Annotated in this window: 442 protein-coding genes, 5 tRNA genes, 1 rRNA gene, 5 pseudogenes and 1 riboswitch (1 of these 454 running past the window's edge); of the genes and pseudogenes, 192 read left to right on the top strand and 261 right to left on the bottom strand. The window is 63.3% G+C overall.

All coding sequences use genetic code 11. The features are described from left to right. The 6 genes in view from AC5RU9_RS10665 to AC5RU9_RS10640 are tightly spaced (at most 26 nt apart) and all read right to left on the bottom strand, a layout consistent with a single transcriptional unit that may run on beyond the window. Positions 1-326: the start of a mandelate racemase/muconate lactonizing enzyme family protein gene (locus tag AC5RU9_RS10665; RefSeq protein ID WP_494016413.1), read on the bottom strand. The gene continues 778 nt to the left of window position 1, outside the view; 326 of the gene's 1,104 nt are visible here — the first part of the coding sequence; it begins with the start codon at positions 324-326; its stop codon lies off the left edge, out of view. A gap of 5 nt (positions 327-331) precedes the next feature. Then, positions 332-841: a formaldehyde-activating enzyme gene (gene fae / locus AC5RU9_RS10660; RefSeq protein WP_494016412.1), complete on the bottom strand. Its 510-nt coding sequence runs from the start codon at positions 839-841 to the stop codon at positions 332-334. A 2-nt stretch (positions 842-843) separates the two neighbouring features. Then, complete coding sequence (locus tag AC5RU9_RS10655) at positions 844-1,776, bottom strand: glycine betaine ABC transporter substrate-binding protein (protein ID WP_494016411.1); 933 nt, start codon at positions 1,774-1,776, stop codon at positions 844-846. A 26-nt stretch (positions 1,777-1,802) separates the two neighbouring features. After that, positions 1,803-2,588 carry an ABC transporter permease gene (locus tag AC5RU9_RS10650; protein WP_494016410.1) on the bottom strand — a complete coding sequence of 262 codons (786 nt, stop codon included), beginning with the start codon at positions 2,586-2,588 and terminating at the stop codon, positions 1,803-1,805. Continuing rightward, entirely contained in the window at positions 2,585-3,604 is a 1,020-nt protein-coding gene (locus tag AC5RU9_RS10645) for an ABC transporter ATP-binding protein (RefSeq protein ID WP_494016409.1), read from the bottom strand. The genes AC5RU9_RS10650 and AC5RU9_RS10645 overlap by 4 nt, the downstream gene beginning before the upstream one ends. Continuing rightward, on the bottom strand, positions 3,597-4,262 hold the full coding sequence (locus AC5RU9_RS10640) for an ABC transporter permease (protein WP_494016408.1): 666 nt from the start codon (positions 4,260-4,262) through the stop codon (positions 3,597-3,599). The genes AC5RU9_RS10645 and AC5RU9_RS10640 overlap by 8 nt, the downstream gene beginning before the upstream one ends. Before the next feature lie 168 nt (positions 4,263-4,430). On the opposite strand from AC5RU9_RS10640, the gene AC5RU9_RS10635 reads away from it, so the two are divergent. Then, positions 4,431-5,339 (top strand): IclR family transcriptional regulator, encoded by a 909-nt coding sequence (locus AC5RU9_RS10635; RefSeq protein ID WP_494016407.1) that lies wholly within the window; start codon positions 4,431-4,433, stop codon positions 5,337-5,339. A gap of 21 nt (positions 5,340-5,360) precedes the next feature. On the opposite strand, the gene AC5RU9_RS10630 is transcribed toward AC5RU9_RS10635, so the two are convergent. Next, positions 5,361-5,585, bottom strand: a complete 225-nt coding sequence (locus tag AC5RU9_RS10630) for a hypothetical protein (RefSeq protein ID WP_235521238.1) — start codon at positions 5,583-5,585, stop codon at positions 5,361-5,363. Between the two features lie 95 nt (positions 5,586-5,680). Between AC5RU9_RS10630 and AC5RU9_RS10625 the strand changes: the two genes are divergently transcribed. The 4 genes from AC5RU9_RS10625 (at position 5,681) to AC5RU9_RS10610 (ending at position 8,120) form a co-directional block, all read left to right on the top strand. Then, positions 5,681-6,142, top strand: a complete 462-nt coding sequence (locus AC5RU9_RS10625; RefSeq protein ID WP_494016406.1) for a MarR family winged helix-turn-helix transcriptional regulator — start codon at positions 5,681-5,683, stop codon at positions 6,140-6,142. 94 nt (positions 6,143-6,236) lie between these two features. Next, entirely contained in the window at positions 6,237-6,761 is a 525-nt protein-coding gene (locus AC5RU9_RS10620; protein WP_494016405.1) for an SSI family serine proteinase inhibitor, read from the top strand. Beyond that, positions 6,748-7,686 carry a 3-methyladenine DNA glycosylase gene (locus AC5RU9_RS10615; RefSeq protein WP_494016404.1) on the top strand — a complete coding sequence of 313 codons (939 nt, stop codon included), beginning with the start codon at positions 6,748-6,750 and terminating at the stop codon, positions 7,684-7,686. The genes AC5RU9_RS10620 and AC5RU9_RS10615 overlap by 14 nt, the downstream gene beginning before the upstream one ends. Positions 7,687-7,715: 29 nt before the next feature. Then, entirely contained in the window at positions 7,716-8,120 is a 405-nt protein-coding gene (locus tag AC5RU9_RS10610; protein ID WP_494016403.1) for a serine protease inhibitor, read from the top strand. A 100-nt stretch (positions 8,121-8,220) separates the two neighbouring features. Here AC5RU9_RS10610 and AC5RU9_RS10605 read toward each other — a convergent pair whose 3' ends face one another. After that, entirely contained in the window at positions 8,221-9,609 is a 1,389-nt protein-coding gene (locus AC5RU9_RS10605) for an MFS transporter (protein WP_494016632.1), read from the bottom strand. A gap of 320 nt (positions 9,610-9,929) precedes the next feature. Between AC5RU9_RS10605 and AC5RU9_RS10600 the strand changes: the two genes are divergently transcribed. Beyond that, a complete protein-coding gene (locus AC5RU9_RS10600; protein WP_494016402.1) occupies positions 9,930-10,811 on the top strand; it encodes a helix-turn-helix transcriptional regulator in 882 nt (293 codons plus the stop codon). Between the two features lie 66 nt (positions 10,812-10,877). On the opposite strand, the gene AC5RU9_RS10595 is transcribed toward AC5RU9_RS10600, so the two are convergent. From AC5RU9_RS10595 to AC5RU9_RS10570, 6 genes are all read right to left on the bottom strand, one after another. Beyond that, entirely contained in the window at positions 10,878-12,065 is a 1,188-nt protein-coding gene (locus AC5RU9_RS10595; protein WP_494016401.1) for an acyltransferase family protein, read from the bottom strand. After that, positions 12,062-13,759 (bottom strand): FAD-binding oxidoreductase, encoded by a 1,698-nt coding sequence (locus AC5RU9_RS10590; protein WP_494016400.1) that lies wholly within the window; start codon positions 13,757-13,759, stop codon positions 12,062-12,064. Before AC5RU9_RS10590 ends, AC5RU9_RS10595 begins: the two co-directional genes overlap by 4 nt. Further along, complete coding sequence (locus AC5RU9_RS10585; RefSeq protein WP_494016399.1) at positions 13,756-15,030, bottom strand: FG-GAP repeat domain-containing protein; 1,275 nt, start codon at positions 15,028-15,030, stop codon at positions 13,756-13,758. The genes AC5RU9_RS10590 and AC5RU9_RS10585 overlap by 4 nt, the downstream gene beginning before the upstream one ends. Continuing rightward, positions 15,027-16,238: an MFS transporter gene (locus AC5RU9_RS10580; protein WP_494016631.1), complete on the bottom strand. Its 1,212-nt coding sequence runs from the start codon at positions 16,236-16,238 to the stop codon at positions 15,027-15,029. Before AC5RU9_RS10580 ends, AC5RU9_RS10585 begins: the two co-directional genes overlap by 4 nt. 5 nt (positions 16,239-16,243) lie before the next feature. Then, on the bottom strand, positions 16,244-17,425 hold the full coding sequence (gene wecB / locus AC5RU9_RS10575; RefSeq protein WP_494016398.1) for a non-hydrolyzing UDP-N-acetylglucosamine 2-epimerase: 1,182 nt from the start codon (positions 17,423-17,425) through the stop codon (positions 16,244-16,246). Positions 17,426-17,492: 67 nt separating this feature from the next. Beyond that, positions 17,493-18,140, bottom strand: coding sequence for a hypothetical protein (locus AC5RU9_RS10570; RefSeq protein WP_494016397.1), 648 nt, complete (start codon positions 18,138-18,140; stop codon positions 17,493-17,495). Between the two features lie 243 nt (positions 18,141-18,383). On the opposite strand from AC5RU9_RS10570, the gene AC5RU9_RS10565 reads away from it, so the two are divergent. The 5 genes from AC5RU9_RS10565 to galU are packed head-to-tail and all read left to right on the top strand — an operon-like array spanning position 18,384 to position 22,483. Next, positions 18,384-19,223: an alpha/beta hydrolase gene (locus AC5RU9_RS10565; RefSeq protein WP_494016396.1), complete on the top strand. Its 840-nt coding sequence runs from the start codon at positions 18,384-18,386 to the stop codon at positions 19,221-19,223. Position 19,224: 1 nt separating this feature from the next. After that, entirely contained in the window at positions 19,225-19,746 is a 522-nt protein-coding gene (locus AC5RU9_RS10560) for a hypothetical protein (protein ID WP_494016395.1), read from the top strand. After that, complete coding sequence (locus AC5RU9_RS10555) at positions 19,743-20,750, top strand: LLM class flavin-dependent oxidoreductase (RefSeq protein WP_494016394.1); 1,008 nt, start codon at positions 19,743-19,745, stop codon at positions 20,748-20,750. The genes AC5RU9_RS10560 and AC5RU9_RS10555 overlap by 4 nt, the downstream gene beginning before the upstream one ends. Next, positions 20,722-21,603: an acyl-CoA synthetase family protein gene (locus AC5RU9_RS10550; RefSeq protein ID WP_494016393.1), complete on the top strand. Its 882-nt coding sequence runs from the start codon at positions 20,722-20,724 to the stop codon at positions 21,601-21,603. The genes AC5RU9_RS10555 and AC5RU9_RS10550 overlap by 29 nt, the downstream gene beginning before the upstream one ends. Continuing rightward, positions 21,596-22,483 carry a UTP--glucose-1-phosphate uridylyltransferase GalU gene (galU, locus tag AC5RU9_RS10545; RefSeq protein ID WP_494016392.1) on the top strand — a complete coding sequence of 296 codons (888 nt, stop codon included), beginning with the start codon at positions 21,596-21,598 and terminating at the stop codon, positions 22,481-22,483. Before AC5RU9_RS10550 ends, galU begins: the two co-directional genes overlap by 8 nt. A gap of 58 nt (positions 22,484-22,541) precedes the next feature. Here galU and AC5RU9_RS10540 read toward each other — a convergent pair whose 3' ends face one another. Continuing rightward, a complete protein-coding gene (locus AC5RU9_RS10540) occupies positions 22,542-25,718 on the bottom strand; it encodes a S8 family serine peptidase (protein ID WP_494016391.1) in 3,177 nt (1,058 codons plus the stop codon). A 278-nt stretch (positions 25,719-25,996) separates the two neighbouring features. Beyond that, a pseudogene (locus tag AC5RU9_RS10535) lies at positions 25,997-27,901 on the bottom strand (sialidase family protein); the annotation flags it as partial. A 160-nt stretch (positions 27,902-28,061) separates the two neighbouring features. On the opposite strand from AC5RU9_RS10535, the gene AC5RU9_RS10530 reads away from it, so the two are divergent. Beyond that, entirely contained in the window at positions 28,062-29,009 is a 948-nt protein-coding gene (locus AC5RU9_RS10530; RefSeq protein ID WP_494016390.1) for an NAD(P)-dependent oxidoreductase, read from the top strand. A gap of 69 nt (positions 29,010-29,078) precedes the next feature. Here AC5RU9_RS10530 and AC5RU9_RS10525 read toward each other — a convergent pair whose 3' ends face one another. Continuing rightward, the gene (locus AC5RU9_RS10525) at positions 29,079-29,369 is read right to left on the bottom strand and encodes a DUF1540 domain-containing protein (RefSeq protein ID WP_211713976.1); all 291 of its coding nucleotides are present in this window, start codon (positions 29,367-29,369) and stop codon (positions 29,079-29,081) included. A 122-nt stretch (positions 29,370-29,491) separates the two neighbouring features. Continuing rightward, entirely contained in the window at positions 29,492-29,677 is a 186-nt protein-coding gene (locus AC5RU9_RS10520) for a hypothetical protein (protein ID WP_211713977.1), read from the bottom strand. A gap of 352 nt (positions 29,678-30,029) precedes the next feature. Between AC5RU9_RS10520 and purS the strand changes: the two genes are divergently transcribed. Genes purS through purL form a run of 3 tightly spaced genes read left to right on the top strand, consistent with a single transcriptional unit; the run spans position 30,030 to position 33,359 of the window. After that, positions 30,030-30,281, top strand: coding sequence for a phosphoribosylformylglycinamidine synthase subunit PurS (purS, locus tag AC5RU9_RS10515; protein ID WP_011773385.1), 252 nt, complete (start codon positions 30,030-30,032; stop codon positions 30,279-30,281). Between the two features lies 1 nt (position 30,282). After that, entirely contained in the window at positions 30,283-31,053 is a 771-nt protein-coding gene (gene purQ / locus AC5RU9_RS10510; protein WP_494016389.1) for a phosphoribosylformylglycinamidine synthase subunit PurQ, read from the top strand. Then, positions 31,050-33,359: a phosphoribosylformylglycinamidine synthase subunit PurL gene (gene purL, locus AC5RU9_RS10505; protein ID WP_494016388.1), complete on the top strand. Its 2,310-nt coding sequence runs from the start codon at positions 31,050-31,052 to the stop codon at positions 33,357-33,359. The genes purQ and purL overlap by 4 nt, the downstream gene beginning before the upstream one ends. A 50-nt stretch (positions 33,360-33,409) precedes the next feature. Here purL and AC5RU9_RS10500 read toward each other — a convergent pair whose 3' ends face one another. The 6 genes from AC5RU9_RS10500 to AC5RU9_RS10475 form a co-directional block, all read right to left on the bottom strand. Beyond that, complete coding sequence (locus tag AC5RU9_RS10500) at positions 33,410-34,828, bottom strand: putative bifunctional diguanylate cyclase/phosphodiesterase (RefSeq protein ID WP_494016387.1); 1,419 nt, start codon at positions 34,826-34,828, stop codon at positions 33,410-33,412. Then, entirely contained in the window at positions 34,825-35,322 is a 498-nt protein-coding gene (locus AC5RU9_RS10495) for a hypothetical protein (RefSeq protein WP_494016386.1), read from the bottom strand. Before AC5RU9_RS10495 ends, AC5RU9_RS10500 begins: the two co-directional genes overlap by 4 nt. Continuing rightward, positions 35,319-36,497 carry a GGDEF domain-containing protein gene (locus AC5RU9_RS10490; RefSeq protein WP_494016385.1) on the bottom strand — a complete coding sequence of 393 codons (1,179 nt, stop codon included), beginning with the start codon at positions 36,495-36,497 and terminating at the stop codon, positions 35,319-35,321. Before AC5RU9_RS10490 ends, AC5RU9_RS10495 begins: the two co-directional genes overlap by 4 nt. Before the next feature lie 121 nt (positions 36,498-36,618). Next, positions 36,619-38,577, bottom strand: coding sequence for a glycosyltransferase family 2 protein (locus AC5RU9_RS10485; protein WP_494016384.1), 1,959 nt, complete (start codon positions 38,575-38,577; stop codon positions 36,619-36,621). Next, positions 38,577-40,265 carry an ArnT family glycosyltransferase gene (locus tag AC5RU9_RS10480; RefSeq protein WP_494016383.1) on the bottom strand — a complete coding sequence of 563 codons (1,689 nt, stop codon included), beginning with the start codon at positions 40,263-40,265 and terminating at the stop codon, positions 38,577-38,579. The genes AC5RU9_RS10485 and AC5RU9_RS10480 overlap by 1 nt, the downstream gene beginning before the upstream one ends. Next, positions 40,255-42,246: a hypothetical protein gene (locus AC5RU9_RS10475; protein ID WP_494016382.1), complete on the bottom strand. Its 1,992-nt coding sequence runs from the start codon at positions 42,244-42,246 to the stop codon at positions 40,255-40,257. Before AC5RU9_RS10475 ends, AC5RU9_RS10480 begins: the two co-directional genes overlap by 11 nt. A 159-nt stretch (positions 42,247-42,405) precedes the next feature. On the opposite strand from AC5RU9_RS10475, the gene AC5RU9_RS10470 reads away from it, so the two are divergent. After that, positions 42,406-42,699 carry a DUF503 domain-containing protein gene (locus AC5RU9_RS10470; RefSeq protein ID WP_494016381.1) on the top strand — a complete coding sequence of 98 codons (294 nt, stop codon included), beginning with the start codon at positions 42,406-42,408 and terminating at the stop codon, positions 42,697-42,699. Here AC5RU9_RS10470 and AC5RU9_RS10465 read toward each other — a convergent pair. Beyond that, positions 42,696-43,337 carry a GntR family transcriptional regulator gene (locus AC5RU9_RS10465; protein WP_494016380.1) on the bottom strand — a complete coding sequence of 214 codons (642 nt, stop codon included), beginning with the start codon at positions 43,335-43,337 and terminating at the stop codon, positions 42,696-42,698. The two genes, AC5RU9_RS10470 and AC5RU9_RS10465, sit on opposite strands and share 4 nt — an antisense overlap. A gap of 231 nt (positions 43,338-43,568) precedes the next feature. On the opposite strand from AC5RU9_RS10465, the gene AC5RU9_RS10460 reads away from it, so the two are divergent. From AC5RU9_RS10460 to AC5RU9_RS10435, 6 genes are read left to right on the top strand one after another with little or no spacing between them, the layout of a single operon-like run. Further along, positions 43,569-44,912: an MFS transporter gene (locus AC5RU9_RS10460; protein ID WP_494016379.1), complete on the top strand. Its 1,344-nt coding sequence runs from the start codon at positions 43,569-43,571 to the stop codon at positions 44,910-44,912. After that, the gene (locus tag AC5RU9_RS10455) at positions 44,909-45,703 is read left to right on the top strand and encodes a carbon-nitrogen family hydrolase (protein ID WP_494016378.1); all 795 of its coding nucleotides are present in this window, start codon (positions 44,909-44,911) and stop codon (positions 45,701-45,703) included. The genes AC5RU9_RS10460 and AC5RU9_RS10455 overlap by 4 nt, the downstream gene beginning before the upstream one ends. A 55-nt stretch (positions 45,704-45,758) precedes the next feature. Then, entirely contained in the window at positions 45,759-46,409 is a 651-nt protein-coding gene (locus AC5RU9_RS10450; RefSeq protein WP_494016377.1) for a DUF2848 family protein, read from the top strand. Then, complete coding sequence (locus AC5RU9_RS10445; protein WP_494016376.1) at positions 46,406-47,881, top strand: 4-hydroxyphenylacetate 3-hydroxylase family protein; 1,476 nt, start codon at positions 46,406-46,408, stop codon at positions 47,879-47,881. The genes AC5RU9_RS10450 and AC5RU9_RS10445 overlap by 4 nt, the downstream gene beginning before the upstream one ends. A 2-nt stretch (positions 47,882-47,883) precedes the next feature. Further along, positions 47,884-48,255 (top strand): cupin domain-containing protein, encoded by a 372-nt coding sequence (locus tag AC5RU9_RS10440; RefSeq protein ID WP_211713989.1) that lies wholly within the window; start codon positions 47,884-47,886, stop codon positions 48,253-48,255. 1 nt (position 48,256) lies between these two features. Further along, positions 48,257-48,781, top strand: coding sequence for a flavin reductase family protein (locus AC5RU9_RS10435; RefSeq protein WP_011773370.1), 525 nt, complete (start codon positions 48,257-48,259; stop codon positions 48,779-48,781). A gap of 90 nt (positions 48,782-48,871) precedes the next feature. On the opposite strand, the gene AC5RU9_RS10430 is transcribed toward AC5RU9_RS10435, so the two are convergent. The 8 genes from AC5RU9_RS10430 to AC5RU9_RS10395 form a co-directional block, all read right to left on the bottom strand. Further along, on the bottom strand, positions 48,872-49,192 hold the full coding sequence (locus AC5RU9_RS10430) for a putative quinol monooxygenase (RefSeq protein WP_494016375.1): 321 nt from the start codon (positions 49,190-49,192) through the stop codon (positions 48,872-48,874). Positions 49,193-49,312: 120 nt separating this feature from the next. Continuing rightward, the gene (locus AC5RU9_RS10425; RefSeq protein WP_494016374.1) at positions 49,313-50,206 is read right to left on the bottom strand and encodes a carbohydrate ABC transporter permease; all 894 of its coding nucleotides are present in this window, start codon (positions 50,204-50,206) and stop codon (positions 49,313-49,315) included. Further along, complete coding sequence (locus AC5RU9_RS10420; protein ID WP_211713993.1) at positions 50,206-51,231, bottom strand: carbohydrate ABC transporter permease; 1,026 nt, start codon at positions 51,229-51,231, stop codon at positions 50,206-50,208. The genes AC5RU9_RS10425 and AC5RU9_RS10420 overlap by 1 nt, the downstream gene beginning before the upstream one ends. Then, entirely contained in the window at positions 51,228-52,637 is a 1,410-nt protein-coding gene (ngcE, locus tag AC5RU9_RS10415) for an N-acetylglucosamine/diacetylchitobiose ABC transporter substrate-binding protein (protein ID WP_211713994.1), read from the bottom strand. The genes AC5RU9_RS10420 and ngcE overlap by 4 nt, the downstream gene beginning before the upstream one ends. Before the next feature lie 174 nt (positions 52,638-52,811). Further along, positions 52,812-53,438, bottom strand: a complete 627-nt coding sequence (locus AC5RU9_RS10410; RefSeq protein WP_494016373.1) for a hypothetical protein — start codon at positions 53,436-53,438, stop codon at positions 52,812-52,814. Positions 53,439-53,534: 96 nt separating this feature from the next. After that, positions 53,535-53,945 carry an MmcQ/YjbR family DNA-binding protein gene (locus AC5RU9_RS10405; RefSeq protein WP_494016372.1) on the bottom strand — a complete coding sequence of 137 codons (411 nt, stop codon included), beginning with the start codon at positions 53,943-53,945 and terminating at the stop codon, positions 53,535-53,537. Between the two features lie 39 nt (positions 53,946-53,984). Continuing rightward, on the bottom strand, positions 53,985-54,848 hold the full coding sequence (locus AC5RU9_RS10400; RefSeq protein WP_494016371.1) for a polysaccharide deacetylase family protein: 864 nt from the start codon (positions 54,846-54,848) through the stop codon (positions 53,985-53,987). A gap of 63 nt (positions 54,849-54,911) precedes the next feature. Beyond that, positions 54,912-55,337 carry a CoA-binding protein gene (locus AC5RU9_RS10395; RefSeq protein WP_211713998.1) on the bottom strand — a complete coding sequence of 142 codons (426 nt, stop codon included), beginning with the start codon at positions 55,335-55,337 and terminating at the stop codon, positions 54,912-54,914. 222 nt (positions 55,338-55,559) lie between these two features. Here AC5RU9_RS10395 and acs point away from each other — a divergent pair, with 222 nt between their 5' ends. Genes acs through AC5RU9_RS10375 form a run of 4 tightly spaced genes read left to right on the top strand, consistent with a single transcriptional unit; the run spans position 55,560 to position 60,677 of the window. Beyond that, entirely contained in the window at positions 55,560-57,677 is a 2,118-nt protein-coding gene (gene acs, locus AC5RU9_RS10390) for an acetate--CoA ligase (RefSeq protein ID WP_494016370.1), read from the top strand. Further along, complete coding sequence (sfnG, locus tag AC5RU9_RS10385) at positions 57,674-58,864, top strand: dimethylsulfone monooxygenase SfnG (RefSeq protein WP_494016369.1); 1,191 nt, start codon at positions 57,674-57,676, stop codon at positions 58,862-58,864. Before acs ends, sfnG begins: the two co-directional genes overlap by 4 nt. Beyond that, the gene (locus AC5RU9_RS10380) at positions 58,864-60,186 is read left to right on the top strand and encodes an O-acetylhomoserine aminocarboxypropyltransferase/cysteine synthase family protein (RefSeq protein ID WP_494016368.1); all 1,323 of its coding nucleotides are present in this window, start codon (positions 58,864-58,866) and stop codon (positions 60,184-60,186) included. Before sfnG ends, AC5RU9_RS10380 begins: the two co-directional genes overlap by 1 nt. Continuing rightward, positions 60,183-60,677 (top strand): CoA-binding protein, encoded by a 495-nt coding sequence (locus tag AC5RU9_RS10375; protein WP_494016367.1) that lies wholly within the window; start codon positions 60,183-60,185, stop codon positions 60,675-60,677. The genes AC5RU9_RS10380 and AC5RU9_RS10375 overlap by 4 nt, the downstream gene beginning before the upstream one ends. Positions 60,678-60,700: 23 nt before the next feature. Here AC5RU9_RS10375 and AC5RU9_RS10370 read toward each other — a convergent pair whose 3' ends face one another. From AC5RU9_RS10370 to AC5RU9_RS10350, 5 genes are all read right to left on the bottom strand, one after another. Continuing rightward, positions 60,701-61,534 carry a hypothetical protein gene (locus AC5RU9_RS10370; protein WP_494016366.1) on the bottom strand — a complete coding sequence of 278 codons (834 nt, stop codon included), beginning with the start codon at positions 61,532-61,534 and terminating at the stop codon, positions 60,701-60,703. Next, positions 61,531-62,085, bottom strand: coding sequence for an RNA polymerase sigma factor (locus AC5RU9_RS10365; protein WP_494016365.1), 555 nt, complete (start codon positions 62,083-62,085; stop codon positions 61,531-61,533). Before AC5RU9_RS10365 ends, AC5RU9_RS10370 begins: the two co-directional genes overlap by 4 nt. A gap of 306 nt (positions 62,086-62,391) precedes the next feature. Beyond that, entirely contained in the window at positions 62,392-63,702 is a 1,311-nt protein-coding gene (locus tag AC5RU9_RS10360; protein WP_494016364.1) for an HNH endonuclease, read from the bottom strand. 130 nt (positions 63,703-63,832) lie between these two features. Further along, on the bottom strand, positions 63,833-64,444 hold the full coding sequence (locus AC5RU9_RS10355; protein WP_494016363.1) for a TetR family transcriptional regulator: 612 nt from the start codon (positions 64,442-64,444) through the stop codon (positions 63,833-63,835). Then, positions 64,441-65,487 (bottom strand): saccharopine dehydrogenase family protein, encoded by a 1,047-nt coding sequence (locus tag AC5RU9_RS10350; protein WP_494016362.1) that lies wholly within the window; start codon positions 65,485-65,487, stop codon positions 64,441-64,443. Before AC5RU9_RS10350 ends, AC5RU9_RS10355 begins: the two co-directional genes overlap by 4 nt. A 122-nt stretch (positions 65,488-65,609) precedes the next feature. Between AC5RU9_RS10350 and AC5RU9_RS10345 the strand changes: the two genes are divergently transcribed. Further along, on the top strand, positions 65,610-65,798 hold the full coding sequence (locus AC5RU9_RS10345; protein ID WP_309996013.1) for a hypothetical protein: 189 nt from the start codon (positions 65,610-65,612) through the stop codon (positions 65,796-65,798). A 69-nt stretch (positions 65,799-65,867) separates the two neighbouring features. Here AC5RU9_RS10345 and AC5RU9_RS10340 read toward each other — a convergent pair whose 3' ends face one another. Further along, complete coding sequence (locus tag AC5RU9_RS10340; RefSeq protein ID WP_494016361.1) at positions 65,868-66,323, bottom strand: iron chaperone; 456 nt, start codon at positions 66,321-66,323, stop codon at positions 65,868-65,870. A 258-nt stretch (positions 66,324-66,581) separates the two neighbouring features. On the opposite strand from AC5RU9_RS10340, the gene AC5RU9_RS10335 reads away from it, so the two are divergent. Further along, the gene (locus AC5RU9_RS10335; protein ID WP_494016360.1) at positions 66,582-67,016 is read left to right on the top strand and encodes a SipW-dependent-type signal peptide-containing protein; all 435 of its coding nucleotides are present in this window, start codon (positions 66,582-66,584) and stop codon (positions 67,014-67,016) included. An 86-nt stretch (positions 67,017-67,102) separates the two neighbouring features. Here the strand turns inward: AC5RU9_RS10335 and AC5RU9_RS10330 are convergent, their stop codons facing one another. Genes AC5RU9_RS10330 through AC5RU9_RS10310 form a run of 5 tightly spaced genes read right to left on the bottom strand, consistent with a single transcriptional unit; the run spans position 67,103 to position 71,791 of the window. After that, positions 67,103-68,221 (bottom strand): NAD(P)/FAD-dependent oxidoreductase, encoded by a 1,119-nt coding sequence (locus AC5RU9_RS10330; RefSeq protein ID WP_494016359.1) that lies wholly within the window; start codon positions 68,219-68,221, stop codon positions 67,103-67,105. A gap of 55 nt (positions 68,222-68,276) precedes the next feature. Continuing rightward, the gene (locus AC5RU9_RS10325; protein WP_494016358.1) at positions 68,277-69,320 is read right to left on the bottom strand and encodes a Gfo/Idh/MocA family protein; all 1,044 of its coding nucleotides are present in this window, start codon (positions 69,318-69,320) and stop codon (positions 68,277-68,279) included. Beyond that, positions 69,320-70,108 carry an amino acid ABC transporter ATP-binding protein gene (locus AC5RU9_RS10320; RefSeq protein WP_494016357.1) on the bottom strand — a complete coding sequence of 263 codons (789 nt, stop codon included), beginning with the start codon at positions 70,106-70,108 and terminating at the stop codon, positions 69,320-69,322. Before AC5RU9_RS10320 ends, AC5RU9_RS10325 begins: the two co-directional genes overlap by 1 nt. Beyond that, on the bottom strand, positions 70,105-70,893 hold the full coding sequence (locus AC5RU9_RS10315) for an amino acid ABC transporter permease (protein ID WP_211714012.1): 789 nt from the start codon (positions 70,891-70,893) through the stop codon (positions 70,105-70,107). Before AC5RU9_RS10315 ends, AC5RU9_RS10320 begins: the two co-directional genes overlap by 4 nt. A 31-nt stretch (positions 70,894-70,924) precedes the next feature. Further along, on the bottom strand, positions 70,925-71,791 hold the full coding sequence (locus AC5RU9_RS10310; protein WP_494016356.1) for an ABC transporter substrate-binding protein: 867 nt from the start codon (positions 71,789-71,791) through the stop codon (positions 70,925-70,927). Positions 71,792-71,972: 181 nt separating this feature from the next. Here AC5RU9_RS10310 and AC5RU9_RS10305 point away from each other — a divergent pair, with 181 nt between their 5' ends. Then, positions 71,973-73,067 carry a LacI family DNA-binding transcriptional regulator gene (locus tag AC5RU9_RS10305; RefSeq protein ID WP_494016355.1) on the top strand — a complete coding sequence of 365 codons (1,095 nt, stop codon included), beginning with the start codon at positions 71,973-71,975 and terminating at the stop codon, positions 73,065-73,067. Positions 73,068-73,085: 18 nt separating this feature from the next. On the opposite strand, the gene AC5RU9_RS10300 is transcribed toward AC5RU9_RS10305, so the two are convergent. Beyond that, positions 73,086-74,222 (bottom strand): App1 family protein phosphatidate phosphatase, encoded by a 1,137-nt coding sequence (locus AC5RU9_RS10300; RefSeq protein WP_494016354.1) that lies wholly within the window; start codon positions 74,220-74,222, stop codon positions 73,086-73,088. Positions 74,223-74,360: 138 nt separating this feature from the next. Between AC5RU9_RS10300 and AC5RU9_RS10295 the strand changes: the two genes are divergently transcribed. Further along, positions 74,361-75,710 carry an MFS transporter gene (locus AC5RU9_RS10295; RefSeq protein WP_494016353.1) on the top strand — a complete coding sequence of 450 codons (1,350 nt, stop codon included), beginning with the start codon at positions 74,361-74,363 and terminating at the stop codon, positions 75,708-75,710. 24 nt (positions 75,711-75,734) lie between these two features. On the opposite strand, the gene AC5RU9_RS10290 is transcribed toward AC5RU9_RS10295, so the two are convergent. Continuing rightward, positions 75,735-76,304 carry a TetR/AcrR family transcriptional regulator gene (locus AC5RU9_RS10290; protein ID WP_494016352.1) on the bottom strand — a complete coding sequence of 190 codons (570 nt, stop codon included), beginning with the start codon at positions 76,302-76,304 and terminating at the stop codon, positions 75,735-75,737. Between the two features lie 95 nt (positions 76,305-76,399). Here AC5RU9_RS10290 and AC5RU9_RS10285 point away from each other — a divergent pair, with 95 nt between their 5' ends. Next, entirely contained in the window at positions 76,400-77,233 is an 834-nt protein-coding gene (locus AC5RU9_RS10285; RefSeq protein WP_494016351.1) for an alpha/beta fold hydrolase, read from the top strand. A gap of 155 nt (positions 77,234-77,388) precedes the next feature. On the opposite strand, the gene AC5RU9_RS10280 is transcribed toward AC5RU9_RS10285, so the two are convergent. From AC5RU9_RS10280 to AC5RU9_RS10235, 10 genes are all read right to left on the bottom strand, one after another. Then, positions 77,389-78,309, bottom strand: coding sequence for an NADP-dependent oxidoreductase (locus tag AC5RU9_RS10280; RefSeq protein ID WP_494016350.1), 921 nt, complete (start codon positions 78,307-78,309; stop codon positions 77,389-77,391). Positions 78,310-78,345: 36 nt separating this feature from the next. Then, positions 78,346-78,579 carry a DUF6480 family protein gene (locus AC5RU9_RS10275; protein WP_167265242.1) on the bottom strand — a complete coding sequence of 78 codons (234 nt, stop codon included), beginning with the start codon at positions 78,577-78,579 and terminating at the stop codon, positions 78,346-78,348. A 90-nt stretch (positions 78,580-78,669) separates the two neighbouring features. Beyond that, positions 78,670-79,560: an SMP-30/gluconolactonase/LRE family protein gene (locus AC5RU9_RS10270; protein WP_494016349.1), complete on the bottom strand. Its 891-nt coding sequence runs from the start codon at positions 79,558-79,560 to the stop codon at positions 78,670-78,672. A gap of 10 nt (positions 79,561-79,570) precedes the next feature. Then, complete coding sequence (locus AC5RU9_RS10265; protein ID WP_494016348.1) at positions 79,571-81,028, bottom strand: MFS transporter; 1,458 nt, start codon at positions 81,026-81,028, stop codon at positions 79,571-79,573. Between the two features lie 227 nt (positions 81,029-81,255). After that, a complete protein-coding gene (locus AC5RU9_RS10260) occupies positions 81,256-82,545 on the bottom strand; it encodes an adenylosuccinate synthase (protein WP_494016347.1) in 1,290 nt (429 codons plus the stop codon). 229 nt (positions 82,546-82,774) lie between these two features. Next, on the bottom strand, positions 82,775-83,314 hold the full coding sequence (locus tag AC5RU9_RS10255) for a hypothetical protein (RefSeq protein WP_494016346.1): 540 nt from the start codon (positions 83,312-83,314) through the stop codon (positions 82,775-82,777). Further along, a complete protein-coding gene (locus tag AC5RU9_RS10250; RefSeq protein WP_494016345.1) occupies positions 83,311-83,988 on the bottom strand; it encodes a hypothetical protein in 678 nt (225 codons plus the stop codon). Before AC5RU9_RS10250 ends, AC5RU9_RS10255 begins: the two co-directional genes overlap by 4 nt. Positions 83,989-83,998: 10 nt before the next feature. Further along, a complete protein-coding gene (locus AC5RU9_RS10245; RefSeq protein WP_494016344.1) occupies positions 83,999-84,520 on the bottom strand; it encodes a signal peptidase I in 522 nt (173 codons plus the stop codon). Beyond that, positions 84,517-85,176, bottom strand: a complete 660-nt coding sequence (locus AC5RU9_RS10240) for a SipW-dependent-type signal peptide-containing protein (RefSeq protein WP_494016343.1) — start codon at positions 85,174-85,176, stop codon at positions 84,517-84,519. The genes AC5RU9_RS10245 and AC5RU9_RS10240 overlap by 4 nt, the downstream gene beginning before the upstream one ends. A 3-nt stretch (positions 85,177-85,179) precedes the next feature. Then, positions 85,180-85,839, bottom strand: coding sequence for a SipW-dependent-type signal peptide-containing protein (locus AC5RU9_RS10235; protein WP_494016342.1), 660 nt, complete (start codon positions 85,837-85,839; stop codon positions 85,180-85,182). A 269-nt stretch (positions 85,840-86,108) separates the two neighbouring features. Between AC5RU9_RS10235 and AC5RU9_RS10230 the strand changes: the two genes are divergently transcribed. After that, a complete protein-coding gene (locus tag AC5RU9_RS10230) occupies positions 86,109-86,741 on the top strand; it encodes a uracil-DNA glycosylase family protein (protein WP_284985231.1) in 633 nt (210 codons plus the stop codon). A 72-nt stretch (positions 86,742-86,813) separates the two neighbouring features. Here the strand turns inward: AC5RU9_RS10230 and AC5RU9_RS10225 are convergent, their stop codons facing one another. The 4 genes from AC5RU9_RS10225 to AC5RU9_RS10210 form a co-directional block, all read right to left on the bottom strand. Then, the gene (locus tag AC5RU9_RS10225) at positions 86,814-87,236 is read right to left on the bottom strand and encodes a DUF3151 domain-containing protein (protein WP_039239501.1); all 423 of its coding nucleotides are present in this window, start codon (positions 87,234-87,236) and stop codon (positions 86,814-86,816) included. Then, the gene (gene fbaA, locus AC5RU9_RS10220; protein ID WP_494016341.1) at positions 87,236-88,255 is read right to left on the bottom strand and encodes a class II fructose-bisphosphate aldolase; all 1,020 of its coding nucleotides are present in this window, start codon (positions 88,253-88,255) and stop codon (positions 87,236-87,238) included. The genes AC5RU9_RS10225 and fbaA overlap by 1 nt, the downstream gene beginning before the upstream one ends. Positions 88,256-88,392: 137 nt before the next feature. Next, the gene (locus AC5RU9_RS10215) at positions 88,393-89,091 is read right to left on the bottom strand and encodes a TrmH family RNA methyltransferase (protein WP_211713799.1); all 699 of its coding nucleotides are present in this window, start codon (positions 89,089-89,091) and stop codon (positions 88,393-88,395) included. Between the two features lie 41 nt (positions 89,092-89,132). After that, entirely contained in the window at positions 89,133-90,275 is a 1,143-nt protein-coding gene (locus AC5RU9_RS10210) for a hypothetical protein (protein ID WP_494016340.1), read from the bottom strand. 303 nt (positions 90,276-90,578) lie between these two features. Between AC5RU9_RS10210 and AC5RU9_RS10205 the strand changes: the two genes are divergently transcribed. Both AC5RU9_RS10205 and AC5RU9_RS10200 read left to right on the top strand, forming a co-directional pair. Further along, entirely contained in the window at positions 90,579-91,409 is an 831-nt protein-coding gene (locus tag AC5RU9_RS10205; RefSeq protein ID WP_144652729.1) for an HAD-IIA family hydrolase, read from the top strand. Positions 91,410-91,423: 14 nt separating this feature from the next. Continuing rightward, complete coding sequence (locus AC5RU9_RS10200; protein ID WP_494016339.1) at positions 91,424-92,185, top strand: tyrosine-protein phosphatase; 762 nt, start codon at positions 91,424-91,426, stop codon at positions 92,183-92,185. Positions 92,186-92,188: 3 nt separating this feature from the next. On the opposite strand, the gene AC5RU9_RS10195 is transcribed toward AC5RU9_RS10200, so the two are convergent. The 15 genes from AC5RU9_RS10195 to AC5RU9_RS10125 all read right to left on the bottom strand — a co-directional run bounded on the left by AC5RU9_RS10195 (position 92,189) and on the right by AC5RU9_RS10125 (position 109,953). Beyond that, entirely contained in the window at positions 92,189-93,313 is a 1,125-nt protein-coding gene (locus AC5RU9_RS10195) for a thioesterase domain-containing protein (RefSeq protein ID WP_211713802.1), read from the bottom strand. A gap of 105 nt (positions 93,314-93,418) precedes the next feature. Then, positions 93,419-93,991: an orotate phosphoribosyltransferase gene (gene pyrE / locus AC5RU9_RS10190; RefSeq protein ID WP_494016338.1), complete on the bottom strand. Its 573-nt coding sequence runs from the start codon at positions 93,989-93,991 to the stop codon at positions 93,419-93,421. Between the two features lie 5 nt (positions 93,992-93,996). Next, complete coding sequence (locus AC5RU9_RS10185) at positions 93,997-95,028, bottom strand: LacI family DNA-binding transcriptional regulator (RefSeq protein WP_494016630.1); 1,032 nt, start codon at positions 95,026-95,028, stop codon at positions 93,997-93,999. A 127-nt stretch (positions 95,029-95,155) separates the two neighbouring features. Then, positions 95,156-96,439 carry a multiple monosaccharide ABC transporter permease gene (gene mmsB, locus AC5RU9_RS10180; protein WP_211713804.1) on the bottom strand — a complete coding sequence of 428 codons (1,284 nt, stop codon included), beginning with the start codon at positions 96,437-96,439 and terminating at the stop codon, positions 95,156-95,158. A gap of 5 nt (positions 96,440-96,444) precedes the next feature. Then, complete coding sequence (mmsA, locus tag AC5RU9_RS10175; RefSeq protein WP_211713805.1) at positions 96,445-97,974, bottom strand: multiple monosaccharide ABC transporter ATP-binding protein; 1,530 nt, start codon at positions 97,972-97,974, stop codon at positions 96,445-96,447. A gap of 110 nt (positions 97,975-98,084) precedes the next feature. Next, on the bottom strand, positions 98,085-99,233 hold the full coding sequence (chvE, locus tag AC5RU9_RS10170; protein WP_494016337.1) for a multiple monosaccharide ABC transporter substrate-binding protein: 1,149 nt from the start codon (positions 99,231-99,233) through the stop codon (positions 98,085-98,087). A 403-nt stretch (positions 99,234-99,636) separates the two neighbouring features. After that, positions 99,637-100,866 carry a D-mannonate dehydratase ManD gene (manD, locus tag AC5RU9_RS10165; protein WP_211713807.1) on the bottom strand — a complete coding sequence of 410 codons (1,230 nt, stop codon included), beginning with the start codon at positions 100,864-100,866 and terminating at the stop codon, positions 99,637-99,639. A gap of 23 nt (positions 100,867-100,889) precedes the next feature. Then, positions 100,890-102,215 (bottom strand): mannitol dehydrogenase family protein, encoded by a 1,326-nt coding sequence (locus AC5RU9_RS10160; protein ID WP_494016336.1) that lies wholly within the window; start codon positions 102,213-102,215, stop codon positions 100,890-100,892. Then, positions 102,212-103,606, bottom strand: a complete 1,395-nt coding sequence (uxaC, locus tag AC5RU9_RS10155; protein WP_494016335.1) for a glucuronate isomerase — start codon at positions 103,604-103,606, stop codon at positions 102,212-102,214. The genes AC5RU9_RS10160 and uxaC overlap by 4 nt, the downstream gene beginning before the upstream one ends. A gap of 3 nt (positions 103,607-103,609) precedes the next feature. Then, a complete protein-coding gene (locus tag AC5RU9_RS10150) occupies positions 103,610-104,542 on the bottom strand; it encodes a sugar phosphate isomerase/epimerase family protein (protein WP_494016334.1) in 933 nt (310 codons plus the stop codon). Beyond that, positions 104,539-105,735: a Gfo/Idh/MocA family protein gene (locus tag AC5RU9_RS10145; protein ID WP_494016333.1), complete on the bottom strand. Its 1,197-nt coding sequence runs from the start codon at positions 105,733-105,735 to the stop codon at positions 104,539-104,541. Before AC5RU9_RS10145 ends, AC5RU9_RS10150 begins: the two co-directional genes overlap by 4 nt. Next, positions 105,732-106,580, bottom strand: coding sequence for a sugar phosphate isomerase/epimerase family protein (locus AC5RU9_RS10140; RefSeq protein ID WP_494016332.1), 849 nt, complete (start codon positions 106,578-106,580; stop codon positions 105,732-105,734). The genes AC5RU9_RS10145 and AC5RU9_RS10140 overlap by 4 nt, the downstream gene beginning before the upstream one ends. 2 nt (positions 106,581-106,582) lie before the next feature. Further along, positions 106,583-107,518: a carbohydrate ABC transporter permease gene (locus AC5RU9_RS10135; RefSeq protein ID WP_211713812.1), complete on the bottom strand. Its 936-nt coding sequence runs from the start codon at positions 107,516-107,518 to the stop codon at positions 106,583-106,585. Further along, entirely contained in the window at positions 107,515-108,576 is a 1,062-nt protein-coding gene (locus tag AC5RU9_RS10130; RefSeq protein ID WP_494016331.1) for a carbohydrate ABC transporter permease, read from the bottom strand. Before AC5RU9_RS10130 ends, AC5RU9_RS10135 begins: the two co-directional genes overlap by 4 nt. 12 nt (positions 108,577-108,588) lie before the next feature. Further along, entirely contained in the window at positions 108,589-109,953 is a 1,365-nt protein-coding gene (locus AC5RU9_RS10125) for an ABC transporter substrate-binding protein (RefSeq protein WP_494016330.1), read from the bottom strand. A 128-nt stretch (positions 109,954-110,081) separates the two neighbouring features. Between AC5RU9_RS10125 and AC5RU9_RS10120 the strand changes: the two genes are divergently transcribed. Together AC5RU9_RS10120 and nadE are read left to right on the top strand one after the other, a co-directional pair. After that, a complete protein-coding gene (locus AC5RU9_RS10120; RefSeq protein WP_211713815.1) occupies positions 110,082-111,098 on the top strand; it encodes a LacI family DNA-binding transcriptional regulator in 1,017 nt (338 codons plus the stop codon). Between the two features lie 59 nt (positions 111,099-111,157). Further along, the gene (gene nadE, locus AC5RU9_RS10115) at positions 111,158-111,979 is read left to right on the top strand and encodes an NAD(+) synthase (RefSeq protein ID WP_211713816.1); all 822 of its coding nucleotides are present in this window, start codon (positions 111,158-111,160) and stop codon (positions 111,977-111,979) included. A gap of 6 nt (positions 111,980-111,985) precedes the next feature. Here the strand turns inward: nadE and AC5RU9_RS10110 are convergent, their stop codons facing one another. The 5 genes from AC5RU9_RS10110 to AC5RU9_RS10090 all read right to left on the bottom strand — a co-directional run bounded on the left by AC5RU9_RS10110 (position 111,986) and on the right by AC5RU9_RS10090 (position 116,278). Then, positions 111,986-113,248: a D-amino acid dehydrogenase gene (locus AC5RU9_RS10110; RefSeq protein ID WP_494016329.1), complete on the bottom strand. Its 1,263-nt coding sequence runs from the start codon at positions 113,246-113,248 to the stop codon at positions 111,986-111,988. Then, a complete protein-coding gene (locus AC5RU9_RS10105; RefSeq protein ID WP_494016328.1) occupies positions 113,245-113,676 on the bottom strand; it encodes a RidA family protein in 432 nt (143 codons plus the stop codon). The genes AC5RU9_RS10110 and AC5RU9_RS10105 overlap by 4 nt, the downstream gene beginning before the upstream one ends. Before the next feature lie 89 nt (positions 113,677-113,765). Then, complete coding sequence (locus AC5RU9_RS10100; protein WP_494016327.1) at positions 113,766-114,563, bottom strand: amino acid ABC transporter ATP-binding protein; 798 nt, start codon at positions 114,561-114,563, stop codon at positions 113,766-113,768. Continuing rightward, positions 114,560-115,318, bottom strand: coding sequence for an amino acid ABC transporter permease (locus AC5RU9_RS10095; protein ID WP_494016326.1), 759 nt, complete (start codon positions 115,316-115,318; stop codon positions 114,560-114,562). The genes AC5RU9_RS10100 and AC5RU9_RS10095 overlap by 4 nt, the downstream gene beginning before the upstream one ends. A gap of 39 nt (positions 115,319-115,357) precedes the next feature. Beyond that, positions 115,358-116,278, bottom strand: coding sequence for a substrate-binding periplasmic protein (locus tag AC5RU9_RS10090; protein WP_494016325.1), 921 nt, complete (start codon positions 116,276-116,278; stop codon positions 115,358-115,360). Positions 116,279-116,452: 174 nt separating this feature from the next. Here AC5RU9_RS10090 and AC5RU9_RS10085 point away from each other — a divergent pair, with 174 nt between their 5' ends. Next, positions 116,453-117,652 carry a CdaR family transcriptional regulator gene (locus AC5RU9_RS10085; RefSeq protein WP_494016324.1) on the top strand — a complete coding sequence of 400 codons (1,200 nt, stop codon included), beginning with the start codon at positions 116,453-116,455 and terminating at the stop codon, positions 117,650-117,652. Positions 117,653-117,667: 15 nt separating this feature from the next. Here AC5RU9_RS10085 and AC5RU9_RS10080 read toward each other — a convergent pair whose 3' ends face one another. Continuing rightward, a complete protein-coding gene (locus tag AC5RU9_RS10080; protein ID WP_494016323.1) occupies positions 117,668-118,384 on the bottom strand; it encodes a FadR/GntR family transcriptional regulator in 717 nt (238 codons plus the stop codon). Between the two features lie 263 nt (positions 118,385-118,647). Here AC5RU9_RS10080 and eat point away from each other — a divergent pair, with 263 nt between their 5' ends. The 8 genes from eat (at position 118,648) to AC5RU9_RS10040 (ending at position 126,768) form a co-directional block, all read left to right on the top strand. After that, positions 118,648-120,078 (top strand): ethanolamine permease, encoded by a 1,431-nt coding sequence (gene eat, locus AC5RU9_RS10075; RefSeq protein WP_494016322.1) that lies wholly within the window; start codon positions 118,648-118,650, stop codon positions 120,076-120,078. A gap of 47 nt (positions 120,079-120,125) precedes the next feature. Beyond that, positions 120,126-121,508, top strand: coding sequence for a glutamine synthetase family protein (locus tag AC5RU9_RS10070; protein ID WP_494016321.1), 1,383 nt, complete (start codon positions 120,126-120,128; stop codon positions 121,506-121,508). Next, positions 121,489-122,250, top strand: a complete 762-nt coding sequence (locus AC5RU9_RS10065; protein WP_494016320.1) for a gamma-glutamyl-gamma-aminobutyrate hydrolase family protein — start codon at positions 121,489-121,491, stop codon at positions 122,248-122,250. The genes AC5RU9_RS10070 and AC5RU9_RS10065 overlap by 20 nt, the downstream gene beginning before the upstream one ends. Continuing rightward, a complete protein-coding gene (locus AC5RU9_RS10060; RefSeq protein ID WP_494016319.1) occupies positions 122,247-123,617 on the top strand; it encodes an aldehyde dehydrogenase family protein in 1,371 nt (456 codons plus the stop codon). Before AC5RU9_RS10065 ends, AC5RU9_RS10060 begins: the two co-directional genes overlap by 4 nt. A 27-nt stretch (positions 123,618-123,644) precedes the next feature. Further along, positions 123,645-124,427, top strand: coding sequence for a 3-oxoacyl-ACP reductase (locus AC5RU9_RS10055; RefSeq protein WP_216922177.1), 783 nt, complete (start codon positions 123,645-123,647; stop codon positions 124,425-124,427). 202 nt (positions 124,428-124,629) lie between these two features. After that, positions 124,630-125,283: a PadR family transcriptional regulator gene (locus tag AC5RU9_RS10050; RefSeq protein ID WP_494016318.1), complete on the top strand. Its 654-nt coding sequence runs from the start codon at positions 124,630-124,632 to the stop codon at positions 125,281-125,283. A 76-nt stretch (positions 125,284-125,359) separates the two neighbouring features. Next, positions 125,360-126,118 (top strand): MerR family transcriptional regulator, encoded by a 759-nt coding sequence (locus AC5RU9_RS10045; protein ID WP_494016317.1) that lies wholly within the window; start codon positions 125,360-125,362, stop codon positions 126,116-126,118. A 44-nt stretch (positions 126,119-126,162) separates the two neighbouring features. After that, complete coding sequence (locus AC5RU9_RS10040) at positions 126,163-126,768, top strand: TetR/AcrR family transcriptional regulator (RefSeq protein WP_494016316.1); 606 nt, start codon at positions 126,163-126,165, stop codon at positions 126,766-126,768. 49 nt (positions 126,769-126,817) lie between these two features. On the opposite strand, the gene AC5RU9_RS10035 is transcribed toward AC5RU9_RS10040, so the two are convergent. After that, positions 126,818-127,609 carry an alpha/beta fold hydrolase gene (locus AC5RU9_RS10035; RefSeq protein WP_494016315.1) on the bottom strand — a complete coding sequence of 264 codons (792 nt, stop codon included), beginning with the start codon at positions 127,607-127,609 and terminating at the stop codon, positions 126,818-126,820. 71 nt (positions 127,610-127,680) lie between these two features. On the opposite strand from AC5RU9_RS10035, the gene AC5RU9_RS10030 reads away from it, so the two are divergent. Continuing rightward, the gene (locus tag AC5RU9_RS10030) at positions 127,681-128,085 is read left to right on the top strand and encodes a VOC family protein (RefSeq protein ID WP_211713821.1); all 405 of its coding nucleotides are present in this window, start codon (positions 127,681-127,683) and stop codon (positions 128,083-128,085) included. After that, on the top strand, positions 128,082-128,360 hold the full coding sequence (locus AC5RU9_RS10025; RefSeq protein WP_494016314.1) for a winged helix-turn-helix transcriptional regulator: 279 nt from the start codon (positions 128,082-128,084) through the stop codon (positions 128,358-128,360). Before AC5RU9_RS10030 ends, AC5RU9_RS10025 begins: the two co-directional genes overlap by 4 nt. 15 nt (positions 128,361-128,375) lie before the next feature. Here AC5RU9_RS10025 and AC5RU9_RS10020 read toward each other — a convergent pair whose 3' ends face one another. Next, on the bottom strand, positions 128,376-129,962 hold the full coding sequence (locus AC5RU9_RS10020) for a molybdopterin-dependent oxidoreductase (protein WP_494016313.1): 1,587 nt from the start codon (positions 129,960-129,962) through the stop codon (positions 128,376-128,378). Between the two features lie 104 nt (positions 129,963-130,066). Between AC5RU9_RS10020 and AC5RU9_RS10015 the strand changes: the two genes are divergently transcribed. From AC5RU9_RS10015 to AC5RU9_RS10005, 3 genes are all read left to right on the top strand, one after another. Further along, entirely contained in the window at positions 130,067-131,578 is a 1,512-nt protein-coding gene (locus AC5RU9_RS10015; RefSeq protein ID WP_494016312.1) for an aldehyde dehydrogenase family protein, read from the top strand. Continuing rightward, positions 131,579-133,219 (top strand): GMC family oxidoreductase, encoded by a 1,641-nt coding sequence (locus AC5RU9_RS10010; protein WP_494016311.1) that lies wholly within the window; start codon positions 131,579-131,581, stop codon positions 133,217-133,219. Between the two features lie 383 nt (positions 133,220-133,602). Further along, positions 133,603-135,198, top strand: a complete 1,596-nt coding sequence (locus AC5RU9_RS10005) for an APC family permease (protein WP_494016310.1) — start codon at positions 133,603-133,605, stop codon at positions 135,196-135,198. A 9-nt stretch (positions 135,199-135,207) separates the two neighbouring features. Here AC5RU9_RS10005 and AC5RU9_RS10000 read toward each other — a convergent pair whose 3' ends face one another. After that, positions 135,208-136,425: an acyl-CoA dehydrogenase family protein gene (locus AC5RU9_RS10000; protein ID WP_494016309.1), complete on the bottom strand. Its 1,218-nt coding sequence runs from the start codon at positions 136,423-136,425 to the stop codon at positions 135,208-135,210. Positions 136,426-136,558: 133 nt separating this feature from the next. Here AC5RU9_RS10000 and AC5RU9_RS09995 point away from each other — a divergent pair, with 133 nt between their 5' ends. Then, positions 136,559-138,277, top strand: coding sequence for an AMP-binding protein (locus tag AC5RU9_RS09995; RefSeq protein WP_494016308.1), 1,719 nt, complete (start codon positions 136,559-136,561; stop codon positions 138,275-138,277). Between the two features lie 25 nt (positions 138,278-138,302). Further along, entirely contained in the window at positions 138,303-138,812 is a 510-nt protein-coding gene (locus AC5RU9_RS09990; protein ID WP_211713829.1) for a MarR family winged helix-turn-helix transcriptional regulator, read from the top strand. Positions 138,813-138,814: 2 nt separating this feature from the next. Here the strand turns inward: AC5RU9_RS09990 and AC5RU9_RS09985 are convergent, their stop codons facing one another. From AC5RU9_RS09985 to AC5RU9_RS09950, 8 genes are all read right to left on the bottom strand, one after another. Next, positions 138,815-139,783, bottom strand: coding sequence for a cyclase family protein (locus AC5RU9_RS09985; RefSeq protein WP_494016307.1), 969 nt, complete (start codon positions 139,781-139,783; stop codon positions 138,815-138,817). Next, on the bottom strand, positions 139,780-140,034 hold the full coding sequence (locus AC5RU9_RS09980) for a hypothetical protein (RefSeq protein ID WP_494016306.1): 255 nt from the start codon (positions 140,032-140,034) through the stop codon (positions 139,780-139,782). Before AC5RU9_RS09980 ends, AC5RU9_RS09985 begins: the two co-directional genes overlap by 4 nt. Positions 140,035-140,043: 9 nt before the next feature. Next, complete coding sequence (locus AC5RU9_RS09975) at positions 140,044-141,381, bottom strand: TRAP transporter large permease subunit (protein ID WP_494016305.1); 1,338 nt, start codon at positions 141,379-141,381, stop codon at positions 140,044-140,046. Between the two features lie 90 nt (positions 141,382-141,471). Then, positions 141,472-142,263: an NAD(P)-dependent oxidoreductase gene (locus AC5RU9_RS09970; RefSeq protein WP_494016304.1), complete on the bottom strand. Its 792-nt coding sequence runs from the start codon at positions 142,261-142,263 to the stop codon at positions 141,472-141,474. Positions 142,264-142,359: 96 nt separating this feature from the next. Next, entirely contained in the window at positions 142,360-142,992 is a 633-nt protein-coding gene (locus AC5RU9_RS09965) for an RraA family protein (protein WP_494016303.1), read from the bottom strand. A gap of 42 nt (positions 142,993-143,034) precedes the next feature. Then, a complete protein-coding gene (locus AC5RU9_RS09960) occupies positions 143,035-144,036 on the bottom strand; it encodes a tripartite tricarboxylate transporter substrate binding protein (protein ID WP_494016302.1) in 1,002 nt (333 codons plus the stop codon). A gap of 45 nt (positions 144,037-144,081) precedes the next feature. Continuing rightward, positions 144,082-145,584: a tripartite tricarboxylate transporter permease gene (locus AC5RU9_RS09955; protein ID WP_494016301.1), complete on the bottom strand. Its 1,503-nt coding sequence runs from the start codon at positions 145,582-145,584 to the stop codon at positions 144,082-144,084. Positions 145,585-145,586: 2 nt separating this feature from the next. Further along, entirely contained in the window at positions 145,587-146,090 is a 504-nt protein-coding gene (locus AC5RU9_RS09950) for a tripartite tricarboxylate transporter TctB family protein (protein ID WP_494016300.1), read from the bottom strand. A 156-nt stretch (positions 146,091-146,246) separates the two neighbouring features. On the opposite strand from AC5RU9_RS09950, the gene AC5RU9_RS09945 reads away from it, so the two are divergent. Then, positions 146,247-147,047: an IclR family transcriptional regulator gene (locus tag AC5RU9_RS09945; RefSeq protein WP_494016299.1), complete on the top strand. Its 801-nt coding sequence runs from the start codon at positions 146,247-146,249 to the stop codon at positions 147,045-147,047. Positions 147,048-147,069: 22 nt separating this feature from the next. Here the strand turns inward: AC5RU9_RS09945 and AC5RU9_RS09940 are convergent, their stop codons facing one another. The 7 genes from AC5RU9_RS09940 to AC5RU9_RS09910 all read right to left on the bottom strand — a co-directional run bounded on the left by AC5RU9_RS09940 (position 147,070) and on the right by AC5RU9_RS09910 (position 153,801). Next, positions 147,070-147,366, bottom strand: a complete 297-nt coding sequence (locus AC5RU9_RS09940) for a DUF4190 domain-containing protein (protein WP_494016298.1) — start codon at positions 147,364-147,366, stop codon at positions 147,070-147,072. A 91-nt stretch (positions 147,367-147,457) separates the two neighbouring features. After that, on the bottom strand, positions 147,458-148,237 hold the full coding sequence (locus AC5RU9_RS09935; RefSeq protein WP_494016629.1) for an enoyl-CoA hydratase: 780 nt from the start codon (positions 148,235-148,237) through the stop codon (positions 147,458-147,460). A gap of 36 nt (positions 148,238-148,273) precedes the next feature. Beyond that, the gene (mmsB, locus tag AC5RU9_RS09930) at positions 148,274-149,197 is read right to left on the bottom strand and encodes a 3-hydroxyisobutyrate dehydrogenase (RefSeq protein WP_211713832.1); all 924 of its coding nucleotides are present in this window, start codon (positions 149,195-149,197) and stop codon (positions 148,274-148,276) included. A 46-nt stretch (positions 149,198-149,243) separates the two neighbouring features. Next, a complete protein-coding gene (locus AC5RU9_RS09925; protein WP_494016297.1) occupies positions 149,244-150,305 on the bottom strand; it encodes an enoyl-CoA hydratase/isomerase family protein in 1,062 nt (353 codons plus the stop codon). Further along, positions 150,305-151,804, bottom strand: a complete 1,500-nt coding sequence (locus AC5RU9_RS09920; protein ID WP_211713834.1) for a CoA-acylating methylmalonate-semialdehyde dehydrogenase — start codon at positions 151,802-151,804, stop codon at positions 150,305-150,307. The genes AC5RU9_RS09925 and AC5RU9_RS09920 overlap by 1 nt, the downstream gene beginning before the upstream one ends. A 160-nt stretch (positions 151,805-151,964) precedes the next feature. Further along, positions 151,965-153,356: a cryptochrome/photolyase family protein gene (locus AC5RU9_RS09915; RefSeq protein WP_494016296.1), complete on the bottom strand. Its 1,392-nt coding sequence runs from the start codon at positions 153,354-153,356 to the stop codon at positions 151,965-151,967. Positions 153,357-153,459: 103 nt separating this feature from the next. Then, on the bottom strand, positions 153,460-153,801 hold the full coding sequence (locus AC5RU9_RS09910; RefSeq protein WP_494016295.1) for a hypothetical protein: 342 nt from the start codon (positions 153,799-153,801) through the stop codon (positions 153,460-153,462). Between the two features lie 270 nt (positions 153,802-154,071). Here AC5RU9_RS09910 and AC5RU9_RS09905 point away from each other — a divergent pair, with 270 nt between their 5' ends. After that, the gene (locus AC5RU9_RS09905; RefSeq protein ID WP_211713837.1) at positions 154,072-156,228 is read left to right on the top strand and encodes an amylo-alpha-1,6-glucosidase; all 2,157 of its coding nucleotides are present in this window, start codon (positions 154,072-154,074) and stop codon (positions 156,226-156,228) included. A 122-nt stretch (positions 156,229-156,350) separates the two neighbouring features. On the opposite strand, the gene AC5RU9_RS09900 is transcribed toward AC5RU9_RS09905, so the two are convergent. Together AC5RU9_RS09900 and AC5RU9_RS09895 are read right to left on the bottom strand one after the other, a co-directional pair. Further along, complete coding sequence (locus AC5RU9_RS09900; protein ID WP_494016294.1) at positions 156,351-157,778, bottom strand: ferredoxin reductase; 1,428 nt, start codon at positions 157,776-157,778, stop codon at positions 156,351-156,353. Beyond that, on the bottom strand, positions 157,775-159,079 hold the full coding sequence (locus AC5RU9_RS09895; RefSeq protein ID WP_211713839.1) for an aromatic ring-hydroxylating oxygenase subunit alpha: 1,305 nt from the start codon (positions 159,077-159,079) through the stop codon (positions 157,775-157,777). The genes AC5RU9_RS09900 and AC5RU9_RS09895 overlap by 4 nt, the downstream gene beginning before the upstream one ends. 169 nt (positions 159,080-159,248) lie before the next feature. Between AC5RU9_RS09895 and AC5RU9_RS09890 the strand changes: the two genes are divergently transcribed. After that, positions 159,249-160,181 (top strand): LysR family transcriptional regulator, encoded by a 933-nt coding sequence (locus AC5RU9_RS09890; protein WP_211713840.1) that lies wholly within the window; start codon positions 159,249-159,251, stop codon positions 160,179-160,181. A gap of 22 nt (positions 160,182-160,203) precedes the next feature. Here the strand turns inward: AC5RU9_RS09890 and AC5RU9_RS09885 are convergent, their stop codons facing one another. Both AC5RU9_RS09885 and AC5RU9_RS09880 read right to left on the bottom strand, forming a co-directional pair. Next, positions 160,204-160,428, bottom strand: a complete 225-nt coding sequence (locus AC5RU9_RS09885; protein WP_211713841.1) for a hypothetical protein — start codon at positions 160,426-160,428, stop codon at positions 160,204-160,206. A gap of 295 nt (positions 160,429-160,723) precedes the next feature. After that, a complete protein-coding gene (locus AC5RU9_RS09880; protein ID WP_494016293.1) occupies positions 160,724-161,404 on the bottom strand; it encodes a GntR family transcriptional regulator in 681 nt (226 codons plus the stop codon). A gap of 131 nt (positions 161,405-161,535) precedes the next feature. Between AC5RU9_RS09880 and purU the strand changes: the two genes are divergently transcribed. The 10 genes from purU to AC5RU9_RS09830 all read left to right on the top strand — a co-directional run bounded on the left by purU (position 161,536) and on the right by AC5RU9_RS09830 (position 174,981). Beyond that, positions 161,536-162,453, top strand: a complete 918-nt coding sequence (gene purU, locus AC5RU9_RS09875; RefSeq protein ID WP_211713843.1) for a formyltetrahydrofolate deformylase — start codon at positions 161,536-161,538, stop codon at positions 162,451-162,453. A 49-nt stretch (positions 162,454-162,502) separates the two neighbouring features. Beyond that, entirely contained in the window at positions 162,503-164,995 is a 2,493-nt protein-coding gene (locus tag AC5RU9_RS09870) for a GcvT family protein (protein ID WP_494016292.1), read from the top strand. Positions 164,996-165,097: 102 nt separating this feature from the next. Beyond that, on the top strand, positions 165,098-165,724 hold the full coding sequence (locus AC5RU9_RS09865) for a cyclodeaminase/cyclohydrolase family protein (protein ID WP_494016291.1): 627 nt from the start codon (positions 165,098-165,100) through the stop codon (positions 165,722-165,724). Then, positions 165,721-166,605 carry a bifunctional 5,10-methylenetetrahydrofolate dehydrogenase/5,10-methenyltetrahydrofolate cyclohydrolase gene (locus tag AC5RU9_RS09860; protein ID WP_494016290.1) on the top strand — a complete coding sequence of 295 codons (885 nt, stop codon included), beginning with the start codon at positions 165,721-165,723 and terminating at the stop codon, positions 166,603-166,605. Before AC5RU9_RS09865 ends, AC5RU9_RS09860 begins: the two co-directional genes overlap by 4 nt. Positions 166,606-166,615: 10 nt before the next feature. Next, a complete protein-coding gene (locus AC5RU9_RS09855; RefSeq protein ID WP_494016289.1) occupies positions 166,616-168,946 on the top strand; it encodes an FdhF/YdeP family oxidoreductase in 2,331 nt (776 codons plus the stop codon). A gap of 142 nt (positions 168,947-169,088) precedes the next feature. Further along, complete coding sequence (gene fdhA / locus AC5RU9_RS09850) at positions 169,089-170,306, top strand: formaldehyde dehydrogenase, glutathione-independent (RefSeq protein ID WP_494016288.1); 1,218 nt, start codon at positions 169,089-169,091, stop codon at positions 170,304-170,306. Positions 170,307-170,428: 122 nt separating this feature from the next. Further along, complete coding sequence (locus tag AC5RU9_RS09845) at positions 170,429-171,661, top strand: molybdopterin molybdotransferase MoeA (RefSeq protein WP_494016287.1); 1,233 nt, start codon at positions 170,429-170,431, stop codon at positions 171,659-171,661. A 67-nt stretch (positions 171,662-171,728) separates the two neighbouring features. Beyond that, positions 171,729-172,505: an SGNH/GDSL hydrolase family protein gene (locus AC5RU9_RS09840; RefSeq protein WP_494016286.1), complete on the top strand. Its 777-nt coding sequence runs from the start codon at positions 171,729-171,731 to the stop codon at positions 172,503-172,505. Between the two features lie 293 nt (positions 172,506-172,798). Then, a complete protein-coding gene (locus AC5RU9_RS09835; RefSeq protein WP_494016285.1) occupies positions 172,799-174,763 on the top strand; it encodes a BCCT family transporter in 1,965 nt (654 codons plus the stop codon). A 77-nt stretch (positions 174,764-174,840) separates the two neighbouring features. Then, complete coding sequence (locus tag AC5RU9_RS09830; RefSeq protein WP_494016284.1) at positions 174,841-174,981, top strand: hypothetical protein; 141 nt, start codon at positions 174,841-174,843, stop codon at positions 174,979-174,981. 71 nt (positions 174,982-175,052) lie between these two features. Here the strand turns inward: AC5RU9_RS09830 and AC5RU9_RS09825 are convergent, their stop codons facing one another. Both AC5RU9_RS09825 and AC5RU9_RS09820 read right to left on the bottom strand, forming a co-directional pair. Further along, complete coding sequence (locus AC5RU9_RS09825) at positions 175,053-175,742, bottom strand: fasciclin domain-containing protein (protein WP_211713853.1); 690 nt, start codon at positions 175,740-175,742, stop codon at positions 175,053-175,055. Positions 175,743-176,089: 347 nt separating this feature from the next. Beyond that, a complete protein-coding gene (locus AC5RU9_RS09820; protein WP_494016283.1) occupies positions 176,090-176,437 on the bottom strand; it encodes an SOS response-associated peptidase in 348 nt (115 codons plus the stop codon). A gap of 326 nt (positions 176,438-176,763) precedes the next feature. Between AC5RU9_RS09820 and AC5RU9_RS09815 the strand changes: the two genes are divergently transcribed. Further along, positions 176,764-177,831, top strand: coding sequence for a hypothetical protein (locus AC5RU9_RS09815; RefSeq protein WP_494016282.1), 1,068 nt, complete (start codon positions 176,764-176,766; stop codon positions 177,829-177,831). A gap of 85 nt (positions 177,832-177,916) precedes the next feature. On the opposite strand, the gene AC5RU9_RS09810 is transcribed toward AC5RU9_RS09815, so the two are convergent. Continuing rightward, positions 177,917-178,267 carry a hypothetical protein gene (locus AC5RU9_RS09810; RefSeq protein ID WP_494016281.1) on the bottom strand — a complete coding sequence of 117 codons (351 nt, stop codon included), beginning with the start codon at positions 178,265-178,267 and terminating at the stop codon, positions 177,917-177,919. A 343-nt stretch (positions 178,268-178,610) separates the two neighbouring features. Between AC5RU9_RS09810 and AC5RU9_RS09805 the strand changes: the two genes are divergently transcribed. Continuing rightward, positions 178,611-181,442 carry a LamG-like jellyroll fold domain-containing protein gene (locus AC5RU9_RS09805; protein ID WP_494016280.1) on the top strand — a complete coding sequence of 944 codons (2,832 nt, stop codon included), beginning with the start codon at positions 178,611-178,613 and terminating at the stop codon, positions 181,440-181,442. Next, the gene (locus tag AC5RU9_RS09800; protein ID WP_494016279.1) at positions 181,439-187,528 is read left to right on the top strand and encodes an RHS repeat-associated core domain-containing protein; all 6,090 of its coding nucleotides are present in this window, start codon (positions 181,439-181,441) and stop codon (positions 187,526-187,528) included. The genes AC5RU9_RS09805 and AC5RU9_RS09800 overlap by 4 nt, the downstream gene beginning before the upstream one ends. Positions 187,529-187,817: 289 nt before the next feature. Here AC5RU9_RS09800 and AC5RU9_RS09795 read toward each other — a convergent pair whose 3' ends face one another. The 3 genes from AC5RU9_RS09795 to AC5RU9_RS09785 form a co-directional block, all read right to left on the bottom strand. Beyond that, entirely contained in the window at positions 187,818-188,333 is a 516-nt protein-coding gene (locus AC5RU9_RS09795) for a hypothetical protein (RefSeq protein ID WP_494016278.1), read from the bottom strand. Positions 188,334-188,597: 264 nt separating this feature from the next. Further along, positions 188,598-188,729: a hypothetical protein gene (locus tag AC5RU9_RS09790; RefSeq protein ID WP_494016277.1), complete on the bottom strand. Its 132-nt coding sequence runs from the start codon at positions 188,727-188,729 to the stop codon at positions 188,598-188,600. A 300-nt stretch (positions 188,730-189,029) separates the two neighbouring features. After that, positions 189,030-190,001 carry a hypothetical protein gene (locus tag AC5RU9_RS09785; RefSeq protein ID WP_494016276.1) on the bottom strand — a complete coding sequence of 324 codons (972 nt, stop codon included), beginning with the start codon at positions 189,999-190,001 and terminating at the stop codon, positions 189,030-189,032. Positions 190,002-190,501: 500 nt separating this feature from the next. Here AC5RU9_RS09785 and AC5RU9_RS09780 point away from each other — a divergent pair, with 500 nt between their 5' ends. Then, positions 190,502-191,359 carry a PD-(D/E)XK nuclease domain-containing protein gene (locus AC5RU9_RS09780; protein WP_494016275.1) on the top strand — a complete coding sequence of 286 codons (858 nt, stop codon included), beginning with the start codon at positions 190,502-190,504 and terminating at the stop codon, positions 191,357-191,359. Between the two features lie 276 nt (positions 191,360-191,635). On the opposite strand, the gene AC5RU9_RS09775 is transcribed toward AC5RU9_RS09780, so the two are convergent. After that, a complete protein-coding gene (locus AC5RU9_RS09775; protein WP_494016274.1) occupies positions 191,636-192,010 on the bottom strand; it encodes a VOC family protein in 375 nt (124 codons plus the stop codon). A gap of 215 nt (positions 192,011-192,225) precedes the next feature. On the opposite strand from AC5RU9_RS09775, the gene AC5RU9_RS09770 reads away from it, so the two are divergent. Beyond that, a complete protein-coding gene (locus tag AC5RU9_RS09770) occupies positions 192,226-192,798 on the top strand; it encodes a GNAT family N-acetyltransferase (protein WP_494016273.1) in 573 nt (190 codons plus the stop codon). Here the strand turns inward: AC5RU9_RS09770 and AC5RU9_RS09765 are convergent. Next, complete coding sequence (locus AC5RU9_RS09765; RefSeq protein WP_494016272.1) at positions 192,791-193,558, bottom strand: IclR family transcriptional regulator; 768 nt, start codon at positions 193,556-193,558, stop codon at positions 192,791-192,793. The genes AC5RU9_RS09770 and AC5RU9_RS09765 overlap by 8 nt on opposite strands. Positions 193,559-193,732: 174 nt before the next feature. On the opposite strand from AC5RU9_RS09765, the gene AC5RU9_RS09760 reads away from it, so the two are divergent. The 3 genes and pseudogenes from AC5RU9_RS09760 to AC5RU9_RS09750 all read left to right on the top strand — a co-directional run bounded on the left by AC5RU9_RS09760 (position 193,733) and on the right by AC5RU9_RS09750 (position 196,379). Then, positions 193,733-194,449, top strand: a complete 717-nt coding sequence (locus tag AC5RU9_RS09760; protein ID WP_494016271.1) for a CoA transferase subunit A — start codon at positions 193,733-193,735, stop codon at positions 194,447-194,449. Positions 194,450-194,467: 18 nt separating this feature from the next. Further along, the gene (locus tag AC5RU9_RS09755; RefSeq protein WP_494016270.1) at positions 194,468-195,169 is read left to right on the top strand and encodes a CoA transferase subunit B; all 702 of its coding nucleotides are present in this window, start codon (positions 194,468-194,470) and stop codon (positions 195,167-195,169) included. After that, positions 195,166-196,379 (top strand): annotated as a pseudogene (locus AC5RU9_RS09750) (acetyl-CoA acetyltransferase). Before AC5RU9_RS09755 ends, AC5RU9_RS09750 begins: the two are co-directional and overlap by 4 nt. Here AC5RU9_RS09750 and AC5RU9_RS09745 read toward each other — a convergent pair. Next, positions 196,376-197,071 carry an ankyrin repeat domain-containing protein gene (locus AC5RU9_RS09745; protein WP_494016269.1) on the bottom strand — a complete coding sequence of 232 codons (696 nt, stop codon included), beginning with the start codon at positions 197,069-197,071 and terminating at the stop codon, positions 196,376-196,378. The pseudogene AC5RU9_RS09750 and the gene AC5RU9_RS09745 sit on opposite strands and share 4 nt — an antisense overlap. Positions 197,072-197,073: 2 nt before the next feature. After that, positions 197,074-197,649, bottom strand: a complete 576-nt coding sequence (locus AC5RU9_RS09740; RefSeq protein ID WP_494016268.1) for a GlcG/HbpS family heme-binding protein — start codon at positions 197,647-197,649, stop codon at positions 197,074-197,076. Between the two features lie 194 nt (positions 197,650-197,843). On the opposite strand from AC5RU9_RS09740, the pseudogene AC5RU9_RS09735 reads away from it, so the two are divergent. The 5 genes and pseudogenes from AC5RU9_RS09735 (at position 197,844) to AC5RU9_RS09715 (ending at position 202,047) form a co-directional block, all read left to right on the top strand. Then, positions 197,844-199,044 (top strand): annotated as a pseudogene (locus tag AC5RU9_RS09735) (sensor histidine kinase). Then, positions 199,041-199,667, top strand: coding sequence for a response regulator (locus AC5RU9_RS09730; protein WP_494016267.1), 627 nt, complete (start codon positions 199,041-199,043; stop codon positions 199,665-199,667). The pseudogene AC5RU9_RS09735 and the gene AC5RU9_RS09730 overlap by 4 nt, the downstream one beginning before the upstream one ends. Before the next feature lie 27 nt (positions 199,668-199,694). Next, complete coding sequence (locus AC5RU9_RS09725; protein ID WP_494016266.1) at positions 199,695-200,261, top strand: HdeD family acid-resistance protein; 567 nt, start codon at positions 199,695-199,697, stop codon at positions 200,259-200,261. A gap of 60 nt (positions 200,262-200,321) precedes the next feature. Beyond that, on the top strand, positions 200,322-201,128 hold the full coding sequence (locus AC5RU9_RS09720) for an exodeoxyribonuclease III (protein ID WP_494016265.1): 807 nt from the start codon (positions 200,322-200,324) through the stop codon (positions 201,126-201,128). A 34-nt stretch (positions 201,129-201,162) separates the two neighbouring features. Beyond that, complete coding sequence (locus tag AC5RU9_RS09715; RefSeq protein ID WP_494016264.1) at positions 201,163-202,047, top strand: DUF8083 family protein; 885 nt, start codon at positions 201,163-201,165, stop codon at positions 202,045-202,047. On the opposite strand, the gene AC5RU9_RS09710 is transcribed toward AC5RU9_RS09715, so the two are convergent. From AC5RU9_RS09710 to AC5RU9_RS09695, 4 genes are all read right to left on the bottom strand, one after another. Continuing rightward, the gene (locus AC5RU9_RS09710) at positions 202,044-203,108 is read right to left on the bottom strand and encodes a LacI family DNA-binding transcriptional regulator (protein ID WP_309996641.1); all 1,065 of its coding nucleotides are present in this window, start codon (positions 203,106-203,108) and stop codon (positions 202,044-202,046) included. The genes AC5RU9_RS09715 and AC5RU9_RS09710 overlap by 4 nt on opposite strands. Positions 203,109-203,220: 112 nt before the next feature. After that, positions 203,221-204,186 carry a carbohydrate ABC transporter permease gene (locus tag AC5RU9_RS09705; protein WP_494016263.1) on the bottom strand — a complete coding sequence of 322 codons (966 nt, stop codon included), beginning with the start codon at positions 204,184-204,186 and terminating at the stop codon, positions 203,221-203,223. Further along, complete coding sequence (locus AC5RU9_RS09700) at positions 204,183-205,148, bottom strand: carbohydrate ABC transporter permease (RefSeq protein WP_211713879.1); 966 nt, start codon at positions 205,146-205,148, stop codon at positions 204,183-204,185. The genes AC5RU9_RS09705 and AC5RU9_RS09700 overlap by 4 nt, the downstream gene beginning before the upstream one ends. A gap of 96 nt (positions 205,149-205,244) precedes the next feature. Beyond that, on the bottom strand, positions 205,245-206,588 hold the full coding sequence (locus AC5RU9_RS09695) for an ABC transporter substrate-binding protein (RefSeq protein WP_211713880.1): 1,344 nt from the start codon (positions 206,586-206,588) through the stop codon (positions 205,245-205,247). Positions 206,589-206,836: 248 nt separating this feature from the next. On the opposite strand from AC5RU9_RS09695, the gene AC5RU9_RS09690 reads away from it, so the two are divergent. Beyond that, a complete protein-coding gene (locus AC5RU9_RS09690) occupies positions 206,837-207,238 on the top strand; it encodes a helix-turn-helix domain-containing protein (RefSeq protein WP_211713881.1) in 402 nt (133 codons plus the stop codon). Between the two features lie 11 nt (positions 207,239-207,249). Here AC5RU9_RS09690 and AC5RU9_RS09685 read toward each other — a convergent pair whose 3' ends face one another. The 6 genes from AC5RU9_RS09685 to AC5RU9_RS09660 are packed head-to-tail and all read right to left on the bottom strand — an operon-like array spanning position 207,250 to position 210,224. Next, entirely contained in the window at positions 207,250-207,930 is a 681-nt protein-coding gene (locus tag AC5RU9_RS09685; protein ID WP_494016262.1) for a DNA alkylation repair protein, read from the bottom strand. 36 nt (positions 207,931-207,966) lie between these two features. Further along, positions 207,967-208,578: a hypothetical protein gene (locus AC5RU9_RS09680; RefSeq protein WP_211713883.1), complete on the bottom strand. Its 612-nt coding sequence runs from the start codon at positions 208,576-208,578 to the stop codon at positions 207,967-207,969. Next, positions 208,575-209,216 carry a DUF6286 domain-containing protein gene (locus AC5RU9_RS09675; protein WP_494016261.1) on the bottom strand — a complete coding sequence of 214 codons (642 nt, stop codon included), beginning with the start codon at positions 209,214-209,216 and terminating at the stop codon, positions 208,575-208,577. The genes AC5RU9_RS09680 and AC5RU9_RS09675 overlap by 4 nt, the downstream gene beginning before the upstream one ends. Continuing rightward, positions 209,213-209,593: a hypothetical protein gene (locus AC5RU9_RS09670; protein WP_494016260.1), complete on the bottom strand. Its 381-nt coding sequence runs from the start codon at positions 209,591-209,593 to the stop codon at positions 209,213-209,215. Before AC5RU9_RS09670 ends, AC5RU9_RS09675 begins: the two co-directional genes overlap by 4 nt. Further along, complete coding sequence (locus tag AC5RU9_RS09665) at positions 209,590-209,781, bottom strand: DUF2273 domain-containing protein (protein ID WP_089593421.1); 192 nt, start codon at positions 209,779-209,781, stop codon at positions 209,590-209,592. The genes AC5RU9_RS09670 and AC5RU9_RS09665 overlap by 4 nt, the downstream gene beginning before the upstream one ends. Further along, on the bottom strand, positions 209,778-210,224 hold the full coding sequence (locus AC5RU9_RS09660; protein WP_211713886.1) for an Asp23/Gls24 family envelope stress response protein: 447 nt from the start codon (positions 210,222-210,224) through the stop codon (positions 209,778-209,780). The genes AC5RU9_RS09665 and AC5RU9_RS09660 overlap by 4 nt, the downstream gene beginning before the upstream one ends. A gap of 259 nt (positions 210,225-210,483) precedes the next feature. Between AC5RU9_RS09660 and AC5RU9_RS09655 the strand changes: the two genes are divergently transcribed. The 3 genes from AC5RU9_RS09655 (at position 210,484) to AC5RU9_RS09645 (ending at position 212,030) form a co-directional block, all read left to right on the top strand. Beyond that, positions 210,484-210,666: a hypothetical protein gene (locus AC5RU9_RS09655; protein WP_494016259.1), complete on the top strand. Its 183-nt coding sequence runs from the start codon at positions 210,484-210,486 to the stop codon at positions 210,664-210,666. Then, entirely contained in the window at positions 210,659-211,072 is a 414-nt protein-coding gene (locus AC5RU9_RS09650) for a DUF6318 family protein (RefSeq protein ID WP_494016628.1), read from the top strand. The genes AC5RU9_RS09655 and AC5RU9_RS09650 overlap by 8 nt, the downstream gene beginning before the upstream one ends. A gap of 232 nt (positions 211,073-211,304) precedes the next feature. Continuing rightward, complete coding sequence (locus tag AC5RU9_RS09645; protein ID WP_494016258.1) at positions 211,305-212,030, top strand: hypothetical protein; 726 nt, start codon at positions 211,305-211,307, stop codon at positions 212,028-212,030. Here AC5RU9_RS09645 and AC5RU9_RS09640 read toward each other — a convergent pair. The 10 genes from AC5RU9_RS09640 to AC5RU9_RS09595 form a co-directional block, all read right to left on the bottom strand. Continuing rightward, positions 212,027-212,884 carry a sugar phosphate isomerase/epimerase family protein gene (locus AC5RU9_RS09640; protein ID WP_494016627.1) on the bottom strand — a complete coding sequence of 286 codons (858 nt, stop codon included), beginning with the start codon at positions 212,882-212,884 and terminating at the stop codon, positions 212,027-212,029. The genes AC5RU9_RS09645 and AC5RU9_RS09640 overlap by 4 nt on opposite strands. Before the next feature lie 11 nt (positions 212,885-212,895). After that, the gene (locus AC5RU9_RS09635) at positions 212,896-213,732 is read right to left on the bottom strand and encodes a carbohydrate ABC transporter permease (protein WP_494016257.1); all 837 of its coding nucleotides are present in this window, start codon (positions 213,730-213,732) and stop codon (positions 212,896-212,898) included. Beyond that, complete coding sequence (locus AC5RU9_RS09630; RefSeq protein WP_494016256.1) at positions 213,726-214,697, bottom strand: carbohydrate ABC transporter permease; 972 nt, start codon at positions 214,695-214,697, stop codon at positions 213,726-213,728. Before AC5RU9_RS09630 ends, AC5RU9_RS09635 begins: the two co-directional genes overlap by 7 nt. Positions 214,698-214,708: 11 nt before the next feature. After that, positions 214,709-216,031 (bottom strand): ABC transporter substrate-binding protein, encoded by a 1,323-nt coding sequence (locus AC5RU9_RS09625; protein ID WP_494016255.1) that lies wholly within the window; start codon positions 216,029-216,031, stop codon positions 214,709-214,711. 209 nt (positions 216,032-216,240) lie between these two features. Next, positions 216,241-217,347 carry a LacI family DNA-binding transcriptional regulator gene (locus AC5RU9_RS09620; RefSeq protein ID WP_494016254.1) on the bottom strand — a complete coding sequence of 369 codons (1,107 nt, stop codon included), beginning with the start codon at positions 217,345-217,347 and terminating at the stop codon, positions 216,241-216,243. Positions 217,348-217,421: 74 nt separating this feature from the next. Beyond that, positions 217,422-218,306 (bottom strand): PfkB family carbohydrate kinase, encoded by an 885-nt coding sequence (locus tag AC5RU9_RS09615; protein WP_494016253.1) that lies wholly within the window; start codon positions 218,304-218,306, stop codon positions 217,422-217,424. Between the two features lie 81 nt (positions 218,307-218,387). After that, positions 218,388-219,389, bottom strand: coding sequence for an SIS domain-containing protein (locus AC5RU9_RS09610; RefSeq protein ID WP_494016252.1), 1,002 nt, complete (start codon positions 219,387-219,389; stop codon positions 218,388-218,390). Between the two features lie 277 nt (positions 219,390-219,666). Continuing rightward, positions 219,667-220,863 carry a LysM peptidoglycan-binding domain-containing protein gene (locus AC5RU9_RS09605; RefSeq protein ID WP_494016251.1) on the bottom strand — a complete coding sequence of 399 codons (1,197 nt, stop codon included), beginning with the start codon at positions 220,861-220,863 and terminating at the stop codon, positions 219,667-219,669. A 2-nt stretch (positions 220,864-220,865) separates the two neighbouring features. Then, positions 220,866-221,372, bottom strand: a complete 507-nt coding sequence (locus tag AC5RU9_RS09600) for an RNA polymerase sigma factor (RefSeq protein ID WP_494016250.1) — start codon at positions 221,370-221,372, stop codon at positions 220,866-220,868. Between the two features lie 292 nt (positions 221,373-221,664). Continuing rightward, the gene (locus AC5RU9_RS09595) at positions 221,665-222,003 is read right to left on the bottom strand and encodes a MerR family transcriptional regulator (protein WP_494016249.1); all 339 of its coding nucleotides are present in this window, start codon (positions 222,001-222,003) and stop codon (positions 221,665-221,667) included. 66 nt (positions 222,004-222,069) lie between these two features. On the opposite strand from AC5RU9_RS09595, the gene AC5RU9_RS09590 reads away from it, so the two are divergent. Next, complete coding sequence (locus AC5RU9_RS09590) at positions 222,070-222,411, top strand: RBBP9/YdeN family alpha/beta hydrolase (protein ID WP_494016248.1); 342 nt, start codon at positions 222,070-222,072, stop codon at positions 222,409-222,411. Between the two features lie 11 nt (positions 222,412-222,422). Next, the gene (locus AC5RU9_RS09585; RefSeq protein ID WP_494016247.1) at positions 222,423-222,653 is read left to right on the top strand and encodes an alpha/beta hydrolase; all 231 of its coding nucleotides are present in this window, start codon (positions 222,423-222,425) and stop codon (positions 222,651-222,653) included. A 303-nt stretch (positions 222,654-222,956) separates the two neighbouring features. Here the strand turns inward: AC5RU9_RS09585 and AC5RU9_RS09580 are convergent. The 3 genes from AC5RU9_RS09580 to AC5RU9_RS09570 form a co-directional block, all read right to left on the bottom strand. After that, positions 222,957-223,032, bottom strand: a tRNA-Phe gene (locus tag AC5RU9_RS09580). Between the two features lie 46 nt (positions 223,033-223,078). Continuing rightward, positions 223,079-223,152: transfer RNA gene (locus tag AC5RU9_RS09575), tRNA-Asp, on the bottom strand. Positions 223,153-223,237: 85 nt separating this feature from the next. Then, a tRNA-Glu gene (locus AC5RU9_RS09570) sits at positions 223,238-223,310 on the bottom strand. Between the two features lie 233 nt (positions 223,311-223,543). Here AC5RU9_RS09570 and AC5RU9_RS09565 point away from each other — a divergent pair. Next, positions 223,544-224,485: a DMT family transporter gene (locus AC5RU9_RS09565; RefSeq protein WP_494016246.1), complete on the top strand. Its 942-nt coding sequence runs from the start codon at positions 223,544-223,546 to the stop codon at positions 224,483-224,485. Here AC5RU9_RS09565 and AC5RU9_RS09560 read toward each other — a convergent pair. Beyond that, the gene (locus AC5RU9_RS09560) at positions 224,482-225,405 is read right to left on the bottom strand and encodes a carbohydrate kinase family protein (RefSeq protein ID WP_494016245.1); all 924 of its coding nucleotides are present in this window, start codon (positions 225,403-225,405) and stop codon (positions 224,482-224,484) included. The two genes, AC5RU9_RS09565 and AC5RU9_RS09560, sit on opposite strands and share 4 nt — an antisense overlap. Positions 225,406-225,495: 90 nt before the next feature. Here AC5RU9_RS09560 and AC5RU9_RS09555 point away from each other — a divergent pair, with 90 nt between their 5' ends. Beyond that, complete coding sequence (locus AC5RU9_RS09555; RefSeq protein WP_494016244.1) at positions 225,496-225,996, top strand: metallopeptidase family protein; 501 nt, start codon at positions 225,496-225,498, stop codon at positions 225,994-225,996. Positions 225,997-226,006: 10 nt separating this feature from the next. Continuing rightward, positions 226,007-226,927 carry a cation diffusion facilitator family transporter gene (locus tag AC5RU9_RS09550; RefSeq protein WP_309996579.1) on the top strand — a complete coding sequence of 307 codons (921 nt, stop codon included), beginning with the start codon at positions 226,007-226,009 and terminating at the stop codon, positions 226,925-226,927. On the opposite strand, the gene AC5RU9_RS09545 is transcribed toward AC5RU9_RS09550, so the two are convergent. Both AC5RU9_RS09545 and AC5RU9_RS09540 read right to left on the bottom strand, forming a co-directional pair. Continuing rightward, a complete protein-coding gene (locus AC5RU9_RS09545; RefSeq protein WP_494016243.1) occupies positions 226,924-229,692 on the bottom strand; it encodes a PEP/pyruvate-binding domain-containing protein in 2,769 nt (922 codons plus the stop codon). The genes AC5RU9_RS09550 and AC5RU9_RS09545 overlap by 4 nt on opposite strands. Positions 229,693-229,710: 18 nt before the next feature. Continuing rightward, on the bottom strand, positions 229,711-230,748 hold the full coding sequence (locus AC5RU9_RS09540) for a universal stress protein (protein WP_211710798.1): 1,038 nt from the start codon (positions 230,746-230,748) through the stop codon (positions 229,711-229,713). Positions 230,749-231,162: 414 nt separating this feature from the next. Between AC5RU9_RS09540 and AC5RU9_RS09535 the strand changes: the two genes are divergently transcribed. Further along, entirely contained in the window at positions 231,163-231,849 is a 687-nt protein-coding gene (locus AC5RU9_RS09535; protein ID WP_494016242.1) for an FAD-binding protein, read from the top strand. Positions 231,850-231,962: 113 nt separating this feature from the next. On the opposite strand, the gene AC5RU9_RS09530 is transcribed toward AC5RU9_RS09535, so the two are convergent. Next, a complete protein-coding gene (locus AC5RU9_RS09530) occupies positions 231,963-232,748 on the bottom strand; it encodes an NlpC/P60 family protein (protein WP_494016241.1) in 786 nt (261 codons plus the stop codon). 3 nt (positions 232,749-232,751) lie between these two features. After that, positions 232,752-232,920: riboswitch (cyclic di-AMP (ydaO/yuaA leader) on the bottom strand. Between the two features lie 174 nt (positions 232,921-233,094). Beyond that, positions 233,095-233,721 (bottom strand): copper resistance CopC family protein, encoded by a 627-nt coding sequence (locus AC5RU9_RS09525; protein WP_494016240.1) that lies wholly within the window; start codon positions 233,719-233,721, stop codon positions 233,095-233,097. Positions 233,722-233,834: 113 nt separating this feature from the next. On the opposite strand from AC5RU9_RS09525, the gene AC5RU9_RS09520 reads away from it, so the two are divergent. The 5 genes from AC5RU9_RS09520 to AC5RU9_RS09500 all read left to right on the top strand — a co-directional run bounded on the left by AC5RU9_RS09520 (position 233,835) and on the right by AC5RU9_RS09500 (position 237,305). Beyond that, positions 233,835-235,277: an NCS2 family permease gene (locus AC5RU9_RS09520; protein WP_211710803.1), complete on the top strand. Its 1,443-nt coding sequence runs from the start codon at positions 233,835-233,837 to the stop codon at positions 235,275-235,277. A gap of 74 nt (positions 235,278-235,351) precedes the next feature. Beyond that, positions 235,352-236,299, top strand: a complete 948-nt coding sequence (gene hutG, locus AC5RU9_RS09515) for a formimidoylglutamase (protein WP_494016239.1) — start codon at positions 235,352-235,354, stop codon at positions 236,297-236,299. 60 nt (positions 236,300-236,359) lie between these two features. After that, positions 236,360-236,821, top strand: a complete 462-nt coding sequence (locus AC5RU9_RS09510) for a hypothetical protein (protein WP_494016238.1) — start codon at positions 236,360-236,362, stop codon at positions 236,819-236,821. Between the two features lie 64 nt (positions 236,822-236,885). After that, positions 236,886-236,956: transfer RNA gene (locus tag AC5RU9_RS09505), tRNA-Cys, on the top strand. A gap of 127 nt (positions 236,957-237,083) precedes the next feature. Further along, positions 237,084-237,305: a hypothetical protein gene (locus AC5RU9_RS09500; protein WP_017198995.1), complete on the top strand. Its 222-nt coding sequence runs from the start codon at positions 237,084-237,086 to the stop codon at positions 237,303-237,305. A gap of 126 nt (positions 237,306-237,431) precedes the next feature. Here the strand turns inward: AC5RU9_RS09500 and AC5RU9_RS09495 are convergent, their stop codons facing one another. The 3 genes from AC5RU9_RS09495 to hutU all read right to left on the bottom strand — a co-directional run bounded on the left by AC5RU9_RS09495 (position 237,432) and on the right by hutU (position 241,202). After that, positions 237,432-237,680 (bottom strand): hypothetical protein, encoded by a 249-nt coding sequence (locus AC5RU9_RS09495; protein ID WP_494016237.1) that lies wholly within the window; start codon positions 237,678-237,680, stop codon positions 237,432-237,434. Between the two features lie 197 nt (positions 237,681-237,877). Further along, the gene (gene hutH / locus AC5RU9_RS09490; protein WP_494016236.1) at positions 237,878-239,470 is read right to left on the bottom strand and encodes a histidine ammonia-lyase; all 1,593 of its coding nucleotides are present in this window, start codon (positions 239,468-239,470) and stop codon (positions 237,878-237,880) included. 4 nt (positions 239,471-239,474) lie between these two features. After that, positions 239,475-241,202, bottom strand: a complete 1,728-nt coding sequence (hutU, locus tag AC5RU9_RS09485; protein ID WP_494016235.1) for a urocanate hydratase — start codon at positions 241,200-241,202, stop codon at positions 239,475-239,477. 206 nt (positions 241,203-241,408) lie between these two features. Here hutU and AC5RU9_RS09480 point away from each other — a divergent pair, with 206 nt between their 5' ends. Continuing rightward, positions 241,409-241,846 (top strand): SRPBCC family protein, encoded by a 438-nt coding sequence (locus AC5RU9_RS09480; protein WP_494016234.1) that lies wholly within the window; start codon positions 241,409-241,411, stop codon positions 241,844-241,846. 3 nt (positions 241,847-241,849) lie between these two features. Here AC5RU9_RS09480 and AC5RU9_RS09475 read toward each other — a convergent pair whose 3' ends face one another. Continuing rightward, complete coding sequence (locus AC5RU9_RS09475; RefSeq protein ID WP_211710815.1) at positions 241,850-242,656, bottom strand: IclR family transcriptional regulator; 807 nt, start codon at positions 242,654-242,656, stop codon at positions 241,850-241,852. A 278-nt stretch (positions 242,657-242,934) separates the two neighbouring features. Beyond that, on the bottom strand, positions 242,935-244,944 hold the full coding sequence (locus AC5RU9_RS09470) for an ALF repeat-containing protein (protein WP_494016233.1): 2,010 nt from the start codon (positions 244,942-244,944) through the stop codon (positions 242,935-242,937). A 259-nt stretch (positions 244,945-245,203) separates the two neighbouring features. On the opposite strand from AC5RU9_RS09470, the gene AC5RU9_RS09465 reads away from it, so the two are divergent. Continuing rightward, entirely contained in the window at positions 245,204-246,640 is a 1,437-nt protein-coding gene (locus AC5RU9_RS09465; protein WP_494016232.1) for an amino acid permease, read from the top strand. A gap of 75 nt (positions 246,641-246,715) precedes the next feature. Here the strand turns inward: AC5RU9_RS09465 and AC5RU9_RS09460 are convergent, their stop codons facing one another. Beyond that, positions 246,716-247,576: an SDR family oxidoreductase gene (locus tag AC5RU9_RS09460; RefSeq protein ID WP_494016231.1), complete on the bottom strand. Its 861-nt coding sequence runs from the start codon at positions 247,574-247,576 to the stop codon at positions 246,716-246,718. A 101-nt stretch (positions 247,577-247,677) separates the two neighbouring features. Here AC5RU9_RS09460 and AC5RU9_RS09455 point away from each other — a divergent pair, with 101 nt between their 5' ends. Then, on the top strand, positions 247,678-248,055 hold the full coding sequence (locus AC5RU9_RS09455) for a winged helix-turn-helix transcriptional regulator (protein ID WP_494016230.1): 378 nt from the start codon (positions 247,678-247,680) through the stop codon (positions 248,053-248,055). Positions 248,056-248,134: 79 nt separating this feature from the next. Here AC5RU9_RS09455 and AC5RU9_RS09450 read toward each other — a convergent pair whose 3' ends face one another. After that, on the bottom strand, positions 248,135-248,884 hold the full coding sequence (locus AC5RU9_RS09450) for a 3-hydroxybutyrate dehydrogenase (RefSeq protein WP_494016229.1): 750 nt from the start codon (positions 248,882-248,884) through the stop codon (positions 248,135-248,137). Between the two features lie 4 nt (positions 248,885-248,888). Then, a complete protein-coding gene (locus tag AC5RU9_RS09445; protein WP_494016228.1) occupies positions 248,889-250,280 on the bottom strand; it encodes an MFS transporter in 1,392 nt (463 codons plus the stop codon). Between the two features lie 137 nt (positions 250,281-250,417). Between AC5RU9_RS09445 and AC5RU9_RS09440 the strand changes: the two genes are divergently transcribed. From AC5RU9_RS09440 to AC5RU9_RS09430, 3 genes are all read left to right on the top strand, one after another. Next, positions 250,418-251,314 carry a LysR family transcriptional regulator gene (locus AC5RU9_RS09440; RefSeq protein WP_494016227.1) on the top strand — a complete coding sequence of 299 codons (897 nt, stop codon included), beginning with the start codon at positions 250,418-250,420 and terminating at the stop codon, positions 251,312-251,314. A gap of 178 nt (positions 251,315-251,492) precedes the next feature. Continuing rightward, positions 251,493-253,265, top strand: a complete 1,773-nt coding sequence (locus AC5RU9_RS09435; RefSeq protein ID WP_494016226.1) for an ABC transporter transmembrane domain-containing protein — start codon at positions 251,493-251,495, stop codon at positions 253,263-253,265. Then, positions 253,262-255,019, top strand: coding sequence for an ABC transporter ATP-binding protein (locus AC5RU9_RS09430; RefSeq protein ID WP_494016225.1), 1,758 nt, complete (start codon positions 253,262-253,264; stop codon positions 255,017-255,019). The genes AC5RU9_RS09435 and AC5RU9_RS09430 overlap by 4 nt, the downstream gene beginning before the upstream one ends. A 20-nt stretch (positions 255,020-255,039) precedes the next feature. On the opposite strand, the gene AC5RU9_RS09425 is transcribed toward AC5RU9_RS09430, so the two are convergent. Next, positions 255,040-255,927, bottom strand: coding sequence for a spermidine synthase (locus tag AC5RU9_RS09425; RefSeq protein ID WP_494016224.1), 888 nt, complete (start codon positions 255,925-255,927; stop codon positions 255,040-255,042). A 106-nt stretch (positions 255,928-256,033) separates the two neighbouring features. Between AC5RU9_RS09425 and AC5RU9_RS09420 the strand changes: the two genes are divergently transcribed. Next, positions 256,034-256,297, top strand: a complete 264-nt coding sequence (locus tag AC5RU9_RS09420; protein WP_494016223.1) for a hypothetical protein — start codon at positions 256,034-256,036, stop codon at positions 256,295-256,297. Positions 256,298-256,312: 15 nt separating this feature from the next. Here AC5RU9_RS09420 and AC5RU9_RS09415 read toward each other — a convergent pair whose 3' ends face one another. Genes AC5RU9_RS09415 through AC5RU9_RS09405 form a run of 3 tightly spaced genes read right to left on the bottom strand, consistent with a single transcriptional unit; the run spans position 256,313 to position 257,865 of the window. Further along, entirely contained in the window at positions 256,313-256,816 is a 504-nt protein-coding gene (locus AC5RU9_RS09415; RefSeq protein ID WP_494016222.1) for a GNAT family N-acetyltransferase, read from the bottom strand. Positions 256,817-256,820: 4 nt separating this feature from the next. After that, the gene (locus AC5RU9_RS09410; protein ID WP_494016221.1) at positions 256,821-257,492 is read right to left on the bottom strand and encodes an O-methyltransferase; all 672 of its coding nucleotides are present in this window, start codon (positions 257,490-257,492) and stop codon (positions 256,821-256,823) included. 40 nt (positions 257,493-257,532) lie between these two features. After that, positions 257,533-257,865 carry a thiamine-binding protein gene (locus tag AC5RU9_RS09405; protein ID WP_211710833.1) on the bottom strand — a complete coding sequence of 111 codons (333 nt, stop codon included), beginning with the start codon at positions 257,863-257,865 and terminating at the stop codon, positions 257,533-257,535. A 92-nt stretch (positions 257,866-257,957) separates the two neighbouring features. Between AC5RU9_RS09405 and AC5RU9_RS09400 the strand changes: the two genes are divergently transcribed. Further along, a complete protein-coding gene (locus tag AC5RU9_RS09400; RefSeq protein WP_309995746.1) occupies positions 257,958-258,587 on the top strand; it encodes a TetR/AcrR family transcriptional regulator in 630 nt (209 codons plus the stop codon). Here the strand turns inward: AC5RU9_RS09400 and AC5RU9_RS09395 are convergent. The 4 genes and pseudogenes from AC5RU9_RS09395 to AC5RU9_RS09380 form a co-directional block, all read right to left on the bottom strand. Next, entirely contained in the window at positions 258,584-258,895 is a 312-nt protein-coding gene (locus AC5RU9_RS09395; protein ID WP_211710837.1) for an AzlD domain-containing protein, read from the bottom strand. The two genes, AC5RU9_RS09400 and AC5RU9_RS09395, sit on opposite strands and share 4 nt — an antisense overlap. After that, complete coding sequence (locus AC5RU9_RS09390) at positions 258,892-259,650, bottom strand: AzlC family ABC transporter permease (protein ID WP_494016220.1); 759 nt, start codon at positions 259,648-259,650, stop codon at positions 258,892-258,894. Before AC5RU9_RS09390 ends, AC5RU9_RS09395 begins: the two co-directional genes overlap by 4 nt. Continuing rightward, positions 259,647-260,080, bottom strand: a pseudogene (locus AC5RU9_RS09385) (DoxX family protein). The gene AC5RU9_RS09390 and the pseudogene AC5RU9_RS09385 overlap by 4 nt, the downstream one beginning before the upstream one ends. Positions 260,081-260,117: 37 nt before the next feature. Next, a complete protein-coding gene (locus AC5RU9_RS09380; RefSeq protein WP_494016219.1) occupies positions 260,118-261,005 on the bottom strand; it encodes a glycerophosphodiester phosphodiesterase in 888 nt (295 codons plus the stop codon). Positions 261,006-261,055: 50 nt separating this feature from the next. Here AC5RU9_RS09380 and AC5RU9_RS09375 point away from each other — a divergent pair, with 50 nt between their 5' ends. Next, positions 261,056-262,402: a DUF445 domain-containing protein gene (locus tag AC5RU9_RS09375; protein ID WP_494016218.1), complete on the top strand. Its 1,347-nt coding sequence runs from the start codon at positions 261,056-261,058 to the stop codon at positions 262,400-262,402. Here AC5RU9_RS09375 and AC5RU9_RS09370 read toward each other — a convergent pair. From AC5RU9_RS09370 to AC5RU9_RS09360, 3 genes are read right to left on the bottom strand one after another with little or no spacing between them, the layout of a single operon-like run. Beyond that, on the bottom strand, positions 262,374-263,195 hold the full coding sequence (locus tag AC5RU9_RS09370; protein ID WP_494016217.1) for a 5-oxoprolinase subunit C family protein: 822 nt from the start codon (positions 263,193-263,195) through the stop codon (positions 262,374-262,376). The genes AC5RU9_RS09375 and AC5RU9_RS09370 overlap by 29 nt on opposite strands. Positions 263,196-263,230: 35 nt before the next feature. Beyond that, positions 263,231-263,980, bottom strand: coding sequence for a LamB/YcsF family protein (locus AC5RU9_RS09365; protein ID WP_494016216.1), 750 nt, complete (start codon positions 263,978-263,980; stop codon positions 263,231-263,233). Then, positions 263,964-264,794 (bottom strand): hypothetical protein, encoded by an 831-nt coding sequence (locus tag AC5RU9_RS09360; RefSeq protein WP_211710848.1) that lies wholly within the window; start codon positions 264,792-264,794, stop codon positions 263,964-263,966. Before AC5RU9_RS09360 ends, AC5RU9_RS09365 begins: the two co-directional genes overlap by 17 nt. A 199-nt stretch (positions 264,795-264,993) precedes the next feature. On the opposite strand from AC5RU9_RS09360, the gene AC5RU9_RS09355 reads away from it, so the two are divergent. The 3 genes from AC5RU9_RS09355 (at position 264,994) to AC5RU9_RS09345 (ending at position 266,983) form a co-directional block, all read left to right on the top strand. Then, entirely contained in the window at positions 264,994-265,158 is a 165-nt protein-coding gene (locus AC5RU9_RS09355) for a hypothetical protein (protein WP_211710849.1), read from the top strand. A 62-nt stretch (positions 265,159-265,220) separates the two neighbouring features. Continuing rightward, positions 265,221-266,546, top strand: a complete 1,326-nt coding sequence (locus AC5RU9_RS09350) for an MFS transporter (protein ID WP_494016215.1) — start codon at positions 265,221-265,223, stop codon at positions 266,544-266,546. Between the two features lie 29 nt (positions 266,547-266,575). Then, on the top strand, positions 266,576-266,983 hold the full coding sequence (locus AC5RU9_RS09345) for a DUF6855 family protein (protein ID WP_211710853.1): 408 nt from the start codon (positions 266,576-266,578) through the stop codon (positions 266,981-266,983). 12 nt (positions 266,984-266,995) lie between these two features. Here AC5RU9_RS09345 and AC5RU9_RS09340 read toward each other — a convergent pair whose 3' ends face one another. From AC5RU9_RS09340 to AC5RU9_RS09325, 4 genes are read right to left on the bottom strand one after another with little or no spacing between them, the layout of a single operon-like run. Beyond that, positions 266,996-267,982 (bottom strand): LacI family DNA-binding transcriptional regulator, encoded by a 987-nt coding sequence (locus tag AC5RU9_RS09340; RefSeq protein ID WP_494016214.1) that lies wholly within the window; start codon positions 267,980-267,982, stop codon positions 266,996-266,998. Positions 267,983-268,018: 36 nt separating this feature from the next. Next, a complete protein-coding gene (locus AC5RU9_RS09335) occupies positions 268,019-269,644 on the bottom strand; it encodes an MFS transporter (protein WP_494016213.1) in 1,626 nt (541 codons plus the stop codon). Continuing rightward, on the bottom strand, positions 269,634-270,656 hold the full coding sequence (gene glsA / locus AC5RU9_RS09330) for a glutaminase A (protein ID WP_494016212.1): 1,023 nt from the start codon (positions 270,654-270,656) through the stop codon (positions 269,634-269,636). Before glsA ends, AC5RU9_RS09335 begins: the two co-directional genes overlap by 11 nt. Positions 270,657-270,697: 41 nt before the next feature. After that, complete coding sequence (locus AC5RU9_RS09325) at positions 270,698-271,078, bottom strand: META domain-containing protein (RefSeq protein WP_494016211.1); 381 nt, start codon at positions 271,076-271,078, stop codon at positions 270,698-270,700. Positions 271,079-271,544: 466 nt separating this feature from the next. On the opposite strand from AC5RU9_RS09325, the gene AC5RU9_RS09320 reads away from it, so the two are divergent. From AC5RU9_RS09320 to AC5RU9_RS09310, 3 genes are all read left to right on the top strand, one after another. Then, the gene (locus tag AC5RU9_RS09320) at positions 271,545-271,805 is read left to right on the top strand and encodes a hypothetical protein (RefSeq protein ID WP_494016210.1); all 261 of its coding nucleotides are present in this window, start codon (positions 271,545-271,547) and stop codon (positions 271,803-271,805) included. A 79-nt stretch (positions 271,806-271,884) separates the two neighbouring features. Continuing rightward, complete coding sequence (locus tag AC5RU9_RS09315) at positions 271,885-273,042, top strand: Gfo/Idh/MocA family oxidoreductase (protein WP_494016209.1); 1,158 nt, start codon at positions 271,885-271,887, stop codon at positions 273,040-273,042. Then, positions 273,039-273,833: a TIM barrel protein gene (locus tag AC5RU9_RS09310; protein ID WP_494016208.1), complete on the top strand. Its 795-nt coding sequence runs from the start codon at positions 273,039-273,041 to the stop codon at positions 273,831-273,833. The genes AC5RU9_RS09315 and AC5RU9_RS09310 overlap by 4 nt, the downstream gene beginning before the upstream one ends. An 86-nt stretch (positions 273,834-273,919) precedes the next feature. On the opposite strand, the gene AC5RU9_RS09305 is transcribed toward AC5RU9_RS09310, so the two are convergent. Beyond that, positions 273,920-274,252, bottom strand: a complete 333-nt coding sequence (locus AC5RU9_RS09305; protein ID WP_494016207.1) for a hypothetical protein — start codon at positions 274,250-274,252, stop codon at positions 273,920-273,922. A 120-nt stretch (positions 274,253-274,372) separates the two neighbouring features. Here AC5RU9_RS09305 and AC5RU9_RS09300 point away from each other — a divergent pair, with 120 nt between their 5' ends. Beyond that, positions 274,373-276,178, top strand: a complete 1,806-nt coding sequence (locus AC5RU9_RS09300; RefSeq protein WP_494016206.1) for a thiamine pyrophosphate-requiring protein — start codon at positions 274,373-274,375, stop codon at positions 276,176-276,178. Here AC5RU9_RS09300 and ilvD read toward each other — a convergent pair. Further along, positions 276,175-278,037: a dihydroxy-acid dehydratase gene (gene ilvD / locus AC5RU9_RS09295; RefSeq protein ID WP_494016205.1), complete on the bottom strand. Its 1,863-nt coding sequence runs from the start codon at positions 278,035-278,037 to the stop codon at positions 276,175-276,177. The genes AC5RU9_RS09300 and ilvD overlap by 4 nt on opposite strands. Before the next feature lie 86 nt (positions 278,038-278,123). Between ilvD and AC5RU9_RS09290 the strand changes: the two genes are divergently transcribed. Further along, entirely contained in the window at positions 278,124-278,966 is an 843-nt protein-coding gene (locus AC5RU9_RS09290; RefSeq protein WP_494016204.1) for a helix-turn-helix transcriptional regulator, read from the top strand. Between the two features lie 9 nt (positions 278,967-278,975). Here AC5RU9_RS09290 and AC5RU9_RS09285 read toward each other — a convergent pair whose 3' ends face one another. The 3 genes from AC5RU9_RS09285 to AC5RU9_RS09275 all read right to left on the bottom strand — a co-directional run bounded on the left by AC5RU9_RS09285 (position 278,976) and on the right by AC5RU9_RS09275 (position 282,582). Continuing rightward, positions 278,976-279,926 carry a cation diffusion facilitator family transporter gene (locus tag AC5RU9_RS09285; protein WP_494016203.1) on the bottom strand — a complete coding sequence of 317 codons (951 nt, stop codon included), beginning with the start codon at positions 279,924-279,926 and terminating at the stop codon, positions 278,976-278,978. 114 nt (positions 279,927-280,040) lie between these two features. Then, positions 280,041-281,291, bottom strand: a complete 1,251-nt coding sequence (locus tag AC5RU9_RS09280; RefSeq protein ID WP_211710873.1) for an FAD-dependent oxidoreductase — start codon at positions 281,289-281,291, stop codon at positions 280,041-280,043. Beyond that, on the bottom strand, positions 281,284-282,582 hold the full coding sequence (locus tag AC5RU9_RS09275; RefSeq protein WP_494016202.1) for an MFS transporter: 1,299 nt from the start codon (positions 282,580-282,582) through the stop codon (positions 281,284-281,286). The genes AC5RU9_RS09280 and AC5RU9_RS09275 overlap by 8 nt, the downstream gene beginning before the upstream one ends. Positions 282,583-282,630: 48 nt before the next feature. Between AC5RU9_RS09275 and AC5RU9_RS09270 the strand changes: the two genes are divergently transcribed. The 6 genes from AC5RU9_RS09270 (at position 282,631) to mptB (ending at position 288,984) form a co-directional block, all read left to right on the top strand. Then, positions 282,631-283,452: an IclR family transcriptional regulator gene (locus AC5RU9_RS09270; protein WP_494016201.1), complete on the top strand. Its 822-nt coding sequence runs from the start codon at positions 282,631-282,633 to the stop codon at positions 283,450-283,452. 102 nt (positions 283,453-283,554) lie between these two features. Beyond that, the gene (locus AC5RU9_RS09265; protein WP_494016200.1) at positions 283,555-284,700 is read left to right on the top strand and encodes a cupin domain-containing protein; all 1,146 of its coding nucleotides are present in this window, start codon (positions 283,555-283,557) and stop codon (positions 284,698-284,700) included. Beyond that, positions 284,700-285,536 carry a fumarylacetoacetate hydrolase family protein gene (locus AC5RU9_RS09260; RefSeq protein WP_494016199.1) on the top strand — a complete coding sequence of 279 codons (837 nt, stop codon included), beginning with the start codon at positions 284,700-284,702 and terminating at the stop codon, positions 285,534-285,536. The genes AC5RU9_RS09265 and AC5RU9_RS09260 overlap by 1 nt, the downstream gene beginning before the upstream one ends. Further along, positions 285,536-286,255, top strand: coding sequence for a maleylpyruvate isomerase family mycothiol-dependent enzyme (locus tag AC5RU9_RS09255; protein WP_494016198.1), 720 nt, complete (start codon positions 285,536-285,538; stop codon positions 286,253-286,255). The genes AC5RU9_RS09260 and AC5RU9_RS09255 overlap by 1 nt, the downstream gene beginning before the upstream one ends. 54 nt (positions 286,256-286,309) lie before the next feature. Continuing rightward, complete coding sequence (locus AC5RU9_RS09250) at positions 286,310-287,206, top strand: SGNH/GDSL hydrolase family protein (RefSeq protein WP_494016197.1); 897 nt, start codon at positions 286,310-286,312, stop codon at positions 287,204-287,206. Positions 287,207-287,376: 170 nt separating this feature from the next. Next, positions 287,377-288,984 (top strand): polyprenol phosphomannose-dependent alpha 1,6 mannosyltransferase MptB, encoded by a 1,608-nt coding sequence (gene mptB / locus AC5RU9_RS09245; protein WP_494016196.1) that lies wholly within the window; start codon positions 287,377-287,379, stop codon positions 288,982-288,984. Here mptB and AC5RU9_RS09240 read toward each other — a convergent pair. The 4 genes from AC5RU9_RS09240 to AC5RU9_RS09225 all read right to left on the bottom strand — a co-directional run bounded on the left by AC5RU9_RS09240 (position 288,981) and on the right by AC5RU9_RS09225 (position 293,493). Further along, positions 288,981-290,147 (bottom strand): glycosyltransferase 87 family protein, encoded by a 1,167-nt coding sequence (locus tag AC5RU9_RS09240; RefSeq protein WP_494016195.1) that lies wholly within the window; start codon positions 290,145-290,147, stop codon positions 288,981-288,983. The two genes, mptB and AC5RU9_RS09240, sit on opposite strands and share 4 nt — an antisense overlap. A 112-nt stretch (positions 290,148-290,259) precedes the next feature. Continuing rightward, on the bottom strand, positions 290,260-291,564 hold the full coding sequence (locus AC5RU9_RS09235) for a glycosyltransferase 87 family protein (protein ID WP_494016194.1): 1,305 nt from the start codon (positions 291,562-291,564) through the stop codon (positions 290,260-290,262). Between the two features lie 112 nt (positions 291,565-291,676). Then, positions 291,677-292,804, bottom strand: a complete 1,128-nt coding sequence (locus AC5RU9_RS09230) for an EAL domain-containing protein (RefSeq protein ID WP_494016193.1) — start codon at positions 292,802-292,804, stop codon at positions 291,677-291,679. A 125-nt stretch (positions 292,805-292,929) separates the two neighbouring features. Continuing rightward, positions 292,930-293,493, bottom strand: coding sequence for a MarR family winged helix-turn-helix transcriptional regulator (locus AC5RU9_RS09225; RefSeq protein WP_494016192.1), 564 nt, complete (start codon positions 293,491-293,493; stop codon positions 292,930-292,932). A gap of 96 nt (positions 293,494-293,589) precedes the next feature. Between AC5RU9_RS09225 and idi the strand changes: the two genes are divergently transcribed. From idi to AC5RU9_RS09195, 6 genes are read left to right on the top strand one after another with little or no spacing between them, the layout of a single operon-like run. Continuing rightward, the gene (idi, locus tag AC5RU9_RS09220; protein ID WP_494016191.1) at positions 293,590-294,144 is read left to right on the top strand and encodes an isopentenyl-diphosphate Delta-isomerase; all 555 of its coding nucleotides are present in this window, start codon (positions 293,590-293,592) and stop codon (positions 294,142-294,144) included. After that, entirely contained in the window at positions 294,141-295,226 is a 1,086-nt protein-coding gene (locus AC5RU9_RS09215) for a polyprenyl synthetase family protein (protein ID WP_494016190.1), read from the top strand. The genes idi and AC5RU9_RS09215 overlap by 4 nt, the downstream gene beginning before the upstream one ends. Beyond that, a complete protein-coding gene (locus AC5RU9_RS09210) occupies positions 295,223-296,128 on the top strand; it encodes a phytoene/squalene synthase family protein (protein WP_494016189.1) in 906 nt (301 codons plus the stop codon). The genes AC5RU9_RS09215 and AC5RU9_RS09210 overlap by 4 nt, the downstream gene beginning before the upstream one ends. Further along, the gene (crtI, locus tag AC5RU9_RS09205) at positions 296,125-297,777 is read left to right on the top strand and encodes a phytoene desaturase family protein (RefSeq protein ID WP_494016188.1); all 1,653 of its coding nucleotides are present in this window, start codon (positions 296,125-296,127) and stop codon (positions 297,775-297,777) included. Before AC5RU9_RS09210 ends, crtI begins: the two co-directional genes overlap by 4 nt. Beyond that, positions 297,777-298,127 carry a lycopene cyclase domain-containing protein gene (locus AC5RU9_RS09200; protein WP_494016187.1) on the top strand — a complete coding sequence of 117 codons (351 nt, stop codon included), beginning with the start codon at positions 297,777-297,779 and terminating at the stop codon, positions 298,125-298,127. Before crtI ends, AC5RU9_RS09200 begins: the two co-directional genes overlap by 1 nt. After that, the gene (locus AC5RU9_RS09195; RefSeq protein WP_494016186.1) at positions 298,124-299,338 is read left to right on the top strand and encodes a prenyltransferase; all 1,215 of its coding nucleotides are present in this window, start codon (positions 298,124-298,126) and stop codon (positions 299,336-299,338) included. The genes AC5RU9_RS09200 and AC5RU9_RS09195 overlap by 4 nt, the downstream gene beginning before the upstream one ends. Here the strand turns inward: AC5RU9_RS09195 and AC5RU9_RS09190 are convergent. Next, the gene (locus tag AC5RU9_RS09190; protein ID WP_211710903.1) at positions 299,333-299,848 is read right to left on the bottom strand and encodes a MarR family winged helix-turn-helix transcriptional regulator; all 516 of its coding nucleotides are present in this window, start codon (positions 299,846-299,848) and stop codon (positions 299,333-299,335) included. The genes AC5RU9_RS09195 and AC5RU9_RS09190 overlap by 6 nt on opposite strands. A gap of 111 nt (positions 299,849-299,959) precedes the next feature. On the opposite strand from AC5RU9_RS09190, the gene AC5RU9_RS09185 reads away from it, so the two are divergent. Beyond that, complete coding sequence (locus AC5RU9_RS09185; RefSeq protein ID WP_494016185.1) at positions 299,960-300,781, top strand: TspO-related membrane protein; 822 nt, start codon at positions 299,960-299,962, stop codon at positions 300,779-300,781. A 96-nt stretch (positions 300,782-300,877) separates the two neighbouring features. Continuing rightward, a complete protein-coding gene (locus AC5RU9_RS09180; RefSeq protein WP_494016184.1) occupies positions 300,878-302,302 on the top strand; it encodes an HNH endonuclease in 1,425 nt (474 codons plus the stop codon). Positions 302,303-302,393: 91 nt separating this feature from the next. Here the strand turns inward: AC5RU9_RS09180 and srmL are convergent, their stop codons facing one another. After that, on the bottom strand, positions 302,394-303,512 hold the full coding sequence (srmL, locus tag AC5RU9_RS09175) for a PheS-related mystery ligase SrmL (RefSeq protein WP_494016183.1): 1,119 nt from the start codon (positions 303,510-303,512) through the stop codon (positions 302,394-302,396). Between the two features lie 308 nt (positions 303,513-303,820). Between srmL and AC5RU9_RS09170 the strand changes: the two genes are divergently transcribed. Beyond that, positions 303,821-304,177 carry a hypothetical protein gene (locus AC5RU9_RS09170; protein WP_211710911.1) on the top strand — a complete coding sequence of 119 codons (357 nt, stop codon included), beginning with the start codon at positions 303,821-303,823 and terminating at the stop codon, positions 304,175-304,177. On the opposite strand, the gene AC5RU9_RS09165 is transcribed toward AC5RU9_RS09170, so the two are convergent. From AC5RU9_RS09165 to AC5RU9_RS09145, 5 genes are read right to left on the bottom strand one after another with little or no spacing between them, the layout of a single operon-like run. Next, on the bottom strand, positions 304,178-304,558 hold the full coding sequence (locus AC5RU9_RS09165) for a RidA family protein (protein ID WP_494016182.1): 381 nt from the start codon (positions 304,556-304,558) through the stop codon (positions 304,178-304,180). Positions 304,559-304,590: 32 nt separating this feature from the next. Beyond that, positions 304,591-305,355, bottom strand: coding sequence for an amino acid ABC transporter ATP-binding protein (locus AC5RU9_RS09160; RefSeq protein WP_305082607.1), 765 nt, complete (start codon positions 305,353-305,355; stop codon positions 304,591-304,593). Next, the gene (locus tag AC5RU9_RS09155; protein WP_309995633.1) at positions 305,355-306,275 is read right to left on the bottom strand and encodes an amino acid ABC transporter permease; all 921 of its coding nucleotides are present in this window, start codon (positions 306,273-306,275) and stop codon (positions 305,355-305,357) included. Before AC5RU9_RS09155 ends, AC5RU9_RS09160 begins: the two co-directional genes overlap by 1 nt. A gap of 26 nt (positions 306,276-306,301) precedes the next feature. Beyond that, a complete protein-coding gene (locus tag AC5RU9_RS09150) occupies positions 306,302-307,243 on the bottom strand; it encodes an ABC transporter substrate-binding protein (RefSeq protein WP_494016181.1) in 942 nt (313 codons plus the stop codon). 10 nt (positions 307,244-307,253) lie between these two features. Then, a complete protein-coding gene (locus AC5RU9_RS09145; RefSeq protein WP_494016180.1) occupies positions 307,254-308,540 on the bottom strand; it encodes an alpha-hydroxy acid oxidase in 1,287 nt (428 codons plus the stop codon). Positions 308,541-308,668: 128 nt separating this feature from the next. Here AC5RU9_RS09145 and AC5RU9_RS09140 point away from each other — a divergent pair, with 128 nt between their 5' ends. Further along, entirely contained in the window at positions 308,669-310,318 is a 1,650-nt protein-coding gene (locus AC5RU9_RS09140; RefSeq protein ID WP_494016179.1) for a PucR family transcriptional regulator, read from the top strand. A gap of 16 nt (positions 310,319-310,334) precedes the next feature. On the opposite strand, the gene AC5RU9_RS09135 is transcribed toward AC5RU9_RS09140, so the two are convergent. From AC5RU9_RS09135 to AC5RU9_RS09120, 4 genes are all read right to left on the bottom strand, one after another. Further along, entirely contained in the window at positions 310,335-312,689 is a 2,355-nt protein-coding gene (locus AC5RU9_RS09135; RefSeq protein ID WP_494016178.1) for a glycoside hydrolase family 65 protein, read from the bottom strand. Between the two features lie 30 nt (positions 312,690-312,719). Next, positions 312,720-313,445, bottom strand: coding sequence for an HAD family hydrolase (locus AC5RU9_RS09130; RefSeq protein WP_211710923.1), 726 nt, complete (start codon positions 313,443-313,445; stop codon positions 312,720-312,722). Between the two features lie 14 nt (positions 313,446-313,459). Continuing rightward, positions 313,460-314,461, bottom strand: coding sequence for a LacI family DNA-binding transcriptional regulator (locus AC5RU9_RS09125; protein ID WP_307843746.1), 1,002 nt, complete (start codon positions 314,459-314,461; stop codon positions 313,460-313,462). 205 nt (positions 314,462-314,666) lie between these two features. After that, positions 314,667-315,284, bottom strand: a complete 618-nt coding sequence (locus AC5RU9_RS09120; RefSeq protein ID WP_211710926.1) for an alpha/beta hydrolase — start codon at positions 315,282-315,284, stop codon at positions 314,667-314,669. 26 nt (positions 315,285-315,310) lie between these two features. On the opposite strand from AC5RU9_RS09120, the gene AC5RU9_RS09115 reads away from it, so the two are divergent. Continuing rightward, positions 315,311-315,751, top strand: a complete 441-nt coding sequence (locus tag AC5RU9_RS09115) for a helix-turn-helix transcriptional regulator (RefSeq protein WP_309995616.1) — start codon at positions 315,311-315,313, stop codon at positions 315,749-315,751. Positions 315,752-315,770: 19 nt separating this feature from the next. Further along, positions 315,771-316,172 (top strand): VOC family protein, encoded by a 402-nt coding sequence (locus AC5RU9_RS09110; protein ID WP_211710929.1) that lies wholly within the window; start codon positions 315,771-315,773, stop codon positions 316,170-316,172. A gap of 92 nt (positions 316,173-316,264) precedes the next feature. On the opposite strand, the gene AC5RU9_RS09105 is transcribed toward AC5RU9_RS09110, so the two are convergent. The 3 genes from AC5RU9_RS09105 to AC5RU9_RS09095 all read right to left on the bottom strand — a co-directional run bounded on the left by AC5RU9_RS09105 (position 316,265) and on the right by AC5RU9_RS09095 (position 318,892). Continuing rightward, positions 316,265-317,404 carry a glutamate--cysteine ligase 2 gene (locus tag AC5RU9_RS09105; protein WP_494016177.1) on the bottom strand — a complete coding sequence of 380 codons (1,140 nt, stop codon included), beginning with the start codon at positions 317,402-317,404 and terminating at the stop codon, positions 316,265-316,267. 39 nt (positions 317,405-317,443) lie between these two features. Then, complete coding sequence (locus tag AC5RU9_RS09100; RefSeq protein WP_211710931.1) at positions 317,444-317,902, bottom strand: hypothetical protein; 459 nt, start codon at positions 317,900-317,902, stop codon at positions 317,444-317,446. A 216-nt stretch (positions 317,903-318,118) separates the two neighbouring features. Then, a complete protein-coding gene (locus AC5RU9_RS09095; protein WP_211710932.1) occupies positions 318,119-318,892 on the bottom strand; it encodes a GAF and ANTAR domain-containing protein in 774 nt (257 codons plus the stop codon). 178 nt (positions 318,893-319,070) lie between these two features. Between AC5RU9_RS09095 and AC5RU9_RS09090 the strand changes: the two genes are divergently transcribed. The 5 genes from AC5RU9_RS09090 to AC5RU9_RS09070 all read left to right on the top strand — a co-directional run bounded on the left by AC5RU9_RS09090 (position 319,071) and on the right by AC5RU9_RS09070 (position 324,361). Further along, complete coding sequence (locus tag AC5RU9_RS09090) at positions 319,071-319,502, top strand: hypothetical protein (protein WP_211710933.1); 432 nt, start codon at positions 319,071-319,073, stop codon at positions 319,500-319,502. Positions 319,503-320,226: 724 nt separating this feature from the next. Continuing rightward, on the top strand, positions 320,227-321,018 hold the full coding sequence (locus tag AC5RU9_RS09085) for a DeoR/GlpR family DNA-binding transcription regulator (RefSeq protein ID WP_211710934.1): 792 nt from the start codon (positions 320,227-320,229) through the stop codon (positions 321,016-321,018). Next, a complete protein-coding gene (locus AC5RU9_RS09080) occupies positions 321,015-322,001 on the top strand; it encodes a 1-phosphofructokinase family hexose kinase (protein ID WP_494016176.1) in 987 nt (328 codons plus the stop codon). The genes AC5RU9_RS09085 and AC5RU9_RS09080 overlap by 4 nt, the downstream gene beginning before the upstream one ends. 2 nt (positions 322,002-322,003) lie before the next feature. Next, positions 322,004-324,046 carry a PTS fructose transporter subunit IIABC gene (locus tag AC5RU9_RS09075; RefSeq protein ID WP_494016175.1) on the top strand — a complete coding sequence of 681 codons (2,043 nt, stop codon included), beginning with the start codon at positions 322,004-322,006 and terminating at the stop codon, positions 324,044-324,046. 36 nt (positions 324,047-324,082) lie between these two features. Then, a complete protein-coding gene (locus AC5RU9_RS09070) occupies positions 324,083-324,361 on the top strand; it encodes an HPr family phosphocarrier protein (RefSeq protein WP_090823822.1) in 279 nt (92 codons plus the stop codon). A gap of 81 nt (positions 324,362-324,442) precedes the next feature. Here the strand turns inward: AC5RU9_RS09070 and AC5RU9_RS09065 are convergent, their stop codons facing one another. From AC5RU9_RS09065 to AC5RU9_RS09050, 4 genes are all read right to left on the bottom strand, one after another. Further along, on the bottom strand, positions 324,443-325,030 hold the full coding sequence (locus AC5RU9_RS09065) for a TetR/AcrR family transcriptional regulator (RefSeq protein WP_494016174.1): 588 nt from the start codon (positions 325,028-325,030) through the stop codon (positions 324,443-324,445). 4 nt (positions 325,031-325,034) lie between these two features. Then, positions 325,035-325,592, bottom strand: coding sequence for a hypothetical protein (locus tag AC5RU9_RS09060; RefSeq protein ID WP_494016173.1), 558 nt, complete (start codon positions 325,590-325,592; stop codon positions 325,035-325,037). A gap of 113 nt (positions 325,593-325,705) precedes the next feature. Beyond that, the gene (locus AC5RU9_RS09055) at positions 325,706-326,662 is read right to left on the bottom strand and encodes a DNA topoisomerase IB (protein WP_211710939.1); all 957 of its coding nucleotides are present in this window, start codon (positions 326,660-326,662) and stop codon (positions 325,706-325,708) included. 42 nt (positions 326,663-326,704) lie between these two features. Continuing rightward, complete coding sequence (locus AC5RU9_RS09050) at positions 326,705-327,184, bottom strand: Dps family protein (RefSeq protein ID WP_178992930.1); 480 nt, start codon at positions 327,182-327,184, stop codon at positions 326,705-326,707. 297 nt (positions 327,185-327,481) lie between these two features. On the opposite strand from AC5RU9_RS09050, the gene AC5RU9_RS09045 reads away from it, so the two are divergent. Continuing rightward, positions 327,482-327,652, top strand: a complete 171-nt coding sequence (locus tag AC5RU9_RS09045; protein ID WP_211710941.1) for a hypothetical protein — start codon at positions 327,482-327,484, stop codon at positions 327,650-327,652. A 70-nt stretch (positions 327,653-327,722) separates the two neighbouring features. Here AC5RU9_RS09045 and AC5RU9_RS09040 read toward each other — a convergent pair whose 3' ends face one another. Continuing rightward, positions 327,723-327,953, bottom strand: a complete 231-nt coding sequence (locus AC5RU9_RS09040; protein WP_494016172.1) for a hypothetical protein — start codon at positions 327,951-327,953, stop codon at positions 327,723-327,725. Between the two features lie 111 nt (positions 327,954-328,064). Here AC5RU9_RS09040 and AC5RU9_RS09035 point away from each other — a divergent pair, with 111 nt between their 5' ends. From AC5RU9_RS09035 to AC5RU9_RS09025, 3 genes are read left to right on the top strand one after another with little or no spacing between them, the layout of a single operon-like run. Next, a complete protein-coding gene (locus tag AC5RU9_RS09035; protein WP_211710943.1) occupies positions 328,065-328,577 on the top strand; it encodes a DUF6328 family protein in 513 nt (170 codons plus the stop codon). Between the two features lie 2 nt (positions 328,578-328,579). Next, entirely contained in the window at positions 328,580-329,290 is a 711-nt protein-coding gene (locus tag AC5RU9_RS09030) for a DUF6766 family protein (protein WP_494016171.1), read from the top strand. A gap of 24 nt (positions 329,291-329,314) precedes the next feature. Then, positions 329,315-329,581 (top strand): DUF7218 family protein, encoded by a 267-nt coding sequence (locus tag AC5RU9_RS09025; protein ID WP_211710945.1) that lies wholly within the window; start codon positions 329,315-329,317, stop codon positions 329,579-329,581. A gap of 75 nt (positions 329,582-329,656) precedes the next feature. Here the strand turns inward: AC5RU9_RS09025 and ku are convergent, their stop codons facing one another. Next, positions 329,657-330,523 carry a non-homologous end joining protein Ku gene (gene ku / locus AC5RU9_RS09020; protein WP_211710946.1) on the bottom strand — a complete coding sequence of 289 codons (867 nt, stop codon included), beginning with the start codon at positions 330,521-330,523 and terminating at the stop codon, positions 329,657-329,659. A gap of 38 nt (positions 330,524-330,561) precedes the next feature. On the opposite strand from ku, the gene AC5RU9_RS09015 reads away from it, so the two are divergent. Further along, on the top strand, positions 330,562-333,087 hold the full coding sequence (locus tag AC5RU9_RS09015; protein WP_494016170.1) for an ATP-dependent DNA ligase: 2,526 nt from the start codon (positions 330,562-330,564) through the stop codon (positions 333,085-333,087). Positions 333,088-333,168: 81 nt separating this feature from the next. Here AC5RU9_RS09015 and AC5RU9_RS09010 read toward each other — a convergent pair whose 3' ends face one another. Further along, the gene (locus tag AC5RU9_RS09010) at positions 333,169-333,429 is read right to left on the bottom strand and encodes a hypothetical protein (RefSeq protein WP_494016169.1); all 261 of its coding nucleotides are present in this window, start codon (positions 333,427-333,429) and stop codon (positions 333,169-333,171) included. 34 nt (positions 333,430-333,463) lie between these two features. Then, positions 333,464-333,664, bottom strand: coding sequence for a hypothetical protein (locus tag AC5RU9_RS09005; protein WP_494016168.1), 201 nt, complete (start codon positions 333,662-333,664; stop codon positions 333,464-333,466). Positions 333,665-333,902: 238 nt separating this feature from the next. Here AC5RU9_RS09005 and AC5RU9_RS09000 point away from each other — a divergent pair, with 238 nt between their 5' ends. Further along, the gene (locus AC5RU9_RS09000; RefSeq protein WP_494016167.1) at positions 333,903-334,712 is read left to right on the top strand and encodes a putative protein N(5)-glutamine methyltransferase; all 810 of its coding nucleotides are present in this window, start codon (positions 333,903-333,905) and stop codon (positions 334,710-334,712) included. Between the two features lie 305 nt (positions 334,713-335,017). Here the strand turns inward: AC5RU9_RS09000 and AC5RU9_RS08995 are convergent, their stop codons facing one another. Next, a complete protein-coding gene (locus tag AC5RU9_RS08995; protein WP_494016166.1) occupies positions 335,018-336,130 on the bottom strand; it encodes a pentapeptide repeat-containing protein in 1,113 nt (370 codons plus the stop codon). 160 nt (positions 336,131-336,290) lie between these two features. On the opposite strand from AC5RU9_RS08995, the gene AC5RU9_RS08990 reads away from it, so the two are divergent. Then, the gene (locus AC5RU9_RS08990) at positions 336,291-336,476 is read left to right on the top strand and encodes a hypothetical protein (protein WP_494016165.1); all 186 of its coding nucleotides are present in this window, start codon (positions 336,291-336,293) and stop codon (positions 336,474-336,476) included. Positions 336,477-337,244: 768 nt separating this feature from the next. On the opposite strand, the pseudogene AC5RU9_RS08985 reads toward AC5RU9_RS08990, so the two are convergent. Then, positions 337,245-337,691 (bottom strand): annotated as a pseudogene (locus AC5RU9_RS08985) (DUF1016 N-terminal domain-containing protein); the annotation flags it as partial. Positions 337,692-337,913: 222 nt separating this feature from the next. Further along, positions 337,914-338,066, bottom strand: a complete 153-nt coding sequence (locus AC5RU9_RS08980; protein WP_494016164.1) for a hypothetical protein — start codon at positions 338,064-338,066, stop codon at positions 337,914-337,916. Between the two features lie 281 nt (positions 338,067-338,347). On the opposite strand from AC5RU9_RS08980, the gene AC5RU9_RS08975 reads away from it, so the two are divergent. Next, positions 338,348-339,982, top strand: a complete 1,635-nt coding sequence (locus tag AC5RU9_RS08975) for an MFS transporter (RefSeq protein WP_211710951.1) — start codon at positions 338,348-338,350, stop codon at positions 339,980-339,982. Between the two features lie 128 nt (positions 339,983-340,110). Here the strand turns inward: AC5RU9_RS08975 and AC5RU9_RS08970 are convergent, their stop codons facing one another. Continuing rightward, entirely contained in the window at positions 340,111-341,526 is a 1,416-nt protein-coding gene (locus tag AC5RU9_RS08970) for an aminotransferase-like domain-containing protein (protein WP_494016163.1), read from the bottom strand. Between AC5RU9_RS08970 and AC5RU9_RS08965 the strand changes: the two genes are divergently transcribed. Genes AC5RU9_RS08965 through AC5RU9_RS08955 form a run of 3 tightly spaced genes read left to right on the top strand, consistent with a single transcriptional unit; the run spans position 341,525 to position 343,529 of the window. Then, positions 341,525-342,457 carry a DMT family transporter gene (locus AC5RU9_RS08965; protein WP_494016162.1) on the top strand — a complete coding sequence of 311 codons (933 nt, stop codon included), beginning with the start codon at positions 341,525-341,527 and terminating at the stop codon, positions 342,455-342,457. The two genes, AC5RU9_RS08970 and AC5RU9_RS08965, sit on opposite strands and share 2 nt — an antisense overlap. Before the next feature lie 28 nt (positions 342,458-342,485). Then, complete coding sequence (locus AC5RU9_RS08960) at positions 342,486-343,109, top strand: FMN-binding negative transcriptional regulator (RefSeq protein ID WP_494016161.1); 624 nt, start codon at positions 342,486-342,488, stop codon at positions 343,107-343,109. A gap of 9 nt (positions 343,110-343,118) precedes the next feature. Then, positions 343,119-343,529, top strand: a complete 411-nt coding sequence (locus tag AC5RU9_RS08955) for a VOC family protein (protein ID WP_494016160.1) — start codon at positions 343,119-343,121, stop codon at positions 343,527-343,529. On the opposite strand, the gene AC5RU9_RS08950 is transcribed toward AC5RU9_RS08955, so the two are convergent. Further along, complete coding sequence (locus tag AC5RU9_RS08950) at positions 343,502-344,551, bottom strand: endonuclease/exonuclease/phosphatase family protein (protein ID WP_494016159.1); 1,050 nt, start codon at positions 344,549-344,551, stop codon at positions 343,502-343,504. The genes AC5RU9_RS08955 and AC5RU9_RS08950 overlap by 28 nt on opposite strands. Positions 344,552-344,613: 62 nt before the next feature. Between AC5RU9_RS08950 and AC5RU9_RS08945 the strand changes: the two genes are divergently transcribed. The 3 genes from AC5RU9_RS08945 to AC5RU9_RS08935 are packed head-to-tail and all read left to right on the top strand — an operon-like array spanning position 344,614 to position 346,636. Next, positions 344,614-345,297, top strand: a complete 684-nt coding sequence (locus AC5RU9_RS08945; protein ID WP_494016158.1) for a response regulator transcription factor — start codon at positions 344,614-344,616, stop codon at positions 345,295-345,297. 14 nt (positions 345,298-345,311) lie between these two features. After that, positions 345,312-346,025 carry a HAMP domain-containing protein gene (locus tag AC5RU9_RS08940; RefSeq protein WP_494016157.1) on the top strand — a complete coding sequence of 238 codons (714 nt, stop codon included), beginning with the start codon at positions 345,312-345,314 and terminating at the stop codon, positions 346,023-346,025. 23 nt (positions 346,026-346,048) lie between these two features. After that, positions 346,049-346,636, top strand: a complete 588-nt coding sequence (locus tag AC5RU9_RS08935; RefSeq protein ID WP_494016156.1) for a sensor histidine kinase — start codon at positions 346,049-346,051, stop codon at positions 346,634-346,636. Here AC5RU9_RS08935 and AC5RU9_RS08930 read toward each other — a convergent pair. Further along, a complete protein-coding gene (locus AC5RU9_RS08930) occupies positions 346,633-347,148 on the bottom strand; it encodes a GNAT family N-acetyltransferase (protein WP_494016155.1) in 516 nt (171 codons plus the stop codon). The two genes, AC5RU9_RS08935 and AC5RU9_RS08930, sit on opposite strands and share 4 nt — an antisense overlap. Continuing rightward, positions 347,145-347,615 (bottom strand): SRPBCC family protein, encoded by a 471-nt coding sequence (locus AC5RU9_RS08925; protein WP_211710957.1) that lies wholly within the window; start codon positions 347,613-347,615, stop codon positions 347,145-347,147. Before AC5RU9_RS08925 ends, AC5RU9_RS08930 begins: the two co-directional genes overlap by 4 nt. Before the next feature lie 122 nt (positions 347,616-347,737). Between AC5RU9_RS08925 and AC5RU9_RS08920 the strand changes: the two genes are divergently transcribed. Together AC5RU9_RS08920 and AC5RU9_RS08915 are read left to right on the top strand one after the other, a co-directional pair. Continuing rightward, positions 347,738-348,805, top strand: a complete 1,068-nt coding sequence (locus AC5RU9_RS08920; RefSeq protein WP_494016626.1) for an FUSC family protein — start codon at positions 347,738-347,740, stop codon at positions 348,803-348,805. A gap of 23 nt (positions 348,806-348,828) precedes the next feature. Then, positions 348,829-349,383 carry a TOPRIM nucleotidyl transferase/hydrolase domain-containing protein gene (locus tag AC5RU9_RS08915; RefSeq protein WP_494016154.1) on the top strand — a complete coding sequence of 185 codons (555 nt, stop codon included), beginning with the start codon at positions 348,829-348,831 and terminating at the stop codon, positions 349,381-349,383. Here the strand turns inward: AC5RU9_RS08915 and AC5RU9_RS08910 are convergent. The 5 genes from AC5RU9_RS08910 to AC5RU9_RS08890 all read right to left on the bottom strand — a co-directional run bounded on the left by AC5RU9_RS08910 (position 349,380) and on the right by AC5RU9_RS08890 (position 355,577). After that, positions 349,380-350,159: an SDR family NAD(P)-dependent oxidoreductase gene (locus AC5RU9_RS08910; protein ID WP_211710960.1), complete on the bottom strand. Its 780-nt coding sequence runs from the start codon at positions 350,157-350,159 to the stop codon at positions 349,380-349,382. The two genes, AC5RU9_RS08915 and AC5RU9_RS08910, sit on opposite strands and share 4 nt — an antisense overlap. Before the next feature lie 90 nt (positions 350,160-350,249). Continuing rightward, positions 350,250-352,091, bottom strand: a complete 1,842-nt coding sequence (locus AC5RU9_RS08905; protein ID WP_494016153.1) for an IucA/IucC family protein — start codon at positions 352,089-352,091, stop codon at positions 350,250-350,252. Beyond that, on the bottom strand, positions 352,088-352,678 hold the full coding sequence (locus AC5RU9_RS08900; RefSeq protein ID WP_494016152.1) for a GNAT family N-acetyltransferase: 591 nt from the start codon (positions 352,676-352,678) through the stop codon (positions 352,088-352,090). The genes AC5RU9_RS08905 and AC5RU9_RS08900 overlap by 4 nt, the downstream gene beginning before the upstream one ends. Then, on the bottom strand, positions 352,675-354,018 hold the full coding sequence (locus AC5RU9_RS08895) for a lysine N(6)-hydroxylase/L-ornithine N(5)-oxygenase family protein (RefSeq protein WP_494016151.1): 1,344 nt from the start codon (positions 354,016-354,018) through the stop codon (positions 352,675-352,677). The genes AC5RU9_RS08900 and AC5RU9_RS08895 overlap by 4 nt, the downstream gene beginning before the upstream one ends. Further along, positions 354,015-355,577 (bottom strand): pyridoxal phosphate-dependent decarboxylase family protein, encoded by a 1,563-nt coding sequence (locus tag AC5RU9_RS08890; protein WP_494016150.1) that lies wholly within the window; start codon positions 355,575-355,577, stop codon positions 354,015-354,017. Before AC5RU9_RS08890 ends, AC5RU9_RS08895 begins: the two co-directional genes overlap by 4 nt. Positions 355,578-355,814: 237 nt before the next feature. Here AC5RU9_RS08890 and AC5RU9_RS08885 point away from each other — a divergent pair, with 237 nt between their 5' ends. Then, positions 355,815-356,219, top strand: a complete 405-nt coding sequence (locus AC5RU9_RS08885) for a hypothetical protein (protein ID WP_494016149.1) — start codon at positions 355,815-355,817, stop codon at positions 356,217-356,219. 77 nt (positions 356,220-356,296) lie between these two features. Here AC5RU9_RS08885 and AC5RU9_RS08880 read toward each other — a convergent pair whose 3' ends face one another. Both AC5RU9_RS08880 and AC5RU9_RS08875 read right to left on the bottom strand, forming a co-directional pair. Continuing rightward, positions 356,297-358,888: a DUF7507 domain-containing protein gene (locus AC5RU9_RS08880; RefSeq protein ID WP_494016148.1), complete on the bottom strand. Its 2,592-nt coding sequence runs from the start codon at positions 358,886-358,888 to the stop codon at positions 356,297-356,299. 129 nt (positions 358,889-359,017) lie between these two features. Beyond that, positions 359,018-360,637 (bottom strand): sigma-70 family RNA polymerase sigma factor, encoded by a 1,620-nt coding sequence (locus AC5RU9_RS08875; protein WP_494016147.1) that lies wholly within the window; start codon positions 360,635-360,637, stop codon positions 359,018-359,020. A 145-nt stretch (positions 360,638-360,782) separates the two neighbouring features. Here AC5RU9_RS08875 and AC5RU9_RS08870 point away from each other — a divergent pair, with 145 nt between their 5' ends. Together AC5RU9_RS08870 and AC5RU9_RS08865 are read left to right on the top strand one after the other, a co-directional pair. After that, entirely contained in the window at positions 360,783-361,370 is a 588-nt protein-coding gene (locus AC5RU9_RS08870) for a hypothetical protein (RefSeq protein WP_494016146.1), read from the top strand. A gap of 64 nt (positions 361,371-361,434) precedes the next feature. Further along, entirely contained in the window at positions 361,435-362,028 is a 594-nt protein-coding gene (locus AC5RU9_RS08865) for a hypothetical protein (RefSeq protein ID WP_494016145.1), read from the top strand. 4 nt (positions 362,029-362,032) lie between these two features. On the opposite strand, the gene AC5RU9_RS08860 is transcribed toward AC5RU9_RS08865, so the two are convergent. The 4 genes from AC5RU9_RS08860 to AC5RU9_RS08845 form a co-directional block, all read right to left on the bottom strand. Next, positions 362,033-362,389 carry a GNAT family N-acetyltransferase gene (locus AC5RU9_RS08860; protein ID WP_494016144.1) on the bottom strand — a complete coding sequence of 119 codons (357 nt, stop codon included), beginning with the start codon at positions 362,387-362,389 and terminating at the stop codon, positions 362,033-362,035. After that, positions 362,386-363,747, bottom strand: a complete 1,362-nt coding sequence (locus AC5RU9_RS08855) for an acyltransferase family protein (protein WP_494016143.1) — start codon at positions 363,745-363,747, stop codon at positions 362,386-362,388. Before AC5RU9_RS08855 ends, AC5RU9_RS08860 begins: the two co-directional genes overlap by 4 nt. A gap of 90 nt (positions 363,748-363,837) precedes the next feature. Next, positions 363,838-365,046, bottom strand: a complete 1,209-nt coding sequence (locus AC5RU9_RS08850) for a M20 family metallopeptidase (protein ID WP_494016142.1) — start codon at positions 365,044-365,046, stop codon at positions 363,838-363,840. Next, a complete protein-coding gene (locus tag AC5RU9_RS08845; protein ID WP_494016141.1) occupies positions 365,043-366,458 on the bottom strand; it encodes an MFS transporter in 1,416 nt (471 codons plus the stop codon). Before AC5RU9_RS08845 ends, AC5RU9_RS08850 begins: the two co-directional genes overlap by 4 nt. Before the next feature lie 110 nt (positions 366,459-366,568). Here AC5RU9_RS08845 and AC5RU9_RS08840 point away from each other — a divergent pair, with 110 nt between their 5' ends. Beyond that, positions 366,569-367,624 carry an Lrp/AsnC family transcriptional regulator gene (locus tag AC5RU9_RS08840; protein WP_494016140.1) on the top strand — a complete coding sequence of 352 codons (1,056 nt, stop codon included), beginning with the start codon at positions 366,569-366,571 and terminating at the stop codon, positions 367,622-367,624. Beyond that, entirely contained in the window at positions 367,621-368,040 is a 420-nt protein-coding gene (locus tag AC5RU9_RS08835; RefSeq protein WP_494016139.1) for a VOC family protein, read from the top strand. Before AC5RU9_RS08840 ends, AC5RU9_RS08835 begins: the two co-directional genes overlap by 4 nt. A gap of 71 nt (positions 368,041-368,111) precedes the next feature. Here the strand turns inward: AC5RU9_RS08835 and AC5RU9_RS08830 are convergent, their stop codons facing one another. The 5 genes from AC5RU9_RS08830 to AC5RU9_RS08810 all read right to left on the bottom strand — a co-directional run bounded on the left by AC5RU9_RS08830 (position 368,112) and on the right by AC5RU9_RS08810 (position 373,402). Further along, positions 368,112-368,504, bottom strand: a complete 393-nt coding sequence (locus AC5RU9_RS08830; protein WP_494016138.1) for a DUF1304 domain-containing protein — start codon at positions 368,502-368,504, stop codon at positions 368,112-368,114. A gap of 39 nt (positions 368,505-368,543) precedes the next feature. Continuing rightward, complete coding sequence (locus tag AC5RU9_RS08825; protein WP_494016137.1) at positions 368,544-369,419, bottom strand: class II fructose-bisphosphate aldolase; 876 nt, start codon at positions 369,417-369,419, stop codon at positions 368,544-368,546. After that, complete coding sequence (locus tag AC5RU9_RS08820; RefSeq protein ID WP_494016136.1) at positions 369,419-370,888, bottom strand: GntP family transporter; 1,470 nt, start codon at positions 370,886-370,888, stop codon at positions 369,419-369,421. The genes AC5RU9_RS08825 and AC5RU9_RS08820 overlap by 1 nt, the downstream gene beginning before the upstream one ends. Positions 370,889-370,989: 101 nt before the next feature. Continuing rightward, a complete protein-coding gene (locus tag AC5RU9_RS08815) occupies positions 370,990-371,892 on the bottom strand; it encodes an NAD(P)-dependent oxidoreductase (protein WP_494016135.1) in 903 nt (300 codons plus the stop codon). Between the two features lie 28 nt (positions 371,893-371,920). Then, positions 371,921-373,402 (bottom strand): four-carbon acid sugar kinase family protein, encoded by a 1,482-nt coding sequence (locus tag AC5RU9_RS08810; protein WP_494016134.1) that lies wholly within the window; start codon positions 373,400-373,402, stop codon positions 371,921-371,923. Between the two features lie 131 nt (positions 373,403-373,533). Here AC5RU9_RS08810 and AC5RU9_RS08805 point away from each other — a divergent pair, with 131 nt between their 5' ends. Both AC5RU9_RS08805 and AC5RU9_RS08800 read left to right on the top strand, forming a co-directional pair. Next, on the top strand, positions 373,534-374,331 hold the full coding sequence (locus tag AC5RU9_RS08805; RefSeq protein WP_494016133.1) for an alpha/beta fold hydrolase: 798 nt from the start codon (positions 373,534-373,536) through the stop codon (positions 374,329-374,331). Between the two features lie 77 nt (positions 374,332-374,408). Next, positions 374,409-375,110 (top strand): FadR/GntR family transcriptional regulator, encoded by a 702-nt coding sequence (locus AC5RU9_RS08800; RefSeq protein ID WP_494016132.1) that lies wholly within the window; start codon positions 374,409-374,411, stop codon positions 375,108-375,110. A gap of 10 nt (positions 375,111-375,120) precedes the next feature. Here the strand turns inward: AC5RU9_RS08800 and AC5RU9_RS08795 are convergent, their stop codons facing one another. Further along, positions 375,121-376,029, bottom strand: a complete 909-nt coding sequence (locus AC5RU9_RS08795) for an AraC family transcriptional regulator (RefSeq protein WP_494016131.1) — start codon at positions 376,027-376,029, stop codon at positions 375,121-375,123. Between the two features lie 221 nt (positions 376,030-376,250). Between AC5RU9_RS08795 and AC5RU9_RS08790 the strand changes: the two genes are divergently transcribed. The 7 genes from AC5RU9_RS08790 (at position 376,251) to AC5RU9_RS08760 (ending at position 384,425) form a co-directional block, all read left to right on the top strand. After that, positions 376,251-376,400: a hypothetical protein gene (locus AC5RU9_RS08790; protein ID WP_494016130.1), complete on the top strand. Its 150-nt coding sequence runs from the start codon at positions 376,251-376,253 to the stop codon at positions 376,398-376,400. Positions 376,401-376,520: 120 nt separating this feature from the next. Further along, positions 376,521-377,309, top strand: coding sequence for an SDR family oxidoreductase (locus AC5RU9_RS08785; RefSeq protein WP_494016129.1), 789 nt, complete (start codon positions 376,521-376,523; stop codon positions 377,307-377,309). Between the two features lie 36 nt (positions 377,310-377,345). Then, positions 377,346-378,584, top strand: a complete 1,239-nt coding sequence (locus AC5RU9_RS08780; RefSeq protein ID WP_494016128.1) for a styrene monooxygenase/indole monooxygenase family protein — start codon at positions 377,346-377,348, stop codon at positions 378,582-378,584. A gap of 27 nt (positions 378,585-378,611) precedes the next feature. Then, entirely contained in the window at positions 378,612-380,339 is a 1,728-nt protein-coding gene (locus AC5RU9_RS08775) for a flavin reductase (RefSeq protein WP_494016127.1), read from the top strand. A 25-nt stretch (positions 380,340-380,364) separates the two neighbouring features. Further along, positions 380,365-381,951: a phytoene desaturase family protein gene (locus tag AC5RU9_RS08770; protein WP_494016126.1), complete on the top strand. Its 1,587-nt coding sequence runs from the start codon at positions 380,365-380,367 to the stop codon at positions 381,949-381,951. 24 nt (positions 381,952-381,975) lie between these two features. Further along, a complete protein-coding gene (locus tag AC5RU9_RS08765; RefSeq protein WP_494016125.1) occupies positions 381,976-382,752 on the top strand; it encodes a cyclase family protein in 777 nt (258 codons plus the stop codon). Further along, positions 382,749-384,425 (top strand): thiamine pyrophosphate-binding protein, encoded by a 1,677-nt coding sequence (locus AC5RU9_RS08760; protein WP_494016124.1) that lies wholly within the window; start codon positions 382,749-382,751, stop codon positions 384,423-384,425. Before AC5RU9_RS08765 ends, AC5RU9_RS08760 begins: the two co-directional genes overlap by 4 nt. A gap of 67 nt (positions 384,426-384,492) precedes the next feature. Here AC5RU9_RS08760 and AC5RU9_RS08755 read toward each other — a convergent pair whose 3' ends face one another. Beyond that, positions 384,493-384,924, bottom strand: a complete 432-nt coding sequence (locus AC5RU9_RS08755; RefSeq protein ID WP_494016123.1) for a universal stress protein — start codon at positions 384,922-384,924, stop codon at positions 384,493-384,495. 159 nt (positions 384,925-385,083) lie between these two features. Here AC5RU9_RS08755 and AC5RU9_RS08750 point away from each other — a divergent pair, with 159 nt between their 5' ends. Next, on the top strand, positions 385,084-385,890 hold the full coding sequence (locus AC5RU9_RS08750) for an SDR family oxidoreductase (RefSeq protein WP_494016122.1): 807 nt from the start codon (positions 385,084-385,086) through the stop codon (positions 385,888-385,890). 113 nt (positions 385,891-386,003) lie between these two features. Then, positions 386,004-386,213: a dodecin gene (locus AC5RU9_RS08745; RefSeq protein ID WP_211710990.1), complete on the top strand. Its 210-nt coding sequence runs from the start codon at positions 386,004-386,006 to the stop codon at positions 386,211-386,213. A gap of 50 nt (positions 386,214-386,263) precedes the next feature. Here AC5RU9_RS08745 and AC5RU9_RS08740 read toward each other — a convergent pair whose 3' ends face one another. Continuing rightward, complete coding sequence (locus tag AC5RU9_RS08740) at positions 386,264-387,148, bottom strand: helix-turn-helix transcriptional regulator (RefSeq protein ID WP_494016121.1); 885 nt, start codon at positions 387,146-387,148, stop codon at positions 386,264-386,266. Positions 387,149-387,333: 185 nt separating this feature from the next. Between AC5RU9_RS08740 and AC5RU9_RS08735 the strand changes: the two genes are divergently transcribed. From AC5RU9_RS08735 to AC5RU9_RS08715, 5 genes are read left to right on the top strand one after another with little or no spacing between them, the layout of a single operon-like run. Beyond that, entirely contained in the window at positions 387,334-388,155 is an 822-nt protein-coding gene (locus AC5RU9_RS08735; protein ID WP_494016120.1) for an aldo/keto reductase, read from the top strand. Positions 388,156-388,186: 31 nt separating this feature from the next. Further along, positions 388,187-389,158, top strand: a complete 972-nt coding sequence (locus AC5RU9_RS08730; RefSeq protein ID WP_494016119.1) for an aldo/keto reductase — start codon at positions 388,187-388,189, stop codon at positions 389,156-389,158. A gap of 26 nt (positions 389,159-389,184) precedes the next feature. Further along, positions 389,185-390,195: an SDR family oxidoreductase gene (locus AC5RU9_RS08725; RefSeq protein WP_494016625.1), complete on the top strand. Its 1,011-nt coding sequence runs from the start codon at positions 389,185-389,187 to the stop codon at positions 390,193-390,195. Continuing rightward, positions 390,192-391,022: an aldo/keto reductase gene (locus tag AC5RU9_RS08720; RefSeq protein ID WP_494016118.1), complete on the top strand. Its 831-nt coding sequence runs from the start codon at positions 390,192-390,194 to the stop codon at positions 391,020-391,022. The genes AC5RU9_RS08725 and AC5RU9_RS08720 overlap by 4 nt, the downstream gene beginning before the upstream one ends. Positions 391,023-391,024: 2 nt before the next feature. Further along, positions 391,025-392,068, top strand: a complete 1,044-nt coding sequence (locus AC5RU9_RS08715; RefSeq protein WP_494016117.1) for a lactonase family protein — start codon at positions 391,025-391,027, stop codon at positions 392,066-392,068. 72 nt (positions 392,069-392,140) lie between these two features. Here the strand turns inward: AC5RU9_RS08715 and AC5RU9_RS08710 are convergent, their stop codons facing one another. The 4 genes from AC5RU9_RS08710 to AC5RU9_RS08695 all read right to left on the bottom strand — a co-directional run bounded on the left by AC5RU9_RS08710 (position 392,141) and on the right by AC5RU9_RS08695 (position 394,270). Continuing rightward, positions 392,141-392,371: a hypothetical protein gene (locus AC5RU9_RS08710; protein WP_211710997.1), complete on the bottom strand. Its 231-nt coding sequence runs from the start codon at positions 392,369-392,371 to the stop codon at positions 392,141-392,143. After that, a complete protein-coding gene (locus tag AC5RU9_RS08705) occupies positions 392,368-392,565 on the bottom strand; it encodes a hypothetical protein (protein ID WP_211710998.1) in 198 nt (65 codons plus the stop codon). Before AC5RU9_RS08705 ends, AC5RU9_RS08710 begins: the two co-directional genes overlap by 4 nt. 161 nt (positions 392,566-392,726) lie before the next feature. After that, positions 392,727-393,755: a hypothetical protein gene (locus tag AC5RU9_RS08700; RefSeq protein ID WP_494016116.1), complete on the bottom strand. Its 1,029-nt coding sequence runs from the start codon at positions 393,753-393,755 to the stop codon at positions 392,727-392,729. 5 nt (positions 393,756-393,760) lie between these two features. Continuing rightward, positions 393,761-394,270, bottom strand: a complete 510-nt coding sequence (locus AC5RU9_RS08695; RefSeq protein WP_211711000.1) for an RNA polymerase sigma factor — start codon at positions 394,268-394,270, stop codon at positions 393,761-393,763. Between the two features lie 119 nt (positions 394,271-394,389). Here AC5RU9_RS08695 and AC5RU9_RS08690 point away from each other — a divergent pair, with 119 nt between their 5' ends. After that, positions 394,390-395,367 (top strand): serine hydrolase domain-containing protein, encoded by a 978-nt coding sequence (locus tag AC5RU9_RS08690; RefSeq protein ID WP_494016115.1) that lies wholly within the window; start codon positions 394,390-394,392, stop codon positions 395,365-395,367. Here AC5RU9_RS08690 and AC5RU9_RS08685 read toward each other — a convergent pair. From AC5RU9_RS08685 to AC5RU9_RS08650, 8 genes are all read right to left on the bottom strand, one after another. Further along, positions 395,364-396,407 carry a HoxN/HupN/NixA family nickel/cobalt transporter gene (locus AC5RU9_RS08685; protein WP_494016114.1) on the bottom strand — a complete coding sequence of 348 codons (1,044 nt, stop codon included), beginning with the start codon at positions 396,405-396,407 and terminating at the stop codon, positions 395,364-395,366. The genes AC5RU9_RS08690 and AC5RU9_RS08685 overlap by 4 nt on opposite strands. Continuing rightward, complete coding sequence (locus tag AC5RU9_RS08680) at positions 396,407-397,288, bottom strand: urease accessory protein UreD (protein ID WP_494016624.1); 882 nt, start codon at positions 397,286-397,288, stop codon at positions 396,407-396,409. Before AC5RU9_RS08680 ends, AC5RU9_RS08685 begins: the two co-directional genes overlap by 1 nt. 71 nt (positions 397,289-397,359) lie before the next feature. Further along, positions 397,360-397,977, bottom strand: a complete 618-nt coding sequence (gene ureG / locus AC5RU9_RS08675) for an urease accessory protein UreG (protein WP_494016113.1) — start codon at positions 397,975-397,977, stop codon at positions 397,360-397,362. Positions 397,978-397,990: 13 nt separating this feature from the next. Further along, complete coding sequence (locus AC5RU9_RS08670; RefSeq protein WP_494016112.1) at positions 397,991-398,671, bottom strand: urease accessory protein UreF; 681 nt, start codon at positions 398,669-398,671, stop codon at positions 397,991-397,993. Beyond that, on the bottom strand, positions 398,652-399,128 hold the full coding sequence (gene ureE / locus AC5RU9_RS08665) for an urease accessory protein UreE (protein ID WP_494016111.1): 477 nt from the start codon (positions 399,126-399,128) through the stop codon (positions 398,652-398,654). Before ureE ends, AC5RU9_RS08670 begins: the two co-directional genes overlap by 20 nt. A 7-nt stretch (positions 399,129-399,135) precedes the next feature. Then, entirely contained in the window at positions 399,136-400,866 is a 1,731-nt protein-coding gene (gene ureC, locus AC5RU9_RS08660; RefSeq protein WP_494016110.1) for an urease subunit alpha, read from the bottom strand. Beyond that, positions 400,863-401,231: an urease subunit beta gene (locus AC5RU9_RS08655; protein ID WP_494016109.1), complete on the bottom strand. Its 369-nt coding sequence runs from the start codon at positions 401,229-401,231 to the stop codon at positions 400,863-400,865. Before AC5RU9_RS08655 ends, ureC begins: the two co-directional genes overlap by 4 nt. An 8-nt stretch (positions 401,232-401,239) precedes the next feature. Beyond that, on the bottom strand, positions 401,240-401,542 hold the full coding sequence (locus AC5RU9_RS08650; RefSeq protein ID WP_211711008.1) for an urease subunit gamma: 303 nt from the start codon (positions 401,540-401,542) through the stop codon (positions 401,240-401,242). Between the two features lie 199 nt (positions 401,543-401,741). On the opposite strand from AC5RU9_RS08650, the gene AC5RU9_RS08645 reads away from it, so the two are divergent. Next, entirely contained in the window at positions 401,742-402,263 is a 522-nt protein-coding gene (locus AC5RU9_RS08645; RefSeq protein ID WP_494016108.1) for a flavin reductase family protein, read from the top strand. Here the strand turns inward: AC5RU9_RS08645 and AC5RU9_RS08640 are convergent. Both AC5RU9_RS08640 and AC5RU9_RS08635 read right to left on the bottom strand, forming a co-directional pair. Next, positions 402,260-403,360 carry a D-TA family PLP-dependent enzyme gene (locus AC5RU9_RS08640; protein WP_494016107.1) on the bottom strand — a complete coding sequence of 367 codons (1,101 nt, stop codon included), beginning with the start codon at positions 403,358-403,360 and terminating at the stop codon, positions 402,260-402,262. The genes AC5RU9_RS08645 and AC5RU9_RS08640 overlap by 4 nt on opposite strands. 38 nt (positions 403,361-403,398) lie before the next feature. Further along, on the bottom strand, positions 403,399-403,806 hold the full coding sequence (locus AC5RU9_RS08635; protein ID WP_494016106.1) for a RidA family protein: 408 nt from the start codon (positions 403,804-403,806) through the stop codon (positions 403,399-403,401). A gap of 179 nt (positions 403,807-403,985) precedes the next feature. On the opposite strand from AC5RU9_RS08635, the gene AC5RU9_RS08630 reads away from it, so the two are divergent. The 3 genes from AC5RU9_RS08630 to AC5RU9_RS08620 all read left to right on the top strand — a co-directional run bounded on the left by AC5RU9_RS08630 (position 403,986) and on the right by AC5RU9_RS08620 (position 405,858). Beyond that, positions 403,986-404,816, top strand: coding sequence for an ANTAR domain-containing protein (locus AC5RU9_RS08630; protein ID WP_494016105.1), 831 nt, complete (start codon positions 403,986-403,988; stop codon positions 404,814-404,816). Between the two features lie 134 nt (positions 404,817-404,950). After that, the gene (locus tag AC5RU9_RS08625; RefSeq protein ID WP_494016104.1) at positions 404,951-405,322 is read left to right on the top strand and encodes a hypothetical protein; all 372 of its coding nucleotides are present in this window, start codon (positions 404,951-404,953) and stop codon (positions 405,320-405,322) included. A gap of 284 nt (positions 405,323-405,606) precedes the next feature. Then, positions 405,607-405,858 (top strand): hypothetical protein, encoded by a 252-nt coding sequence (locus AC5RU9_RS08620; RefSeq protein ID WP_494016103.1) that lies wholly within the window; start codon positions 405,607-405,609, stop codon positions 405,856-405,858. A gap of 102 nt (positions 405,859-405,960) precedes the next feature. On the opposite strand, the gene AC5RU9_RS08615 is transcribed toward AC5RU9_RS08620, so the two are convergent. Further along, positions 405,961-406,033: transfer RNA gene (locus AC5RU9_RS08615), tRNA-Lys, on the bottom strand. 134 nt (positions 406,034-406,167) lie between these two features. Here AC5RU9_RS08615 and AC5RU9_RS08610 point away from each other — a divergent pair. Beyond that, positions 406,168-406,827 (top strand): hypothetical protein, encoded by a 660-nt coding sequence (locus AC5RU9_RS08610; protein WP_211711014.1) that lies wholly within the window; start codon positions 406,168-406,170, stop codon positions 406,825-406,827. Positions 406,828-407,059: 232 nt separating this feature from the next. Here AC5RU9_RS08610 and AC5RU9_RS08605 read toward each other — a convergent pair whose 3' ends face one another. Next, complete coding sequence (locus AC5RU9_RS08605) at positions 407,060-407,791, bottom strand: hypothetical protein (protein ID WP_494016102.1); 732 nt, start codon at positions 407,789-407,791, stop codon at positions 407,060-407,062. Between the two features lie 198 nt (positions 407,792-407,989). Between AC5RU9_RS08605 and AC5RU9_RS08600 the strand changes: the two genes are divergently transcribed. Together AC5RU9_RS08600 and AC5RU9_RS08595 are read left to right on the top strand one after the other, a co-directional pair. Further along, positions 407,990-408,607, top strand: coding sequence for a DUF47 domain-containing protein (locus AC5RU9_RS08600; protein ID WP_257370300.1), 618 nt, complete (start codon positions 407,990-407,992; stop codon positions 408,605-408,607). Position 408,608: 1 nt separating this feature from the next. Beyond that, on the top strand, positions 408,609-409,631 hold the full coding sequence (locus AC5RU9_RS08595) for an inorganic phosphate transporter (RefSeq protein WP_494016101.1): 1,023 nt from the start codon (positions 408,609-408,611) through the stop codon (positions 409,629-409,631). Between the two features lie 94 nt (positions 409,632-409,725). Here AC5RU9_RS08595 and pstB read toward each other — a convergent pair whose 3' ends face one another. From pstB to pstS, 4 genes are all read right to left on the bottom strand, one after another. Continuing rightward, the gene (gene pstB / locus AC5RU9_RS08590) at positions 409,726-410,505 is read right to left on the bottom strand and encodes a phosphate ABC transporter ATP-binding protein PstB (protein ID WP_494016100.1); all 780 of its coding nucleotides are present in this window, start codon (positions 410,503-410,505) and stop codon (positions 409,726-409,728) included. Between the two features lie 62 nt (positions 410,506-410,567). After that, the gene (pstA, locus tag AC5RU9_RS08585) at positions 410,568-411,671 is read right to left on the bottom strand and encodes a phosphate ABC transporter permease PstA (RefSeq protein WP_211711019.1); all 1,104 of its coding nucleotides are present in this window, start codon (positions 411,669-411,671) and stop codon (positions 410,568-410,570) included. Then, positions 411,672-412,604 carry a phosphate ABC transporter permease subunit PstC gene (gene pstC, locus AC5RU9_RS08580; RefSeq protein ID WP_211711020.1) on the bottom strand — a complete coding sequence of 311 codons (933 nt, stop codon included), beginning with the start codon at positions 412,602-412,604 and terminating at the stop codon, positions 411,672-411,674. 138 nt (positions 412,605-412,742) lie between these two features. Further along, positions 412,743-413,864 (bottom strand): phosphate ABC transporter substrate-binding protein PstS, encoded by a 1,122-nt coding sequence (pstS, locus tag AC5RU9_RS08575; protein WP_494016099.1) that lies wholly within the window; start codon positions 413,862-413,864, stop codon positions 412,743-412,745. Positions 413,865-414,101: 237 nt separating this feature from the next. On the opposite strand from pstS, the gene AC5RU9_RS08570 reads away from it, so the two are divergent. The 5 genes from AC5RU9_RS08570 to disA all read left to right on the top strand — a co-directional run bounded on the left by AC5RU9_RS08570 (position 414,102) and on the right by disA (position 420,046). Continuing rightward, entirely contained in the window at positions 414,102-415,229 is a 1,128-nt protein-coding gene (locus AC5RU9_RS08570; RefSeq protein ID WP_494016098.1) for an FUSC family protein, read from the top strand. A 48-nt stretch (positions 415,230-415,277) separates the two neighbouring features. Further along, positions 415,278-416,651 (top strand): DNA repair protein RadA, encoded by a 1,374-nt coding sequence (gene radA / locus AC5RU9_RS08565; protein WP_211711023.1) that lies wholly within the window; start codon positions 415,278-415,280, stop codon positions 416,649-416,651. 77 nt (positions 416,652-416,728) lie between these two features. Then, complete coding sequence (locus AC5RU9_RS08560) at positions 416,729-417,976, top strand: glycoside hydrolase family 26 protein (RefSeq protein ID WP_494016097.1); 1,248 nt, start codon at positions 416,729-416,731, stop codon at positions 417,974-417,976. An 88-nt stretch (positions 417,977-418,064) separates the two neighbouring features. Beyond that, positions 418,065-418,688 (top strand): Pr6Pr family membrane protein, encoded by a 624-nt coding sequence (locus tag AC5RU9_RS08555; protein ID WP_494016096.1) that lies wholly within the window; start codon positions 418,065-418,067, stop codon positions 418,686-418,688. A gap of 281 nt (positions 418,689-418,969) precedes the next feature. Then, positions 418,970-420,046 (top strand): DNA integrity scanning diadenylate cyclase DisA, encoded by a 1,077-nt coding sequence (gene disA / locus AC5RU9_RS08550; RefSeq protein ID WP_211711025.1) that lies wholly within the window; start codon positions 418,970-418,972, stop codon positions 420,044-420,046. Positions 420,047-420,086: 40 nt separating this feature from the next. On the opposite strand, the gene AC5RU9_RS08545 is transcribed toward disA, so the two are convergent. Further along, complete coding sequence (locus tag AC5RU9_RS08545) at positions 420,087-420,794, bottom strand: hypothetical protein (RefSeq protein ID WP_494016095.1); 708 nt, start codon at positions 420,792-420,794, stop codon at positions 420,087-420,089. Positions 420,795-420,930: 136 nt separating this feature from the next. Between AC5RU9_RS08545 and AC5RU9_RS08540 the strand changes: the two genes are divergently transcribed. From AC5RU9_RS08540 to AC5RU9_RS08530, 3 genes are all read left to right on the top strand, one after another. Then, a complete protein-coding gene (locus AC5RU9_RS08540; protein WP_494016094.1) occupies positions 420,931-421,881 on the top strand; it encodes an HhH-GPD family protein in 951 nt (316 codons plus the stop codon). 24 nt (positions 421,882-421,905) lie between these two features. Beyond that, positions 421,906-422,388: a hypothetical protein gene (locus tag AC5RU9_RS08535; RefSeq protein ID WP_494016093.1), complete on the top strand. Its 483-nt coding sequence runs from the start codon at positions 421,906-421,908 to the stop codon at positions 422,386-422,388. A gap of 89 nt (positions 422,389-422,477) precedes the next feature. After that, on the top strand, positions 422,478-423,005 hold the full coding sequence (locus AC5RU9_RS08530; protein ID WP_494016092.1) for a hypothetical protein: 528 nt from the start codon (positions 422,478-422,480) through the stop codon (positions 423,003-423,005). A gap of 59 nt (positions 423,006-423,064) precedes the next feature. Here AC5RU9_RS08530 and AC5RU9_RS08525 read toward each other — a convergent pair whose 3' ends face one another. Further along, positions 423,065-423,859 carry an AraC family transcriptional regulator gene (locus AC5RU9_RS08525; RefSeq protein ID WP_494016091.1) on the bottom strand — a complete coding sequence of 265 codons (795 nt, stop codon included), beginning with the start codon at positions 423,857-423,859 and terminating at the stop codon, positions 423,065-423,067. Between the two features lie 86 nt (positions 423,860-423,945). On the opposite strand from AC5RU9_RS08525, the gene AC5RU9_RS08520 reads away from it, so the two are divergent. Beyond that, the gene (locus AC5RU9_RS08520) at positions 423,946-424,458 is read left to right on the top strand and encodes a VOC family protein (RefSeq protein WP_494016090.1); all 513 of its coding nucleotides are present in this window, start codon (positions 423,946-423,948) and stop codon (positions 424,456-424,458) included. A 51-nt stretch (positions 424,459-424,509) separates the two neighbouring features. On the opposite strand, the gene AC5RU9_RS08515 is transcribed toward AC5RU9_RS08520, so the two are convergent. From AC5RU9_RS08515 to AC5RU9_RS08475, 9 genes are all read right to left on the bottom strand, one after another. Further along, complete coding sequence (locus AC5RU9_RS08515; protein WP_235520348.1) at positions 424,510-424,872, bottom strand: VOC family protein; 363 nt, start codon at positions 424,870-424,872, stop codon at positions 424,510-424,512. Positions 424,873-424,876: 4 nt separating this feature from the next. Next, positions 424,877-425,137, bottom strand: coding sequence for a DUF4235 domain-containing protein (locus AC5RU9_RS08510; protein ID WP_494016089.1), 261 nt, complete (start codon positions 425,135-425,137; stop codon positions 424,877-424,879). 89 nt (positions 425,138-425,226) lie between these two features. Beyond that, positions 425,227-425,403: a CsbD family protein gene (locus AC5RU9_RS08505; protein WP_211711034.1), complete on the bottom strand. Its 177-nt coding sequence runs from the start codon at positions 425,401-425,403 to the stop codon at positions 425,227-425,229. Positions 425,404-425,492: 89 nt separating this feature from the next. Then, a complete protein-coding gene (gene dhaM, locus AC5RU9_RS08500) occupies positions 425,493-426,206 on the bottom strand; it encodes a dihydroxyacetone kinase phosphoryl donor subunit DhaM (RefSeq protein WP_494016088.1) in 714 nt (237 codons plus the stop codon). After that, positions 426,203-426,874 carry a dihydroxyacetone kinase subunit DhaL gene (gene dhaL, locus AC5RU9_RS08495; RefSeq protein ID WP_494016087.1) on the bottom strand — a complete coding sequence of 224 codons (672 nt, stop codon included), beginning with the start codon at positions 426,872-426,874 and terminating at the stop codon, positions 426,203-426,205. Before dhaL ends, dhaM begins: the two co-directional genes overlap by 4 nt. A gap of 2 nt (positions 426,875-426,876) precedes the next feature. Beyond that, positions 426,877-427,878 (bottom strand): dihydroxyacetone kinase subunit DhaK, encoded by a 1,002-nt coding sequence (gene dhaK, locus AC5RU9_RS08490; RefSeq protein WP_494016086.1) that lies wholly within the window; start codon positions 427,876-427,878, stop codon positions 426,877-426,879. Between the two features lie 148 nt (positions 427,879-428,026). Further along, the gene (locus AC5RU9_RS08485; protein ID WP_494016085.1) at positions 428,027-428,203 is read right to left on the bottom strand and encodes a hypothetical protein; all 177 of its coding nucleotides are present in this window, start codon (positions 428,201-428,203) and stop codon (positions 428,027-428,029) included. Between the two features lie 25 nt (positions 428,204-428,228). After that, entirely contained in the window at positions 428,229-429,677 is a 1,449-nt protein-coding gene (locus AC5RU9_RS08480; RefSeq protein WP_494016084.1) for an FAD-binding oxidoreductase, read from the bottom strand. Positions 429,678-429,838: 161 nt separating this feature from the next. After that, positions 429,839-430,348, bottom strand: a complete 510-nt coding sequence (locus AC5RU9_RS08475) for an amino-acid N-acetyltransferase (RefSeq protein ID WP_211711039.1) — start codon at positions 430,346-430,348, stop codon at positions 429,839-429,841. A 101-nt stretch (positions 430,349-430,449) separates the two neighbouring features. Between AC5RU9_RS08475 and AC5RU9_RS08470 the strand changes: the two genes are divergently transcribed. After that, positions 430,450-431,688: a Fic family protein gene (locus tag AC5RU9_RS08470; protein WP_494016083.1), complete on the top strand. Its 1,239-nt coding sequence runs from the start codon at positions 430,450-430,452 to the stop codon at positions 431,686-431,688. A 16-nt stretch (positions 431,689-431,704) separates the two neighbouring features. Here AC5RU9_RS08470 and AC5RU9_RS08465 read toward each other — a convergent pair whose 3' ends face one another. The 6 genes from AC5RU9_RS08465 to lysS form a co-directional block, all read right to left on the bottom strand. Next, entirely contained in the window at positions 431,705-433,807 is a 2,103-nt protein-coding gene (locus AC5RU9_RS08465) for a S9 family peptidase (RefSeq protein WP_494016082.1), read from the bottom strand. A 65-nt stretch (positions 433,808-433,872) separates the two neighbouring features. Then, positions 433,873-435,081, bottom strand: a complete 1,209-nt coding sequence (locus tag AC5RU9_RS08460; protein ID WP_494016081.1) for a glycosyltransferase — start codon at positions 435,079-435,081, stop codon at positions 433,873-433,875. A 152-nt stretch (positions 435,082-435,233) separates the two neighbouring features. Further along, entirely contained in the window at positions 435,234-437,726 is a 2,493-nt protein-coding gene (locus tag AC5RU9_RS08455) for an ATP-dependent Clp protease ATP-binding subunit (protein ID WP_211711043.1), read from the bottom strand. 371 nt (positions 437,727-438,097) lie between these two features. After that, positions 438,098-438,424, bottom strand: coding sequence for a histone-like nucleoid-structuring protein Lsr2 (locus AC5RU9_RS08450; protein ID WP_211711044.1), 327 nt, complete (start codon positions 438,422-438,424; stop codon positions 438,098-438,100). 129 nt (positions 438,425-438,553) lie between these two features. After that, positions 438,554-438,727, bottom strand: a complete 174-nt coding sequence (locus AC5RU9_RS08445) for a hypothetical protein (protein ID WP_211711045.1) — start codon at positions 438,725-438,727, stop codon at positions 438,554-438,556. Positions 438,728-438,729: 2 nt separating this feature from the next. After that, on the bottom strand, positions 438,730-440,259 hold the full coding sequence (gene lysS, locus AC5RU9_RS08440) for a lysine--tRNA ligase (protein ID WP_309995396.1): 1,530 nt from the start codon (positions 440,257-440,259) through the stop codon (positions 438,730-438,732). A gap of 75 nt (positions 440,260-440,334) precedes the next feature. On the opposite strand from lysS, the gene AC5RU9_RS08435 reads away from it, so the two are divergent. The 3 genes from AC5RU9_RS08435 (at position 440,335) to AC5RU9_RS08425 (ending at position 442,991) form a co-directional block, all read left to right on the top strand. Next, positions 440,335-441,231: an alpha/beta fold hydrolase gene (locus AC5RU9_RS08435; RefSeq protein ID WP_494016080.1), complete on the top strand. Its 897-nt coding sequence runs from the start codon at positions 440,335-440,337 to the stop codon at positions 441,229-441,231. A 9-nt stretch (positions 441,232-441,240) separates the two neighbouring features. Then, entirely contained in the window at positions 441,241-442,095 is an 855-nt protein-coding gene (locus AC5RU9_RS08430) for an alpha/beta fold hydrolase (protein WP_494016079.1), read from the top strand. Positions 442,096-442,157: 62 nt separating this feature from the next. After that, complete coding sequence (locus AC5RU9_RS08425; RefSeq protein WP_211711049.1) at positions 442,158-442,991, top strand: alpha/beta fold hydrolase; 834 nt, start codon at positions 442,158-442,160, stop codon at positions 442,989-442,991. On the opposite strand, the gene AC5RU9_RS08420 is transcribed toward AC5RU9_RS08425, so the two are convergent. Beyond that, positions 442,988-443,857, bottom strand: coding sequence for an EamA family transporter (locus tag AC5RU9_RS08420; RefSeq protein ID WP_494016078.1), 870 nt, complete (start codon positions 443,855-443,857; stop codon positions 442,988-442,990). The genes AC5RU9_RS08425 and AC5RU9_RS08420 overlap by 4 nt on opposite strands. Continuing rightward, complete coding sequence (locus AC5RU9_RS08415; protein ID WP_494016077.1) at positions 443,854-444,798, bottom strand: alkaline phosphatase family protein; 945 nt, start codon at positions 444,796-444,798, stop codon at positions 443,854-443,856. The genes AC5RU9_RS08420 and AC5RU9_RS08415 overlap by 4 nt, the downstream gene beginning before the upstream one ends. A gap of 20 nt (positions 444,799-444,818) precedes the next feature. Here AC5RU9_RS08415 and AC5RU9_RS08410 point away from each other — a divergent pair, with 20 nt between their 5' ends. Then, positions 444,819-445,679, top strand: a complete 861-nt coding sequence (locus tag AC5RU9_RS08410; protein ID WP_494016076.1) for a LysR substrate-binding domain-containing protein — start codon at positions 444,819-444,821, stop codon at positions 445,677-445,679. A gap of 47 nt (positions 445,680-445,726) precedes the next feature. Here the strand turns inward: AC5RU9_RS08410 and rrf are convergent. After that, a 5S ribosomal RNA gene (gene rrf / locus AC5RU9_RS08405) occupies positions 445,727-445,814 on the bottom strand; the annotation flags it as partial.

The following is a 445,814-nucleotide window of genomic DNA, read 5'->3' as shown; positions in this document are numbered from 1 at the left end:
GTTGCTACCGGCAGTCCGGCAACTTTGCCGATGATGTCCCACAGGGCGGCTTCGAGGGGCCAGTACCGGCCGCCATGGAAGTTGATTGTTTCAATCCGGCGGACCTGGTTGAGGATGGCCATGGGGTCGGTGCCGATGAACAGGTGCTCATAGGCTTCGAACCCGTCCATGGTGTCACCGGAGCCAACGCCGGTGACGCCCTCATCGGTCTCCACCTCCACCAAAGTGGCGGGAAAGGCAGTGCGGGGTTCCGGATCCCACGCCGCGTTGAACGGCGGATCCAGGGGCAAAACCATGCGGGTCAGCCGGATTGCGGTGATCTTCATTGCTGTCAGCCTCGTGGGGTAAAGAAGGGGTTGGACGGGGAGTTGCGTGCCTCGATCACTTCTGCCGTGGAGGGGAGGTTCTTGGCCCCGTTCTCCAAAGCAGTCCGGACGGACTCACGGTTATTGCGGTAGACGGCGTCGTCGTCGTCGGCGTTGGGATTGACCCATACGGCAGCGATCAACGCGTGCGAACCGGCCTGTTCGTCGGTGAGGATGCCGTCGGCTACGGCATCTGCCACGCCCGCGGCGATTCCAGCCTGCGCTGCGCCCCAGATGAGGTTGCCGTGGTGGTCATTGGCCGGAGCAGCCTTCGTGACGAAGAGTGTCAGCGGCTTTACCGGGAGCGAGGGTCGGAGGACGGCCACAAACGGAACGTGTCCTGCACTCGGGGTTGCCAGGGCCGTGGCCCAAGCGGTTCCTGCAGGTCCATCCCGGTGTCCCAGGACGGTGTTGACGTGCGCTGCGTTCACGCCGTCCCCGACGAAGGACTCACCAATTTGGATTTGCTCGGTCATACCTAGACCAGCCCTTCGGATTCGAGCCATTCCTTGGCGATGTCTTCGGGGTCTTCGCCGTCCACATCGGCTTTGGCGTTCAGTTTCTGCATGACCTCGGTAGTCAGCTTCGGCGAGACCTTGGCCATGATGTCGGCGATGGCCGGGTATTTGGCCAGAATGTCGGCCTTGACGGTCAGGGCTCCCTGGTAGATCGGGAAGAAGCTCTTGTCGTCTTCCATGACCTGGAGCTTCAGCGCGGGGATGCGTCCGTCCGTTTCAAAGACCTCGCCGAAGTTGCAGTCCTGGCCCTTCTGGGTGGCCGTGTAAATGACGCCGGTGTCCAGCATCGACACCTTGGCGTCCGGGCTCAAACCGTACTCTTTGCGCAGTCCCGGCCAGCCGTCGTCGCGGGTTGAGAACTCGCTTTCCATGCAAAATGTCTGCTCGCTGACCGGGAGCTTGGCCACATCCGAGAGGCTCTTAATACCGAGCTCCTTGGCCTTTTCTTCACGAATAGCGAAGGCGTAGGTGTTGTTCAGTGGTGCAGGGTCCAGCCAGGCAATGCCTTTCTTGGCGTCGGCGTCCTTGACTGCCTTGAACATGTCCGCCTTGTCCTTGATGGGCGTGGTCTGCTTGTTGTAGGTAATCCAGGAAGTTCCGGTGTATTCCCAGTAGCCGGCGAACTGGCCAGTCTCAAACGCCGTGCGGACGTTTGCCGAGCCCACCACGCTGGTGTTGGTGGTGGTCTGCGCACCGTGGGCGTTGAGGACCTGGCTGGTGATGTGGGACAGGATGAACTGCTCGGAGAAGTCCTTTGCACCGAATACACCGGTCAGGCCTTCCAGTTCCTTGCTGTTTGATGCGCTGGAGCTTGAAGCTGAGCCGCCGCAGGCTGTGAGGCTCAGTGCCACGGCAATACCGGTGGCCAGGAGGGTCATTGCGGGTTTCTTCATGATGTTGTCCTTAAGAAGTAGGAAAGTCAGATGCCTTTGGGCTTGAGCAGGTCTTCGGCGAGGCCTGCAAGCCAGTCGATGGTGAGGGCAATACAGGAGACGACGACGGCGCCTGTGATGAGGACCGGCCATCTCTGGAGCTTGAGTCCGTTGACGATCATGTCGCCCAGGCCCCCGGCATTGATGAACGTGGCCACAGTTGCTACGCCGACGCAGAACACCAGCGCAGTCCTTAAGCCGGCGATGATGACCGGGACGGCCAAAGGAAGTTCGATCTTGGTCAGCACTTCCAGCGGACGCATGCCCATGCCCCGGGCGGCTTCCGTGAGACTGGAGTCAACCTGTTGGAGTCCCACCAGGGTGTTCCGCAGAACAGGGAGGACCGAATAGGCCACCAGGCCAACCAGCGCCACCTCGAAGCCGGTCTTCCACACGATGGCCAACAGGATCACCAAGCCGATGGCCGGCGTTGCCTGCCCCACGTTGGCAATACCGAATACCACTGCGTGCACGGCTTTGGAATGCACCCTGCTCAGTGCGATGCCCGCAGGGACCGCAATCAGGGTCACAATGGCGGATGCGGTAACCGTCAGCAGGAGATGCTCCCTGGTCCGGTCCGCAAGGTAGTCCCAGTTGAGGGTCCGCAGCTCGATCGAATCGAGGGTCAGCGAGGAGATCCAGGCCAGCAGTGCCAGCAACGCCAGGACGATGATCAGGGGTGTTCCGAAGCGTTTGAAGGAAAAGTATTTGCCCTTGCGGTTGGAGGCAGTGCCGAAGGACGTCGCCAGATCCTGCGTTGCCTGCGCAGTCATGGCCGAACTCCGACGGCAAGGGCGGACGGGACGATCTCGGCTCCCAGGACAGCGGAGATCCGCTCTAAATCGATGGAGCCCACAGCCCGCCCGTTCTGATCCACCACAGCAACGGGAACACCGCCGGACAGGACCAGGGCATCCAACGCATCGCGGAGGGAGTTCTCCACGCCCACGTTCAGGGCAGTTGGTGTCGCTGCCGGTCCCAGCGTCGCGTGGCCGACCGGGATGAGTCCCAGGCGCTTGAGCGCCGCTCCGTGTCCCACGAACTGCGAGACGTAATCGTTGGCCGGGTTGGCCAGGATGTTCGCCGGGGTGTCGAACTGCTCGATCTGAGAGCGTTCGGACAACACCGCAATCCGGTCGCCCAGGCGGACAGCTTCATCAAAGTCGTGGGTGACGAACACAATTGTTTTGCTCAGCTTCTCCTGCAGGCGCAGGAATTCGCTCTGCAACTTTTCGCGGGTGATGGGGTCGGTGGCTCCAAACGGCTCATCCATGAGCATCACGGGCGGATCGGCCGCCAAAGCCCGCGCCACGCCAACACGCTGCTGCTGTCCACCGGAGAGCTGACGCGGGTAGCGGGAGGCGAACGTTTTGGGATCAAGCTCGACGACGCCCAGTAGTTCCTCCACCCGATCCCGCGTCCGCTTCTTGTCCCAGCCCAGTAGCTTGGGGACCACAGAGATGTTCTCTGCGATGGTCATGTGCGGGAACAAGCCGATTTGCTGGATGACGTAGCCAATCCGCCGGCGAAGCTCGTTGGGGTTCAGGGACAGGACATCCTCACCATCGATGGTGATGGAGCCCGTGCTCGGTTCGATGATCCGGTTGATCATCTTCATGGTGGTGGTCTTACCGCAGCCGGAGGGGCCTACGAACATGATCAGCTCACCGGGAGCGATATCCATCGAGAAGGACTCGACGGCGGGAATCACCTGGCCCGGATACGTCTTGGTGACGTCTTTGAGGACAATCCGGGCGCCGGCGGCCGGAGGGGTTGTTGTTTCAGACACGAAGTCCCCTTGAGGTAGTAACGCGGCGGATGAGCACGAACGCTCCATCCAGCAGCAGGGCTAGGACAATGACACCGACGGTTCCCACGACGGCGAAGTTCAGGGCGTTCTTGGATCCCAGGCTCGATAGACCTTTGAAGATCATTTCCCCAAGGCCCGGCCCGCCCACGTAGGCAGCGATCGCTGCGATTCCCATGGAGAGTTGGGCCGAGACACGCACCCCTGTAATGACTACCGGCCAGGCCATGGGCAGCTGGACACGGAACAACGTCTTCACCTTGCCCATGCCCATTCCCAGCGCGGATTCGGACACAGCTGCCGGTACTTCGCGCAGGCCCACCACCGTGTTGCGGATGATGGGAAGGAGGGCGTAGAAGGCCAGACCCACGATGGTGGGGGTCCAGCCCAACCCCAGCACGGGGATGAGGAGTGCCAGGAGTGCCATGGACGGAATGGTCAGTCCGACGCCGGCACCGGCGATAGCCAACGAGCGGCTGATGGGCCTGTTCCAAACAAGGACACCGACCCCCACACCGATGACCGTTGCAATGAGCAGGGAAACCAGGACAACCACCAGGTGCTGGGTGGCGGATTCGGCAATGTCTGCCGACCTCTTGCTGAGGAACTGGCCAAGATCGGACAGGAAAGAGTCGTTCAACGTGATCCTCCTTTTTACTTCATTGGGGGTAAGGATCGGCGCTCACTTCTCCGTGAGCCATGACACAACCGTAGAATGGCGGTTCCCTTTTGCGCAATGCATGTTGTTGAAATGTCAACACCATTCCGGTAGTGTCGAAGCGTGACCGGAAATATCAAGGAGCCAGCCATGAACGGAACACCCAACCCCAGGCGCAATTCCTCCGGGCTGCGCAGGGATTTGGAGCTGCTTCAGATCCTGGGCTCCCCGGAGGCCGTTGCTACAGGCGGGCTCGGAGTCAGCAAAGTTTCCGAGATCACGGGGCGGGACAAGGCGCAGGTCTCCAGGACCCTAGCCACACTGGCGGAAGCAGGCCTGGTAAGCAGGGACCCCGAAAGCCTGCTCTACACCCTCGGCCACAGCCTCTATGCCCTGGCCGCAAGGACTACCGAGGCCCGGATGGTCAGCGCATCAGCCCAGTACCTCAAGCGGGTCTCAGCGGCTACTCACGAAACGACGCACCTCTGCGTGTTGCGTGGCGGCACTGTCCTTACCCTCAAGAGCGAGATGTCCAACCACACCTACAGGGCACTGGGCTGGGAAGGCGTCAGCGTTGATGCCTGGAGCACATCCGCAGGCAGGGTCCTCGTCAGCGACTGGGACGACGTGGCACTGAAGGACTGGTACGACTCGCACACAGCGGAGGCCAAAGCGGGGGCGCGGCCGGATCGCCAGGACCTGTCCCCCTTGGCGCTCCAGGCAGGACAAAATCCCTCGGCTGGAGACCTGACTTCGAAGATCCAGACGTTCGAAGACCTTCGCGCGGAGATTGATCTCATCCGGAGGCAGGGCTACGCAGTGGTGGATGAAGAATTCGAGCTCGGCGTCGTGGGCGTCTCGGCGCCCGTTTACGATTTCAAGCAGCGCGTGGTGGCTGCCTTCAATGTCAGCGCGCCAAAGCAGCGCTTCGGCAGGCACTTGGACCAGGCCGGGGCTCTGGCAGCAAAGGTTGCCAGGGACTTTTCCGTGGCCCTGGGCGCGTCACCCACCGCCGAATTGCCGACTACTGGCAATGCTCCGCGAAAACCAGGGCACTAACTATCACCCGTCGTGGGGGGCTTAGCGCAGGGACTTGTCGTCCGGATTGCGGGGCACCACGTAGGTGCTGCCGTCGGGGCGGCGCAGGGTTTCCCACTGCTGGGTCTCGGCCTGGCGCTGGGCGAGCAATTGCCGGTTGGCCTCGGTCATCTCGTGGTCGAGGGAACTGCTCTGCGCCGGGCCGAAAATGATCCGGAACTTCCCTGTGGCGCGCATGAACTTCCGGGTTAGGGATTCCTTTGCCACGCTTGATCGACTCCTCTTTTAGACGGTTCAACTCCTTCATAGTACGCTAATCATTAGTGCACTAACTAATCCGCAGGGTGTCGGGAAGGAAAGACATGACCAGCGTCAGCGAAACCGCCGAGGAAACCGATGACCTCCTTCTGGAGCGTCAGCTGTGCTTCGCACTGACCGTGGCGTCCCGGAGCGTCGTCGGCATCTACAAGCCTGTCCTGGAGAAGCTGGGACTTACCCATCCCCAGTACCTGGTGATGCTGGCCCTCTGGGAACGAAGCCCCCGGACGCTCAAGGACATCAGCGACAGCCTCCTCCACGAGCCCGCCACCCTCTCCCCTTTGCTGAAAAGGCTGGAGGACGCCGAGCTCATCACCCGCGAGCGCGTGCCCGGCAACGAACGTGCTCTGGCCATCAATCTGACGCCGAAGGGCGCCGCCCTGCGTGAACAAGCCACGGCGGTCCCCGGGCAGATCCGCGAGCGCCTGCAACTCAGCCGCGAAGAGGTGGCGGAGCTTCACCAGGCCATGATCGGGTTGATAGCCACTACCCAGCGCAACCCCTAGCCAAGCGCCGGGCACCGGTGTTCTGCTTGGGATTGAACACCGGCGTAAAGCACCAAAAGTGCCACGTAAAATGGACGCAAACCCAGGAGATCCCATGCGCATGCGATTCGTTCGCCCCCTAATAGCGGTACCGGCACTGACCGTGTTGACCGTTGCCGGCCTTGTGGCATGCGCGGGCACCCCCACCCCAGGTTCCACTGGCAGCGCAACCCAGGCACCGTCGTCGTCCGCTCCTGCAAGCAGCAGTCCTGCAAGCAGCGCTCCAACAAGCAGCAGCAGCGGCAACGCCGAACTGTCCATCACGCTCATGGAAACCCCGGAATCCGCGCCCAAGACCTTCACGCTTGTTTGCACTGACGGAAAGCCCGCATCGGAAAGCAAGCACCCGTCCCCCGCTGAAGCCTGCGCCACCATCAAGAACAACCCCGCCATCCTGAGTCCCGCTCCACCCCGGACCGACCAAGCCTGCACCATGCAGTACGGCGGCCCGGCAACAGCCAAGGTGACTGGCGCCGTGGACGGCAAGGAAGTGACGGCCGCCTTCAGCCGCACGGACGGTTGCCAGATCGCCATGTGGGACGCCGCCAAGAGTATTCTCGGTTCAGATGGCGGCGTCTAGCCTGCGACACCTCCCCCAGGAGCAATGGCTCGGGCTGGAGGCAGCCCATCAGGCCCGCGTGGCGCGCTACGCCGACCCGTACCTGGCCCGGCGTTCGGCTGGCAAGAAACACCCGGTGGAGGATTACCTCTTCACGTATTACACCCAGAAGCCGGGACAGTTGCTGCGCTGGCATCCCGGCCAGGCAGTGGTTCTCAGCGGCGAGCGCGCCCTTGAGCGCGCCAACTGGAAGTTCTACCGGACAGCCGACGACGACGAACTCGCCGCCGCGGGTCTGCCCGCGGGAACGCCTGCGGTCGCCTTCGACCACGGCAGCTTCCTGGCGGACCGCGCCGAGGCGGTCAGGTTCGCCGGAATCATCCTTGCGGGAACCTCCAAGCGCCCGGCCCAATTCGGCTGTTTTGGCTTGCACGAGTGGGCCATGGTCTACCGTCAGGAGAAGTTCGAGCTGCGGCATGAATACCTCCAGCTGAGGCTCGGCGGCCAAGGCACGGACTCCGTGGTGGAAGAGAACCGCATCCGCTGCTCCCATTTCGATGCCTTCCGCTTCTACACCCCGGACGCCCTGCCCCTGAACGAGCTCACGCCCACGCGCGAGAACCAGCGGACCATGGAACAGCCGGGCTGCCTGCACGCCAACATGGACCTCTACAAATGGGCATACAAGCTGACGCCTGCGCTGCCAAGTGAGCTGGTGATGGACTGCTTCGAGTTGTCGTGGCGGATCCGGGCCATGGACATGCAGGCCTCACCGTACGATCTCGAAGAATGGGGCTACCCACCCATCAGGATCGAGACACCGCAGGGCAAGGCCGAGTACGTTGAATACCAGCGGGCTTTCGCGGCCGAATCCCAGGAGTTGCGGACCCGTGTGCTCGACGCAGTAGGGCCGCTCTTGGACGAGCTGAGCGGCCTGGCTGCCTGAGCACCCGACGCCACCAGCGAAAGGTCACCATGGTTTCCGACAACACCATTGACGAAGGCAAGAGCGAGTACGACGTCGACCTGACAGTCACGTTGACAGAGGCACCAGGCGCTGAGGACAGGGAGTTCCACCTTCGGTCCGCGGGCGGCGTCCTCTCGCCCGACCCGAAGTCACTGGACTCGAACCTGCCGGACGCGCCTGCGGCGCTTGCCGCCGTCGAGCAGTTCGGGGAGGAAATCTTCTTCCCGGAACCTCGTCCGGACAGGATCTGCACCCAGCAGTACGGTGGCCCGCAGGTTGCCGTTGTTAAGGGCTGGTTCCGCGGACGGAAAGTCCATAGCCACTTCAGCAGGACCGACGGCTGCGAGATCGCGCGTTGGAAAGCGGTGGCGGCGTTGCTGGGCAATACAGGAGGCTCAAACGGGGCGGTATAGGTTGGGCAGTCCAACGTGCCCAGCCAGTCCTTTGAGGAAATCGCCGGACTGGCTGGGACCTGGCAGCGGCGTTTGCCGCCTCAGCTAAGGTGTGCTGCCCCTATGTGAGGGCCGGCGCGGGCTTGCGGAGGAACAACCCCACCACCAGCGCTGTGAGCAGGCAAAGGGCCGCATTCACCCAGATGGCTGTGGTGACGCCGCTGAGCACGGCCGGGGCGTCGTTGTTCCCGATGGTGAGGATCTGTGCGGTGAAGATCGCGCTCATGATCGGGATACCCATGGTGATGCCGACCTGCTGGCTCATGGTTGCCAGCCCGGTAGCAAGGCCTTGCTCGGCGTCAGGCAGGCCGGACGTTGCGGTCACCATGAATCCGACGATAACCACGAGGTTTGCCACGCCCCCAATAAACGTGGCAACCAGCAGCAGGGCGATGGACGCCGGGTCTGCGCTGAGCAGGACCAGGGAACCAGTGGCGATTGCCTGGACGATGAATCCGTAGACGATCGCCTTCTTGTTGCCGATTTTTCCGATGACCTTGGGGCCAAGGACACCACCCAACACGGTTCCGAGACCCAGGACAGCGAAGGCCAGGCCGGCACCGAGCGGGGTGTAGCCGAGGACCTGCTGCAGGTACAGCGTCAACAGAAACACCAAGGACGTTTCGGTGACGAAGGCAAGGATGCCCGCAATGTTTCCCCACGCGACCGTGGAGCGCTTGAGGATCTCCAGTGGTACCAAAGGTGTCGCGGCTTTCCGCTCGACGGCCACGAAAGCAACGAACAACACCACAGCGGCTGCGAGGCTGCCCAACGTCAGCGGATCAGCCCAGGAGTGTTCTGCGGCGTTCGTCAAACCGAACACCAGGGCCAGAAGGCCGAGTGTCACCGTGATGGCACCCGGAACGTCCAGCCGCAACTTGGTGGTGGGCTTGCTCTCGGCGAGGACAATGGGGGCAATGATGAGCACCGCAATGGCCACCGGAACGTTGATGAAGAACGCCCAGCGCCAGCTGAGCAGGTCGGTCAGCAGGCCGCCGAGGATTGCTCCCGTGGTGAACCCGGCGGCCATCAGGGAACCGTTCAGGCCCAGGGCTTTGTCGCGCAGAGGGCCTTCGGGGAAGGACGCCAGCAGCAATGACAGGGCGGCTGGTACGACGATGGCCGTCGCGATGCCCTGGCCGACGCGGGCGATGAGCAACAGTGCAGGATCTGCAGCCAAGCCGCCAGCGAGGGAGGCTGCACCCAGCAATGCCATGCCGATGATGAACATCCGGCGGCGGCCCGCGATGTCCGCGACGCGCCCGAACAAGAGGGTCAACCCGGCGGCGCACAGTGCGAACGCCGTCGCGATCCACTGGAGGTTCTCCAGGCTGAATCCGACGTCGGCCCCGATGGCAGGGAGCGCGACGTTGAGGATCGAGAAGTCAACGGCAAGGGTAAAGCTCGCCGCGAGCAGGACGATGAGTGCCAGCCTTTGGCGGCCATTCATCCGTCCCGAAGAGGCAGGCGCCTCGGTTTCAATCAAGGGTGGAACGCCGGGTCCTGTGGTGACATCCGGTTGCGTGGTCATGGGAGTGTTCCTTCTTTGGAGGGGTCGCCGTCCGCGGACGGCATCTTCACAACTCCACATTCACGGAATGCCCGGGGATCAACCACACCCCCTTCTGCCTACCCCTGGCAGTGACAGGCGGGAACGTCCAATACTCTGCTTGGACGGCTTTGTCTTGTCACAAGAACTCGTGCGACGCCACCCGTGGGTGTCACTGGCAGGGACAGGACATTGCTGCGCAAGACCGGCAGAATGGGCCCATGAGTAATCTAAGTGAACTTGGGGAGTTCCTTCGCGTCCGAAGAGCTGCCTTACAGCCAGAGGACGTTGGCCTTCTGAATTACGGCATCCGCCGCGTACCCGGCCTCCGCAGGGAAGAGCTGGCCATGCTGGCCGGCGTCAGCAATACGTATTACACACGCTTGGAGCAAGGCCTCAGCAACAACGCCTCCGAAGCGGTCATCGATGCAATCGCCAGGGCTCTTAACCTGAACACCGACGAGCGTGCCCACCTTTTCAATCTCGCCCGGCCAGGGACCACCAAAAGGCGCACCCTTACCAAGCCGGACAAAGTAAGGCCCGGCACGTTGCGCCTCATCCAGTCGATGTCCAACACACCCGCCGTCGTCCTGGGGCGCCGCAGCGAAGTGCTCGCGTGGAACCGGATCGGTCACAGGCTTGTGGCTGGCCACTTGGATTTCGCCGCGCCGGAGACGCCGTCAACGAGGCCCAACATGACGCGGCTCTTGTTCCTGGACCGCCACACACGGGAGCTTTACAGCCGATGGGTCGAAGAGGCTACCCGTGCAGTGTCCTCGCTGCGACTGGTCGCAGGCCGCGCCACCGATGACCCGGAACTCGCGTCGTTGGTTGGCGAGTTGACCATGAACAGCGAAGAGTTCGCCAACCTGTGGGCACGGCACCCCGTTGAGAACTGCATGTCCGGTCTGAAGTACATGCATCACCCCGAGGTCGGCGACATTGAGCTCAACTTCGAGGTCCTGACCCCTCCCGACGAATCGGGACACCGGATCCTGATGTACACCGCTGATCCCGGCACGCCTGCGGCCGAGGCCCTGCAACTGTTGACCTCCAGCGATGTCAACGTGGTGGAGGAATCCCAAAGCATCGCGGCGAGGTAGTTGCCACACAGCGTGCGCGAAAGAAGGCCCGATCCACCAGGATCGGGCCTTCTTTCTCTTCCGCGCCTACGCCACTGTCACCGTGGCCCGGGCAGGCTCAGGCTGGACCTGCTTGGGTCGGGGCCGTGCCCATCGGTCCATGACCGGCTTTTCCACCAGGGCGTACAGGGCCCATCCGCCCAGTAGCGTGGCTACGAAGAATCCGGCTACTACCAGCAGTGCGACAGGGGTTGGGTAGACCGCGTTTCCCAGGAGGATCCGCCCGTAGAAGATCACCACTCCCTGGCACAGGTAGAAGCCAAACGAAATGTTCCCCAGCCAGACCATCGGCTTGGAGCCAAGGAAGCCGGTGCGGCCTGCGATGTCCCGCGTGGCCACGGTGCAGATGATTGCGGCGACCGGAATAATGGTGGCCACGTTGAAGGAGTACACGAACGGGACCACCATCGCGACGGCGTAACCGGCTGCGCAGAGAAGGAGCGTGTGCCACATCTTCAAGGGAACCCAGCGCCCCGACAGTACGATCCGGGCCAGGATGGAGCCAAGAATGAATTCGAACAACCGTGCAGGCGGGAAAATGTAACCGAACCAGAACTGCAACTCGGAGATCGGTGTCAGGGCCGATACCGGTGTGGCCGGAATGAGGTACGTGGTGACCAACTGCACCGCAATCATGGCGGCGACGGTCGCCCATGCCCACCCCCAGAGCCGGTTGCCAGGAATTTTCCTGATCGGGACCATCAGCAAAGGGAACAGCATGTAGAAAAGCAGTTCACTGTTAAGCGTCCACGACGGCGGGTTGACCGCCACGTAGACGGAGGCGTCCGGGATGAAGGAGTTCACCAGGAAAAGGTTGCTGATCCATCCCAGCGGCGGATTGATGGCCGCTGCGAACAGAATCATCGACAGCACCCACATCACCAGGTGGTTGGGGAAGATTTTCAGCAATCGGCGCCGCCAGAACTGCCGTTTCGGCTCCCCCGGCTTCGATGCCCATGCCAGCAGGAAGCCACTGAGGACAAAGAAGAATGAGACCCCGACGTACCCTGCTTTGCTGACCAGCCATTCAAGGGTTGAGCCGAGCTCGACGTCGGCAAACGGGTTGATGGGATCGTTGGGCGGTATGGGTGAGTTGGACAAGGTGATGTGGAAGAAGAACACCAACAGCGCAGCGAAGAAACGCAATCCTGTCAGGGACGGCAGCTTACTGAGCCGGGGACGGGCGATGGCCGCCTCGGGAACGGGAGCGGTCATGATGCACGTCCTGCCGGGAGTTCGATGCCGAGGCTGTGGGTGAAGTAGTTGGTTGGGTCCCAGCTGGCTTTGGCACGTTGCAGCCGGGGGTAGTTGCCTTTGAAGTACAGGGTCTGCCAGCCAACACCGGAGCTGTTGTGATCCGTGCTGGCAACATCGACGTCCGGATAGTTGATGTAGCAGCCATCGACCTGGTCACCAGGGACAGGGACGCCGCCTGTGGTTTTGAACATGCCTTCATAGGTTTCACGTTCCCAGCCCAGATAGAACCCGTCCTCTGCCGGATCGGACCAAAAGGTCTGGAGGCAGAATTTGAACGCCGATTGGCGTTGGACGTTTGCCGTGGCATCGGGAGCGACCGCGTTGACCTGCCCGCCGAAGGAGAAGAGCACCAACATGGTATTCGGGTTGGAGAAGTCGGGCCTGCTCATCTGCCGATAGAGCACCGCAATCTGGTCATCGGTGAACTTCTGATTCAAGTATGCCGATTTGTGGGCCCCACGGCTGGTGGGATTGGTGATGACGGGGTTGTCGGTCCCCACCAGCCGGGTGGCTTGCAGCCACGGGATTTCCCGGGTCTTGAAGAATTCGGGCATGGCCGGGATCTCGCCGTTGGGTTTCTCCAGGGGCTCGGGAGTGATGGCGACACCATCCAGGATCGCTTGGACATAGCGTTCCATGACGCCCTTGGCGTCCGGGGCTGCTGCGTCGATCTGGGTGAACATTCCCAGACTGCCATGGGCTTTGGAGCTGACGTTGAAAAGGCTGCTGAGGTGTGACTCAGGGGTGCCCGGCTGGCGGTATGTCTCGTGCCATGTCCCGAAGTTGGTGATGAGGCGCCGGAACTTGGTGTCATCGAGTTGATCCCAGGGGATGGAGATGGCACTGACCAAAACGGTGGAGGGGGCCTTGACCAGCTGGTCTGCGGGCTTCTTGTCCTGAGTTCCCGGGGACCGGAACCAGTATTTGGTGACGATGCCCCAGTTCCCGCCTCCCCCACCGGTGTGGGCCCACCACAGGTCACCGAGCTCGCCCTTGTCGTCCCGGGTTGCGGTCACTGTGCGTACCTTACGGCGGGCATCCACCGTGACCACTTCGACGGCGTAGAGGTGGTCCACCACCAAGCCGTGCGAGCGTGACAGCAGGCCGTAGCCGCCGCCCGCGATGTGCCCTCCGGCGCCCACGCTGTAGCAGATGCCTCCGGGAACGGTGACGCCCCAATTCTTGTACAGCGTTTCGTAGACGTTCATGAGGCGGGCGCCGGGTTCCACCGCAAAAGCGCCCATCTTCTTGTCGTAGTACACCGCGTTCATCGGGGACACGTCGAGGATCACCTGGACGGAAGGGTTGCAGACAAAATCAGCGAAGCAGTGGCAGCCGCTTCGCACCGAGACCTTCTTGCCGGTGCGGACTGCTTCGCGGACGGCATCCTCTGCGTCCTTGGTGCTGGTGATGAGCCGGACGTAGTCGGGATGGGAGACGAAGCGTTGGTTGTTGCCGGTCATGAGGTCCGCATAACGGGAGTCCCCGGCGGTGACGATCGAGCCGTCGGGCACTCCCGCGGAGCCCGTAGCGGCTTTGGCTTGCGGAGCATTGGCGGTTCCGAGCGCTGCCAAGGAGGCCGCCGCGAGTGTGCCGGCGGAACCGGCCATGAAGAAGCGTCTGCCAACGCCGGTCTTTTCGGTGGTTGTCATCGGTTCGATCCTCCGCGCTGGACGGTGTTGTTCGGGTGCAGGGTGATCTCGGCCTTGGGGGCAACAAAATAGTGCTGGACCGAGTAGGAGATGGTGGCGAAATCTTCCGCGCCATTGCCGGTGAAATCACCGGCAACGATCCGGGCGATGGACTCCCCGGAGACTTTCCATTTCAGGAACAGGCCCTTGGCGAGGTCGACGGCTTTGTAGTAGTACGCTCCTTGCCAGGGCTCGGGACCGCGCAGGCCGATCAGGAATTCGTCATCTCCGTCCCCGTCGAAATCGCGGCACATGACGGTGTGGCCGGGGCCTTCACCGTTCTCGTTCGGGTCCCCGTAAATGTCCAACAGGTGCCGTGTCCAGCCCGCGGCCTCAGCGTCTCCCCCACTGCGCACGTACACGGCAACGGTGTTGCCGTGGAAAGGTTCGATCGCTGCGACGTAGGCGAGGGGGTCGTCGCCGATGCGTCCGCCGTCGACGTCACCGCTGCCCTTGAACGTGGTCTTCTCGAATTGGCTTTCCTCGCCGTCTCCGATGTGCTCCCACGACCAAGTGCGGTTCTCCTGGTCGTAGTAGAGCCACGTGACGCCTTCGTCGGAAGCCATGAGGATCGAGTCCAGGGGTGAACCGGGGATCAGCCCACCCTTCTTGGCGACGCCGTGGATCATCCGGAAGTCCGAGTCGCTGATGATTTCCTTGTCCCACTCGGCGCGTGGATCATCAGTGGGGGTGAACAGCACCACCGGCAGGACTGCGTGGACATCCTCCACCGCAACTATGGGGAACCCGATGATCTGGATCTTGTCAGTGCGCGTAAAGTGGCCGACGCGCAGGCGGTGCATGCCGATGGCGCGCCCAACGTAATGCCGCTTCCAGTTTTCGGTCGCTTCGGACGGGTTGCCCGGGTTTTCCAGCCAGTCGATCTTGCCGCCTTCGGGGTCGGCGTGGTGGATCGTTCCGCCGGGACCGTAAAGCTGGTAGCAAACCACCAGGTCCGTGGTGCCATCGCCGGTGATGTCACCGAAGTCCATCCCGACAGGTTCTTTGATCTTGTCGAGCACCAGCTTCTTTTCCCAGGTGGGGTTCTTGTACCAGTAGATCTCACCGACTTTCAGGCCGTAGCCGACGAGGTCGGGCTTGCCGTCGCCGTCGATGTCGGCCGCTTCCAACCAATAGCCGTCGCGCAGGAAGTCCGTGACTGTTTCGGTTCCGAAATCCGGTTGGGTGACGTCCAAGGTGGGTGTGGTCTTGGGGAGCGCCGTTGAGGTCATGACAGTACCTTTCGTGTGGGTGCGGGTGTGGTTTCCGGGGCGCCGGAGGGCGAAGGTTTCGTTCGGTGTGCTGCCAGCGAAGCCGACGCAATGAGGGCTACTGCGATGACGGCCAGGCCTGCGCCCACCCAGATGGGCGAGGCCAGGCCAAAGCCTGCCGCAATGGTTGTCCCGCCGATGTGGGCGCCGATCGCATTACCGAGGTTGAAGGCGGAGATATTGACACCGGAGGCCAGAGTTGGCGCCCTGTGGGCGAAGGACAGGACACGGGCCTGCATGCCGGGCACCGCCGCGAACCCGACAGCGCCGAGGAGGAACAATGTCGCCGCCGCACCCCACGGGTTGTGGACGGTAACTGTGAACGCCAGGAGAACGACGGTGAGCGCCGACAGGAGGACCAGCAGCGATTTGTCCAGGTTTCCGTCGGCGGCCTTCCCGCCGATGATGTTCCCGGTGAACAAGCCGGCACCGAAGATGACCAGCATCCACGGCACGGCCCCGGCCGGCATCCCCGCCAGTGATGTGAGCATCGGCGCTATGTAGGTAAACGCACCGAACATGGCACCGAACCCGAAGACGGTGATGAGTATTGACAGCCAGACCTGGCCGGAAGCGAAGGCCCCCAGCTCACGGCGCAGCTGCCCTGGTCCGCGTTCGGCGGCGTCTTGCGCGGGGACGTAGGCGATCAGTCCGGCCAGGGCGATCGCCCCAACAATGGTGATGGCCCAGAACGTTGACCTCCAGCCGAGCTGCTGGCCCAGGAACGTGCCCATCGGGACGCCCAGGACGTTTGCGATGGTCAGCCCGGCGAACATGATGGAGATGGCCCTGGCTTTTCGATCCGGCGTGACCAGGTTCGAAGCCAGCACGGCACCGATCCCGAAGAAGGCCCCGTGGCAGAGGGCTGCCACAACCCGGCCGGCAAACATGGTGGCGTAGTCCCCCGCTACGGCTGACAGGAGGTTTCCCAGGATGAAGAGCACCATCAAGGCGCACAGGACTGTCTTGGGACGAAGGGAGGCAGTCACAGCGGTCACCACCACACCTCCGACGGCGACGCTTAACGCGTAGCCGGACACCAAGTGCCCGGCGACGGGGATGCTCACGGAGAAATCTGCGGCCACCTCCGGCAACAGGCCCAGGATGACGAACTCCGTAAGGCCGATGCCGAAGCCTCCCACTGCGAGGGCCAAGAGGCCCAACGGCATCCTGGTCATGCTGCGGTTCGTGTCTGTGCCGGCACGAAATCCGCACCCGGCACGAACGGCATGGCGGCCGGGCCCAACTTGAAATAGTGGGCCACGGCTGCAATGGTGCGTTCAGTGGCTCTGCCATCGCCATAGGGATTAATCGCGGTGGCCATCTCCATGTAGGCATCCGGATCATCGAGCAGCCGTCCCACCTCGTGAACGATCTGGCCGCGGTTTCGACTGACCAGCCGCGAACTTCCCGTCAGGATCGATTCGCTGCGTTCGGTGATTTCGCGCAACACCAGCGTGGGCTTCCCCAGCGCCGGGCCTTCTTCTTCGGCCCCCGAGCTGTCCGAGAGGATCAGGTCGCTGCGCTGCAAGAGCCTGCAGAAGCTCAGGTAGGGAAGCGGGTCCACCATGTCCACGTTGGGGATGCCATTCAGGACCGGGACCATGACTTCGCGTACCTTCGGGTTCAGGTGCAGTGGAACAACAATCCGGACGTCTTCCCGGTCCCGGGCGATGTCAGCCAGTGCCGCGGCGATCTCGCGCATCGGCCGACCATGGCTTTCACGTCGGTGGGTGGTGGAAAGGATCACTTTGCGGGGATCATCGTCGAGATCCGCCAATGCCGGTTCCCCGTAGCCGCGCAGATTGTTCATTCCCCACTGCAGGGCGTCAACTATGGTGTTTCCGGTGATCACGATCGAGTGTTCCCGGACGCCTTCACGGATCAGGTTGGCGCTGTTTCCCGGAGTGGGGGCCAGATGCAGTGCGGCGATCTGCGCCACCAGTTTCCGGTTCACTTCCTCAGGGAAGGGTGAGTAATTGTTCCCGCTCCGCAGTCCGGCCTCGACGTGGATGATCGGCACGGAGCGGTGCAGTGCAGCCAAGGCGCCGGCAAGGGTGGTGGCGGTGTCCCCGTGGACCATGACGGCGTCGAGTCCTTCCATGTGGTCCCCGGAGCAAAGCCCTTCCAATATCCGGTGAGTCACCTGGGACAGGGTTTGCTGCTCCTTCATGATGCGCAGCTCAACATCGGGGGTGATGCCGAATTCCTCCAGAGTGCTGTCGAGCATTTCACGGTGCTGGCCGGTGGAAATCAGCACCGGGCGGAAGCGGGGGTCCTGGATCAATGCGTGGATGATGGGGGCGAATTTCACGGCTTCGGGCCGTGTGCCGAAGACAATTCCAATGGTTTTCATTGCTGCTCTCCTGAAAATGGGCGTAAAGGACCTGCCGGTTGTCGCCGGCGGATGTAAGACGGAGTGATTAGCTGAGGTGGTATTCCAGCGCGAGCCAGATACAGTCCGTGTCGGCCAGGTACTGGTGCCACGGGTAGATGAAGGTGCCGTCCTGCTCCAGACAGAAGGGCACAGGGTTGGTATTACCGGGGCTCAACAGCTGGTCTTCGTAAAGGGACGCGTGGTCCTGTGCAGTGAACTTCTGCATGCGTCCGAGCCCGGAGATCTGGGTGTGGACCTCGATGAAGTCATGCCGGTTGTGAATTCCGCAGTGTGTTCCGGCCGGGCTGAACCACAGGTTGGCCTTTACTGTGAAGGCCTTCTTTCCCGGCGCAAGTCCGGGCTGGCGCAAAACCATGGCCGGGTCCAGCAGCACGGTTCCCACTGTGTCCTGCGCCGAGCGCAGCAGGACCGGTTGCCCTGGTTCGGCACCGTAGAAGTCGGCCCATCCCAGTTCCCGTGCCTGCTGCTCCCCGTTCTGGACCGTCTCCACGGAAAGCACAGCGAGCAGCTCCCCCGTGATGAAACCGCCGTGGAGAATCGTGGAGCTGAAGGCCGGTAATGCGGCTGACTGTCCGTGACCAATGAACGCGTCGCTACCAGCCAGATTCACTACGACGACGGGTGATGTCACCTCGTACTGCCGCGCATCCCGCAGCACGACCGCGTGAGTCAACGCGCTGCTTAAGGACAGTTCTTCCAATAGGACAGTTCCCACAATTACCCCCGAGTCATCATTCAATCTCTGCGCACCTACGGATCGGCACAAAGAAGTGGAACGGTGCGAAACCTTCGCCAGGCCACAACACTGTCCCACTGGAGCAAGTATTGGCAGTGCCAGGCAAAGTTATCCACCCCCTGTGAGTGATAGGCAAAACAGGGACAGGCGCGGAGCGTTCATCGCGTGAAGGATGAAACCATGACTTCAGATACTTCTGCGCTGCCCGGCGCCCCGCGCTTTAGCGAAATACGGTCCCCAAGGCCGTGGTCGGACGTCTTTGTGCAGGGGGCGGACGGTGCGGACATCCGCTTGCGCGTATATGAACCCGTAGGCCGCCCCTCCGTAACATTGGTGTGGGCGCACGGTGGCAGCTGGACCCGTGGATCGATTGAGGGCTGGCATGACGCCTGTGCTGCCCTCGCGTCCCGGGGCACCGCAAGGATTATCAGCGTGGGCTACCGGCTGGCTCCCCGATGGCTGCACCCCACCGCTGTCATGGACATTGCTGCCGCGACCCTCTGGGCCCAACAGACCTACCGTCACGAGGTTTTGGTTGGTGGCGATAGTGCGGGCGGAACGCTGGCCGCAGGCGTCGCCCTCTGGTTCCGGGACAATGGACTGCCGCTGCACGGGCAGGTCCTCGCCTATCCACCCCTGGATCCGGAGTGCGCCGCCGCGTCCTACCGGAACAGCAGGTCCTTCCCGCCCAGGTCGCTGCTCCTCGATGCGTGGGGCGAGTACGCCGGTTCCCACATCGACCTGCGTGAACGGCTGTACCTTTCGCCGCTCCACGCCGCGAAACTCACCGGGCTCTGTCCTGTCTCCCTCATAGTGGGCGCAGCCGATCCGGTGCGCGACGACGTCGAGCAGTTCGCCCAACGCCTCCAAAAGTGCTCGGTGCCTGTGGACCTCGAAGTAAGCCCGGCGGTTGCCCACGGACACTTCCTCGACCCCTCGGCCGGGAACCCGGTCCATCAATGGATCCAAACCCGCCTGGGTCCTCCGAACAACCAACCAGCTACAACCGAAGGAGCATGAGATGAGCACCACCACCAGCCCTGACGCCGCCTACACCAAGGCGTTGCTGAGGCACTTCGCCGACCTCCGCGATGGAACCCACGGAGAGGCCGTGAGCAGGCAGGACAAGGAGACACTCTTCCGATCTGCAGTGGACCTGCTGGGACCCTACGCACTCCAGGCCCTCAATGAAGTCAATGATGTCCTCATGCTGGGGCAGGGAACCGTGGAATCCTCAGGCATTGGCCGGTCGCCGGATACTGGACTCATCTGCTCCTGGACGCTGGGGTGGGCAGAACAACGCGCCGCAGGCATCCCCCCAATAACCATTCACGCCTACTACGGACGGGGTTTCCATCACCCCCACCTGCGGGGCGGGACGGTCAAAGAATGGCCGCTGAATGTGTTCACCCCTGAGCAGGCAGCGCAGGAACTGCCAATCCTGCGCGCCATCGCTTCGGCCGAGATCCACAACCTCGTCTTCCTGGCCGACTTTACGATCGTTCCGGCTTCAAAGCCCGGCACCACCACCTCCACGCGATGAAGCTCTCAGTCCTCGACCAGTCCCCCATCGCTGCCAGCCAAAGCAGGGCCGGGGCCCTGGGTGAAACCATTGCGCTGGCCCGCGCAGCGGAGGAAGCCGGGTACCACCGTTTCTGGCTTGCCGAACACCACGACTCCCTGGGCTTCGCCGGCACCACCCCATCCCTCATGGCGATGGCAGTCCTGGATGCCACAACCCGGATCAGTGTCGGGTCCGGAGGGGTCCTGCTGGGCCTTCATGAGCCGTGGCAGGTTGCGGAGTCCTTCGAGATCCTTGCCGCCCTCCATCCGGGCCGCGTGAACCTTGGCGTCGGCCGGGCCGGCAGCGGCGGTACGGGTTCCTTCAACGAGAAGATCATCGAACTGCATGCAAGGCTCGGCCTGATGCCCGGAACGGAAGGGCGGGATGACCTGGACATCTGGCTGCTGGGCGCCGGCACCGGATCGGCACCTTTGGCCGCGGCCACCGGGGCAGGTTACGCCCACGCCCACTTCCTCAATAGCCGAAGTGCCGGGACCGCGCTGGAGCACTACCGGAAGGACTTTCATCCCGGTGCGGCACGGAAGGAACCGGAAGCACTCCTTGCGGTTCGGGTCATCGCAGCCCCTACCGACATGGAGGCACAAGAACTCGCCAACCCGGTGAGGCTCTGGAGGGCACGAAAAGACCTCGGCCTGGACGAGCCTTTCCCGCTCAACGCCAGTCTTGCAGGTTGGTCCGCAGAAGAGCTTCGCCGGATTGAAAACAACGAAAGCCGGCTGATCGTCGGCGCCGCGGACGACGTCGCGCACCAACTCGCCGCCTTGGCGGAAGAACTGGGCGTCGATGAACTCATGATCAGCAGCCCCGTTCCACGCCTGGAGGACCGTATCCGCTCCAATTCGCTCCTCGCCCCCGCCTTTGCCCGACTGTTCCCCGGAGACGTCCCGTCCTCCGGAAGCAACGGCACCCGGCCCGCCAAGGAAGGGGCACCGAGTGCATCCCCTCGTTTCAGCCATTCATGACCTTGCCAGGCACCACCCTGGCAAGGTTGCACTCCGCTGGGATTGCCATGATTACCCTTACGCTGCACTGCAGGGTCAGATCAACACACGTGCCCTGGCCATGCAGCTCAAAGGGGTGCGTGCCGGTGAGCTCGTGGCTTTTGGCGCAGTACCGGGCCCGGAAACCATCGTGGAATGCGCTGCGCTGTGGGCACTGGGGGCCTCAGGACTTCCGCTCCGTTCAAGCACCGAAGGAAAGTTGCCTGCCCACGCAATCCTTGAGCAGGCTACCGGCTTCATGCACCCTTCAGGGGACTACTTCAAACCTGCCACCGCATCCGGGCCGGCATCGGCCATTCCATCCACCGCTTGGCTTCACCAGGGGTCTGATGCCGGGATACCCTCCGCGGGCCTCCAGCAGTTTGTGGATGTTCTTCAAGGAGCCGAAAAGAGGTTCAGCCTGTCGCTGCGTACAGTACTTGGGCTCTCCGGAACAGTGGACCCCGGGTCCATGATCGATGTGTGGGCAGCCCTGGCCGCGGGTGGAACGGTTGACCTGATCAATCACCACGAATCACTCACTGACGACTGCCTGGGGCAGCACCTCCGCGAGACCGAAGCGGACCTTCTTGTAGTTCCTTCGGCGCTTCCGCGGCGGCTCAATGGCATCCCGGGGGCCGTGTTCCCTCAGTTCCGGGACGTCGTCGCCCTGGAGTCCTTCGACCGCGGTTGCCGCGCAACTCTGGCGGATGCTTTCCCGTGCGCCATATTCCATTATTGGGACCCCTCCTCAGCTTTTGAGGAGATGTCCGACTGCTGCCCGGCGGACTTTGTCGCCGGTATTAACCTCAAACCAAAGGATTCCCATGCGTAAGGCAGTTATTCCCGCGGCTGGGCTCGGAACGCGGTTCCTGCCGGCTACCAAAGCGATGCCAAAGGAAATGCTCCCCGTCGTCGACAAGCCCGCCATCCAGTTCGTCGTGGAAGAAGCGGTCCGGGCAGGCATTACTGACGTCGTTATGATCACCGGCCGGAACAAGCGGGCTTTGGAAGATCACTTCGATCGTGAGCCCTTCCTGGAGCAAACCCTCATAGCCAAGGGGGATCACGCAAAACTGGCGGCCGTCCAGGAGTCGTCGTCGTTGGCGGATCTGCACTACCTGCGCCAAGGCGACCCGAAAGGACTGGGTCATGCGGTCCTGCGTGCGAAGGCACACGTTGGCAATGAACCGTTCGCAGTGCTGCTCGGTGATGACCTCATCGATGAGAAGGACAGCATTTTGGATGTCATGGCCCAGGTCCAGGAACGTACCGGGGGCTCAGTGGTGGCCTTGATGGAGGTGGAGCCCGAGCAGATCAGTTCCTACGGTTGCGCCGACGTTGCCTCCAGTGATGTGGACGGTGCGTTCAGAATCCGTGGCCTCGTCGAAAAGCCCGAACCTGAACACGCGCCGTCGAACCTTGCGATCATCGGCCGTTATGTCCTGCATCCGCGGGTTTTTGAGGTCCTTGAGCAAACTCCTCCAGGACGTGGAGGGGAAATCCAGCTGACAGATGCCCTCCAGAGCCTGGCAGTCTCCGAGGGTCCGGGCTCCGGCGTGTACGGGGTGGTCTTCCGTGGCCGGCGTTTCGACACGGGCGACAAGCTGAGCTATCTCAAAGCCGTCATGACTGTCGCTTTGGAGCGTGGGGACACGGGTCCCGGATTGCGAGAGTGGCTCCAGGAAAACGTGTGGGATCCAGCTGGAGCTTAGGACCACAGTGGCCGGTGGGAAATCCCACCGGCCACTGTGCTTATTGGATCAAGCCGGACTAGCTTGCGTTGTTGCTCTGTGTCGGCTCGTCTCCACGGATCTTGCCGTGGTTCTTCTTGTCTTTCTTGTCCTTCTTCGGGTCCTCATCGTCAGGAACCACCACGGTTCCGCCCGGGTTGACCAGGACGGTGACGAAGCTTGGTTCGCTGGTTCCGGCGAAGGTCAGGCGGCCAATGTAGGAGCCCGGCTCCAGGTTCTTCCAGTTCAGCGAAACCTGGCCGGTCTTGCCGTTGGCGAGGCGGATCGGATTCGGCGTTACGGTGGCGTTGCCCTGGTTCGCTCCCAGTACGGCGGCATCAACAGTGGCCTTGGTGGCCTGGTTGTTGGGGCTTGCGTAGAGGTTGGCGAAGACGTAGTAGTCGCCCGCGGCCGGGTTGGGAACCGACAGTGTTTCACTGGCGGAGGCTGTCGCTGCCGGCAACTGCTGGCCGGAGGGCGTCAGGACCAGCATGTCGAAGTCCGCGGCGTCGTTGGATGAGATGACCGAGAACTTGGCCAGCGCACTGCCCTCACCCACGGTCACCTTCTTCACGAAGTTGGACGCGTTGGTCTCGCCCGCAAATGGGCCGGGAACCAGTTCCACTGCCGAGGAATCGGCCTTGGACAGTCCATCAATGGTCACTCCCACCGGAAGGTTGGTGCCGGAGGTGATGTTGATGGCCGCTGAGCCGTTGGGGCCCGTTCCCGTGAACGCCAGCGCCTTGTCCGCAATGACGGACTGCGGGCGGACGGCGATCGGCGAGGTGACGGTCTTGTTGGCACCCGTCCAGCTCAGCGAACCCATGGCGAACTTGCCCAGGGCTGCGTTGTTGTTTTCGAACTGCACCTTGAACGTCTTCTTCTCACCCGGAGCACCGAAGTTCAGCACTGACGGAGTGACCTTGACGTTGACGCCCGGAACGTTGACCGATGCCCGGTAGAGACCCGGCGTCAGGGCGGTTACGGTGCGGGTGACCTCGATCTTGCCTGCGAGGTTGCCCAGCGCGAACGATGGAACGTTCATGTCGCGCGGCGCGGTCGTGCCGAGGCCTTCCATGCCCAGGTCCATGCCGGTGCCCTGGATGAACTTCAGGTAGTCCTCCGTGGTTGCGTCGTAGACGAGGCCGGGGCTGAGGACCTTCGCAGGATCAACCTGGCCGGCACCGGTAGCGAAGACGTCCTTGTTGATGGCACCGTTGGCCAGCTTGACCGGTCCAGCGGTGGTCATCATGGCGGACTTCACGGTGGCCGGGGACCACTTCGGGTTCTTGCCCAGGATCAGGGCACCGAAACCGGCGACGTGCGGGGAGGCCATGGACGTTCCGGACATGAAGCCGAAGTTGTCCCCGCCGGTTCCGATCGGCGAAACGCCGGCAAGAATGGCGACACCAGGAGCGGAAACGTCAGGCTTCAGCAGGTCCGAGTCGGTGGCGAGGAGCGGACCGCGGGACGAGAACCCGGCGATCTGCGGCTGGGCCTCGGCAGGCAAGCCCGTGGTATCGCGGTTGAGCAGGGACACGGTGACGGCCGGGTTGGCGTTGATCTTGTCCTTGATAGCCTGCGTTGCGGGCGGGTTCACGTGGACGGTGGGGATCGCGTGCTTGTCGGTATCCAGCGAGGAATCGGTCAGGTTCACCAGGATCATGCCGACGCCACCGCCACGCAGGACCTCAGCGCTCTTGGCCGTTCGGTCAACCACGCCGCGGTCACAGACAACAACCTTGCCGGCAACCTTTGCCGGGTCAAGCGAGCCGGGGGCACAGAGGGCAGCATCGCCTTGGCCGCTTGCGGCACTGGTGGAAAGCACGACGCCGGCCCCGGTCACCTCACGGTTCATGATGCTGGCTCCGCGGTACTTGCTGCCGTCGGAGAATTCAACCGTGCCCTGGAGCTCCTGGGAGAAGGAGGTAGCGGCAACCGTGGTCAGCCATGGTGCGCCGTGGTTCACGGTGCTGGCGGTCGGACCGGAGTTACCAGCCGAGGCGGCCACGAAAATGCCTGCCGATGCTGCCGACAGGAATGCCAGCGAGACGGGGTCCGTAGTGGTGGTGGTTGAGCCGGAGATGGAGTAGTTCAGCACGTCCACGCCATCCAGGATGGCCTGCTCGATCGCGTCCACGGAAGCGGAGCCGTAGCAGCCGCCGGTGGCGGGGTCGGTGTCTTCCCAGCAGACCTTGTAGATGGAGAGCTTGGCAGCGGGTGCGATGCCGCTGGTGGTTCCGAAGCTGCGCCCGTCCACCACGGCGTCAACGTTGGCGTTACCTGCGGCTGTGCTTGCCGTGTGGGTGCCGTGGCTGGCAACGTCCACTGCGGAAATGACTTCTTCCGGAGCCCGGTTTTCCGGTGCCACGGTGTCAAGGAAGGCATCGGCGAAGTAGTGGGTGCTGAGGACCTTGGAGTTACAGGCGCTGCCATCGTAATCAGCACCGGTGCCAGTTCCGGGCTGGCATTCGCCGACGAACGTGTCACCGTCGGCCTTGAGCATGGCGATCTTGCCATCTGCCGTCCGGTAAGGAACGCCCACCTGGGCGTTGCCCACCAGCGGGCCCACGGGCTCGCCGGCGAAGAATGGGTTGGAAGGGGTGTAGCCGGTGTCGATCACGCCAACAACAGTTCCCTTGCCGGCGTTTTCCTGCCCGCCGTACTGGGTGGCCCAGGTTCCGTTGGGGCCGCTGAGCTTGAGGAAGTCGCTGGTTGAGTAGTCCGGTGCGTACTGCGTGTCTGGTGCAACCATGAGGACCTTGGGGTCCTTGGCAAGGTTGATGGCCTGGTCTGCGGTGAGGTTCGCGCTGAAACCGTTGACGGCAGTGGTGAACTCACGCTTGATGTTCACGTTTTCCTGCTTGGCGACTTCCTGCTGCTTCTGCTGCAGGTGCGACTGGTATTCCTTCACCTCTGCGCTGTCGGCGTCGAGCTTTTTGCCCTCCTCCGGCTTGGTGGGCGCGAGACCAGCCGTGCCGCCGTCGTAAGTGGCCGCAGGCTTTTCGGCGAGGACCACCATGTAACGGCCGTCCTTGTAGGCGTTGGGGTCAAGGTTCTTCTTGGCCACGCCTGCGACATTTCCGGGCGTCTCCGGGGCGGGAGCGGCCTGGGCCGGCATCGCCATCGACGAGAGCAGCAGCGGCAGTCCGACGGCGATCGCCGCGGCCTTCCGGAGGCTCCCGCTTCTGGCGAAGCTCTTTCCTTGTGGTTTCACGTGTGGTTGCACCTTTCACTGAGGAGGCCCGGGCTCCATCGCCGGGGCCTGTCAACTTTGAGTTGGTTGAACCTTTGACAGTTCTTGTCAAACACGCGCAACCAGTCGAGTCACAGAGTACCTAGTGATAGGCCAATATGACATACAGCACATTTCAGGAAATTTGTCTTGTCATGCAAAGGGTGATCCGTCACACAACAAACACAACGGACTGCAGGAAATCTCCTGCAGTCCGTTGCGGTCATGCCCGGTCATGCTGCGTCATCAGCGGAGGGCCACGAAGCTCCCGTGAACGGGACTGTTTTGGTGATCGACGGCGTCGCGCTGGCAGTGATGCTGAAGCTCGCCTGCGGTATGAAGTAGCCGCGATCCACGTCGGCTGCCGTGATGATGTGCTTGGCAGTGGTGCAGTTATAGCTCGCGCCCGCGGCCAGGTTGAGGTACCGGCAGTTGGGGGCCGACGGCGGCAGGAAGCCGGAGTCGAATGTCCCGGAAAGGGGTACCGAGTTGGCCGTGACGTTGGCGGTGCTCTTGACGTTGAAGGAGTAGCTGAGCGCTTCACCCACCTGGTACGGGTTGGCGACGACATCGCGGCTTGGCGCCGTTCCGGTGATGGTCAGGCCCACCTGCGGGGCCACGGGCACGGTCGCGGTGAAGGTGAACTGCGAAACCCGGCCATCCGTCGTCGTGAATGCCGCGTTGAGGTTCTGAGGTCCGCTCGCGTTGGCGGGTGCGGTGAGGGCTACGTTGACGGTGGTTGAGGCTCCTGGTTGCAGGGAAGGAACGCTCACCGTGGTGGCCGACCAGCCGCTGGGTGTGTAGACAGTAGCGGTCGCGCCGGACAGGGCGCCTGCTTCCTGGTTGGTGACGGTCACTGGCACCTGCTGGGTGGCACCCGGAGCCAGGGTGACGGCCGGAACGGACAGCGGGGCGCAGGCGTAGTTCAGCCACGCGTCATCGAACTTAGCGAAGGGCATGTTGTCGGTGTAGTTGCCCTCGTAGAGGACTCCGAACGTGCCCGCGGCCATCCGGGTGACAGTGGAGTAGGCAGAGAATCCCGAACGGATGGTGCGGACGCCCGGCCAGGTGGCGCCGTCGTCGCACGAGACGCGGGCGGACACGTTTTCGCGGCCGGTCTTGGAGTTGGCGTTGGTGAAGATCAACTTTTTGGCGTCCGCCGAGCCGGGCGCCGCATCCGGGAACATCCGCGATATGGAGCCGTTGTTGGCGGGGTCCGGGAGCTCAGTGTCCTGCGTGACGGGACCGTACGTCACCCCGCCGTCGGTGGAAATGGCCACCTTGCGGTACCCCTGGTTGGCGTTGTCGCGGGAGTTCAGGAGCACCCGACCGTCGGAGAGTTCAACGGTCTTGTTTTCGTCCATCCGATCGCCGATACTGGCGCCCTTCTTCCAGGTGACCCCATGGTCATCGGAGTAGACAGAGTAGGCCTGGATTTTGTTGGTGCCGTCAGCCTGGCGGACATCACCGGCATACTGCTGGATCAAACGGCCTTTGTACTGGCCGTACTTGAGCTGGATGCCTTCGCCGGACGAGGCAAAGTTGGAACGGACGTCCCCGGCCACGGGGCTTGTCTTGCTGGTTCCGGGTTTGGTGACGTTGGTGATGAGCCGCGGCTGGCTCCACGTGACGCCGCTGTCAGAGGATTCGATAACCGCGGAGGAGATCACTGTCCGGTCGGCGTCGCTGTTTCCGAATTGGCTGCCACCGAAGCCCTGGTCCTTGGAGTACACGAAGAAGGCGAAGACTTTGCCGGTCTCGGCGTCGTAGACGTAGGAGGGGTCGCTGTATCCGTACTTGGGTCCGCTGGCGTCGGCAACATGTCCGGCGGCAATGACCGTGACGGGCCCCCACGTTTGTCCGCCATCGGTGCTGCGGCGTTGCACTATCGAGTTCGGGTTCGGAGCATCCGCGGCCGACCCGGGGCGGCCATCCCACGCGGCAAGCACCACGTTGTTGCCCAGGTACGTCAGGGCGGGGATCCGGTGAAAGAAGTTTGCGGCGGTGCGGTCCGCACCGATGTTGGCCTCCATGAAGGTGCCCGGAGTTGCCGTTGGGTTGGTGGGTGGGATGGGGGCGGCGGTTGCGGGAAGGCCGAGACCGGCCAGGAGGCCCAGACTCAGCGTGCCGGCAACTGCGATACGGGCGAGCGATGGTGATCTCAAATCGAGTGTCCTTTCGAGTGGATGCTACGTGCTACGTCGAACGTCCTACCACCCTATGTGTTGGCGGTCACATTGCCAAGGGTTAAGTGGCGTCCGCTCCGAAGAGGGCAAAGCGGTAGCCTCAAGACCGAACCGTCCCACTCATGAACCTGGAGTTGCCGTGAAGATCCTTGCCCCGGACACCATCGAACTGGACCTCGCCGAACTCACCGGCGCTGGGGACGAGGTAGCCACCTACGCCGTGGACCAACCCATCCCCAGCGGGCACCGTGACGCTGAGGTCCTCATTGTGTGGCGCAACACCCCGGAGAACCTGGCGGACGCGGCCAGTGGAATGCCGAACCTCAAGCTGGTCCAGACCCTGGCTGCCGGGCCCGACTCCGTGCTTGCGGCCGGTTTCGCCGACCATGTGGCCGTCACCTCCGGCCGCTCGCTGCACGATGGCCCCGTCGCCGAGCACGCACTGGCGCTGGTTCTTGCTGCGGTTCGGCGCCTGGACGTCCTGCAGGAAGCCCAACGGAACACCACCTGGAACACTGAGTTCAACGCCGCACAGTCCGATCCCGCGACCGAACAGCTTTACACGCTCGACGGCGCCAAGGTCACCATTTGGGGCTTCGGCTCGATCGCCGGGCGGCTCGCTCCCCTGTTGGCAGCCCTGGGCGCGAAGGTCACCGGCGTGGCCAACTCCAAAGGTGAGCGCTACGGCTTCCCAGTGGTCTCAACCGAGGAACTCCCCCACGTCCTGGGCACCACCGATGTGCTGATCTCCATTCTTCCCGCTACCCCCGACACCGCCGATGCCCTGAATGACGACATCCTCCGGCAGCTCCCGGCCCGGGCTATTTTCGTTAACGTAGGCCGCGGTGCCACTGTCGACGAGGATGCACTGCTGGCCGCCCTGCAGGAAGGAAGGCTCCGCGTGGCCGCCCTCGACGTGACCAAGCAGGAGCCGCTCCCGGCCTGGTCGGAGCTGTGGGCTGCCCCGAACCTGATCATCACCCCGCATGTGGCCGGCAACCGCCCCAAAGGCTCATCCCAGCTGATCTTCACCAATGTCAATGCCGTCAAGGCGGGCGGTCCGCTCACAAACCAGGTTGCCGGCTAAGGACAATTCGGGACAAAGGAAAAGCGGGCCTGCCCTCCGAAGAGGGCAGGCCCGCTTGTCGCGGAACAATCAGGCGTGCTCGTAGGTCAGGCAGTCAGCCGCTTCACGGCCGGGGCCGACCCTGACGTCGTGCGCTTCGCACATGAGGTTGTTGTTGTGGACGCATTCGGAGCGCTGGCAAGCACCCACATGCGCGAGGACCTTGGGAAGGCCGCCCATCGCGTTGGTGTCGATGAACGTTGCACAGGAAGCGTGGTCCTGGGTGCCACCGATGGTGATTCCAAAAGCGGTGCAGCCGTCATGGTTGAAGCCGCAACTACCCACGCTACAGGCGGATACTTCGGCAATGTGTTCGGTCATTGTTCCTCCTGGCTGGATCCTGAATGGTACTGGGGCGAACCCCGCGTGTACCTCCAAGCTACGCCGGAATTCCACGGTTGAACCCGAACCATTAGCGCATTTGTGCGTGCGCTATTACGAGGCTATTTGCGGGGTGTACGCAGTGCTTCGCTGATCTTTGCCCGCGTTTCCTGGTCCAGCGGCGCCGTGAGATGACGCTCCCGCGCCGCCCTGTCGGACAGGATTTTTTGGATGACCATCCGGCCAAGCCCGGCAAAAACGGCCGCGGCCACAACGCCCAGCACCATCGATTTCGGTTTCTCAGCCATGCCGCAATCCTAGTGATGCGGGCCACCCGCGGCCAGCGCCGCCGTCGAACCTTCACACCGGGAAACCTGCGGGCCTTGGCGGGAGCCGCCGTCGGGCCTTCAAATGGGGCATTTCTGCCATGACGGCGGGGTGTCCTCGCGGAAACGGGCTGAATAGGGTATGTGCGCCAGTCCCGGTAGAATAGGTGTGCAAGCTCGCGGAGCGCCCCCATGCCGTTCAAACATTGCAGTTCACAACCGTGTTTAACCCTGTGTTCATCACGCTGTTTGGATGCGGCTGAACGGCGTGAGACGGCATCTCCGCGGCAGCCTTATTTAAGGTTCACCCAACTCACCGCACAGGAGTTACCGGATGCCCCGGATCGTCGTTGACGTCATGCCCAAACCCGAGATTCTGGACCCCCAGGGGAAGGCCATCGTGGGTGCATTGCCCCGCCTCGGCTTCAACAGCTTCAGCGCAGTCCGCCAAGGCAAGCGCTTTGAACTGACCGTCGACGGCGAGGTGACCGACGCTATCCTGGCCCAGGCCCGCGAAGCTGCCGAGACGCTCCTGTCCAACCCGGTGATCGAGGATGTTGTCAACGTCGAGGTCGTTGAGGCCTGATATGACGTCGATCCCCCTGATTGGCGAGGCTGTAGCCGTCGCCGCCGAGCCCAGGCTCGCAGGCGCCAAGGTTGGCGTCGTCACCTTCCCCGGCACCCTTGACGACCGCGACGCCGCCCGTGCAGTACGGCTCGCCGGCGCCACGGCGGTTCCGCTCTGGCACGCCGATTCCGAACTGGGCGACGTTGACGCTGTCATCATCCCTGGCGGATTCTCCTATGGCGACTACCTTCGCGCAGGCGCCATCTCTCGTTTCGCGCCGCTGATGTCAAAGATCATCGATGCAGCCAACTCCGACGCAAAGCTCCCCGTGCTGGGTATTTGCAACGGCTTCCAGATCCTGACCGAGTCGCACCTGCTGCCCGGTTCCATGATCAAGAACGACCACCTGAAGTTCATCTGCCGGGACCAGACGCTGCGCGTCGAAAACGCCAACACCGCCTGGACCGTGGACTACACCGGCGGCCAGGAAATCATCGTGCCGTTGAAGAACCAGGATGGCCAGTACATCGCCGACGAGAAGACCCTGGATGCCCTTGAGGCCGAAGGCCGCGTGGTGTTCCGCTATGTGGGCTTCAACCCGAACGGTTCCCGCCGCGACATCGCCGGCATCTCCAACGCCGCTGGCAACGTGGTGGGCCTCATGCCGCACCCCGAGCACGCCGTGGAGACCGGCTTCGGCCCCGAGTCACTGGATGGCGCTCCCCGCGACACCGACGGACTGGGCTTCTTCACCTCCGTACTGACCAAGATTGTGGGAGGCGCCAAGTGACCACGGAAACCACCAAGAAGTTCAACATCGACACCGTTGAGCACGCTGCCAAGACCCCGGACACGGAACTTCCGTGGGCCGAGCTGGGCTTGAAGCGGAACGAATTCGACGAGATCGTCAAGGTCCTCGGCCGCCGCCCCACCGGCGCGGAACTGGCCATGTACTCCGTCATGTGGAGCGAGCACTGCTCCTACAAGTCCTCCAAGAACCACCTCCGCCAGTTCGGCGAGAAGGTCACCGAGGAAATGAAGAAAGACATGCTGGTGGGCATCGGCGAAAACGCCGGCGTCACCAACCTCGGGGACGGCTGGGCCGTAACGTTCAAGATCGAGTCGCACAACTCGCCGTCGTTCGTTGAGCCGTACCAGGGTGCCGCTACCGGCATCGGCGGCATTGTCCGCGACATCATCTCCATGGGCGCACGCCCGGTTGCCGTGATGGATCCGCTGCGTTTCGGCGCCATCGACCACCCGGACACGGCCCGCGTCATGCACGGTGCAGTTGCCGGCATCGGTGGCTACGGCAACTGCCTGGGCCTGCCGAACATCGGCGGCGAAATGGTCTTCGACTCCGTCTACCAGGGCAACCCGCTGGTCAACGCCCTGGCCGTGGGCGTCATGCGCCACGAGGATATCCGCCTGGCCAACGCGTCCGGCAAGGGCAACAAGGTTGTCCTGTTCGGTGCCCGCACCGGCGGCGACGGCATTGGCGGCGCTTCGGTGCTCGCTTCGGAGTCCTTCGACGACACCAAGCCCTCCAAGCGTCCGGCCGTCCAGGTGGGCGACCCGTTCGCTGAGAAGGTCCTGATCGAATGCTGCCTTGAGCTCTTCAAGGGCTCGCTGGTTGAAGGTATCCAGGACCTCGGCGCCGCAGGCATTTCCTGCGCCACGTCCGAGCTCGCCTCCAACGGTGACGGCGGCATGGAGGTCGAACTGACCTCCGTCCTGCTGCGCGATCCCACGCTGACCCCGGGCGAGATCCTCATGTCCGAGTCGCAGGAACGCATGATGGCCGTGGTCACCCCTGAGAACATCGCTGCTTTCGAAGCCGTGATGGACAAGTGGGCCGTGGAATACTCCTGGCTGGGTGAAGTGACCGACACTGGTCGCCTCATCATCACTTGGGAGGGCGAAGTAATCGTCGACGTCGATCCCCGCACCGTTGCGCACGACGGCCCGGTCTACGACCGTCCGTTCGCCCGCCCGGAGTGGCAGGACTCGGTCCAGGCCAACACGTTCACCGGTTCCGTCGAAGACGCTGGCCGTCCGTCGGCTCCGTCCGAGCTGGCTGCGGCGGTCACCGAGCTGGTGGCATCGCCGAACATGTGCAGCAAGTCCTGGATCACCAACCAGTACGACCGCTACGTTGGCGGCAACACCGCCATGGCGTTCCCTGACGACGCCGGCGTGGTCCGCGTCGACGAGAAGACCGGCCTGGGCGTTGCCCTGGCCACCGACGCCAACGGCCGCTACACCTACTTGGAGCCGTACCAGGGTGCGCAGCTGGCACTGGCTGAGGCCTACCGCAACGTCGCCACCTCCGGCGCCGTTCCGATGGCCGTCAGTGACTGCCTGAACTTTGGTTCCCCCGAGGACCCGGACGTCATGTGGCAGCTCGCCGAAGCCATCCGTGGCCTCTCCGATGCCTGCATGGAGCTCGGCATCCCGGTGACGGGCGGCAACGTCTCCCTGTACAACCAGACCGGCACCACGCCCATCCATCCCTCCCCCGTGGTGGCAGTCCTGGGCAAGCTCGACGACGTCGCACGCCGCACGCCGTCAGGCTGGCGCGAGGACGGCCAGGCCATCTACCTGCTGGGCACCACCGCAGCGGAGCTGGACGGTTCGGAATGGTCCAACCTGCGCGGACACCTCGGTGGCTTGCCGCCTAAGGTCGATCTTGCGGCCGAGCGTGAATTGGGCCAGATCCTGATCAACGCCTCCCGCGACGGCATGGTTGACGCCGCCCACGACCTCTCCGAGGGTGGCCTCGCGGCTGCCTTGGTTGAGTCCTCGCTGCGCTACGGCGTTGGCGCCCGCATTGCCCTTGAGGAACTCATGGAACGTGACGGCGTGGACCTGTTCACGGCCCTCTTCTCCGAATCCCAGGCCCGCGCGATCGTTTCGGTGCCGCGTTCGGAGGAAGTTCGCTTCAAGGACATGTGCACGGCCCGCGGCTTCGCCCACATCCGGATCGGCGTTGTTGACGCTGCCGGTGGAAAGCTGGAAATCAACGGCGTGGACGAGCTCTCCCTGGACGCCCTCAGCGAAGCGCACGAAGGTACGCTGCCGAAGTACTTCGGCTAAGCGTCACACGGAAAAACGCGGGACCACGGACGTGGTCCCGCGTTTTTCGTTTAAGCCGGCCACGTTTGCTGCGAGGCCAACTGCGCGGTGAACTCCGCCTCTGGCAACGGCCTGCCGAAGTAGTAGCCTTGGCCGCTGGTGCAGCCAATGCTTCGAAGGGCTTCAGCCTGCTCCGCCGTTTCGATTCCCTCCCAGATGCCATCGAGGCCGCAGGAGCGGATGACCTGCTGGATGGCGGCGAGGAAGCCGAGCTGCGCGGAATCCTTGCCGAGATCCTTCACGAATTGCCGGTCCACTTTCACGCGGTCTACGGGGAGCTTCCGGAGGTAGCCCATGGACGAATAGCCCGCACCGAAGTCGTCGATTTCCAGCCCCACGCCCAGCCTCTGCAGACTGGCCAGGGTGTAGCGGTCCAGCTCGTTGTTGTGGATGATGGCGCTTTCGGTTAACTCCAGCACCAGGGATTCCGGCGCCAGGGACTCCTCGGCGAGGGCCTCGCTGACGTCGTCCACGAATTCCAGGCTCTGCAGGTCCGCGGCGGAGACGTTGATCCGCATGGAGAAGTCATGTTGTGCGGTTGCAGGATTGACCCTCCACTCGCGCAACTGCCGCACGGCCGTCCGGAGGACCCACCGGCCCAACTCCGCGATGAGGCCCGTGGCTTCGGCAACCGGGATGAACTGGTCCGGCATGATGAGGCCGTGCACGGGGTGGTTCCAGCGGACCAGTGCCTCGGATCCCTCGATCCGTCCCGTGGCAAGCTCCACGATGGGCTGGTAATACAGGACCAGCTGGTCCGAACGGATGGCGTCGCGGAGTTCTCCCACGATCTGGCGTTGAAGCTGCCTGGCATGCAACGTTCCGGGGTCGAACACTTTGAGCTTGTTCCGGCCCTCGCTTTTCGATTCCTCCATGGCCAGGTCGGCTTCCTGGAGGAGGTCCTCGGCGCTGTGGTGCGGTTCGGCGATCCTCAGGCCCATGCTCGCCCCGCATCGGACCGAATTGTTTCCCAGGTCGATGTTTGGTTCCAGCGCGGCAAGGATGCGGTTTCCGACGGCGGTGGCCCGGGTTTGCGGGGTGGCCGGCAACAGCACCGCGAACTCGTCGCCACCCAGGCGGGTGACGACGTCGTTATCCCGGACGGCCGACCGGATGCGCATGGCGACCGTCACCAGGATCTGGTCCGCGGCGGCATGGCCGGCGGAGTTCTTCAGTGCCTTGAAGCCGTCCAGGTTCAGGAGGAGCAGCGCCGGCGGGGCGGCGCCTTGGGCCATCGCGTCCTGAGCGTCGATGTAGGCGTTGATCAGCGCCATGCGGTTGCCCAGCCCTGTCAGGGCATCGGTCAGGGTGTCCCGGTGCTGTTCGTAGCGTGCCTGGTGCAGTTCCTCCATCAGGGCCTGGATGTGCCGTTCCAGCCTTCCGATCCTGGGGTCGAGGTCTGCTGGAGAGCCGGACGCAGTGCTGGTCACGACTCTTCCAGGCGGCGCAACGTGGAGTCGGCTACGGCTTGGGGTTTGGAAACGGGGTTCCTCCGCTCGTCCAGGAAAAGCCGGTAGGAGGCGATGTCCAAACGGCCATCCGGTTCAACCTTGTTCCCGGCCCGGTACACGTGGGTGATCCAGGACCCGCCGAGGATGGCCTCGATCCAGGCGTCACATTCGGCCAGCGGCAGGTGGACGCGGGTGCCTGTATTCCGGCGGTGCCCGGCGATGGACACCGTGATGCAACTGCCCAGCAGGCCCTTATCCGCCGTGAACCAGGCGAGTCCTTCGACGTCGGCCACTATGGTCAGGTTGGCATTTCCGTCCTCGACCGACTGGACCGGACTCATCCTTACTGAGCGGCGGCTGGCGTTCAGGGACGGGAGTGGTCCGCCTTGGTACGGTGCGCTGGTGATGTCCTGCCTGAAAGCTGACAACTCGTGGTTGTGTTGGATCTGGATCCTGGTGGTGAGCTCATTCATGATCGTGCCTCGTCCGCGATAACGGCCGCCTCGAGGCGGTCTGCTCCAACAATCCGGTTTCTTCCTTGTGCTTTGGCGCTGTAAAGGGCCGCATCCGCCACCTCGATCATGAAGGCGAGGTCCGCCGCAGCACGGGGACTGGACGTTACGCCGTAGCTGATCGTGGGAAACGTGACACCTTCCGGCACGGCCGTCGCAGCCATGCGGCGGCTGATTTCGCCGGCGATGCTCTCGGCCCGTTCCTGCGTGGCCCCCGGGAGGAAGAGGATGAACTCCTCGCCACCGTAACGGGCTATGAGGTCGGTGGACCTGGCAGAGGCAGTACACGCCGCGGCGAAGGCTTTGAGGGCGGCGTCCCCGGTGCCGTGTCCATACTCGTCGTTGACGGCTTTGAAATGGTCCAGGTCCGCCAGGACAATCGCGACGCCGGACTCCGTGGCCCGCAGGCGGTTGAGTTCGCCAGTGGCAAGGTCCAGGAAGGTTCCCCGGTTCAGCAGGCCTGTCAGGTGGTCCCGGGCGGCCCGTTCCTTGAGCCCCTTGATGAGCTGGTCGCTGGTCAGGGCCGTCATGCTGAAGGACACTGTGACCAGCAGGACCATGGACACCAGCCCGGATGGTGCGGGCCCGAAGTATGTGCGGAAAGTAGCGCTGGTGGGACCTTCCGTGGCGTAGACGACCCAACGGCCCAGGTAGTAGAGGGCCAGAAGGCCCGACGCCAGGGAGAGTGCCTTGTGCACTTGGGAATGGGAGGCCTTGATGAACCAGAGATCCTTGGCGGCCAGCGCAATGCCAACCGTCATCATGGCCAGGTAAACGAAGCCCCCGGACCACACGTTGGTTCCGGGGCCCTCCAGAACGGAAGCAACAGCCGTGATGCCGGGGCCCACCGCCAACTGCCAAGGCGTTGTTTTGAGGTCCCGCAACGACCTCGCACCGGCCCAGACGCTGAACGCGCCGGCCACCACCAGGACGTTGCCCACCGGGTTGGCCCATTGCTGATGGGTGGTGCCGTTGAGGAGGAACGCAGCGTTGCCCACCATGAATTCCAGCAGTGCAAGGCTCCACCAGCCTGCGTAGGGTGAGCGGGTGCGTTGGAAGGAAGCGCAGAAAAGAACGAAGAGCGTCACCGTGACCACGCCCAAGGCAACCCGTACAGAGAATGCATCGAGAACCATGGCCCAACCCCCTCAGCTGGTGATGCTTCGGCCTTTGAGCCCAGTGTGGTGCTGCTCGCTCAACCCCACTGCGGCATTTCCTCAAGATTGACTCAAGATCCCTTACTTCGAGGAGAATATCTCACCCGGCCCAGTGGCCGTCGTCGTGGTATTCGGCTTCCAACCCATGTGGCGTCTTCTCCCATTTGTGGGGGCTCGTCAGCATCTGCCACGCGGCCCGCCAGGCCGCAACCGAGTGCAGCACCCAGTAGAAGGGGTTGAGCAACGCGAAAATGGCGATCCGCCAGCCATGGCGCCGCAGTGTGGCAACACCGGAGACGACGATCATCATGGCGTTGCCGAACAGCATGGACACCACACCTCCCACCAGCAGCCATTGAGGCAGGACCAATCCGACGATGTCGTAGCCGATGTACGTGACCACCGTGAACCCGACCACCAACGGGTAGGCGAGGAACGCCAACGGTGTTCCCAGGATCAGGCCGAGGAAGCCGATGGTGCCCGCGATCCCGGTGCTCCGGATGTAGCGCAGCGAGTTCCGGGTGTTGACCGCGGAGGTCACCATGTAGCCCTTGATCCACCGGGTGCGTTGCTTGATCCATGCGGGGACTTGCGAGCAGGCCTCCTCCCAGGTGGTGGAGTCGATGACGCCTACCCGGTATCCCTCCACTGCGGCCCGGAGGCCCAGGTCCGCGTCTTCCGTGACGTTCCATGGGTCCCACGCGCCGACTTCCTTGAGCAAGGACGTGACGAAGTGGTTGGAGGTGCCGCCCAACGGCAGGGGAATCCCGGAGTTGTCCAGGCCGGGAAGCATGGAGTCGAACCAGTGGGTGTATTCGATGGTGAACATGCGGGTGAGGACGTTTTGGTCTGCGTTGAAATAGTTCAGGGCTGCCTGGACGCAGATGAGTGGTTTGCGGTTCGGGTTGAGGTGTTGCCGCTCGAACTCGTCCTGCTTGAACGCAGCGATGGATGCCCGCAACTGGCCGGGGTCCGGGCGGTCTTCGGCGTCGTAGATCACCACGTACTCCCCGCGGGCGAAGGTCAGCCCGTAGTTGCACGCGCGGGGCTTGGTTTGCGGGTCGCCCTTGGGAACGATGAGGATTCGCACGTACTCCGGCGGCCTGGAAGCTTTTGCGGCGGCAATGGTCTCGGCGTCGTCCTCCTCCAGGAGCACAAGGACGTCAAGCTTGGAGCGCGGGTAGTCCAGCTGCCCAAGGTTGGTCAGCAGTTTGTCGATGATATTGGCCTCGCGGAACACCGGAACCAGGATGGTGTAGACGGGGAGCTCCGCGTCGGGAACCCGTTCTTCCGCGAGGGGTGGGAGGCCGCGACTGGCCCGTTCCCTGTTCCTGGCCTTGGCGACTGCGGCCTCGTGCAAGCTGTCGAAGGGTCGGCGGAGGCTCGCGAGGGACTTGAAGCCGATGCTGACCAGGAACACGATGTTGGCCGCAGCAAGCAGCACGATGACGGCGGTCAGCGGCGACACCACAAACGCGGCCACGATGCCTGCCACGAGGACCACCGGCAGGTAGCGCTGCCAGCGCGTCAGGGCCGTGCGCGCAGACTCCCCCGGACGTTCTTCGGCAAGGCGTTCGGCCGATTCGTAGAGGAGGTGGCGGCGGAAGGACCGCTGGATGGATTGGTTGATGTCCCAGTCGGTGGTGGTGCGGAACTCGACGTCGCTGGCCCCGAACGTCAGGGCCGCTTCATGGGCAATGGCGGCCGTGGGTGCTACAGCGGTGGCGACGGTGAGGACATCGCCTTCCATCCGCCACGGCAGCCAGAACGGCTCACCGAGCTCGCTGTAACCGAGCATCTCCATGAGTGCGTCGTCGGCAGGTTCAGCCACCAGGTCAACCAAGGGAGCCTGCCACTGCTCGGCCAGCACTTCATAAATCCGACGACGGTCCAGCCCCGCCTCCAGGATCAGGTGCCGGCCCAGCAGTCCGCCTTCACTTGCGGCACGGTCCAGTGCCCGCTGGAGCTGCCCGGGGGTGACCAGCCCGGCCTCGAGCAGGGTCTGGCCGATCGACTTCCGGTTGAGCTGAGCGTCCGCTACGTGGGAAGGAGGTGTCATCAGTCTGAGGACCTTTCATAGATCCGGTGTGTTGGCGTGGAGAAAGCGATCGAGTAGCGGACGTTGAAACCGGGGTCCTTCACCATCGCCTGGTACACCAGGTCGGTGGGGCCGGAGTCGCGGGCGCCCGAGCCTGCCTCCACGTTGACGAAGACCCACTTGGCGTATTTCGCGGGATCTTCCAGGGCCGGGCCAAAGTAGTCGCCGGATGCGCGGTTGTAGATCTCCTTGAGCGGGATACCCATGACAGGGAGGACCGCATTGCCGCGGGCGCTTTCATCCATGAGGATCCCGCCTGACTCGTAATGCTCGTTGAGCCAGCGGGCCGCAGCGGTTGAATGCGTGGTGGATTCTGCGGACATCCGGCCTTCTGCCAGGACGGCAAGGCGCGCGGTGGGGTCCTCATGCCACCACATGTTTTGCGCCACGAGTCCTGCCAGCAAAGCGCCGATGAGCCAGGGCTTGAACCGCCGGGTCCGCGTGATTTCCTGGACGAACACGGCAACGAGGATAGCTACCAGCGGCAGGGCGGTCAGTGCAAAGCGGTTGTTCCACCACGTGGACGGCAGCGAATGGTCGTTGTTGATGGCGGTCTGGCCCAGAAACAGGCTCAGCAGCGCAAATGCATAAGCACTGCCGGTCACCGCCACCAGCAGGGTGCTGTTCGCGAAGCCCCTCCTGAAGACAAGCACGACGGCGCCGCATGCCGCCAGAGCGAGGACGAGGACGCCTGCTGTCTCCAGCAACGACCAATGGAAAGTAGTCAGCGTGAGCCCCAAGTTGCCCTTGGTGGGCAACAGTCCGCCGTCGGTGATGTTTTTCTGCTGCGCGTAGGCGGAGTATTGCCCGAACATGAACTCCAGCGGGTTGCCGTAGATGGCCCAGTTGTAGGAGATCCACCACAGCACGGCGGCTGCCGGAATCATCACGTACCCGCCGGCCATAGTGAGTGCTTCGCGCCAGGAGCCCGTGCGGCGCTTGGCGACGATGAGCACGAACAGGGTCCCGGTCATCACCAGCGCCCAGCCTTCGTACCTCGACAGCACGGCGGCGGCTGACGGGATGCCGGCGAAGACAGCCAGTTCGCCGGCGCTCATGCGACGTCGGCTGGTTGCCCAGTGCGCCAGGCCTGCCATGCCGCCGACGATGCACATGATCAGCACGGGCTCGGTGAGCGCGGTGGTGTAGACGTAGAGGACCGCGGGGTTGGCCAGGACAACCAGCGTGGTGGCGAGCCGACCGGCCCGGCCCAACCCCAGGCGGGCTGCGATCAGGTACAGGCCGGTGGTGGTGGCGGACAACGCCAGGATTCCCAGGAGCCCGGCCGCCCAGCCAGTGCTGAACAACCACATGTTCAGCACGAACGGCGCCAGCAGCAGATGCGGCATGGGCAACCAAACAGTTCCCAGCTGCTCGAAGCCCGGGGCCTTGCTGTCGAAGATCCGGCGCGCGATGGTCAGGTGGCTCTGGGCGTCGGAGTAGTCCAGGTTGGTGCCGTGCCCGATCGTGTACAGGCAAGCGAGGTAGCCAACCACGGCGGACAGGACGGCAACGATCCTGGTGCCCGGAACCTTGCGGCCGGCAACCGGGGCGCCGAGCCGTTCCCATGCCCGGGCCAGCAACCCCAAGGCCGCAGGTACTGCCGCCTTGCGGTGCCCGGCACGGCGCGTGGCGAGGCTAGTTGCCATGACCCGGTTCGGAAGATTTCAGCTCAGCGTCCACGTAGGCCTGCGCTTCCTTGGCGCGGCGCCGCATAAGCACGGTGCGCAGCGCAAACGCGAGGCCGAGGACCAGCACGGCCCCGCCAATCCACCAGGCGTAGGGACGGTAGTCATCGGTGACGGCCTTCTGCGGAACAACCACGTTGCTCTCCAACAGCACCGGCGTACCGGAGGGTTGCGTCACCAGGAGGTTGCGGGACAGGGAACCCCAACCGCCTTCTACCCCGCCCACATGCGCGGCCAGCGAGCCTTGGAGCGTGGCGGCTGCCGCGACGTCACCTTCGGGGGCCCACGCACCCAGCAGGAGCAGGTTCCGGCCGCCCTGTTCAAAGGCTTCCAACACGCCATACGGCGCCGATACGCCCACGCCATATTCGACGTCGTCAGGTGAGATAGTGCGGAACTCCGCCAAGCGCAGGGGTGCCGAGAGCTTGTTGGCCACCTCTGCCGTGGCACCCACCACCAGGCCGGACTCGCTCGAATCGGCCAGCGAATCGATACCCACAACCCGGGTGTCCAGGAGCGTGGCGCTGTCCCGCTGGAGCGCAGCGACCAAGGTGGCCGCGTTGACGGTGTTTGCCTGGGCGTTCATGTCGCCGAAGGCCACTGGGACGCTCTGGCCCAGAACCTGCGGGAAGCGCGCGAAGCCAGCTTCGGTGGAGTCGCCGCGAACAGCGGTCACGGTGCTGCCCGCCGTATCCAGTGTGACTTCCATGGGCATGACGCCCGCCGGTCCGGAGCAGTCACCGCCGGCGGGGAGGGCGGCCAACCGGATACGCAGGCCGTTCTTCGCCTGAAGCTGCCCGGCTGGAACCTCAGCGTCCACGCTGAAGGTGTCGCCGCCGTCGAGGTTCCTGGAACTCAGCAGGTAATCGTTCCAGAAGACGGAAAGCTGCGCCTGGGCGTTATCCGGCACGGCCGTATGTGTTCCTTTGAGCTGGACCTTCACCGAGGAGACAGGGCCGCCGAACTGTGATTGCGAAACACCAACATACGATTCCGGCGTGCCATATCCCGAGAGCTTGAGCGTGGTGCTGCCGAGGTCCTTGATGCTCTGGGTCAGGCCCTGCGCGGCGGGCAGCGCAGAGGTCAGGCCGGTCACCGAAGGCGTTACCGCGAGCGCTGTCTTGTCGCTGGCCAGGGCCCGGGCAGCGGTGCGGAGTTCTTCGTCGTGGCCGGTAAGGATGAGCTGCGGCAGTCCGGTGGCGGTGGCAAGCTTGGTGCCCACCTCGCCCGGGTCGGCGACGACGCTGAGTATCCGGCTGCCCGCTGGCAGGTTTGCCACGCGTGCCGCAAGTTCACTTTCGGGAACCACCGCAACGGCGGCGTCCGGGTAGCGGTGCGACATGGCGGCCGAGACAGTCATGATGGCCGCGGACACATCGGCGCCCGGATCGGCGGGGACGGGAAGCACGACGGCGGGAACGGACGCCGGGAAGAACTCCCCTACCGTCGTGGGTGCTTTGGCGGTCCCGCTGAAGTCGACCACCATGTTGTTCAGGGTCGCCGTGGCGTTGGAGAGGACACACATGGTCTGGGTTGCAGGGACGAACTGCAGGCCCACTGTCAGTTGTTGGTCCAGCACGTCGGCGCTGCTGACGGCCGCGTCGAGGGGGATGCTGGCAGCAGCGCCGGCTTCGAGCACTACCCGCCCGTTGACCGTTGCCCGGACCGTGCCCTCCGGCTTCCCGGACACCACGATTGTTCCCTTGATCCGAGTGGGCTCCAGGCCCGCCGTCACCGGCACCACCAGCATCTGCTCCGTCTGCCCGGCAAGGGCCGAAACGCTGGACGATGCCCGCAGGGTGGATCCCTGGGAGGGCGCAGCGACGGCCGACGGAATGGCGGCGACGAACAGTGCCAAAGAGGCAACACAGGCCAGGGTCACGGCCGCGGCTCGGGAACGGGTTTGGGGTCTGGTTCGGATTCGGGCAGGGGTTAAGGGCACGATGTCAGTCCTGGTAACTAGCAGCGAATGAGTCCGTCAGCCTTTTGGGCCAACCTCATAGACACTGCCAAGCCCAACTCAAGGTGCATTACTGCATTTCCTCAAGATTCCATCAAGTCCTCGTAGTCCCATCCCGCTGACCTGCGGTGATAATGAACCATGTGGATCGGTTGGATCGAATTCGATGTCCTCTTGGGCGATATCCATAGCCTGAAGGAGAAGCGCTCGCTGGTGCGACCCCTGGTGGCTGAATTAAAACGGCGTTTCGAGGTTTCAGCCGCAGAGACCGGGTTCCAGGACCAGCACCGCCGCGCACTGATTGGCGCCGCTCTGGTGGCCCCGGACCACGCGCATCTCCAGCAAGTGCTCGACGCCGTTGAACGGTTCGTGGCTGCCCGGCCCGAGTTTGAGCTGCTGAGCGCCCGCCAGCGGGAGCTGCACAGCGAGGACTAGTAGCCGATGACGGCCAGCCGCGTGGAGTCCAGGTGGGAATCGATGGCCTGGTGCGCTGCCTCGAGGCTCCGGCTGCGCAGGGCGTCCACTATGAGCTGATGCTCGCGGAGCACATCGCCGGCGCGGTCCGTCCCCCGGGAGACGGCCTTGACGCCGATCCGAAGTTGCTTTTGACGTAGCGAGGCGTAGAAGTCGGCGAGGACGGGGTTCCCACCTGCACGGACCATGAGCGTGTGGAACTCGGTATCCAACTCGATGAACCTCGAGGGATCCTTCTTCGCTTCGCGCTGCTGGTCGATGATGCCCTGGAAGGCGTCGATTTGGGCTTCGGCCATGGATTCGAGCGACTGGACAGCCCACTTCTCCACCACGGACCTGGCCTGCAATATGGCGCGGACGTCCGGGTCCGAGATCGGTGGGACATAGGCGCCCTTGTGCGGGATGCGCTTGACGAATCCTTCGGCTTCGAGCCGGAGCAGGGCTTCGCGTACCGGGGTGCGGGAGGTGCCGGTGGTCTTGGCCAGGACTCCCTCGTTGAGGAATGTTTCCTCGTCGCGGGGAAGGGCCGCGATGTAGCTTTTCATCCACTGGTACGCCACTTCCGGCTGCGATTGTGCAGCTGGGGTCATCTGGATCATGCAGAGCCTTTCTCGCGAAGCCCAGTATACGAGTTGCATTCAGGGCCGTCCCTGATACCTCCAAGAAACTTCTCCCCTAAATATAGACAGGTTGTATACAGCCCGTCTACAGTGTTGTTCAGTGACGGTGTCCAGTGACTCCGCTCACGTACGGAACCCCTCAATTTCCTGGGACCTCCCGGGCTTGTTTCCCCAGAGCCCACCTGTCCCAACCGCAAAAGGATCCCCACTATGACCGATTTGAAGAAAGCAGAACTGAGGCAGCAGAAGCACTCCAGCCTGCCCGTCGTGGCTGCTTCGAGCCTGGCCGGTACCGCCGTCGAGTGGTACGACTTCTTTCTCTACGGAACTGCCGCTGCACTGGTATTCAACAAACTCTTTTTTCCCACGGGTGATCCCCTGGTGGGCACCATGCTGGCCCTCGGAACGTTTGCGGCGGGCTTCCTGGCCCGGCCTATCGGAGCAATCGTCCTGGGGCACCTCGGCGACAAGTACGGACGCCGCGCCACCCTGGTGGCCAGCCTCATGCTCATGGGCGTAGCCACCACCCTCATCGCCTTCATTCCCTCCTACGCTGCGATCGGCGTGGCCGCTCCACTGCTCCTCCTGCTCCTCCGCCTGATTCAAGGATTTGCCCTCGGTGGCGAATGGGGCGGCGCGGTCCTCCTCGTCTCCGAACACAGCAACGAAAGTGCGCGTCGCGCCTTCTGGGCCTCCTGGCCGAACATTGGACCGCCCCTCGGCAACCTCATGGCAGCCGGTGTTCTGGCCATACTGGCCGCCACCATGCCGGAGAGCGAATTCCTGGCCTGGGGCTGGCGCATCGCCTTCGGATTGTCTGCACTATTGGTAATCATTGGCCTCGTCCTGCGGCTCTACGTCCAGGAGACTCCGCTGTTCAAGGAAGCACAGCGGAAGCGCGAAGCCGAAGGCAGCCCGGAACGCAAGATGCCGCTGGCCATCCTGTTCCGCCGCAACTGGCGGGAAATCCTCATCGCCACGGGCAGCCGTATGGGCGAGAACGCAGGCTTCTACATCTACTCCCTGTTCATCATCACGTACGTCACCCAGATCATGGGGCTGCAGAGGCAGACAGGTCTCACCGCCGTCATGATCGGCCAGGCCGTGGCAGTGGTCGCCATTCCTATCCTGGCCCTTTACGCGGACAAAGTAGGCCGCAAACCAATCCTGATCGGCGCCTCCATTGCCACCGTGGTCTGGGCTTTCGCCTTCTTCTTCCTGCTGAACACCGGGCAACTGTGGGGCATCATCGCCGCTGCAGTAGGTGGTCTGCTGATCTTCGCCGCGTACAGCTCGGTCATCGGAGCCTTCTTCTCCGAGCTCTTCCCCACGGATGTGCGCTACAGCGGGACCTCCGTGTCCTACAACCTTGCCTCGCTGATCGCCGGCTCGTTGTCCCCCATCATCGCCCTGGCCCTGTACAGCGCTTTCGGCACCGGTTACGCGATCGGAATCTACCTCGCCGCCATGGGCCTGATCTCCATGATCTCGGTGATGTTCGCCAAGGAAACCAAGGGCCTGCGGCTCAGCGACCTGGATGAGGACCACGCATGAAAATCGCACTCGTCCAGGTAGCCAGCCCCGACTCCGAAACCCGCGAAGACCGGATCGACCGCGTCGAAGCCATCCTGCGGGGCATCAAGGGCGCCGAGCTGATAGTCCTTCCTGAACTTTGGAGCGCCGGCTACTTCCATTTCGATGAATACCAGGCCCTGGCGGAAACGCTCACCGGGCCCACTGTGTCCATGTGCGCACGGGTGGCCGCAGACCTGGGCGTCCACCTCCACCTCGGCAGCATCATCGAAGCCCACGAGGATGGCCGGCTCAGCAACACCTCCATCCTGCTGGGACCGGACGGCAGCGTGGTCCACACGTACCGGAAGGTCCACGTCTTCGGCTACAAGTCCAAGGAGGCGAGCCTGCTCACGGCAGGGTCATCACTGCCTGTTGTCCAGCTGCCGTTCGGTGCCGTCGCGGGCATCACCTGCTACGACCTCCGCTTCCCCGGATTGTGGATGGAACTGAGCACCCGGGGCGCGGAGATCGTCATCGTCCCCGCAGCCTGGCCTGCAGCGCGGCGGGAACACTGGCGCCTGCTCACCACTGCACGGGCCGTGGAGCACCAGATCTTCGTGATTGCCTGCAACGCCGCCGGCAGCCAGGAAGGTGCCGAGCTGGGCGGCCACAGCAGGGTGGTGGACCCCGCAGGCAAAGTCATCGCCGAAGCGGACTCCGGAGAAGCCGTGCTCATGGTGGACATCGACCCACAACAAGTGAACGCAGTCCGCACCGAATTCCCCGTCATCGGCGACCGCCTCGCCGCATACGACACCCTGACTGTCTAGAGGAAAACAAATGCAAACACAGCAAACAACAAGGCAAGTCCCACTCACTTTCAGAGTGGTGGGAACAGAAAAAACAATCACTCTCACGGATTTCCACGGGGTGGTGGCCGGCTACACAGGCCGGGATCCTGAAGCAGTCCAACACCACATCGATGAACTGGCAGCCATCGGAGTAGCACCACCGCCGGAAGTGCCCATGTTCTACCGCATGGACTCTGACCTGTTCGAGACCACGGGCGAGCATGACGCGTCGGAGAACCTGACCTCCGGTGAGATCGAACCCCTCTACATCCGCCACGGGGGCAAGTACTACCTGGGCATCGGATCCGACCACACCGACCGTGACATCGAAGCCACGGACATCGGCGATTCCAAGCGGGCGTGCCCCAAACCGGTCGCCGGTGAGGTGATCGCCGTCGAATCCCTGGAGAACCTCGACCTTGACAAGTGCACTGCACGCTCCTGGGTGGATGGCGAGTTGTACCAGGAAGGCCCGTTGAGCGGCCTGCGCAAGCCGGCGGACGTCGTCGAACGCCTGTTGGCCCGCACCGACATTGGCGACGCCGACTTCATGTGCCTCGGCGGCACCCTGCCCCTGCTGAACGGGAAGTTCGTTGATGGAACTTCCTGGAAGTTGGAGCTCTCGTTCCCGAATGGGACCACCATTGAACATAACTACAAAATCAAGAAAGGCTCACTTCGATGAGAACCGGAAAAGAGTACCTGAAGTCCCTGAATGACGGCCGGACTGTGATCCTCGACGGCGAGGTGGTCGGCAACGTCCTGGAACACCCGGCGTTCGCGAAGGTTGCCCACACCATGTCCGAGCTGTTCGACATCGCGGCCGATCCCGCGAACGGCATGCAGTTCCATTCCGAGGAAATCGGCGGCCCCGCGAACCGCACCTTCGCCGCACCCCGCACCCAGGAAGAGCTGGTCCTGCGCCGCCAGGCCATCGAAAAATGGGCCAAGCACACCCACGGCTGGGTCGGCCGCAGCCCCGACCACGTGGGAACGTTCTTCGCCGCCTTCGGCTCCCACCCGCAGGTCTTCGCGGACGAAAGCAGGGACTTCGCCGGCAACGTCGAGCGGTACTACAAGAAGATCCTGTCCGAAAACCTGTACCTTTCCTACGCGATCATTCCCCCGCAGGTCTCCCGCGCAACCACGGCGTCAGGGTGGGAAGGCGAATACCTGCAGGTCGGCGTCGTACGTGAAACCGAGGAAGGAATCATTGTCCGCGGTTCGCAGATGCTCGCCACCGGCGCGGCGATTGCCGACGAAGTCTTCGTCACCTGCATCAAGCCGCTGGGCCCGGACGATGTGGACTTCGCCGTCAGCTTCGCCATCCCGGTTGCCACTGACGGCCTGAAGCTGTACTGCCGCCGCCCCTTCGCACCGGCCGCCACCAGCGATTTCGACTACCCGCTGACCAGCCACTACGACGAGCCGGATGCTTTGGTGGTGTTCGACGACGTCCTCATCCCGTGGGACCGCGTGTTCATCAACCGGAACATCGACACCCTGCGCCGCCAGTTCTTCGACACCGGCGCCCACGCCCTGGGTAACTGGCAGGCCCAGATCCGGTTCTCCACCAAGCTGAAGTTCATCGCCTCCGTGGCCCGCAAGGTCACCCAGGTGAACGGCACGGACAAGATCCCCGGGGTCCAGGAGAAGCTCGGCGAGCTGGCCGCGATCGTGCAATCGGTTGAGTCGGCCGTCCTCGCCTCGGAATACACGGCAACAACGGACGACGCCGGCATGCGCATACCCGGGAAGAGCGCCCTTTACGGGGCCATGGGCCTGCAGTCCGAAACGTACCCGCGGGTCATCTCGATCCTGCGCGACCTGGTGGGCGGCGGCGTCCTGCAGTTGCCTTCCAGCATCGCGGACATGACCAGCAGCGTGACCCGACCGGACATGGAACGCTACGTCCAGTCCCCCGGCGTCACCAGCGAGGAGCGCGTGAAGCTGTTCAAGCTTGCCTGGGACATCATCGGTTCCGAGTTTGCCGGCCGCCACCAGCAGTACGAGATGTTCTATGCCGGCGCACCGTTCGTGGTCCGCGGCGCCTACACCTACCGGAACTACGGCTACGACGCACTCGTCGCTGAGCTGGACACCTTCCTGGGTTCCTACAGCATCGACAGCACTGTCAACGGCACGGACGGAGAGTAACCATGGCAAAGCCCGAATTTGAGTTCACCCCCGTCTCCTCGGTGGACTTCGCGCCCTGCAACCCGCCCATCGAAGGCCTGTCCGAGGCCATCCTGGCGCGGGATTCGGCCAACGACAGCGTCACGCGCATCCTGAAGTTCGAGCCAGGCACGGACACCTCGCCCAACGGCGTCCTGACCCACGACTTCTGGGAAGAGGTCTTCATCTTCGAGGGTTCCTTCGTGGACCAGCGCCTCGGCAAGACCTTCAAAGCAGGCGACTGGGCCACCCGTCCTCCAGGAATGGAACACGGGCCGTGGGTTTCCGAGAATGGCGCCAAAATGTTTGAGGTCCGGTACTACACGGATTCCGTACCAGCCGAGCGGAGCAACTGACATGAGCCTGGCACCAGCCTTCACCATCCCCGATGCCATGGGGATGCGCCGCGCCATGGGCCGTTTCCTCACCGGCGTCGCCGTGGTCACCACCCAGCACGAGGACGAGCAGTACGGGATGACCATCAGTTCGCTGACCTCCATCAGCCTGGAACCGCCCATCCTCATGATCTCGCTGAACTTCGGGACCCGGACGGGCGAGGCCCTGATGGAGAGCGGCAAGTTCGCGGTTTCCATCCTCGGCGCCAAGCAGGAGTCGGTGGCCCGGCGTTTCGCTGTCCGGGGCGGCGATCGCTTCGGTGACGGCGACTTCGACATCACTGACAACGGTCTTCCGGTTATCAAGGGCGCCCTCGCCCAGGCCGATTGCACCGTTGTGCAGCAGTACGACGTCGGGGATCACCAGGTCTTCTTCGGCCAGGTCACCACGTGCCGGGACCGGGACGGCGAGGTGCTCGCTTTCAAGGCAGGCCGCTTCGGCTCATTCTCCGACTTCGGCCACGCGGAGATCCCCTGGATGTTCTGAGTTCCCATAGAACAACGCGGGGTCACTTACGGCCCATAATCCTCCTCAGGATGGGCCGTAAGTGACCCCGCGTTGCTGTTGGCTGGCGGGTTACGCGATGGTGAGTTCGCCCATGCGGTCCCAACCGCTGCCTTCGAACTGCCGGCTGATGATGTGGGGAGTCTCCACCAGGGCCTGGGGCATGTCCGCCATGGCCTTCTTGAAGTGTGCACTGTTGACGTGGGCCTCGGCAGCGTCATCCTGGAACGCTTCCACCAGCACAAACTCATTCGGGTTCTCCACACTGCGGGACCAGTCGAACCACAGGTTGCCAGGCTCCTCGCGGGTTGCCTTAGTGAAGTCGGCTACGAGGTCCAGCCAACGCTCGGACCACTCAGGCTTGACGTTGAACTTAACGACGATGAAGATCACGGGGTTCTGCCTTTCGTTGCACTACGGAATCCGTTTCCATCCTTCCAGAGTTAACGCCCGACGGCGGCCCGCACCTTGAGGTGGGGACCGCCGTCGAACGCTGTTTTTAGCTTTGTTGAACTACTTGGACGTGCCCTGCGAAACGGAACCCTGCAGCTGGCGCTGGAAGATCACGTAGACAATGAGCACCGGGATGACGGTGACGCTGACGGCCGCGAACAGTGCACCGTAGTCCACGGCGTAGCCCATCTGGCCGGCGAAGGCCGCGAGTTCCTGGGAAAGGACGCGCGGGCCGGCAGCGTTGATGGACACCGGAATGAGGAACTGGTTCCACAGGCCCAGGAAGTTGAAGATGGCAACCGAGGCTAGCCCCGGCTTGGCCATCGGCAACATGACCTGGAAGAACGTCCGCCACTCCCCTGCCCCATCAAGCGCTGCGGCCTCGGTTATTTCGTGGGGCAGCGACTTGAAGAACGAGAACAGGAAGAACACCGTGAACGGAAGCGCGAAGCCAACGTAGACCAGGATCAGCCCGGGCAACGTGTTCAGCAGGCCCATGTTCTTCAAGACGAAGAACAACGGCACCATGGCCAGGAAGATCGGGAAGGTCAGGCCGGCGAGCATCAGGTAGTAGATGGCCCTGCTGCCCGGGAAGGTGTAGCGGGCCAGGACGTAGGCGCACATGGCGCCCAGAACCATCACGATCACCAAAGCCACGGCGACGACAATCACCGAGTTCAGGAACGCGCTGCCGATCCCGGCTTCGCTCCAGGCTTTGATGTAGTTGTCCAGCTTCCATTCGGCCGGCAAGGAGAACGGTGAGGCGAAAATCTCGCTGGACGTCTTGAAGGAGGACATGAACGTCCACAGGAGCGGCAGGATGACAATGAGCGTCCAAATGGTCAAAGCTGTGTGCGAGACGGCTCCCACCACTTTGTCGCCCGTCGAGGTTGCCGGTGTCCGGGGTTGGAAGTGCAGTGACTTCATTTCCGGTGTCGAAACTTTGGTAGTCATTACAGGCTCACATCCTTATCGCCGCCGGTGAGCTTGTTGACCGCGAAGACCAAACCGGAGAAGATCAGCGTCGCGATGGCAAGCACAACGCCCATGGCGCTTGCGAGTCCGAACTGCCCCTTGCTGAAGGCGGTGAAGAACAGTTGCTGCGCCATGACCAGCGTGGAGTTGTCCGGACCGCCGCCAGAGTTCAACGCGGCCATGTAAACGAACGCATCCAAAGCCAGGATGCCCATGTAGATGTAGGCCGTCTGGATATTGTCGCGGATCAGCGGGATGGTGATGGACACTGCGGTACGGAACCGACCGGCGCCATCGATCCTCGCGGCTTCGAAAAGCTCGGCGGGGATGCCCTTGATGCCTGCCACGAACAGCACCATGTAGAAGCCCACGAAGCCCCAAACGATCACGAACATGGTGGCAATCATGGCGGTGTTCTTATCGCCCAACCAGGCGAAGTCCTTGAACTGGTCCAGGCCCACTCCGGTGAGGATGCCATTCAGCAGACCTCCCGAGGGATCGTAGATCTGCCCCCACATGATGCCGATCGCGATAGCGGGGATTGTGTACGGGAAGAACGAGACCACGCGGTAGAAGCTGGAGTTACGCAGGCCCTTGATTTGGCCTTTGCTGCTGCCGCCAACCGTGACCAGGGAGGCAAGCACCAGGCTCAGGATGATGGTAATGATCGGCAGGAAGATGACCAGGAGGATGTTGTTCCCCATGGCCTTCATGAAGATGTCGTCCGTGAAGATCTTGGCGTAGTTCTCGAGTCCGATGAAGTTCTGGTTGGGCGAGAATCCCGACCAGTCCGTCAACGAGTATCCAAAAGCCTGGATAAAGGGCCAAATCACGAACAACAGGTAGATCGCCAGCGGCAGTCCGAGGAAGACCGCGAAGAAACTGACCTTGTCCCACGTCAACGGCTTCCGCCGCCGCTTGATCACCTGCTGTGGGGCGGTCGCCGGAACGACGGCGGCCAGGCCGTCGTCGTTCCGGCTCTGCTGAGTTTTCACTGAAGTCACTTCACTTCGATCTTCTTGACCGAGCTGTCGTTACGGACCTTGTCGGTGATGTTCTGGAGCGCGGACGTCAGTGTCGCGACGTCGGACTTGCCATCCAGGAAGGTGTTCCAAACAACCAGCTGGTCCTTGTTGGTGCCGTACAGGTCGATGAAGTTCCAGGTGTAGATGTTCTCACCGGCATCGCTGAGCATCTTCGTCTGCGAAACCAGGGCGGTTGAACCGAAGCCATCTGCCGGAACAGTGTCCTTGACGATGGTGGGAGCCAGCTTGGTCTTGGCGAAGTTGGTGGCTGCTTCCTTGGAGAGCATGATGCGGAGCAGTTCCTTGCCGCCGGCTGCGTTCTTGCCCTGGGAGGGGACAATGAACGGTTCGCCTGCGGCACTGTGCAGTGCGGTCTGCGGCATCTTGGGGCTTGCGCTCACTGACGGGGCCGGGGTGCCCATCATGTTGAAGCCGGCCTTGGTCTGGTCCTTCATTTCGTTTTCGATCCAGGAACCCGAAGGGTAGAACACGGCTTCCTGCGCGTTGCTCCACTGTGCCTGCGCGGCGGTGAACTGCGTGCCGGAACCGCCCGGCTTGAAGAAGCCGGCCTTGACGATCTTGTCCAGGGCAGTGAAGACGGACTGGATGGCCGGGTGCGACCAGCAGTCGGCTTTGAGGTTCTCCAGGGCGAGGCGGACCTCGTCGCCGCCTTCCTTGATGGCGGACGCGATGGCCAGTTCCTGGTAGTACGTGGCCGCTTCCTTGCCCCAGACGAAGAGGTACTTGCCCTTTGCCTTGGCCTGCTCGCCGAGGGTGTACATCTCATCCCAGGTCTTCGGAACGGTCCAACCGTTCTCCTTCAGGAGGGAGTCGGAGTACCACACGGCGTAGACCGTCAGGACGTAGTTGAGGGCAGCAAGCTTGCCGTCGAAGGTGCCTGGAGCCAGTACGCCGGTGTACAGGGTGTCCTTGATGACCTTGCCCTCGAGGTTCTTGGCCTCAACCAGGGGCGTGAGGTCCTCGAGCTGGCCGAGGATGGTGCTGAAGCCGATGGCCTTGGCGCCGGAGTTGTCGATCAGGTCCGGCGGGTTGCCGCCGACGAAGCGCGGCTGCAGTTCCTGGGCGATGTCGGTGGACGGCGCGATCTTGGCGGTGGAACCTGAGTGGTTCTTCTCGAAGAGCTTGCCTGCGAACTCGACGTAGTCGATGCCGTAGCCGCCCTTGAAGATGACGGCGTCCAGGGTGGCCTTGTCAGCCATGCCGAACGGGTTGGTGTCTGAGACCGTTCCTGTAGGACCGGCGGATGTTCCACCGCCGCCCGCAGCACAGGAAGCAATGGTTCCCCCCATAGGAACGAGGACAGCTGCGGCGAGTGCTCCGCGCAGGAATCCACGGCGACCAACGGACTGGTGCTGAACGTTCATTTCTAAACCCTCCAGTGACTCGTAGTGTCGACTGTTGCGGCAGAAACCGTTCAGTCAGACAGTCTGGGTTGGCGCTCTGGCAGCACCAACCTTCTGTGACATAATTCACCACGAATGATCGAAAATCAATATTTCGCGGCAGTTTCGATCAACATTTGTCAAAGCGTGATCTTTCTACGGACCCTCCGCGAGTGCCTTTCCGCACTCCGTGATCGCGTCCCGAGCCAACGCCTTCTGCCGCTCAGTTCCCAGTCGTTCCGCCCATTGTTCGGCCAATTGGAACTCCACCATGGCCTCCGTGAGCCGGTTTTTACCGCGCAGAAACGACCCCAGGCCCGCGTGCAAAGCAATCATCCAGCGCTTGGTTCGCTCATCGTGGGCGGAGGACGCATATTCCAGGCCGCTCCGCATCCAAACCTCGGCGTTCCCGGCGTCCGCGATGGAGAGCATATGGAGTGCATCGACCGCCAGGAATTCCTCACCAAGGTGGTCCGCCAACTCTGCTGCCTGTTCAAGGAGCGGCACGGCCATGGCGGCTCGGCCACCCGCATTGAGGACGCGACCGCGTTCAAGGAGGATCCGCACCCCAACTGTTGGCTCGTCGTCGTCGATTCCATCAAGGAGCGCGTCAGCTTCCTCGAAGCGGCCCTGCAGGCCAATGGCCCGCCCAAGTTGGGTGGCGAGCTCGGCCCGCTCGTCGACGTCGTACATTTCCTCGACCATGGCGGCACGGAACCGGGCTTCGGAAGCCGCCGGATCGCCAAAGTTCCACAATTGGTCCAGTGTCTTCTGATCCAGCATCAAACCGCTCCTGACCAGCCCAAGGCTGTGGTCTTTAGGTATGCAGTATCAATCTATCCCCATGTCAGCGCCATGGGGAGGGCCGTTATGAGGGTGTTACTTCCCGTGCGGAGCGGCCAGCCTGGCCCACCCAAGTTGTTCCTGTTGCTTGCGGCTGAGGGTGGCCACCACCAGGTCGTAGGAGTCCTCCACCATGTCCCTGATCATGTCGTCCGGCAGGGCGCCATCCAGCCGAACACCATTCCAGTGGGTCTTATTCATGTGCCAGGCACCGGTGATTTCCGGATGGGCAGCCCGAAGCTGCTCGGCCAGTGCCGGCTCGCATTTGAGGCTGACAGACCAGTTGCCCGGGTCCATCGCGGAGAGTGCGAACATTTTGGCCTCGTGCCGTGCACCGCCGGCCACAGCCGCCCGGACCTTGAAGACAGATGTCTCCGGACCGAAGGGAAAGTCTTCGAAGGCGCCCGGAAAGCCCAGGCAAATCTCGCGCAAGCCGGAAACATCCATGGAGGTGAGCCTACTTGGGGGACGGCTAAGGGGCGAGCCCTACGCCACGCCCAGGAAATCCTCCAGCAGCACCACTTCCAGCCCTGCCGCCAGCTGGGCAGCGCGGAACGCAGCAAGGTCTGCGGCAAACTCGGCCCGGAAATGCATCAGGACAATGTCCCCGGGGCGTAGCGAATTCCCTACCTGGTAGTCCATTTTTCCGGCGTTCGCCTTCGCCTCCCACGTGACCACCGCTTTCAGGCCCGCAGCTGCCACGGCCTGCCGCATCGCGTTTGAGTAAGCACCGCCGGGCGGCCGGAACAATTTGGGCTTGCGGCCATACTGTTGAACCGCATACTCCTGCATCCCCACTATGTCGTTGAGCTGCTGCTGATAGCCCCACTGCCGCACCATGTTGATGTTGTGTGTCACTGTGTGGTTTTCCACCAGGCTGCCCTGGGCCTTGAAGGCGTTGAAGAACGCCGGGTTGTCCGCAATGGTGTTCCTGGTGAGGAACAGTGAGGCAGGGTAGTCGTACTCCGCCATGAGCTTCACGGATTCGGGGGTCTTGATGTTCCCGTCATCGATGGTCAGGAACACGATCGGGTGCTTGGTGGGGATCTTGGTGATAACCGGTGCGAGTCCGCCAACGATCGGCGGCAACTGGTAGTCCGGGATGAAACTCCGGCGGATTCGCTTCGCCGCCGTAAGAGTTGGCGTCGGGGTTTGCGTCGGGGTCACCGTAGCAGCCGGGGCCTCCGGCGAGCCGAGGGCGGCATCCGGCGTCAGCGCCGTCGTCGTACTTTCTGCCCCTTCAGCGGGAGTGCAAGCCGTGAGCCCGGCCACCACCGAGGCGCCCACAACACCGAGGAGGGCCCGCCTGCTGGGCAAGGAAAATGGCATTGCAGAGTGGTCGCCAGTCATGGCTGTCCCCCGGGGCTAAAGAGATGAGTCAGCAGCAATCTAGCAGAGGAACATGTCCCGGGATCATAGGCCGTAATGCCAGCCTTCACGCGCCGGGCAGGAGTTCACTACCACTTCGAGTCCTGCTTCCCTGGCGCGTTGCGTTGCCTCGTCATCAAAGACGCCCAGTTGCAGCCAAACGGCCTTGGCGCCGATCGCAATCGCCTGGTCGATCACAGCCCCCACGCGTTGCGAGTTCACGAAGCAATCCACCACGTCGATGGGGTGCTTGGCCTGCGGAATATCAGCCAAGGACTTGTACCCCTTTTCACCATGCACGTCCTCGCCCTTGAGGTTGATGGGGATGATCTCCATGCCCATCGTGTCCCGGACGTAGAGCGAAACATCGTAGGCCGAGCGCCACTGGTTGGTACTCAACCCCACAATGGCCCACGTGCCCTTTGTTCGCATCAACCGCTCCACGACGGCTGGATCGTTGACATGCATCATGGCCTAAGCCTACTCCTGACGCTCAACCGAGCGGTCTGCCGAATAATCTGCATATTTTGCGGACTTCAGGCCATCCAGGCGAATATTACGCACCGCTACCCCTGGTTTTGAGCCGAATGGACCATCGGCTTTAGTGAGGAGTGACCATCCCCGCGGATGAGGGCGACCATCCCTTGCTTCGCATCTTCGCACTGAGCCTGCACTTCCGGGCAAGGAGCAACCATGACTTCTGCCGTACCCACCCCCAAAATTTCACACACCACTTCGGACGCGACGGCCTCTGAAGCAGGGCTGCTTGACGCGCCCGGCTCCCTTCACGGCTCTTCGGGATGGTCCTCGAGCGAGCCCACGGACGGCGCAGTGCACGGCGCTGATCTCGGCGAGCGGGCGCGTCACGGCAGTTTTGACGGCAGTTTTGACCGGAACGGGTCAGCGGTTGGCTTCTGGGAAGAGCAGGCCCGCCGCCTGCACTGGGCAGCTCCCTGGCACACCGCGCACACCTGGACTCCTGTTGACGTTGAAGCGGGCCGGGGCCCGGAGATCTCATGGTTCGACGGCGGCAAGCTGAACGTTGCGTACAACTGCGTGGACCGGCACGTGCTTGCCGGAAAGGGTGACAAGGTTGCCCTCTACTTCGAAGGCGAACCCGGTGACCGCCGGGCAATCACCTACGCGGAACTGCAACGCGAGGTGTCCAAGGCCGCGAACGCGCTGCTTTCGCTGGGAGTCACCAAAGGCGATCGTGTGGTCATCTACCTCCCGGTCATTCCGGAGACCGTGATCATCACCCTGGCCGTGGCGCGCATCGGAGCGATCCACTCCCTGGTTTTTGGCGGGTTCTCAGCCGAGGCATTGCGGTTCCGGGTAGAGGACACCCAGGCGAAACTCCTGGTCACCACCGACGGTCAGTTCCGCCGCGGGATTGCCGTGCCGGTCAAGGACAACGCCGATGCCGCAGTCGCCGGGGACAACGCGATTGAGCACGTGCTGGTCATTAACCGGACCACACCCGCCGCTGAACTGGGTGCCGTCCCCATGAAAGCCGGCCGGGACGTCTGGTGGCACGACCTAGTCGATACAGCCTCCGAGGTCCACGAGCCCAAGGCCTTCGACGCCGAGACTCCGCTGTTCATCATGTACACCTCCGGAACCACGGGAAAGCCGAAGGGACTGGTCCACACGTCCGGCGGCTACCTGACGCAGGCATCGTGGAGTTTCGAGTACCTGTTCAGTAACCCTGACGCCTCACTGCGGGACAAGGACGTCCACTGGTGCACCGCGGACCTGGCCTGGGTCACCGCCCACACCTACGAGATCTACGGTCCGCTCTCCAACGGCGCCACCCAGGTGATCTTCGAGGGCACGCCCAACACCCCACATCCTGGCAGGCACTTCGAGATCATCGAACGCTACAAGGTCACGCAGTACTACACTGCGCCCACACTGGTCCGCTCCCTCATGGGCTGGTTCCCGGACGGCGTGCCGGACAGCTACGATTTCTCGTCGATCCGGGTGCTGGGAACCGTGGGCGAGGCCGTGAACCCCGAGGCCTGGCGCTGGCTGCGCGACAACATCGGCGGTGGCACGGCACCCATGGTGGACACCTGGTGGCAGTCCGAAACGGGTGCCACCATCATGTCCCCCTCGCCCACAGACACTTCCTTCAAGCCGGGCTGCGCGGCTCGCGCCCTTCCCGGCGTGAGCACACGCGTGGTGGATGAAGCGGGTCGGCTCACCGGGCCCGGCGTGCAGGGCTTCATCGTGGTGGACCGCCCCGGCCCCGCCATCGCGCGGACCGTTTGGGGCAACCCGCGGCGCTACTTCGACTCCTACTGGAGCCAGTACGCCGAGCAGGGCTGGTTCCTCGCCGGCGACGGCGCCAAATACGATTCCGACGGCGACATTTGGATCCTTGGGCGCGTGGACGACACCCTCAATGTCTCAGGACATCTGCTGTCCACCATCGAGATCGAGTCCGCGCTGGTCGCGCACCCGGACGTGGTGGAAGCCGGGGTCTGTCCCGTGGCCGATCCCACCACGGGGCACGCCGTTGTCGCGTTTGTCGTACTCCGAAGCGGCTCAGGTGACCGTGAAGCGGAAGTCGCCCACAACCTGCGCAACCACGTTGCCAAGGAGATCGGCCCCATCGCCAAGCCGCGCGACGTCGTCGTGGTGGCAGACGTACCCAAGACCCGCAGCGGCAAGATCATGCGCCGGCTGTTGACCCAACTCTTTGAGGGGACCGCCTTGGGCGACACCACCTCACTCCAAAACGAACCGGCAATCGCCGGAATCCAGGACGTCCTGCGCGAGCGGGCCCTAGTAAAGGAAAATTCATGACCGAGATCAGCAACGTCGCACGACTCTCCGAGCCGCTCAAGTTCGCCTACTGGGTGCCCAACGTGTCCGGCGGCCTGGTGGTGTCCACCATCGAGCAGCGCACCGGCTGGGACTTCGACTACAACAAGAAGCTCGCCCGGATCGCGGAGAACTCCGGCTTCGAATACGCCCTCACGCAGACCCGTTACGCCGCGTCCTACGGGGCCGACAAGCAGCACGAAGCCACGTCCTTCAGCCTGGCCCTCCTTGCAGCCACCGAACGCCTCAAGGTCATCGCCGCCGTCCACCCGGGGATGTGGCACCCTGGCGTGCTGGCGAAGTACATCATCACGGCTGACCACATCTCCAACGGCCGGGCCGCCGTCAATATTGTCTCCGGCTGGCTCAAGAACGAGTTCACCAATTTCGGCCTCGAATGGCTGGAGCACGACGAACGCTACGTCCGCACCGAGGAATTCATCAACGTCCTCCGCGGCCTGTGGACCGAGCAGGGCTACAGCCAGGACGGCAAGTACTACAACATCACCGACTTCACCCTGAACCCGGCGCCAGTGGACGTTCCCGGCCGGGCGCACCCGGAAATCTTCTTCGGTGGAAACTCGACGGCGGCCCAGGCCACCGCTGGCCGCGTTGCCGACTGGTACTTCTCCAACGGCAAGGACCTTGAGGGTTTCAAGGAGAACATCGCCGGTGTTGTAGCTGCCGCCGGCGAGACGAAGCGCGGCACAGAGGGTGCGCTGGCTGCTCCGCGCTTCGGCCTCAACGGCTTCGTGATCGCCCGGGAATCCGAAAAGGAAGCCCGCGACACCCTCCGCGAGATCGTCGAGAAGGCACACAAGCCGGCAGTCCAGGGCTTCCGCGACGCCGTGCAGGAAGCCGGCGCGTCCACCAAGGACGGCAAGGGCATGTGGGCCGACTCCACGTTCGAGGACCTGGTCCAGTACAACGATGGTTTCAAGACCCAACTCATCGGCACCCCGGAGCAGATCGCCGAGCGGATCGTGGAATACAAGAAGATCGGCGTGAACCTTTTCCTCACCGGCTACCTGCACTTCCAGGAAGAAATCGCCGCATTCGGCCAGGAGGTCCTGCCGATCGTGCGCGAACTCGAGGCCGACGTTGCCCGGAAGAACGGCACTGAGTTGGACCTTTCCTCCACGCCGGTCGCTGAGTCGGTGGCAGTCTGATGGCTGACCGCACTTTCGGGTTCCGCACCCGCGCCCTGCACGCCGGAGGCACCCCCGACGCCGAACACGGTGCCCGCGCCGTGCCGATCTACCAGACCACGTCCTTCGTCTTCAAGGACACCAACGACGCCGCAAACCTCTTCGCCCTGCAGAAGTACGGCAACATCTATTCGCGCATCGGCAACCCCACCGTCGCCGCTTTTGAGGAGCGCATCGCCTCCCTCGAGGGCGGCATCGGGGCTGTCGCAACGGCGTCGGGCATGGCTGCCGAGTTCATCACGTTCGCTGCGCTGACCCAGTCCGGTGACCACATCGTAGCCGCGTCCCAGCTCTACGGCGGCACCGTCACCCAGCTGGATGTATCGTTGCGCCGCTTCGGTGTGGACACCACTTTCGTGCCGGGAACCTACCCCGCGGACTACGCCGCTGCCATCCAGGAAAACACCAAGGCGCTGTTCGTTGAGGTGGTGGCCAACCCGTCGTCGGAAGTCCAGGACCTTGCGGGGCTGGCCAAGGTAGCGCACGACGCCGGCATCCCCCTGGTGGTCGACGCCACCTTGAGCACGCCTTACCTTGTGCGGCCGATCGAGCACGGTGCCGACATCGTGATCCACTCCGCCACCAAGTTCATCGGCGGACACGGCACCACCCTTGGCGGTGTGATCGTGGAGAGTGGCCGCTTCAACTGGGGCAACGGCAAGTTCCCCATGATGACCGACCCCGTGCCGTCCTACGGAAACGTCTCCTGGTGGGGCAACTTCGGGGAATACGGCTTCCTGACCAAGCTGCGCTGCGAGCACCTCCGCGACATTGGCCCGGCGCTCTCCCCGCTCTCCGCTTTCCAGCTCCTGCAGGGTGTGGAGACACTCCCCCAGCGTTTGGACGAGCACTTGAAGAACGCGCAGGCCGTGGCGGAATGGCTCGACGCCGATCCCCGGGTTTCCTACGTGAACTACTCCGGCCTGCCGTCCCACCCGCACTTTGAACGAGCGCAGAAGTACTTGCCCAAGGGTCCGGGCTCTGTGTTCTCTTTCGGTGTTGCCGGTGGACGCGCAGCTGGCCAGAAATTCATCGAGTCGCTGCAGCTCGCGTCCCACCTGGCCAATGTTGGGGATTCACGGACGCTTGTCATCCACCCGGGCTCCACCACCCACCAGCAGCTCAGCGCTGCACAGCTCGAGTCCGCGGGTGTACCGGAAGATCTGGTCCGGATTTCCGTGGGTTTGGAGGACCTGGATGACATCCTTTGGGACCTTGACCAGGCACTCACGGAGGCGCAAGCAGCTGTCGAAGTCCCGTCAGTAGTAGGAGCGAAAGCATGAGCACCGCAGAACGTCACTGGGAGGGCCCGTCCGCTCCCGAGCGCTTGTCGCTCCTGCGCCAGGCCAAGTCCATCGCGATTGTTGGCGCCTCGGACAAGCCGTCCCGCGCCAGCTACTTCGTGGCCACCTACCTGCAGTCGTCCACGCGCTACAAGGTGTACTTCGTGAACCCCGTGGTCAAGGAAATCCTGGGCCAGCCGACATACGCTTCGTTGGCCGACCTACCCGAGTCCCCCGACATCGTTGACGTCTTCCGCAAACACGACGACCTCCCCGGAGTCCTGGACGAAGCCGTCGCAGCCGGAGCCAAAACCCTGTGGCTTCAGCTGGGTTCGTGGCACGAGGAGGTTGCACGCGATGCTGAAGCCGCGGGCCTCAACGTGGTGATGGACCGCTGCGTGAAGATCGAGCACGCCCGCTTCCACGGCGGACTCCACCTGGCCGGCTTCGACACCGGAGTCATTTCTTCCAAGCGCCAGGTCCTCGCCTAAGCGGGTCTCCCGGGAGCCCTACGCTAGCGGGTCCAGCTGCCGCCGTGCTTTTTCCACTGCTTCAGTTTGTCCGTGATCTCGTTGACCTGCTCCCCGGACCACTGCTTGGGGTAGGACGGCAGTGCCTGGCCTTTGTTCCCGGGCTTGCCGGGTGGCTGCTTCTCAGGTTTGTCCGCCTCGGCCTTGTTCATATCAGGCTTGGGCGCATCGGGACGCTGCGGCTTGTCCTGGCTTGGGCTGCCTGGGGTTGGCTTCTCCTGCACGTCTTTCGCAGTGTCCGGCTTGGTCTTGGCCGCGCCGGGCACATGCAGTGAGGGACCGTCCGGGACGGGGGCCTGCGCTGGTGCGTTCGCCGCGTCCTGCGCGGGCCCCGTCGCCGCGTCGGGCACAGCCGGCGTCGGTACGAGGATCGAGGGCGCAGTTGTCGCGGGCGGGAGGGCCGCGGGATCTACTGCGGGTGCTGGCTCGGTGCTGACCTTGGGCGCATCCGGGGCGGGCAGCACAGGCGTGGATGCTGACCAGCGCGGCGCGAAGTTGCCCAGGAGCCCATCAAAGGACGGGCTGCGGGTGAAGCCCGAACTCGCGGCGGCTACACCGCTGACGCCCAGTCCCATCGCAGCGACGACGGCAACACTGACGACGGCGGTGCGGTGCTTGTGGCGCCAACGGCGCTTGGACAGTTCGTCGTGCGGGCCGGCCAGCATCGCGGCGAGCTCGGCGCCAGGGGCGGGAGCCGGGACGTTGGCGAATGAACCCAGTGAAAGGAGCGCCTGCCGGAGATCCGACGCTTCAGAGAGCTCCGCGTCGAGCATGAGCCCGTCCACGATAGCTTCGCGTTCTGTATCCCTGTATGTCATGGCGCCACGTATTCCTTTACTGCCGAGTGCTCACGGAGCGTAATAAGTGCCCGTCGTTGCAGCTGCTTCACTGCCCCGGCGGATTTCCCCATGATGTCGGCCACCTGCTCCACCGTCAGGCCTGCCACGATGCGCAGCGTCAGGACTTCCCGTTGATCCTCGCCGAGGTGGTCCAACAGCGCCATGACCTCGTACGGCGCCAGCCGGTCCAAGGCTTCCGCCTCTGCCGAACTCGATTCGCGGGTATCCCGATCAGGCTCGAACTCGTGGTGATCGGGCGCCCGGAGTTTCTTCCGATGCTCGTCGACCATGCGCGCGTGGGCTACCGAGAAAAGGAAAGTCCGCAGGCCGTTGGCGCCTCCGCTCAAGTCGTCCAGTCGAGGCAGCACCGCCAGGAACACATCCTGCGTGACTGCCTCAGGATCGGGCACGCCTTTAGCTGTCAGGTAGCCAAGTACCTGGCCCGCATAGGCTTGGTAGACGGCGCTGAACAGTTCCGCGTTATTGCCCTTGAGTGCTTGAAGCGCTTCGTCGGTCAATGCGTCGGTCACAGGATTTGGGACTTTCGATCGGCGGCAGGTCCGTGGTTGTGGAGCCAGGTCTCCCGCCTTTGCTCGACGGACAACCCCACCAAGGGTAACTGCTCTGCCGGACCATCCGTAGGGAAGACCCGCTTTGCCTGAGGAAAACTCCCCCGGGCAAAGAAGAGCCGAGCTGGAACATGATGGGGGACAAATTCCAGCTCGGCCCTTTCAATGACGTAATCGTCGGGGGACGCCAAAGGGTTACGCCGGGTACGAATCTTTTTTTGGAACTTTTTTCGAGCGCTCCAAAGCCCGTGCATTCCCGGTCAATGACTATGTTCTATGAGGCCGGTATCCGGGCAGTGGGGGTGCTTGTGATTGGTAGCTGTGCCCGGTGGGAGTGGTGACTCTCAGTGCGTGCCGGCTTCCTGCGCCGGTTGCCGCCTTCCAGCCGGGGTGTTCTTTGGTGTGGTTGCAGGCTTCGCAGAGTCCGGCGCCGTTCCCGGCCGTGGTGGGACCGTCTGAACGCCACGGGTTGATGTGGTCCAGGTGTTTGATGGGCGCGTCGCAGTAGGGGGTGCGGCAGGTGTTGTCGCGTGTTTCGATGAAGCGTCGTATTCCTGGTGGGAAGAAGCGTGCCCGTGAGTCGGTGGCGAGCAGTTCACCGCTTCCCGGGGCGGTGTAGAGCCGGCGTAGCCAGATGTAGTAGTCCTGGTCCCTGCCGGAGGGTTCGGCTGCTACGAGTTCCCTGGCCCACCCGGCGGGGACGATCCCGTACCCGTTCAGCCGTGCCGGTTCGCTGTCCCCGGCCAGGAGGGTCCGGTCGGTCATCACGAGTTGCAGGTCGATTCCCGAATACCCGGCCGCGGTCCCGGTGATCCGTTCGACCAGGGTGTCGGCCATGACCTGGCCCTTGGACCGGGTATCACCGTCGGACCGGGCCGTTCCGGCGGCGCGGGTGAGTGCCGCGAAGGCTGCGACTCCTTGGGCAACGGGCAGCAGGGCGGTCAGGTAGGTCATGGTGTCCGGTGCCGGGCGGAGGCTGACATACCGCTCGGACGCGGCGTGCGCTGCGCGTTCGGTGACCGAGCGGGGGTCCCGCCGGTACGCGGCTGCTTTCACGGCAGCGGTGATGGCTTTGTCCCCGGCACCATCGAACGTTCCGGCATCGGGGGCAAGTTCGGCATCCACCGCGGCCCGGTCCTCCACGGACAAGCACGCGGTTTCCTTCACCAGCAGCGTGGCCCGCCACTCGTTCAACTGCCCGGATTCCAGGGCGGCCATGGTGTGCGGCATCTCCGTGACCAAGGCCTTCGCTAGGCCCAGCAGCCGGGAGCCCTTGTTCGGGGACTCCCGCCGGGCCAACGCCACCTGCGCCGCAACACCCTTGCCCCGCTCCGAAGCCGGGACACCGTTCAGGGCTTGTTCCTGTCGCTGGGCCAAATCGAAAGCCACAGCAATCTTGGCCTGCAAACTCGAAATCGCCGACTTCATATCCTCCAGCACCCGCAACTGCCGGATCAGATCACTACTGACCGTGCTTTCGGGCCCACGGTCGAGGCCTGCCGCAAGCGCTGCGGAAGCAGCACGCACCGGCGCAGCAATAGCTACCCCACCCGCTTGCTGTCCCAGTACCTGCTCCATGAGAACACTCTCCCAGCAGGCACCGACAAAATAGGCCCCAGGCTGGGCACCAACGATGTGGAAGCCCATATTCCGGAAAGGGGTTCCGTCACGTCCGACGTCGAGGTTGAGGAGCCGGGCACGACGTAGGTCAGGCAGTTCCCTGTCCGTGGATCATCCACTGTGCCGCGCGAATGATCGCTTGGTCGCCGGCATCGGTTCGGAGACCTGCGATGTCCGAGCGTGTGACCGCAGCGCCCTCGAAAAGGCTGATGATCGCTGCGGCCACGCCCTCCACCTCCGGCTCCGGCAGGTCGGGCCTGCCTCGCCGGACCACCCCTTGCACGTGATCTCTGTACTGCACATAGAAGGCTCTGAGGGCGGTGGCAGCCTGCTCATCCGAAGCAGCAAGGGCCCAGATCTCGAGGTGCATCTTGACGTCAGCTAAACCCGAATGTTCGTTGAGCAGCGCAGTCAAAAGACGGTGGGAATCGTCCCGGGTCAGGCCGCCACCTGCCCCGGGACCGAGCTCAATTCCGGCCGTCTCAGCTAGCCTCTGCAGCGAGCGCTCGAGTGTCCTCTCAAGGACAGCCCGAATGAGGTCGGCCCGGGTAGGAAAGTAGTGCTGAAGGTGCCCGATCCGTACGCCGGCGGCAGCGGCAAAGTCCCGCATCGCGGCGTTGGCGTTGCCCTTGGTGACCAGGACTTCTTCCGCAGCGTCCAGCAGCGCCGCTTTCCGCAGGGCGCCCTTGCTTTCGGTCATGACCTCAATATTGTCACACCGTGTGATTCCATCTCGGCCAGGAGGGAGGCCGGATCCGGCGCTGATTCCGGGAAGGAAACACCGGCCCGGGCGCCGTCTGCAAGCACAGCCTGTATCCCCAACAGGCCGCCCAACGCCGTGAGGTGCGCTTGCCCCTGGGGGTCGGATATGACGGCAGTTCGCGTTCCGCCGGGGCCCTCCACGTCCACGCGGATGTGCGCGGTTCCGCCTGCACCGGGCGAATACAGCAGGGAGCGACGCATCGGCGCCCACCGCTCACCGCTTCCCCAGCGGAACAGTCCTACCGCGCGGGCGGCGAGCAACGCCGTCGTCGATGCGTTTGAACTGAAACCGATCCTGGTTGCCACCGAGCCCGCGCCGATCGTCAGGGGCAGGGTGAACTGCTCCGGGGTGTCCAGCCGCGCCACTTTGGTGCGGTGCCCGGCAATCTCCACCCAGCGCGCGTCCGTCAAAGGGCGGACGACGGCGGCCTGGCCGCGTTTGCGTACTTCGAAGTCCAGTCCCAGCCGGTCCATGAAGTCCACGGAGTCGGCTCCGGCCTGGTCGTTGATGTCGTAACGGATGGCTACGTCGATTTGGTCCGCGCCGCCTGTCTCCTGGGCCAGGGCTGCTGCGACGATGTTGGTGACTCCCCCCATCCATCCGGAACTAAGCAATACGGGGGCCGTTGGCTGGAGGAGGGTCGCTTGGGTGACTGCCCTGGTGACCCGGCTGGTCCAACGCGTGACATCCACGTAGGGAATTCCGGCACTGATGGCTGCGCGAAGGACCCTGTCGTCGGGGTCGTTAACGGTGCTGATTACTGCCCTGACCTTGGCCGCGAAGGGTTCCGGTTGGTTGAGGTCCCACTTCCTGACTGTCACGTTCGCGCTGGCCAGGTGGCTGCCGCGGTCCGGGTTTCTGCCTGTGAGGAGCAAGGTCCATTCTTTCGGGGCGAGCCGGGTCAAGGCCGTTCCCACCGTTCCGTAGCCGCCCACGATCAGCACTGGACCGGCGGTATCAAGTTCTAGGAGTTCAGTCATAAATTCATTATAGGTCAATTGACCTACAAATCTCGTCGGGTGGGCCTGTAGCCGCTGAGCAACCCGGAGTAGGCTGCACTTATCTGCCGGAGCAATACCCCTGAGTAGGCAAAGGAGAGTTCATGACACTTCCTCCAACCCACGAGCCCGAACCGTTTCCCCCGGATCCCGGACCCGTTCCGCCACCGCCGGATCCCACCACGCCGTTCCCGCCAAGCCCCATCCCGGACCCCAATCCCACACCGGGCCCGACGCCCACTCCTGACCCAGGTCCCGTGCCGCCGCACCCGAACCCGGACCCCACCTACTGACTTCCTTTAAGTACGACGGCGACTGGTTGCCTGTGTGGGCAACCAGCCGCCGTCGGGGTTTAAGTCGCTTTAGGCGACAGCCTTCTTGATGAGTTCCACGATCCTTGCTTCCACGTCCGGGGTGATTTCCTTCAGGGCAAAAGATGTGGGCCACATGGCTCCGTCGTCGAGCCGGGCATTCTCTTCGAAGCCGAGCGTCGCGTAACGGCTCTTGAATTTGTCGGCGCTCTTGAAGAAGACGATGTTCTTCCCGTCTTTGGCGTAGGCCGGCATGCCGTACCAGGTTTTGGGTGTCAGTTCCGGCGCGTGTTCCTTGACGATGGCGTGGAGGCGTTTGGCCATTGCCTGGTCCGACTCAGGCATTTCGGCGATCTTTGCCTGGACGTCCGCCTCCCCATCCGCGTCGGACGGCTTCTTCCTGGAGGTCTTCTTCAGTTCCTGCGCGCGCTCTTTCATTGCCGAGCGTTCATCATCGCTGAATCCGTCGTAGGACTTGGTCCTGTCAGCTGTTCCTGTCCCAGCCATTTGCCGGCCCCCTTATTTGTTGGACATTGTGCAGATACCCCAACGGTAGGCGCCGGTCGCACCCGCTGCTTCTCCGATCCTGCTCGCTTGCCGATGCGGCAGTCTTGAGGTTTTCCTGAGGAACCGTTGCGGGTTTGCAGGAGTGGTTCTTGAGGGTGGCCCGGCAAAGTTGTTCCCAAGCCCCGCCGGGACTGATCGGATTCTCCAACCCCAGCCCGATCAGGCCCGGTGCGAAACACCAGAAGGAGGATGACCACCATGACCACGCGGAACGGCGTCCTGCGCAGCCTGGTGATCGCCGCCGTCGTGCTTCTTGGCCTGATCGCAGCACCAACAGCGGCATTCGCCGCATTCACCGACACCGAGCACAGCGCCCCGCAGTTCTCCACCGCCAGCCTCGCCGCCCCCGCAACCGCGAACGTGTCCATGAGCTGCTCGTTCGGTATCCGCGCAACGGTTACGGTCAATTCCTTCGGGGCAGTAACCAACGCGAACTACCACGACATCAAAATCTTCGACCGCTCCGGGACACTCGAGTTCACCGGCGACCTCAGCAAAGCAAGCGGCAAGACCTACACCTCGGGCTACGAAGTCATTGGAACCTGGAGCTACGAAATCCGCGGCTACTACAAGGTCCCGGGCACCAGCAATACCTGGACGGGCAAGGTCCTCAAGGGCACGCTGACCTGCTGACTCCGGCCGGCATCCACAAACTCCAACGGCCCTGACACGCTTATGCAGATGGCGTATCGGGGCCGTTGGCCTTTTAAGGGTCCGGGCTAGGAGAAGCGGCCCGGGCGGAATGTGGCGAACATGGGATGCTTGTCCCCCGTCAGGATCTCCCCGGAGAGCAATTCGCCTGCGATGAGGCCCAGCGTGGCACCTGAGTGGGTGAAAGCTACGAAGCAGCCCGGCACCTGGCCGAGCTCGCCGAAGACGGGTTCGCCGTCGCCAGGGATTGGCTTGTACCCGATCTTCCACGATGCCGGCTTGAGCTCAGGGTTTCCCTCGATCAGCTTGGATGATTCGTCTGCCAATTCCTGGACGACGTCATCCGGAATGGTGAACGAACCGTCCGCGTGCTCCGTTATGTGCTCTTCGTACCAGTCATGGTCCAGGGCGAAAGTGTTGCCCGGGTTGGGCCGCACGGCAGCGCGTGGCGTATTCATTACCGCGGTGACCTGGTGCTCCACCGGCTTGGTAACAACCAGCATGGAGACCGGGGAACCGTTTGGTATCTCGACACCGAGCGGTTTGACGACGGCGGGCGTCGCGGCGCCGCAGGCTACGAGCACGGCGTCCGCAGGGAAGGTTTCACCGGTGGCGGTTTCGACGCCGGTGGCCCGGCCGCCATCGACCATTACCGAGGCTTTGCCTGCGTTGAGGACCAACTGGCCTCCCAGCGCGTGGAATTCCTCCATCAGGAAGTTCACCAGGTCCGGCAGGCTGACCCAACCCTCGCCGGGATTGAAGATTGCGTTCTCCGGGACGGCACTGGCGTCGATGCCGGGAGTAACCGAGGCAATTTCTTCCGGAGCCAAGAGCCTGGAGTCGTAGCCGATGGACTTCTCATAGGCGTGCCGGGCTTCGGTGACCGCGCTTTGACCGGCGGCGCTCCACATGAGCCCGCCCCCGAACTGCAGCCAGTCACGGTTGGGATCGGCGGCGAAGAGTGTGCGGTAACGGTCGACGCCGGCCACGCGCAGTTGGTGATAAGGCGTGGAGCGCTCCCCTGCAGAGTTGAGCCAGGACAACGAACGGCCGGTGGCTTCACTGGCGAGGCCCTGCTCGGTCAACAGGGTAACGGAAGCGCCTTGGCGGAGCAGGTGGACGGCGGTGGATACGCCAAGGATGCCGCCGCCAATGACGGCGACATGCTTGGTAGCGGTGGAAGACATGCGTGATCTCTCTTTCAGGTTCTGGCGGGTGGAGCGTGCTCGCGCTGTGCGCCATCTAAGCGAAGGCGTGAATGTTTTCGATAATTTTGAGGGTTTCCAGTGCTTCTGCCGGGTGCACGGGCAACGGTCCAAGGCCGCGAATTGACGCTGCAAGTTCTGTGTAGAACCGGGGGTAAGCGCCTCGTTCCGCCGGAACTGGGGCGGCTGAACCGTCAACCCCCAGCAGGCCCCAGGACTGTTGGGGTTCGCTGCCGTAGGAAGCGTCCGACGGCGTGACTCCAGCTGCCAGCGCGGGTTCTTGTCCGTCGAGCCCCCACTTGGTGTATCCGGCTTTGGAGCCCAGGACGTGGAACCGCGGGCCAACCTGGGCCGCCATGCCGTTCATCCACAGCCGTGAGCGAACGCCCGATTCGTGAAGCAATGAAACGAACGCCTCAGTGTCTGCAGCCTCCGGATGGGGCCCATGGTTGGCGGTCTCGCCGTAGCTCTCCTCCACAGGTCCGAAAAGTTGGATGGCTTGGTCAATCAGATGCGCGCCGAGGTCGTGAAGTATGCCTCCGCCTTCGGCCAGAGTCGCCGAATCACGCCAGTTGCCAAAGCCCTCAGGTCGCCACCATTCAAAACGGGACTCAAAGGTCCGCACTTCCCCAAGCGCACCGTCCTGCACCAGCTTTCGGAGCGTCAGGAAGTCGGCGTCCCACCGGCGGTTCTGGAAAACCGTTAGCTGCACACCGGCGTCGGATGCGCGGGCAAGCAACTCCTCGCCATGGGCGACTGTGGTGACGAAAGGCTTGTCCACCACAACGTTGAGGCCGCAACTGATCGCAGTGGCACCCAACTCGAGATGCGTCAGCGGCGGGGTTCCGAGTATCGCCAGGTCCAGGTCCACAGCCAAGGCGAACATGGCCTCCGGCGTGGGCACAATCCGGGCTTCCGGGTAGAGCCGCGCGGCCTCTGCGGCGCGCTGCGAATCCGCGGTAACAATGACGTCCAGCGAATAGTTCGGATCTGCTGCGATCAGCGGGGCGTGGAACACCCTGCCGGAGACGCCAAACCCCACAACGGCGGTCCGGATGGGCGCCGGTGCCAGCTGACCCATCAGAGGACTTCCGAAAGGAAGCGCTGAAGGCGTTCGCTGCGCGGGTTGTCGAACAGCTCGGTGGGGGTTCCGATTTCCACCACTTCACCTTCGTCCATGAACACCACTTGATCCGCTACTTTGCGGGCGAAACCCATTTCGTGGGTAACAACCAGCATGGTCATCCCGCGGCGGCCGAGGCCGGCCATGAGGTTAAGGACACCTTTGACGAGTTCAGGATCCAGGGCGCTGGTGGCTTCGTCGAACAGCATGACTTCAGGCTCCATCGCGAGCGCGCGGGCAATGGCGACGCGTTGCTGCTGGCCGCCGGACAGATCCCGGGGCCGGTGGTCTGCGCGTTCGGCGAGTCCCACTTCGGCGAGCCGACACCGGGCGCGTTCACGGGCCTCGGCCTTGGACATACCCTTGACGCTCCACAGGGCGAGCGCCACGTTTTCCAGGGCGGTGTGGTCGGGGAAGAGGTTGAAGTGCTGAAAGACCATGCCAATGCGTGCCCGCAGGATATCCGGCTTGACCCTGAGTGCACTTTCACCGGCCAACAGCACGTCACCGCTCTTGGGCTCGTGCAGGCGGTTGACGCCCCGCAGGAGTGTGGACTTCCCGGACCCGGACGGCCCGATGATGCAGGTGGTGGTTCCCGGGGCCACGCTGAGGCTGACGTTGCGCAGCACTTCAACATCCCCGTAGGCCATGGTCAGGTCCTGCAGTTCCAGGCTGGAACCGTGGAACTTTTCGATGTCCTGGTTTGGCTTGTTCGTGCTGGTCGCACTGCTGCTTGTGAGGTTCACGTGTTGCTCCCGGTGATGAGCGGCGAAGCCGCGTCGAGTTCCTTGACTTCCTTCAGCCCACTGGTTGGTGCGGTGGGACGGCGTCGGCCGGTTCGGAACTTGTTGTCGAAGTAGTTGACCAGGTGGGTCAGGGGAACGGTGATGATCAGGTAGAAGATACCGGCCATGACCAGGGGCGAAAGGTTGCCGGAGAGCACTGCTGCGTCCTGCCCTACCCGGAACAGTTCGCGCTCGCTGACCAGGAGCCCCAGGAAGTAGACCAGCGAGGAATCCTTGACGATGGCAATGAACTGGTTCACCAAGGCAGGCAGCACGCGGCGCACTCCTTGCGGGACCACCACGAGTGCCATGGACTTGGTGTAGCTCATGCCCAGGGCGCGGCACGCTTCGCCCTGGCCCTTGTCCACGCTAAGGATGCCGGCGCGGAAGATCTCTCCGATGTAGGCACTGGCGATGAGGCTCAGCGCGATGATTCCCAGCGGGTAAGGGGAGGGACCGAACACGGACTGGCTCAGCCGGGCAAAACCCTGGCCGATCAGCAGGATGGTAAGGATCGCGGGCAGCCCGCGGAAGAGGTCCGTGTAGATCCTTGCCGGGATTCGCAGCCATTTGGACCGCGAGATTCCCATGACCGCTACCACCATGCCCATTACTACGCCGAGGATGGTTGCTGCGATTGAGATGATCAGGGTGTTGAGGAGGCCAACTCCGAGGAGTTGCGGCAGCACTTCGACCATGGCATCAAAGTCGAGGAATGTGCGGCTGATGGTATTGAGCCAATCCATTGGGTGCTCTCAGACGATAGTGGTTGGTGTCTTACTTGCTGGCGGTAGGCGCGGGGCTGGAAGTTTGCTCGGCCTTCGGGAGGTACTGTTCCGGCATCGGCGAGCCTGGGAACCACTTCTCGTAGAGCTTCTTCCAGGTGCCGTCTTCCATCGCTTCGGCGAGGCCCTTGTTCAGGGCTTCCTTGAAGGCGGCTTTGTCCTTGGCAATGGCGAATCCGGCGGGGGCGTCAAAGGATGGGATGTCCGCAGCACTGACCAGCCCGAACTGCTGCTGGTACTCCTTGGCTGCCTCGTAGTCCAGGAAGTGGGCGTCGACGGAGCCACTGTTGACTGCGGAAATCGCGGTGTTGTTGTCCGGGAAGCGGACCAGCTGGGCGGACGTGAAGTTCTTGACTGCGTAGGCTTCCTGCAGGGTTCCCTGGACCACGCCAAGACGCTTGCCGTTCAGGGCGTCAGCGTCGGTAATGCCGGAGGTCTTGGTGGTGATGACCGTCAGGTATCCCGCGAGGTAACCGTCGGAGAAGTCCACGGTTTGCTTGCGCTTGTCCGTGATGCCGATCGCTGCCACGCCGACGTCGAACTGGCCATTGGCCACCGCCGCCAGCAGCCCGGAGAAGTCCTGTCCAGTGAAGACAACCTTGTCAACGCCGGCGCGGTGGGCCACATCCTTGAAGAGCTCCACGTCAAAGCCCGTGAAGTTACCCGAGCCGTCCGTGAACGTGTAGGGCTTGGAGTCACCCAGGCTTGCCACACGGATGGTTCCGGGTTCGATCAGGCCATAAGGGTTTTCGGCAGAGGGCGAGGTTCCGGCGGAAGATCCACCGCAGCCGGAAAGGGCGAGGATGGCCGCCAATGCCGCTGCTGCCAGCGCTGCCGGGCGGAAGTTCAGTTTGATCACAGCGTTGTCCAATCGTGGGAGGGAAAGCGGTGCTGTTAGGAGCCGCTGGAGATATTGCTCGATGCGAGGGTCTTGCTGAGTCCGGTCTCAGTCCCTAGGATTGAGACCGGACTCACATCGATTGATAAGAAATGTAGCGGATCTCACAAAGCCGCGTCAACACCCCTTCAGAAAGGTGAACATGAGCACTGACGGATCCCGACGGCGGGACGTAACGGTTGCCGACGTCGCCAAAGCCGCACAAGTGTCCAAAGCCCAGGCCGCACGGGCGCTGGGCAACTACGGTGCCGTCAGCGATGACGTGCGCGAGCGCGTCCTTGCGGCAGCAGAAGAGCTGGAGTACCGGCCCAACGAACTGGCCCGCAGCATGAACACCGGAAAATCGAACACCATCGGCGTCGTGGTGGGCGACATCGAAAATCCGCACTTCGGACTGGCCATGAGGGGCATCACGGACATCGCCAAGAAGAGCGGCTACAACGTCATCCTCATCAACACAGACGAGGAAAGGGCGGCGGAGGTCGACGCGGTCCGGGTGCTGTTGGATAAGCGCGTGGACGGGCTCATCGTGGCACCGGCATCATCCGTGGAAACCTCGCATCTGCGGCAGGTCCGCGAGTCCGGCCGCCCCTTGGTCCTGTTGGACCGCGCCGCGGAAGGGCTGGATGTTGACACTTTCGCCGTGGACATGGGCGGCATCTCCTACGAATCAACCAAGCACCTCATCGAGGCCGGACATCGACGGATCGCATTCGTCTCCACGGTTCGGACAGAGTCCCCCTATGTCGCCGGGATGAAGCTGGACTCCTCGCAGATCTCAGACCGACTGGACGGAATCCACAGGGCTTTCGACGAAGCAGGCCTCCCCCGGCCCACGGACCTGGTTCGGCTCAACGCCGGCGATGCCGGGTCCATCGGGCGGATCACCCAGGACCTGCTGAGCGGACCGGACGCCGCAACCGCCATCATCGCTTCCGACGGCCTGATCGCCCTGAGCGTTGTGGAAGCCATCCAGCAATCCGGGCGCTCCATTCCCAATGACGTCTCGTTCCTCATGTACGACGACTTCGCTTGGACCCGACTCACCACTCCCCCGCTAACGGTTATCGCACAACCTGTGTACGACATGGGTATAGCCGCGGCCTCAGCGCTGATCCGGCAGATAGAGGGACGGAAATCTCCTGCGCCAAGCCCGGAGTTGGTGGCCCGATTGATCATGCGCGGCTCTGTCGGCGCACCCAGGGATGCCCACGTTCTCAGCCAGGCGGGCAGCTGATCCAACGGGGGTCAGCGCCTAGGCTGTCTCCCCGGCCACGTCGCCTTCTTCGGGGTCGTCCGCGGACCTGACTTCGCCCCGGATAATGCCCAATTCCTCAAGGCGCGCGGACATGCCGGCACCGTCGGGGGCGTAGATCCAGGGGACGCCGGGGGTGGGCTGGCCACCGGTCTTGGACCGGCCACCTGCTAGGACGGCTTCCCCTGGGGAAAGTTGGCGGATGGCGATTGCCTTGACGTTTTCGGGGTGCCGCTGGGCAAACTCGGAGTAGATGGCTTCGTCGTGTTGTCCATCGTCCCCAACCAACAACCACTTGATGGTGGGGAATTCGCCCGCGAGGCGTTCCAGGGAGTTCTTCTTGTGTTCCTGTCCGCTGCGGAACCAGCGGTCCGGGGTGGGACCCCAGTCGGTCAGGAGCTTGGGGCCGGCGGGGTAGAGGTTGCGGGAGAGGAACCGGGACAGCGTGGGGGCAACATTCCAGGCGCCGGTGGACAGATACAGCACGGGCGCGGAAGGGGCTGTTCGCGCGATCCGTTCGTAGAGCACAGCCATGCCCGGGGTGGGAGTCCTTGCGTGCTCGTTGAGGACGAAAGTGTTCCAGGCCGCCAGGAACGGGCGCGGCAGCGCGGTCACCATGACGGTGTCGTCAATATCGGACACCACACCGAAGTCTGCGTCGTCCGCCACCACTTCCACGGGCGCTTCCACAGTGCGGGATGCCCCCGACTTCAGGGTGATCGTGTGCCAGCCGGCGCTCAAAGCTACGGGAATACGTGCGTCCACAACGCCGCCGCGGTCGGCAACAACATGGTGCACCTCGCCGGCGACAGTCACTTGCACGGCCGCGTTTGCCACCGGCGCACTCGTGAAATTGCGCCAACCGCGCATGCTTTCCTGCAAGGGGTTGGCATGTCCGGCCGCATCGCGTGGGTCGCTGCGGACCACGCGTGCGAGGACCCTGATCCAGGAGGTGCTGCCGTAGCCGGTGTAGGGGATGACGGTTTCAACCCGGCCCCGCCGGATGGCCAGCTTCGTCTGGAACCTCAGCCACGCGTCGTCGAGCCGCATTGCGATATGGCGCGCCTGCTCCCTTGGCTGCGTCAGGCTTTTAACGGCGTCGGACTCCGGGCGTGGTCTCACGGGACGGAAAGGCATGCGTCCAGTCTTCCACGGCCCGTAGCCACCCAAAGGCCTTTGACGTATTCCACGTCACATCGTATGCTTTATGAATCGATTCAAGTTGCCGTTCCCGTCACTTGATCTTTGCCAACGACGCCAGAGGAGTACAGCGACGTGACAGTCATGCACCGGAGGGAAACCACCCCCATCAGCGACGGCGACGCCGCGCACAAGGACCCGAAGAAGGCCGCGATGAGCGGGTGGATCGGAAGCGCCCTGGAGTACTACGACTTCGCCCTGTACTCACTGGCGGCAACGCTGCTCTTTCCCACCATTTTCTTCCCCACCGAGAACCCCACCGTCGGCATCATCGCCTCCCTGGCGACGTACGCCGTCGGGTATGTCTCCCGGCCGCTCGGCGCCGTGGTGCTGGGTGCCTACGGCGATAGGCATGGGCGCAAGAAGGTGCTCGTTTTCGCAATGCTGCTCATGGGCTTCGCCACTTTCGCAGTCGGACTCCTGCCCACCTACGGACAGGTTGGCCTCCTGGCACCCGTCCTCCTGGTCATCCTCCGATTGATTCAGGGCTTTGCCGTGGCCGGTGAATTGGGCGGGGCTAGCGCGATGATCGTGGAGCACTCCCCCGATGCCCGGCGCGGCTTCTTTGCGAGCTTCAGCCTCCAGGGCACACAGGTGGGCTCCATCTTGGCCACCGCCGTCCTGATTCCGCTCGCAGCCCTGCTGCCTGACGAGGAATTCCACAGCTGGGGCTGGCGGCTCCCGTTCCTGCTCAGCGCCGTAGTGATTTTGGCGGGCTACGTCATTCGCCGCCGGGTCCAGGAGCCTCCCGCCTACCTGGCCCAATCCGAAGGAGCCAGCACCAAGCGGCGGTTCCCACTGACCGACCTCCTGCGAACCCACCCCTGGGTCCTGGTCCGCTGCATCGCCATGACCTTCACCAACGTCATCGGCATGGCCACCCTGATCTTCGGCGTCTCGTACGCCACCCAAAAGGGCTACGGGATCGGCTTCTCCAGCAGCGAGTTCCTATGGGTGACCATGGCGGCCAACGTGACGGCAGTGCTGACCATCCCGGTCTTCGGCGCCCTGTCCGACCGGATCGGCCGGCGGTCACTGATGGTGGCCGGCGGAATCTCCGGCGGATTGCTGACCATGGGCTATCTTTGGGCCATCCAGCAGGGAAGCCTGCCCCTGGTGTTCGTCTGTGTCGTAATTGTTCAGGGCATCCTTTTCCAAATGTGGAATGCCACGTTCGCCACTTTCTTCCAGGAACAGTTCCCCATGCGGATGCGCGTGACGGGCTTCGCGGTCTCCCAGAACATCGGACTCATGATCGCCTCATTCTTCCCCAGCCTGTTCACCGCCATAGCTCCCCCCGGATCAGCCAACATCCCGCTGGTCATCGGCATGACGACGCTGAGCATTTGCCTCGTCTCAGTCGTCGCAACCCTTATGTCCTCGGACACCAAAGGCAAGTCGCTCGACGACCTTGAGGCCAACTAGCAGCGAAGGAACGACGACGGCGGGTCAGGTCCCGGCCTGGCCCACCGCTGCGGCGATCAGGACTTCGGCTGCCTGCCTCGCTTGGCCGGCAGCGTCGGGCGTGCCGGCGATGGCCGCCGTCGTTTGCGCTCCCTCAGCGAGGATGGAAAGCTGCGGGGCCAAGTATGGTGGAGCACCGGCGTCAGCCGCGAGGGCTGCGACATACTCCTGGAATGATTCTTTGTGCTTCCGCGCATACTCGGCCACGTCAGGGCTGACTGCTCCCAGCTCAGCGAAGCTGTTGATGAATCCGCAGCCCCGGAACGAGTCCTGGCAGAACCAGCCGGCAAGGTAATCGAAGATGGCCAGGAGCTTGGCCCGCGGATCCGCGGCCTGGCTCACCGTGGCATCCAGTCCTTCAGTCCAGGACTGGTGCCGGCGTTCCAGGACGGCCATCACGATGCTGCCTTTTGATGGGAACTCCTGGTACAGCTTTTTGAGGGATACGCCGGCCGCCGTGCGCAACTCATCCATGCCCACGGACTGAATGCCCTTGGCGTTGTAGAGCCCGTCAGCTGTGGCGACTATGCGGCTACGGACTTCGGAAATATCCATGTACCCATACTACTTGTATTGAGAACGATCGTTCTATAGTATTTGAACCAGAGAGAGAACGGTCGTTCTCTACTTCGAGAAAAGGGAACAGAATCATGGGCTTTATCAAAGTCGGAACTGAAAACACCACGGACATCGAGCTCTACTACGAGGACCACGGCTCGGGCCAGCCTGTTGTCCTGATCCACGGCTACCCCCTCGACGGCGCCTCCTGGGAGAAGCAGACCGCCGCCCTCCTGAACGCCGGTTACCGCGTTATCACCTACGACCGCCGCGGGTTCGGCAAGTCCAGCAAGCCCACCACCGGCTACGACTACGACACGTTCGCGGCAGACCTCAACACGGTCCTCGAAACCCTGGACCTGCAGGACGCCGTTCTGGTCGGGTTCTCCATGGGCACCGGCGAAGTCGGGCGCTACATCGGCACCTACGGCGAAGCCCGCGTCGCCAAAGCCGCGTTCCTGGCATCGCTGGAGCCATTCCTCCTCCAGACCGACGACAACCCCGCCGGCGTCCCGTCCTCCGTGTTCGACGGCATCCGCAACGCCGCCATCGAGGACCGCTACTCCTGGTTCACCAACTTCTACAACGACTTCTACAACACGGACAACTTCCTTGGAAACCGGCTCAGCGAAGAAGCGCTGCGGAACTCCTGGAACGTGGCCGCCGGATCGTCCTGGTACGCCTCTTTCGCAGTAGTTGACACCTGGCTGACCGATTTCCGCTCCGACATCGAAAAGGTCACTGTCCCGTCCCTGATCGTCCACGGCACCGGCGACCGCATCCTGCCCATCGACTCCACCGGCCGCGAGTTCACCAAGCGACTCCCCTCCGCTGAATACGTCGAAATCGAAGACGCACCGCACGGCTTCCTCTGGACGCACGGCGCCGAGATCAACGAGATCCTGCTGAGGTTCCTGGCTAAGTAAGGACAAGCATTAAACGCCCGACGGCGGCAGGCTACCTGCCGCCGTCGTGCGTTGGCCGGAAAGTCAGCGGTTGCGCGGACGCGGCCGGGCAGCCACCCGGGTCTGCGCTTGCCGCTGGGTGCCCACGGTGTTCCGGATGGATCCGATGCCCTCTACTAGCTGACCGTTACAACAACTTTGCCGCGGGTGTGGCCCTCCATGTTGAGGCGGAAGGCCTCAGCGGCTTTGGCCAGCGGGAAGGTTTCCGCCACCTCCACCTTCAGCTTGTGCTGGTCCACCAGCTCGGACAGCTCTTGAAGCTCTGGCCCGACCGGGGTGACCCACATCCAGGTTCCGCCGTGCTTTTCCACCTCGCCATCAGCGATGGAGGCGTGCCGGCCGCCGTCCTTAAGCACGGCCAAGGTGACTTCAACGTTGCCGCCGACGAAATCGGCAACGACGTCCACGCCGTCGGGCTCCATGGCCTGGACGCGTTCGGCCAGCCCGTCTCCGTAGGTGACGGGCTCGGCGCCCAGTGAACGCAGGAACTCGTGGTTCTTCTCCGAGGCGGTGGCAATGACCCTAATGCCGCGCGCTGACGCGATCTGGATCGCCAAGGAACCCACGCCACCGGAGCCGCCGTGGATCAACAGCGTTTCACCGCTCTTGACATCCAACCGGTTGAGGACCTGGAAGGCCGTGAGTCCGGTCAGCGGAAGCCCTGCGGACTCATTCCAGTCCAACGTGGTGGGTTTGCGGGCCAGGAGACGCTCCGGGAGGGCGATGTACTCGGCAAAGCTGCCGCCGTGGACGTAGTCCTTGCGGGCGTAGGAAATCACTTCATCGCCGGGTTGGAACCGAGGGGCGTCAATCCCCACGGATTCCACCACACCAGCCACGTCCCAGCCCGGGATGGCGGGGAACTGGATGTCCATGAGGGGATCCAGGTGCCCGCCCATGATCTTCCAGTCCACGGGGTTCACGGAGGTGGCTTTGATCTTTACCAGCACCATGCCCGGGCCAACTTTGGGCAGGGGCTGATCGGTGAGTTCCAGGACGTCGGGGTTGCCGTATTCGCTGTAAGTGATTGCCTTCATTGTTCGCACAACCGCGGGTGGCGGTGGCCTATTCCTCTAGTCGAAGAACCCCACGATGTATCCGATGAAGTAGAGCATCGACATCAGCACAACGAGGCCGATGATCGACATCCACAGAATCTGGGTACCTTTCCGCGGGCCACCTTCATCGTGGCCCTGCGGCCCTGCTGTGGAAGCTTCGCCCGGTGGCGTCTCACCGGGCGGAACTCCACCGCCGGGTTCCAGGCCGGTGATCTTGTCCTCGTAGGGATCCGGATTTGGTCCTGACACGCTCACTCCCCTGTTTGCAGTGGTGATGCTTTGGTCCAGCGTATCGAACCATCACCCCAGACCAACAGCAACCTTACGAAGTTGCCGTCATCAGCCGCGCCAGGCGGCGTCCTGCACGGAAGTCCGCAGCCGGTACAGGGACGTGGTGGCCGTCAGATAGAGGTCCCGGCCCTCCGGCCCGCCGAAACACAGGTTGGACACGCGTTCGGGGACGTCGACGGCGGCCAGCAACCCGCCGTCGGGGGCGTAAACGCGAACGGAGGCTCCGGCGGATGTCCACACCCGGCCTTCGGTGTCTACCCGGAAGCCATCGGAAACGCTGTCCTCATCGAGCTCAACGAACGTCTCGCCCGCTCCGCACGTACCACCGGCAACCGGGAACACGGCGATGCGGAACGGGACCCCTCGGGTAGGCCCCGCAGTATCCGAGACATACAACAAGGATTCATCCGGCGAGAACGCCAGGCCGTTGGGATGGACCAGATCGGTGATGACGGGGCGCAGCTCGCCCACCGCAGGGTCGAAGCGGAAAACATAGCAGCCGCCGTACTCCTGGTCACCCTCATGGCCCTCGACGGTCCCGGGCAAAATTCCATAAGGCGGATCCGTGAACCACACGGTACCGTCGGACGCCACCACCACATCGTTGGGAGAGTTGAGCCGATGGTCTCCGAACGAGTCCACGATTGCCGTCACGGTGCCGTTGTGATCCCGTTCCATACGCCTGCGTCCGTGGCTGCACTGGACCACGCTGCCGTCCCGGTCAAGGGTGCGGCCGTTGGTGTACTCGACGGAGGTGGCGTACTCGCGTGTGGCGCCGGTGGCGGGGTTGAACTCCAGAATGCGGTTGTTGGGGATATCGCTCCAGCGAACTGTCTGTGAGGCGGGAACCCAGACGGGGCCCTCGGCCCAGACGGTGCCTTCGAACAGCTTTTCCAGGCTGCCTTCAATGGGCGGGGTGGCGGCGGTTGCTTTGTCCATGGTTTTGAGACTAGTCCTCCACAGCTGCGGCACCTGTCTTTTCCGGGGCTGGAGATTCGCCTGGTTTCTTGTCCGTGGCCGGCATGGCGACCACTGCAATCACCGTCAGCACCGCACTGACCAGGACAGCGAGGAACACGGCTGAGGACGCCGACACAGTGGTTTGCGGGTCCGAGGCACCCGCACCGTTGGCGTAGATGGCGTTGGCCACCGCACCGAACACGGCCACGCCAATGGCACTGCCGATCGAACGGGCAAAGAGGTTGGTTCCGGTCACCACTCCGCGCTCATTCCACTCCACGCTTGACTGGGCAGCGATGAGGGTGGGCGTCGCCACAAGTCCCAGCCCCAAACCGACGATGAAGCAGGACACGGCAACCAACAGAACATTGGGCGAGGAGGCAGTGAGGGCGAGGATTGACGCACCCACCACAGTGATGGAGATACCGATCAGGGCCGTCCTCCGGAAACCGATCCGAAGGTAGAACCGGCCCGCCTGGGAGGCACTGATGGGCCAGCCAATGGTCAGGGCTGCGAGCGCGAGTCCAGCCAGGATCGGGGAGGTTTTGATGGACCCTTCGAGGAAGGTGGGGACGTAGGAAGTCAGGCCCAGCAGGACCGCCCCCACGCCGAAGGAGACGAGGGCCGTCGTCGCGAGCAACCTGCGGGACACTACCCACGGCGGAAGGACGGGCTCGGCGGCCTTCCGCTCCACCAGGACGAAAAGCGCGAACAGGACCGCGCCCGCAACAAAGACTCCGATGCTGATGGCGGAGTTCCATTCCCAGGCCTGTCCACCCTCCAACGCGCCCAGGATCAGCAGGCTCAGGGAGACCGTCAGAAGGGCAGCGCCTGCATAATCCACGCGGTGCTTGGTGCGTTCAACGTCCTCGTGGAACGCGCGGACCAGCATCCACCCGGCCAAGAGGCAGAGCGGGATGTTGATGAGGAAAATCCAGCGCCAGATCCCCAAGGATGAGAAAACACCGCCCAAGGTTGGCCCGACCACCGAGGAGATTGCCCACACACTGGCCAGGTAGCCCTGGACTTTGGCGCGTTCCGCGAGGGTGTAAATATCACCGGCGATGGTGATTGATACAGGTTGCACTGCACCTGCCCCCAAACCCTGCAGGACGCGGAACGCGATCAGTGCGGGCATGCTCCAGGCCAGACCACACAAGATGGAGCCCAGCAGGAACAAGCCGATGCCCCAGAGAATGAGGGGTTTGCGGCCAACCATGTCGGACAGTTTGGCGTAGATGGGTACGGAGACGGCTTGCGCCAATAGGTAGGCCGAGAACAGCCAGGGGAAGGACGAGAAGCCGCCGATGTCCTCCACAATGGAAGGCACCGCGGTGGCAACGATGGTCGAGTCGATCGCCACCAGACCCGTGGAAAGCATCAGGGCAATCAGAATGGGTCCCCGCTTGGAACGGAATCCGACGCCGTCGGTGGTCTCTGTTGTCATCTGGTCTCGTTCCGTCCTCACCTGTTCGTGTCCCCGCATGGCGTAACCGCGCGAGGTGCCAGATTAGTCCCGGACTTATTTGAGGCTCGACGCCGGTGGCGGAACAACCAACAAAAAACGACGGCGGCCCGCCCCTCAGGTTCCCGGGAATCCAACGTTCCCAAGAACCGGGGGCGAGCCGCCGTCGTCGTAATTTCAGCTGGCCGCGGGCGCGGCCACAGCAGTAGTCAGTCGTTGATCAGGTCGTGAACCACGATGGTCTGGTCGCGGTCCGGGCCGACGCCGATGGCCGAGAAGCGCGTACCGGAGAGCTTCTCGAGGGCCAGCACGTAGTTGCGGGCATTCTCAGGAAGGTCTTCCAGCGTGCGGGCGCCGGTGATGTCCTCCGTCCAGCCGTCGAAGTACTCGAAGATCGGGACTGCGTGGTGGAACTCGGTCTGCGTCATGGGCATTTCGTCATGGCGGAAACCGTCAACGTCGTAGGCAACGCATACGGGGATCTGCTCGATGCCCGTGAGGACGTCCAGCTTGGTGACGAAGTAGTCCGTGAAGCCGTTGACGCGGGAAGCGTGGCGGGCCAGGACGGCGTCGTACCAACCGCAACGGCGGGGACGGCCGGTGTTCACACCGAATTCGCCACCGGTCTTTTGCAGGTAAACACCCATCTCATCGAACAGTTCCGTGGGGAACGGCCCGGCGCCAACACGGGTGGTGTAGGCCTTGATGATGCCGATGGACCGCGAAATGCGGGTGGGGCCGATGCCCGAACCGACTGATGCGCCGCCGGCCGTGGGGTTGGAGGAGGTGACGAACGGGTAGGTGCCGTGGTCAACGTCCAGGAACGTTGCCTGGCCGCCTTCCATGAGCACAACCTTGCCCTCATCCAGGGCGTTGTTGAGCTCCAGCGTGCTGTCGATGACCAGCGGACGCAGGCGCTCGGCGAAGGACAGGAAGTACTCCACGATCTCGTCCGCAATGATGTCGCGGCGGTTGTAGACCTTGACCAGGAGTTCGTTCTTCTGGCGCAGCGAGCCTTCCACCTTCTGGCGGAGGATCGATTCGTCAAAGACGTCCTGGACGCGGATGCCCAGGCGGGCCACCTTGTCCATGTACGCCGGGCCGATGCCGCGGCCGGTGGTGCCGATAGCGCGGCTGCCGAGGAAGCGTTCGGTGACCTTGTCCAGTACCTGGTGGTACGGGGCTACGAGGTGGGCGTTGGCCGAGACGCGCAGGCGGGAAGTGTCCGCCCCGCGGGCTTCGAGCCCGTCGATTTCCTGGAACAGGGCTTCAAGGTTCACCACGCAGCCGTTGCCAATAATGGGAATTGCGTTGGGGCTCAGGATGCCCGCGGGAAGGAGCTTGAGCTCATACTTCTCACCGCCGACAACCACGGTGTGCCCGGCGTTGTTACCGCCGTTGGGCTTGACCACATAGTCAACGCGGCCACCGAGCAGATCGGTTGCTTTGCCTTTGCCTTCGTCGCCCCACTGGGCTCCGACGATCACGATAGCGGGCATGGGATCCTCCCCCATTCTTTCGGGCCCGCTCCGGTTGGATCGCCAGAGTCAGGCGCCGTACATGAGAATGCCCCGACATAACCGGTGCAGTTCACCGCGGGCGGTGACCAGCGCAAGAGTTCGGGGCTCTTACCAGCCAAGTTTAGCCGATGGCAACGCTTTCTCTGGTGTCAAGGAGACTTCAATGGCCACCGCGTGAAGTTTTCCCCAGTGAAACCGCTCCCAGGCACTACGCGGCCGGTGGCAGGTTCCGGCAGCTGCCACCCAACCCGGCAATGAACCCCGCGTTCGTGGCCACGGACGCCGGCTTTGACACCCAAAGGTTCACTGGGTCCCTGACGACGATTGCCAGTTGGAGCTCCGTCCCGAGGCCCAGGAGGCCACCCAGGAGGTTGACCGGAACGTCCGTGACGTAGCCGGCGGCCGCCGACCCCGTGGTGTTGGACGTGATGGAGAAACCCGTCAGAGGCGCAAGCAAGGAACCCAATCCGCTGGTGGAGGCCTGCATCTCGGAATTGGCCAGGGTGTAGCCCGCCGGCGGCTTCCAAAAGATCCGCACATAGGCACCAATGCCAGCGATGCCCGGGTTGTAGGTGCACGTCCCGTTCAAGGTAGGGGCGGGGATGATGATGGTGCCAAAAGTCCCGGCACCGTACGCATCCCGTTGCCAACCCGCTTCGGTGGCGGATGGAGGGTTGGACGCCGCCAGCACCACGGCAAGCGGCACGGCGAGGGCCAACCCCACGCGGATCCCCGTGGACGGCCTCATGTCCCGGCACCCCGCAACCGTGCCAACCCGAAGCCGGAGACGACCGCCACCAACGCCAGGAGCGCGAACCCGCCAAGCCGGGCGCCAGTGTCAGCCAAGGCGCCCGACGTCGGCCCTGCTGGCTTTCCGGGGAAGGTCCCGTTACCTGCGTTCCCGCCCGAGCCGTCACCACCTGTGCCAGCTCCACCGGCGTCGTCCCCGGAACCGTGAACTCCCACCACGATGTGCGTGCGGCTACCTTGGACTTCGCCGGGCACATCCTCGGCCAGCGTTGCCGTCACCAGGACGTGGGCGCTGGCAGCCTCAAGGCTTCCGGCTTCCATGAGGTCCACCCGCACGCCCTCCGCGGTGGGCAGGGCTGCGGGTTCCATCAGGACGCGTTGGGAACCAGGGCATGTGTTCCCAACCCATTGCTGGGTGCAGGAGCGAAGCCCTACGGTCAGGAAATCCCGCAGGGAACCGGCTGCGACCGCCTCGGATTGCAGACCGAGTTGAAGCGATTGCGCGGGTTCACCAGGGACCCGGACGTCCACCTCCCAATCCGCGCTGCCGCCAGGGGTGAGGCGATGCACTTCGCCGGCCGGACCGGCGTCGAGCTCCAACCAGCCGGAAGGCCCGCCGTCCGCAACCGCGGCAGCGGGGCCCAACACGGACGCACCCACTAACGCGGACACCAAGATCAAACTACGCTGCCACATGCTGACCGCTTTTGCGCCGGACATCCCGTGGCCACAGGACCCACGTCACCAGAGCCGACACGGCAACAGTGGTAGCGCCAAGAACCACCGGGTTGGCGGCCGCGGCCACGGGGCGCGCCAGTCCGGGCGCCGACCAGAGGACCAGTCGCACGCGTTCCACCACATACGGTGCGGGATCGGCTTCGGAATTGGCGTCGCCCTTCATGGTGATGGTCCGCCCATCCCCGTCAGCGGCAGCCACGGCCTGCACCCGGTGGGTGATGGGCAGCTTCCCGGGCCTGTCCACGGTCACTACATCGCCAACTTTGATCTCGCCCGCGGGGATCTCGCGCACCACAGCCAGCGAACCTGCCGGGATGGAGGGCGCCATGGATCCCGTCTTGAACATGATCAGGGTGATGTTGAACAGCACCGCACAGACCACCGCGAGTATGCACACAGCACCCCCGGCGGCCGCGACATTAAGCACGGCTTCCCGCGAGCGGCTCCGGAAATCGTGGCGGCTCATGAGGTGGAGGTCGCCGTGAACTGCCAGATGGCCGTGGCGGTCTGGCCTTGGAGGGCGGTGTTGGCGCCCGCGGGCAGGGTGACCTCGAAGCAGAATTGGGTCGGCACGCCCGGGAGGGTTGCCGAGGCCGCCGCGAGGGGATTCACGACGCCGGCCGCTTGCCCTTGCGTCAACGGCTTGGCGCCGTCGCTGCCCACCACAAAGGCCGGCGTTCCGGTGAAAGCGGACGCCTGGCACGTTGCCGAACGGACCACCCGATAGCGAAGGGCCGCCCCCAAGTCCGCGTTTCCCGTCCCGCTGCTGGTCACGGCAGGCGTTCCGAGCACCACTTCGCCGGCAACTGACGCGGCTTTGGTCCGGATGGCGAAGGGCGCGTAGACCACTGCTCCGGGACTCATGGCGGAGGCGGTGAAAACCAGCGTGGCTCCTGGGGAGACGTCGTTGGCACTCCAGGTTGCGAGGGCGTCGTACGGTTTGGTGGCGTTCGACTCCGTTTGGAACACGCTCGCGCCGAAAGAGCCCGCGGCGAAATCGCTGTCAGTCCAGGATGCCAACGTCACGGAAGCGCCCACTCCCAGCACCAATGCCCCTGCAAGGAGCGCACGGAGGCGGGAGAAGGCTGTGCCCGGCTTGGTTGCGGCTTGTCGGCGACCCATGGATTACTGCGATTGCGCGGCGAATTCCCAGGTGGTGCTCCCGGTTTGGGATTGGACCAGGTCCTCATCCGCCGTGATCCGGAAGCATAGGTTGACTGGTGCGCCCGGGTCGGTGCCCGCGCCTTGGGTCAGCGCGAAGGTGACACTGCCCGGCGTCGTGCCCAGAGCCTGGCCGGCCGTAATCAGGGTGCCTGTTACCGCCTCGCCGCAACCGAACGCCGTCGACCGCGTGAGTGAATATGTCAGGCCTATCAGGCCGCCCGTTGAGGACTGGGTGGAAACGGTAACCGTCGCGTTGCTGGTGGTGGCGTCGTCAAGCCTTACTGCGAAGGGGGCTGTGACGACGTCGCCCGGAGCCAGGTTGACAGGGTTCGCCGTGAAGCCAAGCGTTGCGGGCGTGGCCACCGGGTTCTCGCCGTAAGTGGATCCGTCCGTGCTGCCCTCAAGGTTGAAAGCTCCGGCGGTGAAGGTGCCTTGGGCGAATTCGGAGTCGTTCCAGGCTGCCAGGGTGATGGCCGCGCCCACTCCAAGAACCAGGCCACCGGCCAGGATTGCCCTGACTTTCGGCGCCTTCCTGCGGCGCTGGCCGGTTTCCGATGTGGTTGTTTCCTGTGCGAACATCGTTCCCCCAAGATGAATGTCGGCGTCGACGGGTCTCAACAAGGCTGCCCCTTTCCGACCCATCATCCACTTGCCCTGGAAGCGCTCGCCGAGACCTGCACTTAAGGGTTAATCGATGCCATCGAGACGCCCGACACGTTTCCCGGGCAACACGCCGCGTCTCATTCGGGGGCGCGCCGGAGCAGCACCCGTTCACCCCCATAGTCCGGTAAGGTTAGTTAGCCCCCAACAGCACCCTTTGAGGTTCGGCAGCGGCATGCCCGCGGCCCCTTGGAACGGTGCGCTGTAACACCTAGGAGACCTAACCCCTGATGCAAGAACTGGCGACTGAATCACCCGAAGAAATCCTCTGGAACCGCCGCTACGAACCGCGCATCGCCGAGGTCAACGAGCTCTGCGACGCCATCAAGGAGCAGAAGCCGGGCAGCGAGGTCCTCTACATCGACCCCGCCCACAGCATGGATGACTGCCGCATCGTCAGCCTTTTCTCCAACCAGCGCACCACCTCCGGCGAGGGTTTCATCACCCCCGGCGACGAGGAAGCAGCCACGCGCATGCTCGGCATGCAGTGGCAGCTGGGTCTCCGTCCCGAGCTCATGATGCCGTGGAACGCGTACCCGTGGATCGAGCCCAACGAGGAACCGGGCAAGCTCACGCCTGCCAACATCACCGAGGGACTCAAGCCGCTGCTTCGCCTCCTCCAGCTCCTGCCGCGGACCTCCGCGCTGGTGGCGCACGGCAATGAGGCCCACCGCCTCGCCGACCAGCTCATGAAGGCCGCACCGGCCAGCATCGCCCGCCGTGGCTTCAAGACCTTCAAGGTCCGTTCGCTCGGTGGCCGCTCCTTCGCCGGCACCCCGGCACGCCAGCAGGAATACCTGGACGCCATCCACGGCGCCTACGCCGAGGCCATGGCCCGCACGGGTATCCCGCGCAAGGCCTAGTTACACCCTTCGTACGACGACGGCGGCCCCCACCTTTCGGTGGGGGCCGCCGTCGTTGTTGGCTGTGATGCCCTAGCGGGCTTCGAGCGCTGCCTTGGCCTTCGGGTCCGAGTCGTTCAGGAACTTCTCGATCCGCTCGGGCTCTTCAGCTTCGCCGATCGCCGACGCGGCCCGTCCCAGCGCGTAGAGCGCACGCAGGAAGCCCTGGTTGGGCTCGTGCTCCCACGGGATGGGTCCGACGCCGCGCCACCCGTTGCGGCGCAGGGAATCCAGGCCGCGGTGGTAGCCGACGCGGGCGTAGGCGTAGGACTCGATGGTCCGGCCCTCCGCCCAGGCTTCCTCCGCGAGGATGGCCCACAGGAGTGACGACGTGGGGTTCTGCGCTACGAGGTCCAGTGCTTCCTTGCCGAGGGCCAGGTGCTGGTAGATCTCGTTTTCGGCGGGCAGGAGCGTGGGCTCCGGCCCCATCAGGTTCTTACGGAATTCGTCGGACATTAGAAGGTCTTGCCGACCGATCCGAGCTGCTGTGCTGCTTCGACAATCCGAGCGGCCATGCCGGCTTCGGCCGAAGCACCCCACACGCGGGGGTCATAGGTCTTCTTGTTGCCCATCTCGCCGTCGACCTTCAGCACGCCGTCGTAGTTGGAGAACATGTGCCCGGCCACCGGGCGCGTGAACGCGTACTGGGTGTCGGTGTCGATGTTCATCTTGATCACACCGTAAGACACCGCGTCAGCGATTTCCTGCTCGGTGGAACCCGAACCGCCGTGGAACACCAGATCGAACGGGTTTTCCTTGCCGATCTTCGCACCCACCTCGGACTGGATCTGCTTGAGCAGTTCCGGGCGGAGCTTGACGTTGCCCGGCTTGTACACACCGTGCACGTTACCGAACGTCAAAGCCGTCAGGTAGCGGCCGTTCTCACCGGCACCCAGGGCCTCGATCGTGGCCAGGGCATCCTCGGTGGTGGTGTAAAGCTTCTCGTTGATCTCATTCTCCACACCGTCTTCCTCGCCACCGACGGTGCCGATCTCGACCTCGAGGATGATCTTCGCAGCAGCAGCACGCTGCAAAAGGTCCCGGCCGATACGCAGGTTCTCTTCCAGGGTCTCGTGCGAACCGTCCCACATGTGCGAGTTGAAGATCGGGTCCTTGCCGGCCTTCACGGCTTCCTCGGACGCGGCCAGCAACGGCAGGACGAAGTCCGCCAGCTTGTCCTGCGGGCAGTGGTCCGTGTGGAGGGCAATGTTGACGTTGTAGTTCTTCGCAACTTCACGGGCGAACGCGGCGAACCCGAGTGAACCGGCCACCATGTCCTTGACCGAAGCACCGGACCAGTACGCCGCACCACCGGTGGAAACCTGGATGATGCCATCGGATTCGGCCTCAGCGAAACCGCGGATCGCAGCGTTCAGAGTCTGCGACGACGTCACATTCACCGCGGGGAAAGCGAAACCGCCAGCCTTCGCACGATCGATCATCTCGGAGTAAATCTCTGGGGTTGCAATGGGCATGGTGACTCCTATGCTGAATTCGTCTGTGGGTTGGTAACCCATGGAGTAGACCGCTTACGGCTAGCACCATCCTAGCGATATCCGCCGGGACGCCGTGTTTCGGGTCACTGAGGCTCTTAACACTTCCGCCGAGTAAGTCAGGACACCGGCTGCTGGAACACGTGCCGGCGGACCCAGGCGTGCATGGCGATCGCCGCGGCCGACGCCGCGTTCATGGAACGTGTGGACCCGAACTGCTCAATGGACAGCGTTGCGACGGCGGCGTCGTGCACCTCAGGTGTGAGGCCGGGGCCTTCCTGTCCGAACACCAGGACGCACTTCTTGGGGAGGTCGTAGGTTTCCAGCGGCACGGAATCCGGGAAGATGTCGATGCCGATGACCGCCAGCCCCTCCCCCTCGGCCCACTGGACAAAATCCTCAACGGTGGGGTGGTGGCGGACGTGCTGGTAGCGATCGGTGACCATGGCCCCGCGACGGTTCCACCGGCGTCGTCCAATGATGTGGACCTCCTTGGCGAGGAACGCGTTGGCGGTCCGCACAACTGTGCCGATGTTGAGGTCGTGCTGCCAGTTCTCGATGGCGATGTGGAATTCGTGGCGCTTGGAATCGAGGTCCGCGACGATGGCTTCGTGCTTCCAGTACCGGTACTGGTCCACCACGTTGCGCCGGTCGCCGTCCCTCAACAGATCAGGATCCCAGTGCTCACCTTCGGGCAACTCGCCTTCCCAGGGCCCGACGCCGACCTCCGGTTTCGCTTCTGCCTCGCCATCATGCGTCGTCCCGGTGGGGTCCTCGGCAGGGGCGGGCAGGGCAGTGTTGGGGGGAAGGTCAGTCACCCCTCAACTTTAGCCCGGCCCGTGTACCCGTCCGGCCGGACCTAGCCCATCTTCCACTTGTTGATGCGGTACGAGTTGGCCAACTGCTCGAACAGTCCCGGGTGCGCATCCCAATATTCCTTGTGCCCACTGACACCCAGCATCTGCGGTGTGCCCCACGGCGTCACGGAAAACAGGTTCACGGCCTGGATCGCTTCGCCTCGGGCGTTGTTGCAGGTGAAGCCAACCACCACGGCCGCGCCACGTCGGAACTCGCGCGCCTCCGGCATGCTGGTCTTGAAATCCGACGCACACTTGTGGCCCACGAGGTTCTGCGGCAACTCCGTGGCGGTCATGCCCTTGTAGCGGGCTTCGATGTCCTTGATCGCCTTTTTGACGTCCTCAGGATCCTTCCCGAACTTGCCTTCCTCCGACTCCGCGAAGAACGCATAGGCGAGCGCGATTCCGTCGGCGTCGGTCTCCACGGTGCCTTGCGCCCTCTTCTGGATCTCTTCACCGGTGGTGGGGTCCTTGGTGATTCCGAACGATTCGTCGTGCGTCCACTCGGCCAGGTATTGGAAGGAGGATTCGCCAGTGACCCATTTGCTGAACAGCGGGTCACCGTCGGCCGGGACGTTCGAAGGTCCGGCGAGCTGCTCCCAGACTGCCGGGAGCGGGATGGCACCGGCAGGCATGTCGGTGGACGCCGACGCGTCACCGGACGGCTCAGCTTCCGCGGACGGCTCGGCCGCTGCTTCCGAGGCCTCGTCGGATGAGGTCACTGAGGGAGCCGGAGTGTTTTCCGCGACCGGCTTGGTCATGGAGGGAATCAGCCACGTGAAGGCGATTACCAGGGCGATGATAACGACGACGGCGACCCCGCCGAGGATGAGGAACAGGGACTTCTTGTTGTGGTCGCCGGGGCCTTGGCTGGGTCCGCCGGGGCCTTGGTTGGGTCCGCCGGGGTTGCCCGGTTGCCCGGGATACTGCTGGGTGGGGAAGGCCTGCGTGGGGAAAGCCTGAGTCGGGACAGCCTGCGTCGGGGGCTGTTGCGGCTGGCCTGGCTGCTGCGCTTCCGGCTGGTAGATGGGCTGGGTTTGTCCCGGCTGGTACTGGCGGTAGGGTTCCTGGCCCGATCCGTAGCGTGGCTGAGGGACGCCGTTGGGGTTGTAGGGAGGCTGTGGTGCCCCGTTGTCGTTGCTCATGGCTGGCCCTTTCAGATGCTGTGGGACATCGGTTTGTTCTGGGAAACCGATGGACAATCCGGAAAAAGGGGACCTGCTGTAGCGCGGGCGGCATCAGAATCCACCGTGTCGATCCCCCGACCCACGGTGGCAGCACGCCTGCGCCGCACCCAAGCGTAGTTCAGTCCCGGGCGCGCAGCACAAGTCACAGCCGTTATCCACATGGGTAGAACTATCCACATAGGCGGCATCCCGGGATGTCTGTCTGCCGGAATGATGGAAGACTGGGACGCAGTGCATGAACAACCCCAGTCGGAGGCAAATATGGCAGAAGAATCCACGCCCCACACGTCCGCGTCGGTTTACCGGAACGGTCACGAGATCGAATGTTGGCTCACGGACATGGACGGCGTCCTGGTCCATGAAAACCAGGCGATCCCCGGCGCAGCCGAGCTCATCCAGCGCTGGGTCGACACCTCCAAGCGGTTCCTGGTCCTGACCAACAACTCCATCTTCACCCCGCGCGACCTCGCAGCCCGCCTCCGGGCGTCCGGACTGGAAGTACCTGAGGAAAACATCTGGACGTCGGCCCTGGCCACCGCCCAGTTCCTCAAGGACCAGGTCCAGTCATCGGACTCGGGCAACCGCGCGTACACCATCGGCGAGGCCGGCCTCACCACCGCGCTGCATGAGGCCGGGTTCATCCTCACCGACACCGACCCCGATTTCGTGGTCCTCGGAGAGACCCGCACCTACTCCTTCGAAGCGATCACCATGGCCGTTCGCCACATCCTGGCCGGCGCCCGCTTCATTGCGACCAACCCGGACGCTACGGGCCCCTCCAAGGACGGCCCCATGCCGGCAACCGGAGCCATCGCGGCGATGATCACCAAAGCCACCGGGCGTGAGCCGTACATTGTTGGCAAGCCGAACCCCATGATGTTCCGCTCGGCAATGAACCAGATCGACGCACACTCCGAGACCACGGCAATGATCGGTGACCGCATGGACACAGACATCGTTGCGGGCATGGAAGCGGGCCTTCACACGGTCCTGGTGCTCAGCGGCATCACCCAGCGCGAGGAAATCGTGTCCTTCCCGTTCCGGCCAAACCAGATCCTCAACTCCGTGGCCGATCTCAAGAGCCAAATCTAGTAAGGAGACCAACAATGGCTGTGCTCAACCTGCGTCCTCTGGCCGGTGGCCGGATACTCAGGGGCAGCCAGCCGTTCGGGTTGGATGCCGCAGCGACGTCCGGATTCCTGGCGGAGCACGGCATCCAAGCCATCGTGGACCTGCGGAGCGAACTTGAGCGCTCTCTGGTCCCATGGCTCGTGGGTGGTGTCGGAACTGCTTCGGGCAGCATCACGTCTCCGAATGCGTCCGGGCCTGACGACGGCGGTGGGCTTGCCGCCGTCGTCCCGCCCGACGTCGAGCTCATCAACAATCCGCTGGACCCGAATGCCGTGGCCGGGTCGCTGCAGGCTGTTGAAACGGCCGAGGACCTCGGTGAGCTGTATCTGGGGTGGGTCCGGTTGCGGCCGGAGTGGGTAGCCGACGCGCTGCGGCCCGTAGCCCGCGGCAAGCGCACCCTGGTGCATTGTTCGTTGGGTAAGGACAGGACGGGAGTGGTGTCCGCCATTGGCCTGCTGGCAACGGGCGGCACCGAGGACCAAGTGGTGGCGGACTACACGGCAACCACCGCCAACCTGCCCGGAGTCCTGGAGGTCATGGCTGAAACGTGGCGCCTGAGCGTGCCCTCAACACCTGCCAGTTATTTCAGCCCGGACCTCATGATCCTGCAAAGTCCGGAGGCAGCCATGAGGCACTTCCTGGCCGGCTTCACGCGCGAGTTCGGGGATGTCCGCGGTTTCCTGCAGCATGCCGGTCTCACCGCCGACGAGGTCCAAGCGCTCCGGAACGGCCACTAATGGCTAGGCGGGCCTGATGACTTTGCCGTTCGGTTCCTTGTAGGACGGTATCTCGGGTTCAGGAGGCAGCGGCTCGAGTTCGTTCTGGACTTGCTCCAGCAATGGCCGGTAGAGGCCGCCGTTCCATTGCGGGCTGGCGTGCGCGGGCCGTGCACCCTCGGTGCTGAGCGTCGGCAGTGCCATGTTGGCTCCGAACACTTTGCTCCAGCCAGCACGCGCCGACTCGTAGTTCACGGTGCCGTCGTCGGAGTTGCCCAGGAAAGCCATCCGGGTTCCACCGATCTTGCCCGCGAACCGCAGCCCGTCAAAGTGGTAAATATAGGCCGACTCCGTCTGGATAAGAACGCTGGACGGCGCGATTGGCGACAACTGTTCCATGGTTTGGTCAAGGATCTGCCGCCAAGTCCGTTCGTCCTTATGGGCCACGCGTTCCCCCAACTCATAGCCACCACGCAGGACCGACGGAATGCGGAAGCCATTCTCGTAAAGAAACACCACACCGTCGAACCAACTCTGGTCCAGCACGTCGGCACGGCTGAACGGGCTCGAATCCAGGACGATCAGCTGAGTTTCCACGCCGTGCAGCTCCAGCAGCCGGGCGGCCACCTGGGTGGCGAGCATACCGCCGAAACTGTGGCCATAGAAATACAGCTTCTCCAGCCCGAGCTCGCGGACATGGAGGATGAGTTCTCGGACGATCTCGTCCACGTCCAGGCCCAGGTTGGAGTATCCGATCGCCGCGAGCCGGCCGCGCTGGTGAAGTGCGGGGCGGAGCGAGTTGAGGATCCATTGGGCCTCTTCCCAACTGGTCTTGTACCCAGGGAAGAGGATCCAACTGGCCTTCGGGAAATACAGGTCCGAGTAGGAATCGGGGACGCGGAGGATCTTGGTGGCGCGGCGCTCAGCCTGCACACGCCGGGTAAAGAGCATGTCCCCGGCGAGCGCGGCGGATACCCCGGCCGTCACAAGGAAGTTTCGGCGGGACGTCTTCTTGAGCCTGGCAGCGTAAGGCAGGATCCGGGCCCAGGAGCCCGGATCCTCGACTTTCTCCGGCTGCGGAGCCACCGGCGTCGGGAGGTCTTCGTTCACCTCCGGCAGCGCCGGGAGCTTCCCTACTTGAACGTCCACGCAGCAAGCATAGGCTTCGCGGGCACCGCCTTGCAGCCCCATGGATTGTGTACAGCTAATGCCCCTAAGATGCCCCTATAAAGGCATTAGCTGTACAAAAATTCTTTAGTCGAGACCGAGCTCGTCCTTGCCGAAAGCGAAGAGGTACGGCACACCGGTTTCGGCTTCGATTTTCTCCTTGGCACCGGTATTGCGGTCCACGATCACTGCGACGGCTACAACGTTGCCGCCTGCTTTCCGGACACCCTCGACGGCGGTCAGTGCGGACCCGCCCGTGGTGGACGTGTCTTCGAGGACAACCACGTTGCGTCCCTCAACCGAGGGTCCTTCCACCTGGCGGCCCATGCCGTAGGACTTCTGTGCCTTGCGGACCACGAAGGCGTCCACGGCGCGGCCGGCGTCTGCGGCGGCGTGCATGACGGCGGTACCGACGGGGTCGGCACCCATGGTGAGCCCGCCAGCGCACTCAACTGCCACGCCGGCGTCGTCGATCATCGCCAACATGACCTGTCCCACCAGTTTGGAGGCTTCGTGGTGAAGCGTGATGCGGCGCAGGTCGATGTAGTAGTCGGCTTCCTTTCCGCTGGAAAGGATCACTTTGCCGCGGACAACCGCCAGCTCTTTGATGAGTTCAAGAAGGCGGGCACGGGCAGCGGCAGTGTCAGGCGTGGAAGTCATGGGTCCTAGTTTAGTGGGGACGGAGCCAGGTCGACGTCGGGGCCCGGCTTGGTGTCGGGGCCCGGGGCAGCTGTTGTGGAACGGACCACCAGCCGGGGGCTGACGATTTGCGCTTCGCTGCCGCTTTCGCCGCCGAGCTGTTCCAGCACAGCCTCCATGCATCGTCTGCCGAGTTCTTCAAAGTCCTGCTTGACGGTGGTCAGTGGTGGCATGAAGAACTCGGCCTCTGGCTGGTCGTCGTAGCCCACTACGCTGATGTCGCCGGGTACCCGAAGCCCGGCCTCCTGGACTGCACGGAGGACACCCACCGCCATTTGGTCGTTGGCGACGAACACGGCAGTGACCGTGCGGTGTTCCACCAGGTCCAGGCCTGCGCGGTAGCCCGAGGCAGCGTCCCATCCGCCTTGGAGAAGCACAGCGGCGTCCAGGCCGGCACTACCAAGGGCTTCCTGCCATCCCTTGATGCGTTCGGCGGCGTCGATCCAGTGTGGCGGTCCGGAGATGTGCGCAATACGACGATGCCCCAGCCCTATCAGGTGCTCAACGGCGAGGCGGGCGCCCATGCGCTGATCGAGGGAAGCTCCAGCCAGTTGGGTTTCGGCGCCGGAGCCCGCCGCCACAATCGGAACGGGCACCGACACGTCGCGCATAACGGCGAGGACATCGGGGTGCGGAACCAGGATGACTATGCCGTCCACGGATTGGTTGCGGAAGTGTGCGATGGCGTCGTTGATGCTCTCGCTGGTCACCTCCCGGAGATTGGCGATGCTCACGAAGTAGCCCGCTTCCCTGCCGGCCTGCTCCACTCCGAGGAGGGTATTCGCGGGCCCGAACTGGCCCGTTTCGCAGGCCAGGACTCCGATGGTCCGGGACCTCCTGGTGACCAGGCTGCGTGCGGCCGTGTTGCGGCGGTAGCCAAGGTTCGCGATGGCGGATTCCACGCGTTCCTTGGTCTTGCTGCTGACGTTGGGGTGGTTGTTCAGGACCCGGGAGACGGTTTGGTGCGAGACGCCGGCCATCCTGGCAACGTCGCCCATCACGGGAGCCCGGCCGGGGGACGCATCCGAAGACATCCGTACCTCGCTTCTGCGTTGAAGGAGCAGGGTGGCCCGCGTTCCGCTCCGTGGTCACGGAACGGAACGCGGGCCACCCTGAACGCTGCACCTATTTGGCGTCGACACCGACCGGTTCGGCCTTGGGGGCCGGAGCAGCTTCGGTGGCCGGGGGCGTGGTCTTCCATTTGAAGCGACGGCCCATGCCGGAGCCTCCACCGGCCCCGGTCCGGTTCTTGTTGAAGATGTCGAAGCCGACGGCGAGCAGGAGCACCAGGCCCTTGATGAGCTGCTGGTAGTCCGTGCCAAGGCCAAGGATGGACATGCCGTTGTTGAGGACGCCCATGATCAGGCCGCCGATCATGGCTCCGGCCACGGTGCCGATGCCGCCCTGGACTGCCGCCCCGCCAATGAAGGCTGCAGCGATGGAGTCGAGTTCGAAGCCGGTGCCGCCTGCCGGTTGTGCTGAGTTCAGGCGTGCGGTGAACACCAGGCCGGCCAGTGCGGCGAGGACGCCCATGTTGACGAAGAGCCGGAAGGTGACCTTTTTGGTTTTGATGCCGGAGAGTTCGGCTGCGTGCAGGTTGCCACCGATCGCGTAGGTGTGCCGCCCGAAAATGCTGTTGTTCATCAGCGCCGAGTAGAGGATCACCAGGACTGCCAGGACAATCAGGACGATCGGGGTTCCGCGGTAGCTGGCCAGCAGGAAGGTGATGATGAGCATCAGCACTGCGATGAACCCGTTCTTGACGGCAAACCAGGCCATCGGCTCATTTTCCAGGTTGAACTTGCGGCGCACCCGGCGTTCCTTCAGGGCCTGGAACAGGATGGCTGCCGTACCGCCGACACCCAGGATGACCGTCAACCATTCCAGGACGGACGTGCCACCGGAAATGTCCGGGAGGAAGCCACCGCCGAGGGCCCGCAGTTCGCTGGGGAACGGGGTGATCTGCTGGTTCTTCAGGGTGATCAGGGTCAGGCCACGGAAGATCAGCATGCCTGCCAGGGTGACGATGAAGGCCGGGATGCCCACGTAGGCGATCCAGTAACCCTGCCATGCTCCCACCAGTGCACCCACCAGGAGGCAGGCCGGGATGGCAAGCCACCACGCCCAGCCCCAGTGCACGATCATCACGCCCGCAACGGCACCGATGAAGCCGGCGATGGACCCCACGGAAAGGTCAATGTGGCCGGCGATGATGACCATCACCATGCCAATGGCGAGGATCAGGATGTAGCTGTTCTGTACTACCAGGTTGGTGACGTTCTGCGGTTCCAGCAGGATGCCGTTGGTCAGGACCTGGAAGAGGATGACGATGAGGATCAGGGCGACGAAGATGCCAACCTGGCGGAGGCGGCTTGTAAGGAAGCCAAGGGATTCTCGTAGGGCGGACATGTTCGCTATTCCTTCTCTTTGGTCATGTAGTGCATGAGGGTTTCCTGGGTGGCTTCGGCGATGGGGACTTCGCCGGTGATGTGGCCTGCCGACAGCGTGTAGATCCTGTCGCAGATGCCCAGGAGTTCCGGAAGCTCAGATGAGATCACAATGACGGCTTTACCCGCCGCTGCAAGCTCGGCAATGATCGTGTAGATCTCGAACTTGGCGCCGACGTCGATGCCGCGGGTGGGTTCGTCCAGGATCAGGACGTCCGGGTCCGAGAACATCCATTTGCTCAGCACCACCTTCTGCTGGTTGCCGCCCGAGAGCTTGCCCGTGATGGCCGCAACGGAAGGCGCTTTGATGTTCATGCTCTTCCGGTACTGGTTGGCTACCGTGGTTTCTTTGTTGCCGTCCACCCAGCCTCGCTTGGCGAGCTTGCCCAGCGACGCCATGGAGATGTTCCGCTTGATGTCCTCGATCAGGTTCAGACCGTAGTGCTTCCGGTCCTCGGTGGCGTAGGCAATACCGTTGTCGATGGCGTCGGACACTGTGGAAGTGTTGATTTCCTTGCCGTACTTGTAAACCTTGCCCGAAACGGCGCGGCCATAGGTTCGGCCGAAGACGCTCATGGCCAGTTCTGTTCGGCCTGCTCCCATCAGTCCCGCCAAGCCAACAACCTCGCCCTTGCGGACACTGAGGTTGGCGTTGTTGACCACCATGCGGGAGTGGTCCTGCGGGTGCTGGACAGTCCAGTCTTCAATACGGAGGACTTCCTCACCGATCTTGGGAGTCCGTTCCGGATAGAGGCTTTCGAGGTCGCGGCCCACCATTCCCCGGATGATGCGTTCCTGGGTGATCTGGCCTTGGTCGAGCCGCAGGGTCTCGATAGACTTGCCGTCGCGGATGATGGTGACCGCGTCGGCAACCTTGCGGATTTCGTTGAGTTTGTGGCTGATGATGATGCTGGTGACGCCCTGGCCCTTGAGGTGCAGGATAAGGTCCAGCAGGTGGTCCGAGTCTTCATCGTTCAGGGCCGCCGTGGGCTCGTCCAGGATGAGGAGCTTCACCTCTTTGGAGAGCGCCTTGGCAATTTCAACCAGCTGCTGCTTGCCAACGCTGATGTGCTGGATGGGGGTAACTGGGTTTTCGCTTAGGCCTACCCGGGCCAGCAGCTTTGCGGCTTCCAGGTTGGTTTTACGCCAGTCCACCCAGCCGTTGTTGGCCAACTCGTTGCCGAGGTAGATGTTCTCTGCGATGGAGAGGTAGGGGCTCAGGGCCAGTTCCTGGTGGATGATCACGATGCCGCGCTTCTCGCTGTCCGTGATGCTGGAGAAATCGCAGGGTTCGTTCTCGAAGAGGATGTCGCCGTCGAAAGTGTTGTGGGCGTAGACGCCGGACAGCACTTTCATGAGGGTGGACTTCCCGGCTCCGTTCTCACCACAGATGGCGTGGACTTCACCTCTGTTGACGTCCAGGGTGACGTCCTGAAGGGCTTTCACCCCGGGGAAGGTCTTGGTGATTCCTCGCATTTGAAGAATGGGTACGTTCATCGTCAATTCCCGCTGACTGGTTGAAACTTGGCCGGGCCGAGGACTCGACAGGCTCTAAGGGAGGCGTGGCTCCGCCGCACTACTGCTGGACGGCGGAGCCACGCAGGGTGCTACTTGACGTCGGATTCCTTGTAGTAACCCGAGTCGATGAGTTCCTTCTGGAAGTTGTCCTTGGTGATGATGACGGACTTCAGGAGGAAGGCCGGGACAACCTTGACCTTGTTGTTGTAGGTCTTGGTGTCGTTGGTTTCCGGCTCAGTTCCCTTGAGGACCGCGTCAACCATCTTCACGGCCTGCGCGCCGAGCTGGCGAGTGTCCTTGAAGATCGTGGAGTACTGCTCACCGGCGATGATGGACTTCACTGAGCCCTTTTCTGCGTCCTGGCCCGTTACTACGGGCAGGCTTCCGGTGGAGTAGCCGCCGGTGCTGGTCAGTGCGGAGATGATGCCGATGGACAGGCCGTCGTACGGGGACAGCACACCGTTGAGCTTGGTGCCCGAGCTGTACGCCGAGGTGAGGATGTCTTCCATGCGCTTCTGGGCTACGGGTGCCTGCCAGCGGAGGATGGCTGCCTGTTCGAACTTGGTCTGGCCACTGGGAACCTTCAACGTACCTGCATCCAGGTAGGGCTTGAGGGTGTCCATGGCGCCAGTCCAGAAGAAGTTGGCGTTGTTGTCATCCGGGCTGCCGGCGAAGAGCTCAACGTTGAACGGGCCCTTGCCTTCAACCTTCTTGCCGCTTGCGTCAACAAGACCCAGGCCGGTCAGCAGGGACGTAGCCTGCTGGACGCCCACGGTGTAGTTGTCGAAGGTGGTGTAGTAGTCCACGTTCGGTGTTCCGTTGATGAGGCGGTCATACGCGATGACCTTGACGTTCTGCTCCTTGGCCTTGGCCAGGACGTCGGTCAGGGTGGTGCCATCGATCGCGGCGATGATGAGTGCCTTGGCACCCTTCGTCAGCATGTTCTCGATCTGGGAAACCTGCGTGGGAATGTCATCGTTGGCGAACTGAAGGTCGGTCTTGTATCCGAGGTCCTTCAAGGACTTCTCAACGTTGGCGCCGTCAGCGATCCAGCGCTCGGACGTCTGGGTCGGCATCGAAATGCCCACCAGCGAATCGGCGGGTTTCGCGGTGCTGCTGGATTCGGCACTGCCTCCACGGCTGCCGCAGCCCGTGGCTCCCACGGTCAAGGTGAGGACAACCGCTACGGCGCCCAGGAGTTTCTTCAATCTCACGTTGCTCTCCTTCCGCGGCAGCATTGCCGCGAACTCTGATGCAGCCGGAGCATCTGCGCGTCCGGCACGGTAACGCTTTGGTGGGCCTGTGGGCTTGGGGGCGGCACATGCCACTTCAAGGTGGTGCGACTGCCATTGTGAACGCTAACAATACCGTCGGTCAAGTGCTGTAGATCACGAAATGGTTGCAAGCTACTGCTGGGTACCCAACCCTTGACTTGAAACGTTGTTAGCGTTCACAATTGGCGTCCGACTCTTCGCGGAACGCCAAAAACCCGGCACCCCCTTGTGGGCGGTACCGGGTTCAGGCGTTCCTCCGTGCTGCAGGAGGAACTCTCCCCTGCTGGGAACAGGGAATCAGAGGCGGATAAGGCCGTCCTGGCCATGGGCGCATCGGGGAGGTTCCATCGTCACAATGCGGTGCGGTTTACCAGTCATGGACGGTGCCGTCGACGAGGCGGTTGTAGGGCAGGTAAGCCTGCTGGTACGGGAAAGCGGCAGCGGCTTCCTCGTTGAACTCGACGCCGATGCCCGGCTCGTCGCCGGGGTGCAGGTAGCCGTCCTTGAAGGTCATGGACTGCTGGAATACCTCGTTGGTCTTGTCCGAGTGCTGCATGTATTCCTGGATGCCGTAGTTGTGGATGGCCAGGCCAACGTGCAACTGGGCGGCGAAGCCCACCGGGGAGATGTCCGTGGGCCCGTGGAAGCCGGACTTGATTTGGTACTGCGCGGCGAAATCCATGACCTTCTTCAGCGGGGAGATGCCGCCGAAGTGGGTGGACGCTGCGCGGACGTAATCGATCAGCTGTTCCTTGATGAGGGTCTGGAAGTCCCACACGGTATTGAAGATCTCGCCAATGGCCAACGGGGTGGTGGTGTGCTGGCGGACCACGCGCAGGCCCTCCTGGTTTTCAGCGGGAGTGCAATCCTCCAGCCAGAAGAGGTCGTATGGTTCCAGCGCCTTGCCGAGTTTGGCCGCCTGGATGGGGGTCATGCGGTGGTGGCCGTCGTGCAGCAGCGGGATTTCGGGGCCGAACTCGTTGCGGACGGCTTCGAACACGGTGGGCAGGTGGCGGAGGTAAGCGCGGGTGTCCCAGTCCTCTTCGAGCGGGAAAGTACCCCGTCCGGCGGGCTCGTAGTCGTAGCGCTCACCCGATGCCTGGGCCTGGGCGGCAACACCGTACACGGCTTTGATGCCGGGAATGGCGGTCTGGATGCGGATGGACTTGTAGCCCAGTTCCAGGTGTTCCCGGACGGAATCAAACAGCGACGGGATGTCCGCCCCGGAGGCGTGGCCGTAGGCACGGAGCCCGTTGCGCGATGCGCCGCCCAGCAGCTGGTAGACCGGCAGTCCGGCCACCTTGCCTTTGATGTCCCACAAAGCCATGTCGACGGCGGCAATGGCCGCCATGGTGACCGGGCCCCGGCGCCAGTAGGAGCTGCGGTAAAGGAACTGCCAGGTGTCCTCGATCCGGTGCGGATCCTTGCCGATGAGCAGCTGCGCTACGTGTTCCTTGAGGTACGCGGCGACGGCGAGTTCGCGGCCATTGAGGGTGGCGTCGCCGATGCCCGTCACACCGTCCTCCGTGGTGATGCGCAGGGTGACAAAGTTGCGGGACGGGCTGGTCACGAAGACTTCAGCGGCAATGATTTTCATGATGTGGCAATCCTTCCAAGGGCCTATGCGTGGGTGCGGGCAGCAGAGATGGCCTCTTGCTGCCCATGTATCAGGGAAACCAAAGCGCTGTCCTCCGCCAGCCCGGGACTGACGAGCGCCAACAGCGCAGCGGTGCGGTGTTCGCCGTCGTGCGTTTTTGCGGTTTTGATCTCGTGGGCCAAGGGGTCCTGGCATTCTTCCGTCGCGGACACGTACGCGATCCACGCCGCGATCATGCGGGCGGCGCCGCTCCCGGATCGGCCCTGTGCGCGTTCGGCGGTCAGGACCGGGACGGAACGCATGCGCAGCTTCGTGGTTCCATCCATGGCAATCTGGGTCAGATGGTGTGCGATCCTCGAATTGCCGAACCGTTCGAGCAACGCCTGCCGGTACCCCGGAATATCCAGGCTTTCGCCACTCAGATGACGGGACGCTTCATCCCAAAACGCCTCGACGGCGGCCCTGCAGAGGTCGTCGGCCAGAGCTTCGGCCACGGTCGCATGGCCCCGGACCAGGCCCGAGTAGGCAAGGATGGAGTGCGCTCCGTTCAGAAGCCAGAGTTTGCGGTTCTCGTAGGGCTCAATCTCGTCCACGAAAACGGCGCCGGCATCTTCCCACCGGGGACGCCCGCCAGGAAAGTCGCCGCTCAGGATCCAGTTGTGGAAGGGTTCGGCTACTACGACGGCCTCGTCCCGGTACCCGCATTGTTCGGCCACTTCCAGGACGTCCTCCGGAGTGGTCCGTGGCGTAATCCGGTCCACTGAGGTGCCCACGAAACTCACATTGGCGCGGATCCATTGACCCAGGGCCGGGTCCGCCGCATCCGCAATAGACTGTACGGCCTTCCGTGCAACCGTTCCGTTCTCCGCGAGATTGTCGCAACTGACGACGGCGATCGGGCCCGCGTCGGCGTCCTTGCGGGCCGCGAGCGCCGTTACCAGGCGTGCCAGCGGGGTTTCGTCGCCGGTGGCCGCGTAGGCGACTTCGGTGATGGTCAGCGTGACCACGGCGGTGGTCGGTGCAGCCAGGAGCTCCGCCAACCGGCCGACGTCGGCGCCATCGACGGCTTCAACAATGCTGCCGATTGCCTCAAAGCTGTCTCCGGCACCCGACCGCTCCACCACAGTGAACACGCCGTCTTGGGCTGCAAGAATTTCCGCGACGGTGGGCCGCCGCCCGGTGAAGGCTGCGATGCCCCAATCGGCAGCGTCCCCGGCGTGGTGGGTGTACCAGGCCTGGTGTGAGCGGTGAAACGCACCCAGGCCCAGGTGCACCATCCGGACCGGAGGCGCAGGCTGGCCGGCAAACGCGGCGCTCCGGTCCAGCCGCGGGCTCTGGTGGTCACTCACAGTTTGAAAACCCTTCGCGGCGAAGAATCGACGACGTCGACAATCAGCTCATGCGCGCGGTCCTCGCTGATGCGGTGCTCGGCAACAAGCCGCGCAAGGAACGAGGCTTCGATCCGGCGGGATGCGTCGTGGCGTGCCGGGATGGAGCAGAAGGCCCGGGTGTCATCGATGAATCCCGAAGACCGGGAGAAACCGGCGGTTTCGGTGACGGCGGAACGGAAACGGAGCATGGCATCCGGGGCGTCCAGGAACCACCATGGGGCGCCGATGTAAACGGAAGGGTAGAAACCGGCAAGCGGCGCCAGTTCCCGTGAGAAGACGGTCTCATCGAGAGTGAACAGCACCAGGTGGAAGTCCTTGGCGGTGCCGAAATCCTGCAGCAACGGCCGGACTGCCTCGGTGTAGTTCGTGGCCACGGGAATGTCGTGGCCGGTGTCAGCTCCGAAGGCTTCGAAGGTGGGCTGGTGGTGGTTGCGATAGGAACCCGGATGGATGGTCATCACCAGCCCGTCTTCAACGGACATCCGCGCCATCTGGTACATCATGTGCGCCTCGAACGCGTCACGGTCCTGGGCCGTTGCCTGGCCGGACCGGGCCTTGTTGAACAGGGCCTCCGCCTCGGCCTGGTCCAGTTTCAGGGTCGCCGGGGTCCTCACGCCATGGTCTGCGGACACGGCCCCGTGGTCCACGAAGTACCGGCGGCGGTTCTCCAATGCGGTGACGTACCCCCGGTAGCCCGTGCCGCCGTCGGACGCTTCAGTGATGAGCCGTTCGACGTTGGCCGCCCACTCCGGGTGCGCGATGTTGACGTAAGCGTCGGGACGGAAGGTGGGCACCACCCTGCCGTGGAATGACGGGTCAGCGGCCAGCGCGCGGTGGCTGTCCAAACTGTCCAAAGGATCATCCGTGGTGGCGAGGACCTCAATGTTGAAGTCCTTGAAGAGCTCCCGCGGGCGGAAGCCCGGCTCCGCAAGCTTGGCCGAAATGGCATCGAAGCTGGCGTCCGCTGACTCCGCGGATAGTTCCCCCTGCCACCCGAACACCGACTCGAACTGGGTGCGCAGCCAGTACCCGGACGCGGTGCCATAGAACAATGGCCACGCCTGGCAAAAGGTTCGCCAGACGTTGCGCGCCCCCGCTTGCGGCTGAAGCGCGTCCAACGGAACGCCGGAAGCGTGGATCAAACGGGTGACGTAATGGTCCGGTGTGACCAGCAACGCCGCAGGGTCAGGGAAGGGCGTGTTTTGCTCAATCACCGCCGCGTCCACGTGGCCATGCGGCGAAATGATGGGCAGGTCCTGGACGCGTTCCAGCAAGGCACGTGCGATGCTGCGCGTCCCCGGATCCGCCGGAAGCAGGCGGTCGGGGTGGGTGGCGAGGGACTGGGACATGAGTCAGCCTTTCGGGGTGGAACCGGCGGAGAGATCGGCACTGGCAGGAACCTGCAATCCGGCCAGCTCTGCCACCCGGCGCAAGTACAGGAGGTTTCCGGCGGTGCGCTCGGCGAGCGGGAGGTCGGTGGAGAAGTCCTCCACGGTCACCCAATCGTCGTAACCAACCTCGGCCAGCGCCTTGAAGTAAGCCAGGACACTCCCCTGCCCTTCAGCCAGCGGAGCCCACTCGTTTACCCACACTGCGGCTCCGGACTCGTCGCGATCCGGGACCTGTACCCAGCGGGCATTCTTCACATGGACGTGCGCCAGGTACGGTCCCAGGAGTTCAAGTGCAGGCAGCGGAGATTCCCAGCCTTCAATCAAGAGGTTGCCGAGGTCGTGGATGACCCCCACGTGCCGGGGATCCAAGCCCTCCAAGAGGCGGCGGGCAGCCGAAGCGGATGCGGTGACCGTTCCGTGGTGCAGCTCAACGAGTGCCTTGACACCATGGTGGGCGGCGCGTTCGGCAACCCACTCGTAGTGCTCCCGGGTGGCCGTAAACAGCTCCGGGTAGGACAGGCCGCTGGGCTCTCCCCCGCCCATGGTGGAGTTGCCCAAAGGCAGGACGTTGACCCGGACCTGCCGTGCACCCAGGGCTGCTGTGGCGGCGAGGACGCGCTCTACGTCGTCGTGGTTGTCGCAGCGGGCATACCCGCCAAGGCCCGAGTATTCCAGGCCGGCCTCCGAGGTGAGACGTGCAATCTCCGGCAGCGAATCCTCAAGGCCGGTCATCGGCCAGGTCGCTTTGTTACCCGCCCAGAAGCCTGGCTCCGGCGAATCAGCCTGGTCGGTGACCCGCCATTCGATCCCATGCCAACCTTGTGCCGCCAGTTCGCTGGCGGCCTCCTGCGGTGTCCAGTCCGGCGTCGAGGCCGTGAAGACCGAGAATTTCATGCGGTGACCTCCTCAAGGTGGCCGTTGCCGGTGTGAACCTCAACGTCGTTGTACTTGCCGGCAACCACATCGGCGATGAGCACGGGGCGGCCGAGCGTGGCAGAAACGTAGAGAGCACGCACGGTGGCCAGCGCACGAACGGCGTCCTCGATGGTGACGCCTGCAGGGCGGCCGTTCCGGATCGCATCCACAACGTCCCTGTATTGCCTGATATGCCCCGCGGGATAGACGGTGGGGTCCAGATTGAATTGCGGTGCCGATTCAGCGAATTTGGCCAGTTCCTCCTCGGCCTGGTTGCTCGCCCCGGGCATCCCCATGGGCCCACTCTGCGTCTCTTCCTCAGTCGCTGCAGCGTGGAAGAACTGGAGGTTGTCGCTGTCAATCACGGCCGAGCCCTTGCTGCCCATGACCTGCAGCCTGACGCTCAGGCCGGGATAGGCGGCGGTGGTGGCGTGGAGAACTGCGAGGGCACCGGATTCGAACGTCACGGTGGCCACTGCGGTGTCCTCGACTTCAACCCCCGTGTGTGCCAGAAGGGCCGTCTTGGCGCTGATTTCCACGGGTGTGCCGAGGAACCACAGCAGGAGGTCCACGGTGTGAACGCCCTGGTTCATCACCGCTCCGCCGCCGTCCATGGCCCAGGTTCCACGCCAGGCGCCGGAGTCGTAGTAGCCCTGGCTGCGGTACCAGCTCACCGAGGCGATGGCCGACGTCAGCCGGCCAAAGCGTCCGGCCCGGCGGGCCTCGTCCACCACACTGGACGCAGGATCGAAGCGGTGCTGGCTGATGACACTTGCCACCAGGCCCTTTCCTTCTGCCTCTTTCGCTGCCGCCAGAATCTCGTGCGTGCGGTTCAGGTTCACGTCCAGCGGCTTTTCGATCACCACGTGCTTACCGGCGCTGAGCACCTCCAGCGCCTGCTCGATGTGCAGTCCACTGGGGGTGGCGATGATGACAAGATCGACGTCGGCACTTGCGAACGCTTTGTCCAGGCTTCGGAAGGTGGCAGGCCGGGTGCCGCCTTGGTCTTCGATGTGCTGGGCCAGGGCATCTGCGGCTTCGGTGATCTCATCCACCAGGGCCGTGACCTGCAGGTCATCGATTGCGGCAACCGACGCCGCGTGAGTGCGACCGATGGATCCGCAACCGGCAATGGCGACGTTGATGATGGGCTTGGACGTTTCGCTGCTCACTTGGTTTCCACTCCTGCTTCGTTAACGACTTTGGCAAAGGCACGGGCTGCCATCCCGAAAGCGGTCGGTCCGGAGAATCCGCCCAAGCCGTGGGCGCCGGCCAGATGCGGTTCAAGGCTTGCGAAACCTACGAAGCCGTCCTCTTTCAGCGCCTCTACCGTGCGGAGCAGATCGCCGTCGCCCTCACCGGCGGGAACCACGACGCCGTCCGCGAACCGCGCGTCCTTGACCTGAAGGTATTCGAGGTGGGGACGGAGTTTGGCGTAGCCCTCGTCGAAGGGCTTTACGCCCACCTGGACGAAGTTGGCCGGATCCCACGCGACCTTCAAAGCCGGCGAGTCCACGGACTCGATGATGTCCAGCACGCGATCAGGGGTGTCGCCGAAAATGTCCTTCTCGTTCTCGTGGAGCAGTACCACGCCGGACTGTTCTGCGACCTCTGCCAGGGCACGCATGCGCTCAATGACGTCGTCCCGGATGCTGTCCACGGCCACGCCTTCGCCGTAGTAGAAGGAGAAGATGCGGATGTACTTGGCCCCAAGAACCCGGGCTGCGTTGGCGGCCCGGCGGAGCCGCTCAACCTCGTGCTCCACCGGCAGCGCGACATCCACTTTGCCGATGGGCGAGGCGATGGCTGAAACGCCCATGCCCGCGGTATCCAGGAGCTTCTTGAGTTCGGTCAACTGCTCGGACGACAGATCCACGATGTTGGTTCCCCATGCACTGCGGACTTCGATGTGGTTCGCTCCAAGGGCCTGGAGTACGGCGATCTGCAGGACCGGGTCGTCGTCGATCTCGTCTCCGAAGCCCGAAAGCGTCCACTGGACTGTTGCTGGACCGGTCATTGCTACTTAACTCCTCCGGCGGTCAGGCCGCCCACTAGGTAACGTTGGAAAATCAGGTAGAGAATCACGACGGGCGCCGCGCATACCAGCGAGGCCGCCATCATTTGGCCGTACAGGGGAATTGCTCCGCCCTCCTGTGAAGCGCCGAAGATCTGAAGAGCTACCGCTGCCGTCTGGCTTTCGGGGCGGGTCATTACCGAGGCAAAAAGGACGTCGTTCCAGCCGAGCAGGAAAGCGAAGATTCCCGAGACCACGATTCCGGGCCAGCTGAGCGGCAGGATAATCCGCACCAGGACGCCGACGTTGCTGGCGCCGTCGATCTTTGCTGCCTCTTCCAGTTCCCGCGGCAGTCCACGCAGGTAGGTGACCATCACCCAAGTGGAGAAGGGCATCGCGAATGTCAGGTAGGTAATGAAGAGCCCCCACTGTGTACCGATCACCTGAACACCCAGGTAGCTGGCGGCCGAGGAGAAGAGCACGAATACGGGAAGGACCATCAAGGTACCCGGGACAGATTGAAGTGCAAGGAGGCCGCGGAGAAAGGTGAGCCGCCCGCGGAACTGGTAGCGGACCAGGACGTAGGCGATGGATACGGACATGGCGGCCGAAACCACCGCGGTGGCGCCGGCTACCAGGACACTGTTTCCCAGGCCTTTGGCCAGGCCGACGCTGGACCAGATCTTGGTGTAGTTCTCCAGCGAGAAGCTGGACGGCCAGAACTCGCCGTTGGCCACGCCGATGTCTGAGTTCACCGATGCCAGGAATATGTACGCCACGGGGATCAGCACGATCGCGCTAAGGACCGTGAGGATGATGGCCAGCATCGGGCCGGGCAAGAGACGGGTGACTTCGTGCTGCCGCTTTGAACCGGGCCGGAACGTTATCCCGGCCGGGCCTCCGCGGGACGTACCGCGGACCGAGGTGGTTGATGCGCTCACTTCTTGCCTCCCGGCGTCTCGGCGTCGTCCAACTTGACGGCGCGAAGGTAGATGAACAGCGGAATGGCGATCAGCACCAGGGACACGAACGCCATTGCGGCGCTGAGGCCGAAGCGGAAGCTCTGGAAGCTGGTGACGTAGGTGAGGATCGGAAGCACTTCGACGTCGGAGGGGGCCGGTACGCCGAACAGCACGAACGGGAGCGTGAAGTTATTGATGTGGTGCAGCATGCCGATCAGGAAAGCCAAGGACAGCGGGCCCTTGAGATACGGGAAGACCACATAGCGCAGCTTGTTCCACCACAGGGCGCCGTCCAGGGCCGAGGCCTCGTGGACTTCGTGGTCCACCGCTTGCAGGCCGGAAAGGGCCAGCAGGTAGATGAACGGCCAGGATGCCCAAATCTGGACCAGGATCAGCGTCCAGTACGTTTGGGGTCCGTTAAGCCACAGTCCACCGTCCACGCCGAACACACCCAGCGCCGAGTTGATGACCCCGTCCGGCTGGAACATGGTCCGCCACACGGTCGCCACCACGAAGGAGGGCAGCACGTACGGGATCAGGAAAATCGAGCGGACCAGTGCACGTCCCTTGAAGGCGTTCTGTGTGGCAACAGCCGCTGCGATGCCCAACGGCAAGGTCACGACCATGGCGATCAGCGAATAGCTGACGCTCAACCACACCGAGTGGAGCAGCGGAGAATCAGTCAGGGCCTCCACAAAGTTCCCGACACCAATGAACGGTGCACTGACCCACTTGCGCAGCGAGTACTGGTCGAGGTTGAGCGTCGACATGTAGATGCCCAGGAACAACGGCACCACGATGATGACGAACATCAACAAGCCGCCGGGGATCAGCATCCACAAAGGACGGTTTCGCTCGCTCAGGCCCTTGCGGCGGACAGGTTTCCGGCCACCGCCCGCCGGTTGGGTGGCTCCTGTGCCTGCGGCCGGTGAGGCCCCGGCGTCGAGCGCTGGTTCTGTCGCCCCGGTCCGGGCCAGCTGCCCGCGGGCAGCCGGACCGGACACGGGTTTCATTTCCCTGAAGGAATCAGTGGACATGGGAGACCCTGCCTAGGACTTCGCAGCCCGGTCGAGGGAAGCCTGGCCCTTGGACTGTGCGTCCTTCAGCCGTGATTCCAGGGCGCTCTCGTCAACGGATCCCTTGGCCAGGTCCGGGATGGACTGGACGGTCACGTTCAGGAGGCCCAACTGGATGTCGCCCCAGGCGCCGGTGAAGGGGGTTGCCTTCGACTTGCCGGCAGCATCGGCGATCGGCTTCAGCTTCGGATCGGTCAGGGTGGCGAGCGCCTCGGCGTTTGCGGGAAGCTCACCGAAGATCTTCTGGTAGTTCAGCTGCTCGTCCTTGGAAGTAATCAGCTCGACATAGGCGAATGCCAGGTCCTTCTGCTGGGAGTAGTCCGCGACCACGACGTTGTCGCCGGAGAGGATGCTGGCGGCCTTGTCGCCGTCGCCCTTGGGGGAAGATTCGCCCGGAGCCGTGGTGGGCATCAGGGAGTAGGCGTACTTGCCGGCGATGGCTGACTTATCCAGGGTGGGGATGGAGCTGGAGGTGGTCATCATCAGGTATCCCGCCTTGCCGGACGCGAAGGCGGCTACCGCGTTGCTGTTGCTCCAGCCGATCGCTGCCGGATCCACCACCTTGTCCTTGGTGAGCCAGCCGAAGTAGGTTTCGTAGGCCTTCTTCACTGTGGGGTCGTCCATCTTCAGTTTGTCGCCGTCCACCAGGGGGTTGCCTGCCTGCACGGACATGGCCCAAATGAACTTCCAAGGATCAAAGTTGTCCTTGTACCCGGTGGCCAGGCCGTAGGTTCCCGCACCGGCGTTGGTCATCTTCTTGGCTTGCTCGGCGAGCTCATCCCAGGTTGTGGCGGGCTTATCAATGCCCGCGGCTGCCAGGATGTCCTTGTTGTAAGCCATGACGAACGGACGGCTGACGAACGGGATACCTGCCTGGTGCTCGGAGTCGGGGCCCGAAATGCCCAGGGCTGCGGGGTTGAAACGGTCCTTCCCGCCTACCTTCTTCCAGTCGTCGTCGGAAAGAGTCACGAAGGCTTTGGTGGCGTAGGCGGTGGGCGTGAAAGTGGTTCCCAAGGTGTAAACATCCGGGCCTTGGCCGGAAACAACGGAGGTTTGAATACGGGTCAGTTCATCGTTGGCTGAGGCGAAGGTCTCGAACTTCACCTCAGCGCCGGTCTTTGCCTTGAACTTGGCGGCGATGTCGCTCTGCCACTTCTTCTGTTCTTCCGGATACTGGTTGTTGACGCCGGTCAGGACATTCAGTGTCTTGCCCGCCCCGTCGACCGCTCCCCCGGAGCTGCTGCCCGATGTGGTGCTGCTGCTTCCCCCACATGCTGTCAGTGCCAATGCTGCGGTCAAAGCGACGGCGGCAAGTTTGGCAGATGGTGCAAACCTCATTGTTTCCTCCTTGGTTACACAGCCCGATCGTGGTCTACGTCACAGGGGCTTCGGCGTCGAGTCTACGAGTCCGGCAACAGAGCGGCAAGCGGTTGCCAAAAGTTGCCATGGGATGGTGCAATCTTTCTATGGCTGAGACAAACGCACGGGGATCCGCACCCACCATCCGGGATGTTGCCGCCTTGGCAGGAGTGGCCACATCCACCGTCTCCAGGGCCCTTTCCAACCCGGACCGCGTCAACAGGGCCACCCGTGAACGGATCGAGAAAGTGGCCGCCGAACTCAATTACGTCCCCAGCTCGCAAGCCCGCAGCCTTAGCTCCGGCCGGACCAATGCGATCGCACTCTTGGTTCCCGACGTCACCAACCCGTTCTACTTCGACATCATCCGAGGCACCCAGAACCAGCTCAAAGCAGCCGGCTACACCCAGCTGCTGGTGGACACCGAAGAGTCGGGTGAAATGGAAGCCGATGCCCTCCAGAAGATGCAGCGCACGGCGGACGGCTTCATCCTCGCGGCCTCCCGCCTTACTGACGCCCAGATACTGGAAGCAGCATCCTCCCAGGCAATCGTCACCATCAACCGCTCCTCTGCCAACGCGCCCACCGTGGTCATCGACACTCCGGGCGCCGTCGTCCAGGCACTGGAACACCTGACGTCACTGGGCCACTCCAGGATTTGCTACGTCGGCGGACCGGCATCCTCCTGGTCTAACGCCAAACGCTGGAAGACCTTCGAGGACGAAAGCCGCGAGCGCGGAATCACAACGTCCCGCGTGGGCCCCTTCACACCTAAGACAACGTCCGGAGCAGCAGCCGCCGACGCCGCTGCCCGCACAGGCGCCACCGCCTGCATCGTGTTCAACGACCTTCTGGCCATAGGCATGCTCCAGCGGCTTCGCGAGCGCGGAATCCGGGTTCCTGAAGACATGAGCATTGTGGGTTGCGACGATATTTTTGGCGCCGACTTCTGCAACCCACCCTTGACCACCATGGCCTCACCCATTGAACAGGCCGGACGGGTGGCCGTCTCCATGCTGCTTGCACAGCTGGACCCCCTCCACGCAGGATCCAGCCGACGTTTGGCCGTCATGCCCACCCACCTCACCGTCCGCGGCTCTACTGGCCCGGCGCCCTCCAAATAGACCGAATCACGGCGCAATATGGTTGAGCCTTTGTGACCGGGCTGACTAGTGTGGAACACATGCGCGAACTCCAGGCCAAGATCATTGAGGAAATGGGCGTCCAGCCCCGGATCGATCCTGCGGAGGAGATCCGCAAGCGGGTCGCTTTCCTGAAGGATTACGTGAAAGCCACCGGCACCAAAGGGTTCGTTTTAGGTATCTCCGGGGGCATCGACTCTTCGCTTGCCGGCCGCCTCGCCCAATTGGCCGTGGAGGAACTGGAAGCCGAGGGCGTGGACGCGAACTTCGTCGCGGTCCGCCTCCCCTATGGCATCCAGCATGATGAAGACGACGCGCAGGCAGCCTTGGATTTCATCAAGGCCAAGACCGAGTGGACCTACAACATCTCCCAGGCCGTGGATGGCTTCGAGGAAGAGTTCGAAAAGACCACGGGTGCACCCATCTCCGACTTCCACAAGGGCAATACCAAGGCCCGCGCCCGCATGATCGCGCAGTATGCGTTGGCTGGCGAGCACAACTACCTGGTGATCGGCACGGACCACGGCGCCGAGTCCGTCACCGGCTTCTTCACGAAATTCGGCGACGGCGGCGCGGACATCCTCCCGCTGTTCGGCCTGAACAAGCGACAGAACCGTGCTCTCCTGGCCGAACTCGGGGCCCCTTCCCGCGTGTGGGAAAAAGTTCCCACGGCCGACCTCCTCGACGACAAGCCGGGCCGCACCGACGAGGACGAGCTCGGCATCACCTATGACCAAATCGACGACTACCTTGAGGGCCGCAACGTCCCCGATGACGTCGCCGAACTGCTGGAACAGAAGTACCTCCGCACGCGCCACAAGCGCACGGTTCCGGTGACGATCTTCGACACGTGGTGGAAATAGCCTGAGCTACCGGCCAACGGCGTAAGGCGCGGCCGCGAGCGCCGTAGGTTTGCCGTCGATCAGGTCCGCCAGCATCTCTGCTGACCCGCAGGCCATGGTCCAGCCAAGGTGCCCGTGGCCCGTGTTGATGTAGAGATTGCTTTCGCCTGCGCGGCCAATGATGGGCGGTCCGTCCGGAGTCATGGGGCGAAGTCCCACTTTGTAGGTAGCCCTGCTGAGGTCCAGCACCCCTGGGAAGAGTTCCTTGCCTGCTTTGAGGATGTTTGCAAAGTCCTTCTGGGCATACTGCTGCGAGTAACCGGCGAACTCTGCCGTAGCGGACATCCTCAAATGATCCCCAAACCTTGACCATGCCACCAAGGACCTCTCGTCAATGCCGCCTAAGCCGGGAGCGAGAGCTCCTTCATTGATGGGAGCGGTTAGGCTGTAGCCCTTCGCCGGATACACCGGGAGGCGGACACCGGCGGTTCTGGCCAGGCGTGCGCTCTCAGGGCCACCTGCAAGAATGAACCGGTCAGCGACAAGCTCACCTTGACTGCTCCTGAGTGCTGTCACACGAGGAGCAGCGGACCGTGAACTGCCTGATCTGATGCCCTCAACGGCAGTGTCGAAGGTGAAGCGCACCCCCAACTCCTCGCAGAGCTTTCGGACTTCCGCGGCAAATTTGGCGGGATTTCCCGTTGCATCAGTTTCGTCATGGACAGCTCCGATAAAGTTGACGTGGCTCTTGGCCAGCGCGGGTTCGAGCTGCAGCAGTTCCTCCCGGGACACGATCCGCTGGGCCTGGCCGTTCTCCCGCATAATGCTGCCGTGTGCCACCGCCCGCTCCAAGGCATCCGCATCCCGATAGAGATAGAGGACGCCGCCGTTTGAAGGCCGGAAGTCCATGCCGTTTCCTGCGATCATCGCGTTGAAGAGCTGTTGGCTCCGCTGGGCGAGGCGTAGCTTTGCCAACGTGTTCCGATGCGCCCGCGGGCCAGTGCACTCACGCAGGAACTTCAGGCCCCAAGATACAAGCTCGGCATCGAGGCGGGGCTTTACCCGAATGGAAGTATCTGCACTGAAGATGGATTTCAGCAATTCCTTGGGCGCGGACGGCGAGGCCCACGCGAAGGAGTGCCCGGGCGCGATCAAGCCCGCCGTAGCGTCGCTGGTGGCGAGTGTTTCAGCGGCCTCCCTGTCCACTACTTCAACGTCGTGTCCCCGTCGAGCCAACTCGTAGGCCGTGGTGACCCCGATGATCCCAGCACCGACAATCAGGAGTCTCATTTCCATGCCCCCGCCCGGTCAGGTCCGCTCAGTGGCAGACAGGCGATTGCCTGCACTTCCACAAGGAGCCGCGGGTCCAGTAATTGGGCAACAACCGTGGCCCTGGACGGTCGATGTTCGCCGAAGACAGAGACCCAGGTTTTGTTGAATGCCTCCGCGAGTCCGGCGTCACGAAGATAGACCGTGCAGGAAACCACATCGCGCAGGGTGGCGCCGTAGGTTGAGAGAACAGTGCCTAGCCTTTCCAAGGAACACTGCGTCTGAGCCTCGATGTCGCCTTCACCTACCACCGACCCGTCGCTGCCAAACGAAACCTGGCCGGATACGTAGACGGTATCTCCTGCCCGCGTGGCCGATGGATATGGCGAATCCTGGGTTGTGATGCCGTCAACGTCAACGGTCCGGCCGGGGCTTTGAATTGGAGTCATGGTTCTCTCTCAAGGAAATTGGGCAGGTATGAGCGTGATGTGACAAGGAGACACTGCGCCGAATGGATGCCGCTGGTGGTGGGGGAAACTCAGCTGTCCGAGTTGTAGGAGCGGAGGAACGCCTTGGTGCGTTCTTCGCGCGGTTTGTCGATGACCTCGGACGGAGGGCCTTGTTCGATGATGTGGCCACCATCTATGAAGACGATTTGGTCGGAGATTTCCCTGGCAAAGGGCACTTCGTGCGTGACGATCACCATGGTCATGCCGGCCTGTGCCAGGCGGCGCATGACGGCCAGCACGTCCCGGGTGGATTCGGGGTCGAGCGCGGATGTCGGCTCGTCGAACAACAGGAGGCTGGGACCCAGTGCGAGGGCCCGTGCAATCGCAACCCTTTGCTGTTCGCCTCCTGACATCTGTTCCGGAAATGCCAGGGCCCGGTGCGACAACCCCACTTCGGCGAGCAACTCCAAGGCCGTGTGAAGGGCCTTCTTCTCAGGGATCTTAAGCCCCTTCATCTGGGCCAACATGACATTCTCCACGGCTGTCAGGTGGGGAAAGAGGTAGAAGCGCTGGAAGACCATCCCAACCCGCTGCCTCAGCTTGGCCAGATCCTTGCAGACGGTCTTCCTCCCCGCGAACACGGGCTCACCTTGCAGCGCTATGGTGCCTGAATCGGGTTGTTCAAGGAGGTTAATGCAACGCATCAAGGTGGTCTTGCCACCGCCGCTTCGGCCGATGATGCTGACAATGTTCCCCGGCTTGACGGTGAAGTCCACGTTGTCCAGGACGGTGCGGCCGGAGAAGGACTTCACCAGGGACTTGATTTCGACCACCGGACGGGCGTTGTTCACCGTTTGACCTTTGGTTTCAATTCTTCCGATCGTCATGGCTTTACCTCCGAGTATGACGTGGTTTCCGCTGCTGCCAAGAGGGCGCGTGCTTGGGCCAATCTGCGGTGTCGGCGGAGGGATAAGGGGGCGCCCGCCTGAACGCGGCGTTCGAGCCTGAGGACCAATTGCGAGAGCGGGTAGCAGACCACAAAGTAGATGGCGGAAATGACGATATAGACCTCAAGGGCGCGGAACGTTTCGCTCGCGATCAATTGCGCCTGGGACATAAGTTCCGCCGCCGAAATCACCACAAGCAGGGAGGTGGACTTCAAAAGGTCCACCAACATGGTGCCGGTTCCGGGCAGGGCGAGGCGGAGTGCCTGCGGGAAGATGATGCCGGTGAAAGTCACTGTCGGCCCGAGGCCAAGGGCTTGGCCTGCTTCCCGTTGTCCCGGGTGAACACCGAGGAGGGCAGCCCGGAAAATCTCCGAAAGGTACGCTCCGTAGAAGATCACCAGGCTGAGGGTGCCTGCTTGGAAGGCATCGAGACGGATGCCAATGGAAGCCAAGCCGAAGTACGTAATGAATATGATGGCCAGCAAAGGGATGTTCTTGAACAGTTCCGTGTACACGGCAGCGGGTAGCCGCAGCAGCCGACGGGAACTGATGCGCAGGAGCGCGACGCCGAGTCCAATCACCACTGCGCCGGCAAAGCCAGCCGCTGTGTAGCCAAGGGACCTCAGCAGACCATCGGCGAGTGCCGGCAGGTACTCCTGCCATGGAACCTGAAACATGCCGGGTGCGGGGTTCATGATTAATCCTGTCCGTTGGGGATGATCGCCTGGACCCCTTCACTTCGAAGGGGCGGTCCAGTCGGCCGGGCGGTCAGTAGCTTGTCGGTCCGCGGCCATCGACGGCGAGGGCTTGAGGTACTGGTCAGGGTCGCCGCCGTACTTGGTGATCAGGCCGGCAAGTTCCCCGTTGGCATACATTTCCCGGATGACGCTGGAGATTGCCTTCTCCAGCTTCGGTTCTTCCTTTGGTACGTAGAAGCTGGTCATGTACGGCTGGAAGTAGGCCAGATCAGGGGATTTCTGCACTTCCTCATCCGTAGGCGGGGTCAGGTACTTGGTCTGGATTCCCAAATCCGGACGCTGGGCCTGGGTGTAGGAGATCAACAGGGGATCCACGAACCCCACGTCCACCCGTCCCGAGCCGACGTCTGCGAACAGGCCATTCGCGTCAGGGAACGAGCTGAGTTTGGCATCCTGCACGGCCTTGATGGACTTCACCCAAACGTAGCCAGTGACGGTACCCAGGTTCTTCCCGCGGAGGTCCGCGAGGGTCTTGACGTCCTTGTCGCCCTGGACTGCCATCGCGGGCGGGGAGTAGTACGGCGGATCGGTGAACAGTCCGGCTTTCGCGCGTTCTTTGGTCCAGGCAATACCTCCGATGGAGATGTCGACGCGACGGCTTTGTACCCCACCAAGCATGCCGTTGAAATCGGTAACCTGGGGTTCGACGGTCAGGTTCAGCTTCTTCGCTGCAGCCTGAAGGATCTCGGCATCCAGGCCTACCATCTGGCCGTCCTTCATAGCCGTGTACGGCATATAGGGCTGGATGGCTACTTTGAGCTTGCCCGCTTCAATGGTGTCAAGACCGTCCGCATTACTGGCGACGCCGTTGCCGCCACAGGCTGTCAGTGTCAACGTCACGGCGCCGAGGACAGCGACGACGGATGTACGAATTGGTTTAGGAATGCGACGAAACATGGTGGTCGCCTTTCAATGGGTTCAATGCTGATGCAGAACGCCTCTGCTGTTTCGGCTTTGCGCCGCTTAGTAACAACCGTAGGCTTGGGTGTGACGAAAGTCATTGGACTATTCATCCATGTTCTTAGCCATTCCACGCTTGCTTGTTGTACGAAAGAACTGAAAGTGATCCCCATGGCCGTGATTACCATCCGCACCGGAGCAGGACCTTTAACTCCGGCACTTGCCCAGCAAATCGCAGGGGACACCAGCGAAATCGTAGGGTTCAACATCCTTATCACCGATGCCCACGGCACGGTGATCGGCAGCGGCGATACGAGCCGCGTTGGCAGCTTCCACGAAGCGTCTTTGGAAGTGATCCGCACGCGCTTATCGGCCACCCATTCTGCCGCCCAAGCCCGAGCGTTGGAGGGGGTCAAGCCCGGGGTAACGCTGCCTATCCTGCTCAATGGCCAAGCGGTGGGCACGGTCGGAATTACGGGCGCTCCGGCCCAAGTCACGCGCTTTGGTTTGATGGTGGAACGCCAGACGGAAATCCTGCTTCACCAAGCTTCGCTACTCCGGTCCTCTTTGCAGCGCGAGCGCGAGCTGGAGGACCTTGTACGCAGCATTCTTGCCTTCGATCCGCAGTTGACGGACGATTCAACCCTGCTGGACCAAGGCAACGACCAAGGGGTGGACCTCTCTGCCCGACGGATCGCAGTGGTTGTCCACCTTCCCGGCCGCACGCCCGCTCCTTCCACCACCACGGAGTGGCTACCACGCGCATTGGTACTGCTTCGTGAAAGCTTTCAGCACCGACAGACAATCGCTGCCTCCATCAGCGCAAATCGTTACGTCGTTTTCGCGCACCCAACGCCGGATGGAATGGCAGGAATCCTGTCCCAAGCCGGTCATTGCGTCGAGCAGTTCCGCGCACACTTAGGCGCCGACGTCGAAATTGGCATCGGAACCGAAGGGGCCGGACCCACCCAAATGCGCACCGCTTACGAAGACGCAGCTGATGCGCTGCATCTGGGTCGCCGGATCACCCGCCGAAGCGTCACCACCATCGACGAGGTGCGTATGGAACAGTTGCTTTCAGGCATCGGCCTCAGGGCCAGGCAGCGCTACACAGCAGCCGTGGCCGCACCACTTGTGTCCGGGGGCGATTGGAGCACCGTGCGCAGCACCGTGATTGCCTGGTGCGAAAGCGGCTTTTCCCTGGTGGGTGCTGCGCGCCGCCTTCATATCCATCGAAACACGCTTATTCATCGGCTCGAGAGGATTGAGCAACTCCAAGGCTGGACCGCACGAACAGCCGTGGCGTACCTGGCGTTGTACCTGGCATGCAAGACCAACGAGTTCGACGCCGGCGAGCCATCCAAGTCCTGACGGTTGCAAAGAAACTCAGGCGAGGAACCCGCGCAGGAGCGAGGCTGTGCCTTCCAGGTGTTCCAAGGCAGCCCGCTCGGCCGCAGGTGCATCCCCGCGAAGGATGGCATCGGCGATCTCCGTGTGCTGGCGGTTGGCGTGCTCAAGGTTTGTTCCCAGCAGCGGAATCCGGTCCAGCAAGTCATTGAGCCGGGCCCGGGTTTCCGCCACGGCCGAAATAAGGCTCGCCGATCCGCACATCTCGGCGATGGCGATATGGAAGCGCGAGTCGCGGGGGCGATAGCCTGCTGCCGGCGAAGCGCAGACCTCGGACAAGCAAAGCTGCAAATGCCTTCTTGCCGCTGCTGAGAGATCCGCCTTTGCCGCCAATCCTGCGGCGGCAGGTTCGATGATGGAGCGGAACAAAAGGACGTCTTCAACCTCGGCGGGGTCCAGCGGTCTTTCGTCGGGCTTTGACTGCACAGTGTCCGTGGAGACGTAGGTTCCCCCATACCTGCCCCGCTGCACTTCGAGATAGCCCGCGCTCTGCAATTCGCCCAAGGCATCACGCAGGGTTGCCCGGGAAACCCCTAGCTGCTCGGCAAGTTCACGCTCCGGCGGGAGTTTTTCGGCCGGGGCAAAAATGCCCAGCTTGATGGTTTGCAGGATGTGTTCGATGGTTTCCTCGAACGCGTTGCCGCCCCGGACGGGGCGCAGCATAGAGAACGACGGGCCAAAGGCTTGGTCAGGCACGGCATCTCCTTTCACCGGAAAGCGCGTCACCCCAGGGCGACGCTGCTGCCTTCATGCTACCCACGCCCCCATCCAAAGGTTGTTACGGAGACCACTGGTGTGGCTAAAGGGCGTTTTTGGGGCACTTTTGCGGGAAAGTGTTGACGTGCGCCACATCACAGTCCAGACTATGAAGCACGCAATGGACTAAAAACAGTCCTTTAGGATTTGAAGATCCTCCCAATTACTTTCCCACAAGCATTCCTCAAACGTAAGGAACACGCATGGAAACAGTGGAACAACCGTCCGGTGGCGAGGACGAGTATTTGCAGCATCGGCGCCTCAAACGAGGGGCGGCTGGCTGGGTCCTGCTCGCTGGCTTGGGCGTGGCCTACGTCATCTCCGGCGATTTCGCGGGCTGGAACCTGGGACTCGCCCAAGGAGGATGGGGTGGTTTGCTGATCGCCTTCGTCCTTATGGCGGTCATGTATACGTGCATGGTCTTTGGCCTTGCCGAACTCTCCTCAACGCTGCCAACTGCGGGTGCCGGCTATGCCTTCGCCCGCCGCGCCCTTGGGCCCCTGGGCGGTTTCGCCACCGGAATGGCTGTGCTGATCGAGTACGCAGTGGCCCCGGCAGCGATCGCTACTTTCATAGGAGGCTACGTCGAAGCCTTGGGCCTCTTCGGCCTGACGAACTCCTGGCCGGTCTACCTTGTCACCTACGTCATTTTCATCGGAATCCATATCCGCGGCGTCGGTGAGGCATTGAAAATCATGTTCGGCATCACGGCCGTGGCAGCCGTCGCCTTGGTGGCGGCAGTGATTGGCCTCCTGCCCAAGTTCGATCCTGCCAAACTCTTCGACATCGTGCCGGATGGATCAGCGGGCTCCAGCGCTTTCCTCCCCATGGGAGTTAGCGGGATCCTGGCCGCCCTGGTGTACGGAATCTGGTTCTTCCTTGCGGTGGAAGGGGTCCCCCTGGCAGCCGAGGAGACCTCAAACCCGAAGCGGGACATGCCACGCGGCATCATTGTGGCAGTGATCATCCTGGTGGTCTTCGGAGCACTGATGTTGGTCCTCGTCCCAGGCGCTGCAGGATCCCAGGCGATGAGCGGTTCCGACAATCCCCTCCCCGAGGCCCTGCGGATCGCCTACGGCGGAAACACTTTCCTGGCCGACTTCATCAACTACGCCGGGTTGGCCGGTTTGGTGGCAAGCTTCTTCTCGATCATCTACGCCTACTCCCGTCAGTTGTTTGCTCTCTCGCGTGCGGGCTACCTGCCCCGCTGGCTCTCCCTGACAGGCTCCCGCCGGACCCCCTATTGGGCCCTCATTGTTCCCGGCACCATCGGGTTCCTGTTGGCGGCGATCACCCACGATGGCGCCCTCCTGATCAACATCGCAGTCTTCGGAGCCACGGTTTCCTACGTACTTCTCAACCTCTCGCACATCGTCCTGCGCAAGAAGGAACCCCACCTTGAGCGCGGCTACAGGACACCGGGCGGCACCGTCACGACGTCGATCGCCCTGGTTCTTTCCGCCGTGGCAGTCGTGGCGACGTTCGTCGTCGACGTCTTTGCCGCCTCCATCACGGCAGCCATTTTCGCCGCCGCCCTTCTCTACTTCTGGCTTTACAGCCGACACCGGATCGTGGCGGGCGCACCCGAAGAAGAGTTCGCCCAACTTGCCATGGCCGAAGCCGAGCTGAAGTAACAGCCGCGCCAAGTATCAATGTCCAACACACGAACTGCGGAGACACCATGAACGACCAAAACAAAGAACAATTCCCGGACCAGCAGCTCACCGTCGAGCAACTGCGGGAACTCGTAAGCAGCGGCGAGATAGACACAGTCGTCGTCGCCATCACCGATGCCCTCGGCCGGCTGCAGGGCAAGCGCTGCGGAGCACGCTCGTTCCTTGAGGACGTCCTGGGGCATGGGGCGGAAGGCTGCAACTACCTCCTGGCAGTCGACGTTGATATGACAACTGTTGACGGGTACGCCATGTCCTCCTGGGAGACCGGCTACGGAGACATGGTGATGATGCCTGACGTTTCCACGCTGCGTCGGGTCCCTTGGCTGGAAGGCACTGCGATGGTGCAGTGCGATGTCCTGTGGACGGACGGTACGCCGGTTGTCGCTTCACCTCGCCAGATCCTGAAGGCGCAGATTGAACGGCTCGAAAAGCTCGGTTATCGGGCCTGCGCCGGGACCGAGTTGGAGTTCATCATGTTCGACGACTCCTACGCCCAGGCCTGGGAGAAGAACTACAGCGGCCTCACTCCGGCCACCCAGTACAACGTGGACTACTCGCTTCTGGCTACGGCCCGCCTGGAGCCTGTGATCCGCTCCATCCGCAACAACATGGAGGCCGCCGGCCTGGTTGTGGAGTCGTCCAAGGGCGAGTGCAACCTGGGGCAGCAGGAGATCACCTTCCGCTTCGACCAGGCCCTGGCCGCCTGCGATAAGCACACGTTCTACAAGAACGGCGCCAAGGAGATCGCGGACCAGCACGGCAAGAGCATCACGTTCATGTCCAAGTTCAACGAACGCGAAGGCAACTCCTGCCACATCCACTTCAGCCTCACCGACCTGGACGGGAATCCGGTCCTGGCGGGCGACGGCGAACACGGCTTCAGCCCCGTCATGGAACGTTTCGTGGCAGGACAGTTGACGGCGCTGCGTGAACTGACGTATTTCCTGGCACCGAACATCAACTCCTATAAGAGGTACGTGGAAGGCAGCTTCGCGCCGACGGCTGTTGCCTGGGGACTCGACAACCGCAGCTGCGCACTGCGCGTAGTGGGACACGGCAAGGGCCTCCGCACCGAAAACAGGATCGGTGGTGGTGACGTGAACCCCTACCTCGCCGTTGCGGCGATGATTGCCGCGGTAATCCACGGCATCGAAAACGACGTTCCGCTGCCTCCCATCACCAAGGGCAACGCATACGAATCCGACGCCGAGCGCCTGCCCACAACGCTGCGGGACGCCCGCGACCTCCTCGCCGAAAGCAGCATCGCACGGAAGGCATTCGGCGACGACGTCGTGGACCACTACGTCCATGCCGCCACCGTGGAACTCACCGCCTATGACAGCGCCATCACCGACTGGGAGCGGACCCGTGGCTTTGAACGACTCTAAAGAAACGTACCGGCCCAGGATCGCGGTCACCAGTTACCTTCAGGAAGCCTTCTGGGGTGTTTGGAACACGACGGCGGCCATCCTCCCGGCGACGTACGTGGAGGCAGTCGTCGCCGCCGGAGCTACACCGCTTCTGCTCCCCCCTCTGGGAACCGACCCTTCACTGCTGGACCTGGTGGACGGACTGATCGTGGTGGGCGGACCCGACGTCGATCCTTCCCTCTACGGGCAGGACCCGCATCCAACTACCCGGCCACAACCACTGCGGGATCACCACGACAGCCAGCTCCTGAAGGGAGCGCTGGAGCGCGGCCTGCCGCTGTTCGCCATCTGCCGGGGCGCCCAGCTCCTGAACGTCGTGCTGGGCGGAACGCTGATCCAGCACATTCCAGACGTCAATCCGGACGCCAACTGCCAACCGGCCCCCGGCGTTTTCGGGGAAGCCAATTTCACGACGAAGCAGGGCAGCATCATCCACGATCTCCTGGGTGACTCAGCGACGTCGCCTTGCTACCACCACCAGGCCCTGGACTCTGTTTCCAACGCACTGCACGTGACGGCACGGTCCGGCGACGGCATGGTGCAGGCCGTTGAAACCACCGACGGCGGCTGGGTGCTGGGCGTCCAGTTCCACCCGGAACAGAACCCCGGCGATCTCCGGCTTTTCCAGGGTTTCGTGGAGGCAGCCGCCAATTACCGAGCCGACCACACCGCAACAATGAAAGCGATGTCCCCAGCATGACCTCATCAGTCTTTGACGTGATCAATCCGGCCACCGAAGAAGTCATCCAGACCGTGCCCCTGGCAGGGTTGGCCGAAACAGATGCAGCCATTGCGAAGGCGGCTGCCGCCTACGAATCCTGGCGGGCGGTTGCCCCCGCCGACCGCGCGTTGCTCCTGCGCAGGTTCGCGGCCGCCGTCGACCATGACCTGGAGAACCTCGCCCAGCTGGAAGTCCGCAACGCCGGGCACACCATCGGCAACGCACGCTGGGAAGCGGGAAACGTCCGGGATGTCCTCAATTACTACGCCGCAGCCCCGGAACGGCACTTCGGTCGGCAGATCCCCGTAGCCGGCGGCGTCAACATGACGTTCCACGAGCCCTTGGGCGTGGTGGGCGTGATTGTCCCGTGGAACTTCCCGATGCCGATTGCCGGGTGGGGCTTCGCTCCCGCCCTGGCAGCGGGCAACACCGTAGTGCTCAAGCCGGCGGAAGTTACGCCGTTGACCGCGATCCGCCTGGGCGAACTGGCCCTTGAAGCGGGTATTCCTGAAGGCGTCTTCCAGGTCCTCCCCGGCAAGGGCTCCGTGGTGGGGCAGCGCTTCGTCACCCACCCAGCCGTGCGCAAGGTGGTTTTCACTGGCTCCACCGGGGTTGGCAAGCAGATCATGGCAGGCTGCGCGGACCAAGTGAAGCGGGTGACGCTGGAGCTAGGCGGCAAGAGTGCCAATATCGTTTTCGACGACGCCGACCTTGAACTGGCGGCAGCAGCCGCCCCGGGCGGGGCTTTCGACAACGCCGGCCAGGACTGCTGCGCCCGTTCCCGGATCCTGGTCCAACGGACCGTCTACGATCGCTTCCTTGAACTGCTGGAACCCGAGGTCCTGGGGATGCGCGTAGGCGATCCCGCTGATCCGGCCACCTCCATGGGGCCGCTCATCTCCGCCCAGCAGTTGGGTACGGTGTCCGGCTTCGTGCCCGACGGCGCACCGGTCGCCTTCCGCGGGAAGGCGCCTGAAGGCCCTGGTTTCTGGTTCCCGCCCACCGTTCTGACGCCGGAGCTGGATGCACCGTCCTTCACGGACGAAATCTTTGGTCCGGTAGTCGCCGTCGTGCCGTTCGACGACGAAGCTGACGCCATCAGGATCGCCAACAACACTGAATACGGCCTGTCCGGATCGATTTGGACGTCGAAGGTGGATCGCGCGCTTCGAGTGGCACGCGGCGTCGAGTCCGGCAACCTGTCCGTCAATTCGCATTCGTCCGTCCGTTATTCCACACCTTTCGGCGGGTTCAAACAATCAGGTCTTGGCCGCGAACTCGGCCCCGACGCCCTGGACGCGTTCACCGAAGTCAAGAACGTCTTCATCTCCACCCAGTCCGCTTAGTCTTTCCAACTGTTACTAAGGAGCACCATGCAATCTGTAGTTTCGAACCGTCTCGCAGGCCGCAGCGCAGTCATCACCGGAGGTGCCAGCGGCATCGGCTTGGCCACAGCACGCCGGATGGCCGCAGAGGGCGCCAACGTGGTGATTGCGGACATCGAACCAACCTCCGGCATTGCCGCCGCGAGCGAGGTAGGGGGCTTGTTCGTGAAGGTTGATGTCACCAGCGAGGAAGAAGTCCGCAATCTTTACGCGCAGACGAAAGAGACCTACGGCAGCGTCGATATCGCCTTCAACAACGCAGGCATCTCCCCCGCCGATGACGCGTCCATCCTTGACACCGGCATCGACGCTTGGCGCAGGGTCCAGGAAGTGAACCTGACCTCCGTCTATTACTGCTGCAAGTACGCCATCCCTTACATGCAGGAGCAGGGCAAGGGCTCCATCATCAACACGGCCTCGTTCGTGGCGGTCATGGGGGCTGCGACGTCCCAGATTTCGTACAGCGCTTCCAAGGGTGGCGTGCTTTCCATGAGCCGTGAACTTGGCGTGGAATTCGCGCGTCAGGGCATCCGCATCAACGCTCTCTGCCCGGGACCAGTCAACACTCCCCTGTTGAAGGAACTCTTCGCGAAAGATCCGGAGAAGGCGGCCCGCCGCTTGGTCCACGTGCCGTTGGGACGCTTCGCCGAGCCCGAGGAACTTGCCGCAGCAGTGGCTTTCCTGGCCAGCGACGATGCTTCGTTCATCACGGCCTCCACCTTCCTGGTGGACGGCGGCATCTCGGGGGCATACGTCACACCGCTTTCCTAACTGCCTGAACCACGACGGCGGGTGCCGGCTTCCTTACGGAAGTCCGCACCCGCCGTCGTGCTTTAAGCACCCCCTCTCACATCCCACCCGCTTCCCCCGAACGCTCACTCACAAACCCTTGACGTCACGATAGTTACCGATATATCGTTAACTATCGCCGATACTCCTTCGGCGTAACAACAACCGAAAGGACGATGCTGCTATGAAAGGCATCAACGAACACAACAATGAATTCCCTGATCACGGCCACGGTCACCCCGAACATGAACACGGCCGGGGCCGCTTCAATCGAGGCAAAGGGCGTCGCGGCCCGGGTGGTCACGGCGGAGGCGGATTTGGTCCGGGCTTCGGCCCCGGCGGGTTTGGGCCCGGGGGCTTCGGACCCGGCTTCGGTCCCAGGGGTTTCGGCCCCGGAGGTGCACGCCGAGCCAACCGCGGCGATGTCCGCGCTGCGATTCTCTCGCTGTTGGCCGAGGCACCTTCAAATGGCTATGGCCTGATCAAGACGATCGCCGAGAAGACCTCCGGAGCCTGGCGCCCGAGCCCGGGTTCGGTTTACCCGACGCTGCAGCAACTGGTCGATGAAGAGCTGATCGTGGCTGTCGGCGAAGGCCGCCGCACCGAGTTCACACTCACTGATGACGGCAAGGCCTACATCGCCGAGCATGAAGAAGAGCTGGCCAATGCCTGGAATACCGAGGCAGACGGCACCGGGCCTGCGTTCCACCAGAGCGTCGGAAAGCTCATGGGCGTGATTCACCAGTTCCGGGCCGCAGCCACTGACGAACAGCGCCAGGCCGCCATTGAAAAACTGGACGAGACCCGCCGGGCGCTCTACCTCATCCTGGCCGACTAATGGCTGACTCCACCCCCTTGACCTTGACGTAGCGTCAACCTCTACTGTCGAAGTACAAGCACAGGACGGGGGACGGATGGACTGGTCAATCCAGGAAATCGCCAAAATGGCAGGAACCACCAGCCGCGCGTTGCGTCATTACGACGACATCGGGCTACTGAAACCAAGCCGGACCGGCCATAACGGCTATCGCTATTATGACGGTCCGGCGCTGGTTCAGCTCCAGCGCATCCTCCTGCTCCGGGAGCTGGGCCTCGGCCTGCCGGCTATCGCCGAAGTGCTCAATCGCGAGACGGACACCGTCAAAGCGTTGAGTGGGCATCTGGAATGGCTCGCCAGCGAGCAGGACCGGCTGACCCGGCAGATCGCCTCCGTCCGGCAAACAATCGACACATTGAAAGGGGATGGAAAGTACATGGCACAGGACATGTTTGATGGCTTCGACCACACTCAGTACAAGGACGAGGTGGAGGAGCGTTGGGGTAAAGATGCGTACGCCGCCAGTGATTCGTGGTGGCGAGGCATGAGCACCGACGAGAAGCAGCAGTGGAAAGATCGCCTGCAGAAGCTGGGCGCCGACTGGATTGCTGCAGCCGAATCCGGGGTTTCGCCCGAGAGCGCTGAGGCGCAGGACCTCGCCCGACGTCACCTTGAGTGGCTGCACGGCATACCGGGAACCCCGACGGCGGTACCCGGCGGAGACGTCAAAGGTTACGTCACGGGACTCGGCGAAATGTATGTCGCGGACCCCCGTTTTGCCGCGAATTATGGCGGGGAGACAGGAGCGTCATTCGTTCGGGATGCACTGCGGTTCTACGCGGAGAAGAACCTCTAGGCGACCGGGATGCGCCGATTCCGGTTTGGCAATAGTCTGGCCGAATGGGTACAAGCACCGTTAAATCCGGCGAACAGGCTGACAGACAGACGCGCATCCTCGAAGCGGCCCTGGAACTACTGTCCCGCCACGGCATTTCGGGCATAAACATGCGTGCTGTGGCGCGTGAAGCCGGTGTCGCCCTGGGACTTGTGAACTACTACTACGAAGACAAATCGAGCCTGATCAGCGCGGTGCTCCACCAGATTGAAGAGCACGATCTCCTGCTGGTAGAGCCGGCACCCACGTCAACCCCGGACGAGCAACTCCGGGAGTCGCTTCGGCGGGTCGCCGACCCCAAACTCCTGACGACGCCATATCTGTCACTTCGCCTTCACCTGTGGGCCCTCGCCCAAGCAAATGAGGACTTTGCGCAGATCAACGCCGCGGCCTTTGACAGATACCTTCAAGGGCTCGCGGCCCTGATCGGCAACGCCGTTCCCGGGCTCTCCCCTGAGGAATGCAAGGATCGGGCAGCCGACATCGTCGTTGTGCAAAACGGCATGTGGCTGACCACCCTGCTGGGCATAGACAAAGCAGCCATCGAGAGGGGAATTGCGCGCACGGAAGAGATTGCATTCGCGCCCCCGCAACACGACAACCTCGGCTGACGAAGCGGGTCCCCTTTTGAGTCGCACTTATGCCTCTTTGCAGATATCCCTACAGGACAGACGCCATGGTCCGGGCGAGCCAGTCCCTTACTAGCGCGGCAGTGAGATCCGGACGTTCGAGGTGAGCGTTATGGCCTGCGGCGTCGAGCACGGCGTAGGTACCGCGGACGTAGTGGTCGCGGAGTTTCCACCCGTCCTCATAGCCCGTTACGTGGTCCTGTCGCCCGAAAAGGTGCAGTGAGGGTGCCTCGAATGGAGCCGGGTGGGCAATCTCGGGTTCGACCGATAGCCCGTACGCCGATGACACCCGTTCGAGAATAGTTTGATTCGCTCCGCGTATACCGGGAAGGGCATATCGGGCGAATGCCTCGAGCGTGGCTTCGCTCTGGACGACGGTCATTTCCTCGTACTCGTCCCTCATTTGCCCGGCCAAAGCCAGGACCGAGGGGTCCTCCCGGACAACGTGCCTGCGGGGAAGGCTTCGAGCCTGATGTATCGGCTCGAATACGCCCGCGAGGGTGGCCAGGCCAAGAACCCGATCTCGAAGCACATGGGCAACGTGCCGGGCAATCATGCCTCCGAAGGAGTTGCCGATCACCGCGAAAGGCCGCTCCCCTAAATGCTCATGGATATCGTCCAGAGCCCCCTGTGCGACGTCGTTTGCGCTGGCGACATTTGTGTCAGCATCACCATCACCCGCAGCCCACGGTAGGTCGATATAGATTCGCTGCCATCCGGTCTCATGGAGGGCGCCCTCCAACGGCAGCATGATTCGATGATCGACGCCGAATCCATGGATAACGACGAGTGGAAGGCCTTCTCCCTGGACTTGAGCAATCACACGCCAGAGCCTACCGGGTGACACCCGGCAGGGGGTTGACGCCATACTTGCATTTTGCAAGTATGGACCGCATGAGCCTCTTCATAACCTGCCCGGTCGAGAGCGTCGAACGCGCGACTACCTTCTATACAGCCCTCGGCTGGACCCTCAACACCAAGATGTCCGATCACAACGTGTCATGCTTCGAAATCGCGCCCGAGCAGTACGTCATGCTCGGTAGCCGCGAGATGTACGCAAGCGTAGGCGGCGCCGAGGAGTTGGTCGGCGGACCCGACACCCCCTCGAAAGTCACGGTCTCGTTCGACCTCGGCAGCCGCGAGGCAGTCGACGAGCTCACCGAACGGGCCGGCGCCGCCGGCGGGCGGATCGGTGACACCGACGACTACCCCTTCATGTACCAGCGCCAGTTCGACGACCCCGACGGTTATCACTACTCGCCGTTTTGGATGAAGCCGGACGCCGATCCGACCGCGTGAGCAACCTCGCCGCGGCCCTCGACATTGTCGGATCGCGGTGGGCCCTGCTCATCGTGGAGCGGCTGCTTGACGGGCCACAGCGTTACGGCGATCTGCAGCGCGACCTCGGAGTGCCGACCAACATGCTCGCGACCCGCTTGCGCGAACTCGAGACCGCGGGCGTACTGTCCCGCTTGCCCCTCCGGCACAACACCCGGGCCTATGCACTGACCGATCGCGGACTCGCCTTGAGCGAGGCGATAGCCGCGCTTGCACGCTGGGGCGACGAGCAGTAGCCAGGGTGTGGCGGACTACTCAACCGTCACCATCACCGACGGCCAACCCGAGGCTCCGTCGGGCACCGGATCGGCACGCTTCTCCGTCTGGATTTCGCCGGTGCCGTCTGTGGCCCTGGCCTTGACGTAGTGAATGCCGGGCGTGGCGTCCCATTCGTAGGACCACTGGCGCCACGTAATGGTGGAAGCTTCGGTGGACAGGTTTGCCTCCACCCACTCGCCGTCATCGATTTGGACTTCCACTTTGGTGATGCCGCGTGTCTGGGCCCATGCGGTGCCACCGACGGCGACCTTCCCCGCCGGGAACTTCGCGAAGGACTTCGGGACGTCCACACGTGCCATGGTCTTGATGGGCCCACGCTCTGACCAGCCGCGTTCGGTCCAGTAAGCCTTGCTGTCCGCGAAGCGGGTGACTTCCAGCTCCACCACCCATTTAGTGGCGGAGACAAACCCGTACAGCCCCGGAACCACCATCCGGACCGGGTATCCGTGTTCCACCGGAAGCGGCTCCCCGTTCATTCCAATTGCCAGCATGGCATCTCGGTCATCCTGCAGCACTTCCAGCGGGGTGGAGGCGCTGAAGCCGTCAATGGACCTCGAGAGCACCATGTCCGCCCCCTCCTTGGGCTTGGCCCTTTTCAGGACTTCGCGGATGGGGAAGCCCAGCCACTTGGCGTTGCCGGCAAGCTTTCCGCCCACAGGGTTGGATACGCAGGTGAGGGTGACGTGCGATTCGATCAGATCGGCGTCGAGCAGGTCCTGGAACGTGAGGGTGACCTCCTGTTCAACCATTCCGTGCACCCGCAGCTCCCAATCCTTGACGTTGATTTCCGGGACGCTCAAGGCAGTATCAATCCGGTAGAACTCGTTGTTCGGGGTCAACCAGGGAAAGACTCCCGAAACGGGGGACTGGACGCCGGCCGGCACCGGGGCAGCGGCCCTGGCAGGTGTCGGCAGCCGCAGGGCATCCCGGGCTTGGGCCACGTTGTTGCGCGCTGCGCTCAGCAGCCGTCCACCGGTCGCCGCTATTCCAGCGGCCACAGCGGTGACCCCAGCGGCGGCAAAGAAACGACGGCGGCTGGCGCCGGCGCCGCCAACCTGGGCGTCGGCGTCGGCTGCTACATCGGCGGGAGCCTCAGGCCACGACTTCAATCCCCACAACGGCACCATCAGGCGGCGAAGGACGATGAGGCCGGCAATGGTTCCGATGACCGAAGGGATAGCGTCGACGGGGCCCACACCCGCACGGGTCAGGACGCAAGCCACGATCACTGCGCCCATGAAGAGCACGCCCAAGGCACCCAGCGCCCACTTCCGGTAGGCCACTATGCCCAAAACGCAAGCCAGCAAGGCGATGGTGACGCCCATGCCCACGAACAGCGCAGCCTTGTCGTTGGTGCCGAACGTGGCAATGGCAAAGTCTTTCAGCGGCGGCGGCGTGAAGTCGATGAACGTCGAACCCAGTGCGAACAAGGGTGTTGCCCTGGCGGTGAAAAATGCGCCGACCAGCTCGGCGACGGCCAGCACGACGGCGGCCGACACCACGCCTGCCAGCGCTGCCATGGTTTGGGTACCTCTGGTGCGGTCTCCGAGCTTTTTCATGTCAATGGTTCGTAGCGGCCGGGAGCACGGATGGGTGGGTCACTTTGAACATCTGTTCATAATTTTCCTTGAACAGATGTTCAAAGTGCACTAATCTGCTTCGTATGACCCAAGCCACATTTTCCGATTCCGCCTCCACTCTTTTCATCAACGGCTCATGGCAGCCGGCAGCATCCGGCGCGGTCCGCGAAATCCGCAACCCGGCCGACGGCGAACTGGTCGCCACGGTGTCCGAAGCTGGACGCGAAGATGCCGAGCGCGCCATCTCTGCAGCCCGCGCTGCGTTCGATTCCGGAGTTTGGTCCTCGGTCCCCGCTCCCGACAGGGGCGCGTTCCTGCTCAAGGTCGCCGCTGAACTTCGCGAGCGCCGGGAGAAGTTCGCGCGCGCCGAATCCCTGGACACCGGCAAGCGCATTGTCGAAAGCCGGATTGATATGGACGACATCGCTGCCTGCTTTGAATACTTTGGAAGGCTCGCCGGCCAGCAGCCGGGCCGTGTAGTGGACGCCGGAAATCCCGACGTCGTCAGCCGGATTGTGTACGAACCCGTTGGCGTTTGCGGCTTGATCACGCCGTGGAACTACCCGCTGCTGCAGGCAGCGTGGAAGATCGCGCCCGCGCTGGCGGCTGGATGCACCTTCGTCCTGAAGCCCGCCGAGCTGACCCCATCCACCGCAATCCTTGCCATGCAGCTACTGAAGGACCTCGGCCTGCCGGACGGCGTCGCCAACCTGGTGACCGGCCCCGGTGCGAAGGCAGGCGTGCCACTTACGGAGCACCCCGACATTGACCTGGTTTCCTTCACGGGCGGCCTGGAGACCGGCAAGCGTATCGCAGCAGCCGCAGCCGGCACCGTCAAAAAGGTGGCGCTGGAGCTCGGCGGCAAGAACCCCAACGTCGTGTTTGCGGACGCTGACTTCGACGCCGCCGTCGACAATGCGCTCAACGGCGCCTTCGTCCACTCAGGACAGGTTTGCTCCGCCGGGGCGCGCCTGGTGGTGGAGGAATCCATCGCCGAGCGATTCGTCGACGAACTGGTCCGCAAGGCCAACAACATCCGCCTCGGTGGTCCTTTCGACGAGTCCGCCGAAACCGGGCCGCTGATTTCCGCGGCACACCGCGAGAAGGTGGACGCCTACGTCCAGCGCGGCGTGGCGGAGGGCGCGCGGTTGCGGTGCGGTGGCGCGGCACCTGAAGGTGAGAAGTTCGACGCCGGGTTCTACTACCAGCCCACCATCCTGGACCGCGTCCAGCGGGGAATGTCGGTAGTGGTCGACGAAGCCTTCGGCCCGGTAGTGACGGTGGAGACCTTCCGCACGGAAGACGAAGCAGTAGCCACTGCCAACGACACCATCTACGGGTTGGCCGGGGCCGTCTGGACCCAGGACGCCGGCAAGGCCCAGCGGGTAGCGGGCCGTTTGCGTCACGGCACGGTCTGGATCAACGATTACCACCCCTACCTTCCGCAGGCCGAATGGGGCGGCTTCGGCCAGTCCGGCGTGGGCCGCGAGCTCGGTCCCACCGGGCTTGCCGAATACCAGGAAGCCAAGCACATCTACCAGAACACCAGCCCGCAGGTGACCGGCTGGTTTGCTGACCACGGCAAGGAGAACTAGATGCACATCGACAACATTGAGAGCCTCGAAGAACGCGGGTTCGACTACGTCGTCATTGGCGGCGGATCTGCCGGAGCTGCCGTCGCCGCCAGGCTAAGCGAAGACCCTGCCGTCACGGTGGCGCTGGTGGAAGCCGGCCCGGATGACCGCGGAATTCCGGAGATCCTGCAGCTTGACCGCTGGATGGAACTGCTGGAGTCAGGGTACGACTGGGACTACCCGGTGGAACCCCAGGAGAACGGCAACTCCTTCATGCGCCACGCCCGGGCCAAGGTCATGGGTGGCTGCTCCAGCCATAATTCCTGCATCGCTTTCTGGGCTCCCCGCGAGGACCTGGACGAGTGGGAGTCGAAGTACGGCGCCACCGGCTGGAACGCTGCCGCCGCCTGGCCCTTGTACCAGCGGCTGGAAACCAACGAGGACGCCGGACCGGGGGCTCCCCACCACGGTGACTCAGGACCGGTGCACCTGATGAACGTGCCCCCGGCGGACCCCGCCGGCGTTGCACTCCTGGATGCCTGCGAGCAAGCCGGCATTCCCCGCGCAAAGTTCAATGACGGAACCACCGTCATCAACGGCGCCAACTTCTTCCAGATCAACCGCCGCGCGGACGGGACCCGCTCCTCCAGCTCGGTGTCCTATATCCACCCCATTATGGAGCGTGGGAACTTCACGCTGCTGACCGGCCTGCGGGCCCGCCAGCTGGTGTTCGACGCTGACAAGCGCTGCACCGGCGTCGACGTCGTCGACTCGGCGTTCGGCCGGACGCACAGACTGAACGCGCATCGCGAGGTCATCCTGTCTACTGGCGCGATCGATTCCCCCAAGCTCCTCATGCTCTCCGGCATCGGCCCGGCTGAGCACCTGCTCTCACACGGCATCGAGGTCATCGCGGATTCTCCCGGGGTGGGCGAACACCTCCAGGACCATCCCGAAGGCGTCGTGCAGTTCGAGGCCAAGCAGCCCATGGTGCAGACTTCCACGCAGTGGTGGGAGATCGGCATCTTCACCCCCACGGAGGAGGGCCTGGACCGCCCGGACCTGATGATGCACTACGGCTCCGTGCCCTTCGACATGAACACCCTGCGGTACGGCTACCCCACCACCGAAAACGGCTTCAGCCTCACTCCCAACGTCACCCACGCCCGTTCCCGCGGGACCGTCCGCTTGCGTAGCCGGGACTTCCGCGACAAGCCCATGGTGGATCCCCGCTACTTCACCGATCCTGAGGGGCATGACATGCGGGTCATGGTCGCCGGCATCCGCAAGGCCCGGGAAATCGCCGCCCAGCCAGCCATGTCCGAATGGACCGGGCGGGAGCTTTCCCCTGGTATCGAGGCCCAGACCGACGAGGAACTGCAGGATTACATCCGCAAGACCCACAACACCGTCTACCACCCTGTGGGAACGGTCCGCATGGGTCCGGTGGGCGACGATATGTCACCACTGGATCCCGAGCTCCGCGTCAAGGGCGTCACCGGGCTGCGGGTGGCCGACGCCTCCGTCATGCCCGAACACGTCACCGTGAATCCCAACATCACGGTCATGATGATTGGCGAGCGATGCGCAGACCTCATTCGGGCCGGCAGGACGGAGGAAACCACGACGACGGAGGCGGACTTCAGCCTGTCCCTTGCCTAAGCAGGGGTGAAAGTCGGGCGAAAACCACGGTGGAGGGTGTCCGCACCCCCGCCGCGGTTTTCCGTGCCCTCACGCGCATTTTCACACGCCCGGTGGGACCAAAAAAGGCCCCGCATTATTCTTGAACATTTGTTCATAAGCAAGTCTTGAACGCATGTTCAAACTCAACTAACCTGCTTCTATGACCCACGCCACACCTGAACGGTTGGGGCTTGGCGGCCATGGCCTGGACCTCGAATACCTCGATTGCCCCAGCCAGCCACGCAATAACTTGGGGGAAAACAGCCGGAGGCACAAAGCGGTGCCCGGTCTTTTGATTTCGACTGCGTCCAATGGCGGCCGCAGGTCAGCACCATTCGCGCATGTCTGAGTTAGGAGTTCGAATGTCAGAACCCAGCAAATTAGGACCCCGCAAGAGCGACGCAAGCGGCATGGACGAGTTTGGCTACGCCCAAACCCTTGACCGCAGCATCGGTAAGTTCGCCAGCTTCGCGGCCGGCGTCAGCTACATCTCCATCCTCACCGGCGTTTTCCAACTGTTCTACTTCGGATTTTCGACGGCGGGACCCGCCTACGCCTGGTCGTGGCCCATCGTCTTTGTCGGCCAGTTGATGGTCGCCTTGTGCTTTGCCGAACTGGCCGGACGCTATCCGGTGGCCGGATCGGTCTACAACTGGGCCAAGAGGCTCTCCAGCGGAACGTGGGCCTGGCTGGCGGGGTGGCTGCTGCTGCTCTCCTCGATCATGGCCCTGGGGTCCGTCGCCCTGGCCCTCCAAATCACCTTGCCGCAGATCTGGAGCGGCTTCCAACTGGTGGGTGATGGAACCGGCCCTTACGACTTCGCGGTGAACGGGGTCATCCTTGCCAGCATCATGATCGGCATCTCCACACTCATCAACGCTTTCGGCGTGAAACTCATGACCATGATCAATAGCGTTGGTGTGTTCGTGGAACTCGTTGCGGCCGTCCTGCTCATCGTGGCGCTCATCTGGCACGCGGTGCGGGGCCCGGAAGTCCTCCTGGACACTGCCGGGTTCGGCGAAGGGCAACCCCTGGGCTTCTTCGGAGTGTTCCTGATTGCCGCCATGGCTTCCGGTTACGTCATGTACGGATTCGACACGGCGAGCTCACTGGGCGAAGAAACCAAGGACCCCAAGAAGACGGCTCCCAAGGCTATCCTCCGCGCTGTCACGGCGTCCTTCCTCTTGGGCGGCCTGCTCCTGCTGGGCGGAATACTGGCCGCGCCGGATCTCTCCGATCCCAAGATTGGGGCTGCTGACGGCGGCCTGCAGTACATAGTGCTTTCGGTGCTGGGCGGACCTTTCGGCAAGGCGTTCCTGGCGTGCATCGTCGTGGCTGTGGTGGTGTGCACGCTGGCCGTCCACGCCGCTGCCATCCGGATGATGTTCGCTATGGCAAGGGACAACAACCTGCCCTTCAGCCGTCAGCTCAGCAGGGTGCACCCCACCCGGAAAACCCCCACCGTGGCGGCCATCGTCATCGGTGTGGTGGCTGTGATTCCCCTGCTCGTCAACATCTCCCAGCCAGCCATCTTCACCATCCTTTCCAGCATCAGCATCGTCCTGATCTACCTCTCCTACCTGCTGGTTACGGTACCGATGCTGCGGCGCCGGTTCCTCAAGAAGTGGCCATTGAAGGACGACGGATCAGAACCCGGATTCAGCCTGGGCAAATGGGGCCTGCCGGTGAACATCCTGGCCGTGCTCTGGGGCGCGGCCATGACACTGAACCTGGTGTGGCCACGGCCGGAGATCTACAACTCGGTGCCGCCCTTTGAGTGGTACCTGCAATGGGGCGGTGTCATGTTCGTCGCGGCAGTCGTCATCGGCGGAACACTGCTCTACCGCCTCCGCATCAGGCACCGGACCGGAGTCCTGGCTGAACACGCAGCCGCGGCCCCATCGCAGTCCCCATCCTCGGACCCGGACCCGGACCTGGTGGTCGCCCAAAATTCCTAGCGTGCAGCCTCAGACGAACGCCGACTTTCCCGTCACTGCCCGGGCAACAATGAGCGAGTTGATCTCGTAACTACCCTCATAGGTATACAGGATCTCGGCGTCTCCGAAGAGCTTGCCCATCTCGTAATCCGTGGTGATCCCGTTCCCGCCCAGCAATGAGCGGCCCATGGCCACCGAGGAGCGTGCCAGCCGCGTGGTGGTGGCCTTGCACATGGCAGCCTGGACCATTTCGAGCTTGCCGGCCTGCTGGATCCGGGCCAGTTCCACCATCATGGACAGCGACGCGTTGGCGTTGCCGAGGATGTCCGCGAGCTGCTGTTGCACCAACTGAAACTTGGCCAGTTCCTTGCCGAACTGCCGGCGTTCCAGCGCGTAGGCACGGGCAATATCGAAGGCAGCGAGCTGAATTCCCGCGGCCTGCCAGCCAACCCAGGCCCGGGAATCACGCAAGAGGTCATTGGCCCGGGAAAATTCCGAGGCCCCGGGAAGGAGATTTGATTCAGGAATGCGGACATCATCCAGCATGATGTCCGCATTCTGCATGATGCGAAGGCCAATCTTGTTGGAGATCTTGGTGGCCGTGAAGCCAGCCCGGTCCGTTTCCACGATGAAACCCTTGATGTGCCCGTCACTCTCATCGCGGGCCCAGACCAACGCGAAGTCGGCAATGGTAGCTGCCCCGATCCAGCGCTTGGCACCGTTGATGACCCATTCGCCGCCGTCGCGCCGCGCCGTCGTCGAGAGTCCTCCGGCGATGTCGGAGCCGTGGTCCGGTTCGGTGAGCGCGAAGGCGCCCAACTGGGTAAAGGATTCGAGGCCGGGCAACCACTTCTGCTTCTGCTCGTCGGAGCCGAGCTCGTTGATCATGCCCACGATGAGTTCGTTGTGGATTCCCACCAGGGCCGAGAGGGACACGTCAGCCCGGGCAATCTCGGTGTACATGAGGCCCTTGAACAGCTTGGAGGAACCGTCGGTCTGGAGCCCACCGAGCCCGTACTTGGCCATGTCGGCGAGCAACCCGAACGGGAATTCTTCGCGGTTCCAGTAGTCGATGCTTGCCGCCCGAATGCGCTCCTGCAGGAACTCCCGGATCTCGAGGTACCGCTCGCGCTCCCCTTCGGGCAGTAGATCGATGACGTGCATCAGGTCCGCCTCCGGATAGGGAGGGAGGACGTGTTCTGTTGCCGCGCCACTTGTAGTGGTGCCGGCAGCTTTTTCGTCGAGCATTGGACCCCTTCGTCATGTCCCGTGCAGGCTCTTCCAAACCCTTGGATGTCCTAGTATATTGCAAGGTGATGTGGATCACTAGGCGGGGACTTCGGCGAGGATGCCAGGTCAACCCGAAGGCGAAAGGCGGACTATGACAGTCACAGAAGACTTCCGTGCGGCCCGCGACCGGCTGCTGGAACTGCGCGAAGACTACAAACTGGCGCATGCAGAATTCGAGTGGCCGCGCTTTGAATACTTCAACTTCGCCCTCGACTGGTTCGATCACGTCGCTGCGGATGAGACCAGGGGCACCAAGCCGGCGCTGGTGATCGCGGAACAGGACGGCAGCTCAACCCGACGCTCCTACCGCGACCTTTCGGAGCGGTCGTCCCAGGTCGCCAACTGGCTGCGGAGCCAGGGCGTCAAGCGCGGCGACCATATGATCATCATGCTCGGCAACCAGGTGGAACTCTGGGAAATCATGTTGGCCGGCATCAAGCTGGGCATCGTCATGATTCCCACCACCACCCTCATGGGTGCCCGCGACCTCCAGGACCGGGTGGAGCGCGGCGGGGCGGGTTGGGTCGCCGTCGGCAGCGCCAACATCGGCAAGTTCGATTCCGTGCAAGGCGATTACACCCTGATTGAGGTCGGCGCGGAAAGCGCTAATCAGCAGGCAAAACAGTACGCGGATTCGTACGACGCCGGCACCGACTTCACGCCCGACGCCCCCACCCGCGCCGATGAGACGCTGCTCCTCTACTTCACGTCCGGGACCACCTCGCGCGCCAAACTGGTGGAACATACCCACACCTCGTACCCGGTGGGCCATCTGTCCACCATGTACTGGATTGGCCTGGAACCCGGCGATGTCCACCTCAACGTCGCTTCCCCAGGCTGGGCCAAGCACGCCTGGTCCAATGTCTTCACGCCCTGGATTGCCGAGGCCTGCGTCTTCATCTACAACTACGAACGCTTCGACGCCGCCGCGCTCATGAACCAGATGGGCCGCGAGGGCGTCACGAGTTTCTGCGCTCCTCCAACGGTGTGGCGGATGCTCATCCAAGCCGACCTCACGCAGCTCACCAACCCACCCTCCAAGGTGGTTTCGGCTGGCGAGCCACTGAACGCCGAGGTGATCGGCCAAGTGGAAAAGGCATGGGGTGTCACCATCCGCGATGGTTTCGGCCAGACCGAGTCCACCGTCCAGATCGCCAACACGCCTGCCCAGGCCGTGAAGATCGGTTCCATGGGACGGCCACTGCCCGGGTACGACGTCGTCCTGGTGGACCCGGTCACCGGGCAGGAAGCCGACGACGGCGAACTCTGCTTGCGCTTGGACCCCCGGCCCGTGGGGCTCATGAAAAGTTACTTCGGCGACGAAGCAAAAACAGCCGATGCCTTCCGCGACGGCTACTATCACACCGGCGACATGGCCAGCCGGGACGCGGACGGCGTCATCACCTACGTCGGCCGGGACGATGACGTGTTCAAGTCCTCCGACTACCGCCTGTCGCCTTTCGAACTCGAAAGCGTCCTGATCGAACACCCCGCAGTGGCGGAAGCCGCCGTCGTGCCTTCGCCTGACGCCGTGAAGCTGTCAGTGCCCAAGGCCTTCGTGGTGCTGGCTGCCGGCTACGAACCCGGACCCGGCGTCGCAGAGGACATCCTCCGCTACTGCCGCGAACACCTGGCCCCGTTCAAGCGCATCCGACGGCTCGAATTCGGTGAGCTGCCCAAGACGATCTCGGGCAAAATACGGCGCGTGGAGTTGCGCGGGACGGAAGTGGCCCGGCATGGCGACGGTCCGCTGCCTGCCGGTCTGGGCGTGGAATATACCGAGGAAGAGTTCCCGAATCTGAAAGACTAGCCAACCACGCAACCGAAGGAGGCCCATGGGCACCCCACTCCCCCGCGATCCCATTGCCGATGCCCAGCGCAACTGGGAACGGCATGGTTGGGGCGATGTCGCCGCGCCCATGGCAGCCATCACCGCGATCATGCGGACCCAGCAAATCCTGTTGGCACGCATCGAGACGGTACTCAAGCCCTTTGGCCTGACCTTCGCGCGCTACGAGCTGCTGGCACTGCTCAGTTTCGCCCGCAGCGGCGCGCTGCCCATGAACAAAGCCAGCGCGCTCCTGCAGGTCCATCCGACGTCGGTGACCAACGCCGTCGACCGTCTCGAGAAGGCCGCCCTGGTGGCCCGCTCACCGCACCCAACCGACGGCCGCACCACCCTGATCGAGCTCACCGCTGATGGCCGCAGCCTGGCCAAGAAGGCGACGGCGGCGCTGAACGCCGAGGTTTTCGGCAAGTCCGGTTTCGGGGACGACGACGTCGATCACCTCATCCGCGTACTGGGCACCTTCCGCAGGGATGCCGGGGATTTCACCGACGACTAGCGTCAGGTGAGCGCCGTGGCGTTGGCGGGAGAACCGGTACCACCAACGATGTTGAGCGGCTTGATGCTGACGAAAGCGTCCCAATGGCCGGCACCTCGCAGGTGCCGGGCGAGGGGTCCAAGCTTCCACAGCTCGCCCAGCGGCATGCCGAGCTTGGCCAGGAGTTGCTGGTGCATCATCCCGTTGTCGTTTGGCGCCGACTCCAGGAACGGGCTGTCCGTCACGGCGGGCAGGCATTCGAAGGCGAAGTTGTCGGCCGCGAGCACGGAGAGCTGGTTGTCCCAGGCCCAGGCCACGAACTCCTGGGACTGCTCCACCCCGGATGCCTTCCGGCTGGCCCGGACCTCCTGCTTCCGGTCCGACGGCAGCGCGAGGAACCACTCGCACCAGCCCGTATGCAGCATGAGGATATCCCCCGGCTTCAGCGTGAGGTCCTGCGCCTCGATGGCGGCCTGGATGAGCGCAAAACCCAGCTGCTCGCCTGCCGCGTGGTCGATTGGCTGGCCCTCCGCCGAGCGGTACCCGTCGAGGTCCACCAACACTCCACGCCCCACGATGGGCTGCTCCGCCCACCCCTGGATGCCAAGCTCCGCAGTCCCTTCGCAGACCAGGACGTCCGGGGTGCCGTTGTAGAAACCCACGTCATCGGCACGGCGGTGCCTGAGGCCGTCGATCTGGGTGGAACCCTGCAGGTAATAGCCATCCAGGTAATCGTCACGGTGGGCCGGGTGCGCCGAGTAGATGATGTGTCGGGGGGCTCCACGCTTGAGCGACATCCCGGGGTCGAAATCGTCGGCTGCGTAGTCCAAGCCGAAAACTGTTCCTGTCCGGATACAGTCTTTCGCCGTGAGGACGGCTTCGGGGGTGATGAAGGACGGCGTTCCCCGGTCCTTCTCCGGGAACACCTCCCACGAGGTGCCCGCCAGCCTCCCCTCCCGCTGCAGCAGCTGCGCGTATGAAGGGTAGCTCATCGCGTTGCCGCCTCCTCTTTCACATCCGCGCCCTGTGGACTGTTGTAACTCAACAGGAACCCGGCCACGGCACACACGGAGGCCACAATGCACATGCCGGGTTTAAAGAACTCGTTAAAGAACGTCAGCCATGCCCCCTGCCCGGCCACCAATCCAGCGGCCTGGCCAAGCACGAACACAATGCCTCCCATCAGGAGAACGGCAAGGGTGACGACGAAGGTCGACTGGATGGTCCGTCGAATCTGCTGCATGGATTTTCCTTAGATGGGGAGGACGCCCAGGATGATCAGCACACCGATGCCCAGCAGGGGAACGGCATAGTGCGTGAGGAGCCTGGAGAAGGTCTTGATCGGGTTGACGTCCGCGATGCCGCAGGCCACGTACAGGGGGGCACCCCCGGGCGGGACCGCAGCCTCACAGGAGGAGAAAACCAGCACCGCCACGGCTGCGGTCGTTGCCGGCACGCCGGCCGCAACAAGGGTGGCGACTCCGACAGTTCCGACGGCGGCCATGGTGGCCGTCGCGCTGAGTGGCGCAGCGACAGCAATGACGATCAAGCCGATGAGGATGGCAAGCAGCCACAATGGCAGGTTCATCTGTCCCAGCAGCGCAGTCATCTGTTTCGGCAGCCCGGTCGCGGCCAGGGCGTTGGCGCCGGCGAAAGCGAACACGACGGTAATTCCCACCACGCCGAACCGCGGAGCGGAATTCTGCAGCATGTCCCACCACGCCCGGCCGTTGCGCGGAAGCATCTTCCGGCCCAGCAATGCTCCGGTAATGATGAGCACCACCGGAATCCAAACTATGACGCTGACGGACTTGGTAACATCTCCACCAGTCCAGTCCGACAATGCCGAGGCGATGGCTCCGGACGTGATGATCAGTGGAACGGCCACCACGACGAACAGCAACAACGTGGCCCAGCCTTGGCCGAACGCCGTCCGGACAGCCAACCGGTGCGCGGGATCCAAGGGTGTCATCCCGCTCTTCCGCACCAGCAGCCAAGTGACAATCAGCCGGTGGAGGAAGCACCACAGCCCACCAGCCAGCAACGGCAGCACCAGCTCGTTGATGTTCAACAGAGGCCCAACGGTGGCCGATCCGACCAGTACGAACATCGACGCACTGAATGGGAACGTGATGCCCATGCCCGCGTTGCCTGCGACGAGGGTGGCTGCAGCGGGCTTGTCCAGTTTGGACTTCTCCATCCACGGAATCGTCACCGAGCCGACAGTTGCAGCGATGGCTGCCTGGTTGTGGACCACGCCGCCAAGCCCGGCGGAAGCCACGGTGGAAACCCAAGCCGGTCCACCCTTCACCCCGCCGATCATTGAATTCAGCAGGTCAATCAGCTTGTCCAGCACGCCCGTCTTGTCCAGGAGATAACCCATGAACACGAAAGCAATGGTGGCATAGACGATTTCGTCCGTGATCGCAGAGTAGAGAGACGACCAGGCAACCTGCGCCACAGCAGCTCCGGTAAATGGCAGGACCACCAGGAATCCTATGATCATGGCCTCCCCCACGCTGCGCTTGAGCAGCGTGGTCCAGAGCAGGATGACGGCAAGGTAGGCGCCGAGGGCCCAGATGCCGATCATGGTGCTGCTCCTGACAGGACGTGCGATGCCGGTGAGTACTTCATTGTCCTCTTATTCCAATTCTTCAGTTCTTCCGCGCAGGGCGCCAGCTCAGCGCAGCGCAGCTTCGGGTTCGGCCGGCTCGCTGGCCATGCGCACCAAGGCCGCAGCTGCCGCCGTCGTCATTTCCGCCGGCACCTTGAGGTCGTCGGCGAGGTAGCTCGCGGTGTCCTGCATTTCCTTGGAACGCCGCTGCGCATGCTTGGCCGTGCCCACCAGGAACCGGTCAATGACTGCCTGGCCGTCGCCGGCCAACTGGCGCGCGATCTGGTCCCGGATCCACTCTTCCAACCCGGCAGCCCGGCCCGCGGTGACGGCCTCGACCACCACTGAAGCGAATCCTTTCATCAGGACGCTCCGCAGAAGTTTATGCGCCATGGCGGCCCCTGGTTCGCCGTCGGCAATTTCGACGACGGCACCCAGCGGAGCGAGCAGCGCGGCCACCGCCTCGGAGCCGGGGCCGCTGACCATCAAGGGCGTCTTCACACCCTGCGTAGGCACCGGCCCAAGAATCGCGACGTCGGCGAAATCCGCTTCGGACGGGATCCGGCCCAATTCCTGCATGACCTGCGGAGAGGAGGAAGTTAAGTCCGCGTAGCAACTGCCCTTGGCCAGCACCGGCAGGCACTCCGCGGCGACCGCGGGGGCTGCTGCTGCGCCTGTCAGGACCAGGACAATGTCCGCCCCGACGGATGCTTCAGCAGCAGTGGCTGCACGGACAACTCCTTCCGGGGTGGAGGGTGCCACGGGGTCGAACCCCTTGACGTGGTGACCGGCGGCAACGAGGGCTGCCGCGTAGGTGGCTCCGGCTTCGCCGAGGCCAATGACGGTGCAAACTGTCATGATCTTGTCTTTCCTGTGTGTTGTTCTGTGGGCACGGCGGCATGGACCTGCCGGGCCGGGAGGTTCGGCCCGGCAGGTCAAAACGTGGTGCGGTGCTTACTTGTGGCGCTCCGCGACGATCGCGGACCGGCGGTTGGTCTCGTCGGCGAAGACGGCCTCGGCAGCTTCGGCGACGGCGGCGGCCTGCTCCCGTGGGATGACCACCACGCCGTCGGAATCACCAATGATGATGTCGCCCGGCATCACCGGAACGCCGCCGAAAGCGACCGGGCTTCCCAGCCGTGACGGACCGTTCTTGTACGGACCGGCCGGAGTAACGGCCCGGGCGAAGACGGGCATCCCGATCTCGCCGAGGGCTTCGGCATCGCGGGCGGCACCGTCCAGGGCGAAGCCGGCTATACCGAGGTTGATGGCACGCTCGCCAATAAGTTCGCCAAGCAGGGCACGGGATTCATCCCCGCCGCCGGCTACGACGATCACATCCCCTGAACGCGCCAGCTGGAGCGCACGGTGGATCCCCTGGTTGTCACCGGGGCGGGTCCACACGGTAAACGCCGGGCCGGCCAGGCGGGCACCGGGCCAAACTGCCTGGATGGCGGAGTCCGCTACGCCCAGGCGGTCCATGGCGTCGCCTATGTTGGCCGCCGGGAGCTTGGCAAGACGGTCGATGACGTCCTGGTCGGGGCGGGGGAAGTCAGCGTCGAGGTCTTCGAGGACAGGAGCAGTCATGGCTGTATTCGCTTTCTGTGAGGTGGGTGGGCGCCGTTGGGGCTAGTCCTTCTTCTGGACCAAGGGCAGGACCTTCTTGAAGCCGTCCTCCTGGCCAGCCCAGAACTCCTTGTAGTCAGCGCCGTTGAGGTAGCTGGTCTGCAAGCCAAGGTCCTTCATCTTCTGGACCACCGTGGGATCCTCGATCGCCTTCTGGAGGGCTGCTTCGAGCTTCTTTGCGACGGCGTCCGGCAAACCTGCCGGTGCGGAGTAGCCGCGGACCGTGCCGGCTTCGATTTCATAGCCCGACTCCTGGAACGTCGGAACGTCCGGCAGTGACGGAGCGCGCTCAGTAGTCATCACGCCAAGGACGCGTGCCTTCCCCTGCTTGGTCAGGTCAGTCACATCGCTGACGTTGGCAACCAGCACGTCCACGTGCTTGCCCAGGAAGGCCGTGGTGGCTTGCGACGCGCCTTCGGAGAAGTGGACCGGCGCGAACTCTGCTCCCGTGGTTTGCTGAATCTGTGCGAGCGCGAAGTGCTCACCGGTCTGCAGGCCGGTGGTGCTGGCCGTCATGGACTTGGGTTTTGCCTTGGCAGCTTCAATGAGGTCCTTGACCGTCTTGTACGGGCTGTCCGGTTGCACGGCGATCACGGTGGGGTCGATGACCTGGCGGCCAAGGGGCTGGAAGCTGTCGCGTGTGTACTTCGCGCCGCGGGCCGGGTCCAACGGGGATACCACAACGGACGGCGAGCCTGTGGCGCCGATGGTGTAGCCGTCCGGCTTGGCACTGGTCAGCTGCGTGTAGCCGATCTGCCCGCCGGCACCGGGCTTGTTGATCACCTCAACGTTGGTGCCGAGTTCCTTTTCAAGGATGGGTTGTACCAGGCGGGCTGCTGTGTCCACGGCTCCACCGGATGAGAAGGAAACGATCAGGTCGATCGACTTGCCCTTCTTGGGGAAATCGTCAGCGGCTGTGTTTGCGGCGCCGGCATTGGCTCCACAGCCGGTGAGGGCAACGAGGGTTACTGCAGCGAAGGCTGCGATGATGCGTGCACGAGGCATGGTCTTCTCCTTTGAAGTGAGGGGGATCTTGCGGGTGGGGGTGGTTTACGTTTCGGGGTCTTCCGTGAGCGCCTTGGGTTTACGCAGCTTCAGGAGCGGGCTGAGGACAATCAGGAGTCCGATGCCGATCAGCACCATGGAGATGGGCCGGTTGACGAAGATTCCGAAGTCGCCCTGCGAGATCTCCAGTGATTCGCGCAGCGACCGTTCCATCAGCGGACCAAGCACCAGTGTGAGCACCATGGGGGCCAACGGGATGTCCAGGTGCCTCAAGCCCAGGCCGAGGAGCCCGAACGCGATCATGACGAACACATCGAACACGTTGAAGTTGATGGTGTAGGCCCCAATCACCATGAAGAGCAGGATCAGCGCAGTGAGGATGGAGGCCGGAACCCTGAGGATGGAGGTCCACAATCCCACCAGCGGAACGTTCAGGAGCAGCAGCAACAGGTTGCCAATAAAGAGGCTGGCAATGATGGCCCAGGCAATTTCCGAGTGCTCGGTAAAGAGCGTAGGTCCCGGGGTGAGGCCCTGCTGGAGGAATGCGCCCATCAAAACCGCGATGGTGGGTGAGGCCGGGATACCCAGGGTGAACAGCGGAATGAGCGCGGCGTTGGCGTGTGCGTTGTTGGCCGTCTCCGGTCCCGCGACGCCCTCAATCGCTCCACTGCCCAGTTGCTTGCGGTGCTTGGAGAACTTCTTCTCCGCGCCGTAGGCAAGGAGGGAGGAGACAGATCCGGTCATTCCGGGAATGAGGCCCAGGCCAAAACCGATACCTGTACCGCGTGCCATGGACGGCACGCTGCGACGCCACTCTGCCCGGTTGGGCAGCAAGGATCGCAGGCCGGGCGCGTGGACGACGTCGGCTTTGTCACCTTTCCGGTAGGACAGGATTTCGGAGAGGCCGAAGACACCGACGATCACGGCGACGAAGCTGACTCCATCCAAAAGGTTGTCCGAGCCGAAGGTGAAGCGCGGCGCTCCCGCAACGGGGTCGATGCCCACCATGGAGATCAGCAGCCCCAACGCGCCCGAGATGAGCGCCTTGACCATGGACTTGCCTGCCAAGGCCACCAGCAAGGAGATGCCCACCACCATCAGTGCGAAGAATTCGGGCGGGCCCACCAGGAGACCCAGCTCGCCCAGCGGCTTTGCGGCGGCCACGAGGCCAAGGGTGGCTATGGTCCCGCCAACAAAGGACCCGACGGCGGCAATGGTGAGTGCCGCTCCGGCCTTGCCGATCTTGGTCATCGCATAACCATCAATGGTGGTGATCGCGGATGCTGCCTCACCCGGGGTGTTCAGCAGGACGCTGGTGATGGTTCCCCCGTACGCGGTGCCGTAGAAGATGGCACAGAGCATGATGATGGCCCCGGTCGCATCAAGGTTCATGGTCAGGGGGATGAGCAACGCGACGCCGGCTACCGGTCCGATGCCGGGAAGCACGCCGATGATGGTGCCCAGGAGGCAGCCCAGGAAGGCGAAGATCAGGTTCTGCCACGTCATGGCCGCGGCAAAGCCGCCAAGGAGCTCGTTGAGAGTGTCCACGTCTAAAGTCCGATCGAGTTCAAAAGGGAAATGCCGGCCGAGGGCAGGGTGACGTTGAGCCCGTAGTTGAAGGCGTAGAACGCCCCGACGCTCCCAGCCAGCGCAATGATCAGGGATGAGGCCCAGCCCCTGCGCCCCCGCACCTTCAGGTGGTACATCAGGAACAGGAACATGCTGAGCTGGAAGCCGATCAAATCGAGCACGGCCGCAAGGACCGCGAGGCTCACGACGACGGAGATCACCACACCGCCGTCAACTCCCTGGGGCGTTTCGCTGGGGTTCTTGAGTTCCTGGAACAGCCACACCACAGCCATCGCAACCAGCAGGCCACCCATGGCGAAGGGGAACAACCCGGGCCCTGGACCCAGGCTGGTCCACAGACCAAGGCCGACGGAACTGACCAGTACATAAACGCCCACTGCAGCGAAGGCGGCAATACCCGCCAGCACGGACTTTGCCATGCGACCCCGCGTTGTGGGCCCGACCCTGAGTGACTCCGTTGTCATGGATTCCTTCTCACGTATTTCTTGGTTCTTCCACTCCGCGATCCCCTTCGTTGTGGGATCTTGTGTTTCATAGAATGAAAGAACATTGCGTATAGAGAAATAGTGACAGGAGCCACAATGCCTGTCAAGCACAAGGAAGTTACATAGAATGAAAGGATGATTGTCAGCTCCACGCATTCCGCCAGCTCAGCCGAAGAAGGGCCCAAGGCTGCGAACATGCGCTCGCTATCCCGGGCCATGGAAGTTTTCGCGGAGCTGCAGCGCGCCGAACGCCCGCAGCGGCTGAGTGATTTAGCCAGGACCTGCGGGATGAGCCTGCCGACCACACTCCGGATCCTCCGGGTGCTGCAGGACTTCGGCATGGTGAGCCAAACGGACAAGTCGTACCGTGTGGGGCCGGCAGTTCTCCCGGCCGCCCGGAGCTATATCGAGAATGACCCCTTGGTGGTTGCGGCCCGCCCCATACTTCAACAAGTGGCCTCACAGACGGGTCTCACCGCGTCTTTGTACACCAGGCTCGGCTTTGAGCGCATCCTGGTAGCCCGCGTCGATGGCGAGTCTCCGCTCCGCTACGACCTCCCCCTGGGCAAGCGACTGCCGCTGACGGTTGGTGCAGCTGGGAAGATCCTGCTCGCTTCCCTGCCCGACGACGAACTGGAACAAGTGGCGGCCGCAGCAATCACCGCAGGCCACGAGGCGGACACATTTACTGCAGCTGAGCTAAGGTCCAGGCTTCCCGAGGACGGTGCGGACTTCGCCTATTCCGAGGACGAGCGCGCCACAGGGGTCCTGTCCATCGCGGTTGCAGTCCCGCATCCCGGCCAACGGGCCAGTGAGTCAATCTCGCTGACCAGTCCAGTGGAAGCAGCCAACGAGGCAGCGCTCACGTCCGGAGTACCCGAACTCAGGCGTGCCGCCGGCCGGCTCTCGGAACTTCTTCAGGGGTCGGTGTACTGAACCACCCCCCGGGCGGGCAGCGCTAGGACGCGGCTGAGGTCACGGCGAAGATCAGCGCCGAGCCGAGGGAGAGTATCCCAATGCCGTAGCCGACAACCAGGGCTCCAAGGGCGAATCCACGTCCCCGTTCGCCTCGCTGCTGTATCTGGTTCAAGGCGACGTGGCCTGCACCCACGACGAAGATCGCGATGACGGCCATGCCGGCGAAGAACAGGCCAACGATGGCGAGCACGGCCATGGCCGCGGCCACGATTGCTTGGCGGTTGACCGGCTGCAAGGACGTATCAGCTTGCCCGGCCTGAACGATCTCCGTTGACATGTTCTCTCCCCATTCGTAAGTGCCATGAGTCTATCCACGCAGCACCCAAAACCCGGACTGCCCCGCCTGTGGCGTCCGGGCACGTTGCGGGTTACCTGTGCTTGAATTCCGGCTGGCGCTTCTCGCTGAACGCGGCCATGCCTTCTTTCTGGTCCTCGGTGGCGAAGAGCGAGTGGAACACCCGGCGTTCGAACACCACGCCCTGGGCCAGGCCCATCTCAAAGGCCGCATTGACCACTTCCTTGGCAACCATCGCAGCGGGCTTCGACTTGGACGCGATGGCTTCGGCTGCCTTCAGTGCTTCGTCCACCACCTCGGCCGCAGGAACCACCCGAGAGACCAGTCCGGAGCGTTCGGCCTCCTCGGCGTCCATGAACCGCCCGGTCAGCACCATGTCCATCGCCTTGGCTTTGCCGACGGCGCGTGTCAGCCGCTGCGAGCCACCCATGCCCGGGATCACTCCCAGGTTGATCTCCGGCTGGCCGAATTTCGCGTTGTCCCCGGCAATGATGAAATCGGCCATCATGGCCAGCTCGCATCCCCCGCCCAAGGCAAACCCGGATACTGCGGCGATCACGGGAATCCGCAGCCGGGTGAGGTCCTCCCAATGCCGGAACCAATCCGCGGCATACATCTCCATGTAGCTCTTGGAGGACATCTCCTTGATATCGGCGCCGGCAGCGAAGGCTTTGGCGGAACCGGTGATCACCACGGCGCCGATGCCGGGATCGGTATCCATGTCCCGCACCGCGGAAACGAGTTCGTTCATGAGAGCCGTGTTGAGCGCATTCAACGCCGAGGGCCGGTTCAACGTCACCAAACCAACCCGTCCCCGCTGCTCCACCACGATGTTCTGGTACTGCTCCGTCATTCGCTCCCTCTCGCTAATGCTCATCAGGCCAGACTCTCACACAGACTTTTCGCGGATATCGGTGATGATGCCCGAGAAATCCCTGCCGGCACCTTCCCCGGCCGCATAGGCGTCGTAGATCCGGGACGCCAATGGCCCCATTTCCGCGGCAACGCCCGTGCTCTCCAGCGCGTTCAGTGCCAGGCGCAGGTCCTTGGCCATCAATGCACCGGCAAAACCCGGTTGGTAGTCACGGTTGGCGGGGCTTGTAGGAACAGGACCAGGAACCGGACAGTTGGTGGTCAGCGCCCAGCACTGCCCGGACGCATTGGAGGCTACGTCGAACAACGCCTGGTGTGTCAGCCCGAGCTTCTCGCCCAGCACGAAGGCCTCTGAGACAGCAATCATGGACACCCCCAGGATCATGTTGTTGCAGACCTTCGCAGCCTGACCGGCGCCGTGGTCACCGCAGTGCACAATCCGTTTGCCCATCAGTTCCAGGATCGGCTTCACCGTTTCGAAGTCTTCCGGCAAGGCCCCCACCATGAAGGTCAGGGTCCCCGCTTCGGCCCCCACCACACCGCCGGAAACCGGGGCGTCCACGGAACGGTGGCCGGCTTCAACTGCGATGACGGCTGCCTCGCGGGCCTCGTCCACGTTGATGGTTGAGCAGTCCAGGAACAGCGTGTCCGGGCGCGCCACGGTCAACAAGCCGGGCCCTCCAACGCCCCGGTATGCGTCCAGGACGTGCTTCCCACTGGGCAACATGGTCAGCACGACGGATGCCTCCGCCACGGCCTCCGCCGGGGTAGCGGCCATGGGGATCCCGTGCGCCGCGGCTGCTTCGACGGCCGCTGGTACCGGATCAAAGCCGATGACGTCATGCCCGGCCTTGATCAGGTTGGCAGCCATTGGCCCACCCATATGGCCGAGTCCCAGGAAAGCGATGCGTCCCGTTGCCGATTCTGCGTTCTCTGTCATGTGGTCTCCTTCAACTGGCTGCTGGACACTGTCTGCCTACTGCTTGTCACTTGGCTTCGACGGACGCGCTGGCGAGTCCCAGCTCCCGTTCGCCGAGCGGCGCGAAGTAGCCTTCGACGTCGGACGCCTGGACTTCCGCGAGGGTCGCCGGCTTCCATTGCGGGTTGCGGTCCTTGTCCACCACCTGCGCACGGATGCCTTCGCGGAAGTCGGGTCCGGCCAGGCAGCGAAGCCCCACCCGGTATTCCTGGTCCAGCGCTTCTTCGAGGGACAACCCCCGGACCCGACGCAGGGATTCGAGCGCCACCTTCACCGACGTCGGCGATTTCGCCCCGATGGTGTCAGCCGCAGCAACCGCCTCTGCGGAGCCGGCGCGCAGGGACCGCACGATCTCTTCGGCGTCGTTATGCGCGTAGGCGGCGTCGATCCACTCACGCTGGGCCGCCAGTTGCGAGTCCGGCGCGGCTTGGGCGAAGCGCTCGACGGCGGCTGCCGCCGTCGAGCTTTCCAGCGCTTCCGCCAGCGCGGGGAGGCTTTCGGACGGGACGAAGTGGTCCGCCAGTCCAAGGAACAGGGCGTCCGCACCGGAAAGGTGCGCGCCTGTTAGCGCCGCGTGGGTTCCGGTCTCCCCCGGTGACCGTGACAGCAACAGGGTGCCGCCGACGTCGGGCACGAATCCGATGGTGGTTTCGGGCATGCCGGTGCGGGTCCGTTCGGTCACCACACGCACCGAACCGTGCGCCGAAACACCCACCCCGCCGCCCAGCACCAGCCCGTCCATGAAGGCGACATACGGCTTGGGATAATGCGAGATCAGCGCGTTGAGGCGGTACTCGTCGGCCCAGAACTCTGCTGTTTCCGTCCCGCCGTGGAGCATGTCCTTGTAGATGGCCACGATGTCTCCGCCGGCGCACAACCCACGGTCGCCGGCGCCGCGCACCAAAACTGTGGCGACGGCGTCGTCGTCGGCCCAGTCGGTCAACTGCTGGAGCATGGCCTTCACCATCCCGGCATTCAGCGCGTTGACTGCCTTGGGGCGGTTGAGCGTGACGATGCCGAGGTGTCCGCGGCGCTCGAAAAGAACGTCTTCTGTCTCCAAGGCCCCCATCAGCTGCCTGCCGGCATCACGAAGCTGGCGCCCTGGCGGATGCCGGAGGGCCACCGCGACGTCACGGTCTTGGTCTTGGTGTAGAACCGGAAAGCGTCGGCACCGTGCTGGTTGAGGTCACCAAAGCCGGACGCCTTCCAGCCGCCGAAGGTGTAGTACGCGATCGGGACGGGAATGGGGACGTTGATGCCCACCATGCCAACCTCGACTCGGCTGGCGAAGTCGCGGGCGGAGTCGCCGTCGCGGGTGAAAATTGCGACGCCGTTGCCGAACTCGTGTTCGCTGCAGAGCCTGAGCGCTTCGTCGTAATCAGCCGCGCGCAGCACGCTAAGGACCGGTCCGAAGATCTCTTCCTTGTAGATCTTCATGTCCTTGGTGACGTTGTCGAAGAGCGTGGGGCCAACCCAGAAGCCGCCGTCGTAGCCGTCCACGGTGAGGCCGCGACCATCGGTAACCAGGGTTGCGCCCTCGTCCACGCCGGATTGGATGTAGCCCTCGATCCTCTCCTTCGCGGATGCTGCCACCACGGGCCCGAAATCCGAGTCCTTGTCCAGGCTGTGGCCAACTTTCAGGTCTTTGACACGCTCAGTCAGCTTGGCCACCAGCGCATCGGCGGTTTCCTGCCCAACCGGCACCGCAACGGAGATCGCCATGCAGCGTTCGCCTGCGGAACCGTACCCGGCACCGATCAGGGCGTCGGCGGCCATGTCCAGGTCAGCGTCGGGCATGATCACCATGTGGTTCTTGGCCCCACCGAAGCATTGCGCGCGCTTCCCGTGCGCTGCTGCGGTGGCGTAGATGTACTGGGCGATCGGCGTGGAGCCGACGAAGCCGATGGCCTTCACCCGGGGATCCTCCAAGAGTGCGTCAACGGCTTCCTTGTCGCCGTTGATGACGTTGAAGACACCGTTGGGGACACCCGCTTCGCTGTACAGCTCGGCCAGGCGCAGGGGGACGGAAGGATCGCGCTCGGAGGGCTTGAGGATGAACGCATTACCGGCTGCGAGGGCCGGGCCGGACTTCCAGAGCGGGATCATGGCCGGGAAGTTGAATGGCGTGATGCCCGCGACGACGCCCAAGGGCTGGCGCAGCGAGTGGACATCGATCCCCTGGCCGGCGTTGTCCGAGAACTCGCCCTTGAGCAGATGCGGCGCACCGGCGGAGAACTCGACAACCTCGATGCCGCGCTGGATATCGCCCTTGGCGTCCGCGAACGTCTTGCCGTGCTCGGAGGACAGGAGCTTGGCGAGCTCGTCCATGTTTTCGTTGACCAGGTCCACGAACTTGAGCAGGATGCGTCCCCGGCGTTGCGGGTTCATGGCAGCCCATTCGAGCTGGCCCTTCTCGGCATTTGCGACGGCGTCGCGGACCTCGTCAGCGCTGGCCAGCGGAAGCCGGGCCTGGACTTCGCCCGTGCAGGGGTCATAGACGTCGCTGAACCGGCCGGACGTGCCGTCGATCCTCTGGCCGTCTACGTAGTGTGAAAGCTCGCGCACCATGGTGGAATGCTCCTTTGCATCGTGAATGACTGCCGTGCCGCTGGGTCTGGGACCAAGGCGGGGAACACGTGACCAACTGTGATCCAGGTCATCTCTGAACCCGAATATACTCGGACTTCCTACTAATTTCCAGAGGGCTGTTTTCCGGGCGTGGCAGCCCCTAGTGGACCTCCTTCATCCCCTTGTAGGCCTCCAGCGCCTCCGCCCGGGTGGTCTTGAGGTCCACGATCCCCTCCGGGTAGTCAGGCGTGCCGAACTCGGGAATCCAGTGGGCGATGTACTTTCCCTGGGGATCGAACTTGACGCGCTGGGCCTCCGGGTTGAAGATCCGGAAGAACGGGGAAGCGTCCGCTCCGGAGCCGGCCACCCACTGCCAGTTGGCGGGGTTCGACGCCGGATCGGCATCCACCAGGGTGTCCCAGAACCACTGCTCGCCCAGCTGCCAATGGATGCCAAGGTTCTTCACCAGGAAGCTGGCAGCAACCATGCGTACCCTGTTGTGCATCCAGCCGGTGTGCCACAGTTGCCGCTGCCCCGCGTCAACCATGGGGAAACCGGTGCGGCCCTTCTGCCAGGCGCGGAACTCCTCAGGGGCGGACTCGTGGCCCGGGTGCTGGCCGCCGCTCCCGTCGGAGCCGGGCCAAGCCCAAGGGAACCGGTCAAATTCAGTGCGCAGGTTGGCAGTAGCCAGGTGCGGATTGTGGAAGTACTGGTGCCAGCAGAACTCCCGCCACCCTAACTCCGAAGCGTAGATCGAAGCACTTTCTGAGCGCCGGGAACCCAGCGCGTGCCACACCTGGAAGGGGCTCAGCTCACCCCACCGCAGATACGGCGACAGGCAACTGCTGCCATCGGTATCGGGACGATTACGGCCCTCGCTGTAGTTGGAAAGCCCTTGGTCCACGAACTCCGCCAGGCGCTTATGCCCTGCGGCTGCCCCCGGCGTCCACGTTTCAGCCAGCCCTCCTGCCCAGTCAGGCTTGGTGGGCAGCAACGACCACGATTCGAGGTCCTCGTAGGCCGGTAGCGCACCGGTGAAGCCATGGCCTTTCTCCGGGACAGCCAAAGGTTCACGGAATTCCTGCGCGGAAATCGTCCGCCAAAAGGGAGTGAAGACCTTGTACTGGCCACCGGTCTTGGTAGTTACCTCCCACGGCTCGTGGAGCAACGATGCCTGAAAACTTGAGGCGTGCAGTCCGGCGTCGCCCGCCCACGACTTGATGCCGGCGTCGACCGTTCGCTCGGCGGAACCGTACCGGCGGTTCCAGTACAGCGCGCCGGCACCTATCGCCGTCGTCGTTTGCTGGACAACCTCACCAGCCGGTCCGCGACGGAGCAGTAACGGGATGCCAAGGGCGGCGAGGTCTTCACGCAGCGCTGTGAGCGAGTGGTGCAGCCACCACCGCGCCGCCCCGCCATGGGGACGGACGCCGGGCGATTCTTCGTCGAGGACGTACAGGGCAACAGCCGCCCCATCATCGACGGCGGCACGCAGCGCCGGATTGTCAGCCACGCGGAGGTCGTCACGGAACCAAACGACGGAAGGCTTCACATCTTTCCTTTCAGCGGGCGGCCGGAAAATAGGAACAGCCCATGCCCCTATCAAATCCTAGGGGGCATGGGCTGTGCGGGTATTCAGTTCGGGTCAAGTCCGGTCAGGCGATGGAAGCGACAGCTTCCTCATCGATGAGCTCTTGAACCGGGATGCTGGTGGCGGTCTCAGTCCACATGGGAAGGGAGTTAACCACATAGTCCCGTGCAGCGGCGCCAACCATGCTCATGCCCGGGTAGATCCGCTGTCCGTTTTCCTTGGCCGGCTTGAGTCCTTCGAGGGCCAGCGCGGTCTTGAATGCGGAGTCAGGAATCGGGACCTTCCGGCCGAGTACGCACCAACTGATGTACAGGCCGTAGAGTGTGTCAAAATCCAAGCCCTTCTCAGTGTCGTCCTCGAACACCACGGAGTCGCTCAGAAATTTGCTGATTTGGGTGTCGGTCATTTTTCGGGGCCTCTTCTTAGAGAAGTAGGGGCCGCCGGGCTGCATCAGCGAATGTCCTATTTGCCTACTATAGCCCTCTTCTGGCTACCCAGAAGAGGAAAGCAGATTAACTCTTGGTGACGGACCGGCACATCCTTGCGTTGAGAGGTCATAAAGAGCGGCCGGGATCTGGCGCCGCCCCTCGCGTCGGCGTAGCGTCGACTTCATCTCCACAAGCGGCCGGACAGGCGGCAGCGGCGGCAGCTCAAGCGGATCGGTAAGGAGCGTCTCGTGGCTGGATGGAACGCTGACACAGCAGCCGGACCGCTTGGTGCCGGGACACTGACCTTGGTGGAAGGCTCGTCTTTCTGCATCTCCTCCGCCAACGGCGACATCCATCCTGAATTGCCCCACGGCGTCTTCCATTTGGACACTCGGATCCTGTCCAAATGGGAGCTCACTGTCAACGGACAAGTCATCGAACCCTTGGCGGCAGAAACCAGGGAACCGTACCGGGCGTCGTTTGTCGGGAGGGTTCCCCGTCCGGATGGGCACGCCGACAGCCCCTTGCTGGTGGAGCGGCTTCGGGAAGTCGGTAACGGAATCCGCGAAGAAATCACCGTCCGGAATTACTCAAACCAAGCGACGCAATGCCGCATCCTGCTTTCTGCCGAATCGGATTTCGCCGATCTTTTCGAAGTCAAGGAAGCCCGGATTACGCGGCAATGGACCGAAACCCACCTGCCTGACGGCGATTCCCTGGAAATCCGCGGAAAATGGGAGGAAATCCGGAAAAGTGTGGTGATCCGGGCCGATGGCGCCGGTGCAGGTGCCAGGGCATTGGGTTTCACGGCCAAAATTCCCGCGTTCGGGAGTTGGAGTACGCGTGCCAGCGTGGTGCCAAAGCAACAAAGCGCCGGGGCCGCTTTCACCCATCAGGATCCGGTCGGGCTCTCGCCCAGCGATCAGCGCAGGCAGGATTGGGTAGCCCGGATCCCCGTCGTGCAGCTCAGCAACCGGTCAATCGAAGACACCCTCCGCCGCAGCTACGAGGACCTCGGCGCGCTCCGCATCCAGGATCCGGACCACCCCGAAAGGGTGGTGGTGGCCGCCGGCGCCCCGTGGTTCATGACGCTGTTCGGCCGGGACTCCCTGTGGGCGTCCGAGATGGCCCTCCCCGTAGACCCCTCCCTGGCCTTGGGCACCCTCCGAACGTTGGCCGACCGCCAGGGCACGGTGGTGGATCCGGCCACCGAAGAAGAACCCGGGAAGATCCTGCACGAGGTCCGGCTAGGGGTCTCCGGGGGCCTGGCCTTGGGCGGCAAATCCGCTTATTACGGGAGCGTGGACGCAACACCGCTGTTTGTGGTGGTCCTTGGCTCGGTGAGCCGCTGGGGTTTCGGCAAAGACGCGATCTCGGGCCTGCTCCCCCACGCGGACCGTGCCCTGGAGTGGATCCGGACCTACGGCGACCGGGACGGCGACGGGTTCGTGGAGTACGGGCGGCCCAACGAGCACGGACTCATCAACCAGGGCTGGAAAGACTCGTGGGACGGCATCAATTTTGCGGACGGCACCCTGGCTGAACCGCCCCTGGCGCTGTGCGAGGTCCAGGCGTACGTGCATGGCGCCTATGTGGCGCGCGCCTGGATGGCGTACGACGACGGCGACCTCACCTTGGCGGAAAGCCTGCGGGAACGCGCGGAGGACCTTAAGAAGCGGTTCAACGAACAGTTCTGGATGCCCGACAAGGGCTACTACGCTGTGGCACTCGACCGCGACAAGCGCCCCGTGGACGCTTGTGCTTCCAATATGGGCCACTGCCTGTGGTTCGGTTTGATTGACGACGACAAGGCCCCCGCCGTGGTGGAGCGGCTGATGTCCCCCGAAATGTTCAGCGGATGGGGTGTCCGAACGCTCGCCAAAGACATGGGCGCCTACAACCCCGCCAGCTATCACAACGGCTCCGTATGGCCGCATGACAATGCGTTGATCGTGTCCGGGCTGCTCCGCTATGGCTTCGTGGAGGAAGCCCAACGGATAGCAACCGCCATGCTGGAAGCCGCCGAGATCTCAGGCGACCGCTTACCCGAGCTCTTCTGCGGATTCGACCGCACTCAATTCCGGGAGCCCGTCCCTTATCCGACGGCCTGCTCGCCGCAGGCATGGGCCGCCACCACGCCCATCCATCTGGTCATGAGCCTGCTGCGCTACGACACCCACATCTCACTGGGCGGCATCTGGCTGGACCCGGTGCTGCCGCCGTCGTTCGGGGACCTGCACATCCGCAACGCGCCCATGGGCAGCGCGCGGATCACCATTGACGCGGCAGGCACGCAAGCCACGGTCAAGGGCATTCCCGAAGGCCTCACAGTCCATCACGGGCAACGGCCGTGGATGACCGACCTTGTTGAGCGGGCGCATCACCGGACTCCCGACAAAACCTAGGCACGGAAGTCTGTTACTGGATGGCTGCCTTGAGTTCCTTCGCTGCCAGTTCCGGAAGCTGGACGTCCGGTCCCGCACTGAGGCCATTGCTCTGGCCCACAGTGCGGGACTTCCGGTAACAGCTAGGCGTCGATCACCATATCGGTGCGTGCCGTGGAGCAGCAGGGCAGGAACTTGCCGGCGTCGATTTCCCGCGACCGGATTCCGCCCTGGTGGTTCATTTCGACCTCGCCTGACAGCTTGACCACCTTGCACGAACCGCACATTCCTTCCTTGCAGTTGGCACCTATCCTGACACCCGCGCGCTGGGCCGGCCCGAGGATATGTTCGCTCGGGTCGATGCGCACATTGATGCCGGTCCGCATGAAGGACAGGGTGAGGCTTCCGGTTCCAACGGTCTCGAAGCTCGAAGCATCAGGTGCTGCAGCCTCGGGCGCGGTCGCCGCGCCGTCCCCGGTCCCGCCGTCATTCGCTTCGGAAGCCGAGGCTCCGGCGTCGACGGTTTCCAGGGTGAGCCCGGACGCTTCCAGTGTCCCTTCCGCGTCGTAGCCGGGCTCGTAGAGACCGAACGCGGCTGGCTGGCTTTCAAAGTAATCCTCGGCAGAATCGGCGATCTCGTCCGCGATTTCCTCGGCAATGTCGGCCGCGATGGCCAATTCTGCCTGGTACTCCAGGAGCGTTTGGCGGTCGCCGGTGAAGAACTCCATGTAGATGGACGTGTCGTCGACGCCCACCTTCTTCAGGAGCTCCGTGGCTGTATTCAGGTAGCCCTCCGGACCACAGGCATAGACCTGCCTGCCGTTGGCATCAGGGGCCACCTCGTCGAGCATGACCGCCGTCAGCCGTCCGCTGAACCCTTCCCATCCCTCCGGCTTGCTGCGGTCGCCCAAGGAGTAGAAGACCTTGACGCGGGAATCCACGTAGGCGATGTACGCCAGCTCCCGGTGAAACGCGAAGCCTCCGGCCTCAGCTCCGTGGTACAGCACCACAACGTCGGCGTGGCCGGGCAGGGAATGGATGGTCCGGACCATGGACATGATGGGGGTGATGCCTGCGCCGGCCGCCAGCAGCAGGTAGCGGGCGCGCCGGTCGGCGTCGGGCAGGTGGAAGGCTCCCACGGGACCGAGCATCTCCAGCACCGTGCCGGGCTTGACGTTCTCATGCACCCACGGCGAAACCAGACCCCCGGCGTCGCGCTTGACGCTGATGCTGAAAGTCCACGGCTCGGTGGGGGAACTGGACAACGAGTAGCTGCGGTCCACCGGCTCCTGGTCCTCGCCGTTCACTGGGAATGCGATGTTGACGTACTGTCCGGCACGGAACGCCAAGGGCGCACCATCGCAGCGCCGGAAGACGAAGGTCATGAGGCCGCCCGCTTCGGGAACAGTCTCCACGCATTCAGCCATGAACTCCTGGGGATGCCACGGGCCCAGCGCACGGGCCGCACGGGCTGGCGCCTCAGCGCTGCCCATGACCCTGTTCCACGGCATTTCAAGACCGCGTATACGCTGTGGTTCCTGGATTGCCGTCTCAGTGAGGAGTTCGGTCATGCCAGGTGCTCCTGAACGCGCTGCACGTACCAGTTGATGAAGGCCTCCACCTGGTATTCGCTCTTCATGTACGGGCCGGGCTCGTAGGCGGGGCTGCCGGCGCCCTTCTGGCAGAGCTCCACGAACGCCTTGTCCTGCAGGTTCGTCTGCTTCCAGGTGTACGTGAGTTTGTCCAGATCGTAGTCGACGCCTTCTACGGCGTCGTCGGCCACCAGCCACGTAGTGCGGACAAGGCTCTGGTGTTCGTTGATGGGGAAGACTCCGAAGGTGATCACGTGGTCACCGAGGAAATGGAACCAGCTGTTGGGCTGCAGGTGCATCGAACAGCGGCCAAGGCGGAAGTCCCGCAAGTCGCCGAGCAGTTTCTTGGAGAGCCTCCGGCCATCGGCCGAGAACGATTCGCCTTCACCGTCCAGCGATTCGCGTGAGATGCGGATTCCCGCGATGCGCGTGTCCAGCTCTTCGACCACTTCATAGGGAAGGCCGTAGCGGCGGCAGCGCTCTTCCAGCGAGGACTGTGCTTCCTTGTTGCGGTCCCACACTTCCTCGAGGTGCGCCGGGATCAGGCCCTCAGTGAGGCCCCAGGTGGGGAAGAGGGAGCAGGCAAGTTCCGGGTGCCCATCACAGTGGTAGCACTCACGGTTGTTCTCCATGACGAGCTTCCAGTTGCCCTCTTCGATGATGTTCTGCTGGTAGGCAATCTTCGTCTTGGACAGATCGTGGGGCGCGAGGTACGGCTCGAAGATCTTGGAGGTCTCGTCGAAGTCGGTGGGCGGCTCGTCGGCGATGCAGACAAAGATGAGGCCGGCGACCTCACGGCTGTGGGCCCGCTTGAGGGCGAAGCAGTTCTTGTCGAACTTGGCCTCACCGGGTGCCGAAGCGTGGATCAGGTTGCCCTCGGGCGAGTACGTCCAGGAGTGGTAGCCGCACACCAGGTTTCCCGTGGAGCCGGTGGATTCGGTCAGGACGCGGGCGCCGCGGTGGCGGCACACGTTGTGCAGGACGTTGACGCCGCCGTCGTCGTTGCGCAGCACGATCAGGGAGTAGGGGCCGTAGTCCACCGTGATGTAGTCGCCGGGTTCCGGCAGTTCGGCAACGCTTCCGGCAAAGATCCAGTGCTGGCCGAAGATGGCTTCCATGTCGATTTTGAAGATCGTGGAGTCCGTGTAGAACGGGGCGTCCAGGGAATACCCGGGGCGGCGGAACTCGAACAACTCCGTAATTTCAGCGAGCTGCTCGGCGGGCAATGTGGCGGCGAGTTTTCCGCGTGCTTTGAGGGGTGAGTTCACTGGAGCAGTCATGGGGTTCCTCCCGGGAGGCTGGGTGAGTACGTGTTTTGGGGATGCCGCAGGTGCTTCTTTGCGCCCGGCGTTTTCGAAGTCTTCGTAGTAAGAGATTAGGGACGATCGACCTGCAACAAAAGCGCAACATTTAGGAGATAACTCTGCACATTAGGTGCATGATGGGTGCATGATCGATCCACGGCTGATTACCCTCCGGGTGTTTGCCCGCTGCGGCACCGTCGGGGCAACCGCGGAACTCACCGGCTACTCCCCCTCCGCAGTTTCCGCCCAGCTGCGCGAGCTCCAACGCATGCTGGGGATGCAACTGCTCACCAAGGATGGCCGGGGCGTGCGCCTGACGGCTACTGGCCGCTTCCTCGTCTCCGGTTCAGACACTCTGATTGCGGATTGGGAGAACCTGCGGGCCGCTGCCATGAAGGCCGGCGACCAGGTCCAGTCCCACTTTGGCCTCGGCGGATTTTCGACGGCGGCAGCCCAGTTACTCGCGCCGCTGGCCGCTACGCTCCGCACAACTCGGCCCCTCCTGGAAGTGCAGGTACTGGAGGCCAACCCCTCACGCTGCTTCGATTTGCTGGTTGCCGAGCGAATCGATCTCGCAGTCATTGTTGCCATGCAGTCCGACACATACGGGGAGGACGATCCGCGTTTCGAGCAAACCGTCCTGCTGGACGATCCCCTGGACGTCATCATTCCCGCCGACCACCCACTGGCGACCCGTGCAACAGTGACACTCGAAGAGCTGGCATCCGAACCATGGATCACCGAGGCGGCCGGCTCCACCTACCATTCCCTGTTCACGGCGGCGTTCACCGCCGTCGGAGTCACACCGCGGATAGCCCATGAGGCCGTGGAATGGGAGACCCAGATCGCCTTCGTGGGAGCAGGGCTGGGCGTCGGCCTGTTGCCGCGGCTCGCACCACTGCACGGTGCCGAAAACGTGGTCCGACTACGCATTACGGGCAAGGGCAAGCCTGCACGCCGCATCGTCGCTGCGGTGCGGAGGGGAAGCATGGCCTCGCCCCTCATCAAGGAGTCACTGGACATCCTCCAGAAGACGGCGCAGCGCATCCTCACGGCCCGGCCCGAGGATGAGGCCTGAGCCTGGCACGTTCGCTGTAGGGCTAGGCCCACACCTCGTACCCGGTGGACTGATCAAAAAGCTTCCGCCGATCGGCTCCGTGCGCTGCGATCCAAAGGACGGAGTCATCCGCCGCCGCCTGTTCCACCACGCCGGTCATTACGCGGTCACCCTCGAGCCACACTTCCACCACATGTCCCGTCAGCTGGGCCCAGTCCTTGCGCAAGGCTCGCCCGTCCACCGTCCTGGCCTGCGTCGTCTGCGGCATCCCACTCACCAGCCGCGCTCGACGAAGCGGTGGGACTGCAGGATCTCGCCGACGTTGATGCCGGCCATCGCGCTGCCCGTGAAGGGAATGTGTTCAGAAAGAGGGTGTCGTGTAGTCATGTGATACTCCGGGGAATTGGGGGGATTCCATCACAAGCACCGGCTGGACGCTGGGTAACAGCCAGCCGACCCCTGATATACGGATGATATATTAGAAGAAAGATCCAGTATGCAAGGCCGTTAGCGCCGCGTCAACCGTCCTCACGGGAGCTGTCGCGTCAACGGAACTACTGCCCCTATGCCGCGAACAACGCCTGACGGACGGCTCGCTCAAACCCGTTGACATGGACCCTGGCGAGCTCGGCGGCTTCATCTTCGTTGCCGTCGATAACTGCCTTCAGGAGGTCCAGATGCTCGCGGACGTGATGTTCCAGGTCTGGCAAGCGGTCCAGCACCATGCACCAGATACGCGTCGCCAGGTTGTCGTAACGGATCAGAATGTCTTCCAGGTGCGGGTTCGCAGCCGCTGCGTAAATGCCCTGGTGAACGCTTGCGTCGAGCCGTAGCGTCTCCACTACCGAGGCGGCGCTGACATCAAAGTTCTCCACAGCCCGCATCACGCTCCGCAGCTGCTCCCTGGTGGCGGCCGAGGCGACGCGTGCGGCACGGGCTGCGGCAAGGGGCTCCAATTGAGCCCGGATTTCGGAGATGAAGGCCAGGTCGGTCACCTCCACACGGGTGGCGAACGTTCCCCGCCGCGGGTAGGTAATCACCAGGCGGTCCAGCTCCAACCGCTTCAGGGCTTCCCGAACGGGAGTGCGCCCTACTTCCAGTTCCTTGGCGAGTTGCTCGTCGTTGAGGATGTCCCCCGGTTTGATCTCAAGCATCAGGAGTCGATCACGCAGCCGTTCATAGGCCACGCCAGCCAGCGATTTCCTGGTGGCGTCGCCGATGCTTGCAAGAGTTCCAGTAGCCAACGAGCCAACTCCTTTATCAAGAACGGGAAATCTATTGACCTGCCCTGGACACCAGTATACGCTGATTTCCAATCCTAATATATCAGTTCACGTCCCAAGAATATATCTAGGCAAACATCCCAGGAGGACACATGACCCTCGTAGCTTCAGACCCCCACCTCAGCACTCTTCCGGCTGAACGCGGCCAGCTCAAGGACGAGCAGGCGCAGAAGTTCGTACTCACACTGTCGTGCGTAGAACAACCCGGCATCGTGCAGGCAGTCACCACCTTCCTCTTCGACCGAGGCTTCAATATCGAAGAACACCAGCAGTTTGACGACAGCCTCCGCCAGACCCTGCACCTCCGCACGGCCTTCTCCGGCGCCAAGAACTACACACCGGAACAGCTTGAAGACGAGTTCCGCTCCATCGCGGACCGCTTCGACATGAAGTTCAGCTTCCACGGCGAAACCAAGCAGCGGGTCCTGGTGATGGTCTCCAAGTTTGGCCACTGCCTCAACGACCTCATCTTCCGCTGGCGCGGGGGCAGCCTTGGCGGCGAGCTGGTGGCAGTGGTCTCCAACCACGAGACCCACCGCGCCATGGCCGAGGCAGCGGGCCTGCCCTTCATCCACGTTCCCGTCACCGCGGACACCAAGGCCGAAGCGGAGCAGAGGCTCCTGGATCTGGTGGACGAATACGAGGCCGACCTCGTGGTCCTGGCACGCTACATGCAAGTCCTCTCCGACGATCTGTGCCGCAAGCTCGAAGGCCGGGCCATCAACATCCACCACTCCTTCCTGCCCGGCTTCAAGGGTGCCCGCCCCTACCACCAGGCTTATGACCGCGGAGTGAAGCAGGTGGGTGCAACAGCCCACTACGTCACTGCGGAACTGGACGAGGGCCCGATCATCGAGCAGGAAGTCATCCGCGTCGACCACAGCTACGGTCCCAATGCCCTTGCCACCGTGGGCCAGGATGCCGAAGCCCTTGCGCTTTCCCGTGCCGTCCGCTGGCACTGCGAACACCGCGTCCTCCTGGACCAGACCAGCACGATCGTCTTCCGCTAACCAGCCCGCCCCAGCCCCAGACCCACGAACTTCAGCAGGAGAATTCTTCATGGCAACCACGCCTCGCATTGTCATCATCGGAGCCGGGATCGTCGGCACCAACCTCGCCGACGAACTCGTCACCCGTGGTTGGAACAACATCACCGTCCTGGACCAGGGACCACTGAACATGCCTGGCGGGTCCACCTCGCACGCACCGGGCCTGGTCTTCCAGACAAACCCCTCCAAGTCCATGGCTCTCTTCGCCAAGTACACGGTGGAAAAGCTCCTGTCCCTCACGGAGGACGGCCAAAGCTGCTTCAACCAGGTAGGCGGCCTTGAAGTTGCCACCACCGAAACCCGCTTGGCGGACCTCAAGCGCAAGCTCGGCTATGCGCAGGCGTGGGGCATTGATGGCCAGATCCTCTCCCGGGAAGAGTGCAAGGAGCTGTACCCGCTCATCAACGAGGAAGACATCCTAGGCGGACTACACGTCCCCAGCGATGGCTTGGCCCTTGCCGCCCGCGCAGTCCAGTTGCTCATCAAGCGCACTGAGGCCGCAGGCGTCACCTACCTGGGCAACACCACCGTCACCGGAATCGAGCAGGAGGACCGCCGCGTTACGGGTGTCCAGACCGCGGACGGCGTCATCCCCGCCGACATCGTGGTTTCCTGCGCCGGTTTCTGGGGCGCCAAGATCGGCGAAATGATCGGCATGGCCGTGCCGCTCCTGCCGCTGGCACACCAGTACGTCAAGACCACTCCGGTGCCGGCCCAGAAGGGTAAGAACCCGCAGCCCAACGGTGCTTCACTGCCCATCCTGCGCCACCAGGACCAGGACCTTTACTACCGCGAGCACGGCGAGCGCTACGGCATCGGCTCCTACGCACACCGCCCCATGCCGGTGGACCTGGATGAGCTCGGCGACTACGAGCCCAGCAGCATCAGCGAACACAACATGCCGTCACGCCTGGACTTCACGCTCGAAGACTTCCTCCCCGCGTGGGAAGCAACCAAGCAAATCCTTCCGGCATTGCGCGAGAGCGAAATCGAGGATGGCTTCAACGGCATCTTCTCCTTCACCCCGGACGGCGGCTCCCTGGTGGGCGAGTCCAAGGAAGTGGATGGTTTCTTCGTTGCCGAGGCCGTCTGGGTCACCCACTCCGCCGGCATCGCCCGCGCGGTGGCAGAGCTCCTGGTAGACGGAAAATCGAAGATTGATCTTGGCGATTGCGACATCCACCGCTTCGAAGAGGTCCAGCTCACGCCGGAGTACGTCAGCGAGACGTCCCAGCAGAACTTCGTGGAAATCTACGATGTCATGCACCCGCTCCAGCCCAAGCTCTCCCCCCGCAACCTCCGCGTCAGCCCCTTCCATGCCCGCCACAAGCAGCTCGGCGGCTACTTCCTGGAAGGCGCCGGCTGGGAACGCCCGTACTGGTTCGAGGCCAACGCGGAACTGCTGAAGGAAATGCCGGACGAGTGGCAGCCACCTGCACGTGACGCCTGGTCCGGGATGTTCAGCTCCCCCATCGCTGCAGCGGAAGCCTGGAAGACCCGCACGGCAGTTGCCATGTACGACATGACGCCGCTGAAGCGCCTGGAAGTTTCCGGCCCCGGAGCCCTCAAGCTCCTGCAGGAACTGACCACCGGCGACCTCGCCAAGAAGCCCGGTGCCGTCACCTACACCCTGCTCCTGGACGAAGCCGGCGGTATCCGAAGCGACATCACGGTTGCCCGCCTGGATGAGGAGACCTTCCAGCTGGGTGCCAACGGCAACATCGACACCGCCTACTTTGAGCGCGCGGCCCGTCACCAGACCAAGAACGGAAGCGCCAGCGACTGGGTCCAGGTCCGCGACACCACGGGCGGAACCTGCTGCATCGGCCTGTGGGGTCCGTTGGCCCGGGACCTGATGAGCAACGCCAGCAGTGACGACTTCACCAACGACGGCCTGAAGTACTTCCGCGCCAAGAAGGTCACCATCGGCGGCGTCACTGTTACGGCCATGCGCCTTTCCTACGTGGGTGAACTCGGCTGGGAGCTTTACACCAGTGCGGACAACGGCCAGCGCCTCTGGGATGCGCTCTGGAAGGCTGGCCAGCCATTCGGTGTCATTGCCGCAGGCCGTGCCGCGTTCAGCTCGCTGCGCCTCGAAAAGGGCTACCGCTCGTGGGGAAGCGACATGACCACCGAGCACGACCCCTACGAATCCGGCCTGGGCTTCGCCGTGAAGATGACCAAGGAGAACTTCATCGGCAAGGCCGCACTCGAAGGACGCACCGAGGAAGGCTCCGCCCGCCGCTTGCGCTGCTTGACGGTCGACGACGGCAGGAGCCTGGTGTTGGGCAAGGAACCGGTGTTCTACAAGGACCAGGCCGTTGGTTACGTCACCAGCGCCGCTTACGGCTACACGGTCCGGAAGCCGATTGCCTACGCGTACCTGCCAGCCGCAGTGTCCCTTGGTGACTCCGTGGAAATCGAATACTTCGGACGCCGCATCCAGGCGACCGTCACCGAAGATCCGCTGTACGACCCCACCATGAGCAGGCTCCGCGGCTAAGGCGCGGCGCCCCAGTCGGCCAGCGGCCCGGACCCAACCCATCGCAACCAGGTCCGGGCCGCTGCCATTCCCATGCTTCTCCACCTCAGCCCAGGAAGACTCATGATCAGTTCAGAAACCATCACCGGCTACCTCGCGAGGCTCGCTTCACGCCAGCCCACCCCGGGAGGGGGCGCTGCCGCAGCAGTTCACGCTGCCCAAGGTGCGGCGCTGGTGGGAATGGTGGCCAGGTACACCACCGGTCCGAAATACGAGCAGTACGCCGATCACGTCGCCCGCATCACCACCGAGGCGGACCAATTGGTGGTTGAAGCGTTGCGCCTCGCCGACGCCGACGAGCATGCTTTCCAAGGCGTCATCGACTCCTACAAGCTCCCCTCGGGTACGGACGAACTCAAAGCTGCACGCACGGCGGCCATCCAGGACGCGTTGGTCCAAGCCGCCCAAACTCCCGCGCAGCTCATCAAGCTTGCCGAAAACGTAGTGGACCTTGCCGCCGAGCTCTTTGACGTGGCAAATCCCAATGTCATCAGCGACATCGCCGCAGCAGCGGATGCCGCCCGCGCTGCGGCCACCACGGCCCGCGTCAATATAGACATCAACGTAGTTGCCATCAAGGATGGCGCTGCCCGGTCCCGCTTGGCTGAACAGACCGACGGACTCGAGGACAAGGTGGTCCTCGCGGCCGATTCCCTGACGAAGCGCGTCCGCGAAAGGATCCTCGCTTGAACACCTCAGTACTGTCCGGCAAGAGGCTCGCCGGCCTCATCCAGCAGCGGGCACAGGACGAAGCCCGCCTCCTTGGGGCCAGTGGCCTCCGACCCGTCCTGGCCGTGGTGGTGGCAACAGAGGTCGAGTCCACACATTGGTATGTCCGTTCCATCGAGCGTTCAGCCGAACGCGCAGGAATCGACTGCCGGATCGTCGACCTTGGACACGACGCCACCGAAGAAGCACTCGCCGGGGTGTTGAGGGACCTGAGCGCTGAACCTTCCGTCAACGGCATCATCCTCCAGACGCCGCTGCCTGCCAGCGTCCGGGCTGACGCGCTGGTGGGCCTCATAGCTTCGGATAAGGACATCGACGGCGCCAATCCACTCAGTCTCGGACGCCTGGCTGTCGGCCAGCCCGCGTTCGCTCCGGCCACGGCGCGCGCCGTTGTTGAACTTTTGGACCACTACGAGGTTCCCGTCGCTGGAAGAAGCGTGGCCGTCGTCGGGCGTTCCGCCGTAGTGGGCAAGCCGCTGTCCCTGCTGCTCCTCGAACGGGACGCGACCGTCACCATCTGCCACTCCAAATCCGGACCGCTGGAACGCTACACCCGGCCAGCCGACGTCGTGGTTGTAGCCGCCGGACGGACCGGGTTGCTGAAGGGCAGCCATGTGACGCCGGAGGCGGTGGTGATCGACGTCGGCACCAATGTCCTGCCCGACGGTTCCCTTGTAGGGGATGTTGACGAGGCCAGCGTCACCGGCGTTGCCGCCGGGTTGAGTCCGGTTCCGGGCGGCGTCGGATCAGTGACCACTGCGCTCCTGCTGCTGCACACCGTGGAAGCCGCGCGGCAGCAGTCCCGGACCACTCTGCTCACTGCTTCCACTTCCCGGATCTGAAGGGGTTTCCATGCATTCCAAAGCTCCACGCGAGAACATTGACGAGTCAAAGCTGACAGTCACCAAACCCAAGACCAAGGCTGTGGGCATCCCCGCCGTGGCCAATGCCCTGAAGATCTCGCTGGAACAGATGGGTCCGGTCCGCAGCGTCCAGACCTTGTTGGCGGTCAACCAGCTCGATGGATTCGACTGCATGGGATGCGCCTGGCCCGAACACGAAAAGCGCAACGCGGCCGAATTCTGCGAGAACGGCGCCAAGGCCGTCGCCGAGGAAGCCACCCGACGCCGGGTCACTCCCGAATTCTTCGCGCAGCACTCGGTGGCTGAGCTGAAAACCCGCGATGACTTCTGGCTGGGCCAGCAGGGCCGGCTCACCCATCCCATGTTCCTTGATGAGGGCGCCACCCACTACCGTCCCATCGGGTGGGACGAAGCCTACGACCTCATGGCCGAGGAGCTTCGAGGCATGGACCATCCGGACCAAGCCGTGTTTTATACCTCCGGCAGGACCTCGAACGAGGCAGCTTTCGTGTACCAGCTCCTGGTGCGGGGCCTGGGCACCAACAACCTCCCTGACTGTTCCAACATGTGCCACGAATCCTCCGGTTCAGCCCTTGTCGAAACGATTGGCATCGGGAAGGGCTCCGTCAGCCTGACAGACCTGGAAACGGCGTCACTGATCTTCGTCGCGGGCCAGAATCCCGGCACCAACCACCCCCGCATGCTCAGTGCCCTGGAAAAGGCCAAGAAGAACGGCGCGGTGATCGTGTCCGTCAATCCCCTCCCTGAAGCCGGGCTCCTGCACTTCGAGAATCCGCAGCACGTCGCCGGGATGGTGGTAGGAACGCAGCTGACGGACGATTTCCTGCAGATCCGCGCCGGCGGAGACCAGGCCCTCTTCCAGGGCCTGGGCAAATACCTGCTGGAGGCCGAAGCGGCCGGGCGGAAAACTCCGGGAATGCAAACCGTCCTGGACCACGAATTCATCACCAACCACACCGTGGGAATCGACGACTACCTGCGCTACCTGGAGAAAGTGGAGTGGGAGGACATTGTGGAGGCAACCGGCCTCACGTTGGAACAGATCCATTCCACCGGGGAACGGCTGCTCGCCTCAAATGCCACGATCGTGTGCTGGGCCATGGGCCTTACGCAACACAAACACTCCGTTCCTACCCTGCGCGACGTAGTCAACGTCCTGCTCCTCCAAGGCAACATCGGCAAACCCGGGGCAGGTGTTTGCCCGGTGCGTGGCCACTCCAACGTCCAGGGCGACCGCACCATGGGAATTTTCGAAAAGATGCCGGAGGCGTTCCACGACCGGCTGGACCACGAATTCGAATTCCGCTCCCCCAGGGAAAACGGCTACGACACCGTGGCAGCGATCCGGGCCATGCGTGACGGCAAGGTACGGGTTTTCATGGGAATGGGCGGGAACTTCGTCCGGGCGGCCCCCGACTCGGATGTCACCGAACAAGCACTGGCCAACACACGGTTGAGCATCCAGATCTCCACCAAGCTGAACCACTCCCACCTGTCCACGGGACAACGGGCACTGATCCTGCCCACCCTTGGACGGACCGAGAAGGACACCCAGCTGACCGGCGACCAACGCGTCACCGTGGAGGACTCCATGAGCGCGGTCCACGCATCGCGGGGACGGCTCAAGCCGGCCAGTGAGCACCTGCATTCCGAAGTGGCAATCGTCTGCAACCTCGCCCACAGGCTTTTCACCGATGACAGCGTGCGCAGGCCCAACACCCCCAGGGCAGCCTGGCTGTCCATGCGGGACGACTACACCCTCATCCGCCAGCACATCGAGGCAGTCTTTGACGGTTTCAAGGATTTCGAAGACCGCATCCAGCATCCCGGAGGTTTTGTCCTTCCGCACCCGCCGCGCGACGCCAGGAAGTTCGACACCGTGTCCGGAAAGGCGCACTTCACGGGTAACGAACTGGAATACATCAAGATCCCGGCCGGCCGGCTGGTACTTCAGACCCTCCGTTCACACGACCAGTACAACACCACCATCTACGGCAAGGATGACCGCTACCGCGGCATTCACGGCGGCAGACGCGTGGTCCTGATCAACGCCGACGACATCCACGAACTCGGTTTCGCGGACGGGGACGTGGTCAACCTGGTGTCCGAGTTCCAGGGCACCGACCGGGTCGCGGAGAACTTCAGAATCCTTGCCTACTCCACCCCTAAAGGCTGCGCGGCGGCCTACTACCCCGAAACCAACGTCCTTGTACCGCTGGACTCCGTGGCAGACACCAGCGGAACGCCGACATCCAAGTCCGTGATCATCAGGCTGGAACGGCCCACCGCCAGCGCCTAAGCCAAGAAAGACAGCTGATCAGTTGCCCGTAAAAGGTGCTTCGATGCCTGAAACCTGGGGAGGTATTTCCTCATCGGAGCACCGCTTTCGGGCAACTGGCCAGCCCCACATTTCCGCACCACCAAACACCCTAAGGAGTGTCATGTCAGGAAACAGAGCAGTCGCCTACAAGGAACCCGGTGTCGTAGAAATCATCAATACCGAGTACCCCACGTTCGAACTCAAGGACGGGCCAGGGGTCAATCCGGCCAACGTCGGCCGAAAGGTACCCCACGGCGTCATCCTGCGCACCGTGACCACCAACATCTGCGGCTCGGACCAGCACATGGTCCGAGGCCGCACCACCGCGCCGAAAGACCTGGTCCTTGGCCACGAAATTACGGGCGAAGTGGTGGAGGTGGGTCCCGACGTCGAGTTCATCAAGGTGGGCGACATCGTCTCGGTGCCGTTCAACATTTCCTGTGGCCGCTGCCGGAACTGCAAGGAACAAAAGACCGGGATCTGCCTCAACGTCAACCCGGACCGCCCCGGCAGCGCCTACGGCTACGTGGACATGGGTGGCTGGGTGGGTGGACAGGCCGAGTTCGTACTGGTCCCCTACGCTGACTGGAACCTGCTGCGCTTCCCCGACCGTGACCAGGCCCTGGAAAAGATCATGGACCTCACCATGCTCTCGGACATTTTCCCCACCGGCTTCCACGGTGCCGTCACTGCCGGCGTGGGCGTCGGTTCCACTGTGTACGTCGCCGGGGCCGGACCCGTGGGAATCGCCGCCGCCGTCGGCGCGCAACTGCTGGGGGCCGCCGTCGTCATTGTGGGTGACATGAACGAAGACCGCCTCGCACAAGCGCGCTCCTTCGGCTGCGAAACCGTCAACGTATCGAAGGGCGACCCCAAAGACCAGATGGAACAGCTCCTCGGCGTGCCGGAAGTGGACTGCGGCGTGGATGCCGTGGGCTTCGAGGCCCGCGGACACGGCAAGGACGCATCGCATGAGGCACCGGCCACCGTGCTGAACTCGCTGATGGACATCACGGCGGCCGGAGGGTCATTGGGCATCCCCGGCCTCTACGTCACGGGCGATCCGGGCGGAATCGATGAGGCAGCCAAGCACGGTTCGCTCTCGCTGTCCCTGGGCACCGGTTGGGCCAAGTCCCTGTCCTTCACCACCGGGCAATGCCCTGTCATGAAGTACAACCGTCAACTCATGATGGCCATCCTTCATGACAAGGTCCAGATCGCCAAGGCCGTCAACGCTACGGCCATCCCGCTCGAGGACGCGCCACGCGGCTACGCCGAATTCGACGCCGGAGCGGCAACAAAGTTCGTACTCAACCCCAACGGCTACGTGAAGAACTAAGTACCCCGAGGATAAGTACGCACTCAACGGATGCCGGGGACGGCGCGGCAGTAATTACGGGAAGGCCGAGCCGTCCCCGGCATCCGTGCCCCATCAGGAACGCACCCAGGAATCGGACAGCCATGCTTGCACCATTGGATTCACCAGGCGGCCTCACGCGGCACCACGCCACAACATGGGCCGAAGCACGGCAGTTGGCCTTCAGTTGCGCCACGCCGCTCCCCTCATGGAAGACCGAACTCAGCACGGCAATCGGATGCACCCTGGCCCGTGACGTCATAGCCCGACAGGACCTTCCCCACTACGCGTCGTCCGCCATGGACGGTTGGTCAGTCAACGGCGAAGGCCCCTGGACCATCACCATGGCCGGACGCCGGCTTGCCTCCGGTGAAGCCAGTGTCATCGCAACCGGAGGACTGGTACCCGCCGGTGCGACAGGCGTGCTCCGCAAGGAAAGCGGACACATATCCGGAGACGGGCGTCTTTCGCTCACTCCCCAGGCGAAACCGGATGAGCTTCTCCCCGGCCGGCACATCCGACCGGCCGGCGAAGAGGCCACCGCCGGTGATGTCCTCATACCCGCCGGGACCCGGCTCAACCCGGCACACCTTGCCCTCGCTGCAGTGGCCGGACACGATCACGTCCAGGTGCAGCGTAAGCCGCGGGTCGCCGTCGTCATGACGGGCTCGGAAGTAGTCACCTCCGGGGACCCTGCGCCCGGACAGGTGCGCGACGCTTTCGGTCCGCAGCTTGATGCGGTCATCCCGCGACTGGGCGGGGTCGCTGTAGGGCAGCTGCGGATCGGCGACTCCTACGAGGAGTGGCTGGCGGCGCTCTCTGGCGGTGACGACGGCGGTGCTGACCGCCACCGGGCCGAGGTGACTATCACCACTGGTGGGACCGGCAAGTCCGGAACAGACCACTTCCGTGCTGCCGTTGCTGCGCTTGGTGGGCGGCTGCTACTGGATGGGGTTGCCATGCGCCCGGGCCATCCTGCGGTGCTGGCGGAGCTACCGGACGGACACTTCATCCTGGGACTGCCGGGAAATCCGTTGGCCGCCATGTTGGCCCTTATGACTCTCGGTGAACCGCTGCTCGCTGCCCTGGGAAACCGGCCCCTCCAAGAGCCCAGACCCATGCTCTCCGGCGCCGACATCGAACCCACCCCGGGGAAAACCCGCCTCATACCGTGCAGCGTAGTCCACGGGCTGGTGTTCCCTGCCGCCCATGCCGGCCCCGGGATGATGCGCGGGCTCGCCTGGGCCGATGGGTATATGGCGGTGCCGCCTGAAGGCGCAGCCGCAGGCGAGCAGGTTCCCGTCCTTCCCCTGCCGTGGACCCGCTTGCCGGGATAGCGCACTCGGCTAAGTGTTGCAATCACGGCAAGAACAGAAGGACCGGTAAGCGTTTATCCTTAACGGCATGACACGACGACGCGGCCCGATGAGCCGGGGCTTCCGGGTCCCAGGCTCTTCAGCGGCCGCCCTATGCGCTTCAGCTGTCGTCCTCGTCCTTACTGGCTGCGCCCTCGCTGCCAGCAGTCCCGTGGATTTGAAGTCACCACAACCGAAACCACCCCAGGGTTCGGCGCATCCGGTTCACGGCTCGATTGCACCCGAACGCATCGTCATCATCGGTGATTCACTCAGCACCGGATATGGGACCAGCCCGGAGGAAGCTTGGCCCCGCCTCCTTCGGAATGAACTCCGTGCAGCCTCCGTGCCGGCGAAGATCACTAATGAGGCTCAAAACGGCGCGGGCTACCTTACCTTCGGCGACGAAGACGCCACCTTTGCCTCACAGATCAGCGGATCCGTTAACGCATCGACGGACGTCGTTGTGCTCTTTGGTTCGGACAACGACGCAGGCCAAGACCCCGCAGAGCTACGCGCCGCTCTGACAGATGCCCTCGAGGAAATAACGACGCTGGCTCCCCACGCCAGGCAAATCATGATCGGCCCGCTGAGCGGCTTCGACGCCCTCGAATCGGACGTCACCACTATTCGTGATCAGGAACGGGCAGCAGCCCGCGATGCCGGGGCCGAATTTATCGACCCCGTCGCCGAGCAATGGGTCGCTGGGCCGGACTCCCCACTGTTGGGTCCGGACGGAGAACACCCCAGCAGTGGAGGACAGCAATTCCTGGCCGGGAAAATTAGGACGTTACTGGACCCGCACCGGGTCTCATCCACGGGCTAGGCGAGGCCGGGCTGACCATCAGCGCCCGCATGGGTTACACGTCCGCTAGCTGACGCTCTGTACGCAACACCGCTCATGATAAGTAAAGGGCCCGACTCATGGCCAATTGATATATCAATATGCCACAAAAGATGTAAAAGTCTTGACTTTGAGGTGTGACGGAGCGCACTCTGTTGCATACCGCGAATGTTGTTGATTCCTGCGGAACACCTGCCGGGCTTTGAGTCCCAGCACCAACACCCCCAACCAGTAATAACCGAAAGCCCATGACTCGCCGAGCAAAGGACCCGCTCATGGCTACAAACAGTGACACGAAATCCTTAGTACCCGAGGATTTACCTGCCAACCCCGTCCACGTGGAGATCAGTGTCTCCCCCGATGCAACAGCCCTCAACGATGAGGACGGAGGCGCAGCAGCTCTCCCGGATTCCGAAGAATACGAACAGATCCTGGTAGAACTGCGCAACGCCAAGACCGAGCAGGCCGTTTCGGCCCGCCGGAACCAGAAACTTACCCTCGACAAAGTCACCTTCGGAATCACGGGCGCCATCGCCGTCGCCTTCGTGGTCTGGGGCTTCGTGGGGCGCGACAGCCTTTCGGAAACTTCCAAGGGCGCCCTGAACTGGGTCATGGAATACACCGGCTGGCTGTTCATGGTGCTCGCATCATTGTTCGTTGTCTTCGTGCTGTGGCTGGCCCTGGGCAAGTTCGGCAACATCCCGCTGGGCAAGGACGGCGAGAAGCCGGAATTCCGCACCGTCTCATGGGTGGCCATGATGTTCGCCGCGGGCATGGGCATCGGCCTCATGTTCTACGGCGTCGCCGAGCCGCTCTACCACTACATCTCACCCCCGCCCGGAACCGTGGATGGCCGCACTCCCGCCGCCATCCAGACCGCCATGGCCACCTCGATCTTCCACTGGACCCTCCACCCGTGGGCCATGTACGCAGTAGTCGGCATTGCCATGGCCTACGGTACGTACCGGCTGGGCCGCAAGCAGCTGGTCTCCGCAGCGTTTACGTCGCTGTTCGGTATCAGGATGGTGGAAGGGCCCGTTGGCAAGTTCATCAACATCCTGGCTATCTTCGCCACGCTGTTCGGAACCGCCGCGTCCCTCGGCCTCGGCGCCCTCCAGATCGGCAGCGGCATGACGTCCAACGGCTGGATGGGCGAGGTCGGCACTCCGGTGCTGGTAGTCATCGTGGCCATCCTGACCTTTTGTTTCGTCGCATCAGCGGTCTCCGGCATCAGCCGCGGAATCCAGTGGCTGTCCAACATCAACATGGTGCTGGCCGTGGTGCTGGCCCTTATTGTCTTCATTGCCGGGCCCACCCTTTTCATCCTCAACCTGATTCCCTCCGCCATCGGCGACTACGCCCGGGACCTGGCCGAAATGTCATCCCGGACCGAAGCCGTGGGCGACGATGCACTGCGCAGCTGGATGACCAGCTGGACCATCTTCTACTGGGCCTGGTGGATCTCCTGGACGCCGTTCGTTGGCCTGTTCATCGCACGCATCAGCCGGGGCCGCACCATCCGCCAGTTCGTCACCGGCGTCCTCCTGGTCCCCAGTGTTGTCAGCGTGATCTGGTTCGGCATCTTCGGCGGAGCCGCCTTCCAGGTCCAACAGGAAGCGGATAAGGCAGGCACACCCGGGCTGGTAACCACCACCAACGGGGTCCCCTCCGTCAACTTCGACGGTGCTCTCTTCGATCTGGTCAAGAACCTCGGGATGCCCGGATGGGCCACAGCCGCTGTCATTGTCCTGGCCATGGTGCTCGTGGCTATCTTCTTCATCACCGGAGCCGACGCGGCCTCGATCGTCATGGGTTCGCTCAGCTCCAACGGGGCTGAGCACCCGCGGCGCGCCGTCGTCATCTTCTGGGGAAGCCTCACCGGTGCTGTAGCCGCCGTCATGCTCTTGGCCGGTGGTGACGAACCATCGGAGGCTTTGGCCGGGTTGCAAAGAGTCACCATCGTGGCGGCGCTGCCGTTCGTGATCGTCATGCTGTTGCTCTGTTTCGCACTGACCAAGGACCTGAGGCGCGATCCCCTGTCGCTTCACAAGCGCTTGGCCACGTCCGTGGTGGAACGTGCCATCCGCACCGGGGTGGAGCAACACGGCGGTGTCCAGTTCGACCTCGTCACCAAGCATGAGTGTGCTGAGAGCTGCACCGAGTCGGATTGCCCCGGAGGGACGGGCACAGGGACCATCCCGTTGGTTGGCCAGCCCCCGCTAAAATCCAGCGAAAAGTAGCAGACCCCATTCCGTAGACGACTCACACAGTTAGGTCCGCCATGTCCTACGTATCCCCCACCGAAGGAACCCTCCGGGTGAGCAAGCAGTCAAACGACGTGACCCTCACCCTGGATGCGTCCAAGCCCATGACTGTCCGCATCGAGGTTGACCATTGTCCCTGCGGCTCGGAACACAACCGGCCCGGCTCCTACGTCGACACCGATGTGAACAGCTAACACCGCAACATAACAACAAAGCAGGCGCCGGATGCCGGCGCCTGCTTTGTTGTTGCCAAAGGCGGTAAGGCCTACTTGGGCATCAGTACCGAATCAACCAGGTAAACCGTTGCGTTGGCGGTGTGAACGCCGCCGCAGATCACGTTGGCGCCATCAACCGTGAGGGCGTCCTTGGTGCCGGCTACCGTCACTTCGCCACCCTGGACAGTCTTGTGGGTGCCGACGATCTTGTCCGGGCTCAGCTGGCCGGGGACTACGTGGTAGGTGAGGATCTTGCTCAGCAGGGCATCGTCCGTCTTGAGCGTTTCGATCGTTGCGGGATCAATCTTGGCGAAGGCGTCATCGACCGGTGCGAACACCGTGAATTCGCTGCCGTTCAGGGTGGAAACCAGGTCCACCTTGGGGTTGAGCTTGCCCGAAACAGCCGCGGTCAGCGTCTTGAGCAGCGGGTTGTTGGAGGCGGCAACAGCTACCGGGTCCTGGGCCATGCCGACAACGGAGCCGGAACCACTCGGTACCTGGGCGGCGTAACCGGCGCAGCCGGGACCAACCAGGTCACGGGCCGGATCCATGGCCGTGCTGGCCATGGCCGAGGAGGATGGCGACGGTGCCATGGAGGAAGGAGCCGCGGATGACGGCGCGGCTGCCGACGAAGATGCGGGGGTGCTGGTGGTGCTCGAACCACCACAGGCCGTGAGTCCGAGAAGGGCGGCTGCAGTGAGGCCAACGAAGGCGAGGGCGGGGCGCTTTGTGGACAACATGTCATTCTCCTTATTTTTGGAACCAGGGCGTTGGATCCATTCGGTAGTGGGACACGGGCGGCCCGGCGTTGCTTTTGCGCCACCGGCTGTTTGTGTCTCACCAGCTATTCGGAGGACGTGGCGGGGTGGATGGGTGGGGATTGAAAAAGTTTTTTTAATCGGTCCCAGCCCGGTCTTTTCATGGCAGGCGCTGGCATACGGACACAGCGTCCGACGCCGGTCCCGCCCCAGGCGCGCAGGCTGCGGACCGCGGCTGGTTCAGGGTGCGTCGAGCGCGCGTGAGTTGCTCAGGAAGCAGATCTTGGAGTTTTCGGCTGACGAGTCCTAGGAAGAAGACTGGATAAGAGCTAGTTCGGGATCTTTTTGCCGGCCTCGATCTTTTGCCACTCGTAGTAACCGTCGGCGGGAACGATGGCCCTGCGTTTGACCGCGGCCGAACGGAAGGACGGCTTCTCCAGGATCGTCTCGCTGCGGGCATTGATGAATTTCGACCCGATCTTGGCGTCCTTCGCCCAGGACGGGATCAGCCCCCATCGGGCGATGAGCAGGCGCCGGTCAATGGTTCCCTCATCTAACCGCTCGGCCACTATCGGCACGTTCTGGGTCGGGGCGACGTTCCAGCTCGGCCCCGGAGGGCTGCCCTCAACCTCCTTGGCCTCGAAATGGCTCAGAAGGTCGCTTGTTGCTTTGGACATCACGTATCTGCGCACATGAGCCCATTCTGCCGCGTGGACTGCTGTTCGAGATGTCGGCGGACGTGCACATCCCCGGCGTGCTATCAGGCTACATTGCTGCTGGTCTCCTCCTAGGCTGTGTCAACAGACCAAGCAGGAGGGCGCCCGTCGTGGCGGTCGCCAAGCACAGACAACTGTAGGCGACAATGACTCCTACGAATGTTGAGCTGCAGGCCGTCTATCAGATAGGCGATTTGGTCTCCAAATGCCCACACTTGGAACCAGTCATTAGTTCGAATGACAAGACTCTGCTCACTGATGGACACATCGATTTTCATTCTTCTGAAGTGCACAGTAAAGCAACCTTTGACGGACGTGTGAATGTCCAAGTTAAAGGAAGGAAGTTAACAGGAAGCACAAAGCCTCCACGGACATTCCAGATCTCAAGGACAGATCTGACCGGATATCTGAAAAATCACGGCGTTCTCTACTTCGTGGTGTTTGTTAATTCTAGAACCCAAAAGAAGATACCGACATATGCGCTGTTGAGCCCTTTCAAAATTCAACATCTCCTCAACTCAATGGGCAACCAGAAGCAAATCGGCGTGAGGCTACGTCCGGTGCCTTCCGATCCGTTAGCAATAGAGGGGATAGTCAAGCTGGCCCTACAGTCCATCGACGAAAAACCCTCCATGAAGATTGATTCAAAGCAGCTCCAGGATTTAACCAGCATCACCCTCTACACAGATGGGACTATGGACCTGGATGCTCCAGTGAGATTGACGCGCGCTGATCACGACTACACACTCGTATTCGAAACCTCCGGGGGCATGGTCCTAGCCGTCGATGAAGAATTTGTCATCACACCAGCTGAGTATGTTGGTGAAGTGCTAACGCAGACCGTCAGTTGCGGAAATTTCATGTTTCCTAATCCAACACGACGGCGAGTGGACAGAGAAACTGTAGAACTTGAGCTCAGTAAAGGTCTTAAAATAAAGAAGTATGGCACAGGACAAAGTGCCACTGGCTCTATATCCCTGACGATGCGCGAGACTCTGAGGGAGCGGTTCAACGACCTCGGCTTCTACCTCACCTGCGCAGATACCTTGGCTTTCAGTATCGACGGCGCTGAAAACAACGTTGAGGTAACCCTCAACGACGACCAAGAGGAGCTTCGCGGCCACTTCGCGTATCTGACGACCTTGATGTCCTTGTGCGACCGCTTGGGAGTGGATTCAAGCCTTGTCGAGCTGGGACCACTAGAAGGCAAAAGAGGTGACCAGCTTGTCGGATTGCACGGAGTCATGTTTGAGGGAGAGGAAATCGCTATCCAACATGATGAACCTGCTGGAAGGATCTTGCAGCCCATGGGGCGTTGGAGCTGCATAGTGCTTCAACAGCCTGAGCACGGCTAGCGGCGCGTTGGTGATATGGGGCAAGGGGATGCTGTTCCATTTCCTTGGAAGGGGAAGGATCAAGGAGGGACGCGGGCCGGAACGTTCAGCCAGTCCTGTTTTCGGAGATGGCTTCTAGGGCGAGGAGCATCGCGTTGGATTCCTCAACCGAGAAGCGCGTGACAATAGGCCACTCCCACCCGGCACCGTAGTAATCATCGGTCACAGCAATACGAGCGATACGGATTGCTACTGGCAAGTCGCTGAAGTCCAGACCTTCCCCGCTGTCCAGGGCATCGACAAGGCTGTGGCGCTTCGAATGGAAGGCCGTATTGTCCGCAAAGTCCAGCTTTCGAGCGAAATAGTCCGACGACGACGCTGGACCGCTCCAGACACGGAGCGCCGTCAGCAGGAAATCGCATAGGTCATCGGCAGGGTTTGTCAGCACTTTGGTCACGGATAAAGCTAAGCACGCTCTATCGAGGGGTGTTCCATTTCCTTGGAATTGGGACGCCTCTCCGGGAACACCTCACTGCCCGCCACCCTTATTCAGCCTTTCTGGCGTCCATGCTGGGACACTGAACGTGCGCCGTTGGCTTGGGCACGGGTCAGGGCTGAGGATCTAGGGCGCCTATGTGATGGTTTTTGTCACAAGACACACTTCCCTGTGTGTTGACTGGACAAAGCTTGGCAAAAGCCTAACTCACGGATAGTCTACTCTCGCTAGTCGAAATTGGGGGTTCGAGACTGCGTCTGCTGCATTCCCTTTGTCGAGTTTTCATACTCCAAGGAGTCATGCAGTGAGCTTATTCCCCGCCCTAATCCGTCGTGCCTGCGTACCGGTCCTGACCCTAGGTTTGCTGTCCATCGGACTTGCCGTGCCCCCTGCCCATGCAACCAGCGACACACCCGCGAGTCCCCCGCAGCCGCGCACATCTGAGGCCGCCGCCGTGGCGGAGGCGACAGCAACCGCCACGGATGTGGTGGTGGACGCGGTCACGACACCGACCGCGTTGACGACAGCCCACCCGGACGGGACGTTGTCGACCACGATCAGTAATGAGCCCGTGCGAATGCAGACCAGTCAGGGCTGGACTGACATTTCCACGGACCTGGTGCAGTCGACAGTGGACGGCGTATCTGTCCTGAAGCCGGAGAACGTCCCCGTTGACGTCACAGTCAGCTCGGGCGGCGGGACCGAGATCGCGAGCCTGGACGACAAGAATGGGCATTCCATCTCACAGTCATGGCCGTTCGGGACCCTGCCAGCACCGGTGGTCGAAGGCAACTCGGCCACGTACCGTCAGGTCCTGCCCGGTGTGGATCTGATCCAGTTGGTGCACAAGACCGGCATTTCCCAAGTCTTGAAGATTGAGACGGCCGAAGCGGCCCGCGACCCTCGTGTGGCCGAAATGCGGATTTTCCTGGATTCGGAAAACCTCGCCGTTGAACAAAACGCGGCTGGCGAGCTCGCGGCCACGGGCACGGACTCGGGTGAGGTTGAACTCCGCAACACCGGCGGATTCTGGTGGGATTCTTCAGCCGCGGGTGCAACGGCGAAGGACCCTGGCGGCCTGAGCGTGACCCGGCCCTTTGCGCTGTCCTTGAAATCCGAGGCCGGGAAGCAGGCCCAGGTCTTTGGCATGGATACGATCCTGGACACAGCAGGTCTGACGTTCCCGGTGTATGTGGACCCTGACTGGAGCTTCACGCAGCCTTCCTTTGTTTTCGTTGATACTGCCTACCCGGGTACGTCATATTGGGGCGGCAACCTCACAGACGGTCGCATGCATGTCGGGTACATGCCGGCTTCGTGGGGCACACCAGATAATCAGACGCACCTGACTCGTTCCTATTTCCAGTTCGATACCTCATACATCGTGGGTCGAGAGATCATTGCTGCCCGGTTGAACACGGTGGAGACCTATTCATCGTCGTGCACCCCGACGGATGTTGCGTCCTGGATTACCAGCGATATCGGTACTGGTACGACCTGGAACAACCAGCCGAGTCTGCTATTGCGGACTGATATGGGGGCTGTGGCCAAGGGGTGGAGCGCTGCGTGCCCGCCGGGCACGGTCGGTTTTGACCTGATGGCCGCGAAGTCCATCCTCCTGAACAAGACGAAGTGGAATGTCATGCTCGCCGCGGGCAACGAATCGGACCCGTTGGGGTGGAAGAAATTCGAAAACACGGCGACCATCACCGTCACCCACGACCTGGCCCCGTACATGCCCTCCTTCCAGTCGATCTCTGATGGCCGATGGTTCGGCACCCCGTGGACCACGGGTGCCCGGATGTATACCCGGGATAAGACCCCGTCGTTCACGATCCAGGTCAGCGACCCTGACGGCAATAAGGGTGGCAGTCTCTTTGTGCAGATGTCCGTTTACAAGAACGGCGTGTGGCAGGGCTACGACGGGAACTTCTCCGGCGTGAGCCCGGGAGGGGCCAATGTCACGTGGAACGGACCCGCCCTGGCAGATGGAACATACACCCTGCAAGCCATCGCCAGAGACGAATGGGGACTCACCTCGCCCCTCATGGCCGTGAACTTCACCGTCGACACCACAGCCCCCTCGACACCGGACATCAAACCCGTGACAGCCATGGCATCGACAACCCCAAGCTATCCCGGGGGCGTGATTGGCGAGACCAAGTACCAGTTCAAGCTCTCCAGCAGTAACCCCGCGAACAAGGCCGATGGGTACATTTTCTCCATCAAGGAGGGCACAGCCGCGACCGTCTACCCGGCCGATGACTTGCTGAATTGCTCCCACACCCGCCTTCGGGAGTTCGTGGTGGTGTGCCCCGGCTATGGGCAGGAAACCACGATCACCATCACGGCCCTGGACCAGAACACCTCCTTGACGGTGTGGGCTTTCGATGACGCAGGAAACGTTGCGATGCCGATCAAGGGTGCCCCGGCGCATGTGACCTTCTCCGTTCCTGCGGCGCAGGCGCTGCCCAACCCGCAGACTGACTTCCTCGAGTTGCAGCTTTTCGGGGAAGCGTCATGGGTTGAGGCAAAAAAGGTAACCACGAGTCAATGCGCTGACGGTCCACCGACGGAAGCATTCACGACGGCCGATGTCCTGAATCTCCCCACGACGGGTTCGTATGCGGATACCAAAGCCAAGTCCGGTACAACGGCAAAGTGGGCAGTGGATCCTTCCCAGAGCTTCAGCATCGCGGCGTGGGTGTGCCCAAAAACTACGACAGGTATGCAGCCACTGATCAGCCAGCTGGCGAACTCGAGCACCATCGCTGCGGCCCTGAGATATGAGGGCGGGTCCTATAACCTGCGCTCCCAATTGGCATCCGGGGCCGAAGAGCGCGTGACCTCAGCCCTAATAGCGGCCGGCCAATGGACGTATGTCACGGCGGTCTACGACAGGATCAACGCCCAAATGCGAATCACCACCGCCAACGCGAACCAAACCGGGGACTGGATTATCGCCGCGTCCCCGTCACTGGCCCGTACAACGGCGGACGCGACGCAACCAGCACGCCTGGGACAAGGATTCGTTGGGCAGATCTACAGGCCCGTAATGACTCAACGCGTGCTCAGCAACGACTCATTCGGAGACATACAGCAGAATTACGGCACCACGAGAGGACTGCTCAAATGAGCCGCCACAAGAAATTACTGCGCAAGCCCAAAGCAGCCCTCACTGGCCTGGTCGCCGCTGCCGTAATCGCCTCCGGTGCCGGGTTTATCTACATCGCTGCCCCATGGGCATCCCCGGACAGCGCACAACAAATCAAACCCGTCCCGGCCTCGGACTTCCAGCCCAGGGCCGTGCCAGGCAACAACGACAACCCCTCAGCCGTGGTGGTTGGCGAATCCCCCGACGGGGTTAAGACCATGCGCTTCGGAGGCGAAGGAAACCCGGAACCGGCTCAGACGGAAGCCGAAGGGTCCTTCAGCGATACGGGTTCCTCACCGGTGCGTCTGGGCCCGGCCCCGATGGCGCCCGCCCCTGCGAACGACAAGGGTGCCGGGGATTTCGCGAAAATCCCCGGTACAGCCTCCGGTTCCTGGGGCGTAAAGGGCCAGACAGGTGGATTCACCTACAGCTACCCCTTCTCCCTGCGGCAGGCACCGGCCGGCCCGACCCCGGCCTTAGGCCTGTCCTATGACTCCTCCCGTGTTGACGGTCTGACCAGCGCGACGAACAACCAGGCCTCGGTCGCTGGTGATGGCTGGGCGCTCTCCGGCACCGGGACCATCCGGCAAAAGTTCGGGTCGTGCGCCGACCAGGGCGTCGCGAACTCGTACGATCTGTGCGGAAACAAGGAAGGCCAATCCTTTTCGATCTCTTTCGGCAGCCGTTCTGGTGAAATCATCATGGACCCCAACCAGTCCGACCCGGCCAAACGGTTCAAGCTCCGCGACGATGACAACACCAAACTCGAATACCTTACCGGCGCCGCCAACGGCACCTTCGACGGCGGGTACTGGCGCCTGACGGACACTACCGGCACCCAGTACTGGTTCGGTGTGAACCGCATCCCTGGCTGGTCGGCCGGCAAAGACAACTACTCAACCGACATCGTCCCCGTCTACGGACTCCCAGGCCAGCCCTGCTACAACAGCGCCGGTTTCGGCAGTTCGTCCTGCATGCAGGCCTACGCCTGGAATCTGGACTACGTCGTAGACCTCAACGGCAACTCACAGGGCTACTTCTATAAACAGGACACCAACTTCTACAAGTCCCAGGGCGGTTCGGGGACACTGAAGGCCTACCACCGCGCCAGCCGCCTGGAGCGCGTGGACTACGGCATGCGCGCCGGAACCGAACTCTCCACCCAGGCCCCGCTGCATGTGACCTACGGGTACACCGGCCGGTGCACCAGCGTGAACTGCTCGTGGGGAACCGATGTCCCTGACACCACCAAGTACCTGTGCGCCTCCACCTCCACCACCTGCTCAATGCAATCGCCGACGTTCTTCACCGACCAGCGACTGGTCACGGTCGTCAGCCAGGCCCTCTCGGTCAACCCGGCAGGGTACGGGGATCTGGATTACTGGACCTTTTACCACTCCATGCCCGACCCGGGGGACACCACCAAACCTGCGTTGATCCTCTGGAAAGTCCTTCATGAGGGAACGAACCGAACCAGCACCGCAGCCGGTACCGGGTTCGTTGTCGACCCGATGATTGAGTTCGGTGTCCAGACCCTGCAGAACCGTGTCTGGACCGTTAACGGTCTGGCCCCGCTGAACCGTTACCGGATCAATACCATCAAGGCCGCGACCGGGGCCACGACCACCGTGACGTACACCGCCTCGGACTGCACTATCGAGGATGCCAACAATAATGGTGTCGCTGACATCGTCCCGGAAAACAACTCCAAGCGGTGCTTCCCGCAGTGGTGGCAACCCACCACGCCCATCGTTCAAAATGTCCAACGGGACTATTTCAATATTTATCCCGTCCAAACGGTGCGGGTCAACGCTGGACCTGGGACCAACGGCACCGCGGACACGGTCACTAACTACAGCTACGAAGGCACCCCGGCATGGAAATACGCCGGACCGAAATACGTTGCCGGCACCGGCTCAAGCCAACTGACGTGGTCCGTGCTGGCCGGGTGGTCGAAAGTCAAGACCACGATCGGTAGCTCCGCCCCGACACCCACCACCGTCACGACGTACCTGCGTGGCTTGAACGGCACCCCGTCCAACACCACCGGAGGACTGTACAGCACGTCCGTGACCGCCTCCGACGGTACCGTGTACACGGACTCGCCATGGTTCGCCGGACGGGAAATCGAAAAAGAAACGTTCGTCGGTGACGGCGGAACCCGGTTGGGGACCACCATCACCGCACCGTGGGCCTCCGCCCCGACCGCAACCGCTTCGGCCGCGCTCGGCGGGCTCCAAGCCAGGCACATCGGCACCGCGTGGGTGAAAAACCTCCAAGCCACCAGCACCTCGGCAACACCCAGGAAGAACCTGGTCACCACCACCAACGACGCCCTCGGTCGTCCCATCTCGGTCAGTGACTCCGGTGAAGACCTCGTCGCCGGAGATGAAACCTGCACCACCACCACCTACGCCGACAACGCTGCAACGAACCTGTTGTCCCTGCCAGCCGCGGTGAACACGGCCGCCGGAGGATGCTCAGTTACCGGGAACCTGCTGACCGCGGCGCGGACCCTGTACGACACCTCCACCTCAGCTGACCCCGGCACTTCCGGCTACGTGGCCCCGAGCAAGGGCAACATTGCCCGTACCGACGCCGCCACCAACGTCAGCGGCACCGCCGTGAGCGTATGGAAGCTCGGACCAGTCATCGGATATGACGCCTACGGACGTCCGGTATCGTCCACGGATAACTCCACCGGGGCCCCACGGACCACGACAACTGCCTACACTCCCGCGACCGGTTTGGTTACCACCGTGACCGTCACCAACACCACCATGAACTGGACCAAGACAACCACGCTTGACTCCATGCGCGGCCAAGTCCTGATCGAAAGCGACATCAACAAGAACCTGACCAGCTACCGCTACGACGCCGCAGGGCGTGTCACTGGTGAATGGGGCCCGTTGCGGCCACAAGCCACCAACCCCACCCCCGGGATTGAAACCACCTACTCGATCTCACAAACCGCACCGTCCTGGGTGAAAGTCACCAAACTCTCCAGCGACGAAGCACCCACTTCGACCTACACGCTCTACGACGGGCTCGGACGCATCCGCCAAACCCAGCGCGAGTCCCCCGGTGGCGGCACCATCGCCACCGATGCCTGGTACAACTCCCGCGGGGACAAGTCCAAAACCAACAACGACTACTACCTCGCAGCCAACCCCGACGGTGTCCTGAGGATCCCGTCTCTGGCCGTCCCATCCAGCACCACATACTTCTACGACGGAGCCCAACGGCCCACAGCTATTAAGGCCATGGCCAACGACAACGTGCTGCTCTGGAGCACTCAAGTGGCCTACGCCGGAGCCGACACGACCACCGTCACCGGGCCGGGGACCGAAGCGGCCACCACGACCGTGAACAACATGAACGGCAAGGTACAGACCCGCAAACTCTTCCACGGCACCGCCGCGACAGGCGCCGCCGACACTTCCACTTACGCCTACGACGCGCTCGACAGACTCACTGGAATGAAAGACACGGCCGGTAACGCTTGGTCCTGGGCTTTCGATGCCGCCAGCAGGGAAATCTCTGCCATCGACCCGGACGCAGGCACGCGGAGCACCACCTACGACCCGGCCGGGCGTAAGGCCACGACGACCGACGCCGCCAACGTTGTCATCGGGTACGTTTACGACAACGCGGACCGGATCGTGAAAAAAACGCTCGGGACGGGGGCCACAGCCAAAACTCTCGAAACGTACACCTACGACGGAAACAAGCTGGGCCAGCTCAGCACCAGCACCCGCTACAACGGCGCCGCGCTGGACCAAAAGGTCATAACCACGATGACCGCCTACAACGCCGCTTACCAGCCCGGCACGATCTCAGTGCAACTACCAGCAGCGTTGGACTCCACCGCCCCGACCTACACCACCACCCGCACCTACACCTCAACAGGTCAGATAGAACAGGAAAGCCGTCCGGCCATCGGGCAAATGCCGACCGAAAACCTGACCTACATTTACAACACCTTCGACCTGCAGACGTCCTTCGTTAACGATGATTGGGAGACCATCGTCGGTGACACGAAATTCGACCATTTAGGCCAGATGGCCCAGTACTCCCAAGAAGACAACAACAACAAAATTGGCGGGACCGCCAACACCACCGGTCGGAACCAGATCAACTTCACCTGGGACGCGACCACCGGACGGCTGACCGACCAGTGGGCGACCAACACGACCCGCAATGTCGTGGCCGATCTGGGCAAAACCCTTTATACCTACACCCCTTCAGGGAAAATAGCGTCCCGGGAACTGGCTTACAGCAGCCGCCCAACCAGCCTCTCGGACTACCAGTGTTACGACTACGACTACGCCTCACGGCTCGCCGCGGTGTGGACCCCGGCACCAACAACAACCACCGACTGCTCCGCCATACCGGCCACCAACGCCGCCAGTGTCACCGGCCTCGGAGGCCCGGCAGCGTACGCACAAACCTACGCCTACACGCCAACAGGTGACCGATCCGAAGTCAGACGCTTCAACAACACCGGAGCCCTGGCGACGAAGGAAACCTACACCTACCCCGCCGCAGGCGCCCCCGGACCTCACAGGGTCCAAAAAATCGACACCACGGGAAGCGCCACGCCCCAGACCTTCACCTGGGACGCCACAGGCAAAATGACCAACAGGTCAGGTCAAACCCTGACCTACACCCCCGACGGGCACCTGGCCACCAGCACCGGGGCCGGCACTATCCCCGCGAACCCCAACCCCAACGCCGGAACCGGCACACCGGCCTCGGTCACATCCGCTGTCGCAGCCGCCAAAGGTGAAAGGTACTACGACGCCGCAGGGAACCTCATCGGCATCAGCGACGGAACCGGGACCACCATCATCATCGGATCCGTCACCGCCCACACCAGCACCACCGGCGTGAAGACAGCCACGTGTACCTATACCTTTGCAGGAAAAACTGTTGCGCAACGAACCGCCACAACAGCCGGCACGAAACTGATGTTTGTCCTCGGTGACACCCTCAACACCGCCCAAACCATGACCCTGCCCACAGTAGGGGCCGGATCAATCACCACCCTCACCCGCTACACCGACCCCTTCGGCCTCGCCCGGCGCGCAAACGCCACAGCCGCAGCGAACAACACCTACACCCCCGGTACGGCAGCGACAGCAGGGGTCGGGTCCAACGCCGCCAACCCCGTAGGATTCGGCGCCGTCAACGGCTACATATCCGGACTCGACGACACCGCCAGCACCCTCACCCACCTCGGCGCACGCGACATGGATCCCGTCACCGGAACCTTCACCACCCCGGACCCCATCCTCAACACCGAAGACCAACGCGGGTTCACCCCCTACACCTACGCCTTCGGAAACGTCATCAACACCTCAGACCCATCCGGACTCAAACCCACCTGCGACTGCGAGGACGACGACACCGGGCTGTATTCCTACAAAGGCAACGGACAATACAACGACGGAACACAAACACCGCCAGTCCCTTGGTATATGAAACCAGTAGGCATCTGGAAATGGTTCGACTATTACGGTGCAGCAGTCAGGGCTCGTGCTTCCATGGTTGCGGAAGTGAACGAGTTCAACCGAAACAACAGCGGCTCCATATGGAAGAACTCGATCGCCGGAGACCAAACGCGGCACGAATTCCTAACTGCGAGCCAGGAAACAAACAACCGCCTTTCAGGATTGTTCAACACCCTCTTGGACATGTCAACTTTCACACCCATAGCCGGCGGGACGATTCCCATAAAGGCTGGAGCATTGGGTGCAAGAGCTGTTAAGTACGGAGAAAAGGCCGCCGAGGGCGCCGAGGACGTCAGGACTTACGTTAACATTACCAAGGGCAAATCGATATCAAATCGGGCTACAAACACGGGGCATGAGGAATTTTCCGAAACACTCTTGAAGAATGGTTGGGAGTCGTCCTATTCAAAGAATGGTGCAGTGCAGTTCTTTCGAAAGGACGGAGCGCAATACGGCCTAAGGGAGAAGGCGAGGGATTGGTCGGGCTGGACCGCAGAATACAAACCCTACGGCGAACCCTATTCCATTCTAAAATTGCGCCTGGGTGCGGACTGACTTAGTACAGCACCAACATGCTTGGAAGTCATACGAACGCCTCTCCTACCAGAATTCGCATCTGAAACAGGGGGGGTGGTTACCACCCGCATGGGAAGTAACCACCCCTTAAGATGCAACCATTAATCCTGAGAGACAGACACATGCTGGGGCTACCCATCGTCGGATGCACAGGAAACCCAACCTATGTTTTCAGCATCCGACGGAAGCCCGCCGACTTCTCAAACGAAACGCAATTCTTTATCGAGTCACACGCGAGATACCATTTCCACTTAGTTACGTTTTTCAGCTAAGGCCGCCAACCCAGTTCATACCGGTGATTCAACTCCCGAAGTGTTCGCATCCCAGGCTGACCCCAGTATTCTGCGTTGACCCATTCAAATGGTCTATCGAACCACTCCTCGGACTCCGCTCTGAAATGTGAAGGAGTCGAGCAGATCAACGTCAACTCCATGTCGGCATCATTCACCATCCACCAATCGTGGCCCTCGCTCCAGATCAATAACCGACCAACGGGGCCGTGAACATCCATTATCCATTCAGTGAATGAATCTATGTCACTTATGGCCTCCTTGGGTATCTGAAGCGGAACAACTGAATCCCTAATGTCCGCGGTACCACTGGATAGCTCATCAATTCGGACACTCCAAAGTTGTTCTTTCTGCAGATCCCGCCATGATGAAGGGCTTAGGTGAATGCCACCAAGCATGATTCCGGCTTCGCATGCGATTACGGATCCACCTTGTGTGATGACGGGCCAGCCGTCCAACATTTCAAAGGGTATTTGATCTGGTTCGGTAGACATAGAAATAATTCTCCCACGTTGATAGAACTGTCGCTCCATTTCCGACGTATCCGCCCTGTCCTGACTTGACTGACGGTGCAGACCTTTGGTTCTGGCTTATTGCAAAACCAGGCTCCGCGCACAGCCCTTCAGGTCGGCGATCGGCTTCAGAACTCTGACTATGAGAGTACCTGCGGCAAAAGGCCCGGTAGAGCGGCAGGCCCGATTCAATGCCTGTACATGTTGACCATCTACCTGGCCGCCTAACCATGATCGCAGCAACTTCTACGTCCTGAACGGGGGCAGCGGCCACATATCCCTGTCGCCGAGCTGGTGCTCGTCCTCCGTGAGGAAAGCAGACAAGGCATCCTTCTTACCCCCGACGCTGCCGCAGAAGTTCGAATCAGTCGAAAACATCCGGCGAGATTGCGCCTGCATCAGACGACGAAGGCCGCCACTTAAAGGCCGTCCGCTACTGGCGGAAAGTCATGCATTCTTAGCGCGTAGACCGGGGTCCCGCTTCTTTAGAATCGGGGCATCCAGGATAGGACACTCCCCTACCCATCGAATCCGTGGGATCACGCGAAACATAGCTGTCCCGTATGTAGTCCCAAAAATCGTTCAACAAATCCCGGTTGAGGAAACAGCTTTCGGTACAGCACGCGTGTAAACCTGCGCGAACGTATGCGAGGAAATGAGGGAGTGGGAGATCCTGCTTTACGGTCGGTGCGAATAGTTTGCAGCGCCCCGGAAGTAGCCCCTCATCTCTGCCACATCTTCGTCGCTGATGTTCTGGTCGCCGTCCATCCACGCAGTGGAGGTGTCCCACTTCCTCTTCGGATGTCGGCTTGGCGCGAGCAGGATGCCTATCGTTGACCCAGCGACCCCGTCGACCTTGCTCCAGTAATCGTGATGGTAGAGCCGGGTCCGAAGGAAGAGGTGGTCTCTCAGCTGAGCGTGCGGCTTTGAGGCAACGATGAAAACCATGGGGCACTGGTCGCCTGGGTGGGGTACGAAAACGCGTGATTCCATCCTGATACTCGGACCCGAATGGCGAGACACTTTACCCATGAACTCAAGGAGAGTCCCTCCAAGCTCTGTCCGGTAGGCAGCGGGAACCGTGTCCAAGGACGCAAGCATCTTGAGCCTATCGGCCTCGGAGCTACCACCGGTCGGACTTGTTGCCACATCCTCCATGATGATGCGGAACAGCACCGATCCGTCGCCAGCTGCGTTCAGGGGTGCGTGCGGAGATGAGCGGACAGGCGCATCGGGGGCCAGGCCATCGATACTGCGCAACTCTTCCGGCAGATCCTTGGCTTCAGCCTGTTCATCGGCAAGAGCTACTTCCATATAGCGAGTGGGTTCGGATCCAAGTTCATTCACTTCCCCGGCCACACGCTTCAGGTAGTGCAGAACGGCACTCGTAGACCGTAGATGATCGAACAGAAACTCCCAATCGCGCCTCAGAAGAACAACGCAAGGCGTGCCTGCTGCCTCGTCCAGTGCGGGCGTGAAACCCACGGGCACCAGCGGGTGGTCGATGATAACGACCGCGATCCATTCATACAGCCCACCGTCAATCTCCACACGCCTGCCCCGCACGCTGGTCAGTTGCTCTCGTCGGTGAGCAAGGTACCGAATACTGCCCTTGGCTTGCTTGACCGCCTTGGTGATGTTGCTGGTCAACCAGCTCCCTTCCCGTTGGGGAGTGCCTGGCTCAACATTGCGGGCCTTGACTTGGATCAACGCGGCAATGCCGTCAGCGACAACTAGTCCATCTCCACGCTCTCGAACTCCGGACCCTTGACGCTGCTGTTCAGGAAGGAATACAAAGTCCGGCATCCCCCACCGTGCGGCAGAAACGCGAGTAGAGTCCTCCGCCGCGGGACCGCGTTCAGCGTCGGCCGGAAGCAACGAGGCATTCGGGACATCCCTGACGAGCACGCCCTCAGCTGTTTCAACGACGAGAGTTAGGGCAGGTTGATCTTCATGAGAGGCAGGCACGCATCAAGGTTAACGCGACAATTGGACTCTTGCTGGTTTGTCCCACAACCTTGGAAGTGGAACGGTTAAGGAGGGACACGCTCCCTAGTGGCTGGGCAATCAGTTAGTGCTGCGTCCGCCTGCTCGAACTTGCGAGCTACACTCCGACGCCCATCTTCCCTACCGGGTTTTAGGCTCTACTGATGAACAACATCCCGGCTCCCAGATCTTCAGTAATTGCTCAGCTCATCGTTGAGTCTGAGGAACTCGAAGAGCGAATGGCTTCCCTTCAAGAAAGCGAGCAACCCCAGGCCAAGGACATTAGTTCCGTTCGGTCCGACTACCGATCATGGCATGGCCGTGCGGGTCGTGTCCTGCCACCTGAGATTAGAAGGACCTTTGACGAGCAAAGGGACGGGAGCATGATGAAGCCCGGGATCGATCGATTCCTTGGTGAGCCCCGTAAAGAATCCGTGATTGGGGCAGCAGATGGCTCCTTTCTTCTTGGCCAACGCTGGCAGTACCCGTTCGACAACGTGCGCAGCAGAATGGAAAAGCAACGGCGCCTTTTAACGGACGCCGAACCCGAAGAATCGCCAGCTGCACTCGTGGCAGCAGATCTTGCAGGTGTCCTCAGGCGGCTCCCCGAATTCATACACGTTCTCCAGCAGCGCCGACCGGACTGGCCGATCGGAGAGGCGCTAAAAGATGAGCGGGAGCTACAGGTCCTTGTGGAAGCATTGCTTCGAACCCTCTTTGATGACGTCAGACCCGAGGACTACACCCCCTCCAAGGCAGGAGCGAACTCACGTGTCGACTTCGTTCTGCCCGAGGTCGGCGTCATTGTCGAAACCAAGATGACCCGCGAAAGCATGAGCGCGAAAAAACTGGGTGAAGAGCTCCTGGTCGATTTGGGGCGATACCCCGCCCATCCAAACTGTGAAGCTATCGTCGCCTACGTCTACGACCCAGACAAGCGACTGCAAAACCCTCGAGGTATCGAAAAGGACCTAACCCTAGGGACAAGTGCCGGCATCCAATTCTTCTGCGTAATCTCCTGACTTGGCCAAATTAAGGAATCCGGTCTGGGGCCAGCCCGCGTCCGTAACGTAAGAACTCGGTTCCGTGGAGGAGTCCATGCTTAAGTATCGGTAGATGGTCGCGCGGCTGGCTCCGATTATCTTTCCGATGTCTGCCGGTTTGAGTCCGCGGGCTTTCAGTTCATGTGCTCTCTTGACCTTCTCGTGGTCAGTCGTGATTTCTCGGCGTCCTGTCGCTTCCACGCCGTAAGCCTCTGCCTTTCGAGCAGTCGTAAACGCTATGACCCGGAAGTCATCTTAGAAGTACGGCTTGGTGATCAGTTCCAGCGCATGTCCCGACGGGTCTTTGAAGTACACCCCGCGGCCGCCGTGTTCGGTGCTCGTCTCGCCCGGCCGGGTCATTTGCGGATCCGCCCAATGCTCGACGCCGTCACTCACCAGGCGCGCATAAGCGCGGTCGAAGTGCGGCTCATCTACAAGAAAGGCGTAGTGCTGCATCTGGATATCGACCGGCGGCTCGGCAAACTGAAGCATCACACCGCCGGCCAGGGAGAGGTTGGTAAAGGGACCCCAACTGGGAGCATCAGCTGCTTCGAGGATTGAACGGTAGAACTCGGCTGATACGGTGCGGTCGACTGAGGCGATGATGGTGTGGTTGAAAAACGCGGGCATGTGTAACTCCTTTTCGGTGGGATCAGTTCGGTGGGGAAATTGATCCGCAAAGGAGGTGCCCGGGGCATGCAAGCGCAGCGGGCGACACAACGAGTCAGAGGTCGGCCGGGTAGCCGATCCGTGCAGGGCCGAGGCCCGATCCGGTCATCACGTCGGAAAGTCTAGCAAAGCAATTTTTCTGGCGGAGCAACCAATCCCGATGGCAGGATGGGCGGATGGCTATCGAAGTTCGCCCCGCCACGGTGTTCGATGACGTCAGGACCATGGTGGGACCCAAGAACCCCGGCTCCAATGTGTGCTGGTGCCTGAGTTACCGCGTTCCGTCCAAGCTGAACCTGAGCCTCCAGCGCGAAGAGCGCGGCGCATACGTTGAGAAGCTGGTCGCCGAGGATCCTCCGCCCGGGGTTTTGGCGTACGACGGCGACGAGGTAGTTGGGTGGGCGGCCGTCCACCCGCGCGCGGACACCAGTTTCGCGACGAACCGGAAGATCCCGCAGGTGGACAAGACCGATGTGTGGTCCGTGTGGTGCATCCGGGTGCGGCCCGGGCATCGGGGAAAGGGCATCTCACACGAACTCCTGCGTGGAGCCATCGACTTCGCCAGGGCCCACGGCGCCCCCGTCCTTGAGGGCTACCCCGTGGACAACAAGGGCGGAAAGGTGGACCTGACCATGGCCTATGTCGGAACGAGGAGGCTCTTCGAGAAGGCCGGCTTCAAGAAGGTCGCAGAAACCACCTCCGTGCTCAACGGCTTCCCCAGAGTGTTGATGCGGCTGGAGCTCAGCTAGTTCCTTGCAACCGTGCGGTCATCCTGTGCGCTTCCTCCAGCAGCAGCTTCCCCAGGTATTCCTGGCGCTCCGGACGGAAGCGGGGTTCGATCCCTGTCAAGGACAACGCCCAGGCCGGCCGGCCCTGCTGGTCGAAGACCGCAGCACCCATCCCCCAACTGCCTTCGAGGATCAAACCGGGATTCACTGAATACCCGGCCAGCCTCGTTTGTTCCAGGTTCTCCCGCACCACGTCAGCAGGATGACCGTCAGCAAAATCACCTGCGTGCTCTGCCCATTCCGCCAGCAGCGCTTCCTGTTCTTCGGCGGGCAGGAAGGCCAGGATCGCCGTGCCCGCGGAGGCAACGCCCAAGGGAAACCGCACACCTTCATGGAGCACGAACGACCGCACGGGGAACGAGCCCTCCTCGCGCAGCACACACACGGTCTCGTTGCCGCGCCGGATGGAGAAGAATGCGCTCTCCCCTGTCTCCGTAGCCAGCCTGCGAAGGGATGGGCGGGCAATGTCCTCCATAGGGAAACGGGCAGCTGCAACAGACCCGAGCAGGAAGATCTCAGGTCCCAGCACCCACTTTCCTGAGGACGAATCATGTTCCAGGAAGCCCTCGGCGGCCAGCGATGTGAGCAGCCGGTGAACAGTGGGTCGGGTCAGCCCGGATTCGCGGACCAGCCCGGCCAAGGACGTGCCTTCAGGCTTGCGGCCCACCAACCGCAGCAATGCCGTCACCCGACCTACAACCTGCGCTCCTTGAACTACCACAGCGCCCTCCAAGAGATTTCATCCACATTATGGACACGTAACAGTCTATCGTCCACACCGTGGGTAACGGTGAAATAAGGCTCTTGACCCACCTGACGCGCCGAACCTAGGCTCCTAGCCAAGAGATAAGTTGTCCACAAAGTGGAAGCCAACCAGACTCAAAGAGGAGTTCCCGTGTCCAAGATCCACGCGAGCGCAGCCACAGCGCTCCATGACCTCATGGCTGATGGCCTGACCATCGCCGTCGGAGGTTTTGGCCTGAGCGGCATTCCCGCCGACCTGATCGACGCCGTCCGAGAGTCAGGCGCGAAGGACCTGACCATCGTCTCCAACAACATGGGCGTGGACGGCAAGGGGCTCGGGGTGCTGATCGAGGCCGGGCAGGTCCGGAAGGTCATCGCATCGTATGTTGGCGAGAACAAGCTCTTCGCCGAGCAGTATCTGGCCGGAGAGTTGGAGGTTGAGTTCACCCCGCAAGGCACGCTCGCCGAACGCCTCCGCGCCGGTGGCGCCGGGATCCCGGCCTTCTACACGCGGACGGGTGTGGGCACCTTGGTTGCCGAAGGCAAACCCTTGGAAGAGTTCGACGGCGTGACGTACGTCCGTGAGCGCGCCATCACCGCCGACGTCGCGCTGGTCCACGCTCACACCGCCGATACCGACGGCAACCTGATCTACCGCTACACGGCCCGGAACTTCAACCCTGTGGTGGCCGCCGCAGGAAAAGTCACCATCGCCGAGGCCGAGGTCATCGTCGAGCCAGGCGAATTGGATCCCAACCACATCGTCACCCCTGGCGTCTACGTCCAGCGGCTTGTCCAGGCAAGCAACAGGGTCAAGGACATCGAACAGCGCACGGTCCGGCAGCGGCCCGAACCCCTGACGGTCTGAAGCAAAGGAGCACACACCATGGCATGGACACGTGACCAGATGGCTGCGATCGCGGCCGAAGAATTGAACGACGGCGATTACGTCAATCTCGGCATCGGTATCCCCACACTGGTAGCCAACAACCTGCCCGACGGCGTCCGGGTGATCCTCCAGAGCGAAAATGGCCTGCTCGGGATGGGCCCGTTCCCATACGAGGGCGAGGAAGACGCGGACCTCATCAACGCCGGCAAGCAGACGGTGACGATCACCCCGGGCGGCAGCATTTTCGACTCCGCCACCTCGTTCGGCATGATCCGTGGCGGCCACGTGAAGGTAGCCATCCTGGGCGCCATGCAGGTGTCCGGCGGCGGCGACCTCGCCAATTGGACCATCCCCGGCAAGATGGTCAAAGGTATGGGCGGTGCCATGGACCTGGTTGCCGGGACACCGCGCGTCGTGGTGCTCACCGAGCACAACGCCAAGGACGGCTCGGCCAAGATCGTCACCGAATGCACCCTCCCGCTCACGGGACTCAAGTGCGTGGACCGGATCATCACTGACCTGGCCGTCTTCGACATCGCCCCCGAAACAGAAACGCACGACGGCGGCACCCGCCTTGAGCTGACCCACCTCGCCCCGGGCGTCACCGTGGAAGAGATCCGCAGCAAGACGGACGCAGGGTTCACGGTGGCGTTGGACGAAGACGCGCAGGAAAACACCCTCGAAGGAGCCAACGCATGAGCCTGCAAGACCAGTTCGGTAAAGACATCCTGCTCACGGGGTGGGGCCACAGCAAGTTCGGCAAGCTGACCGATGAGACCCTGGAATCGCTGATCGTCCAGGTCGCCGGGGAAGCCATCAGCAACTCCGGCTTGGACCCCAAGGACATCGACGAGATCTACCTGGGCAGTTCAACTCAGGCATGCAGCCGCTGGGCTTCACATCGTCCTTGGCACTCCAGCTCTCCACGGAACTCGCCAACGTCCCCGCCACCCGTACCGAGAACGCCTGCGCTTCCGGCTCTGCTGCCTTCCAACAGGGGGTCAAGGCCGTGCTCGCCGGAACCGCGCGCAACGTCCTGGTGATCGGTGCCGAGAAGATGACCGACGCGGGAGCCGACGTCGTAGGAGCAGCCCTGCTCGGCGCTTCGTACGAGATGGCCGGAAAGGCGTCGTCCACTGGTTTCACGGGCCTGTTCGCTGAAGTCGCCAAGCACTACGAAAAACGCTACGGCTCATCTATTGCCCGCCCCGGATTCGAAGCGGGCCTCGGCGACGTCCTCGGCTCCATCGCCGCCAAAAACCACCACAACGGCATGGACAACCCCTACGCCCAGATGCACCGCGACTTCGGCGACGAGTTCTGCCGGACCATTTCGGACAAGAACCCCATGGTGGCGGAGCCCTTACGCCGCACCGACTGTTCGCCGGTCTCCGACGGTGCCGCCGCCGTCGTGCTGTCCACCCAGGCGACCGGGGGCGCAACCGCCCCGGTGCGCCTGGCGGGTTTCGGCCACGCGAACGACTTCTTCCCCGCCGAGAAGCGCGATCCCACGGAGTTCGCTGCCACCAGGGCGTCCTGGGAGCGCGCGTTCACCATGGCCGGCGTCGGAATTGATGGTTTGGACTTCGCCGAGGTGCACGACTGCTTCACCATCGCCGAGCTCATCATGTACGAGGCCATGGGCCTGACCCCGCGCGGCGAAGGTTCCCGCGCCATCCAGGAGGGGTGGGTATATAAGGACGGAAAGCTTCCCATCAACGTCTCCGGCGGCCTGAAGGCGAAGGGCCACCCCGTCGGCGCCACCGGCGTGTCGCAGCACGTCATCGCCGCCATGCAACTCACGGGCACCGCCGGGGACATGCAGCTCCCCAACGCACGCCGGGGCGCCGTGCAGAACATGGGCGGCGTGGGCATCGCGAACTACGTGAGCGTGCTGGAGGCGCTCTAACCCCGGATCAGCGCCGCGATCTCCGTGAATCCGAGCCGCTCTGCGTTCTGAAGGGCGGTTCGGCCTTGGGGGTCGCGGATGTCCGTGTTGGCTCCAGCGTCGAGCAGTTGCCGCACCACGTCCTGCTGGTTGGGGCCACCATTGTTGAGCAGGATGGCTTCCTGCATGGCCGTCCATCCCAGATTGTTGACGTGGTCCACGGGTACCCCTGCAGCAATCAGGATTCCAACGGTTTCCGTGTGCCCGTGTTCGCTCGCGGGGATCAGGGCCGTGCCGCCGTACCGGTTGATGCTGCGCACGTCCGCCCCGGCGGCCAACGTAAGCTTGAGGACCTCATTGAACCCCTCGGCCCCTGCGTACAGGAACGCGGAGTCCTGAATCGCGTCCTTGGCGTTGACGTTCCCGGCCGCCTCGATCAGTTCTTTGACCTTCACGGGATCGTTGGCTTTCGCGGCAAGGATCAGGAGTCGGTCGGTTTCCAGTTGGGCCTCCTGGGACAGTTTGGGCGGCGTGGCCGGGGCAGCAAACGACGACGGCGGGACAGGGCTGGCGCTCGACGGCGCCGCGGACGTGGGGGCTGCTTGCGACGCGGTGGGTGCGGCAGGGCTGGAAGGCGAGGTTCCCGCCGTCGTGCATCCTGCCAGCAGCAACCCAACCATCAGCAACCCAACCCCCACCGCCCGTGCTTTCATGGCTACTTCGCTGCCGTGGCCAGGGCGTCCGCACCTGCGGTAGCGCAGGCTTCGTCGAGAGCGCCGTCAGGGGCACCACCGACGCCGATACCCGCCACCGAGACGCCGTTAACCTTCAGCGGCACACCGCCGGACAGGAAGAGGGTGCCGGGGAGGTCGGCAATGGATGGGCCGTTGCCGTTGATGCGCTTGGCAAGCTCGCTGGTGGGCGCACCGAACGCGGCCGCCGTGTAGGCCTTCTGCTTGGCTGCCTCGATGGTGTGCTCGGCGGCGTTGTCGCCACGGAGGAGAGCCTGGACCGTGCCGAAGCGGTCCACCAGGGCGACGGTCACGAACGGAAGCTTGTCGGCCTGGCACTTGGCGAGCGCAGCGTTGACGGCCTTGCTCGAGGCACCTACTGTGATGCGGTTCTGGGCAACCACGTTCTCCGGTGCGGGCTGGACATCGGCCGGGACCTTGGCATCGATGGCAGCAGGGGCGGCGGCCGGAGCTACAGCATTGGCCACCGCCGTGGCGCCACCTGTGAGCAACAGTGCTCCAGCAGCGGCTACGGCGATCATCTTGTTGGACTTCTTCACGGAGTTCTCCTTGTAGTCAGCGTTGGTACACCTCCATGCTCCCGGGACGGGCCCGGCGCCACATCGGCCCGAAGCAGTCCCCCGGCTCATACTTTCCGCGAGCCGTATCAGCCAAAAGGTGGAGAGACCAACACCCCTGCGGGCACCTAGCATGGAAAGAACGCCTCCAAGGGAAACGGGAACCGGAACCGACCATGCCAACTGCCCCTCCACGGCCCACGCCAACCGGCCGGATCGACGGCCGGATCGACGCCGTGGTCCACCTCGGTTTCGCCGTGCTCATGGTGGCGTCTGCGGTCCGCTACGTCATGCGCCACTCCCCCGCGGACAACCTATGGACGGTAGCGTTGGCCGCCGCGGTCTGCGCACTGTATGCGGTCACAGCGGTCCTGGCCGGGCCCCGCACACCGGGCCACCGAAACAGGCCATGGATGTTCGCGTTGCTGGCTGCCTGGGCAGTGCTGGTGATCGTCGCCCCGAGCTTCGCGTGGTGCTCCTTCGCGATCTTCTTCCTGGCCCGCACGGCTTTCCGCGGCTGGGCAGGATACGTGGCCGGGGGCGTGACGGCGGCGGCCACCGCCGTCGGGCTCTTCCGTATGAGCGACTGGACGGACGTGGCCATGCTCCTCGGACCGCTGGCCGCGGGCGCCCTGCTCACCCTGATCTACGACAAAATCGAGCGCGACGCCGCCCTCCAACGGAGGCTGTTCGACGACGTCTCACAAGCCCAGGAGCAACTCGCAGCCAGTGAACGGGAGGCCGGGATCGCCACGGAACGCGAGCGCGTTTCCCGCGAAATCCACGACACCGTCACCCAAGGGCTCGCCAGCAGCTTGCTGCTCCTCGAAGCAGCCCAGCGATCCTGGCCAGCCCAGGCGGCCCAGGACGATGTGCGCCACGCGTCCGGGCTGTTGCGGCGGAACCTCGCCGACACCCGCAGCCTGGTCCACGAACTCTCCGCCCCTGGCCTCGAATCGGCCCCCCCTTCCCGAAGCCCTCGAACACGCGGCGCGCCAGTATGTGGACACCATCCGGGTCCAGGTTACCGGCGAGGCCAGGCCGATCCCGAACGAGGTGCGGCATGCGCTGCTGCGGGTCACGCAAAGCGCCGCGGCCAACATCAACCTGCACGCCCGCGCTGAGCACGCCAGCGTGACCCTGGGGTACCTTCCGGACGCCGTCACTTTGGACGTGTTCGACGACGGCCGCGGCTTCGATCCCGGAACGGTACCACCCCCGTCGCCCACCGGAGGATACGGGTTGCGGGCCATGAGGCAACGAGTGGAACAGTTGGGTGGAGCATTGTCCGTGGAGAGCACGCCCGGTGAGGGCACCATCATCGCCGCGCAACTGCCCTTGCCGGCTGCAGGCCCCGAGATGAGGGAGCGACGATGACCACCATTTCCGTGCTGCTCGTGGATGACCACACGGTGGTCCGGAGCGGACTCAAGGCGCTGCTGGGCACCCAAGCCGATATCGCCGTCGTCGGTGAAGCGGCATCAGGCGAGGAAGCGCTGGAAGCCGCCCAAAAGCACCAACCCGCGGTGGTCCTCATGGACCTGGCGATGGGCGCCGGGATGGACGGCATCGAGGCAATCAAGCAACTGCGCCATCGCACCCCTCAACAAGCCATCATCGTGTTCACCACCTACGACTCCGACGCCGACATTGTCCGCGCCGTCGATGCCGGAGCGATGGGATATCTACTGAAGGACGCAGCACCCGAGGAGATCTTTGCCGCCGTCCGCGGGGCTGTGCAGGGGAAGAGCGTCATGTCCGCCCCCGTGGCCTCGCGGCTGTTCCAACAACTGCGTAATCCGGACGAGATCCTCACCCCACGCGAGGCGGAACTGCTCAGCCTGCTGACCCAGGGGCTCAGCAACCGTGACCTGGGCAAACGCCTCTTCATCTCCGAAGCAACGGTGAAAACCCACCTCGCGCACATCTACGCCAAACTGGGCGTCGAAACCCGTGCGGCGGCCATCGCCACGGCCATCCGACGCGAGGGGATGCGGTAACCTCCGGTGGTTGGTTACGCTGACCCTATGTCGGACACAGCGGATCGCAGAATGTTCAAAACCCCGGGAACTGCTTTGCTGGTCCGGGGAGCCCTCGCAATCGTTTTTGGCCTGCTAATGCTCGTGCTGCCAAGTGCCACCGCGTTCGTGGTGGTGGTCATGTTCGGTTTCTTCGCGATCATTGACGGCATCACCAGTGTGGCCCACTACTTCTACGACCCCGCCGGCCGGTCGCGTTGGTCCGTGGCGGGCGGCTTCATCTCCATCGCCGCCGGAATCGTGGCAGTCGCCTGGCCCGGGCTGACAGCTGCAGCCATCGGTGTGCTCATAGGTTTGTGGGCGTTGGTGTTGGGCATCTCGCAAATCATCCTGGCCCTGGCCGCACGGACCTTCGTTCGAAGCTGGGGAATTTGGCTGTTGATCGGCCTGGTCACCACCGTGTTTGGCATTGTGGTGCTGGTCAACCCCGGGCTCGGGTTGCTGGGACTGGTGGCCATGTTGGCGGCATTCGCCATCGTGACAGGGTTGCTGCTGATTGTCTCGGGCATCGGGCTCCGCAAACTCGCGCATACGCAACCGCTGTACGGCCACTGATCCGGCGGTAAAAAGCGGTAGGGGGATGCGCTCAGCGCCAAGTTCGGTAAGTTAGTTGCTGTGAAGATAGCTACCTGGAATGTGAACTCCCTCCGTGCCCGCGCCGACCGGGTGGAAGCCTGGCTTGAGCGCAGCGACTGCGACGTCCTGGCAATCCAGGAAACCAAATGCAAGGACGAGAACTTCCCGTGGGAGCTCTTTGAACGCATGGGTTACGAGGTTGCGCACTTCGGCGTGAACCAGTGGAACGGCGTGGCCATCGCATCCCGCGTCGGCTTGGAGGACGTGGAGCGCACCTTCCTGGACCAACCCGCGTTCGGCAAGGCCGGCAAGGACCCTGTCCAGGAAGCCCGCGCCATCGCGGCCACCTGTGGCGGCATCCGCATCTGGAGCCTCTATGTTCCCAACGGACGCTCGCTGGATGACGAACACATGCCGTACAAGATCAAGTGGCTGGACGTCCTCCAGGGCCACGCCGCCGAATGGGTCAAGTCCGATCCGACCGCCCAGATCGCCCTCATGGGTGACTGGAACATCGCACCCTTCGACGACGACGTCTGGGACATCCAGCTTTTCCGCGACAACAACTTCACGCACGTCAGCGAACCCGAGCGCGCCGCGTTCCACGCCTTCGAAGCGGCCGGTTTCACCGACGTCGTGCGCCCCTACACTCCGGGCCCGGGCGTCTACACGTACTGGGATTACACGCAGCTTCGCTTCCCCAAGAAGGAAGGCATGCGCATCGATTTCTGCCTCGCGTCACCGGCGTTGGCCTCACGGGTCACCGGCGCTTCCATCGACCGGGAAGAACGCAAGGGCAAGGGCGCCTCGGACCACGCACCCGTGATCGTGGAGCTCGCAGACTAGGCACATCCACACCGACGAAAGGGGATGGCTGGACATGGCTGGAAACCTGTACCGGGGCCAAGCAGGGCTGCCCTTCTCGTCGTCGCTGCGCATTTACGAGCCGCTCGAAGCATTCCCGCCCGAACAGCAGCACCAGCTCGCGGCGGCAGGCGGTAAGACGGGTTCCCGGGCCGCCGTCGAAAATGCGGAGCTCCAAGCTTCGCTGGGCCGCATCACGCGGCCCGGAGGCGATCCGTTCCCTACCGGTCGCACCGACCTTGTCCGGATGACGCGCGTGCCCGCGGGACGGCACGCCGCCCCTGAAAAAGACGGGGACGACGCCGGGCGGCTGCTTTACTGCCCCAGCCAACTGGTGATTCGGGCCGGCTTGGCGGCCAACGCGCTGATGGACGGCGTGCACAGTCCCCTGGCCGATCTGCTCATCCCGGTATCGCAAAGGGACAAGCACCAGGTCAGGATCGACCGCCTCAACGCCGGTGACGGCGCCAAGCGGGTGCATACCCGTGCGTCGACGTGGGGCATCCCCTTCAGTTGGTTCTCACTTTTCGCCGAGTCCGACCGCAAGGACGTGGTGGAAGCCGACGGGCGTATCCTGACGGTCCGAGTGTGGACGCCCCTCACCGAAGCGTTGGAAAGGGCGCGGTTCGCCGTGGCCCACCTGGCATTGGCTGCTCCCGACCTGGACATGCTGGACGACCTGACGCAGCTTACGGAATGGCTGGAGCTGTTCCATGCACAGTCCATGGTGGAGCTCGATTACGGTGCCGTGGCTGACAAGGTCTATCCGGACGACTCGCCCATGGATGTCCGGCTGGGCATTGAATGCCTGGCCGAAGGCGACATGACAGGAGCTGCGGCCGCGTACCGACGCCTGGCGTCGCGGTGGATTCCCATCAGGCAGCTGGCACGCGCTTCCTAGCCTTGGCTGGCCGTGCTGGGTGGCGCGGTGGTCTCCCGGACAATCAGTTCGTGCGGGGCAACCTGCGAATGGACGGCCCCGGGGTTGCCATCGAGTTCGTCCAAAAGCATTTTGGTGGCAAGCTCGGCCTGGTTGTCAGGGCGTTGGCCCACGGTGGTCAGGCCTAGGGACGACGAGAAATCGTGGTCGTCGATGCCAATGACCGACAGATCCTGCGGCACCCTGACACCATGGCGTCCGGCTTCGAAAATCACGCCCATGGCCATCTCGTCCGACGAGCAGAAAATAGCTGTGGGTTTACGGCCGGGCTGGCTCCATAACCGGTTGAAGGCCTGCTGTCCGCTGGCAACAGTGAAGTCCCCCCACTGGTCCCATTCCGGCCGGACCTCCAGGCCGGCGTCGGTCATGACCTCCTGGAAGGCGCGGATCCGCACCCGGGGCACGTCGAAGTTCAGGTCCGTTTCATCGTCGCCGTGGAGCAGGGCAATGTCCTTGTGCCCCAGATCCAGCAGGTGTCGCACGGCGGTGGAAGCGGCGTCGTAGTCATTGATACCGATGTACGCGCAATCCTCGACGTGACCACCCACCACCACCAGCGGGATGTCGATCTTGTGGAGGTGTTCGAGTTCCTCCTCGGTCAACGACATACAGAGCACCAGCAGGGCATCGATCTGCTTGTACACCATGGTGGAGCTGAACAGCCGCTCACGGTTGCTCCCGTGTCCGCCCAGGTTGAACAGTGACAGGTTGTACTTGCGCGAATGCAATTCCCTGTCTGCGCCCTCGATGGCCTTGGAAAAGAACCAGCGGCTCACGAACGGAGCCAGGACGCCGATGGTGCGCGTACGGCCTGTGGCCAGCCCGGAGGCCGACGACGACGCCACATATCCCAGCGAACTGGCCACCTCAAGGATTTTTTCCCGCGTGGCCGGGGACACCCTGGGCAGGCCCCTGACCGCCCGGGAGACAGTTGCTGTGGAGACGCCTGCCGCCGTGGCGACGTCCTCGATGCTGACGCCCGTATGGCCGCCGCGTTGGGATCTACCCGTTGTTCGTGACACAGGCTCCCCTCTCCGGCCGCCGTTGCTCCGCATTCACCTTATGTGGGACTTGCCTTCTGCAACGCCCGGTTACGCAACGTCGTAATGCGCTGCGTAACCGGGGCTGCAGTGGTTATCCCTTGAGACCGCCGGACAGAAGGCCCCGAACGAAGTACCGCTGCAGGCCGAAGAAGACCAGAAGCGGGATGATGATCGAGACGAATGCCGCCGCCGGGTTCAAGTAATCCCGGGCACCGCGGGTACCGGAAATCTCGGCCAGCCGTTGGGTAATGGGAGCAACGTCCGCTGTTCCACCCGAGAACACCAACGCCACCAGCAGGTCGTTCCAAACCCACAGGAACTGGAAGATCGCCAGCGATGCAAGTGCCGGCACCGACAGCGGCAGGATGATCCGCCAGAAGATGGTGCTGTGTCCGGCGCCGTCTACCCTGGCCGCCTCAATCACTTCACCGGGAATCTCGGAGATGAAGTTGTGGAGGAGGAAGATACCCAGCGGGAGACCGAACATGGTGTGGGCGATCCACAGCTGCGCATACGAACCGGCAGGAAGGTGGAGCGTCTGCGTGAAGAACTGCAGCAGCGGGATCAGTGCCATCTGGAGCGGGATGATCTGCAGGGCGAAAACGAAGATGAAGAGAGCGTCGCGGCCCTTGAACTTGCCCCAGGCGAACACGTAAGCGGCCATGGAAGCGAGCACCAGCACGAAGATGGTGACCGGAATGACGATCGCTATCGAGTTCACGAAGTACTGGGACAGGTTGGCTGACTGCGAGCCTGCAGGGGTCAGGACGTCCGTGTAGTTCTTGAACGTGAAGTCCCAGTCAACGAAGGCATTCCACCACCCGTTGGAGCGGGGCCCAACCTGCTTCGCAGCAGGACGGAACGACGTAACGAACAGGCCAAAGGTCGGAACGGACCATACGACGGCGATGATGATGGCTGCCGCTGTTGCCCACTTGGAGGTGAGCTTGGTCTTGACGCGCCGCATCATCGGCTGGGCGTCCTCCGTGGGATCGGATCCAGGACGCTGCCGGGTTACGGCCTTCGAGGCCTCTTTCGGGGCTGGCGTGGCTGTCAATGGATCTCCCTTTGCTTGCGAAGGACTCGAGCGTTGTACACGACGATCGGCAGCACCATCAGGAACAGGATCAGGGCCAGTGCGGCACCACGTCCCGGTTCACCGGCGCGGAAGGCCTGCGTGTACATTTCGTTGGCCACAACCGAGGTGTCGTAGTTGCCGGCCGTCATGGTCCGGACAATGTCGAACACCTTCAGGGTGGCGATCGTGATGGTGGTCAGGACCACCACAAGCGCTCCACGGATGCCCGGGACCGTTACGTTGCGGAACTGCTGCCAGGCATTCGCACCGTCAAGGCGGGCCGCCTCAATGAGCTCCACCGGGACACCCTTGATGGCTGCCGACAGAATCACCATGGCGAAACCGGTCTGGATCCAGACCATCACGACGATCAGGAAGATCGTGTTCTCCGGGGCGTCCAGGAGAAACTGCTTTGGATCCAGCCCCACGGCGTCCCTGAGGAAGTTGATGACACCGGTCTGCTCGAGACCAGGGCCGCGGTAGTCATATACGAGCTTCCAAATGATGCCGGCGCCCACGAAGGAGATGGCCATTGGCATGAAGACCAAGGACTTCAGGACCTTCTCGCCGCGTGCCTTATCGATGAAGACTGCGTAGGCCAAGCCGAAGCTCGTGGACAAAAGGGGGACCAGGACGGTCCAAATGACGGTGTTCCGCAGCGTGGTCAAAGCCTCAGGCTGCGTGAACATCCAGACAAAGTTGTCGAAACCATTGCCGTTGCCGCTGGCGTCCGTGAAGGCCAGCATTGATGTGCGTACCGCGGGATATACGAGTCCCACGAGCATAAGGATGGCTGCCGGGGCGAGGAAGCCGGCCACTGTGACCTTGTCCTTCACCGATTTCGGTGCCCTGTCCACCACCAACATGATGATGCCGATAATCGCCGCGAAGATCGCCAGCGCTATCACTACTTGAAGGAGTTTTCCTCCGATAAAATCCATACCCAACCTCCGGGGCGTGAGTGAATCACTGAGTTCCGGGAAAAGCGCTGCCTCCCAGACCAGGCGAAACCTGGCAGGGAGGCAGCGCTTTCGTAGTTAGCTCTTAGGCCAGCTGGCTTCGATGCTGTCCGTTACCTGCTGGGAGGAGCTTCCGTTGATCCAGGAAACAATGCCCTTCCAGAAGGAGTTGGAACCCACTGCACTCGGCATCAGGTCCGAGCCGTCAAACCGGAAAACAGTCTTGGGATCCTGGAGGAGCTGGATGGACTGCTTGTCCAGGGCGGACTGTGCGTTGTTCGGGTCGAGGCCCTTGTTGGCGCTGATGGCACCGCCAAGCTTCACGCGGTTGTTGGCGAAGTCAGCGCTGGCCATGAATGCCAGGTAAGCCTGAACCTCAGGGGTGTCCTTGTAAGCACCAACGGTTTCACCGCCACCGGTGATGGCCGTGCCCTTGGATTCGTCGACGGGAGGGGTCATGAAGGCCCACACGTCGCCGTCCTCGGCTACGTTGGTTCCGGCGGGCCAGTTGGCTGCCTGGAACGATGCCTGGTGGTGCATGGCGCACTGGCCATCAAGAACCGGCTGGCCAGCCTGGGCGAAGGCCGTGCTCAGGATGGAGCGGGGATCGCCGAAGCCACCGTTGACGTAGGCCGGGTTGAGGAGGATGTCGCCAACCTGATCGAATGCCTTGACGATCTTGGGGTCGTTGAAAGGAATCTGGTGGTTGACCCACTGGTCATATACCTCGGGACCCTGGGCGCGAAGGACGACGTCCTCGATCCAGTCAGTGCCCGGCCAGCCCGTTGCCTCGCCCGATTCGAACCCGGCGCACCATGGCTTCATGGTCTTGTCATCTGCGATCTTCTTGGTGAGGTCCATCATCTGGGCCCAGGTCTTGGGAACTTCCCAGCCCTTGTCCTTGAAGGTCTTGGGTGAGTACCAGACGTAGCCCTTGACGTTCGCAAGCATCGGGGCGCCGTAGTAGGTGCCATCCACGGTGCCGTACTTCTTCCAGTCAGGGGACCAGTTCTTGTCCACCAGGTCGGAGACGGTCTTCGGAGCGGGCTTGAGGTAGCCGGCGCGGGCCTGGGTGGCGAGAAGGCCTGGCTGCGGGAAGATCGCTACGTCAGGAGCCGTTCCGGACTGGGCACGGACGCCGATCTGCGTTTCGAATTCCTTGCTGCCTTCGTACTTGATGGTGATGCCCGTGCACTGCTCGAACTGCTTCCAGGATTCTTCGAGGTTAGTGGCTTCGGTGTCCACGATCGTGGAGTACACCGAAACGGTCTTGCCTTCGTGCTTGCCGTACGTGTCGTAGGCGGAACAGTCGCTGGATCCGGCAGTGGATCCGCCGCCTCCGCTGTTGCCGCTGCAGGCGGACATGGTAAGTGCCAGGACACCGGCGGCTGCGACCGGTAGCAGGTACTTGGTTTTCTTCATGCTAAAGACTCCTCGCTGAGTACAAGTGATTCGGCGGCGCAATTGATGTGGTGACGCTCACACTAGCCATGATCATCGCACATATGCAAGCGCTTACACGCACCGTAACCACAACGATACAAAGCAGCCTGCCTACTTCTGGATTCGCCCATGCGATGGCGCCCTCGGCCCTGGCGTGCCCAGCCGTGGACCAGGTTGCCCATTATCCGATTTGGTTGCCTAATGTTGCCTATGGAAAACTAAGAAGTGTGGATGAACTTGAAGCACTACAGACCATCGGCCGATTGATCAAGGAAGAACGCCTGGCGCAAGGCCTGAGCCAGGTGCAGTTGGCCAAACAGGCTGGAACGGCCATCAAGACCGTCCGGACGCTGGAATCGGGAACCCGCCGCGCGCAGGAGATCAACCAACGCAAGCTTGAACACGCCCTGGGCTGGCGCGCCGGCTCGGTGTCCGAGGTCCTCAAAGGGAAGTCAACGTTCGCCCCGGACATGATCACCCCGGACGACATGCGCAACGGAGACGAAACCCGGCAAGGTCCTCCCCGCGTCGCGGTTCCCAGCGCGCCCATCGCGCGGGCCTCGCACCTGTCAGACGAGGAACTCCTGGCCGAGATCACCTACCGTATGATGCACCGCAACAGGGGCTAGTTTCGCGGAAATCAGCCCTTGCGGCGGACCATTTCATTGATCCAGATGGGTGCAAACGGTGAGGTGCAGTTGGGCGGCGTGGGATAGTCCTTGAGGACCTCCAACCGTTCACCTATGCTGAGCGCCCGGGCTCGATGCCCAGGGTGCTCGATCCCGATCTGCGCCAGGCAGTTGTTCATTGCCCACTGGAGCCGGTCAGGCGCGTCCTTCATGCCAGCCTCGATCAGGTCCAGGAGTTGGTCCAGGTCAAGGCCCTCAGGCTTTTTGACGACACGTTCGGCCGTCAGGGCCCATCCAGCACCCGCTACCACCGGGTCCGGGTCGGAGAACCACGACACCCGCAGTTCCTCGCAGTACGGGCTTTTCTTGATCACATAGTTCACGAGCCAGTCGTTGACCTTCGGGGTCTGCGCTTGGCGCAACATGCCGTCCAGCTCGTCCTTCGCAAACGCTTTCGGCCGGCAGATCAGCAATGACAGGAGCCTGGCTGCCGTGTCACCGGTGTTCCAAAGCTCCCGGGCCAGGTCCTGTTGCGTTTTAAGCCTCTTCGCGACGGCGCGCAGCTTGCTGAGGTTCACTCCATGATCGTCGCCGTGCCTTTCGTTCACTTCGCGCGCACGGGGATCCTCCAACGCCGCCAGTTCGGCCATCACCTCGGCCACCGACGTCTCAAGTACCGGTGTTCCAGCCATTGCGGCCTCCCGTCCTGTCTGGGTCGTTCCCCAACATCAGCGAACCCGTTCGGCGCGGGTGAACCGGGACCGGGCGCCCGAAACCATATGAACCAGCACCGGGGTTTTCTGCCCGATCACCAGGTCCAGGGCTTCAACCAGTTGGGACACTTCGGCGGCAAGGATGTGGGGTGCTACTCCTTGCCTGGGTTGGATGCGGATGCGGAGCCCCGGCTTTCCCTTCACCTCAAGGGTTGCCACTGACGCGCTGGCGAGGTCCGTCCTCTCGGAAAGAGCGGCCCGCAGCGCCTGCTCGGCAACGCCGCCGCCAATCCGAACTTGGCCGTCGACGTCGCTGTCGTCGTCACTGGACACCAGGAAGTTGGCCCGGCCTTTGCCTTGCTGGGACACCCAGGCAATCATCGCGACAATGATGGCCACCAGGACAAGGCCAGCCACGATCCACAGCCAGCTCTCTTCCCGCCCCGGAAAGCGGGTGTCCCGGAAGAGCTCTTCTGTCCGCGCCCACGCAGCGGCGGACCAGCCATGCCACCATGTGGCTACGGCCGGAACTGTGGCCAGCAGCAGGAGGAGGAGCCCGACAGCAAGGAGTTTCACTCCAATAATGAACAGCAGCACGCGGTTGAGGGCTCTCGGTGTTCCGTTCATGCCCCGATCACCCCCGACGACGCCAGATTGACCCGCACCGAAGGCATCGGTACAGGCGACATTTCCTCAAGTTCAGCCTGGACTGCGGACCGCACAGCCTCTTCGCTCACGCGGCTCCCCGAAGTAGGCCTCACGTTGACCACGACCAATTGCCGCGACACCACCACCATGACCTGTTCCTGCGTGACATTCGCGGCAGTCCGGGCCCTGCGGGCCAGCGCCGAGGCCAGGACCTCGTCATCGACGACGACGGCGGTGCGGGGGTCGCGAAGCAGATGGCGGGCCCGACGGCCCGGCAGGACGGCGTGGAGGAGGAAAAACAACCCGACCATGGCAATCACAGCACCACTTGCGCCCAGCAGCAACGGCGAGATGCCTGCCGGAAGGGCGATGACGCGTTCCGCCGCCGTGCTCGGATCGATCAACCACGGAGGCTGTCCAACGGCACGGACACCGGATTCGAGCAGAGCGTAGACGCATAGGACAATGACCAGCACTGCCGCGATGGTGGCTGCTCCGGCGCGGGATGAGTGCGTTTCACGGCGCAGGATGCGGGCCATCTCCGGGTCTTCCCCGGCAACCGGCCTGGCTCCGGAATCCACTGCGTTCAAATTCTGTGTTTCCTGATCCTGCGTCATTGAACGCGCCCTCCCTCCGTGACCTGGGCTCCACTGATCCTGATGTCCACCCTGCTTAGCTGGGAGCCACTGAGCCGGGTGACAATCTCCAGAATTGTTGCCTTGGCCGCAACGGACCGGTCCCAGATCGACCCTCCGAAGCCCTGGACCCGCCTGGGATCACGAAGGACCTCGGTTAAGGCCGGAATGCTTATAGGTGCCACGATCGACAAAGCCAGCAGGCCGTCGTCGTCCGCCCAATCGGCCCGGATGTCACCAGCCTCAACGCCGAGCGCCTCGGCGGCCGCGGCGCGTGCCAACGATGTCAAAGCCTGGGTACTGATCCGGTTGTGGCCGGCCAGGCTGGTGGTGGATTCCACAGCCTCAGCCACGCTCATGACGAAGAGCGCCGGCCCGTAATGGCGTCCAGCACGCTGCGCAGGTCCAGCTTGCCGTCAGCCGCGCGTCCCAGCAGCGCGCCGATGCCCATGAAAAGCAGCGATATGAGGAAGCCCCACAACCCGAACGACAGGGACATGAAAGCCACGAAGGCGCCGATCGCGATTCCCACCACGGTCATACTCATTGGAGCGCATCCCTTTCCACTACAACTGTTTTGCCGCCGGGGGCCTTCACAGGCGGGGCGATATAGACGTCCGTGATTTCGATATTGACTTCGATAACCTGCAGTCCCACCAGTTCCTCGACCGCCCTGAAGACTGCGGCCCTGACCTGGTTGGCGACGCCGTGAAGGGGATGGCCATAGAGGGCCACCAGATTGATGTCCACGGCCACCTGGGTCTCGCCGACCTCGGCCCGAACACCGGCTGCATGGTCTGAACTGCCCACGGCGTCGCGGATCGCGCCCAGCGCACGGGACGGGCCCGAACCCAAGGAGTAGACGCCAGGAACCGTCCGGGCAGCGATCCCGGCTACCTTGGCTACCGCAGCCTCGGAGATGATGGTGCGTCCGGTCCCGACGATCTCGCCACCAGGCACGGGCTCAAGCTGCACGTTCTGTTCTTCCATGAAGCACTCCCCTTCTCTTGACTACCACCCTAGCGTCTAGCTCCGACGCTTTGGCCACAAGGGCCAAGAGCCATGCTGTGGGCCCGGGGTCGGGTTATCCACAAGCGCCAATATTTGACTGGGTAGCGCCCGATCGCTCCACCTAGACTGGCCGACACATCGCCACAACAGCTGCTGGGGAGCCTGTCATGCCATGCCGTCCGATCGCCGCAATATCGTCTGTACGCGCCTGTGTTGCGGCGGTGGTTCTGAGTGTGGTGTGGCTTTTATCGGGCTGCTCCACGCCGGGCAGCCCACCCTCCACAACAAGCACGACGACGGCGACACCCGCCTCGAGCGCGTCGGCGGCCACCGCATCGGCTACCCCCTCAGCTTCGGGCGCGTACAAACCGGCCGACGCGAACGGCAAGGCCCAGAACGTACCCGTGCCCGTGATGCCTGAATTGGCGAAGGAGAACTCGGAGGCCGGGCTGGAGGCGTTTATCGGGTACTGGTACGCGCAGCAAAACTATGCGATGGAATCGGGAGACCAAGCAGCTTGGTCCGAAATGAGTGACCCAAAATGCAGAACATGCAAGCGCATCGAAGATGGCATCCACGATAGCCATATCAACGGACGTTGGTCCGTCGGTGGAAAAATATCGGTCCCCGCCGTCGAGTTGTTGTGGAAAGAAGGCGTGCCTGTGCAGCAGGCCAAAGTACAGATCGTTCAAGAAGAGATCGATTACTTCAACGAGGATGGATCAATAGGTCGCCCTGCGGAAGCGGCATCGAACTCGGCATTCGCTCTTTTTGCCACTTATGAACCCGCGGGGTGGAAGGTGACGGACCTTGGCCTTATCAGGTAGTAGTCAGGGCATACTCGTGACACTTGCGACCCTTTCGACCGTATGCGCCTTAGCCCTGGTACCCGCTGGGGCCTCTGCCGCGGATTCAAACCAATGGGCAGGCTATAACAATGAACAAGGCGCGCTCGACCTCACCAGCACGTTCCGCATCGACCCAGTAACTGGGCAGCTAATTTCAGGCATTGGTGGGTCAACACCAAACCCAGACTCGGCCGAGGATCCGAACCAGTACATGGCCGACACTCACTGCCGCGCCGACGGACCTGACACCAAGGACCCGGGGTGCGATGCCCTGAACTGCCCGCCCAAGTCTCCAGGAGGTGAAGAAGGTATACCGGTGATCTGGAAGGAGGCGCCTAAAGCCATCACCAACCCGGGATGGACCGATTGGGTTCCTGTCAGCGGACCAACCTGCCTCTACGACACCAAACCCGAGGACGTCCTGGCCAACATCGCAGCCCGGATCCTCAACGACTTCCGCCAACTACCCGTCAACCCCGGAACCCTCGAAGCCCAACCCTTCCCCAACACCCTCAAAGGCGGACCCACCAACTTCTACACCACACCAGGCCAACAAACCTTCGACCTCACCATCCTCGGCCAAGCCGTCCACCTCACCGCCACCCCGGCAAACTACACCTACACCTACGGCGACGGCACCAAACTCGGACCCACACCCACCGCCGGGTACCCCATCCCCCAAACCCAATGGCTCACCACCGAGACCCGCAACAGCCACACCTACACCCAAACCGGGAACTACCCAGCCACCCTCACCACCAGCTTCGCCGGAACCTACTCCGTCAACAACGGCCCACCACTACCCATCAACGGAACCCTCGACCTCACCACACCACCCAAAACCATCCACGTCTGGAAAACCGAAAAAGCACTCGTCGCCGACACCTGCGAGCAAAACCCCAAATCCTGGGGCTGCCCCGACGCCAAGACCGGCTAGGTGGAAATCATGGCCAGGCCGGCTTTAACAGCTTCCAGGCACCGGGCTACTGCAAGGCGGGGCTCCAAAGCGTAGGAGCCGTCGCCAAAGAGTTCAAACGTCATTACTCCGCTGTAGTTCAGCCGACTGAGGTCCCGCAGGATCTTATCGAGGTCCAGAAATCCATCGCCCCAAGCCAGGTGTCCTGTGGGAGCACCATCAACCAAATGAACGTGCCGGATGTCCTCGCCAAAGGTCCGCGCGTAGTCACTGACGTCTTCCCCGGCCGCTGTCATGACAACAGTGTCAATCACCACCCCCAAAGTTGGGGACCCGACGTCGTCGAGCATTGACCGGAGCGACCTGACATCAGTGACGAGGTTCGACTCAACACGTTGAAGAGGCTCAAGAACGCATCCCACACCAAGTTCGGCAGCGCGCTGGGTGATTGTTTGGAGGGCTTCGACGGAACGTGCCCAAGCGACCTCAGGTGGCTCGTCCTCATATCCTCGTCCCGCAGTCAGGAACAACAGCGGAGCCTCCAACTCGCTGCACACTTCCGTCGCCCGCAAGAACAACTGCAAGCTTTGACCTTTGAGCCAGTCCTCCCCGGAGGCGATATTGACGGGATACGCAACCTGTTCAGGGGTCAGGCAGACGACAGTGAGCCCCCGCACCAATAGCTGACTTCTGACCTTCTTCAGATGTGCTGAATCAACGTGGGGAATGTGAAGGTGCGGAGCGACGCCCCAAAGCTCCACGTTCGTCCTTCCCAGCTCGGCCATGTCATCGAGGCAACGCTCAAGAGTGTGATGCTGGTAGGCGAAGTTCAATCCGCTTACCTGGTCCAAGCCCAGTACACCCTCCAAACCCATCACGCCCATAACTACTTACCCACTCCGTCGGCGAGTCCACGGATGAAGTACCGCTGTCCGGCAAAGAAGAGCACAATCACCGGAATTGCCGCGATAGCCATGCCCGCGAAGACTACGGGATAGTCCGTGCCGTGCTTGGACATCAGATTCGTCAGTCCCACGGGCAGAGTTTGCAGCGCTCCCCCGCTGGTGAACACCATGGCGAACAGGTATTCGTTCCACGTAAACAAGATGTTCAGGAGAACAGTCGATACTATGATCGGCTTGCACATGGGCAAGATGACCTGCCAAAACGCCCGGGCCTTCGACGCTCCGTCCACGGATGCTGCTTCGTCCACCTCTGCGGGCAAGTCCATCATGTACGCCCGGATAAGGAACGTGGTGAAGGGAACCCGGAATGCCGTGTACAAGATGAGCAGTGCCCACAGATTGTTGTAAAGCCCCAGGCTTTGGAACATCTTGACCAGCGGGATGAGGGCAACCGTGGGAGCGAGCATCAGGCCGCCAAGAATCAGAACGAGCACCACCCTGTTGAAGGGGATGCTGACCCTGGTCAACCCATAGGCAGCCCAGGCGCTGATAAATACTGTCGCGATGGTGGAGGCAACGGTAACCAAGACGCTGGTTGTGAGGTAGTCGCCCACCCCTCGATTCCATGCAGTGATGTAGTTGTCCCATTTCCATGCGACCGGCAGGGCGAAAGGATTGGAAAACAGTTCGGCGTTGGATTTCACACCGTTGAGCAGCATCCAGACCAAGGGATAAACAACCACGACGGCGAGACCAACCAAGAACGCTTTGATGAGGACCCGGCCGAGTACCAGCAGCAGGGCTGAGCGCGTCACCATTGGACCCTCCTTTTCTTGGAGATACGCAGCTGAATAACGGCCAGGACCAGAGTGATGATGAAGACGGCCGTGGCGACGGCGGCCGCATAACCGAAGTCGTTGCGGACGAATCCGCTCCTGTAAAGCCACGTGCCAAGGACCTGGCTGGAGTTGTTGGGCCCTCCGCTGGTCATCACCATGACCTCGTTGAACACTTGGAAGGCTCCGGACACCGTGACGATCATCATGAGGCCGGTCATTTCCCTGACGAGAGGCAAGGAAATCGAAAGGAAACGCTGGAAGGGGCCCACGCCGTCGATCGATGCAGCTTCATATAGTTCGGAGGGGATCCGCTGGAGCGCCACCGAGAAGAGAAGCGTGCAGTATCCAAAACCCTGCCACTGGCTCATGGCGATGATGGCAAAGATCGCCGTGTTCTCCTGTCCCAGCCATGCTTGCGTGAAATTTCCCAGGCCCAGGAAATCCAAGGCCGCGTTGAGGATGCCCATCTCGGGTTCATAGATGAAGTAGAACAAGAGACCGGCGACTGTCAGGGAGATGGCGGACGGTACAAAGTAGACGGCGCGGAGGATTCCCCTCCACCGTTGGCTTCGCAGTCCCTCAATCATCGCTGCGAGGATCATCGCCCCGAATACCTGGAATGCAATGGAGATGACCGCGTACAGCGTGTTGTTAAGGAGTGACTTCCAGAAGATGGGGTCATTGAACATGCGGACGTAGTTGTCCGCGCCTACAAAGGTTTGCCGGCCGCTGTAGATATCCCATTTGAGGAAGCTGAACCCAAGGTTCTGCACCAGGGGCAAGTAGGCGAACAAACCCAGCAGCAGAACCGCCGGCAGTACCCACACAACGTTGCGCCAGCCATGCGCCCGGACAGGCTTGCGTGTCCTGCTTTTCGGCGACTTAGTGGAAAGAGGTGCCGGAGGCGGAGCCGTGGATTTCCAGGCAGTATCGGAAACAGTCATGGCGCTGCCTGCTACTTTGCTGCACTGGAAGCAGCCCGGACAGAAACAAGAACCTGGTCCGCAGTCTGCGTTCCGGCCACCAGGGCTTCCCCGCCGGCCAACCAGGCGTCAGCAACTGCAGGAACAGTAACGGAGTCCAGCCACGTGATGGCCGCGGATGCTTCGTTCACCTGCTTGATGCCCTCGATCACAGGTCCGGAGGAGTTCGCAGTGGAAACCGCACCTTTGACCGCGCTGGGCTGACCGTACGGCGGGGCCGAGAGTTTGGCAGCGTTCTGGCTGTTGGTAGCGAATTTCATGAAGTCAGCTGCCAGTGCGGCGTTCTTGGAGTGCGCATTGATGATGTAACCCTCGGGAGAACCTTCAATGGCCTGCGGGTCTCCCTTGGCGTCGGCCGCCGCCGGAAGCTTGAAAATGCCCAATCCATCTTGCTTGAGCTTTGAATCGGCGGAGGCAGTGGAGTCGAATTCAAGGATCTCCTGGTAGTACATACCGGACTTCCCCTCAGCCAGGGCCTGCTGTGCCGTGGTGTAGAGAACGCCGTTTGAATCCTTGCCACTGCCGGTGCACTTATTGACCAGGGTGGTGAATTGGCCCATGGCCTTGAGGTAACCCGTGTCCTCGAGTTTGGCAGTTTCTGGGCTGAAGTCTGCTTGCAGCGCATCGGCGGGCACCTCGTAAGCGAAGAGCTGCTGCAGGTAGTGCAGGCCGGGCCAGCCGTCCTTGTTGCCAAAGGAGATCGGCTCGTAGCCGGCTTCCTTTAACACTGAACAGGACGAAATGAGTTCGTCGAAGGTGGTGGGCGGTGTCAGGTTGAGTTCCTTGAAGATCCGCTGGTTGTAACCCATGAACTTGCCGTTGTTGTAGAGCGGAACGGCAAAGTATTTTCCGTCTTTGGCAAACGCTTTCAGCGCGGATTCCCCGAAGTTGTTTCCCCACTCAGTGCCGGGGGCAATGACGGGGGTCAGATCTGCTGCGAGCCCGCCGTCAATGAAGTTGTTGGCCCAGCTGCCGGCCCAGGTGAAGTAGATGTCCGGCATTGCTTGGGAGGCAGTCAGCGTTTTGGTCTTGTCCTTGATGCTCTGGTCCGTCTCCTGGATGAGATCGAAGGACACTTCCGGGTGCAGCTTTTTGTACTCTGCGGCCAGGTCCTCAAAGTAGGGCTCCAAGGGGTCGCCGCCAAACTTGGTGAGGATGCTGAGGGTTCCTGTGTATTGCGGCTCTGCATTGGGATCCAGGACAGCAGCCGGTTGGCTGCCGCCGCCGGCACATCCGGTAAGCGCCAAAGCGGCGCCGGCCAGCAATGCCATCAGTGATTGGGTGCTTTTACGCATCAGTTCTTCTTTCGGTCGAAGGGCCGATCAGCCGGGACTCCTGTATCGGAGTGGGAAGTTATGCCCGCCGTTGGGTGGCTTCACAGTGACGGGCTGAAAGGTAACTCCTGATTGAAACGTTGGGGTGAAACATGTGATACCGGTACCACAGTGAATCACGATTTGCTGCGTCGGGGAAGAGAGCAAGGAAAATTAGGGCAGGGAATTTTCTATTCGCTGCCAGCAGCCCGTACAGGGCCGTCCGACGAGCGTGCGACCAGCATCGAAGGCAGGGCGTGCTTCCTCGAGTCAGAGGTGTCGCCGTCGATCCGCGCGATAAGCTGCTGGCAAGCGACCACCCCCATTTGGCGCATGGGTTGCTGGATCATGGTCAGCGGTGGTTCCATGACGGCCGCCCAAGGGCTGTCGTCGAACCCGATCAGGGAGACGTCCTTCGGCAAGCGCAGATTTTTGGCACGCAAGGAATGAAGTGCCCCCACCGTTGCCTCAGTCTCGGTGGTGAAGATGGCAGTGGGTGGGTCCGCAAGGGCGAGCATCCCGCTGACCGCCCGCGTCGCCTGGCCCTCGTTCTTGAGAACATGGGTGATGAGTGCAGTGTCAAAAGGAATCCCAGCCTCTTCGAGCGCATCGAGGTAACCCCTCAACCGCTCGCCGTCACTCCAAAGCGCTTCGTCCAGGATGCTGTGCATCTGTTTCAAATCCGTCGCCGGGCTCAGGGTCACTGGCCCCCACGCGAATGCTATGCGCCGATGACCATTGTGGATGAGCGATGCAACAGCAGACCTCGCGGCTTCCCGGTTATCGATCACCACCGAGTCTGTCTCCAGTTTGTCCACCAGACGGTCGATAAGAACTACAGGGGTTCCTCGATCAATAGCACTGGACAGATGGGAAACGTCATCACTTCGTCCCGCAGCTGAGGCCACAATGAGGCCATCCACTTGCTTTGCCAGCAAGACGGCGATCGCGTCACGCTCCAGCTCAAGCTTCTCGTCAGTGCTCAGGATGATGGCATCGTAGCCGGCCGTTTTGGCGGTTTCCGAAATACCTTTGAGCACGCCCGAGAAGAACGGGTTGGCCACATCTGCCAGCACAATTCCGAGGGTTTTGGTGACCCCGGTGGTCATGCTTCGAGCCAACGTATTTGGCTGGTAGCCCAATTTCTCGGCCGCGCGCATCACCTTGGCCCGCGTGGCTTCACTGACCGATCCATAGTTGCCCAGGGTCCGGGCTACAGTCGCCCGGCCTACGCCGGCGGCTGCTGCCACCTCGGTTATGGTCGGGGCAGCCGGGTGGTTCTGATGATCCGTCGCCATCCGGCCCCTTTCAGCTGTGGAATCCGCGTATGCGGCTCCGTCCGTGGATTTATCTCTGCAACAGATCCTAGTAGCTACTTCGAGTGCCCGGCCGCTACCTCGACTGCCCGGCCGTAACCGAAGGCTCCCTCCACATAGCACTGCGTCGCGGCGGACTCGGCCCCTCGGACCAAGGCCTTCCGGCAGTCCTCAACCGGCGGCCGAAACAATCGACTCCAACCGGAACTCAGCAGACTGACCACGAGTCCCGCCAGGAAGGCATCACCGCAACCCATAGTGTCCGCAAACCGCAGCGGATCGGTGGGTGCCGCCGCCTGCGTAAGGAAGCGTTCGCCGTCGTACATCATTGCGCCCGACTGGCCGCGAGTCCCCACCGCAAGCGAAACGCCCGCTGCGTGGACGCGTTTCAGGTCATTTTCGACGGCGGCAACGGTCATGTTTCCGCACGACAAAAGTGCCAGGTCCACGTAGGGCGCCGTCTGCGCCAAATAAGCGTCCGTTCTACGTTCCAGCTCGGACGAATAGTCGAAACTGACCAGTGTCCCGGCGCTTCGCAAGGCAGGTAACTGGCTCTCGGAGGCGGAGTAGACGCTCGAATGCACCAGTTGGGCGGAGGCCAGGTATCGGAGGTGTTCATCCTCCAGCACGAAGGGATCGCTCGTGGTGACGCCTCCTTGGTTCCAGCCCAGGAAGATGCGGTCACCGTCCACCACCTTGATCTCGGTGACCCCGTTGAGGCCGTCGCGGGTGATGCACCGGCTGGTGTCAACACCCTCCGCATCAATGGCCTCGCGGACAAAAGTGCCCAGCGGATCCGAGCCAAAGACGCCGAGGTAGGCGGATTCAACCCCCAATCGGCGGGCAAAGACCGCAACGTTGACGCAATTACCCCCGGGGTACATCACTTTACGGTCGAGAAAACGGTCCACAATGTTGTCCCCGAAACCGATTACTTTCATGCTCTTCCTGTCTCGAATCTGCGGGCCCGGACAGCCCCGGGCCCGCAGCGCGGCCTTATGCCTTTGCGGGCGTTGCGCTGGTCAGTATTCGACCACCCGGTAGTAGCGGCGCAGATCCAGGGAGTGGTTGCGTACGCGCTCGAGGTGCTTGCTGAAACGGTCAAGTACCGTGTCCAGGATCAGCGGGGCAAGGAGTGCACGGAATCGAGGACTAATCCCCGGGAGTTCGTAGTCCTTGCTGTCCAACAGGGTGGTGTTCTTGCTGTAGTTTTCGGCGAATTTGGCCACCCGATCCATCAGGGGGCGGGTTTCGTCCTCGCCCAGGAGCAACATGAGGCTAGTGTCTTCCTCGATGAGCTCAAGGGAACCGTGGAAGAACTCCGCACCGTGCACGCGGGTGGTCCGGAGCCACTGCATTTCTTCCAGAATGCACATCGAATACAGGTAGGTGAGGCCCCACAGGTTCCCGGTGCCGACCAGGAAATGGTAGTCAGCGTCCTTGTTCTTCTCCGCGAACGCTTCAGCCACCGATTCTGCTTGGCGGGCGACATTGACCAAGCTTTCGGGGACGGTACGGAGTTCTGCAGCCAGTTCTTCGTACCCTTCAAATTCGCCCCGGGCGGCGAGAAGGCAGGTGCTCAAGAGAATCATTGGGATATCGAACGGCCAGGTTTTAGGTTCGGTCACCAAGACGACATCCAAGGCTTTGGCGAACGGGCTGTCACCGAATCCAGTGAACCCAATGGTGTATGCGCCCTTGGCCTTGGCAAACTCGATGGCCTCAATGACGTCTTCCGTCGTACCCGAAACGGAGGCGAAGACAGCCACGGAGCCAGGGCCGAACGTGGGATCCTGGGTCAGCATCAGCTCTTTGCCGATGGACGCACGGACGGGCAAGGTGGAGCGGGACCGGATGAAGTGCTCGTACGGCAGCATCGCGGCATAGGTCCCGCCGGCGCCGATGAGGAACAGGTTGGTCATCCCGCGCTGCTGGATGGAGTCAACCACCGTTTCGATATGTCCCTGCAGTGCCAGTGCGCTGCGGGTCTGCGTGAGGAATTCCTCTTCTTTAAAGCCAAGCACGGATGGTCCTTTCACTATGACGATCTGAGAGAGTTGAAACAAGTTGATACCGGTATCAAGATGTGGTCATCATCGTGTCATGGGGAATCGGGGGCGTCAATAGATACGGTCGGCGTGGTTTTCGGCACAACGGAGGTAGCCGGTGCGCACCAAACGTTAGGAGGTGGCCCTACGGGCGAAAAATGGGCACGTACGCAGCACGAGGACCGGCCTGATCAGGATGGCAGTTCGCGATGCTTGAGGGGGAGGCCTTCCAGGTCGCGCTCCGCAGTGTGCGTCATCCGTGGATGGGTTTGGTCAGGTTGAGGCTGATGATCTGGCCCGGGGCTACCTCCCCGGAGGGTAGGTCTGAGAAGGCGTACCAGACACGGTCGGTGCCGGCGAGCGGGCGGTTCGCCGATGACAGATCCGCGATCTCCGGAATTCCGAAACGGAAAGCGATCTGCCGCTCAATGTCCCCTTGGGCGGTGGTGTAGGTCAGGGGGATGCCTTCGGCGTCGGTGGTGAACGTGCCATGCGCGCCCTCGATCGTGGCTTCGCCGGGCATGAGTCGGACCTTAGTCCCTGCGGGGATGGGTCGATCTGCCGTGAGTGTCGTGTTCCACCTCAGCAGTTGGTCGGTGGTGCACCGGAATTTGTAGCCGAGGCTGTCGAATGAGTCACCGTCGACAGTGGTGTAGTAAATGGTCTGGCCGAAGGAATTGTTGATGCTTGTTCCTTGGCCGGATCTGCTATCCACCGGGTTTTTCTGGAGCTGGATGTGGTTCCCGGCCCGGACGAAGTAGACATTGCCCTTTTCGTACGTGAAGGCGACCTTGTTCGCCTCTGCCAGTTGTTCTTCGGTGATCCCAAACCGGTAAGTGATCCCGGCAAGGGTGTCACCGGGCTCGATCGTGTAGCTGGTGGGGATGCCGTTCGCGTCCACGGTGGCCGTCCCCGTTGCTCCGATGGTTGGACCCGGAGCGGGGAAGAGTCGAAGCGTCGTTTTGGGTGCCAATTCGCTGCCGGGCTGAATCCCGTTGAATTCAGCAAGTTTTTTCTCGTTGATGCGCAGGTGTGTAGCTACTGCCGTTGTCGTGTCACCGGCGACTGTGGTGTAGTAGGCGACGTTGCCAAAGGAGTCGGTAATTGTGCTCCCTTCCAGGGAAGATTTTCCAGAAGCGGTCGACGTCGCCGCCGGGATGACTGCTTCTCCTGTGGGGAACGCAGCGGTGTTGTCCGGTTGCGACGCCAGGTTGGCGCCGACCAGGACGGTGGCGGCGACGGCCGCTGCGGCAAGCCCGGCGCCGGCGATACGCCCCCAGTGACGTTTGGCCGGTACTCGGTGGAAGTGGATGGATGCGCCATCTGTGAGGGAAATGAGGTTGGGGTCATCGGAGTAGGCATGGGACTGGCCCGGCAGGACGCCCGGGGTTGTTCCCGGATCTGGGAGCTGGGGTTTGGCGTTTTTCATGAGTTGTTCGATGCGGTCCATGGCTAGACTTCCCGTTCTGTCATGAGGTGTTGTGGTGCGGCTTTCGCGAAAGCTTTGCGGGCCCGGTGGAGCCGGACGGCCGCTGCGGATGATGTACATCCAAGGCTTTCGGCCAGTTCGGCAGTGGTGAGATCGTCCCAATAGGACAGCATCAGGATTTCCCGGTCCCGGTCCCTGAGGCGGGACAGGGTTACGGCGACGCTTCCTTGCTGGCCATCATCGTGCGTAGTGGCTTCCTGGGTGCGGGCTTCTTCCGCGAGTCGTTCCATAAGTTGTTCGCGGCGGCGTCGGCCCTTGTACTCATTGCCCAGGACGTTCCTGGCTGTGGCGATCAGCCATCCGATTCCGGGGGGCTCGGGTGGTTGTTTCTCCCAGACAATCCGGAACACGTCGTTGGCGAGTTCCTCAGCCCGTTCACGGTCGTTGATCCGGTACGCGATGTACTGGTAGATGCGGCTGAAGTGTTCAGCGTGAAGAGCGATCAGTTCCAGCTCTCTGGTAGCCAACATCTAGTTCTGTTCCCCCGGGCTAGTGCGATTTGATCAGTCAACTCTTTAGTGTCCCGGGAACCGTCATTTCTTACACAACCGGAGAGGAAATTTGGAAAAGGCTGACGAGGTCAGCCTGAACACGAAGAAGTTCTGGGTCTTCCTGGACTTCATGAAGACAGCCATCCCTGCCCACATTCGCAGTGAGTGAGCCTTCCTTGATCCTCCCCGAAGTTGAATCCTGTCACACCGCAGTTGCGTCTGCCCGGGATCGGCGACGGGCAAAGATTACTCCGCTATTTCGACGGGATCCCTATGCGAGGTGGGCCAACATTTTCTGGCGCTGCCGGGTCAGTATTTCAGCTTGGGCTTCCAATTCGGTGGCTCGCCGTGCGAGGTGTGAACGCAGTTCGGCGCACATCTCAAGCTGTGGTGCGCTTCCGCGGGCGCATGGAAGGTACTGGCGAACCGCGTCCGAGTCCAGGCCTACGGCGAACAGGCCCTGTATTTGGTCGACGATGAGGGGAGCGTCATCAGCGTAGACACGGTATCCATTGCTGGCCCGCTTCGGGACGAGTAGGCCCTGCTCCTCGTAGTAGCGAAGTGCACGCCGACTGACTCCCGTACGCTCGGACAGCTCCCCAATAAACAAATCTGCGATCCTTCCACTGACCGTGTTTGACCTTCACGCCGACGTGAGCCCTTAAGGTCCCATGCTATGAACATAACAACGTCGCCATTAACGACTCATTCCCTTCGACGCGTCCTCATTGTCCACGGATACGCTGCCGCACCGGATGCACACTGGTTTCCCTGGCTCCTTGACTCACTCGATACCGCCGGCGTTGAGGCGACCGTGGTCGCTCTCCCTGCTCCTGATGTTCCCAACGCGGCAGCTTGGACGGACACAGTGTTGAAGGCGATCGGCGTACCCGACGCCGGAACATGGATCGTAGCCCACTCCTTGGGAGGCATAACGGTGCTTCGCGCCCTTGCAGCGCTGACCGGGCCGTGGCAGCTCGGCGGGCTTGTCCTCGTCTCCGGTTTCACGGGGCACTGAAGTCCCTGCCGGTGTTGGACAAGTACCTCAGTACAGATGTCGACGCGGAGCGCATCGCTAAGAATATTGGCGTACGGGCAATGGTCCGGTCGGACGCCGACGCTTTCGTGCCAACGGCGGCATCCGATGTGCTTGCAGAAAGACTCAAGGCCGAGCTGCACATACAGCCCGGCGCCGGTCACTTCCTCGCAGAAGACGGAGTACACAACCTCCCACTCGTGCTGGATCTGCTGCGACGGTAGTACGGCTCCCTAACAGGTGGCCGTAAGCCCGTGGGCCCACCGCACCCTCCTGCGTTCGATAGGGGATCCCATACCGGACCTGTGACATTCACCTCTTTTGTGCGCCCCAATATTCGCTGGCCCACCGGTTCGGCTCGCACCCTGCCTGATGATTGGCCGTCGGGCGGGGCCCAGTCCAGAAACGCATTTGGGTCCTCGGAGCCCCAGATTCCCATCATTTTCGCGAGCTGGTCGCCCACGCCGGCCAGGTCACGGTGCGTTAAAGAAGAAAAGCACCAGTTCCGAAGAACTGATGCTTCCCAGTGGTGGCTCCGACCGGCGTCGATCCGGTGACCTTTCGATTTTCAGTCGAACGCTCTACCAACTGAGCTACAGAGCCTAGGTGACATGTCACCTTGAGAACCGAATTTCTTCGGCGCTCAGAGCGACCCTGACGGGACTTGAACCCGCGACCTCCGCCGTGACAGGGCGGCGCGCTAACCAACTGCGCTACAGGGCCTTGCGTTTGCAATATCTCTACCGCGTTTTTTTCAAGGCTTCTAGCTTACCAGACTTTTTTCATCCGATTTACCACTTGCCTTGCGTACCCCCAACGGGATTCGAACCCGTGCCGCCGCCGTGAAAGGGCGGTGTCCTAGGCCGCTAGACGATGGGGGCCTGAACTCAATTCGGATTTTGCAACAAAAAACAACGCTTTACGCGTTCTTTCCGTGTCTCGCTCGTCCGAACTGGACTCTAAAACTTTAGAGCATAGATGGCGATATTCCCAAATCGAGCTCTGCAGGCCCCAAGGGCCCCGCTGGAAGGGCTCACGAAGATTGGCAGGATCTTGCCCTGACGCGTCCGAAAACCGCCAGCCCTCCGAGGGCCTCCGCGGCTAGATTGGCACTATGACAACCACCACCCCGGCCGAACCCGGCCAGCCGTCCCCGGACCTGCCCCCGCGCACCACCCCCGCGCCGGCCGCGGCCATCAGCAAACTCGGCATCGTCGCCGTCATAGTCACAGTGGTCCTTTGGGCTTCAGCGTTTGTGGGCATACGCGCCGTCGGCCCGAGCTTCTCCCCCGGATCCTTGACGCTCGGACGTTTGGCGGTTGCCGCCGTCGTGCTTGGAATTGTTGTGCTGCCCACCCTGAAGGTCTGGCCGAGCGGCCGCGAGTGGCTGCCGATCCTGGCATACGGGGTGATGTGGTTCGGCGGGTACAACGTTGCGCTGAACGCCGCGGAGCACATGCTCGACGCCGGGACCAGCGCCATGCTGATCAACGTTTCACCCATCCTGATCGCGATCCTCGCAGGCATCTTCCTCAAAGAAGGCTTCCCGAGGTGGCTGCTGATCGGCAGCGGGGTGGCATTCTGCGGGGTAGCGATGATCGCCCTGGGTTCCGGACAGCGTTCGACGGCGGACGTCGCCGGCGTGCTGTTGTGCTTGCTTGCCGCCGTGCTCGCCTCGGTGAGCGCGATCCTGCAGAAGCCCGTACTGCGGAAATTCTCGGCTGGCCAGGCAACCTGGTTCGGCATCATGGTGGGTGCCGTTTGCTGCCTGCCATGGACGGGACAGCTGATCTCGGAGGTGCAGGCGGCACCGCTGCCCGCCACCCTCGGCCTGGTCTATCTGGGCATCTTCCCCACCGCCATCGCGTTCACCACCTGGGCTTACGCGCTATCCCTGATCTCGGCTGGGAAGCTGGCCGCCACAACGTACCTGGTTCCGGGCACCACCATCCTGATTTCGTGGGCCGTTCTCCAGGAAGTGCCCACCATCTGGGGACTCATCGGCGGTGTGGTGTGCTTGGCCGGGGTCGGACTGACCCGCCGCAGAAGCCGTTAGCGGGCCATCCCGGCCAGAAGCTCGCGGTGTGTTGGCGGATTGGCGCCCGGGCGGCCAACCGTGATGGACGCTGCCATTGACGCAATGCTGCCGATGCGTTCCAACACGGTAGGCGCCAGACCGTCGCTCCCCCGTAGCAAAAGGCCCATGATCAGCGCCGACATGTAAGAATCTCCGGCCCCGATGGTGTCGGCGACGGTCGACGGAATCGCGGGAACACTGAGCTGAATGTGCCGGGTGGCCATCAAGGAGCCCTGCGCGCCCCGGGTGATGACCGCCAAGCCTGTGCCGAGCGCGAGGAGGTGGCTTGCGGCGTCCTCCAGGGATTTGTCCGGGTAGAGCCAGCGGGCGTCCGAGCCGCTCATCCGGACGACGCTCGTCAACGGCACGATCTCCTCGAACAGGGACAATGCCTCCCGATGGCTACCGAGGAGATCGGGGCGGATGTTGGGATCGTAGGTGACCATGCAGCCGCCCCGTGCCTGCTCCAGCAAGCTCCGGACAACTCCGGCGCCGGGCTCCAGGAACGTGGCAATGGAACCGGTGTGCAGGATCCGCGGCGCGTACGGGAGGGCAAGGGGAGCCAGTGCCCAATCGATATCGAACGTGTATGTTGCCGAACCGTCGGCAGCGATCCGCGCGGTCGCCGTCGCCGTCTCCTGCAACGATTTGGACCCGGGCAACAGCACGACGCCGGCACTCTGCAGGTGCGCTGCAATGGCGTCGCCCCGTTCGTCACGGCCGATGGCGGTGAGGAGGCCCGCTTTGACGTCCAGTCGGCCCAGGCCGTAAGCGACGTTGGCCGGCGAACCTCCGGGGTATTCGGCCACCCCGTCGGCGGACTGCACGATGTCGATCAATGCCTCACCCACCACAACGACGTCGAGGGGTTCGGGCGCGAGGGAAGAGGTGGCAGTCATGCGGTTCCTGAGTCTATGGAAGAAGGATTGAAATCAGTATCCCGCATGATGGCCAGCGCCAATGCTGTCTCCGCGGACTAAAGTCGAATCATGCCCGCGAACCTTCCTCCCGGCCTGCCCATCGTTCCGGACGGCGACCTTCCTTCCTCCAAGCTGCCGGCGCGGACTCCCGTACACAGTCCCGCTGAGAGTGGCGCCGTTGGTGCCGTCCCCGCCGGGGCCCCCTTTAGGATGTCTCCTGAGGATTTCGAAGAAGCCGTCAGCGACGCACTTCAACTCATTCCGCCCAAAGCGGCGAGCGCCATGGATAACGTGGCCATCTTCATCGAGGACGACTACACCCCACAGCCCGGCGAAGATCCGGGGACCGTTTTGTTGGGACTTTACGAGGGCGTCCCTCTCACAGAGCGCGACTCCTGGTGGGAAGCCGGCTCCCTGCCGGACCGGATTACTATCTTCCGCCAGCCCATTTTGGACATCTGCGCTACTCGCGAGGAAGTCATCGACGAAGTGGCCATCACGGTAGTCCACGAGATCGCGCATCACTTCGGAATAGACGACGACCGCCTTCATGAGCTCGGCTGGGGCTAGCCTTATAGGCATGGGGCACGACCACAACCACTCCCACGGAGTCACCGCAACCGGCAAGCATCGGAAACGGCTCATTGCCGTCCTGGCCATCACGCTTGGCGTGGTGGGCATCCAGGTGATTGGCGCCGTCGTCTCCGGCTCGCTGGCACTGCTGGCCGACGCCGGACATATGCTTTCCGACGCCGCAGGCGTCTTCATTGCGCTCATGGCTGCGTGGATTGCCACCCGCCCGGCCAGCGACCAGCGGACTTACGGGTACCAGCGCGCTGAGGTACTTGCCGCTCTGGCCAACGCACTGATCCTCATTGTCATCGCCGTGGTGATCATGATTGAGGCCATCCGGCGGTTCGGCGAAACTACCGAGATCCACACGGACGTCATGCTGTGGGCAGCCATTTTGGGCGCCGTCGCCAACCTCGTCTCGCTCCTCATCCTGCAAGGCGCCCAAAAGGAAAGCCTGAACGTCCGCGGGGCCTACCTTGAGGTCCTGGGCGACCTTCTTGGATCCATCGCGGTGATCGTCGCGGCCATCGTGATCATGACCACGGGGTACGCCGCGGCCGACCCCATTGCCTCCGTGCTGATCGCCTTGATGATCATTCCCCGTGCATGGCACCTGCTCCGTGATGTGGTGGACGTGCTGCTTGAGGCAACCCCCAAGGGCGTGGATGTGAACATGATCCGTGAGCACATCATTGCCGTAGACGGTGTGGTGGAAGCCCACGACATCCACATCTGGACCATCACCTCCGGGGTCCCTGTGTTCTCAGCCCACGTCGTAGTGGAAGACGAGGTGCTCAACGCCAGGGGTGCGGACCTCATCCTGGACCAGTTGGGATCGTGCCTGGGCCGTCATTTCGACACCGAACACTGCACGTTCCAGTTGGAGCCCGTCAGCCACTCCGAACACGAGTCACACCAGCACGCCTAATCCGCTCCGCCGGTTGCGTCCTCCATGGTCACCGTCCCCGCGGCGCCGTCGACCGTCAGCTGCTGGCCTGAAGTGATCCTGGCAGTGGCATCGGGAACACCCACAACTGCCGGGATGCCGTACTCGCGGGCGACCACGGCGCCATGGGAGTTTGGCCCGCCCATTTCCATGACGAGCCCTCCTGCGGTGAGGAACAGAGGAGTCCAACCCGGGTCGGTGGAAGGGGCCACGAGGATTTCGCCGGGTTCGAGGTGTGCGCCTACGGGGTCCATGATGACTCTGGCCCGCGCCGTGACGAGGCCAGCCGACGCCGGACTGCCGGACAGGGTGCCCGGCCCCGCCGAACGGCCTCGGGGCGCAGTGGCTTCGGGCTCAGTGCCATCGGACAAGAGCAGTCGCGGGATATGCCGCCGACGCAGCTCACGCTCATATACCGCACGCCGCACTGCCACGACCTCACGAAGGTCTCCCCCGGCCAAAGCGACCTCGGCGTCGTCGAGGTCAAGGAAAAAGATGTCTTCAGCGTGCTCGATCCGCTGGGAGGCCGCCAGGCCACTGCCGACCAGGAGCAACTGCTCCCGCGCCGCCGCCAGTCCCAGGACCAGGTTGTACTTGGGTAACTCCCGGAGCCCCGCAAGCCTCCTTGTCCGGTCCAGCGCGGTGCGCACTATGGCTGCGTGCAGCGGGCTCTTTGCCCTGGCTCGTGCCACCAAGCGCGCGACCTGATCATCGGCCTCCCTGGCCGCTTTTTCGAACTGCTGATCCGGAGTGTCCGCTCCGGGTTCCAGGCGGAGGTAATTGGCCACGACTCCGAGGATATGGGTTGGATCGTCCGACCATCGCGGCATGCCAAGGTCGATTTCAGCCACTGCCCTGTGCCCGTAGTCGAGGAGGAACCCCTTCAGTCCTGACTGGGCGACAGGCGGAAGGGTGGCCTCCCGGTAGTGGACGGCCAACTCCGCTGCCGTGCGGCCCAGCATGAAAGTAGTGGCGTCAGGGTCATGCCGGATGTCCGAGGCAAGGCGCCAGAGGGCCAGGTCCATCTCCGTGGTCACGTTGTTGGCGAGGCCGCGGATGACTGCCTGAAGTTCGCTGTTCGGAGCTTGAGCCCCCAGGAGTCGCCGCACCAAGGCCAGCATTGCAAAGCCGAGCACTGGAAGTGGCAACACGGTGGGCACCGTGGAAAAGACTTTCTCTCCCAAAATTCTTTGGACATGCGCGATCCGTTGGTGAGGAGTGGCATCCTCGGGTACGGAAAAGGAACGGCGCAGTTCCTCATTGAGCCGATCCACACGTTTCATGGCTGAGGCAGGAGCAAGCAAGCTGCGGAGAAATGACTCAGGGACGCGGTACTTGGCGGCGACGGGTCCTACGTGTCGGATCAGCTTCAGTGGTGTCTTGATAGTGACCGTGAATCTTGGGTCTTCGAAAAGCTCCCGCATCAGCATTGCGGAGCGGGCTTCCATGACATCGAATACCCGGGGAACGATGGCGCGGCCAATTCGGCTCCGCAGCACCGCCGTGAGATCGAAGAAGATGCGCTGCCCCGCCTCGTAGTATGCCGGTGGGCCTGAGCGAGGATCCGGCACCTCGAAGGAGGCTGTTGTGGCTACGCAGGAGGCCACCAACCGGATGCCCGCCAAGCCCATCGGCGTCAATGGCCGGGTGAGCCCCTGGGCGAGGCTGAAATTCAAGAACGCGTGTTCGCCGGGCCGCGGAGGTTTCCGGGTCGTCTGCGGATACAGCGTGGTGATGGGGCGGGACTGGGTCAGCCAGAGTTTGCCCGCGCCATCGATGGCCCACTCCGTGTCCTGGGGCGCTCCGTAATGCTCCTCCACACGGCGACCCAACCCGGCAAGGTCCAGGATCTGGTGATCGGCCAGGCATGCCCGCAGCACAGCCCCTCCGGACTGCTCCGACGCGGCCCGTTCGATGCGTTCCGTGCCGCCACCGGGCAGCGGCCGGATCTCCACGAGCCTGTCACCCACGGTTCGTTTCACAATGGTCCGACGGTTGACGTCCACCACGTACTGGTCCGGGTTCACTGCCCCTGACACGACAGCCTCTCCCAAACCGGGGGACGCGTCGATCACAGCCTCGCGGCGTTTCCCGGTGACCGGATTGGCCGTGAACATGACACCTGCGGTAGCGGAGTCAACCATCTCCTGAACAACGACCGCGAGGGCCACCGATGAATGATCGACGTCGTTGGTGGTCCTGTAGCTGACGGCCCGGTCCGTCCAGAGGGAGGCCCAGCAGCGGCTAACAGCTTCCAGGACCGCCTCTGCACCCACGACGTTGAGGAAGGTGTCCTGTTGACCCGCAAAACTCGCTGTGGGGAGGTCCTCCGCGGTTGCAGACGACCTGACGGCAACGGGGACTCCGTTACCGAGATCCTGGTATGCGGCGAGAACCGCCTCCGCGACATCGCCGGGAATACCGGCGTCGAGCACCACTGACCGGGCATGGGCAGCGAGGCTGTTCAGTTGGCCAATATCAGTGGACCCTGCCTCAGCAAGATCCCGAAGGACATCGTCCAAGCCAACAGTGGCGAGTGCCCGCCGGTACGCGTGGGTGGTGAGGCAAAACCCACGCGGGACAGGTAGGCCTGCGCCGGCCAGCTCACCCAGGTTGGCGGCCTTCCCGCCAACTTCTGGAAGCATGCTCGTCCGGATATCGGCGATGTCCATAACGAACGCCTGGGCGGCCACGTTAGGACCTGCCGGGTGGCTTTCCGGCTGGTTCAGTGGCTGCTGGCTGTCCATTGGTGGGGAGCGCCGCCGCTAAGCTGCGCCGAGCATGGGGCCGAAATTGGGCCGATCGGCGAGCCGCGGATCCTCCCGGTCCGGAACCACCAGCACCGGCCCCTTCGCATGGTGGAGGACGCCATCAGACGTGGACCCAAGGAGCATCCCGGCGAATCCCCCGCGGCCACGAGTGCCGAGGACCACGAGTTCAACCGAGCGGCTTGTTTCCACCAGGACATCCACCGGAGCACCGTCACGGAGCTCGGTCTCTATGGTCAGACCCGGGAAGTGGCTCTGAAGCCAGGCGAGCCCGGCGTCCAGCTGGACTTTGATGTCCGCAAAGAGGGCATCGCGATCAAGGGGGGCCGGTACCCACGCCAGGGAACCGCTGTACTGCGGAACAGCGCAGATCACACGCAGCTTGGCGCCCATGCGCTGTGCTTGCTCTGCGGCTTCGAGCACAGCTACGCGGGCTTGCTCGGAGCCATCCACCCCGACTGCCACCACGTTCTCGACGGTCCGGGGACCAGCCTTGGCGTGCTCGGCTTTGATGTGTTTGTCTTCGGTGCTCTCCCCGAGGCGGTCCGCGCAGTACAGCGGAACAGTCACCGTGGGGCACTTGGCATGGGCGGGCAGGGCGCTGCTTACCGACCCCAGGAGGCGCCCGACGAAGCCGCCCCGGCCCCTGCTTCCAAACACCAGGAGCGCGGCCTCCGCAGAGAGGTCGAGCAGGACACCGGCAGCGTCACCGTTTTCGACCGATGCATCAACATCGATCGCGTAGGCGGAAACCTTGTCCATCGCCTGCTTGACGATTGCATCGGCGCCCTCACGGATTACCGAGTCGTCCACCGTTGCGTAGCCTCCGTCCAAACCGGAAGCGGCAAAAATAGGAACCGAGTAGGCCGTGACGATATGCAACGGAAGTTGGCGACGCTCTGCTTCACGCGCTGCCCAGACCAAGGCACACTGGCCATGCTCGGATCCGTCCACGCCAACGACGATGCCGCCGGGTGCAACCGCCTCATCCTCGCCATCGCGTGGCACTTCATTGTGTCTTCCGTGCTGGTCCATGGGGCCCGCCTCTCCACCTACTGCTTGATGTTCCGGCTATTCTGCCAGAGGTTCTCCGCGACGGATTCCCTGACTCTCCAAATGTCAATGGCCGGCGAAGGAGAAACTTGGAATCTCTCCTTCCAATGCCCACTATTCTCGGTCGGAAGTACCGAATCAAGGCGACTTCAGGCTATGTGCATAACGGTCCGGGCTCAGTTCAAACGTCGCGATATTGAGCTGCCGACGAACACGCAAAACACGACGCCGGGAAGGCTACCAATGGCCGAAAAAGTTCGGTAGTGTTCGAGTCACCGAATAGCCGGGCAGCGTGTCTCAGGACACACCCCGGCTGTTAATTTGCGGCCGCTTGGGGAACTCGGACGCGACCCCACGCGATGCCGCAGGGCACACACGTCAAGGAGGAACCAAGCAGTGTCACTCACGCCTGATTCCGGCACGGAACGAACCACCACCGTGGTCATCGGCGCCGGCCTCTCCGGTCTGGCTGTTGCCAGCGAGCTCAGCCGCTACGGGGTGGGCTCCATCGTCGTTGACGGGTTCGGATCGTTGTCCGCCACGGGGCCTTCGACCCACACGGGAATGCTCCAGCGCTGCGACATCGCCGATCCCGCAATGAAGGAACGCAGCGAGATTCTCCGCCACCTGCGCAACTACGCTGCCAACCATCATTTGGACGTGCGCAACACTACCCGTGCCGTTCGCCTGGATTTCCTGGGCGCCGACCCGTCACAGCAGCTGGGGCACGGCCCCACCGGAAGCACGGCATCGGCCACCCTCCGGGGCAGGATCGTTTCCGGTCCCCTGGAGTCCACGCCCCGTCAATGGGCGGTCCACACGGCCCACGGTGTCCTACTGGCGGACCACATTGTGGTGACGCGCTGCGCCCAGAGCCAGCTGCGCCGGATGCTGGCGGAACTTGGAATCGCCGTGGGCCAGAATTTGGCCGCGGCCATGCGGGCCGTAGGGATGCACCTTGTTGGCGTTGGGGAACTCATCACCCCAACCCCCAAAGAGGTGCTTCGGCAGGCCAAAGCTGTGGGCCAGGCCATCTCCGCCAAGGTAGCGCTACCGGCCGGCAACGGCGTAGCCATCGCGTAGCAAGGCCGCTGACCGCCCACTGGAACTTTTGCGAACAATTCTTAACGCCAAAGGCCGGCACCTTCGAAGAGTGAATCTTCGAGGATGCCGGCCTTTGAACTGAAGCGTGAGGCTTATGCGCCTGCGCGTACGTACGTGATGGGACCAGTTGCGGTCAACCAGCTGATCGGGTGGATGCCCGTCTGGTTGCCATTGATGCCACCGCTGATGGCCTGGCCGTTGCCGATGTAGATGGCTACGTGGCCGGACTGGACGATCATGTCGCCGGGCTGGGGGGTGCTGACGACCTTGCCGTAGTTCATGAACTGCATGGGCGCGAGGTCACCAACAGGGATGCCCGCGGAGCCGAGGGCCCGCTCCACCATTGCGGTGCAGTCCTGCATGATGCCGATCTGGGCGTAAGCCGAGGCGACCATTGCTGCGTTGACTCCACCGACGGCCGGTGCAGCGGCTGCGGGAGCAGCAGCAGCCGGAGCGGCAGCAACCGAAGCTGCAGCCTTTGCGACAGGAGCGGCCGCAGCGGTTGTTGCCACTGCTGCCTTCTTGGCTACAGGTGCCTCAACAACGGGAGCCGGCTTTTCGATGACCGGAGCTGCTACGGATGCAACAGCAGGGCGCTCGAAGTTGACGGTCGCCGTCGAAAGGGCGGTAACAACCTGGGTGGGTGCCTCGGAAACGGTCTCGGCGACCGTGGCGGGGCTGGAGTCGCGCTGAACCGGGGTTTCGGCTGCGTGTGCAGCGATGGAACCGGTCAGGACAAGGCCAGAGGCTGCTGCGATAACAGCTGCCTGGCGGCCAGCGCCGGAAGCGTTGCTGGCGACTGCCTTGGAGATGGAGATGAACGGATTAGGACGTACGCTGTCCGCCTTACGACGGCCGCGAAGAATGCTTGAAGACATGAAAAAGCCTCTCCCGATGCCTGCGAGGTTAGCTGTCGGATTCGGATGGGAGTCACCCGGCCACTATCCCCCGCTGTTCAGCGGAAGCATCGTGACTTCACCCCAAGGCACACTCGAAAGTGGCCTAAATTGGGTTCCCCGTCTCTGCCGTAAGGTTTGTCTGCGAACGGATTCCGGACTGCGGCAGAGCTAGGCAATCAGGCCGGAAGTGCCCGCTACGTGGAACAGGCACAGGTACTACCGTACGCGATGATCACGCCGAAGTCACATTTAAGTAACGAGAACCGGGCTTTTGGCGTGTCGCGGTAACCATTCCGAGATATTCGCAGCTACGTAGAAAAGCCCGTTATTCCGCGGAATCTCCCGCATCTGTGTCGTTGGAGGCTGCGAGTTTCTTCCGTGCGGTAACGGCGAGATAAATAACGAGGCCGACAGCAACCACGGCCAGTCCCACGATGCTCCACGGGAAGGGCTGCGATGCGTCCGCGGCCGGGGTGCTGGCGGCCGTTCCGGGTGCCGCAGTTCCCGCCGTCGGGACCGTATTGGAAGGTGCCGACGGCGAGGCGCCCGCAGTGCCGCTGGCCGCCGTCGTGCTTCCAGCAGCGGCCGTGAACGTGAAGGTGCCCTCGATGGGGTGCGAGTCGGAGCTGACCACACGCCAGACCACCGTGTACTCCCCAGCCGGTGCGCCTTCGCGGATCTTCTGGACCGCCTGGTTGTCGATAATTTCGACGGGCCCGTCCGCCCAGTTTTCGCCGCCCGCAGTGACCGTCACGCCTGACCCGATGGCCAGCGGCCTGTTGTTGAACGTGATGGAGACCGACGCCGGGACGGCAGCCACGCTGGAACCGTTGGCCGGCGCTGTGGATTCGGCGACGTCGTGCGCGGAGGCCGGGGCCGCGGAAAACAACAAGGCGGACGCGAAGGCCAGGGCAGCAACGACGGCGGCCAGAAGCGGGCGGATGGTGCGCATGGGGCGGTTTCTCCTAGTGTTGGCTTCCTTACAGACTAGGCGAATCGTCCGGAGGCCCATATCCGACGGCATAGGATTTGAGGGCACACTCCCCTCGATCCCCGGAGTCCTTCATGCTTAAACAAGGTTCTGCCATCGACCGCTACTTCAAAATCTCCGAGCGTGGCTCCACATACTCCCGGGAAATCCGCGGCGGCTTCGCAACCTTCTTCGCCATGAGCTACATCGTGGTCCTTAACCCGTTGATCCTTTCCGGGCCGGACTCCAGTGGAGCTTCCCTGGGATTCACCGCAGTGGCGGCCACCACGGCATTCGTTGCGGGCATCCTGACCATCCTCATGGGCGCCTGGGCCAAGCACCCGTTCGCCGTGGCCACGGGCCTGGGCGTTAACGCGTTCGTGGCTGTCACCGTCGCCTCGCACCCCGGCCTGACGTGGCCGGACATGATGGGCCTTGTGGTGCTCTCGGGCCTGACCATGTTGATCCTGGTCCTCACCGGTTTCCGTACCGCCGTTTTCAAGGCCGTGCCGGAAGCACTCAAGACCGCGATCGTGGTGGGCATCGGCCTCTTCATCGCGCTGATCGGCCTGGTCAATGCGGGGTTCGTCCGCCGCATCCCCGACGCCGCCGGCACAACCGTTCCCTTGGGACTGGGCGTCGACGGGAAACTGTTGGGCTGGCCAACCCTGGTGTTTGCCTTTGGCCTGATCCTGACCATCGCACTGGTGGTCCGGAAAGTGCGCGGCGCCATCCTGATCGGCATCGTGGCGTCCACGGCTTTGGCCGCCATCCTCGAGTTCACGCTTCACATCGGCCCCAGCAACGACGGCACCAACATCAACCCGCGCGGCTGGTCCCTTGTTGCCCCGACCCTGACCAAGTGGGGCGCCCCGGACCTTTCCCTTATAGGTAAGGCCAACCCGTTCGGTGCGTTTGAACACCTCGGCTTTATCGCGGCAGCGCTCCTGGCATTCGTGATCCTTTTGAGCATCTTCTTCGACGCGATGGGCACCATGGTTGGCTTGGCCAACGAAGCCGGAACGGTGGACAAGGACGGCAATATCCCTAACGTTGACCGCGTGCTGCAGGTTGATGCGCTCGGCGCGATCGTTGGCGGCGGCGCGTCCGTGTCGTCCAACCAGATCTTCGTTGAGTCCGGCGCAGGCATTGGCGAAGGCGCACGCACTGGTCTCGCCTCGATCGTTACGGGCGTGCTGTTCCTGGTGGCCATGTTCTTCACGCCGCTGATCAACCTTGTGCCGTTCGAAGCCGTCGCTCCCGCACTGGTTGTGGTGGGCTTCATGATGGTTTCCCAGGTGGGCAAGATCGACTGGCAGGACTGGGGCGTGGGTATCCCCGCGTTCCTGACCATCGCCCTCATGCCGTTCACATACTCCATCGCAAACGGCCTGGGCGCGGGGTTCATCTCCTTTGTCCTGATCCGCACGTTCCAGGGCCGCGCCCGCGAGGTTCACCCGCTGATGTGGGCCGTGGCCGCTGCCTTCCTGTTGTTCTTCGGCATCGGAACGGTCGAGGAACTGCTGGGCGTCAAATAGCCCAGTCCGCAATCCCAGACACGCCCCACCCTGAACTGCTGGTTTCGGCAGCTCGGGTGGGGTGTGCTTTAAGCATGCAAACAAGCGTCCCCACAGTAGATGTCAGCCCCACCCCGTGGTCCGGACGGTTCGACGGCGACGGCGCTGAGCATCGCCGCTGGTGGCAGGCCGTTGCCCCGCACACGTCCGCAGCGTCCGAATCAGCAGTGCGCCCCGCCGTCGTGCTTGGGTTTTGCAGCGACGCCGGGGTGCTTCGCAACAAGGGCCGCACAGGTGCAGCAAAGGCCCCTGCCGCTATCCGTTCGGCGCTGGGGCCGTTGGCCTTCCACCTGGACCGGGACGTGTTCGACGCCGGTGACGTAGTTGTGGAGGACGACTCACTGGAAGCGGGGCAAGAGCGCGCCGGCCGTGCCATTTCGGGACTGCTCGACGCCGGCAACCTCACTGTTGTGTTGGGCGGCGGCCACGAAACCGCGTTCGCCAGCTACCTGGGCGTTGCCGGTTCTGAGGCACTCCGTGGCAAGCGGCTGGGTGTCCTGAACCTGGACGCCCACTTTGACCTGCGCGATGACCCGACACCGAGCTCGGGCACCCCGTTCCTGCAGATGGCCCGCGCGGAAGCTGCCGTGGGACGCGAACTGCAGTACGCCGTCGTCGGAATTTCCGAACCAAACAACACGCGGACGCTCTTCGACACGGCGGACCGGCTTGGCGTGAAGTACCTGCCCGACGAACAGTGCTCGGCGGAGGCTGCGGAGGTCTTCGTTGCCGACTTCCTGGACGGCGTGGATGCCCTTTACCTGACCATCGATCTTGACGTGATGCCGGCTTCAGTGGCTCCCGGAGTAAGTGCACCCGCCGCTTATGGCGTGCCCTTGCCGGTGATCAGTGCGATCTGTCGCCAGGTTGCCGCCAGCGGGAAGTTGCTCCACCTGGACGTCGCGGAGCTGAATCCGGAGTTCGACATTGATTCCCGGACGGCGAAAGTTGCGGCCCGGTTGGTGAACACCCTGCTCGCTTAGCTTCGCAGGCCCTTTCCCGTTCGCACTCCTCCGTTTAGCCTGTGGGGAGGAAGGACGGCGATGGGCACAATTCCTGTGCAGGACAAGTGGGCCTGGGTGTCCGGGCTACTCGCTGTTGGGTTGGGGCTGGCCGCCCACATGGCCGCTGGCGGCAGCGCTCCGGCCGTCCCTGTCCTCCTTGGCTTCGCCGCGTTATGTTGCCTGGCTGCACAACTCCTGGCCCGCTGGGTTCATGGGCCCTTGCTGTTGCTGCTGGCGTCCGGTGTGGCGCAGCAACTGTTGCACTTCGGGTTCGCCGCGTTCGGAGGGTACTTCCCGGGCAGCGGGCTGGTGGATCACCTTCATGGCGTGGGCCAGGGCCTCGGCGATGTGCCCGCGGCAGCAAGCACCAGCGGAGGTTCGCCGCACCTTATGCTCTACACGCATATGGCGGCTGCGATTCTTACTCTCGTGGTGGCTGCCGGGGTAACCAGGCTACTCAATCGCGCGTCACTGGCGGCAACCAGAAGCAACACCGCGTAGCCCTGCGAAAGCCAAGGCAACGAACGTTGAAAACGGTGCGCCCAGGCCCCTAGTGTCGTTGGAGCGTGGTGTACCCAAGAGGCCAGGGAGCTGCCTGCAAAGCAGCGCACGCGGGTTCGAATCCCGCCACCACGTCTCTTTGGGGGTGCCAGGGAATGAGACCCAGGTCACCGCACTGCCAGTCATCTTACAAATATATGGCTCCCGCCGACTATGATTGATGGGTCGCCCTCGCATGCGGCAAGTAATAGGAGGCCCCCAAATGACCCCTGCAATGATTGCAGAACGCGAAATTCGCCTGTCTTTTTCCAAGGCAGACGAAATCCACGACGGACTCGACCGCGCCGTGGATGCATTGATCGAAAACGCAGCAGCAGACGCTAACTGCGGCATTCTGGTGACCCGGCACGAGCCTGGCACCTACACCGTGGCTCTGGACGAATCCGTTCCCTTCGGTCAGACCCGCGAAGTACTCGCTGCCTGATTGCCATCCCTGACGGCACTCGCGCAGCGAACAAAAAACCGGGGCCCGTTCCCTTTCCGCATCTACTACCCGCGGAAGGGAACGAGCCCCGGTTTTTGTTTTAGCTGCTGCCTGCGAAACTTTCGCCTACGCCCGGCGGAGAGTCACGCCGTCGGACTTCATGAACAGTTCCTTGCCCTCTTCGGTGACGCCGGGCCCCGAGTGCTCAAGCCACACAACGTTCCCGCTGCTGGAAATCTCCTCGATCCGGCCGGTTGCGATGACGTGGGCGTACTTGACCACTTCCACCGACTCACCAACTTTCAGCGTCCTCCAGTCGGAAACCGTAGCCGAGTGAGCGCTTCGCCTGGACAGGACTGCTCCGCGTGCCTTCATTGAACTTCTACCCCTTTGTGGATGTTCTCTGTTGTGTATTGAGTTGTGAACGGTTGACCGTCAAGCCCACGGCAACGCTGGCGTGGACGTGACGTACACCATAAGTTCTACTACATTTGCCACGCCCCGGTGGTTGCGTTGCGAACAAAGACCGGGGCGTGACAAATCTGCTCAGGAAATGAGCGTTTTATTCGACGTCAGGCCAAAATCCCGACGGCGGATTCGGCGGCCGCACGGACCGCGCCGGAGCCAACCAAACGGTCAGCCGCTTCCAGTTCCGGTGACAGGAACCGGTCGGTTCCCGGCCCCTGGACCACTTCGCGAAGCACCTCAAGCACGGCCGCGCCGGCCGGGCCCGGGGTGAGTTCGCCGTCGGACATTTGCGTCCGCATGTCGATGGCACGGGCGCTGGTGACAAGCTCGACGGCGAGTACCCGGCGCAGGTTCTCCACGGCCTTGCGCAGCTTCCGGGCTGCGTGCCAGCCCATGGACACGTGGTCTTCCTGCATGGCGGAGCTCGGGATGGAGTCCACCGACGCCGGAACGGCCAGGCGCTTGTTGTCCGAGACCAGCCCGGCCTGCGTGTACTGGGCGATCATCAGGCCCGAGTCAACGCCAGGATCTCCGGCGAGGAAGGCCGGAAGTCCATGTGAGCGGGCCGGGTCCAGCATGCGGTCCGTGCGCCGCTCCGCGATGGAGCTGAGGTCGGCAATCGCGATGGCCAGGAAGTCCAGGACATACGCCACCGGGGCGCCGTGGAAGTTGCCGTTGGAGGTGACCCGGCCATCCGGGAGGACCACCGGGTTGTCGATGGCTGCGGCGAGTTCGCGGGAAGCCACCAGCGCGGCGTGGTCCACGGTGTCGCGGACGGCGCCCGCAACCTGCGGGGCACAACGCAGCGAATAGGCGTCCTGTACCTTGGTGTCGTTGATCCGGTGCGACGCGACAATCGGCGAGTTGGACAGGACCCGGAGCATGTTGTCCGCGCTGGCCGCCTGGCCGGGGTGCGGTCGCAGCGCTGCGTGGAGCTCGGGCAGGAACACCTGGTCGGTCCCCAGCAGGGCTTCGACACTGAGCGCGGCGGTGACGTCCGCCGTCGCAAGCAGCATGCGGATGTCGGCGATGGCCATGAGCAGCATCCCCAGCATGCCTTCGGTGCCGTTGACGAGCGCCAGGCCTTCTTTCTCCGCCAGCGTGACCGGCTCGATGCCGTGCTGGGCGAGGAGCTCAGCAACGGGCGGCTTGCCCGCAACACCGTACAGTTCGCCGTCGGGCCCGGTCGCTTCGCCTTCGCCCATGAGGACCAGCGCGCAGTGGGACAGCGGGGCGAGATCGCCGGAGCAGCCGAGCGAACCGAATTCGCGGACCAGCGGGGTGATGCCGGCATTGAGCACGTCCACCATGGTCTGCAGTACGACGGGACGGACACCCGTGCGGCCCGAAGCCAAAGTCTTGGCGCGGAGGAACATGATGCCGCGCACCACTTCGCGTTCCACGGCCGGGCCCATTCCTGCAGCGTGGCTGCGGATCAGCGACTTCTGCAGCTGTGTGCGGAGATCGTTGGGGATGTGGCGGTTGGCCAGCGCACCGAAGCCTGTGGAAATTCCGTACGCCGGGACATCGCTTGTGGCGAGGCTGTCGATGTGCGCACGGACCTTGGCCACGTTGTCCAGGGCTTCCTGGGAGACGGTCACCTTGGCGTCGTGGCGTGCGACGGCGACGACGTCTTCCGGGGTCACGCCGCTGGAGCCCAGGGTGACGGTGAGTTGCTCGTTGGAGGTTATAGTCATGTTCTTACTTCTCGTTCATGGGGATGCGGACGCCGCGTTCGTTGGCGACTTCGATGGCGCGGTCGTAGCCGGCGTCGACGTGGCGGATGACGCCCATGCCGGGGTCGTTGGTCAGGAGTCGTTCGAGCTTCTCCGCGGCCAGGTCTGTGCCATCAGCGACGGAGACCTGCCCGGCGTGGAGGGACCGGCCGATGCCGACGCCGCCACCGTGGTGGATCGAGACCCACGTGGCACCGGAGGACGTGTTGAGCATGGCGTTGAGCAGCGGCCAGTCAGCAATCGCGTCGGAACCGTCAGCCATGGATTCGGTCTCGCGGTAAGGCGATGCCACCGAGCCGGAGTCCAGGTGGTCGCGGCCGATCACGATCGGGGCCTTGACCTTGCCTTCTTTCACGAGCTGGTTGAAGAGCAGGCCGGCCTTGGCCCGTTCGCCGTATCCGAGCCAGCAAATACGTGCCGGCAGGCCTTCGAATTCCACGCGGTCCGCTGCAGCGTCGATCCACTTGTGCAGGTGGGTGTTCTCCGGGAACAGTTCCTTTATGGCCTTGTCCGTGACGGCGATGTCCTCGGGATCACCTGACAGGGCGACCCAGCGGAACGGGCCAAGGCCCTCGCAGAACAGCGGACGGATGTAGGCCGGGACGAAGCCCGGGAACTCGAACGCCCTGTCGTAGCCGCCCTTGCGGGCCTCGTCACGGATGGAGTTGCCGTAGTCGAAGACTTCGGCGCCGGCGTCCTGGAATTCCACCATGGCCTGTACGTGGCGGGCCATGGATGCCTGTGCCTTCTTGGTGAACCCTTCCGGGTCCGCTTCGGCTTCGGTGTGCCACTCATCGACGTTGATGCCCTCGGGAAGGTAGGACAGCGGATCATGCGCGGAGGTCTGGTCCGTGACCACATCAATGGTCAGCTCTCCGGCCTTGTGGCGGCGCAGCAGCTCCGGGAACACCTCGGCGGCGTTACCCACGTAGCCGACGGACCAGCCACGGCGCTCTTCCTTGGCCTTGTTGACCTTGGCGATCGCGGTGTCCAGGTCCGTTTCGACCTCGTCCAGGTAGCGCTTGCCGGCGCGGCGGCGCAGGCGGGTTTCGTCAACATCAACAATCAGGCACGCGCCGTCGTTCAGGGTGACAGCCAGCGGCTGGGCGCCGCCCATGCCGCCACAACCGCCGGTCAACGTCAGGGTGCCCGCCAGCGGGCCCTCGGTGGAGCCGGCTGCTGCCGGTGCCGGGTGACGGCCCTCTGCAGCGAGCTTATTTCCGACGGCGGCGAACGTTTCGTAGGTGCCTTGCAGGATGCCCTGGGTACCAATGTAGATCCAGGAACCGGCGGTCATCTGGCCGTACATCATCAGGCCCTCGGCCTCGAGGCGGCGGAACTCGGGCCACGTTGCCCAGTCGCCCACAAGGTTGGAGTTAGCCAACAACACCCGCGGTGCCCACTCGTTGGTGCGGAATACACCTACCGGCTTGCCGGACTGGACCAGGAGGGTCTCATCCTTCTCCATGGTTTCCAGGGTCCGGGTGATCGCATCGAAAGCGGCCCACGAGCGGACAGCGCGGCCCGTGCCGCCATAAACCACCAGGTCATCGGGGCGCTCGGCAACCTCGGGGTCCAGGTTGTTCATCAACATGCGCAACGGCGCTTCGGTCTGCCACGACTTGGCAGTAAGTTCAGTACCTCGAGCGGCCTTGACCGGACGGGCACCAGTGGTGAAATCGGCGGGTGCCATGGTGACTCCTTCGTCTGTGGAAAGTGTGTGGTGGAAAGATCTTCTGCTTCTACTAAAGCCCCTTTGCCAGGCGGCCGGAATGGCTTTTCGAGTGGTGCTGTCCGGTATTTCAGACATGTGCCCTTGCTTTCCCTGGGGTGCCCGAGAGGATAGAAGGGAGCCCGCGAGCCCTCGCATTTGCGCGGCAACGAGAGCATGCTGGACCCATGGGAACGTTCCGCGTGTCCACCCTCGTCGCAGCATCACCAGAGCGCGTCTTCGCGACCTGGACGGATCCGGACCGGTTTCACGAGTGGATCGGCGGGGTCACCCGCGTGACCGATCTGGAAGGTTCGATGGACGTGCCCGGCAGCCGCTACACGGTGTGGTTTGGGCGCATGGCCAGCCCCACCGAAATCCTTGCGGTGGAGCGGCCCCGGCACATCCGGACCCGTTTCGGCAACACAATCCTGAAGGGCGAATCGGACGTCACGTTCGTGCCGGAGGGCAAAGGGACGCGGATCAACCAGGAGTTTGTGACCCGGGGGTTCATTGCGGGGATCTTCGGGCGGCTTTTCGCGATGGGGTCGTATCGGGGCAGCTTCAAAGGTGAGCTGGAGGCCTTTCGCAAACTGGTCGAGCTCGAGGCCCGGGACCACAAGTAAGGCTTAGCCTGCAGGGCGGCCGTGGATCCTCACCGACAGTTCGTCCGCCGCTTTCCGGATGCGGGCGGCAAGGACCGGCCACTGCTCAGCCGGCACTTTGTCCTCCAGGAACGTGACGGCGACTGCCGCCGTCGGCCATCCCACATGGTCGGTTACGGCGGCGGCGATCGAACCGAACCCTGGGGTGATTTCGCCGTTTTCCGTGGCGTAGCCGCGTTGCCTCACCTGGTCGAGATGGGACGACAAGGCAGAGTACTTCATGATGGGGAACTCGACTTCGTGCCGGGAGGTGAAAGCCGCCGCGTTTGGGTAGAGGGCCCGTACCTGCGACTTGGGCAGCGCGGCAAGGATGGCGCGGCCGGAGGCCGTGAGGTGGCTGGGAAGGCGGACGCCGACGTCGGTTACCAGGCTGGGGCGGTTCTTGGCGCGTTCCTCCACGATGTAGAGGACGTCGCGACCGTGGAGCACAGCGAGGTGCGCGCTTTCGCCGATGACGTCAACCAGCGAGGCGAGCATGGGCCGGCCAAGCCGGGAAAGTGGTTCCTGGCGCGAGTATGCCGAACTGAGTTCGAAGGCGCTGATGCCCAGCCCGTAGCGCTGTTCCTCGTGCAGGTGAAGGACGAAGCCGTTGGCTTCCATGACGCCGAGCAAGTGATACACGCTTGACCGCGGCAGGCCGAGAGCTGTGGCAATATTCGACGCCGCCATGGGACCCCGGCGCGAGGCCAGCAGTTTCAGGATCCGCAGGGTGTTCTCGGCAGCCGGGACCTTGGACGTGGCCTTCCCTGGCGCTACTGGCGTGGTTGTCATGGTTCCTCACTGCTCAACTTGTCCGGGAGCCCCGAACCGGAACTGTCCGGTATCCCGTACTCAAGCGTGCACCCTGACCACCGCATCATCCAACCAGCCGGGGCTGATCAATGTCTGGGATTCCGGACGCAGACCGGTTCGCAACCGGGCCTAATGCTTGGTGTGAACTTCCACCCTTACGGGCGCGGAGAGGTAGGCCCACGAATCTTGCGGCGCGGCAGTCCGCCCGATCCCGTCCGGGATGGACGACCCGAACCTCCAGGCCCTGATAACGGCCCCTACGCTGAAGCTCCGCCCTTACGCCTAAGTAGGAACGTGATGGCCCCGGCCGCGGCCAGAATCAGCAGCACGATCAAGCCGATGGTCCAGCCGCCCATTCCGGTGGACGATGCAGCCAGTGGGGCGGATGCTTCCTGGGATTGTGAGTCAACCGTCGTAGGGTCCTGCGCAGCGGACGCGGCTGGCGGCACGGAGATACTCGGCATTGCCGAAGGAGTCTCGGCGGGCGTGCCTGCGTTGTCCACGTTGGTTTCGGGTTCGGTAAATCCGCCGGCGGGGGCATTCCCGAGCGGCCACGGAACGATGTTCGGCGCCACCGCGGAGCTTTGTGAGGTATCAACGTGTCCAACGGAACCCTGCCGCGCAGCTTCAGCCTGCCGCGCAGCTTCGGCGGCCTTTGCAGCGTCAGCTGCCTTGCCGGCGTCGACCTTTGCTTTGTCCGCCAGCCCGGCGAGTTCTGCGATCATGGCGTCGATCGATGCGACGTGGGCGGAAGTGGCCTGGTCGCGCTGGGCAGCTGCAAATCGCCCCACCATGGCGAAGGCCTGAAGGTCCGCGCGGCTGCCGTCCAAGGCCACGTTGGCAGCTGCGCGCAGTTCCAGGCCCGCCTTATCCAAGGACTGGAAGGCCAGTATGCGGTTGTCCAACTCCTGGGCAACAGCGAAACCGTGCTCAAGGAAGTAGCGGACATCTGCGTGGTTGGCAGAGCCGAGGGCGGCATCTGCTGCTTTGTTGACTTCACTGCCGCCGAGGGCCAGAAGTTGGTAGACGCGCTGACGGTCGGTCCCAAACGCCGAGACTCCGTTGGAATCCCGCTTACTTGCTTCAGCGTGGCCCGTGGAAATGAATGCCCGGATGGCGTCGTCGCCGCCCAAGAGTGCAGTTTCGGCGGCCTTCTTCACCTCCGGCGTGCCCACCAGCGCAAGGTCCAGTGTTGCCTGACGTGCGTCCTTGAGCAGCTCGCGGAGGTCTGCATCCGGCACCGTCAGGGTCGCCAGCAGTTCGGGGAGTTCCCTGGCCGCCTTGGCGAACGCTTCCCTGAACGGCTTTTCAGTAACCAAGGCAGCGTTGTCAGCGACAGCGCGCGGCGCAGCCTGGGTGGTAAGGAGATCCCAATCGGCAAGGAGCCGGGCCTTGTCCGCCGCCCTTGCGGCCGTTGCTGTGCCTCGTGCCTTTTCGACGGCGGCACTCGCCCGGTCCGCGACAGCTGCGGTGCCGTTGGGGTTGGCTGCGATGTCCGCTGTGACCTGCTGGAGGAGTGCGGAGACTGCTGCCGACTCAGTGTGATGGTCGGCCTCGACGAACTGCCCGTAGCGGAGGAAGTCAGCGACGATTTCAGAGTCGTTAGCTGCCAAAGACGATTTGGCTCCAGCAGAAACAGCAGGATTCGCTGAGCTGATAAGACCGTAGGCCGCTTGCCTGTCCGTCATCTTTGCCTTGTCCCGCCAACCGGCAAGCACAAAATTTTCCACGGCTTCCTCGCCTTCGTCCAGGCTTTTGGAAGCCTCGCGTTCAACGTGGATATTGCCGTAGTGAAGGAAATAAGTGGCTACAGTCCGCAGGTCAACTTTCCATGTCCCGGCCCAGCCTTCGGCAAGGAATGCGTCGATCAGTGCGGGATCATTCGTGGCCAGGATGTCCTTTGCCTTCAACCGCACATGTTCACTCCCCCGCTTAGTCAGCTCGGTGACCAACTGCTTGCGGTCTGCTGCCAGGGGGACGTCCTGGCCGCCGTCGAGAAATGTTTGGATCGCAACAGCACCGCCTGCCAAGGCCGTCGCAGCGGCGGCGCGGGTTGCCGGCCCACCAGTCCTCCACAATCTCAGAACCCCTGCGGCATCCACGGCCCGCTCCACGTAGGGCAGCGGCGCCTGCGAGGCGTCCGGCACCTCGAAATCGGGAAGGTCGTAGGCCTGCGCCGGAGCGGCGAAGAGCAAAGAAGCTGTTGCCAGGACTGCAACTACGGCAGCGGCCCAGCGGCGTCGCGGACGACGAAGTGCAGAGATCAAGAGTCCCCCAAAGATGGATGCGATGGCAGCTCTTAATCAAAGGGGGGCGACGCATGGAGCGAGGGATGCCTGACCGGAATGATGTGCTGTCCGCGGTCATCATATCCGACCGAGGACTATGACTTTGACCGCTGGCAAAATGCGCCCTCCGACGACTGTCTGCGATGAAAGACACCAAAGCCCCGTGAGTCCGATCACAAGGCGCCTAAAAGTGATCTGCTGGATAGCGATCCCCTCCCAAAGACGAGAAGGTTTTACTATGCAACAAACCAAGCTGGCTGCGGAGAGCTCTGTGCTCCAAGCCGCGGGTACGGCGCTCAGCCGAGGCCTCAACGTCCGCCACATCCGCTTCATGGCACTCGGATCCGCGATCGGCACGGGCCTCTTCTACGGCTCCGCCTCCGCTATCCAAAAGGCAGGCCCAGCGGTCCTGCTGGCCTACATCATCGGCGGCGCAGCCGTGTTCGTGGTGATGCGCGCGCTCGGCGAAATGGCCGTTCGACACCCCGTGTCCGGTTCCTTTGGCCAGTACGCCAGCCGCTATCTTGGCCCGTTCGCCGGCTTTGTGACCGGGTGGACCTACGTGTTCGAAATGGCGATTGTAGCCATCGCCGACGTCACGGCCTTCAGTATCTATATGGGCTTCTGGTTCCCACAGGTGGACAGATGGATCTGGGTGCTTGCGATCATCTTGTTCCTGGGCGCCATGAACCTGCTCAGCGTGAAGGTGTTCGGTGAGCTCGAGTTCTGGTTCTCGCTCATTAAGGTGGTGGCGATTATCGCCATGATCGTTGGCGGTGCGGCGATCGTCGTGTTCGGCTTCCAAACGGGCGACGGCGGCGCCGTGGCACCGGGACTGGGGAACCTCGTGAACCACGGCGGTTTGTTCCCGAACGGTTTCGAGGGGCTCCTGGCTGCGTTCGCCGTCGTGATGTTCGCGTTCGGTGGGATCGAAACGATCGGCATCACCGCCGGCGAAGCGGCCGACCCAAAGAAGGTCATTCCCCAGGCGGTCAATACAGTGCCCGTCCGCGTCCTGCTTTTCTACGTACTGACGCTCGGTGTGCTGATGAGCATCTTCCCGTGGAACGAGATCGGCAGCAGCGGCAGCCCATTCGTGCAGATTTTTGACGGCCTGGGCATCCCGGCTGCGCCGCATATCCTCAACGCCGTCGTGATCACAGCGGCCCTTTCGGCGATCAACAGCGACATCTTCGGAGCCGGTCGTATCCTCTTCGGACTGGCCCAGCAGGGGCACGCTCCCAAGAGCTTCGGCAAGATCTCCCGGCACGGAGTGCCGTGGATGACGGTAGTGATGATGGGCGGCATCCTGCTGGTGGGCGTCGTGTTGAACGCAGTCATCCCAGAGGACGTGTTTGTGCTCATCGCGTCCATCGCAACCTTCGCCACGGTGTGGGTTTGGGTGATGATCCTTGCTTCACACGTCGCGATGAAGCGGGAGATCAAGCGCAAGGGGCTGCCGGCGTCGGAATTTGGTTCACCACTGTGGCCGACTGCCTCGATCCTGACCATGGCGTTCATGGCCATGGTGATCGTGATCCTGGGGGTCTTCGAGGACACCCGGGTTGCGCTCTACGTTGGCGGAACCTGGCTGGCGCTCCTGTTCGTGGCGTACAAGCTGTGGGTCCGTGGGGATGGCCTGCGCCGCGCTGAGCTGGTGGACGAGACCGCCTGATTCCCTGCGCCCAGAGTGCAGTTAATGCCAATGTTCACGCGGAACATTGGCATTAACTGTCATCTCGCGGACTTCCTAGGCGGTTGCGGCGGAACGGATGGCGTCGGCCAAGGGGGTAGACGGGCGTCCGATCAGCTTGCTCAGGTCGCCGCCGGTCACCAGGAGATCTCCCCGGGCAATGCCCAGATCGGAGTCGGCCAGGATCTCCGCGAAGGCTTCCGGAACGCCAACGCTTGTCAGCAGCCCCGCGTACTCAGCCGCGGGCAGGTTGTTGTAAGTGATGGTTTGGCCGGAAGCGGCGGTGATTTCAGCAGCGAGCTCCTCCAGGGTGAAAGCGTGGTCTCCACCGAGCTCATACACTTTTCCGGCCTGGTTGTCAGCGACCAGGACCGCCGCAGCCGCATGAGCATAGTCGGCGCGGGTTGCACCACTGACCTTGCCATTTCCTGCGCTACCCGCAAGCGCCCCCTGGGCCAGCGTGCCCGGCAGTTGCTCGGTGTAGTTCTCCAAGTACCAGCCGTTCCGCAGGAGCACGAACGGGACGCCGGACTCCTTGAGGATGGCCTCGGTAGCCTGGTGCTCGGCCGCAAGTTTCATTCCGGTGGTTTCAGCGTTGGCGATGCTGGTGTAAGCGAGAAGCTCCACGCCTTCCGCCTTGGCTGCTTCAATCACTGTACGGTGCTGCTCCACGCGCTGGCCCACGGCGCTGCCGGAGATCAGCAGGACCTTGCTGGCACCTTTCAGTGCTTCTGTAACGGAAGCGGCGTCTTCGTAATCCATTGCCCTGACCTGAACGCCGCGGTCCGCGAAATCGGCCAGCTTCTCGATCGAACGGCCTGCAGCAATGATGGTCTCCGCGGGGACGTTGCGCTCCAGGAGTGCCTCTACTACGTGACGGCCCAGCTGTCCGGTTGCTCCAGTGATGACGATGCTCATGGTGTTCCTCTCCAAGGTTTTTGCTCTGTCATGCTGGTCAACGAGCCACCAATCCAGAAACTTCCCAAAAGAGAGTACGCACTTTAAGGTAAGGTACTGACATGAAAGTAAGTACCGTTCCCGCTCCGCTTCCAGCGAGTATCGCCGACGGCGTGTTTCCCGCCGGCTGTCCCAGCCGCACGGTGCTGGACCACATCACGAGCAAGTGGGGCGTGCTCATTCTGCTGTCACTCTCCGAGGGCGAACAGCGGTGGAGCGAACTTCGACGCCGGGCAGACGGAATCAGCGAGAAAATGCTGGCCCAAACCCTCAAAACACTCGAAAAGGACGGCCTCGTCCGCCGCGACGCCCAGCCTGTCATCCCGCCCCGGGTGGATTACAGCCTGACCGACCGCGGCCGGGAGCTTACCGGCCACCTCATTCCACTGGTCACCTGGGCCTACGAGAACGCCGAGGCGATCATCGGCGGCGAAAGCTAGCCCGGCTCCGACCGCCGAAACTACAGTTAATGCCAATGTTCGCGTCGAACATTGGCATTAACTGGCATCTCGCGGGGGTCTACCGGGCCGACCACCCACCGTCCATGGTGTAGCTCGCGCCGGTGACCATACCGGCGTCGTCGGAGGCCATCCAGGCTGCCAGCGACGCAACTTCCTCCACCTCTACCAGCCGTTTCACTGCCGATTCCGTCAGCATCACCTTGGCCAGGACCTCGGCCTCGGGGATGCCATGGAGCCGGGCCTGGTCGGCAATTTGCCGCTCCACCAAGGGCGTCCGGACATAGCCGGGGTTGATGCAGTTGGAGGTGACCCCGTGCTCGCCGCCTTCCAAGGCAGTGACCTTGCTGAGCCCCTCGAGGCCGTGCTTGGCGGACACGTAGGCGCTCTTGTAGGCCGACGCCCGGAGTCCGTGGACCGAGGAGACGTTGATGATGCGGCCGAACCCGTTGGCGTACATGTGCGGGAGCGCGGCCCTAATGAGGAGGAACGGCGCCTCCAGCATCAGGGCTAGGATCCGCCGGAACTCCGCGGGTTCGAACTCCTCGATCGGCGCAACTTTCTGGATGCCCGCGTTGTTGACCAGGATGTCGCAGTCCAGGCTCAGGGCCGCCAGTGCGTCGACGTCCAACAGGTCCACCGTCCACGCCGTGCCGCCCAGCTCATCGGCGAGGGCCGCAGCTCCGGAGGCATCGACGTCGGCCACTACAACTTTCGCCCCACGGGCGGCGAGGGCCCGGGCACAGGCTGCCCCGATTCCGCTCGCACCACCGGTCACCAATGCTTTGCGTCCGTTCAAGGAGTTGTCCATCAAATCAGCCTTTCGAGGTGGTGGAGGCAGTCGTCAGGCCGTGTCGCTCGGCGTCGGCTTGGTCAACTTCCTCCAGGGCGATGCCCTTGGTCTCCTTGAGCGAGATCACTGCGACGGTGGTGATGGCACAGGCGACCACAAGGTAGATGGCAGTGGGGAGCCAGGAGCCGGTGTCCTTGAGCCATTGGGTTGCCAGCAGCGGTGCGAGTGAGCCGGCGAAGATCGAGGTGACCTGCGAGCCGAGCGAGACGCCGGAGTAGCGCATGCGGGTGGGGAAAAGCTCGGACATGATGGCCGGCTGACCTGCGTACATGAACGCGTGCAGGCACAGGCCGATGGTCACGGCGAGCACGATGACCACGGCGTTCTTGGTGTCGAACATCGGGAAGGCGAAGAACGGCCAGGTTGCGCCGGTGATGGCACCGATCAGGTACACGGGCTTGCGTCCCCACGAGTCCACCAGGCGTCCGATTTGCGGAATGATCAGGAAGTGGATGACATGGGCGATCAGGAGTGCCAGGAGGAGCGATGAGGTGTCGTACTTGTGGACGCTCTTGAGGTAGACGATCGCGAAGCTCACCACGAGGTAGTACATGATGTTCTCCGCGAACCGGAGGCCCATGGCTTGGAGGATGCCCTTGGGGTACTTGCGGATGACCTCGCCGACGCCGTAGCTGATGGCTTTGGACTCCTCCACCTGCGCCTTGGCTTCAAGGAAGATGGGTGCCTCGGTGACGTGGGTGCGGATGTAGTAGCCGACGAACACGATCACTGCGGAGAGCCAGAAAGCTACGCGCCAGCCCCAGCCGAGGAAGGCTTCGCTGCTGAGCGTGCTGGACATGACGAACAGGACCAGGGTGGCCAGGAGGTTGCCAACGGGCACTGCCGCCTGCGGCCAGGATGACCAGAAGCCGCGGGATTTGTTGGGGCTGTGTTCAGCCACCAGCAGCACCGCGCCACCCCACTCGCCACCGAGTGCGAAGCCCTGGATGAATCGGAGGGCCACCAGCATGGCGGGGGCCCAGTAACCGACGTCCACGAAGCCGGGGAGGCAGCCCATGAGGAACGTGGAGACGCCGACGATCACGATGGTCAGCTGCAGCGTGGGCTTGCGGCCCAGTTTGTCGCCGATCTGGCCGAAGACGATGCCGCCCAGCGGCCGGGCGACGAAGCCCACCGCATAGGTAATGAAGGCCTGGATGATGCCGTCCAGCTCGTTGCCGGTGCTCGGGAAGAAGTACTTGCCGAAGACCAGGGTTGCCGCGGTGGCGTAGAGGAAGAACTCGTACCACTCCACCACCGTGCCCACCATTGAGGCCGCGACGATCTTCTTCAGGCCGGAGCCTTTGCCGGCATCTTTCCCGGCTCTTGATGCGGAGCGCTGCTCTACGCTCATATCCATCTCCTCAGTGTCCTCTTTGACCCTTTTGAACGTGATGTGATCCACAACACGAAATGCTCCACTGAGTATTGCCGCAGATTCGTTATGCCTCAATGACCAATAAGGCACCTTAGGTGTGCAGAATTGCAGATATGAATCCCAACCCGGACGACCTCCTCATCTTCCTCGCCGTCTCACGTTCAGGAAAATTCACGACGGCGGCCCAAGCCTTGGGACTGAACCACACCACCGTCTCGCGCAGGATAGCGGCGCTGGAAAAGGCGCTGGGCGGCAGGGTCCTGGCGCGTGCTGCCGGCGGCTGGGAAGTGACTGAGCTGGGTGCCCAAGCCGTACTGGTCGCGGAACGGATCGAAGCTGCGGTGGGTGCGCTGGGACCCAGCGACCGTGCACCCGACCCCATCACCGGCGTCGTACGCATGACCGCAACAGACGGCTTCAGCGCATACATCGCCGCACCTGCCGTGGCGCGACTGAGACGGGAGCACCCCGGACTCAGCGTGGAGATCGTCACCGTGACGCGTCGGGCACTGCAGCAACGATCGGGCCTGGACATCGAAGTGGTGGTGGGGACGCCGCAGGTGCACCGGGCCGAAGCGATCAGGCTGGGCGAGTACCGGCTGGGAATGTACGCGTCCCGCGCTTACCTCTCGGATCACGGGACGCCCGGAAGCATCGAGGAACTCACACAGCACCAACTGGTCTACTTTGTTGATTCCATGCTCCAAGTGGACGATCTGGATGCACCCCGGAGGCTCGTCCCGACCATGCGCGACGGCCTGAGTTCAACCAACGTGTTCGTCCACGTCGAGGCCACCCGGGCCGGAGCCGGCATCGGATTCCTCCCCTGCTTCATGGCCGACCGGCATGAGGACCTGGTCAGGCTCCTGCCCTCGGACTTCGCTGAGCTCTTGCCCTACTGGATGGTCCTCCGCCCCGACTCCATGCGCCGCCCCGCGGTAGCCGCCGTCGTGCAGGCCTTGCGCGAGGAGACGGAGGGCCGACGGGAGGAGCTGCTGGGGGCTGGCTAAGTGGCGGCAATTACCTTCGGAATCAGCCGAAATTCCCATCAACTAATGGGGTTTATGTTCGACGAGTCGGCGCAACGTCCGCGCGCACGGCCGCCCGTGGCACAGTCCGTCCGGGTTGCGATAGAGCTTGGCGGGTCACCTGGCCTTCTCGAAGTTAGGTGAGCCTTACTATGTAAGCATGCCTTCCCGTTCCGCCCTTCCGTCCTGCCCGCCCGGGCGTAACAAGCAAGCACCCCGTCTTTTCAGGTTCACCCTGTTTGCCAATGGCCGCTGGAAGCTGTTGCTGGCGGGCTGTGCAGGCCTCACTTTGCACCAGGTCAGCGAGGCCTTGGTGCCGGCGACCATCGGGGCCGCGGTAGATAACGCCATACAGCCGAACGACGCCGGCGCGCTCCTTTGGTGGCTCGGCGCCCTCGCAGTGGTGTTCGTGGTGCTTGCACTTTCGTGGCGGTTGGGAACGCTGGCCACCGAACGCTCTTTCAACTACGGATCGCACGACCTCCGGCAACTCGTAGTGGAGCGGACACTCCACCCTCGCGGAATGGCTGCCCGGAGGGCACCGGGAGAAATCGTCGCGATCGCATCGTCGGATGCCGATAGGGTGGCGGGACTGTCCTGGCTGATCAGCGGTGGCCTTGCTGCGGCGGCCGGCGTGGTCACGTCGGCAGTCACCCTGCTGCTGATCTCCGTGCCCTTGGGACTGGCCGTTCTGCTGGCAACCCCGGTGATGCTGCTGGTGATGCACCGCCTCACCAAACCGCTTGAAAACCGGAGCGATGTGGAGCAGTCCACGGCCGCCCGCGCCGGCGCCTTGGCCACGGACTTCGTCACCGGTTCACGCCCACTCAAAGGTCTCGGCGCCGAAGATGCGGCCATCACGCGCTACCGCGCAGCGAGCCGGGCCTCCCTCGCGTCCGCGCTCAAGGCCATCCGCGCCAAGTCCGCCTACACAGGAGCGAGCACGGCACTGTCCGCCGCGTTCCTGGCCGGCATCGCCTTCTTCGCTGCGTGGTTCGCCGTCCAGGGAAGCATCACGGTGGGGCAACTGGTAGCGGTTGTTGGCGTGGCCCAATTCGTCCAGGGACCCATGGCATCGCTGGGATTCCTGAGCGTCGAGCTCGCCCGCAAACGGGCCTCGGCAGCCCGCATAGCCGTGTTGCTTGCGGAACCGGACGCCGTTCCGGCACCCGACACCGTTCCGGCACCTGACACCGAAGAGCGCCCGACGGCGGCAGCAGCTTCCGCGGCTGGACTCGCCGCTCCGGCGGGGCACGTACCGCTGCTTGAACTCCGGGGAAGCACGAACAACAGCGCCTTTCCACCCTTCACCGCCTCAGCCGGGGAACTTGTGGGGGTGGTGCTCCGTGACAGTACGCATGCGCGGCTCCTTGTGGACGTCCTGGGTTTCCGCACCCCTGCGCCACCCGGGGTGGTGTCCATCGAAGGCCGTGACGCGGCAGGACTGGACCCGGATCATGTCCGCTCCACAGTCTTTGCAGATAGCCATGACGCCGTACTGTTCCGCGGCAGCGTCCGTGAGAACGTTGCAGCAGCCGACACCCAACTGGACCAGCGCGCCATGGCTGCCGCCGCCGTCGGGGACTTTGTCTCGCAGCTGCCCCAAGGCACCGAAACCGTGCTCACCGGACACGGCCACAACCTTTCCGGCGGGCAGCGGCAGCGGCTGGTCCTTGGGCGCTCACTGCACCAGAAACAGAAGGTCCTGGTCCTGCATGACCCCACCACCGCCGTCGATACGGCCACCGAAGCCGTCATCGCGGATGGCCTGCAGAACTTCCCGGACAAAGCCCTGGTGCTCGTGACAACAAGTCCCACGCTGCTGGCTGCCTGCCATCGCGTGGTGCTGGGCGGCGGCGCAACGACCGAAACCGGTACGCACCGTGAACTCCTCGCCGCGTCGGCCGGCTACCGCGAGGTGGTGGGCTCTTGAGCGTCGAAATTCTACCCATCGCCACTCCGCGCGAGACCCGGAAGGCCATGTGGCGGCTCCTCGCCCAACGGCCAGGGAGACTCGCACTGACGGTATTCGTGCTGCTCGCCGCTTCCTGCTGCGGCCTGGCAGCCCCGGCCATCTTGGGGACCATGGTCAACATCGCAGCGGGCGGCGGAGAGGTTGTATCCCTGCTCTGGCTGGCCATCGGCTTGCTGGCAGCGGGCAGCCTCAGCGCGTTGCTGGGCATCGTAGGACAGAACCTGCTGTCCCGGATCTGCGAGGAAGCCTTGGCGGATCTTCGCGAGGAGGTTTTCGCCGCAGCGGTCCGTAAGCCGCTCGCCCACATCGAAAAGGCGGGCATCGGCGATGTCGTGGCCCGTGTGTCCGGCGACGTCGAGGCAGTAAGCGAGGCAATTTCGGGCGTCCTTCCCGCGTTCACCAGCGCGGCCTTCACCATCGCGGTGACGCTGCTGGGCCTGGGCGTGATCGACTGGCGCTTCGCTGTTGCCGTGCTGATTGCAGCGCCCTTGCAGATTTTCACGCTCCGTTGGTTCCTCAAACGGACGGCCCCGATCTACCGGACTGTCCGCATTACCGAAGCGAACCGCACCGAGCAGATCATCGAGACGGTGCACGGCTCGCCCTCTGTCCTGGCTTTGGGACTGGGGGCACGCCATGCGGACCTTGTGGCGGCTGCGTCCCGGGAGAACATCGGCCACGCGCTCAAGGGCGTCGGCTACCTGACACGCTTCTACAACCGCCTCAACCTCGCCGAGCTCATCGGCTTGTCCGCGGTCCTGCTGGTGGGGTTTTGGCTGCACGCCGAGGGCGTCGTGACCATCGGTGCCGCTACGGCCGCCGCACTGTACTTCTACCGGTTGTTCGATCCCATTGGCCTGGTTCTTGGACAGTTCGATGAGCTCCAGAAGGCTGCGGCCGGTTTGGGCCGGATGTTCGGCCTGACGGGGTCGGCGGCACCCGCGGGGGTCGTTCCTGCCACTCCCCAAGACGCTGACGCCGGCATCATCCTCCACGACATCACCTTCGCCTACCCAGGCCAGCGCCCCGCCCTCAACGGTGTCTCCCTGACCGTGGAACCGGGCGAACGCGTTGCCATTGTGGGCACCTCCGGGGCAGGCAAGACCACCTTGGCCAAAGTCATCATGGGCTTGGAGCATCCCCACAGCGGAACCGCCCGGGTTGGCGGACTGGATTCGGCCACCGCCGCCCCGGCAGCCCTGCACCAGCGGATCGCGATGGTCAGCCAGGAGGTGCACGTCTTCTCCGGCACGCTTGCCGAGGACCTCCTGCTCGCCAAACCGGGCGCCGCACCCGAAGAGCTCAGGCGCGCCCTGGAGGCAGTCGGGGCTGCCTGGGTAGACGCGCTCGACGACGGACTCGAGACTTCCGTAGGCGCAGGCGGCCATCAGCTCACCCCCGAGCAGGCACAACAACTGGCTCTCGCAAGGTTGATGCTGAAGAACCCGCCCATCGCGGTGCTCGACGAAGCCACGGCCGAAGCGGGCACCGGTTCGGCAACCATGTTGGACCAGGCCGCCGAGGCCGCGCTGGCCGGAAGGACGTCCGTGGTGATCGCGCACCGCTTGTCCCAGGCTGCGTCTGCGGACACGGTGGTGGTGATGGAGCAGGGGCGGATTGTCGAGTCGGGTCCCCATGGGGAGCTTTTGGCGCAGGGCGGCCGTTACGCACACCTATGGGAAGCGTGGAACAGCTCCCTCAGCCGCAACTGACCGGAGCTTTGTACAAAAGCTCAGCTCGTCGGATCGTGGCGCACAGGAGTCCCGGCCGCGAAGGCGCGCACTTGGGCATCGTCCCAGATGTGGGCTGGAACGCCGCCGCCCAGAAGCCGCCTTGCAAGGGTGGGGTCGTCTCCGAACGGCACGTGGCTGCCAGCCATGATCATGTTGCCGTAGCGTCGGCCTTTGAGCATGGCGGGGTCGGCGATGATCATGGTGTGCTCAAAAGTGTCCGCGATGGTTGCGGCATCGGCACGGGCATTCTTCAGGTCCGGTGCGTCGCCGGAGTTGACCACATACAGGCCGTCCGCGGCGAGTACCGCGTCCGCGTGGGCCGTGAATTCACGCGTTGTCAGGGCACGGGGCGTGAAGGCTCCGGCAAAAACGTCGCGGATGATGAGGTCGCGGGTGTCAGGGGTGAGGGACTCCGTCACCTGCCTCGCCTCGCCAACCCGGATCCGCAGCAGCGGCGCCTTGGGCAGCTCGAACCAACCACGAACATATTCGGCGAGCTTGCCATCAAGCTCAACCACCACCTGCCGCGCCTCGGGATAGGCGGCGTGGAAGTACCGGGCCATGGAACACGCTCCCCCGCCCAGGTGCAGCGCCCGCAGTTTGGGTTTCTGCTCCCTGGGCCAGCGCGATTCGACCAGGGCTGCGATCCAGCGCATGTATTCGAGATCCAGGAAGAGCGGATCGGCGAGGTCGATGTGCGAGCTCATCACGCCGTTGATTTTCAGCAGCCAACCGTTGGAGTTGTCCTGGTCCCGGATCAGCTCGCAGTCGCCAGTGTCGATGTAGTAAACGCCCTCCACCGGACCATCGGGACGGGCGCCGGAAGGCACCTCGACGACTCCCGCCGTCGACCTTTGCGACTTACTCACCCTGCCGCGTTTTGCCACTACGTCCGCCCTGCCTCAGTCATGCTTCCAGCCTAGTGGAGCCCCACAGCCACCTGAGTAGTAAGGCTACTTACAATAATGGGGGGTTGGGCCATAAGATCAATCCATGGACCTTGGCGAGTGGGTGTGGGCGGAAGTGTTGACCGCCGCTGTGGCATGGCTGACCGTGGTCTGCCTGCTGCTGGCCCGCGTGCCCAAGCCGCCGAGCCTGCTGGATTCATCCCTTGACACCGGGGAACTGGACACCGGGGAGCTGAATGACCCAGCGCCACTGGCCGGCGCCGCACCACATGGCCGATTGGGGCGTTTCCTTCCCAAGCCGCGCCCCGTCCGGCACCCGAAAGCCAAGCGCCTGGGCGCAAAGCAGTAGCGTCCGGCGTCGTTCTTAATGCCCGACGGCGGGACGCACCATCCGATGCTCCGGCAGCGAGTACCAGGATGGGTCGCACAATTGCCGTTTGCCGTCGGGCAGGAAGCCGTTGCGCCGGTAGAAGGCCTGGGCGCGCGGATTATCGTCCAGGACCCACAGGTAGGCTGGCCCGTCTCCAATCAAGGCATCCACCAACGCCTGGCCAACACCACGGCCGTGAACGCGTTCAAGCGTGTAGAGCATGAAAAGTTCCACGTCGCAGGGGCTGTCCTCATCCGAGCCGCGTCCGGACGCACCCAGTCCCACCAGGTCCCCGTCCGGCCCATGAGCCAACATCCTGGAGTGGCCTGCGGCAATGAATGTCCGGTACCGCTCAATCCGGTCCGGCAGGGCAGCCTCTTGCTTCGCGAAGAACTCAGGGGGCAGCAAGCGGCCATAACTTTCCCGCCAGGACTGGACGTGCATGTGTGCCATGGCCTCGGCGTCATCCACTGTTGCCGGTCGAATCGTGAAATCCATGGGCCTACCGTACCCGGGCGATCGCGAAGCCGTCCCAGCCCTTGCTCCCCACCGTCTGGATGGCAGTGGCGTCGAGGCGGGGATCCCGCCCCATCATTTCCAGCATTTCCACGATGCCCGGGGCGTTCACCTCATCCCGTTCCGGTTCCAGGATGGCGCCGTCCCAAATGACGTTATCCACCACGATCACCGTGCCCGGATGGCCGAGCCTGATGGCCCAGTCAAGGTAGTTTGCGTCGTTTTCCTTGTCCGCATCGATGAAGACGAAGTCGAACGATTCCTGGCCTGCCAGCGTGGGAAGGGTGTCCAGGGCAGCACCCACGCGGATGTCCACCTTGTGTCCTACGCCGGCGGCATCCAGGTTGGCTCGCGCGACGTCCGCGTGTTTCTGGAGGAATTCGCACGTGACGATCCGGCCGTCGTCGGGCAGTCCTTGGGCCATCCACATGCTGCTGAAGCCTGCCAGGGTGCCGATCTCAAGAACGCGCCTGGCCCCGGACATCTGCACGAGCATGCGCAGCAACTTTCCGGCGTTGGGCGCCACTTCGATCGCAGGCATGCCCGCCTCGACAGCGGACGTCACGGCACGCTGGTGGGCAGGATCAGGGCGCACGACGACGTCAGTCAGGTAACGCTCGACATCAACCCATCCGGGCTCGGTGGCGTGTTCAATCATGCGCCCCAGTCTTGCACTCGCAGCAGCCGGGGGAAAGGAGCTAGTCCGTGGCGGTGATGGCCTCTTCGAGGCGTTCCACTTTCCCGGTCAGTTCGCCGCTGTAACCGGGGCGGATGTCGGCCTTGATCACCAACGAAACACGGCTGCCGTAACGGCCAACCGCCTCGGTGGCGCGCTTGACGACGTCAAAGACCTCATCCCACTCCCCCTCGATGGTGGTGAACATGGAGTCGGTCTGGTTGGGGAGTCCGGACTCCCGGACGATCTTGACGGCGGCGGCCACGGCGTCGTGCACGGAGGCGTCGGGGGTGGGTCCGCCGTTGGCAGCGGATGCGGGCTGGCCCGAAGGGGCGACTGAGAATGCAAGCAACATGAAATCCAGTGTTTCACGTACCGGTTTGTCATATAACGGCCTACTCCCGCGTAACAACAGGCAGTGACCTGTCCGTTGCTACTCTGACAAGCATGGAACAGCCCTCTGAACGCAAGCCCCTCAGGGCAGACGCCGCACGCAATGTGGACAAGATCATTACCGCCGCAAGGCAGTGCTTCCGGGAACACGGCCCCGAAGTACCCTTGCAGACCATCGCCGCCACCGCTGGAGTTGGCCCGGCTACACTGTTCCGCAACTTCTCGGACAAGGAGCAGCTGGTTCTCGCTGCCCTCTCGCGCCAACTCCGCCAGCACGTGGATCCCGTGGCAACCGCGGCCCTTGACGGCATGGACGCCGCCGAAGGCCTCATCAACGTCATCGATGCCGTGATGCAGGTAGCCAGTGAAGATGCGAACCTCCTTGACGCCGTCGCCGGACGCCGCGGACTCCTCATGGGCATCACCGGTGGCCTCATCGGCTCCATGGCCACCCTGTTGGAGCGCGGCCAAGGCCAGGGTTCACTCCGCCGGGACATCACCATCGAGGACATGGTCCGGCTGGTGGCAATGCTGATTGGTGCTGTGGACACGATGGAACCGGGATCCGAAGCGTGGAAGCGGCCCGTCGCCCTGATCGAGGACGCCATCCGCACCGAGCGCCCTGCACGGCCCCTTCCCGAACAGTCGGGCATCCCGGGCGTGACGTTCACTGACGCTGTCTAGCCCCATCCCAGCAGCCTGAGCAGGGCAGCCGCGGCAGCACCGGAAATCACCACCACCAGGAACGGCGCCCGAAGCCACAGTGCCACGGCGGCTGCAGCCAACGCACCGATGCGGGCGTCGAGAACCAAACCCTGCCCCGATGCGACAGCATTGACCACGGTCAGGGACGCCAGCAAACCGATGGTCATGGTGCCGGCAACATGCATGATCCGGGGGCTTTCCAACAACTTGGCGGGCACGAAGTAGCCCAGCAACTTGGTGAGGTACGCCAGGCCGCAGGCGATCAGGATCCAAAGCCACAGGTTCATGGGTTACTCCTGCGTTCTTGCTGGTGCTTCTCGGCGTAAGGATCCACGTCCGGTTCAAGCCCTTCATCCATACGTGCGTGGCTGAACCACCCGATGATTCCGGCCACCACGGCAGCAACCAGAATGGGAACACCCGACGGCACGAAGGGCACCGCCAGGATGGTGGCCAATGCGCACGCTGCTGCGATGGCCCACGGCTCGCGGCCCTTCAGCCGCGGCCAGAGCAAGGCCAGGAACGCGGCCACTGCGGCGCCATCGAGGCCCCACTGCTTCGGATCTCCCATGGCATCTCCGGCCAGGGCTCCGATGGCCGTGAAAATATTCCACAAGATGAATATTCCGATGCCTGCGGTCCAGAACCCCCGGCGCTGCTCGTCAGGGTCCGTCTGGCCGGACGCCGTCGCCGTCGACTCATCAATGGTGACGTGGGCGGAGAGGTAGCGCTTCCAGCCGCCAGGCCGGAGCATCGCATTGATCTGCATGCCGTATATGCCGTTGCGCAAACCCAGGAGTGCGCTGGCTGTCATGGCCGCCACCCCGGAGCCGCCGCCTGCCACGACACCAATGAACGCGAATTGCGAACCACCGCTGAAGAGCAGGAGGCTCAGTACCATCGTCTGCCAGAAATCGAATCCGGATGCGACGGACAAGGCGCCAAACGAAACCCCGTAGAGTCCTGTGGCGATGCTCAGGGAGAGGGCGATCTTGAATGCCGGCGACTCCCTGAGTTTCAGGGGCGTGGAACCACTGGTCATTTCCGCAGGCTCCACGACCAGAGGATGAGCGGAATCTGCAAGGGCAGCCGCACGGTGTGGATACGCCTCTGGGCAGCAGTGCCTTTCGGCCCGTAAGCACGCCGCAGGGCATCAATATGCCCTGCAAGGAATGCAGCGAACATGGCTGTGGTTGCGTCAGCGGCCACCTTGCGTGTCGCCGGCACCAGAAGCCCGACGGCGGCAGCCACCTCGAGCAGCCCCGACGACGCAACCCATTCCTCGCGGGACATCACTGCAAGGGGCCCGTTGGGACGGCTCCCCGGCTCATCCCTGCGGCACAGGTAGTCCGGAACCACGGGGTAATAGAACCTGGGGGTACGAAGTGCTTTGCGGCGCTGGCCAGGAGCAATGCGCTCAAGCCTATTGCTGAGACGGTATGTGTTGCCTTGGGTGACCAGCGAAGTGACATGAGACCACTCAATCACAAGCGCGGTGACCCCCAAAAGTCAGCTGGAAACCATGAGCTGCGCCAAGACCTGCGCGGGCTTGTTGGTGGTGATCTCATGAATGCCGAGGCCTTGGCAAAGGGCTACGTCCTTCTCGGAATCAACCGTCCACACCCGGAAAACACGGCCCGCCTCCAACCACCGCTGCACGTTGCGGGCATGCTCGCGCACATAGTCGATGCCGGGGCCTGCGATTCCCGCCTGCCCCTCGTCCAGCACGCGCTCAGCATCCTCCTGCATTGCCTTCATCACGTTGGCTACCGCCCCACCAGTGAGGAAGCCCAGGCCCAGTTCCTCCCGGATCTCCTGGACCGTGTAGTCGTCCACCAGTTGGCAGACATGCTGCGCTGGAACAGTCTCCAGCAGCCGCTGCACAGAGTCGGAATCGAAGCTCATGAAGGAGACCAGGATGTTCTCCAGCCTTGAATCCTCCGGCGCCCACCCCTCCTCGGCCAACAGAGCCAACACCCGGTCCTCAAGCTTCAGCCCATAGGGACTTGGGTGCTTGAGTTCAATGGCCAACCCGATGTCGCGTCCGGCCCCACGGAGGATGTCCAACAGCTCAGGCAACGTCAGGAATTGATCGGCCACTCCCCCATAGGCTTCAGGGATGCGGGCGCCTTTCCATGACGAGAAGTCCAGCCCGCGGAGTTCTTCCAAGGTGTACTCGGCTACCGGACCTGTCCCGGTGGAGGTCCGGTCCAGGTTGGCGTCGTGCAACAACACCACGTGTTGGTCCCGGGTCAGGTGCACGTCGCATTCGACACCATCCGCCCCATCGGCGATGGCCCTCAAATAGGCAGCCCTGGTGTGTTCGGCAAAGGCGGCACTGGAGCCCCGGTGGGCGTAGACCTTGGGCCTTGCTGTGGCGAAGTCGTCGCTTGTCATGGAGATACGGTAGCCCACGCGGTTGCACGCACGGGGGCTACGCTGGGCTAATGCAGGTGAACTCTGAACAAATCCCAACTGAAGACGTCACCAACCCCCATCGGGAGTCAGGCCCCGTACCCGCACCGGCCCGTCCCGCCGTCGTCGATCTTTCGGCAGGAGACCTGGAGAAAGCGGCCGCGCTGCGCCGAATGAAACGGCTGGCTTTGGCCCTGCTGATCGGGATGGCCCTGATCTTCACCGTGGCGTTCGCCTTCCAGAAGCAGTACCCGTGGCTTGAGTACGTTCGCGCGGCGGCCGAGGGTGGCATGGTTGGCGCACTGGCTGACTGGTTCGCCGTGACCGCCCTGTTCAAGTACCCCATGGGCCTCAAGATCCCGCACACCGCCATCATCCCGAGGCGCAAGGACCAGATTGGCGAATCGCTCAGCGAGTTCGTGGAAAGCAACTTCCTGTCCCAGGAGGTTGTGCAGGAGAAGTTGGCGAGCATCGATATCGCCCGCAAAGCCGGTGCTTGGCTGTCCGGTCCGGGTGGTGCCGAGCGTGTTGCGAAGGAAGGTGGCGCGGCGATCCGCGGCGTGTTCACCGTCCTCAATGACGACGACGTCCAGGCGGTCATCGAGGGCATGGTCCGCAAACACCTGCTCACCCCGCCATGGGGGCCACCGGTGGGCCGGATGGCGGAACGGATCTTCGCGGATGGCCACCACCACAAGCTGGTTGACCTGCTGGTGGACCGCGCCGCGGACTGGGTGGACGCCAACCATGCAACGGTGAACCGGCTCGTTTCGGACCGTTCGCCCCTTTGGGTGCCAACGTTCGTGGACGGCTTGGTGGGTGACCGCGTGTACGTGGAGCTGTCCAAGTTCATGCGCGCGGTCCAGTCCGACCAGAACCACCAAGTGCGTCAATCCATCGACGCCTACCTCACCGACCTTGCCCAGGACCTGCAACACGATCCAGCCATGATTGAGCGCGCCGAATCCATCAAGGCGCAGATCCTTGGCGACCCCGAGGTCCGCGAACTGGCATCACGCACCTGGGGAACGGTGAAGACTGCGCTGCTCAACGCCGTCGACGACCCTGACAGCGAACTGAGCCTGCGCTTCAAAGGTGCCGTCCGGGACTTCGGCACGCGCCTGGTCAAGGACGACGAACTGGCCGGCAAGGTCAACGCCTGGATTGGCGACGCGGCCGGATACCTGGTGAACACCTACCGCTCGGACATCGCCGGCGTCATCTCGGACACGGTGGCGCGTTGGGACGCGGACGAAACCTCCCAGAAGATCGAACTTCAGGTGGGCAAGGACCTCCAGTACATCCGCATCAACGGAACCGTGGTTGGCGCGCTGGCGGGGCTTGCCATCTTCACCGTTGCGCACCTGCTGTTCGGCTAGGAGCGCCGGGCTCATCGGCCCCCAGTAAGTGCACCATCTGCCCCGGCCTCGCTTGGCCGATCAGGTCCAGATCGTCGTCGCGGACCAGCGCGATCACCGGCGACGTGGCGATTGCCGGGTGGCCGGCCAAAGCGATCACCGGAAGGCCCGACGGCGGCAGCAGGACCGAGCCGGTCAGCAGCGGCTGGGGTTCGCGTGGGTGAGTTGTGGCCGCCTCGAGCGGCCGCCCCGCCAGCCGCGCACCAGCGCGGTCCGACTCCGGCGAGAGAATCCATGGTTCGGTGGTCAACCGGAGCCACGAGCCGACGCCGAAATTCGTTGCTTCCGGGCCGGGGGAAACCCTGGCGACCACCGGCCGTTCCGGATCCAGCGCACGGCGCGCAGGCTGTTTGACCTCCGGAAAGGCCTGGCGGTTCGGACGGCCAAAGCTCAGGGCATCGCCCGCCCGCAGCGGCTCAGCCTGAGGCGGAATCCCGCCGTGGACAGCTACGTAGTACCGGATTCCGAAAAGCGCCGGCCCGACGTCGAGGACAGCTCCCGGAGCCACCCGCGCTGCTTTGTTCATGGGCAGTTCCGAGCCATTGAGGGTGATGAGGCCTTCGGCGCCGGTGACCGAAACTGCCGAGGCCGTGACGAATCGGAGCCGGAGGCCGCCCAGTAAGACCTCCAGGCCCCCGGCAGCGGCGGGGTTGCCCAGGAGGGCATTGGCCAGATGCATGGACGCACGGTCCAGTGCTTGTCCCGGTCCCAGGACGGAAGTCAACGATCCCGGTTCAACTACTACTGCACCCACCAACGCACTCCCCTATAAAGAGCCGCACCGCAGGATCAGGCGAATGCCTCGATCTGCACGCCGGCCTGCTCCAGTCCTTCCCGAACCGCGGCGGCCATGTTGACGGCCCCCGGAGTGTCCCCGTGGATGCAAAGCGAGTCCGCCCGCACTGGGACAACGGAACCGTCGATGGCAAGTACTTCCTTGCGCGTCGCCAACCGCACCGCTTGGGCCACCACAGTTGCGGGGTCGTGCAGCACGGCGCCTTCCTGGGTGCGCGGGACCAGTGTGCCATCCGGCAGGTAGGCCCGGTCCACGAACGCTTCCCGGAAGACCGGGTGCCCGGACTCATCGGCCAGTTTCAGCCACGCCGAACCCGGCAGGCCCAGCACGGGAAGACCTGGATCATAGGCATGAACCGCGGCCACCACGGCCTCCGCCTGCTCTGCGTCATGGACAATCCTGTTGTAAAGCGCACCATGCGGCTTGACGTAATCCACCGAAGCCCCCACAGCGTGGGCCATCCCGTCCAGGGCACCCAGTTGGTACAGGACGTCCCCGAAGAGTTCGTCGAAGGTCATATCCAAGGAACGGCGTCCAAATCCAGCCAGGTCCCGGTACCCCACATGGGCGCCCACACGAACGTCCAGTTCGAACGCTGCGCGGCAGCTGTCCAGCATGGTGAGGGGATCTCCGGCGTGGAAACCGCACGCCACGTTGGCGCTGCTCACGATACGGAACATCGAGGCGTCGTCGCCCATGGTCCAGGAACCAAAGGACTCCCCCAGGTCAGCGTTCAGATCCACTGTTACCGCCTTCCAGCGTAGGGTTTTCGGGTGCGTTGACAATGACGTTCTTTGGCGCGTTGGGCAGCAGTTCACCCGGCACCGTATCCGGAAGCACGCCGAATGCTTCCTTGGCGCTGGACACCACGGCACGGCCCATCATCAGGTTGCCGGCGCCGCCAACAACTGCCCCGATGCCGAATGGCAGGGCGCGGCCAAGGAAGGCGCCGCCCTGCTTCTTCAGCAGGTTCTTCAGGAAGGCGCGCTGGATGGTGTCGCGGATGACTCCGAAGCCGCTGCCGGGAATTTTCTTGGTCAGGGTCCTGCCCCAGGCATTGGTGACGCCCTTGCCGCGGCCCAGCGACTGTCCGCTCAGCGCACCCAGCAGGGACGTGCCTTCCTCGCCCAGCATGATGGCCATCACCATGGTTCGGGACCGTTCCGGGTCGGTGAGCCTGATGCCGTGGAGTTCAGCCAGGGACGAAGCGTACAGGGCTGTGGTCTCCAGGAACCCCACGGTTGCGAGCGCAGAAAGGCCCAGCGATGCCGCGGTTCCAATACCCGGTACGACGGCGGTAGCACCCACGGCGGCACCGCCGCCGGATATGGCGAGCAGGTAGTGGCGTTCCAGTTTTGCCGCGAGCTGCGCCGGGGAATCATGGGGGTTCCTGCGTTGCAACCGTCGAAGGTTGGCCAGGACCAGTGGCCGCTGGACGTCGACGGCTTTGAGCAGAACATTGTGGACACCGGGCTTGGGGTTGCCTTGGGCGTCGAAAACTGCGTTGTGTGCTGTTTCCTGGGCGATTTTCACCGCCGGGTTGGGGCGCTTGGGCATCTTCACCTCTCCTTGGCAGTCTGTTGTTTCACGGGGAACTGCTGGGTTCAGCCTATGCCACACCCTTGCATCACCTGTCCCCCGATGAGCGCTATGTGGACAGGATTCCGCGCAGGGCGGATCCCGCAGCGGACCATAGCCGGGCGTAGACTGGGTGCACTCGCGGAAGCAGTCCAGCCAAGGACAGGAAGTATCCGTCATGAAGCCATCTGACAAGACCGAACATGTCATCCGGCACCACACCGACGCCCCGGCGGAGGGTGAGACGGAAGGCTGGGTCCCGCACGACACCGGCCTTCACAGCCAAGACCCGGCTGAAGGACCCGACTTCGAGGACGACGCTCCGCCGTCGGGCGCTTCATAACTGACATTCCTTCGCAATAAACCGCCTTCCGCGGCCTCGGCCGCCAGGTCTAGGCTGGTGGGATGGCTCCGTTGAGAGCGCTGCGTCCCTTTGCGCACCGGGAATTCCGGGTGCTTATTGCCGCGCTGTCCATTTCCATCTTTGGGTCGGGCATGTGGGCCGTCGCGATGGTCTACGAGGTGATCCACCTCGGCGGCGGCCCGCTTGAATTATCACTCGTTGCCACCGCTGCCAGCGTGGGACTGGTGGGATTCGTGCTGGCCGGAGGCATCGCAGCCGATCGCCTGCCCCAGCGCGTCCTGATCATCGCCGTGGAGGGCGCCAACCTGGCGGTCATCGCCACGTTGACCATCCTGGCCATGCTCAATGTCATCCAGTTGTGGCACCTGGCCCTGGGAGCTTTCGTGCTGGGCGTGGGGCAGGCCTTCTTCTTCCCGGCTTACTCCGCGATGCTTCCCTCGATCCTGCCTGCCGACGACCTCCTGGCCGCGAACGGCATGGAAGGCACAGTGCGGCCGATCCTGCAGCAGGCGGCAGGTCCCGCCGTCGCCGGTATCCTGGTGGCTTCGCTGACCCCGGGGCATGCCATTGCCGGGGTTGCCATGTGCCATTTCCTGGCGTTTGGGATCCTGAACTTCCTGGGCCGGCAAGACTTCCTGCACCGGCAAACGAAGGGTGGTCCGCGGCCCCAGCAGTCGAAGGAGCGGCCCGCCCCGTCGTCGTTCTTCCGCGATCTCCGGGAGGGTTTCGTCTATACCGTCCGGACGCCATGGCTGCTGTGGACCCTGATCTGGGCTTGCCTGTCCGTCCTGTTCCTGATTGGCCCCATTGAAGTCCTGCTGCCGTTCGTGGTCCGGGACCAGCTCGGTGGCGACTCGCGGATGTTTGGTGCGCTGCTGGCGGTCATGGGGGTGGGAAGTGCAGTTGCTGCCCTGGTGACGGCCACGCTCAGGCTTCCCCGGCGGTACCTGACCGTGATGGTGGTGACGTGGGGTTTGGGGAGCCTGCCTTTGGCAGCGATTGGCCTGATGGACAACTTCTGGGCGTTGGGCATCGCGCTCCTGGTCTTCGGGGCCACCGAGGGACTCGGCACCGTGATTTGGGGGACGCTGCTGCAACGCCGCGTCCCACGGCACTTGCTGGGCCGGATCTCGAGCCTGGATTTCTTTGTCTCCCTGGCCCTCATGCCGGTGTCTATGGCCTTGGCCGGACCCGTGGCGGAGGTGGTTCCGATCTGGATCATCTTCCTGGTCGCTGGCTTGGTGTGTCCCGTCATGGCTTTCGTAGCGCTGTTCGCTGCCCACATGGCCACCGACGAGATTGAGAACCCGCTGCAGCCGGAGCCATGGGACCCCCAATCTGCAGACACGCAGCCGGACGCTGTGTAACCTGACCACAACCGCAGAAAGGACCACCGATGGCCGCTGGAACCAAAGACGATCCCTGGCAGCTCACGACTCCCCCAGGCTCATCGGACTACGTCATGTACAAGGATGAGTCCGCGGATCCACCCGCAATCGTCTGCCAAGTGGGCTCCACCAAGTTGCTGTACCAGCTCCGGGCCATCGAGGACCTGCACGCGTGGCTCCTGGAGCAGGGCGACTGGGTCCCGCTCGGTGCCGCCGACGAAGGCAAGGACGCCGCTGAGGGGACGGTGGAGGCGTGGGGCCGCAGCGAAAGCAACCCTGTGGGCGGTTGGTACGGCCTCCGCAAGGGCTACCGAGGCCGGTTCGGCATGTACATGCCACCCCTTTTGGAGGCCCTGGGCTTGGCCGAACTCACCCATGAGAAGCGGAACAACGCCATGCGGGCCATCTCCACGTAACCGGGCCAACAGTCAGCCGGGTACCTCTCCCGTGGTGCCCCGAACCACCAGGTGCGGTGTCCGCACCAAGTGGGCGGCCGACGTCGAACCCTCCAAACGGTCCACCGCGCGGTCGACGGCGGCGCGGGCAAGCAAGGGCGCGTCCTGGCTGATGGAGGACAACTGGACATAGCTGAGTCGGGCGAACTGGCTGTCGTCATAGCCAAGGAGGGAAACGTCTTCCGGCACACGGAGGCCGGCCGCGCGGAAACTCTCCCAGACGCCCAGCGCACAGCGGTCATTGAAAGCCACGACGGCGGTGGGCAAGTCCTGCTGCAGCTCACTGCCGGCGCGCAGACCGTCTTCTTCGGTGGGTCCGCCGGCGATGACGCGCGCATCCAGGCCACGGGAAGCCATCTCGGCCTGGAATGCCGCACTGCGTTGCGCGCTGGAAACTGCCTGGCCGCCATCCACGTGTGCGATCCGTCGGTGCCCCAGCGAAAACAGGTGCTCCACCGCAATGCGGATCCCGGCATGGTCATCGCTGCTCACTGAGTCCAAGGAGTCGCCAACGTCGTCACGGAGAAGGCTGATGACGGGCAGGCGGGCTGCGTATCCGGCCAATTCCTCCGGTGACAGGGACGGGGAAATCATGATCAATGCCTCGCAGCCGAGGTCCAGCAGGGATTCCACTGCCCGCGTTTCCGGGCGGCCGTTTGCCACGGCGCTGAGGGCGATGTCGTACCCGCGCACGGTCGCTCCGGCGTAGGCAGCGTCCACGATCTCGGCATGGAACGCATGCGCGGTGGAAAAGCTGAGGCCCAGGAGCCTGGTGCGGCTGCTTCGGAGAAGCCGGGCACGGCTATCTGGCCGGTAGCCGAGTTCCCGTGCGGCCTCCCGCACTTTCAGTCGGGTCGCGTCAGAAGCACCCGGAGCGTCCCGCATGATGATCGAAACCAATGCCCGGGATACACCTGCGGCCTCAGCCACGTCCATCAGGGTGGGACGTTTCCCGGTCATGGCTCTCCTCTGCTCGGAGCCAGTCTATAGAACGATCTACGGGTCCGAGGGGTCGGGAATCTCGTGCGGCCGGTACTTGGGCAGCCGGGTCGCCGGGAGGATCGCGACGGCACTCACGGCGGCCAGGATCAGCAGGCCCGTCTTCAGGGCGCTAAGCCTGGCATCGGTGTTGATTGCGACGGCGGCCTCCACTTGGGAGGCAGTGGCGTCAGTGCCCTGGAGTACTTCACGGAGGTTGTCGTTACTCACGAAATTGACGTTGTCCAGGTTTACTTGCTGCTTGAGCGATTCCGGAAGCTCCACGTTGTTCATTACCGCCTGGCCGACGTTGAGGCTGAGGATGGTCACCAGCAACGCCCCGGAAAGGGCCGTACCCACCGCTGAAGCCAGGTTTTGGGTGGTGCCACGGATGGATCCGACGTCGCCCGCCAGCTCTTTCGGGGCCGCTGTCACCAGGACGTTGAAGACCAGCGTGACCAGGGCGCCCTGGCCCACGCCGAAAACGAAAAGGCCAAGGATGGTAAGCAGGGTCTCCCAGTTGTTGTTCACCACCAGGGCCAGCCACGCCAATCCCGTGGTGGTAAGGATGAAGGAGAAAACCGCAATGGTTCGGGGACTGTACCGCTCGTAGAACCGGACCACGAGCGTTGCGGTGATGAACACGGTCAGGTTGAACGGCATCATGGCCAGGGACGTATCGAACGGGGTGCGGCCTTGGACGATCTGAATGTACAGCGGGACCGTGAAGTTCAGTGCGGCTTCCAAGGAAACCACGATGAACATGGCATACACCGCGGCCCGTTCACGCGAGGACCCAAGGACAGCCAGGCTCACAAGGGGCACTTTGCCTTCCCTGGTGCGGCGTCGGGTCCACATGAAGAAGGCCTGGCCGAGGATTACACCCACCACAATGAGCAGGGGCGCGGGTGAAACGCCCAGGACGTTGAAGGGGGCCCCCGCGGTTGCCGCCAACGGGCCCCAGGCGTTGAGGTTGTTGAACCCGAGCGTCAACGACACGATGCCCGCGCCGATGAGGGCGGCAGCAACGACGTCGATCTTCACTTCAGGGTTGCCGCGGTCCGAGCGAAGCTTGAAACTGAAGGCGAAAACCGCCACAGCGAGCGCCAGGACGATCCCGAAGACAGGCCGCCAACCCACCAAGGTGCCCAGCGTGCCGCCAATAAGGAAGGCGCTGACACCGGACAGGGCCCGTGCGGAACCGAGCGAACCGATGGCCGTTGCCTGCTGCGTTCCGTGGTAATTTTCGGCGATCAACGCCACAAGGGACGGCACGATGATCGCTGCTGAAGCCCCGGCGAATGCCTGCGCAGCGATGGCCCACCCGACGGTGGGCGCGAAGATCATCATCAAGGCCGAAGCCGCGAACAGTGCCACAACAACGCGGAAGATCACCACCCAGCCGATGCGTTGTCCCAGCTTGGCTCCAACCATGACCAATGCCGCCACCACCAGGCCGTAGGTGACGATGACCGTACTGACAGTAGTGGGCGGAACACCGAAATCCTGGACCATCCCGCCGAGGGAGACCGGCAGTGCCGCGACGTTGAAGGACATCAGGACCTGGGCGAGGAACAGCCCGATCATAGGAACCCACGACGTGCGCTGGTCTGCTGCGGGAAGGGACTGGGTATTAGTCGACATGGGTGGACCCTTCGCTCGGTGCATGGGCTTGTGAAGCGAAAATATTCAGGCCAAGGACCCTGGAGAGATAGGCCGTCGCCTGCTGGCCGCGGACGCTGTTGCCTGCGGAGTCAAGCCGCGGCGAAAAGGTCCCGATGCCGGCTTTGCCCGGGGAGACTGTCAGCAGCCCACCGGACACCCCGGATTTTCCCGGGAGCCCGATTTCGAACAGCCACTCCCCCGATCTTTCGTACAGTCCGTTGGCGGCAAGGATCGCCAGCGTGTCCCTGCAGACATCGGCCGAGACCACCCCTTCACCGGTCACTGGATTGATTCCGCCATCGGCCAGCGTGGCGCCCATGACGGCGAGGTCGCGGGCGCTGACCCGGAGGGAGCATTGCCGGGTATAGACGTCCACCACCTCCAGCGGGTCCCGGCCCATCCGGCCGTAACTTTCCAGCAGTCGGGCGATGGCACGGTTTCGGGTGTTTGTTGCCGCTTCGGACCGGTAGACGTCCTCATCCAGGAGCAGATCCCGGCCGGCAAATGCGGAAAGGCCGGAGCTGATCGCGTGCCACTGCTCCTCCGGCGAACTGCCCGGCATGAGGGCGGTGGTGGCGATGGCGCCCGCGTTGACCATGGGATTCATGGGGTGGCCGTCATTGAGTTCAATCGCGATTACCGAGTTGAACGCCAGTCCCGTGTTGTTCACCCCTACCAGGTCCGCGACCGCGGCATGGCCGAACTCCTCGCAGACAAGCGCGTAGACGAATGCCTTGGAGATGGACTGTATGGAGAACTCGACGTCCGCGTCACCGGCCACATGGATACCGCCGTCGACTTCCACGACGCAAACGCCAAAAAGCTCCGGGTCGGCTGCGGCCAGCACAGGGATGTAATCCGCCACCGCGCCGTCCTGGCAGGCACGGTTCCGTTCATGGGAGGCGAGGACCAGCGAGTCCACCTGGTCCCAGCCGGGAAGCGTGCCCGTGGAAACTGACTGCTCCACACCTTCAACATTCGAATCCAACACGATGTGCCCCCAGAGATTCATCGTCCTTTTGGCTGCGGGTGCTATTTCTTGGAATTAAGGGTGCCGATTTGTTTGCCGTCTTGCCCGAACACGGCCAGTTTGCCGTCCTCCTGGATCTTGGCCGTGGCGGCTGTGGACAGCCAGGTGTCTACGCCTTCACACGCCATCCGTGATGTGGCGAAACCACCGAACGTGATGGTCTTGGCGTCTTCTTTCCAGGAACCGATCAACCTGTTGCAGCCGTCCGTTCCAGAGGCAGCACCATCGGCGTGCAAGTCCAATGACGGTTTTTCCAAATTCGTCGGATCACCCCACACGCCAACAAACGGGCTGGTGTTACTTCCCGAGCAACCAGCCAAAAGGGCGGCAGTGACGATTGCGAGGGAAACAGCTCGGCTAATGCGTTGCTGAGTCTGCATCATGGGTTCAGTCTAGGGTCGCTGCCGATGTATTCACCATAGTCTGGAGAAACGTCATGTAAACCTCTGATTTCGCGCACAACACCCGGTCGTGCGGCCGGCCGCGACTCAGACGACCGACCGCACTAGCCCGGTTTCACGCAGCGACGGCGCCCCGGGTGGGCCCCAGAACCCACCACACCCATCGCTGCCAACTCGTCGATGAACCGCGACGCGGCCGAAAAGGGCAACGGCGCAGCACACGGCACAAAGACATGGGCACTGGATATGTGGTTTGACCTGCGAAAACGTGACGCAGCTTGTAAGAACTATTTTTGCGCATCGTCCAGGACTTGCCGCCCGTGCCGACCCTGAACCAAAGGCCCCCGAAAGGGCATCACTATTCGCCTGGCCGGAGCACTCCTAAGTATCCGGGAAATCAGCTACTAACGCGCAGGAGCAAGATGTGAAGCCAACCCAAGGAATGGCCATGCCAATAGTCCCTTCTCTCCCGGACGCGCCGGACATCCATTTGCTGTTCATGGCGGCGCTGATCCTGCTGGCTGGGCTTGCCGGTGGGTGCGCCGTCCTGCTGCTCCTGGTGATGGCGCCCTTAGCGAAACTGGCGCTGGACCACGCCCGCCCGGCCCGCCCGCTCGCTGCGGAGACGACGTCCGGGAGATCGGGCCCCGAAGTTGGCGGGAAGCATGAGCCAACACCACTTGAGCGCGCACCCACACCCTTGAGCTAGAACGATCTAGACGGACAGGCTGGAAACATGCCATCATGGATCTACTAGAACGATCTAGACGCCCGATCAAGGAGCCACAATGACGTACCTTCAGCACCCGGTCGCCGAGGACCGGCCCGTCCGCATAGCAGTCATCGGGGCGGGGTGGATCGGCAAGTTCCATGCTGAATCCATTGCACTGCGCCTCCCCAACGCCCGGCTGGAAGCAATCGCTGATCCCGTGCAGCCTGCCCTGGAGACCCTTGCCAGCCGGTTGGGCGTGACGAAGATCAGCACCGACGTATCCGATGTCCTCAATGACCCGGACGTGGACGCCGTGTTGATCGCCACGCCCCTGCGATTCCACTCGGAACTGATTACCGCGGCCGCGAAGGCAGGCAAGGATGTTTTCTGCGAGAAGCCGGGTGGCCGGACCATCGAGGAACTCGACGCCGCCATCGCAGCGGCAGACCAGGCCGGCGTCGTCCTCCGCTTTGGCTTCAACCGCCGCTATTCCACCGACTTTGCGGCCGCACGCAAGCTCATTGACCAGGGCGTCATCGGCGTGCCGCAACTTCTCCGCTCCCTGACCCGGGACCCCGGGACCGAGGCGGGAATCGGCAACCCGGAGCGCATTGCCCCGGGCACCATCTTCCTTGAGACCCTCATCCACGACTTCGACACCCTCAACTGGCTTAACCCGGGCGCCGTGCCGGTCAAGGTCCACGCGGTTGCGGACGCACTGGTCGCCCCCGAAGCCAAGGCCGGCGGACTCCTGGACACGGCCGTGGTGACGGTGACCTACAGCAACGGGGCCATCGCGGTGGCCGAAGCCAACTTCAACGCGCTCTACGGCTACGACGTCCGCGGCGAGGTTTTTGGTTCGGCAGGCATGGTCACGGCCGGCAACCCGCAGTCCACCACCGCCACGAGCTACACGGCGGCCGGCATCGCCTCGGACACCACCCGCCTGAACATCGACCTCTTCCATGATGCCTACACGGACGAACTCGCACACTTCACGGACGACGTCGCAGCGCGTCGCGGTTCAGCTGAGGAACGTCCGACGGCGTCCCAGCCCCGCACCGCTGTCACCGCACCGGGTGGAGCGGACGCCCGCAACGCCCTGGCCGTGGCATTGGCTGCCTTCAAATCTGCAGAGTCGGGGCTGCCGGTGGCGGTGTCGGACATCGCAGAGCTTCGCGCAGCGGAGGCCGCGCCCACGGGTGCTGCCGTGTTGCAGGAGACCGGAGCGTGACCTTCCGCCTGGCCGTCTGCGCGGAGATGGTCTACGGCGAACTGCCGTTGATCGACCGCGTCCGCCGCATCCACGATCAGGGCTTTGAGGTTGAGCTCTGGGACACGCGCGGCAGGGACATCGGAGCCCTCGCCGCCACCGGTGCCAGGTTCTCGTCCATGAGCGGCTATTTCGGCGGCAGCGTGATCGACTCCTCCACTGCGCACGAGGTACTGGCTTCGGCGGAGAAGCTGATCCCCACCGCCCTCGAGCTAGGTGTCGAACGGATGGTGGTCCACCCCGCGGAGCTTGGCGAAGGTGGCCGCGCGGTGAGGCCCACCCATCGGGCCACGGGCGCGATGTGGCTGACCGGGCTCCGCACCTTGGAGCAGCTGGGCCAACTCGGTGCAGAGCATGGGATCGTCTTTGCGTTGGAGAACCTGAACACCATCCTGGACCACCCGGGCATCCCCTTGGCCCGCGCCAAGGACACCCTGGCGCTGGTCCAAGCGGTCAACCACCCCAATGTGAGGATGATGCTGGACCTTTACCACGCGCAGATTGGCGAGGGGAACCTGATCGAGCTCGTTCGGGCGGCCCAGCCTTACACGGGCGAGATCCAAGTGGCGGACGTGCCTGGCCGCTTCGAACCGGGCACCGGTGAGATCAACTATTCCGCCGTTTCCAGGGCGCTGGTCGACGCCGGATACACCGGGGTAATCGGACTGGAGGCCGGTGCCATCGGCGGTCAATCGATCGAAGCCGGGGACGCCGCGCTGGCCGCCTTCCGCGCGGCGTTCATTCCCAACTGAGTCGCAGTTCAGGTCGTTTTGAGTGTCTCAGAACGACCTGAACTGCTACCTGGTCGGGTTGGTACTGCAGGCGACGACTGAAGTAATCAGCCGGCCTTTCCGGACAGCGCCACCAACACGCCGGCGGCGGCAAAGAACTTGTTGCTGCCAAGGTTGCGAACCGTCTTGATTCCCAACTGGGCGAGCAACTCATTGTGTTTATCGGTAAGTCCGGCGAGTGCGGACGGCGGGGCGGCCAGGATTTCGTCCAAAGTCGCATTTTCGTAGGCTTTATCGAGTGCTTTGCCCAATTCAACAGAAACAGCCAACGCATTTCCTTTCGTTGATACGGAAAATAACGCAAACATGCCGTGCAGCCATGACAAATAACTAAGCAACCTTTGATTATTGCCGTCGCGTAAAACAATAAGTCGGGCCACTCACGATCAAGATAGCCCACAATGGCGCCAATTGGGACACCCTTTTCTGACGGCCAATCAGTAAGCATGCTTACTATGGAGGGGCAAGCCAACCACTTAGGCAACCACAGGAGCCACGGCATGACTCAGCGAACGGTTTCGGACCTCATCGTGGAACGCCTGCAGGCGTGGGGCGTAGACAGGGTTTTCGGGTACAGCGGGGATGGCATCAACGGCTTCATGGGCGCACTCCGCCGCGTCGAAGGCGAGATAGCTTTTGTCCAGGCCAGGCATGAGGAAGCGGCGGCGTTCATGGCCGTAGGACACGGCAAGTACACCGGCGGGGTGGGTGTGGTCACCTCTACGCAGGGCCCCGGAGCAGTCCACCTGCTCAACGGCCTCTACGACGCCAAGATGGACAGCGTCCCGGTGGTGGCGATCATCGGACAACAAAGCACCTCCGTGCTGGGCTCTGCCTATATGCAGGAGATCGACCTGCTCACGCTCTTCAAGGACGTCGCCGCCCAGTTCGCCCAACTGGTCAGCTCCGCCGAGCAGGTTCCCATGGTGATTGACCGGGCCTTCCGGACCGCCCTGGAAACCAAGTCCCCCTGCGTCGTCATCATTCCGCACGACATCCAATCAACGGAGGCGCCTTCCCTTGACCACGAGCACGGCATAGTCGTCACGGCTCCTGTATGGCATCCCGCCGAGGTCATGCCCCGCGCCGAAGAACTGGACCGGGCGGTAGATCTCCTCTCCGCGGGCGAACGGATCGCGCTCTTCGTCGGCCAAGGAGCCCGTGGAGCGCAAGCAGAGGTCATCGCCCTGGCGGAACAGCTTGGCGCCGGCATCACCACCAGCTTGTTGGGCAAGCCCTGGGTCGACGAGACACTGCCCTTCAACACAGGAACCATGGGCCACCTCGGCACGACAGCCAGCGCGTACCTACTGGAAAACTGCGACACCCTGCTGATCATCGGCTCCAACGATCCCTGGACAGAGTTCTACCCCAAACCGGGAACAGCCAAAGCAGTACAGATCGACATCGATGGCCGAAAAATCGCCAACCGCTATCCGGTGGACGTCGGACTGGTGGGCGACGCCGCCGGCACCCTCCGCGCCCTCAGCCAGCGGCTTAGCGCGAAGGACCAGCCGTCGCGCCACACCTGGCGCACCAACGTGAAAGAGCAGGTCCGCGCGTGGCGTGAGCTCTCCGCGGAACGGGCCGCCATCCCCGCTGACCCGGTCAATCCCGAAATGGTGGTGCGGGAACTCAGCGGCAGGCTGCCCGCCGACGCCCAGGTGAGTATCGACGTCGGAAGTTGCGTTTACTGGTACGCCCGCCAGCTGATCCTCCCGGAAGGAGTCCCGGCGCATCTGTCCGGCACACTGGCGAGCATGGGTTGCGCGATTCCCTACGGGCTGGCGGCGAAGCTCGCCCACCCCGGGCGTCCGGTTGTTGCGCTGGCCGGGGATGGCGGCATGCAAATGCTGGGCATCGCCGAGCTGGTGACCGTGGCGCACCGTTGGCGGGACTGGACCGACCCCCGGTTCGTGGTGTGTGTGTTCAACAACCGCGACCTCGCCGAGGTGTCCTGGGAACAACGCGAAACGGAGGCGGAGCCACGCTTCAACGCAAGCCAGGAAATCCCGGATTTCCCTTACGCAGGCTACGCGGAACTGCTGGGCCTCAAAGGTGTGCGCGTTGATGACCCGCAGAGACTGGGAGCGGCCTGGGATGAGGTACTGAACGCCGATCGTCCGGCGGTACTGGAGGTCATCACCGACCCCAACATTCCGCTCCTGCCACCCTTCCCGGCGGGCGAAGAGAAGCTCGAGGGCATGCGCTCCGCCCTTGCCCAGGAAGGCAACGCCGGAGAGCACGCCCGCGAGCTTCTCGACATCTACGCCGAAGGTGAGGCGCGACTACGCCACGGCGGCTAGAGGTTCTCGATCAGCGAGACGTCACGTACGGCTCCCTTGTCTGCCGAAAGCGCCATGGCTGCATAGGCCCGCAAAGCCGGTGAGACCTGGCGGTCCCTGTTCTTGGGCTTGAATCCGCCGTTGACCAGGAGCTTTTCGCGCCGCTCGGCCAGGATCTCATCGGAGACCTTCAGCTGGAGGGAGCGCTGAGTGATGTCGATGCTGATGATGTCGCCGTTTTCCACCAGCGCGATGTCGCCACCGGAGGCAGCCTCGGGGGAAATGTGCCCGATGGACAAGCCGGAGGTTCCACCGGAGAATCGGCCGTCAGTGATCAGTGCGCACTTCTTGCCCAGGCCGCGGCCCTTGAGGAAGGACGTGGGGTAGAGCATTTCCTGCATGCCCGGACCACCGCGGGGGCCTTCGTAACGGATCACCACGACGTCGCCTTCCTTGACCGACTTGTTCAGGATCATTTCCACGGCTTCGTCCTGTGATTCGCAGACGATTGCGGGTCCCTCGAACTTCCAAATGGACTCGTCCACGCCTGCGGTCTTCACCACGGCACCGTCCACGGCAATGTTGCCGCGCAGCACCGCCAGGCCACCGTCCTTGGAGAAGGCGTGCTCCACCGAGCGGATGCAGCCACCTTCGGCGTCTGTGTCCAGGGAGGTCCACACGTTCGACTGCGAGAAAGCCAAGGAGGAGCGGACGCCACCTGGCGCCGCGTGCCACAGGGCCTTGGCTTCTTCCGTTGCCTTGCCGCCGCGGACATCCCAATCGTCCAGCCAACCGTCAAGGTCGTTGGAGTGCACGGAGTGGACGTTCTTGTGCAGGAGGCCGCCACGGTTCAGCTCACCGAGCAGGGCGGGGATGCCACCGGCGCGGTGCACGTCTTCCATGTAGTAGGTCTTGTCACCGGCGACGTTCGGGGCCACCTTCGCCAGGCAGGGCACCACGCGGGACTTGGCGTCCATCTCGGCCAGGCCGTAGTCCACACCGGCCTCCTGGGCTGCGGCCAGGAGGTGCAGGATGGTGTTGGTGGAGCCGCCCATGGAGATGTCCAGAGCCATGGCGTTGTCAAAGGCCTCGGCGGTGGCGATGTTGCGCGGCAGTACGGACTCGTCGTCGCCGTCGTAGTAGCGCTTCACCAGCTCAACAATCGTGGTGCCGGCCTTCTCGTACAGCGCCTTGCGCGCGGTGTGGGTCGCGAGCACGGAGCCGTTGCCCGGAAGGGCCAGCCCGATGGCCTCGGCGAGGCAGTTCATGGAGTTCGCGGTGAACATGCCGGAGCAGGAACCGCAGGTGGGGCAGGCGTTCTCTTCGATCAGGTTGATGTCCTCATCGGAGATGGACTCGTCCACGGCGTCGGAAATCGCGTTCACCAGGTCCAGGGAGCGCACGGAGCCGTCAGTCAAGGTCACGCGGCCGGCTTCCATGGGGCCGCCGGAGACGAAGACTACCGGGATGTTCAAGCGCAGCGCGGCCATGAGCATGCCCGGGGTGATCTTGTCGCAGTTGGAGATGCAGACAAGGGCGTCGGCGCAGTGTGCGTTGACCATGTACTCCACGGAGTCGGCGATCAGGTCGCGGGACGGCAGGGAGTAGAGCATGCCGGCGTGGCCCATGGCAATGCCGTCGTCCACGGCGATGGTGTTGAATTCGCGCGGCACGGCGCCGGCGGCCAGGATCGCGTCGGAGACGATACGGCCCACGGGGGCAAGGTGGGTGTGGCCGGGTACGAACTCGGTGAAGGAGTTGGCTACGGCGATGATCGGCTTGCCGATGTCCGAGTTGGCGACGCCGGAAGCGCGCAGCAGTGCGCGGGCGCCGGCCATGTTGCGGCCATGGGTGACAGTTCTGGAACGGAGTGCAGGCATACGTACCATCCTGCTGATTTTCTACGGCAGGTGGAAGACGGTGCTGCTACTAGTAGTCAAAGTAACAGAGTAATAGTGTTGGGAACGTGAACGACGAACGACGCAAAGAACTGGGCCTCTTCCTCAGAACCCGCCGCACCCAGGCCCTGCGCTCCGATTATGGCCTGCCCCCGGTAGGCAGGTCCCGCGAGCGCGGACTCCGGCGGGAAGAGATTGCGTTCCTCTCCGGAGTGAGCGTCACTTGGTACACCTGGCTCGAACAAGGCCGGGACATCAGCCCCTCACGGCAGGTCCTTGAGTCGATTGCGCGCGCCCTGCATCTGTCCGATACCGGGCTGGGCTACGTCCTTTCCTTGGGCGGCTATTCGTCCGCACCTCCCAAGGGCCCGGTCGCCGCCGATGCGCCCGCCCACGTGCAACGCCTCCTGGAGGCACTGGATCCGAACCCGGCCTACGCGTTGTCCCCGGATTGGGGAGTCGCCGGCTGGAACCGAGCGTACGAAGCGCTGTATCCCAACATCGGGACGTTCGACGCCGCCGACAGGAACCTCCTGTGGCTGGTCTTCACCGACCCGTATGTCCGTGACCTGCTGCCCGATTGGGATATCACCAGCAAAAGGTTCCTCGCCGAGTTCAGGGCCGAAACGGGGCAACGGCTCGGCGATCCGGACGTCGCGTACCAAGTGGAACGCCTTAAGGAAGCGAGCCCCGAGTTCCAGGAAAGCTGGGACCGGTACGACATCCTCGGTTTCCAGTCCCGGGAGCGGCTGTTCCACCATCCGGCGGTTGGAGTGCTGCAACTTGAACACCACCAGGTCTCGCCCTCGGACAGGCCGGACCTGCACATCGTGGTCTACACACCCGCTCCGGGCAGTGACGCCGGTGAGCAGATGGAGCGGCTGATGGGCACGGGCAAGCCGGTCGGCTGAAGGTTCGCCCTATAAGGTCAACGCCGCTTCGTCCGGGGTGGCCAGCGTCAGGACGGCCTCCTCCACGGTCTCGTGGTCTTCCAACTCGCGCTCCAGCCTGCGCAGGACCACGGCCACTTCGTGTTCGGGGTGATCCCCCACCAGGTCCACGGCCGCCACGAGGTACAGCTTGCGTGGACCCACGAATTCCAAGTGGAGGTACGTGAGCCGGGCAATGTCTGGATGGCCAAGCACCCGCTGGGCCATGGAACGTTCAATGTCCGGGGTTACGCCCTGGCCCACCAGGAACCTCCGGTTGCGGTCGATCAGCACCACGGCGACGACGGCCAGCAGGATGCCCACCACGATCGAGCCCACGGCGTCCGGCACCGGCGATCCGGTGACTTGATGCAGGAATACTCCGGCAAACGCGACCACCAGGCCAACCAGGGCGGCAGCGTCCTCAGCGAAGACGGCCCGCAACGTGGGATCCGAGCTGATCAGGACCTGCTCCAACGTGTGCCGTTCCAGTTCCCTTGCCGCCTTCCGGGTCTGGCGGAACGCCTGGACAAAGGAGAAACCTTCAAGGACAAACGCCAGGGCCAAGACCACGTACGCCACCATGAAGTCCGAAGCGGGCTCAGGCGTAATGAGTTCCTGTATGCCGTGCATGATGGACACCACAGCCCCGGCCGTGAAGAGCCCGAACGCGGCGAACATCGACCACACGTAGACTTCCCGGCCGTAGCCCATCGGGTGGTCCTTGTCCCGCGGGCGCTGCGAGCGCCGTTCGGCCATGAACAAGAACACCTGGTTGCCGGTGTCCGCCCAGGAATGTGCTGCTTCTGCGGTCATCGATGCGGATCCCGTGAGCGCCGCAGCCACCGACTTGGCCGCCGCAACCAAGGTGTTCGCCACGAACGCGATGATGACAGTCAGCAGCGTGGAACCGGACTTTTGACGCTTCTGGGATGCGGCCATGGGGATACCGTACCCAACTGGCGGGAAAACAAAAGCCGCCCACCGCCGTCGTGCCTTCGGAAGTGCACGACGACGGCAGGCGGCTTGCGCGCTCAGCGTCAGGCCGTCAGGCGGTCAGGCCGGAAGCTGGCTGGCTACCCGCGGGGCCTCCGCGGCCGGCAGTCCTTCGCCGGCCTGGCCGTACAGCCAGTCGTTGTACTGGAAGTCGTTGTCCTTGCGGCTCTTGAACAGCAGGTTCCGGAGCGTCCGCGCCAGCCCGGAAACATGCCAGGACTCACCCCATACGCGGGCCGTTCGCTGGACCCGGGCTGTGCGGGCGGCCCGGACCTTGTTGAATTCCGCGATGGCGTCGTCCCACGCGGACGGGTTGGCGCCGTCGGCGGTGAAGACGGTGCCGGCGCTGACGTCCTGCAGCACGGCGGCATCTTCGAGTGCCTGGCACGCGCCTTGGGCGAGGTACTGGAGCATCGGGTGGGCGGCGTCGCCCATGAGGACCATGCGGCCGGCAACCCAGTTTTCGATGGGGTCGCGGTCGTACATGGGCCAACGGATGCTGGTGCCGAGGTTCGCGAGGGCGGCTTGGACGGCGGGGACACAGTCCTTGTAGGCGGCCTGGAGCTCGTCCACTCCCCCGTACTGTTCTTCACCCCGCTCGAAGGAGGGGGATTTGAAGACAGCGACAGTATTCAGAAGTTCGCCTTTGCGGAGCGGGTACTGCACCAGGTGGCAATCCGGTCCGAGGTAGACCACCACGTCTTCGAGGTCGGTGGCGGGGGTCTCGGCGGTGATCGGAACCGTGCCGCGGTAGGCGACGTAGGCCGAGGAGACCGGCTCATCGGCGGCCACCAGGGGACGCAGCGTGGATTTCAGGCCGTCAGCGCCAATCACTACGTCAGCTTCATAATCGACACCGGCCGCAGTGTGAACGATGCCCCGTCCGTTCAGGGTTTCCACGCTGTCCACCATGACGTCGTTGACCAGCTTCACGCCCGCCGCTTCACATCCTTCGAGGAGTACGCGGTGAAGATCGCTGCGGTGAATGACCACATAGGGGGCGCCGTAGCGCTCCTCGAATTCCCCGCGCAGCGACTGGCGGGTCAGCTCTTCACCCGTGATGGCGTCGCGGAACACCAGGTGCTTTGGCTGGACGCCGATCTCCAGGGCCTTCTCCAGCAAACCCCAGCGTTTCAGGACGCGGGAGGCGTTCGGGGCCATCTGAAGGCCAGCGCCAACCTCGCCGAATTCGGGGGCCCGCTCCACGAGCGTTACGTTGGCGCCGTTCTCGCGGAGGGCCAGGGCGCCGGCCAGTCCGGCCATCCCTCCTCCCACAACCAGGACATCGGTGGACGGGGTGTACTCAGGCATTGTTTGCTCCTTGGGAGATCTTTTTCTTGATTTTGAGTCCGACGGCGGCCAACAGGACCGCAGCGATGGCGGCGGCACCGGCGAACGCGAGGAAGTTTGAGTTGACGCCCAGCCCGGCGGCGAGCAGGAGCCCACCAACCTGCGGCGCCACGACGGCACCTATGCGGCCCGTACCCAGCGCCCAGCCGAGCGCGGTTCCCCGCAGATGGTCCGGATAGTGGCTCGCGACCGCCGCGATGATGAGGCACTGCGTGCCATGGGTCCCGACGCCGGCCAGTACCAGCGCGAGGTACACCACCGCCACGGGCGGGCTGGACAGGAGGGCGGCAAGCCCGACGGCGGCGACGGCGGCAGCCGCAATCGCCGTCGGAATCGGACCGAAACGGGTGCCCGCCCAGGCGGTGATGACGGAGCCGGCAACGGCGCCCAGGTTCAGGGCCAAGGCGAAGGTCAGGGCCGATCCGAGGTTGTATCCGGCCAACTGCATCAGGTTAGGCAGCCACGTGCCCAGGCCGTACCAGGCGAACAGGGTTGCGATGGTGGCCAAGGCGAAGAGCACGCTGACGCCGAGGTAAGGCGCACGGAGCAGGGAACCGAACCCGGCCTTCTTGTTGGCGTCAGTGCTTGCGCCCTTCCCCGGTGCCAGTGTCTCCGGGATGAACTTGAGCCCCAGCGGCACCACGATCACCAAGGCCAGTGCTGCCACGAGGAACATGGCTTGCCAGCCGAAAGCGGGAATCAACGGGATGCCCACCAGTGCTGCGATGGAGCCACCGATCGGTACGCCGGACATCATGAGCGTGGCGATGGTGGAACGCCATTTGGCCGGTACCAGCTCGGCTACCAGCGCGTTGGCGGAGGGGACAAGCCCGCCTAGCCCTATGCCGGCGAGGAGGCGAAGAATGCCGAAAACGGCCGCGTTGGGCGCGAGGGCACACAGGATGGTGAAGACCGAGAAGACAATCGCACAACCGATGATGGTTTTTCGCCTGCCCCACGAGTCGGCCATTCTTCCGGCGAAGATGGCCCCGATCATCATGCCGAGGAAAGCCATGGAACCGATGGTCCCGGCGGTCGCCTTGGTGAGGCCCCACCCTGTTTCGGAGATGAGGGAGGACTGGACTGTGCCGTAAACAATGAGGTCGTAGCCGTCGAAGACCACCAGCAGCCAGCAAACAAGGACGGCCAGCGCTGAGCCTTTGGAAAAGCGTGGCGCTGTGCCGGGAGAGTCAGCGGTGACGGCTCCGGAGGTTGGCCCATGCGACGCTGCAGCGGGAAGTGTGTGATTCATCCCACCACTGTCCTGCCGCTCGCAGAATCTGCACCATACAATTCTGTTGTGCAGAATAATCCTCCCAGATCCTCCACCCGGAAGCCTTTGCAAAAGAGGCCCACCTATTCCATCGAGGCAGTGGACAACGCCTTGCAGCTCCTCCAGCTGCTGCGCGATGGCGGCGCCCTTAGGCTCAAGGACGCTGCGGCCGAATTGGGCGTCGCCCCGTCCACCGCCCACCGGCTGCTGGCCATGCTGGTTTACCGCGGGTTCGCGGTCCAGGATGAAAACCGGCGGTATGTCCCCGGGCCGGCGATGGGTGTGGGTCCCGCTGGGCTGGGCTGGACCCGGCCCTTGAGGGACCTGGCGCTGCCGCACATGGAGCTCCTCTCGGCACGGCTCGACGAAACGGTCAACCTGATGGTTCGGGTCGGCACCAAGGTCCGCTTCCTCGCAACGGTTGAGGGCAGCAACGTCCTGCGCATTGGCGACCGCCAAGGCACGGTCATGCCGGCAGACAAAACCTCCGGCGGCAAAGTCATGCTGGCCGAACTGGAGCCACCCATGATCGACCAGCTGTTCCGCAGCCAGAACGCTGGAATTGGCGGCGACACCATCCCGGACGACAGCTATCCTGCCTTCATCCGGGAACTCGAGACGATCCGCAGCAACGGTTTCGCCGCTAATTTCGAGGGAACGGAAGAAGGCGTGAGCGCGCTCGGCATGGCCCTGCACAACCGGCACGGCCAGGTAGTGGGAGCGTTGAGCGTCGCCACTCCTGCCACCCGGTTCCGCAAAGTGTTCGACGCCGGTTTGGTCACCGCACTGCGGGAGACATGCCGGCAACTCGAAATCGACATCGCAGCCAACCCCGCCGACGAGGACTGAATCCCCGAAGTTCTGTAGAGCAGAATTCTCTCGGACCCCCGTACCACCGTCCGTAGGGTCGAACTACGCCAAGAACTGTTCGGACCTATCGAGGAGGCCTACGTGTCCATCAGCGCCGAGAACACGACCCACGAATCCGTGGCCGCCAGCCACGTCCTGCCGGAGCCCACTCCGGAAGAGGCTGCCCAGTTGGAGCAGTTGTACAAGGACTTCGCTGCGGGAAACATGGTTCCACTCTGGACCGAGATCGGTGACCTGATGCCCATGGTCCCCACGCCGAAGGCCGTGCCGCATGTTTGGCGCTGGGATGACCTCTACCCGCTGGCCGCCCAGGCCGGTGACCTGGTTCCGGTGGGCCGGGGTGGCGAGCGGCGGGCCATAGCCCTGGCGAACCCCGGCCTCCCTGGCACCCCGTATGCGACCCCCACGTTGTGGGCCGCCATCCAGTACCTGGGCCCGCACGAGGTAGCCCCGGAACACCGGCACTCCCAGAACGCCTTCCGTTTCGTGGTGGAGGGCGAGGGCGTCTGGACTGTGGTGAACGGGGACCCCGTGGCGATGCGCCGCGGAGACTTCCTGCTCACACCGGGCTGGAATTTCCACGGCCACCACAACGACACGGACCAGCCGATGGCCTGGATCGACGGTTTGGACATTCCGTTCGTGCACTACGCCGATGCCGGGTTCTTCGAGTTCGGCACCGAACGCGTCACCGATGAAGCAACCCCTGACATCTCGCGCTCGGAAAGGCTTTGGGCCCACCCCGGCCTCCGGCCCCTGTCCGGATTGCAGGACACCACCAACTCCCCCATCGCGGCGTACCGGTGGGAACACACCGACGCGGCCCTGCGTGAGCAGCTCCTCCTCGAGGACGAGGGCCATCCGGCCACCGTGTCCCAGGGCCACGCCGCGATCCGATACTCGAACCCCACCACCGGCGGGGACGTCATGCCCACCATCCGGGCCGAGTTCCACCGCCTCCGCGCCGGCGCCTCCACCGAACCGCTCCGCGAGGTCGGTTCCAGTGTCTGGCAGGTCTTCGAAGGCACCGGCACCGCCATCCTCAACGGTGAAACCAAGGAACTGGCCAAGGGCGACCTGTTCGTGGTCCCGTCCTGGCAGGAATGGTCCCTCCGCGCGGATGCGGACGCTGCTACACAAACAGAGTTCGATCTCTTCCGCTTCAGCGACGCCCCCATCTTTGAACGACTGAACTTCAACCGCAGCTACACCGAAGGACGCAAGTAATGAGACTGCTCACCCTCCGCACCGAAACCGCCACCGGCCAAGGCACCGTCGCCGTCCGCCAGGACGGGGACACCCTCACCGAAATCGACGGCTTCGCCGACGTCGGGGCGCTCCTGGCCGACCCCGCCTGGGAAACCACGGCGAAGGCAGCCGACGGCGCAACGCACGCGCTCGACGGCGCCGACCTCGCCGCCGTCGTACCCTCACCGGGGAAGATCATCTGCGTGGGCCACAACTACCGCAACCACATCAAGGAAATGGGCCGGGAAATCCCCGAACACCCCACCCTGTTCGCGAAGTACACAGAATCGCTGATCGGCCCGAACGACGACCTCGCACTTCCCCAGGAATCGGACACCGTGGACTGGGAAGCGGAACTCGCCGTCATCATCGGCAAGAAGGGCCGCCGCATCCCCGAAGCGCAGGCAGCGGAGCATATCGCCGGGTACGCGGTCCTCAACGACGTCAGCATGCGTGACTACCAGTTCCGCACCATCCAGTGGCTCCAGGGCAAGACCTGGGAGAACTCCACCCCGTTCGGGCCTGCCCTGGTCACCAAGGACGAGTTCAGCGCCGGGCCGCTCATGACCTCGGCAGTGGACGGCGAAATCCAACAGTCCACCCCCACCGGCGACCTGGTCTTCACTCCGGAATTCCTGGTTTCCTACATCTCCACCATCATCACTTTGAACCCGGGCGACGTCATCGCCACCGGCACCCCTGGCGGCGTCGGGCACGCCCAGGACCCCAAGCGGTACCTGCAGGAAGGCCAGCTCCTGGTCACCACCATCGAGGGCCTGGGCCAGCTGAACAACCGCGTGGTCAAGGAAGCCTGATGGTCGCCCGCCACGACCTCGCCACCGACCCGCGCCTGCAGGAAGAACTCCTGCAGGCGCGGCGGGGCACCGCGTTCTTCGCCCGGAAGCTGAACGAACTCAGCGACGCAGAGCTCGACGGCGGCACGCGCCTGCCGGCCTGGACCCGCCGGCACGTGGTGGCCCATGTTGGGTACAACGCCCGCGCGATCGCCCGGTTGGTGGAGTGGGCGGCCACCGGCGTCGAAACCCCCATGTATTCCTCGCCTGAGGCGCGGAACCGGGAAATCGACTTCGGTGCCACCCTGTCCCCCATCGCTTTGCGGAACCTGTTCGATCATTCCGCTCTGCACTTGTCCGTCGAATGGCGCGACCTCCCGGACACGCATTGGACCCACAAGGTCCGCACTGCCCAAGGACGCACCGTGCCCGCCTCTGAAACCGTGTGGATGCGGACCCGCGAAGTGTGGATGCACGCCGTGGACCTCGACAACGGTGCCACGTTCAACGACATCCCCACCCCCGTCCTGCAACGACTGCTCAAGGACATCACCGGCGCCTGGAAAACCCGCGGGACGGACACCGGACTCCTCATCACGGTGAACGAAAGCGGCCAGGCGTTCGGCGACACCAGCGCCACGGACCCGACGATCGTCACCGGGCCGCTACCCGCCGTCGTCGAATGGGCCGCCGGGCGCAGCAGGGACGGCACGAAACCCGTCCCGCCCCCTTGGATCTGAGAGTTTTGAACACGTACTGTACAAAAACCCGATAATTCAGCGCACTATGGGGAGATGAACGCCACCAGCCCGAACGGCCCGGTGGAGGGAGGCTCCAACGGCAGGGTGCCCCGCCTGCACCCGTGGAGCCGTTATGTGGCTTTGGGGGACTCGTTCACCGAGGGAGTGGGAGATCCGGAGCCGCGCAGCCCCGGGGGCTTGCGTGGCTGGGCGGACCGGGTAGCGGAGGAGCTGAGCAACGGACATCCGGACTTCGCCTACGCAAACCTGGCAGTCAGCGGAAAGTTGCTCCGCCAGATCCTGGATGAACAGGTAGGACCGGCACTGGCCCTCCGGCCAGACCTGATCACCCTCAACGCCGGCGGCAACGACCTGCTCTTCCACCGGACAGATCCCGATTCGCTGGCCCTTGAGCTGGACGCGGGGGTGGAAGCACTGGCCACCACGGGAGCGTCCATCCTGCTGTTCACTGGTCCGGACTGGGGCGCTACGCCCGTGCTGGGGCGCACCCGCGGGAAGGTGGCCATCTTCAACGAAAACATCCGCGTTGTCGCAGCCAGGCATGATGCCGTGATCGCAGACCTGTGGGCCCTCCGCCAACTCACCAACCCCCAAATGTGGGACCCGGACCGCCTGCATTTCTCCCCGCTGGGCCAGCACAACATCGCCATCATGGTCCTGGATGCCCTCAACGTCCCGCACTCCCTGGAACCCCTGGCGCCGAAGCCCCTCCCGGAACGAAGTTGGCGCGAAGCGCGCACGGACGACGCCGTCTGGGCGCGGGAATACCTGGTTCCATGGGTGCTGAAGCGGCTAAGGCAGAGGAACTCCCACCACGAAGGCCATGCGAAGCGGCCGCTGCCTGGACCGGTTTTCGGCGCTGCCATGCCACCGGGGTCCTTTGTGGGCATCGATCCCCGGAACCTCACCGCGCGGGAGGACCGCCCGTAAACGTGGGCGGAAAACGCCCGGCGTATGCATTCCATCACCCTTTGCCGCGCCTGTGGTGGCTTCGACAGGATCAACGCTAAAATTTCACTTGCCGCATGTACAAGCTCTTCGGCATCAACCGCGCTCTTTCCTCGGAGCGCCATACCGTGAGTGGGGGAAAACGACCAGTCATGACGACAGGCAGTACCCCCAACCCACAGCCCGGATCTTCATCGGTGACCAACGTTCCTCCCGTCAGCCACACCCTTCCAGCCAAGCCGCCCGCGGCCACTGGGAAGCCCGTGGCATACCCTGCCATCTGGCAGGGGTTCCTTGGTTCGCTCTTCATGTTCGCCGGGTCGATCGGGATTGGGTGGATCGCCAACGGTTCCCCCATGATCCGGCACCCCATAGTCATTGCCCTCCGCACGGAGGGCTGGGGCGTCACCACCTCGGCGGTGCTGCTGACCGTGGGCGCCATGCTGTTGGTCCGCTCCTGGCTCAGGCTCGGTCAACGGATGGCTACGTGGGAGGGGAACTCCCTGCGGCCCATTGTCTGGGCCATCGCTGCCTGGTCCCTGCCATTGCTCTTTGCCGTGCCCGTCTACTCACGCGACGTCTACGCCTATATAGGCCAGGGCCGGCTGATGATGGAGGGCCAAAATCCCTACACCGTAGGCATCTCAACTCTCAGCAACTGGTTCTCCCTTGGCGCCGATCCGGCCTGGGCTGAAGCCAGGACGCCCTACGGGCCCTACTTCCTGTGGATGGAGCACGCGGTTGTGGCCATCACCGGTGCCCAACCGGATGTGTCCGTCCTGCTGTTCAGGCTGCTGGCTGCCGGCGGTGTGCTGCTCTGCGTGCTGTATGTGCCCAAACTTGCCGAATTGCACGGCATCAACGGTGCCCGGGCGCTGTGGATCGCGGTGGCCAACCCGCTGTTCCTGATCAGCTTCGTGGCCAGCGCCCACAACGACGCCATCATGGTTGGCCTGGCTGTTGCAGGAACATACTTCGCCGCCACCAAACGGCCGCTGATCGGCATCCTCCTGGTCACTGCCTCCATTGGCATCAAGCCGATCACCGTGCTGCTGCTCCCGTTCATCGGACTGATGTGGGCCGGCGCCGGGGCATCGTGGCCCCGGAAATTCGGAATTTGGGCGGCCACAGCCGGGATTAGTTTCGGCGTGCTGTTCATCAGCGGCATCCCCCACGGCCTCGGCATGGGATGGGTGTGGGCCATCACCGATCCCACACCCGGTTTCACCGGCTACTCGCCGTCGGGGTTCCTTGGCCAGCAAATCGAGTTCCTTGGAAACGCCCTGGGACTCCCGGGCAACGCCATGGCCGACATCCTGCGCTCCGTCATGAAATGGGGCGGCGTGGGGCTGGTCCTCCTGCTGATGTTCCGCGGAGACCACTCCAGGGTGGTGCGGCGGATGGCCCTTGCATTCGCGGCTTTGGTGTTGCTGTCCCCCATCATCCAGCCCTGGTACATCCTCTGGTTCGTACCGTTCCTTGCCGTGACGGGAATCAGGGACGACTGGCAGATGCGCAGTCTCTACGTTGGGGTGACCTTCTTCGTGGTCTTCGGGGCGCAGGACCAGCTGTCCGTGTGGTCCTTCGTCGAGGTCTCAGTGGACCTTTCCTCGTTGGCCTTCGCGATCGCGCTGCTCTTTGCCTTCTACCTGGTGTTCCTGGACATCCATACGCGCAGGCTCCTGGTCCAAGGCAGGTTATCGCGCTGGGTGGGGCAGAATGACCGGCGGCTGCTGCACCGGCCACCCACCATCCGCTAGAGCGTTACCTGCCGGACCTGGCTCCGTCGCCCCAGTTCCACGGTCCGCTGGACCGACCACCACAACAGCACTACCAGCAGCACGTTCCTGATGGTGAGGACTGCGGCCATGACCGGGTGGGCGTGAATGAGCGGTGTGTAGAACAGCGGGTAGATCACGAACGTGGTCATGGCGATGGCCATCAGCAGCGCGGCAGGCACCTTCCAACGGTTCCAGTCGTGCGTCAGGCCGGCCACGATCACCGGCGCCAGCCAGATGATGAACTGCGGCGAGCCCACCTTGTTGAAAACGATGAACGCGGTGGTCATCATCAGCGCACCTTCGAGGAACAGTTCCTCGCGCTCTGCACCGCGTTTGAGGGCGCGGATCAGGAGGATCGCCCCGGCGACCGCGGCGACAATCAGCAGTGGCTGCATCAGGAAAGCAGCTGCGTCGGCCCCGGGCCCGTAGACCTCGGTGGAGTTGATGGCCGTGTTATCCGCCATTCTGGAGCCGGCGATGTTGAAGACACTGAGCCACACCCAGGGCGTGGAGAAGGTGGCTTCCAACTGCATCCCGCGCTCACCCTGGTTGATCAGGAAGTCCAGGATGTGCTTGAAGCCGCCGGCCAGGTAGGTCCCTAGACCCACGACGGCGGTGACGCCCACTCCCGCTGCGACCATCTGCAGCCGCGAGCGGCTGGCAATGATCATTGGAGCAAGCACCGCGGCGGGCCAGACTTTGATCCACGTCGCGACACTGAGCAGCACTGCCGCGACTACCGGCCTCTGCGCAGCGCACAGCAACGCGATGAGCACGATCGGGGCCGTGATGCCCTCAACACGGGCAAAGCTGAGGTAGCCCATAAAGACGGTAAAGAAGAGCCACCACCATGCAGGCGCAATTCCGCTGACCTTGCGCGGACCGCGGGTCAGGTACCAGAGCCCCAACGCGTTGAGCGCCGTGATGATCAGGAACCACATCAGCAGGTACAGGTCCGGGCCGGCTATTCCGGCAAGGAAAATGGGAATCTGCGCCAGCACCGGGTAGACCCAGGGACTGATCTTTCCCGGGTTCGCCGGGTTGTAGCCCTCCAGCGACCATTGCCGGTACTGCTCGGTATCGCTGAACGTGTCGCCGTTGAGGAAGAAGGACGCCATCCAGCACAGGAAGAAGAAATGCACGACGGCGAAGCCCCACCACACACTGCTGGGCCGGGCGAACCAGGCTACGACGGCGGGCGGCAGGACACGGCTGCGGACACGGACCAGCCGGTCGAAGAACGTGGCAGAAATTTTAGAGCTCCTTGCCCGCGGTGGCGGTCACGACGGAAGGCTTCCTGCCCAGTGAGTACAGGCGACGGGCGGACCAGAAGAAGAGGACCACCAGGAGCACGTTGCGAATGGTCAGCACCATGGCCATCAGCGGGTTGTTGTGGCTCAGCGCATCGTAGAACAACGGGTAGATGAAGAACGTGGCCACAGCAATTGCTATCAGCATGGTGGCCGGGACGCGCCACGCCTTCCAGTTGTGGGCCAATCCGACGGCCACGGCAGGGGCAAGCCACACCATGAACTGCGGGGATCCCACTTTGTTGAAGACAATGAAGGCTGTCACCAGGGTCAAGGCTCCCGAGAGCAGCAGTTCGGTACGGTCAACGCCACCGCTGACTTTTCCTTGGTGCAGCGCCCAGAACGTCAGCCCGGCCACGGCGGCCGCGGCAAGCAGCAGGAGGGGCTGCATCAGCACGGACATGAGGGCCGTTCCGGGGCCGTCCACCTGCATGGAGTTGATGTCGGTATTCATGTACATCCGGGAGTCGCCGACGCCCAGTACCGACAACCACAGCCAGGGTGTGGTGAAGGTGGCTTCGAGCTGCATTCCGCGGTCGCCCTGCTGGGTCAGGAAGTTCAGCAGCTTGGGGACGGCGCCAACCGTAGCGGCGAGTGCCACCACAACCGCCGTCGTCGTGATTCCTGCCAACACAACCAGCAAGCGGTTCTTGACCACGGCGAACAGTGCCAGCATGACGGCCGCAGGCCACACCTTTGTCCAGGTGCCGATGGCCAGCAGGACCGAGGCAATGAAGGGCCGTGCCACGCCGTACACCAGGGCGACGAGGACGATCGGTGCCGTCAACCCATCAACACGGGCGAAGCCCAACCAGCCCATCAGCAGGACAAAGGACAGCCACCACCAGCCGGCAGGGATGGCCTCGCGTCGGCGGCCGCGGTCGGTGAGCTTAAGCATCGCCCAGCCGTTGAGGATGGTGGTGAGCAGGACCCAGAGGAAGAAGAAGGGACCAGCGCCGGCAGCGGCTGCGATGCCCATGGGAATGAGGGCCAGGATGGGGTAGACCCAGGGGCTCGGGCCGCCCGAGAGGTTGCTTTCGTTGAAGCCTGCGAGCGCCCATTCACGGTAGATAAAGGTGTCGCTGAAGGCTTCGTTCCGGAAGGAGAGCAGCGCAGCGAATATCAGGAAGCCCAGGTGGACAACCACGAAACCCCACAGCAGGCCCCGCGGCGTGTTGAGACGCTCCAGCAACCTCCCCGGCAACGCTTTATTGCGAAAATCCGCGAGAATACTGAAAAACCTGTCCATCAACGTAGAACTTCCTGGCTAGGTGGGTCCGTGCTTGAGCAGTCCCCAGTTTTCTTGGGACCGGCAAAACCCCCGCGTGCTACTTTACGCGAGTCGCCCAAAAGCCATGCAGTCAGCCGGCTGGCTGCGCTTCGGTCTGCGCGCGGATGCTCCAGGTTGACCAGTCCAGCGGATGGACGGAAGGACGCCCCAGGAGGTATCCCTGCGCCGCGGTGACGTTCAACGCGGTGACTTCTTCAAGTTCAGCCGCGGTTTCGACGCCTTCCGCAATGACGCTGGCCCCGATGTCCCTGGCAAGCTCCACGATGGCACGTGCGCGGATCTTCTGCCCGGCGCTGCCTTCGATGCCTTCAATGAGGTGTCGGTCGAGCTTGATGATGTCCGGGCGCAGTTGCTCAACCCTGTCCAGGGACACCAAGGCAGCACCTGAAGCGCTGACCGCCAGCCGAAGTCCCAGGGCCCTCAGAGGCCCCAGTCCATCAGCGCCGGAGTGCCCGCCGGCGTCTTCCAGGCTGCCGGTAAGTTCAACGATGATGCGTTCGGGGGCCAAGGCCGCCGCGGCCAGCAGGTTCCGCACCCGGGGGTCCACCGAGGTTGCCGGGGTGAGGTTCAGCGCCACGGACATGTCGTCCGGGACCTCGTGCGCAGCGGTCAGGGCGCAGTGCAGCGCGGCGATCTCCAGTTCGGTGCCCAGTCCAGCTGCGGCTGCCTCGCTGAACCACACGTCCGCGCCGGCACCGTCCTCTCCAACGAAGCGGGTCAGGGCTTCGACGCCCACCACCTCGCCTGTTGGCAGGGCATGGACGGGTTGGAATGCCGTCAGCAGGAGCTTGTCCGCAAGGACCGCCTGGATGCTCTCGCGGATCTCGTGGCTGACGGGGACGGAAACGGTCCGTGCAATGTCCGAGGATTCCAGGTGCAGGCTGGCCGGTTCACGCTGGACAGGGACCTTGGTGCCCGAGGCCGGTGTTTTCCTTGTCTCCAACAGGTGTTCCAGGAGGGCGCCTGCGGGGTTGTCGGGATGGGCATCCACCAACTCGCGGAGCCTGGTCCGGACCTCTGCGCTGCCGGGATCGGTGTCGGCCAGGATGGAACCGATAATGTCCAGCACCTGCTCGCGCATGGTCGCACCAGTGCCTTGAGGCGCGGCCGCTGAGCCTTCGTCCGCGGCCGCTGAGCCTTCATGGCGCGGGCGATCAGCACCGCGGTCCGGTGAGGTTGAGCCCTCTTCTTGAGCCATCGACTATTCCTTTATGTGAATCCCCCGCTGGCGATGCCAGACACCTGCCGAACCCACAAATATGTGGGCCTTGTCACGAATCTTACAGAACGAACCGTAGGACGTTGGCACATGCCGTACTGGTATTAGCCGTGCAGGAATTCGCCGGGTTCGATCTCGCGCGCCATGTCCTCCAGGAACCGCATCACGGTCTCCCGTTCGGCGGGAGAGAGGCGGGCTGCGGCCATGAAGCGTTTGGCTTGCTGCCGGCCCACCGTCCGCATCGCGGCTTCGTGGGTTTCGGGGGTGATTTCAATGGCGAGCGCCCTGCGGTCGGAGGGGTGCGCGCGGCGGGAGATGTGGCCCGCGCGTTCCAGCCGGTCGAGCAGCTTGGTGGTTGACGCCGTCGAAATGTGAAGGTGTGCCGCTATTGCGCCGGGCGTAGCAATGACGCCATGGTTGGCGCAGACGATCAGGTAGTGCAGCGCACGCATGTCTGACTGGTTGAGCTTCATGTAGATACGGGAAGCGTCGGAGAGGCGCTCTTCGGCTTCGCGCAACCGCCCGAGTGCCGCCATGAGCTCGTTGATCTGCTGGATATCGGACTCGGAGAGTCCGGAACGGTCCACAAGTTCCTGCTGGGGATCGTTGGACTCCAGCTTGTAAATGCCCGAGGAAACCGAGGCGTCGATTTCTTCAGGTTTGGACATGTTGAGTATGTTACACCCAACTTCCTACATGGTAGCCTTTCTTCTAGTTTGTCTAGCAATGTTGGTCATTGACTTTGTTCCGAGGGAAGGCGAAAAGTGAACGCGACAGAGATGGTCGTCCTCCTTGACGACGCCGGTACCCCTATCGGAGAGGCTCCCAAAGCCACCGTGCACACCCGGGACACTCCCCTGCACCTGGCGTTCTCCTGCTACTTGCTCAACGAGGCGGGCGAAGTCCTCCTGACCCGGCGCTCGCCCGAGAAGAAGACCTGGCCCAGCGTGTGGACCAACAGCTTCTGCGGCCACCCCGGACCGGGCGAAGACTTCGAAGAGGCCATCATGCGGCGCGCACGGTTCGAACTCGGGGTGGACGCCAACCGGATTGAGCCCGCCCTCCCCCACTTCCGCTACCGGGCAGTCGACCCCACCGGAATCGTGGAAAACGAAATCTGCCCCGTCTACACGGCCCGGATCAGTGGCACCCTCCAGCCCAATCCCGCCGAAGTGGCCGACTGGGCCTGGATATCGCCCGCTTTGCTGTCCGAAGCTCTGGAACACGCACCCGCGGCCTTCAGCCCCTGGCTCGGCATGCAATTCCCGCAACTCCTCGAGGCCCGGGCCCTCCCCCTCGCGGCGGGTGCCGAGGCATGACCATCACCTCCGGAACTGTCCGCAGCCGAACCGATCTCTGCACGGCCATCGAAAATGAGCTCACCGGCCTCATCGGCAAACGGACCAGCGCCGCTACGGCCTACGGTCCGGACTTCGCCCACCTTTGGACGCTGGCGGGCGGGAATGTCCTGGGTGGGAAGTTCGTCAGGCCGCTCCTCCTCATGGAAACCTACGATTCCCTGCAGCAGGGGAATCCACGCCAGCGCGAGACGGCTATCAGCATCGCTGCCGCCATCGAACTGCTCCACTACTCCTTCCTGCTGCACGACGACGTGATCGACGGCGATCTGGTCCGCCGCGGGCATCCCAACCTGATCGGTTCCCTCCTGGCCGAAGCCGGAGAGCTTCCGCGGCCCGATGGCGCCCTCCACTGGGCCCAAACCGGCGGCATCCTGATGGGCGATATGCTGCTCGCCGCCACGCACCAAGCCTTCGCCCGCGCCGACCTGCAGCACGAACTACGGCTTCGCCTGCTCGATCTCCTGGAACACACCATCAACGAGACCGTGGCAGGCGAGCAGCTTGATGTGGGCCTGGGAGACGGCATCGTCACCCCTGAGCTTGAGACCATCCTGATGATGTGCGGCTACAAGACGGCCACCTACACTTTCGAGCTCCCGTTGCGTGCCGCCGCAGCGCTGGCCGGTGCGGACTTCGCCGTCGAAACAGCGCTGGCCACAGCAGGCAAGCATCTGGGACTCGCATTCCAGCTTCAGGACGACCTCCTGTCCACCTTTGGGGATCCGCGCCGTCACGGCAAGGATCCTTTTTCGGACCTGAGGGAAGGCAAGCAGACGGCCATCATCGCGCACGCCCGGAGCACCAGCAGTTGGGCGGACATCGAGCCTTTCTTCGGGCTGCCCGAGCTCAGTGGCGCGGAGGCCCACCATGTCCGGCGGCAACTGACCGACTGCGGAGCGGAAGAGTTCGTCCAATCCCTGATCAGTGAACAGATGCAGGCCTTCAACCATCTGCTGACCAGTCCCGATTCACAGGTTCCGCCCGGCGCCCGCAACGTCCTGCTGGATCTTGCGGGACAACTGGAAGGACGGCAATCATGAGCGTCGCCACGGACACCTCCTTCACCCATTTCACGCGGACCGCCGAACGCGCCGCGAACCAGGTCATCGCCGCCTACTCCACTTCCTTTGGCCTCGCCTGCAGGTTGCTGGGGTCACGGCACCGCCAGCATGTCCGCAATATCTACGCCCTGGTACGGGTGGCCGATGAGCTGGTGGACGGGGTCACCGCGGAGGCCGGGCTCAGTTACCAGGAGCAGAGCGAAGCGCTGGACCACCTCATCGATGAAACCCACCGCGCCATCAAGATCGGTTACAGCAGCGACCTGATCATCCATGCATTCGCCCAAACTGCCCGTGCGGCCGGGATTGACGCGTCACTTATCAACCCCTTCTTCGATTCCATGCGCACCGACCTTGGCGAGCACACCGCCGCACCGGCTGCGCCGCTGCGGTTCGACGCCGACGCCCACCAGGGGTACGTCCACGGGTCCGCTGAGGTTGTGGGGTTGATGTGCCTTCAAGTGTTCACCCGCGGGCAGGATATCGACGACGGCGGCCGCTCGGCCCTGCGGCATGGCGCCAGCCAGTTGGGGGCTGCGTTCCAAAACATCAACTTCCTACGCGACCTGGCCGACGATACCGCACGCCTTGGTCGCAACTACCTTGGTACTGCCGACCATCTTGAGGACCGTGACCGGATGGAATGGGTCCGGACCATACGCGGACAGCTGGCCGACGCCAACGCGGTTATTCCTCTCTTGCCGCGTGACGCCCGGGCCGCTGTGCGCAGCGCGCTGGCCCTGTTCGCGGCTCTGACGGACAGGATCGAGCAAACAACAGTGGACGAACTGTACCGTTCGCGGGTCCGCGTGCCGGACGCCGTCAAAGCCGGGCTCGCCGCCCGAGCGATCGCCTCAACCTGGATGGAGCTCCGCCGATGACCCGGACAGTAGTGATCGGCGGTGGCATCGCTGGGCTTGCCACCGCCGCACTTCTCGCCCATGAAGGACACGAGGTCCAGCTCCTTGAGCAGCGGGACCACGTTGGTGGCCGGGCGGGCAGCCTGGAGCGGGACGGCTTCCGCTTCGATACCGGCCCGTCCTGGTACCTCATGCCCGGCGTTTTCGACCATTTCTTCAAGCTCCTGGGCACCAGCGCCGCCGAACAGCTCGACCTGCGCACGCTCAGCCCCGCGTACCGCGTCTTCAGCGAACCAGGCCACGACGGCGTAACCCCGGAGCCGCTGACGGTCCCCTTGGGCAGCGAACAGGTTTTGGACACCTTCGAAAGGGTCGAGCCCGGAAGTGCCAAAGAGTTGTCCGCCTACCTTGCTTCGGCCCGGCACACCACGGCCATGGCCGAACGCTTTTTCCTGTACAACCCCTTCACCAGGCTCCAGGAGTTGCTGCACCCGGAGGTCTTGCGGAACCTTCCCAGGTTGGCGCAGCTCCTGCTGACGCCGTTGGACAAGTACGTTTCCCAACGGTTCCAGCATCCGGTGCTGCGGCAGGTGCTTGGATATCCGGCCGTGTTCCTCGGCACCAATCCATCGGCCGCTCCCGCGATGTACCACCTGATGAGCGCCCTGGACCTTGGTGACGGAGTGCAGTACCCCATGGGCGGGTTCCGGGAGCTGGTGGAGCGCCTCGAAGCCTTGGCCGTCGACGCCGGGGTTCGGATCCATACGGGCGCCGAAGCCCTCAAGATCACTACGCGGGAGGCAACCCGGACCAAGAAGGTGGGCCGCTTCGACGGTCTGAAGCTCACCACCCCTTTTACCGGCAAGGACAGCCGGGAAGTGACCGGCGTGAAATGGCGCGACAACTCAGGAGCCGAGCACTACAGCGTTGCGGACCAGGTTGTCTCCGGCGCTGACCTGCACCACACCGAAACCCAACTCCTTGGCGTCAGGGACCGGAGTTACGACAGGAAGTATTGGCAAAGCCGCACCAACGGGCCGGGCGCCGTCCTGGTAATGCTGGGCGTCAAAGGTACTTTGCCGCAGATGCCGCACCACTCCTTGTTCTTCACCCGGGATTGGGAGGCAAACTTCGCCTCGATCTTCGGTGCGGACACCCACATTCCGGATCCGGCGTCGATCTACGTCTGCAAACCCAGTGCCACCGATCCGGGCGTCGCCCCGCAGGGTCACGAGAACCTCTTTGTCCTGGTCCCTGTCCCCGCCGATCCCAAGCTCGGGGCAGGGGGCCCGGACGGCACGGGCGATGCGCTGATAGAGCAGGCCGCCGACGCAGCGATCGACCAGATCGCCCAGTGGGCCGGCGTCCCCGACCTCCGCGAACGGATCGTGCTGCGGCAGACCATCGGACCTGCCGACTTCGCCCGCGACTACAACTCCTGGCGCGGCGGCATGCTGGGACCGGCACATACGCTTCGCCAGAGCGCCATGTTCCGGGCACAGAACGCCTCCAAGCGCGTCCGTGGCCTCTACTACGCGGGGGCCACCACCGCGCCGGGCGTCGGTGTTCCCATGTGCCTCATCAGCGCCGAGCTGGTGCTGAAGCGGATCCGCGGAGACCACAGCCCCGGCCCTACCACTGTGAGGCCAGTAGCTAGCAGGATTGGCTGATGGGTGTCCTCTATCTCGGCTCGTTACTGCTCGGCATCGGGTGCATGCTGCTGCTGGACCACCGGTTCCGGCTGTTCTTTTGGCGCGACGCCACAGCGGCAGCGACGGTGACCGCCGTCGGGGTTGTGTTCCTCCTCGCCTGGGACCTGGCCGGCATCGGGCTGGGGATCTTCCTGCGCGGCGAAGGCACCATCGCCACTGGCCTGCTGATCGCTCCGGAGTTGCCCATCGAGGAACCAGTGTTCCTCCTCTTCCTGGTGCTGTGCACGATGGTTCTTTACACCGGCGCCCGGCGCATTCTTGGACGGATCCCCGCCCGGCAGCGCGAGAGGGAAAGGGAGAACGCGTGACCTACCTAGTGCTCGCGCTCCTGTTCATCGCCGCCGCCGTTATCGCCGGCGCAGCGTTCGCGCGGGCTGCTTTCGCCGGGAAGGGCGGGCTGCCCGGCGAGCGACGGCAGCATTGGAAAGCCGTGGGCATCGCGTTCGTCGCGCTGGCCGTGCTTACCGCCGTGTTCGACTCGATCATGATCGGCATGGAACTCTTCCACTACAACGCCGCGCACATTCTGGGCGTCAAGTTCGGCCTGGCCCCGATTGAGGACTTCGCCTACCCGTTGGCAGGCGTCGTGGCCCTCCCCGGATTGTGGATGTGGCTGACCCGTCGTCGCAGCCACGCCGCAAAACCCAAGCTCAAAGGCCTCGTCCCGCAAGCACTGCTCGCCTCCCGGCCGGTCAGCTGGATCAACACTGCATACCCTTTCGCCGCGGCCATGCTCCTCACCACCCGCGGGATCGACTGGGTCCTGATCGTTGGCACCTTCTACTTCCTGATCCCGTACAACCTGGCCATGTACGGCATCAACGACGTCTTCGACTACGAATCAGACCTCAAAAACCCACGAAAGGGCGGGATCGAGGGTGCGCTTCTACAGCCCCACCTGCACCGGCCCATGCTGTGGCTCGCGGCGATTACCAACGTGCCGTTCCTGGTGGTCCTGGCTTTCGCCGGCGGGCCTGCTGCGTGGATCAGCCTGGCGGTGAGCGCCTTCGCCGTGGTGGCATATTCCGCTGCCGGACTCCGCTTCAAGGAACGTCCCGTCCTGGACTCGCTGACGTCCAGTACGCACTTCGTCAGTCCCGCCGTCGTCGGCTTGGCGCTGGCCGGCGCGGACGTGACGCCCGGGCTGCTGATCCTCCTGGCCGCGTTTTTCCTGTGGGGCATGGCCGCCCACGCGTTCGGCGCGGTCCAGGACATCGAACCCGACCGGCAGGCCGCCATCGGCTCCATAGCAACAGTCATCGGTGCCCGCCGGACGGTGCGGCTCGCCGTCGTGCTTTGGTTTGTTGCCGGACTGGCGATGCTGGCCACCCCGTGGCCAGGCCCCCTCGCGGCGATCATCGCCGTCCCCTACATCGTCAACTGCGCCCGCTACTGGAACGTCACGGATACGACGGCGGGAAGCACCAATGCGGCGTGGCGCCGATTCATCTGGCTCAACTACGGTTCAGGATTCCTGGTCACGCTGATCTTCATCCTGCAGTGGAGCCTGACGTCATGAGTGGGGCGGTTCCTCTTCATCAATGGCGTCCAGCGCTTCGCGCATGTGCTGCAGGAAGTTCACCACGACCTGTGACTCGTCCGGACTCAACGCGCAGGCCGCGTCCAGCATCCGACGATGCATTCCGCCCAAGGTGTGCCGGACTTCCTGGTCCGAACCCGTGGTTGCCTTCAGAATCAGTGCGCGCCGGTCAGTGGGGTGGGGTTCGCGGCGTATGTGGCCGGACTCCACCAACCGGTCGATCAGCGTGGTCATGGAAGCCGACGTTATGCCGAGCTTGTCGCCCAGGTCCTTGGGCTTCATCAACTTGCCTGCGGCCTCGGCTTCGAACAAATACCGGAGGGCCAGCAGGTCCTTCTCACCCATCCCCATGGACGAACGGGTCCGCCGGCGCATCGCTTGTTCGGAGGCACGGTAGTCCCGCAGGGCGTTCAGGACGTCGACGGCAATCGCCTTCTGGCCCGGGTCTTTCCCGTACCAGTAGCCGTGCGCGTGGCCTTCCGAGTCCATCCCATGTTCCTTCGATAAGCGTAAAGCTTGTTTCACTAGCAATTTGATACTAAGTCACGTGCCCCGCGAATGCAGGACCCCGCACATCTCCTAAGGAAAGAGGCTCGAAACATGGCACCTCGAAGCTCAGACCTGGCCCGGCAAACGACGGTCACCGCGAGCTTGGTGATATGCATTGTGGGATCGATGATCGGCGTTGGAGTCTTCGGCGGGACCCCCATCGCGCAGGCCGCCGGTGGTGCTCTGGCCGCCGACTCCACCCTCCTGGCTCCGGCTACACCGGCCTTCTCCATCTGGTCTGTGGTGTACGCCGGCCTGTTCGCCTTCACCGTTTGGCAGTGGTTGCCATCCCAACGTTCCTCTGAGCGGCAGCGTTCGCTTGGTTGGATCGTCTCCGTTTCGATGATCCTGAATGCCGCGTGGATTTTGTCCGTGCAGGCTGGTTGGCTCTTCGTCAGCGTCCTGGTGATCCTGGCCCTCCTGGTTACCTTGGTCCTGGCCTTCCTGCGGTACAGCCGGACCCGCGCCGGCTCATGGGTCGAGGCTGTGGTGGTGGACGGGACTCTGGGGCTGTACCTGGGCTGGACCAGCGTGGCGGTGTGCGCCAACATAGCTGCGGCTTTGAAGGCGTCAGGCTTTGCGGGTTTTGGGCTGCGACCCGAGATCTGGTCCGTGGCGGTGCTGGCAGTGGTGGCCGTCGTCGGAATCGCCTTGGCAATCAAGGGTCACGGACGCATCGCCCTGGCGGCAGCCATCGCATGGGGCCTCGCGTGGATTACCGTTGGCCGCAGCTCCGACGCACCCGAGTCCTTCCCGACGGCGATTGCTGCGGCCGTCGCTGCTGTCCTGGTCCTCGGTGCCGCGATCACGGTGCGGGCCCGGACGGTGCTGGCCGGACGGGTGGCGGCCGGACGGGTGGCGGCCGGGCGCTAGCTTTTGGCGCGCGGTCATCCGAGCTTTTCGCCTGCCTTTTCCACATAAGAGCACTGCGTCCTTTTGAGGCGCTGCGCTCGCTGGAAGAGTTGGGATATGGAGCATATTCGGGGAGCGGACGGGCCGGCAACGGAGGTGCCTCCGAGCGCCTTGGCGCTCTGGCCTGGGGACTCCGGACCTCGAGTCTCTGAACTGATCGTACTTCTGGGCGCTGTCCGCCTTGGCACGGGCAGCAGTGAGTTGATCGATCAGCTCCGTGGGCTGGAAGACCTGAAATCCGCTATCAGCGGCCTACAGGCCAGGGCCGCTGTGGCTTTCGACCTCGCGCAGCGCCACGAGCAAGCCGCAGCGGGGGTTCCCGCACCGGAACGCGGTCGAGATTCTGCGGCACAAGTGGCGTTGGCGCGTCGGGAGTCCCCGAACCGCGGCTCTCGATTGCTTGGGCTGGCGAAGGCCTTGGTAACGGAGATGCCGCACACGATGGCAGCGTTGGAGTCGGGCCGGTTGAACGAATGGCGGGCAACGCTGCTGGTCAAAGAAACCGCATGTTTGTCCGTGGAGGATCGGTGCGCGGTTGATGAGGAACTCGCACCCGATACCGGAACGTTCGACGGCGCCGGGGACCGTGCCATCATCGCCGCCACGAAAGCCGCCGCATATCGTCGCGATCCTCGTTCGGTCACTCAGCGGGCAGCGCACGCAGCCACCGAACGGACCGTCAGCCTTCGCCCAGCACCCGACACCATGACTTATCTGACCGCGCTACTCCCGGTAGCCCAGGGAGTCGCCGCCTATGCTGCGCTCACACGCGCCGCAGACTCGGCCCGGTCCAGCGGAGACGCCCGCTCCCGGGGCCAGGTCATGGCCGACGCCCTGGTTGAGCGGGTCACCGGAACACCGGGCGGCATCAGCGGGATCGAGGTCCAGCTCGTCATGACCGACCGTACACTTTTTCAGGGCGACGCCGAACCCGCCCGCCTCAACGGCTATGGAACCGTTCCGGCAGAATGGACCAGGACGCTGGTTGGGGTGGGAGGAACTGCCCAGGACTGTGCTGTGTGGATCCGTCGGCTCTACACAGCACCCGCCACCGGGGAGCTACTGGCCATGGACTCCAAGTCCCGGCTCTTTCCATCGGGCTTGCGCCGTTTCATCGAAACCCGGGACGCCACCTGCCGGACTCCTTACTGCGACGCACCCATCAGGCATCTGGACCATATCGTCCCCTGGCACGCTGGGGGCACCACAACTGCCGAAAACGGCGCCGGCCTCTGTGAAGCATGCAACCACACCAAGGAAAATGCCGGCTGGACCTCGAAGCCGCTTCCCGAAGACCTCCACACCGTCGAGGTCAGCACACCCACCGGCCACAGCTACCGGTCCAAATCACCACCGGTACCAGGACACAAGCGGGAAAGACTTTCGTCACCGGCAACGGCGCCACAGGGGCCTGCCCGGCCAGCCGTGTTTCCAGGAGCAGCCGCACCTGCGGCCACGCTCCCGGAGCTTAACCACGTATAGATGCGTGCTGGAGCCGCAAAGAAAGTGGAGCAGCAACAGCTGGCTGCACCGGGGTTGGAATTTCCGCAGGCGCGGCCGCCGCCTTCGCCCGCTATCCCGCGATGAGTTCCTTGACCGGACCTTCGTGCAGGGCCAGGTAGATGTCATCCCGGACCCGGTTGGCTTGGCGGTCCGTCATGGTTTCCGCGAGTGGACGCATCACCACTCGGATTAGGGCATTGGACTGGCCGTCGAGGATGCGGAGGCGTTCCCGGGCAGCCGGGGGAAGCGATTCGCCGGGAGTGAGGGCGAGCAGCTCCACGCTTTCCAGATCCTCGGCGCGGTCACCCAGCGCACTCCGCACCTTGTCGCCGAGCAATTCGGCGTCCATGCCTGCTCCAACCACCAGCGAGAGATCCCGGCTGATGGACGGCATCTGGGACACCGGCTTCCAGGGCTCGAGGTGGGTCATCTGTTGCTGGATCCTGGAGTCCGAGGAACGGAGCAACCGGATATCGGGGATCCCTTTGCGAAGCATCAATGCGCGATCCAGGCCCATGCCCAGTGCCAGGCCCGACCACTTCCCGGCGTCCAGGCCCGCGTCCAGCAGAAGGTGCGGCGCCACGAGCCCACACTCAGCGAGTTCCAGCCACTCGCCATCCATGAGGACATCGATCTGCAGCCCTTCCTGCGTGTAGGGGTGAACTGCGGGAACCGCCCTCCACTCCGCCCCCGGCAGTACGGCCTCCACCAGGACGCCGATCATTTCCTGCAAATGACCCGTACCGAGCGTTATCCGTGAACTGATCCGCCACAAGTCCACTTGGTGTGGTGTCCCAACGTGCGTGCGGTCAATGGAATCACGTCGGTAGACCAGGCCAGGGAGAGCCCACAGTTCGTCCAATGAGTCCTCAGGTGCCACGTCCCGCAACAGCGACGGGATGGATGCTGATGTGTGGCTGCGCAGCATGACGGTAGGACTGACATAGCGGGAGTACTTTTGGCCGCGGGTGACGTCCAGATGGCTGAAACCCAGGCGATCGTAGTTGTCAGCGACACTCACCAAAGGGCTGTGCCGGACAATGCGTTCGGGCACTCCCCAGAGAGTTCCAAGCGCGTCCACCACGTCGCGCAGGAGTATCTGCATGGCGTGGGGGCCGTGGTCCGGGTTGGATAGGTCCCTGACAGTGAGGGCGTGGTGAAGCTCATTGGGGCTGGGATAAGTGGGCATAGCTGGTCCTTAAGGGTCGGAATGAGTGGGTTTCCTCCCCCGACTCACTCCGTGCCAGGACCTAGGCGCGCGCCGAACAGCCCTCGCGACCGGAGACCGGTCGGGGGCAGGTAAATCGACGCAGGGAGAGCATGGGCCGACTATACCCTTGTCCTCTACGTCGGCGGAAGCCGCAACGCTTTGAGGCCGAACCTTAAACCACGACGGCGGTTTGCTCACGTAACGATTGACATGACATAACTCACATTCTGTAAGCTGAATTCAAAGTCACGCAGACGGCTTACATCGCTCTACTCCGGGAGGTCCCCATGGCCCCCAATTCACTGAAGGCCGAGATCCTCATGGCCCACGGTGTCCCTCCTTCCGCGGCCAGCGTTGCTCGACGAAGAGCAGCCGCGAACCACGGCACGCACGGCGTAGCCAACAAACCCGATGCCCTCCTTGGAGCGATAGCGGTCAGGCAATTGTTCCACCGCTGGCCCCTGGTGCCATCCCGCGAACTGGAACGGATCCGCCACGTCCTCCTCCACTGCGATCAGCTTGGCTCCCCGGACACCCACCACCTGTCCGAGCCGGCCCAAGCGCTGTTGGAGCTGATCAACTGCGAGTTGGACCGGCGTCGTTCACTGGGTAAATCACGGCAGGAAAACGCGAGCCGCAACTGACTACGGAAGAACCGCGACCACATCTATCTCCACCAGGAAGTCGCCCAGGAAGGACCCCACGGTGGTTCGTGCCGGGTACGGGGCCACAACGTATTTTTCGTAGACGCTGTTGAAGCCGTCGAAGTCGCGCCCGGGGTGGTGAAGGTGAACGGTGGCTTTGACCACGTGCGAGAAATCCAGTCCGTGCGCGCCCAGGACTTCGCCGAGGTTCGTCATGGCTTGGATGGTTTGTTCCTCAATGGTGAAGCCAACCCGCTCGTCGGTCACGGGGTCGTGGGGCGTCTGGCCTGCAGTGAAGAGGAAGCCGTTGGCCACGATGGCCTGGGAGTACGGACCGGCCGGGCTGGGCGCGAGGCTGGTGACGACTTGCTGGCGGGACATGTAATGCCTTTCGTTGTGATGGAAGGGTATTGCTAGAGGACTTTCGAGAGGAACGCCTTGGTGCGCTCCTGCTGCGGGTTGTCCAGGACGTCCTCCGGAGGGCCGCTTTCGACCACCACGCCGCCATCCATGAACACCACTTGGTCAGCCACTTGCCGGGCAAAGCCGAGCTCATGCGTCACCACCACCATGGTCATTCCGGCCTCCGCCAGGGACTTCATGACGTCCAGGACTTCACCAACCAATTCGGGGTCAAGCGCCGACGTTGGCTCGTCGAAGAGCATCAGTTTCGGCTTCATGGCCAGCGCCCTTGCGATCGCGATGCGCTGCTGCTGCCCACCGGAGAGTTCCTGGGGATAGGAGTGCCCGCGGTTGCCCAGGCCTACCCGGTCCAGCAGTGCCTGCGCTTCCACGACCACCTCGCGCCGGGGCCGGCCGAGCACGTGGACGGGTGCCTCGATGATGTTCTCCAGCACGGTCATGTGGGGGAAAAGATTGAAGCGTTGGAACACCATGCCGGCGTTGAGCCGTGAGCGGGCCGTTTGGCGCTCTTTCATTTCGTAGAGCTTCCCGTTGCGTTCGGCATAGCCCACCAGGTGCTCGTCCACGTAGAGCCGGCCGGCGTCGACCTTCTCCAGGTGGTTGATGCAGCGCAGGAAGGTGGTCTTGCCGGAACCGGACGGGCCAATCAGGCAAGTCACCGATCCCTTCTCAACCCGGAGGTCGATGCCTTTGAGGATTTCGATAACGCCGAAGTTTTTCCGGACTCCCCGGGCTTCCACCATGGCGGTAGTCATCATGCTGTCCTTGTCTTGGGCTTGCGGATCCGTCGCGGCGCAGAGTCGAATCCGCGGCCGTACCGGCGTTCGAGTTTGTTTTGGAAGAAGCTCAGGACAGTGGTCATGAGCAGGTACCAGAGGCTGGCCACAATCAGCAGCGGAATGGTCTGGTAGTTGTTCGCGTAGATGATTTGGGCTGAATAGAGCAGGTCCGAGATCGCCAGGACGCTCACCAAGGACGTGCCCTTGAGCATCGAGATGACCTGGTTGCCGGTGGGAGGCAGAACCACGCGCATGGCTTGGGGCAGGATCACCCTGTTCATGAGCTTGCCGCCGCTCATTCCCAAGGCCCGGGCGGCGTCGTACTGGCCCTTGTCCACCGAGCCGATGCCCCCGCGGATGATCTCTGCCATGTACGCGGCCTCGTTCAGCGACAGGCCCAGGAGCGCGGCGCCCAGCGGGGAGATCAGCACGTTCGCTGATCCCAGCACCACCGACGGTCCACCAAAGGGCAGTCCAAACGCGATCACAGGGTAGAGCGCAGCAATGTTGTACCAAAAGATCAGCTGGACCAGGAGCGGGGTTCCGCGGAAGAACCAGATGTACGCCCGACTGATGGTGCTGAGGATCGGGTTGTCGGAGAGCCGCATGATCGCCAGCAGTGTGCCCAGGGCGATGCCCACGGTCATGGAAACCACGGTCAAAACAAGCGTTAAACCTGCGCCGGCAAGGATTTGCGGGGCGAACAGGTAGGACACCACAACATCCCAGCGGTAACGTTCGTTCACTGCGACATCCCACGCCGCACTGAGCGCCACCAGGATGAGCACCGCTGCAAGGACCAAGCGGACAGGGTGCTTCAGCGGCACCACGGGAATTGAGTCCTCCGAAGCTGTCGTCGGCTTCCCGGTGCCGGGGACTGAGGATTGCTTCTGCACAGCCGTCACCTCTCTACTCGAATTCATTACTGGGCGAAGTTGACGCGTGCGTCGGTGATGGCGCTGGTCTCAAGGCCGTACTTCCCAAGGACCTTGGTGTAGGACTCACTCTTGATCACCGCGTTCAGGGCGGCGGAGACCGAGTTCACCAAGCCGGAGTCTTTCGGCACCCCCACGCCCACCGGGGCGAACTCGTACGTCCGTGCAACTTCGATGCCGGGGTTTTGGGTGGCCGCGAAGTTCAAAATGGGAGAATCGGCCAACACAGTGTCGAGACGCCCGCTGGTCAGTGCCGAGATTGCCTGCCGGGTGTCTTGGAATTCGCTCCTTTGGATAGCGTCCTTGCCGGCGGCCGCGCAGGCTTCGTCATAGGAAGGAACGTTCACCGTCAGCTGGTACGAGCCCGTAAGGAGCCCGACCTTCTTGCCGCAAAGCGCATTTTCGTCCTTGATGCCGCCAGGGTTACCTTTCGGGACGGCAATGGCGTTGCCGATCTGCATGTAGTCCACGAAGTCCAGGACTTCCATGCGCTTTTCAGTGGGGGTCATCGAGGAGACGGTCATGTCGTACCGGTTGGCGGCAAGGCCGGGAATGATGGAATCGAAGTTGGCCACCTGGATGTCCACTTTGACACCCAATGCCTCACCGATGAGACGGGCCACGTCCGGGTTGGTTCCGGTCATTTCCTGCGTGCCTTCGCGGTAGAACTGCGTTGGGGGTTCATTGGTGGGGATGGCCACGCGCAGCACCTTGGAAGCCTTGATGGATTCGGGCAGAAGGTCGACGGCGGCCTGGTTCACTTCCAGCGCGGGGACGCCGGTGCCCGCTGCGGCAGCGTCGCCGGACGGGTTCGACGCCGATGCGTTGCCAGTGGGGCTGCACGCCGTCACCGCCAGCATCAGCGCAGCAGTGGCGACGACGGCCGACAAGCCGGGTTTCGCGCGGAGAGCCGCTGTTGGATTGTTCATGTCGGGTTCCTCATTTCTGCAAGGCCAAAGGGGCCTCGGGGATACGGGTGGGTTGGTTGCGGGCGAATGCTTCGTTGCGGTGCCGGATCAAGTCCCGACCTTCCGCCCGCAGTTCTTCGATGGTTGAGACTCCGAGGAGCATCATGGTGCGGGTCATTTCGGCGGTGAACATTTTCAGGACGTGCTCCACGCCGTCCTGGCCGGCGGCAGCAAGGCCGTACAGGTATGGGCGTCCGATGGAGCAGGCGTCCGCGCCGAGGGCCAGGGCCTTGACCACGTCGGAGCCCCGGCGGATGCCGCCGTCGACGATGATTTCCATCCGACCGGCGGTCTTGGCAACGATCTCCGGCAGGACGTCCAGGGGTGCCGCCATATGGTCCAGCTGCCGTCCACCGTGGTTGCTGACCTGAATGGCATCGATTTCCATGGAAGCTGCGAGCCCGGCGTCGTTCGCGTTCACTACGCCCTTCAGCACGATCGGACCGTTCCAGCGCTCGCGGAGGTCCCGGATGTCGTCCCAATCGGTGGGTTCGTAGGAACCGGCCAGCAACGTGCGCCACATGTCCGGCGAGCTGGCAAGAGGGCCCTGGGGAATGTCGGCATCGAGGTTGGGGAACGCTATAGCGTCGTTGGCCAGGAATCCCAGCGCCCATGCGGGGTGCAACATCCCCTCAACCACCGTCTTCGGCTTGATGGACGGCGGGGCGGTGAACCCGTTGCGGTAATCGCGCTCGCGGTGCCCGATGGCCCTGCAGTCGACGTTGACCAGCAGGGCTTCGTAACCGGCGTTGGACACCCGGTCCAGGACGGCCTGCAGCAGTCCTTTGTCCGAGGTTGGTTCCAGGTTGAACCAGCGGCGAAGTCCCGGCGCCGCAGCGCTGACGGCTTCCATGGTGGTGGTGCTCAGGTGCGCCAGCCCGTAGGGGATGCCCGCGGTGAGCGCTGCACGGGCGACAGCGGATTCACCTTCGGGGTGGAAGAGCCGGGTTCCACCGGTGGGCGAGAGTGTCACCGGCATCGCCGATGGGCCGCCAAGGATGGTGGTGCTGAGGTCCAGGTTGTCCACTGATCCCCATTTGGGAAGGAATGACCAGTCGTCGAAAGAGGACCGGTTGCGGCGCAGCGAGACCTCGTCCTCTCCTCCGCCTTCGATGTATTCGAAGATGCTCTTGGGCAGCCGCTTGGCAGCCAGCTTCCGCATGTCCTCAACGCTGTAGCATTTCCGGGACAGCCGCTCGGCGGTGGATCGGGCCGGTCCCTGCAGCGAGGCGAGTGCCTTGATGTCCTTGATTTTCATGGTGTGTCCTCTGTGTTCCTGACGGGCTCACCTGCCCGGCGTCCCTCCCAATAGTGACGCAGATCTCCCCCGCTCTATATGTAGGATTCTCCACAAGATCCGCTTGTGCCCTGTGATAACGTCCAACCATGGATACGACGACGCAGTCAGGGATGCAGCAATCGGCAGTACGCCTTTCCGACTGCATCCAGCTGATGCAGGCCGACCTGGTGCACGCCAATCCCACCCCGGAAAACCTCGGGCACCCGGTCTCGGACGTCCTCATGTACGACCCCCTGGATACGTGGTCCAGCGTGGACGATCGGATCATCCTCGCGGTCGGATGCACGTACGGTTCACCGGATTTCGATCAGCTCCTCCACCGGGCAGCTAACAGCAACGCGGCAGCGGTGATCGTCAAAGCCCATGGCGCCCGGATGGAGCAACTGCGCTCCGCGGCGGTCCGGCATACCCTCTCGGTCCTCGTGGCCCCGGATGACGCGGACTGGACGCAGCTGGTGGCTTTGGCGCGGGCATCGGTCATGGGCGCCGCTGCGGACTCGGTATCAGGCGTGCGGCTTGGCGATCTTTACGCGTTTGCCAACGCAGCGGCTTCCATCACCAACGGCGCCGCCAGCATTGTGGATCCGCTGGGCCGAATTTTGGGCTATTCCACGCTGCCGGGCCAACCCATCGACGAACTCCGGCGCATCACTACGCTGACCCTGCAGGAGACCATCCAGCCGGCGTTCGACCAGGACTTCAAGGCGGTTTACGCTGCGCCCGGCGCTGTGCTGGTCCCGGCGCCCGACGACGGAATGGCCCGCCTCGCTTTGGCTGTGCGGGCAGGTGGAGAACTGCTCGGGTCCATCTGGATCATCGATCCCGGCGAAGAAAAGCGCGCCACGGCATTGAACGCGCTGGATCGGATGGCGCCCCTGGCAGGGCTGCACATGCTCCATGCCCGCTCGGCATCAGACTTCGGGGAGCGACGAAATGCGGACCTCATCCGGACGCTCATGGATGACACTCCCCATGCCTCCTTCGCTGCCGCGCAGTTGGGCCTCGATACCGCCAACGGGCTGGCCGTGGCTGCCTTCTCGATTGTCCGCCCGGAGACGGGAAGCCTGGAGTCCGTCCGGGAAATCCACCGGCTGCTGCACCTGGTGACCACCGTGTGCAACGTCCAGTTCGGCACCGGCCACAGCGCCCTGATCGGCTCGGTGGTCTACGCACTCCTGCCCGGCAATGGCCCGTCCCCGCGGGCCCTGCATGCCCGGATCATCCAGGAGATCGAGGCCTATTCGCACACCATCAGTTCGTTCCCGGTCATTGCGACAGTGGGTGGAATCGCAGCGACCATCGACGAGCTGCCGCGATCCCGGTCCGAAGCCATGCGCACGCTGCACCATCTGTTGAACCTGCAGGCACGCCAGGGCAAGTCCCCGGGCAACCGCAAAGTACCGGGCGTTGCGCTCTTCGAGGACTTCCAGGTTCCGCTGAACCTGCTGAGGATTGGGGAGTTCATCGAGGACAATGGCCTGGCCGGAGCTGACGAGATTTCCCGGATCCAAGCCCGGGACGCCGAGCAGCAAACGGAGTACCTGGAGACCCTCCGGGCTTATCTGGCCTTCAACGGCAACATTTCCGCCATGGCCGCCCAACTCCATGTCCACAACAACACCGTCCGGTACCGCGTGGCCCGCCTGGCCGAGGACTTCAACCTTGACCTGGCGGACCCGCAGAAACGGCTGTGGATGTGGCTACGGGTAACCACCATGGAACTGGCCGCTAAGTAGCCCCGCCCAACGCGCCCTAACGGATGATGGGAAGTCCCGCCGTCGGGAAGACGCTGGGGAAGATCGACGGCGGCGGCACGGGGACGCTGTCCAGCGGCACCGTGACCGTTTCCGTCCCGACAGTGACGTCGTAGTCGCGCACCGTGATGTGCAACGGCTCGTCGCTGTAATCCGGCCCGGATTCGAGCGCCAACGCAATGGAGCCCTGTGCGAGTTCCACGGACAGCAGGCGGCCCTGCACCTTGAGCCGGAAGGACAGGTCCTCCCACTCGACGGGCAGGCGCGGGTCGAAACGCAGCACGTCGCCCTGGTCCCGCATGCCCGCGAAACCGCAGACCAGGGAGCTCCAGATACCGCCGGTGGAGGCGATGTGGACGCCGTCGATCGTGTTGCCGTGCGAGTTGTCGAGGTCAATGAAGAGGGCGTCGGTGAAGTGTTGCAGGGCAACATCGCCGTAGCCGACTTCGGCAGCCATGATGCCCTGCACGCAAGCAGAAAGGGTGGAGTCGCCGGTGGTGATGGGGTCGTAGAAGTCGAACGCCCGCTGCTTCTCTTCGGCCGTGAAATCCTGCCATTGGAGGAACATGGCCAGCACCGTATCGGCCTGCTTGAGGACCTGGTGCCGGTAGATCACCAACGGGTGGAAGTTCAGCAGCAACGGGTACTTGGACTTGGGGGTGTTCCAGTCCCACGGTTCCAGCGTCATGAAGTCGTTGTCCTGGCTGAACACCTCAAGGTGGGGATCGTACGGGAGCGACATGCGCTCGGCGGCCTGCCGCCACACCATCCGCTCGGTATCTGCGATCCCCTCATGCTCCAGCGCAGCGGCGGCCCGCAGGTTAAAGCGCGCCATGACGTTGGTGTACAGGTTGTCGTTGACCACAGCCGTGTACTCATCGGGGCCGGTCACACCATGGATGTGGAACATGCCGTCCTTGCCAAAGAAGCCAAGAGACGCCCACATCCGAGCTGTTTCAATGAGCAGGTCTGCACCCAGCTCGCCCCGGAACGAGGCATCTCCGCTGGCCCACTGGTAGCGGTTTGCGGCGAAGGCGATGGCTGCAGCGATGTGGAACTGGGCCGTTCCCGCAGCGTAATAGGCGCTGGCTTCCAGGCCGTTGATGGTCCGCCATGGGAACAGCGCGCCGTCAACGCTGAGCTCCTTTGCCCGCACACGCGCATCCGGCAACATGGCATGGCGGGATTCCAGCACTTTTCGGGCACCGCACGGGTTGGTGTACGTCAGGTAGGGCAGGAGGTAGATCTCCTGGTCCCAGAAGTAATGGCCCTCATAACCGGATCCACTGACGCCCTTGGCGGGGATGCCCGCCACCCCGGCGCGGGCAGTGGCCTGCGCCAGCTGGAAGAGTCCCCAGCGAACGGCCTGCTGCATCTCGGGCTGGCCGCCGATGGAGATGTCCGACGTGGTCCAGTACTGGTCGTAGTGGGCCTTGCTCTGGGCAATGATTTCGGAGAAGGTCACCAGGTTGGCTTCCGCGTCGGCGGCCAGGCTCTCGCCACGGTCCTCGGCGTCGCTAGAACCTGCCACCAGGTAACTGACGGTCTTCTCCACACGGAAAGCGTCGCCGGCGTGAATCGCCAAGACGTAACGGACGGACGATTCGTCTTCCGCCACCAGCGTTTCAAACGGCTGTCCTTCGGCGGAGATCCAGTGATCCACGGCCATGGCAACGCGCTGGCGCGATTCGGAGGTCTCCCATGCCATGCGGAGCGATCCGTCGGCACCTTGGAGGTGCAGCGGCAGGAGGACGCGCCCGGCGTGCCGGCCGGATCGGCGCGGGTCATGGACCGAGTGGTCCTCCACAGGCTGGTCCTGGCGGTTGACGACGCCGGAAATGATGTCCGCGGACACGTCGCGGTCAGCCGAAACGGACAGCTCCAAGCCAAGGCATCCGCGGTTGTCGAACCCCACCGCGCGGCGCTCCACCGTGGTCACGGTGGCGCCGGACCGGCAGGCATACGTGGTGCTTTCCTCGTAGACGCCGGTGGAAAAGTCCACGGAGCGGTGGTAGTCCAGCACCGTGGACTCGGCCAGGCTCAGCGCCTCGCCGTCGATGGAGACGGTGAAGTTGTTGGCGTCCGGCACGTAGACGATCCGCTGCCCGGTGCGGGCAAAACCGTAGGCATTCTCGGCGTGCTTGATGTCCCAGATCTCGTGGAAACCGTTGATGAACGTGCCGGGAAGCTCACTGTCGCCCGCGGTTGAATGTGAGCCGCGGATGCCCAGGTGGCCGTTGCCGAGCGCGAACAGTGTTTCCAGGGTCCCCTCGTCACCCGGGACGTGGATGTTTTCCACGAGCTTCCAGGGCTCGCAGGGGAAGCGCAGCCGATCGGAGCTGATGAGTGCCATGGGCTAAGGAGGTCCTTCGAAAAAGTAGGGTTAGAGAAGATCGTTGAGGTCGTCGACCACCAGCGTGGCCCCGGCGTCCAGCAGGGTTTGGCGGCCGGCTCCGCGGTCCACGCCGATAACGGCGTAAAAGTCGGCCCCCGCGCCGGCCTGCACGCCGGAAACGGCGTCCTCAACCACGATGCATTCCTCAACAGGCACGCCCAGCAGACCTGCCGCGTAAACGTAAGTTGCCGGATCCGGCTTACCGGGAAGTCCGACGCCGGCGGCCACCTGGCCATCCACCACCACCTCGAAGTGGTGGTCAAGGCCGGCGGCCTTGAGCACTGCGGGCGCGTTGCGGGATGAAGACACGACGGCGACCTTCAGTCCCAGCTCCACCGCGGCATTGATGAACTTGACCGAGCCCTGGTACGGCTCGACGCCGCGGGAGTTCACGATCTCGTTGAAGATGGCGTTCTTCCTGTTGCCCAGGCCCTGCACTGTTTGGTTGTCGGGGTGGTCATGGACGGGCCCTTCGGGGAGCGTAATGCCACGTGAAGCCAGGAAATCCCGGACGCCATCGAAGCGCGGCTTGCCATCGATGTGATCGAAGTAGTCGCTTTCCTGGTAGCCCTGGGCATGGCCGGTCCCGGCGAGGTAGTCGTTGAACAGTTCCTGCCACGCATGCTCGTGCACCACGGCAGTGGGCGTCAGCACGCCGTCGAGGTCGAACAGCAGCGCCGAGGCGCCAGTCCAGGCATTCCGAAGATCAGTCATGTGCAGTATTCCGTTCAGCGCTTGTGGCGCGTGGTTTTGCGTTCGATGAGCTTGGTATCGAGCAGGTGGTTTGCGGGTTGGTGGGGGGTTTCAGTATTCAGCAGGCGTTCACACAGCAGGTTCGCTGCGAAGGCCCCTTGGTCGGCAACGGGCTGCGCCACTGTGCTCAGGCCAAGGAACCCGCTCATGGGGTGGTCGTCGATGCCGACTACTGACACGTGCTTGGGGACGGAGAGGCCGTGTTCGCGGAGCGTCGTCAACGCACCGAAGGCCGCTTCGTCGCAATGGGCGAACACTGCCGTGGGCCGTGCGCCGCGGGTGATGAGTTCGGTCATCGCCCGCCGGCCGTCGTCGATGCTTGGCCCGGCAGCCACCACAGAGTCCGGGTGGACGGTGAGGTGGTGTTCATCCAGCGCACGCCTGAAGCCACGGAACCGAGGAGTCTCGGTCACAACGGGGTGTTCGTTGCTCGAGAGAACGGCCAAGTCCCAATGGCCCAACCCCAGCAGGTGTTGGGTAGCCTGCCAGGCTGCGTGTTCGTCATCGATACCTACATTGTCCCACGGAACATTTCGCATGCCCACGCTGGCCACCGGCAGCCCACACGCTACCAACGCTTCCACTTCTCCCGGCGCAAGGTCAACGTTGAGCAGCAGCACCCCGTCCACCCTCTGGGCCAGGTTGCTGAGGTCCGCAAAGAACTCGCGCCTCACGGTGGCCTTGTTGCGCAGGCTGATCAGGACCGTGTCATATCCGCTGTCGCCGAGCACTTCCTCCGCCGCTTCCACGGTTTGGGCAAAGAACCAGGCTGTGGCTGTCGGGGCCACGATGGCCACGGACCGGGTGCTGCCGCCTGCCAGCCTGGACGCTGCGGCCGACGGTTTGTAGCCGAGCTTACTGGCGGCTTCCGCCACTTGGTGCCGGGCTTTGTCAGAAACGTTGGGGAGGTTCCTGAGGGCCCTGGACACCGTGCAAATGGACAATCCGGAGAGGACGGCTACGTCCTGGATCGTCACCCTGTGAGTCCTAACCATGCAACACGGCCTCAACCCTTTCCATCCTCGCCTGACGCCTTCACGCGCGTCCCGCATCGGGACACCAGCCAAAAGTGTAAGCGCTTACAATTTTGTCATTCAATAGAGTGCAGTCGAAGTCGAAATTGTGACGCGAATCTCACCGGCGTCTTGATTTTGGACCCGGGATGGCTTCTAATCCGGCGAACTACCGCAATACGTAGTACTTGAGGAAGGCGCTGACATCCACCAGTTCCTGCGGCTCAATCCTGTGCCCCATCCCCGGATAGGTTCGCGCGGTCAGCGCAACGTTGGCATGCAGCCATTCCTCGGTGTGCGCTATCGCGTCCTCGTTGATGACCGGATCAGCCTTGTCCCTCCCCCAAAAGAAGGGGGGCGGACTGTCGAAGGACTCGCTGAGGGCAAGGAGGTCGTTGTCCATCACGAAGCCGGACAGGCCCACCGTCGCCTTGAACTCCTGTGGACGCAGGCGCAGGAGCGTGCTGGCCATGGCCATGCCTTGGGAGTAACCCAGCAGGCTGACGCTGCTGTGATTCCCTTTGACGGAGTTGATCCAGTCGAACACCCGGTTGGTGGAGGAGATGACATCCGCGAAGTCGTTGGTAAGGAAGTAGTCCAGCAGGAACCAGCCGTAGTCGTCACCGATGACTTTGGGCCCACGCAGCGCGGCACAGCTGAAGTCCGCGGGCAAATGCGGGAACAGCTTCACCATGCGCTGCTCGCTGGTGCCATAACCGTGCAACATCACCAACAAAGGGGTGCCTGCCCGCTCGTTTTCGGGCTTCGACCAAACCACTGAATCCATGGGACTGAGACTAGTAGACTTGCCGCATGACTCCGCAGGAACTGGCCAACTTGGCCCATCTGCGGCGAGCGCGCGACTTCATTGACCGCGAGTATGCGCGCCCGCTGGATGTGCCCACCATGGCCGCCGGCGCGCTGATGTCCCCCGCCCACTTCTCCCGCCAATTCAAGGCCGCGTATGGCGAATCGCCCTACAACTACCTGATGACCAGGCGGATCGAGCGGGCCATGGCATTGCTTCGCTCGGGAACCAGCGTCACGGATGCCTGCATGGAGGTTGGCTGTACATCCTTGGGTTCGTTCAGTTCCCGCTTCACCGAAATCGTGGGCATCACCCCCAGCGAATACCGCTCCCGCGAACACCACGCCGTGAAGGCAATGCCCACATGCATCGCCAAGCAGCACACCCGCCCCGATCGCAAGGGCGGCAACAACCTGAGCAGGATCGAAGAAGCGCCCGCACCGTAGCTGAAATAGCGTGGGCGGTATGAACATTTCACTGAAGTACGCACACGTTACTGTCAACGACGTCGATGAGTCCCTCGCTTTCTACCGCGACGCCCTCGGCCTGCAGGTCCGCAACGACGTTGGCTCGGACGGTCAGCGCTGGGTCACCCTCGGCAGCGATGCCCAACCCGACCTTGAGCTCGTCCTGTCCCCACCGCACGCCGGCCGCTCCCAGGCCGACGGCGACGCCATCCAGGAACTCCTCACCAAGGGCGTCATGCCGATGCTCGTGTTCAACACGGACGACCTCGATGCAACGTTCGAGAAGCTCCGCGCATCCGGCGCTGAGGTCCTCCAGGAGCCGATCGTCCAGCCGTGGGGTCCGCGCGACTGCGCTTTCCGCGACCCTTCGGGCAACATGATCCGCATCAACCAGGGCTGAGCAAACCCTAAAGTACGACGGCGGGAGGTCACCGTGGGCACCCATGGTGACTTTTCGCCGTCGTACTTCTGCTGCTGCGTGTCCTGTCGCTGTCAGCGGCCAAGCAGGTACTTGGCGTCGGACAGTTCGCCGTCCTGATGGGTGGACGCGATGGCTGCGGAAACGACGTCCGACAAGCGGCGCCGACGACTGTAGGCCTCGCGCTGCAACCGTTCGCCCGTTCCGCGGCGGAGGATGTTCGCCACCCCCGCGCGCGCAACGGCCAGGTCCCCCGTCTCCACCAAGGCCCGGCGGACGTGCCGGAGGAGGGCGGCCACGACGTCGGCGGCAGGAAAGGGCGTCTGTTCCAGCGGGTGCAGCAGCTGCTGGTCGACGCCGAAGCGGCTGGCTTTCCAGTTGGCCATCCGCAGGACCGGGGTGGAAACGGCCGACGGCGGGACCCCCTTGCGCCACTCATCCGCCGAGGTCTCCACCAAGGCCCGGGCGATCAGCGCGATGGCCAGGGCATCCTCGGCGTAAAGGCACACATCAGCAACCCGGAACTCAACGGTTGGATGCCCCCTGGACAGACGCGCATCAAAATAGATCATGCCCTCATCCAGGGGAACACCGGTCCCGAGGAGGCTCGAGGCCACAGCCTGGTAACCCTCCGCTGATCCGAAGACATCCATGGGACCAGCCGTGGGCCACCGGTTCCAGATCTGCGTGCGATAACTGGCAAAGCCGGTGTCGGCGCCCATCCAGAACGGCGAGTTGGCGCTCAGCGCCAGAAGCACGGGAAGCCAGTGACGCATCCGGTCCAGGACAGCTACGCCTTCCTCCGGCGACTCGATGGAAACATGGACGTGGAAGCCACAGGTGAGCTGTTCGCGGGAAATCAGCCCGAACTCGTTGCCCATGGCCGCGTATCGCTGGTTGCCGCCGGTGGGCGTCGCATGGAAGACCGGGGGCGTTGCCAACGCTGCCACCCTCGCCCCGACAGCCCTGGCAGCCTTATCCGCAAGCGCCCTGCCCGCGCGGATTTCGGCCCGAAGTTCGGACGCTGTCCGGCAAGGGAGCGAGTTGACTTCAATCTGTTCCTGCTTGAACTCCGACTTCAAGGAAGGTGCGTCATCACTGGGCTCCTCGCCCGGAGTGCCGGCCATATCCAGGATCCCGGCCGCCAAAGCCAAGGGCGTCCCGTCCGAGGGATCGGCAATCAGCAACTCTTCCTCGACACCAAAGGTGCGCATGGCCACCCCTCCCCACGACGAGTTATTCAAGCACGGCAGTTAGCCAACGTGGCGTGGAACCTCCATTTGGAATCCGCACCGGCAATGGAGCACCTGGGTCTGCAGGTACACCTCAAGAAGGTTGGGCGTGCCAGGATCGTCCGTGGTCCGCGGAGCCTCGATCACGCGCTCCGTGGGGCGCCCCAACGTCATGGGCTCACCGCAATGGGTGCAACTGAACCAGAGTCCAGCGGCGGACGTTGACAGGAATTCCTTCTGGATCTCAGGCACCAGCGCGTCCAAACGGACAGTGTGGGCGTAGAACGTATCGCACTCGCTGCAGGTGTAGCTGACTTCCACCAGCTGGGACTGGTTGGGGGCCGCCTCTACGACGGTTTCCACGAAAACGTACGAATCCGTGTCGCAGACCGTGCACCATGGGCGCGCGTCGGTATCGGCGGCTGCGGGCACCGCCCCCATAAGAGGTTTCGGGGCGGGAATCGGGGATCCAAGCGTCATTGCCATTCTCCTTTTACTCCTTCAAGGAGCCTGCATGCATGCACGCGGTGAGCCGGCCGATAGAGGCCACGGCATCAGTGCAGTTTGTGGACCATCCTTGATGGTGTCAGGCATGAGGTTCCAAGGGCTATCTGCTTAACCCATGTATGAATGTAGTTCACCAGTGGCGAAGGTCACAAGTGATGGGGTGGCTCCGGACCAGTCTCCGGCCTGTGCTCAGGGCTCGAAATGGGCCACAGGAGCATGGTTGGCCACAGACTTCACCAGCGACTCCGCGACGTCCCGGAGCTTCTGGTTCCGGGTGCTGGACGCCTTCTTGAGGATTTGGAATGCCTCGTCCTGCGTGCAGCGGTTCTGGCCCATGATGATGCCGCTCGCCAGGTCGATCACCGTGCGGGAGTGCATGGCTTCTTGGAGGTCCTCGGCGTGCTGCTGCTTGACGCCGATCCGCACGGCCAACCTCAGCGAGCGTTCGGCTTGGCTGGCGTAGAGCTCGCAGGTGCGGATGGTGGCGTCATCGTAGACGTGCGCCTGCGGGGCGAAAAAGTTCAGTGCCGCAGTGGCGCCCTCGTCCAGTTCGAGCGGCACGCAAAGGGCAGAAAGGTGGCCACGGTCGGCGATCACGGAACAGTACTCGGACCACCGCTCTTCGGTGGAGGTGTCCGGAACGTGCACGGTGCCATGGCTTCGCATGGCCTCCAGGCAGGGGCCGTCGCCATAGGCCTGCTGGACTTCGTCGATCAAGCGGGCCTCGTGGGTACTCCCAGCCACGGTGGCGGTCCGTCGGCGACGACTCAGGGTGATGCCGCAGAGGACATCGACGCCCACGGCCTGGGAGACCGCGGCCGCTGAGAACGCCGCGAGTTCATTGAGGAATCCGCCTACGTCCTCGCTATCGATCACGAGGTCCTGCAATTGCTCGGGGACCGAAACTTCGTCGGGCGCCTGGTCAGCATCAGGCAGCGCCAGATCTACGTTCATTTCGTCCATGCCTTAGTTTAGGGTCGAGGGGCCACCGTATCGCCACCCCTTGATGAATGACAACAGAATCCTTGCATATGCCGTGCACCTATGTGCACAATCTTGCTACGTCCCCTTCCAGGGACCCAGGCTTTCCAGCTCATGCAGACGGGCGTCCCGCATTTTTTTGATGCAAAGGTACAGACCCATGCCGGCCCAGCCAGCGTCCAGAGTCCCGGACGAAGCCCACCAACCTCCTGACGAGCCGCTTTGGTGCAAGCGCTGCAATACCGACAGGAATCTACTGGTCAATTCCATCCAGTCCCACTATCCACCGGCACCCAACATGGTTGACGTCGCTTACGAATGCAGCGACTGCAGGTACTCCTACACGCAGATTGCCTCAGTCCAGAAAGTGGCTGCGGTGCTCAACCGCCCGGGCGTCACACAGGGTGTGCTGCAGTTCGGCGGCCAATATCTCCACTGCGGCGAGCCAATGAAGACCAAGAGCTGCGAATTGCGGAGAATACAGGCCCCCTTGGTGTTGAAGCCCAAGGCGCAGCTACGGATGTACGAGGTACTCATCAACACACGGATTCTCGGATGTCATTGCGGCTTCCGCATGGAGATTCCGGACTGAATTCGACCATTGGCTTCGGTGCCGCAGGACAGCCCTGGAGCGACAGGAAGGAACACCATGCACGCAGAACCACAAAGACGAGAGCCTGCGGTGACCGGAGGGAAGACCGGCGGGAAGACCGACCAAGGCAGGAAGCGGAAGCTTCCTGATCCGCCGGATCCGGACAACCTGCCTATCGACTATCCGGGATCGGGATGGGATTCAGGCAGCTACCCAACCCATGTGCCACCGACCCTTCGGCCGCAGCAACCCGCACATCGCGGGAGCCTCTGATCATGGGTCCCCAAGGCGCCCCGCACCCCGATCCCACGCAGAATCCCGGCCCGGATCGGACACGCGAGCCGGGCCCAACGCCCGAGCCGGTTCCACTTCCCGAGCCCGGCCCACCGCCGGTTGCGGAGCCCACCCCAGGGCCGGCCACACCACCGCCACCTGAACCGGGAGGAGCGCCCCGACCCTAGCGGTCTGCTGGCACCTCCACCCCATGGACCGGATCCTGGCACATCCCCCAGTCAGGATCCGAAGTAGGGCATGCCGCGCTACAGGGAGTGCGGCATGCCCTTTGGCGTGTCCGGACACCTGCACCCGCGAATCTTTGTTTATGTTGGTTTTCCCTTGACTTCCCCACATAAACAAAGATAGAGTCAAGCAATTCCACATCGTTGTGACAGCAGTCACGGCTGTGGCTGTACTGAATTCTTGGCTTTACCGCAATGGAGGGTAAGTGTTCGCAGAAGAGCGCCAACAACTGATCTCCGCCCTCGTCGCCGAGCGCGGACGGGTGAGCGTCACTGACCTCGCCGACCGTTTCAGCATCACCACTGAGACCATTCGCCGCGATCTCGCTGCCCTTGAAGTTTCCGGGAACCTGCGCCGGGTACACGGCGGCGCGGTTCCTTCGGACCGGCTAAGCACCAGGGAAGAGAGCATCCTTGAGCGTGCCGTCCAGCGCCAGTCCCAGAAGCTCCGGATCGCCAACGCAGCACTCGCGCTGATTCCGGAACTCACCAGCGGCAGCATCCTCCTCGACGCCGGATCAACCACGGAAACCCTCGCGGACCTGCTCGCACAGCGGACCCCGCCGGCCCACGGAAGCGACGAACTCGTAGTCATCACGCATGCCATCCCCATCGCCGGCAAGCTCTCATCCACTCCTGGAATTGCACTCCAGATCCTGGGTGGCCGCGTCCGCGGCCTCACCCAGGCAGCCGTCGGGCAATCCACAGTGGAGGCCGCGTACCGGCTCCGTCCGGACATCGCTTTTGTGGGGACCAACGGGATCCACGCCGACTTCGGGCTGAGCACCCCCGACCCCGAGGAAGCAGCGGTCAAGGCCGCCTTCGTCAAGTCTGCCCGGCGGGTGGTTGCCCTGGCTGATTCTTCCAAGCTGGACGCCGAAACACTGGTCCAGTTCGCCACATTGAAGGATGTTGACACGTTGATAACAGACAGCGAACCGTCCGCGGAACTCGCGGCCGCCCTGGCCGATGCCGGCGTCGACGTGGTGATCGCATGATCGTCACCCTGACAGCCAACCCCAGCCTGGACAGGACGGTGGAACTCCCCGGAGCCCTGGCCCGCGGCGAAGTCCAGCGCGCCGTGGCAGTCCACCAGGAATCCGGCGGGAAGGGCGTCAATGTGTCCCGGGCCCTTGTCGCCTCAGGCCTCGAAACGTTGGCTGTCCTTCCGGGCGCCGACTCGGACCCCGTTCTGTCCGGACTGCACGACGGCGGCGTGCCGTTTGCGGCGCTCCGCATCGGTCAGGCGCTGCGCAGCAATGTCACACTCACCGAACCGGATGGCGTCACCACCAAGATCAACGAACCCGGCCCGGAGCTGAGCGGTGAACAGCAGGAAGCCCTGATCGGGCTGCTGCTGGACCGTTCCCGTGGCGCCAGCTGGGTGGTTCTCGCGGGCTCGCTCCCACCAGGAGTTCCCGCGGACTTCTACGCCACAATCGCGCGTCGACTCCGGTCGAACGCAGATGGGACGACAGCCCCAGGCATCGCCATCGACTCCTCCGGGGCGCCGCTTGCGGCAGCCCTGGTGGGTGATGCCGCAGGAAAACCGGACCTCCTCAAGCCGAACGCGGAAGAGCTCGCCGAGCTTGCAGCCGCTGCAGGTTTCACCAACGTCTACACAGCTGAGCAACTGGAAGCAGACCCGGCCAAAGCCGCCCAAGCTGCTGCCGCCGTCGTCGCCAGCGGTGTAGGCGCCGTTCTCGCAACACTCGGGTCCAAGGGCGCAGTCCTGGTGACCGCGGACGGAGCATGGTTCGCCACGCATCCGCCGATCAAGGCCGTCAGCACGGTGGGCGCAGGGGATTCATCCCTGGCCGGCTATCTGCTGGCTGCAACCCAGGGTGGTTCCGCTCAGGACTGCCTTCGTCAGGCGGTGGCACATGGTGCCGCTGCTGCTTCGCTGCCGGGCTCCACTGTCCCGGCAGTCCACCAGACAACCCCCGACGCCGTAACCATCACGGCCCTCCAGAAGGACTAACAGTGACCCAGCTGATCACACCCCAATTGGTCACCCTCGACCAGAACCTGGGCGACTCCCCCGCCGACGTCATCCGCGTCCTGGCCGGCAAAGTCGCCGCGGCCGGCCGTGCTTCCGAGGTTGAAGGGCTCTTCACGGATGCCTTCGCCCGTGAGCAGAAGACCGCAACCGGCGTGCCCGGTGGCATCGCCATCCCACACTGCCGCTCAGCGGCGGTCACGGAGCCTGCCCTGGCCATGGCCCGTCTCTCCCACAAGGTGGACTTCGGTGCCAAGGACGGTCCGGCCGACCTCATCTTCTTCATCGCAGCCCCGGACGGAGCCGACCAGGAACACCTGAAGCTGCTCTCCAAGCTGGCCCGTTCCCTCATCAAGAAGGACTTCACGGCTGCGCTCCGCGCGGCCGCCACGGAGCAGGACATTGTGGACCTCGTGGACGGCGCGTTGGCCGACAAGCCGGCCGCGCACGCCGCACCCACCCCTGAGGCGGCTGCTGCAGCGGGCACGACGACGACTGCCGCACCCAAGCGCATCGTTGCAGTCACCGCATGCCCCACGGGGATCGCGCACACCTACATGGCTGCCGATTCACTGGTTGCTGCTGCCCAGGAAATGGGCGTGGACCTCCAGGTCGAGACACAGGGTTCCTCCGGCGCCAAGCCGCTGGACCCGGCAGTGATCGCTGCGGCAGACGCGGTGATCTTCGCCGTCGACGTCGACGTTCGCGGCAAGGAGCGCTTCGCCGGCAAGCCGGTCATCAACGCCCCGGTCAAGCGTGGCATCGACGAGCCCGCAAAGATGGTCCAGGAAGCCTTGGCCGCGGCAGTGGACCCGCATGCACGCCGCGTTCCGCACTTCGGCGCCGAAGAGCAAGCTGAGCGCGCAGAGGAGGAGAAGGGCGAGCACATCGGGCAGAAGCTGAAGCGCGCACTCCTCACCGGTGTCAGCTACATGATCCCGTTCGTTGCCGGTGGCGGCCTCCTGATTGCCCTCGGGTTCCTCATGGGTGGCTACCTCATCACCAGTTTCGCGGACAAGATCGTTGTCGAGAACAGCATCTTCAACCTGCCCACCGAATTCCCGGACAACGCTTGGGGACCGCTGGGTGCTTACATCGGAGCTGTGCTCTTCAAGATCGGCGCCCTGTCCCTCGGGTTCCTGGTTCCTGCACTGGCTGGCTACATCGCCTACGCCATCGCTGACCGCCCCGGCATCGCGCCCGGCTTTGTGGCCGGTGCCGTGTCCGGGTTTATGGGCGCAGGCTTCCTCGGCGGTATCGTCGGCGGCCTCCTGGCAGGCTATGTTGCCTACCAGATCGGCAAGCTGGACGTCCCGCGTTGGCTTCGCGGCCTGATGCCAGTGGTCATCATTCCGTTGATCGCGTCCCTGGTGGCGTCCGGCTTGATGTTCCTGATCCTGGGCGCTCCCATCGTCGCACTCACCAACGCCCTGAACGCCGGGCTCTCAAGCCTGACCGGAGCCGGCGCGATCGTCCTCGGCATCATCCTGGGCCTCATGATGTGCTTCGACCTCGGTGGACCCGTCAACAAGGTCGCTTACGCCTTTGCCGTCGCGGGCCTCGGCGCCGCGAGTGTCACCAACCAGGCTCCCTGGCAGATCATGGCCGCAGTCATGGCGGCAGGTATGGTTCCGCCGTTGGCTATGGCCCTGGCCACCGTCCTGGACAAGAAGCTCTTCTCCCTGGCCGAGCGTGAAAATGGCAAGGCCGCGTGGCTCCTGGGTGCTTCCTTCATCTCCGAAGGCGCCATTCCCTTCGCAGCCGCAGATCCGCTTCGCGTCATTCCTGCCAGCATGGTGGGCGGTGCTGTAACAGGAGCACTCTCCATGGCCTTCGGAGTGACCTCCAAGGCACCGCATGGCGGACTGTTCGTGTTCTTCGCGATCGACAACTTCGTGTTGTTCTTCCTCTCGATTGCAGTGGGCGTGGTTATCACGGCACTGCTGGTCATCGCCCTCAAGCGCTGGGCCTTCCGGAAGCCGGTTGAAGCAGAGCCAGTCCCCGCCACCGCAACCGCCAGCGTCTAGACTTCCCACAAAGCCACCCACACCTAAGGAGCACCAATGCCTGAACGTACAGCCACCATCGCAAGCCGCGTCGGCCTCCACGCCCGCCCGGCAGCCATCTTCGCAGAGGCCGCCGGAGACCTTGACCTCGACGTCACCATTGCCCGCCAGGGCGAGCCCGCGGATGACGCCATGGATGCAGCCAGCATCCTGTCCCTGATGAGCCTGGGTGCAGCCCACGGCGACGTGGTGGTCCTGCGCGCTGAAGGCGAGGGTGCTGACGCAGCCCTGGACAGCCTGGTCAAGATCCTCGAAACGGACCACGACGCCGAGTAGGGACACGTAGCACCGCAAGCGACACACAGAGAGCCTGGCGACACCCGCATGTGGGTGTCGCCAGGCTCTTTCTGTATCTCCTTACGGCTCCGCGAGCTTGTCCAGGTGGCGCGCGAGCATGCTGAGCATGGGACTTGCCGCAGGCAGTTCCCCGCTCCACAACCCGTTCATCGCAATTCCGTCCAGGAGCGCGCGTAGCCGCTGTGCTTCATACTCGGAGTCGCGGCCCTGGTGGAACTGACCAGCTTCCATCAGGATCTGCAGGGCGGCATGGCACGCGCGATCGACCGCCTCGCTCAGCCGGACCGCCGCAGGGCGCAGTTCGCTGTCGGTGAGGGAAAGGACGCCGAGCTGGACTTGCGCCACCAGTTCCAGGCGTCGTTCTTTGTCGAGGGGGAGCAACTGCAACAGCAACTCATCAACCAGGGCCCGTCCGGTTAGCTCGAGTGAGGCCACCCTGGCGGTGACTCGATCCTCAATGAGTTGCAGGCAGTACTCCCGAAGGGCATGCTGCGTGGCAAACGCCCGTCGCAGCGAGGCGGCGGCTATGCCGGCTTCCGCCGCGACCCCGCGCACGGACAGGCCGGACAGCCCATCGCGTTCGAGGACACGAAGGGAAGCTTCCGCAATCGCTGCGGTACGTGCCTCTGCGTCGATTCTCCGTGGCATGGTCTCAGCGTGAAGCAGTGGCGGCCGGCAGTGCGCTGGCGGGCTTCCTGGGCCAGATCGTGTAGCTCACGGCCCATAGGAAGTCGATTGCGAAGATGAAGCCCAGAATGCGAAAGAACTCCGAGAGGGCGGCCGTCCGTCCTGCGTCGTTGACGAGGAGGATGATCGCTCCCAGCGTCGCAGCGGCGATGACCACCGCCAACGCGGTGAGAAGTACATCCCGCCAGCACTTGACCGTGTAACGGGTCCCACTGAGTCGTTCCGGCGCTGGCCCGCCGGCGAACCGGTGCTGGAAGTGCGCGTCGGCCCAGGCCACCATGCGTTTGCCGTACGCGATGGAGACGCCAATGTAGATCGCCGCCAGCCCGTGATGCCAGGAGGCAGTTCCCCCGCCCAGCAGGTCGACGGCCACCAAGGCAAGCAGAACAGCGTCGATCACTGGTGCAAGGAGCAGGAGGGCTCCACCAAGGCGGGGGCGCCGCAGCACATACCGGGCCGTAAGGCCGGCAAGAATCGCCACCCAGAACGCAACTTCACAGACCACGATTGCGAACAGAATCATTCACCGCTCCTCAACGCCATATACCGACGAGGTGATGACCCCCGCTCTTTGTTAGTACGACTGTACTCATAAAATCGGCAGGATGGCAGAGCGAGCGGCCCGGAACAGCTGCGCTAGCTTTGTTTTTCGATCAGGAATGCAGCAATGGAAGGTTCCGTGGCCTTGACTGCCTGCAGTTCCCCGGACAAGTAGGCCTCAACGATCCGCGGGTCTACATAGGACGTGCGGGCCACTGTTGGAGTGTTGCCGAGGAGGGCCGCCGCGTCCTTCATGGCTTTCACCAGCGCCTGGGGACGCGTCATGATGCCATCGGAACTCAACAGGCTGAGTGCGGCGGCAGCCGTCCCCTTCCACGTGCGGAAATCCTTTGACGTGTAGGCGGCCCCGGCAATCTTGCGAAGGTACTCATTGATCATGGAGGCATCCAAGGAGACCCAGGACCCGTCCGCCTTGTAAGCCAACAAGCGTTCCTTGCCCGGGCGTCGGGCCAGGGGCTCCAGGAACGCGGCCAGGGCGGGGTCGTGGATGGAGGTGTCCCACAGTTGCCCGCTCTTGCCGGGGAACTTCAGCGCCACGGCATCGCCCTTGACCCGCGCATGCCGGCAGCGGAGGGTAGTGAGCCCATAGGAACCGTTCTGGCGCATGTAGCTTTCGGAGCCAACGCGCAAAGCGCCGAGGTCCATTAGCCGCACCGCAGCTGCGATGGTTTGTTGCTTGGGCGAGGACGTGTCCTTGAGGTGCAGCGTGACGGCCCGGCGCACTGCAGGGAACACGGAGCCCAACTCCGCCGCGCGCTGGAACTTCTCGGTGTCCTTCCGTTCACGCCAGCGGGGGTGGTACATATATTGGCTGCGACCGGCCGCGTCCACGCCGGTGGCTTGGATGTGTCCGTTTTCGTAGGGACAGATCCACACTTCAGTCCAGGCAGGCGGGATCGCCAGCGCGTTGATGCGCTGGCGATCCTCCTTGCTGACCAGGCTCCCGTCCGGTTGACGGTAGCTGAAGCCCTTGCCCACCTTGCGGCGGACGATGCCGGGCTTGGAAAGGTCGCTTCGCTTAAGCCGTGGCATGCCGGGCTCCCTTGTCCGCGATCAGCCTGGTCCGGGCGCTTGCTAGGCCTCGTCCGGATCCGTGACGGCTGCGCCGGCGTTCATGATTTCGGCGTTGATCATCCATACCAACTGCTCAAGCCTGGAGATGAACGCGTGCAGGAGGTCCGCCGTCGTGGGGTCTTCTTCATCCACTTCGTCATGGACGTCGCGCATGGTCTGGACTGCGCGCTCCACTCGCTCGGTGACAAGCTTGACGGCGTTCTTGGTGTTGACAAGGCCTGCGGGGAATTCCTCAAGCCGCGTGCCCTTGGCGATGGTGGCGCTGCGGCCGTCCGGGAGTGCGTGAAGTGCCCTCATTCGCTCAGCGGTGTCGTCGGCGAATTCGCGGGTTGCCACCACCAGCTCGTCCAGCTGAAGGTGAAGGTCCCGGAAGTTGGGTCCCACGATGTTCCAGTGGGCCTGCTTTCCCTGGAGCTGCAGCTCGATAAGGTCTGTCAGGACGATCTGAAGGTTGTCTGCAAGCTGCTGTGACGCTTTCATGTGTTCCTCTCATGGACGTTCATCTGAGCCAATACGTGCCACCTGCTTACTGCGGCAACTGCCCAATCATCAAGTGACGACTTCAATAAGCCTTTCATAAGGTTGCTTAGTAGTACAATGAAGAGTGTTGCTGTTCACAACTGGCGAACTTCATCCTACGGTGAAGTCCGGTATGGGATAGCGGAAAAGGCACTTAGGGGCGGCGGAACGTCCCCAGGTACCGGCATAACTAAATCGAAGTAAATCGGAATGCATAGTTGGGAATCGAAGATTCCCCCAGAAAGGAATGTGCTGACCATGAATACGCTTCTGATCATTGCTGGTGTAGTAGCAATTGTTCTTCTCCTCGTGGGCGGTTTCTCCCAGGCCCTTAGCTGGCTCCTGTGGGTGGGAATCGTCCTCCTTGTCATCGCGGCCATTGGCTGGCTCCTGAGCTTCATGTCAGGTCGCAGGGGTCATACGGTCTAAATCCAGGCGCCCCGCGCGAGGGCTGCCCCGCCGCAGCTGAACTGCGTGTCGGGGCAGTCCTCGGCCGCATCTACTGCCCGCCCGCGCCACCCGTCGAGTCGCCGGTTGCCGAGGGCGGTGGAGCGGCATCGGGATCCTTGGGCGTGGGGAATTCCTCCTCCGGCACCCCGGGCTCATCCTGGGCCGGCCGCTCGGGCGTTTCCCCTTGGGCGCCCTGACCGGGAAGTTCCTGTTCCGGGGTGGGAGTTCCATAACCGCCGGGTTCATCCGACGGCTCAACGCGATGCTCGTCCTGGCTCATTTCTTCCTCCTTGGAATCCGTTGAGGCCCCGAGAAAAGTTCGAGGAATGCTGACAATCCGACCGTAGCCCGGTGTATCGTCGGCGTCCACCAAGAGTTGCGAGGTGCACGAATGACAGAGCCGGATCAAATTCCCCGGATAGGCCGCAACGAGTCCACCGAAGAGCGGATGGACCGGAACTGGATGGAATTGATCCAGGAGCTGCGCGTGCTCCAAACAGGAGTCCAGATCCTGGGAGGTTTCCTGCTGACGCTTCCCTTCCAAGCCCGGTTCAGCGAACTGGACGACTGGCAGCAGAACCTATATCTGTTCAACGTCATGACCGCTGCTTTGACTACCGTGCTCATCGTCCTCCCGGTCAGCGTGCATAGGCGGCTGTTCCGGCGGGGGCTCAAAGCCACCCTTGTCTCCAGCGCTGACGTCATCACCAAGTGGGCTCTGGCAGGCGTAGCCATTCTGATCACCGGCTCCGCCTCCCTTGTCTTCGACGTGACGGCCGGCAGGACTGCGGGTTTGGTGGCAGGCGGCGGCATCATCCTGGTCCTGCTCGTTTTCGTGGTGGGCATGCCGCTGTGGCTGCAACGCCGGGCCGGGGCTACCAACGGCAATTCAAAGGACGGCTGACCATGCTGCGACCCACTGAACACCCGAAGTCCGAGACGGAGCACAAACCTTTAAGGCAGTGGATCAAGGAACACGGGCTGTTGCTGGCCAACGTTGGCCTGTTCGTGGTTTTCTTTGGCGGGATGGTGATCTCGGGGGCTGCGAGCTACAGCGAAGACCAGCAGACCCACGGAGGTGAACCCGTCAGCATTCCCGGGTACCTGGCCACCGGACACTTCGTTGAGGCGGTCTTTGAGAACTGGGAATCGGAATTCCTCCAGATGGCCATGTACGTGGTCCTCACGGTCTTCCTTTTCCAGAAGGGCTCGTCCGAGTCCAAACCCATGGGCAAGGATTCGCCCCAGGATGAGGACCCCCGGGATGCCAGGAAGACGGCAAAGACGCCGTGGCCGGTCAGGCGCGGAGGCTGGGTCCTGAAGGTTTACGAGCACTCGCTCTCGGGGCTTTTGGCGCTCTTGTTCCTAGCCTCCTTCACGCTGCACGCCATCGGCGGCACGGCCGCTTTCAACGAGGAACAACTCAGTCACGGACTGCCCCAGGTCTCCACATGGGAATACCTCGCGTCCAGCCAGTTCTGGTTTGAGTCATTCCAGAACTGGCAAAGTGAGTTCCTGGCCGTTGCTGTTCTTGTGGGGGCCTCTGTTTACCTTCGTGAGCGCGGCTCGCCTGAGTCCAAGCCCGTCGCCGAACCACACTACGAGACAGGCTCCTAGCCAGCCAGGGAAAGGAAACGCACTATGCCGGAAAAGAAGAATCCCAGCATCAAAGATCCCGAACTGTACGAAGAACTTCGCGATGATGGCGCATCCAAGGAAAAGGCTGCCCGTATCTCGAATGCCGCCGCTGCGCAGGGACGCAAGGCGGTGGGCCGTAAAGGTGGAAAGTCCGGCGACTATGACGACTGGACCGTGGACAAATTGAAAGCCCGCGCCAAGGAACTGGGCCTTAAAGGCTATTCCGGCAAGAAGAAGGCCGATCTGATCTCCATGTTGCGGAACCACTAGTTCAAAGGCGATAAACAAAAGCGGTGGCCGCCTGGAAAGGGAGCCACCGCTTTTGTGTGGAATTACGACGCCGGGTCAAGCCTTTTTCTTGGCCCGCGCCTTTGGCTTGCTGGCAGTCTTGCTGGCGGCAGCGTCGTCGTCGGACGCTTTTTCCTTGCCGCGTTTCTTGTCGAGGCTGCGCTTGAGCGCTTCCATGAGGTCGATCACGTCGCCACCTTCGCCTTCGCCTTCCACGACGCCGAAGGTGGCCTCCGTATCCAGCGCCTCGCCCTTCTCCAGCTTGGCCTCGATCAACGTCTTCAGCTGCGCCTGGTAGTCGTCGGTGTATTCGTCGGGATCGAAGTCGTGCGCCATGGAGTCCACCAAGGCGGAGGACATTTCGAGTTCCTTGTCCGAGATCTTGACGTCCGTCTCCAAGGACGGGAACTTCGCTTCGCGGACTTCGTCCCCCCACAACAACGCCTGAAGCAGCAGCACGTCCCCGCGCACCCGGAGCGCCCCCAAGCGGGTCTTCTGGCGCAACGCGTACTGGACGATCGCGATCCTGTCGGTGTCTTCCAAGGTCTGCCGCAGCAGCATGTAAGCCTTGGGTGACTTGGAGTCAGGTTCAAGGAAATAGCTGCGCTCGTACATGATCGGGTCCAGCTGCTCGGCAGGGATGAACTCCACTACCTCGATTTCACGGCTGCTCTCCTCCGGCAGGGACTTCAATTCCGCCGCCGTCAGGACCACCGTGCGGCCCTCTTCTTCGTAGGCTTTGTCGATGTCCTCGTAGGCCACTACTTCGCTGCAGATTTCGCATTTGCGCTGGTACCTGATGCGCCCGCCGTCCTTATTGTGGACTTGGTGCAGGCCAATATCGTGATCCTCCGTGGCACTGTAGAGCTTCACTGGTACGTTGACCAGACCGAACGCGATAGATCCCTTCCATATGGCCCTCATGCACCCAGTCAACAGCACAACACAGCGGAGGAGAAGAGGTGGCAGGCAAGCAGCAGGAGCGGGTGAACGTCGAAGGCCACGAGCTCACCCTCACCAACCTGGGCAAAATCATCTATCCCGAAACCGGCACCACCAAAGCCGAGGTGCTGGAGTACTACGCTGCCGTGGCGCCTTTCCTCATCCCCGCAGCGGCCAACCGGCCCGTCACCCGCAAGCGCTGGGTCAACGGCGTGGGCACTGCCGAGCACCCGGGACAGGTGTTCTTCCAGAAGAACCTGGAGGACTCAGCGCCCAAATGGATACCGCGCGCCACCATCCACCATTCGGACCACACCAACGACTACCCCATGGTCAACAACCTGGCCACACTCACGTGGATGGCCCAGATCGCTTCGCTGGAGATCCACGTTCCGCAGTGGCAGGTGGACGCGGCAGGTAATCCGCTCCGCCCGGACCGTTTTGTGCTGGACCTCGATCCCGGTCCTGGTGCGGGCCTGCCTGAATGCGTCGAGGTGGCCAGGCTGGCCCGCTCCATCCTCCAGGACATGGGCATGGACCCGGTTCCCGTCACCAGTGGCAGCAAGGGCATCCACCTTTACACCGGGTTGGACGGCACCCTGAAGTCCGAGCAAGTTTCGGCGTTCGCCCATGAGCTTGCGCGGGCTTTGGAATCCGACCACCCCGGGCTGGTGGTGAGCGACATGAAAAAGTCCCTGCGCAATGGCAAGGTCCTGGTGGATTGGAGCCAGAACAGCGGCAACAAAACGACTATCGTGCCGTACTCCCTGCGCGGCAAGGCGCATCCCACGGTTGCGGCGCCCCGCACCTGGCAGGAGCTGGATTCCCCTACGCTCGACCATCTGGACTACACCGCCGTGATGGAACGGGTCCGCACCGGCAAGGACCACTTTGCGCCCATCTCCGACCGGCACGTGCCGCCGCATGGGGAAGATACCGACGACGGCGAGGCTGCTTCGGGTGGTTCGCGCGGCCGGGTGGTGACAGTGGAGAGCCGTCTCGCCAAATATGTGGGGATGCGCGATCCGGACAAAACCCCGGAGCCGTTTCCGTCGTCGTCGGCCGCTGCCGGGAAGGCGACCAGCGCGACATCCTCCGAGCAGCCAAAACCGGGCGACCCTCCGCCGCCCGGCGGCATCTTCGTCATCCAGGAGCATCACGCCAGGCGCTACCATCTGGATTTCCGGCTGGAGCACCAGGGTGTCCTGGCTTCGTGGGCGCTGCCCCGTGGGGTGCCGGAGACCCCCGACCGCAACCACCTCGCCGTCCACACCGAGGACCACCCCATGGACTACGCGGACTTCGCGGGGGTGATCCCCCAGGGCGAGTACGGTGGCGGCACGGTGACCATCTGGGACCGCGGCGAGTACACCTGCGAGAAGTGGCGCGACGGCAAGGAAGTCATTGCCACCCTGACCGGCCAACCGGGAGGTGGGCTGGGTGGCACCAAGCGTTTCGCGTTGATCAATACGGGTGACCGCTGGCTGATCCACTTGATGAAGGAGCAGCCGGGAGCGCGCCGGAGTACACCGGCAAAGGAGCCGCAGCCCGCTCCCGCTCCCGCTCCCCCTGCTCAGCAGCCCCTTCGTGATTACGCCCCCATGCTAGCCACGTCCGGAACCACGGCGGACCTTAGCGGGAATGACTGGCTTTACGAGCTCAAATGGGATGGCATCCGGGCTGTCATCACAGGAACCGAGGGCAAGATCCGGCTCATGAGCCGGAACGGAAACGACCTCACCGCCACCTATCCGGAGCTCACCGACCGCGCGTGCTGGCCGGAAGGCGACTTTGTTGCCGACGGCGAAATCGTGGCGCTCGGCAAGGGCTCCCGGCCTGACTTTGGGCGGCTGCAGCTCCGGATGAACCTGGCCAAGGCTGCCGACATCGAACGCGCCAAGGCCTCGGTTCCGGTGCAGCTCATGCTTTTCGACCTGATGTACGACGACGGCACGGACCTCAGCGGGCTGCCATTCGTTGAGCGCCGCGAAAGGCTGGCGGAGTTCGCGACGCGCCTGAAGGCGGGATGTCCGCTGCATCTGTCGGCTGTTCTGGACCACGACGTTGAAGACCTCATGTCCAGCGCCGCCGAGTTGGGCCTGGAAGGGGTCATGGCCAAGAAAGCGGACAGCCGTTACACCGTGGGACGACGCAGCAGGGCCTGGATCAAGCTCAAACTGGAGCAAAGCCAGGAGGTTGTGGTGGGCGGTTGGCGGCCCGGGGCCGGCGCGCGGAGCGGAACCTTCGGGGCACTGCTTTTGGGCATCCCGGACGGGGACCAGCTGCACTATGTGGGCAGGGTGGGGACCGGGTTCAAGGACTGGCAGTTGCGGGACATCATCGAGAAGCTCGAATCGCGGGAAGCCAGCGATTCGCCCTTCGCGGACATCCCGCGTGAGGACGCGGCCGGCGCCCATTGGGTGCGCCCCGACCTGGTGGCCGAGGTGACTTTCGGCAACTGGACCGGCCCTGGCAGGCTGCGCCATCCGGTGTGGCGTGGGTGGCGGCCGGACAAGTCCCCCTCAGACGTGAGCCAGCCCAACTAGGGGACAGATAACGCAGCTATGAGCGCTCAATAGGGCGTTTACTGTCCCCTAGTTGGGCTGGGAACGCGGAGGTAAGCCGCACTAGGAGGAGTGGGGCATCTGCGGGCGGCTGGTCCGGTGGATCGCAGACACTGCGGCCCCCTGGCCCATGCGCCCGTGGGCTTGGTCGCGGTCCTTCGGGTGACGGCGTTTGCCGTTACCGTCCGGCCACTGCTGACTTTGATCCGTGCCCAGTGCCAAGGCTATGGCAGCAGGCTCGGGCATCGGGGCCATGTCCATGGACTCCACCAAGTGGCTCGCAACCTCAGGATTGATGTTTTCTGCAGAATGCTTCGCAGTCATGGTTCTTCCCTTTCAGTGTGCCTGTCCGTTGGATTTACCAGCGGACCTTCTTCTCGGTCTTGGCTTGCTTACCGCTGGCGGACGTGGGCTTGTGGCCTTTGCCGGTGCTCTGCCAGCCTGCTGGCGCTCCGCCGCCCGATTTGCTGGCGAGCATCGCCCGCTGGGCGTCCGTGAGCTTGGACTTGATACCGCCCGAAGCGGTTTGGTTCTTATTGTCGGAAGGGTTGGCGGTCATATGGACTCCTAAAGTGTGTGAGTCCTGAAGAGACACGTATCCCGTGCGTTGCGGTTCAAGGAAGAAGGCGTCGACAACGGGAACGGCATGGAGGCAAGCCTCAACAGGCGTGGATTTTTGTCATCTGAAACGCAGCTGGTGCACCATGGCGGGCACTGGCCGGTTTACTCAAAAATCAGTGTTCCCATGGGTCATACCCTAACCAATTTCCGCCACGTTTGTGAACCCCTCGACTAGCATGGCTCTCGTGACCAGCAGTGCTTCGATCGTCACCACCTTGCGGGCTGCGGGCTGTGTTTTCGCCGAAGACGAAGCCCAGCTCCTGATCAGCGCGGCCCGGACCCCGGACGAGCTGGCCAGGATGGTGGATCACCGGGTCCGCGGACTCCCGCTCGAACACATTGTGGGGTGGGTTGATTTCTGCGGACAGCGGATGGCAGTGGGACCGGGCGTATTCGTTCCGCGGCGTCGCACCGAGTTCCTGGTTCGGCAGGGAGCGACCATCGCCCGGCCGTTAGCCGATGGGCGCCGCGCCGTCGTCGTCGACCTCTGCTGCGGCTCCGGCGCGATAGGCGCAGCGCTCAGCGAACTGCTGGGGAGCTGCGAGTTGCACGCGGCGGACATTGATACCGCGGCTGTCCGATTCGCCCGCCGCAACGTGGAGCCCCGTGGCGGGCACGTCCATGAAGGCGACCTGTACCAGGCACTCCCCCGCGGACTCCGTGGACGCGTTGACGTGCTCCTGGCCAACGCGCCATACGTGCCCACTGGGGCCATAGGTTTGATGCCGCCGGAGGCCCGGCTGCACGAGCCGATGGTGGCGCTCGACGGCGGAGCTGACGGTTTGGCGGTGCAGCGTCGGGTCGCGTCCGGGGCACTTGAGTGGCTGGCGCCGGGTGGTGCCTTGCTCATTGAAACGTCCACGGCACAGGCGTCGGAAACGGCCGCGATCATGGTGGGCGCGGGGCTCGCAGCAACAGTGGTTTCGGATGAGGAACTGGGGGCCACTGTGGTGCTGGGCTCCCCTCGGCGGATGGGCCATCGATAAACGAGATGACTTCACACCCGAAGAGCTAGCCGCTCACGACGGCACAGACCTCGCCATTGGAATGATCGGGGACAAAATCCCAGGGGCGGGCGGCGCAATCAAAGGCGCAGCAGAATCAACCGATCTGAGAACAGCGGAAGAAGTGGAAGCAGCAGCTTTGAAGGCAGGACGCCAGACGGGTGCGGCCGCGCAATTGCATGTGGGCGGGCAAGGCATGACGGACATCTCCACGGGCGGCGCAGATCGAACTATCACCCAGCTAGTACAACAAGCCGTAGATGCTCTTCGCGGACCGCCAAGCTTTATTAGGCGTGAGGTTTAGTTACCGAGGGCGGTTGGTATCCTTTAGGCCAAGTTGTTGACGTGTCCCAGCAATGAGCCACCTCAACTTGCTCTCGGGTAAGTCCGACAGCGCTAGAAAAATCCGCGCCGATCAGGTGTGCCTCATGGAAATGGGTGCCGTCTACTATGGCGTGACTAAGTTCCGCATTATGGAAGTCGGCCCACTCCATGCATGCGCCCCTGAGGTCGGCACGCGATAAATCTGCGTCACGTAATGAAGTGCGTTGCAGGTTGCCCATAGTCCATGTGGACTGGCTCAGGTCGGCCCGAGACAGATCAGCTCCTATGAGCGAAATTTTCTCACCAGCGATCGAATCCAATGCCGCATCTGTCATGTCAGCCCCGTCAAAGTTCAATCGCGCCGATTCCAAAGGATGAGGGGTGGTCGTGGGGCGGGAACGTTGACGAGTCGATAGCAGAATGCGGACGATCACCGAGCGCACTTCTGACTCGATGGGCACGATTTCCGACCCGGCGCTGTCCCCGGTTGGGCTCGCACGCGTTGCCACGTGGGTATTGGACCGAAGATACGAGCAAAGTACATCCACACAGACTTGGGCCTGCTTATTAGCTCGTTCACTGTAGCCACCAGTCTGGCTGCCAAAAGCCGTCCAATCTTCTGCCAGTGCCATAAGTGAGTAGACGCCGCCCAGCTTTACTGGTTGCTGTTCTACGTTTCCGAGCTGTTCGACGGCCTTGACGAACCTGTCGTTTAGGGCCGACTCCAACTGTCGCAGATGTACTCGATCCGATTCGTCCAGAGTATGCTTCAACTCCTGACGGGTTAGCGATCGAGTCTTTTCGGTTGAGAGGTAGGTCAGGATGGCGCCTAGCAGTACAAGAGTGCCGGCTATGAGCGTCGCCCAGGGTTGTGTTAGCTGGTTTGTGCATACGGCCTGGCTATTCAAGGCGGGTGTGTGGCATCCGGCGAATCCGGCGACGTACAGCAGACCAACGACTAGGGCTAGCAGCGAAACGAACAGCAGGGGCCGTTGCGATATCCAGCTACCTTCGCCGGTGGAGTCCTGCGGATCGGCTTTCGCGTCATTTTCCTTTGACTTGTGGATCTTCCCCACCGATTTGGGCCTTTCGATAAGATTGCAAAAGATACAGCATCTCAGACATGGCATCTCCCGCCAACGCGGCTAACGAAATCGAAAATTTGAGCCTTCGATAACGGAGAACGTCAGTGGCGGGTGCGATACTTGAGCCACAAGCGCGGGGAGGGGACTACCGATGACCGTTATTGCAGTGGACTTCAAAACTACCGAAGAGTTGAAGCACGAACGCGACGAACTGGTGCAGAAGTCGGGACTGACTCTTGAGGAACTGATGTCGCAGGGCGAGGACTACAGCCTGACGGTAAGTCAGTACGCCATCTTCGAAGAGATCGCTGACATCAACTACCTGCTCGGTGAGTAGCCCGGCTCAACGTCGGCAAGAGCACAGGCGGAGCATAGAGCACAAGGCTGGCGAGTTTGCCGCACGGGTGAACCACACGCTCAAGGCCTTTTTGGGTCGCGATGACGACGTCATGCACGTGGATGCCCGAGGGAGCCGGGTCGTTGTAAAGACCATTCGAAGCGAAGGCCTATCCTTGTCAGTGTCCGGCAATCCAGTGTTTAGGCTTACCGTTCGATATCACTGTGAGCTAAATCAGGCGAACACGTACCTCGCTGTGGAGTCGAGTGCCTTTGCCATCCATCACCACCTAACGACCGAGCCTATTGTGCGTTACGACTTCATTAGAAGCCCGAACAGCGGCGTCCCGTCAGCTCACATCAACGTTCACACAGTGTCTGATGCGCTGATGAGAGCAATGGAAGACGCAGGCAACAGTAAGCGGGCTGACAGAAGACGGCTTGATGCCGCAGAAGGTTCGCCCATGCGTCCGTCTCAGCTGCATTTACCGTTGGGGGGCCCGCGATTCCGTCCAGCCCTTGAGGACGTCCTCGAGATGTTGGTAGTCGAGTTTGCAATTGATCGATCCGCGGAGTGGCGTTCATCCCTGCGAGAAGGCAGGTCGCTCTGGCGTGACACTCAGCTTAGAGCAGCGGTAGCGGACAATCCCGAAGCTGCGGTGGAGGCGCTGACGGAACTGGGCTTCGGTGTGGAGTGGGTTGGGCCGACTGCAGACAGACCAGGATTGAGGCCTCAAAAACTGGAGCAGTTCTAGGTCGAAACATGGATTTACTGACCGCGATCGGCCTCTTCTATTTCAATTACCGACGTGGCCCCTTGGCGCCGTTGCCGACACCAGAGGGGAAAACTAAGTGGGCTTTGTGCTCCGTCCTCGCTTGATGGGAAGCGTGCGACTGCTGATGGGCCGGTCCACCCTGGCCACCGACAACCAACAAGCCGATGGACAAGATTCGAGGGTGCCGCGCCGGTCCTTTCCAAGGTCCGGTTCATGACCATGTTCAGCAGGACGCTTCTACTCCATCCATGCTCGACTGCTGCCACAGTGTAGGAAAGGTGGCTTTTCTGCGTGACGAGTTTGTCCAACAGGACTGTGATGTGACCCCACGGCAATTGCGCAGCAGCTTGTTGCGCAATTGGGCCCCTCTGCCAAGCCGCGGCGAATGTGGTCATGTACTGGATGTTTCCGAGCGAGAGGCCCTTCATGTCAGGGAACTCCTGGCGAAGGTCCTACAGTTGTCTGATCACTCCGCGCCCCCAGCCCTGTCGGGGCCAGTGACAGCCCGGATTCCATTGTCCAGATGCTGTCTGGACAATTTGCGCCGCAGGCTGTGGCGCTTTTAAGAGCTTCTTCTTAGTCGGTTCTTGCCTGGTCGGATCATGCTTCGGTACCGGCACCTTCTACCAGCCACGTTTACGAGGGGAAGGTTGGAGCGCGCCTCAGGCTTGGAACTTCTGCCCCATGGAGACTACCTCGCCGACCATGATGCCCGGGGTGTCGGTGATGCCCGCTCGCTCGGTGGTCGCTTTCGCCCCTCTTTTGAGAAGGCGTCCGGCAACGTTCCGCCGCGCGATGAGCACGACGATGGTCAAGCGATTCGTCAGTTTTTAGGCCCCAATCCTGTCTGTTAAGTGGGCTTGGCTAAACAATTTGGTAACAACGCGCTTTGTGGGCAAAAGTCGGCCCACATCCGCATGATCACGGGGCAAGAGCGGGCAATGAGATGCAACACAGCTAGGCAATTTGCACCCTCAAACGGCCCAAAAATCCGATCTCAACTCGGGTTTTGGACCGAAACCGCGTAAAATTGAAGGCCTGCCCAGAGCGGGGCAGCAGAAGTCGCAAGCAAATGACCTCCCTAGGAGAAGCCCAAATGCCCACAGACCAAAGCAACACCGTCTCTCCGGATGGCGCAAGGAACGCCACAGGACACCAGATATCGGCAGGCCGCAACCCGGCCGCCGCAAACGCAGTAAACGCAGTAAAGAACGCGGCGAAGAAGACCAAGCTTCGCCCGAAGCGCCGGCTCAAGGAGTCCGACGTCAACGTGGTGGACAAGCCGATGCTGAGGAAAGCACTCGGCGGCACCATCGTCGGCAACACCATGGAATGGTACGACGTCGGCGTTTTCGGCTACCTCATCACCACCATGGGCCCTGTCTTCCTCCCTGAAGCAGACAAGTCCGTCCAGACACTCTTCCTGCTGGGCACCTTTGCCGCAACCTTCATCGCACGCCCCCTTGGCGGCGTCGTGTTCGGTTGGCTCGGCGATAAGGTGGGCCGCCAGAAGGTACTCGCAGCAACACTGATGATCATGGCGGCAAGTACGTTCGCCGTCGGCCTCCTTCCCGGTTACGCGCAGATCGGCATCTGGGCCGCCGCGTTGCTGGTGATCCTGAAGCTCATCCAGGGCTTCTCCACCGGTGGCGAGTACGCCGGTGCCACAACCTTCGTGAGCGAGTACGCCCCGGATAAGCGCCGTGGCTACTTCGCCAGCTTCCTTGATATGGGCAGCTACATTGGCTTCGCTCTCGGCGCCGCCCTTGTTTCGGTCCTGCAGCTTACGCTCGGACAGGCAGCAATGGAGGACTGGGGTTGGCGGATTCCGTTCCTGATCGCCGGTCCGCTGGGCCTGATCGCTGTGTACTTCCGTAGCAAGATCGAGGAGTCCCCCCAGTTCCAGGCAACCCTGGACGCCCAGGAGGCCACTGCCAAGAACGCTGCCTCGCAGGACGCAGCTGTTGCCAAGGGTCCCGTCGGCATCATCAAGGCCTACTGGCGCCAGATCATCCTTGCGATGATCCTCGCAGCCGCAGCCAACACCGTCGGCTATGCCCTGACGTCCTACATGCCCACGTACCTCACGGATTCCAAGGGTTACGACCCCGTCCACGGCACGCTGCTGACCATCCCGGTCCTGGTGATCATGGCCGTTTGCATCCCGCTGACCGGTAGGCTCTCGGACCGCATCGGCCGCCGTCCCGTCCTGTGGATCGGCGCTGGCAGCACCATTGTCTTCGCCATCCCCGCCTTCCTCCTGATCGGTATCGGTGAGATCTGGTCCACGCTGGCCGGCCTCGCGATGATCGCCTTCCCTGTGACGTTCTACATCGCCAACCTGGCCTCGGCCCTGCCGGCACTGTTCCCGACGTCCAGCCGCTACGGCGGAATGGGTATCGCCTACAACTTCTCGGTAGCGATCTTCGGCGGAACCACGCCCTTCATCGTGCAGGGCCTCATCGAGGGCACTGGCGATGACATGATGCCGGCCTACTACCTGATGGCCACCTCGATTGTGGGTGCGATCGCCATCTACTTCCTGCGTGAGTCCGCCCAGCGGCCGCTGCCGGGATCCATGCCCAGCGTGGACACCCAGGCTGAAGCACGCGAACTCGTGGCTACGCAGGACACCAACCCGCTCATCAACCTGGACGAGATGCCGTTCGACGGCCAGCCCATCGATGACGCCGTGTTCGGCAAAGGCCACAAGGACATGACACCCGCTTAGGAACTCTTTGCCTGCAACTTCTGCGCAGTGACAAACACTGCAAGCGACACGGATAGTTCGCGGCCATGCGCCGCCCAACGTAGCCACCAGCCCCAAGGCGCTCTCCTTGAGGTTGGTGGCTACGGTTGTTAAGAGCCCAGCAACTTCCGCACCGCTTCCCCAATAATCCGCGCGCCCTCCGGGAAAGCTCCGGGGTTGGGGCCGGCATAGTTGAGCCTGATGTGTGGCCCTTCGGGCTCTGCGGGGAACCACTCGGCCCCGGCAGCAATGAGCACCCCAGCCGCTTCGCAATCCTTGGTGAGCTGCTCGGCGTCGAACCCGTCCGGCATCCGCAACCACAGGTTCAAGCCGCCTTTGGGCAGGTTGCTGAGGTGGGCTTCGGGGACGTGTTCCGCGAGGCTGGCGACCAGGAGGTCGCGCCGCGACTGCAGTTGATGGCTGAGTCCGCGTAGGTGGGTTTGCCACCCGGGCTGCGTGACGACGTCGAGCGCTGCCGCCTGCAGCAAACCGCTCACGTACATCGACTCTGCGGCCTGGGCCCCCATGATCCGCTCCCGCGCTGGCCCACGGGCAATGATCGCCGCAATGCGAACGGACGGCGACACGCTTTTGGTCAGCGAGCGGATGTAAACCACGTGGCCCGAATCATCCTTGGCCGCCAGCGGAGCGGAAGGAGCGGTGATCCCGAAATCGTGGGCCCAGTCGTCCTCCACAAGGAAAGCTCCGTGTTGCTGCACGATCCTCAGCACCTCTTCGCCACGCTTGGCCGACCACTGCGCTCCCGTAGGGTTGGCGAAGTTCGGCTGCGCGTAAAACAGCCGCGCGCCGGATTCCTCGAAAGCCCGGTCCAGCTCGTCGGGATCGGGACCCTCGGGGCCGCTGGGGACGGGAATGACGTTTACGCCTGCCTGGCCAGCGGCCAGCAAAGCGCCCCAATAGCTGGGCGACTCCACAAGCAGGGGCTGGCCGTGCCCCACCAGTCCACGGAAAATTGAGCTGAGTCCGCTTTGGCTCCCGGGAAGTACGACGACGTCGCTCGGCTGGGGCGGCGTCACGCCGACGGGCATTGAGGTACTGAGCTCATGCGCGAACCACGACTGCAGTTCCGGGAGGCCTTGCGCCGGAGGCCTCGACAGGGCGGAGTCACCTCGCGCTGCCCGGGTCAGCGCGGCACGGACCAGCCTTTCGGGCAGGAGTTCACGGTCCGGGTAGCCGGAGTGGAAGGCGATGACGTCGTTGGAAGCGCTGCGCATGGCAGCCGAGTTCAGGGGCCGCGCTGCATGGGCTGACCTGAGTGCCGCCGTCTGCCATCCGTAGTCCGATGGCCGCGCTGTGCGGTAGGCACGAACGAAGGTACCCACGCCGGGACGACTCTCGATCAGTCCCTGGGACGTCAACGTCCGCAGTGCCTTCTGGACGGTGACCGGACTCGCTTGGTATTCGGCCACGAGGTGGCGCGTAGACGGCAGTTTCGATCCCGGAGCGGCCGCGGCGATCCATTCTTTTAGTCGCGCGGCAATTCGGGAACTGCTATCGTTATTCATGAGTCACAATAGTAGCGCTACTACGCTTTCGCGGCCAGTGATATCCACCAAGACATCCACCGGCATGTGGTGGGGTCTCCTGGGAGTCATCGCCTTCTCCTTCACCGTCCCGTTCACCCGAGTGGCTGTGGAGGGACTGTCGCCCCTGTTTATCGGCGCAGGCCGGGCTGTAGTGGCGGCCGTACTCGCTGCGCTGGCCCTGTCCGTGACCCGGCAGCGCTTTCCCCGCGGCCTGCAATGGTTCAGGCTGGCCGTTGTGGCAGGAGGCATCGTCGCGGGTTTCCCCTTGCTCACCACCTTCGCCCTCACCAGCACGTCCGCCAGCCACGGAGCGGTGGTCATTGCGCTCCTTCCGGCAGCCACCGCCACAGCAGCGGTCATCCGGGGACGGGAACGACCCCGCCCCCTGTTCTGGGTCCTCACCGCAGTGGGCGTGATAGCAGCCCTTACTTTCGCCCTGGTGCAGTCAGGCGGTTTCGGTGCCCTGCACTGGGCCGACCTCCTGCTGCTCGCCGCCGTCCTGGCTGCAGCCGTGGGATACGCGGAAGGCGGGTTATTGGCCCGCGAACTCGGAGCCTGGCAGACCATCTCCTGGGCATTGGTGGTGGCATCGCCCGTGATGATCCTGCTGACGGCCCTGTCGTTGGGGTCCGGGATTCCCTCAGCCACGCCCGTTCAATGGCTGGGATTCGCTTACTTGGGCGTCGTGAGCATGTTCCTCGGCTTCTTCGCCTGGTACCGGGGACTCGCCATCGGCCCCATGGCCCAGGTCAGCCAAATCCAACTGGTCCAACCAGTCATGAGCATCGCATGGGCCGCGCTCCTACTGGGGGAAACCATGAGCTGGACCACCGTGGTAGGCGGCCTCGCCGTGATTATCTGCGCAGGCGCGGCCGTCCGCGTCAGGCTCAACCCGCCGTCGGCCTCTTAAGACCCATCACCCCGAAAGGACACCTGGCATGTACACCCCAGCGCACTTCGCAGCTTCGCCGGAAGCACTTGACTCGATGCTCACGCAGAACGGCGCCGCCAACCTCATCACCATGTCCCCCGAAGGACTGCTGGCCACCCTGTTGCCCTTTGTATACGACCCCTCGGTTGGGGAGCATGGCGCGCTGCAGGCACACATGGCCCGCAACAATCCCCAGTGGTCCTCGCCGGTCGCCGGTGAGGCTTTGATGATCGTGCAGGGCGCCGACGCCTACATCTCGCCCTCTTGGTACGCGTCCAAGGCCAAACACGGCCGCGTGGTACCCACGTGGAACTACTCCACTGCGCACGCCTATGGCGAGTTGATAATCCACGACGACGCCGGCTGGCTGGCAACGCACGTCCGTCGCCTGTCCAACCAGAACGAAGCCGCCATGCCCAAACCCTGGACGGTGGACGAAGCACCCGAGCGGTTCATTGCCGGGCAACTGCGGGCGATTGTCGGCGTCGAACTCGTCATCAGCCGGGTGGAGGCCAAGACGAAACTCAGCCAGAACCGTGCGCCCGCCGACGTGGATGGTGTCATTGCCGGGCTTCGGGCCCGAGGAGACTCTGCGAGCGCCGCCGATGTGGAAAGGGCCCGGACCTCGTAGACTCGGCGCATGCGTGAGGTTGCAACTGGGTCTGTGGGGTCCATCCACCATCTTGAAATCTGGGTGCCATTGCTGGATCGTGCAAGGGCCGAGTGGGGATGGCTGCTGGGTGAGCTCGGTTATGAGCCGTTCCAGGAGTGGCCCACCGGCTGCAGCTGGAGACTCGGCGGAACCTACGTCGTGGTGGAATGCTCCGACGCCATCACTGGCACCGCGCACCGCCGCACCGATCCGGGCGTCAACCATGTTGCCTTCCACGCCGGCACGCGGGAAAACGTGGATCGCATCCGCGAGCTCGGTGCGGACGCGGGCTGGTACGAAATGTTCGAGTCCAAGTACCCGCACGCCGGCGGCCCGGATCACTACGCGGCGTACCTGATCAACACCGACAGCTACGAGGTTGAGCTGGTGGCTGGGTAGGTGGGACGGGTTGGCCCGGCCTGCAACCGAGCCATCGTGGCCAGGTGGTCTGTGCCAGGAGAAGGGATCACTGATGCTCCGGTCATGGTAAACCCGCGGTACAAGATATGGTCCGGCCTGGTAAGGGGAAAGCGGGAGGGCCACGTGAAGCCGAAGCCGGCGCGGGCGTCGTCGAGAACTGTCAGCAATGGAGCGAAGGCACGGTCGGTGGTGGCGGCATTGAAGTCGCCCACCACCAGCATGCGCGGCGAAGTGTCCGCCTCAACGATCCGTGCGAGCTTTGCGAGGCCATTGTTCCTGCCGCTGACCTCGCCGGGCCGAACCGAGGGCAGATGTACGGCATAAAGCTGGACGGGACCGTCCGGGGATTCCAACTGCACGCTCAGAGCTCGTGACCAGCCAAGCCCCAAAGCAAGCGGCTGACCTTGGCTGAGGGGGAACCGGCTCCACACCGCAACGGTTCCAGCTGTTTGCCGGTGCCCGTATTCACGATCCATCAGCGGGGATATCCGGTTCAGGGCAGGTCCGGTGAGCTCCTGCAGGACCACGACGTCGGCACCTGACCCAATCAGCTTCTTGACGGTTGCGTCTGCGTCGGGATTTCCTGCGCGTATGTTCTGGGAAGCAATGGTCCAGCCGCTCGCTTTTCCCGTGTCAGTGGCGTTCGTTGTCTCCGCCGCTCCCCCGGCCGATGCGGAGACGACCCCCGTCATCAGTACCGGCAGGAAGACCAAGCACCAGGCAATGAGGGCCGCGCCCGCGGGGATGGCTCCCCACCAGGCCTTGGATAGCAACGCAACAATCAGCAGTACCACCATGACCACCCACAGCCAAGGCAGGAAGCTCTCGATGAACAGTGCCATCCCGTTGGCCTCCGGCACCATGTCATGGCCTAAAAGCAGTGCCGTGCAAGCTGCTGCGAGCGCAGCCACCACCCAATCCCTGGCCCGCGGACGGCGCCGGGACTCAAGCAGTCCCCGCTGCGTGGCGGTTGCATAGGTGGTTCCGGTGTCCTTATCCATGGCTCCATGGTTCAGAAGAGACGTTAAAGGATTCTGAAACCCCGCAAACTATGCTGGTGGCCATGACGGAGCCCATTACAGTCCTGATCGTGGACGACGATCCGGAAATCAGAAGCTCCTTGCACTCCTTGCTGGAAGCTGCCGATTACCAGGTGGAAGCGGCGGCTGACGGCAGGGAAGCACTGGAAAGGGTGGCCGCGACGTCCCCTGATTTGCTGGTGGCGGACGTTCTCATGCCCGTGATGGACGGACTCGGCCTTTGCCGGATGCTCAGGGCCGCCGGCAATGCGATTCCGATCCTGCTCCTGACGGCCCGGAGCGACGTAGCTGATTGCGTTGCAGGGTTGGACGCAGGAGCTGACGATTATCTTTCCAAGCCTTTTGATCCCCACGAATTGCTGGCACGGTTGCGGGCTATGGCACGCCGGACGTCCCGTCCTCCGCAGCATCCCGCCGGTTACCACGGGTTGGAGCTGGTACCCGAGGCCCATGCAGTGAAGCACCACGGACGGTGGATCGACCTGAGCAGCACCGAGTACGCCCTCCTCTGCGTGTTGGCGGAGAACCCGGAGCAGGCGCTGAGCCGCAGCCAGATCAGCGACGCTGTATGGGGATATGCCATGACTCCGGCGTCCAATTCACTGGAGGTTTACGTCAGCTACCTGCGCCGGAAACTCGAAGCTGAGGGTGAACCACGGCTTATCCAGACAGTGCGCGGCATCGGCTACCGCTTGGCCGCGTCGTGACGCTGAGATTGAGAATGACCCTGGTGATTGCTGCAGCCATCACCCTCACCGTTTTGGTGTTCGCAGTTCTGGTTTACATCCTGGTGGGCCATGAACTGCGCAAGAACGAGGACCTCTCCCTGAGACGGGAATCAGATCGAATTATCCAGCTGATCCAGACCGACCCCAACTGGCAGGGCTTTTCGCAATGCACCTGGGTCCGTTCGCCGGCATGCGCACAGGTCGTGGCGCCAACGCCCACTGAAGACCCCGACGCCGGGGCGGGGCCGGCGTTGCCCATCACCGGGCAGATGCGCGAGGTAGCTTCCGGTGGTGCTGCCGCCTTTTTCACGGAAGCGACCATCGGCGACGATCCAATCCGTGTTTATGTGAGGCCGCTGCCAAACCAGCGTGCACTGGTGGTTGGAGTCAGGGACGACAGGGTGCTGGCATCCTTTGAGCGTCTCGGTTGGCTCTTGGCAGCCACTGTTCTTGGCGCCCTTCTTGTTGCAGCAGGCACGGCCTATGTGGCAGCCAGACGCGGGCTCCGACCCGTGGACCGGCTGACAACAGTAGCCGAGAACATCGCCCAAACCGGCAACACCGGTATCAGAATTCCTCGAAGCAACACCATGGAGATCGACAAGCTCGGCACCGCCTTCAACACCATGCTTGTCGAATTGGAGCAGTCCCGCCGCCAGCAGGAACAGCTGATTGCCGATGCCTCGCATGAGCTACGGCTCCCCTGACATCGCTGCGGACCAATGCTGCGATGCTCAAGAATCCTGACCTGGACCAGGGGAGCAAAGAACGCATCACAGTGGCCGTGGAACATGAACTCATGGGTATGCAGTCCCTTGTTGAAGATCTGATCGACTTGGCCCGCCATGAAGAGGCACCGTCCTTCACGGAGGAAATGGACCTTAACGAGCTTGTTCTCTATTGCTTGGAGAACGCCCAACGCCGCTACCCGTCCATCACTTGGTCCCTGGAAGGATCCGGACAGCACATCCTGGTGTCCGGCGAACGAGCCAGGCTTGCCCGTGCGATCGCGAACCTGCTGGACAATGCCGGCAAGTTCACCCCCGGCGCCGGCCAGGTCAGGCTGGCTCTGACGGCGGCCGAGCGCACCGTCACCTTGGATGTGCGGGATACGGGTCCCGGCATACCGGCGCAGGATCTGGCCCACGTTTTCGACAGGTTCTACCGTTCAACCAACGCACGAAGCGTGGCCGGATCAGGCTTGGGACTCGCCGTGGTGCACAGCGTGGCTAAAGCGCATCAAGGCACCGCGCAGGCACATTCGAGCCCCACCGGAGCGCACCTCAGCCTGACGCTGCCGCTGGTGGCTGCCAGCTAGGTGGGTGGCGCTACCGGGCGCCACATCGCCACCCGCGGCCAGCGGGCCAGCCCCACCTCGGCCTCGTGCTGCATCAGGCGAGTCAACTCAGGACCCCAGGCGCCGGCGTCGAGCACTTCGAAGCCGAGCCGCCGGTAGTACGGCGCGTTCCAGGGCACGTCCCGGAAAGTAGTGAGGGACTGCCGGTGCATTCCGTGGCCCCTGGCCCAGACGCGGGCGGCGTGGAGCAGTTCGCGGCCAAGGCCCTGATGGGCCTGGTCGGGGTGGACGCTGACCTGTTCCACATGGCCTTCCCCGTCCACGACGTCGGCCAGGAGATACGCCACCGGGTAGTCAAGCCCGTCGACGTACACCCATGCACGCCCCGCAGCCGCGTAGGCGCCCAGCTTCTCCACGGGAAATGGCTCGTCGTCCGCTATCGAGTCCATGCCAAGCTGGCGGAAGGCTTCCCCCGCGGCACGTTCAATGTCCTGCATCATCTGCAGGTCATCGGCGTGGGCGAGCCGGATCATTGCCGTGCGTCCAGCGCCGGAGGTGCCTGTGCCACCAGGAATTCGTTGCGCTTTTCAATGAGGTTTTGCATGTACCGGGCGAGGATCAGCTTTTCCGCCAGGCGGCCGAGCGGCCCGAAAGGCGCAGCGAACTCGATGGTGTCCACCATCAGTGTTCCGCTGCCGTCCGGGCGGAACTCGTGGGTGTGGCGGAGGTACTTGAAAGGGCCCTTCACCTGTTCGTCAGAGAACGACGCCGGAGCCTCCATCCGCACGATGCGGCTGGTCATGCGGAACCGGACTCCGAGGTGCCAGGCCTGCCAGGTGACAGTCTGGCCTTCCGAGATCAGGCCTGTTGTGACACCTGCAACCGCCTTCTCGCGGCTCTTGGTCATCGAGCCCACGTGGGCGTCGATGTTCCGCGAAAGATCGAACAGCTCCTGCGGCGGCATGGCGGAGCGGGTGCGGCAAACGAAAGCAACAGGCATATGTTGATCTTCCCAGACCTTCCTGCTTCCGAATGCCCCAGTTCACCACGTGTTGTGACCGGGCTTATAGCGGCATGTCCGGCACCCTGCTAATTTCGAAAGCATACCCGTGATGATTGGTGGTGTTCCCTGTGCCCGCGCTGTTGACGCACGCCCGTGAACTCCACCGGCTTGGCCCTGCCAACAACGATCGCCTCTCAGCCGTTCGCGTTGCGCTCAGCGTTGCCTTGCCGGGGCTGGTCCTGGTCCTTATTGGGCGCCCCGATCTCATGATGTACGCAGTCTTCGGCGGCCTGACCGGAATGTACGGCCGCAACGAAACCCACCAGCTCCGGCTCAAGCACCAGGCACAGGCCGCGCTGATCCTTGTGGGCGGGTTGAGTATCGGCGTCGTCCTGTCCGTGAACCACATCCACTCGTGGTGGTTGGTGCTGGTGGCTACCCTCTTCGCAGGACTCGGCTCGTTGTATGCCGATGCCGTGCGGCTGAAGCCAATCGGTCCGTTCTTTGGCATCCTCGCCCTGGGCGCCTGCGCTTCGGTGCCAACCAGCGTCCCATTCACGACGGCGATACTCATCGGGGCCGCGTCGGCCGCCTTCTCCCTGGTGGTCGGTTTTGCCGGCTGGTTCCGGCACCGCACTTGGGTGGCCGGCGCTGCCCGTGACGTTCCCGTGCTCAGCGGGCCCTTGCGCCAAGCGGCACTTGTCCATGCGACCCGCTACATGTTGGCGGTTGGCGCAGCGGGAGTCATCGGCGTGTTGAGCGTGAGCGGCCACCCGCACTGGGCCATGGCCGCAGCGGCGGTGCCGCTCGCTGGCGCCGACCTCCCCAGCCGCGTCCACCGGGGCATCCACCGCATCGTGGGGACGTTCCTCGGGCTGGTGGTGGTCGCCGTCGTACTTTTCCCCAGTCCACTGTCGCCCCTACAGTACTTTCCCGGCCACGCCGCCGTGGTCCTGGCTGTGGTGGTGGTCCTGTGCCAGTTCCCCACGGAGCTGTTCATGGCCCGGCACTATGGCTGGGCGATGGTGTTCTTCACCCCGGTGATCCTGCTGATCGCCCAACTCGCGTCGCCCATGGATCCGGGCGTGCTGGTGATGGAGCGTGCCATCGAGACGTTCGTCGGGGCGGTGGTGGGCATCGCCGTCGCCGTTCTTGTGCGGGCGCCCCGGGCAAAGCCCACCGCTTAAGGGCCGTAAGTCATACTGGTTCAATGCAGGCGACAACGGTGTTGGTCGAGGGCGAAAGTGACCGGCTCGCGGTCGAATCGCTCGCTCGTCGTTGCGGACATGACCTGCTTGCAGAGCAGATCACGGTGGTTCCCATGGGAGGCGCCACGAGCATCGTCCGCTTCCTGGACCGTTACGGTCCGGGTGGGGCGAACCACCGGCTCCTGGGCCTTTGCGACGAAGGCGAATCGCGGGGCATAGCCCGCGCGCTTGAAAGGGCCGGGCTCGGATCCGGGCCGCTGGACGAGCTGGGGTTCCATGTTTGTCGGGCCGATCTTGAGGACGAACTCATCCGCTGCCTCGGCGTCGATGCCGTGCTCGACGTCATTAACGCCCAGGGTGAGCTTGCGTCGTTTCGGCTCCTCCAACGCCAGCCATCGCAGCGCGGGCAGCCGGTACCGGCACAGTTGCGCCGGTTCTTCGGCGGCCGCAGCGGCAACAAGATCCGCTACGCGCCCTTGTTGGTCGCCGCTTTACCAACAGGACACGCACCCGACCCGCTCGCGCGACTCGTTGAAGGGTTCGCGCGTGAAAGTTAAGGCTCCAGCGGCCGACGTGGCGGGCCCGAAGTCAGCTTTGCCGGCAGGACGCGCGCAAAGAAGCTGACCACTTTGTAGCGCTTGGTGGGGATGGAAACGCCTTTGCCCTTGGCGTTGTCTTCCAGACCTTCACGGACCACGCGTTCGGCGGTCAGCCACAGGAACCGGGGTGCCACGGATTTGTCCATGCCCATCCGGTCGTGGAATTCCGTATGCGTAAAACCCGGGCACACGGCAGTGACTTGGACGCCGGATTTCGCATAGCTGAGGTTGGCCCACCGGCTGAAGGTCACTTGCCACGCCTTTGCGGCGGAGTACGTGCCCCTGTTGGCGAACGCGGCAACGCTGGCGACGTTGATAATCCTGCCCCGGCCACGTGGCAACATCACCTCAAGGGCTGCATGGCACAGCTCCATGGGCGTCTGGACATGCAGCCGCAGATGGCGGCGTTCTTCCTCCAACTCGTTACGCTCGAACGACTTCAGGAGTCCCAGGCCTGCGTTGTTCACCAGCACGTCAACGGGCCTTTCGGCGTCCCTGAGACGGTCCGCTACTGCCGAAACGCCGACGTCGGTGGTCAGGTCTGCAGACAGGACCTCCGCCGAGATACTGAAGTCGCGTTCAAGCTCTGCGGCTTTTTCTTTGAGGCGCTGCTCGTCACGGGCCACCAGGACCAGGTGGTGCCCCGCTTCGGCGAGTTGGCGGGCGAATTCAGCGCCGATTCCCGCCGTCGCACCAGTGACCAGGGCGGTGAGTTCATTGGCTCGAGTCGTCATGGGCCAAGACTAGCCGCCCGCACCCCGAGGGGTTAGCTCCCGCCCCTTTGGGCACCTCGAGAGTGCCGAGAGCTAACCCCTCACGGACTATCAGGCGAACTTCGCCAGCGGATTGGCCAGGCGCCCCGCCATCTGGAGGCCACCCGATGGATCCGAGATGTCCAGCATTTGCTGATTGTTCCTCAGCTGGAGTCGGTTGAGGCACGACAGTTCGAAGTCCGGGGCGAATACATCATGCATGGCGAACTGGTCCGCGAGCTCCGGGTGGCGCTGCTGGTACTCCTTCACAACAGTTGCGGCGGTTCCCCAGAAATCGTCCTCGCTGAGCGTCCCGTCCTCCACAAGGATCGCCCCCAGGAACCGGAAGATACAGTCGAACACGTCGGTGAAGATAGCCAGCACCATCTCCTCCGCAGGGATGTCGGCTTTGATGCGGGACACGTCTTCGGGGAGCTCCAGCCGGTCCCCCATCACCACGATTTCCTCGGCAATGTCCTTCATGATCGCCCGGACAGGCACGCCATTCTCGAGGATCAGGATCACGTTTTCGCCGTGCGGCATGAACGCGAGCTCATACTCGTAGAGGCAGTGAAGCAACGGCACAAGATAGGCCTCGAAGTAGCGGCGAAGCCATTCAGTGGGAGCCAAGCCTGAACGTTTCATGAGTGCCGTGACCATGGAGGCTCCGGCCTGGTCCACATGCAGGAGCGACGCCATGGTGGCCAGCTGCTGTCCGTCCTTGAGCAACGGCAGCGGACTTTCCCTCCACAGGGCCGAGAGCATCTTCCGGTAGGGCGAACCCTTGGCCGAAGCAGCCTCGTAATAGTGGTTGTGATAGCCGATGGCCGCGGTTTCACGGATCACGGCCAGGCCCCGGTTCTGGAGCTCCTGGTCATTGCCGATCAATTCCTGCAACCAATCGTTGACGGCCGGCGTTGCCTTCATGTATTGCGGCGAGAGCCCACGCATGAAGCCCATGTTCAGCACGGACATGGCCGTTTTGACGTACGCCTTCTCCGGTGCGGTGGTGTTGAAGAACGTGCGGATGGACTGCTGAGCCTGGTAAGAATCCTCGCCCGAGCCCAGGTTCACGATGTGGCGCTGGGCGATTTCTGCCGCGAACGTCACCGTGAGCTTGTTGTCCCACTGCCATGGGTGGACCGGCATGAGGAGGTACTCCTCTGGATCCAGGCCGGATGCGGAAAGTTGGGCGTTGAACCACGCCAAGGTGGCGGGTCCCAGTTCAGCTTCGAAGTGGGTGCGGTAATCGAGCCCCGCGCTCGAGGTGAACACCGCTTTGCTGCGGTGCACGGCGATCCACTGCAGCTTCACCGTTGCACCGGTCTCCGGCGCGAACGCGTGGTAGTCCGCAATACCGAATCCCAGCCTGCCGTTGTTGGCCACGAAGCAAGGATGCCCCTCGGTCATGCTGTGCTCGATCGCCTGGAAATCCGCGGCCCGGTCGGCGCCGCCCGTGATTCCCGCCGCCAACTCGGCCGAACTGAAAGGTTTGCCCTGCTTGTACGCGTGGCTGGCCAGCGTGCTGCTGATTTCCTCGAGGTACACGGGCAGCATGTCCTGGCGGATGGCCAGGGCTTCGTGGAATTCGGCAATGAAGTCCAAGGCGTCCACCGGAAGCTCCTGGCCATCCCGCAACCGAAGGATGGATTCCGCGGCAACAGACCAGTGCTCCAGCTGCAGGACGCGCGCCCGGAAGCGGTATTCCGTCGCGTCATCGTCGCTTACCACCTTGTACAGGCCAACGCCGGCGCCTTCGTCGCGGATCAGCTCCGGAACCAGGATCCGTTCGTGCGAAAACTCGGCAATCGCCTTGCGGACCACGTGGCGGTTGGCTATGGCCCAGCGCTCAGGTGTCAGGTGGGACACCAGAGCAGCAGCCGCGGTGGTCACGTTATCAGCAGTGGTGGTCACAGGGATTCTCCTCTGGTCGCCGCGGCGGGCGCGGCCAGAATTGGGGTCAGGGTGGCAAGAAAGTCCTCGCGGGTACAGAAGCTCAGGAGCCCCTGCTTGTGGTCCTCCGCAGGGTCGACGGCGGGAAGGGTCACCACGCCGTACGGCCGGAAGCCCACCTTTTCATTCAGGACGTGGATCTTGTGGTTGCGGGCGTCAGGCTCGACGACGACCCGCCGTGTTGCGGGGTCGGCGAACAGTTCGGCCATCACGGACTGCATGACGGCGGTGGTGAAGCCCGGCTGCGGCTCGCCACTGGGCGGGGACACCAGGAGGTGCATTCCTATGTCGCCGTCCTGGACCTCGTACACGTCCGCCAACGGCGACGATTCGGGGCGGTACCGTTCCATGAGGAAGGCGGGGACACCGCCGTCGAGCCCCAGGAATGCCTGGTGGTGGCCCGATTCGGCGATCTTCGAGTATTCCTCCACAACATCCTGCTCTGTGGACGAAACCATGCCCCAGAACCGGGCGTACTCCTGGCTGACCCAGCTGTGGAGGACGGGTGCATCGGCCACGGGATCCACGGGCCGGAACGTGAAGCTCATACGGTTGCTCCAGCTGTCTCCGCGAGGTTTGCAGCCACAGGAGCCGGTGCGCCGAATTGTTGGAACGCGATGCTGCGCTCGATCGGATAGACCTCCCGGCCCGTGATTTCTCGCAGGATGCAGGAGTTGCGGTAGGCGGCCATGCCCAGGTCCGGGGTGACGAAGCCGTGGGTGTGCAGCTCCGCGTTCTGGACGAAGATTTCGCCGGGTTCGACGCCGGTTCCATAGTTGCGCTCGACGTCGAAGCGGCCCTTGGAGTCGCGGCGGATTCGGTCCTGGATGCCGGCCAGGAAGACGGGCTCCTTGTAGGTGTAGCCGGTGGCGAGGACCACGGCCTCGGAGTCCAATGAGTAGTCGCGGCCGTGTTCTTCGTGGTGCAGCTGGAGTGTATGGACCCCGGCGGAAGCATCCCACCCGGCGGCAGTCAGCGACGAGTGAGTGTGTAGTTGGGTGTCCACCATGCCGGAGAGGCTCTTGGTGTAGAGGAGATCGTAGATGTCGTCGATCAGGTCCGAGTTGATGCCCTTGTACAGGTTCTTCTGGTTCTTGATCAAGGAATCGCGCTGCTCGCCCGGGAGTGAGTGGAAGTAGTCCACGTACTCCGGCGAGGTCATCTCAAGTGTGAGTTTGGTGTACTCGAGCGGGAAGAAGCGGCCCGAGCGGGTTACCCAGTTGAGCTGGTACCCGTAGACGTCGATTTCCTGAAGGAGTTCGTAGTACAACTCGGCCGCGCTCTGGCCGCTGCCGACAATGGTGATGCTGCGCTTGGACTGCAGCTCACTCTTCCTCGACAGGTAGTCGGCGTTGTGGATGACGAGTCCTCCAGCGTCGACTATTCCTGCACAGGCGTCCGGGACATAGGGTGATGTGCCCGTGCCAAGGACCAGTTTCCGGGCGCGAAGCACCTCATCGCCGCCGGGCCCCCGCACCGAAAGGCGGTACACGCCGTCGTCGTAAGTCACATCCAGCACATCCGTGCTAAAACGGACCGACTCAAGCTGACCCGCCACCCACTGGCAGTACTGGTTGTACTCGGCGCGCAGGGGGTAGAAGTTCTCGCGGATATAGAAGCGGTACAGGCGGCCGGTCTGCTTCAGGAAGTTCAGGAACGAGAACCGGGACGTCGGGTCGGCCAGGGTAACGAGGTCCGCCATGAACGGGACCTGCAGGTGCGCCGGCTCCAGCATCATGCCCGGGTGCCAATCGAAGGATTCCCGGCGATCCAGGAACACGCAATCGAGGTCCTCCACCGGTTCGCTGAGCGCGGCCAGGCCCAGGTTGAAGGGCCCGACGCCTATGCCTGCGACGTCGTAAATCCTGCCGTTGTTTGGGGTGATCACGCGGCGGCCTCCGTGGTTTCTGCGAGGAGGCTGGCGCCGGTCCTGCGAATAAGTTCGATGATTTCCTGGATGTCCCCCAGGGAGGCCTCAGCGTTGAGGAGGGTGAATTTGAGGTAGTGGTGGCCGGCCACCTTGGTGCCTGCCACGACCGCGTCACCCGAGGCGAAAATCGCTGCACGGATGGCGGGATTGATGGCATCGGCTGCATCATCAGTTATGACAGCAGCGTCGACCACAGGGCGGTAGCGGAACACCAAAGTGCTCAGCTGCGGCGTGGCGGCCAGCTCGAATTCGGCATCGTCGGCAAGCAAGGTTCCCACACGTCCCGCGAGGTCGATCGCTTCGTCAAAGAGCGCACCAATGGCCTCCGCGCCCATGATGCGCAGCGTGAGCCAGAGCTTGAGGGCGTCGAAGCGACGCGTGGTTTGGATGCTCTTGTCCACTTGGTTGGGGATTTCGGCCTTGGCGGCACTCTCAGGATTGAGGTAGTCCGCGTAGTAGGTGACATGGCCCATCATGGAGCCATTGCGGACCAGCACCGCGCTTGAGCTGACCGGCTGGAAGAATGTTTTGTGGAAGTCCACGGTGACGGAGTCGGCCAGGTGGATCCCGTCCAGGAGGTTCCGGTAACGGCCGGACACAATGAGCCCTCCCCCGTACGCGGCATCGACGTGCAGCCAGGAATCATAGGCCCGCACCAGGGCGGCCAGCTCCGCCAGAGGGTCAACCGAACCAAAGTCCGTGGTCCCGGCGGTCGCCACAACCGCCATGGGTACCAGCCCGGCGTCGTGCGCTTCTGCCAAAGCAGCCGCAAGCGCGGTGGGGTCCATTCGGTGGTCCTCGGTGGTGGGTATGGCGACGACGGCGTCGAATCCCAGGCCCAGCATTGAGGCTGACTTTTGGATGCTGAAGTGGCTGTCTGCGGACGTGAAGATCCGCAGCCGGTCCAGCAGGTGCGGCAGGCGGGCGTCGGGGTGTCCAACACGTAGCTTGGCCACCGCGTGATTGCGCGCAATCAGCAGGGCCTGGAAGTTGGACTGGCTGCCACCCGAGGTGAACACACCGTCCGCGTCAGCGGTGAAGCCGATGCGCTCAGCGGTCCAGTCGATCAAGCGGCGCTCGATCATGGTGGCGCCTGCGCTCTGGTCCCAGGTGTCCATGGACGAGTTCACTGCCGAGAGCACAGCCTCGCCAACCAGCGCCGGGATGACTACCGGGCAGTTGAGGTGGGCCGCGTAGCGGGCGTCGTGGAAGTAGATGGCGTCCTTGAGGTACAGCTCGTCAAGCTCCTCGAGGGCCGCTGCCGTATCGGGCAGGGGACGTTCGAGGTCGACGGCGCCAACCTTGGCCTTCAGTTCAGCATGCCCGACGCCGGTGAACGGCTTAGCGGTCCGCTGCACCTTGGTGGAGACGGCATTTACTCCTTGAAGGACCTGCGCGACGTAACTGGGCGAATTTCGTGCGTTGAACAGCTGGTTGGTGGCAGCGAGGGCCAGTTCCACTTTGGAGCCAAAATCCTGCTCCTGAGCGATCCGCTCTTCGACACTGGGTGACGTCACGTCAGCTTCCTTCCATTGCGTTGGGCGCTTGTTAGCAAGGTAAGCCTTACTTAGGTAAGCCTTTCCGTCAAACTTTTGTGACCTATTTCGCTTAGAAGGCGGTTTCAAGCGGTTTTGTACGGTGTCGAAGCGTCATTGACTTTCCTTGTGACCCTCCGGAGTGCACAATGTTGGCCTTCATCCCTGCCTCCGGGTACTGCAGGATTGCCATCTGGGGTGTCAGCGGAAGGGGGTAGAGTGCAAGGAACCATCGACGGCCAGCGGCTGGGGGATCCCATGAAGGACCACGTTCACGAGCGCATCGGCTTCCGTGAGATTGACGAACACGGCAATGCCGTCAAAGCGATCAGTCCGCATGTACCCGAGCCTGCTGACCCCGGGAGTTCCCGCTTTTCCGTCAACCCATTCGTGATTGCGCTGTGGGTTTTGGATGTAGGGCTGGTGTGGTTCGGGACGTGGGCGCTGACCACAGCCACGTCCGCAATCATCACGCCCACGTCCAACCAAGGGCCGGAGTCCGCCCAACTGAATTTCCTGATGCTCTCCAACGCACCGTATGCCCTTCTCGCGGCGGTCCTGCTCACCGCCGCCCTCCTGTTTTGGCATGCAGCGCAATGGCAAAAGAAACGGCCGACCAGGTAACAAACACCTAAGCTGCGCGCGGCACAGAAATGCGCGGCAACCGGGGTTGGGGCCCCGATTGCCGCGCACTCTTTGTCCTATGCCCCGGAACGCCTGCGACGTCCGCTGAGGAACAGGAACAGTCCCGAGCCGAATGCCAGGAGGCTGATCGGCAACACGGTGAGGACAACTCCCGTGCTGGCCAACGCCCCTCCCGGCTGGCCCGGAACCTCCGGCGGGGAAGTCACAGCAACACTTGCAGGTGGTGCAGTGACCGGGGATCCCGACGGAAATTGATCCACCCCGCCGGAAGCGGCGGGGGGAGCGGGTGTGACTCGTTCAGCGTCCGCGGAGTCCACTGGAGGAAAGATCACCACGACACGTGCCGGAGGCGTGGTGACGGACGGCCCCATGGGAGGGGTCCCCGTTGCGGTCGCAGTGTTGGCAACCTTGCCTGCCTTGATGTCGGCCTCGGTGATGGCGTAGTCCGCGGTGGCCGTCATCGTTTCACCGGGAAGCAGGGTTCCTGCCACACCGGGCCAGGTATAGACCAGGTTCTGGAGGCCCACCAGCGGGTCGTTAACCTTGACTCCAGCCATGGGGACAGTGCCGGTGTTCTTAAGAACGAAGTGGTAGACAATCACCTCACCCAACCGGGCGGGATCTCCAATCGCCGAGGCGTCGGCCTTTTTGGAGAACTCCCAACCGAAACCCGGTGAGAGCGGGGTGTCGGTCTCGCCCGGAGGAGGGGTGACGGGGATGCCGGATGGAGGAGTACCAGTGGCTGCTCCACTGCTGGCGACGTGACCGGCGTCGATATCTGTTTGGGTTACCGGATAGCTCGCTGTAGCGGTGACGGCTTCACCCGGAAGGAGCGCCCCGGGGGCACCTGGCCAGCTGAACGTCATCGCAGACAATCCAGCCGAGGGATCGTCCATGGAGACGTTGGTCAACGTGACATTTCCGGTGTTCTGGGCCACCAGCTTGTAGGTGATCCTGTCCCCGACCTTTGCCGGTGACTGCACCGCTGCAACATCGGCCGTTTTGCTGAAGGCAATGCCCGGCGCCTGGACCAAGTCGGTGTTACTGCTCACGGGCTGGGGCGTCAGCGCCTTCCCGGTGGGCGGACTCCCGGTGGTGGTTGCAGTGCTGGCGACGTGTCCGGCGTCGATATCCACCTGGGTGATCGCATAAACGGCCTTTGCCGTCACGGTTTGGCCGGGAAGGAGTTCACCCGTGGTGCCCGGCCAGGTGAAGGCCAGCGCCGGGAGGCCAGCAAGCGGATCAACAATGTCCACGCCAGTGAGCTTCACGTTGCCCGTGTTCTTCGACGTGAACGTGTACGTGATCCGGTCGCCGGCAACAGGCGGCTGCTGGATGCCCGAGGTATCCGCGGCTTTGGAGAAGTCCATGGCAGGAACTGGAACCGGAGAGGCATCAGGAACCTCAACTACGGCGTCAAAGGTTGACGTGGCCATTTCCTTGAAGCTGAGTTGGTCAACGCCAAGGTCGTTGCCGAATCCCCCGCCGCTCAAGTTGCGGACTCCGAGGACCGCGGTGGTGTTCGATCCCGAGAACCACATTCCGGTGTTGTAGGACCATGTGGTCTCGGAGTTGGCACATGAAGGCTGCTTGGCAAGGGCTGGCGAGGTACCTACCAACTCACCCGAATCTCCGGGGTGCGCGCCGACGAACAAAGCTGACCGCACACCAACAGTGGCCGAGCTGTCGTAGCTCAAATTCGCCGTGTATCCGGTGAAGTTGTACCAGGTATGGGGCGCCACGTTGACAGTTGTTTGAATCAGGTTGTTGGGTACTGGCAGGTCTTTGGAACCGTTGACAATCATGAACTTGCCGTTTGCTGCGGACTCGGAGTCAGTGACCGGGGTCCCTGGTGGAAGCATCATGCCGGCAAAGTTTGCGGGAGCGTTCTGGCAGGCTGCCGCAGAGCTGTACGTTGCATCCGGAAGTGGGTTGGTCACGCTCCGGAAATCGGCCCAGAGGTTGTTGTAGGAAACGTCCGGCCCACGGAACCGGGATGTCCCCCAGATCGAGTAGTACCCGTCCAATGGCCCGTACTGCTTGTAGGGCGCCGTACCCATCAAGGTGGTGGGGTCGTGGTAGCCGTACTGGGTGTTGGCCGCAGGCAATTGGGGCTTGGCTGTCCCGACGTAATTGAAGGTTCCGCCGTCGAAATCCGTGATCAACTCAGCGGTAGCCGTGATCCTCGATAAGGCTATGCCGGCTTGGGTTCCCCGGAAGCCAAGCGGCGGAAGAATCCGGACGGCCCCACCCAGCGCATCCGCCTTTTCGAGGAGGTAGATCACGGGGTTTGACGACGCCGGACCTTGGATAACGCCGTCCACCGTAACGTCCCAGCCGGACGGAACACCCGAAAGGGTGTAGTGGGTGAAGGCAACGCCGTGCGGATTAGTATCCGTGGCTGCCAGCGTAAATCCCGGGCTTCCAGCTGCTGTCCGGGGAGGGATACTGGCCGGGTTCACCGTGGCAGTCAGGCCGTCCGAAGACGTCGCCGCTGCCTCGACGGGCGCGACGGCGATACCCGCCACTGCCCCGAGGGCGAGGCAGGCGCCCAGGAGGATCGCAACAATCCTCCCAGCGGTACCCTTGGCCAACCCACGGGGACTCGGGCGAACCGACAACGTGGGTGGGATGCCAGTCGTCTTCACGGCCGATCCTCACTTTTTATGCAGATCGCTCTGCATTCCCGATAGGAGGCCCAGATGGGCTCCGTTGTAAAGTGCGCGGGAAGCTCGAATCGTGACGCGGTTTTTTGAAAAAGTTTTTTTGGGTTGTTTCTAGTGCACGGTGTTGGCGAACGACTTAGGCACGATGCCCTGGCCAGCGAACCGATAGCTCACCGTTCCACCCTCGGCAGCCGGCGGCATGTCCACTCCCAAGGTGAAGGAAAGATCGGCGGCATTCAGGGAGTCCGTGGTGCAGCGAAGCTGGCGCGTATTTGCTGCGTCAGTGGCACAAGACCACCCATTGGGAGCCACCGTCCTTCCCTCCACAAAGGCCGCCTGGTCCGGCAACGCGAAGACGACTTCCCCCGTGGTGGGGGTGCCGTCCCCCTGGAGCGAGAACCCCACCCGGAGCTCCCGATCCGTTGACGTCGAACCGACAGCAGCGGCGAACGTCGCATCAACCGTTTGGGTCAACGGTGACGAGGAGGCGGAAACGCCTGGCGCCGTCGTCGAAAATACCGTCCCGGAGTCAACCACGACGGCACTCTGCCGCGCCCGCTCCGTTGGTGGAACCACGACGGCGGGCAGCTGGCTCGCCTTTGCGGCCGGCGGTACGGCCGCGCTTTCCGAAGACGGCGTGGACGTCGGCCCGATGCCCGGGCTTGGCGAGGTGCTCGGCGCCGAGGTTTCGTGAACAGGCGGGACTATGGTGGCCGTGTTGTTTTCGGTCGCCGATTGGGAGCCCGCGTTCAGCTGCATCAACCACACAAGGAGACCGGCCAAGGCAGCGGCTCCCAAGACGATGGACGCCGCCAGCTGCCAGGCCCTGCTGACCGACTGGAGTCCCACCTTGCCGGGCACTGCGGTGCTGCCGGCACCCGAGGATGCCGTTCCGGACAAAGCTCCGGATCCAATGGCCGCAATCACGCCAGGGGTAAAAGCGATCCCCGTGACCAAAGGGAACAGGATGGTCCGCATGCCGCCCTGGACATCATTGAGCTCAATGAGCAGCGCGGTGCACTGGGCGCAACCTTCCAGGTGGGCTGTGACCTTTTCCTGCGAGGTGCGCTTCAGTGCGTTCCGCGCATACTTCCCCAGTTGGCTGGCGTATTCATCACATGCCTGGTCCACGGTCTGGCTGATGTGCTGCTGCAAATAGGCCTGGCGCAAGCCTTCGCGGGCACGGATGGCCAATGAAGAGACGCCATTTGGAGTGAGCCCGACAAAAGGCGCCGCCGCGGCTGGCTTGAGCCCTTCAATGTCCAAGTGCCACAGCACGGCCTGCCACCGCTCAGGCAGGGATTTGAACGCCTTGGCCATGATGCTCGACTCGAGGTCGCTGAGGACGGGGTCGTTGTCCAGCACGGGGGAATCGAGAATGGCTTCATCGGCAGCGGTCGGCATCCGGCGGGCCTTGCGGTTCCTGTCATGGGCGGTGCGCCGGACGACGGTCAGGAGGTAGGACCGAAAGAACTCCTTTGGCCCTTTGCCTTCCTTGAGCAACTGGAAGATGGAGGCGAACGACTCAGCAACGACGTCATCGGCGTCACTAGGGTTGTCGGTCTGCGCCCGGGCCACGTACTGGGCAACTTTCAGGTGCCGCTGATAGAGCACATCAAAGGCCTCGGTGACGCCTTCACGCACCAAAGCCATGATCTGGGGATCACTGCCGGAGGCCATCGCGAAAGTTGGGGACGCCCCGCCGGCCCCACCCGCAAATACTTGATCCATAAACAATAGTGTGCCATCACAACCTGTGTGACTTGAATCGGCAGCTCCCGCCCTGTAGACAACTTGGTTTTTCGCATCACGATTCGGGCCCTCGCATTACTTGTTAGGCGTGAACTTCCCATCCCCTGGAGCCAAGCGAGGACTCATGGATATCAGGCGCCCCCGGCCCTTCCTAAAACTGATGCGCGCCACCCACAAAAACCTGCTCGCACAGCAGAACACCATCGTTCGATCCTTGCCGATGCGTCGCTCCGGGCCGTTGGCCCGGAAGAAGAACGCGGGTCACGTCGTCCTCGTCTATGGAGCGGACCGGCCGGTGGCCATCCCCGGCGATACTGTCATTTTTACCGCCTGGATCACCAACGACTCCTCAAGTCACGTACGGGATATCACCCTGGTGCCGAGGTCCCTCACCAATGAGGGAATGGAGATGCTGGCGTACACGTCGGAACCAGTGGAACGGGACCTCCGCATCGACATACTGGCCCCGGGCCAGTCAGTCATGCGCAGTTTTTCCTACCTGGTGACGGAATCCGATCATGTGCATGGCGGCAGCATCATCAGTGCCATGCAGGTTCGCGGTACGTGCCGTGGCCTCGCAGTACTCGATGAGCACGACGCCATCGTCTCCCTCAGCGGGACGCGAAAGGACTGGCCCTTTGGGCATACGGGATACCAGGTCCCGGCCCGGCCGCCCGGCTACCAACATCAGGCTCACCTTGCCGGAGCCTAGCCCCGAGCTATAACGTGGCTAGGGCAGGAGGCAATCACAAGGCAGTAAGCAGGAGGAATTCCGCGTGCCGGAAGCGATTGCACGGCGGACCATCTATGACCAATTCATGATGGCCTTGGGTGAGGGCTACTGTCCCGAAAAAATGGCGGAGCTTTTGGGGCTTCCGATTGCCACTATTTCGCTTTGGCTGTCACGGCTCAGCAACCTGGCCTTGGACTTCACCCCCGGCGCAGACTCCCCGCCGCTGCAGGCTTCAGCCCCTGACGCCCCTCCCGGCCTGACCCTGGTGTACACCCCGGACGTCCTGGTAGCGCGCGCGGGCCAGGTGGTAACTTTCACCGCTGACATCCTCAACGATGACTCGGCCACCCTGTTGGACACCAACCTGATTCCGGGCCGCCAAACCACCGCCGCGGAAGGCGACGTCATCTTCGCTGGGATCACGTCGCCTTTCGACATGGGAGACCTCCCCGCGGGCGGCATGAGGTCCATCTCGTTCAGCCACAAAGTCTCCGAGCGTGAGGCCCGCAGTGGAGGAGACCTGGTGAGCAACCTTACTGTCAGCGCCAGGAGCGCAGGAAGCAACACTGAGGTCACCGACCAATGCTGTGCACGGGTGAAGCTCAGCTCAGGCGGTTACGTCAGGGCAGCCGGATAACCCGCTACTCGTTGTCGGGCTCGCCGGTGGGCCGCTCTGCAGGCCAATCGACATCCTGTTCGTAGCCTTCGTGCTTCTTCAGGTAGGCCGCGATATAGGGGCAGTGCGGGATGATGCGTTTGCCGGACGCCACTACGTCATCCAAGGCGAAGTGGGCGAGCACTTTGGCCAAGCCCTGTCCGTTGAAGCCGGGCTTGGTTTCGGTGTGGATGAAATCGATGTGGCCGGGCCTGTCGAGGAACTGGGAGATCACCGCCAGCTCGCCGTCTACGTGAAGCTCATAGCGGTGAAATTTGTCGTTGCGCACCGTAGTGACGCCAGCGCGGAACGACTCTGCCAGTGAATCCGTGTACTCGGTCATGGTTCGAGATTGGCACTTAAATCCGGCTCTGGCAACGTGGGCACCTGAGCCTCACGCCGTTCCGTAACGTTCGCGTCCGGCTCGGCCAACGGCGGCGTCGGAACCCTGCCCAGCAGCAGGACTGACAGCGCGAAGCAGGCCGCTCCCCCACCCAGAAGAGCCAGCGTCAGGCCGTTGAAAGCGGCGTCCGCAACCGGCACGAAAACCACGACGGCGGCGGTCACCACAGCGATGCGTGAGGGACCGCGTGCGTGGCTGGCCGCCGTCGGACGTTCCTCCAGACGGCCGAAAAGCCACACGACTGGAACGAGCAAGGCGACTACCGCGGCGAAGACGGGAATCCGCGCCCACCACCAGTCGGCAGTGCCGGCGTCGGGTATCGGAAGGTCGGTCAGCAGCAGCATCCCCGACAACCCCACCAGCAGCGGAAGGTGCCACAAATAGATGGTCATGGACCTGCGGCCGGCGAGCGCCATCACTGCCTGGACCCAGCGGGCGCTGGCCACCCACCGCAGGCCCGGCTGGATCAACTGGAGCGTTGCTGTTTGGGAGATGCCCAAGAGAAGCAAGCAGAGGTTGGGTGGGTTGATGTTCACCACCATGTTTCCCGGATATACAGCCACGCCGGTAACGAGACCCAGCAGGAGGTTGCTGGCCACGATTGCGCCCACGAGCCACGTGCGGCTGCGTCGCTCAAAGAAGCCGTCGGCCATCAGGAAACCCAGCTGCTGGACGGCGCACCAAACGAAAATCATGTTGGTGAACGCGAGCACCGGAATGGCTCCACGGAGGGAATCAACCGTGATAATCGCTGCCACCAGAACACCGAAAACCACCAGCGGCGACTTTTCATGCAACCGGGCCATCAGCGGAATGCTCAGTTGCGCGGTCAGGAATGCCGCGAGGAACCACAGGGGCATCGCGGCACCAGCCGTCATGAGCTGAATGACCTGGGGGTGCACGCCAAGGAGCAACGCCACCCATAGCCCGCCCCACATCAGTGCAAGCAAGGCCATGGCAGGGCGGACCAGGCGCAGGAGCCGGAGCTGGGCGAAGTCGAAGCCCGTTCCGCCGCGGGCCGCGAGCCTCCGCCACGACTGGAGCCCGGTGACCCCGCCCATCACGAAGAAAAGCGGGACGATCATCAGCACCCAGAGCACTGGAGTGAACCAGCTTTGGTCCATGAGGACATTCTGCGTGTCCACTGTGCCGTCTTTGTGCAGGACAGGGCTGACCATCATGCAGTGCGCGGCAACAACCAGGAGCAGACATGTGAAGCGGACAAGGTCGATCGCAGGATCCCGCCGCACGGCCTCATCCAGGCCGGCGGGAGGGTGTGTCTGCCTGGCCCTCTCCATGGCTCTCCCTACGAGCGCGCTGACCCGCGCGCTGCCTCCATTGTCCGCCCCCTCGTGGAACGGGGCCAGCAGGCTTGCCGCAGGTTCGGCTTACCCGGGTGCTTTCTCCAGCAGGCGCTTCCGCTGCTCCGCGTCCATTGCCGCAGCGCAGGCCGCGGCGGCCATGCCGAACGATCCATCAAGAACCGCCTTGTCGGCACCCGCAGAGGCGCCGAACGCGGCGAACTCGGCGGTGTGGTGGACAGCGCCCCGGACGTCGTAACCCACTATCGGATGAATGGATGGCACGATTTGCGAGACGTTGCCCATGTCCGTGGAGGCCACCGGGTCGGCGTTGAACACTACGTCCCTTCCCATGGCCTTCATAGCTTCCTTGTATGCCCCGGACAGGAACGGATCCTGCAGCAGTTCTGCGTAGTCGTTGCCTTGGGAGCTCAGTTGCAGGGTGCAGCCGCTCGCGTGGGCGCCGGCTTCGAGGCAGCGCCGGACCTTGTCCTGGATGAGTCGCAATTGCCCAATACCGGGTGCCCGCATTTCCACACTTGCCCGGGAGCGCTCGGGAATGACGTTGACTGCGCTGCCGCCCTCGGTGACGATCAGCGAGACGATCGAACCCACGGGGAGCTGCTGCCGGGACAGGGCGATGGCCAGCTGGGCCACCACCAGCGCGTCCAACGCGTTGACTCCTTCCGACGGCGCCGCGGCGGCATGCGACGGGCGTCCCTCGAAGACTACGTCCCACATGGACATGGCCAAGGACGAGCCGCCCACCACATCCGATGCTCCGGCGTGGACCATCATGGCGAGTGAAACGTCGTCGAGAAAACCTGCCTCGATCAGGTCCACCTTTCCCCCGGTGGTCTCTTCCGCCGGAGTTCCCAGGACCTTGACGGTGATGTCCAGCTCTTTGGCCACAGCGGCCAGAGCCAGTGCTGCGCCCACCGCACTGGCCGCGTTGACGTTATGTCCACAGGCGTGCCCAATATCCGGCAACGCATCGTATTCAACGCAGAGTGCCACCACAAGTTGGCCGCATCCGAAGCGCGCACTGAACGCGGTGGGCTGTTCCGGCTGTATTTCGTCGAAGGTGAACCCGGCCTTTCGGAGCACCCGCTTGACCCGTTTGACCGCACGGAATTCCTGGCTACCCAGCTCCGGGTCGGCGTGGATGGCGTGGCTAAGGTCCAGAATGTCCGGTTTCCATCGCTGAACTTCGCGCTCCAGTACAGCCTGGACGTCCGCCCGGGAGGCGGGCACGACGGCGGAGCCTGCAGTCCCGCTGTCCAGCCCGGCGGTCATGCCGTCACCTCTGCGGCCTGGCGCTTCGGGTACCGGGCACTGGCCGCCGCGGCGATCAGGGCCGCGACAGCGAGGGCTCCCCAGATGGTCAGCAATCCGGTTTCGGTGATGCGTCCGTTGGCGACAGAAGCGGACGACAACAACTTGACCACTGCCGCGCCCACGGCGATGCCGACTGACAACGCCAACTCGTTGAGCCCAGCGGCCGTTGACGTTTCTTCCAAGGGGACTCCCTCCACGGACAGCGAGCGGGTGCCCGCTTGGTACATCCCCAAGCTGAGGTTGAACATGGCAAAGCCGACGCAGTATCCGGCAAAGGAGCGGTGCGCGAGCATCATGACCAAGAACCCGCCAGCCAGCAGAACGCCGGCAAAGACCAATGTGGCCCGCTCACCGAATCTCCGGAGCACCCGTGCCGTCAGGAGGGACGCGACCAAGGAGAGTACGGATGCCAGAGCAAGGACAATCGCGATCATCAGCGGGCTGAGAGCGAACCCGTACCCTGTTTTGTCCGGGTTGGAGTGCAGGAAGATGCCGTTGGTGCCGAAGTAGCTGATCGAAGCGAAGCCGAAGAAGAACGTTGCCACGGAAATGGCGCGGATCCGCGGCGTGGCCAGCATGCGCAGGTCCATGAATCGCTGTCCGGCGGCGCTGCTGAAATCTCGCTTGGCCCAGAATGCCAGCAGGACAAGCCCCAACAAGCCGGCCACGAGGGTACGGGCGTCCAGCCAGCCCCATTCCGGTGCCATGGAGAGCGCCACCACGAACCCAATCAGCCCCAGGGAGCAAGCCAACAACGGCTTAACGGCCATCCCCTCCCGGGTCGGGACCCCGGCGTCGGGCAGCAGGAAGGAGCAAACAAATGCGATGATCGCGAACGGAACCGCCACCCAAAATCCGAGTGTTGGGTCGGTGACGCCAACGATTCCGGCTAGCAGGCCGCCGGCTCCCACCATGATCATGAGCATGCCGATCATGACACTGACGCCAGTCCGTGTGTGGGCGGGACTCGTCACACGGAGAATTCCCATCATGAGCGGGATAAAGCCCACCACGCAGGTCAACATGACCACGCCAAAGGTCACCGTCCACAGCGTCGGCCACAGCGCCATTTGCAGTACGCCCACCGTTACTACTCCTGTGGACCAACGGAGTACGAGTCGGTAGCCATAGCTGTCGCCGAGCCTTGAAATGATGGGGGTGAGGACGGCGAAGCTCACATTTGAGATGAGGAAAACGCCGTTGATGGTGGGATCGTCAATCTCGAAGACCGGTCCCAGTGCGGGCAGGATGGGGTTCAGATAACCCTGGGTAACGCCGCTGAGCGATTCGATGAGTGCCATCGCGAGGATCATTCCTGCGATGGTTTTGCGCGTGGTGGCCGCTGCCGGTGGTGCTGTCTTGCTTGCCATGAGCTTCCTAGAGTCCTGGGCGGATTCGCCGGTGGTGATGCGAGTCACAACGCTATGACCGTCAGTTATGCTGACGTTCAAATTGTTTGAAACTCACAAGGCAGTGAATCTTGAACGAATCGGCCAATGTCTCCGAACTAGACCTCGAAATCGTTAATGCCCTTCAGATCAATCCACGGGCGGAATGGAGCCGTATTGCGGATGCTCTGGGCCTGTCCGGCCCTACTGTGGCGAGGCGCTGGAACGCGTTGGCCGAACAGGGATTGGCATGGATCACACCATCCCCGGGACAGCGCTACCTCAGTGCCGGTTGGTCGGCTTTCATCCAACTTTCTTCACTGCCCGGCGAAAGCGAAGCACTGATACAGAGGCTGTGCGAGGTGCCGGCGTTCGGCACCGTCTCCATGGTCACAGGCTCCCACGACGTCTTCATGGATTGCTTCGCGTCCAGCCACGAGGAACTCATGGACATCGTGACCGGAGCCTTTCCTGCGCTGCCTGGCCTCACCCACCGGGAAGTCGTCTTTGTCACCAAGCTCTACAGGCAGGCCTCGGAATGGCGCAGCGGAACACTTGAACCCGCACGCGCGCGGCTGGTCTCAGCTGAAGCCAAGACGGCACCGGCAAGCTACTCCCCCGATCGGCTGGACGCCGCGTTGCTTGAGGAACTTGCCAACGACGGACGTGCCTCATGGGCTGAACTGGGAGAAGCCTGCAGCGTCTCGCCGCAAACTGCCCGACGGCGCGTGGAACGCTTTCTGGCGTCCGGCTACATCACGCTGAGGTGCGATGCGTCCACTGCAGCGAATCGGGGCCTGCGGGAGGTGACACTCATGCTCAATGTTCCGGCACAGTACGTGGAAGACGTCGGCCGCTACTTCGCTTCACAAACGAACTGCAGGCTCAGTGCCCAGGTACTCGGCTCGCACAACCTGGTGGTCACGCTGTGGGTCCGGGACTACCTGGAGGCGCAGGCGTTCGAACGCGAATTGGCCGACCGGGCACCTGGCAGCACGGTAATCTCCCGGCAAGCGGTGGTCCGGACGTACAAGCGCCTCGGCCATGTCCTCGATGAATCCGGACGAAGCCTCAGGGTTGTGCCGCTGCCGCTCTGGAGGGAGGGGTCTGGACGGGGCGTCGAAACACCGGCAGGATCAGAGCCATGACTACGTCTATTTTCGTGAATCTGCCTGTCAGCGACCTCGAGGCTTCCAAGTCCTTCTACACAGCACTTGGCTATTCCATCAACCCCAACTTCACAGATGAGACCGCTGCCTGCGTTGTCTTCAGCGACACCATCTACGCCATGCTCCTGACGCACGCCAAGTTCAGCGAGTTCACCAAGCAGCCCATTGCGGATACGAAGAATTCGACGGCGGCTATTGTCGCCATTTCAGCCGAGAGCCGCGAAGAGGTGGATGCCCTGGCGAACAAGGCCCTCGAAGCCGGCGGATCTGAGACTTATGACGCCCAGGATCTCGGATTCATGTACAGCAGGGCCTTCCGCGACCTCGATGGCCACCACTGGGAGGTGCTGTGGATGGATGACGCCGCAGCCCAGGCCGGTCCGCCGGAGCACTAATTTCGATACGCACGTCGTGGCCCCGCTATTCCGTCGTTGCCCAACAGCGGAACAGAGGGCCACCAACGTGTCTAGGTGAGTGTCACGGCCAGCACGCCAAGGACGACGGCGAGCAAGGGTGTAATGCCTTGGGTGGTGGCTGCGCGGAGGTACTTTTTCCCGCTGGCCGCGAGGACCAGCGCCGCCAGGAGCATCGATCCACAGCTGCTGAACACGAGGGTCCAACCTACCTGTGGAGCCCCGGCCCAGACTGCGATGATGCCGATCAACGCGCCTATGGCCAGGAAGAGGTTGTAGAACCCCTGGTTGTAGGCGAGCGACTTGGTGGTCTCCGCGTCGGCCTGCGAGGTGAGGTTGAAGCGTTTCCACGTGGATGGCTTGGTCCAGGTGATGGACTCCATGGTGAAGATGAATACGTGAAGCAAAGCCGCAATCAGGGCGAAAATCAGGGAGGCCAGAATCATGGTCTGATCCTAGCCTCCCTGTGTTGTTGGGGCGGGCTGTCAGGCGCTCAGGAGCTCCAGCGTGGCGCCCGCGAATGCGCCCGCAGTGCCGTTCCAACGTGCCAACAAACCCTGAAGATTCTCGCCATCTGCCCGGTATGCTGCGGTTTCCGCCTCGAGTGTGGCCAGGATCCCTGTGCGTAGTTCGGTGTTGAAGTTCACTTTGCCAACCCGCAACGAGGGAGCTTTCGCGAGCTCGTCCGCGGGGATGCCGGATGCCCCGTGGAGCACCAGCGGTACCTCGGTGCGCGTCGCGACGTCCTCCAGCACATCCCACCGGATGTTGGGTTCGCCCTTGTATTTGCCGTGCACGTTGCCGACGGCGACAGCCAGCAGCTGCGCTCCGGTGCGCTCAACGAAGTCCGCCACCTGCGACGGGTCAGTCAACCCCGCGATTGAAGTACCGGCGTCGTGCGCTGCATCTTCCGCGCCGAATGCCTTGTCCTCGTCGCCCGCCAGGCCGCCCAGTTCCGCTTCGATCACGACGTCGGTGTGTCCGGAAGCGTCCAACGCGGCACGGACCTCGCGGACCAGGGCGATGTTGTCCTCAAGCGGCAGCGACGAACCATCGGCCAGGACCGCGTCCGCACCGGCGGCCACGGAATCGCGGATGACCTTGAGATCCGAAGCATGGTCCAGCTGGACGGACACCGGGACGCTTGCGGAGTCGGCAAGTCCGCGCAGGGCCGCAATCAGCCGAAGGCCGTTGGAAGTGGAGGCCGTCTTCGGAGCCACGAGCAGGATGACGCCCCGTCGGGCTTCCTCCGCAGCCGAAACGACCGCCATGGCAGTGGTGAAGTCGTAGCAAGTGAAGGCCGGGACGGCCGAACCGGAGGCGAGGGCCGAGTTGACCAGGTCGTCGAGTGCTACGCGCATCAGTGGGCCAACCCTCCCACCAGGATCCAGGCAACGTAGGTCAGTGCGAAGCCTGCCAACCCCAGGATGGTGGTGAGGACGGTCCAGGTCTTGAGGCCATCGGACACCGTGAGTCCGTAGTAGCGGATCACGGTCCAGAAACCGGCATCCGTAACGTGGGAGAGGCCCAGGGCCCCGAAACCGATGGCGATGACGATCACAGCGATCTGTGCGGGTGAGTAGCCGCCTTCCATGACAGCGGAAGTGAGCAGACCGGTGGTGGTCACAATCGCCACCGTTGCCGAACCCTGCGCGGCCCGCAATGCCAACGAAATGATGAAGCCAAGCACGATCACCGGCAGGCCCAGGCTGTCCAGGGTGTGGGACAGGGCCGCGCCGATGCCCGAGGTGCGGAGGACTTCACCGAAGACGCCACCGGCCGCGACCACCATGAGGATGGAGGCAATGGGAGGAAGCGCACCTTCGAAGATCTCGCCGGTTTCCTTGAGCGACCAGTTGCGGCGGACAGCGAGCAGGAAGAAGGAAAGCGCCACGGCGACGAGGAGGGCGAAGAATGGGTTGCCGATGAACGAGGCGACGCCGTACCAGTAGTTGTCCTTGGCGATGGTCAGCGTACCCACGGTGCCGAGGAGGATCTGCACGATGGGGGCCGCGATGAGGAACATGATCAGGCCGGGACGGGGAGGGGCGATCGCCTGGGCTCCAGGTCCGTCATGGCCAACATGGACCAGGGTTTCTGCCGAACCGAATTCCTCAACCTGGGCTTTGACGCCGGGAAGGAGCTCGTAGTCCTTGCGGTTCATGATGCTGGCAACCCAGTAGGACAGGAAACCGAGCGGCACGCAGATGATCAACGAGATCATGGTGATGAGGCCGATGTCGGCTCCGAAGACACCCGCACCCGCAACGATCCCTGGGTGCGGCGGAACTGCCACGTGGATGGAGAGCATGATGCCGGCCATGGGCAGGCCGAACTTGATGGGGTGGACCTTCGCGATCTTGGCGAACGCGTAAACGATGGGGACCAGGACGATCACGCCCACCTCGAAGAAGACCGGGATAGCCACCAGGAAGCCGACGGCGGTCAACGCGACGGCAACACGCTTGGCACCGAGCTTCTCAGTGAAGTGCGTCGCCAGCGACTGGACGCCGCCAGAGACTTCGATCATCCGGCCAAGGATGGCACCCAAGGCAATCAGCAAAGCGACCTTGCCCATGGTGCTGCCCACACCGTTGGTGACCACGGTGAAGATGTCCTTCAGCGGAATCTGCGCGGCAACAGCCACCAGGATGCTCACCGCGAGGAGGGCGACGAACGCCTGGATCTTGAAGCGGATGATCAACACCAACAGCAAGGCAATGCCTGCCGCGGCGATGGTCAGCAGGAGGGGTGTTCCCAGCTCCACTGCGGGTTTGATGGCGGGGGCATCGGCCGCCCGAACCATCAGCGAGCTAACGAGGGGGTTCATTGGGGGGTGTCTCCTTTGACGTACCAGTCTAAAGAAGACCGGTGGGAGGTGCGACGACGGCGGAGGGGGGACCGCCGTCGTCGCGGGTTTATCTGGGGTGGCTAGGAGGTGCGCTTTGTGGGCGCAACAACCTTGATGACGGCGGAGTCGTCGGCGGCGGCGAGGCCTTGGGCCTGGCCGAGCAAGTAGAGCTGTTCAGCGGCGGCGGCTACGGGTGCGGCAAGGCCGGCGGCCCGGGTTGCCTTGCCCACGATGCCCATGTCCTTGACGAAAATATCCAGGCGGCTGAGGACCTCGGCGCCGTCCTCCGTGTAGGCCTCGAGGATGCGCGGGCCGCGGTTGGAGAGCATGAAGGAACCGGCGGCACCGGCTTCGAGGGCGGCGAGGGTCTTGGCCTGGTCCAGTCCGAGGGCGTCGGCGAGGGCCATGGCCTCGGCAGCAGCGGCAATGTGCACGCCGCACAGGAGCTGGTTGACGGTCTTGAGTGCCTGGCCGTCGCCGGGCTTGTCCCCCACGATGCTCAGGGTGGAGGCCAGGAGCTCCAGTGCGGGACGGGCTTTCTCCAGTGCTTCAGGCTCGGCGCCGACCACGATCAGCAGGTCGCCTTCACCGGCACGCTTCGGGCCACCGGACAACGGAGCGTCCACGAGGGCCACGCCGTACTCGGCCAGCTTGGCGACCGTGACCGGGATGGCTTCAGTGCCGACGGTGCTGCCAAGGATCACGACGGCGCCCGGCTTCAGCACCGAGGCAACGCCGTTCTCGCCGAAGAGGACATCGTTGAGCTGTTCGCCGTTGCGGACCGCCAGAAGCAGTGCGTCGGCGTCCTGGGAAGCTTCGCGGGCTGAGGCGAAGGTCTTGATCCCGGCCGCTGCTGCGAGTTCAAGGCGCGGCTCGGCGATGTCGAAGCCGTGAACCGTCAGCTCGGACGCGAGGCGGGTTGCCATGGGCAGGCCCATGGCGCCGAGGCCCAGGACTGTGACGGTGTAGTTGCTGCTGGTCATGGTGTTCTCCATTGAATGTGGGGTGCTTCTAGAAAGAGTTGCTGAGCTTGCGGGTGACCTGGGCCAGGGATTGGTCATCGCCGACGTTGCCGGCAAAGACGATGTAGGGGATGCCCTTCGCGGGACCGTCCACCGGCTCCCACAGGGAGACGATGCCCGGAAGCATGGGGCCGCGGACGATCGCGTGGCGGATTTCCAGGCCGTGCGCGGCGACGTCCGAGGAGGTGATGCCGCCCTTGGCGATGACGAAACGCGGCGGGAAGGTCTTGAGCGTGCGGTTCACGACAGCCACGACGGCGGCCGAGACAGTGCGGGCGATCTTCAGGCTCGCTGCGGCGTCGTCGGTCTTGATGAGCAGGCGGCTCGTGTGGACGATGACGTCGCCGCTGCGAAGGGCGCCGACGACGTCGGACACAACGGTTGCGATGTAGGCATCGGCTTCAGCGCCCAGCAGCTGTTCTACATCGATCTCGATGATCCTCGCCGAGCTGTGCTCGGCAGTGAGGTTGTTCAGTTGGCGGGTGGTCACGCCGACGTGGGAGCCGACCACGATCAGTCCGCCTGCAGTGGAGGGAGTGTTGCCTGCGTAGGCTTCCTGGGCGGTGAGGGCCGTGCGGATCTCCTGGCCTATGCGGCCACGAACGAACGGCGGACCTACGCGGTAGAGGAGCTTCTTGCCGCGGCGTTCTGCTTCTTCAAGGCCCAGGGCCAGGGCACGGAAGTCGTTCTCGGTGACGATGTCGGCCACGATCGGGGTGGAGTTGGTGGCCGGCTCGATGGCGTCGGCGATGGCCTTCGCGGAGATGGCGGGGTCCTGAGCGGAGGCGCCGGCGCGGATGATGTTCAGGTCCAGGACGATCACGTCGCTGGCGGGGAATCGACCCTGCGACTTCTCCTCCACATACTTGGCCATCTCGGAATTGGCGAAGCCGAAGCTTGCGTCCTTGGCGAACTCGGTCTCGGCCACGGGGGTGAGCGAACCGGCGTCACCCCGCATGTAGTGGACTCCCCCGATGGTGACGCGGCCAGCGTCGGGGAACGCGGGAACGATGACGACGCCATCGGTGGTTTCGCCGGTTTCAGCGGCCACGGTGGCGGCGATGACGTCCGGCTCCAGCGGGTAGTGGCCGCGGAGGGTGGAGTCGCTGCGGCTGACGAATCCGAGCTTCAAACCGGCTGGGCCAGCCGCGGCCAATGCGTTGCGCACGATCTCTTCGTTGCGGGCTGCGGCTTCGGCGGGGTCCAGGCTGCGGGTGTTGGTGAGGACGTAAACCGCGGGCTTGGTGTTGTTTTCACTGATGTGGGCGAAGGCCCACGTGAAGTCCTGGACCTCCCAGCGGGTGAGAACCGCGAGGTCCGCGACGGACTGCGTGCCGGTGGGGTCGTCGTCGAGGACCACCAGGATCTTCGGTGCGGCTGCGGCCGACGCCGCAACGGCATCTGCAACCAGCTGGGCGGGAATCTGGACTTCCGCCGGGAAAGCGGCCAGAACGTCGGCTTCAAGGGTCACTGTGCACTCCATCGTGGGAAATCTCTGTTGCTGTGTGATGAATGTAAGATGTCAGACATCTAACATTTGAATGCCAGTGTGACACACAGCTCTTCCCCGCGCAAGGTGCCTGTCGTCACTAGGCTGGGGGCATGGCTGACAGCGCTGTTCCGCTTCCATTCGTGGATGTTCGCGTGCCCGCTGGCGCCGGGGAGCAGGTTCCGGCCGTACTCATCCACGGCTGGGCGTCGGGCTCGTTGTACTGGGAACCGCTGGTGGAGAAACTGCTCGACGGCGGCCGGCCAGTCTGGATTATCGACCTCCCCGGCTACCACCCAGGCGAGGACCTGCCCGACTTTGCGTGGACGCTGGACACTGCCGCTGCTTCGGTGGCGGCGCTCATTTCGGACTTGGGGGGCCAGCCGGTTCATGTGGTGGGCCACTCGATGGGTGGCAGCGTCTCCCTGACTCTGGCCGCCAGCAGGCCGGAACTGGTGGCAACAGTGACCCTGGTGGGCATGGTTCCAGCGCCGCAAAATGAGGGCTTCAAGAAGCTCCTGGTGTCCCAGTTGGAGCAGGGATTCTTCGACGCGGCCACCAAAGCGAAGCTCATGAACGCCTGGTACGGACCGCTGGCCGACCAAGAGATGGCAATGCTGAGCAAAGGCTTCGACGTACCTTTCCCGGTTCTGTCCGCCAGCGCGATGGCGGCCATGACCGGCGTCGAACCTTCAGTGCCCGGGCGCGTCCAAGCGCCCTTGCTGGTGATCGCAGGAACCGGGGACCGGGTACGGTCCATCGACCAGATGCGTGAGTTCGTGGCGGCAGGCCGCAACCGGCAGCTGAAGGCCATTCCCGACGCCGGTCACAACGTGCACTGGGAGCGGCCGGATGAATGTGCCCAAGCGTTACACGGGTTTTGGAGAACGAGCTGGCAGCCGCCAGCGTAAGATGTCTGACATCCATCCGGTCCCGCGGGAAAATACAAAGGGCGCCGGGCGGTCTGAAGTACAGGAAACGGGGAAATATGGCACGCAAGTCGCTGGTCGGCGTCGTAGCTGACGAGTTGCTGGACCGCATTGTGGCGGGCGAATTCCCGCCCGGAACGGTGGTCCCGGGCGAGCTGGAACTCAGCGCCAAGCATGAGGTGAGCCGCATGACCGTGCGCGAAGCCATGAAAACCCTCGAAGCGCAGCGGATCCTCAGCGTGGAGCGAGGCCGTGGCACATTCGTGAACCCCTTGAATCAGTGGGCCTCACTCGAAGCTGTTTTGCGCGCAGCTTCCGAAGGAACCAAGGACGCTGCAGCTGCCATCCAGCTGATCGAGCTGCGCCGGATGCTCGAAACCGGCGCATGCGAACTGGCCGCCGAACGCATTTCGGACGATGAGCTCGTGGCGCTCAAAGAGCATGTGGAAAAGATGCAATCCGCGCACGAAGTCAACGACCTCGCCGGATTTGTGGAAGCCGACCTCGCCTTCCACGACGTGATCCTCCATGCTTCCGGCAACGTGTTTGTGGCCGTCCTGTTCGAACCGCTCCACCGGGTCCTCGAAGCCCGGCGCACGGAAACCTCGGCTTTCCCGGAAATCCAGGAGCACGCAATCGGGCACCACCGGAAGATCGCCGCCGCCTTGGAGTCACGGAATCCCAACGAGGCCCGGCTCGCCATGGACGCCCACATGCAGCAGACACTGGACGACCTGAAGACCTACGTGCTGGAGGCATAGGCGCCCCAGCTCACCGGCGCAGGCTCTCCGAGGGCAGTTCGCCGAAAGTCTTCAAGTACAGCGCGGAGAAGCGGCCTTGGTGCGTGAATCCGCAGAGCTCCGCCACCGCCGTGACGCTCTGCTCGCGCGGGTCGGCCTCGAGCAGCATTTCCCGGGCCCGGTCGAGCCGGATGCTCCGCAGCAGCTCTGACGGCGTAGCGCCGGTCTCCGCCCTGAGCGCGGTCTGCAGGGTCCGGACGGACACGCCCAGGCACTCGGCGATGTCCGGGACGGTGAGCTCTTCGAAGGCGTGGCGCTCCAATAGTTCACGGCACTCACGCACCAGCCTGCTCTCGGCTTCGGGATCGCGGGCGTCGTCCCCGGGGCGTTCCATGGCCATCAGCAGACGCGACACCATGCTGTCCGCCAGGAGCCCCTGCACAAACTGCGGCGCAACGGACTGCGGCCGGCTGATCATGTCGTCGTGAAGTTCGACGACGGCCCTCAGGAAGGCGCGACCTGCCCCACCGTTAAGGTCCATGCCGTAGCCCAGGTCCACGGCACCTTCGCCGTATAACTGCGCGGCGACGCGCTCCAGGGCCAGCCGGCGCACATAGACGATCAAGTGCGGACTGCCGCCGTCCCAGCTCATGGAAAACGGCTTGTCGATCGGTGGGACGCTGGCCATCGTGGGACTGGATTCCACGATGGCGGACCCCACCTGCATGGTCGCGTGGCCGGCCAACGGAATCTGCACAAGGTGGAAATCCTGCAGGCCCTCAGGGTCGATCCGGACATCGGCGCCGTAATCCAGGAACTCGATGCCAACATCGGCCCGATGGAGGGACCGCAACTTCATGTCCACGGCGGATGTCCTGGTCCGCGGCGCCAGCTCATGGCTGCAGAACAGTTCGGCAATCTTCGCGTGGGCTTCATCCACGTCCTTAGTGGCCGTTGTCGGCCGTCCCCGTAGAACGTCCCGGGGAAGAATCCTCACCATCTGCCACCTACTTCACAGGGTTTTTTCGCAGCTTTCGCCTTTCGGATGATCCCCGCGCCATGTGGATATTCCGGAGTGCAGCGGCTGTCTAGAGTCGCTTTTAAGACAAGTATGACCCAGCTCACAGCACCGAAACAACGCTCGAAAGGCAGGTGGGGAAAGTGAAGAACATCAAGCTCGTACACGATCGTCGCGAAGAGCGGGACCTCAACCACTTTGACTTGTGGGCCGCGGAGCTCCTGGCAAGGGAAGCGCGGCTCACATCGGCGGCGTGGGTGGGCTGGCACGAAGAAGAGGACGAGCCTGCGTAATCCGGATGATGCCTGCGCTCAACGGATATTCACGCCGCCGCACGCTATCTAGAGTCGCATCCAGAACGAATATGACGCACGTCATAATTCCGCAACAATCCACCAAGGAAAGGTCTGGCCATGTCAGCACTGAAGGGCAGGACGGCAATCGTTACCGGCGGCGCCACCAAGGTAGGCCAAGGAGTGGTGACCGCGTTACGGGATGCCGGCGCCACCGTGGTGGTTGCTGATATAGCGCCCGACGGCGAACCACTCACCGCCGGGCTCGGCGCGGGAATCCACTACTCCCACACAGACATCACGGACGATTCCGCAGTGGAAGCGCTGCTCAGCCGCACGGCCGCCCAGCACGGAGGCCTGGACATCCTGGTGAACCTCGCTTGCACCTACAAGGACGACGGCGCAGCGTCCGGCAGGGCCGACTGGCTCGAAGCCCTCAACGTCAACCTCGTGAGCGCGGTAGTGGCGGCCAACGCAGCCCGTCCCTACCTCAAAGCTTCCGGGCACGGAGCCATCATCAACTTCACCTCCATTTCCAGCTCTGTAGCCCAGACCGGCCGGTGGCTGTACCCGGCCAGCAAGGCAGCCCTGGTCCAGATCACCCGCAGCATGGCCGTGGACTTCGCGGCAGACGGCATCCGGGTGAACTCCGTCAGCCCGGGCTGGGTATGGAGCAACATCATGGACACCCTGAGCAACGGAAGCCTTGAAAAGACGGACTCCGTCGCGGCCCCGTTCCACGCGCTGGGGCGGGTTGGCCGTCCGCGCGAGGTGGGTGACGTCGTCGCCTTCCTTGCCAGCGACCAGGCGAGTTTCGTGACGGGAGCCGATTGGGCGGTCGACGGCGGCTATTCCGCCTTGGGCCCCGAACGCGCCGAAGAGACCATCCCGCTGCTCGCAGCCAACTGACAACAGCGATCCGAACCAACAGAAGAGGACAACACCATGACTCAACGCCACATCACCATCGTCGGTGCCGGCCAGTCCGGACTGCAGCTGGGCATCGGCCTGCTGGACGCCGGTTTCCAGGTCACAACCATCTCCAACCGGACACCCGAAGAAATCCGTGACGGCAAAGTCGCCTCCAGCCAGTGCATCTTCCACGACGCCTTGGAAAATGAGCGGGCGCTGGGGCTGGATTTCTGGCCCGATGCGCCCACCGTGGACGGGATCTCCTTCACCATCCCCCACCCCGAGGTGCCGGGCGAGAAAGCCATCAGTTGGGCCTCCCGCCTGGACAATCACGCCAAGTCGATCGACCAGCGGGTGAAGTTCCCGCGCTTCATGGAAGAGTTCGTCGCGCGCGGCGGCGAGCTGGTCTTCGAAGACGCGGGGGTTGACGAGCTGGAAAGGTACACGCTGAACTCGGACCTGGTGATCGTGGCGGCCGGCAAGGGCGAGATCGCGCAGCTCTTCACCCGCGACGCCGAACGCAGCACCTATGACGCACCGCAGCGGGCGTTGGCCTTGACCTACGTGAAGGGTCTGACACCCCGGGAAGACTACTCGGCAGTGTCCTTCAACCTCATCCCCGGTGTTGGGGAGTACTTCGTTTTCCCTGCACTGACCACCACCGGCCCTTGCGAAATCATGGTCTTCGAGGGCGTGCCCGGCGGCCCGATGGACACCTGGAAGGGCCTGACGCCCGAGGAGCACTTGGAGAACTCCAAGAAGATCCTGCAGACTTTCCTGCCGTGGGAAGCCGAACGCGCCACGGATGTGGAACTTACCGATCCCAACGGCATCCTCCAAGGCCGGTTCGCACCCACGGTCCGGCACCCGATCGCCACGCTCCCGAGCGGTCGGCAGGTACTGGGCCTGGCCGACGTCGTGGTTTTGAACGATCCCATCACGGGCCAAGGGTCCAACAACGCGAGCAAGTGCGCGGCGTCGTACACGGACAGCATCGTCCAGCACAGCGGTCCATTCGACGCCGGGTTCATGCAGGCCACGTTCGAGCGCTATTGGGATTACGCCCAGCACGTTGCACACTGGACCAATGCGCTCCTGGCCCCGCCACCGCCGCATGTCCTGGAGCTTCTGGGCGCAGCCAACCAGGAACCTGCCATCGCCCACCGGTTCGCGAACGGCTTCAACCATCCACCGGAATTCCAGGAGTGGTTCATGTACCCCGACAAGGCCGCCGGCTACCTGGCCGAACTCGCCTCCGCCAAAGTTTTGTAGCACACCCCTGCCAGCAAGGATTCAACCATGCGAAAAATAGCAATCGTCGGGGCCGGCGAATCCGGCGCCCAACTGGCCTTGGGCCTGCAGCGGGACGGTTACGAGGTCACGCTGCTGTCCGACCGCTCGGCCGCACAGATCCGCACGGGCAAGGTCATGTCCAGCCAATGCATGTTCTCCACGGCCCTCGACGCCGAAGCCCAGATGGGCGCAGCGCTCACGGATTTCTATGAATCAGGGGCCGTGCCCGGTATCACCTCGATCCGGTTGCGCGTCAACGCCGAGCAGCCCATCGAGTGGGAGGCACCCCTGGACGGCCCGGCCCGTTCCATCGACCAGCGGATCAAGAGTGCCCTCTGGATCGAGACGTTCGTTTCCAACGGCGGGGACTTCCGGATCGAGAAAGTCACCGCGCGCATGCTCGAAGAACTCGCCCGCGACTACGAGCTGGTCATTGTGAGCACGGGCAAGGGCGAAATCGGCCAGATCTTCCCGCGGGACAAGGCAAAGTCGCCCTTCGACCGTCCGCAGCGGGTCCTGGCGCTGAACTACGTCACGTCCTCCGACAGCACGGACACCCACGGTGACGCCATCCGCATGTCCATGGCACCCGGCGTCGGCGAGTTCTTTACGTTCCCTGGCCTGACCGTCTCCGGACCGTGCCGCATGATGGTGTTCGAGGGCGTGGTGGGCGGCCCCATGGACTGTTGGACCGACGTCGGGAGCCCCGAAGAGCAACTGGAACGCTCACTGGAGATCCTGCGGGAGCACTTCCCACATGAGGCCGAAAACTTTGCCGACGCGCAACTGACAGACAGCGGTGCAACGCTCCTGGGACGCATCACGCCCACGGTGCGGTCCGCCGTCGGGGAACTCGGCAACGGGAAACTGGTGTTCGGCCTCGGCGACGCCGTGGTCCTCAACGATCCCCTCACCGGGCAAGGTTCCAACAATGCCACGCTGGCCGCCAAGTACTACCTTGATTCGATCGTCCGCCGCGGCCAGCAGCCCTTTGACCGCGCATGGATGGAGCGCACCTTCGACGAGTTCTGGCGCGGTTGGGGCCAGTGGGCCGTTGAATGGACCAACGATCTCCTCAAGCCCCGCAGGGATCACCAGAAAATACTGCTGAGCGAGGCCGCGGAGCACCCGGCCCTGGCGGCAAGCATTGTGGCCGGCTTCGACGACCTCCGAACCTCATACCCCTGGTGGTTCGACCCCACGGCCGCCGCGGACTTCATGCAGGCCCGGAAGGAGGACGACACAGCTGCCTTCGACCTCCGGGATTTCAGGGGTGCCTTGGGCCAGTTCGCCACGGGCGTTACCGTGGTGACCACTGTTGCCGCCGACGGCAGGAAGGTAGGCATGACCGCGAACTCCTTCACCTCAGTCTCCATGGAACCCCCGCTGGTGCTGTGGTGCCCCAGCAAACGAGCGCCCAGCCTGGGTGACTTTGAGGATGCTACGCACTTCGCCATCAACATTCTTGCCAGCGACCAGCACGTCCTGTCCCGCCAGTTCGCAACGCCCGCAACGGACAAGTTCGCGGGAACGGAGACCACCGAGGGCATCGCCGGTGTGCCGCTCCTCAACGGTGCCGTCGCCACGTTCCAATGCAGGACGGTCTCCCGGCATGACGCCGGTGACCACGTCATCTATGTGGGTGAAGTTGAGGGATACAACCACGACGGCGGCGCTCCCCTGGTGTTCCATGCCGGCAAATACCACGCAACTGCCACCCACCCGGATTTCTGACACCTCCTGAAAGGAGCGGTTCCGTATGAACGATCCCGTTGACGTCGCCATCATTGGTTCGGGCATCAACTCCCTGGTCGCTGCGGCCGAGCTTGCCCTGGACGGGAAGCGCGTGTGCATCATCGAACGCTCGGACCGGCTGGGCGGCTTCATCCACTCCGCGGAGCGAACCCTTCCGGGCTTCATTCACGACACGTTCTCTTCCTGGCATCCGCTCTTTGTTTCCGGCGGTGCATATGCAAGCTTGGGCAAGGAACTGCATGACAGGGGCTTGGAGTACTGCAACACCACCGACGGGGTGACGGCCAGTGTGGCTGTTGACCCGGCGAGCGGAGCCCACCGCGTGGTCATTGCTCAGCGGGACCCGGCGGAAACGGCCGCAGCGTTCAAGGTCTCCTCGGACCAGGCTGCGTACTTGGCCATGCTGGATGACCTGGGCAGCAACGCCGGTACTGTCTTCGGGGCCTTTGCCGCTGAACTCCGTTCCTTCAAGGAGGTCGCGAAGATCGCGTTCGGGGCGTTGCGGCGGGGCCGCCTGGCCGGTACGGAAGCCTTCATGAGGGACTCGGTGATGAGCGGCCGGAACTTCGTCCGCAGCCGTTTTGATGGTTGGGAAGCCGACCAGCTGTGGTCACCCTGGCTCCTGCACGCAGGGCTCGGCCCGGACCAGGCGACAGGCGGGATCATGTTGCCGGTGATGGCCATGAGCATGCACGGATTCGGCCTTCCGGTGGTCAAGGGCGGTGCCTCGCGGTTTGTTACCGCTTTTGAGTCGCTCCTGCAGGACAACGGGGTGCGGATCATGCTGGGAACTGAGGCCGAAGAGATCCTGGCCGGCGCAGGATCTGTGAAGGGAGTTCGGACCTCGAATGGCGTGGTCCCCGCCGGGACCGTCCTGGCGAACGTTTCGCCGCAGGCCCTCTACACCCAACTCCTCCGCCGGCCGCCTGCCGCCGCTGCCTCGGCAGCTGAAAAATACCAGAACGGCCGCGGAGCCATGCAGATCCACCTCGCCCTCGACAAACCTGTGGAGTGGCTCGATTCCCGGCTCAACCGGGTTCCGCTGGTGCATATCAGCAACGGTTCGGACAGCACAGGAATCGCCTGCGCCCAAGCTGAAGCCGGCTTCCTGCCCACTGAGCCAACGGTGGTGGTGGGCCAGCAATACGTGTTGGATCCGTCACGGGCACCGGAAGGCAAGGCGACGCTGTGGCTGCAGTTGCAGGAAGTGCCCTTTGCTCCGGTGGGTGACGCTGCGGGAAAGCTCGACGTCAGCGAAGGCTGGACGGACGAGCTGAAGCAGGCCTACCTGGACCGTGTGCTGGCGCGTTTGGAACAGTTCGCGCCAGGGACCCGTGACACGGTCCTGGCGTCAGACATCCTTGCACCCACGGACTTGTCCGCAGCCAACCTTAACGCAGTCAAGGGCGACCCCTATGGCGGCTCGGCTGAGCTGTTCCAGAACCTTTTGTGGCGGCCCTTCCCCGCAGCCGCGGGACACCAAACTGCCGTCAAGGGACTCTGGCACATCGGAGCGTCCACCCATCCGGGGCCGGGGCTGTCGGGCAGCTCGGGGCACTTGGTGGCACAAAAATTGATCAAAAAGCACTGAAACCACGCAAGCGATAGGAGAACAATGTCTGTTCTGGCCGGGCTCACAGCAGCCCTTTCGAATGGCTCGGTGGAAATCATCGACCTCACCACCCCGCTCAGCTCCGAAACCCCCATCCTGAACCTGCCGCAGCCGTTCGCGAATACGGTTGGGCTGTCCGTCTCGCCAGTGAGTAATTTCGACGACGCCGGACCGGCTTGGGCGTGGAACGACGTCACCGTCGGGGAGCATGCCGGGACGCACCTGGACGCTCCCGTCCACTGGATCACAGGCAAGGACGGCAAATCCGTGGACCAGATCGAACCCCACCGCCTGGTTGGGCCCATCGCGGTGATCGACAAGACAGCCGAGGTGGCGGCCAACCCTGATTTCCTGCTGGAGCCCGAACACTTTGAGCAGTGGCAGGAAGAGCATGGTGCGTTTCCGGAGAACTGCTGGATCGTCTTCCGCACCGGGTGGTCCGCCCGGGGCGCCGACGCTACGGCTTTCGTCAACGCGGACGACGCCGGACCCCACACTCCCGGTGTCTCTGCGGCGGGTGCCAAGTGGCTGGCCGGAAACGCCTCACTCAGTGGTTTCGGGGTGGAAACGGTGGGCATCGACGCAGGCCAGGCGGGCGCACTGGATCCGATGTTCCCGGTCCACTCGTTCCTCCTCGGCGCGGACAAGTACGGGGTAACGTCCCTTCGCAATGTGGACCGCCTGCCGGTCACGGGCGCCACGCTGGTTGTCGCCCCGCTGCCGATTGTGGGCGGCACAGGCAGCCCCAGCCGCGTGTACGCGTTGGTGGAGCGCGCATGAGTGAGCAGGTGAGGGTTTCCACGCTCGTCGGGCGGACGTTGGCGAAGCTCGGCGTCGGGCATGTTTTTGGGGTGGTGGGCAGCGGCAATTTTGACGTCACCAGCACGCTGATGGAGTCCGGTATCCCGTTCACCGCGGCCCGGCACGAGGGCGGTGCGGCAACCATGGCGGACGCCTACACGCGAATGTCGGGCAAGGTTGGCGTGGTGACTACGCACCAGGGTTGCGGCCTCACAAACGCCATCACCGGAGTTGGTGAGGCAGCCAAGAGCCGCACACCCATGATCGTGCTCACGGCCGATACCCAGGCCGCGGCCATCCGATCGAACTTCAAGATCGACCAGGATGCCCTGGCCGGCAGCGTTGGGGCCGTGGCGGAACGGATCCACTCCCCCGCGACGGCCGTTGCTGACACCGTCCGAGCTTTTCGCAGGGCAGTGAATGAGCGCCGCACAGTGGTCCTGAGCTTGCCGTTGGACGTCCAAAGTGGAGCCGCCGCAGACGAGGTGGGTGCCGTCGTCGTGCCTCAACCGCTGAAGGTGCGGCCGGACGCTGCCGCAGTTGAACAACTGGCGGCGCTGATCGCCGCGGCGGAACGCCCGGTCTTTGTTGCCGGTCGCGGTGGCCGGGCTGCCCGGGAGGAAATCCTGGAGTTGGCCCGGCACGCCGGCGCGTTGGTGGCCACCTCCGCAGTAGCCAATGGCCTGTTCAACGGCGACTCGCACAACCTGGGGATTTCGGGTGGGTTCTCTTCGCCGCTGACGGCAGAGTTGATCAGCGGCGCCGACCTGATTGTGGGCTGGGGTTGCGCGCTGAACATGTGGACCATGCGGCACGGGCGGCTGATTTCTGCCGACGCGAAGGTAGTGCAGATCGACGTCGAAGACGCTGCCCTGGGCGCCAACCGGCCCATCTCGCTGGGAGTGTTGGGCGATGCCGCGCTGACCGCCTCGGATGTCTTGTCAGCTCTCAAGGACGTGCAAGCCGAACCGGCCGGGAAGTTCCGTACCGAAGCCAACGCCCTGGCCATCAAGCAGGGGTCGCGTTGGCGGGACGTCGAAACGCCGGACCTGTCCACGGCGACGTCCATTGATCCGCGCGTGCTGACCCGCGAGCTCGACACCATGCTTCCGACGGAAAGGATCGTCGCGGTGGATTCGGGGAACTTCATGGGCTATCCCAGCCAGTACCTTGCCGTGCCGGACGAGTTCGGCTTCTGCTTCACGCAAGCGTTCCAGGCCATTGGGCTGGGGTTGTACACGGCGATCGGCGCGGCCGTTGCCCAACCGAACCGGCTGCCTGTCCTGGGCGCCGGCGATGGCGGATTCCTCATGGGGATCAGCGAGCTGGAGACAGCTGCACGGCTGAAACTGCCATTGGTCTGCATCGTCTATAACGACGCCGCCTATGGGGCCGAAGTACACCACTTCGCGTCGCAGCATTCCCCGGAGGAGCTGTCCAGCGTGGTGTTCCCGGACACCGACATCGCCGCGATTGCCCGCGGCTTCGGGGCTCACGGAGTCACCGTCAGGACCGTAGCGGACCTGGACGCCGTGCGCCCGTGGATCGCAGCCTACGAAGCCGGGACGCAGGACCGGCCACTGGTCATCGACGCCAAGATCGCCTCAGACGGCGGCTCGTGGTGGCTGGCGGAGGCGTTCCAAGGCCACTAAGTACCGGGGTGTAGCAGCAGAGGCCGTTGTGGGCATCCACAACGGCCTCTGTCACCTCAATTCGGGCTTAAGCGTCCACGTCCGTGTTCACGATGTAGACGTCGCAGGGTGCGCCGTGAGCAACGCTGTTCGCGATGCTGCCCAGGACGCGGCCCAGGCCCTTCATGCGCTTGTTGCCCACCACGATCAGCGAGGCGTTGTTGGACTCGGCGTAGTTGATGAGGGCGTTGGCCGGCGTGCCGCGCGCAGCGAAGTACTTGACGTTAGCGGAAGGAATGTCCAGCTCCTCGGAGACCTTGCGGGCAACATATTCTGCCGAGTCCGCCGAAGAGACAGTAATGCGGTCGCTGCCGCTGCCGAATTCTTCGATGCGATCGTCGGAGAAGCCGCTGATCACGTGCAGTTCGGCACCGAGCGCGGTGGCGAGCTTCGCTGCTGCCACTGCCGCACGTTTGGCCGTTTCGCTGTTGTCGACGCCGACCACAATTACTTCTGACATGAGTACTCCTGGTTCTGGGGATTTACTGGGTGCTGCTGCAAGAAATCTACACTCCATCCTGATCCGCCGGGATAAGCCCAGAGACACGGGTGTTTACGGCGCGGCGGGTCCGGGTAGGGATAAGGCATCGGAACGATCACACGACCGAAAGGCAGGACCATGAGCGACGCACCATTTTCCCCGCAGACCGCCATCGTCACGGGATCGGATTCAGGCATCGGACGGGCTACCGCGGTGGCTTTGGCCCAGGCCGGCATGGACGTAGGCGTCACCTGGCACTCGGATCAGCAGGGCGCCGAAGAAACCGCGGAGGAGGTCCGGGCGTTGGGCCGCAAAGCCGTGCTCCAGCAACTGGACACCACGGACGTCCGGGGAACAGCTGCCGCCATCGGGAAGCTGGCCGATGAACTCGGTGGCGTCGACGTCTTCGTCAACAACTCCGGCACCGGCGACGGCACCAAGTTCCTGGAGCTCGACTACGACACCTGGATGTCCACCCTGGACACCAACCTCAATGGCGCCTTCGTTGCCATGCAGACTGCGGCTAAACGCATGGTCAAAGCGGGACGCGGCGGACGCATCATCGCGGTGACCAGCGTGCACGAGTTCCAACCCCGGGTTGGCGCCTCGGCTTACGACGCCTCCAAGCACGGCCTGGGTGGGCTCATCAAAACCATGGCCCTGGAACTGGCCGAGTACGGAATCACCGCGAACAACGTGGCGCCGGGCGAGATCGCGACCCCCATGACGGGCCAGGAAGACGAGGATCCGAGCACGAAAGAACGGCCCGGAGTGCCGCTGGGCCGTCCTGGGGATGCTCGGGAGATCGCCGCGGTCATTGCGTTCCTGGCCTCCCCGGCGTCCAGCTATGTCAATGGGGCCTCGTGGCCCGTGGACGGCGGAATGCTGCAAATGGGACCGCAGGCGGGATCGCACATTACCAGCAATGACTGGCGTGAAAGCTAGGCCCGCGCAAGCTCTGGCCGCCCGGAGGTCAGTGGGCTAGTCTGCTTGGACGGCCTGCTTGGCGGGTCTGATTTTCCTTTCCGAATATTCGCAAGACGTTGATGAGGAGCACCATGGCTGGCCACACATATAGCGTTTCCGAAATTGTAGGAACTTCCAGCGAAGGCGTTGACGACGCGATCAAGAACGGCATCGCCACAGCCTCCCAGACCCTCCGGAACCTGGACTGGTTTGAGGTCAAGGAAATCCGCGGCCACCTCGAGGACGGCGCCGTGGCCGACTGGCAGGTCACCATCAAGCTTGGTTTCCGCCTGGAGCGCTGATTAGCCCGCGAGACGGCAGTTAATGACAGTTCCGGGGCTCCGGGCTGTCATTAACTGCCATCTGGGCGGGCTGTTTCGGGTGCATCAGCCAGGATTTGGGTGCCCACGTCGCCGAAGTTGAGCAGCGTCAAAGCGTCCGACGACGGCGAGCCCGCCTTCGCGGAATACACCCTCAGCAACTGGTCGGGGTCGTCCGGGAGACTGAGGGTTTCAAAGTTCAGTTCCAGGTCCCCCACCACGGGGTGGTGCAGCCGGACGGTGCCGGCGGACCTGGTGGCCACGCGGTGACCGGCCCACCACTGGCGGAAGTGTTCGCTGTGCACGGCGAGTTCACCCACCAGCTGGTTGGTTTGGGGATCATTCGGATGCCTGCCGACGTCCATGCGCAGCGCGCCGACCGCTTCGGCAGCCACCGTTTTCCAGTCCCTGAACAGGCGCCCCGCCGCTGGATCCAGGATGATCCAACGCGTCAGGTTGCGTTCGGGTGCAGGCAGCGAGGAGAAATCGGTGAAGAGCTGGTGCGCCATCCGGTTGCCCGCCAGGACGTCCGCCCGCCTGCCCAGCACCATCGCCGGAACATCCCCGACGGCATCAAGCAGCTGCCGCAACGCCGGACGCACCTTTTGCACGGGGCCAGGGCTGCCGGAGGAGCTGGCACAGTGTTCCAGCAGGTCCATCATGTGCGCTTGCTCCCCCGCGTCCAGTCGGAGGGCCCGTCCCACGGATTCCAGGACAGCCTTGGAGGGGTGGATATTGCGGCCCTGCTCCAGCCGCGTGTAGTAGTCGGTGCTGACGCCCGAGAGCCTGGCAACCTCTTCGCGACGGAGCCCGGGGACACGGCGGGAACCGCCCGACTCCTGCGTCCCGGCGTCGTCGGGTGAGAGGCGGGCACGCATGACTTTGAGGAATTTACCGAACTCCGCGCTTTGACCCATCCGTCCATTCTGCCGTTCCGGGTGCTTGAAAGACCACCATTTTGGGTAGGACTACCAGACCTAGGAAAAACAGGATCAGGCAGGATTGCTGACTCAGCCCCCAAAACTGCATAGGCTCAGTACCGAGCCCCGAAAACGCTTTCTGGAGTGTCACCACCCAAACCATCCAGTCGAAGGAGACCGTCATGCCAGAGCTGACATTGAACAACGGCGTCACCATCCCACAGCTGGGATTTGGTGTATTCCAAGTGCCTGCGGATGAAACGCAGAAGGTGGTGGAAGATGCATTGGAGGCCGGCTACCGCCACATCGACACCGCGGCCGCGTACCGCAACGAGGCCGGAGTCGGCGCGGCCGTCGCGGCCTCGGGGATTCCCCGCGAGGAACTGTTCATCACCACCAAGCTCCGCAACGGCGAGCAGGGCGAGGCTTATGACGCGTTCCAGCGCAGCAGGGACGCACTGGGCCTGGAGGTCATCGACCTCTACCTGATCCACTGGCCGGTCCCCTCTCAGGATCTGTACACACAGGCATGGGAGGAGATGGAGAAGCTTTACCAGGACAAGCAGATCCGGGCCATCGGCATCTCCAACTTCCTGGCCGACCATGTAGACAACCTGCTCCGGAAGGCCGAGGTTGTGCCTGCCGTCAACCAAATCGAACTCCACCCCACGTATCAACAGGGCGATTTGGCGAACAAATGCCGCGACCTGGGCATCGCTGTAGAGGCGTACAGTCCGCTGGGCCAAGGCAAGGACTTGAACGCCGAGCAAGTGGCCTTGGTGGCGGCAGCCCACGGCACTACTCCTGCACAGGTGATCCTGGCCTGGCACCTCGCCCAGGGGACCATCGTGATCCCCAAGTCGGCGGACTCCACCCGCATGCGAGAGAACTTTGGCGCGGCCGACCTCACCCTGACCGAGTCCGAATTGGCAGCAATCACCGCATTGGAGGCGGGCGCCCGCATCGGCTCCGATCCCGCCGTCGCCGCTTTCACCCAGATGTAGTCACGCAACCAGACAAAAGGACCCCACAGCTATGCAGTACACGCACTTGGGCCGTTCCGGCCTGAAAGTTTCACGCCTCTGCTTGGGCACCATGAACTTTGGCCCGCAAACCGACGAAGCGACCGCCCACTCGATCATGGACTCCGCACTGGACTCCGGCATCAATTTCTTTGACACCGCCAACGTCTATGGCGGAGCCGAGCACCGCGGTTGGACCGAGGAGATCATCGGCCGCTGGTTCGCGAAGGGCGGCGAGCGCCGCGAACGGACCGTCCTGGCCACCAAGCTCTACGGCACCATGACCGACCGTCCCAACGAATCCAAGTTGTCCGCCCTGAACATTCGGCGGGCCCTGGATGCGAGCCTGAAACGGCTGCAGACGGACTACATCGACATATACCAGTTCCACCACATCGACCGCGATACCCCGTGGGATGAGATCTGGCAGGCCATCGAGGTCGGCGTCCAGCAGGGCAAGATCCTTTATTCGGGCAGCAGCAACTTTGCCGGCTGGCACATCGCCCAAGCACAGGAAGCCGCCCGCCGGCGCCATTACACCGGACTGGTCAGTGAGCAGTCCATCTACAACCTTTTCCGGCGCGAACTGGAGCTCGAGGTCATCCCGGCTGCACAGCAGTATGGCCTTGGCCTGATCCCGTGGTCCCCTTTGCAGGGCGGCCTGCTGGGTGGCGTATTGAAGAAGGAAGAGCAGGGTGTGCGCCGTTCGGAGGGCCGGGCGCTTGAAACCCTCAAGAAGCATGAGGACCAGATCCGCCAGTACGAGGATTTCGCGGACGAGCTGGGCCACGCGTCTGGCGATGTAGCACTGGCGTGGTTGCTCCACCAGCCTGCCGTGACGGCGCCGATCGTCGGACCGCGCACCCAGGAACAGTTGGACGCAGCCATCCGCGCACTGGATGTTTCCCTGAACGAGGATGCACTCAAGCGGCTCGATGATATTTTCCCGGGCCACCGTCCCGCCCCCGAGGACTACGCCTGGTGAGCACCCTCCCACCCGACAGCCTCGCAATGGCTTCGGATACGGTCTCGCCGCGGAACATCCTGTTCATCGGCGGGACCGGGGTCATCAGTGCGTCGGCAGCTGAACGCGCTGTCGCACTGGGCCACCGGCTGACCATCCTCAACAGGGGACGGTCAGCCGGGCGGCCGGTCCCCGACGGCGCTGAGGTGCTCCATGCCGACATCCGCGATCCCCAAGCTGTGCGTGAGGTACTGCAGGGAAGGGAGTTCGACGCCGTAGCGGACTTCATCTCCTTCACCCCGGATCAGGCGCTGGCCGGCTTGGAGATGTTCCGCGGGCGGACGGGGCAGTACGTGTTCATCAGTTCCGCTTCGGCCTACCAGAAGCCTCCAACGGCGCTCCCTATCAGGGAGTCGACTCCGCTGAAGAACCCGTTCTGGCAGTACTCGAGGGATAAGATCGCGTGCGAGGAAGTGCTGTTTGAGGCGTACCGGGAGCAGGACTTCCCGCTGACGGTGGTGCGGCCGTCGCATACCTACGACCGGACCAAGATTGCCATGGTTGGCGGCTGGACGGACATCCACCGCATGCGTGCGGGCATGCCGGTCATGGTCCATGGTGATGGGACCTCGCTTTGGACCTTGACCCACAGCCGCGATTTCGCCAAGGCTTTTGTGGGGCTCCTGGGACGGCCACAGGCTGTTGGCGAAAGCTACACGATCACCTCAGACGAGTACCTGCCGTGGAACCAGATCTACCGCTTGTTCGCGCGCGCGGCCGGCGTTCCGGAGCCCGAGCTTTTCCACGTATCGTCCGAAACCATAGCCGTCCACAGCCCGGAGCTCGGGCCCAACCTGCTGGGCGACCGCTCCCACTCCGTAGTTTTCGACAACTCCAAGATCAAATCACTCGTCCCGGATTACCGGGCAACGATTCCCTTCGCGGACGGTGCAAGGGAGATCGTGGCGTGGCATGATCAGCATCCTGAGCTTCAAGTGGTTAACGAGGACTACATGGAGCTCAGCGACCGGCTTTATGAAAGGAACCTACGGCCATGACACTAGCCCCACTCATCGAGCTCAACGACGGCAACAAGATTCCGCAACTGGGGTTGGGCACGTGGCCCCTGAACGACGCGCAGGTGGCCGATGCCGTTGTGGAGGCTGTATCCCGCGGGTATCGGCACATCGATACTGCCGTGAAGTACGGCAACGAGAAAGGCGTGGGCAACGGCATCCGGGCCTGCGGGGTGGGCCGGGAGGAACTGTTCATCACCACCAAGTTGGACGGAGAATTTCAGGGCTCCGGCAAGGCCACCGCTGGACTCGACGGCTCGTTGGAGCGCCTGGGATTGGACTACGTGGACCTGCTCCTCATTCACTGGCCGCTCCCCCGCCGCGACGAGTTCGTCTCCACATGGAAGACCTTCGAGGAATTGCAGGCCTCCGGAAAAGCCCGCTCCATCGGCGTTTCCAACTTCAAACCCGCGCACCTGGACCGCCTTTTGCGGGAAACGGACGTGGTTCCTGCAGTGAACCAGATCCAGGTCAGTCCCTCGATTCCCCGGCCTGCTGCCCGGGCTTTCAACGAACGGAACGGCATCATCACCGAGTCCTACAGCCCACTGGGCGCCAGCAGCGAGTTGTTGAACGCCCCGGTCCTGGCTGCCGTTGGTGAAAAGCACGGAAAGACGCCGGGCCAGGTTGTGCTCCGCTGGCACGTCCAGCAGGGCCTGGTTGCCATCCCTAAAACCGCCAACCCGGAACGGATGAAGGAGAACCTGGACGTGTTCGATTTCGAACTGGATCACGACGACCTCACCAGATTGCAAACGCTCGACGCCGGACCGGACGCGGGCGTCGACTCAGACGTTCAGGGGCACTGACCATGGAAACAGCGGAAACACTCATCTGGACCGGCTCTTACACCGCCGACAGGAACGGTAACGGCAAGGGTATCGCGGCCCTTTCCGCCGATGACAGTGGCCAGCTCACCTCCGTCGGTTTGGCCATCGAGGCAAACTCGCCGTCATTCCTCGCCCTGCACCCCACGCTCCCGGTGATCTATGCCGTAGCGGAGGAGGGCAAAACGGTGCGGGCCTACCGGCGGACTAGTGCCGCCGAGCTGGAGGCCTTTGGGGAACCGTGGCCCGCAGGCGAGGCCACGTGCCACGTCGCGGCGGATCCGCAGGGCCGCTTCATCGTTGCCACCTGCTGGGGCGACGGCCAGGTCATCCTCTACGAACTGGACGACGACGGCGCCATCACCTCGCGCACCAGCGCGGAAGCCGCCGTCGACCCCCACACGGCAACGTCCCCGGACCAGGCCCGTCCGAGCCGTGCGCATTCCAGCCTCATGCTGCCCGACGGCCGGGTCATGACCACGGACCTGGGGCATGACCTGGTGCGCATCTGGAAGTACGTGGCAGGTGAGGGACTGGTGATCGACCATCAGGTGATCCTGCCCCAGGGTTCGGGCCCCCGGCACATGGCCCGCCATAACAGCGGCACTGTGTTGGTGGATACGGAGTATTCGGTGGAGGTGGCCGCGGTCCGTATGCAACCGGACGGCACATACGAGCTGACTGCGATGGTTCCGGCAAGCACCAACGGCGCAAAGGAAGGCGACGCGGGAGCGGAAATCGCCCTGTCTCCGGACGGCCGCTTCGCCTACGTGGGTGTCCGCGGAACCAACCGCATCTGCGTGCTTGCGGTCTCCGAGGACGGCACCGAAATCGAACCCCTTGCGGACGTACCGTGTGGTGGCGACTGGCCGCGCCACCACTTGGTCCGCGAAGGCTGGCTGTACGTCGCGAACGAAGGTTCAGACGACGTCGCGAGCTTCAGGCTGGACCCGGAAACGGGACTGCCGGAGGGGCCTGTGAGCAGAGTGGAGACGGGTTCTCCCAGCGTCCTTGTCCTGGCAGTTTAACTGACGCCGAGATGGCACTTGATGACAATCATCCGCTCAGAAATTGTCATCATGTGCCATCTCGGCGAGTTTTCAGGCGGACCAGACTTGGACGTCGTCCGTACCGCAGATCAGCTTGCGGCCCGTCGGTTCTAGGACGACCCACAGCAGCTCCTGGTGCTTGGAAACGTCGTCGACGCGACCTACCCCGGCGCCCCACGCAACATCGTAAATCCACACAGGATCACCGGCGCTGAGCTCCGACCACTCCGCCGACGGCACATGGCGGTAATCGGCGGGCCTGTTCAGGATGGTGCTGGTCATGCCGGTACTTCAGCCGTGGAGCGCCGCCGCCAAACCGTGGGCATGCCCTCGTAGGCCGGAAGAACGCTGCCTTCTGCGAAGACCTGGACTGCGTCCGGGTCAGATTCCGGGCTCCACAAGCCCGACGCCGGGCAGTGGGAACCGGTAGGCATGACGCGGGTGGCTCGTTCGCGCAGGAGGGCGATGCTCTTCATCGTTGAAACTCATCCTTGGTAGTTCGGGGGATTTTGTGAAGCAGATCTCCTCAACCCTATGAAACTCAAGCGACGATCGTTATGGACAAATGAATAACGTTCTGCGGCTGCACAGTGCTTTTGCACAGGCGACCCGCCATGGGCCCCATCAGTGGCCCCCGCTACTGGTACTTGAGGCTCAGGAACATTGCCTTCAGCTGCGCGTACTGCGTGGTCTTCATCCAGGCTTTGGCCGCCTCCGGTGTGGCGAAGGCCGGCTGCTTGGCGGGATCGAACACAGCGTAAGCGCTCATGATCCCGTTGGGCACGCGGATCTGATTGATACCTGAGCCCGTTTCCCCGGATTGCATCTCTGAGGCCAGGCGGACATCCATAACGTACGTGGGCGTCTGATCCAGCTCTGTGGTCGAAGGCGTTTCTCCTGGGTGAACCATCATGGCCGCCTGATGGGCAAAGAAACCGAACTGCACGGGATCACTGGCTGAGGTTGTGGACACCACTCCGGGTACTGTGGCGCGATCATAGACGGTTCGCTTCACCCAGCCGCCCGTCCCATCCGCGTAATTTCCGTTGAACACGCGCGCTACCTCGGCCCCCGCGGCATCGAAAACAGTCACAATGCGTGAGGCTTCCGCAGTCCCGGGTGGATCGAAGGGACCCTGTTCCGCCCGGACGCTCCAACCCACCGGGTACTTGAAGGACAGGTGCCCGTCCGGGAAGGTGAAGGTCTGGCTGGTGGGAACCTGCACCGGCGGGACCACCGGAGCGGTGGTCGGCGCAGCAGGCACTGTAGGTGTCGGGGCCTGGGTGGTTGTGGGAGCCGGGCTTGCCGTGGGCGTTGCGGACGGGGTGGCCGTCGGAGTCGGCGTTACGGACGCACTGGGCGTGGGGGTCGCTTCGGTGGACGTCACCGTGTTCGCGGGCGCCGGGGTTGAGGTCACGGTCCCGAAGTTCGCCGCGACAAGCACCCCGGCGGTGACGGCGGCTGCGCCGAGCAACAGTCCGCCGGCGATCTGCGCTTTGCGCCGCCGTCGGCCTTCCAGGGACGTCACCCCGGCCAGTGGACGGCTGTCGCTGTACACCGTGGATCCCGACAGGATCTTGTGCAGGGCTTCTTCGCCGTTCGGTTCCGTCACTGGATCGATAGTGAGCGGGTCGATAGCTGAAATCTGGTTCTTGATCGGATCCATTGTCTTCAGACCCCCATCTTCTCTGTAGTCGAGTCGGCCCCTGCAGGCATCTGCTTCCGGAAGGCCGCGCGTGCCCGGTGGAGACGGACTTTCGCTGCTGATTCACTGCATTGCAGCATTGTGGCGATGTCGGCGATCCCCAGACCGTCCCAATAGGCCAGCTGCAGGATGTCGCGGTCCTTCTCCCGGAGGCGTTCCATCGCTTCCTGTACCGCGACGTTTTCCGAGTCGCCGCCAAACCGCTGCACCGCCGTCGTGCGCAATTTCTCCTGCAGCGCCTGCCGCCTGTCGCGGCTGCGGTACGCATTGCCCACCAGGTTGCGGGCAATGGTCAACAAATAGGCGAGGTCCGGGCGTGAGTCGTCCACCCATTTCTGCCACACGACACGAAACACGTCCGCTGCTATTTCCTCCGCTACATGCGCCGATTCAACGCGTCGGCAAACGAACTTGTAGACGGATGGATAGCTGTCTTTGTGAATGGCGATGAATGCCAATTCGCGCTCGGAAAGCACGATTCCCCCTGAAAAATAGAACCCGGACCTGCAGGATACTTGTTTAGTTTCCGGCCCGGCCGCCGTGGTTACACGCGGCGAAAAGTTTTTTGCTGTGATCCCTGCGATAGTTTCGAGTCATGGTGAATACAGTGGCGTCAGTTGAGTGGGCGCGTAAGCAGGTAGACCTCGGGCGCGTGCCTGTGGGGGTTCTGGGGATTGCTTCCAGCAACGGGATCGAGGACGTCGTGGCTTTCGGGTCCGACGGCGGGCGGCAAGCCACAGCCGACCACCACTTCGCGCTGTTCTCGGTTTCAAAGCCCATCAGCGCCTTAGCCGTCATGCGTCAGGTTGAGTTGGGAAAGCTGTCGCTGGGCAGCGCACTCTCGACGGCGGTTCCGGGCTTCGGGGCCGGCCGCACCGACACCGTGACGCTGGAGCACCTGTTGAGTCACCGGTCCGGGATCACCGACCCGGAGCTCGACGACGGTGTCCCCCTCCGCGACGCCCTCACCTCGGCGGGGCAAACCTTCTACGCCGGATCCCTGGTCCAGTACTGCAACATCGCTTTCGAGGGTGCAGCAGCCATGGCCGAGTGGGCTGATGGGCGTCCTTTTGAGGAGCAGGTCCTGTCCTTGGCCGCTGACACCGGCGCAAGCGGCCTCACTTTCAGCACCGACTGCAATCCACACACGGTGCACGGAACCGAAGCGGCGGGGCTGAACGCCGGGGCCATGTTCGAGCAGCGGCATCCGGGGGCCGGGCTCTTCGGAACCGCCACGGACCTGCTCAATCTGGGCTCGGAGTTACTCAGGGATTCCGGCAAGGCTGTCCAACCGGCGACCCTGGCAGCCATGCGCCGGCCGCGGACCACGGAGCTTTCACACATCACCACCCGGCCCAGGCCCCTTCGCCACACCGGATTGGGATTCCAACTGCCGGCCAACGAGTCCGAGTTGATCGCAAGGGGGATCTACGGCCATCCTGGCTGGTCCGGAACGGAGTGGTGGATGTTCCCTGAGCAGGATCGCTGCGTGGTGTTCCTGACCAATGTCCTGGACACCCCGGACCTCGGCGTGGACACCACCGGGTTGTTCAACGCAGTGGCGGCTTCCTAACCCCTGCGGGCAACCCGTCCACGCCACACGGACACAGCCCACACCATCGCGAACAATGCCACCAGGATCAGGCCCGCGTCGCCGAGGTCCACTTCCCCGAGCCAGGAGGTCAGCGGGTCCTCCAGCCCAAAAGCGGTGTTAGCGAACCCGCCAAGCGTGATCACGGAGATGAAAAGGGCCGACACAGCTGAGATGCCTGTGATCAGCGCGTTGAAGCCGAGCTTGCGTTGCGGATTGTTGATCGCGGATTTGTACATCTTCATCATGGCCACGCCATTGGCGGAATCGCACAGGGTCATGGCTGCGGTGAACGCGAGCGGCAGCGCCATCAAGGCGAGCGGCGACACACCGGCGAGGGACGCCGTCGTGGTTATCACCAGCAGCCCGATGGTGGTGGCCGTATCGAAGCCCAGTCCGAAGAGGAAGCCGATCACGTAAATGTTCCGCGGCCGCTCCACCCTGGACAGGGGTTTGGCCAGGAGCCGGGCTACGAAGCCTTTCGCTTCGAGGTCTTCGTGGCGGACCTCGCCGCCGGCTTGGACGTCCCTGTACAGCTTGGTGGCGCGGACGAATGCCGAGCCGTTAAAGAGGCCCATCGCCAGCAGGAACAGTCCCGAGACGCCGCTCCCGATCAAGCCGAGCACCGTGTTGCCTGTGGTGCCGTCCTCCATGAACTGCCCCACCAGCGTGGCACCCGCTACCACCAGCAACCCGGCCAGCACCACCACCGAACTGTGGCCCAGGCTGAACGCGAAACCCACACTCACGGGGTCCTTGTGCTGGGCGACGAACTTGCGGGTTGAGTTGTCGATTGCGGCGATATGGTCCCAGTCGTAACTGTGCTTGACGCCCGCAACGTAGGCGGTGATCACCAGGCCCAGCGCCAGCGGCTGGGCACCACCAGCGGCGCCGGCGAGCAGAAGGACGACGGCGGCAGCATGCAATGCGGCCACCGCACCAAACGTGAACAGCAACCTGGTCCGCAGGGAGAGGTTCTCCCGCTCCCGGTACATGGTGGCGAACTCAGTCAGCGCGGTCATCAGTACTTCCTCAGGTTCAAAGGCGCCTGGCCGAACCAACGCTCACGCAGAACGCCGGTGCAGGCACCCAGCAAATTGTTGAGCTCCTCAGTGCTGTTCGACAACGATCGCAGCACAAGCCCGGTGCTCCCGGCAAGGGCCTGCGTTAAGGAAACCCCCGTGTAAGCGTCAAAGTCGCGCGCTACGTGGGCCAGGTCGTCAGCAAGCCCCTGGTCCACCCGCGAATCCACCACCACCAACGACCCCAAATGGCTGAAGCCCTCCATGAACCCCATCCCCCTCACGTCGTTGGCAGGCGGGCGGATCAAAAGGTTGTCGAGCGCCAACAACTTGGGGCCGCCGTCGTCCTCGATCCAGATCTCGTTGCGCAGCCGCACCTCTTCATACTTGAAGGCTGCGCCATCCGGTGACCATCCCGGCGTGATGACCTCAGCCATGACAAGGCTCGACGACGGGTGGAGGCTAATGTGCGAATTCTGCCGATAGCTGGCCTCCCGGTAGGCAATCAACTGGTCGGGCACCAATTCCAACCGGGCGCCCTCCCCCAGTTTGATGTTCATCCGCTGCTCAGCAAACGACCCCGGAGTGCGGTAAATCTTCGTAGCCGACTGCGTCGTGAGAAGCAGGTCCGCCCCGTCCTCGACCTCCACGTCAATGAGGAACAGATCCGCCCCCAGATAAGCCCCACCCGGATTGACCATGACATAACAAACCTGCCCACTCTGATCCAAGTAATGCGGCCGCAAAACCCGCAAAGCGCCCTCATGGAACTGCCGAGCAGCGACGGACCGCCCGCCCCGCACACTGACGCCCAACTCCAACCGCCCTCGCCCAGGGCGAGAAGCGGCTGCGGATGAAGGGGGCCGCGGCGTGGCGGGCATCGCGAAGCGGGCACGGCCCCCTTCATCCGCGGGCGCCGCCCCCGGTGAGATGACCGCGGAAAGCGAGTCGCTCACTGCGCCAAGTCGAGCATGAGGACGTCGCGGCGGATCCAGTTGAGGACGTCCTCCAGGCCTTCGTCGGTCTTGAGGTTGGTGAAGCAGAACGGTTTGTTGCCGCGGAACTCCTTGGAGTCCCGCTCCATGATGGCCAGGTCCGCCCCGACGTGCGGGGCCAGGTCTGTTTTGTTGATGATGAAGAGGTCGGATTTGATCATGCCTTGCCCGGCTTTGCGGGGGATCTTTTCGCCTTGGGCGACGTCGATGATGTAGATGGAGAAGTCGACGAGCTCGGGGCTGAAGGTGGCGGAGAGGTTGTCACCACCGGATTCGACGAAGATGACCTGCAGATCCGGGTGGCGTGCCTTCAGCTCTTCGATGGCCGCGGTGTTCATGGAGGTGTCTTCGCGGATGGCGGTGTGCGGGCACCCGCCGGTTTCGACGCCGATGATCCGGTCTTCGGGCAGGATACCGTTGGCGGCGAGGATTTTGGCATCTTCGATGGTGTAGATGTCGTTGGTGATGGCGGCCATGGAGATGTCGCCGCTCATGTGCCGGGTGATGCGTTCGACGAGCTGGGTCTTGCCTGCTCCTACGGGGCCGCCTATACCGATCTTGATGGGTTCTGTCATGTGTCCTCCTTGTTTAGCTCATGAACATGCGGGCGCGTTGCCGTTCGTGCCGCATCTGTGAAATTTCAAGTCCGGGGCTCACTGCCCCAAAGTCGTCCCAGCACAGCTGTGCTACAACGTTGATGGCGGCAGCGACGGCGTCGTGCGCGTCCCGAAGTACCCGCTGCCCGGCGTTCTGCCCGAGCGGTATGGCGCGCACGGCGTTCTGCGTCAGGGAAGTGACGGTGGCAAAAAGATACGCCGAAAGCGCCTCCTCAAGGGGTACCCCCAGCGACCGGGCGATGACCCCAAAAGCCAAAGGCTGGTGCCCCGACGCGCTTCCGGCACGGACCAACTCCCGGTAAGCCTCCAACTCCTCGGACGGGAAAACTTCCCCACCGATCTCCAGGAGCCGTCCGCCCATTTTCAGGGAGGCCTCCCGCACCTCCCGAGCCAACAACTGCCCGGACAACACCTCATCCAACAAACCAACATCCATCCCCTCGTAAAGGAAGCGGATAGCCAACCCGTCGGAATAGGTCAACTGCTGCCCCACAAACGCCCGCAGCCACGTCCCAAAAGACCCCTCATCCCCCACCAGCCCACGCTCGATGTAGCTCTCAAACCCCAAAGAATGAGCAAACGCCCCCGTAGGCAAAGCGGAGTCCGTCAACTGCTGGAGAGCCAGCTGATAGCTAGTGCGAATGCTCAGCATGGCGGAACGGCACCGGCATGACCCGCTCTTGCCTGTCGTAGGGGACGCCGACGCTCTTCACGTAGTCTTCGACCGTGTGGTCATACTGGCAGACCATGACTTCGGCCCCGTACTCGGACGAAGCATCGAAGAACTGTGCCTGCAGATGCCTGTTGCCGAGCGAATGTGCCACGACCCCCATCTCATGGATGCTCCGGGGCGCGATCACCAGGACGTCGGTGGGCAGCACGGAAATGACGATGAGGTTGGCGTCGTCGATGGCGAGGATGTCGCCGTCGCGGAGGTCTCCAGTTCCGGAGGGAAGGCGGATGCCGAGTTCCTTGCCGTGGTCGGTGGTGACGCGTTGGATGCGTTTGACCAGCAGGGCGCTGGGCAGCACCACCTTTTCCTTGTGGTGGCCGGCGTAGGTGTCCAGGGGTTGTTCGTGCAGGTTTCCGAGGATTTTTTCGATGATCATGGGGGTCCTAGAAGAGGAAGTAGCGCTGTGCCATGGGCAGCACGTCGGACGGCTGGGAGGTGACTTCTTCGCCGTCGACCGTCACTTTGTACGTTTCGGGGTCGACGGCGATGTCCGGGGTTTCGCCGTTGTATTTGAGGTCCGCTTTGGTGAGGTTGCGGATGCCGGTGACGGGTTTGATGATGCGTTCGAGTCCGAGTTCTGCGGGCACTCCGGCGTCGATGGCTGCCTTGGACAGGAACGTGATGGAGGTTTGTTGGAGGGCTTTCCCGTAGGTGGCGAACATGGGTCGCATGGTGCGGGGCTGGGGGGTGGGGATGGAACCGTTGGAGTCGCCCATGAGGGCGTAGGCGATCTGGCCTCCCTTGATGACGAGTTCCGGTTTCACTCCGAAGAACGCCGGATCCCAGAGCACCAGGTCGGCAAATTTGCCCTGTTCAACGGAGCCGATCACGTCGGCCATACCTTGGGCGATTGCGGGGTTGATGGTGTATTTGGCGACGTAGCGCTTGAGCCGGAAATTGTCCGATTCGGCGGATCCGTGGGCGGTTCCGGAAGGGTCCTGCAGAATCCCTCGTTGGCGTTTCATGGCGTCGGCTACCTGCCAGGTGCGGGTGACCACTTCACCGACACGGCCCATGGCTTGGGAGTCGGAGGAAGTGATGGCGAAGATTCCGAGGTCGTGGAGGACATCCTCGGCGGCGATCGTTTCGGCGCGGATGCGGGAGTCTGCGAAGGCCACATCTTCGGGGATGTCCGGGTTGAGGTGGTGGCAGACCATGAGCATGTCCAGGTGCTCTTCGATGGTGTTTTTGGTGTACGGCAGCGTGGGGTTGGTGGATGCGGGGAGAACGTTGGGCAGTCCGGCGATCTTGATGATGTCCGGCGCGTGCCCTCCCCCGGCGCCTTCGGTATGGAAGGTGTGGATGACGCGGCCGTCGATTGCCCGGATGGTGTCTTCCACGAAACCGCACTCGTTGAGGGTGTCGGTGTGGATGGCTACCTGGACGTCGTATTCGTCGGCGACGCGCAGGGACATATCGATCGAGGACGTTGTTGAGCCCCAATCCTCATGGACTTTGAGGCCGACGGCGCCCGCGCGGATCTGCTCTGCGAGGGGCTCGACGGCGGACGCGTGGCCCTTTCCGAACAGGCCGATGTTGACCGGAAGCCCTTCCACGGCCTGGAGCATCCGTGAGATGTGCCAGGCACCGGGCGTGATGGTGGTGGCTTTGGTCCCTTCGGCAGGTCCTGTGCCGCCGCCAACCATGGTGGTGATGCCGTTGCACAACGCAGTGGGTACTTGCTCCGGGGAGATGAAGTGGATGTGGGTGTCGATGCCGCCGGCGGTGAGGATTTTCCGTTCACCGGCGATGATTTCGGTGCTCGCGCCGATCACGATGTCCACGCCGTCGGTGATCTGCGGGTTGCCGGCCTTGCCGATCTTGAAGATATGGCCGTCCTTCAGGGCAATATCCGCCTTGTAGATCCCGGTGTAGTCGAGGACGACGACGTTGGTAATGACGGTGTCCGGAATGTCTTCAGCGCGCGTCAGCTGGCCGTTTTGGCCCATGCCGTCGCGGATTACTTTGCCACCGCCGAACACCACCTCTTCGCCGTGGACTGTGTAGTCCTTCTCGATTTCGAGGAACAGCTCCGTGTCGGCCAAGCGCATGGCGTCGCCTGTCGTCGGGCCGTACAGTTCGGCGTATTGCCGGCGGGGAATTTCGAAGCTCACTGGTGGTCCCTTTCCGCTGCGACGCCCGGGCGGGCTGACCCGTCAACCCCGGTTCCGCCGTCGAGCTTTCCGTTGACTGCGTTACTGAGCCCGAAGACTTCGCGGGACCCGGCGATTTCGATCAGTTGGACAGTCTTCCTGTCTCCTGGTTCGAAGCGCGCGGCCGTGCCTGCGGGAATGTCCAGGCGGCGGCCGTAGGCGGCTTTGCGGTCGAATTCCAGGGCGCGGTTCGCCTCGGCAAAGTGGTAGTGCGAACCAACCTGGACGGGCCTGTCGCCGCGGTTTACGACTTCGACGGCGATCGCCTCGCGGCCGCTGTTGCACGCAATGGAGCCTGGTTGGAGCCTGTATTCACCGGGGATCATGGGGGCTCCTATCGGATGGGGTTGTGCACGGTGACGAGCTTGGTGCCGTCAGGGAAGGTGGCCTCGATCTGGACGTCGTGGATCATTTCCGGCACGCCTTCCATCACGTCTTCGCGGCGGAGGAGCGTGGTTCCGTAGCTCATGAGCTGGGCGACGGTTCTGCCGTCGCGTGCGCCTTCGATGAGCTCGTAGCTGATGATCGCCACAGCTTCGGGGTAGTTGAGCTTGAGCCCGCGTCCTTGGCGGCGCCGGGCAAGGTCGGCGGCCACCACGATCATGAGTTTCTCCTGCTCACGGGGCAAAAGATGCATCGATTCTCCTGAAACCTGGGCACGGGCAATGACAGATGTGACCAGCGTAGGGAGCGGAGGTTTCAGAGAAGTTACCAAAGCGTCTCAGTCGGGGATCAAATTCCCCCGAATTGACCTCAACATAAGTTGAGGTCCTAGCATCGAATCCGGTGCGCGCACGAAATCCGGCGCCATCCCAGCCAGTCCCCGAGGTGTTTGAATGAGCCGTCCCCAACCCCTGCCATCCCCGCGAGTCAGCGAGCTTTTCAAGAGCGCGTTCCGCGGCCATCCGGCAGGCGTGGCCGTCATTACGGCTACAGGGCCCGACGGCGCGGTGGGGCTCACTGCGTCATCGGTGGCGTCGGTGGCCGTCGATCCACCAACGCTGGCGTTCTCCGTCACGAGCGGGCGATCCGCTTCCGTCATTGCGGCGGCCCAGACGATCGTGGTGCACCTGGTAGGCGCTGACCAGTTGGAACTCGTCCGGACTTTCGCTGACCCGACAGCTCCACGTTTCACCGAAAGCATGGACTGGGAAGTGCTGCCCACAGGTGAGCCCCTCCTCAGGGAGGCCCAGTGGGCGCTGCGCTGCGAAATCGTCCACCGGGCAGCTTTGGGCAGCTCCGTGCTTCTGGCCGCGGAGGTCCTGGATATCAGGTCCAGTGCTTCCAGTTCAGCTCCGCTGGTGTACCACAACCGCGAATTCCACACGCTCGTCCAAGGTGTTCCGGCTGTGGCTTAGTTGTTGCGCCCGCGGGCCGCCACGTTCCAGGTGTCCACCACGGCGCCATTGCGGACCACGGTGACCCCATCCACCAGGTTCATGGCCAGGCAGACATGGTTTGGGATGACCCGAAGCCTGGTACCCAGCGCTGGGAGTTCGGCGGAATCCGGCCAGACAACGGTGGCGTGATGCTCGGATAACGCGGTGACCCTGGCCTCCGGAAACTCAGGCAGGCGCGCGTACCCCGTTGCCCAGTCCGGGCGGTCGCTGCCAAGGATCTTGCTGCCCGCATCCACCACGACGCGTCGCACGTTTCCGCCCGTGGCCTCGTGGCGGCTGACGACGGTGGCGGCCACGGTCAGGGCAATGTCATCCCAGCCGCAGCGTTCCAGTTCCAGTTGCTGCGCGTCGCCGAACACGTAGACGCCGGGGCGCAGCTCGGTAGCCACGGTTTCCCCGGAGATAAGGGCCGTTGGCGTTGATCCCCCGCTGATGGTGGAAATCTCAAAGCCAGCCCGCATCAGGGCTTCTGCTGCCAGGCCAAGCGCCTCGTTTTCGTTGCTGGCAGCACCGGTGGGCATTCCCGGTTTGTAGCTGTGGCCGGGGAACGTGAAAACGCCAGCCACAGTCAAGCCCGCTTCAGCAGCGGCCCGGGCCACGTCCACTGCCTCGTCAGGGAGCACGCCGCTGCGGTGATGTCCGCTATCGATTTCGACCAGCACCTCAATCCGCCCCGCATCCGCGCCCATCTGGTGACCCATCGCCGTCGCGCTTTCCGCCGAGTCCAGGCCCACCGCGACGCGGCATGAGGCCGCGAGCGCACGGAGCCGTTCAGCGCGGGGCGCATCCACCCAGAGCGGGTAGGCGATGAAAAGGTCCGTCACCCCGTCCGCCGCGAAAACCTCGGCCTCGCCGATGGTGGCAACAGTGATCCCCTCAGCGCCGGCCGCCAACTGCTTCCGGGCGATCTCCAGCGTCTTGTGCGTCTTCACGTGCGGGCGAAGCCGGAGCCCCCTGCTGAGCATGCTCGACGCCATGCGTTCGATGTTCCGGTCCAGCACATCGACGTCGATCAGGATGGCAGGGGTAACCACTTCGGCGAGGATCACGTTCATGCCTAAAACACTAGCGGCATGTTCGACCGCCCCCTTCCTCAGTCCACCACTGCGGCGACGGCCTCAATTTCCACGAGTTGATGGTCGTACCCCAGAACCGTGACACCCATGAGGGTGCTCGGCACATCATGATCGCCGAACGCGTCACGAATGACCTCCCATGCCGCCACGAGATCAGCCTGACGAACGGATACGACGAGGACGCGGGTGGAAACGACATCTTCCATGCCGGCACCGGCCGCTTCCAACGCTAAGCGCATGTTTTCCAACGACTTCTCCGCTTGCACCTTGTAATCTCCGATGCCCGCCGTGGTCCCGTCCTCGTTCAACGGGCACGATCCCGCCAGGAAGATCAACCGGGCATCTTTGGGTACGGTGGCCGCGTAAGCATATTGCGCGGCCGAACTCAGCCGGTTTGAACGGACCAGGGTGACTGCGCTCGGCATGCGAGGCCTTTCTCGAGTGGTGCGCTGTATCTTGTTGATCTGCACAAGCGTAGTGTCGCAAGTAGGAGATTTCGGGTGGTGACGGTCCGGGGTTGAATGATCCGGGTTGTGCGCGAACACGAGCGCACCACCGCCCAGCCGGAAATGCGTAAAGTCCGGTCTTGCCGAATTGAGGCCACATGGCCCAGGACACCGCAGTACCAACGCCCGAAGACCTGCAGGATCTGCGCCTCGGGCAAGCAATGACCAACCACCGCCCGAGCGCTTTGTCCGATGAAGTCCAGCTGGACCTGACGGATTTCCTGGAGCACCTGCAGAACCTGTTGGTTGAGAACACCGACATCCGCGAGTTCCTTGAGGACCTGGCAGAAATGACTGCCAGGAAGCTCACCACCTCCGCCAATACGGTCGCTTGTGGTGTGACGGTGATCCGGCATAAGAAGCCGGTGGCCGTTGCAGACAGCGACCTGCTGGCGCGCAGGCTGGACGACATCCAGAACAGCTTCGGTGATGGTCCGTGCCTGACAGCCCTGCGGACAAGGAGAATCACCCATGTGCCCGACATTCGGCACGAAGTTCGCTGGCCTGACTATATGAAGGCGGCAGCCTGCACGAATGTGGGTTCCATCCTGGCGTTGCCCATGGAGCTGAACAGCACCGCCGAGGCAGTAGTTAACCTGTATTCGACCCGCGTGCATGGCTTTGGCGAGGAGGATCTTCTCACCGCGCAGCGGGTTACTGCCACGGGAGCCAAAGCGCTTCATCTGGCCCTGAAAATCGCCCAGTTGAAGGACGCCCGGGAGAATCTTGCCGCCGCGCTGGATTCCCGGGCCGCCATCGACACGGCTGTCGGCATCATCATGGCGCAGAACCGCTGCAGTCGCGACAACGCATTCCAGATTCTGGTGAATGCTTCCAACCATCGCAACCTCAAGCTCAGGGCCGTGGCGGAGGGAGTCATCGCGCAGATCGCCGGCGACCAGTGCATAACGGCGGCCTTTGACGAGTAAAAGCGAGGCTGTCCGTCGTCTCAGCATCGGAGGAACGGTGGCACGTCACACACCGCTCATCCCCTTGCAACGCGCCCGCAACAAAGATGCGTAAAGCTGGGGCATACGCACGGCGACAGTTGAGGGGAGCGCACATGACTATCGCGAACAGGGACCTTTTCCAGGCGTTGAAGACCCAGGCCAGCCTGGCCCAGGCCTTCGGCGCAATGCCGGGAACTGCCGAGGCAGCCCACGCACTGAACACTGGCGAGTACGTCGAGGCCTGGCACAACGGCCGCCTCTACCACCGGGGAACCGTGGTCAAGACGGTGGCCGGAACCGAGCTCTTCTGGCTTCTGGATGAGACCGGAAGCCGACGGCTGCTCGATATGGAATCCATGGAGATCGTAACCGCTGACGAACCAGCAACGGCGGCAGCGCAGGAACCGGTACCGGGCCCGACGGCCACGGTCACACCGATCTCCGCATTCCCCATGTTCCACGACGGAACGCAGCAGATCGCCTAGCTGCCTGTCGTCGCGGCACCATGTTCGCGTAGGTGACGGCCTCGATAGGCTGTGCCCATGTCACGCGGAACCGTCAGATCAGCCTATGGTGCACGCGCCAAGGAGTACACGGCGCTTTTCGGGACCATAGAAAGCACCCATCCCGCTGATCAGGCGTTGATTGCGGCCTGGGCTCGCGGACTCGACGGCAAAGTGATCGACGCCGGCTGTGGCCCCGGGCAATGGACCAGCTTCCTTCATGCCCAAGGGGTTGAAGCGGAGGGCGTGGACATTACCTCGCTGCTGTGTTGGCGGAGTTCTCCCGCTGCCTTGCCCCCGGAGGCAGTCTCTTGCTGGGCTTCTTCGACGGCGTCACTGTCGAAGAGTTCCCACACGCGGTGACACCCGCGTACTTCTGGCCCGTCGCGGAGATGGGGAAGCGCCTCCAGAGCGCCGGGTTCCTGGTAACCAGCTCAAACTCCAGGAAAGACCCCGGAGCGCGCCCCCATGCGGCGATCATCGCCACCCGCACGCCCGGTCCCGCGTTGGTTCCCTGAGCACACCGTCGTCCGGGTGACTGACGGATTGCCGAACCCAGCCCAAGCCAGAAACAAATAAAACAGGCCGGAGACTCAACGTCTCCGGCCTGTCTTGGAGGGTGGGCCCTGTGGGGATCGAACCCACGACCCACGGATTAAAAGTCCGATGCTCTACCAACTGAGCTAAAGGCCCCTCCAGCTGTAGAAACAGCCATGAATACTGTACCCCAACGTCAACGCAGACAAGGAACTCAACGCGGCGTGCGCCGTCGTGCGTCCAAGCAACCGTTACTCGACCCCGCCAGAGCACAGGAGTACGGTGAACTCATGAGCGAACAGCCAGGACCACCTGCGTACGGCGGAGCAAACAGGCACCACAAGCCCAAGCCCTTCGCGCCCATCGATTTCGAACCGTTCGCTGGTGGCGCCGACCCCGCGCGGGTTTCCGAGGCTGCGCATCTCGCTGCCCAAGCGCTGGTCAAACGTGGCCGCGACAGTGACGACCCCAAAGTTACGCGACGCCTGGTGAAGTTGGCTGACGAGCAGGGCCTCGAGGCCATCGCTGAAATGTGGGCCGAGAGCCCGGCGCGAAGCCTCCCCGGTGCGTTGTGGCGGCTCTACGCACTCCGCGCCGCCACCATCCAAAACCCGGAGCGGATCTCTGTCTACTTCCGGGCAGGACGCGACACCGCCCAGGTTTCCAACGTCGTAGCGGGCGCCGCGGAGCCGCCTGGAGCAGACGAAATGAAGACCATGGCTGACGCCATTTTGTCCGGCGCGTTCGACGGCGAGTTCGACGTCGCGCTGGAACGTTCCGCTGCTTTCTGCCGCGTGGTGGCACTCGGCCAGGCGACCCTCGCCGATGGCGCAGAGCACACCAACGAAGGCCATGCCAGCAAGCTCACGCGCAACTCACACCAATTGGTGAAGACCGCTGAGGACCTTGAGCATGCCGCCAACGCGTGGCGCCTTGGCGAGCTGGACTAGCCCAACAAAAGGGCGAAACGTACCCACGTCGAGCGCGGACTGTCAATGTTGACTTAGCCCGCTCAACGGTGAAAACTAAAACTGGTGTCGAACCGCGAAACCCCCGGGCTTCAACATATAGCCGCTTCGAGCGGCCTACCGCCGAGAGGCGTATCCGGTTCGGCACCATTTTTATGCCCGGATGCGGAATGCCCGGGCCAGCACTTGGCCGGACCCGGGCATATGCGCCAACCTACTTCAGTGTGACCGTGGTTTTGGCCTGTTCCTTCTTGTCGTGATCCAGCTTTCCGTCCGCCGCCGCAGGAGTCATAGTGGCCGAGATCTCCGCTTCCTTGCCGGGCGTGTAGCCGAAGTTCTCGGCGATGTTGAAGGATTCGCCGGGCTTCAACACAAACGGGTCCTTTTCCTTGAGCTTCATGCCTGAGCTGCTCAGCCCGTACTTCTTGAAGCCATCGCTGCTGGAGTCGGACGGCATGCCACCGAGGTACTTCCAGTCCGAGTACTTGGCGCTGGGAGTGACCAGCGAGTGGCTCAAGGGGATGTCAGCGGATGACGTGTTGGTGACCACGTAATTCACGTAGACGATCGGAGCACCCTTCTTCAGCAGGTTTTCCTTGGTTTCCTTGTCCAGGAACATGCTGTCCTTGGAGGCTACGTCCGTGGCCACCTGGTAGATGTCGACGCTGAAGCTGTCGCCCTTCATGCTGCCAAGCTTGTCGCCCTTGTCCGTGATCGGAAGGGCCCAAGCGGCCGCCGTGTACGAGCCCGAGGACGCTGCAGCCCCATCGGAACCTGCGGAGGCCGAGACGGAGGAGGACGCGGAAGGTGAGGCAGCCGAAGAGGAGGACGACGACGGTTCGGAACCACCCGACGTCGTGCTTGCGGTAGTAGCTCCACAAGCGGTCAAGGCGAGCAATCCCGCCGCGGCGAGGCTGGTGATCTTCACTGTATTGTTGACGCGCACAATTCCCCCATTGATTGGATAAATTCGTTGACGTGCCAAGTCTTGCATGGGCGAAGGAGACTCCGCGATGGGGACCTCTCCCCTGCGGGGTCGGGGCGCTCACCATCCGGGCGTGCGGGACCGGTAAAGTTGGGATCGAAACGGGCTGCGTCAAGTCAAGCCGTCCGCCGCCCCATCCGTCCCCAGCCCGGAAGCGACATGAAGCTGCGCCTATTCCCCCAGGAACCCGCCGGACTCGTACTGCTCGCGCAGATGGCCAGTGTCATCGTGGCCGCCACCGGGACGCTCTCCGAAATCCTCGGCGCCCAGGCAAGCGAGCACCAGCGCCTCGCCGAAGAATTGCACGAGCACGAGTCCAAATCCCTGGACCTGCACTTCGCCCTCCTGACGCACATGCGCACCAGCTTCGTGAATCCGCTCCCCCGCGAGGACATGTATACCCTTTCCCGCCACCTCAACGAAGCGATGGAAAAGCTCGATGCCGCCGGCGACCTGGTGTCCCTCTACAAGCTGGACCGGCTGCCCAAGCGTGCGGCAGACCAGCTGGAAATCATCAGCCGCCAAGCCGAGCTGACCGTGGACGCCATGCGGAAGCTCGAGGACCTGGACGAGCTGGAGGACTACTGGATCGAGATCCTCCGCCTGGCCAAACGTGCGGAACGGACACACCGGATCTGGGTCGCCGAGATGCTCAAGGACATGAAATCGGCGCAGTACGCACGGCACCGGGACATCGCCAACCAGTTAGTGGAAGTAACCAAGGACATGCGGAAGGTCGCCACCCAGGTAGGCAGCATCATCGTCAAGGAATCCTGACGTGACCATCGCCTTCCTTGTCCTTGTGGTGGGACTCGCCTCAGGGTTCGCGTTCCTCAACGGTTTCCGTGACGTCTCCAACGCGGTGGCGCTCTCCACCCGGACCCGCGCCCTCACGCCCTCCGTCGCCGTGCTCCTCGCAGCCATTTTCAACTTTGTTGGGGCCATGCTGAGCGGCACCTTCATCCTCGCCTTCACACAGTCGTGGATCACGTTGCCTGGAGGTCCCAGCGGCCTCACCATGCTCGCCTCAGCTTTGGCAGCTTCCATCTTGTGGGGCATCTACGCGTGGTGGAAAGGCGTTCCCTTGTCCTCCACGAACTCGCTGGTGGGCGGCCTGATCGGTGCCGGTAGCGCGAGCATCCTGGTGGGCGGGAACTCGATCGGCGGGGTGGACGGAATCGTGCTCACGCAAGTGGTCCTGCCCTTGGTACTCTCCCCGTTGATAGCCTTCGGGGCGGCGTACCTCCTGGTGTGGCCAGTAACCTGGGCCGCCCGGTACTCGCAGCCCAACGTGGTGAACAGGCGCTTCAGACGTGCACAAGCCGTCTCAAGCGCAGCAGTAGCCTTCGGCCACGGGCTCCAGGACGGGCAGCGCACGGCAGCGGTCATTCTCCTGGCAATGGTGGCCGCCGGGTTGTCAGGCGGGGACGACGTACCCCTGTGGATCCTGTTGCTCACGGCCGTCATGCTCACCGCGGGAACACTGTTGGGCGGCTGGAGGATCTCCCACACGCTGGGCCACAAGCTCATTCGGGTAGATCCGTTGCGTGGATTCGTGGCCCAAACCCTCACGTCCGTCATGCTCTTTATTGGCGCGATCGGCTTCCAGCTGCCGCTCTCCACCACCCACACCTTGACGGCGTCCGTCCTCGGTTCGGGGATCAACCAGCGGTTCCACACCGTCAACCGCCGCCTGGTCAGGAGGATCCTGCTGTTGTGGCTTGCCACCCCGATCGTGACCGCGGCGGTGGCCTTCGTCCTCGAACTGGCGTTCTCACCCCTCGCTAAACTGCCCAACTAGGGCATGAAAAAACGACGGCGGCCGCACCCCCAAGGCGACGGCCGCCGTCGTTACGTGCCGACTCCCCCCATAGAAGCCGGAACCCGCGGAACCCTTATCCGAAGCGGCCGGAGACGTAGTCTTCCGTTGCCTTCTGGCTAGGGTTGTTGAAGATGCTGGTGGTGTCGGCGAACTCGATGAGCTTGCCCGGCTTGCCGGTGCCGGCGATGTTGAAGAACGCGGTCTTGTCGGACACGCGGGCAGCCTGCTGCATATTGTGGGTCACGATAACCACGGTGTACTGGTCCTTGAGCTCGTTGATGAGGTCCTCAACGGCCAGCGTGGAGATGGGGTCCAGAGCGGAGCAGGGCTCGTCCATGAGGATCACCTGGGGCTCCACCGCGATAGCCCGGGCGATGCAGAGGCGCTGCTGCTGACCGCCGGAAAGACCGGAGCCCGGCTTGTCCAGGCGGTCCTTGACCTCGTTCCACAGGTTGGCGCCCACCAGGGACTTCTCCACCAACGCATCGGCTGCGCCCTTGGAGATCTTCTTGTTGTTCAGCTTCACGCCGGCCAGCACGTTGTCGCGGATGGACATGGTGGGGAACGGGTTGGGGCGCTGGAAGACCATGCCCACCTGGGTGCGGACGGTTACCGGGTCCACGCCGGCGCCGTAGAGGTTGTCGCCGTCCAGCAGGACTTCGCCCTCGACACGGGCACCGGGCAGGACCTCGTGCATGCGGTTCAGCGTGCGGAGGAAAGTGGACTTGCCGCAACCGGACGGGCCGATGAAGGCCGTGACGGATTTGGCTTCGATGTTGATGTTGACGTCCTCAACGGCCAGGAAGTTGCCGTAGTAGACATTCAGGTCTTTGACGTCGATGCGCTTAGACATGGTGTTCCTTTGTTCCTTGGGGGTTCTGGAAGTGTAAGTGCGGCCTGAACGGCCAGGCCCGGCTAGCGTCCTGTTTTGGGAGCGAAGATACGGGCAATGAGGCGGGCTCCGAGGTTCAGGAGCATCACCAGGATGATCAGCACCAGCGCGGCGCCCCATGCCCGCTGGTCCGAAGGACCAGGGTTGGACGGCGACGTCGGGTTGAGGATCTGCGTGTAAATGAACGTGGGCAGCGAGGCCATCCAGCCGCCAAACACGTTGTTGTTGATGGTGGTGGCGAAGCCCGCGGTGACCAGGATCGGCGCGGTTTCGCCGATAACGCGTGCGATCGCCAAGGTGACGCCCGACGCGATGCCGGAGATCGCCGTCGGAATTACCACCTTGGTGATGGTGCGCCATTTACGGACACCCAGCGCGTAGGAGGCCTCGCGAAGTTCGTTCGGGACGATCTTCAGCATTTCCTCGCTGGAGCGGACCACCACCGGGATCATCAGGACCGAAAGCGCGACGGCGGCCACCGCACCGGTCTTGGTGCCGGGGCCGACGATGGCGAAGAAGAACGCTGCCGCGAAGAGGCCGGCCACGATGGACGGGATGCCTGTCATGACATCCACGAAGAACGTGATGGCGCGGGCCAGCGGACGGTCGTTGCCGTATTCCACCAGGTAGATCGAGGTCAGCAGGCCCACCGGCACGGAGATGACCGTGGCAAGGAGGGTGATCTGGATGGTACCCATCAGTGCGTGGTAGATACCGCCGAGGACGGGGGCGCCCTCTTCCGCTGCCTTGTTGTCGAAGGCGCCGGTGACGCCGTTCATGGAGGTGCCCAGGAAGCCGGGAGTGATGAGGCCCGGGATGCCGTTGACCAGCACGGTCCAGATCACCGAGATCAGTGGCAGGAGCGCGATCAGGAAGGCACCGACCACCAGGCAGGTTGCGAGCCTGTCCTTGGCCTTGCGGGCACCTTCAACGGCTCCGCTCCAGGAAACGAGGCCCACGGCGAACAGGATGGCGGAGACCAAGCCCCAGCCGAACGCGTTGAAGCCAATGAGCGCCAGGATGGCCGCGCCCACGATCAGCGCGACAGCCAGAACAATGTAGGGCGCGAACTTGGGCAGCTGGCCCTTGGTGAGCGCGGAGCGTTTACGGACTGCTGTGGCGGTCATTTAGTTAGCTCCCGAGAATTCTTTGTGCCGGGTGATGATCCAGCGGGCGATCATGTTCACACCGAGGGTGATGACGAACAGCACCAGGCCGGCGGCGATCAGCGTGTTGACCTTGAGGCCGCTGGCTTCGGGGAAGTTCAGGGCGATCTCGGCGGCGATGGTCTGGTTGCCGGACTGGATGAGGCTGGCTGTCAGGACGCCGGAGGACAGTACCAGGGCAACAGCCATGGTCTCGCCCAGTGCGCGGCCAAGGCCCAGCATGATGGCGCTGATGATGCCTGGGCGGCCGAAGGGCAGCACGGCCATCTTGATCATTTCCCAGCGGGTGGCTCCCAGCGCGAGCGCTGCCTCTTCGTGCAGCTTGGGGGTCTGCAGGAAGATTTCGCGGGACAGGGAGGTGATGATGGGAAGCACCATGACGGACAGGACGATGCCGGCGGTCAGGATGGTCTTGCCGGTTGCGGAGGCCGGGCCTGCGAAGATCGGGATCCAGCCGAGGTTGTTGGCCAGCCAGTCATACGCCGGAGAGATTTCCTTGGCCAGGAAGGCCGCACCCCATGCGCCGTACACAACGGAGGGGATGGCTGCGAGGAGGTCCACCACGTAGCCGAGGCCGGAAGCGAGCCGGCGTGGGGCGTAGTGCGAAATGAACAGGGCCACACCGATGGCTACCGGCGTGGCGATGACGAGGGCGATCACGGCGGCGATGAGCGTGCCCACCACGATCGGGGCGATGTAGGCGAAGAAGCCGTGCCCGCCCTGGATGCTCTCGGGCGGTGCGGTCAGCGCAGGGATTGCCTGAACCACAAGGAACAACGCGACTCCGAAGAGAACCGCGAGAATCAGGCACCCTGCGGCCATGGCGGCCCCGGAGAAAACCTTGTCCCCGGCGCGTCCTGCGCCTTGGGAGGTTGTCAGGGAGTTGGTGGTCACTTCACGATCCTTCAGTCTGGAGTGAACTGGTCTTACATGGCTAAGTTCCCTGCCCCGGTCCGGTGCCGCGGTGGCCACCGGAGAGCGGGACAGGGAACTTCAGTGTTCAGCCGGGTTCAGCAAACCCGCCGGGAAACCTTAGGCCTTGGCCTTGATGGTTTCGATAGCGGCCTTGGCCTTGTCCTGCAGCGTCTTGGAGAGCGGTGCGGACTTCGCGGCGTCAGCTGCGGTCTTCTGTCCTTCGTCGGAAACGACGTAGGTTTCGAAGGCCTTGACCAGGTCGGCAACTGCCTTGGTCTCGTAGGTGGTGCAGACAACGTGGTACGAGACGAGGACTACGGGGTAGGCGCCCGCTGCGGTGGTCTTGCGGTCCAGCTTGATGGCGACATCGTTGGCGGCGCGGCCGTCCACAGGCTTGCCGGCTTCGACAGCCTTGGCGGCAGCGTCCGCGGAGATCTTGACGAACTCTTCGCCGACCTTGATGGAGGCGGTACCGAGCTTGCCGGAAACAGCGGAGTCGTCAGCGTAGGTCACTGCACCGGGGGTGTCGGTGACGGTCTTGACGACGCCGGAGGTGCCCTTGGCGTTTTCGCCCTTCAGGGCTGCGGGCCAGACGCCGGCAGCCTTGTCGGTCCAGACCTCGGGAGCTGCAGCTGCCAGGTAGTCGGTGAAGTTGCTGGTGGTACCGGAGTCGTCAGAGCGGTTCACCGGGGTGACCTTGAGGTCCGGGAGGGTGACGCCTGCGTTGAGGGCGGCGATGGCGGGGTCGTTCCAGTTGGCGATTTCGCCACGGAAGAGCTTGGCGACCGTCGCGGCGTCGAGCTTCAGTTCCTTGACGTCGGGAATGTTGAAGGCGACGGCGATCGGGGAGATGTAGACCGGGAGGTTGATGGCGCCGTCGGGGCCGCACTTGGCCTTGGAAGCAGCGAGCTCGTCGTCCTTCAGGTAGGCGTCAGAGCCGGCGAACTGTGCCGAACCGTCGATGATCGCCTTGCGGCCTGCACCGGAACCATCCGGGGAGTACTGCACGGTGGCGCCCTGGTTTGCGGTGGCGAAACCGGCCTTCCAGGCGTCCATGGCTGCGCCGGTGGAGGAGGCGCCAATGCCGGTGAGGGTACCGGTGACCTTGGTGCCGGATGCTGCCGACTGGGTGCCAGCCGGGGTGCCCGTTGCGTTGTCTGAACCGCAAGCAGTGAGCGCGAGAGCGCCGGCTGCGATGACCGCGATTGCCGCGTTGCGGCCGAAGTGAGTTGCCTTCACTTGGATGTGCCCCTTCCAGGGATTCTTCGATGCGGGCCGAACGGAGATTTCGGCGTGCGCGAGCTGTGGACCTTTTTGTTCCTTTACTGAAGGTAAGGAGCGCAGGTAACGGGACCTGTGGTGAAAGGTGAACAGAAGGTGAACGACGGCGGACCATTGGGTTATGTGGCGCGCGCCACCTTGAGCGGCACCCGGGTTGCCGTCGTTGCGCATGCCGGGGCAAATAGACTGGAGCACATGGCTGCCGCGAAGGGATTTTCTGCAAGCAAGAGGTTTCTGCGCGCCAGGGTCCGGACAGGCTTGGTACGCAGCAGGAATTCGTTGACCCCGGCAATCCAGATGACCGTGTGCGCGGTGGGCGCCTACTCTTTCGCCGAGTACGTGCTGGGCCACCAAGGCCCCTTGTTTGCCGCCACGTCGTCCCTGATTGCCTTGGGCTTCTCCCGCGATCCCCGCCTCCGCAGGGTCATCGAGGTGGGCCTTGGCTGCACACTTGGGATCGTTGTTGGCGACCTGCTGCTCCACTGGCTGGGCGCTGGGATCTGGCAGGCCGCCGTCGTGCTTCTTTTCTCTATCCTGCTGGCCAGGTTCCTGGACAGCGGCACCATCTTCACTACCCAACTGGGGCTGCAGTCGTTGCTCGTGGTGCTGCTTCCGGCGCCGGCCGGCGGGCCGTTTACGCGCAGCCTCGATGCGGTAGTGGGTGGCGTGTGCGCGCTGCTGGTGACCATCCTGGTGCCCAAGGATCCGCGCCGGGAGCCCCGGAAAGATGTCCAGAAGATCCTGCATGAGCTCGCTGAAGTGTTGCGCGAGTGCGCGAAGGCGATGAACGACAGCGACTCGACCACCGCCTGGCACGCCTTGATCCGTGGCCGCAACTGCCAGCCGTTGGTGGATCGGATGCGGCAGACGTTGCGGGCGTCCGGGGAGGTAGCCACGCTTGCTCCCGCACACCGGAGGCATCGCGATGAACTGGCGGGCTTGGAGCATTCGTTGGAGTACATCGATCTTGCGCTGCGCAACAGCCGCGTGTTTGCGCGGCGCCTGACCAGTGCAATCAACCATGCGGCCCTGTCCGACGAAGCGATCGACAGCATCTCCGAGGTCCTGCAGGAAACCGCCGCCGCAATCGACGAGATGACCATTGGGCTCGCCGAGCAAAGCGAGGGTACCCGGCGGGTCCATTTGCGGCGTGCCCGGAACGACCTCTCCGATATTGCCGCCCGGCTCCACCCCAAGATGCTTGATGTCCAAAGGCTCGAGGGCGAGACCGTGGTCATGCTCTTCCGTCCCCTCATGGTGGACCTGCTTGAGGCCAGCGGAATGGAGCCGGAAGAGGCGCGGGCGGTCCTCCCGCCGCTGTAACCCGCGCCGAGACCAATACTGTCGGTACCCGCCACTAGTCTTGGACCCATGGCTTCAAAGACTTCCCGCGCATCCAAAACACCCGCTTACAAGTGCGCCGAATGTGGCTGGACGGCCATCAAGTGGGTGGGTCGGTGCGGCGAGTGCCAGGCCTGGGGAACCGTTGAAGAGTACGGCGCCACGGTTGCGCGAACGACGGCGGCCGCCACCGTCCTGGAACCGGCCCGCCGTATCGCTGAGGTAGATGGAACAACCGCCGCGTTCCTGCCTACAGGCGTGGACGAACTCGACCGCGTACTCGGTGGAGGGCTCGTGCCAGGCGCCGTCATCCTCCTGGCCGGGGAACCCGGCGTCGGAAAGTCCACGCTCCTGCTGGACGTCGCCGCCAAGTTCGCGCGCACAGGCCAGGACGTCCTGTACGTCACCGGCGAGGAGTCCGCCGCGCAGGTGAAGCTGCGCGCCGAACGGATCGACGCCGTCGCGCACACTCTTTACCTGTCCGCGGAGACGGACCTGGGGCAGGCACTGGGGCAAGTTGAGAAGCTTGAGCCGAAACTCCTCATTGTGGACTCCGTTCAGACGCTCAGCAGCGCGGACGTCGAGGGCAGCGCGGGAGGCGTGTCCCAGGTGCGCGAAGTTGCCGCCTCCATCATCGCAGCAGCGAAGCGACGGAACATGACCACCCTTTTGGTGGGCCACGTAACCAAAGAGGGAACCATCGCCGGACCGCGACTGCTCGAACACCTGGTGGACGTGGTGTGCCAGTTCGAAGGTGAACGCCACTCCCGCCTGCGGCTGCTGCGGGCCGTCAAGAACCGCTATGGTGCCACGGATGACGTTGGGTGCTTCGACCTCAACGAGTCCGGTATCGAAGGCCTTGCGGACCCCAGCGGACTGTTTGTTTCGCGGACACGGGAGCCCGTCTCGGGAACCTGCATCACTGTAACCATGGAGGGGCGGCGCCCCCTGCTCGCCGAAGTCCAATCGCTCCTTGCGGAGAGCGCAAATTCCCAGCCTCGCCGGGCCACCAGCGGACTGGAAAGCTCAAGGGTGGCCATGCTGCTGGCGGTCCTCCAGCAGCGGGCCGGGTGCATGTTGCATAAGGACGACTCCTATGTGGCCACCGTCGGCGGGGTGAAGTTGACGGAGCCGGCCACGGACCTGGCGGTCGCGTTGGCTGTCGCCTCGGCAAAGTCACGCAAGGCACTCCCCCAGAGACTCATTGCTTTCGGCGAGGTTGGGCTGGCCGGCGAGGTCCGTCCCGTCCCGGGAATCAACCAGCGCATCCAGGAAGCGCACCGGCTCGGGTTCACCCACGCGATCGTTCCGGCAAGTCCGGCAGGGGCGGGTGTCATCCCTGAAGGCTTCTCGGTGCGCGAGGTGGGCCACCTGGCCGAGGCCCTGGAGCTGCTGATTACGTAGCCTGCATGATTGAGCCGCGGACCGCGGATCCCTAGGATAGGACGAAGGCGCAGCTCAGGAAGGCTTGGTGTTTGTTTTTGGGGGAGCAACCAGTGGAAGACGGCGGGTCCCGCAAGGAGAACCGCGCCGAGCTGTTGAGGGCGTTCACGCTGCCGGCCGTGATCGGTTTGGTGGTGCTCGGTATAGCCGGGGTCAACTTCGCCAACTCACTTGCTGACCGGGAAGCCGCCGCGACGCCGTCGCTCGCGTCCTGCGAAGTCCCCGCGCGAAGCGAACTGGCCCCAGCGAGCGGGTCGCTGTTTGGCGTGAACCTGGACTGGCACTCCAAGTCGTTGGCGTCCTTTGCCAAAGACCTCGGCCACAAACCGGCCGTCAGTGTTTCGTTTACCGGTTTTCCGCTGACATCCAAGGACGAGGACGACCTCCAGAAGGCTGTTGAGCAGATCCACGCAGACGGACACATGATGCTCCTGACCCTCGAGCCTGCCGGTGGCTTGGATGCTGTCACGGAGGACGCGGCCTCTGCCTTGGCTAAGGACCTGGCGCACTTCAACAATGAGGGCGTCCCGGTGATTATCCGGTTCGCGCACGAGATGAACGGCTCGTGGTACGCGTGGTCGCAGCAGCCGCAAAAGTACGTGGCCGCGTTCCAAACGTTGGCAAAGGCAGTGCACAGGGACGCGCCCGGTTCGGCCATGATGTGGGCGCCGAACTACGGCGGCGGCTACCCCTTCGCCGGGGGCCAGTTTGAGGCGAAGCCCGGGACACCCGAATTCGCCGCTTTGGATACCAACGGCGATGGCGTTGTGACGATGAACGACGACGCGTATTCGCCCTACTACCCCGGCGATGAGGCTGTGGACTGGGTGGGCATGTCGCTGTACCACTGGGGCAGCAAATATCCGTGGGGTGAGAACGAACTCCCCGAGCCCAACAAGTTCGCCGAGCAGCTCACCGGAACCTATGTGGGCGCCAACGGCGACGACAGCCTGCTGCCGGATTTCTACGGCGTCTATGGTGGCCAACACGGCAAGCCGGTAGCCATCCCTGAGACGGCTGCGCTCTTTGCCCCGTCGGCGGCAGGGGAACAGGAGCTCGCCATCAAGGAAGCCTGGTGGAACCAGCTCTTCAGTCCCGCTACCCACCAGCGGTTCCCACTTTTGAAGATGATCAACTGGTTTGAATGGGACAAAGACGAAATTGAGGTCAAGGGCCGCGTCGACTGGACCGTGACCAACACACCGGCAGTACGCGAAGCCTTTACCGCAGCTCTTCCGGAGTGGTTCCAGTACGGCCCGGAGCAGTCCTGCCAGCCCAAAACTTAGCGGTGCTGAGCACCCCGAGGGGCACCCGGCGGAGACCTTTCCGGGGTGTCGGTGCCCATCCGCCCGCGTGGTCGGCAAGGATTAGGCCATGACCAAACGGAATGTGCTTATCGGGGGACGCTTTTTCTTTGGCCTTCTGACCCTGGTGGCCGTCGGCGCGCAGCTGACGGTTCATGTGGGCTTGGGGTACGACATCTGGAACTTCTTCTCCTACTTCACCAACCTGTCCAACATCTTCGCTGCGCTGGTGCTCCTCATCAGCGGTTACCGGGTCCTGATCCGCAAGCGCCCCAGCGAGGCCGACGACGTCACGCGCGGTACTGCCACGATCGCCATGGCCGTGGTGGGCCTGGTGTTCGGTGCGCTCCTGGCCGGCGAGGACCTCGGTTCCCTGCTGCCTTGGGTCAATTTTGTGGTGCATTACCTGATGCCCGTGGTGATGGTGGCTGACTGGCTCTTCCAACCGCCCAGAGTGACCCTCAGGGCGAAGCACATCTGGTACTGGCTGCTTTATCCCATCGGCTACTTGGTCTACAGCCTGGTGCGGGGCGCGTTTGTGAACTGGTACCCCTACTGGTTCATCGATCCTGCGCGGGCAGGCGGTTGGGGCGGCGTAGTGGTTTTCGCCTTGGCCATTTCAGTCGGCTTCCTGCTGGTGAGCCTGGCGATGATGTGGCTGGGCAACAAGCTGAAGCGTCAAGTGGACTACTGAGTCGGCGGCCAGGGCGTAATTAACTACACCAACTTGTTATATCCGCCCATGTCAGCGGGCCGCTTTCCCAAAGTGGGCCGCGCCGCAGAGCCGGAAAGACCCTCTTCCGTGGTCACCCGAACATAACGAAATGACCCACTTTGGGGCTTGCTGGTGCGGTTAATGGTGTCGCGAAGCCCTATCATGGTGCTAGTCGTCAAAGGGGCATTTTTTCGTGTGTCCCCTGACGCCGGATTCAGCTTGTCTGTGAGCCGCGGCTTGCACCTTCGAAGGGAAAACCCATGGCCCGGAGCCCGGAAGAGTCGCTCAAGGCGACCTTGGCCAGAGTCGCACCCGGAACTCCGTTACGCGATGGCCTTGAGCGCATCCTTCGCGGACGCACCGGAGCCTTGATTGTGCTGGGATCGGACCGCACCATCGACTCCATCTGTTCCGGCGGATTCGATATCGGCATCGACTTCTCCCCCACGCGCTTGCGGGAACTCGCCAAGATGGACGGCGCCATCATCTGCGACAAGGATGCCAGCAACATCGTCCGGGCCGCCGTCCAACTGGTTCCGGACTCCAGCATCGAAACCCAGGAATCCGGTACAAGGCACCGCACCGCTGAACGTGTCGCCATCCAGACCGGCGTCCCCGTCATTTCCGTCAGCCAGTCCATGCAGATCATCGCCCTTTACGTGAACGGGCTGCGCCACGTGCTGGAGGGTTCGGAGAAGGTCCTGGCCCGCGCCAACCAGGCCCTGGCCACGCTGGAACGGTACAGCGCCAGGCTGGACCAGGTCACCAGCTCGCTTTCGGCCCTCGAAATCGAGGCCCTGGTCACCGTCAGGGATGTTGCTGTCACGCTCCAGCGCCAGGAGATGGTCCGCCGGATCTCGGAGGAAATCGCCCAGTACGTCCTGGAGCTCGGCGAAGACGGCCGCCTTTTGTCCCTTCAGGTGGAAGAGCTCACCATGGGACGCGGACCGGGCAGCGATGTCATCATCCGTGACTACTCGGACCCGGACGCAACCCCTGAAGACATTGAAGAAGCCGTCCAGGCCCTGCTGAACCTTGGGCCCACGGAGTTGATCGACCTTAGCCGCATCGCCCACATCATCGGTTTCGCCGGCGGAGTGGAACAGTTGGATGCGGTAGTCCAGCCCCGCGGATACCGGCTGCTGTCCGGGCTCAAATCCGTCCCCAAGGCCGTGGCCGACCGCTTGGTGGACTACTTCGGTGGCCTGCAGAACCTGATGGCTGCCACCATCGACGACCTGATGACTGTGGACGGCATCGGCGACCAGCGCGCCCGCACCGTCCGCGAGGGCCTGAGTCGCATGGCGGAGGCCAGCCTGCTGGACCGTTTCCTCTAAGGCGACAGCCGCCGTCGAACGTTGCCTGGCGCGAGGCCGCTTAGTTCAGCTGGAAGGTGGCTTTGGGGCTGGCCTTGTTTCCCAGCCGTGCTTCGAAGGTGTAGTAGGCGCCCCCACCACCGGGCTTGGCGTTGATGGCGCCGCAGCCTTCCAGGGTCCGGTTGCGCTGCCACGGGAAGTTGGCGGTTTCGCTCTTGCCGGGCTGGATGGTCTTGATGAGGTCCACGCCGCCTGTCTGGCAGTCCTTGGAGGAGAAAATGCGGTCGGCTCCGCTCATCACCAGGTATTCCATCTGTGAAGTTCCGACGTTGACCTCGCACGGAGCTGCGCCGCCGTTGGTGATGGTCATGGTCAGGAGCGGCATTTCCTCGGCACCGTAGGCGGGTTTATCGGTTTTCGCGGCCACGGTCATGAGGTTGAAGTCGCACACGGGCGTAGCGGAAGCCGAAGGCGACGGCGTTCCCGACGGTGCGGTCCCGTGCGTCGGTGCCTGCGTTGTGTCGGGAGACGCGACCGCTTGCGGTTCAGACTTCCCGGAAAGCGCCCCAGTGACGGCAACTATGCCAGCCACGAGCAGCACGATCACCAGCAGCAGGGCACCGAACACCACCTGCCGACGACGGCGGTACACGGCAGGGCTCGGCCGGCGACGGTTCGTGGAGGTGCTTTGGGGCGACGAACCGCGGGCAGCACCTTTCGCCGGCGCTGATGAGCGCGCGGTGGACTGCTGCTTACCCTTGGTGGACATGGTTCTAGGCTAGGCTCGCAGCGGCCGGGGTGCCTAACCTCCACGCCGCTGGCGCCCAATCCTGGGCTGTGTGACGTCGGCCATGCGGTTGCGGGCGGGCTACTCCGGCCTGGAATCCACTAGAGTTGATGGCAGTATGACACTTCCCAACACCCACCAGCTGGCCTCGCTCCATGACGCCCTGGATCAGTGGTTCGAGGACACAGCAAGGGAGCTCCCCTGGCGCGAGCCGGACTGCAGCCCATGGGGAATACTCGTCAGCGAAGTCATGCTCCAGCAAACGCCGGTGGTGCGTGTCCTTCCCGTCTGGCTCGACTGGATGGAACGCTGGCCCACACCCTCCCACCTCGCCAAGGAACCGTCCGGTGAAGCCGTGCGCCATTGGGGCCGCCTGGGCTATCCGCGTCGGGCCCTGCGCCTGCATGCGGCCGCCGTCGCTATCCGGGATCAACACGGCGGTTCGGTGCCCGACAACTACGACGAGCTCCTGGGCCTTCCCGGCGTCGGCAGCTACACGGCCGCCGCTGTCGCTGCATTCGCCTTCGGTCGCCGGGAGACCGTAGTGGACACGAACATCCGGCGCGTCCACGCACGGCTCTTCTCCGGGAACGCGCTTCCGGCGCCAACCCTGGCCGCCGCGGAGATGCGCCTGGCGGAGGTGCTGCTGCCCCTCGATCCGAAACTGTCCGTGCGCTGGAACGCTTCCGTCATGGAGCTCGGTGCCATGGTCTGCACCGCCCGCAGCCCCAAGTGCGCGGACTGTCCCGTCCGGGCAAGCTGTGCCTGGCTCGCCGCCGGTGAGCCACCGCCGTCGTACACGCCCAAAGGCCAGTCCTGGCACGGCACCGACCGCCAGGTCCGCGGAGCCGTGATGGCTGTACTCCGCGAAGCTGCCACGCCTGTCCCGCGCGAGATGTTCGAGCAGGCACCGGCCGACCTCGGGTTCGCACCATCCGGCGTCGGCATCCCGCTCGCAGCGTTGCACCGGCTCAACTCGGCGCCGGAACAGCTGGAGCGCGCCTTGGACGGCCTGCTGACCGACGGCCTTGCGGAAATGCACGACGGCGGGTTGCGGCTTCCGGCGTAGCGCGTCCTGGTCCTACCCTGAGGCATGGGCAGAATCGGTTTCGTTTTGACCCTTGCCGGCACTGTGGCCCTGCTTACAGGCTGCTATCCGGAGCCTGTGGCGTGCCCGGCCATTGCCCGGGTTACCGGGGTGTCCGTGAGCGTGGCCGCCTCCTACGCGGGCGAGGTTGGTTCTCTTCGACTGAAGGCTTGCCAAGACGGTAGCTGCACGGAGAAAGAGCTGGTTCTGCAACCGGGCTCAGTTGCCGTCGACCAGGGTTGCTCGCCGGAGGGTGTCTGCTCAGCGACATCCTCCCCTGACGGGACCCTGCAGGGCTTCCTGGAGCTGCCGGCGTTGTCCGAAGCGCCCATGGATGCGACGGTGACCGGCACTTCCACGGCCGGCGCGGCCTTGCCGGTGCGCACCCTGACATTCACTCCGAAGGGTGACTATCCGTTCGGCGAGCAGTGCGCGCGCGTCATTACGGCTGCCGTGGTCCTTGATGCGGCGGGGCTGCGGCAAGGGTAGCAGTATCTGACCGCGCCGTTCCTCTAGCGATTTGATTTAGCCAGCGGTATTCTCGTGTCATTCTGCCCGGGTCGACCTTTGGAGGCGTTGTGCCAAGCACCGATGAGCCAGGGGCTGAAATGCCAGGCCGGTCAGTGGATGCGGATCTCAGTGCGCGGATTTACAACAAGCATGGCCGGGAACTCAGCGAACTTCGTGCAGCGTTGACTGCGTCTTCACGGCGCGAGGATCCTAGCCGCCTCGGCCGTCGGCAGCATCGGGCGGGCCCTATGCCATCGGCCGACGACGCGAACATCAATCTGACCATCGTCGCCGAAACGGTGGAGATGGGGTGGTTTGCCCCTGGGCCTGCCCCTGCCGGCACCTGCGTCACGGTGTCCTTCGCGGCCCACCGGAAGGACGCCGGATATCGCACACCCCTCTCACTGGCAGAATGCGATGCCTGGATGCAGGCACTGCTGGACAGCTCCTGGATGTCCCACGCCTACCGCTGCCGGTGCGCAACGGGAGCAGCCGGCGAGGGCGTGGTGTCCTACAGGGTCTTCCTTGACGCTGCACATAAGCCAGTGCCGAAGCCCCCAGAGGTTGCGGCGGAGGCCTGTCAGCCCCTGAACTAAGTACTTCCGCCCGACGCCAGAGGACAGGGATGCGGCCGCCGAGTTTTCAGTGCCAACACTCAGGAGTCCGCAGCCCCGGCTGACCGCCGGTACGAACTCGGCGTGAAGCCCAGGAACTTCCGGAAGTCATTGGTGAGGTGAGCATGATCGGCGTAGCCAAGTTCGACGGCGATCACCGCAAGGTCCGCTGTTGGATCGGACCGGGTGCGCTCGGCCGCGTCCTGCAGCCTTCGGCGACGGATGAGGGCGGAGGGACTCAACCCGATGTATTTCTTCGCAATCCGTTGCAACGTTCGCGGGGACACAGCAAGCACGGATGCCGCGTCCTCGATCCGGACCACCGGGGGGTCGGAAGCGATGAGGTCCATCATCCGGTTTGCGAGCAGGGCCTCTTCGGACAACACAACGTCCAGCGAAACCAGCCACGCAACAAAGGCATCCACTGCCCGTCCGCGGTGAGCGCCGCCGTCGTGCGTGTCCATGGCCGCTGAGACGGCAGTGTGAAGATCGCGCAAGTCCAACGCGAGCCCTTTGTCCCGCAGGTTCTCCGGGGCGTCACTGAACAGGGGAACCGCTGCCGGACGCAGCAGGGCTCCCACCGCCCAGCCCCTGCCGGTCAGGTCACGGTACGTGGCGCGGGTGGTGGGGCCGGAGAATTCGACCACATCACCTTGCACCACCAGATTGGAGGTGGGGTAGGCGATCACGTGTTGCCGGGACGATCGGCCGGGTTCGATGTCCCACTCGGGGATCCAGAACCACTGGACAAGGTGCGCCACCGACGCTGGCGCGGGAATGCGGTGGAAGGTGGGCAGCCGCGCGGGATAGAGGATGCCTTTGAACGAATCCTTCATTGGAGCCTTTCCCGCAACCCAACCCCTCGCGAACCCGTCGCGAATCTCCAAGCGCCGGCCCTCACCAGGCACGTAGCGTCATAACCATGACAGATACTACAAGCACAGAAGCGACCACCGCCGCTAACGGCGAGCACACCACGCACGGCGTTCCGAACGGGTTGACCAGCCTCACACCGTTCCTTGCTGTGCCCAACGCCAAGGAAGCCATCGCGTTCTACCGGGACGTGTTCGGCGCCAGGGTGGTGGGCGAAACTGAGATGGGTGGTGTGGTGGTCCACGCGGAGCTCGACTTCGGAAATGGCCACCTGCAACTCGGCGAACCCAACCCCGAATACCACTTGGTTCCGGCACCCGAGGGCGAGAACGACTGCTATTCCCTGGGCCTCTACTGCTCCGATGCGGACGCCCTGGTCCGCAAAGCGGAACAAGCCGGCGCCACCATCAGGGAGCCGTTGAGCACCTTCGTTTCCGGTGACCGCTATGCCAGCATCCGGGATCCGTTCGGCGTCCGGTGGTCCGTGATGACGCGCGTCGAGGACCTCTCAGAGGAGGAGAGCAACCGCCGCGTCGAAGAGTGGGCTGCGCAGCAGGGCTAAGCCGCAGGGGCTGCGCTTAGGGCGTGGCCGGGCCCCACGCAGGGCCGGGCCCTAGCTCAGGCAGAGGCAGAAGGGGTGTCCGGCAGGATCAAGGAACACCCTGAACGTTTCGCCGGGCTGGTGGTCGGCCTTGCTGGCACCGATGGCAAGGACTTCTTCTTCAGCCTTGTCCAGGTTGTCCACCACGACGTCAAAGTGCATCTGCTGCGGGATTGTCTGGCCCGGCCATACGGGCGCCTGGTACACATCAACCTGCTGGAAGGAGATGCAGTTGCTGCCATCCTCCGGGCGCACGTCGTACCAGTCGCCGTTCTCGTTGGATACGTGCCATCCGAGCAATTCGGCGTAGAAAGCTGCGAGCGCTGCCGCGTCCGGGCAGTCGATGACAACGCTGGGGTGCTTGGCAATAGCCATGTTCTTAAACCTCGTCTGCGGTGTTCTTCATGCGGGCAAGGGCACTTTTGGTGCCCCTCTGGGTCAGTACGTGAACAACGGCGCCAACACCTGCGGAGACTACGGCGAAGACCAGGACGCCTGGCAGGGAGTCGTTGAGGTCGGTCCCGTCCTTCGGCGCGGGCTTGCCGGTTTTCTTCTCCCAGAGACCTTCCAGGGTCTTGTTCGCGATGGCACCTGCGCCGAGACTAACAGCAATGCCGAACAGTTTTACCAGTAGGTTCACGAAGTTCCTCCATTAGATAGCGCGCCTCGAAACGAGGCCTCCCACAGCAAGACAGGGCCGCTGCAACCGCAGCGGCCCTGTCCACATTCCTAGTCCTTCTTGAAGGCGTCCTTCAGCTTCTCGCCAGCACCCTTGAGGTCGGCCTTGGTCTGGTCGCCCTTGCCTTCAGCTTCGAGACCCTTGTCGTCCGTCAGCTTGCCGGCAGCTTCCTTTGCCTTGCCGCCGAGCTTCTCGCCAGCATTCTCCATCTTGTCGTCAGCACCCATGTCGCACCTCTTTCGTCGTAGGAACCTTGTACCTCTACAACATCACTAATCAGCATACTTAGCAATATCTTGGCCCAAAAACGGGAGAATCAGAGCTCCCCAAACCCTTCCTCCACAAGCCGACGCACGTATCCCACAGCCTTCGCGGCGTCCTTCCCACGGGCCTCGACGTGGAGTGTCGTACCCTGCCCTGCGGCGAGCGCCATCAGCGCCATGATGGACATGCCGTCGACGCCGTTGACGGTCACTTCGGCGTCCATGCCCGACAAACCGCCTGCGATCTTTGCCGCGGGACGTGCGTGCATTCCCAAGGGGTTGATGAGCTCGAAGTCGCCGCTGGCGTCCGGCGCCCCAGTGACGGGCTGCCCGGCTGCGGCGTCGGTTGAGGCGGCGTCGGCGCCCGCAGTGCTTGGGTCAGGGCCGAACCTCACCGCCTCAGCTGCTTTGAGCACATCCTCGACGCCGGCACCTCCGTGGGCAGCGACGGCCGCCGCCACGAGGCCCTCCACCAGAGGCGCGTCTGCCAGCCGCACGGCCTCGGGAGCGCTGGCGAACTCCATTGCCGACTCCGCCGTCATCACCGCCGAGCCCAGGTCGGTCAGCACCACCACTCCGTCACCTCCGGAATCCACCAGTGACTGCTCGACGGCGGCAAGCACCTTCTCCAGGCTGGTACCGATCCGGTCGTCGTCCGTTCCCCCGGCGGCGACCAGTTCGACGTCGGGCGCCATCTGGGCAGCGAGCTCCACCGCCCCCTCGGCAATCTTGCTGCTGTGCGAAACAACCACGATCCCTACCGTCATACGGCGTCGGTTCCGGCGTCCGCCACGGAATCGGCCGTGCCTGCTGCCGCAACCACGGCCGCACGCAGGAGCAGGGCGGTGGAGGCTGCGCCGGGATCGCGGTGACCGGCACTGCGCTCCCCCAGGTAACTGGCCCGGCCTTTGCGGGCAACCAACTCATCCGTGGCCGCGGCACCAGCCTCGGCGGCCTGGGCGGCGGCCTCGAGCACGTTCACCGGATCGCCGCTCTCGGATGCCGCCTTGCCTGCGGCCTCCACAGCCGGCGTCCACGCGTCCACCATCGTCTTATCGCCCAGCTCGGCCTTGCCCCGCGCTACAACGCCATCCCGCGCGGCAGCCAGGGCATCCGTGAGCGCCTGGGCATCCACGTCCGTGGCGTCGCCCAGCGACGTAGCTGCCCGAAGGTACGCGGTGCCATACAGCGGCCCCGCGGCTCCGCCCACTTTGGACATGAGCGCCATGGCAGCAGCCTTCAATGCTGCTCCCGGGGTTTCGGGCGGGGTCTCTTCAAGCTTTTGGAGCACAGCTTGGAAACCGCGGTCCATGTTTTCGCCGTGGTCGGAATCGCCGATTGCCCGATCCAGTTCGATCAGTTCCGTCCGATGTTCTGCCATCGCTTCTGCGGATAGTTTCAACCAATTAACGGCCCAGTCGACGCCCAATCCCATGCTCAGGCACCCCACCGCAGGGCAGCGGTGTGGACTGGCGCGTCCCAGAGCCTGGTCATCTCATCATCAAGACGCAATACGGAGACGGAGCACCCCTGCATCTCCAGGGACGTCACGTAGTTGCCCACCAGCGAACGCTCCACCGTGGCGCCCCGTTCAGCGAGCACCTGCGCCGCCCGCCGGTAGACGATGTACAACTCACTCTGCGGCGTTCCGCCCATGCCGTTGACGAACAGCAGGACCTTGTCGCCCGAGGCCAGCCCAAGGTCCTCGAGGACGGGCTCCAACAGCCGGTCTGTGATCGCGTCGGCGCTTTCCATAGCAATCTTGTGCCTGCCGGGCTCGCCGTGGATGCCGATGCCGATCTCGATCTCGTCGTCGGCCAGTTCAAAGCTTGGGGTTCCCGCGTGGGGCACGGTGCAGCCGGACAAGGCCACGCCCATGGTCCGCACGTTGGCCACCACACGTTCGGCGATCGCAGTGACGGCATCGAGGTCATCTCCGCGCTGGGCGGACGCGCCGGCGATCTTTTCCACCAGGACGGTCCCGCCCACTCCGCGGCGGCCAGCCGTGTACAGCGAGTCCTCCACGGCGACGTCGTCGTTCACCAGCACCGAACGGACGCGAACGCCTTCAGCCTGGGCCATTTCCGCGGCCGTTTCGAAGTTCAGGACGTCACCGGTGTAATTCTTCACGATATGCACGACGCCGGCACCCGAGTCCACGGCGACGGTCGCCGGGATGATCTGGTCGGGTGTGGGAGAGGTGAAGACTGCGCCGGGGACGGCAGCGTCCAGCATGCCCAGGCCCACGAAACCTGCATGCAGTGGCTCGTGACCGCTGCCTCCGCCGGACACCAGGGCAACTTTGCCCGCTACCGGCGCGGCCTTTCGGACGACGAATTTGGGGTCGGGATGGACGTCCACGATGTCGGCATGGGCCATGCCAAAACCTTCGACGGACTCGTCCACCACGGCGCGTGGATCATTGATGAGCTTTTTCATTGGATGCTCCTGGGCGTGCTGTGGCTGGTGCTCTGACCCTACTACCGGCGGGCGGGCCCACGGTAGGCCCCGGGACGAAGGGACGGCACTTAAATGGTGGGAGGGACAGCCCTTCGGCCGCCCCTCCACCTGCACTTCTGTTCACGGGTCAGTCGTCGGCACCTGGTACAGGATTCAACGCGGACTCGGCACGGGGACGAACCTCAGGCCAGAAGGCCGAGTAGAGGTCCGGGTCCGGATGGCGTTCCCCGGCCCACGACTCCCCGTTTGGCATGGATCCATACGGGATGTCGATCTGGAATGCCGAGAAATCAGGAAAGGTCACCCGATGGTCCATTGCCACCAGCTCCCTAGCTGTTCAGCACAGCGTCGCCACCGGCAGTCACGATGTCTTCGAGAAGCACCGTCTGGTCGATGACCGGAAGACCCACGACGTGCCCGAAACTGAACATGTTTTGTGGGTCAAGCTCTGCCTTCGCCTTCCGGAGCCGTTCGCGGACAGTGGGACCCCAGGGCCGCTCCCTGTCCTCGGCGTCGACGAAGTGGCCGTGCAGGTTAACGAAAGTGCCGCCGCTGGAGGCGTCGCGCAGGTCGTCGCGAACGGCGTCGAACACTACGGGAAGCAGCTCCGCCAGGGGCGGGACAGCCATGCCCGCCATGAAGAAGCTGAACGCGGCGTCGCGTGCCCCAACGCTGTCCTCGCCGTCAGCGCTCTTGGCCAGGGCGCCGCCAAGCAGCCGCACCTCCGCCATCAGCACCGGACTCTGGACACCTGGGCCGAAGTGACGCAGGATCGCGCTCTTTGCCCCATTGTCCAAACGGTCCAGCAGGAAGCCACGCTCGCGCACGGGCACAGGCTGGTCCGGGTCCTGGTGGATACTGTCCATCTGGGTGGAATCCAGGGGCCCGGTCCCATCCATCATGAAAGGCGCACTTTGGCGCATTGGCTCCAGCAATTTCGAAGCCTCTGCCGCGTCGCCTTGGTACGCATAACGCAGATGCACGACGAACTTGCCGCGCAACGGTTCGGGAATCATCTCCATGTCCGGGAGGCGAAGGAAAGCCAACGACGCCGACGCTTCCTGGGGCAGCGAAGGAACCCACTCGCTGAACTGCTGGAGGACCGCCGGGGCATGCTCGCCGTCGAAGTAGAGGCCACCGGCAAAGAGGTCCGAGCCCGGGAACAAATGGAATTCCATGGCTGTGACAATGCCAAGATTCCCCTTGCCTCCGCGCAGGAGGTAAAAGAGCTCCGGGTTTTCGTCCTTGGTCACCCGTCGGTGCGTGCCGTCTGCGGTAACGAGTTCGAAGGCGATCACGTGGTCCGATGCGAAGCCGTACTTTCGACCCATGATGGGCAGGCCGCCACCCAACGTGTAACCCACCACGCCGACGTCGGTGGTGGAACCGCAAAGCCCCATCAACCCGAACGTGGATGCCAGTTCCACTACGGCCTTCCATCGGACGCCGGCGCCAACGCGGGCGATCCGCTCAAGCGGATCGATACTGAGCTCCAGCATTCGGCGGGTGCTGATGAGCAGACCACCCTCAATGGCATTGGTGGCACCGTGACCGGTGGATTGGACGGAGACGGGCATTCCGTGCTCCGCAGCCCAGCGGACTGCCGCCGAAACGTCCTCTGCGTCGAGGGCGCCGAAGGCAACATCCGGCTGGTGTTGTGTGGACAAATTGAAGGCCGCTACTTCTGCGGCGAAGCCGGGATCGGCAGGCGTGAACACTGGACCGCGCACGCTGAGTTGGAGTTGTGAAACATCTGGAGTGGAGGCGTGGGACTGCATGATCTTCTCTCAAATTGACCGATGTGGCGGAAGCTTCCCCAGCAAGCCTTTATCAGTTTATCCATCAACTTTAGATAAGAGAAGAGGTAATAAATCACGCATAATCGGGCAGGGCTCAGCGGAGCATCGAACCCAAGGCCTGAGAGGGGGTTGGGCGCTGGCTAAAGCTGCTTGATCATGCGGGTATTGCCCAAGGTGTTGGGCTTCACGCGGGCAAGGTCCAGGAACTCGGCCACGCCTTCGTCATGCGAGCGCAGAAGCTCCGAATACACCTGCGGATCAACTGCCGATTGGTCCGCCATGACTTCAAAGCCGTGGCGCTTGAAGAAGTCCACCTCGAACGTCAGGCAGAACACCCGGCTCACTCCCAGCGCCTTTGCCTCTTCCAGCAGGTTCTCCACCAGGACATGGCCCACGCCGCGGCCACGCCAGGAATCGGCTGCGGCCAACGTACGGATCTCAGCCAGGTCTTCCCACATGACGTGCAAGGCGCCGCACCCAATCACCTCGCCGGCGTCGGACTCGGCAATCCGGAATTCCTGCAGGCTCTCGTAGTACGCCACCGTCTCCTTGGCCATGAGGATCCGCTCCTCAGCCAAAGGAGCGACAAGCCTCTTGATCGCCGCCACATCGCTGGTGCGGGCAGGGCGAAGGCTGAAGGTCGAATCCACTCCCCCATACTAGCGAGGCGAAGCCCGGCACTCACTTTCATCCGCAGGAAGCCCGGTACCTTACCAACACTTATCTAGATAAGTGTTGGTAAGGTGTTGGCATGTCAACACTTCCCGACTCGCGCATACCCGTCGAACCGATTTCGCTTGAGAGGTTCGAATGGAACCCGCGCGCGCCCGGGATGTATTCAAGGGCAGAGGTCGAGCGGCAGACCGGCCCGTACGACGCTGCAGTCACGGCGTCGATCGCGACGTGGACTCCGAGTGTCTCCGCCGAGGATTCCGCCGACATCGAAGACGCGACCCGCCAGCTGGTGGACTTCGATAACCACGCCCAGCGCACACTTGGCATAAAGAACCCCGCTCTCGGACCCATGACGGCTATCCTGCTGCGCACCGAATCGGCCTCCAGCTCACAAATCGAACAGCTCACCACATCGGCGAAGCAGCTGGCCCTGGCAGAGATTGGCGAGGGCGACAAAGTCAACGCCCTGACCGTTATAGGCAACGTCCGCGCCATGGAGGCGGCCCTTCAACTGGCTGACAACATCAGCGAGGACTCCATCCTGGCGATGCACAAGGCTCTCATGCTGCACCAGCGTGGCTTCGATCCTTCTGGCGCCGGACGCTTCCGGGACGAGCAGGTGTGGATCGGCCCTGGCCAGGCCGGGCCGAGGATGGCCGAGTTCGTCGCTCCGCACCATAGCCGGATTCACGATGCGATCACGGATCTGGTGGGGTTCATCCAGCGCCAGGACATCTCCGTACTCGTCCAGGTCGCCGTCAGCCATGCCCAGTTCGAAACGATCCACCCGTTCCCCGACGGGAATGGCCGGACGGGGCGCGCCTTGGCTCAGTCGGTCCTCCGCAACAAAGGCCTGGTGAGCTCCACCGCGGTGCCAATCTCGGCGGGCCTCCTCGTGGACACATCGCGCTACTTTTCGGCATTGGGCGCATTTCGGCAAGGAGATGCAGGACCCATCGTCCGCGAATTCGCCAGGGCGGCCCGCACGGCGGCTATCACCGGATCACGGTTGGTCGACGAGCTGGCGGCCCAGCTTGAGGAGTCCCGCGCGAAGATCTCCGGCCTGCGCTCAGACGCAGCGGCATGGAGGGTGCTCCCCGCGCTGATCGGCCAGCCCGCCGTGAACACGAAGTACCTCATGACTGAGCTTGGACTCGGCGAGATGGCGGCATTGCGCGCACTCGATGCCCTGACGGAACGTGGCGTACTAACTGAAGCGTCTGGACGCGGCCGCAAACGAGTGTGGCAACACCGCGGCATCTTTGACGTCCTTGACGCCTACGCCACCGACATCAGGCGCACCTCAGCCGGCTGATCCAGCACCGTTGCCCCTAGACCCCCAGTTCCTCAGGCAACGCTACGTCCTCCCCCAGCACCTGCTTGGCCAGGAAGTGCTCCACAACCCCGTACCAAACCTTGGCGTGCTGCGGCTGGAGCACCCAGTGGTTCTCGTCCGGGAAGTAGAGGAATCGGTGCGGGCTCTGGCCGTTGTCGTCAGCGGGCAGCTGGGATGAGGAGAGGAGCTCGTACCAAAGCCTCAGGCCTTCGCCGATCGGCACCCGGTAGTCCTTGTCGCCGTGGATCACCAGCATGGGCGTCCTGATGTTGCCGACGTTCAGGTGCGGCGAGTTCTCCATCGCCATCTCCTCGGTCATTTCCTTCAGCCAATATTGCGCCGCATCAGTGGTGGGGCCGAACTGGTCCAGTGCCCACAGGCTTGCGTGCGTGACGATTGCCTTGAAACGGTCGGTCTGGCCTGCCACCCAGTTGGCCATGTAGCCACCGAAGGATCCGCCCATCGCAGCGGTCCGGGACCCGTCGATGTCAGGCCGTTCCACTACCGCGTCCGTGATGGCCATGAGGTCCGTGTACGGCTTCTTGCCCCACTCGCCCCAGCCGCGCTGGATGAACTCCTGCCCGTAGCCGGTAGAAAGCGCAGGATCGGGGAGCAGCACGGCATAACCCTTGGCCACCAGCAGCCACGGATTCCAACGCCACGTCCAGGCGTTCCACGAACCGAGGGGTCCGCCGTGGATCCAGAGCAGGAGCGGGGCCGGGGCTTCTTCGGAGGCGCCCTCGGGCAGTGCAAGATAAGCGGGCACGCGGGAGCCGTCCTCTGCCGTGGTCTCGACCCGCTCCAGCCGGCCCTTGTGGACAGGCCTCTCCGCCGGCGCCGGCAGGCGAACCGCCTCTCCGGTGGCGAGGTCAATCCGCACTGCTTCGGGCGGGAACTCGTACGAACTCCGCAGCGCATACGCCATAGCCCCGTCGGGTGACACCACGACGTCGGAATAGGCTGCGGAGTCCTTCGTCACCCGGGTAACGCCACCGTCGGCGACGTCAAGCCGGAAAACCGGCGACGCGCCGTCGTCGTCCGCTTTCGCGAGTATGGCGCTGCCGTCAGGGAGCCAGGCCAGCGCAGTAGCCCAGCGGTCCCACTGGTGTGCCAGCGGCTCCAGATCCGTGGTCTCGCCGTCGGCGACATTGAGCAGATGCAGTTTCACTTGCGGAGCCTGCGTGGGGGTGGTGTCGCTTTCGCTTTCAACCACCAGCGTGCGGCTGTCCGGGCTGACGGGTCCCGGAAAGTAGCTCATGCCTTCGTGGTCCAGGAGCACCTTGACGTTGCCGGTAGCGACGTCGACGGCGGCGAGCACCTCGCGGCTGTCGGCTTTCGCGAGCGCTTTGGTCAAGCTTGTGTAGATGGTCTTGCCGTCCGGACTCACCACTGTCTTGGCTTCGCGCAGCGAACCGCCGACTCCGGGCGTCAGGTTGCGGAGTTTGAGCGACGGCGCGGCGTCAACGGTGGAAGGCTTGCCGGGCTCCTTGTCCTCGCCCTGTTCCACGGCGAAGAGCCGCGGCTCGGCCGGACCCAGGTCAGCGTCCCAGTAGCGGACCGGGTAGCCACTGTGCAGGATGGCCGATACCTTGTTGTCCTTGCGGGCCTTACGGCGTTCCTCATCGTTATCCTCGTCCGAGGATCCAGCCAGGACCTCCGCGTTGATGAAGGTTGCGTCCACGTCCTTCGCGGCCATAACGGAACTGATACCACCGGAGCGGGAGTGCACCACGCGGGCTTCTCCTCCGCCGGCGGGCAACAGCCACAGCGCGTTGACGGGGTCAGCGTCGGGGCTTTCCGGGTCCGGGCGTGCCGACGTGAAGTAGAGGTCGCCAGTGGAGGCGAAGACCGCGCCCGCTTCTCCCTTGGAACTGCGCGTGATCCGGCGCGACGGGCGCTGTCCCGTCGGATCGATCTCCCAAAGTGCGTTGGCGAACTCGGTTCCCTTGCCATTGAGCGTGGTCACTGTGGTGACCAGTCGCGTTCCGTCCGGGCTAAGGGAGAGGCCACCGACCCGAGGGATGGAGAGGTAGTGGTCAAGGTCGTGAAAAGGAGTTTCGGGCTGGTGGCCCGAGGTATGAGTGTCAGCTGAGTCCATGATCTGATTCAACACGGAATGTGCTCCCAATCACAGAGTGGTTCACTGACAGTGAAACAGTACTTTCAGATATTCCGCAACGCCTTGACCACAGCCGCGGTTCCGTCTTCCGTCGATAGGGCCGTGGCCACGCTCTTGGCATGGTGCGCGTACGACGGCGTGGTGCTGGCTTCCCTTATTGCCTCACCAAGGCGGTCCGGAGTCAGCTTCTTATACGGAATCGGCTGGGGGCCGGCGCCGAGGGCTGCCACGCGCGAAGCCCACAACGGTTGGTCTGTGTACACAGGAACACCCACAGTGGGAACGCCAGCCCGCAGACCCGCCGCGGTGGTTCCAGCACCCGCGTGGTGAACTACAACCGACATGCGGGGAAAAAGCCACTCGTGCGGAACACTCCCGACGCCGATTGCGTCATCCCCCAAGTAACCCTCAACGCCCTGCACAACGGCCCTTGTGCCGGCACGACGGGTAGCGTCCAGAATGAAGCCAGGATCGATGTCGGCGCTGCTGCCGAAACCCACGAAGACCGGCGGGGGGCCATCCGCCAGGAAGTCCACAAGATCCGCGGGCGGCTGCCAGTCGGGGTTTCCAGCGGGCCACCAGTACCCTGCCATCACCAAACCTGGATGCCAATCACCCGGCGTGGGCAGTACCGATGGGCTGATGCCGTAAAGCACTGTTGCGTGCGCCTTCCTTCGACGACGCTCCCCGGCCGCACGGCTTTCCTTGCGCAGGCCCAGTTCCCTGCGAAGCCGCGCGCTGGGTCCGTCATAAGGGGCCGGGCCAGCGGAGGCCCGCTCCCCTATGATCTTGTTTCCCATGGGGCCGAGGCTGCGGGCCGAGTTCATCAGGACAGGAGGATAGGCCGCACTGGGCTCCGTCGGCTGCAGATGGGCGCCGATCGCCGGAATCCCGAAGGCCTCAGCAACGTCGTAAGCGTACGGCGCCACCGAGTTGGCGAGGATCACGTCCGCGCCGGCCTCGGCTGCCGCCAACGTCCCCGTCGCCGCATTGTCCATGTACTCGCCGAGCTTCTTCCAGGAGGAGAACACGTTCCCGGCTGATGCCTTGGCCCCAGGCGCGGGATGCTTGATCAGCTCAGCGAGGTTTCCCGGCAGTGGCCGGAACTCGCACCCTGATTCCACCACCAGTGGCGCGTAGGCCGGGTTGGCGGCTATGGCGACCTCGTAGCCCACGCCCTGCAGGCGGTGCCCCAGGCCAGTCATCGGAACCACGTCTCCTCGCGTGCCTGGTGCCACCATGAGTACGCGCATGTCTATCTCCCCCGGGTTTTGTACAGCTATTGAGCCTAGGAACCCACTCTAGGGCCATGAGGTGAACGGAAAACCCAGAAGGGGGCGCACAACGCAGGACCCCGCCCACTCCTTTCGGAATGGACGGGGTCCTTTACGTCGTAGCCTCTGCCTTACGCGGTCGGAGCGATCTCCGGGATGCGCGGCTTGGCGTTGCCCTCAAAGGTGAACTTTGCGTCGTCGCCTTCGCCCTCGACGTCAACCACAACGATGTCGCCTGGGTGGATGTCGCCGAACAGGATCTTCTCGGACAGCTGGTCTTCGATCTCGCGCTGGATGGTGCGGCGCAACGGCCGGGCACCCATGGCGGGATCGTAACCACGTGTGGCCAACAGAACCTTGGCGGCGGGCGTGAGCTCGATGCCCATGTCCTTGTCCTTGAGGCGGCGCTCCAGGCGGGTCACGAACAGGTCCACGATCTCGATGATCTCGTCCTGCGTCAGCTGCGGGAACACCACGACGTCGTCAACACGGTTGAGGAACTCGGGGCGGAAGTGCTGCTTCAGCTCTTCCGTAACCCGGGCGCGCATCCGGTTGTAGCCGGTCTGGGTGTCCGTGCCGGACTGGAAGCCCGTGGCCACGCTCTTGGAGATGTCGCGGGTACCAAGGTTGGTGGTCATGATGATCACGGTGTTCTTGAAGTCCACCACGCGGCCCTGGGAGTCGGTCAAACGGCCGTCTTCCAGAATCTGCAGGAGGGAGTTGAAGAGGTCCGCGTGGGCCTTCTCAACTTCATCGAACAGGACCACGGAGAACGGACGCCTGCGGACCTTCTCAGTCAGCTGGCCACCCTCTTCATAGCCGACGTAGCCCGGAGGTGCACCGAAGAGACGCGAAACCGTGTGCTTCTCGGAGTACTCGGACATGTCCAGCGTGATGAGGGCGTCCTCTTCACCGAACAGGAACTCTGCAAGAGCCTTGGCAAGCTCGGTCTTTCCGACGCCCGTGGGGCCGGCGAAGATGAACGAGCCACCTGGACGCTTGGGATCCTTCAGGCCGGCACGGGTACGGCGGATTGCCTGGGACAGGGCCTTGATGGCCTCGTTCTGGCCGACGACACGCTTGTGCAGTTCGTCTTCCATCTTGAGCAGCCGCGAGGACTCTTCCTCGGTGAGCTTGAAGACCGGGATGCCAGTGGAGTTCGCAAGAACTTCAGCGATCAGGTCCTCGTCAACCTCGGAGATGTCGTCCATGCCGCCGGACTTCCAGTTGCGCTCCTTCTCCGCGCGTTCGGCAATGAGCTTCTGCTCCTTGTCGCGCAGCGAGGCAGCACCCTCAAAGTCCTGGGCGTCGATGGCGGATTCCTTCTCCATCTTCACGTCTGCAATGCGCTCGTCCATGGCCTTGAGCTCCGGCGGAGCGGTCATGCGGCGGATGCGCAGGCGGGCTCCGGCTTCATCGATAAGGTCGATCGCCTTGTCCGGCAGGAAGCGGTCCGAGATGTAACGTTCGGCCAGCTGCGCGGCAGAGGCCAGGGCGCCGTCGGTGATCGTTACGCGGTGGTGTGCCTCGTACCGGTCGCGCAGGCCCTTAAGAATCTCGATCGCGTGCGCAACAGAAGGTTCCTTGACCTGGATCGGCTGGAAACGACGCTCAAGAGCGGCATCCTTCTCGATGTGCTTACGGTACTCGTCCAGCGTGGTGGCACCGATGGTCTGGAGTTCGCCACGGGCAAGCATCGGCTTGAGGATGGACGCAGCATCGATGGCGCCTTCGGCAGCACCTGCTCCAACGAGGGTGTGGATCTCGTCAATGAAGAGGATGATGTCGCCGCGGGTGCGGATTTCCTTGAGGACCTTCTTCAGGCGCTCTTCGAAGTCACCGCGATAGCGGGAACCGGCAACCAGTGAACCGAGGTCAAGCGTGTACAGCTGCTTGTCCTTGATGGTTTCCGGGACGTCGCCGCGGACGATCGCCTGGGCGAGGCCTTCGACGACGGCAGTCTTACCGACGCCGGGCTCACCGATCAGAACAGGGTTGTTCTTGGTGCGGCGGGAGAGGACCTGCATGACGCGTTCCATCTCCTGCTCGCGGCCGATCACGGGATCGAGCTTGTTCTCGCGGGCAGCCTGGGTGAGGTTGCGTCCGAACTGGTCAAGCACCACCGAACCGGCGGGGGTACCTTCCGGCTGGCCCTGGCCGGAACCGCTGCCGGCGGTTTCCTTGCCCTGGTAGCCGGAGAGCAGCTGGATGACCTGCTGGCGGACCCTGTTGAGGTCTGCGCCGAGCTTCACCAGCACCTGTGCGGCCACGCCTTCGCCTTCGCGAATGAGGCCGAGCAGGATGTGCTCAGTACCGATGTAATTGTGGCCGAGCTGCAGTGCTTCGCGGAGCGAGAGCTCAAGCACCTTCTTGGCACGCGGGGTGAAGGGGATATGACCGGATGGAGCCTGCTGCCCCTGGCCGATGATCTCCTGCACCTGCTCGCGAACACCATCGAGCGAAATGCTCAGGGACTCGAGCGCTTTGGCTGCAACGCCTTCACCCTCGTGGATCAGACCCAAGAGGATGTGCTCGGTACCGATGTAATTGTGGTTGAGCATCCGTGCCTCTTCTTGGGCAAGGACGACCACGCGACGGGCACGGTCCGTAAATCTCTCAAACATTTCGCCACACTCCTAGCTACGACGTACTTTGATGCTACGTGCCGGAGCAGCACTTTTGGGGCGTGTTCGCCACAGGGGAAACATGACGGGGTTGCGGAATAAAACGGACACTTCCCCTTGACCCGGGCGTCCTGCGGTGGCATGCTGCCGCACCGCTTCCCACTCCTGCCGATGACCGCGGGCCGGGAGTATTCAATAGCGGTATCTGAACGCGGCTTTGTCGGGCCGATTAGCAGCCCCTAATCCCGGCTACTCAGGCAGCTCGAGATTCACAGAATATTCCATGGTTGCGGCGCCGCGGGCACCCCCACATACTGCCGCTTAAAACATCAATGCCCCGGCAGTGGCTGCCGGGGCGTTGAAGCGATGAATCAGGAATTGGCCTTTTGGTACGCTTCCTGAATTTCAGCCTGAATACGTCCGCGACTGTTCACCGTGTAACCGTTATCACGGGCCCACTGCCTGATCTGTGCGGAATCCTGGCTGCGGGCCGCTGTCGCGCGACCGCGGGTGGCTCGGCCGGATGAAGTCTTCCTGGCCTTGGCCACGTACGGTTCCAGGGCCTTCCGAAGCGAAGCAGCGTTTGCGGTGGACAAGTCCATCTCGTAACTGACGCCATCAAGGCCGAATCGGACAGTTTCGTCCGCAGCCCCTTCATCCAGGTCATCGACGAGGATGATTTTTACTTTCTGTGCCATGAGTTGCCTCTCTTTTGGAGGGTTGGATAATCAGAAATTCCCCGGATTCCTTTGTTGATTATCGTTCACGGCAAGCACGCACGTCAAAGCACAAATGGATTCATCCGTGATGGGAACCCATTTAGGGGGCTATTTAGTGGCAGGACCTTCGGATGCCGGGCCAACATTTTTCGAATTCGCTTCCGCCTGGGCGCGGGCTTCCGCCTGACGCTCCGATTTGTCGGCATTGAAGATTGACTTCATGGCAAACCAAAAGATCAATCCAACAACCACCGACGGCGCCAGGACTGCGATGTACTCCATGATCAGTGTCCTTCGGGCTTCAGCAAGGGGAACAGGATGGTTTCACGGATCCCTGCGCCCGTGAACAGCATCACCAGGCGGTCGATGCCGAGTCCGATGCCACCCATGGGCGGAGCACCGTATTCAAGGGCGCGGAGGAAGTCTTCGTCCAGCTGCATGGCTTCCTCATCACCCGCAGCCGAACGGCGTGACTGCTCCGTAAGCCGCTCACGCTGGATGACAGGGTCAATGAGTTCCGAGAACGCCGTTCCGCGTTCCATCCCGCCAATGATCAGGTCCCAGGCCTCGATGAGCCGGCCGTCTTCGCGGTGCGGACGGGCCAGCGGCTGCGCGGAGGGCGGGTAGTCGTAGACGAACGTGGGGTTCAGCAAGGTGGGTTCCACGATCTCGCCGAACAACTCAACCACGATCTTCTCGGCGTCCCACTTGGGGTCCACCTTGACCTCGTGCTTGGCCGCGATGGCAAGCAGCTCATCCACAGTAGTGTCCGGTGTGATTTCCACACCCACCGCTTCGGAGATACCCGGGTACACCGAAATCCAAGCCCATTCGCCGTCGAGGTTAATCTCACCGGCATCGGTCTGGATGGTGCGCGTGCCAACGACGTCGGCGACGTTGAGGATGATTTCCTTCATGCGCTCTGCCATGACGAACTGGTCCGCCCAGGCTTCGTAGCACTCGAGCGTGGTGAATTCCGGACTGTGCGTGGAGTCCACGCCTTCGTTGCGGAAGACGCGTCCCATGTCGTACACGCGGTCGATGCCGCCAACAACGGCCCGCTTCAGGAACAGCTCAGTGGCAATGCGCAGGGTCATCTTCTGGTCGAACGCGTTCATGTGCGTTTCGAACGGACGGGCCGTAGCGCCACCGTGGACCAGCTGCAGGATGGGTGTCTCCACCTCCACATAGCCGTGACGGTCCAGCGTGTCGCGGACCGAGCGGGTGATGGCGGCCCGCTTGTAGACCATTTCGCGGGCTTCATCGCGGACCATGAGGTCCACGTAGCGCTGGCGAACACGGGTTTCTTCGTTCAGTTCCGCGTGCAGGACCGGGAGCGGACGCAGCGCCTTGGAGGCCATCGACCAGGAATCCGCCATCACGGACAGTTCGCCGCGGCGTGAGGAAATGACCTCGCCCTTGATGAACACGTGGTCGCCCAGGTCAACCAGGGCCTTCCAATCGGCGAGCGCTTCCTCACCGACGTTGGCCAGGCTAAGCATCGCCTGCAGCCGGACGCCCTTGCCGTCCACGCCGCCTTCCTGGAGCGTGGCGAAGCACAACTTGCCGGTGTTGCGGACGAACACGACGCGCCCGGTGACGCCCACGGTGTCGCCCGTGGTCTCGTCGGCTTCGAGGTGCGCATATTTTTCGCGGATTTCGCTGAGGGAGTGGGTTCGCTCAACACCCACCGGATAGGCCTCCGTGCCGCGCTCGATCAGCTTGGCGCGCTTCTCCATACGGATGCGCATTTGCTCGCTGGCATCGACGGGTTCTGCGGAGGTGTTCGGGGCTGGGGTGTTTGCGGAAGTCACAGTCCTTAAGTTTACCGTTGATTACGGGTCTTCACTTCCGGGCCCCGGGATCCGGGGAACGCATAGACTCGGGCTGTGGAGACATGGACGGTTGAAACGAACGACGGCGGTGGGCAGCTTGAGGTGCACACCTTCCGGCCAGCGTCGGTTGCGGCAATCCCGGGGTCCAAGGCACCCGCTGAACCGGCCGGCGTCGTACTTGTCCATGGCACATTGGTGACCGACTCCCTTTACTGGCCGTTCGCGCGGACGCTCAGTGTGATGCTGGGGCGCCCTGTCCACGCTTACAACCGCCGCGGCCGCGGGCATTCCGCTCCGCAGCCGCCTGGATACTCGGTGGAGACGGAGATCGCGGACCTCCAGACGGTCATGGAGAAGAGCGGATCCGATGATGTTGTGGCGCACAGCTACGGCGGGTTCGTGGCCCTGCAAGCCGCCCGACGCTTCAAGATCAATCGCCTGGTCACGTACGACGCTGCAGTGTCCCTTTCCGGCAATCTCAGCAGCAGGTGGCGGCCTGAGCTTGAGGAAGCAGTAACGGCGGGGCAACTGGATCACGCGTGGGCCCACCTGGTGCAGGGACTGGGTACAGCCGGGCCGATCTCTTACCTGCCCATGGGGGCGTTGCGGACGCTCAGCGTATTGTCTGCCCGGACCCGGCTTGGGCTGGAAATGCGTTCCTTGCTGCCCACGGCGGTCACCGAAATGCGTGCGGTACTGGACGCCGACGCCCACCTTCACGACTTCATGAGGCTCTCCACGCCAACGCTCATGCTCAGCGGCGGCTGGAGCCCTTCATACTTCGCCGAGACCGGCCGCATGCTCAGTGGGGCGGTGCCTGCCATCGAGTTCGCCATAGTGCCGCTGCAATTCCACGAAGGCCCCCTGCGTCCGGGCCGGCGGCTCGCTGCCCGCGTCGCCCGGTTCCTGTCAGCAACCCAGCATGTCGATCAGCGCGCCGTTGCCCCCTAGGATGTTTCGGTGAGGGAACGGAACATCAGGACGCACGACGGCGGCAAACTCGCCTTATACACTTACGGCGCGGAAGACGCGCCCGGCGAACGCCGGGTGATTGTTATCGGCGGCGCGTTCCTCACAGCCCTGATCTACCGCCCCTTCTCGATCGCCCTGGCCAAGGGACTTGGTGAAGGCTGGGCCGTGGACGTCTACGACCGCCGCGGGAGGGGAAAGTCGTCGGAACAACCGCACGACTACTCCATGGCCACGGAAATTGCCGATGTCCGCACCATCATGGACGCTACGGGCGCACGCCACATCCTGGGCCATAGCCTGGGCGGATCCGTCGCCCTCAACGCTGCCCAGGCTTTCGCGGGCACCCGCCACGAACCGGACAAGCTGGCGGTCTACGACGCCGCCGTGAATATTGACGGGAGCATGGACACGGACTGGCTCGAGGGGTTCGCTGATGCCGTTAACAAGGGCGAAGTAGGCCGGGCGATGGCCCGGATGAAGCGTGGAATGAATCAGGGAACTGCCCTCGCGAAGGTCCCTGAACCAATCCTGGCCGGGTTGATGGCCATCGTTTCACGTACCAAAGTCAACAAGCTGTTCCGTGACCTCATGCCATCGGGCGTCGGCGAACTCAAGGCAGCGTTCGAAGCCGCCGACACGCCCCGGGACTTCTCCGTCTTGCCGCCCACGACGCACTTCATGGTGGGTAAGAAGAGCCCGAAGTTCTATAAAGTCGCCGCCTCGCGCCTGAACATGGCAGTGCCCGGCAGCACCTTGGAAGTCTCGCCAAAGGGCTTCCACGGCTCCGTTCCGGCGGCGGTCAAGGAACTTGTCTCCGATATTTCCGAGTACTTTACGCGCTGACGGTTTTCCACATACGGGCCGGCATGCTGCCTGCTTTCAGGTGGCTCGGTTAGGCTCGAGTCATGACGCGCGACATCATCATCACCAACGACGGCGGACACCTCGAAGTACTCACCACCGGTGGTGAGCTGGCAGCGGCGGGTTCGGGCGTCGTCGTCGTTCCGGCCTCCATGGTCACCGCCGCCGATTACACGCGTTTCGCCCAGAAACTCAGCGAATCCCTAGGTCGGCCCGTACACACGTTCAATCGGCGTGGACGCGGCGACTCCTCCCCCCAGGCCGAGGATTACACGCTCGAGGCCGACATCCGGGACTTGGATGCTGTCATGAAGCACACCTCCAGCACGGACGTGTTCGGGCACAGCTTCGGAGGTGCCGTGGCACTGCACGCAGCGCGGACGCTTCCGGTGGAACGGCTGGCTGTCTATGATCCGGCTGTTTCCGTCAACCACAGCGTCAAGGCCGAATGGGCGCCGGAATATGAACGCGCGGCGGCTGCAGGGGACTACGATCGCGCCCTCGCCGTACTGATCAAGGGAGTGGAAACGGAAGGCGCCTTCGGGCGCATGCCCCTGTCCATGCTAACCCTGGCCACCAAGCTGACTGCGGTCACCCCCATGGGCAAACAGATGCGCGAGCTCATGACCAGCGGGGTGCGGGAGATCAAAGCCGTCATCGCCGCGGACATGCCCGCTGAGCCATTCCTTGAACTCCCCCTGGAAACGCTGATCGTAGTGGGCGAAAAGAGCCCTGCCTACTTCGGTGTTGCCTGCGGCCAAATCCACGACGTCCTGTCAGGGTCGAGTTACACCATACTGGCCGGCTACGGGCACGACGGCCCCAACAAGGCTCCGGACAAGCTGATCTCGGAGTTGTCGGAGTTCTTCTCGGGCTAGCCCAACTGGATGGCTGCGATGCCGGCCACCGCTACAACCGTCAGGGTGAGTCGCAGCCGACTGAACCTTTCCTTGAAAAACACGACGCCGATGAGGCCTGCCAGCAGGACGCTGGTTTCCCTTAGCGCTGACACTAAAGCCAGTGGTGCCAGGCTCTGCGCCCACACCACGATCCCGTAGGCGAGCATGGACAGCACTCCCCCGAGGAAGCCCGGTTTCCAGTAGCGTGCCACCCGCTGTGGGAAACGGCGCCGGTCCGCGGCCATGCCCCAGCAGACAAGGGGGATCAGCAGGCCTTGGAACACGAACAGCCACGAAATGTAGGCCAACGGGTCACCGGACTGGCGGACTCCGACGCCGTCCACCAAGGTATAGGCAGCTATGGCCGCGCCTGTCAGTACAGCGAAGGCGGTGCCCTTTCGGTTTGTGGTGGCCTTTCGGTTTGTGGTGGCGTCTTTGCCGTGGCCGGTCAGGGCCAGGCTCAGCAGCGAACCCGCGACGACGGCCACCCCGGCCAACTGCCACAGGCTCAATGCCTCGGCCAGGAAAGTAGTGGCAATTGCTGTCACCAGCAGGACCGCAAGGCCGCGGGCCAGCGGATAGACCTGGGAAAAGTCGCCGTGCTTATAGGACGTGGTCAGCAGGATGAGATAGCAGGTCTGAAGGACTGCCGAACCCACGACGTACGGCCATGAGTCCTGCAGCGGAATTCCACAGACCACAGCGCCTAGTCCACCGGAGACCAGATAGGCCAGGGCGATCATCGTGGACGACGCCAGCCGGTCCGGGATGCCCTTGGCTATCGCATTCCACGCGCTGTGAAGGAGCGCCGCGAACAGGACAGCCAACGTCACTGCAACGGTCAACGGGTGCCTCCCCCTCGCTGGGCCAGGCGTTGCGTTGCTCCCCGCCTTGCGCCGAACGGGGCGCCCCCAGATTCTGCTACCTCCCCATCCGGGGTTACACCGAAAGTGGCCAAGACCTGATGGAAGATGTCGGCGTGGTCCGCGGCTGTGATCCCTTGGGGCAGGCTTGCACCGCTGGCCGCGATCCAGGCCGTGCGCTCAACCTCGCTCTCACCACCATGTCCGCCAGCGTCGAGGTGGCCATGGTCGGTAACCACAATGACGGTCCAGTCCTCCATGTGGTGGTTGGGCCGCGAGTCGATCACGTCGAGGAGGCCGTTCAGGCGGGAGTCGCAGCGCTGAATGGCAGCAATGTATCCAGCGCCTGTTCCGTGGTTGTGGGCTTCCACGTCGGCTTCGCCAAAGTACACGAAAGAGACCGCGAGGTTCTCTGCTCCCAGACGCCTCGACGCGTAGTCCGCAACGGCGTCGTCGGCACGGAGCCAACTGACGGCGTCGTTCGCTTCTTCAGGGTCCGGCGTCGGCACCCATCCGCCGGAGGAGAAGATCGGTCCACACGCGGTCCTGACCGCCAGCGGGTGCCAGCTGGCGGCGACCATGGTTTGTAACTCCGGACGGGCCGAGCGAAGCACCGCAGTGAAGTCCTGGTACCGGCCGAGCTCGGCAGGGTGATGGCTGTTGCCCGTCACTCCGTGCCGGTCGGCATGGACGCCCGAGGCGACGGTGGCCCATACGGGGCCGGAGATAGTGGCGTTCTTAGCGTGGACGCGGACAGGGACCAGGAAGCCATGCTCGGCGATCCGGTCCAAAGCAGGGCTGCCTGCTGACCTGAGGGAGTCGTAACGGACGCCGTCCATGCCGACCACCAGGACGTGGGGTTCTTTCTTCACATCGACGACGGTACTGGCCTTGCCCGGCAACACATAGGAACTGCCGCTCATATCTATAGAAGACTTAGGCCATGCCTATGAATCTCACGCATCTTCGGGCCTTCCACTACGTCGCCACCCACGCCAGCTATGTGGCAGCCGCAGCGGCAGCGGGTGTCAGCCAACCGACGCTATCGGAACAAGTCCGTCTTCTGGAGCGGCAGCACGAAGTTCGCCTGCTGCAGCGAGCCGGCCGTTCCGTAGAGTTGACCGCATTGGGACGCAAGCTGTTTGACGTCACGTCCAAGCTGTTTGCAGCAGAAATGGAAGCGGAGGCTGTCCTGGCCAAGGCACGCCACATCATGCAGGGTGAACTGCGGTTCGGTACCGACGCACCCATCAATGCTGTGGGGGTCCTGAGTACCTTCCGAAGGCGAAACCCCGGAGTCAGCATCCAACTCGTCAGCGGCAACTCCGCAGAGATACGCAAACGTGTGCTGGCCGGAACCGTGGACGTCGGCATCATCGCTGACGAAACGCCCCACCCGGACCTTACCGCCCGCCGGCTGGGCACCCAGGATCTCGTGGCCTTCGTGCGGCACGATCATCCCCTTGCCGGGACCAAAGTGATCCGGCTCCGTGACCTGGTCACCCATCCACTGGTCATTCGCGAGGTCGGCTCGGTCACGCGCCGCTCGATTGAGACGGCGCTCACCACGGCCCAACTCCAGCCCACCGAAGTACTCGAGACGGACAGCAGGGAAGCAGTACACGCCGCCGTGATCGCCGGTCTGGGCATAGGTGTGATCGCGGAGGACGAATTCAACGACGACCCGAGACTGGTGCTCCTGGACTTCGCGGATGCCATTGCGCCCATCACGGAACTCCTGGTGTACCGCACGGACAATCAACGTGGTCATGTGCTGGGTGCGGTGTTGGAGTGTGTGGGTTAAATGGGTGGAGCCCCGACCGTGGTGGTCGGGGCTCCCCGTTAATGTGTGTCCGGCGGTGTCCTACTCTCCCACACCCTCCCGGGTGCAGTACCATCGGCGCTGTGGGTCTTAGCTTCCGGGTTCGGAATGGGACCG

It is taken from the genome of Arthrobacter sp. B0316-5-4 (assembly GCF_059090325.1).
The sequence above is the reverse complement of the archived record's forward strand: the minus strand, read 5'-3'. Positions and strand labels throughout refer to the sequence as shown.

What these genes read in the sequence shown, in the direction of transcription:
- AC5RU9_RS08465 (WP_494016082.1), bottom strand. Translation starts at nt 433,807, where the DNA reads ATGGACTCAGCTGACACTCATACCTCGGGCCACCAGCCCGAAACTCCT.
- AC5RU9_RS10060 (WP_494016319.1), top strand. Translation starts at nt 122,247, where the DNA reads ATGACCTCATCAGTCTTTGACGTGATCAATCCGGCCACCGAAGAAGTC.
- AC5RU9_RS09395 (WP_211710837.1), bottom strand. Translation starts at nt 258,895, where the DNA reads ATGAACCTGTGGCTTTGGATCCTGATCGCCTGCGGCCTGGCGTACCTC.
- AC5RU9_RS09050 (WP_178992930.1), bottom strand. Translation starts at nt 327,184, where the DNA reads ATGAAAGCGTCACAGCAGCTTGCAGACAACCTTCAGATCGTCCTGACA.
- AC5RU9_RS10580 (WP_494016631.1), bottom strand. Translation starts at nt 16,238, where the DNA reads ATGCCGTTGGGCCTCTTGGCCCTCGCAGTGGGAGGCTTCGGCATCGGC.
- AC5RU9_RS10610 (WP_494016403.1), top strand. Translation starts at nt 7,716, where the DNA reads ATGGTTTCCGACAACACCATTGACGAAGGCAAGAGCGAGTACGACGTC.
- AC5RU9_RS10205 (WP_144652729.1), top strand. Translation starts at nt 90,579, where the DNA reads ATGGCAGAAGAATCCACGCCCCACACGTCCGCGTCGGTTTACCGGAAC.
- nadE (WP_211713816.1), top strand. Translation starts at nt 111,158, where the DNA reads ATGCGCGAACTCCAGGCCAAGATCATTGAGGAAATGGGCGTCCAGCCC.
- AC5RU9_RS09730 (WP_494016267.1), top strand. Translation starts at nt 199,041, where the DNA reads ATGACCACCATTTCCGTGCTGCTCGTGGATGACCACACGGTGGTCCGG.
- AC5RU9_RS10020 (WP_494016313.1), bottom strand. Translation starts at nt 129,962, where the DNA reads ATGAAAAAGCTCGGAGACCGCACCAGAGGTACCCAAACCATGGCAGCG.
- AC5RU9_RS10280 (WP_494016350.1), bottom strand. Translation starts at nt 78,309, where the DNA reads ATGAAGGCAATCACTTACAGCGAATACGGCAACCCCGACGTCCTGGAA.
- AC5RU9_RS10315 (WP_211714012.1), bottom strand. Translation starts at nt 70,893, where the DNA reads ATGGATTGGCTCAATACCATCAGCCGCACATTCCTCGACTTTGATGCC.
- AC5RU9_RS09480 (WP_494016234.1), top strand. Translation starts at nt 241,409, where the DNA reads ATGGGAACGTTCCGCGTGTCCACCCTCGTCGCAGCATCACCAGAGCGC.
- AC5RU9_RS09460 (WP_494016231.1), bottom strand. Translation starts at nt 247,576, where the DNA reads ATGAGCATCGTCATCACTGGAGCAACCGGACAGCTGGGCCGTCACGTA.
- AC5RU9_RS09855 (WP_494016289.1), top strand. Translation starts at nt 166,616, where the DNA reads ATGCATTCCAAAGCTCCACGCGAGAACATTGACGAGTCAAAGCTGACA.
- AC5RU9_RS10650 (WP_494016410.1), bottom strand. Translation starts at nt 2,588, where the DNA reads ATGACTGCGCAGGCAACGCAGGATCTGGCGACGTCCTTCGGCACTGCC.
- AC5RU9_RS09540 (WP_211710798.1), bottom strand. Translation starts at nt 230,748, where the DNA reads ATGGACCAGCACGGAAGACACAATGAAGTGCCACGCGATGGCGAGGAT.
- AC5RU9_RS09800 (WP_494016279.1), top strand. Translation starts at nt 181,439, where the DNA reads ATGAGCCGCCACAAGAAATTACTGCGCAAGCCCAAAGCAGCCCTCACT.
- hutH (WP_494016236.1), bottom strand. Translation starts at nt 239,470, where the DNA reads ATGACTATAACCTCCAACGAGCAACTCACCGTCACCCTGGGCTCCAGC.
- mmsB (WP_211713832.1), bottom strand. Translation starts at nt 149,197, where the DNA reads ATGACAGAGAACGCAGAATCGGCAACGGGACGCATCGCTTTCCTGGGA.
- AC5RU9_RS09745 (WP_494016269.1), bottom strand. Translation starts at nt 197,071, where the DNA reads ATGAAAGCACGGGCGGTGGGGGTTGGGTTGCTGATGGTTGGGTTGCTG.
- mmsA (WP_211713805.1), bottom strand. Translation starts at nt 97,974, where the DNA reads ATGAACGTACCCATTCTTCAAATGCGAGGAATCACCAAGACCTTCCCC.
- AC5RU9_RS08830 (WP_494016138.1), bottom strand. Translation starts at nt 368,504, where the DNA reads ATGATTCTGGCCTCCCTGATTTTCGCCCTGATTGCGGCTTTGCTTCAC.
- AC5RU9_RS10070 (WP_494016321.1), top strand. Translation starts at nt 120,126, where the DNA reads ATGAACGACCAAAACAAAGAACAATTCCCGGACCAGCAGCTCACCGTC.
- fae (WP_494016412.1), bottom strand. Translation starts at nt 841, where the DNA reads ATGACCGAGCAAATCCAAATTGGTGAGTCCTTCGTCGGGGACGGCGTG.
- AC5RU9_RS09230 (WP_494016193.1), bottom strand. Translation starts at nt 292,804, where the DNA reads ATGGCTCAAGAAGAGGGCTCAACCTCACCGGACCGCGGTGCTGATCGC.
- AC5RU9_RS09160 (WP_305082607.1), bottom strand. Translation starts at nt 305,355, where the DNA reads ATGACTACCGCCATGGTGGAAGCCCGGGGAGTCCGGAAAAACTTCGGC.
- ureG (WP_494016113.1), bottom strand. Translation starts at nt 397,977, where the DNA reads ATGACAGAACCCATCAAGATCGGTATAGGCGGCCCCGTAGGAGCAGGC.
- AC5RU9_RS10380 (WP_494016368.1), top strand. Translation starts at nt 58,864, where the DNA reads ATGGCTGACCGCACTTTCGGGTTCCGCACCCGCGCCCTGCACGCCGGA.
- fdhA (WP_494016288.1), top strand. Translation starts at nt 169,089, where the DNA reads ATGTCAGGAAACAGAGCAGTCGCCTACAAGGAACCCGGTGTCGTAGAA.
- purS (WP_011773385.1), top strand. Translation starts at nt 30,030, where the DNA reads ATGCCCCGGATCGTCGTTGACGTCATGCCCAAACCCGAGATTCTGGAC.
- AC5RU9_RS09605 (WP_494016251.1), bottom strand. Translation starts at nt 220,863, where the DNA reads ATGGACCGCATCGAACAACTCATGAAAAACGCCAAACCCCAGCTCCCA.
- AC5RU9_RS08770 (WP_494016126.1), top strand. Translation starts at nt 380,365, where the DNA reads ATGAACGATCCCGTTGACGTCGCCATCATTGGTTCGGGCATCAACTCC.
- AC5RU9_RS10465 (WP_494016380.1), bottom strand. Translation starts at nt 43,337, where the DNA reads ATGATCCAGATGACCCCAGCTGCACAATCGCAGCCGGAAGTGGCGTAC.
- AC5RU9_RS09065 (WP_494016174.1), bottom strand. Translation starts at nt 325,030, where the DNA reads ATGCCACGGAGAATCGACGCAGAGGCACGTACCGCAGCGATTGCGGAA.
- pyrE (WP_494016338.1), bottom strand. Translation starts at nt 93,991, where the DNA reads ATGACTTCCACGCCTGACACTGCCGCTGCCCGTGCCCGCCTTCTTGAA.
- AC5RU9_RS08610 (WP_211711014.1), top strand. Translation starts at nt 406,168, where the DNA reads ATGAGCGAACAGCCAGGACCACCTGCGTACGGCGGAGCAAACAGGCAC.
- AC5RU9_RS10100 (WP_494016327.1), bottom strand. Translation starts at nt 114,563, where the DNA reads ATGACGATCGGAAGAATTGAAACCAAAGGTCAAACGGTGAACAACGCC.
- AC5RU9_RS08860 (WP_494016144.1), bottom strand. Translation starts at nt 362,389, where the DNA reads ATGACCGAGTACACGGATTCACTGGCAGAGTCGTTCCGCGCTGGCGTC.
- AC5RU9_RS08735 (WP_494016120.1), top strand. Translation starts at nt 387,334, where the DNA reads ATGCCAGAGCTGACATTGAACAACGGCGTCACCATCCCACAGCTGGGA.
- AC5RU9_RS10105 (WP_494016328.1), bottom strand. Translation starts at nt 113,676, where the DNA reads ATGACTCCAATTCAAAGCCCCGGCCGGACCGTTGACGTTGACGGCATC.
- hutG (WP_494016239.1), top strand. Translation starts at nt 235,352, where the DNA reads ATGCAAACAAGCGTCCCCACAGTAGATGTCAGCCCCACCCCGTGGTCC.
- AC5RU9_RS10225 (WP_039239501.1), bottom strand. Translation starts at nt 87,236, where the DNA reads ATGTCCGACGAATTCCGTAAGAACCTGATGGGGCCGGAGCCCACGCTC.
- AC5RU9_RS08710 (WP_211710997.1), bottom strand. Translation starts at nt 392,371, where the DNA reads ATGACCAGCACCATCCTGAACAGGCCCGCCGATTACCGCCATGTGCCG.
- AC5RU9_RS09625 (WP_494016255.1), bottom strand. Translation starts at nt 216,031, where the DNA reads ATGCGTAAAAGCACCCAATCACTGATGGCATTGCTGGCCGGCGCCGCT.
- AC5RU9_RS08945 (WP_494016158.1), top strand. Translation starts at nt 344,614, where the DNA reads ATGACGGAGCCCATTACAGTCCTGATCGTGGACGACGATCCGGAAATC.
- AC5RU9_RS09115 (WP_309995616.1), top strand. Translation starts at nt 315,311, where the DNA reads ATGACTCCGCAGGAACTGGCCAACTTGGCCCATCTGCGGCGAGCGCGC.
- AC5RU9_RS10040 (WP_494016316.1), top strand. Translation starts at nt 126,163, where the DNA reads ATGGGTACAAGCACCGTTAAATCCGGCGAACAGGCTGACAGACAGACG.
- AC5RU9_RS09895 (WP_211713839.1), bottom strand. Translation starts at nt 159,079, where the DNA reads ATGACTGCTCCAGTGAACTCACCCCTCAAAGCACGCGGAAAACTCGCC.
- AC5RU9_RS10655 (WP_494016411.1), bottom strand. Translation starts at nt 1,776, where the DNA reads ATGAAGAAACCCGCAATGACCCTCCTGGCCACCGGTATTGCCGTGGCA.
- AC5RU9_RS10030 (WP_211713821.1), top strand. Translation starts at nt 127,681, where the DNA reads ATGAGCCTCTTCATAACCTGCCCGGTCGAGAGCGTCGAACGCGCGACT.
- AC5RU9_RS09950 (WP_494016300.1), bottom strand. Translation starts at nt 146,090, where the DNA reads ATGACAACGGAGTCACTCAGGGTCGGGCCCACAACGCGGGGTCGCATG.
- AC5RU9_RS08745 (WP_211710990.1), top strand. Translation starts at nt 386,004, where the DNA reads ATGGCTGGCCACACATATAGCGTTTCCGAAATTGTAGGAACTTCCAGC.
- AC5RU9_RS08835 (WP_494016139.1), top strand. Translation starts at nt 367,621, where the DNA reads ATGACTACGTCTATTTTCGTGAATCTGCCTGTCAGCGACCTCGAGGCT.
- AC5RU9_RS09980 (WP_494016306.1), bottom strand. Translation starts at nt 140,034, where the DNA reads ATGCAGCAGATTCGACGGACCATCCAGTCGACCTTCGTCGTCACCCTT.
- AC5RU9_RS09940 (WP_494016298.1), bottom strand. Translation starts at nt 147,366, where the DNA reads ATGTCAACGGAGATCGTTCAGGCCGGGCAAGCTGATACGTCCTTGCAG.
- crtI (WP_494016188.1), top strand. Translation starts at nt 296,125, where the DNA reads ATGACCCGGACAGTAGTGATCGGCGGTGGCATCGCTGGGCTTGCCACC.
- AC5RU9_RS08975 (WP_211710951.1), top strand. Translation starts at nt 338,348, where the DNA reads ATGCCCACAGACCAAAGCAACACCGTCTCTCCGGATGGCGCAAGGAAC.
- AC5RU9_RS09965 (WP_494016303.1), bottom strand. Translation starts at nt 142,992, where the DNA reads ATGACTGCTCCTGTCCTCGAAGACCTCGACGCTGACTTCCCCCGCCCC.
- AC5RU9_RS08805 (WP_494016133.1), top strand. Translation starts at nt 373,534, where the DNA reads ATGGCTGACAGCGCTGTTCCGCTTCCATTCGTGGATGTTCGCGTGCCC.
- AC5RU9_RS10565 (WP_494016396.1), top strand. Translation starts at nt 18,384, where the DNA reads ATGACTTCAGATACTTCTGCGCTGCCCGGCGCCCCGCGCTTTAGCGAA.
- AC5RU9_RS10440 (WP_211713989.1), top strand. Translation starts at nt 47,884, where the DNA reads ATGGCAAAGCCCGAATTTGAGTTCACCCCCGTCTCCTCGGTGGACTTC.
- AC5RU9_RS10340 (WP_494016361.1), bottom strand. Translation starts at nt 66,323, where the DNA reads ATGGCTGGGACAGGAACAGCTGACAGGACCAAGTCCTACGACGGATTC.
- AC5RU9_RS09565 (WP_494016246.1), top strand. Translation starts at nt 223,544, where the DNA reads ATGACAACCACCACCCCGGCCGAACCCGGCCAGCCGTCCCCGGACCTG.
- AC5RU9_RS09615 (WP_494016253.1), bottom strand. Translation starts at nt 218,306, where the DNA reads ATGAAAGTAATCGGTTTCGGGGACAACATTGTGGACCGTTTTCTCGAC.
- AC5RU9_RS09030 (WP_494016171.1), top strand. Translation starts at nt 328,580, where the DNA reads ATGCTGCGACCCACTGAACACCCGAAGTCCGAGACGGAGCACAAACCT.
- AC5RU9_RS09865 (WP_494016291.1), top strand. Translation starts at nt 165,098, where the DNA reads ATGATCAGTTCAGAAACCATCACCGGCTACCTCGCGAGGCTCGCTTCA.
- AC5RU9_RS10050 (WP_494016318.1), top strand. Translation starts at nt 124,630, where the DNA reads ATGAAAGGCATCAACGAACACAACAATGAATTCCCTGATCACGGCCAC.
- AC5RU9_RS10635 (WP_494016407.1), top strand. Translation starts at nt 4,431, where the DNA reads ATGAACGGAACACCCAACCCCAGGCGCAATTCCTCCGGGCTGCGCAGG.
- AC5RU9_RS09635 (WP_494016257.1), bottom strand. Translation starts at nt 213,732, where the DNA reads ATGGTGACGCGCTCAGCCCTGCTGCTGGTACTCGGCCGGGTCCTCATC.
- AC5RU9_RS09780 (WP_494016275.1), top strand. Translation starts at nt 190,502, where the DNA reads ATGAACAACATCCCGGCTCCCAGATCTTCAGTAATTGCTCAGCTCATC.
- AC5RU9_RS09415 (WP_494016222.1), bottom strand. Translation starts at nt 256,816, where the DNA reads ATGGATTTCACGATTCGACCGGCAACAGTGGATGACGCCGAGGCCATG.
- eat (WP_494016322.1), top strand. Translation starts at nt 118,648, where the DNA reads ATGGAAACAGTGGAACAACCGTCCGGTGGCGAGGACGAGTATTTGCAG.
- AC5RU9_RS09275 (WP_494016202.1), bottom strand. Translation starts at nt 282,582, where the DNA reads ATGAATCACACACTTCCCGCTGCAGCGTCGCATGGGCCAACCTCCGGA.
- AC5RU9_RS08520 (WP_494016090.1), top strand. Translation starts at nt 423,946, where the DNA reads ATGACAGATACTACAAGCACAGAAGCGACCACCGCCGCTAACGGCGAG.
- AC5RU9_RS09450 (WP_494016229.1), bottom strand. Translation starts at nt 248,884, where the DNA reads ATGGACAACTCCTTGAACGGACGCAAAGCATTGGTGACCGGTGGTGCG.
- AC5RU9_RS10045 (WP_494016317.1), top strand. Translation starts at nt 125,360, where the DNA reads ATGGACTGGTCAATCCAGGAAATCGCCAAAATGGCAGGAACCACCAGC.
- AC5RU9_RS08505 (WP_211711034.1), bottom strand. Translation starts at nt 425,403, where the DNA reads ATGGGTGCTGACGACAAGATGGAGAATGCTGGCGAGAAGCTCGGCGGC.
- AC5RU9_RS09525 (WP_494016240.1), bottom strand. Translation starts at nt 233,721, where the DNA reads ATGCGCACCATCCGCCCGCTTCTGGCCGCCGTCGTTGCTGCCCTGGCC.
- AC5RU9_RS08930 (WP_494016155.1), bottom strand. Translation starts at nt 347,148, where the DNA reads ATGATCCGGCTCGCCCACGCCGATGACCTGCAGATGATGCAGGACATT.
- AC5RU9_RS08915 (WP_494016154.1), top strand. Translation starts at nt 348,829, where the DNA reads ATGCAGGCGACAACGGTGTTGGTCGAGGGCGAAAGTGACCGGCTCGCG.
- dhaM (WP_494016088.1), bottom strand. Translation starts at nt 426,206, where the DNA reads ATGACGGTAGGGATCGTGGTTGTTTCGCACAGCAGCAAGATTGCCGAG.
- AC5RU9_RS10210 (WP_494016340.1), bottom strand. Translation starts at nt 90,275, where the DNA reads ATGAGCAACGACAACGGGGCACCACAGCCTCCCTACAACCCCAACGGC.
- AC5RU9_RS09025 (WP_211710945.1), top strand. Translation starts at nt 329,315, where the DNA reads ATGCCGGAAAAGAAGAATCCCAGCATCAAAGATCCCGAACTGTACGAA.
- AC5RU9_RS09770 (WP_494016273.1), top strand. Translation starts at nt 192,226, where the DNA reads ATGGCTATCGAAGTTCGCCCCGCCACGGTGTTCGATGACGTCAGGACC.
- AC5RU9_RS10015 (WP_494016312.1), top strand. Translation starts at nt 130,067, where the DNA reads ATGACCCAAGCCACATTTTCCGATTCCGCCTCCACTCTTTTCATCAAC.
- AC5RU9_RS09315 (WP_494016209.1), top strand. Translation starts at nt 271,885, where the DNA reads ATGACGTACCTTCAGCACCCGGTCGCCGAGGACCGGCCCGTCCGCATA.
- AC5RU9_RS09325 (WP_494016211.1), bottom strand. Translation starts at nt 271,078, where the DNA reads ATGATGCAGACTCAGCAACGCATTAGCCGAGCTGTTTCCCTCGCAATC.
- AC5RU9_RS08455 (WP_211711043.1), bottom strand. Translation starts at nt 437,726, where the DNA reads ATGTTTGAGAGATTTACGGACCGTGCCCGTCGCGTGGTCGTCCTTGCC.
- AC5RU9_RS08630 (WP_494016105.1), top strand. Translation starts at nt 403,986, where the DNA reads ATGGCCCAGGACACCGCAGTACCAACGCCCGAAGACCTGCAGGATCTG.
- AC5RU9_RS09620 (WP_494016254.1), bottom strand. Translation starts at nt 217,347, where the DNA reads ATGGCGACGGATCATCAGAACCACCCGGCTGCCCCGACCATAACCGAG.
- AC5RU9_RS10090 (WP_494016325.1), bottom strand. Translation starts at nt 116,278, where the DNA reads ATGTTTCGTCGCATTCCTAAACCAATTCGTACATCCGTCGTCGCTGTC.
- AC5RU9_RS08635 (WP_494016106.1), bottom strand. Translation starts at nt 403,806, where the DNA reads ATGCCGAGCGCAGTCACCCTGGTCCGTTCAAACCGGCTGAGTTCGGCC.
- AC5RU9_RS10335 (WP_494016360.1), top strand. Translation starts at nt 66,582, where the DNA reads ATGACCACGCGGAACGGCGTCCTGCGCAGCCTGGTGATCGCCGCCGTC.
- AC5RU9_RS08965 (WP_494016162.1), top strand. Translation starts at nt 341,525, where the DNA reads ATGAGTCACAATAGTAGCGCTACTACGCTTTCGCGGCCAGTGATATCC.
- AC5RU9_RS10325 (WP_494016358.1), bottom strand. Translation starts at nt 69,320, where the DNA reads ATGGGTCAGCTGGCACCGGCGCCCATCCGGACCGCCGTTGTGGGGTTT.
- AC5RU9_RS09060 (WP_494016173.1), bottom strand. Translation starts at nt 325,592, where the DNA reads ATGATTCTGTTCGCAATCGTGGTCTGTGAAGTTGCGTTCTGGGTGGCG.
- AC5RU9_RS10400 (WP_494016371.1), bottom strand. Translation starts at nt 54,848, where the DNA reads ATGACTGGCGACCACTCTGCAATGCCATTTTCCTTGCCCAGCAGGCGG.
- AC5RU9_RS08450 (WP_211711044.1), bottom strand. Translation starts at nt 438,424, where the DNA reads ATGGCACAGAAAGTAAAAATCATCCTCGTCGATGACCTGGATGAAGGG.
- galU (WP_494016392.1), top strand. Translation starts at nt 21,596, where the DNA reads ATGCGTAAGGCAGTTATTCCCGCGGCTGGGCTCGGAACGCGGTTCCTG.
- AC5RU9_RS08700 (WP_494016116.1), bottom strand. Translation starts at nt 393,755, where the DNA reads ATGGATCCGATCAAGAACCAGATTTCAGCTATCGACCCGCTCACTATC.
- AC5RU9_RS09130 (WP_211710923.1), bottom strand. Translation starts at nt 313,445, where the DNA reads ATGACTGATCTTCGGAATGCCTGGACTGGCGCCTCGGCGCTGCTGTTC.
- AC5RU9_RS10600 (WP_494016402.1), top strand. Translation starts at nt 9,930, where the DNA reads ATGAGTAATCTAAGTGAACTTGGGGAGTTCCTTCGCGTCCGAAGAGCT.
- AC5RU9_RS08705 (WP_211710998.1), bottom strand. Translation starts at nt 392,565, where the DNA reads ATGAAGAGCATCGCCCTCCTGCGCGAACGAGCCACCCGCGTCATGCCT.
- AC5RU9_RS10270 (WP_494016349.1), bottom strand. Translation starts at nt 79,560, where the DNA reads ATGGACAAAGCAACCGCCGCCACCCCGCCCATTGAAGGCAGCCTGGAA.
- AC5RU9_RS09445 (WP_494016228.1), bottom strand. Translation starts at nt 250,280, where the DNA reads ATGAGCGTAGAGCAGCGCTCCGCATCAAGAGCCGGGAAAGATGCCGGC.
- AC5RU9_RS08780 (WP_494016128.1), top strand. Translation starts at nt 377,346, where the DNA reads ATGACTCAACGCCACATCACCATCGTCGGTGCCGGCCAGTCCGGACTG.
- AC5RU9_RS09000 (WP_494016167.1), top strand. Translation starts at nt 333,903, where the DNA reads ATGGCTCTCGTGACCAGCAGTGCTTCGATCGTCACCACCTTGCGGGCT.
- AC5RU9_RS09280 (WP_211710873.1), bottom strand. Translation starts at nt 281,291, where the DNA reads ATGCCTGAGTACACCCCGTCCACCGATGTCCTGGTTGTGGGAGGAGGG.
- pstB (WP_494016100.1), bottom strand. Translation starts at nt 410,505, where the DNA reads ATGTCTAAGCGCATCGACGTCAAAGACCTGAATGTCTACTACGGCAAC.
- AC5RU9_RS10445 (WP_494016376.1), top strand. Translation starts at nt 46,406, where the DNA reads ATGAGAACCGGAAAAGAGTACCTGAAGTCCCTGAATGACGGCCGGACT.
- radA (WP_211711023.1), top strand. Translation starts at nt 415,278, where the DNA reads ATGGCTTCAAAGACTTCCCGCGCATCCAAAACACCCGCTTACAAGTGC.
- AC5RU9_RS08815 (WP_494016135.1), bottom strand. Translation starts at nt 371,892, where the DNA reads ATGACCAGCAGCAACTACACCGTCACAGTCCTGGGCCTCGGCGCCATG.
- AC5RU9_RS08410 (WP_494016076.1), top strand. Translation starts at nt 444,819, where the DNA reads ATGCCTATGAATCTCACGCATCTTCGGGCCTTCCACTACGTCGCCACC.
- AC5RU9_RS08445 (WP_211711045.1), bottom strand. Translation starts at nt 438,727, where the DNA reads ATGGAGTACATCGCAGTCCTGGCGCCGTCGGTGGTTGTTGGATTGATC.
- AC5RU9_RS09255 (WP_494016198.1), top strand. Translation starts at nt 285,536, where the DNA reads ATGGTCGCCCGCCACGACCTCGCCACCGACCCGCGCCTGCAGGAAGAA.
- AC5RU9_RS09545 (WP_494016243.1), bottom strand. Translation starts at nt 229,692, where the DNA reads ATGGACAGCCAGCAGCCACTGAACCAGCCGGAAAGCCACCCGGCAGGT.
- AC5RU9_RS08680 (WP_494016624.1), bottom strand. Translation starts at nt 397,288, where the DNA reads ATGCCCGCCACGCCGCGGCCCCCTTCATCCGCAGCCGCTTCTCGCCCT.
- AC5RU9_RS10375 (WP_494016367.1), top strand. Translation starts at nt 60,183, where the DNA reads ATGAGCACCGCAGAACGTCACTGGGAGGGCCCGTCCGCTCCCGAGCGC.
- AC5RU9_RS09070 (WP_090823822.1), top strand. Translation starts at nt 324,083, where the DNA reads ATGCCTGAACGTACAGCCACCATCGCAAGCCGCGTCGGCCTCCACGCC.
- AC5RU9_RS10010 (WP_494016311.1), top strand. Translation starts at nt 131,579, where the DNA reads ATGCACATCGACAACATTGAGAGCCTCGAAGAACGCGGGTTCGACTAC.
- AC5RU9_RS09375 (WP_494016218.1), top strand. Translation starts at nt 261,056, where the DNA reads ATGCAGGTGAACTCTGAACAAATCCCAACTGAAGACGTCACCAACCCC.
- AC5RU9_RS09140 (WP_494016179.1), top strand. Translation starts at nt 308,669, where the DNA reads ATGGATACGACGACGCAGTCAGGGATGCAGCAATCGGCAGTACGCCTT.
- AC5RU9_RS08570 (WP_494016098.1), top strand. Translation starts at nt 414,102, where the DNA reads ATGGCTGCCGCGAAGGGATTTTCTGCAAGCAAGAGGTTTCTGCGCGCC.
- AC5RU9_RS09095 (WP_211710932.1), bottom strand. Translation starts at nt 318,892, where the DNA reads ATGGACGAAATGAACGTAGATCTGGCGCTGCCTGATGCTGACCAGGCG.
- AC5RU9_RS09300 (WP_494016206.1), top strand. Translation starts at nt 274,373, where the DNA reads ATGACTCAGCGAACGGTTTCGGACCTCATCGTGGAACGCCTGCAGGCG.
- AC5RU9_RS09455 (WP_494016230.1), top strand. Translation starts at nt 247,678, where the DNA reads ATGAAAGTAAGTACCGTTCCCGCTCCGCTTCCAGCGAGTATCGCCGAC.
- AC5RU9_RS10150 (WP_494016334.1), bottom strand. Translation starts at nt 104,542, where the DNA reads ATGAAATTCTCGGTCTTCACGGCCTCGACGCCGGACTGGACACCGCAG.
- AC5RU9_RS10230 (WP_284985231.1), top strand. Translation starts at nt 86,109, where the DNA reads ATGCAAGAACTGGCGACTGAATCACCCGAAGAAATCCTCTGGAACCGC.
- AC5RU9_RS10590 (WP_494016400.1), bottom strand. Translation starts at nt 13,759, where the DNA reads ATGACAACCACCGAAAAGACCGGCGTTGGCAGACGCTTCTTCATGGCC.
- AC5RU9_RS10345 (WP_309996013.1), top strand. Translation starts at nt 65,610, where the DNA reads ATGACACTTCCTCCAACCCACGAGCCCGAACCGTTTCCCCCGGATCCC.
- AC5RU9_RS08760 (WP_494016124.1), top strand. Translation starts at nt 382,749, where the DNA reads ATGAGTGAGCAGGTGAGGGTTTCCACGCTCGTCGGGCGGACGTTGGCG.
- AC5RU9_RS09795 (WP_494016278.1), bottom strand. Translation starts at nt 188,333, where the DNA reads ATGTCTACCGAACCAGATCAAATACCCTTTGAAATGTTGGACGGCTGG.
- wecB (WP_494016398.1), bottom strand. Translation starts at nt 17,425, where the DNA reads ATGAAAACCATTGGAATTGTCTTCGGCACACGGCCCGAAGCCGTGAAA.
- AC5RU9_RS09555 (WP_494016244.1), top strand. Translation starts at nt 225,496, where the DNA reads ATGCCCGCGAACCTTCCTCCCGGCCTGCCCATCGTTCCGGACGGCGAC.
- AC5RU9_RS08600 (WP_257370300.1), top strand. Translation starts at nt 407,990, where the DNA reads ATGAAGCTGCGCCTATTCCCCCAGGAACCCGCCGGACTCGTACTGCTC.
- AC5RU9_RS10200 (WP_494016339.1), top strand. Translation starts at nt 91,424, where the DNA reads ATGGCTGTGCTCAACCTGCGTCCTCTGGCCGGTGGCCGGATACTCAGG.
- AC5RU9_RS10555 (WP_494016394.1), top strand. Translation starts at nt 19,743, where the DNA reads ATGAAGCTCTCAGTCCTCGACCAGTCCCCCATCGCTGCCAGCCAAAGC.
- AC5RU9_RS10490 (WP_494016385.1), bottom strand. Translation starts at nt 36,497, where the DNA reads ATGGTTCTCGATGCATTCTCTGTACGGGTTGCCTTGGGCGTGGTCACG.
- AC5RU9_RS08650 (WP_211711008.1), bottom strand. Translation starts at nt 401,542, where the DNA reads ATGCATCTTTTGCCCCGTGAGCAGGAGAAACTCATGATCGTGGTGGCC.
- AC5RU9_RS08545 (WP_494016095.1), bottom strand. Translation starts at nt 420,794, where the DNA reads ATGTCCACCAAGGGTAAGCAGCAGTCCACCGCGCGCTCATCAGCGCCG.
- AC5RU9_RS10260 (WP_494016347.1), bottom strand. Translation starts at nt 82,545, where the DNA reads ATGCCCGCTATCGTGATCGTCGGAGCCCAGTGGGGCGACGAAGGCAAA.
- AC5RU9_RS09900 (WP_494016294.1), bottom strand. Translation starts at nt 157,778, where the DNA reads ATGACCGAACTCCTCACTGAGACGGCAATCCAGGAACCACAGCGTATA.
- AC5RU9_RS08955 (WP_494016160.1), top strand. Translation starts at nt 343,119, where the DNA reads ATGCGTGAGGTTGCAACTGGGTCTGTGGGGTCCATCCACCATCTTGAA.
- AC5RU9_RS08535 (WP_494016093.1), top strand. Translation starts at nt 421,906, where the DNA reads ATGGGCAGAATCGGTTTCGTTTTGACCCTTGCCGGCACTGTGGCCCTG.
- AC5RU9_RS10055 (WP_216922177.1), top strand. Translation starts at nt 123,645, where the DNA reads ATGCAATCTGTAGTTTCGAACCGTCTCGCAGGCCGCAGCGCAGTCATC.
- AC5RU9_RS09435 (WP_494016226.1), top strand. Translation starts at nt 251,493, where the DNA reads ATGCCTTCCCGTTCCGCCCTTCCGTCCTGCCCGCCCGGGCGTAACAAG.
- AC5RU9_RS09820 (WP_494016283.1), bottom strand. Translation starts at nt 176,437, where the DNA reads ATGTCCAAAGCAACAAGCGACCTTCTGAGCCATTTCGAGGCCAAGGAG.
- AC5RU9_RS08850 (WP_494016142.1), bottom strand. Translation starts at nt 365,046, where the DNA reads ATGACCGCCGGGCTGGACAGCGGGACTGCAGGCTCCGCCGTCGTGCCC.
- AC5RU9_RS09360 (WP_211710848.1), bottom strand. Translation starts at nt 264,794, where the DNA reads ATGCCCAAGCGCCCCAACCCGGCGGTGAAAATCGCCCAGGAAACAGCA.
- AC5RU9_RS10605 (WP_494016632.1), bottom strand. Translation starts at nt 9,609, where the DNA reads ATGAATGGCCGCCAAAGGCTGGCACTCATCGTCCTGCTCGCGGCGAGC.
- AC5RU9_RS09890 (WP_211713840.1), top strand. Translation starts at nt 159,249, where the DNA reads ATGATCGATCCACGGCTGATTACCCTCCGGGTGTTTGCCCGCTGCGGC.
- AC5RU9_RS08775 (WP_494016127.1), top strand. Translation starts at nt 378,612, where the DNA reads ATGCGAAAAATAGCAATCGTCGGGGCCGGCGAATCCGGCGCCCAACTG.
- dhaK (WP_494016086.1), bottom strand. Translation starts at nt 427,878, where the DNA reads ATGAAAAAGCTCATCAATGATCCACGCGCCGTGGTGGACGAGTCCGTC.
- chvE (WP_494016337.1), bottom strand. Translation starts at nt 99,233, where the DNA reads ATGCTGCCGCGGAAGGAGAGCAACGTGAGATTGAAGAAACTCCTGGGC.
- AC5RU9_RS09675 (WP_494016261.1), bottom strand. Translation starts at nt 209,216, where the DNA reads ATGACGCAGGATCAGGAAACACAGAATTTGAACGCAGTGGATTCCGGA.
- AC5RU9_RS10455 (WP_494016378.1), top strand. Translation starts at nt 44,909, where the DNA reads ATGAAAATCGCACTCGTCCAGGTAGCCAGCCCCGACTCCGAAACCCGC.
- AC5RU9_RS09775 (WP_494016274.1), bottom strand. Translation starts at nt 192,010, where the DNA reads ATGCCCGCGTTTTTCAACCACACCATCATCGCCTCAGTCGACCGCACC.
- AC5RU9_RS10245 (WP_494016344.1), bottom strand. Translation starts at nt 84,520, where the DNA reads ATGAGCCGCCACGATTTCCGGAGCCGCTCGCGGGAAGCCGTGCTTAAT.
- AC5RU9_RS08925 (WP_211710957.1), bottom strand. Translation starts at nt 347,615, where the DNA reads ATGCCTGTTGCTTTCGTTTGCCGCACCCGCTCCGCCATGCCGCCGCAG.
- AC5RU9_RS10595 (WP_494016401.1), bottom strand. Translation starts at nt 12,065, where the DNA reads ATGACCGCTCCCGTTCCCGAGGCGGCCATCGCCCGTCCCCGGCTCAGT.
- AC5RU9_RS09700 (WP_211713879.1), bottom strand. Translation starts at nt 205,148, where the DNA reads ATGGATTTTATCGGAGGAAAACTCCTTCAAGTAGTGATAGCGCTGGCG.
- AC5RU9_RS09665 (WP_089593421.1), bottom strand. Translation starts at nt 209,781, where the DNA reads ATGAGTATGACCGTGGTGGGAATCGCGATCGGCGCCTTCGTGGCTTTC.
- AC5RU9_RS09695 (WP_211713880.1), bottom strand. Translation starts at nt 206,588, where the DNA reads ATGAAGAAAACCAAGTACCTGCTACCGGTCGCAGCCGCCGGTGTCCTG.
- AC5RU9_RS10460 (WP_494016379.1), top strand. Translation starts at nt 43,569, where the DNA reads ATGACCGATTTGAAGAAAGCAGAACTGAGGCAGCAGAAGCACTCCAGC.
- ku (WP_211710946.1), bottom strand. Translation starts at nt 330,523, where the DNA reads ATGAGGGCCATATGGAAGGGATCTATCGCGTTCGGTCTGGTCAACGTA.
- AC5RU9_RS10265 (WP_494016348.1), bottom strand. Translation starts at nt 81,028, where the DNA reads ATGACAACAGAGACCACCGACGGCGTCGGATTCCGTTCCAAGCGGGGA.
- AC5RU9_RS09380 (WP_494016219.1), bottom strand. Translation starts at nt 261,005, where the DNA reads ATGACAAGCGACGACTTCGCCACAGCAAGGCCCAAGGTCTACGCCCAC.
- AC5RU9_RS08670 (WP_494016112.1), bottom strand. Translation starts at nt 398,671, where the DNA reads ATGCTGAGCATTCGCACTAGCTATCAGCTGGCTCTCCAGCAGTTGACG.
- AC5RU9_RS08900 (WP_494016152.1), bottom strand. Translation starts at nt 352,678, where the DNA reads ATGAGCTTCACGTTCCGGCCCGTGGATCCCGTGGCCGATGCACCCGTC.
- AC5RU9_RS09250 (WP_494016197.1), top strand. Translation starts at nt 286,310, where the DNA reads ATGAACGCCACCAGCCCGAACGGCCCGGTGGAGGGAGGCTCCAACGGC.
- AC5RU9_RS09825 (WP_211713853.1), bottom strand. Translation starts at nt 175,742, where the DNA reads ATGTTGTCCACAAAGCGCCCCGCCCTCGCCTTCGTTGGCCTCACTGCA.
- AC5RU9_RS09005 (WP_494016168.1), bottom strand. Translation starts at nt 333,664, where the DNA reads ATGACCGCCAACCCTTCCGACAATAAGAACCAAACCGCTTCGGGCGGT.
- AC5RU9_RS10615 (WP_494016404.1), top strand. Translation starts at nt 6,748, where the DNA reads ATGGCGGCGTCTAGCCTGCGACACCTCCCCCAGGAGCAATGGCTCGGG.
- AC5RU9_RS09135 (WP_494016178.1), bottom strand. Translation starts at nt 312,689, where the DNA reads ATGGCACTCATCAGCTCCGATCGGCTGCGCTTCCCCTGCGAGCCCTGG.
- AC5RU9_RS09350 (WP_494016215.1), top strand. Translation starts at nt 265,221, where the DNA reads ATGGCTCCGTTGAGAGCGCTGCGTCCCTTTGCGCACCGGGAATTCCGG.
- AC5RU9_RS10240 (WP_494016343.1), bottom strand. Translation starts at nt 85,176, where the DNA reads ATGGGTCGCCGACAAGCCGCAACCAAGCCGGGCACAGCCTTCTCCCGC.
- AC5RU9_RS08425 (WP_211711049.1), top strand. Translation starts at nt 442,158, where the DNA reads ATGACGCGCGACATCATCATCACCAACGACGGCGGACACCTCGAAGTA.
- AC5RU9_RS08740 (WP_494016121.1), bottom strand. Translation starts at nt 387,148, where the DNA reads ATGGGTCAAAGCGCGGAGTTCGGTAAATTCCTCAAAGTCATGCGTGCC.
- AC5RU9_RS09725 (WP_494016266.1), top strand. Translation starts at nt 199,695, where the DNA reads ATGTCGGACACAGCGGATCGCAGAATGTTCAAAACCCCGGGAACTGCT.
- AC5RU9_RS09990 (WP_211713829.1), top strand. Translation starts at nt 138,303, where the DNA reads ATGGGCACCCCACTCCCCCGCGATCCCATTGCCGATGCCCAGCGCAAC.
- AC5RU9_RS10085 (WP_494016324.1), top strand. Translation starts at nt 116,453, where the DNA reads ATGGCCGTGATTACCATCCGCACCGGAGCAGGACCTTTAACTCCGGCA.
- AC5RU9_RS10255 (WP_494016346.1), bottom strand. Translation starts at nt 83,314, where the DNA reads ATGAGGCCGTCCACGGGGATCCGCGTGGGGTTGGCCCTCGCCGTGCCG.
- AC5RU9_RS10360 (WP_494016364.1), bottom strand. Translation starts at nt 63,702, where the DNA reads ATGGAGCAGGTACTGGGACAGCAAGCGGGTGGGGTAGCTATTGCTGCG.
- AC5RU9_RS09440 (WP_494016227.1), top strand. Translation starts at nt 250,418, where the DNA reads ATGAATCCCAACCCGGACGACCTCCTCATCTTCCTCGCCGTCTCACGT.
- AC5RU9_RS10000 (WP_494016309.1), bottom strand. Translation starts at nt 136,425, where the DNA reads ATGCTCGACGAAAAAGCTGCCGGCACCACTACAAGTGGCGCGGCAACA.
- AC5RU9_RS09590 (WP_494016248.1), top strand. Translation starts at nt 222,070, where the DNA reads ATGAACATAACAACGTCGCCATTAACGACTCATTCCCTTCGACGCGTC.
- AC5RU9_RS09910 (WP_494016295.1), bottom strand. Translation starts at nt 153,801, where the DNA reads ATGACCGACACCCAAATCAGCAAATTTCTGAGCGACTCCGTGGTGTTC.
- AC5RU9_RS08725 (WP_494016625.1), top strand. Translation starts at nt 389,185, where the DNA reads ATGGCTTCGGATACGGTCTCGCCGCGGAACATCCTGTTCATCGGCGGG.
- AC5RU9_RS09390 (WP_494016220.1), bottom strand. Translation starts at nt 259,650, where the DNA reads ATGACCAGTGGTTCCACGCCCCTGAAACTCAGGGAGTCGCCGGCATTC.
- ilvD (WP_494016205.1), bottom strand. Translation starts at nt 278,037, where the DNA reads ATGCCTGCACTCCGTTCCAGAACTGTCACCCATGGCCGCAACATGGCC.
- fbaA (WP_494016341.1), bottom strand. Translation starts at nt 88,255, where the DNA reads ATGCCCATTGCAACCCCAGAGATTTACTCCGAGATGATCGATCGTGCG.
- AC5RU9_RS09640 (WP_494016627.1), bottom strand. Translation starts at nt 212,884, where the DNA reads ATGGGTTTGGAGGGTGTACTGGGCTTGGACCAGGTAAGCGGATTGAAC.
- AC5RU9_RS08970 (WP_494016163.1), bottom strand. Translation starts at nt 341,526, where the DNA reads ATGAATAACGATAGCAGTTCCCGAATTGCCGCGCGACTAAAAGAATGG.
- pstA (WP_211711019.1), bottom strand. Translation starts at nt 411,671, where the DNA reads ATGACCGCCACAGCAGTCCGTAAACGCTCCGCGCTCACCAAGGGCCAG.
- AC5RU9_RS09110 (WP_211710929.1), top strand. Translation starts at nt 315,771, where the DNA reads ATGAACATTTCACTGAAGTACGCACACGTTACTGTCAACGACGTCGAT.
- AC5RU9_RS08625 (WP_494016104.1), top strand. Translation starts at nt 404,951, where the DNA reads ATGACTATCGCGAACAGGGACCTTTTCCAGGCGTTGAAGACCCAGGCC.
- mptB (WP_494016196.1), top strand. Translation starts at nt 287,377, where the DNA reads ATGACGACAGGCAGTACCCCCAACCCACAGCCCGGATCTTCATCGGTG.
- AC5RU9_RS08655 (WP_494016109.1), bottom strand. Translation starts at nt 401,231, where the DNA reads ATGATCCCCGGTGAATACAGGCTCCAACCAGGCTCCATTGCGTGCAAC.
- AC5RU9_RS10330 (WP_494016359.1), bottom strand. Translation starts at nt 68,221, where the DNA reads ATGTCTTCCACCGCTACCAAGCATGTCGCCGTCATTGGCGGCGGCATC.
- AC5RU9_RS09400 (WP_309995746.1), top strand. Translation starts at nt 257,958, where the DNA reads ATGGAACAGCCCTCTGAACGCAAGCCCCTCAGGGCAGACGCCGCACGC.
- AC5RU9_RS09685 (WP_494016262.1), bottom strand. Translation starts at nt 207,930, where the DNA reads ATGGCTGGAACACCGGTACTTGAGACGTCGGTGGCCGAGGTGATGGCC.
- AC5RU9_RS08870 (WP_494016146.1), top strand. Translation starts at nt 360,783, where the DNA reads ATGGATATCAGGCGCCCCCGGCCCTTCCTAAAACTGATGCGCGCCACC.
- AC5RU9_RS09870 (WP_494016292.1), top strand. Translation starts at nt 162,503, where the DNA reads ATGGCAACCACGCCTCGCATTGTCATCATCGGAGCCGGGATCGTCGGC.
- AC5RU9_RS10435 (WP_011773370.1), top strand. Translation starts at nt 48,257, where the DNA reads ATGAGCCTGGCACCAGCCTTCACCATCCCCGATGCCATGGGGATGCGC.
- AC5RU9_RS08950 (WP_494016159.1), bottom strand. Translation starts at nt 344,551, where the DNA reads ATGGATAAGGACACCGGAACCACCTATGCAACCGCCACGCAGCGGGGA.
- AC5RU9_RS10125 (WP_494016330.1), bottom strand. Translation starts at nt 109,953, where the DNA reads ATGAGGTTTGCACCATCTGCCAAACTTGCCGCCGTCGCTTTGACCGCA.
- AC5RU9_RS09475 (WP_211710815.1), bottom strand. Translation starts at nt 242,656, where the DNA reads ATGACAACCACGCCAGTAGCGCCAGGGAAGGCCACGTCCAAGGTCCCG.
- AC5RU9_RS09150 (WP_494016181.1), bottom strand. Translation starts at nt 307,243, where the DNA reads ATGAACAATCCAACAGCGGCTCTCCGCGCGAAACCCGGCTTGTCGGCC.
- AC5RU9_RS08555 (WP_494016096.1), top strand. Translation starts at nt 418,065, where the DNA reads ATGACCAAACGGAATGTGCTTATCGGGGGACGCTTTTTCTTTGGCCTT.
- AC5RU9_RS09080 (WP_494016176.1), top strand. Translation starts at nt 321,015, where the DNA reads ATGATCGTCACCCTGACAGCCAACCCCAGCCTGGACAGGACGGTGGAA.
- AC5RU9_RS08765 (WP_494016125.1), top strand. Translation starts at nt 381,976, where the DNA reads ATGTCTGTTCTGGCCGGGCTCACAGCAGCCCTTTCGAATGGCTCGGTG.
- AC5RU9_RS10110 (WP_494016329.1), bottom strand. Translation starts at nt 113,248, where the DNA reads ATGAGACTCCTGATTGTCGGTGCTGGGATCATCGGGGTCACCACGGCC.
- AC5RU9_RS08785 (WP_494016129.1), top strand. Translation starts at nt 376,521, where the DNA reads ATGTCAGCACTGAAGGGCAGGACGGCAATCGTTACCGGCGGCGCCACC.
- srmL (WP_494016183.1), bottom strand. Translation starts at nt 303,512, where the DNA reads ATGCCCACTTATCCCAGCCCCAATGAGCTTCACCACGCCCTCACTGTC.
- AC5RU9_RS09660 (WP_211713886.1), bottom strand. Translation starts at nt 210,224, where the DNA reads ATGGAAGAACAGAACGTGCAGCTTGAGCCCGTGCCTGGTGGCGAGATC.
- purU (WP_211713843.1), top strand. Translation starts at nt 161,536, where the DNA reads ATGACCCTCGTAGCTTCAGACCCCCACCTCAGCACTCTTCCGGCTGAA.
- AC5RU9_RS09925 (WP_494016297.1), bottom strand. Translation starts at nt 150,305, where the DNA reads ATGGGGGCCTTGGAGACAGAAGACGTTCTTTTCGAGCGCCGCGGACAC.
- AC5RU9_RS10410 (WP_494016373.1), bottom strand. Translation starts at nt 53,438, where the DNA reads ATGCTGGATCAGAAGACACTGGACCAATTGTGGAACTTTGGCGATCCG.
- hutU (WP_494016235.1), bottom strand. Translation starts at nt 241,202, where the DNA reads ATGGCACCCGCCGATTTCACCACTGGTGCCCGTCCGGTCAAGGCCGCT.
- AC5RU9_RS09520 (WP_211710803.1), top strand. Translation starts at nt 233,835, where the DNA reads ATGCTTAAACAAGGTTCTGCCATCGACCGCTACTTCAAAATCTCCGAG.
- AC5RU9_RS10370 (WP_494016366.1), bottom strand. Translation starts at nt 61,534, where the DNA reads ATGACATACAGGGATACAGAACGCGAAGCTATCGTGGACGGGCTCATG.
- manD (WP_211713807.1), bottom strand. Translation starts at nt 100,866, where the DNA reads ATGAAAATCATTGCCGCTGAAGTCTTCGTGACCAGCCCGTCCCGCAAC.
- AC5RU9_RS09670 (WP_494016260.1), bottom strand. Translation starts at nt 209,593, where the DNA reads ATGAGCGTGGCTGAGGCTGTGGAATCCACCACCAGCCTGGCCGGCCAC.
- AC5RU9_RS09170 (WP_211710911.1), top strand. Translation starts at nt 303,821, where the DNA reads ATGGCCCCCAATTCACTGAAGGCCGAGATCCTCATGGCCCACGGTGTC.
- AC5RU9_RS08460 (WP_494016081.1), bottom strand. Translation starts at nt 435,081, where the DNA reads ATGCGCGTACTCATGGTGGCACCAGGCACGCGAGGAGACGTGGTTCCG.
- AC5RU9_RS09845 (WP_494016287.1), top strand. Translation starts at nt 170,429, where the DNA reads ATGCTTGCACCATTGGATTCACCAGGCGGCCTCACGCGGCACCACGCC.
- AC5RU9_RS08825 (WP_494016137.1), bottom strand. Translation starts at nt 369,419, where the DNA reads ATGCGCGTAGCACTCGACGACCTGGTCAACTCGGCCCTCGCCTCCGGT.
- AC5RU9_RS09345 (WP_211710853.1), top strand. Translation starts at nt 266,576, where the DNA reads ATGGCCGCTGGAACCAAAGACGATCCCTGGCAGCTCACGACTCCCCCA.
- AC5RU9_RS09550 (WP_309996579.1), top strand. Translation starts at nt 226,007, where the DNA reads ATGGGGCACGACCACAACCACTCCCACGGAGTCACCGCAACCGGCAAG.
- AC5RU9_RS08730 (WP_494016119.1), top strand. Translation starts at nt 388,187, where the DNA reads ATGCAGTACACGCACTTGGGCCGTTCCGGCCTGAAAGTTTCACGCCTC.
- AC5RU9_RS08540 (WP_494016094.1), top strand. Translation starts at nt 420,931, where the DNA reads ATGACACTTCCCAACACCCACCAGCTGGCCTCGCTCCATGACGCCCTG.
- AC5RU9_RS09180 (WP_494016184.1), top strand. Translation starts at nt 300,878, where the DNA reads ATGGAGCATATTCGGGGAGCGGACGGGCCGGCAACGGAGGTGCCTCCG.
- AC5RU9_RS10005 (WP_494016310.1), top strand. Translation starts at nt 133,603, where the DNA reads ATGTCAGAACCCAGCAAATTAGGACCCCGCAAGAGCGACGCAAGCGGC.
- AC5RU9_RS09210 (WP_494016189.1), top strand. Translation starts at nt 295,223, where the DNA reads ATGAGCGTCGCCACGGACACCTCCTTCACCCATTTCACGCGGACCGCC.
- AC5RU9_RS09495 (WP_494016237.1), bottom strand. Translation starts at nt 237,680, where the DNA reads ATGAAGGCACGCGGAGCAGTCCTGTCCAGGCGAAGCGCTCACTCGGCT.
- AC5RU9_RS08800 (WP_494016132.1), top strand. Translation starts at nt 374,409, where the DNA reads ATGGCACGCAAGTCGCTGGTCGGCGTCGTAGCTGACGAGTTGCTGGAC.
- AC5RU9_RS10470 (WP_494016381.1), top strand. Translation starts at nt 42,406, where the DNA reads ATGTGGATCGGTTGGATCGAATTCGATGTCCTCTTGGGCGATATCCAT.
- AC5RU9_RS10140 (WP_494016332.1), bottom strand. Translation starts at nt 106,580, where the DNA reads ATGACCGGTCCAGCAACAGTCCAGTGGACGCTTTCGGGCTTCGGAGAC.
- AC5RU9_RS09335 (WP_494016213.1), bottom strand. Translation starts at nt 269,644, where the DNA reads ATGTCGACTAATACCCAGTCCCTTCCCGCAGCAGACCAGCGCACGTCG.
- AC5RU9_RS08845 (WP_494016141.1), bottom strand. Translation starts at nt 366,458, where the DNA reads ATGGCAAGCAAGACAGCACCACCGGCAGCGGCCACCACGCGCAAAACC.
- AC5RU9_RS10350 (WP_494016362.1), bottom strand. Translation starts at nt 65,487, where the DNA reads ATGACTGAACTCCTAGAACTTGATACCGCCGGTCCAGTGCTGATCGTG.
- AC5RU9_RS09235 (WP_494016194.1), bottom strand. Translation starts at nt 291,564, where the DNA reads ATGGACAGGTTTTTCAGTATTCTCGCGGATTTTCGCAATAAAGCGTTG.
- AC5RU9_RS10560 (WP_494016395.1), top strand. Translation starts at nt 19,225, where the DNA reads ATGAGCACCACCACCAGCCCTGACGCCGCCTACACCAAGGCGTTGCTG.
- AC5RU9_RS08820 (WP_494016136.1), bottom strand. Translation starts at nt 370,888, where the DNA reads ATGAACCCCCTCGTTAGCTCGCTGATGGTTCGGGCGGCCGATGCCCCC.
- AC5RU9_RS08875 (WP_494016147.1), bottom strand. Translation starts at nt 360,637, where the DNA reads ATGGATCAAGTATTTGCGGGTGGGGCCGGCGGGGCGTCCCCAACTTTC.
- ureE (WP_494016111.1), bottom strand. Translation starts at nt 399,128, where the DNA reads ATGATCATCGAAAAAATCCTCGGAAACCTGCACGAACAACCCCTGGAC.
- AC5RU9_RS08720 (WP_494016118.1), top strand. Translation starts at nt 390,192, where the DNA reads ATGACACTAGCCCCACTCATCGAGCTCAACGACGGCAACAAGATTCCG.
- AC5RU9_RS08515 (WP_235520348.1), bottom strand. Translation starts at nt 424,872, where the DNA reads ATGGCTATTGCCAAGCACCCCAGCGTTGTCATCGACTGCCCGGACGCG.
- AC5RU9_RS09510 (WP_494016238.1), top strand. Translation starts at nt 236,360, where the DNA reads ATGGGCACAATTCCTGTGCAGGACAAGTGGGCCTGGGTGTCCGGGCTA.
- AC5RU9_RS10300 (WP_494016354.1), bottom strand. Translation starts at nt 74,222, where the DNA reads ATGCCTTTCCGTCCCGTGAGACCACGCCCGGAGTCCGACGCCGTTAAA.
- AC5RU9_RS09680 (WP_211713883.1), bottom strand. Translation starts at nt 208,578, where the DNA reads ATGAACGGAACACCGAGAGCCCTCAACCGCGTGCTGCTGTTCATTATT.
- AC5RU9_RS09100 (WP_211710931.1), bottom strand. Translation starts at nt 317,902, where the DNA reads ATGACGCTTGGATCCCCGATTCCCGCCCCGAAACCTCTTATGGGGGCG.
- dhaL (WP_494016087.1), bottom strand. Translation starts at nt 426,874, where the DNA reads ATGGGATTGGGCGTCGACTGGGCCGTTAATTGGTTGAAACTATCCGCA.
- AC5RU9_RS09200 (WP_494016187.1), top strand. Translation starts at nt 297,777, where the DNA reads ATGGGTGTCCTCTATCTCGGCTCGTTACTGCTCGGCATCGGGTGCATG.
- AC5RU9_RS09055 (WP_211710939.1), bottom strand. Translation starts at nt 326,662, where the DNA reads ATGCCACGGCTTAAGCGAAGCGACCTTTCCAAGCCCGGCATCGTCCGC.
- disA (WP_211711025.1), top strand. Translation starts at nt 418,970, where the DNA reads ATGGCCCGGAGCCCGGAAGAGTCGCTCAAGGCGACCTTGGCCAGAGTC.
- purQ (WP_494016389.1), top strand. Translation starts at nt 30,283, where the DNA reads ATGACGTCGATCCCCCTGATTGGCGAGGCTGTAGCCGTCGCCGCCGAG.
- AC5RU9_RS10620 (WP_494016405.1), top strand. Translation starts at nt 6,237, where the DNA reads ATGCGCATGCGATTCGTTCGCCCCCTAATAGCGGTACCGGCACTGACC.
- AC5RU9_RS09630 (WP_494016256.1), bottom strand. Translation starts at nt 214,697, where the DNA reads ATGACTGTTTCCGATACTGCCTGGAAATCCACGGCTCCGCCTCCGGCA.
- AC5RU9_RS09985 (WP_494016307.1), bottom strand. Translation starts at nt 139,783, where the DNA reads ATGAGCTACCCTTCATACGCGCAGCTGCTGCAGCGGGAGGGGAGGCTG.
- AC5RU9_RS10395 (WP_211713998.1), bottom strand. Translation starts at nt 55,337, where the DNA reads ATGATGCATGTCAACGATCCAGCCGTCGTGGAGCGGTTGATGCGAACA.
- AC5RU9_RS09530 (WP_494016241.1), bottom strand. Translation starts at nt 232,748, where the DNA reads ATGTCTTCAAGCATTCTTCGCGGCCGTCGTAAGGCGGACAGCGTACGT.
- AC5RU9_RS09215 (WP_494016190.1), top strand. Translation starts at nt 294,141, where the DNA reads ATGACCATCACCTCCGGAACTGTCCGCAGCCGAACCGATCTCTGCACG.
- AC5RU9_RS09105 (WP_494016177.1), bottom strand. Translation starts at nt 317,404, where the DNA reads ATGCGCACCTTTGGTGTCGAGGAAGAGTTGCTGATTGCCGATCCCTCG.
- AC5RU9_RS10425 (WP_494016374.1), bottom strand. Translation starts at nt 50,206, where the DNA reads ATGACTACCAAAGTTTCGACACCGGAAATGAAGTCACTGCACTTCCAA.
- AC5RU9_RS10185 (WP_494016630.1), bottom strand. Translation starts at nt 95,028, where the DNA reads ATGGGCGACGTTGCCAGGATGGCCGGCGTCTCGCACCAAACCGTCTCC.
- AC5RU9_RS09840 (WP_494016286.1), top strand. Translation starts at nt 171,729, where the DNA reads ATGACACGACGACGCGGCCCGATGAGCCGGGGCTTCCGGGTCCCAGGC.
- AC5RU9_RS08715 (WP_494016117.1), top strand. Translation starts at nt 391,025, where the DNA reads ATGGAAACAGCGGAAACACTCATCTGGACCGGCTCTTACACCGCCGAC.
- AC5RU9_RS09560 (WP_494016245.1), bottom strand. Translation starts at nt 225,405, where the DNA reads ATGACTGCCACCTCTTCCCTCGCGCCCGAACCCCTCGACGTCGTTGTG.
- AC5RU9_RS10495 (WP_494016386.1), bottom strand. Translation starts at nt 35,322, where the DNA reads ATGAATGAGCTCACCACCAGGATCCAGATCCAACACAACCACGAGTTG.
- AC5RU9_RS08910 (WP_211710960.1), bottom strand. Translation starts at nt 350,159, where the DNA reads ATGACGACTCGAGCCAATGAACTCACCGCCCTGGTCACTGGTGCGACG.
- AC5RU9_RS09010 (WP_494016169.1), bottom strand. Translation starts at nt 333,429, where the DNA reads ATGACTGCGAAGCATTCTGCAGAAAACATCAATCCTGAGGTTGCGAGC.
- AC5RU9_RS09835 (WP_494016285.1), top strand. Translation starts at nt 172,799, where the DNA reads ATGGCTACAAACAGTGACACGAAATCCTTAGTACCCGAGGATTTACCT.
- AC5RU9_RS09355 (WP_211710849.1), top strand. Translation starts at nt 264,994, where the DNA reads ATGAAGCCATCTGACAAGACCGAACATGTCATCCGGCACCACACCGAC.
- AC5RU9_RS10520 (WP_211713977.1), bottom strand. Translation starts at nt 29,677, where the DNA reads ATGGCTGAGAAACCGAAATCGATGGTGCTGGGCGTTGTGGCCGCGGCC.
- AC5RU9_RS08690 (WP_494016115.1), top strand. Translation starts at nt 394,390, where the DNA reads ATGGTGAATACAGTGGCGTCAGTTGAGTGGGCGCGTAAGCAGGTAGAC.
- AC5RU9_RS10485 (WP_494016384.1), bottom strand. Translation starts at nt 38,577, where the DNA reads ATGACACCTCCTTCCCACGTAGCGGACGCTCAGCTCAACCGGAAGTCG.
- AC5RU9_RS09715 (WP_494016264.1), top strand. Translation starts at nt 201,163, where the DNA reads ATGGCTGGAAACCTGTACCGGGGCCAAGCAGGGCTGCCCTTCTCGTCG.
- sfnG (WP_494016369.1), top strand. Translation starts at nt 57,674, where the DNA reads ATGACCGAGATCAGCAACGTCGCACGACTCTCCGAGCCGCTCAAGTTC.
- AC5RU9_RS09790 (WP_494016277.1), bottom strand. Translation starts at nt 188,729, where the DNA reads ATGTTTTCGACTGATTCGAACTTCTGCGGCAGCGTCGGGGGTAAGAAG.
- AC5RU9_RS09600 (WP_494016250.1), bottom strand. Translation starts at nt 221,372, where the DNA reads ATGTTGGCTACCAGAGAGCTGGAACTGATCGCTCTTCACGCTGAACAC.
- AC5RU9_RS10290 (WP_494016352.1), bottom strand. Translation starts at nt 76,304, where the DNA reads ATGGATATTTCCGAAGTCCGTAGCCGCATAGTCGCCACAGCTGACGGG.
- AC5RU9_RS09935 (WP_494016629.1), bottom strand. Translation starts at nt 148,237, where the DNA reads ATGACGGAGCAGTACCAGAACATCGTGGTGGAGCAGCGGGGACGGGTT.
- AC5RU9_RS09885 (WP_211713841.1), bottom strand. Translation starts at nt 160,428, where the DNA reads ATGCCGCAGACGACGCAGGCCAGGACGGTGGACGGGCGAGCCTTGCGC.
- AC5RU9_RS08645 (WP_494016108.1), top strand. Translation starts at nt 401,742, where the DNA reads ATGAGCCGTCCCCAACCCCTGCCATCCCCGCGAGTCAGCGAGCTTTTC.
- AC5RU9_RS09755 (WP_494016270.1), top strand. Translation starts at nt 194,468, where the DNA reads ATGGCATGGACACGTGACCAGATGGCTGCGATCGCGGCCGAAGAATTG.
- AC5RU9_RS10480 (WP_494016383.1), bottom strand. Translation starts at nt 40,265, where the DNA reads ATGGCAACTAGCCTCGCCACGCGCCGTGCCGGGCACCGCAAGGCGGCA.
- AC5RU9_RS09410 (WP_494016221.1), bottom strand. Translation starts at nt 257,492, where the DNA reads ATGATTGAACACGCCACCGAGCCCGGATGGGTTGATGTCGAGCGTTAC.
- AC5RU9_RS09225 (WP_494016192.1), bottom strand. Translation starts at nt 293,493, where the DNA reads ATGTCCAAACCTGAAGAAATCGACGCCTCGGTTTCCTCGGGCATTTAC.
- AC5RU9_RS09995 (WP_494016308.1), top strand. Translation starts at nt 136,559, where the DNA reads ATGACAGTCACAGAAGACTTCCGTGCGGCCCGCGACCGGCTGCTGGAA.
- AC5RU9_RS09500 (WP_017198995.1), top strand. Translation starts at nt 237,084, where the DNA reads ATGACCCCTGCAATGATTGCAGAACGCGAAATTCGCCTGTCTTTTTCC.
- AC5RU9_RS10130 (WP_494016331.1), bottom strand. Translation starts at nt 108,576, where the DNA reads ATGTCCACTGATTCCTTCAGGGAAATGAAACCCGTGTCCGGTCCGGCT.
- AC5RU9_RS09145 (WP_494016180.1), bottom strand. Translation starts at nt 308,540, where the DNA reads ATGAAAATCAAGGACATCAAGGCACTCGCCTCGCTGCAGGGACCGGCC.
- AC5RU9_RS09045 (WP_211710941.1), top strand. Translation starts at nt 327,482, where the DNA reads ATGAATACGCTTCTGATCATTGCTGGTGTAGTAGCAATTGTTCTTCTC.
- AC5RU9_RS08525 (WP_494016091.1), bottom strand. Translation starts at nt 423,859, where the DNA reads ATGAAGGATTCGTTCAAAGGCATCCTCTATCCCGCGCGGCTGCCCACC.
- AC5RU9_RS08990 (WP_494016165.1), top strand. Translation starts at nt 336,291, where the DNA reads ATGACCGTTATTGCAGTGGACTTCAAAACTACCGAAGAGTTGAAGCAC.
- AC5RU9_RS10285 (WP_494016351.1), top strand. Translation starts at nt 76,400, where the DNA reads ATGGGCTTTATCAAAGTCGGAACTGAAAACACCACGGACATCGAGCTC.
- AC5RU9_RS09090 (WP_211710933.1), top strand. Translation starts at nt 319,071, where the DNA reads ATGCCGGCCCAGCCAGCGTCCAGAGTCCCGGACGAAGCCCACCAACCT.
- AC5RU9_RS08685 (WP_494016114.1), bottom strand. Translation starts at nt 396,407, where the DNA reads ATGACCGCGCTGACTGAGTTCGCCACCATGTACCGGGAGCGGGAGAAC.
- AC5RU9_RS09920 (WP_211713834.1), bottom strand. Translation starts at nt 151,804, where the DNA reads ATGGTGCGCGAGCTTTCACACTACGTAGACGGCCAGAGGATCGACGGC.
- AC5RU9_RS10305 (WP_494016355.1), top strand. Translation starts at nt 71,973, where the DNA reads ATGAGCACTGACGGATCCCGACGGCGGGACGTAACGGTTGCCGACGTC.
- AC5RU9_RS10585 (WP_494016399.1), bottom strand. Translation starts at nt 15,030, where the DNA reads ATGACCTCAACGGCGCTCCCCAAGACCACACCCACCTTGGACGTCACC.
- AC5RU9_RS09465 (WP_494016232.1), top strand. Translation starts at nt 245,204, where the DNA reads ATGCAACAAACCAAGCTGGCTGCGGAGAGCTCTGTGCTCCAAGCCGCG.
- AC5RU9_RS09975 (WP_494016305.1), bottom strand. Translation starts at nt 141,381, where the DNA reads ATGATCGGCATCTGGGCCCTCGGCGCCTACCTTGCCGTCATCCTGCTC.
- AC5RU9_RS08750 (WP_494016122.1), top strand. Translation starts at nt 385,084, where the DNA reads ATGAGCGACGCACCATTTTCCCCGCAGACCGCCATCGTCACGGGATCG.
- AC5RU9_RS08940 (WP_494016157.1), top strand. Translation starts at nt 345,312, where the DNA reads ATGACCCTGGTGATTGCTGCAGCCATCACCCTCACCGTTTTGGTGTTC.
- AC5RU9_RS08855 (WP_494016143.1), bottom strand. Translation starts at nt 363,747, where the DNA reads ATGGAGAGGGCCAGGCAGACACACCCTCCCGCCGGCCTGGATGAGGCC.
- AC5RU9_RS09405 (WP_211710833.1), bottom strand. Translation starts at nt 257,865, where the DNA reads ATGTTGCTTGCATTCTCAGTCGCCCCTTCGGGCCAGCCCGCATCCGCT.
- AC5RU9_RS09040 (WP_494016172.1), bottom strand. Translation starts at nt 327,953, where the DNA reads ATGAGCCAGGACGAGCATCGCGTTGAGCCGTCGGATGAACCCGGCGGT.
- AC5RU9_RS09420 (WP_494016223.1), top strand. Translation starts at nt 256,034, where the DNA reads ATGGACCTTGGCGAGTGGGTGTGGGCGGAAGTGTTGACCGCCGCTGTG.
- AC5RU9_RS08640 (WP_494016107.1), bottom strand. Translation starts at nt 403,360, where the DNA reads ATGAACGTGATCCTCGCCGAAGTGGTTACCCCTGCCATCCTGATCGAC.
- acs (WP_494016370.1), top strand. Translation starts at nt 55,560, where the DNA reads ATGACTTCTGCCGTACCCACCCCCAAAATTTCACACACCACTTCGGAC.
- AC5RU9_RS09645 (WP_494016258.1), top strand. Translation starts at nt 211,305, where the DNA reads ATGGCCGACACTCACTGCCGCGCCGACGGACCTGACACCAAGGACCCG.
- AC5RU9_RS10405 (WP_494016372.1), bottom strand. Translation starts at nt 53,945, where the DNA reads ATGGATGTTTCCGGCTTGCGCGAGATTTGCCTGGGCTTTCCGGGCGCC.
- AC5RU9_RS09320 (WP_494016210.1), top strand. Translation starts at nt 271,545, where the DNA reads ATGCCAATAGTCCCTTCTCTCCCGGACGCGCCGGACATCCATTTGCTG.
- AC5RU9_RS09340 (WP_494016214.1), bottom strand. Translation starts at nt 267,982, where the DNA reads ATGACCGGGAAACGTCCCACCCTGATGGACGTGGCTGAGGCCGCAGGT.
- AC5RU9_RS09285 (WP_494016203.1), bottom strand. Translation starts at nt 279,926, where the DNA reads ATGGCCGCATCCCAGAAGCGTCAAAAGTCCGGTTCCACGCTGCTGACT.
- AC5RU9_RS09960 (WP_494016302.1), bottom strand. Translation starts at nt 144,036, where the DNA reads ATGCCTCGTGCACGCATCATCGCAGCCTTCGCTGCAGTAACCCTCGTT.
- AC5RU9_RS10120 (WP_211713815.1), top strand. Translation starts at nt 110,082, where the DNA reads ATGGCTGAGACAAACGCACGGGGATCCGCACCCACCATCCGGGATGTT.
- AC5RU9_RS10095 (WP_494016326.1), bottom strand. Translation starts at nt 115,318, where the DNA reads ATGAACCCCGCACCCGGCATGTTTCAGGTTCCATGGCAGGAGTACCTG.
- AC5RU9_RS10625 (WP_494016406.1), top strand. Translation starts at nt 5,681, where the DNA reads ATGACCAGCGTCAGCGAAACCGCCGAGGAAACCGATGACCTCCTTCTG.
- AC5RU9_RS09035 (WP_211710943.1), top strand. Translation starts at nt 328,065, where the DNA reads ATGACAGAGCCGGATCAAATTCCCCGGATAGGCCGCAACGAGTCCACC.
- AC5RU9_RS09260 (WP_494016199.1), top strand. Translation starts at nt 284,700, where the DNA reads ATGAGACTGCTCACCCTCCGCACCGAAACCGCCACCGGCCAAGGCACC.
- AC5RU9_RS09165 (WP_494016182.1), bottom strand. Translation starts at nt 304,558, where the DNA reads ATGTCCCGCCAGCAAGTCGTCACCAGCCTCGCGCCCAGCCCGGCCGGT.
- AC5RU9_RS09120 (WP_211710926.1), bottom strand. Translation starts at nt 315,284, where the DNA reads ATGGATTCAGTGGTTTGGTCGAAGCCCGAAAACGAGCGGGCAGGCACC.
- AC5RU9_RS09650 (WP_494016628.1), top strand. Translation starts at nt 210,659, where the DNA reads ATGCCTGAATTGGCGAAGGAGAACTCGGAGGCCGGGCTGGAGGCGTTT.
- AC5RU9_RS09970 (WP_494016304.1), bottom strand. Translation starts at nt 142,263, where the DNA reads ATGACAGTTTGCACCGTCATTGGCCTCGGCGAAGCCGGAGCCACCTAC.
- ngcE (WP_211713994.1), bottom strand. Translation starts at nt 52,637, where the DNA reads ATGAACGTTCAGCACCAGTCCGTTGGTCGCCGTGGATTCCTGCGCGGA.
- AC5RU9_RS08415 (WP_494016077.1), bottom strand. Translation starts at nt 444,798, where the DNA reads ATGAGCGGCAGTTCCTATGTGTTGCCGGGCAAGGCCAGTACCGTCGTC.
- AC5RU9_RS08480 (WP_494016084.1), bottom strand. Translation starts at nt 429,677, where the DNA reads ATGCAGTCCCACGCCTCCACTCCAGATGTTTCACAACTCCAACTCAGC.
- AC5RU9_RS10355 (WP_494016363.1), bottom strand. Translation starts at nt 64,444, where the DNA reads ATGACCGAAAGCAAGGGCGCCCTGCGGAAAGCGGCGCTGCTGGACGCT.
- AC5RU9_RS08470 (WP_494016083.1), top strand. Translation starts at nt 430,450, where the DNA reads ATGTCAACACTTCCCGACTCGCGCATACCCGTCGAACCGATTTCGCTT.
- AC5RU9_RS08960 (WP_494016161.1), top strand. Translation starts at nt 342,486, where the DNA reads ATGTACACCCCAGCGCACTTCGCAGCTTCGCCGGAAGCACTTGACTCG.
- AC5RU9_RS08755 (WP_494016123.1), bottom strand. Translation starts at nt 384,924, where the DNA reads ATGTCAGAAGTAATTGTGGTCGGCGTCGACAACAGCGAAACGGCCAAA.
- AC5RU9_RS09945 (WP_494016299.1), top strand. Translation starts at nt 146,247, where the DNA reads ATGATTGTCAGCTCCACGCATTCCGCCAGCTCAGCCGAAGAAGGGCCC.
- mmsB (WP_211713804.1), bottom strand. Translation starts at nt 96,439, where the DNA reads ATGTCCGCCCTACGAGAATCCCTTGGCTTCCTTACAAGCCGCCTCCGC.
- AC5RU9_RS08935 (WP_494016156.1), top strand. Translation starts at nt 346,049, where the DNA reads ATGCTCAAGAATCCTGACCTGGACCAGGGGAGCAAAGAACGCATCACA.
- AC5RU9_RS09185 (WP_494016185.1), top strand. Translation starts at nt 299,960, where the DNA reads ATGGCACCTCGAAGCTCAGACCTGGCCCGGCAAACGACGGTCACCGCG.
- AC5RU9_RS10525 (WP_211713976.1), bottom strand. Translation starts at nt 29,369, where the DNA reads ATGACCGAACACATTGCCGAAGTATCCGCCTGTAGCGTGGGTAGTTGC.
- AC5RU9_RS09190 (WP_211710903.1), bottom strand. Translation starts at nt 299,848, where the DNA reads ATGGACTCGGAAGGCCACGCGCACGGCTACTGGTACGGGAAAGACCCG.
- uxaC (WP_494016335.1), bottom strand. Translation starts at nt 103,606, where the DNA reads ATGTCCCAGTCCCTCGCCACCCACCCCGACCGCCTGCTTCCGGCGGAT.